Below are 456460 nucleotides of genomic sequence, written 5' to 3' on the forward strand. Positions count from 1 at the left end.
CTCCCGGCGCAGCAGGCGGTCCTGGACGCCTTCATCCAGCTGGGCTTCCGTTTCAAGAGCGCGGACATGGAGCGCGGTCACATCCGCGGGACCCGCCAGCGGCTGCCCTTCTACCAGGAGATCGAGTTCTTCCCGCCGCAGCAGTACCGGGGGCTCAACCAGGTCGAGCTGACGTTCATCGCGGACGGTCGCGAGATGGACGTCGTGCTGGAGATGGACAAGAAGCCGGGGCTCTTCAGCGAGGGCAGCGACTCTTACCGCTCGTTCCAGGTGGACCTGCACAACTTCCAGGGAACGGACTACGCCGCCTACCTCAACCAGTGGCTCGCGGACGTCGGGGGTCGGCGCAACTGGTTCTAGACTTCGGGGCGGTAGGCGCGGAAACGCGCAGGAACGCCGATTCGGAGGTTCATACGTGACCGAGGCGAAAAGGGCCCCACTGCCTCATGACTTCCTTCCGCCGGTGCCGTCGTTCACCGTGACGAGTCCCGACATCGAGCCCGGAGCCTTCCTCAAGGAGGCCCAGCTCTACTCGGCCGACAACATCTCGCCGGAGCTGCGGTGGGAGGGCTTCCCGGCGGAGACGAAGAGCTTCGCCGTGACGTGCTTCGACCCTGACGCGCCGACGGGCAGCGGGTTCTGGCACTGGGTCCTGTTCGACATCCCGGCATCGGTGACGGAGCTGCCGGCGGGTGCGGGCGGTGGGAAGTTCGAGGGCCTGCCCGAGGGCGCTGTGCACGTGCGCAACGACTTCGGCTCGAAGGACTTCGGCGGAGCCGCGCCGCCGCCCGGAACCGGGTCGCACCGCTATGTGTTCACCGTGCACGCGGTGGACCGGGAGAAGCTCGGCCCGGGTGACGATGTGCCACCGGCGATGGTGGGCTTCAACCTCGGGCAGCACACGCTGGCGCGCGCCCAGCTCATCGGCGAGTACGAGAACAAGGGCTAGCCACGAGGGTTCGTCTGTTGTTTGCCCGCTCCTGGTCTTGGAGAGATCAGGAGCGGGCATCTTTCGTTCTGCGCGGATATTGCGTTGTCCATCGCGGCGTGCCCGGCCAGAGTTGATCCAAGCCCAGAGCCCGCCACAAGGGCCGGGCCGGCACTCGGGAGGTGGGGCACAATGCGGGACACGCTGGTACTGAATGCGAGCTTCGAGCCGCTGTCGACGGTGACACTCAACCGTGCGGTGGTGCTGGTGCTGCAGGACAAGGCGGTCGTCGAGCAGGCCCACCCCGCGCTGCGTGTGCGCGCCGCCGCCGTCGAACTGCCCGTGCCCCGGGTGATCAGGCTCTGCAGATACGTACGGGTGCCGTTCCGAAGACAGGCGCCGTGGTCGCGGCGGGGTGTGCTGGTCAGGGACCAGCACCGGTGCGCGTACTGCGGCAAGCGGGCCACGACGGTGGACCACGTGGTCCCGAGGTCGCGGGGTGGTGCGGACAGCTGGCTGAACACGGTCGCGTCGTGCGCCGAGGACAACCACCGCAAGGCGGACCGTACGCCGGAGCAGGCTGGGATGCCCCTGCTGTACCAGCCCTTCGTGCCGACGCCGGCGGACGCGATGTTGCTGGCGTTGCGGGCGGGTGAGCGGTCGGAGCTGCCGGAGTGGCTGGCGCAGCATGCGACGCAGCCGGTCGCCCGGTCCGCGGCCTAGGGAGTGTCTTCACAGTAGCGGCGTCCGCCCGAAGGGCGGGCCCGGCGGCGTCTGGTGCGTGCGATCGCAAGGCGGAGGAAGGAGCCCATGCGGAGCATCGGCGACTGACGACAACGCAGCGAGGCGCGTGCCAGACGCCGCCGGGCAGACGTGACTTTGACGACACGACCCAGGGGGGCCCGAGAGCGGGTAGGTGCGGGAAGCCCGCCTCCGGACGGAGGCGGGCTTTCGTGTGCCGTCAGCGCAGCAGCAGCTGGACGATGGCGGCGGTGCCCACGACGACGATCACGGTCCGCAGCACCACGGGCGAGAGCCTGCGGCCGACCTTGGCCCCGATCTGGCCGCCGATGGTGGAGCCCACCGCGATCAGCAGGGCGGCGGTCCAGTCGATGTCGGCGACGAAGACGAAGAACAGGGCGGCGACGCTGTTGACGATCGCGGCGAGGACGTTCTTGACGGCGTTGAGGCGCTGGAGGCCGTCGTCGATCAGGATGCCCATCAGGGACAGGTAGATGATCCCTTGGGCCGCGGTGAAGTAGCCGCCGTAGACGCTGGCGAGCATCAGGGTGACGAAGAGGAGCGGCCCTCCGTCGGGGTGGGGGTGCTGGGCACCCTCCTGTGCCCGGCGGCGCTGGACGGCCCGGGAGATCCGGGGCTGGAGGATCACCAGGACGAGGGCGAGTGCGACCAGGACCGGGACGATCGTCTCGAATGCGGTGGAGGGCAGCAGGAGGAGCAGCATCGCTCCGCCGAGCCCGCCGATGAGCGAGGCGAGTCCGAGGCGGAGGATGCGGCGGCGCTGTCCGGTGAGCTCCTCGCGGTAGCCGATGGCTCCGCTGATCGATCCCGGTATCAGGCCCAGTGCGTTCGAGACGGTCGCGGTGACCGGGGGCAGTCCGGTGGCCAGCAGGACCGGGAAGGTGATGAGCGTGCCCGAGCCGACGATGGTGTTGATGGTGCCGGCGGCCGTGCCGGCGGCGAAGACCGCGAGTGCTTCCCAGATGGACAACGCCATCTCCTCACATGATCAGGTGTCGCCTCCCCGCCATGAAGGTCGAGGGGCCGCACCGATCATGCCCGACTGCGTGTAGGTGTCAATCGATAGGGGGCTGCTCGCGTCGCTCGTTGCCGCCCTGCGGCGGGATGTTGCTGCTGCCGCCGTTGTTGTGGTTGCCGGTGAAGGGGCCGCCGAAGCTGCCGATGGCACCGGAGAGGCCCTTGAGGGCGTCGCCGATCTCACTGGGCACGATCCAGAGCTTGTTGGCGTCGCCCTCGGCGATCTTCGGCAGCATCTGGAGGTACTGGTACGAGAGCAGCTTCTGGTCGGGGTCTCCCGCGTGGATGGACTCGAAGACGGTGCGGATGGCCTGCGCCTCGCCCTCGGCGCGCAGGGCGGCCGCCTTGGCCTCACCTTCGGCGCGCAGGATCGCGGACTGCTTCTCACCTTCGGCGGTGAGGATCTGCGACTGCCGGATGCCTTCGGCGGTGAGGATCGCGGCGCGCTTGTCACGGTCGGCGCGCATCTGCTTCTCCATCGAGTCCTGGATGGAGGTCGGGGGCTCGATGGCCTTGAGCTCGACGCGGTTGACGCGGATGCCCCACTTGCCCGTCGCCTCGTCGAGGACGCCGCGCAGGGCGGCGTTGATCTCCTCGCGGGAGGTCAGGGTCCGCTCCAGGTCCATGCCACCGATGATGTTGCGCAGGGTGGTGACGGTGAGCTGCTCGATCGCCTGGATGTAGCTGGCGACTTCGTATGTCGCGGCCCTGGCGTCCGTCACCTGGTAGTAGATGACGGTGTCGATGTTGACGACGAGGTTGTCCTGGGTGATCACCGGCTGGGGCGGGAAGGGGACGACCTGTTCACGCAGGTCGATCCGGTTGCGGATCGAGTCGATGAACGGCACCACGATGTTGAGGCCCGCGTTGAGGGTGCGGGTGTAGCGGCCGAAGCGTTCGACGATGGCGGCACTTGCCTGCGGGATGACCTGGATCGTCTTGATCAGGGCGATGAAGACAAGCACCACCAGAATGACCAGGACGATGATGATCGATGGCATCGTGCTCCCCGTGCCCTTCGCTGCCGGATGACTCTGATGATCGAGTTTCCCAGACCGCGGGCGGTCGTGGGAACCGTTCCGTCACATGATGATGACGAGTGGTCAGATGACCACTGCGGTGGCTCCGTCGATCTCGACCACGTCGACCTGCTCTCCCGGTTCGAAGGCCCGCCCCGTGTCGAGCGAGCGTGCCGACCAGACTTCCCCTGCGAGCTTGATGCGGCCGCCGTCGCCGTCGACCCGTTCCAGGACGACGGCTTGACGGCCTTTCAACGCGTCGATGCCCGTGGCCAGTCGGGGACGTTGTGAGCTGTGGCGTGCCGCGATCGGCCGTACGACCGCGATCAGCGCGACCGACACCGCGGCGAAGACGATCACTTGGGGCACCACGCCGAAGCCGAGGGAGGCCGTGACGGCTCCCGCGACGGCTCCGGCGGAGAGCATGCCGAATTCGGGCATGGCGGTGAGCACGAGCGGGATACCGAGTCCCACCGCTGCAATGAGCCACCACACCCATGCGTCGATGTCCACACAGGCATGGTAGGTCCCCGGCCGCCGCGCGGACAGGGCGCGCCGGGGGACTTGGCAGGGACGCCGACGGGGCGTCAGCCGAGCGGGAGGCCCTGGGCACTCCACCGCTCGCCGTTGCGCTCCACGACGAGGGGCAGCCCGAAGCAGCGGGAGAGGTTGCGCGAGGTCAGTTCGGTCTCCATGGGGCCTGCGGTGACCACCTTGCCCTGACGGATCATCAGGACGTGGGTGAAGCCCGGGGCGATCTCCTCGACATGGTGGGTCACCATGATCATGGAGGGGGCCAGCGGGTCGCGGGCGAGGCGGCCGAGGCGGCGTACCAGGTCCTCACGGCCGCCGAGGTCGAGTCCCGCGGCGGGCTCGTCGAGCAGCAGCAGTTCGGGGTCGGTCATCAGGGCGCGTGCGATGAGGGTGCGCTTGCGCTCGCCCTCGGACAGGGTGCCGAACTTGCGGTCCAGGTAGTCCGACATACCGAGGCGGTCGAGGAAGGCGCGGGCGCGCTCCTCGTCGACGGCGTCGTAGTCCTCGTGCCAGGTGGCGGTCATGCCGTAGGCGGCGGTGAGCACGGTCTGCAGCACGGTCTGGCGCTTGGGCAGCTTCTCGGCCATGGCGATGCCGGCCATGCCGATGCGCGGACGCAGCTCGAAGACGTCGACCTTTCCGAGCCGGTCGCCGAGGACGGTGGTGGTGCCGGCGGTGGGGAAGAGGTAGCTGGAGGCGATGTTGAGGAGCGTCGTCTTGCCGGCGCCGTTGGGGCCGAGGATCACCCAGCGCTCCCCTTCCTTGACCGACCAGGAGACGTCGTCAACCAGAGCACGTCCGTCGCGGACCACGGATACGTCCACCAGCTCCAGTACATCGCTCATGAGCGCGTTGTCTCCCCTTGCAATCGTCGAGAGGTCCTGGGAGTCCGGTGCGCCGGAGGGCGCGGGCTCCCAGGGAAAACCTACGCCACCGGCCGGGCGGCCCGACGGCCCGGTCCGGTACCCGGGGTCTTCGGGACCGATCCCCGTTGCGTCGCGGAGGGGACTTCTCCTCACGGAGAGCGGCCCGAAGGACCCTAGGCTGTGACCCATGCTCTCGGAACCACGCTCAGGACGGCTGGCCGCTTGGGGAAATGCCCTGTTGGCCGGTTTTGTATCACCGGATGACGCGGTGCTCGCGATTGTCGGGGACGACGCGGTGCACCGTGTGGAGGGGTTGCCGGGCGAGGCGGGCCCGGTGGGGCTGACGCTGGCACTCGGGCGCCTGCGCGGGCTCGGTGTGACCGGCTTCCGTGTCGCGCTGCCCGCGCCCGGGCACCCGCTGGGACTCAGCGGGCCTCCGGCGTTCAACGCGCGGGCGCTCGAGGCGGAGGAAGCGGTCGTGGGCCACGGTGCCGCGTACGGGCTGGTCCCGGAGGTGCACGAGGCGGGGCCTGCCGGAGACGTTCATGTGCAGGTCGTCTGGCACTGTCTTGAGGTGAGGGAGGCCCCGCCCGCGGACGTGCCGTCGCTCGGGGAGGCCGAGCGGGAGTTGGCGGAGGCGTTGCGGGAGGCGACGGCGCTGCTGTCGCGGCTCGATGTGGCGGGGTCGGGTCCGGTGGCTCAGGCCGCCCTGGAGGCGTACCGGGCGCGGGCCGAGGCGGGTGCGGGCCGGGATGCACTGGCTCCCGGCTATCCACCGCGTGCGGTACGGGTGCTGGAGCTCGCGCAGCGGGTCGGGCTGCTGATCTCTCTGGCGTACGAGAACGGGCACGGTGGCGCCGTGAGCGCCTCGGAGATGGCGGCGCGGGGGGAGGCGCTGCGACCGGTGGAGCGAGTGGCCCGGCGCGCGCAGGTGGCGGCGTACAACGCCTACGTGGAGGAGCTCGAGCGGCGCAGGGACCCCTAGTGCTGTGACCGGATAGGTTCACCGGCTCGCGGCGCCCTGCACGGCGCCTCGCTGCGTTGTCGAATCACCCGAGTACATCCAGTACAAGGCCGATTCTCCGCCTTGCGATACACCGCACAGGACGCCGCGAGCTTCCCGGCAAACCTATCCGGCCACAGCACTAGGTCCTGTTCCGAGGTCCTGTCCGGGCGGTGTCGGCTGCAGGCGCGGGTCCGGCGGGCTGCGCACGGCGCAGCAGCACACGACCGGCCCGGGTCCCGGGACTCATGGCCCCGGCCCCGGGGTCCGGGTCCGGTCGGCGCTGCCGTGCCGTGGAGGGCCGTCAGAGCGGTCAGCCGTTGATGCCCACGTTGCCGAAGGCGGGGTTGAGCGCGCCGATGACGTTGACGGTGTTGCCGACGGCGTTGACCGGGATGTGGACCGGGACCTGGACCAGGTTGCCGGAGCCGACGCCGGGCGAGTTGGTCGCGCTGCCGCCCGCGTGCGCGCTGGTGGCGGAGGCGGCGCCGGCTCCGGCGGCGAGCAGTCCACCGGCGACCATGGTGACGGCGACGGCCCTCTTCAGGTTCTTCACTTCAGCTTCCTCCTGGTCATGGGCGGCGGCGGGTCGCCGCAGCACGCCCTGGAGAACGCCCGCGAAGCCGATCCGGATACGCCATGTGGGCGACATACACACGACGGTATGAATCTCGGACCGGTGGGGAACCATCGCCGCAGATACTCACGCCGACCTGCTGAAACGTTCTGATCAGCCCCTGAGCCCGTGGCGTACGGCCCAGAGCGCGGCCTGTGTACGGTCCGCCAGATCCAGCTTCATCAGGATGTTCGACACATGGGTCTTGACGGTCTTCTCGGAGAGGACGAGGGCGCGGGCGATCTCGCGGTTGGAGCGTCCGTCGGCGATCAGGCCCAGCACCTCGCGCTCGCGCTCGGTCAGCGAGGTGCCCCTCCCCTGGCCCGAGCCCGACTCGTCCTGGGAAAGGAGCGCGCCCGCCACCTCGGCCTGGAGCAGTACGTGTCCCGCGTGCACGGAGCGGATCGCGCCGGCCAGGGCGTCGGGGTCCACGTCCTTGTAGACATAGCCGCGGGCGCCGGCCCGGAGGGCCGGGACCACGGTGCGCTGCTCCGTGAAGCTCGTCACGACCAGCACCTTCGCCGGGTGGTCGAGGGCGCGGAGCCGGCGCAGGGCCTCGATCCCGTCGGTGCCGGGCATCTTCACGTCCATCAGGACGACGTCCGGCTTGAGCTCCTCGGCTCGGGCGACGCCCTCGGCGCCGTCCCCCGCCTCCCCCACGACCTCGATGTCGTCCTGTACTTCGAGGAAGGTGCGCAGGCCACGGCGGACGACCTGGTGATCGTCCACGAGCAGCACGCGGATTACCTTGTCACCCACCGGGGACCTCCATCTCGATCGTGGTGCCCTCGCCGGGCGCCGATTCCACCGTGAGCGAGCCGCCGACGCCGCTCGCCCGGTCGCGCATGGAGACCAGCCCGAGATGCCGGCCGGCCCTGCGGACCGACTGGGGTTCGAAGCCCCGGCCGTCGTCGGTGACGCTGAGGACGGCTCCCTGCCCCCTGCGGCTCAGGCTGACCGCCACCAACTCGGCGCCCGAGTGCCGCAGCGCGTTGTGGAGCGCTTCCTGGGCGACCCGCAGGACGGCCTCTTCCTGGGCGGCCGGCAGCGCCCGCACGCCGCTGCTGTCGAAGGTGACGTGTGCGGCGTGCGCCCGGTCGAGCACCTGGATCTGCGTACGGAGCGTGTTGACGAGGCCGTCCTCGTCGAGGGCCGCGGGGCGCAGTTCGACGACGGCCGCGCGCAGCTCGTCGGCGGCTTCGGCGGCGAGGGCGGCGACCTGCTGGAGCTCTCCCTTCGCGCGGGCCGGATCCCGGTCCACGAGCGCGGCGGCCGCCTGGGCGGTCAGCCGGAGCGAGAAGAGCTTCTGGCTGACCGCGTCATGGAGCTCATGGGCGAGGCGCGAGCGCTCTTCGGCGATGGTGAGCTCGCGGCTGCGCTCGTACAGCCGGGCATTGGTGAGCGCGATCGCGGCGTGCTGGGCGAGGATCGAGAGCAGTTCCTCGTCCTCCTCGGTGAACCCGCAGGTCTCCCCACGGGTCGCAGGGGGCCGGGGGCACCGCTTGTTGGCGAGGAAGAGTGCTCCGATCGTCTCGTCCCCGTCCTTGATGGGCAGCCCCAGAAAGTCGGACATGTCGGGGTGGCTGGAGGGCCAGCCCTCGAACCGGGGGTCCTTGCGTACGTCGGCCAGCCGCTCGGGCTTCGCGTCCCTCAGCATCGCGGCGAGGATCCCGTGCTGGCGCGGCAGCGGTCCGATCGCCCGCCACTGCTCTTCGCTGACGCCGTCGACGACGAACTGGGCGAAGCCGCCGTGGTCGTCGGGCACGCCCAGCGCCGCGTACTCGGCGTCGAGCAGCTCGCGCGCCGAGGCGACGATCGTCTTGAGGACGTCGCGCACCTCGAGGTGCCTGCTCATCGCGAGGAGAGCAGTGCTCACGGCGGCGAGGCCGGAGCTCGGTCGATGGCTCATGAGATCACCGTACCGGCGCACCGTGACGGTGCGTATCGGCCTGTGGACGGCGGCCGCATAGGCCGCCGGACGTAGGTCGAAGTGCCCTGGCCGGCACGGACCGGGGGCCGAGGTGGCGGGGGGTGCCGCCGATCCATTCTGAGGGCAGCCGAGAGAGAGGACGGACGTCATGCCGGTGGCGATCATCACGGGGGGCTCCAAGGGGCTGGGGCGGGCACTTGCCGGGGCCCTCGCCGGGCGCGGCTGGGATCTGGTCCTGGACGCGCGCACCGAATCCGTGCTGCGGGAGACCGCGGAGCAGGTGCGGCGGTCCGGGGCCAGGGTGGTGGCGGTACCCGGGGACGTCACCCGGACCGGGCACCGCAGGGACCTGGTGGCCGCGGCGAGGGAGCTGGGCTCGCTCGATCTGCTGGTCTGCAATGCCAGTGCGCTGGGCTCCGAACCGCTGGTACGGCTGGCGGACCTGCCGCTGGAGGGACTGCGCGAGGCGCTGGAGACCAATGTGGTCGCGGCGCTCGGGCTGGTACGGGAGGCGCTCCCTCTGCTGCGTGAGAGTGCCGCGGGCACGGGGGGTGCGGTGATCGCGGTGAGCTCGGACGCCGCGCGGGAGGCGTATGCCACCTGGGGCGGCTATGGGGCCTCGAAGGCGGCGCTCGACCTGCTCGCCGGGGTGCTGGCGGTCGAGGAGCCCGCGCTGCGCGTGTGGGCGGTCGACCCCGGGGATATGCGGACGGATCTGTACGCGGCTGCCGTGCCCGGTGACGACGAGGCACGGCCCGCGCCGGAGTCGGTGGTCCCGGCGTTCCTGAGGCTCCTGGACGAGCGTCCGGACAGCGGCCGGTACACGGCGGGCTCGCTGATGGGGTCCCGATGAGCGTGCTGGAGAGCCTGCGGGTGCCTGAGGAGCTGTCGGCGCGGGTGCCGGCCGAGGACCGCGGCAGCGGGCGCGACGACGTACGGCTGCTGGTGTCGCGCGGGACTGCGGTGTCGCACCACGTGTTCCGTGAGCTGCCGGGGCTGCTGCGTCCCGGTGACGTTCTGGTCGTGAACACCTCGCCCACGCTGCCCGCCGCCGTCAACGGGCGGCTCGGGGCGGAGCACCTGGTCGTCCACTTCTCCACACGCGGGGACCGGGAGGCGCCCGGGGGGAACCGCCGGGGTGAGCGCTGGGCGGTGGAGCTGCGCACCCCGGACGGTGCGGGGAGCACGCTGCCGAGGCCCGGCGGTCCGCCAGGGGCGCGGATCCTGCTGCCGGGAGGCGGACGGCTCGTCCTCGATGAGCCGCTGGCGCCGGGCACCGGGACGGCCTCCGCCGTGAGCAGGGGCCGGGACTGCCGGGGGCGGTGGAGCGGGACGGGCGGTCGGCTGTGGTGGGCCGCGGCCTCCGTGGACGTACCGGAGCTGATGCGGCGGTACGGCAGGCCCATCCGCTACCGCTACACCGAGCGGGACCAGCCGTTGTCCGCGTACCAGACGGTGTTCGCGCTGCCGGCGCCGGACGGCTCGGGCTCGGCGGAGATGCCGAGCGCGGCGCGCCCCTTCACCGAGCCGCTGGTGGCGGAGCTGGTACGGCGTGGGGTGCAGTTCGCCCCGCTCACCCTGCACACGGGCGTGGCGTCGGCGGAGGCGCACGAGCCTCCCTACCCGGAGCGTTTCGAGGTGCCCGCGGCGACGGCATGGCTGGTGAACGCCGCACGCGCGGGCGGGGGGAGGGTCGTCGCGGTCGGGACGACCGCGGTGCGGGCGCTGGAGTCGGCGACCGGGCCGGACGGGGTGGTGCGGCCGGCCGCGGGCTGGACCGACCTGGTCGTCACACCGGGGCGCGGGGTGCGGGTGGTGGACGGGCTACTGACGGGGCTGCACGAACCCGAGGCGTCGCATCTGCTGATGCTTGCGGCGATCGCCGGGCGCGAGGCTCTGGCCTGCGGTTATACCCAGGCACTGGAGCGTCTCTACCTCTGGCACGAGTTCGGGGACGTGCATCTCATCCTGCCGGGGGACCCCGGTCACACATCGAGTTGCGACAGCAACTGTCAGTGAGGCGACGGGGGGCCCGATGTGAGGCCGGGCATAGGACGTACGTCACTTACGAAGCGCGCTAGTGGATACATAAGGGACATCTGAACTGGAAGTCTTGGGTTACTTGTCCCGATTTGGGGCTTCCTGTTCCACTACCGAGGATCGTACGTCACACCTTTGCCACCGGATTTTGCTGCCGCTAAGAATTGCGTTCGTCGCCGCCGAGAAGGCGCTGAGCCGCCCGGCCTTCGCGACTCCCGCTATTCGAAGAGGTACGTCTCGCATGTTCGCGTCCCGCGCTTCCGGTTCCGCTCGTATGTCCAAGACTCACAAGTTCTCGATCGCCGGTGTAGCCGCTGTTGGCGTCTCGGCCCTCGCGTTCTCGCTCGTCCCGGGCAGCGCTTCCGCCGAAACCGAGACGCAGGCTGTCTCTTCCGCCAATGTCGCCTGGTCCACGGGCGTCGACACCGCGAAGGCCGCCGCCCTCCAGGCGAGCATCGCCAACCAGTCGTCCTTCCTCGACGCCCAGGCGAAGGCCCAGGCGAAGGCCAAGGTCACCGCCGCCGCGCTGAAGGCCAAGGCCGAGGCCCAGGCCGCCGCCAAGGCCAAGTCCGCCGCTGCCGTCAAGGCCGCCAAGGCCGAGGCCGCGAAGCAGCGCGCCGCGGAGCAGGCCGCCAGCCGTGCCGCCGCCCGTAAGCCCGTCTACGCGAACAACCTGGACGGCTGGATCCGCGAGGCCATGAGCATCATGAAGAAGCACAACATCCCGGGCACCTACGACGGCATCCACCGCAACATCATGCGTGAGTCCTCCGGTAACCCGCGTGCCATCAACAACTGGGACATCAACGCCATCAACGGCATCCCGTCGAAGGGCCTGCTGCAGATCATCAAGCCCACCTTCGACACGTACCACGTCCCCGGCACGGCCTGGGACCAGTACGACCCGGTCGCCAACATCGTCGCGTCCTGCAACTACGCGGCCGACCGCTACGGCTCGATGGACAACGTCAACAGCGCCTACTGACGGACGCTGCACGGCGGTCCGTGAACGCGCCGGAGGGCGGCACCCCAGCATGGGGTGCCGCCCTCCGGCGCGTTCACGGACCGGCCGGCGCCTACTTGCGCATGACCTCCGGCTCATGGCGGCGCAGCAGGCGCGCCACCGCGAAGCCACAAGCGATACCGATGAGCAGCAGGACGGTGAGGTCGAAGGCCCACTGGCCCGCGGCGTGCTCCCAGAGCGGATCCAGGTCACCGGGGTTCTTCGGGTCCCACGGCGGCATCAGATGCGCGAGGTCGAGCGTGGCACCCGCGGCACCGATCGCCCAGCGGGACGGCATCAGCCAGGCGAACTGCTCCAGGCCCGGCGAGCCGTAGACCTGGAAGAGAATGCCGGTGAAGACGACCTGGACGATCGCGAACATCACCAGCAGCGGCATCGTCTTCTCCGCGGTCTTCACCAGCGCGGAGATGACCAGGCCGAACATCATCGAGGTGAAGCCCAGCGCGGTGATCGTGACGCAGAGCTCGACGGCCGGCGGCATGACCAGGCCCTCTTCGGGCAGCTTGCGGGTCGCGAAGCCGATGGCGCAGATGATGACGCCCTGCAGAGCCGTGATCACGCCGAGAACGATCACCTTGGACATCAGATACGCCGACCGGGAGAGGCCGGTGGCCCGCTCCCGCTCGTAGATGACCCGTTCCTTGATCAGCTCTCGCACCGAGTTGGCCGCGCCGGAGAAGCACATGCCGACCGCGAGGATCAGCATGATCGTGCCGGCGTCACCGTTGAACCGGGACGGCGGCGTGGGCGGTGCGAGTCCGAAGTCCGCCGGGATGACCACGCTGACCATGCCGAGCACGGCGGGCAGCACGACCATCAGGCCCATGAAGCCCTTGTCGGACGCGATGACCGAGGAGTAGCGGCGGATCAGGGTCCACAGCTGGGCGCCCCAGCCCTGCGGCTTCGGAGGACGCATCGCCTGGGCCGGAGGCATCTGTACGGACTGCGCGGCGACGGCGTCGATGTCCGCGGCGTACATCTGGTAGTGCTGCGAGCCCTTCCAGCGGCCCGCCCAGTCGTAGTCGCGGTAGTTCTCGAAGGCGGAGAAGACATCGGCCCAGGTGTCGTAGCCGAAGAAGTTGAGTGCCTCCTCCGGCGGGCCGAAGTACGCCACCGAGCCGCCGGGTGCCATCACCAGCAGCTTGTCGCACAGGGCGAGCTCCGCGACGGAGTGGGTGACGACGAGCACCGTACGGCCGTCGTCGGCGAGACCGCGCAGCAGCTGCATCACATCGCGGTCCATGCCCGGGTCGAGGCCGGACGTCGGCTCGTCCAGGAATATGAGCGACGGCTTCGTGAGCAGCTCCAGGGCCACCGACACCCGCTTGCGCTGGCCTCCGGAGAGGGAGGTGACCTTCTTCTCCTTGTGGATGTCCAGCTTGAGCTCGCGCAGCACCTCGTCGATGCGGGCCTCGCGCTCGGCGGAGCTGGTGTCCGCGGGGAAGCGCAGCTTGGCCGCGTACTTGAGGGCCGTGCGGACGGTCAGCTCCTTGTGGAGGATGTCGTCCTGCGGCACGAGACCGATGCGCTGGCGCAGCTCGGCGAACTGCTTGTAGAGGTTCCGGTTGTCGTAGAGGACGTCGCCCTGGTCGGCCGGCCGGTAGCCGGTGAGCGCCTTGAGCAGCGTGGACTTTCCGGAGCCGGACGGGCCGATGACCGCGACCAGCGACTTCTCGGGGACGCCGAAGGAGACGTCCTTGAGGATCTGCTTCCCGCCCTCCACGGTGACCGTGAGGTGGCGGGCGGAGAAGGAGACCTCACCGGTGTCGACGAACTCCTCGAGCCGGTCCCCGACGAGCCGGAAGGTGGAGTGGCCGACGCCGACGATGTCGTTCGGGCCGATGAGGGCGGAACCGGACTTCGCGAGCGGCTGGCCGTTGACGTACGTGCCGTTGTGCGAGCCGAGGTCACGGATCTCGAAGCGGCCGTCCGGCGTGGCGTGGAACTCGGCGTGGTGGCGCGAGACCTGCAGGTCCGAGACCACCAGCTCGTTCTCGAGCGCACGGCCGATGCGCATGACATGGCCGAGGGAGAACTGGTGGAACGTGGTCGGGCTGCGGTCGCCGTAGACCGGCGGAGCCTGCCCCCCGCCCTGCCGGGCGAAGCCGTCGGCGGGGCCCTGCTGGTGCGGGACCTGGGCGTGCTGCGGAGCCTGGGCCTGCTGCCACTCCTGCTGCGGGACCTGGGCCGGCTGCTGCTGCCACTGCTGCTGGGCCGGGGCCTGCACGGCGGCGGCCTGCTGGGCCTGCTGTGGAGCGGCGCCCTGGGCGCTGTAGGCGTCGGCCGAGGCACCCGTGAGATCAAGCCGCGGGCCGTCGGTGGCGTTGCCGAGATGCACCGAGGAGCCGGGGCCGATCTCCCTCCGGTGGATCCGCTGACCCTCCATATAGGTGCCGTTGGTGCTGCCGTGGTCCTCGATGACCCAACTCCGGCCGCTCCAGCTGATCGTGGCGTGCCGCCACGACACTCTCGCGTCATCGACGACCACGCCGCCCTGCGGATCACGTCCGAGTGTGTACGACCTGGACGGATCGAGGGCCCAGGTCCTTCCGTTCAATTCCAGTACGAGTTCCGGCACTCCATGCCCCACTAGTTGTCCCCCGAGTTCCCCCCGTCGCAGGGAGTCTAGGGATGGCGAACATCGTGAGGAACTATTTCAGGCCCGCTCCCTCAACCGAAAGCCGGGCCTGCCGAACACGGTGCTCCCGAGTGCCCGAACGCGCCGTTGACGGCGGAGAAACGCACCCGGAGAGTGGTAAGCACCCATGAGTGCACACGGATCATGCATGAAGGGGACAAGTCCGTACGGATCGGGGGTCCTGATGGCGTCGTACGACGGCGGGGACCGTGAACGCCCGGTGCCCTGGGGCGATGTGGTGCTCGCCGGCATCGCCGCGGCGAGCTGGTCGCTGGCCGGGATGGCAGGCACGGCGGCGCTCGGACTGCATCTGCTGGGAGCCGACGCGAAGGGTTCGCTGGGCCCCATGACCGCGGCGCTGACGGTGCTCGCGGTCGGAGGATCCGTCACTCCGTCCGGCGACGTCTCCGTTTTCGGCCTCGAGAGCGTGCAGGCCTCGACGGCCGTGCATGTCGTGCCCCTCGGTGTGGCACTGGCGGGCGCGCTGCTGCTGGCGCACTTCTTCCTGCGGTCGCTGCGCGGTGCCGGCGCCTGGATATCCGGTACGGAACTGATCGCGCGGGCAACCGTGTTGGCGGCGTTGTTCCTCGGCATGGTCGGGGCTCTCGCCTGGGTGGGGCACGACGTGATCACCTTCGACGGCGCCGCGCTGGGTCTGGAGGACGTGCCGGGCAGCGGTGCGGAGAAAGGCTCGGGGATCGAGGTGCCCGGGCTCGGGGACCTGGGAGACCTGGGCGGCATCGGCGGGCTGCTGCCGGACCGGCTGGGGGATCTGGTGCAGGCGCGGGCCTCGGTCGGGTTCACGGTGAACACCGCGGACTCCCTGGCGGGTGCGTTGTTCTGGGTGCTCGGGGTGCTGCTCGTCGCGCTGCTGGCGTCGCGGCGCACGCCGCTGCCGCGCGGCTGGGACGTGGTGCACCGGGTGGTACGGCCCGCCGTGTCCGCACTGGTGACGGTGCTGCTGGCCGCCGTGGCGGCGGGGGTGGCGGCCGCGGCGTATGCGGCGCTCTCGGACGACCGGCCGGGGCGGGTCATGGGCGCGGCGCTGCTCGGGGCGCCGAACGGTGCGTGGCTCGGCGTGACGCTGGGGCTCTTCGTGCCGTGGCGGGGGAAGGCGACCGGTGAGCTGGCGAAGGCGTTACCGGACCCGCTGGACGAGCTGCTGCGGGTGTCGGCGGACGAGCCGGTGACGGTGGGGCGGCTGGCGGAGCTGGACGGTCGGATATGGCTGCTCGCCGTGGCCTGTGCGTCGTTGCTGCTCTGCGCCGGTGTGCTGGTGGCGGTGCGTACGCCCCGGCGCGGGGAGAGCGGAGCCGCAGGGGTCGTGGCGCGGTGTGCGCTCCCGCTGGGGCTGGTGACGGCCGTGACGCTGCCGGTGCTGGTGCTGCTGACGGGGGTGTCGGCGGACGCCTCGCTGTCGGTACTCGGGTTCGACGCGTTCGGAGCCGGGGTGGAGCTGCACGGCGATCCGGGTACGGCCGTGGTGCTGGGGGCGGTGTGGGGAGCCGCGGCGGGCGGGCTGGGAGCGCTGACGGCCTGCGCGGCGGGCGCGGCCGGGTCGCGGGCGGCACCGTTCGCGACGGTAGGAGGGCTGGCCCCGGCTCCGCTCACCGGGCCGTACCGGCCGTCCGTGCCGTATCGCCCGCCGAACGCGGATACGAACCCGTATCTGAGGCTGCCGGGCGGTCGTGGGGTCTCCGGACCGGCGGTGCACGGGTCACCGGGACGGGGGGCGTACGCGCCACGGGGACGGGGGCCGCAGTCGCCGCCCGGACAGGGCCACGGGCCGCCCGGGCTGCACGGGGCTCCGACGGTCGCGGGGCGGGTCCTTCCGCCTCCTCCCCCACCGCCCTTCCGGCCTGCAGCGGAGCCTCCCGCTCCCCCGGACGGACCACAGGACCGGCCGCCGGACGGACCGCCTCCCCCCAGGGTGCCGCGCTCCCGGCGCTGAGGCCGCAGCAGGGGACTCCGGACGGCACGCGGATGCCGGGACCGCAACGGCATCCGTCCCGGGGAAGCCGTCGGGGCGCCCCGCCGTTCCCCGCCCGCCACCTGGGGGCCGACCTGCCGAAACCCCGGTGACATCTGGCCACCCGGTGATCCGTCGGAGTACGGGGCCGGAGCTGTCCGCTCCGCGGGACGGGGCGGCGCCTGGCACGGAGTGCCCGATAACGTGGGAGGCACCATGAGCGCATCGCAGCCCCTACAGACGTCCGACGTCCCCACTCTTCTCGTCAAGATCTTCGGGAAGGACCGTCCCGGGATCACCGCCGGGCTCTTCGACACTCTCGCCGCCTACTCGGTCGACGTGGTCGACATCGAGCAGGTCGTCACGCGTGGCCGTATCACCCTGTGCGCACTCGTCACGGAGCCGTCCGTGGGGAGCGAAGGCGAGCTGCGGTCCACGGTGCACGGCTGGGCGGAGTCGCTGAAGCTGCAGGCCGAGATCATCTCGGGTACCGGCGACAACCGGCCGCGCGGCAGTGGTCGTTCCCATGTCACCGTCCTGGGACATCCGCTGACGGCGGAGTCGACGGCCGCCATAGCCTCGCGCATCACCGGGACGGGCGGCAATATCGACCGTATCTTCCGGTTGGCCAAGTATCCCGTCACCGCGGTGGAGTTCGCGGTCTCCGGCTGTGAGACCGAGCCGCTGCGCACCGCGCTGGCCACCGAGGCCGCGGAGATCGGGGTGGACGTGGCCGTCGTCTCGGCCGGGCTGCACCGCAGGGCGCAGCGGCTGGTGGTGATGGACGTGGACTCCACCATGATCCAGGACGAGGTCATCGAGCTGTTCGCGGCACACGCGGGCTGCGAGGACCAGGTCGCCGAGGTGACGGCGGCCGCGATGCGCGGCGAGCTGGACTTCGAGCAGTCCCTGCACGCGCGCGTGGCACTGCTGGCCGGTCTGGACGCCTCCGTCGTCGACAAGGTGCGCACGGAGGTGCGGCTGACCCCCGGGGCTCGCACCCTCATCCGCACACTGAAGCGCCTCGGCTATCAAGTCGGCGTCGTGTCCGGCGGGTTCACCCAGGTCACGGATGACCTCAAGGAGCGTCTGGGGCTCGACTTCGCCTCCGCCAACACGCTGGAGATCGTCGACGGGAAGCTGACCGGACGGGTCACCGGCGAGATCGTGGACCGGGCGGGCAAGGCGCGGCTGCTGCGGCGGTTCGCGTCACAGGCGGGGGTACCGCTCTCGCAGACGGTGGCGATCGGCGACGGTGCCAACGATCTCGACATGCTCAACGCGGCGGGGCTCGGTGTCGCCTTCAACGCCAAGCCCGTGGTCCGCGAGGCGGCCGACACGGCGGTGAACGTGCCGTTCCTCGACGCGGTCCTTTATCTGCTCGGGATCACCCGCGAAGAGGTCGAGGCCGCGGACGTGCACGAGGGCTGAGCCTCACGCGCCCTCCAACATGACCCCGGTACGCCTGCCGCCCACCGGGGCCGCGCGGACGGTACGACGTGAGCCGGGCTCGACATGAGCCCGGCTCACGGAACGAGGCCGACTACTCGTGCGGGGCCCAGTATTCGAGGAGCCTGCCCACACCGTGCTCGAGGGACTTCCAGGAGCCGGAGAAACCGATGACGGCGAAGGCCGCGGTGGGGAAGCCGCCGCGGTTCATCCTCGCGAGGGCGTCCCCTTCCACCGTGCCGGAGAGCGCGTCGGCAAGGGCGTGGATGCCGGGGTTGTGGCCGATCAGCAACAGATCGTCGATGTCGTCCGGTGTCTCGTTGAGCAGCGCGAGGAGATCACCGAGCGAGGCCTCGTACATCCGCTCCTCGTAGACCGTGCGCGGGCGCTGCGGCAGCTCGTGGACGGCCAGCTTCCATGTCTCGCGCGTTCTGGTCGCGGTCGAGCAGAGGGCCAGGCCGAAGGGGATGCCGGTGTCGGCAAGTTTGCGTCCGGCGATCGGGGCGTCCAGACGGCCCCGCTCGGCAAGCGGCCTTTCGTGATCGGAGACCTCGGGCCAGTCGGCCTTCGCATGACGGAGTAGGACGATCCTTCGGGCTGTGGGGGGCGTCCCCCCGGAAAGCTCAGCGGCGCTCATGGTCCCCAGCTTCGCATGAAACCAGCCATGGGGCGCAGGGTGTTGGGAAGGGGAACCGGCGGGGGTGATCACGTCCGCCCAGGGTCCCTCATCAGCCGGTCAGGGCCTGGATGCGGTCCAGAAGGAAGCCCGCCGAGGGGGCGCCGCCGGCGGCGTACGCCTGACCGGACGCCGTCATCAGAAGAAGCAGCGCGGCGAAGGCGATCACCGGCAGCACGAGGGCCCACCACGGAAGCCGTGGGGCGAGACCGCCCTCAGCGGGGGTGCGGGTACGGGTGTGCGTACGGGCCGACATGGCCGCCTCCGTGGGATCCGTCGCGTCCGGAAGTCGCCGGACTGCTTCCAACCTACGGATCATGGGCCCGGTCTCCCATCCGGTGACCCACCCACTTCACCCTGACACCGGCCCCCTAGGGGTTGCCTTTCGGGTCAGGCCGGGTCAGCGAGCGGGGTCTGGTGCGTGCAGCCGCAAGGCGGAGGAAGGAGCCACTGCGGAGCATTGGCGACTGACGACAACGAAGCAGATGCGCGTGCCAGGGCACGCGAGACCGGCCTGACCCGAAAGGCAACCCCGAGGGGTTGGTGGTGCAGGCCCCACCCCCGGTGTCCGGACGCGGCAGAGGTCAGGGGGAGGCGATCGACGCGATGACGCCGATGACCACGGTGATGGCGATCATCATGCCGAAGATGAGCAGGAGCTTCTTCTGGCCGTTCGGGGGGTTCGGGTCGAGCACAGGCATGCCGTCAGTCTCGCATCCCGGTCTCGTCCTCGATCGTCCGGTCCCGTCCGGCCAGACAGCCGGCGATCATCTGGGGGACCATGAGCCCGGCCATCAGGGAGAGGGGCACGGTCCATCCCCCGCTGTACCCGTAGAGGGCACCGACGAGGGTGGGGCCGGGGACGGAGATCAGATATCCGATGCTCTGCGCGAACGCGGAGAGCCGCACGACGCCCGCACCGGTCCTGGCGCGCATGCCGATCATGGTCAGCGCGAGCGGGAACGAGCAGTTGGCGATGCCCAGCAGCAGCGCCCAGGCCCAGGCACCGTGCGCGGGGGCGGCGATCAGGCCCGCGTAGCCCGCTACCCCGCACAGACCGAGCGCGATGACGAGGGGCCCCTGGCTCCTCAGCCGGGTGGCGAGCCGCGGGATGACGAAGGCCAGCGGTACGCCCATGACCATGACCACCGCGGACAGCACTCCCGCCGTGTCCGCGGGGACACCCGCGTCGCGGAAGACGAGAGGCATCCAGCCCATGGCGACATAGGCACCGGTGGCCTGGATGCCGAAGAAGCAGGCGAGCGCCCAGGCGGTGCGGCTCCTGGTGATGGGCGGCGCGGGGTCGCCGGGGCGCCGCCCGGCGCGGGGCGCGGGTAGCGGAGCGGGCGGCGTCTCACCGCCCCGGTCGCGCAGCGGCACCATGATCCACGGCACCACGGCGACGGCGGCGGACACGGCCCAGAAGGCGAGACCGGTACGCCAACTGCCGCCCAGGGCGTGGGTGACGGGCACGGTCGCGGCGGCGGCCACGGCGCTGCCGAGCGACAGCGCCATCGAGTAGAGCCCCGTGACGCTGCCGATGCGCTCGGGGAAGTACCGCTTGACGATGACCGGCATCAGCACGTTGCTGACAGCGATGCCCGTGAGCGCGAGTCCGGTGGCCGCGAGGAAGCCCGCGGTGCCCTGGGCGTAGGGGCGCGCCAGCAGCCCTGCGGCGATGGCCGCCATCCCGGCGCAGACGACGGGTGCGGGGCCGAAGCGCCGGGCCAGCCGGGGCGCGGTGAGGCCGAACACGGCGAAGCAGAGTGCCGGTACGGAGGTGAGGACGCCGGTGACGGCGCCGCTCATGTGGAAGCCGTGGCTCACCTCCTCGAGGAGCGCACCGAGGCTGGTGATCGCGGGACGCAGATTCAGTGCGGCGAGGACGATGCCGACGAGTACGAGCCGTGGGATCCAGGCCGGGGTGACGGGTGTGCGCACGGGAGCAGGGGCCGGAGCGCGGGCGACGGGTGCGTCGGGGGGCTCGCGCGTGCGTGCGGCTGTCGGGTTCGGGGGCCTCATTTCGTCAGACACCCATCCATCATAGAATCATGGGATGATTGGTTGTCCAGTGGGGCGGAGGGCCTGGACCTCTCCACGGCCGGCCGTCACGGGGGACGATGAGGCACGACGATGGACCATGTGTCCGTCGGCGAACCGCCGGCGGAAGAACGAACAAGGAGCACAAGGAACACCATGGCGCTGACCTCCCCCCGGCGTTCCGCTCTCTCGGACCAGGTGATCGCCGAGCTGCGGAACCAGATCACCTCGGGCGAGTGGCCCGTGGGCTCACGGATCCCGACCGAGCCGGAGCTGGTCGAGCAGCTCGGCGTGGCCCGCAACACGGTGCGCGAGGCCGTGCGGGCACTGGCACACAACGGCCTGCTGGACATCCGCCAGGGGTCCGGCACGTATGTCATCGCCACGAGCGAGCTGGCCGGGGTCATGCACCGGCGGTTCGCCGACGCCGACCCGCGTCATGTCGCGGAAGTGCGCTGCACGCTGGAGTCGTCGGCGGCCCGGCTGGCGGCCCGGAACCGGACCGAGGGGGACCTGAAGCAGCTCGACGCCCTGCTGGCGCGTCGCGAGGAGGCGTGGCGGGCCGGCGACCCGGAGCGGTTCGTCACGGCGGACGCCACCTTCCACCTGGCCGTGGTCGCGGCGTCCCACAACGACGTGCTGACCGGGCTCTACGCGGACCTCGGACATCTGCTGCGCGACTGGCTACGCGAAAGCCTGCGCGACGAGGTGGGTCAGGAGCTGCGCCCGGAGGACCACATGGACCATGCCCGGCTCGTGGCGGCGATCCGCGCGGGCGACGGGGACCTCGCCGCTCGGGAGGCGGCGAGCTATCCGTTCCTGTGTCTGCGCGACGCCGACTGACGACCGCGCTCAGGGCACCCGCACATGGCTGACCCAGGCGCTGGCGATCTCATTCCAGCAGCGCTCGGTGAGGGTCGCGTAAGCCGTCGGGGACACCTCGACGGGGCTGCTGTCCATGTCGAGGTCCCACCACCTCACACACTCGACGTGCAGTTGCACCCGGTCGGTGCCGGGATACGGGTTGCGGCAGTACGCCGTGGCACGCGAGCCCTGGACGACCACGTCGCAGTCGGCGCCGAAGGGCGTCGGCTCCGAGTCCCCGCGCTGCAGGGAAGCCGCCGTCGACACCGGCAGGAGCAGGCTCGTCAGCGCCCCCAGCACGGCCACGGAACACCATGACGTACGCACAGGCAGACCTCCTCGGCCGTACGGCGGCAGATGCCGCTGCTGCACCACAAGAAGGGATTGCCTCCCCAGCCTCCCCCGGACGGAGGCGACGGCGCCCGTTCCGCTACTCCGAACGGGCGACGCCCCGGCCTCCCGCACACAGCGGGTGACCGGGGCATCGAAGGCGTACGGGTTACGCCTGGTGTTGCACGACGGAGCGTGACGGCGCGTAACGCAGGGGCCGGGCTCAGGCGCCCATGATGTGCACGCCACCGTCGACGTGGACGATCTCACCGGTGGTCTTGGGGAACCAGTCGGAGAGCAGTGCGACGACTCCGCGGCCCGTGGGCTCCGGGTCGGACATGTCCCACTGCAGCGGCGAACGCTCGTCCCAGACCCGGGCGAGCTCCGAGAAGCCCGGGATGGACTTGGCGGCCATGGAGCCGATCGGACCCGCCGAGATCAGGTTGCAGCGGATGTTCTGCTTGCCCAGGTCGCGGGCGAGGTAGCGGGAGGTGGCCTCCAGCGCGGCCTTCGCCGGGCCCATCCAGTCGTACTGCGGCCAGGCGAACTGCGCGTCGAAGGTCAGCCCCACGACCGAGCCGCCCTCCTGCATCAGCGGCAGGCAGGCCATGGTGAGCGACTTCAGCGAGAACGCGGAGACGTGCATCGCGGTCGAGACGGACTCGAAGGGCGTGTTGAGGAAGTTGCCGCCGAGCGCGTCCTGCGGCGCGAAACCGATGGAGTGCACGACACCGTCGAGGCTGCCGAGCTCCTCACGGACCACGTCGGCGAGCCGGCCCAGGTGCTCGTCGTTGGTGACGTCGAGCTCGATGACCTTGGTGGGCTTGGGGAGCTTCTTGGCGATGCGCTCGGTCAGGGTGGGCCGCGGGAAGGCCGTCAGGATGATCTCCGCACCCTGCTCCTGGGCCAGCTTCGCGGTGTGGAAGGCGATGGAGGACTCCATCAGCACACCGGTGATGAGGATGCGCTTGCCGGCGAGGATTCCACTCATGTGATCAGTGACCCATGCCCAATCCGCCGTCAACGGGGATGACGGCTCCAGTGATGTACGAGGCGTCGTCGGAGGCGAGGAACTTCACCGTGGCGGCGATCTCCTCCGGCTGCGCGTAACGGCCGAGCGGCACCTGGGAGACGATCCCCGCGCGCTGCTCGTCGTTCAGTGCCCTGGTCATGTCGGTGTCGACGAAGCCGGGCGCGATGACGTTGAAGGTGATGTTCCGCGAACCGAGTTCGCGGGCGAGGGACCGGGCGAAACCGACCAGTCCGGCCTTGGAGGCGGCGTAGTTGGCCTGGCCGGCCGATCCGAGCAGACCCACCACGGACGAGATCAGCACGACGCGGCCCTTCTTGGCGCGCAGCATGCCGCGGTTGGCGCGCTTCACGACCCGGAAGGTGCCGGTGAGGTTGGTGTCGAGGACCGAGGCGAAGTCGTCCTCGGACATCCGCATCAGCAGCTGGTCCTTGGTGACACCGGCGTTGGCCACCAGCACCTCGACATGACCGTGCTTGTCCTCGATCTCCTTGTAGGCCTGCTCCACCTGTTCGGTGTCGGTGATGTCGCAGCGCACGGCGAGGCAGCCGAGGTCGGTCAGCTCCTGCGGCGGCTCACCCGAGCGATAGGTGATCGCGACCTTGTCGCCGGCTTCGGCGAAAGCACGGGCGATGGCGAGGCCGATGCCCCGGTTTCCTCCGGTGACGAGAACCGAGCGGCTCAACGGATCACCCTTTCGATAGCAGCCTGCATATGGTCTTGTACTGCAAAAACCTATCGGTCCCGGTCCCGCCGGGGGGAATCGACCACCGACAGTGGCGCCCCCCGTCTGCTGTGGGGACCCTACAGTCGGCGCACCCGCCCGGCCGGAAGGCGTCACCGGAACGGCCGGTCTCTTGCGTATGGCGGCGACAAGAACGGAAACGCCCTCGGAACTCTCCTCGCCTCGTGCTTGACTTCGCGTAGTGATCCCCGCACGTACGCGTGAGAAGGAGAGGCCGCCTGTGCCCCATGACATCGATCCGACGTTTCTGGCGCTACCGCTGAGGGCGCTGGCCGATGCGGCGCTCGCGCGTGCGCGGGCACTTGGCGCCGAGCACGCCGATTTCCGGCTGGAGCGGGTGCGCAGCGCGGCGCTGCGGCTGAGGGACGCCAAGCCGGCCGGTTCGTCCGACACGACCGATCTCGGGTATGCGGTACGCGTGGTGCACGGCGGGGCGTGGGGATTCGCATCCGGTGTCGATCTGACCATGGACGCGGCCGCCCGGGTCGCGGGCCAGGCGGTGGCGATGGCCAAACTGTCCGCCCAGGTGATCGCGGCGGCCGGATCGGACGAACGGGTCGAGCTCGCCCGGGAGCCGGTGCACGACGACCGGACGTGGGTCTCCTCGTACGAGATCGATCCGTTCACCGTCGCCGACGAGGAGAAGTCCGCGCTGCTGACGGACTGGAGCACACGGCTGCTGAGCGCGCAGGGCGTCGCGCATGTGGACGCCTCGCTGCTCGCGGTCCACGAGAACAAGTTCTACGCGGACACGGCGGGCACGGTCACCACGCAGCAGCGGGTGCGGCTGCATCCGCAGCTCACCGCGGTCGCCGTGGACGAGACGACCGGTGAGTTCGACTCGATGCGGACGATCGCTCCCCCGGTGGGGCGGGGCTGGGAGTATCTGACCGGTACGGGCTGGGACTGGGACACCGAGCTGGAGCAGATCCCCGGGCTGCTCGCCGAGAAGATGCGCGCTCCGAGCGTCGAGGGGGGCCGCTACGACCTGGTCGTGGACCCGTCCAATCTGTGGCTGACCATCCATGAGTCGATCGGCCACGCCACCGAACTGGACCGGGCCCTGGGCTACGAGGCGGCGTACGCGGGCACCTCGTTCGCGACCTTCGACCAGCTGGGCAAGCTGCGCTACGGCTCACCGGTGATGAACGTGACCGGGGACAGGACCGCCGAGCACGGGCTCGCCACGATCGGGTACGACGACGAGGGCGTCGAGTGCCAGAGCTGGGACCTGGTCAAGGACGGCACCCTCGTCGGTTACCAGCTGGACCGGCGTATCGCGCGGCTGACGGGGCTCGGCCGGTCCAACGGCTGTGCCTTCGCGGACTCCCCCGCGCACGTCCCCGTGCAGAGGATGGCGAACGTCTCGCTGCAGCCGGAGGAGGGCGGCCTGTCGACGGAGGATCTGATCGGCGGCGTGGAGCGCGGGATCTATGTGGTCGGCGACCGCTCCTGGTCGATCGACATGCAGCGCTACAACTTCCAGTTCACCGGACAGCGGTTCTACCGGATCGAGAACGGCCGGCTGGCCGGACAGCTGCGCGACGTGGCCTACCAGGCCACGACCACGGACTTCTGGGGCTCGATGGAGAAGGTCGGCGGCCCGCAGACGTATGTGCTGGGCGGCGCCTTCAACTGCGGAAAGGCCCAGCCGGGCCAGGTGGCGGCGGTGTCCCACGGCTGTCCCTCCGCCCTGTTCCGCGGCGTCAACATCTTGAACACCACTCAGGAGGCCGGTCGATGAGCCCCGTCAGCAAGCCGCACGAGATCGTCGAGCGCGCCCTCGAACTCTCCACCGCCGACGGCTGCGTGGTGATCGCCGACGAGCAGTCATCGGCCAATCTGCGCTGGGCGGGCAACGCCCTCACCACGAACGGTGTGACGCGCGGCCGCACCCTCACCGTGATCGCCACGGTCGACGGGGCGCAGGGCACCGCGTCCGGTGTGGTGTCCCGCTCGGCCGTGACGGCCGATGATCTGGAGCCGCTGGTGCGGGCCGCCGAGGCGGCCGCGCGGGCGGCCGGTCCGGCGGAGGACGCCCAGCCGCTGATCACCGGGGCCCCGGCGGCACCGGACTTCACGGAAGCGCCGGCCGAGACCTCGTCGGCGGTCTTCGCGGACTTCGCGCCCGCGCTCGGCGAGGCGTTCGCCAGTGCCCGCTCGGGTGGCCGCGAGCTGTACGGCTTCGCCTACCACGAGCTGACCTCGACGTATCTCGGCACCTCGACGGGCGTACGGCTCCGTCACGACCAGCCCACCGGCACCCTCGAGCTCAACGCGAAGTCCCCGGACCGGACGAGGTCCGCCTGGATCGGCCGGTCCACCCGGGACTTCCGGGACCTCAAGGACATCGACCCGGCCACGCTGGACGCGGAGCTCGCCACCCGCCTGCGCTGGGCCGAGCGGAAGATCGACCTGCCCGCCGGACGGTACGAGACGCTGCTGCCGCCGACCGCCGTCGCGGATCTGCTGATCTACCAGTTGTGGTCGTCGGCAGGCCGGGACGCGGTGGAGGGCCGTACGGTCTTCTCGAAGCCCGGTGGCGGCACCCGCATCGGCGAGCGCCTCAGCGAGCTGCCGCTCACCCTGCGCAGCGACCCGGACGAGCCGGGTCTGGAGTCCGCGCCGTTCGTGATCGCGCACTCGTCGGGTGACGACGCCTCGGTCTTCGACAACGGTCTCCCGCTGTCACCGACCCAGTGGATGCGGGACGGGAAGCTCGACCGTCTCACCACCACGCGGCACAGCGCCGGCCTGACCGGGCTGCCCGTCGCCCCCGGCATCGGCAATCTGGTCCTGGACGGCGGTGGCGAGCGCACCCTCGAGGAGATGGTCGGGGCCACCGAGCGCGGGCTGCTGCTCACCTGCCTGTGGTACATCCGCGAGGTCGATCCGGCGACGCTGCTGCTGACCGGACTGACCCGGGACGGGGTCTACCTCGTCGAGAACGGGGAGGTGACCGGCGAGGTGAACAACTTCCGGTTCAACGAGTCGCCGGTGGACCTGCTGGGACGGGCCACCGAGGCGGGCCGGACGGAGAAGACATTGCCGCGCGAATGGAGCGACTGGTTCACCCGGGCCGCCATGCCCCCGCTGAGGGTGCCGGACTTCAATATGAGCTCCGTCAGCCGGGGCGTATAACCTCGTAGCTGATTGCCGCTACCGGACGAGGAGAAGCGAGAACTGTGACGGACATCGTCGACGAGCTGAAGTGGCGCGGGCTGTTCGCCCTTTCCACTGACGAGGACGCTTTGCGCAAGGCGCTCGCGGACGGTCCCGTCACGTTCTATTGCGGCTTCGATCCGACCGCGCCCAGCCTGCACGTGGGACATCTGGTGCAGGCGCTCACCATGCGCCGGCTGCAGCAGGCGGGCCACCGCCCGCTGGCGCTGGTGGGCGGGGCGACGGGTCAGATCGGCGACCCCAAGCCGACCGCCGAGCGCACGCTGAACGACCCGGAGACCGTCGCTGCCTGGGTGGAGCGGGTGCGCGCCCAGATCGAGCCGTTCCTGTCCTTCGAGGGCGAGAACGCCGCGGTCATGGTCAACAACCTGGACTGGACGGCGGGGATGTCCGCCATCGAGTTCCTGCGGGACATCGGCAAGCACTTCCGCGTCAACAAGATGCTGACCAAGGACTCGGTCGCCCGCCGGCTGGAGTCCGACCAGGGGATCAGCTACACCGAGTTCAGCTACCAGCTGCTGCAGGGCATGGACTTCCTGGAGCTGTACCGCCGCCACGGCTGCACCCTGCAACAGGGCGGCAGCGACCAGTGGGGCAATCTCACCGCGGGCCTGGACCTGATCCACCGTCTGGAGCCGCACGCCACCGCGCATGCCCTCGCGACCCCGCTGATGACCAAGGCGGACGGCACCAAGTTCGGCAAGACCGAGGGCGGGGCGGTCTGGCTCGACCCGGAGATGACCACGCCGTACGCGTTCTACCAGTTCTGGCTGAACGTGGACGACCGTGATGTCTCCACCTACATGCGCATCCTCAGCTTCAGGAGCCGCGAGGAGCTCGAGGAGCTGGAGAAGCAGACCGAGGAGCGTCCGCAGGCGCGCGCGGCACAGCGTGCGCTCGCCGAGGAGCTGACGACGCTGGTGCACGGCGCCGGGCAGTGCGCGGCGGTCATCGCCGCGTCGAAGGCGCTCTTCGGTCAGGGCGAGCTGGCGGAGCTGGACGAGTCGACGCTCACCGCGGCGCTCTCGGAGCTGCCGCACGCACGCGTGCCGGAGCCGGGCCCGGTGGCGGACCTCTTCGCGGAGGTCGGTCTGGTGGCGAGCAAGTCCGCCGCCCGCCGCACCATCAAGGAGGGCGGTGCCTACGTGAACAACGTGAAGGTGACCGCCGAGGACGCCGTGCCGGCATCCGGCGATCTGCTGCACGGCCGCTGGCTGGTGCTGCGCCGCGGCAAGAAGAACCTCGCGGCGATCGAGGTCGGCGCCGCGGGCTGATCTCCGCCGGGCAGGACAAACAGGCGGCCGGGTGGAGGTGACTCCGCCCGGCCGCTGCCGTGTCAGGCCTTCTGCCTTCTGGCGCGCACGTTCATATAGGCCATGTCGCCGAGGCCGACGATGACCACGGCGGCGACGATCTGCAGGACGTGCCGGGTCCAGTCGATGCCGGGGGTCTCCCCGACCCCGAAGGCATTCGCGAGGGCATTGCCCACGATCCCGCCGATGATGCCGAAGATCGTGATGAGCCAGAGGGGGCTGTGCTGCTTGCCCGGCAGAATCAACTTGGCAAGGAGCCCCAGCACAAACCCGACGATGATGGCCCACAACCAGCCCATGGCTGCCTCCCGGTTCGGCTCGACGTGAGCATGTACGGACAGTCTCGGCCCATCCGCCATACGGCGCATGTCGGACAGCTTCCTGCGTGGTGCGACGGCGCCGTATGCCGGGTAACGGATGACCCCGTCTCGTATGCGTCCGGGCCGCGGCGTACGGTGGACACAGGGATCGGACCGGGGAGAGTCCGGCACGGCGGTCGGACGGTGGAATGCCATGCGGAAGCGGACGACGACCGAGGTCTTCCGGATCACCGGGGCCCGTCAGGGGCTCGCCGACGACGTCCGCGGACGGCAGCGCCGCTATGTGATCTCCATGTCGGTACGGACGGTGTCGGTGATCCTGGCCGCGGTGCTCTGGAACGTCGAACGGCATGTGGCGATCGTGGCCCTGGTTCTCGGTGCGCTGCTTCCGTATATCGCCGTGGTGATCGCCAACGCCGGACGGGAGACCCCTCCGTCCCTGCCGTCCACCTTCGTCCCTCCGCCGGTGCGGCCGGCCCTGGGTCAGGACACCACCGCAGCGGAGGAACAAACGGAACGGCCCGCCCCTCAGAGCTGACCGCAGGGGGACGGAAATGCGGAACGGCCAGCTCAAGAAAAGCTCAGATCAATCATGAAGTTCCGGTGCACCACACGCCGTTCCCCGTGACATACTGCGTGTGCGCTCCGCATCCCCCGTCGGAGCGACAGACCGACGCCGGGCAGCTCCCCCCGTGGCTGCTCGGCGTCGTTTTGTCTTCACCAGGGTGGCCGCCGGCACCGGTGATCGTGTGATCGTGGAGAATGACCTGGTGACTGACGAGACCCCGATCTGCTCCGCGAAGGGCTGCCGCGCATCCGCGGTCTGGGTGCTGGCCTGGAACAACCCGAAGCTGCACACGCCGGAGCGCCGCAAGACCTGGCTCGCCTGCGAGGAACACCGCGAGCATCTCTCCCAGTTCCTCGGCGTGCGGGGTTTCCTCAAAGACGTCGTGACGCTCGAGGTGTGGGAGCAGAGTGCGGCGGCCGAGGGGCGGACGGGCGGCGGGGAATCAGCCTCCGATGGCTGACATGGGGCGCGCGGGCTGGAGGAACGACGGGTCGTCGAGCCCGGATCCGGCCTTCTTGCCCCACATCGCGACCTTCCAGATGCGGGCTATCTCCTCGTCCGGGGCGCCCGAGCGCAGCGCACCGCGCAGATCGGTCTCCTCCTGTGCGAACAGACAGGTGCGGATCTGACCGTCCGCGGTGAGGCGGGTGCGATCGCAGGCGCCGCAGAAGGGGCGGGTGACGGAGCCGATGACGCCGACCCGGTGCGGTCCTCCGTCGACGATCCAGCGCTCGGCGGGGGCGGAGCCACGGGAGTCCCGGTCCTCGGGCGTGAGGCTGAACCGCGTGCTCAGCGATGCGAGGATGTCACCCGCGGTGATCATGCCGTCGCGCTTCCAGCCGTGCTGGGCGTCGAGCGGCATCTGCTCGATGAAGCGGAGCTCGTAGCCGTGCTCGATGGCCCAGGCCAGCAGCTCGGGGGCCTCGTCGTCGTTGAGCCCCGGCATCAGCACCGTGTTGATCTTGACCGGGGTCAGTCCGGCGTCATGGGCGGCTCGCAGCCCGTCCAGCACGTCATGGTGGCGGTCACGGCGGGTGAGGGTCTTGAAGACGTCGGGCCGCAGGGTGTCCAGGGAGACGTTGACCCGGTCGAGGCCGGCCGCCTCGAGGGCGCTCGCGGTGCGCCTGAGGCCGATGCCGTTCGTGGTCAGCGACATCTTCGGGCGGTGGGCCAGCGCCGCACACCGCTCGACGATCCCGACGAGACCGGGCCTGAGCAGGGGCTCCCCGCCGGTGAAGCGGACCTCGGTGATGCCGAGCTCGGTCACGGCGATGTGGATCAGACGGACGATCTCGTCGTCGGTGAGCAGCTCGGGCTTGGCGAGCCACTGGAGGCCCTCTTCGGGCATGCAGTAGGCACAGCGCAGATTGCACCGGTCCGTGAGTGAGACCCTCAGGTCGGTGGCGACACGGCCATATGTGTCGATCAGCACGGTGTGCCCCCTCCCCGGTGTCCGGAACTCGTGTGCGGATCTCGTGTGCGGATCTTCCCTACGTGACCGAGCCTACGCGAGACGACCGACATGGACAGGTGCCGGTTGCCACGAGGACGGCACGGCCGCGTCGTAGGACTCTACGACGCGGCCGTGGTCAAGCGTGTGTCACTTCCCTCCTCAGTGCGCGCCGACGCCTGTGAGGGACTTGACCTCGAGCTCCGCGTACTTGCCCTGGTCCGGCTCCTCCTTGGACAGGAGGGATCCGACCCAGCCGAGCAGGAAGCCGAGCGGGATGGAGACCAGGCCCGGGTTCTCCAGCGGGAACCAGGCGAAGTCCGCCGTGGGGAACATCGACGTGGCCTTGCCCGAGACGACCGGCGAGAAGAGCACCAGCACGACCGAGGAGACCAGACCGCCGTAGATGGACCAGAGGGCGCCCTGCGTGGTGAATCGCTTCCAGAAGAGGCTGTAGAGGATCGTCGGCAGATTGGCGGATGCGGCGACCGCGAACGCGAGGGCGACCAGGCCGGCCACGTTCAGATCACGGGCGAGGGCGCCGAGCCCGATGGAGACGATGCCGATGAAGACCGTCGCCCAGCGGGCGGCGCGGACCTCTTCCTTGTCGGTGGCCTGGCCCTTGCGGATGACGTTGGCGTAGATGTCGTGCGCGAAGGACGAGGACGAGGCGAGGGTGAGTCCGGCGACGACCGCGAGGATGGTGGCGAAGGCGACCGCGGAGATCACGGCGAGCAGGATCGCTCCTCCCGCGGAGTCGACGCCGCCGAGGTGGAGCGCCAGCAGGGGCGCCGCGGTGTTGCCCGCCTTGTTGGACGCCTTGATCTCGCCGGGGCCGACGAGCGCCGCCGCTCCGAAGCCGAGGGCGATCGTCATCAGGTAGAAGGCGCCGATGATGCCGATGGCCCAGATGACCGACTTCCGGGCGGCCTTGGCGGTCGGCACCGTGTAGAAGCGGATCAGGATGTGCGGCAGGCCCGCGGTGCCGAGCACCAGCGCGATACCGAGCGAGATGAAGTCCAGCTTGGAGGTGCCGGTGGCGCCGTACTTGAGGCCGGGCTCCAGGAACGAGGCGCCCTTGCCGCTCTCCTGGGCCGCCTTGCCGAGCAGGTCGGAGATGTTGAAGTTGAACTTCACCAGGACCAGGAAGGTGATGAGCAGGGTTCCCGCGATGAGCAGGACGGCCTTGACCATCTGCACCCAGGTGGTGCCCTTCATCCCGCCGATGGTGACGTAGACGATCATCAGCACGCCCACCAGGGCGACGATGGCGATCTTCCCGGCGTCACTGGTGATGCCGAGCAGCAGCGAGACGAGCACGCCCGCGCCGGCCATCTGGGCCAGCAGGTAGAAGATCGAGACGACGATGGTGGAGGTGCCGGCGGCGGTGCGGACCGGGCGCTGGCGCATCCGGTAGGCGAGGACGTCGCCCATCGTGAACCGGCCGGAGTTGCGCAGCGGTTCGGCGACCAGGAGCAGGGCGACCAGCCAGGCGACCAGGAAGCCGATGGAGTAGAGGAAGCCGTCGTAGCCGAAGAGGGCGATGGCGCCGGCGATACCCAGGAACGAGGCGGCGGACATGTAGTCGCCGGAGATGGCCAGACCGTTCTGGAAGCCGGTGAACTGACGGCCTCCCGCATAGAAGTCCGCGGCGTTCTTGGTCTGCCGGCCGGCCCAGACGGTGATGACCAGGGTCGCCACGACGAAGGCCCCGAACAGCGCGATGATCAGCGGCCGGTGCTCGGTGGTGGCGTTCGACGCCGCGAGCTGGGTACCGAAAACGGTGGTGTTGCTCATGCGCCGGCCTCCATACGGGACTTGATCGCTTCCGCCTTGGGGTCGAGCTTGGCCGCCGCGTACCGCGCGTAGAACCAGGCGATCAGGAAGGTGGTGACGAACTGGGCGACCCCGAGGACCAGGGCCACGTTGATGTTGCCGAAGAGCTTGGCTCCCATGAAGCCGCCCGCGTAGCTGGACAGCAGGACGAACAGCAGGTACCAGGCGATGAAGGCGACGGTCAGCGGGAACGCGAACGAGCGGTAGGTGCGCCGCAGTTCATCGAACTCCGCGCTCTGCTGCACATCGGCGAAGTCCTGCGTCGTGGGCTGGAGCGTACGGGTGTCGGTGCCACCGGGCGGCGGTGGTGCGTCGGTTGCCACGGAATCTCCTCGTGACTCGGGGTGCAAGTGGTTGTGGACAGGAGGAGGCCCGAGGCGGGGGTGTCAGTGCCCCTCCGAGACAACGGCACGGCGGCGAGGCCGAATCGGTTCAGATCCGGCCGCTTTCCGTCGGAGATTCTTTGGGAAGTCGTTGATGTACCCCGATGATCGGGATAACTTCACTCGTCATGTACCCGCCCATTCGCAACAGGGGTGTCTGGGCGGACACGGATGATGTGGAGAACCCATGAGTCATCTGCGATCCAGACGAACGCGCGCGATAGCGCTGCCCGCCGGTCTGGCGCTCACGGCCTCGCTCGGTTTCCTTCCCACGGGCGCCGCTTCGGCCGCTCCCCTCGACGACGCCCCGGCAGCCGTGTCGACCGACGGGCCGAAGCTGTCGTACGTCGTCAACACGCACGGAGGCTCCGCGACCGCGAAGTCGGTCAAGAAGGCGATCGGCAAGGCCGGTGGCACGGTCGTCATCGCGTACGACCGGATCGGCGTCATCGTCGTCCACTCGCAGAACCCGGAATTCGCCCGGCAGATCCGCTCGGTCAGGGGTGTCACCTCGGCGGGTGCCACCCGTACCCAGCCGCTGGCCCCGCAGACCGACACCGCCATCGGCGTGGAGCAGCCTCTCGGCGCGGCCGAGGCGACCAAGGCCGCCGCCAGGGCCACGGACGAGCAGGACCCGTTCGAGCCGCTGCAGTGGGACCTGCCCGCCATCAAGGCGGACAAGGCCCACAAGAAGACCTTGGGCAGCAACAAGGTCACGGTCGCCGTGATCGACACGGGTGTCGACGACACCCACCCCGATCTCGCGCCGAACTTCGACGCCAAGGCCTCCGCCAACTGTGTGTCCGGGAAGCCGGACACCACTCCTGGCGCCTGGCGTCCGGCCGCGGGCGAGAGCGACCACGGCACCCATGTGGCGGGGACCATCGCCGCCGCGAAGAACGGCATCGGCGTGACCGGTGTGGCCCCCGGTGTGAAGGTGTCCGGTATCAAGGTCGCCAACCCGGACGGTTTCTTCTACACCGAGTCGGTGGTCTGCGGCTTCGTCTGGGCCGCCGAGCACGGCGTCGACGTCACCAACAACAGCTACTACACGGACCCGTGGCTGTTCGCCTGCAAGTCCGACGAGGACCAGAAGGCCCTGATCGAGGCCGTCACCCGGGCCTCGCGGTACGCGGAGCGCAAGGGCACGGTGAACGTCGCCGCGGCCGGCAACTCCAGGATGGACCTGGCGGCGGACGAGCTCACCGACACCACCAGCCCCAACGACACCACGCCGGTGACGCGCGCCATCAACCCGCGCGAGTGCTTCGACTACCCGACCATGCTGCCGGGCGTCGTGACCGTCTCCGCCACGGGCGCGAAGGGCCTGAAGTCCTCGTACTCGAACTACGGCAACGGCATCGTCGACATCTCCGCGCCGGGCGGCGACTCGACGGTTTACCAGAAGCCGGACGCACCGGCCACCAACGGACTCATCCTGTCCACGGTGATGAACGGCGGCTACGGCTACAAGGCCGGCACGTCGATGGCGTCCCCGCATGTCGCGGGTGTGGCCGCGCTCATCAAGTCGACCCACCCGCGCGCCACGGCCGCCGAGGTGAAGGCGCTGCTGTACGCGCAGGCCGACGACAAGGTGTGCGGTGACCCGTACGACATCAACGGCGACGGCACCATCGACGCCGTCTGCGAGGGCGGCAAGAGCAAGAACGGCTTCTACGGAACCGGTCTGACGGACGCCCTGGACGCGGTGCGCCGCTGACGACCCGGGCAGAGCCCGGTGACCGGGCCCGGACACGGGATCGCGTCCGGGCCCCGTCATGCCGCGCGGGATTCCCCGGGCGGTGACGGCCCCGCGCCTGACTGCCCGTGCCTGATCCCCCGTGGTTGATTCCCCGTGGCTGATTCCCTGCACTTGGCACTGAGTGCCATACTCCGGTGCATGGCTGACACTCCCTCACCCGGCACCGGACTTCTGTGGGCGTACCTCGGCGGAGATCCCGACCTCACGCGCCGCATCGAGTACGGCGGACCGCGCGGGATGCTGCCCGCCCGCCTGCCCGTGAGGGAACTGGCCCGCGCCACGGTGGCGGTGTGCGCTCTCGCGGCGGCCGAACGTGCCGCGAGCCTCACCGGTGGCCCCGTCCCCGCCGTGCGCGTCGACGACGGCGCGGTCGCCACGGCGTTCGTCAGCGAGCGGCATCTGCGGGTGGACGGGCGTGCCCCGGTGTCCTTCGCACCGCTCTCCCGGTTCTGGCGCACGGCCGACGGCTGGGTGCGCACCCACGCCAACTACCCCCATCACCGGGCCGCGTTGCTGGCCGCGCTGGGCACCACCGAGGAAGGGGTGGAGTCCGCGCTCGCCGATCGGCGTGCCCGGGACGTCGAGGACGCGGTCTACGCGGCAGGGGGCCTGGCGGTCGCCCTGCGCACCCCCGAGGAGTGGGCGGCGCACCCGCAGGGCGCGCTGGCGGCCGGCCGGCCGCTGCTGACCCGGGAGCGGCTGGACGACGCGGCACCGCGCCGCACCGGGGACCGGCTGCGGGTGCTCGACCTGACCCGGGTCATCGCGGGGCCGGTCGCCACCAGGACCCTCGGTCTGCTCGGCGCCGACGTGCTGCGCATCGATCCGCCCCGACTGCCCGAACTCGCCGACCAGCACGCCGACACCGGCTTCGGCAAGCGCTCCGCCACGCTGGACCTGGACCGTCCCGCGGACCGCCGGACCTTCGGCGAACTGCTGGACCGTGCCGATGTGCTGGTCACCGGCTACCGTCCCGGCGCGCTCGAACGCCACCGGCTCATCCGGCCGGGCCTGGTGGTGGCACAGCTCTCGGCCTGGGGCGACGAGGGCCCCTGGGGCGACCGGCGTGGCTTCGACAGCCTCGTCCAGGCGGCCGGAGGGATCGCCGTGATCGAGGGATCCGCCGGGCATCCGGGGGCGCTGCCCGCGCAGGCACTCGACCACGGCACCGGCTATCTGCTCGCGGCGGCCGTACTGCGTTCGCTGACCGAACAGGACACCGACGGGGGCACCCGGCTGGTACGGCTGGCGCTGGCGCGAACGGCCCACTTCCTGACCCGTGTCCTGCCGCCGGAGCCCGGCGGGGAAGCCACCGACCACGCGCCCGAAACCTGGCTGGCCGAGCAGGCGAGTGCGCTCGGCACTCTGCGGTACGCGCGGTCGCCGGTGGCGTACGAGGGCGGCCCGGCGGACTGGTCACGACCGCCGGGGGTCTGGGGCACGGACGACCCGCAGTGGCTCGGCGTATGAGGGAAGCCCGGCGTACGGACGTTTGAGGGTCGCGCAGAGAAGCAGACGAGAGCAGCAGACGGGAGATCCGGTCGCCGCGCGTTCCGGCGCCTCTCCCCGCCACGCCGGTCATGCGGCCTTCTCCGCCGGCCGGGCGGCCCGCACGGCACCGGGGGCGGGCTGCCACCCGGGTCCCCGGAACACCCGCCCGGTCCGCTCCCGCCAGCCGCGCGCCGTGCGCAGGTCGCGGGCGATGGCGACGTACTCGTGGGTGGCGACGCGCAGCGGGTTGTAGGTCGCGATGTTCTTGGTGAGCCCGTACACCGGCCGTTCGGTCTCGGCGGCGAACGACCGGAAGAGCCGGTCCCAGACGATCAGGATGCCGCCGAAGTTCCGGTCCAGGTAGCCGCCTTGGGAGGCGTGGTGGACCCGGTGGTGGGAGGGCGTGTTGAGCACGTACTCGAAGGGCCGCGGCAGGTTGTCGATCCGTTCGGTGTGGATCCAGAACTGGTACACGAGGTTGACCGAATAGCAGAACGCGAGCGCGGCCGGATGGACTCCGCAGGCGACCAGCGGAAGGTAGAACGGCCAGGTCGTGAACCCGGTCCAGGGCTGGCGCAGCGCGGTGCCGAGGTTGAACTTCCGGCTGGAGTGGTGGACGACATGGCTGGCCCACAGGATCCGGACGACATGATGGCCGCGGTGGGACCAGTAGTAGAAGAAGTCCTGCGCGAGCAGCATGAGCGGGACCGTCCACCACAGGACGGGGACGCGCAGCGGCGTGAGTTCGTACACCGCGGTGTGGATCGCCACGACCGGGATCTTCCAGAGCAGGTCGAAGAAGAGGCTACCGAGCCCCATGGTGATGCTGGTGACGGCGTCCTTCGCCGCGTATCCGGCCGCGTCCTCGTCGGGATGGAGCCGGTAGCTGATCGCTTCCACGACGGTGAGCAGGACGAAGGCGGGGATCGACCACAACACGACATCGGGCAGGTTGGGCGGCATGCGAGGACCGTAGAGGCGGTGGTACGGGCGCGGCTAGATGTCGTTACCGACAAGTATGCGAGACGGGTTGTCAGCGAGCTTTGGCCGGATCCGCCAGCTCCGGTCCGTTGATCGTCCTACGCTGCTGTCCGGACGGACGGACGGACGGCGTACGAGGAGACCCGGAACTGTGGTGCACGGGGTGGAAGTCGCGCTGACCAGGCTGGCGAGCACGGTACTCGGCACCGTCGCCAAGTCGCTGCTCGCCCCGCCCCGGGGAGCAGGCCTGGTGGCCTCTCCGGTCAGGCCGTTACCCCGGCCCGCGGGCCCGGACCGGCTGGCGAAGGTGCTGGGCGACCGGCTCGCCACGGGGGCGTACGCGAATCTCCCGGAACACGAACGGCTGGCCGCCGTCGACGCGGTGCGCGACACCTTCGCCGCCGCGGGGGGCATCGACGCGGACCGGATGTTCGCGGTCGATCTCGATCCCGGGCGGTTGCGGGAGCAGCTGGCCACACCCGGCGACGCGGGGCTGAGTCCGCGCGCGGCGGACCTGTACGAGGAACTGCTCGGGTGGTGCTGCGCGCATCTGCTGGAGCAGCTGACGGCACAGCCGTCGTTCACGGCACGGGCGGCCGTGGAGCAGGCCCGCACGGCCGGCCGGACACGGGACGCGGTGGCGGCCCTGGCGGGGCGCAGTCCGGACGCTCAGGCGCTGGAGTTCGAGGAGCGGTACGCGCGGTACATCGCGGCGACGCACGGGCGGCTGGAGCTCTTCGGGCTCACCCTGGGGCGCTCGGCGCGGGAGTGGCCGCTGGACACGGCGTACATCAGCCTGACGGTGAGCGGAGACGACGCGCACCGGGCGGCAACGGGCCCACCGTCACGGGCCAGGCCGCCCTCAAGGTCGAGCAGATCCTGACCACCACGGACCGGTTCCTGCTGCGGGGCCCTGCGGGTTCCGGCAAGAGCACACTGGTGCAGTGGCTCGCCCTGAACGCGGCCAGACGCAGCTTCAGCGGCGACCCCGGCGATTGGAACCGGTGCGTCCCTTTCCTGTTGCGGCTGCGCGCCTTCGCCTCGGCCGATTCCCTGCCCACGCCCGAGGATCTGCTGCGCGCGACCGGGGTACCGCTGAGCCCGCCGCCCGGATGGACCGAGCGCATGCTGGCCGAGGGCCGGGCGCTGGTGCTGGTCGACGGGGTGGACGAGGTCCCGCTGCGGCTGCGGACCCGCACGGAGACCTGGCTCAGATCACTGATCGCCGCCTATCCCGGCGCACGGTACGTCGTGACGACCCGCCCGTCCGCGGTACCCGAGGACTGGCTCGCGCGGATGGGCTTCACCGCGCACTCTCTGCTGCCGATGGAACGCGACGACATCCGCTCCTTCATCGGCCACTGGCACGATGCGGCCCGGCTGGAATGCCTGTCCGAAACCGAGCAGGCCGAGCTGGACACCTACGAGGAGTCCTTGCGCCGGGCCGTCGGCGCGCGAAGGGACCTCGGGCGGCTCGCGACCAACCCTCTGATGTGCGCTCTGCTGTGCGCACTGAACCGGGACCGCCGGATGCAACTGCCGCGGGCCCGGAAGGAGTTGTACGACGCGGCACTGGACATGCTGCTGGTCCGGCGCGACACCGAGCGCCAGATCGCCGGGGTCGAGGGCATCGACCTGACCCGCGAGGAACAGACCGCGCTGCTGCAGCGGCTCGCGTACTGGCTGATCCGCAACGGTCAGGTGGAGGCGGACCGCGGCGAGGCCGTGGAGTTGGTGGCCGAGTGGCTGGCCTCGATGCCGCAGGTGGAGGGTGACGCCGAACAGGTCTTCGCGCATCTGCTGATCCGCAGCGGGTTGCTGCGCGAACCCACTCCGGGCGCCGTCGACTTCGTCCACCGCACCTTCCAGGACTATCTGGGGGCGAAGGCCGCGGTGGAGTCCCGTGACTTCGGCGTGCTGGTGCGCAACGCCCACGACGACCGCTGGGACGACGTGGTCCAGATGGCGGTGGGGCACGCACGCCCGGACGAACGAGCCCGGCTGCTGAGGCAGTTGCTGCGACGTGCGGACCGTGCGCCGAAGCTGAGGCACCGGCTGGTGCTGCTGGCCGCGGCCTCGCTGGAGCATGCGCCGGAGCTGGATCCCCAGGTGCGGGCCGAAGTCCGGGCAGGGGCACAGGAGTTGGTACCACCGCGGAGCATCGAGCAGGCCGATGAGCTGGCGGAGGTCGGACCGCTGGTGCTGGAGCTGCTGCCTGGGCCGGAGGGGCTGGACGAGGACACGGCGGCGGCGGTGGTCCGGACGGCGGCCCTGCTCGGTGGGGACGCCGGGCTGCGCGTGATCGCACGGTTCGCCAAGGACACCCGCTTCAAGGTCGGCTGGGAGCTGTCGTACGGCTGGGGCTCCTTCGAGACCCGGGAGTACGCGAACGCCGTGCTCGCGGAGGCCCCGATGGACAGGACATACCTCAAGGTCCGCACGACCGAACAGCTGGCGGAGCTCGTACGTCTGCGGCATCTCACCTGGCTCCATCTGACGGGCGATCACGGAATCCCCTCCGTGATCACGGAGCACACGGCGCTGGAGTCGTTGTTCCTCAACCACGACGGCGGTCTGGTCGATCTGTCCCCTCTGGCCGCGCTCCCCCGGCTGACCCTGCTCGGCCTGGACGCCTGCCCCGCGCTCACGGATCTCGACGCCCTGCGCGGACTGCCGCTGAGGACGCTCTACCTCAACAACCTCATGGAGGGCCTCTCGCTCGCACCCGTCGAAGACCTGCCCGTACTCCAACTGCTGGCGCTCGATTTCCCGGCGGGCGTCTCCCGTGTCGCCGACATCCCGGCACGGGCGGGCCTCACGCGCCTCGGTCTATGGCACGACGCCCGGTGCATCAGCCTCGACGGCATCGAACGCTGGCCGGGCCTGGAGTGGCTCACGATCACCGGGGATGCCCAGGCCGAGGCACTGGCCCGACATCCTCATGGCTTCCCGTTCGACACCCTGCAGATCACCGGACATTCCGGGCTGGACCTCGACACCGTCGTGCGCCACCAGGAGCTCACCGAGCTGTATGTGGGCAACAGCAGGCTGATCTCCGGCCTCGAACCACTGCGCGATCTGCCCCATCTCACGCAGCTGTCCTTCGGTGGCTGCGACTCGGTGGACATCTCGCCCCTCGCCGCCCATGAGCGGCTCACGATCACCGCCCACAACGGGACGGTACTCACCGGCGATGAGCTGTTCCCGCCGGAGCGCATCAGGCGACTGCGGTGACTGCGTTAGGGGGTTTCTGATGGATCTCCGTGGAGGAAGGAGCGGCGTCCGGTACGAGAGTGCGTACCGGGCGTCGCGACGCCGCGGAGATCCGTCAGAAGCCCCCAGGGGCTGCCTGACGCGCTCCGGCCCGGGAAAACCCCGGCCAGGAGCTCCGCTGCCGGGTGCGGCGCGTCAGGTGGTGGCCGTGCCGGGCGCCCAGCGGCGATGCGAGTTCCACTCCAGATACTTGAATGTACCCAAAGACTTGAACTACTCCAGAAAAGGCGTACGGTCGGAAGAGAGATTTACTTCCGAAGGATCGCTCTCATGGACCGGACCATTCCCGCCGAAGCGACTACCTCTGCCCCTCAGTGCTCCGCTCCGTCCACACACCACGCGGCGCTCGCCACACTGGCTGTGACCTGCGAGGACGCATTCGTGAGTGGGCCCTGGCTCCTGCCGTGGTCGCCGACCGCGTGCGGTCAGGCGAGGGCTGCCATACGCGACGTACTGCCCCGCTGGGGCCTCGGCGAGCTCGTCCCGACCGCCGAGCTGCTGGTGAGCGAGCTGGTGTGCAACGCATTGCGTCACGCCGGCGGGCCGCTGCACCTCACCCTCGAATGGTTGTCCGATATGCGCTGCCTGGTCAGCGACGGCTCTTCGGAGCCTCCCCGCCTGACCGACGCCCGCCCCGAGGACGAGGACGGACGCGGCCTTGCACTCGTGGACATACTGGCCGCACGGTGGGGCTTCGACCACGGGCCGGTGGGGAAGAGCGTGTGGTTCGAGCTCTCCGTCGATGCGGACACACCTGACCCACTGGATGCCCTGAAGTGCGACGGGAAGACCAGGGCAGCATGACAACCGACGAGGAGCCCATGGCGCTGGCCGCAGCACGGCTGCGCACGTCGGGCATGCGGGTGACCGCCCAGCGCATCGCCATGCTGATGGCCGTCCACGAATCATCCGGCCACCTTGACGCCGAAACCCTGCGCGAGCGCGCTCAGCGGGTCACGGGCCGCCTGTCCCTGCAAGCCGCCTACAACGTGCTGCGCGCCCTCACGGACGCCGGTCTGGTGCGGTGCACGCCCATCCCCGGTCACCCGGTCCGCTACGAGATCGAGCGGCACGACAACCACCACCACTTCGTGTGCCGCCGCTGCGGCAGCATCCGTGACGTCGAATGCACGGTGGGTGCGGCTCCATGCCTGGAGCCACAGTTGCCGAAGGAGTACGACACCCAGGAGGCCGCCGTGACCTTCTGGGGTGTGTGCCCCGGCTGCCGGGCCGCCGCCGAGGCATCGTGACGGCGCCGGAGAGAGACAGCCCTCCCATGCGTGGCGGCAGAGGCGGCTAGGTCCTGTCCGGGCGATCTTCTCGGGCCCGCGACGACAGCTGCGGCCCCTCGCTGCGTTGTCGGAGTCGTCCGAGTACATCCAGTACGAGGACGATCCTTCGCCTTGCGATGCACCGCATCTGACGCCGCGGGCTGGTCCTCAAAGATCGCCCGGACAGGACCTAGAAGATCGCCCGGACAGACCTAAGCCCCCGCCGCCCCCAGCAACGACCCCGCCCCATACGTCACCCCCATCGCCAGCGCTCCCCCGACCACGTTCCGCGCCATCGCCGGACCCGCCGGTGCCGAGCCCAGGCGGGCGCTCCACCAGCCCGTGAAGGTCAGTGCGCTCAGCACCGACAGCACGGTCACCCACAGCCGTGCCGAGGCGGGCGGCAGCACGATGGCCAGCAGCGGCAGCAGTGCGCCCGTGGTGAAGGCGAGGAAGCTCGCGCCGGCCGCGTGCCAGGGGTTGGCCAGCTCGTCCGGGTTGATACCGAGTTCGACGCGGGCGTGGGCGCGCAGCGCGTCGCGTTCGGTGAGCTGGACCGCGGCCTCCCGGGCCACGTCCCGGCTGAGGCCGCGGTCTTCCAGCAGTCCGGTGAGTTCTTCGAGTTCGGCCTCGGGCTGCTCGCGCAGTTCGCGCTTTTCGACGGCCAGTGCGGCCTTCTCCGAGTCGCGCTGCGTGGACACCGAGACGTACTCGCCGGCCGCCATGGACATGGAGCCGGCGAGCAGTCCCGCGAGTCCGGCCGTGAGCAGATCGCCCCGCTCGCTGGTCGCGCCCGCGACGCCGACGACGAGGCCCGCCGTGGAGACGATGCCGTCGTTGGCGCCGAGTACCGCGGCGCGCAGCCAGTTGAGCCGGGTTCCCAGGGTGTCGCCGTGGGGCTCGTGGTGGGTCGGTTGGGTCACGCGGGGAGGGTCTCATCCCCGAGCCCGCGCGGGCGGTCACCACACGCGTACCCGGGACGGTCACCACACGCGTACCGACCCGCCCGGCGCGAAGGCGGGGCTGGTGGCGTCGGCGGGGACCTCCTTCAGCGGCTCGGCGATCTCCGCGACGGTGGGTCCGACACGGGCCGCCACGGTGTCGAGCAGGTCCAGGTCGAAGCCGTACACCCGGGCCGCGTTGCCCCCGGCCATGGCCGCGATCTCGTCGCGCGGGAGTCCCGCGTAGGCGATGCGGAGGCCTTCGCGGGAGTACGGCGCGGTGCCCTCGTCATGGGGGTAGTCGCTGCCCCACATGATCTTGTCGAGGCCGATCCGGTCGCGCAGCGGCACCTCGTGCGGGCGCATGAAGCTGGCGCCGACGAAGCAGTTGTCGCGCCAGACCTCGCTGGGGCCCTTGCCCATCGAGTCGGCGAGTCCGGCGCCGAACCTGGACTCGGCGGTGACGGCCCTGGAGGCCGCGGAGACCAGCCGGCCGTGGTAGTAGTCCAGCATTTCCACCACCCCGGGGATCCAGCCCGAGCCCTGTTCGGTCAGCACCAGGGTGAGCCCGGGATGGCGGCGGAAGGCCCCTCCGAAGATCAGATGCCAGAGCGCCCGGTGCGAGAACCACGTGGTCTCCACCATGAACACGGCACGGGCGGCCGGTTCTTCACCGAGCGGCGGGGACGCGGAGCCGCCGTGGTGGTTGACGGGGACGCCGAGCTCGTCGCAGACCGCCCACAGCGGGTCGTACGCCGCGGAGTACAGCTCGGGGATACCCGATCCCGGCGGTGTGCCGGGCAGCAGGACGCCCCCGGTGAGACCTGCCTCCTGGGTACGACGGACCTCGTCGACCGCCTTGTCCACGTCGTTCAGCAGGATCTGTGCGACTCCTGCCCGGCGGCCCGGGACGAGTGAGCAGAAATCGGCGAGCCAGCGGTTGTGGGCACGCAGGCCCGCCCAGCGCTGCTCGAACTCCTCGCGGGTCGGCGCCGGGGCCATCAGGGACGCGGAGGGGAAGAAGGGCGGGATCGTGTTGGGGAAGACGACCTCGGCGACGATGCCGTCGGCCTCCTGCTCGGCAAGCCTGCGCTGGGAGTTCCAGTTGCGGTCGGCGGTGTCGGCCAGCAGGTCCTCGTGCGGGTTGACGTAGGTCGCCGCCCAGGCGTCGAATTCGTCGTGGTAGCGCTTCTCCAGGTACGGCTTGTAGTCGAGGAGATCGGCTCCAGCGTGGCAGTCGGCGGAGATGACCGTGTAGCGCTCCTCGCTCGGGGGCTCGGCGCTCATGGACTGGCCTCCCGGGGAGTGTGGGTTCACGGACCGGTCGTCGGTGCGGTCTGCGCTCGTGGGGCCGCCGCTCACGAGGTCACCCCCAGGGCGGGGAAGTCGCGTCCGGTCAGCCAGTGCCGGCCCGCCTCGCGCGACCTCGCCCACGACGCCTCGACGGCCGCCTGGTCGGCGGACTGTCCGAGGTCCGCCGGGGTGGGCCCGATACGGCGGGCGATCGGTTCCAGCTCCGCGGTGTCGAAGCCGAAGACCTCGGCCGCGGCGAGGCCCAGCATGCGGCGGGTCTCGGCGACCGGGATGTCGTGGAAGGTGTCCTTCAGCCAGGCCCGGGTGCGGGGCCAGGTGCCCTCGGGGTGGGGGAAGTCGGAGCCCCAGAGGATGTTGTCGACGCCGATCTCGTAGCGCTGGGCGAGCTCACGGCGTTTGGTGTTGGTGGCGCAGACGAAGACCTGCCGGTCCAGGTACTCGCTGGGCGGGCGCTTCATTTCGGCGAACGGCGAGAGCTTCTTGCCACCGTGCGCGCCGAGGTAGAGCCGGTCCATGAACCACAGCAGATTGGGCAGCCACCAGCAGCCGGACTCCGCGACACCGAACTTGAGACCGGGGTGGCGTTCGAACACCCCGGACCAGAGCAGGAACCACAGCGGCCGGGCGGGCCACCAGGTGACCTCGGAGACGTAGATGCCCAGATGGTCGCCGTACTCGTGGTGGGGCGCGGCGCCGGAGTGGGTGACCAGCGGCATGGCGGTCTCGGCGGCGGCCGCCCAGACAGGGTCGTAACGCCGGTCGTGGTAGGGGGCCTTGTCGACCCACATCGAGGGGATCATCAGCGCGCCGAGCCCGGACTCCCTGGCCCGGTGGATCTCGGCGACGACCCGTTCCACCTCGCCGGTGACGGGCAGCAGGGCGACTCCGCAGTGCCGCTGCGGATGCCCGGACACGAAGTCGGCGAGCCAGCGGTTGTGCGCCTGCGCCCCGGCCATGCCGAGCTCCGGGTCCTGGTCGCCGGAGAGCCCGAGCCCGACGCCGAAGGGTGCGGCGGTCCTGCTGTCGACGGCGTCCGCGTCGGGGAAGACCACCTCGGCGGCCACCCCGTCCCCGTCGAGTTCCTTGATGCGCTGTGCGGAGTCCCAGCCGCCGCGCAGCCCTTCCTCGTGGTCGCTGAACCACTTGTCGGCGAAGGCTTCGTTGCGCACTCCGAGACGGGTCATCTCCTCGCGCCGGCGGTCGCGTCCGGCGAGGAACTCGTCGAAGTCCCGGTGGAAGCGGGAGTCGAGGTAGGGCCGGTACTGCTCGGTGGGCAGCCCGGCGTGGCAGTCGGAGGAGATGATCAGATAGGGGTCTTCCGGTGCCGGTGCGCAGGGGTCCGTCATGTCACGTCCCTCCATCGGTCAGTCCAGGATGAAGCGCTCGAGATAGGCCGGGTTGGCGCGGTCGAGCATCGACCGGGCACGGGCCCGGATCTGGCGGTCGCTGTGCTCGCCGGGCGGGAGCATCCAGAAGCGCTCGGCCCTGATGCCGTCCATGACGTGCTCGGCGACCTCCTCGACCGGGGTGAAGCGCACCTCTTGGCCGGCCTCCCGCATCGCCGCCTCCCACTGGTCGAGGCTGCGGTACGGGGTGCGGCGCGGCAGCCGCTTGGCGTAACGGGCCGGCCTGTTGCGGTGTGACTCCCACAGTCCGGTGCGGAGCATGTGCGGTCCCGGGAAGAGCACGGAAGCCCCGATCAGGGCGTTCTCGGCCCGCAGCTGCGCGTAGAGCGACTCGGTCATCGTCACCACCGCCGCCTTGGTCACGGCGTACACGGACGCGGTGGGCAGCGGGGCGATGCCGCCGTCCCCGGACGAGGTGTTGACGACATGGCCCGGCGCACCGCCCGCGATCATCCGGGGGACGAAGGCCTGGATGCCGTGGAAGACGCCCCAGACGTTGACGGCGAAGGCCCATTTCCAGTCGTTCGGCTCGTGCTGCCACATGGGGCCTTCCGCGCCGGATCCGACGCCCGCGTTGTTGCACAGCACGTGCACGGCGCCGAAGGTCTCGTAGACGTCGTCGGCGAGGGCGTGCACCGCCTCCCGGTCCGATACGTCGACCACGCGGGCGAGCACCTCCGCGCCGTCCGCGGAGAGCTCGTCGGCGGCCTTGTGCAGGGCGGCCTCTTCGACGTCGGCGAGCACGACCTTGAGCCCTTCGGCGGCGAAGCGGCGGACCATCGCCCTGCCGATCCCGCTCGCCGCGCCGGTGACCACGGCGACCTGTCCGGACGCCGGCCTCACCGCGCGCTCCCCTGCGGCGGCGCGTCGAGGATCTGCTGTACGTCGTCGTAGCGCTGGTGGAGGTAGGGCAGCAGGGCCCGGGCGCTGACCCGCTCGACCACTCGGCCCTTCTGGTCGCTGGTCTTCTCGCCGACGGTGAGCTCCACGAGGTTCCGTACGGGAAGGTCGGCGACCGGGTCGAACATCGACTCGCGCAGCACCACATCACCGGTGACCCGCTCGAGCCTGCGGAACCTCTCGTTGCGTACGCAGTGGACGAGCACCGGGTCGGCGTCGAAGCCGGTGCCCGAACCGTCCACCGCCGGAAGGCACTTGAAGTAGAAGTCCAGCTTCTCGACGGGTTCGGGCAGCGGCAGCGGACCGGACACCGCGCCCCGCACCTCGACGAAGGCGATCCCGTGGCGGGCGAGACTCGCCCGTACGACGGGGCCGTCGCGCTCGACGGTCACCTCGCCCAGCTTCTTCGGTTCACCGAAGACCTCGCGTCCGCCGATGAGAGCCCGCTCGCTGGTCATCGGCATGACGAGCGGGTACCAGCCCTGCTGCTCGCCGTGGGCCGCGGCGACCGCGACCGAGCCCGCGCCGAACGCCCGGCCGGGCAGGTCGACCTGGCTGATGTTCGCCCGGACCAGGGGCTGTTCGGTGGGTTTGAGCGGCGGCGGGAGCACGGCCGCGATCACGTCCGGGTCGGTCTCCCACACCGCCACGACGCCCGTGGACCAGATGTCGGGGAGTGTGGCGGCGGCTGCCCGAGCGGCCGTGATCTCTGCCTCGGAACGTGCGCCGTACCGTACACGTGCCATGTCGTACCACCCTTCGTCGTGCGTCGAGTGCATCGCAGGGGGTCGAGCCTGTAACAGAGTTACACCTATCGCGATGAAGGGTAAAGAGCCGCGCACACAACGGAATTGGGGGCCCCATGCCACGCACTGCCCTGACCCGCGAAGAGGTGCTTGACGCCGCCGCGGATCTCGTCAGGCAGCACGGACCGGACGCCCTCACCATGCGGGGGCTCGCGGCCAGGCTCGGCACCGCCGTCACATCGATCTACTGGCACGTCGGCAACCGCGAGTCGCTCCTGGACGCACTCGTGGAGCGGACCGTGCGGGAGATGGGCGCGATCCGGCCGACCGGGCGCACACCCGCCTCCCGGATCGTGTCGGTGGCCCGCCGGCTGCGCCTGGAACTGCTGGCGCGTCCGCATCTGATCGCGATGGTCCACGAACGGGGGCTGACCGAGCGGATGTTCCTGCCCGCGCAGCGTGCGCTCGTCCACGAGGTGCACACGGCCGGGCTGCGCGGCGCCCGCGCGGCGCAGGCCGTCCGTGCCGTTCAGTTCCAGATAGTCGGCTTCGTCCTCGTCGAGCGCAACCGGGAGCGCGCACCCCTGCAGTCGCCAGGTGAGGACGAGCTGTGGACCGCGCGGACCGCGGAGGAGGACCCGGCCCTCGCCCGCGCACTCGCCCGGCCCGCCAGCCCGGAGAAGCTGTTCGCCGCCTCGGTGCGGGCCCTGGTCGACTCGCTGCTGGCGGGAGCAGGTCAGCGCGGACCCACCCGAACGCGGACTTGACGGCGCGTACGGAAACCGTGTGGCCGCGCGTACGGGAAGGTTCGGCGGCGAGGGCGGTCCGCAGCGCACCGGAGGCAGGCCGGGACGGAGTTGTCAGCGCTGCCCCGTAAGCTCTGTGACCATGCTCGACGACCGTACGACAGCAGCATCGTGGCCGGCCGCGTACCCCGGGGGGTACGCGGTCGTCGACGTGGAGACCACCGGACTCGCCCGTGACGACCGGATAGTGTCTGCTGCCGTCTACCGCCTCGACGCACAGGGGAACGTGGAGGACCACTGGTACACGCTGGTGAACCCCGAGCGGGACCCGGGGCCGGTGTGGATCCACGGTCTGACGAGGGATGTGCTGGAGGGCGCTCCCCTCTTCGGCGATATCGCCCGCGAGTTCGCGCACCGGCTGGACGGCAGGGTCCTCGTCGCGCACAACGCCATCTTCGACTGGTCCATGATCGCCAGAGAGTACGCACGGGCCGACCATGTGGTGCCGGTGCGTCAGCGGCTCTGCACCATCGCCCTCTCCAAGGAGCTGCGGCTCCCCCTGCCCAATCACAAGCTGGAATCGCTGGCGGCCCATTACGGTGTCGTCCAGCAGCGCGCGCACCACGCCCTGGACGACGCCCGTGTGCTGGCCGAGGCGTTCCGGCCGAGTCTGCACACCGCCGCGGAGCGCGGGGTTCGGCTGCCGCTGCTGGAGTGCCGGCCGCTGACCGAGTGGTCCACCGCATCGCCCGCGCCGCGTATCGGCCGCCAGGCGACGGGGTCGTACCGGCCGAACAGCTGGCGGCCCGCACGCCGGCGGCCCGCGTGCCCCTACCCCAACCCCGGGCGCTATGAAGCGGACAAGCCCCTCCAGCAGGGCATGCGGGTGGCGTTCTCGGGCGACACGTCCGTGGAGCGGGAGCTGCTCGAGGACCGCACGGTCGAGGCGGGGCTGCATGTCGCGACGAGCGTGTCACGGCTCACCAGTCTGCTGGTCACCAACGATCCGGACGCGGGGACGTCGAAGACGGTCAAGGCGAAGTCGTTCGGCACACCCGTCGTCGACGAGGCGGCGTTCACCCAGCTGCTGCGGGACGTGAGCCCGGCAGGGAATTGACACGGCCGGGCAGGCGCGGCCCGGCACCCGCGGCGGCGGCCGCCGTTCGGTAGCGCCTCGGGGCAGCCGGTGGAAGCAAGCCCGGACCGGCACTGCGCCGGTCGGGTGCAGCCGCGCCGACCCGCCCCCACGGATCTTGCCCCGGTCCCTCTCGCTCCGGAGCATGCGGCGCATGGCACGTTGCGAGGTCTGCGGAAACGACTACGGCATGTCCTTCGAGGTGCACGCGCAGGGCGCGGTGCACGTCTTCGACTGCTTCTCCTGCGCCATCCACCGGATGGCCCCCATCTGCGAGCACTGCAAGGTCCAGATCATCGGCCAGGGCGTCGAGGCCGACGGCCACTGGTACTGCGGCGCGCACTGCGCCCGCGCCGAAGGGAGGGCGGGCATCGTCGACAGGGTCTGAGCTTCCCCCGAGCACCCCTCCCTCCTGACACCCCATGGCCGAGTTGTACGGTCATGGGGTGTACCGCTTCCTGTTGTCCCGGCAGTGGGTGATTCTCACCCTCATCAGCCTCGTCCTCATCCCCGTGATGGTCGAGCTGGGCTTCTGGCAGCTGCACCGGCACCAGCACCGCGTCGGCCAGAACAGCCTGATAGCGGACAATCTGACCGCGCGGCCCGTCCCGGTCACCGAGCTCACCTCCCCCGGACACACCGTGCCCCGCTCGGACTACTGGCGGCAGGTCACGGCCACCGGCACCTTCGACACCGCACACGAGGTCGTCGTCCGCCGCCGCACCAACGCCGACGACCGAGTCGGCTTCCATGTGGTGACGCCGCTCGTCCTCACCGGCGGCCGTGCCGTGCTGGTGAACCGCGGCTGGGTGCCCGCGGCGGCCGACCAGGCCGCGTTCCCCGAGGTGCCGCCCGTGCCCAGGGGCCGGGTCACGGTCACCGGACGGCTGATGGCCGACCAGACGACCGACTCCAGCGGTATCAAGGACCTTTCCGGGCTGCCGCCCCGTCAGATCATGCTGATCAACAGCGAGCGGCAGGCCAAGGCGTCGGGGCTGACCGTGCTCGGTGGCTATGTGGAGCAGACCGCGCCCGAGCCGGCCGCGGGATCGCCCGAGCAGATCCCCGAGCCCGACCACGACTCGATCGGTGCCCATATGGCGTACGCCGTCCAGTGGTGGCTGTTCGCTGCGGGGGTCCCGGTCGGCTGGGTGGTTCTCGTACGGCGCGAGAAGCGCGACCGTGCGGCGGCTGCCGCCGGGCCCACGGCCGACCCGGTGCCGTCGACCGTCTGAGGGCGGCGGCCTGCGGCCCTCGCCGCCGCCCCGTGGGACACGGCAGGATGGGCCCATGGATCTTGGACTGAAGGACCGTGTGTACATCGTCACCGGGGCGACGCGGGGGCTGGGCAGCGCGACGGCGCGGGCACTGGTGGCGGACGGGGCCCGGCTGGTCGTCACGGGACGTGACGAGAAGGCGGCCGAGGCGGCCGCGGCCGGGCTCGGTCCGGACGTGGTCGGCATCGCGGCGGACAACGCCGACCCCCAGACGGCCGGCCGTCTGATCGCGGCCGCGCGTGAGCGCTTCGGCCGGTTCGACGGCGTCCTGATCAGCGTGGGCGGCCCGGCGCCGGGCTTCGTCGCGGACAACACGGACGAGCAGTGGCAGGCGGCTTTCGACGCGGTCTTCCTCGGCGCGGTGCGCCTGGCGCGCGCCGCCGCCGCGGCCCTTGGTCCGGACGGGGTGATCGGCTTCGTGCTCTCCGGCTCGGTCCACGAGCCCATCCCGGGGCTGACGATCTCCAACGGTCTGCGCCCTGGGCTCGCCGGGTTCGCCAAGTCCCTCGCCGACGAGCTGGGCCCGCGGGGCATCCGGGTCGTGGGGCTGCTTCCCGGCCGTATCGACACCGACCGCGTCCGTGAACTCGACGCGCTCTCCGGTGACGCCGACGCCGCCCGGGCCGCGAGCGAGACCCGCATTCCGCTGCGGCGCTACGGCACCCCGGAGGAGTTCGGCCGCTCCGCTGCCTTCCTGCTGTCCCCCGCCGCGTCCTATGTGACGGGTGTGATGCTGCCCGTGGACGGCGGGGCCCGGCACGGCTTCTGAGGACATCGCGTCCCGAAGACGCCCCGCCACCCCGTGCCGCGGCGGGCTCGGCCACGGGACGCCGGGCGTCAGCCGGCCGGTGGCCGCGCACGCCGTCGGGCCGCGCGGGTCCACCGGCCGGCATGGACCGTGGTGCCGATCGGGGCGGACGCCCCGGGGGCCGACCGCACCGGAGCACCGCCGGGAGCCACTGGGGCCACCGGAGCCCCGAGGACTACACCTCGGGGAATATGTCCCCGGCCCCCATCGCGCTTTCCTGCTCGCTCTGGTCCCGCAGCTTGCGGGCCTTGTCCTCGAGCCGGCGGCGCTCCTCCGGGTCGGTGGCGCGTTCCGCGGCCTGCTTCAGTTCATCCGCCTTCTGGCGCATCTGCCGCACGCGCCCACTTGAATCGCCTGAAACGCTCATGGTCACTCCTCGTACGTCGGGATGAGCGGGCACCTCTCAGCGAACCAGTGCCCCCGCCGGCTCGCATCCCGGAGCGGACGTCCGTGGATCCGGGTACCGGGGCGCCGCAGGCGGACGCCCGGGGCGTCACATCACCCGTCTCGCCCGGTGCTTCTCCGTGCGCAGACGGATCTCGGTGGGCAGAGCGGCCAGTCCCGCCGATTCCCGGGCATGGGTCAGGGCCTCGGCCGACAGACGGTGCAGGGTCTCGCCGGGGGACGCGTACGGTTCCAGCAGCAGGCGTACGCGGGCCGTGGGAGCCGTACGCCGGCCGTGCAGGGCGATCTGCGCGCGGGCCACGCCGTCCAGGTCCTCCGCCTCACCGGCGACCACGGATTCCAGGGTCCGCCCCCTGAGCAGGGCGCCCTCGCCGTCGCCGCTCTCGACCAGCACTTCGGACAGCCGCGATCGGCGGAACTGCGCCACCAGCCACCACACTCCGAGCAGCAGGACCACCGCGAGGGCCGCGATCACCACGGGCCACCACCCCTCGGCACGCCACCGCTGCCTGGTGCCTGCGGCGAGGAGTACGTCGTCCGGCCCCGACCAGGGCCACCACGACGGCACGCCGAGGCCGAGTCCGGCCGCGAGCACCCCTCCCCCGACGGCGAGCAGCACCAGCCCCACCAGCCCCAGCAGCACACGATTGACGATGTGGAGCACCCTGGTCATCCCCTCCTGGCGGGCCGGCGGACGTGGACGGACAGCGAGGGGGGATGCACGAGGCCGAGTTCCCGGATGCCCGTGGCGAGCACCGTGTCCAGGTCGTTCCTCACCTCGTCGAGTTCACGGAAGTGGGACACCGCCCGCACCCCGACCCGGGTCCGCCGCATCCTTACCCGTACGGACTGCACTCCCGAGACCTCCATCGCACGGTCGCGCAGCACCAGCGCCGCCGCGTCCCGGTCGAGTCCTGCCCGTAGATCGGCGTCGTCCGCCGGCCGGCGCATCGGCAGCAGCCCCCGCAGCCCGGGGGTCACAGCGATCACGATCAGACACAGCCCGAGTGCGGTGGCGGCACCGGCGCCCACCAGCACCCAGGTGTCGTCGAGCGGCTGCCGGTCCAGCTGGTCCGCGAGCGAGCGGCGCCACGCCATGCCCGTCCGTTCGGCCCGTACGGCGACGACGTCGTACAGGAGCAGGGCCACTCCGGCGGTCAGCACGGCGGCGACGAGTGCAGCCGGAATCCGCCGTTTGGACCAGAAGCGCCCGCGACCGCCTCCGCCGTGCGCCGCGGCGGGCCGGTAGGCGGCGGCGGACGCCGACTGGTCCATGGCCGGGACCGCTCGGGCCTCTTCCTCCGGTCCGGGTTCGTCCGCGGGTCCGGCTTCGTCCCGTCCGGACGCCGGCGCCGGTTCCGTCATCGCAGCCTCCCCCGGGCCGCCCCGTGCGTATGGACGGAGTGCAGACGTTCGATCTGTACGGCGACCTCGGGCACGTTCATCCCCGCCAGGGTCTCCACCCGCTCGGCCACATGGCGGCGCACCGCGCCGCACTGGGCGCCGAGGTCGGACGGGTACTCGAGCTCGAGGCTGATGCGGACACGGGCATGGTCGTGGTGCACCGTGACCGTGGCGTGCGGGACCGAACCGCCCGCGGGAACGTGGTCGAGTGCCTCACGCGCCGCACGTGCCGCGATCTTGGCGACGACCCGGTCGGCGATCGTCGTCTCGCCCCGGCCGGCCGCCTCGATCCGCTGCGGCGGCAAGGACGGAGTCGAGTCCACGGCCACTTCGGATCACCTCCGGTCGCCGCGCTCGCGGCCCCGGAAGAAGGCGCCCGGTTCGAGGTCGCCCTCCAGGAAACGGCCGACCACGAACCCGACCGCACCGAGCGCGGCCACCAGGAGAAAGGCGCTGAAGCCGCCGAAGTACCCGGCGAAACCGAGCGCCATGCCGGCCAGCAGGCCGACCACCGCCATGCTCATTCGTGAGCTCCTCTCGTGAGCTCCACTACTGGATCCTCGGTTCCGGCTCTTCGTCTTCCTCGTCCGGCAGCTTCACATCGCTGACGGCGATGTTGACCTCGACGACCTCGAGGCCGGTCATGCGTTCGACCGCGGAGACAACGTTCTCGCGGACGGCACGGGCCACATCGCCGATCGACACCCCGTAGTCGACGACGATCTCCAGGTCGAGGGCCGTCTGGACCTCGCCCACCTCGGCCTTCACCCCACGGGTGGCGCCGGAGCGCCCGCCGGCGCCCGGCACCCGGTCACGTACGGCGCCGAAGGTGCGGGAGATCCCGCTGCCCATCGCGTGGACCCCGATCACATCCCGGGCGGCGAGTCCGGCGATCTTCTCGACAACGCCGTCGGCGATGGTCGTACGGCCCCGCGTGCCCGGATCGCCGGTGCCCCGCTTGGTCGGCCCGGTGGCCCCGGTCGGTTCTTTTCTGACATTGACGTCGGTGTCGGTCATCGCCCTACGTCCCTTTCCGGGAGGTGGTGAACTCCTGACTCCGCTGTCCACACTAAGTGTGCTTGCCCGGTCTCGCGCCGGGGATGCGACAGGCTGGGGCAATGACAGGGGCTGAACGATGACGACGGCTGGTGGATGGGCCGGTTCGGTACGGGCCCGGCCGGGTCCGGGGAAGCTGCTTCCGCTCGGTGGCCCGGCGGACGGGGCCTGGCTGACGGAACGCGCGGCGCTGAAGGTACTGCGCGCTGCGGCGTCCGGCGTACGCGGTGTCGCACCCGGTCGTCTGCGGATCTCGATGGACGGCCCGGAACCGGCAGGCCCGGAAGCGGCCGGAGCCCCGGCGGTTCCGCCCCCGCCGGCCGCTCTGCCGCCGGGGCCCCTGCGTATCGATGCGGAATTCGCGGCGGGGCCCCGCGAGCCGATCCCCGTCCTCGCCCAGCGGCTGCGCACCGCGCTCTTCACGCTGGCGTGCGAGCGCCTTGACCTCGCGGTCACCGAGGTGGATCTGCGGGTGACCGCGCTGCTGGACGACGAGCCGGCGACGACAGCGACAACGACGGCCGGGGAACGGGATCCGGGGACGGACGAGGGCCGGGAAACGGACCGGGGAAAGCCGGAAGAGAGCCGGGAGGCGGGTCAGGGCCCGAAAGCGGACCAGGCCGGGGAAGCAGTCGCCCGCCGCCCGGCGGGACGGTCCGCCGCGTCCGGCTCTCCGTGCGGCTCGTCCCCACACGTGGAGGAGGTGGGCACCGCGGCATCCGCCGCCGCCGGCGTCGCGCGTCTCACCGACACGCTGGGAGTGCCGGTCCGCATCGACACGAGGTCCGTACGGATCTCATGCGCGACGGCTCCCGGCCACCGCCCACTGGCGGTGGCCCTGGCCGTGCGCGAGGCGGTCACCGCGGTGTTGCCGTCACCGCTCCCGGTGACGGTCCTGATCACGGATGTACCGCTCATGCCGTCGTCGGCGCCGGTCACGACCGCGCCCGACGACGCATGAGTCCCGGGTCCGGTCAGTCGGCGAGGCCCGCGAGGTCCCGCAGACGCCGTGCCTGAGCCGCACGCTCGGCCTTGCGCTGCTCCTCGTAGCTCCGCTCCTGGGCGCCGCGCAGCAGGGCCTTGGTCTCGATCACGGCATCGCGCGGTGCGGCGAGCAACGCGGCCGCGAGGTCACCCGCGGCTGCGTCGAGTTCCCCGGCGGGCACGACCAGGTTGGCGAGGCCGATCCGCTCGGCCTCGTCGGCCAGGACGAAGCGCCCCGTCGCACAGATCTCGAGCGCGCGGGCGTAGCCCACCAGCGAGACGAGCGGGTGGGTCCCGGTGAGATCGGGCACGAGACCCAGGCTGGTCTCACGCATGGCGAACTGCACGTCCTGCGTGGCGATCCGGAGATCGCAGGCGAGGGCGAGCTGGAACCCGGCACCGATCGCATGTCCCTGCACCGCCGCGATCGACACGATGTCACTACGGCGCCACCAGGTGAACGCCTCCTGGTACTCGGCGATGACCGCATCGAGCTCGTCGTCGGAGCCGCGTGCGAGGTCGATGAACGACGGCTCTCCGTCGAAGCCCTCGGGAGTGAAGGCCTGTCGATCGAGCCCCGCGGAGAAGGACATGCCCTCTCCGCGCAGCACGACGACCCGCACATGGCCCGGCAGCGACCGCCCGGCCTCGACCAACGCCCGCCAGAGAGCGGGAGATTGGGCGTTGCGCTTTGCCGGGTTGGTGAGAGTCACCGTGGCCACCGCGTCATCGACGGTGAGCCGTACGCCGTCCTTGTCGAGCACAGAGTCCAGCGAGTCGAGCGAAGTCATGGGGCGCCTCCGGTTCCGGTGCAGTCAGTGCAGCGACAGACTAAGTGACTGCACAGTAACCACCCCGTCGACCCTGCGGCCGAGCGGGTGGCCGGCACCGGAACCGTCCGGCCCGGACAACGCTTCGGCGGCTGTCGCGCGACGCAAGGCCGACGCGGCTGCCGTGCACGCGGTCAGGCCGAGGCGGCCTTCTTGCCCCGCGTCGCTCCGCCGCGTCCCCGCAGCGTGACTCCGGACTCACTGAGCATCCGGTGCACGAATCCGTAGGAGCGGCCGGTCTCTTCGGCCAGCGCCCGGATGCTCGCACCGGAGTCGTACTTCTTCTTCAGGTCTGCCGCGAGCTTGTCGCGCGCGGCGCCGGTCACCCGGCTGCCCTTCTTCAGAGTCTCGGCCACCCGTGCCTCCTCATGGGAAGTGCGCTCTGGACTTCTCATGATCACCCCTCGCGGGCTTCATGGCCACCCATTCGACAAGGTCCCTGCTACGAGCTTGGACGGCCGTGCACTCCCGGTCACGACCGGAATGACAGATTCCGGTCGTGACTGCCGAGACGTTTCGGCGACCTGCGTCAGGAAGTTCCAGGTCAGGAGCCTGCGGCCGGAGCGGAGGGATTCCGGGGGCCCCGTCCGCGCATGCCGGATCGCCGCGCCGGGCTGCCACGCCGGAGTACGAGACGTTCTCACTCAGATGAAGGATCACCGCTGAGCCGAATGATCCATACGGAGTGGATCAGGGTCCTCCGGGTGGACGACCCGGCACGTCGTGGAAGATCACGTCGCGGAAGGTCGGGCCTCGGAGGGTCAGGCCGTGGAAGGTCAGGCGAGCGCCACGAGGTCCGCGTAGTCGGCGCCCCACAGGTCCTCGACCCCGTCCGGCAGCAGGATGATCCGCTCCGGCTGCAGCGCCTCGACGGCCCCCTCGTCATGCGTGACCAGCACGACCGCGCCCTTGTAGGTGCGCAGCGCGCCCAGGATCTCCTCGCGGCTGGCCGGGTCGAGGTTGTTGGTCGGCTCGTCGAGCAGCAGCACATTGGCCGAGGAAACCACCAGCGTGGCCAGGGCGAGCCGGGTCTTCTCACCGCCGGACAGCACCCGGGCCGGCTTGTCGACGTCGTCGCCGGAGAACAGGAAGGATCCGAGCACCTTGCGGACCTCGACCAGGTCGAGATCCGGTGCGGCGGAGCGCATGTTCTCCAGGACCGTGCGGTCGGGGTCGAGCGTCTCGTGCTCCTGCGCGTAGTAGCCCAGCTTGAGGCCGTGCCCCTCGACGACCTGGCCGGTGTCGGGCGTCTCGACCCCGCCGAGGAGGCGCAGCAGGGTGGTCTTCCCCGCGCCGTTGAGGCCGAGGATCACGACGCGGGAGCCCTTGTCGATGGCGAGATCCACATCGGTGAAGATTTCGAGGGAGCCGTAGGACTTGGACAGGCTCTCCGCCATCAGGGGGGTCTTGCCGCACGCCGCGGGTTCGGGGAAGCGCAGCTTGGCGACCTTGTCGGAGATCCGGACCTCCTCGAGTCCGGCCAGCAGACGCTCGGCGCGCCGCGCCATGTTCTGCGCCGCGACGGTCTTGGTGGCCTTGGCGCGCATCTTGTCGGCCTGGGCGTTGAGCGCGGCGGCCTTCTTCTCCGCGTTCTGCCGCTCCCGCTTGCGGCGCTTCTCGTCGGCCTCGCGCTGCTGCTGGTAGAGCTTCCAGCCCATGTTGTAGATGTCGATCGCCGAGCGGTTGGCATCGAGGTAGAAGACCTTGTTGACGACGGTCTCGACGAGGTCGACATCGTGGGAGATGACGACGAAGCCGCCACGGTAGGTCTTCAGGTAGTCACGCAGCCAGACGATCGAGTCGGCGTCGAGGTGGTTGGTCGGCTCGTCGAGCAGCAGGGTGTCCGCGTCCGAGAAGAGGATGCGGGCGAGCTCGACCCGGCGGCGCTGACCGCCCGAGAGCGTGTGAAGGGGCTGGCCCAGCACACGGTCGGGGAGGTTGAGCGCGGCGGCGATGGTGGCGGCCTCGGACTCGGCGGAGTAACCGCCCTTGGTCAGGAACTCGGTCTCCTGGCGCTCGTACTGCTTCAGGGCCTTGTCGCGGGTCGTGCCCTTTCCGGTGGCGATGCGCTGCTCGTTCTCGCGCATCTTGCGGATCAGGGCGTCGAGGCCGCGGGCGGAAAGGATGCGGTCGCGGGCGAGGACGTCGAGGTCACCCGTGCGCGGGTCCTGCGGGAGGTAGCCGACCTCGCCGGAGCGGGCGATCTGACCTGCGGCGGGGGTGCCTTCACCCGCGAGGCACTTGGTGAGAGTGGTCTTGCCTGCTCCGTTGCGGCCGACGAGGCCGATGCGGTCGCCCTTGGCGATACGGAAGGTGGCGGACTCGATGAGGACACGGGCGCCGGCGCGCAGCTCGATGCCGGAAGCGGTGATCACGGAAATACTCCAGAACGGGACGGACGGCGGAGGGACGACAGGGCGTGCGGCAGCTACGACGCCGTCTAATCCACAAGGAGAATTGCCATAGCGGCCAGTCTACCGGGCACCTGCAACCGGATTTCTGTGGCGCTCCCCACGGCCGGGGCGGCCCGGGCCGGCCGCGTGATGCGCCGGTGACAGTGGGGCGGACGGGCGGCGACAGGGCCGCGGACGGCCGTGCACAAAAGGGGCGGGCCGTACCGTACTGATCGATACTCGGCTCATGCAGTTCGACGACGACGCCGATCTGGACACCTCGGAGGTCCAGGATGTGCGGGGCAGACGGTTGCCGGGCGGGAGGGCAACGGTCGGCGGCGGCATCGTCGGCTTCATCGCGCTGGTCCTCGGGCTGATCTTCGGAGTGGGCCCCGAACAGCTCGGGCTCACCGAGACCGACCCCGGCACCCGGCCGGCGGCGTCGACCGCGGCCGAGGTCGGCCAGACCTGCCGCAAGGGCTCGGACGCCAACGTCCGCGAGGACTGCCGGATCGTCGCTGTGGTCAACAGCGTGCAGGACTTCTGGCGCGCCGAGTACGCACGGCGGGGCGGACGGTACGGGGACGCGCCGACGGTGATGTTCACCGACCGGGTCGGCACCGCGTGCGGCGGGGCCACGTCGGCGGTCGGGCCGTTCTACTGCCCGGGCGACCGCAAGGTCTATCTGGACCTCAGCTTCTTCGACGACCTGCGGACCAGGTTCGGGGCGTCCGGCGGGCCGTTCGCTCAGGCCTATGTCGTCGCCCACGAGTACGGCCACCACATCCAGAACCAGATGGGCACCCTGGCCCTGACCCAGGACGGCCGTCCGGGCGCCGGGAGCAACGCGGTCCGAGTGGAGCTGCAGGCGGACTGCTACGCCGGGGTGTGGGCGCACCACGCCACGACCACGCCGGACGAGAAGACCGGGAGGCCGGTGCTGACCCGGCTGACGGACGACGACATCAGGGACGGACTGGACGCGGCGGCGGCGGTCGGCGACGACCGTATCCAGGAGGCGCTGCAGGGCCGGGTCACTCCGGAGACCTGGACGCACGGTTCCGCGGCCCAGCGTCAGCAGTGGTTCTTCACCGGCTACCGCACCGGCGACATGGGCGCGTGCAACACCTTCCGCTGACGGTGCCTCCGTTCGTTCTACTAGGGCGCCCCCGGCACCGCCTTCGTCCTGCCCCCGGATTGCCGGGCGTTGTCAGTGCCCCCTGCCAGACTGAGATCCGGATCACACCCCTGTGGTCGAGCGTGGAGGAGGAGTGATCGAGATGGCAGAGGCACCGAGCATCTGTCCGACGCTGCTGTACGCGGACGCCAAGGCCGCGGTCAAGCAGCTCACCGAGGCCTTCGGCTTCACCGAGCACGCCGTGTACGAGGGCGGGAACGGCAAGGTCGTCCACGCCGAACTGTCCTACGGGAACGGGATGGTGATGCTGGGCAGCAAGGGCACGGGCAGCGAGTTCGACAAGCTGATGGAGGGTGGCGGCCCGGTCGGTGTCTATGTCCGGGTCGACGACGTCGACGCGCACCACCGCAGGGCGGCGGAGCACGGGGCGGACATCGTGATGGAGCCCACCGACCAGGACTACGGCTCCCGGGACTACATGGTGCGTGATCTGGAGGGCAACATCTGGAGCTTCGGGACGTACCGGCCGGGGGCCTCCGCGGAATAGACCCCCGTCCGGCGCCGGCGTCAGGCGCCCCCGGTGTGGACCTGGAACGCGGCCCGGCGAAGGGCCTTGGCCAGGGCGGGGTCCGGGTGGGCGGCCGCGAGGGCGACCAGGACCTGCACGGTGCGGGGGTGGCCGACCTCCCTGACCTCGTCCAGCAGTGCGGGGACGGTGCCCTGGACGGCCGAGTCGAGGTGGCGGACCAGCAGCGCGGTCTCACCGTGGTCGGCGACGACGGCCGCGGTGTCCACCCACAGCCAGGTCGCCTCCTCGCGGGTGAGCAGCTCGGCGGCGTCCTCGGGGTCCGCGCCCTCGTACTCGGCGAGCCAGAGCAGGGCGTAGGGCCGCAGGGACGGCTCTTCGGCCGCGGCACGCACCCCGGCCTCGGCGGGGGCGCCGACGACCCGGAGCGCCTCGAAGGCGAGGCCGCGCAGCAGCGCGTCCTCACCGCGGGCCGCGGCGAGCAGTTCGGACACGGCGCTGGAGACGGTGCGTGCGGCCAGCCAGGCGCGGTACTCGTCGCGGGCGGGGCCGGGGCTGAGCCGGGCACAGCCGCGGAGCATGTCCTCGGCCGGGTGCTCGATATGGCCCGCGGGGCTCTGGGCCGCGACGCAGATCTGCTCGAGCTTGACCCAGACCGCCCAGTTGCCGAGCGGAGTGAGGGTGGCCTGGCCCGGGCCGAGGGTGAGTGCGCCGACCGCGGCGAGACCCTCCAGCGCCCAGTCGAGCAGGGCGGGCAGCAGTGCGTCGGAGACGGTCCGCGCCTCGGCGGCGCCGTGCCACCCGGCGACGGCCCGGTCACCGGCGAGGCCCTCGTCCACGGTTCCCGGACCTTCGGCAGCCGGGTCTTCGGTGGCCGGGGCCGCGCAGGCGCCGGCACGCTGGGGGTTCTCCGATGGCTCCGGTCCGCGAGGCGCCGGGAGGCCTGCGAGCGGGGACACCACGGCGTCGCGCCGGGGCCCGAGAGGCACTTCGCAGCGTTCCTCGCGGAGTTCCGCGACCCGCTGCTGGAGCAGATCGAGCAGGGTGGAGACCGGCACCGGGCCCGCGGAGAGCTGAAGGAGCGTAAGTACCTGGGGGACCGCTTCGACGACCTCGGCGACAGCCGCAGGGGCGACGCCCTCGGGCGCCGGATGGACGAGTGACCAGGCGTCGAGCAGGGCGACCCAGCCGCGCAGCACTGCGGTGTCGTCCCGGTCCCAGGCGTTCAGCCGCCAGCCGGGCCGGGCCGTGTCGCCGTGGAGTTCGACCAGACCGGCCAGCCGGGCGCGGTCCCAGTTCGCGTTCGCCTGGTCCGGTGTCAGCTCCAGCGCCCGGGCGACCCGTTCGCGTGCGGCGGGGACGGCCGCGTCGGGGGCTGCCGCCGCCCAGCGGGCGATACGGACGGCGCCGGCGAGGACCTCGCGGGCCTGGCGGGCCAGTTCCGCGGGTGGCGGGGTGCCCTCGGGAGGGCGCGGAGCGGGGCGCGTACGCCGGTTCGACACGGCGCGCCGGGCCGTGACGGTGGGACGGGGGCGGACGAGGCGGAGTCTGGAGTCGCGCACGTTACGGGACGTCACGGGGAGCAGTCTTCCCGCTGTCGGCCCGAAAGCCCAATCGGAATCGTGGATCTCGCCGCGAAGCCGGGCCGCGCAGCGCGTTCCCGCTCCGGCGGCACGGCTTTCCGCCCTGGTCAACGGGGTCGCGGCCAGTGGGCCACGGGTCAGATCAGCGGCGTCAGGAAGCGGCGCAGCGCTTCCTCGTATCGGGCCGGGTCCACGTTCCACATCGCCGCGTGCGGAGCGTTCTCGACGGTGTGGAGACTGACCAGGTCCGGCCGGCGTGCCGCGAGCTCCCGGGAGGGGCCCCAGGGAGCGATGCGGTCGTCGGGTCCGTGGAAGACCAGCACGGGCACCCGCAGGCCGTCGGGGGCGGCGGCCTCCTGCAGCCGGTCACCGTGCAGTCCGGTGCGCCCCTGGGCGGCGCGTACCGCGAGCGGCAGCAGTACGGAGGGGGTGTGGCGGGCCGTGGCGAGGGCGCGCAGAGTGGCTTCCCAGTCGAGCACCGGGGAGTCCAGGACGAGCCCCGCGATCCGGTCCCGTACGGCCGAGTTGGCGGCGGCGTGCAGGGCCATCGCGGCGCCGACGGACCAGCCGTGGACGACCACGCGCTCGGCGCCGCTGCGGACCGCGTACCGGACGGCCGCGTCGAGGTCGCGCCACTCGGAGTCGCCGAGATGGCAGAGGCCGTCCGGGGAGTGGGGTGCGCCGGGGTCACCGCGGTAGGCGATGGACAGCACCGGCACACGCCGGCCGGCCAGGAAGGGCATCAGGTTGAGGGTCTGCTCGCGGGTGCTTCCCAGGCCGTGCACGGCGATGATCCAGGTCGTGCGGGGCCCCGGGACGTACCAGGCCGGGAGCGTGCCCAGCTCGCCGGGGATCTCCACGTCCTCGTAGTCGATCCCGAGGGCACTGCCGGGCGTCCCGCTGTGCAGCTGCGGGGTGAAGCGCACCTTGGTGCCGATGTCGAGACCGCCGTGGGACACGCTCTCCAGACGGCGGACCACGGTGTCGGCCTCGTGGGGGATATCCTCGAGGACCGCGCCGACGACCGCGTGGACACCGAGGCCGACGAGTCCGTACATACCGGGGCGGAGCGAGACGAGGCTGCGGGTGAGCGTGATACGGCCCGGACCCGTGGCGTGCACGGTGAGCCGGGGCTCGCCGGGCAGGGGACGGTCGGGCGTTGCCTTGAGTGCCGCATCGCTCGCGTACCGGCCGGCGGCGAGCGTCGCCGCGCCGAGACCGAGCAGGGTGGTGACGGTCGCTGCCGTCGCAGTAGCCGGGCGCACCGTTCCAGTGTCGGCAGGTCCCTGCCGGACTGCCAGTGGACGGGGGCACCACGGGTGACGGACCCACGACGTCACGCTTGTGCGCTCGTCGGCGCACTTGGCGGCTACGGGCAGCCGCGCCGACCCCGCTCGGGCAACGGCCGCCGGGGCCGGGGCCCTGCCGGGGTCAGCGCGGCTGCCCGTAGCCGCGGAGCCTGACGCGCACGTCGTCGACCTGGGCGGGCGAGAGCAGGGAGGGCTCCCGGCCGGGCACGGAGCTCGCGGCGAGCCAGACCCGGCACATCCACTCCAGCTGGGCCGTGCGGTCGTACGCCTGGTCGAGCGTGGCGCCATGGGTGACGGTTCCGTGGTTCCGGAGCAGACACCCCGTGCGGTTCCGGAGGGCGTCGAGGACATGGTCCGCGAGTTCCTGGCTGCCGTAGGGCGCGTACGGGGCGACACGGACGGGTCCGCCGAGGGCCGCCGCCATGTAGTGGATCAACGGCAGCTCGGTCACCAGCGTCGATACGGCGGTGGCATGCACCGCGTGGGTGTGCACGATGGCGGCCGCGTCCGTTCCGCGGTAGATCGCGAGGTGCATCGGCAGTTCGCTGGTGGGGGCCAGGTCGCCCAGCAGCCGGCTCCCGTCGAGATCCACGCCGAGGACGTCGTGGGGCCCGAGGCGTTCGTAGGGGACGCCGGTGGGTGTGACCAGGACGAGATCGCCCTCGTCGGTGGCGAGCCGTACGGAGACGTTGCCCGAGGTCCCGACCACGAGTCCGTCCGCCACGGTCCTGCGGGCGGTGGCCACGAGGTCCGCCCAGGCCTCCGCGATCGCGTTCTGCCGACGTGCGTTCCGCTGCTGCCCGCTCATGGGGATGATCATCTCAGCAGCCGGGCCCGAAGCACGACACCCGGCTCTTCCCCTCCCCAAGCGGAATGACCATACTCGTGTGGAGTCACTCCTGAGCCGCGTCGAGTTCACCTTCCGTTCACTCAGGTTGCTTACGTTCAACCAGCCACTGACATCCAATAGAAGCCTGGGTACATGGAAAACATCACGCTTCTCCTCGGGATCGTGATCATTACCGCTCTCGTGTTCGATTTCACGAACGGTTTCCACGACACAGCCAACGCGATGGCGACGACCATCTCGACCGGCGCACTCAGACCGAAGACGGCGGTGGCCATGTCCGCCGCGCTGAATCTCGTCGGCGCCTTCCTGTCCATCGAGGTCGCCAAGACGATCTCCGGCGGACTCATCAAGGAAGAGGGCATCCGCACCGAAGTGATCTTCGCGGCGCTCGTCGGCGCCATTCTGTGGAACCTCGTCACCTGGCTGCTCGGCCTGCCGTCCAGTTCGTCGCACGCCCTCTTCGGCGGTCTCATCGGCGCTGCCGTGATGTCCGCCGGGTTCTCGGCCGTGAACGGCGGGACGATCGTCACCAAGGTCCTGATCCCGGCCGTCGCCGCGCCGGTCGTCGCCGGACTGGCCGCGTTCCTCGCCACGAGGCTGACGTACAGGATCGGCAACGGGGCGGACGGCAAGGCCACGGCCGCCACATCGAAGGGGTACCGGGCGGGCCAGATCGCCTCCGCCGGTCTCGTCTCCCTCGCGCACGGCACGAACGACGCGCAGAAGACCATGGGCGTCATCACCCTGGCCCTGGTCACCGGCGGTGTCCTCGTCCCCGGCTCGAACCCCCCGATGTGGGTCATCGTCTCGGCCGGTCTGGCGATCGCCCTGGGCACCTACCTCGGTGGCTGGCGCATCATCCGCACCATGGGCAAGGGGCTGACCGACCTCCGGCCGCAGCAGGGCTTCGCCGCCCAGACCAGCGCCGCGACGGTCATCCTGGCCTCGTCCAACCTGGGCTTCTCGCTCTCCACCACCCAGTCCTGCTCCGGCGCGGTGATGGGTGCGGGTCTCGGCCGCAAGGGCGGTGTGGTCCGCTGGTCCACCGCCACCCGGATGTTCGTCGCCTGGGGTCTCACCCTGCCGGCCGCCGGTCTGGTGGGCGCCGCCGCCGAGTTCCTGACCAGCCAGGGCGCCTGGGGCACCGGCGCCGTCGCCGTCCTGCTCGTCTCGGGCTCGGCTGCGATCTGGGGTCTGTCGCGGCGCAAGCCGGTCGACCACACGAACGTGACCGACGACGAGATCGGTGAGGGCCCGGGTGTGGTCACCACCGCGATCGCGGCCGTGACCCCGCCGCCCACCGCGGCCGCGGAGCTGAAGGCCACCATCCCCGCTCCCGCGGGTGAGAACGCTCCCGCACCCACCGCCACGGTCTGACGGTCCAACGCTTTCACGGTCTAAGGAAGAAACGAATCAGCATGAAGATCGACTGGGCAGCTCTGGGCTCCGTCTTCGGCGTGAGCCTCGTCGTGACCGTCGCCCTGGTGGGCCTGTTCACCCTGGGCATCGCGGGTCTCTCCAAGCAGGAGGCCGCGGCCGCTCAGGGAGGTTCGGCCGGACTGGCCCGTACCGGCGCCTACGCGTGCTTCGCCCTGTGCGCGGCGGCCGTGGCGTACGGGATCTATCTGATCGTCGCCTGACGGTCCGCGGATACGACGGCGGGAGCCGGACACCCCTTCGGGAGTGTCCGGCTCCCGCTCTGCGTTCGCCGCTCCCGCGCCGGGTGTGGGACTGCGCACACTGTCCCGTCGCAGGTCAGAGGCGAGTTGACGGGTGTTCGCGGCCCATGGTGGACTTCCGGGGCCACTTACGGCGGCAGAAGAGGAAGCCGGTGCGAATCCGGCGCGGTCCCGCCACTGTCACGGGTGCACCCTTCACCGGGGCGCCCGGAGCCAGGAACTCTCTCCCGCCGGTCACGTCGAGCCAGGGCGCGGACCCTGAGTGAGGACGAACATGCCTGCCGAGCCGCGGGTGGTGGGGGGACTGCTCCCTGCCCTCACGTTCGCGTACGGGGCCACCGCCGGGCTCGCCGGTGACCTGGTACTCGGCGACCCCCGCCGAGGACATCCGGTCGCCGCGTTCGGCCGCGCCGCCGGCGCCGTCGAGCGACGACTCTGGCGCGACCACCGCGGTTGGGGCGCCCTGCACACCGTGGTGTGCGCCGGGGGCGCGATCGCCGCCGGGGCGCTGGCCGCCGCTTCCGTACGCCGTTCCCGAACCGCATCCCTCGCCCTGACCGCCGCGGCCACCTGGGCCGTCGTCGGCGGCACCACGCTCGGCCGGGAAGCCCGGGCGATCGGCGGGGCACTCTCGGCCGGCGATATCGAGGCCGCCCGGGAGCGGCTGCCCCATCTGTGCGGCCGCGATCCACAGGCGCTGGACGGCCCCGGAATCGCGCGCGCCGTCGTCGAGTCGGTCGCCGAGAACACCTCGGACGCGGTGGTCGGCGCGCTGGTGTGGGGTGCCGTCGCCGGAGTCCCCGGCCTGGTGGGCTTCCGTGCCGTGAACACCCTGGACGCCATGGTGGGCCACAAATCCGTCCGCTACCGGCGCTACGGCTGGGCGTCGGCCCGGCTCGACGACCTCGCGGGCTGGCCCGGCGCCCGGCTCACCGCGGGCCTCGCGGTGCTGGTCGGCGGCGATCCCCGTGGGGCGGCCCGGGCCTGGCGTACGGACGCCGCGAAGCACCCGAGCCCCAACGCGGGCCCGGTGGAGGCATCGTTCGCGGGGGCCCTCGGGGTACGTCTCGGGGGAACGCTCTCGTACGGCGGGCGCGTCGAGCACCGGCCCGTCCTCAACGGGACGGGCCGCGCCGTCGCGGTGGGGGATGTCGAGCGTGCGGTGCGGCTGTCGCGCCGCGTGGGCGTGCTGGCGCTCGCGGTCTGCGCGGGCGCACGGATCGCCGTCGGGGCGATGAGGGGGAGGCGGAAGTGAACGGCGGAGGACTGCTGGTCGCCGGTACCACGTCGGACGCGGGCAAGAGCGTCGTCACGGCGGGGATCTGCCGGTGGCTGGTGCGCCAGGGTGTGAAGGTCGCCCCCTTCAAGGGGCAGAACATGTCGCTCAACTCCTTCGTCACCCGCGAGGGCGCCGAGATCGGCCGGGCGCAGGCCATGCAGGCGCAGGCGGCGCGGGTGGAGCCTTCGGCGCTCATGAACCCGGTGCTGCTCAAACCGGGCAGCGACCGCTCGAGCCAGGTCGTGCTGATGGGCAAGCCGGTGGGCGAGCTGAGCGCGCGCGGCTACCACGGAGGCAGACAGCAGGCGCTGTTCGAGCCGGTCGTGGAGTGCCTGGAGAAGCTGCGGAGCACCTACGACGCCGTCATCTGCGAGGGCGCGGGCAGCCCCGCCGAGATCAATCTGCGCCGCACCGACATCGTGAACATGGGCATCGCGCGGGCCGCGCGCCTTCCCGTCGTGGTGGTCGGGGACATCGACCGGGGCGGGGTCTTCGCCCAGTTCTTCGGCACGACCGCGCTGCTGGCCCCGGAGGACCAGGAACTGGTCGCGGGCTATCTGGTCAACAAGTTCCGCGGCGATGTGACGCTGCTGGAGCCGGGTCTGGAGATGCTGTACGGGCTGACCGGGCGGCGGACGTTCGGGGTGCTGCCGTACGCGCACGGACTCGGCATCGACGAGGAGGACGGACTGCGGGTCTCGCTGCGGGGCACCGTGCGCGAGTCCGTCGTCGCCCCGCCGGTGGGCGAGGACGTGCTGCGGGTCGCGGTCTGCGCCGTGCCGCTGATGTCCAACTTCACCGATGTGGACGCGCTGGCCGCCGAACCGGGCGTGGTGGTGCGCTTCGTGGACCGCCCCGAGGAACTGACCGACGCCGACCTGGTGGTGCTGCCCGGCACCCGCGGCACGGTGAAGGCGCTCGACTGGCTGCGCGAGCGCGGGCTCGCGGACGCGATCGCCCGGCGGGCCGCCGACGGCAGGCCGGTACTGGGCATCTGTGGCGGTTTCCAGGCTCTGGGCGACCGCATCGAGGACGACGTGGAGTCACGCGCGGGCAAGGTCGGGGGCCTCGGGCTGCTGCCCGTGCGGGTGCGGTTCGCGCGCGAGAAGACCCTGGCCCGGCCGGTGGGCGAGGCGCTCGGCGAGCGGGTCGAGGGCTATGAGATCCACCATGGCGTCGCCGAAGTACTGGGTGGAGAGCCCTTTCTGGACGGCTGCCGGGTCGGGGCCGTCTGGGGCACCCACTGGCACGGCTCGCTGGAGAGCGACGGCTTCCGGCGGGCCTTCCTCCGGGAGGTGGCCGCGGCTGCCGGGCGCCGGTTCGTCCCGGCGCCGGACACCCGCTTCGGTCTGCTGCGCGAGGAGCAACTCGACCGTCTCGGCGATCTGATCGAGGAGCACGCCGACACCGCGGCCCTGCTCGAGCTGATCGAGCGCGGCGCGCCCGCGGGTCTGCCCTTCGTCCCTCCGGGTGCCCCATGAGGCGGGGATTCCCGGCCCTGTCCGGGCGAAGGCGAACGAACGCATCCATGTGCCGACCAGGTCCTGTCCGGGCGATCTTCGAGGACCGGAGAAGATCGCCCGGACAGGACCCGGGCGCGAACCGTAAGGAACGGGAGGACCGGAACGTATGAGTGGTGCTGTGCACTACCCCTTCACCGCGATCGTCGGCATGGACGATCTGCGGCTGGGACTGCTGCTGAACGCGGTTTCGCCCGCGGTCGGAGGCGTCCTCGTACGCGGCGAGAAGGGCACCGCCAAGTCGACCGCCGTGCGCGCCCTCGCGGCACTGATGCCGGATGTGGAGGTCGTCGCCGGCTGCCGCTTCTCCTGCGCTCCCGGCGCCCCGGATCCGGGGTGCCCGGACGGGCCCCACGAGGAGGCGCCCGGCACGGCCCGCCCCACCCGGATGGTGGAACTGCCCGTCGGCGCCTCGGAGGACCGGCTGGTGGGGGCGCTCGACATCGAGCGCGCCCTCGCCGAAGGCGTCAAGGCCTTCGAGCCGGGTCTGCTCGCGGACGCGCACCGGGGCGTGCTCTACGTCGACGAGGTCAATCTCCTCCACGACCATCTGGTGGACCTGCTGCTGGACGCGGCAGCGATGGGCGCCTCGTACGTGGAGCGCGAAGGCGTCTCCGTACGGCACGCCGCCCGCTTCCTCCTCGTCGGGACGATGAACCCCGAAGAGGGCGAGCTGCGGCCGCAGTTGCTCGACCGCTTCGGGCTGACGGTGGAGGTGGCCGCGTCGCGGGAGCCGGAGCAGCGGGTGGAGGTGGTGCGGCGCAGACTGGCGTACGACGACGATCCGGCCGGTTTCGCCGCACGGTGGGCGGGCGAGGAGGCGGCGCTGCGCGAGCGCATCGTGGCCGCGCGGACCCTGCTGCCGTCCGTCGTGCTCGGTGACGCGGCGCTGCGTAAGATCGCTGCGACCTGCGCGGCGTTCGAGGTGGACGGCATGCGCGCCGACATCGTCATGGCGCGGACCGCGACGGCTCTGGCGGCCTGGGCGGGGCGTACGGACGTACGGGAGGAAGACGTACGGCAGGCTGCCCTGCTGGCACTCCCCCACCGGCGCAGGCGCAATCCCTTCGACGCTCCGGGGCTCGACGAGGACAAGCTGGACGAGACGCTGGAGCAGTTCGGCGGGGACGACGAGCCGGAGCCCGACCCGGATCCGGACGGCGGTCCCGGTGGCGGTATTCCGCCGCAGGGTCAGGGGCCCGAGGCTCCGCAGCCCGCGGACGACTCCGAGGCGCCCGAACCGTCCGCCGCGCCGCCCGTCCCGGGTGCCGGCGGCGGCGAGCAGCCTGCCGTGGCGGCGGCCGAGCCGTTCCGTACGAAGATGCTGAGCGTGCCCGGGCTCGGTGACGGCGCGGCCGGCCGGCGCTCCCGCGCCCGTACCGAGCACGGCCGGACCACCGGGGCCCGGCGGCCCCGGGGCACGCTGACCAAACTCCATCTGGCGGCCACCGTACAGGCCGCGGCCCCGCATCAGCGGGCGCGCGGGCGCACCGGCGCGGGCCTCGTCGTACGGCGTGACGATCTGCGGCAGGCCGCCCGAGAGGGCCGCGAGGGCAACCTCGTGCTGTTCGTCGTGGACGCGTCCGGGTCGATGGCAGCCCGCCGGAGGATGAGCGCGGTCAAGGGCGCGGTGCTGTCCCTGCTGCTCGACGCGTACCAACGGCGGGACAAGGTGGGCCTGGTGACCTTCCGCGGCCGGGCCGCGGAGCTGGCGCTGCCGCCGACGTCCTCGGTCGACGCGGCCGCGGCACGCCTGGAGCAGTTGCCGACGGGCGGGCGTACGCCGCTCGCAGCAGGCCTGCTCAAGGCGCACGACGTGCTGCGGGTCGAGCGGTTGCGCGACCCTTCGCGCCGCCCGCTGCTGGTCGTGGTCACGGACGGCCGAGCCACCGGCGCGCGCGGTGAGGACGCGGTCGGGCTGGCCTCGCGGGCCGCTCGGCTGCATGCCGCCGAGGGCACGGCGGGTGTGGTGGTGGACTGTGAGACGGGTCCGGTGCGGCTGGGTCTCGCCGGCCGGCTGGCGGGTGAACTCGGCGGCACCGCCGTCACTCTGGACGAGCTGCGGGCGGACAGCATCGCCGGACTGGTCAGGGACGTACGGGCGGGGACGGGAACCCCGGGAAGCAACAGGAGGGCAGCGTAATGCCGCAGGGACAGCCGAGTGTCGTGCCGGACGACGGTCTCACCACCCGTCAGCGCCGCAACCGCCCACTGGTGATGGTGCACACGGGCGTCGGCAAGGGGAAGTCGACCGCGGCCTTCGGGATGGCGCTGCGGGCCTGGAACCAGGGCTGGCCCGTCGGGGTGTTCCAGTTCGTCAAGTCGGCGAAGTGGAAGGTCGGCGAGGAGAACGCGCTCAAGGCGCTCGGCGCGACCGGCGAGGGCGGCACCGTCGAGTGGCACAAGATGGGTGAGGGCTGGTCCTGGATCCAGCGCCCGCCGGGCGAGGGCGAGCCGTCCCACGAGGACAAGGCGCGTGAGGGCTGGGAGCAGGTCAAGCGTGACCTCGCAGCGGAGAAGTACACGTTCTACGTCCTCGACGAGTTCGCGTATCTGCTGCACTGGGGCTGGATCGACACGGCCGAGGTGATCGAGGTGCTGAAGGAGCGGCCCGGCACCCAGCATGTGGTGATCACCGGCCGCAACGCCCCGCAGGAGCTGCAGGACTTCGCCGACCTCGTCACCGACATGTCCAAGGTCAAGCATCCGATGGACGCGGGCCAGAAGGGCCAGCGGGGCATCGAGTGGTAGCACGCCTCGTGATCGCCGCACCCGCGTCGGGCAGCGGCAAGACCACCGTCGCGACCGGCCTGATGGCGGCCTTCACGGCGGCCGGTCTCGCCGTGTCCCCGCACAAGGTGGGTCCCGACTACATCGACCCGGGCTATCACGCGCTCGCCACGGGCCGTCCCGGCCGCAACCTCGACTCGTACATGTGCGGTACGGAGCTGATCGCACCGCTCTTCGCGCACGGCTCGCGGGGCTGCGATCTGGCCGTGATCGAGGGCGTGATGGGGCTCTACGACGGCGCCGCCGGCGAAGGCGAGCTGGCGTCCACGGCGCAAGTGGCCAAACTGCTGCGGGCGCCGGTGGTGCTGGTCGTGGACGCATCGTCGCAGTCGCGGTCGGTCGCGGCGCTGGTGCACGGCTTCGCGTCGTGGGACCCGCAGGTGCGGCTCGGCGGGGTGATCCTCAACAAGGTGGCAACGGACCGCCATGAGGCACTGCTGAGAGAGGCGCTCGAGGAGTCGGGCGTCCCGGTGCTGGGCGTGCTGCGCCGGGCTCCTGCCGTCAGTACACCGTCCCGCCACCTTGGCCTGGTCCCGGTGGCCGAGCGGCACGCGGAGGCGCTGGACGCGGTGCGGGCTCAGGCGGAGCAGGTGCGGGCGGGCTGCGATCTGGAGGCGTTGCTCGCGCTGGCGCGCAGTGCCCCGCCGGTCGGCGCCGAGCCGTGGAACCCGGTGGGGCCGGAGACTGGCGGGCAGTGCGCGCCCGTCGACGAGGCTCCCGTGATCGCCGTCGCCGGCGGTGCGGCGTTCACCTTCTCGTACGCCGAGCACACCGAACTGCTCGCCGCCGCCGGTGCGCGGGTGGTCCCCTTCGACCCGCTGCGAGACGAGGACCTCCCCGAAGGCACCCGTGGCGTGGTCGTCGGCGGAGGTTTCCCCGAGGTGTACGCGCCGGAGCTGTCCGCCAACTCCGGGCTGCGCAAAGCGGTGGCGGAGCTGGCACGGGCGGGCGCGCCCATCGCGGCCGAGTGTGCGGGGCTGCTCTACCTGGCGCGTTCGCTGGACGGCAAGCCCATGTGCGGGGTGCTGGACGCCGATGCGCGGATGTCGCAGCGGCTCACCCTGGGCTACCGGGACGCGGTGGCGGTGAGCGACAGCGTCCTGGCCGCCGCCGGAACGCGGATGCGGGGCCACGAGTTCCACCGCACGGTCCTGGAGCCGGGATCGGGGGCGCAGGCGGCCTGGGGGCTGCGGCAGCCGGAGCGCAGAGTGGAGGGCTTCGTGCAGCGGGGTGTGCATGCGAGCTATGTCCATACGCACTGGGCGGCGGTGCCGGAGACGGCGTACCGGTTCGTCGGGCACTGCACCCGGTGGTCCGAACACGCATGAGACCCCGCCGGGCGTCACTCCGCCACACCCGTCACCAGCCAGATGAAGGCCACGCCTCCCACCGTGCACAGCAGGGTGGAGTGCGCGGGGTGCCGGTGGTGCGCCTCCGGCAGGATCTCGGCCGCCGCGAGATAGACCAACGCGCCGCCGAAGAAGCCGAGATAGCTGCCGAGCAGTTCCTGCGGCAGGGTGAAGAGCAGGGTCGACGCGGCGCCGACGACGGGTGCCACGGCCGCTGCTACCAGCATGGCGAGGGAAGTGCGGCGCTCGTTCCCGTACAGAGTGGTGACGGTGTAGGTGTTGAATCCGTCGGCGAAGTCGTGGCTGATGACGGCGAGTGCGACGGTGGCGCCCATCCCGCTGCCCGCCTGGAAGGCGGCGCCGATGGCGATCCCGTCCATGAGGCTGTGCCCGACCATCGCCGCGGCAGCGGTCATGCCGATCTGCGGTACGCGATGGTCGTGGCCGTTCCTCCCGCCGTTGTTCGCGCCGTGCGACGCCTGACGGGCGGCCAGCAGCCGCTCCACGAGATGGGCGAGCAGGAACCCGCCGACGAACAGCAGCAGCGCCTGCGGCACTCCGAAGACCTCCCGGCCCGCCGTCGCCATCGCCTCGGGCAGCAGATCGAGCCCCGCCACACCGAGCATCAGTCCGCCGGCGAGGCCCAGCACCAGATGCCTGCGGTCGGTCACGCGCTGCGCCGTCCAGCCGCCGAACAGCGTCATCAGGAACGCGCCGAGCGCGACGAACACCGCCATGGCTTCTTGCTAGCGGATCCGTCCCCTCCGGCGCCGGGTGCCACGCCATGAGTGCCATGAGTGCCATAGGTCCCGTCCGGGACCTGGTCGTCGGTGTCGGTGCGCGGCGCGGGGCGCCGGCTGCCGAGGTGCTCGGGCTGATCCGGACCGCACTGCGGGAGGCCGGAGAGCGGGCCGGTGCGGTCGTGGCCCTGGCGACCGTGGACACCAAGGCGAACGAGCCGGGAATCGTCGCCGCCGCGGCGGCCCTCGGCGTTCCCCTGCGGTGCCATCCGGCCCCGGTACTGGCCGGGGTGCCGGTGCCGTATCCGTCGGATGCGGTGCGGGACGCGGTCGGCACGCCATCGGTGGCCGAGGCCGCGGCGCTCGCAGAAGGGGGCGAACTAATTGTTCCGAAAAGGACATCGGGAAAGAAGGGACAACCTGGCAGGGTGACGTGTGCGATCGTACGACTTCCGGCTTCCCCGGATTCGAACCCTCCGGTTCCGGATCCGGACGTCCGCCGGGCGGTGGGCTCCGGCGCGCCGCCGGCGTCCGCCGCAGCCTCGCCGGCCGGGATCCGTCCCGAACCGTGCCGGGCACGGCGGACACCGGCACCGTCGGCACCACCGCAGTCACCAGCGTCACCGGCACCACCGCCCCGTCCCCGAGGAGAACGTGTGACCTTCCCGCCCGCATTGCTCGTCGCGGCCCCAGGCACCCGGCATGACGCCGCGGCTGCGGCGTTCCGGGAGTTCGTGGCACTGCTGGGCCGCCGCCAGCCCGGCGTCCCCGTCGCGGGGGGCCTGATCGGTGCCGATCACCGGCCGGTGGACGAGGCGGTGGACGAGGCGGTGGACGAACTCGTCACGGCGGGTGCGGACATGATCGCGGCGGTCTCGCTGGCGCTGGTCCCCGAGGCGGGTGTCGAGGACGCGATGGCCGGTGCGCTGGAGGCGGCACCTGGGCGCCACCCCGGGCTCGCCCTCACCCGGTGCCGGGCACTCGGCCCCGATCCGGCGTTGCTGGCCCTGCTGGAACGGCGCGTCGACGAAGCGCTGGGCATGGACGCCACGGCCCGTGCCCCCCGGGACCGGGCCGATGTGACCGTCCTGCTCGTGGCTCCCGGCTCGGCGGATGCCGGGGCCAACGCCGAGGTGCATCGCGCGGCGCGGCTGCTGTGGGAGGGGCGCGGATACGCGGGCGTCGAGACGGCGTTCGTGTCGTCGGCCGCACCCGATGTACCGGCCGGGCTGGACCGCTGCACACAGCTCGGAGCCCGGCGGATCGTCGTCCTGCCCTACGTCCTGTTCGACAGCGGTCCGGTGGAGCGGGCGCGTCTGCACACGGAGGGCTGGGCGGCGGCGCATCCGGAGACCGAGGTGCGCCTCGCCGAAGTGATAGGCGCCACGGGGCAGTTGGCGGATCTGGTCGTGGAGCGCTACCGGGAGGCCGTGGCCGGCACCGGAGCCCGCGCCGTCCCCGGACCGGCAGGGCGCCGGTGAACGGACCGAGCGAGCGGCACGATCCGCGCCACGGCGGCGACGCCGAGGTGCACGATCTGCGCCACCACGGCGACGCGGAGGTACGGGACGCCCGGCTGACCGACCTCGCGGTCAATGTCCGCGCCGGCACTCCCCCGCGGTGGCTGCACGAGCACATCGCCGCGTCCCTCACCTCGCTGGCCGCCTATCCCGACGGACGGGCGGCAAGGGCGGCGGTGGCGGACCGGCACGGGCTGCCCGTGGAACGGGTGCTGCTGACGGCCGGGGCGGCGGAGGCGTTCGTGCTGCTGGCGCGCGGGCTCCCGGTGAGCCGGCCGGCCGTGGTCCACCCGCAGTTCACCGAGCCGGAGGCGGCGCTGCGGGACGCGGGGCACGAGGTGACGCGGGTGGTGCTGCGCGAGGAGGACGGCTTCCGGCTGGATCCGCGCGCGGTGCCCGAAGCGGCGGACCTGGTCGTCATCGGCAACCCGACGAACCCCACGTCGGTGCTGCATCCTGCCGCCACGATCAGCCGGCTGGCCCGGCCGGGGCGGATCCTCGTGGTCGACGAGGCGTTCATGGACGCGGTGCCCGGTGAGCCCGAGGCAATGGCGTCGCGGACGGATGTGCCGGGGCTCGTGGTGCTGCGGAGCCTCACCAAGACCTGGGGGCTCGCCGGGCTGCGGATCGGTTACGTACTGGCCGCCCCGGAGACGATCGCCGCGCTGGAGCGGGCGCAGCCGCTGTGGCCCGTGTCGACTCCGGCCCTGGCGGCGGCCGAGGCCTGCGTCTCGCCACGGGCGCTGGCAGAGGCGGCAGCGGCGGCGGAGCGTATCGCCGCCGATAGGTCACATCTGCTGGCCGGGCTCGCGGAGTTCGACGAGGTCCGCACGGTCACGGCGGCTCACGGCCCGTTCGTGCTGATCCGTGTGGACTGCGCGGACCGGGTGCGCGAGCTACTGCGGGGGCTCGGCTTCGCGGTGCGCCGCGGCGACACGTTCCCCGGCCTCGACCGCGACTGGCTTCGGGTGGCGGTGCGTGACCGCACCACGACGAATCGTTTCCTCCAGGCGCTGGACCAGGCGCTCTCGGCGGTGGGCGCGACGGCACAGGGCCGGGGCTGACCACGCCGGACACACGACAGCCGGTGCCGGACACCCGTCACGGCCGGGGCCGGACACCCGCGTGCGGGAGCGCCCGGCCCCGTCGGCCGCGGAGCACCGGTGGAGAAGGCACGGCGGCCGACCGGTCCCGTCCCGTACGGGAGGTCCTCAGTCCCGGACGCGGCGGCGGGCCAGCGCCACCGCGGTGGCGCCGGTCGCAAGGAGCGCGACCGCGCCGGCCACGGCGTACGGGGTGGCCGAACCACCGCCGGTCGCCGCGAGGCCTTCCGCGCCGGTTTCGGAGGACGGGGCCGCCGGCGACTCGCCGACGGACGGCTCCACGCCCGTCTGGGTCCGCATGTCCGGCGTCCGCGTGTCAGGGGTCGGCGCGGCGGCGTCGGCTGCCGGGGTCTCGCAGGTCGCGGCCGCCAGCGTCAACGTGCCCTCGACCTCCGCGACGTTCAGCTTGAGCGGGTTCACGGACACCTTCAGCTCCAGCGCGGTCGCCGCGGCCGTGTGTGATGTCGTCTCCGTACGGGACAGACCGAGCGTGACCGCACCGACGCCGGGCACCTCCACCTTCGACGTACCGCCCGAAGTGAGCGTGATCTTCTTCCCCAGCACCCGGACCGTGCCGAGGACGCTGGACTCGGCCAGCGGCTTGCGACCCGCATCGCAGACCGCGCGCGCCGTCACCTTCTCGACCTCGATCAGCGAGAGCAACGACAGTCCGGGAACGTGCACCTTGGCGTGTGCGAGGGTCGTGACGCCCTCGGCCCGCTCCCGGTCCGCGGTCGCCCTGGCAGTGGCCACGTCCGCGCGCAGCATGCTGAACGGCCGCCCCTCGTCGACGCCCTCCAGCTGGACGGTGAGCCCGGTCTTCTCCGCACGCGCGGGCGCTTCGACCTCGTTGAGGGTGGTCTTCAGCGGCACCCGCACGCTCCTGTTCAGCAGGGAGACATCGAGCCCCGTGCGCAGGACGACCGCGCTCGCCCGGCCCTCGGAGCCGCCCGTCGCATGGGCCGGTCCGGCGAAGGCCACGGGAGCGGCTACCGCGAGGCCGACCGAGGCCGCGGCGGCGGCGCAGCGGCGTGCGGGCACGCGGAAGGTGTTGCTGTTCAAGGCGGTGGAACCCCCACAGGAGACTTGGCATCGCCGGGCCCGTCCACCACGGGGACTCGTGCACGACGGCGGCGACCGGAACATCCGAATACTTACGTACGGAGAGTGAACCGGCAGATACCTGAAGTGAGTTCACTCCAAAGTGGCGTTTCCGCGCCCGCATTCGATTCCACGGGTACGGGCGTGCCAGCCGGGTCGCCCGTCGGCACGCCCTGCGGCGCACGCCGGTCGCCCGCGCCGTACGCACACTCCGTACGGTGCGGTACACACACGCCGCACGGCCTCACCGTCGGAGCGTCAGCCCATGACGCGGCCGTTGACGACCACCCTGCGCGGCGCGGCCAGTACTCCCACGTCCGCGCGTGGATCCGCCTCGTACACCACGAGGTCCGCCGCCGCGCCCTCCTCGAGCCCCGGGCGGCCCAGCCACCGCCGCGCTCCCCACGCGGTCGCGGAGAGGGCGTCCAGCGCCGGAATCCCGGCCTTCACCAGCTCGGCGACCTCGGCCGCGACGAGCCCGTGCGGGAGCGAGCCGCCCGCGTCGGTGCCGACGTAGACGGGGACGCCCGCGTCGTAGGCCGAGCGGACGGTGTCGTACCGGCGTTCGTGGAGTCGCCGCATATGGGCCGACCACTGCGGGAACTTCGCCTCTCCACCCGCCGCGAGCTCGGGGAAGGTCGCGATGTTGACCAGCGTCGGGACGATCGCGACACCTCGCTCCGCGAACAGCGGAATGGTCTCCTCCGTCAGCCCGGTCGCATGCTCGATGCAGTCGATGCCCGCCTCGACGAGATCCCGCAGGGAGTCCTCGGCGAAGCAGTGCGCGGTGACGCGGGCACCCAGCCGGTGGGCCTCGGCGATGGCCGCCTCGAGGGCGCCACGCGGCCAGCAGGCACCCAGATCGCCGGCCTCCCGGTCGAGCCAGTCGCCGACGAGCTTGACCCAGCCGTCGCCCCGCCGCGCCTCCCCGGCCACATAGGCGACGAGGTCGTCGGGTTCGATCTCATGGGCGTAGTTGCGGATGTAGCGACGGGTGCGGGCGATGTGCCGGCCGGCCCTGATGATCTTCGGCAGATCGTCGCGGTCGTCGATCCACCGGGTGTCGGCGGGCGAGCCCGCGTCCCTGATGAGCAGCGTGCCCGCGTCCCGGTCGGCCACCGCCTGCTTCTCGCTGGTCACCTCGTCCACGGCACCGTGCTTGTCGAGTCCGACATGACAGTGCGCGTCGACGAGACCCGGCAGCGCCCAGCCCTCCACGGTCCGCACATCCCCGGCCGCCGGGCGCCGGAAGGTGATCCGCCCGCCGACGACCCACAGCTCGTCCCGCACCTCCTCCGGCCCGACGAGCACCCGCCCCTTCACATGCAGCACCACGTGATCGCTCATGACACGCACTCTACGAGCACCACCGCCGCCCTTGGGGGCCGCGGTTCCACGAGCTCCCGGTCCGCGGGACGGGACGAATGTCCGACACTCTTGGAAAAGGCAAATAGAGCGTGAATTCAAGAATGCGGGGAGCTACTTTATCCCGAGTAGCTCCCCGCATTCTCCTGCCCCGTTTCCGCGACCCTAAACGCCAAGATTCCATGAGGAACAGATCACCCTATTCCAGGCGCGTTCCTCAGGCGGCCGAATATGTGACCGACTCCACAGTGGAGATCTTTTGCCCGATAACTCCCACCCAAACGAGGAGAGTTCGGATCCGGCTCGCGCCGGTGCGCGCACCCGCGCGATAACACACATCAGCGCACTACCCAACCCTTCACCCCCATGCAATCTGCGAATTTGCTCGGTAAATTGAATTCGCATGACCACCGCATTGAGCATCGACAGCCCACGCGTGGAGGACGGAGCCGCGATCTGGCGAATTGCCCGCGACTCCGAGGTCCTGGACCTGAACTCCTCGTACAGCTATCTGCTGTGGTGCCGCGACTTCGCCGCGACGTCCGCGGTGGCCCGCGGCACGGACGGCGAACCGATCGCGTTCGTCACCGGCTACATCCGGCCGGAGCGCCCGGAGACGCTGGTCGTCTGGCAGGTCGCCGTCGACGAGGCGCACCGGGGCCGCGGACTGGCCGGAGCGCTCCTGGAGGCGCTGACCCGGCGGGTCGCCGCCGCACACGGCGTCAAGGCGATCGAGACGACCGTCACGCCCGACAACACCGCTTCCGACCGCCTCTTCACCTCCTTCGCCGCTCGCCGCGGCGCGAGCCTCGAGCGTGAAGTCCTCTTCGACGGCGGGCTGTTCCCCGACGGGGCCCATCAGCCCGAGGTGCTGTACCGCATCGGCCCGGTCAGCGGCTGACGCCCGCCGTGTGCCCGTTCGCCGGCTGACCGCCACCACAGGCCCGATACCAGTCAGAACACCCCCACACCAGGAGAGAACGCTGTGACCATCACCCCGCCCGCCCTGAGTGTCTTCGAGACCCTGGAGTCGGAGGTGCGCAGCTACTGCCGCGGTTGGCCCGCCGTGTTCGACCGTGCGCAGGGCGCCCGGCTCACCGACGAGGACGGCCATTCCTACCTCGACTTCTTCGCCGGAGCAGGGTCACTCAACTACGGCCACAACAACCCCGTACTCAAACGCGCGCTGCTGGACTACCTGGAGCGCGACGGCATCACCCACGGCCTGGACATGGCGACGACCGCGAAGCGCGCCTTCCTGGAGTCCTTCCAGAACATCGTGCTGCGGCCGCGCGATCTGCCGTACAAGGTCATGTTCCCGGGCCCCACCGGCACCAACGCCGTCGAGGCCGCCCTGAAGCTGGCCCGCAAGGTGAAGGGCCGCGAGGCGATCGTCTCGTTCACCAATGCCTTCCACGGGATGTCGCTGGGCTCGCTCGCCGTGACGGGCAATGCCTTCAAGCGGGCCGGAGCCGGGATCCCGCTGGTCCACGGCACACCGATGCCGTTCGACAACTACTTCGACGGCCAGGTGCCGGACTTCCTCTGGTTCGAGCGTCTGCTGGAGGACCAGGGCTCCGGTCTCAACAAGCCCGCGGCGGTCATTGTCGAGACCGTCCAGGGCGAGGGCGGTATCAACGTGGCACGCCCGGAGTGGCTGCGGGCGCTCGCGGACCTCTGCCACCGCCAGGACATGCTGCTCATCGTCGACGACATCCAGATGGGCTGCGGCCGCACCGGTGCGTTCTTCTCGTTCGAGGAGGCCGGCATCGCCCCGGACATCGTCACGCTGTCGAAGTCGATCAGCGGCTACGGACTCCCCATGTCCCTCTGCCTGTTCGCGCCCGAGCTGGACATCTGGGAGCCGGGCGAGCACAACGGCACCTTCCGAGGCAACAACCCGGCCTTCGTGACCGCCGCCGCCGCGCTGGACACCTACTGGGCCGACGGCCAGATGGAGAAGCAGACCATCGCCCGCGGCGAGCAGGTCGAGCAGACGCTCCTCGCGATCGCCGACGAGAACTCCTCCGCCGGAGCGAGCTTCCGCGGCCGGGGCCTGGTCTGGGGCCTGGAGTTCACCGACAGGAACCGGGCGTCCGCCGTCTGCGCCCGTGCCTTCGAACTCGGTCTGCTGCTGGAGACGTCGGGCCCGGAGAGCGAGGTGGTCAAGCTGCTGCCGCCGCTGACCGTGACGCCCGACGAGCTGGACGAGGGGCTCAGCACGCTCGCCCGTGCCGTCCGCGAGACGGCCTGACACGACGGCCTGACACGACGGTGTGAGACCGGCCCGGGCCCGGCTGCCGCCCGCCCGGGCCGGCGCACCGCACAGGTGGCCGGCACCACCGCAGAGTCCCCCGTGCGCCGTGCGCCGTGCGCCGCGGACGCACCGCGCACACCGCCACGCCACCCGCACCGCGCACGCACCGTACGCAGGAGAGGAAGCGCACCACCGTGATCGTCCGATCGTTCAAGGACATCGAGAACACCGACCGGCACGTCAGGGCGAAGTCCGGGACCTGGGAGAGCAAGCGCATCGTGCTCGCCAAGGAGAAAGTGGGCTTCTCGCTGCACGAGACCGTGCTGTACGCGGGTACGGAGACGTCGATGTGGTACGCGAACCACATCGAGGCCGTGCTCTGCGTGGAGGGCGAGGCCGAGCTCACCAACGACGAGACCGGTGAGTCCCACTGGATCGAGCCCGGCACGATGTATCTGCTGAACGGGCACGAGCGGCACACGCTGCGTCCCAAGACCGACTTCCGCTGTGTCTGCGTCTTCAATCCGCCCGTGACGGGACGGGAGGACCACGACGAGAACGGCGTCTATCCCCTGCTGACCGAGGAGGGCTGACCGATGACCACCGCGATCACCGATCTCTACCCGACCCGTGGCGCCACCGAGACGACCGTTCCCCGTCAGGACCCGGTCGTCTGGTCCGCGGCCGGCACGCCCGGGCCCATCGCCCCGTCCGCGCTGCAGTCGTACGAGCGGGACGGCTTCCTGGCGATCGAGGAGCTGATCACACCGGCCGAGGTGGCGATCTACCGCACCGAACTCGACCGTCTGGTCTCGGATCCGGCGATCAGGACCGACGAGCGTTCGATCGTCGAGCCGAAGTCCCTGGACGTGCGGTCGGTCTTCGAAGTGCACAAGATCAGCGAGGTGTTCGCCGCGCTGGTGCGTGATGAACGGGTCGTGGGCCGGGCGCGGCAGATCCTCGGCTCGGACGTCTACGTCCACCAGTCGCGGATCAACGTCAAGCCGGGCTTCGGGGCCTCGGGCTTCTACTGGCACTCGGACTTCGAGACCTGGCACGCCGAGGACGGCCTCCCGCAGATGCGGACGGTGTCGGTGTCGATCGCGCTGACCGAGAACCTCGACACCAACGGCGGCCTGATGATCATGCCCGGGTCGCACAGGACGTTCCTGGGCTGTGCGGGCGAGACGCCGAAGGACAACTACAAGAAGTCGCTGCAGATGCAGGACGCCGGGACGCCGTCGAACGAGGTGCTGACCCGGTTCGCCGACCGGCACGGCATCCGGCTCTTCACGGGCAAGGCCGGGTCCGCGACCTGGTTCGACTGCAACGCGATGCACGGGTCCGGGGACAACATCACCCCGTATCCGCGCAGCAACGTCTTCATCGTGTTCAACAGCGTGGAGAACACGGCCCGGGAGCCGTTCGCGGCGCCGGTGCCCCGGCCTTCGTTCATCGGGGCACGGGACTTCACCCCGGTGCGCTGATCCCGTCATGCGGGGCGGGCCGGTCGCGTGTGCTGCGCGACCGGCCCGCCCCGCTTCGGTCAACCGGTGAGTACCGGGGGGTCAGCCGGACAGCACGTCGAGCGCCCTGTCGACGTCCGCCGCCGAGTTGTAGAGGTGGAACGAGGCCCGCAGGTTTCCCGCGCGGGCCGATACGACGATCCCGGCACGGGCGAGCTCCGGCTCCCGGTCACCGAGCCCCGGCACGGCCACGATGGCGGACTCCCCCGGGACGGGCGAGTGCCCGAGCTCCGTGAGCCCCTCGCGGAAGCGGGCCGCCAGTGCGGTGTCGTGCGCGTGGATCCGCTCGACCCCCACCTTCTCCACCAGCGGGAGTGAGTGCTCCGCCGCGTGGTACGCGAGGAACGACGGCGACTCGTCGTAGCGCCTGGCCGACCGGGCGAACTCCTCCACCGGCCCATAGGTGCCCTGCGACAGGTCCTCGGCCGCCAGCCAGCCCGCGTGCACCGGGGCCAGCGACCGCTGCGCGTCCTCCGTGACGGTCAGGAACGAAGTCCCGCGCGGGCAGAGCAGGTACTTGAAGGCGGCGGTGACGGTGTAGTCGTACTCCCCCGCGTCCAGCGGCAGCCACCCCGCGGCCTGACTGGCATCGAGCAGCACACGGGCCCCATGGGCCCGTGCCGCGTCCCGAACGGCTTCGAGATCGGCGACCCGTCCGTCGGCCGACTGCACGGCGGACAGCGCGACGAGCGCCGTTCCCGGAGCGACCGCATCGGCGATCCGGTCCAGCGGCACGTACCGCACCTTCAGATCACCACGGGCCGTGAACGGGGTGACCACGGAGCTGAACTCACCCTCGGGGGCGACGACTTCGGCTCCTGCGGGCAGGGCGGACGCGATCAGCCCGACGTGCACGGCAACCGACCCGCCGATCGCCACCCGCTCGGCGGCGACACCGACGATGCGCCCGAAGGAGGCACGGGCCGCCTCGGTGGCCTCGAAGCTGCCCGAACCTTCCGGCCGCCCGGCGGCGATCTCCTCGGCGAGCCGCTTCACGGCCTCGACCGAACGCCGGGGCAGCAACCCGCAGGCGGAGGTGTTCAGATACGTCGACGTGGGCGCGAACTCGGCGCCTCCCAGGGTGTCCATGTACGCGCAGCCTACGGCGCTCCGGCGATCACTGCCGAGCCCTGGGCGTCATGAACCGTCGCGCAGGCCGTCCGGCCAGGACGGACGGAACTCGATGCGGTCGAAGACGACGACACAGCCCTCACCCACCGGGGACTGGGCCATGAAGCCGACGAGCGCGGCGTCCGCCTGCTCCCGGGTGCCGAGGCTGAAGATCCGCACGAATCTCCAGCGGATGCCGTCGGTCGACGCGTGGAAGGCGAAGGCACCTCCGGTGCGGCTGATCCGCAGCCAGGCGCAGTCCCCTTCCACCACGAAGGAGTTGGCGTCGTCGGAGTGGCCCCGGGTGACGACCGTGCAGACGGTCGGGGTGTCGGGGGACAGCTCGAGACAGAGCTTCGCCCATGCGCGCTCGGCGACATGGAGGTAGAGCACGCCCGCGTCGAACGCGGTGCCGAAGCCGACCTTGACGCGGGCGATCAGCTGGAAGTCGCCCTCGGGCGCGCCGAGCAGCCGGGGCGCGTCGGAGACCGGGTCCAGTGCCTCCGCGGTGGGCGGTACGAAGCGGTCCTGCCGTGCACCCGCCCAGCCGGTGAGCGTCCCGTTCTCGTACGACCAGTCGGCGTCGGGGCCGTACGGGCGCAACGGGAAGGGGAGTTCCGGCAGGGTGATCTCCTCGGTCACCAGGTCAGCTTTCCAGACCCTCCGGGCGGCCGTCGACCCGGCGCGGGAGGCCGAGCGGGTTCTCGTCGCGCAGCTCCGGCGGGAGCAGCGCGGACGGCACCGACTGGTAGGTGACCGGTCTCAGCCAGCGCTCGACCGCGGTGGCCCCCACCGAGGTGGACGTGGAGGTGGTCGCGGGATAGGGGCCGCCGTGGTGCTGGGCGGGAGCGACGGCCACGCCGGTGGGCCAGCCGTCGACCAGGACCCGGCCCGCGAGCGGGACGAGCGCCGCGAGCAGCTCCGCCGCCGGACCGTCCCTCTCCTCGTCGGCGAGGTGCACGGTGGCCGTGAGGTTGCCGGGCAGCCGTGCGAGGACCGCCTCGATCTCGGCGCGGGACTCGTAGCGGGCGACGACGGTCACCGGCCCGAAGCACTCCTCCAGGAGGAGGTCATGGGGTCCTTCGGCGGCGAGCAGCCCGGCCGGTACGGTCAGATAGCCCGCGCTGACGGTGTGCTCACCGCCCGCGCCGGGCGTGACGGGCGCCACGACGCCGTCGAGCGCGGCACGCTCGGCGACACCCGCGACGAAGGCGTCCCGCATCCGGTGGTCGAGCATCACCCCGGGCTCGGTCTCGCTCACCGCGGCCGTCAGGGACTTCAGCAGCCGGTCCCCCGCGGCGCCCGCGGGCGCGAACACGAAGCCGGGCTTGGTGCAGAACTGCCCTTCGCCCAGGGTCATCGACCCGGCCAGGCCGGTGCCGATCGCCTCCGCGCGCCCGGCAGCGGCGGCCTCGGTGATCACGACGGGATTGAGCGAGCCGAGCTCGCCGTGGAAGGGGATCGGTGCGGGACGGGCCGCCGCGGCGTCGAAGAGGGCGCGCCCGCCGCGTACCGAGCCGGTGAAGCCGGCCGCCGCGACCAGGGGGTGCCGTACCAGTTCCACACCGGCGTCGAAGCCGTGCACCAGGGCCACGGTGTCCTCGGGCAGCCCCACCTGCTGGGCAGCCCGCCGCAGCAGCGCCGTACACAGCTCGGAGGTGGCCGGGTGGCCGGGGTGGGACTTGACGACGACGGGGCAGCCGGCGGCGAGAGCGCTGGCGGTGTCGCCTCCGGGCACCGAGAAGGCGAGCGGGAAGTTGCTCGCGGCGTAGACGGCGACCACCCCGAGCGGAATCCGCCAGCGGCGCAGGTCCGGCCAGGGCGGAGTGCGGCCGGCGTCCGCGTGGTCGATGCGGATGTCGAGGAAGGAGCCCTCCTCAACGACATCGGCGAAGGCCCGCAACTGGCCGGTGGTCCGCGCGAGTTCACCGGTGAGCCGCACCGGTCCCAGTGCGGTCTCGGCGTCGGCCGCTTCGATGACGTGCTCACCGGACTCGTCGAGGAGGTCCGCCGCGGTGCGGAGCAGAGCGGCGCGGACCGTGCGGTCGGCGAGGGCGGCACGGGAGGCGTCCGCGGCCCGCACCACCCGCTCGACCTCGTCCGCCGTGGCCTCGACCGCGACCTGTTCGCGCGGCTTCCCGGTACGGGGGTCCACGCTCCAGACTGGTGCTGCTCCCACCACGGCTACCTTCCCCGAGTCGTTCGGTATTCTGAACGCCGTTCCCGATGATGAATCCATGTGCGGGGGGACTCTATTTCCGGGCGTTTGGAGGGGTCAAGGGCCATGGCAGCTGCCGAGCAGGGCGCGGCGCAGGTCAAGTCGGCGGTAAGGACCGTGGAGCTGCTCGAGTACTTCGCGGGACAGCCCGGAATGCACTCGCTCGCCGCCGTTCAGGAAGCCGTCGGCTATCCCAAGTCCAGCCTCTACATGCTGCTCCGCACGCTCGTCGAACTCGGCTGGGTGGAGACGGACACGACGGGCACGCGGTACGGCATCGGTGTGCGCGCCCTGCTCATCGGCACCTCGTACATCGACGGCGACGAGGTCGTGGCGGTCGCCCGGCCCACGCTCGACCGGCTCTCGGACGACACCACCGAGACCATCCATCTGGCCCGGCTCGACGGTACGAGCGTGGTCTATCTCGCGATCCGCCAGTCACAGCACTACCTGCGGCCGTTCACCCGGGTCGGCCGCCGGCTGCCGGCCCACTCCACCGCGTTGGGGAAGGCGCTGCTGGCGACCCACAGCGATGAGCAGGTCCGCGCGATGCTCCCGGAGACCCTGGCCGCGCTCACGGAGAACACCCTCACGGATCGCGAGCAACTCATCGAGCAGCTCCGGCAGATCCGCGAGCAGGGATACGCGGTCGACCGCGAGGAGAACACGCTGGGCCTGCGCTGTTTCGGCGTCGCCATCCCCTATCGCACCCCGGCGCGCGACGCGATCAGCTGCTCGGTGCCCGTGGCACGGCTGACCCCGGGGCATGAGCAGATGATCAAGGACACGCTCTTCGACGCCCGGGACCGGCTCACCCTGGCGACCCGCAGGCTCTGATCCGCGGCACACAGCGGCACAGCGGCGCAGCGGCACAGCGGCAGCTCACCGGACTGCCCTGCCCGCCCCGGGAGTTCGGCGGCGGCAGGACTTCCCTGCGCGTCCCGGGGACCGGGCCGGGCATCTCCTGCGGATGAAGCGTTCTCCGCCGTGCGGCGGAGACGGTTCCTCTCCGGGCAGGAGGCGCCGCGGGGGTGCGGACCGGGACCGTGATCACCATGACACCCACCCCGCTCACCACCGGCTCCCCGGCGGCGGCATCCGGACGGGCCCGCTCGGCCCTGCGGGCTGTCGCCATCGCCTCCTGCGTCCCCTACCTCTCCCTCAAGATCGCCTGGATAACGGGCAGTCACATCGGCATTCCCGACGGAAGCGTCCTGCTGGAGCACCGCACACTGATGGCCGTCGCCAACAGCGTCACCGCGCTGATGGACGGTGCGGTCGTCGTCCTGTCCCTGCTGCTCACCCAGGCCTGGGGCAGACGCGTACCGGCCTGGCTGCTCGCCGTACCGATTTGGGTCGCGGGCGGTCTGCTGGTGCCGATCATGGTCGGCTTCCCGGTCCAGCTGCTGCTCGAGGTGACGACCGGCGAGGCCGGGCCGGCGGCCGAAGGCAACGCGTCGTTCCTGCACCCGTGGGTCTTCGGCGTCGTCTACACCGGTTTCATCGTCCAGGGCCTCACGCTGGGGTCGCTGTTCGTGCTGTACGCCCGCGAGCGCTGGGGGCATGTGTGGCACGGCCGGGTCGGGGACCTGCCGGACGCGCCTCCCGGGCTGAGGGCGATCGCCGTGGCCGCTGCCGTGGTGGCGCTCTTCCCCGTCGCGCTACGACTGCTCTGGGTGTACGGCGCGACCACCGGGCTGTCCGCCGCCCAAGTGGCCGACCGTGGACCCGACTTCCGCATCCTGCAGGCGGTCGACGTCGTGTACCTCGTCGCGGCGGTCACCGGTGTGCTGGTGCTGGCTTTCCGCCGTGGGCGCTCCCTTCCGGTGAGGATCCCGCTGGGCATGGCCTGGCTCGGTTCGGGAGTGGTCGGCTGCTGGGGCCTCTGGCTGCTGATCGCGGCGCTGCTGCCCTCCGCCGAAGGCGACGGCCACACAGGGGAGTTGAGCACGGTGGCCTACGCTGTCGCCATGGTCGTGGGTCTGCTGCTCGCCGCCGGCACCGTCTCCTTCCTGCGACGGCGTGGCACATGAGGCGCGTCATGGGGGTGCTGTTCGGGTCGCGGGCGCGGCGGCGCTGGGTCCATCTGATCCTGGGCGGTGCCCTGCTGATGCCCTACTGGCTGCTCGGCACGGTCGTGGCCGGCCCTCTGCTCGGGACGAACGGCACCTTCTACGGGTCGCCCGCGCTGCAGTTCGGGGCATACGCCATCGCCCTTCCGCTCGCCGCGGTGACGGCACTGTTCCCCTTGACCCGGCCCATGTCGGTGGCGGCGGCGCGGGCGCTGTGCGGGGTGGCTCCGGAGCTCTTCGCGGACGGTCCGGCTGCGTCGCCGGCGGCCAGACTGCGCACGGCGGGCTGGTTCACCCTGCACATCGGACTGGGCGGGCTGATCAGCGGCGCGACGCTGGCACTTCCGCCGTTCGCGGTGACCACGGCGCTGCTGCCGCTGTCCGCGGGCATCCGGGAGTGGGTGGGACTGCCCGCGTCGCTGGACCGTCCCTGGTTCCTGGCGCTCGCGCCGTTCGCCGGGGCCGCCATGCTGCTGGCGCTGGCGGGCTGCGCGGCGGCCGCCGGAGCACTGCTGGCCCGCCGGGCGGCGGTGCTGCTGGGGCCGACGCCCGCCGACCGGCTCGCGGCGGCCGAGCGCCGTGCGGCGGAGTTCGCCGCACGTAACCGGCTGGCCCGCGAGCTCCACGATTCGGTGGGGCATGCGCTGAGCGCGGTGACGCTGCAGGCGGGGGCCGCGCTCAGGGTCCTGGACAGCGACGCACCGGGCGACCGGGCGTTCGTACGGGAAGCACTGACCGTGATCGAGCAGACGACACGCCGCACGGTCGGCGAACTCGACGGTGTGCTGGGACTCCTGCGGCAGGAGGAAGAGTCCGACACACTTACGGGGCCCACCCTGGAATCCCTTGAACTCCTGCTCGGACACTGCGGGTTGGCGGTCTCCCGCGAACTCGGCGCCGACCCTGCCGCCGTCCCGGAACCGATCTCCCGCAACGCGTACCGCATCGTGCAGGAGGGCCTCAGCAACGCACAGCGGCACGGCGGCCATGACGGCACCGCCGGGCGGTCACGAGGAGACCGCCGGCCCGTGTCGCTGAGCATCTTGATGGAGGACGGCGCGTTGCGGATCACGATGGAGAACCCGCTGCCGGACCGGCGAGCGGTGGTCCGGCCCGGCGGCGGCCGCGGGCTGCGCGGCATCACCGAGCGGGCGACGCTGCTCGGCGGCCTTGCGGAGGCGGGTCCCCGTGACGGTGTCTGGCGACTGACCGCCGTGCTGCCGCTGGACTCCGCCCGGGGCGGTGCGCGATGAGCGACACGATCCGGGTCGTCCTGGCCGACGACGAGCGCATGGTCCGCACCGCGCTGCGGGTGATCCTCGAGGCCGAGCCGGATCTGGAGGTGACCGGTGAGGCGGCGACGGGCGCGGAGGCCGTGTCGGTGGTGCGCAGTCTGCGGCCCGATGTGGTGCTGATGGACGTGCGGATGCCCGAGGTCGACGGCATTCACGCCACCCGGCGGATTCTCGGCACGCTGGACCCCGCGCCGCGGATCGTGGTCGTCACGACCTTCGAGAACGACTCCTATGTGTACGACGCCCTGCGCGCGGGTGCCGCGGGCTTCCTGCTCAAACGGGCCGCGGCGGCGGACCTGGTGGCGGCGGTCAGACTGGTCGCGCGGAGCGACTCGCTGCTGTACCCGGCCGCCCTGCGCGGCCTGGCCGCGGCCCATGCCCGCAGCGCGCCCTGTCCGGCGCCGTGGGCCGCGCGGCTCACGGAACGTGAGGCCGACGTACTGCGGCTGATGGCCACGGGCATGACGAACACGGAGATCGCCAAGCGGCTGGGCGTCGGTCATGCGACGGCGAAGACCCATGTGGCCGCGGTGCTGGCGAAGACGGGCACACGGGACCGCACCCAGGCGGTGATCGCGGCGTACGAGTCGGGGTTCATCGTCCCGGGCTGAGGCTCCGCGCCGTGCGCGCCGCGCCGCACGGGACCGGACCGCGCCGCGCCGCTCGGGACCGGACCGGACCGGACCGGACCGGATGAGGATTCCCTGAGAAAACCGGCAGAACGGAACGTAACCCTCCGGGCCGGTCGTCCCTCCACGGGATGAACAAGACGACCAGGCGTGCCGCGGTCTTCAGCCTGCTCCTGGTGCTCGCCCTGCTGGTGCGGGCCACCTGGGTGCAGGCCTACCAGGCCGAGGCACTCGCAGACGAGACACACAACCGGCGGAACACGATCGCGAAGTACGCGCAGCCGCTCGGAGACATCGTCGTGGCCGGTTCGCCGGTCACCGGCTCAAGCAGGACGGAGGGCGGAGATCTCGCCTACCGGCGCACGTACACCAACGGTGAGCTCTTTGCACCGGTCACCGGCTACAGCTCGCAGGCCTACGGCGCCACCCAGCTCGAAGGCATCTACGGCGATGTCCTCGACGGCACGGCCGACCGGCTGAAGAACCCGCTGGACGTGCTCACCGGCAAGCAGGGCCGGCCCGGGGATGTCCTGACGACCATCGACCCGGCCGTGCAGAAGGCCGGGTTCGAGGCGCTGGGCAGCAAGAAGGGCGCCGCGGTCGCGATCGACCCCAAGACCGGGCGGATCCTCGGGTTGGTGAGCACGCCGTCGTACGACCCGTCGGCGATCAGCGGCACGCCGGACGGCGACGCCTGGAAGAAGCTCACCGGCAACAAGGACCAGCCGATGCTCAACCGGGCGCTGCGCCAGCCGCTGCCGCCGGGCTCGACGTTCAAGCTGGTGGTCGCCGCCGCGGCGCTGGAGGACGGGCTGTACTCCTCCGCGGACGAGCGTACGGACAGCCCGTCCCCGTACACGCTCCCGGGCACCCGGACGGTGCTGAAGAACGAGAACCCGTCCGCGCCGTGCGAGAACGCCACCATCCGCACCGCGCTGCAGTACTCCTGCAACAACGTCTTCGGGAAGATGGCCGCCGACCTGGGGCAGGAGAAGGTCCGGGCGATGGCGGAGAAGTTCGGCTTCAACGACGCCGAGCAGGACGTACCGGTGCGCGCCACGAAGAGCGTCTACCCGTCCGGGATGGACGCGGCGCAGACCGCGCTGACCGGCATCGGCCAGTTCGATGTGACGGCTACTCCCCTGCAGATGGCGATGGTGTCGGCCGCCCTGGCCAACGACGGTGTCATGGCCGCCCCGCACATGGTCTCCAAGGTCGTCGGCGCGGACGGCACGACCCTGGAGAGCCACGAGGACGCGAAGACCGAGCGGATCGTCTCCCCGTCCACGGCGCGCCAGCTGCGCAGTGCCATGGTCACCGTCGTCGAGGACGGCACCGGCGCCAACGCACGGATCGCCGGCGCCGAGGTGGGCGGCAAGACAGGGACGGCCCAGCACGGCGAGAACAACAGCAAGACGCCGTACGCCTGGTTCACGTCCTACGCGAAGGCCGCGGACAGTGGTGAGGAGGTGGCCGTCGCGGTGCTCGTCGAGGACTCTGGCGCCGCACGCTCGGAGGTGAGCGGCAATGGGCTCGCGGCACCTGTCGCGCAGAAGATGATGAGTGCGGCCCTCCGCTGAGCCTCCGGCCGGTCCGCTCGGCATTCCGGCCGGTCCGCTGAGAATTCGACCGGCACGGTGTCCCTTCGGTCGGTCCTCCGAACACCCCGGTCCGGCCGGCTGCGTCGCCCCGCCGGGCACCCCCGGTGCAGGGGCGCGGCGAGCGGCACGGTATGCAGGAGTGCGCACCATCGCGCCCCCAACTCCCTTGGCATACGGAGGACTTCAGTGCACGCCCTGCCCCGTTCCCTGTCCGGCTGGACCATGGCGGTGTTCGGCGTACTCGCCGCCGCCCTGGGTGTCGTGGGGCTGATCGCTCCGGATGCCCTGATCAGTCTGATGGGCTTCGTCCCCGCGGCGGACGCTCCCCGTCAGCCGGGCGACCACACGCTGGTGTTCCTCACCGCGTCCTCCATGGCCGCGGTCAACATGGGCGTCTACTACATCCTCGCCTCCCTCGCGGACTGGAAGCCCTTCTTCCGCTGGACCGTCCCCTTCCGGCTGCTGACGTGCACGGTCTTCACCGTCGCGGTGATCGCAGGGCGGGCGCCCACCGGATTCCTGGGGGTCGGACTGTGGGAGGGCCTCGGCGCGGCGGTGACCGGTGCGGCACTGTGGCACGAGGGACGGCGGGCGTAGTCAGGGGTGCCGTGGTGGGGACGGGCGGTCGGCCGCCCGCCGCTCACCGTCTATCTGATGCCGAGCAGCTCCTCGATCGGTTCGATCGCGAAGTAGACGGCGAACAGCGCCGACACGCTCCACAGCAGCCAGTGCACCTCGCGCGCCTTGCCCAGGACGGCCTTGATGACGACGTAGGACAGGAACCCCGCGCCGATGCCGTTGGTGATGGAGTACGTGAAGGGCATGACGGCGATCGTCAGAAAGGCCGGGATGGCGATCTCGTAGCGCTCCCAGTCGATGTGCCGTACCTGGGTCATCAGCAGGAACCCCACCACGACCAGGGCGGGGGCGGCGGCCTGTGCCGGAACGACCGTGGCCAGCGGGGTGAACAGGAGCGCGAGGCCGAACAGGGCACCGGTGACGACGGACGCGAGGCCCGTACGGGCTCCCTCGCCGACGCCCGCCGCTGATTCGATGTAGCAGGTGGCGGACGAGGAGGACGCGACACCGCCCGCGACGGCCGCGGCGCCGTCGATCAGCAGCACACGGCCGAGGTTGGGTACGTCGCCGTTCTCGTCGAGCAGTCCCGCCTCGTTGGTGACGCCGACGATCGTGCCCATGCTGTCGAAGAAGTCGCTCAGCAGAAGCGTGAAGACCAGCAGGACGAGGGTGACCGCCCCGGTCTGCCCGAAGGCGCCGAAGAGGCTGAACTGGCCCACGAGCGCGAAGTCGGGAGCGGCCATGATGCTCGGGGGGACATCGGGGACGGTCAGACCCCAGGCGTTGGGATCGATGTCGGCCAGTACGTCGATGAGCATCGCGACCAGCGTCATCACCACGATGGAGATGAGGATCGCGCCGCGCACCCTGCGGGTCACCAGCGCGCAGGTGAACAGCAGGCCCAGGCAGAAGACGAGCACCGGCCAGCCCGAGAGCTGTCCGCTCGATCCCAGTTGCACGGGCACGCTGCCCGTCTCTCCGGGGACCCGGGTGACGAAGCCCGCGTCGATGAAACCGATGAACGCGATGAAGAGCCCGATGCCCACACTGATCGCCTGCTTGAGCGGCTGCGGGATGGCGTGCATCACCGCCTCCCGCAGTCCGGTGACGACCAGCACGCAGATGACGATGCCTTCGACGACCACCAGACCCATGGCGTCCGCCCAGCTCATCAGCGGGGCGAGCTGGAAGGCGACCACGGCGTTCAGACCGAGCCCGGCGGCGATAGCGATCGGCAGATTGCCGCCGATTCCGAGGATCACGGTCATCACGGCGGCGACCAGCGCCGTGGAGGTGACGAGCGCGGGACCGGAGAGCGTCTGGCCGTACTTGTCCTCGGTGCCTCCCAGGATGATCGGATTGAGGACGAGGATGTAGGCCATGGTGAAGAACGTGGCGAAGCCGCCACGGACTTCCCGTGCGAACGTCGATCCGCGCGCGCTGATCCGGAAGTACCGGTCGAGGGTGTGGTGATGCTGCGAAATCGGCATGGCTCTCCTCGGCGGTGGGGGGCGCCTACGGGTGCCGGCTCCGGTGGCCGGGGGCATGCGCCGGAGCCTGCTCGAGATCGCCCGGACAGAACCTAAGGCGTCCGCGGCCCCGGAATCAGGGCGGCTTCCCCATCCGGGCGGGCCATTCACCCTGCCGGCATGCGCGGATGAGCAAGTCGGCAGTTCTCCGGCGCCGCGGCCGCACTCGCCCAACGGCTACACGACGAGCGGGAGAAGACGGTCCAGCAGATCGCCGACATGTTCGGCGTGCCCCGCTCGACGGTGTACGGGCACCTCGACAAGACCAAGACCGTGCCCCGCCGGCCGACAAAGATCGCGGTCGCGCAGCCATGAAAGCTACCGGCGGGTTACTTGTTCCCTGGCATCCGGGCTGGGACTCCGGGGCCGGGTACGGAATGGGGGCTGCCCGCTACGCGCTGAAGTGGATCCCGTTGACGGCCGTATCGAAGACAGGCCGGTATTCCTTCCACTGCGCGTTCGGCGCCGACAGGTAGATCATGTACTGGGTGCCGTCGGTGTGAGCGAAGGCCAACTCAGCGGCACGGAACTCCCGTACCCGCCCTTCGAAGGTGAATTCCCAGTAGCCGGCCGGCCGTCCTCTGAAGGTCGTGCTGCTCATCCTGACCCGCTCATAGCCCGGATTGTCGCGGCGTGTCTGGTCCTCCTCGACCTCGCGCCAGTGCCGCAGGGGATCAGATCCCGCGAACCGGACAGCGTGGACCCTCAGTCCCACCAGGCCGGAGGGATCGACGTAGGCGACTTCACCGTCAGACCGCTCTTTGCGCTTCCAGCCGTCGCGCACCGGAACCGAGAGACCGAGTGCCTCCGTCTCGCGGTGGTATCCGGAGGGTATCGCCGGAGCCGGGGAGGGCTTGCTGCTCGGAGGCTGGGCCGGCGTGGTGACCGCCGCAGGCTTCTTACCGTCGCCGGCAGGCCCGTAGGGCCACAACAGTGCGACGCCTCCCGTCACGGCGGCCGTGACCGCCAGCGCCGCGACAGACCGAAAGCGGACTCGGCGCCGCATGCCGCGGCGTGCAGCGGCCTGGGGCAGTTCTCCATGGTCCAGATGGGTGTGACGTCGAGTGTTCTGCGCCCCGGCCGCATCCGCGAGCAGACGCTCGGCCTCGCTGAGGCTCAGACGCCGATCGGGCTCTTTCACGAGCAGGCCCTCGATCACCGGTGCCAGCTTTCCGGCTTGGGTGAGCGGCTTGTACGAGTCCGAGGTGATGGCGTACGCCGTCTCGATCGGGGTGCCCCGGCGAAACGGCGGTTGACCTTCAACTGCCTGGTAGAGCATCGCCCCGAGCGACCACAGGTCGGAGGCGAAACCGGCCTCGGCACTGCCCCTCAGGCGCTCGGGGGCGATGTAATCGATCGACCCGACCAACTCGCCTGTCCTGGTCAGCGATGGTGTCCCGGACTCAAGCGCGATCCCGAAGTCGGTGAGTACAACCCGTCCGTCATTCCCAAGCAGCACATTGGCGGGTTTGACGTCCCGGTGCAGCACCCCGGCCCCATGTGCGGCATTCAACGCGGCGGCCACCGCACAACCGACACGCGCCGCCTCGCCGGGCGGCAACACCCCGTCCCTCAGCGCATCGCTCAAGGTGACCGAGGGGATGTACTCCATGACGATGCAAGGCAGGCCCTCGTCCACGACGACGTCGTGCACCACGATCACATGGGGATGCACCACCCGCGCGGCGCTGCGCGCCTCCCGCCGCATCCGCTCATGGAGCCGCTGTGCCTCGTCCTCCAGATGCAGGGGTACGTGCAGCTGCTTCACGGCGACGCTCCGCCGCAGGAGCTCGTCCTCCGCTCGCCACACGGTGCCCATGCCGCCGCGCCCGATACGCTCCACCAGCCTGTACCGGTCGGCCACAAGCCGCCCAAGATCGGACACCGTGGGAGTCTTTCACCTCATACACCTGCACGTCCATATGCACAGGCAGGAGCCATTACCGGTACCTCGCACAGCCCGGGCGCCTGCTTTGGGCGCCCGACGTGCGAGCCGGTGATCGCCGCGTCGTCCAGGTCGCGCAACCCGCTTGGCGGGAATACGCAACGCGGGCCCGCGCACACCGCAGCGGCGGCACACTGGGCGGGACGTGAACCGTGGACCGTCCAGGTTCGTGAACACGGGAGCCGCACCCGTCCGGCGCCCGTGCCGCGTCGAGAGGAACTCACCATGCCCACAGCCCCTACCGTCCTGCTCACCGGCGCGGCCGGCGGCGTCGGCACCCTGATGCGCGGGCTGCTCCCCGCGTACGGATACGGCCTCCGCCTGTTCGACAGGGTGCCGATCGAGGGTGAGCCGGAGGCGATCACCGCCGAGCTCTCGGACCGGGATGCGCTGTGCGAGGCGGTCCGCGGCGTGGACGCGATCGTCCATCTGGCGGCGATACCGGTGGAGGCGGCCTTCGAGGACATCCTGCGTGCCAATGTCGAAGGCACCTACCGCCTGTACGAGGCCGCGCGCGAGGCAACCGTGAAGCGCGTCGTCTTCGCCTCCAGCAACCACGCGGTGGGCTTCACCCCGCGCCCGGGAGAGGGCGACCCGCTGATCCCGGTCGGCACGCCCCGCCGTCCCGACACGTACTACGGGCTCTCCAAGGGCTTCGGCGAGGACCTCGCGCAGCTCTACTGGGACCGCCACCGTCTCGAGTCCGTGTCGGTCCGTATCGGCTCCTGTGTCATGGAGCCGAGCAATGTGCGCATGCTGTCCACGTGGCTGAGCCCGGGCGACTGCGCCCGTCTCCTCCATGCCGCGCTCACCGCGCCGGCCGTGGGGCACACCGTCGTCTACGGCTCGTCGGCCAACACCCGGCTGTGGTGGGACCTGTCGACGGCACGGACGCTGGGCTACGAACCCCAGGACGACTCGGAGCAGTTCGCCGAGAAGCTCATCGCCGACCAGGGCGAGCTGGACCCCGCCAACCCGGCCCATGCGCATCTGGGCGGGGAGTTCGTCTCCGACCCGCCCCGCTGGCGGCGGTGAGCCGGCCGCCGCGGAAATACGGATGACGGGCACGATAGGGCGCGGGCATCATTCCGGTCATGCCGAGACCGTCCGGATTCCATTACGAGCAGCGGGGCGACGGCAGCGTCGCCATCACCCACCACGGGCGCTCCGCCGCGACACTGCGCGGGCCGCGTGCCGAGAAGTTCCTGTCCGAAGTGGAGTCGGGTGACGCGCAGCTCGTGATGGCCCGCTGGACCGGCGCGTACCGCTTCGGGAACGAACGGCAGGCCCGCCGGCATCCGAGGAACCAGGCCGGCCGGCGCTGAGGGCCATTCCGGCGCGGCCGTCGCGGGGACGCGACCGCCGGGTCCCCGCTGACGTGCACCGACATACACCGGTGCACCGATTCGGCCGAAGGTAAGGGAACGGCAAAGCCGCCTCGCTCGTTACCTCAGGCATGACAGCTATGACCCCCGGCTCGAACATCCCCCTGGCCGTCGCGCGGGTGACGGTGGACGTCACCGCTCCGGTGCGGCTGGACGTCTCGGGCCTGCTGCTCACGGCCGACGGCAAGGTGCGCTCCGACGACGACTTCATCTTCTACAACCAGCCGACGGGGCCCGGTGTGACCTACCGGTCGGGCGGGGGCACGGCTCCCGACGCGATCGTCGTCGACACCGCGTCCGTCCCGAGCGGGATCGAGAAGATCGTCGTGACGGCGAGCCCGGACGCCGCGGGCCAGACGTTCCAGGGCATCGAGCCCACGGCCACGATCCGCGACGCCGACGGCGGCTCCGTACTGGCGACGTTCACGCCGCCCCGGCTGGGCACCGAGACCGCGCTGGTGATCGTGGAGATCTATCGCCGGGCCGGTGCCTGGAAGGCGCGGGCGGTCGGCCAGGGGTATGCGAACGGGCTGGCCGGTATCGCCACCGACTTCGGCGTCTCGGTCGACGAGGAGCCCGCCGCCGCACCCGCGGCCACTCCCGCACCGGCACCCTCCGCGCCCCCCGCGCCCGTGGCGGATCCGCGGCTTGCCGCGCCGCCCGCCCCGCCCGCTCCTCCCGCTGCCCCGCCCGCCGCCCCCGGCACCGGGAAGATCAATCTGGACAAGGGCAGGGTCAGCCTCCAGAAGAACCAGACGGTGTCGCTGGTCAAGGACGGCCGGCCGCTGCTCTCCCAGGTCAAGATGGGCCTGGGCTGGGAGCCCGCCTTCCGCGGCAAGGACATCGACCTGGACGCGTCGGTGATCGCCTACGGTCCGCAGCGCAACCATCTGGACAGCTGCTACTTCGGCAAGCTCGCCATCCTGGGCGGCGCGATCAAGCACTCGGGCGACAATCTGACCGGCGAGGGTGCCGGTGACGACGAGGTGATCGTCGTGGATCTGGGCCGGCTGCCGGCCGAGGCCACGGGTCTGGTCTTCACGGTGAACTCCTTCTCCGGCCAGAAGTTCTCCGAGGTGGCGAAGGCGTACTGCCGGCTGATCGACGCCACCACGGGCGAGGAGCTGGTCCGCTTCGACCTGACCGGCGCGGAGCCGCAGACCGGGGTCATGATGGCCAAGCTCATCCGGCAGTTCTCCGGCGAGTGGGAGATGACCGCGATCGGCGAGTTCGTGAAGTCACGCACGGTCCGCGGCATGGTCAAGCCCGCGGCGCAGTCGCTCTGACGAACCGCACACCCGAGGCCCGCACACCATCGGTGTGCGGGCCTCACGGCATTCCGGCCTCCGCCCGGGGCGGGCCCGGTGCCGGTGTCAGTCCTTCACCCAGGGCCAGTCGGCGGAAAGCCCTGCCTCCAGCAGCGGGACCATCCGGAACGCCGCGTCCGTCAGTCCGCCGAAGGTGTGCCGGTTGCCCTCGCCCGAGGGCGCGTGGCCGGCCCGGTACCCCGCGAGGTTCCAGGTGTAGACGGGGATGTGCGCCGGGACCTGTGCCGCCGGGTCGCCCTGGTGGCTCCACGCCGCCTGCTCGTCGGTGACGATCAGCACCCGGTCGTGCTTGCGGTAGTGCCGGCGAACCGCCTCGGTGGTGTTGGTGCCGCCGAGGTCACCGAACCGCCCCAGGACCTTCAGCACCGACTCCCCACGCCGGTACTTCACGCTCCTGCTGTCCGTACCGAACTCGACCAGATCCGCGCCGGCCGCCCGCATCGCCAGCGCGGTGCCGAAGATCGCCGCGGCGTCGGCCCGGTTGAGCTGCGAGCGGTCGGAGAGCGGCGACCACATCGAGCCCGAGCGGTCGACGAGGATCAGCGTCCGGCCGGGCAGCGCGGGCACATTGGCCAGCGAGTGCCCGAGTGCCCTCTCCAGCGGGTACGACCAGCGCAGCGACGGCGCATGCTGGAACGCGGCCAGATAGCGGAACGGGAACTGCTTCGATGCCGCGACCACATCCGGGTCCGAGATCTTCGCGGCGACCCGCGCCGCGACCTCGTCCGAGACACCGGCCTGGTCGAAGTTACGCAGATTCCGCACGAGCGCCATCGCGCCCATGGACGGGATCACGGCCTCCCAGGCCGCCGCGTCCATCGGCCCCTGCAGCCAGCCCGCCAGCGCCTCCCAGGTCATTCCGGCCTCGGCGAGCCGCTCGGCGCCGTCCGGTCCGGTGACCAGGGTCCGCCGCTCGGCGACGGGCAGCTCCATCAGCGCCCGGTGGGCGGTCAGCACCCGGTTCGACGCGGGCGCAACGGCCGTGTCGGGGTGGTACCGGCGGTCGAGCGCGTACTGGAACAGCTCGCCCTGCCACGGCTTGTCGGGATCGGGCGACGCGTGCACCAGGTTGAGGATGTCGCCGAAGCGGTAGTCCTTGCCCGCGGTGTCGTACTTCAGCAGCGAGTTGCCGTGGTAGAGCCGGCGCACGGCATCGGCGATGCCGCGCTTGACGGGCTTGGGCACGGCCCGGCCGTAGCGCGAGGTCCAGTAGCCGAGCAGCTCGCCGGGCTCATCGGCGCGACGCAGCACGGAGGCGATGACCTGCCGGTTCGCGGGGCCTTCGGTGGCGCCGGCCTCGAGTCGTGCCTTCACGTACTCGGCCGCGCCGACCAGCGAGGCCGTGCGCATGCCCGCGTCGCCGCGGAGCCACCCGAGGAGACCGGCGGTCCACTCGGGGTCTTCGACGGCGAGGGTGCGGACGAGGGCGGCGAAGCGGTTGTCACGGGTGTCGCCCGACTCGTAGAAGGTCTGCTGCGACACGAAGTTGGCGACGGCGAGCAGGAAGAGCTCGGAGCGCGCATCGCGCCGGACACCGGCGCCGCCCTGATGGGTCGTGGTGCTGCCGGTCGAGCGTACGGGCGAGGTCGCCGCCGCTCGACGCGTGGTACGGGTGTTGAAACGTGCCATGTGAATTCCCCCGAATTCCTGGATTCGTTGGGGGAGGCGCAGCGTGAGAAGACGATGAGAGGGTGCCCGAGGTCGAAGGCGGCCACGGTCCATATAACTGCTGCTCTACCCATTGAGCTACACGCCCCTGAGGCGTGACGGGACTCGAACCCGCAACCGGCTGTTCCCCATGAAGTATCCGTTGCCTGCGCACCGGGCACCCCTCATCGCATGCTGGGCCTCCCGAGATCAAGTTGGCGGCGGTCGGGATTCGATGAGAGCGAAGTAACCGCAGCCTGCGCACCGGGAGGTGCATGAAGTTGTGTTGTCCAGAGAACAGTTCGGCGGAACCGACGATGGTGCTCTGGCCCCTGAGCTACACCGGCCTGAGTGCCGGTGACGGGACTCGAACCCGTGACCTCCCCATGAGGAGTGGAAGTAGGTCCTGCCTGCGCACCTGGACGCTGATCACTCTAGGGTGGCGGGCCGAGTCCGCGCCAAGGGTTTTCCTCCCGCGGGTGCCGGTGACTCAGCGGGGGCTGCGGCGCCTCCACGGCCCGGTGATGGCGAGCATGATGCCCGGAGTCTGGATGTTGGCGAACAGCGTGCGTCCGTCGGGCGAGAAGACCACGCCGGTGAACTCGCTGTACTCCGGCTTCTCCTCGGTGCCGATGTTGAGGTCGTTGCGGGCGATCGGGTAGGTGCGGCCGCTCTCGGTGGCGCCGAAGAGGTGCTGGATGCCCTCGCCGTCCTCGGCGATGATCAGGCCGCCGTAGGGCGAGACGGTGATGTTGTCGGGGCCGTCGAAGGCGCCGTCCTTCGACGGGTCCGCGTTCACTCCGAGCAGCACCTTGAGGGTGAGGGTCCGGCGCCGGGGGTCGTAGAACCACACCTGGCCGTCGTGCGGGAGGCCAGGGCTTTCGGCACGTGCGAACGAGGAGACGATGTACGCGCCCCCGTCCGCCCACCACATGCCCTCGAGCTTGCGCCCCCGGGTGACCTCACCGGCGCCGAACTGCTTGCGCACCGGCACGGACTTGGCGTCGCGGTCCGGGACGTCGACCCAGTCGACGCCGTACACGGTGCCCGTCCTGGTGGCGCGGGACAGGTCGTCGACGAAGATGCCGTGCGCGTCGTAGCACCTGGGTGCCTGCAGCAGCCCGGCGTCCTCGGGCAGGTGGCGCAGCCGGCCGCGGCCGTGCCGGAAGCCGTTCGGCGGCACCCAGCGGTAGAAGAGGCCGTTGGGCCCGGAGGCGTCCTCCGTGAGGTAGGCGTGGCCGCGCCTGGTGTCGATGACGACGGCCTCGTGCTCGTAGCGGCCGAAGGCCTTGACCGGCACCGGATGACGGTTGGCGCGCCGGTCGCAGGGGTCCACCTCGAAGACATAGCCGTGGTCCTTGGTCATACCGTTCTGACCGGCCTTGTCGGCGTTCTCCTCGCAGGTCAGCCAGGTGCCCCAGGGGGTGCGGCCGCCCGCGCAATTGGTGGAGGTGCCCGCGATGCCGACCCACTCGGCGGTACGGCCGTCGTGGTGCGTCTCGACGACCGTGCAGCCGCCGGCCGCCGCCGGGTCGTAGACGAGGCCCTCGGTGAGCGGAACGGGGTACTCCCAGTTGGAGCGGAGGCCCCTGAGCTCGTGGTTGTTGACGAGGAGGGTGACGCCTCGGGGGCCCTCGAACGTGGCGGTGCCGTCGTGGTTGGACGGGGTGAACTCACCCGAGTCCAGTTTGGTCACACCGCTGTGGGTGATGACGCGGTACGAGAAGCCGGCGGGCAGCGCGAGCATGCCCTTCGGGTCGGGGAGCAGGGGTCCGTAGCCGGGGTCCTGGTGGTGACCGCGGTCGGCGGCCTCGGTGGACGTCTGTGCGGCGGTGTCCTCGGCTGCGAGCGCGCCGGGTGCGGTGGCCAGTGCGCCGACGGTACCGGTGAGGGCGACTCCCGCGCCGGTGAGCACGGACTGTCTGGTGAATTCCCTGCGGTTGAGCGGCATCGCGTTCTCCTGAAGGGCTGAGGTGTTGGTGCCTCGAGTACGTGCGTGCGAGTCTGCCGGGGCAGACTCCCGCGCACGCATAAACGGCAGTTGAACACCTGGCGACGCCGTCCGGCACCGGAATGCCGGCCTCCGTGAATCCTCGTCCCTCAGGCCACGGGGCGGGACCGGGCCTTGAAGGCCGCCTTGCGCGCCTCCTTGGCCGCCCTGCGGTCCCGGTGCAGCCGTCCCATCGCCTCCAGCACCTCGGCCGTGGCCGGGTGATCCACCCGCCATGCCGCGTCGAAGAAACCGCCGTGCTGTCCGACGAGCCCCTCCACGAGCCCCTGCAACTCGTCCAGGTTTCCCTCGGCGTGGAGCTGTGCCGCGATCGTGTCGATCGCGAGCCAGAAGATCATGGACTCCGGCGGGGGCGGTACCTCGGCACCCCGCTCCGCGAGCCACACCCGGGCGAGCCCGCCCAGTTCGCGGTCGTCCAGTACGCCACGCACGGCCGGTTCGGCCTCCGCGCCGACCAGCGCCAGTGCCTGCTGGCAGTTCAGCCGTCGCAACGGCGCGCCCGGGTCCGAACCGCGCGCGGCGTCCAGCAGCTCGGCTGCCGAGGCGGGCGTGCGCCGGGCCAGCCACTCGATGATCTCCGCCCGGGCCGCCGCCTCGGGGAAATGCGCCACCCCGTCGAGCAGTGCGTCCGCTTCCCCTTCGGCGAGGTCCCCGACGGCCGGTGCCACCATGCCGGCTTCCAGCAGCCGGGCCCGGACCCCGTAGAGCCCGAGCGGAGTGAGCGTGACCAGCCCGTACCGGGAGACGTCGTCCTCCGCGGACTCGGCGGAAGCGGGCCCCTGCGAGGCGTACTGGTCCTCCTCCTCCATCATGAGGTCCTCGTCGACGGGCCGGTACGCCACCAGCCCGATCAGCTCCAGCAGCCGGAACTGGTCGTCCAGCTTCATCATCGCCTCGGACACCAGCTCGAGGATGTCGTCGGTCGGCTCCCCCATGTCGTCGGGCACGATCATGGATGCCGCGAGCGCGGGCAGCGGCACCGGTCCTCCGATACCGCCCGGGGCGCCCGCACCGCTTCCCGCGAAGACGTCCGCGCCCTCCGGCGCCGCTGCCAGATCCGCCGGGGGCTCCGTCAGCGTGAGCAGGTACAGATTGCCGAGTACGCCGTCGAGGAATTCGGACTCCTCCTCGGGGTCCCAGTCCAGGGTGGCGAAGTCGATCTCACCGTCCTCGCCGATGACCGCGGCGAGATCGTCCAGGAGGGGTGCGATGGCGTCGGCGTGTACCGATTCGAAGGCGTCCTGCCAGAGGGCGAGCATGCCCCTCGGGCTGCCACCCGTGATCAGCGCCAGATTGCCGCCCGCGGTGACGGTGCCCGACTCCTCGGCGTAGCCGTCCTCGGGGTCGACGACCTCGACCAGCCCCGTGTCCACGGCGATCCGCCACGCCGCGCTCGCGTCCGCCGCTCCGTCCTCGTCGGCGGGCAGCCCCAACACTTCGGCCGCAGCGGGGAGTTGTTCGTCGACGAGCAATCCGCCCGGGCCCACCCTGGTCTCCGGTCCGGCCCAGCGCGCGAGACGCACGGCCCGCGACAGCAGGGGGGTGCCGAGTGCGTCCCGTGCCAGCTCCGCGTCCGAGTGCAACCTCACCGGGGGAAGTGGGGGGCGTCCGGTGGGGCGGTCAGCTGACATCAAGTGGATCTCCTCGGCTCGCGCATACCGTCTCGGGCGGCACCCAGCGTAGACGTATTTCATCCGATGCCACCCGGTTCATGCGCTCGTCAACCGTCGTACACCAGACGGCCCTTGACAACTGACGTGTCCACGCAGGAAATTGACGCGCGTAGAACCAGCACCACCACCCTCACACCCTCATTCCGGAGAATTCCCGATGCCTTCGATACCGAGATCTGCCGCCGTCGTGTCCGTCCTGGCCTCCGCCCTGGCCGCCGGGCTGCTCGCCGGTTCCTCCTCGGCCGCCGCCGATGCCGACACCCAGGCCGACACAGCCGGCGTACGCATTCATGACATCCAGGGCACCACCCGCACCAGTCCGCTCGCCGGCCAGCAGGTGAAGGATGTCGAGGGCATCGTCATCGGCGTGCGCACCTACGGCTCCTCGCGCGGCTTCTGGATGCAGGACCTCCAGGCTGACGCGAACCCGGCCACCAGCGAGGGCCTCTTCGTGTTCACCGGCTCCGCCCCGACCGTCGCCGTCGGCGACGCGGTAAAGGTGTCCGGCACGGTCGGGGAGTACGTCCCCGGCGGCCTGAACTCGGGCAACCAGTCCCTGACGCAGATCTCCAAGCCGGCCGTCACCGTGGTCTCCTCCGGCAACGAGCTGCCCGCCCCGGTCGTCATCTCCGGCCGGAAGGTCCCGTCCGCCTACGCGCCCGCCGGCGACCCGGCGGCCGCGAACAGCATCAACGCGCTGACGCTCGAGCCCGGTAAGTACGCCCTGGACTACTACGAGTCGCTCGAGGGCAGCAATGTGCGCATCGGCACCTCGCGTGTCGTGGGCGCCACCGACCCGTACTCCGAGCTCTGGGTGACCGTGAAGCCCAGGGAGAACTCCACCGAGCGCGGCGGCGCCCTCTACGGCTCGTACGAATCCCAGAACGGCGGCCGTCTGCAAATCCAGTCGCTGGTGCCGGCGGCCCAGCAGCCGTTCCCCAAGGCGAACATCGGCGACGTGCTCTCCGGGACGACCGAGGGCCCGCTGGACTTCAACCAGTTCGGCGGCTACACGATCACCGCCCGCACCCTCGGCACCGTCGTCGACCGCGGGCTGGAGCGCGAGTCGACCCGCCCGCAGCGTCGCGGTGAGCTGGCGATCGCCACCTACAACGTGGAGAACCTGGACCCGTCCGACCCGCAGGAGAAGTTCGACGCGCTGGCCAAGGCCGTCGTCGACAACCTCGCGTCCCCGGACATCCTCGCCCTGGAGGAGATCCAGGACAACACCGGCGCCAAGAACGACGGCACGGTCGCCGCCGACCAGACGATCAAGAAGTTCACGGACGCGATCGCCGCGGCCGGCGGCCCGGCGTACGCGTACCGGACCGTCGACCCGGAGAACAACAAGGACGGCGGCGAGCCCGGCGGCAACATCCGCCAGGTCTTCCTCTTCAACCCGGAGCGGGTCTCCTTCACCGACCGTGCGGGCGGCAACGCGACCACGGCGACCGGTGTCGTACGCGAGGGGCGTCAGGCGGCGCTCACGCTCTCCCCGGGCCGCATCGACCCGGCGAACACCGCCTGGTCGGACAGCCGCAAGCCGCTCGCGGGCGAGTTCGTCTTCCGCGGCAGGACCGTCTTCGTCATCGCCAACCACTTCGGTTCGAAGGGCGGCGACGAGGGCCTGACCTCGCACCACCAGCCGCCGGCGCGCCCCTCCGAGGCGAAGCGCGCCCAGCAGGCGCAGGCCGTCAACACCTTCGTCAAGGACATCCTGAAGGCCCAGCGCAACGCCGGTGTCGTGGTTCTCGGAGACATCAACGACTTCGAGTTCTCCGGGACGACGAAGGCGCTGACCGACGGCGGTGCGCTGTACCCGGCGATCAAGTCCCTTCCGCGCGACGAGCGTTACTCGTATGTGTACCAGGGCAACAGCCAGGTGCTGGACCAGATCCTGACCAGCCCGTCGATCTGCGACTTCAGCTACGACAGCGTGCACATCAACGCGGAGTTCGCCGACCAGAACAGCGACCACGACCCGCAGGTGCTGCGCTTCCGCCCGTAGCCACCAGCCTCTGCTACACGCCCGCGCTCATGCTGAGTGCGGGCGTGTAGCGCGTCACGCGGCTGTGTGTCAGCCCCGGGTAGGTCTGCACGCGCTGCCACAGGGGGGTGGCTGATCCGACGCCGTCGCCCGGGGCGTCGAGTGCCGCCTGGTGGGCCCGCTCGCTCTCCCACTCCGCGTAGTTGAGGACCCGTATGCCGTCCGTGCGGGTGTGGAAGTGAGCCGCGATGCCTCCGGGAGGGGTGTGCGGGTCGCTCCCCAGCGAGGTGAACACGGCGTCGATCCAGTCACGCTGGCGCGCCGGGTCCGGCCCCTCGAAGTCGACCTCGACGAGAACGACACAGCCGGGCACCCGGTCGCTCCCAGGGGTGCGCCTGCCACTGCGGTAGAGCTCGTAGGCATGCAGCCCGAGTCGCTCGATCCCGGGCACGGCGGCGTCGACCTCCGCGTTCCACGCCTCTTTGAAGTCGCCCTGGGTGCGCAGGAACCCGTCGAAGGCATCGTCGCTCGTCCACTGTGTGTAATGCAGCAGGGTCCTGCCGTCGTTGCCGGTGTACACGCTGTAGGAGAGCAGCCCCGGGTCCGGCCAGCCCCGCCGCTGCCAGGCCTCCGCCATCGCCTCGACGGCGGCCTTCTGGCGCTCGGGGGTGCCGACGTCCCAGCTGCTGACCCTGATCGCGCCGACTCCGGGGCGGGTGAGGTCGGGAACGGGGACGGGGGCGAAACGCACGCTCATGAAGGTCCTCCTCGGCCGGCGCACCCGTGTGATGCGCCCTTTCGCCTCCCATCGTGAGACCTCGACCAAACTTGAGGTCAACCCCCGAATCCTCAACCTCCCACGTTCACGTCGTTGTTCGGGGCACCGTCACCGACGGGCGGCAGATCGCCCCGCTCGACCGGAACCGCGGGACCGGCCGGCGCCTCGGGGAGCAGCGCGTCGAGCTCACGGCCGTCGGCCCGGTGGGCGGACACCACAGCGGTGCGCAGGGCCGCGCGGTCCACCAGGGTGCTGTCCGCGGCGACCCGGACGACATGGCCGTTCTCGGCCCGGGCGTACTCATGACGGCGGCCCGTGCTGCGGTACCACGTCCCCGCGCCGTCGGGCTCACAGGTCACCTTCGCTCCGGTGGCGTCGTCCACGGGCTGGGACGCACAGGTGGCGGCGGTGAGCGTGCCCCGGTCGACGCGCAGATGGATCCGACCACCGCCGGACGCCGCCACGTAGGTGCTCTGGAAGCCGTCGTCCCCGGAGGGCCCGAGGGACTGCTTCGCCACCTCGAAGCCCGGGACTTCGGTGACATAGATCAGCTCCAGGGCGGACTCCAGGCCCCGGGCCCTGGCCTCCAGGGCAGACCTGCCCGGCGCAGGCCGATCGGACACCGGGCCGTCGGATGCGGACCGACCGGGGGCCGACCGGTCGGATATGCCGCCCGCCCGCTCGGAGCCGCAGGCGGCGAGCAGGACAAGCAGCGGAAGCACGGCGATGCGCGCGGTACGGATCATGCACCCATCCTGCCCGGCACCCGAACGCCCGTGCGTCCCCGTGGCAAGTTCTCGCCACCCTCCTCGGCGCTTCGCCACGCCCCGGGCCCACACCGTTAACCATTACTAACCCTTGATCCACAGGAGATCTAAGTGGACCTTCACGGTAGATCTGTCCGACACTGCGGACATGACGATGCCTCACACACCTCCGCCCCCCTTCGGCCGCGCTCTCTGCGCGATGGTGACCCCCTTCGCGGCCGACGGCGCGGTGGACCTGGACGGCGCGCGCAAGCTCGCCGCCCATCTGGTGGCCGAGGGCTGTGACGGGCTGGTGCTGAGCGGTACCACCGGTGAGTCGCCTACCACGACGGACGCCGAGAAGACCGCGCTCGTCGCCGCCGTGCGCGCGGAGATCGGCCGGTCGGCGAGCATCGTCGCCGGTGTCGGCAGTGCGAGCACCCTGCACACGGTCGAGCTGGGCCGTGCCGCCGAAGCCGCCGGCGCGGACGGGCTCCTGGTCGTCACCCCGTACTACAGCCGCCCGCCGCAGGCTTCCGTGGAAGCGCACTTCCGGCAGGTTGCGGACGCCGTCGGCATCCCGCTGATGCTCTACGACATCCCCGGGCGCACCGGCACCCGGATCGCACCGGAGACGATGCTGCGGCTCGCCGACCACCCGCGGATCGTGGCCGTGAAGGACTGCGCCTACGACCTGCTCGGCAGCGGCAGGGTGATGGCCCGCACCCCGCTCGCCTACTACGCCGGCAGCGAGGAGCTGAATCTGCCGTTGTACGCGATCGGCGGCGCCGGCTTCGTCAGCACGGTCGCGAACGTCGCCGCGGGCCCGCTGCGCGCGGTGCTCGACGCCCATGACGCGGGACGTCCCGCCGAAGCCGCCCGGCTCCACCAGCTCACTCTGCCCCTCACCGAGCTGATGATGGCCTCGGGTCTGCCGGGCACGGTGACGGCGAAGGCACTCCTGGCCGAACTCGGTCTGCCCGCAGGCCCGGTCAGGGCCCCGCTGCAGCCCGCCGACCGGGAAACGGCCGAGGGGCTGCGGGCAGTGTACGAGGAACTCCGAGCGGGTCAGTCCGCCGACTGACCCACGACGGTGGCGTGCTCCAGCACGTCCTCGAGCGGATCGTCGATCTGGCCCGTCGAAATCAGCGCGAACGAGGGCGCGTTGTGGGAGCCGGTGTGTGTCTCGTCGGCCCACGCGGCGCCGGCCGGCTGGACCACCGCCATCAGCGTCAGCGCCACGACGGCGGCCGCCTCGGTCCTCATCCCGTGTCCTCTCGTCCGGGTCCCCCGGCCCTTCGGGCCCCTTCACATCGCCCTGCTCATCCGGTCGGCGGCACCGAAGGTTACGCGGAGTCACTCCGAGGCGGTGCCGGCGGCGTCAGGGGGCTCGCTGTGTGCGCGTATCGCGGCATGTGACGAGCGCCCTTCCCCGGCCGCGGAAGGGCGCTCGTCAGTATCACCCGCCTGATCTGGTCAACGGCCGTGGACGCACGGCCACCGTTGATCAGTTGTGGCTGTGCAGAACCTCGTTGAGGCCGCCCCAGACCGCGTTGTTCGGGCGGGCCTCGACGGCACCGGTGACCGAGTTGCGGCGGAAGAGGATGTTCGAGGCTCCGGAGAGCTCACGGGCCTTGACGATCTGTCCGTCCGGCATGGTGATGCGGGTGCCGGCGGTGACGTACAGCCCGGCCTCGACGACGCATTCGTCACCCAGCGCGATCCCGACGCCGGCCTCCGCGCCGATCAGGCAGCGCTCGCCGATGGAGATGACGACGTTGCCGCCGCCGGACAGGGTGCCCATCGTGGAGGCGCCGCCGCCGATGTCGGAGCCGTCGCCCACCACGACACCGGCGGAGATCCGGCCCTCGACCATGGAGGTGCCGAGCGTGCCCGCGTTGAAGTTGACGAAGCCCTCGTGCATCACGGTGGTGCCCTCGGCGAGATGCGCTCCGAGCCGGACACGGTCGGCGTCGGCGATCCGTACGCCCTTGGGTGCGACGTAGTCCGTCATCCGCGGGAACTTGTCGATCGAGGTCACCTGGAGGTGCAGGCCCTCCGCACGGGCGTTGAGCCGCACCTTCTCGACGTCGTCGACCGCGACCGGGCCGAGCGAGGTCCACGCGACGTTGGAGAGCAGCCCGAAGAGGCCGTCGAGGCTCTGGCCGTGGGGCTTCACCAGGCGGTGGGAGAGCAGGTGCAGACGCAGGTAGGCGTCGTGCGCGTCCAGCGGCTTGTCGTCGAGCGAGGCGATGACGGTGCGGACCGCGACGATCTCGACCCCACGGCGGGCGTCCACGCCGACGGCCTTCGCGGCACCCTCGCCGAGGAGGGCCGCGGCCTGGTCGGCGGTGAGCCGTTCGGTGCCGGCCGGTCCGGGCTCGGCGGAGAGCTCGGGGGCGGGGAACCAGGTGTCGAGCACGCTGCCGTCGCCGGCGATGGTGGCGAGGCCGGCGGCCACGGCGCCGGTGGTGCGAGGAGCGGTGGTGCTGTCGGGCGAGTCAGTCATACGGAAAACCTAACCGGCCGGGGCGGGCAGGTGCGAACCGGTCTCAGGTGCCGGTCCGGTCCGCCTCACCTCGCCCGGGCACCCGAGCCCGGCATGATCCGGACGAGAGACCCCAAGGCAGGACACGCGCGAGCATCTCCCGCGCGTACTCCTCGTCGTAGCTGCCGTCCGTGAGCAGCACCTGCAGGCAGATGCCGTCCATCAGCGCCATCAGCGCCCGCGCCGTGACCGGGTCCGTCCTGCGGGAAAGCGCCTCGACGACGCCCTCGGTCCATTCGGCCGCGACCGGACGCAGCGCCGGGCGGCGCAGGGCCGCGAGATAGAGCTCGTACTCGAGTTCCACTCCGCTGCGTTCACCACCGAGCCACTCCCCCATCAGCCGTGCGAGTCCCTCGGCGAGATCGGCGTCCGGATCGGCGAGGACATCGCTGGTGTGCAGCATCTCGCCGAAGCCCTCGTTCGTCCGCCGCAGGGCCGCGATGAGCAGTTCGTCCAGCGAGGCGAAGTGGTACGTGGTCGAGCCGAGCGGCACATCGGCCTCGCCGGCGACGGTGCGGTGGCTGAGCCCCGCGATCCCGTCGCGCCCCACCACCCGGATCGCGGCATCGATGATGCGCTGCCGCCGCTCGGGGTCGTAGCGCCTGCTGCGCGGCATCAGTGCGCCCCGCCCAGATTGAGCACGACGACCCCGATGACGACGAGCGCGATGCCGGCGATCTTGACGGGATTCGTGGACTCGTCCAGGAACACCATGCCGATCGCGGCCACCGCCGCGGTGCCGACCCCGGCCCAGATCGCGTACGCCGTACCGACGGAGAGGGTCTTCAGGGTCTGCGCCAGCAGGGCGAAAGCGGTCACGTAACCCACCGCGGTGATCAGCGACGGCCACAGCTTGGTGAAGCCCTCGCTGTACTTCATGGCCGTGGTGCCCGCGACCTCTGCCGCAATCGCCCCGGCCAGCAGGAGATATCCCATGTGTACGAGTGTACACAACGATGGGTACGGCCGTACGCATCTTGCGCGGGCCCCGTCCCGCCGCCGCGTCCCCCGTCCCGCTACCGTGGTCCGGTCGAACGGGGACGGAAATCGGACGGGCGGGGGGTACGGCGATGTCGCAGAACACGGGATGGGGACCCTACGAAGGGGCACCGGGAGCACCGGGATGGGGTGGCTGGGGGCCGCCGCCACCGCCCAAGCCGGGAGTGATACCCCTGCGGCCGCTCACGCTCGGCGATGTCTTCGGCGGCGCCTTCGCCGCGCTCGGCCGCTACTGGAAGCAACTGGCCGGCGTGACCCTCGCCGTGTACGGGGCCGCTGTCCTGATCGTGGTCGCCACGTTCGCCCTCGCCTACGCCGCCGTCAGCGACGAGCTGCGGATCTTCGTGAACACTCCGCGGGGTTCGTCCCCGAGCTGGGACCAGGGCGGCCCGCTGCTCACGGCCTTCGTCTGCGTCTGGCTGATCGCCGTGCTGACGATGCTGCTGGCGACGGCGATGGTGCAGGCGAGCATCCCCGCGGTCCTCCAGGACGCCGTCCTCGGCCGCCCCACGACCTTCGGGGTGGTCTGGAGGCGCGCGGCATCACGGGCCCCGGCCGTGCTGGGCACCGTCTTCGTCAGCGGCCTCATCTCGATGGTCCCGGTGGGGCTCGCCTTCCTGGGCTTCGTCAGTTCCGTTTTCGCCCTGGTCGGCCATGACGACTTCCCGGCGGCGACCGGCCTCGCCCTGCTGGGCTTCCTCGGCGCACTGGTGACGGCTCCCCTGGCGATCTGGCTGTGGGGCAGGTTCCTCCTGGCTCCGGCAGCGGCCGTCTTCGAAGGGCAGGGGCCGCTCCAGGCGCTGCGCCGCTCGGCCGCGCTGGTACGCGGCGAGTGGTGGCGCGTGTTCGGCATCTCGCTGCTGGCGTACCTGGGAGCGGCGGTGGCCGGCATGATGCTGCAGCAGCTCGTGAACCTTCTGGGCATGTTCCCGGGCATGCTGACCGACACCACGGGCTTCGACCCGGAATCCGACGGGGCCGAGATCCTGGTGGCGCTCGGCGCCTATCTGCTCATCGCGACGATCGGCAATCTGGTCGTCCAGGTCATCGTGTCGGCCTTCCCGAGCCTGGTGACCGGCCTGCTCTACGTCGACGAACGCATCCGCAAGGAGAACCTCGGCCCCGCACTCGCCGAGGCCGCGGGGATGCCGCAGGCATACGTCCCGCCGATGCCCCCGGGCCCGTATGGGCCTACCGCCCCCGGGGCCCCGCCGTTCGGTCCGTAAGCGCCCGGGGCGGTCCGGGAGGAGCTCGGAGAGCGCTCAGTCCGTGAGCGACTGCTTCGGTCGCAGCACACAGAATTCGTTTCCCTCGGGGTCTCCCAACACTCCGTTCTAGCGGTTCTGGAGTGTGGTCATGGTGGCATCGGTGCTGGTCAAGGGCGAGACGGGCGGGAATGCGCTGGTCCCCACAGGGAGCATGGAGAAAGAATCAGGCGCAACACCCTCGGTCCCTACGTTCGGGGTGAAGAAGGAAGGACGCAGGAAACCTCCGCTCTCCCCGGAGGGTATGGAGACAACACAGGGACCCGGTAACCCGCTCGCGGGGACGGTCTATACCGAGACCCTTCGGGGCGTGCGGTGTGTCCGTCTGTCTGTGCTCACCGACGAGACCACCAGCCCCGACCGACAGCGCGAGGCCGATGACCAGGCGGCAGCCGCGCACAACATCAGCTTCGGCGAGGGCGACCAGCTCCGCGAAGCGGTGGACCTTGACGTATCCGCTTCCAAGATCAGCCCCTTTGACCGTCCCGCCCTCGGTCAGTGGCTCGCCCGCCCCGATGCGTTCGACGCCCTGGTGTGGTGGCGCTTCGACCGTGCCATTAGGTCCATGGCCGACATGCACGAACTTGCCAAGTGGGCCCGCACACACCGAAAGGTGTTGGTGTTCGCCGAGGGTATCGGCGGGGGCGGACGCATGGTGTTCGACTTCCGTAACCCCATGGATCCCATGGCGGAACTCCAACTGACCATGTTTGCCTTTGCCGCTCAGGTAGAGGCGCAGTCCATTTCGGACCGCGTTACCGGGGCTATGGCTGCCATCCGGAACATGGTGCTGCGGTGGCGTGGCTCGCGTCCACCGTACGGCTACATGCCCGCCCCCATGCCCGAGAAGCACGGCGGGGTGGGATTCACGCTCGTCCCCGATCCGGACGCGGTCAAAGTGACCGTGCGCATCGTGCGGGAACTTTTCGAGGGCAAGACCATTTCGGCTATTGCCGTAGGGCTCAATGCGGACAGCATTCCGAGCCCGCGTGATCACTGGGCGGTGAAGAAGGGGCGGAAGACCGGCGGGCGGACCGGCGGAGTTAAGGGGCTCGTTAAGGACGCGTTCCTGTGGAACCCCGCAGTCATTACGCGGATGCTGCGGAACGAAACGCTGCTCGGCTGGAAGATGCACAAGGGCAAGCCCGTACGCGACGCCGAGGGCAACCCGATCATGCAGACCGAAACGCCGATCGTGACACGAGAAGAGTTCGACCGTATTGGCGCGGTGCTGGACGAGCGGAGCATAGACAACAGCGCCAGGAAAGACACGGATGCGTTGTTGTTGCGGGTCATTCACTGCGATTCGTGCGGCGGACGCATGTACCTGAACAAGCAAGAGAGCAAGAAGAACCAGCACCCCACGTACAAGTGCAACCCCTACTCGCGCGGGTTCAAGTGCGAGAAGTCGGCGAACATTAGGGGCGATTGGGCAGACGAGTACGTGACCGCCGAGTTCCTGCGTCTGGTCGGCCCTATCCAGACAACCCACGTCGTGACAGTCCCCGGGTACGACCCCGGGCCCGAACTGCGCGCCACCATTGCGGAGTTCGCGGAGCACCAGGAACAGAAGGGACGCCAGAAGTCCAAGCACGCTGCGGCCGAGTGGCAGAAGCGCGCCGACGCGCTCGACAACCGCATAGCCGACCTTGAGTCCCGGGAGAAGCGTGAGCCGCAGCGCATCGTGACGAACACGGGGAAGACGTTCGCAGACGAGTGGGCCGAGAAGGACACGGCGGGACGGCGCGCGCTGCTGATCGAAGCCGGGGTTCGGTTGAACGTGCGGCGTGGCACACGTGGCGGGTGGCGGACGCTGGACACACGCCGCGTGGACTTCACCATGTCCGGAGAGCTGGACTCCGCAGCGGCAGCCCTCGCGGACGTGGCATCGGCGCTCGCATCTGAGACACGCGGGGACACCCCGGCGGAGGGCGCGAGCGTGCGCCTGGTCAAGCCCACCCGCGAACTGGTCGCCGCATAGCACCCAGCACGCCCCTACGCCCCTCAAGAGCTCCGGACGGTCCCCGTGCCCGCCGGGGCTCTGGTGTGCCCACAGAAGGCTGCACGCGGGTTCGCTGTGCAGCGGGGGAGGGCTATGACGGAATGACGGTTCTACCTGTCTTTTCGGATGTGCCTAGAAAACCTAGAGAGAAACCAAAACAGCGTCCGAAGCGTCATACCGTCATCCCTGCTGAGATCCTGTTGCTCTCCACAAAGAACGAGACGCTAAGGCCGATCCTCACTACCGGGCGCAGACGCATAGGGCGGCTCTCCGGCTCGCCCTCGGCGGACCGCTGGGCAGCAAGAGGCGAAGAAGTGTTGGGGTGTCGAACTTCGACTGTTTTTGGGGAGGCCAAGAAAAACCTAGAGAGAAGAGAGATTGGGGTCCGTCTCGACACTTCACCACCAACCCGCCGCAAGCAAGCGGCCCGGTATCCGGGAACCCTTCCGTCCCTATTAATGGTGAGCCAAGAGGCGGACACACTCCGGACCGCCGAGCGAGAAGCCATCGCCTCCGCAATTGTAAAGCGGGAAACCATCGCCCTCCCGTTAAAACCGGAAGGGCCACACAGCCCCTGAACCCATCTGAGAGGCACGATGAACACCACACGATACATAGAGGTCTGCGCGCTGCTGCGACGCGCAGAGAGCACCGCACAGGACGCCCTTAACGGCGACCAGGCCGCCGCACGTACAACGCTCGCCCTGGTGGCCGACGCACGACAGCGCGCCGAGAACACGAGTTCCGGCATCTGCACACACCCGAACTGCTCGAATGAACTGAACTACGTCGGGCGGGGGCGTCGCCCCCTCTACTGCTCGGCAGAATGCCGCACAGATATCTACCAGGCAACACAGATGGCTGCGCGTGCGCTGATTGGAACCCCGGAAAGAGTTCCCGCGCAAGGGTGAAATCGCCCGCAGCTCCTGAGCTTCAATTGCCACCCCTGACGTGTGGCACGCGGGGGATTTTTCATGCCTGAATAGAGTAAAGGAAATACTATGAACGAATATCTCAACCGCGCTGCATTTCTGGACGGTAAGCGAGACAAGGGCCAGATCCGCGCCGACGCGTTCAAGTGGGATGAGCGAATGGAAAACCTTGCCGCGCTGCGCGACTCGCGCCCCGAGGTATTCGAAAACCTCGGCACGACTGTCCGACTGAGCCTCGGCTATTACGAGAACGACAAGAGGATTGCAGCCGAGCACGGCCGCGACGTAACGAAGGGCGCCAACTGACATGACCACCAACGAAATCCAGACGGCTGCGGAGCGAGTTGCCAAGCTCCAGGCTCAGGCGGAAAAGCTCTCCGCTCCGCTCGCCGATGCGCAGGCTCAGTTGGAAGCAGCGCAGGAAGCAGAAGCGGCCCGCAGGGCGGAGCGCGGGGCGGTCTATGACCGCGAGTTCTCCGACACCTGGCGGTCCCGAGCCGAGGAAGCAGCAAACTCCGGCGATGATGCCCGCGAGCGGTTCATGGAGGCTCTGTCGGCCGAACCGTGGTTCGCCGCATATGTTGAATACCGTGCTGCCCGCTACCGGCGCGGACACGTGATGACCGAAGCGCAGAGGGCACAGCGGTTCATCGGGGAGGAAGTCACAGTTCCCGAACAGCGTTGGTACGCCGCGATGATTCTGGACGATGTACAGAGCGCAGTCGAGAGCCGTTCCGCTGAACTCGGCGCGAAGTTTGCCGAGGAGCTGATGCAGGCGCGCGAGGACTACATTTCCGGGAAGGGCGCGTAATGGCGGTTGACGCACTCGACCCCGGACCGGATGGCGATTACCCGTACTTCCCCCGTGATGAGCACGGGCGGCCCGCGTGGGCCGATACAGCAACGGACGCAGAGACCGTAATTCCGAGGGGAGTTCAGCAAATGCGGCACGCTGGCCGGCTCACGGTTATCGACCTCACACCCCGCCATCCGGACGGAACACCAATTGATCCCCCGGCGATCCCGCCGAATGGCCCCCATGCCGCGTAAGCCCCGTACCCCCTGCCCGATACCCGGATGCCCCGAGTTGATGGCAGGGGGCCGCTGCAAGGAACACCAGCGGCAGGCGAACAAGGAACGTGCCTCACGCGGTGGTGCCGTCTACACCACACAATGGCAGCGCACCCGGCGGGCATACCTGTACGCCAATCCGTGGTGCGTGCTGTGCGGTCAGTCCGCAAAAGTGGCTGACCATTTCCCACTCAGCCGACGCGAGCTGACCGCACGCGGCGAGGCGAACCCGGACGCGTGGAAGCACCTTCGGCCGCTCTGCTCGACATGCCATAACCGAGAGACAGCACGCCATCAGCCCGGTGGATTTGCTGCGGAAGCACGTTCGCGCCGTGAATCGGCCGAGCGCCCACCGTTCTGACCAGGGGGGCACTCCCGGCTCCCCTGCCAAATGAGCGGCAGTGAGCGCACAAACTCTCGCCGCGACTAAAGCCGTTTGCGCGGGCCTGTTGCGCTGCCCGCATACAGAAAGGATTTGACCATGGCTGACCCATGGCGCAAGAAACCCGCACTGCAAGTTGTTCGGGAAGGCAACCCCGGAAAGCGTCCCGTACCGCAGAACGCTGCCGTACCGCCCTCGGAACTCGCCGAGCCCGATTGGCGCGAGACCTTCCGCAGCGTCAACGATCCGAAACAGGAATCCGTGAACTCCCGCTGCCGAGCGGTCGCCTCACGGGAATGGCAACGCGTCGTCCCTGTGCTGAAACTCGCGGTCGGACTCGGCGAGGTAGATACCACGGTCCTTAAGGACTACTGCATATCCGCCGCGCGAATCGACCAATGCGAGCGCGAGCTATCAGAGAATGGCTTGCTCGTCCGGGGCGAGCGAGGGTGGCAGAAGAACGGCGCTACCACCATCGCGGGGCAATACCGTTCCCAACTCGCGCGCTACATCAGAGAGTTGGGTCTCTCACCGAGCGCACGCACCGCCATCGCGGCCCCCGAGCCTGACGACGATGACAGCTCGGACGTGTGGGACTGACTCGTAGCAATACAGAACCCCCGTGCTCGTCACCCACGCCAGGACGGCGAGTGCGGGGGTTTTCTTAGTTTTCAGATCAAACCGCTACTGACGGAGGGGCAACAAGACGCGCACGCTCATAGAGGTTCCTAGCAGCTTGATTCTTTAGGTAAGGGCGAATTCGAGCCTGCATTCTGGAAATACTTTGGTCACACTGCCCCGATTGCACATGGGGATAGATCTCGACAACTTTGACCCACGTAGCACAGGCGCTCTCAAGATAACCGATCTCCAGTTGGCGTTCAGCAAGCATTGAGAGATAGCGGATTCGATTCCTTTTGAAGGAGGTGTGCCGTAGCTTATCTGACTCTTCCAGTTCCTTGACCGATCCGCGAATATCCCCTAGTTCATAGCGAACCTGGCCTGCATGGTAAGTGAGCGACGAAGGGTTATATGAGCCGAAAGTCTTCGCCTGCGACTCGGCCTTTTCCATCGCCACTTCAGCCTCTCGGAGGTACATCAGCGCTCTCGTCCGTTCCCCAAGCTGCGCGGATGCGTGCGCTTGTTGCCCGGCCAAGAAGGCACGCATTCGGGGGCCAGCCTGGGGCGAAGCGGAAGCGGCGGCGTCGGCAAGGCGTATGGCTGCTTGTCCGTGCCGTAGGTCAACGGCTTGGACGCTCATTCCTCGTAGCGTGGTGCAGTAGGTTAGGTGGTCCTCTGAAGCCCCTGCTAGTTCTAGCGCTTTCAGGTAATACTGTTGCGCTAGGCCATGAACGCCTTCATCAACGGCCATGTATCCGGTGAGGTAGCAAAGATCGGAAGCGGCCGACATCATCGCCTTGCGGACTCCTTCCGATGCGTCGGCTCGGAGGTAGGGGGCAACCGTATTTACGAGGAATGCTGCTGCCATCGGTCGGGCGTGCCGACCCCCGAATTGGTCATCCAAGTCGGATACGCGCTCCGTCATGGCAATGACCATATCTACCTCAGCCATTCCTATGCGCTGGGTCTTTCCAGTCTGAATCGCTTCCATGCGGCCCACAACATCGGGCCAATTGGGGACGGTTAGCGCAACGGAGAAAAGCCCTGCACTTAGGACGCTTCGGCGGGACGGGTCCATATCTTGCCTCCCGAGGTCTACCAGCCCTTCCACGGTAGTCGGATGGCTGTTGGACTCTTCCGGGGGTGCCGGGAATCCTGCCTCGGTGTGCGTGACGGGACGGAGCAGTCGCCGGGCGAGTGCTTCCAGGATCAGCGGCCGAACGGATTCCTTCGGGAGGTGGCCGTTCAACCACTGGTGTACCGAGGGCTGTTGGTACTTGAGAGGGGTTCCGCGTTCGGTTCCGATGCGGTTCACCTCTTGGGCGAACTGCCGCAGGGTCCACCCGCTCTCGCGGTACAGCCGCTCAAGTCCGGCGTTCGGCTGTCGTGTCGTCACTGGTCCCCAACTCCCGTGCTCTGACTGCTTAACGCTCTTAACTCCTGCCCTCTTCCCAACGGTACCGCTGTGCGTGGTCGGACGGTTGCCTAGTGCGAGCACGGCCACCGCAAGGGATGACACCGTAAGGAGGGCCCGGACATGGAGAAGCACGCACGAACGGCCACGGGGAACCCCGAGCGGTCCAGTGCGGGGATACCGGTTCGGGCCTACTGGTGCGAAGTGCTCGCCGAAGGAGAGGTGTACGGGACGCGCGAAACGGTTCCGTACGTCCTTGGCACCTTCCATACGATCTCACCGAAACTCGCACTGCGGTGGTTACGGAGCGAGGCCGAGCACATCGCGGACCGGCTTGACCCTGACCCGGAGCGTTCCGCGTGGGTACAACCGTGGATGCGCGTGGACGTGGTGCCTGTGCCCGACTGCCCTACGGAGTTCCGTTTCTGGGCTGAGGACGCCGAGGAGCACCAGACCGCCTGGGACCAGCTCCGGGAAGGTGCGCCCCTCTCGGTGGTCGTCCCGGACAGAGGGTGTCGGTTCACCCTGACCGCATGGCCTCTGTTCGTTCCCTCGCTGCCTGCCATTGATCGGCAGCCCACAAGCCCCCGCCCTAGTCGCACGAGCCACAGGAAGGCCCGTCGCACGTCGGGTTGGCTTGTCCCCTTTCTGCGACCAGGGCGGGCCGCAACATCCCACCGCTTCCGCCCCGGCGGGGACTTTCCGGGGCGCCGGTAACCATCACGGCCGGTAGCCCAACCGAGGGCGGATCGCTCGACCCCGCGTGACGAACGGGGCGGGGCTGAGCACTCGAACACAACCGCGAAAGACGAGCGAAGGAGAACAGCGTGAACACCCTTCCCCATGTGGAGCGCGTCGCCAAGCGTGCTCGGGAGATCCTGACGGCCATCGAGGCGGACCCAGAGTTTCCGGCCTTCCAGACGGCCAGCCTCAAGTACGACGCAGATTGGCAGTGCTTCACCGGTTCCGTGGTCGTCGCGGAGTACGACCAGGAGAAGGACAAACACGGCCTGTTCGCGGAAGGGCTCAAGGCCCTGTGCCTCAAGGCCGCCGTGTTCGAGATGACCGGCGACGAGCGCGCGGCGGAAATCTCCGTCGCCGTGCCCGTGGACGAGATGACGCACGCGATGATCGCGCAGCCACAGCTTCTGGCCCGTATCACGGCGCGGGTCGGCGTCTCGGTCATCCACCAGACCGACCAGGAGCACACGGACTGGCGGCCCGAGGACTACACCCATCGGGCGTATCGCGCCGCGTGGGGCGAGCTGGACCCACGGCTGTGGCTTCCCGCCGACGAGGTCACCCGCCGGCTCGCGTGGCTCGACCAGAAGTACGCGGCCATGGGGTTCCGCAAGCAGGGGCAGGCGCACAGCTTCACGTTCTCGGCGGACGAACTCGTCGCCGTGCCCGCGTAGCGGCTAGCCGAGGGCCCGCCGCATCACCGTAAGCGGGTCCAACTCGGGAAACCGCTCCCGTACCTGTTCCTGTGCCTGAGAGATCAGGTCATCGAGGAAAACGGGAGCGACGCTCCACAGCACGTCACGCAAGTACGGAACCACTTCGGAAGGGTCGGGCGGTAAATCCAGCTCGACAGCAAGCGGTGCGCCCTCGCTCTTGTAGCGCCCCGCAGGCAGCCCGACCTTTTCGGGGTGGACACAGACCGGTGTTCCGTCGCTCAAGTACCGCTGCCCGTCAGCCTTGTTGAACGGGCATTCCGGGGTCGGGCGCTCGAACACATCGAACTCCCCAACCGGGTGAACGCGCGACGGGCACACCCCGCACGCCAGGTGGTACACGTCGCCGTTCACGAAAGGCTCGGGCATGTCCGGAGCCTAGCTGTCACCACCTCCACAGACGCCCGTTACGGACCGCACCGCCCCCTCACGGGACGAGCACCGAGACGGGATGCAAGACCCGTTGCGGGGCCGCTGGGCGTGTTCGGCAACGGATGAGGGGCCAACCCACGGTGCGCACCGTGCGAGGTCCCGCCCGCCCCGTCCGTGCGCGCCCCGTGGCACATGGGCGGGGCGTCCCTTCCGCTGTCACGTAGAAAGATCAACCGTGCCCGCCCTTTCCCTACGTCGCCGCCTACAGCAACGAGCTTGGCCCCCGAGAGAGTGACTTGTGCATCGAGGTACCGCGTAGCGGCATACCGCACATCGCGTATGTGAAGCCTCGCCCAGAAGACCGAGACGCGCACGGCAACCTGTGGGCCCGCATGACCCGCCCGCCCGAGAGCGAGCGCGGATCCGTCCTCTTTGACAGCATGGACCCGCTGCGTCAGCGCGAGTGCATGCAGGGGCTGCTCTGTCAGGTGTGCGCGAAACCGGCCGAGACGAGTGCGGGCACGTTGTTCGTAGAGTGGGAGCGCTCCGGCGAGCAACCGAAGAGACTCGACCGGATCACGACCGACGCGCCCCCCGTGTGCCGGACGTGCCTCCCACTGGCGTTCCGAGCATGCCCGTTCCTACGGGGCGAGAAAACCGCCGTGGTGCTGCTCGCCCGTAAGTCCGTGCTGAGTGGGGTGTCAGGCACGGTCTACCGCGTGGGCGATGACTTGGAAGCCTGGATTCCGTCCGAGCAAGACGTGTATTCCAGCTTCAACAAGCGCCGATACCCGGGGATGCTCGCCCAACGGCTTTACCGCAAGTTGCGGAGCGTGAGCGTGCTGGACCTGGAGAACCTTCCGACCGAGCTAGCACCTACGCCATAGCTGGCTAGCCACGGTCGAGCCTCACGCGTGGCCCTGGCGCTCGCCCTTGGCCTGTCGCTCGGCGACAGACGGCCCCATTCAGTAAAGCGCCCCGGAAGACCGCTGGTATCGGTCCGCCGGGGCTCCGCCGAAACAGCTTTAGGGAGCTGAAACGACATGCGCGACTCTATCGCCCGCGCCCTTTCCTGGGTGCTCGCCTTAGTCGTCCCCCGCAAGCCCGGACGCCACAGCGCGGAGTATCTCACCGCGAACAAGCCCGAACCCGCCCCTGTCAGTCCGTGGTTACGTCCCTGGACCGGACCGACCAAAGAGGAAGCTGCCGAGTTCTTCCGGCAGCAAGCCGAATCCACGCTAGAACTCGGCGTGATCCGCGAGCGTCGCCGCGCGGCAGCCTTAGCCACGCTCGGCGTCGACTACCCGTACACCTACGACGGAGCACCGTTCGGTCCTGACGCGTTCGCCGCTGCGGGGGTGACCGCATGAGTGTCGACGAACTGTTCCCCGTAGTCCTCAGTGGACGAGTTGCGCTCTGTGTCGAGTGCAAGACCGTGACGCGCGCTGCGATTCCCGTCCGCTACATACAGAGCAACAGCGGTCCCGGGACGACCCTCTACGCGTGCCCTGACCATGCCGTGAAGCTCGGGGCGGGCCCGACCCCCGAGGACGAGCTACGCGCCCTGTAGAACTGCGTGCAGACAGCAAAACGCCCCGTGCGGCCCAACTGCCGTGCGGGGCTCTGTCGTTGGTGCTGACGTGCGCGTATGCTCAGAACTGGTAGTCGGAAGTGTTGGGGTCCGTGAGCACCACCCAGCTCACGTCCGCGCCCTGCCCCACGTCGGCCCTCCGCGCCCCGAGGCCGAGGATCCGCTCCACCTCGGCGTCCTGGTCGTCCGGCGCCAGATCGATATGCAGCCGGTTCTTGACGGTCTTGCGCTCCGGCACCGGCACGAAGCACATGCCGGGCATCGCGTACTCGTCGGCGCCGATGACGACCACGTCCTCGGCTTCGTCGAGCACCTTCCAGTCGAGGACCTGACACCAGAAGCGGGCAAGGCCCGGCAGATCACGGGCATCGACGACGAGGTGGTACAGACGGACGGCCATGCCCTCCAGTGTGCCTGGGGGTCCCCCCTGCTCGAAGAGCTTGGGGGAGGGCATGGCCGTCGTCGGTATCCGGCTGTGCCGGGATGTCGCAGCGGACCCGGTGGGTCAGACGTTGAAGCCGAGGGCGCGCAGCTGCTCACGCCCGTCGTCCGTGATCTTGTCCGGGCCCCACGGCGGCATCCAGACCCAGTTGATCTTCAGCTCGTTGACGATGCCGTCCGTCGCCGACTTCGCCTGGTCCTCGATGACATCGGTCAGCGGACAGGCCGCGGACGTCAGCGTCATGTCCAGGGTGGCGATGTTGGAGTCGTCGATGTGGATGCCGTAGATCAGTCCGAGGTTGACGACGTCGATGCCCAGCTCGGGGTCGACGACGTCGTAGAGGGCCTCGCGGACCTCCTCCTCGGACGCCTTCGAACCCGCCGGCCGCTCGGCCGGGGGCGCGAAGGTCGACTCGTCCGGCCACTCCTGCTCCGTCGTGCCCCCGGCGCCGGCCGTGGTCTCGGCGCTCGTCATGGTCTCGGCGTTCTCACTCATGCGGTCTTCCCTTCGGACAGCTCCGACAGCTCGGACTGCTCGGACAGCGCCTGGGCCGTCGCGTCCTTCCACGCCATCCAGCTCAGCAGGGCGCACTTCACCCGAGCCGGATACTTCGAGACACCGGCGAACGCGACCGCGTCCTCCAGCACCTCCTCCATCGCGTCGTCGGGCTCGATCTGGCCCTTGGACTGCATCAGCTCCAGGAAGGTCGCCTGGATCTTCTGCGCCTCGGCCAGCTCCTTGCCGACGAGCAGTTCGTTCAGCACGGACGCCGAGGCCTGGCTGATGGAGCAGCCCTGGCCCTCGTAGGAGACGTCCTCGATGCGCGAGCCGTCGTACTTCACGCGCAGGGTGATCTCGTCGCCGCAGGTCGGATTGACGTGGTGTACCTCGGCGTCACCGTCCCGCAAGCCCCGCCCGTGCGGGTGCTTGTAATGGTCCAGAATCACGTCCTGGTACATCGAATCAAGCTTCACGCGTCAGTCCTTCATCCGAAGAAGTCACGGACGTGCTCCAGGCCGTCGACCAAGGCGTCCACCTCGGCCGGCGTGGAGTACAGATAGAACGACGCCCGCGTGGTCGCAGGAATTCCGTACCGCAGGCAGACGGGCCGTGCGCAGTGGTGGCCGACACGGACCGCGATGCCCTGCTCGTCGAGCACCTGCCCCACGTCGTGCGGGTGGATGTCGCCGAGCACGAACGAGATCGCCGCACCGCGGTCCTCTGCCGTGACCGGGCCGATGATCCGCAGGTCGGGGACCTCCTGGAGGCGCCGGACCGCGTACTCGGTGATCGCGTGCTCATGCTGGGCGATCTTGTCCATGCCGATCGAGGTGAGGTAGTCCACGGCCGCGCCGAGGCCGACGGCCTGGGCGATCGGGGGCGTGCCCGCCTCGAACTTGTGCGGCGCGGGAGCGTACGTCGACGAGTGCATCGAGACGGTCTCGATCATCTCGCCGCCGCCCAGGAACGGCGGCAGGTCCTCCAGCAGCTCCTGGCGGCCCCACAGCACACCGATACCGGTCGGGCCGCACATCTTGTGGCCGGTGAAGGCCACGAAGTCGGCACCCAGGGCCTGCACGTCCAGCGGCATGTGCGGAGCGGCCTGTGAGGCGTCGATGAGGACGAGCGCGCCGACCTCCTGTGCCCGGCGGACGATCTGCTCGACCGGGTTGAGCGTGCCCAGGATGTTGGAGACCAGCACAAAGGAGACGATCTTCGTCTTCTCGGTGATGACCTCGTCGATGTTGGACAGGTCGAGCCGGCCGTCGTCGGTGAGACCGAACCACTTCAGCTTCGCCCCGGTGCGCTGCGCCAGCAGCTGCCACGGAACGATGTTGGAGTGGTGCTCCATCTCGGTGATGACGATCTCGGTCTCGCTGTCCACGCGGTAGGGCTCATCGGCCCAGCCGAGCATGTTCGCCACGAGGTTCAGCGACTCCGAGGCGTTCTTGGTGAAGATCACCTCGTTGCGGCTGGGCGCGTTGATGAAGGCGGCGACCTTGTCGCGGGCACCTTCGTACAGCGCGGTGGCCTCTTCGGCGAGCACATGCACACCGCGGTGGACGTTGGCGTTGTGCTGCTCGTAGTACTCGCTGAGCACGTCGAGCACCTGGCGCGGCGTCTGGGACGTCGCCGCGTTGTCCAGGTAGACGAGCTTCTTCCCGTCGTGCAGGACGCGGTCCAGGATCGGGAAGTCCTTACGGAGCGCCTCGGTGTCGAGGAGGCCGGGGAGCCCCTGGCGGGGATGGGTCACGCGGATACGCCACCCTTCACATATGCCTCGTAGCCCTCGGCCTCCAGCTTGTCCGCGAGCTCGGGGCCCCCGGACTCGGCGATGCGGCCGTTCGCGAACACGTGCACGTGGTCGGGCTTGATGTAGCGGAGGATCCGCGTGTAGTGCGTGATCAGCAGGGTGCCGACCTCGCCGGTCTCGCGGACCCGGTTGACTCCTTCGGAGACGACGCGCAGCGCGTCGACGTCCAGACCGGAGTCGGTCTCGTCGAGGATCGCGATCTTCGGCTTGAGAAGCTCCAGCTGGAGGATCTCGTGGCGCTTCTTCTCACCGCCGGAGAAGCCCTCGTTGACGTTGCGCTCGGCGAAGGAGGCGTCCATGGCGAGCTGCTCCATCGTCTCCTTGACCTCCTTCACCCAGGTGCGCAGCTTGGGGGCCTCGCCGCGGATCGCGGTGGCGGAGGTGCGCAGGAAGTTGGAGACCGAGACACCGGGGACCTCGACCGGGTACTGCATGGCGAGGAACATGCCGGCGCGGGCACGCTCGTCGACGGACATCTCCAGGACGTCCTCGCCGTCCAGGGTCACGGAGCCACTGGTGATCGTGTACTTGGGGTGGCCCGCGAGGGAGTAGGCGAGGGTCGACTTGCCGGAGCCGTTGGGCCCCATGATGGCGTGGGTCTCCCCCTGCTTCACGGTCAGGTCGACGCCCTTGAGGATCTCCCGCGGGCCGTTCTCGGCCTCGACGGAGACGTGCAGGTCGCGGATTTCAAGCGTTGCCATGGGTGACTCAGGACTCCTGGGTGACGGAGACGAGCACATCGTCCCCTTCGATCTTGACGGGGTATACGGGGACGGGTGACGTCGCGGGAAGGCTGTCGGGCTTGCCTGTGCGGAGGTCGAAGCTGGAGCCGTGCAGCCAGCACTCGATGTGGCAGTTCTCCACCTCGCCCTCGGAGAGCGAGACGTTCGCGTGCGAGCAGATGTCGTTGATCGCGAACACCTCGCCCTCGGTGCGGACGACGGAGACCGGCGTGCCGTCGAGTTCCACCCTCTTCGGGGTGTCCTCCTCCAGCTCGCTCAGCCCGCAAGCTCGGACGAAGGCCATCAGACGGACGCCTCCAGCTCGGCCTCGATCTTGGCGATGAGGCGCTCCTCCACGTCCGGCAGGCCGATCTGCTGGACCAGCTCGGCGAAGAAGCCGCGGACGACCAGGCGGCGGGCCTCGGCCTCCGGGATACCGCGGGCCATCAGGTAGAAGAGCTGCTCGTCGTCGAAGCGGCCGGTGGCGGAGGCGTGTCCGGCGCCGACGATCTCGCCGGTCTCGATCTCCAGGTTCGGCACCGAGTCGACCCGCGCGCCGTCCGTGAGGACGAGGTTGCGGTTCATCTCGTAGGTGTCGGTGCCCTCGGCCGTGGCCTCGATGAGCACGTCGCCGATCCAGACGGCGTGGGCGCCGTCGCCCTGGAGCGCGCCCTTGTAGACGACGTTCGACTTGCAGTGCGGCGTGTTGTGGGTGACCAGGAGTCGGTGCTCCTGGTGCTGACCGGAGTCGGTGAAGTACAGACCGAAGAGCTCGGCCTCGCCGCCCGTGCCCGCGTACGACACACGCGGGTGGAGCCGTACGACGTCGCCGCCGAAGGTGACGACGACGGACTTGAAGGAGGCGTCCCGGCCGACCAGCGCGTTGTGCTGACCGACGTGGACGGCCTTGTCGTCCCAGTCCTGGACGGATACGACGGTCAGCTTCGCACCGTCACCGAGGACGAAGTCGACGTTGGCCGCGAGGGCCGCCCGGCCCGTGTGGTCGATGACCACGACGGCCTCGGCGAAGGCTCCGAGCTCGATGTGCTGGTGGCCGAAGGCGGTGGCGAGCTGTCCCTCCGGGGATTCCCCGTGCACCGAGATCCGGATGGGCTCCGAGAGCACGGCCTCCTTGGGGACGGTGACGACCGAGGCCTTCTCGAAGGACGAGTACGCCTGGGCGGCGACCCGGTCCACGGGCTTGCCGGCCGTGCCGAGCCGCGCGTCGTCGCGGCCGACCGTCTCCACGGTGACGCCCTCGGGGGCGCTGATCTCCACGGTCACCCCGCCCGCGGTGGCGACCGCGGTGCCGTCGTGCAGCCCGGCGAGGCGGTCCAGCGGGGTGAACCGCCACTCCTCCTCGCGCCCGTGCGGGACGGGGAAGTCCGCCACGTCGTAGGACGGGGGCGCACTCATGCGCGTGGCGACGGTGGACTCCGCGGCCACCGCGATCGCGCCGGCGGTGGTGGAGCCCGCCGGAATGTTCTGAGCCTCAGCCATGGCTGTCGTTGTGCTCTCTTCCTCGGTCAAAAGTGTGCAGCTGCGTGTCGGGCGCCGGTCCGTGCTAGCCGACGGCCCCTTCCATCTGCAGCTCGATCAGCCGGTTGAGCTCCAGCGCGTACTCCATGGGCAGCTCCTTGGCGATCGGCTCGACGAAGCCGCGCACGATCATCGCCATCGCCTCGTCCTCGGAGAGGCCGCGGCTCATCAGGTAGAAGAGCTGGTCCTCGGAGACCTTGGAGACGGTGGCCTCGTGGCCCATGGACACGTCGTCCTCGCGGACGTCCACGTACGGGTAGGTGTCGGAGCGGGAGATCGTGTCGACCAGCAGCGCGTCACAGAGCACGTTGGACTTCGCGCCCGGCGCGCCCTCGCCGATCTCGATCAGACCGCGGTAGGACGTGCGGCCGCCACCGCGCGCCACCGACTTGGAGACGATGTTCGACGAGGTGTTCGGCGCCATGTGGACCATCTTGGCGCCGGCGTCCTGGTGCTGGCCCTCGCCCGCGAACGCGATGGAGAGCGTCTCGCCCTTGGCGTGCTCGCCCATCAGGTACACGGCCGGGTACTTCATCGTGACCTTGGAGCCGATGTTGCCGTCGACCCACTCCATGGTCGCGCCCTCGTACGCCACGGCGCGCTTGGTGACCAGGTTGTAGACGTTGTTCGACCAGTTCTGGATGGTCGTGTAGCGGCAGCGGGCGCCCTTCTTGACGATGATCTCCACCACGGCGCTGTGCAGCGAGTCCGAGGAGTAGATCGGGGCGGTGCAGCCCTCGACGTAGTGGACGTAGGCGTCCTCGTCGACGATGATCAGCGTCCGCTCGAACTGGCCCATGTTCTCGGTGTTGATCCGGAAGTAGGCCTGCAGCGGGATCTCGACGTGCACGCCCTTCGGCACGTAGATGAACGATCCGCCGGACCACACCGCGGTGTTCAGTGAGGCGAACTTGTTGTCACCGGCGGGGATGACCGTGCCGAAGTACTCCTTGAAGAGCTCCGGGTGCTGCTTCAGAGCGGTGTCGGTGTCCAGGAAGATGACACCCTGTTCCTCCAGGTCCTCGCGGATCTGGTGGTAGACGACCTCGGACTCGTACTGGGCGGCGACACCGGCGACCAGGCGCTGCTTCTCCGCCTCGGGGATGCCGAGCTTGTCGTACGTGTTCTTGATGTCCTCCGGCAGGTCCTCCCAGCTCTCGGCCTGCTTCTCGGTGGACCGCACGAAGTACTTGATGTTGTCGAAGTCGATGCCGGACAGGTCGGAGCCCCAGTTCGGCATGGGCTTCTTGCCGAACAGCTTCAGACCCTTCAGACGCAACTTCAGCATCCACTCGGGCTCGGACTTCTTCGCGGAGATGTCGCGGACGACCTCCTCCGAGAGGCCGCGCTTGGCGGCGGCGCCGGCGGTGTCGGAGTCGGCCCAGCCATATTCGTACTTGCCCAGGCCCTCCAGCTCGGGGTGGGCAGTCTCCGTGGGGAGAGTCATGCGGGGTTCCTCCCGGCCTTGCTTGCAGATGCTGATGTGTCGGTCTTCGTGTGACTGGTGCTGCTGTCGCTCGCGCCAGGGGCCGCCTTCGGGATGAAGGTCGTGCACACTCCGTCGCCGTGGGCGATGGTCGCCAGACGCTGCACATGGGTCCCGAGCAGGCGCGAGAAGAACTCCGTCTCCGCCTCGCACAGCTGGGGATACCGCTCGGCTGCGTGGGCGACCGGACAGTGGTGCTGGCACAGCTGCTCGCCGACCGGGGCCTCACGGGCCGTAGCAGCGTACCCGTCGGCGCTCAAGGCCTTGGCCAGAGCCTCGGTACGGCGCTCGGGGTCGGCGGCCTCGACGGCCGTGCGGTACGCCTCGGACTCGGCTTCGATCCGGTCCCGGGCGAAGGCGGCGACTGCCGCCTCCCCGGCGGCACCGCCGCCGGCCGTGCGCTCGATCCAGCGCAGGGCCTCGACGGCGAGCTTGTCGTACGACTGCTCGAAGGCGTCGCGGCCGCAGTCCGTGAGTGCGAACACCTTGGCGGGACGGCCGCGTGTGCGCGCTCCGTACACCCGCTGCTCCTGGGCGGCGACGACGTCGTCGCCCACGAGTGCGTCGAGGTGCCGGCGGACGGCGGCCTGGGTCAGTCCGAGCCGCTTCGCGAGGTCGGCGACGGTGGAGGGCCCGTGATCCAGGATCGACCGCGCGACCCGGTTGCGCGTCGAGCGCTCCCCGGTCGCGAGCTCCTCCTGGGGGGCCGAATGCCCCGCCTCACCGTTTTTCACAACGCCATTGTTGCGTAATTCCTCGGATCGTGACAAGCCGCGTCCGGCCGCCCGACGGTGCGGTACATCACTTAGGGAAACCTAACCTGACCTGCGGAGACGATCATTCCGGTGCTCCGGCCCGCGGCCGGGACCGGCTACAGCAGGCCCTTCGGCACCTCACCCTGTGGAGTGAGTTTGTCGACGACCTGAGGAAGCACATCGGCGAGCTGGTCGGCGGCTCGCTCGGGTGCGACGCCCGCCTGCTGCGCCACCCGGTCGAGGACCTGGTACGGGAGTGCCTGGGCGAGTTCCGGGCCGCTGACCGGCTCGTTCTCGCCCAGGCCGACCCAGGACCGGACCTTGGCGGCGAGACCGCCTTCGTCGAGCTCGTTCAGCAGTCCCTGGAGCGGGTTGCCGCCGCCCTGGCCGCTGTCGCCGACCTCGCCGAACAGCGAGGCCAGCAGCTTGCCCGCGCCGTCCTGCGCGCTGCCCAGCAGCCCGCCGAGCAGACGCTCCAGATCGTTTTCCGCCATGGCTGTCGCCTTTCCGGAAGGGGTCTCCCACGGGGCGTGACCGTTCTTCCGAGGGGCAGGACCGGTCACCCGTCCAAGCCCATCGAAGGCCTACCCCCGGCGCGCGTGATCGGGCCGCCCCGCGGGACGGTTCACTCGCTTGCGGCCCGGGTCCCGTCGCCCGGCGCACGGAGCGGTCCGGGTGTGCGGGTCACCGTGCGCCCGCACGAGGCCGCGGCACGGGCGAAGGCCGCCGCGTCGCGCACGGCCGACCCGCCCGGATCGTTGTTGAAGAACGCGAAGACGTCGGCCCCGTCCGGCCAGGCGCCGGCGATACGTCCGGCCCAGGACGCCAGCGCCTTGCGCCCGTAGCCCGGCCACGGCTCCGCCCGGCCCTCGTGGAACCGCACGTAGCCCCAGCCGGTGGTCCGCCACAGCGGCGTCAGCGGCCGGGATCCCCTGTCCGCCCAGCACAGGGCCGCGCCGCGGTCCTCCAGCACCCGCCGGACCTCGCCGGTCCACCAGGATTCGTGCCGGGGCTCGACGGCCACCCGCACTCCTCGCGGGAAGCAGCCGAGCACCGCGTCCAGGGCACCGGGGTCGGCTCTGAGGGTCGGCGGCAGCTGGAGCAGCACCGGTCCCAGCCGCTCCCCCAGCCCCCGGGCGTGCTCCATGAGCCGGTCCACGGGCTCCTCGGGGTCGTGCAGCCGCTTGATGTGAGTGAGATAACGGCTCGCCTTCACCGCCATCAGGAAGTCGTCCGGGGTCCGGTCGTGCCAGTCGGCGAAGATCCGGCGCTCGGGCAGCCGGTAGAAGGCGTTGTTGTTCTCGACGACCGCGAAGTGCCGTCCGTACTCCTCGAGCCACAACCGCTGGGGAAGGCCGTCGGGGTAGAGCACACCGCGCCAGTCCTTGTACTGCCACCCGGAGGTGCCGATGAGCACGGGCATGTGGTGCTCCTTCCCCGTGGCCGGCGGCTCACCCGCCTCCCGGTGCCGCCCGGTGCCCTGCCGGCGGGATCCGGACCCGGGGGCCCGGGGACCGGCCGCGGCTCCTTAGACTTCCCCGCATGATGAACGAGTCCGCCGTCCAGGTGCGGAGCCTGGTCAAGCGGTACGGAGCCAAGACCGCGGTGAACGGGCTCGACCTCGACGTCCGCGCCGGCACGGTGACCGCCGTCCTCGGCCCGAACGGCGCCGGCAAGACCACCACGATCGAGACCTGCGAGGGCTACCGCCGCGCCGACTCGGGCACCGTGCGCGTCCTCGGCCTCGACCCGGTCGCCGACGCCGGGCGCCTGCGCCCCCGGATAGGCGTGATGCTCCAGTCCGGTGGTGTCTACTCGGGCGCGCGCGCCGACGAGATGCTCCGGCACACGGCCAGGCTGCACGCCCACCCGCTCGACGTGAACGCCCTGATCGAACGGCTCGGCCTCGGCTCCTGCGGCCGCACGCCCTACCGGCGGCTGTCCGGCGGACAGCAGCAGCGGCTCGCGCTCGCCATGGCCGTCGTCGGCCGCCCCGAGCTGGTCTTCCTCGACGAGCCGACCGCGGGTCTCGACCCGCAGGCCCGCAGGTCCACCTGGGAGCTGGTGCGCGAACTGCGCACGGACGGTGTGACCGTCGTCCTCACCACCCATTTCATGGACGAGGCCGAGGAACTCTGCGACGACATCGCGATCGTCGACGCGGGCCGCGTCGTCGCCCAGGGCAGCCCTGAGCAGCTCTGCCGCGGCGGTGCGGAGAACACGCTTCGCTTCACCGGCCGGCCGGCGCTCGACCTCGGGTCACTGCTGAAAGCCCTGCCCGACGGGACGTCCGCGGCGGAGCTGACCCCGGGGGCGTACCGGATCTCGGGCACCGTCGACCCGCAGCTGCTCGCCACGGTCACCTCCTGGTGCGCACAGCACGGGGTGATGCCGGACGGCATCTCGGTGGAGCGTCACACCCTGGAGGACGTCTTCTTGGAGCTGACCGGGAAGGAGCTGCGTTCATGACCGCCGAGACGACCACGGACGTGACGACGGAGGCGTCGAGCGCGTCGGGCACGTCGGGCGCCTATGCGCCGAAGCCGGGCGCGGCGCCCATCGGACGGATGATCACGGCGCAGGCGGCGCTGGAGACCAGGATGCTGCTGCGCAACGGCGAGCAGCTGCTGCTGACCGTGATCATCCCGTCGCTGCTGCTGGTGCTCTTCTCGACGGTCGACATCGTCGACACGGGCGCGGGCAGCGCCGTGGACTTCCTCGCCCCCGGCATCCTGGCGCTCGCCGTGATGTCCACCGCCTTCACGGGTCAGGCGATCGCCACCGGCTTCGAACGCCGCTACGGCGTGCTCAAGCGGCTCGGTGCCTCACCGCTGCCCCGCTGGGCGCTGATGACGGCCAAGACGCTCTCGGTCCTGGTGACCGAGGTGCTCCAGATCGTCCTGCTGACGCTGATCGCCTTCGCGCTGGGCTGGTCCCCCGGGGGAAGCCCGCTGTCCGTACTGGCGCTGCTCGTCCTCGGCACCGCGGCCTTCTCCGGGCTCGGGCTGCTGATGGCCGGCACGCTGAAGGCGGAGGCGACGCTCGCCGCGGCGAATCTGGTGTTCCTGCTGCTTCTGGTGGGCGGCGGGGTGATCGTCCCGCTCGAGAAGTTCCCGGAGGCGGCCCAGTCGGTCCTCGGCCTGCTGCCGATCTCGGCGCTCTCGGACGGGCTGCGGGACGTGCTCCGGCACGGCGGCGGGATGCCCTGGGGCGATATGGGGATCCTGGCGGTCTGGGCGGTCCTCGGGCTCGGGGCGGCGGCAAGGTTCTTCCGCTGGGAGTGAGCGCGGGGCGCAAGCGGTGCGCTGTCGCCGCACGGCCGTTCGTGCCGGGGCGTCCCCCCTCGTGAAAGCTTGCACAAGCGGCCGCCTACGATAGTCGCCGTGCAAACCCCCCTCGCCTTCATCGCCCGTCGCTGGACTCCGTCCCCCAGGACCGTCCGGCGCGCCGCGCTCTCCGCCGTCGTGATGAGCGTCCTCATCATCGTCACGGGTGGCGCGGTCCGGCTGACCGGCTCCGGCCTCGGCTGCGACACCTGGCCCAAGTGCACGGACAACAGCCTCTTCGCCACACCCGAGCAGGGCATCCACGGCGCGATCGAGTTCGGCAACCGCATGCTGACCTACGTCCTGTCGGCCGCGGTCGGCTGGGCGATCATCGCGGCGCGCTCCACCAAGCCGTGGCGGCGCGGGCTCACCCGGCTCGGGTGGGCCCAGTTCTGGGTCGTGATGAGCAATGCCGTCCTCGGTGGCATCACCGTGTGGGCGGGCCTCAACCCGTGGACCGTCGCCGGTCACTTCCTCGCGGCCAACGCGCTGCTGACGGTGGCCACGCTCACCTGGATCCGGGCGGGCGAGGGCGACGACGCACCGCGCCCGCGGGTGCCGCGTCCGGTGCGGAAGCTTTCGTGGGCGCTGCTGATCTCCTCGGGGCTGCTGATCGCGGTCGGTACGACCGTGACCGGCTCGGGGAAGCACGCCGGCGACAGCAGCGATGTGCCGCGGATGCCGTTCGACTGGGTGGACGCCGCGCATGTGCACGCCGCGCTGGCCTGGCTCGTGTGCGCGCTCGCCGTCGCGATGTGGCTGGTCCTGCGGATGATGGACGCCCCTGATGACACCCGCGCCCGCGCCCGGGAGCTGCTGATCGTGCTGCTGGCCCAGGGCGCCGTCGGCTATGTGCAGTTCTTCACCGATGTGCCCGAACTGCTGGTCGGCACCCATATGCTCGGTTCCTCGCTGATGTGGATCGCGGTGCTCCGGCTGGCGCTGAGTCTGCGCGAGCGCCCGTTCGGCAGCCCTGTGAGCGCAACGCTGCGGGACGACCAGGCGCTCACAGCGGCGTAGGTCCTGCTGTCCGCACGGCCCCGGACGTCACCGTCCGGGCCTGGACGGGCAGTCCGTAGACGCGGCGGGCATTGCCCGACGCGATCATCTCCGCCACCCGCTGGGCGTCCGCGCGGGACCAGGCGCCGTCGGTGACCCAGCCGTTCAGCACCCGCCCCAGTGCCTCACGGAAGATCCGGGCACCGACCACATGGAGCTCGGGCAGCCCTCGCGAACCGCTGGAGAACAGCAGTTTCCCGAACGGAGCCAGCTCCAGGATCTCCGCGAGCACGGAGGCGGCCCCCGCCCCCGTGTGCGCGAGCGCGGGCCCGACGTCGGCGTACACATGCGGGAAGACGCTCGCCAGATGTGCCGCGTGGCGGTGGTACGGATAGCCGTGCAGCAGGACGAGATCCGTGCCGAGACCGGTCGTGGCCGCCGCGAAACCGGTGAGCAGCAGCGGATCGTCGACGCCGACGTGCAGCTGCAGCGGCCGTCCCGCCGCGACGGCGATCCAGAGCAGATGGCGCAGCAGTACGGGGTCGGTGAGCCGGCCGCCCACCCGGCGCCCGGACAGCCAGCGCCCCGTCGCGCCCCGCACCTCGCCCGGCCCCGGCGGTTCCGGGGCGAGAGCGAGTCCGTGCCGTACGCCCGCGACGGAGGTGAGGGCGACCGCGGTCCCCGCCGCGCCATGCACGGCCTCGGCGAGGTTGGCGAGGAAGCCGTCGACGGTGCCCGAGGTGTCGGCGACCTGTTCCGCGAGCTGTTCCAGGCGGGCGATCTCATGCGCCTGCGCGTCGCCCGCCGCGGCGATCTCGGGGAGCCCGGTGATGTCGCCCGGCAGCCCGGTGTCCACGAGATAGGTGGAGATGCCGGTGGCCCGCAGCAGTCGTCTGCCGGATTCCAGGACGCCGAGCTCCCGGCGGCGGGCGAGGTAGTGCGCCGGCGGGCAGTGCGGCTCGAGCCCGAGCAGCGGCGGGCACCAGCGCCGTACGGCGAAGCCCGTCTGGGTGTCGAAGAAGGTCGTGCCCGGCGCGGGCGGCCCGGCGGTCCTGCCCAGATGCGCCTCGAAGGTGCCGAGACCGAGCTCGGTGCGCAGGACGCCGTGGCAGTACTGGTCCACCAAGGACGGCGTGTCGATCATCCGGGGCCTCCCTGCGGGGGACGTGCTTCCACACGTCCTAACGGGTGAGCCCCGCATGAGGTGTTGCACACGGCCCGACGGGCTGTTCCGCGGCATGGTCGGGCCGTCGGTGGCCCGGCGCCCGGGCGTGATGGCCCGGGTGGCGGCCCGGCCGTGCGTCAGCCGTTGGAGGGGCCGCCGACCTGGATGCCCGCCATGCGGGTCCACTCGTAGGGGCCGGTGCGGACCTTCGCCGCGAAGTCGCCGTCGAAGGACTCGTGCATCGTGATGCCGGACTTCTCGGCCGCGCTGGCCGCGATGGCGTACGTCGGGGCCACGAGGTCGCCCCAGCCGCCGTCCTCTCCGACGAGCACGATGCGGGTGCCCCCCTGGCCGATGTACGCGAGCTGGCCCTCGGCGCCGCCGTGCGCCTTGGCGAAGGCGCCGATCTGCTTGGCGAGCTTCGCGGCCCTGCGCTCGGCACGGGCGTCCTGCGGTGGCGTGGTCTCGTCGACCTGCTGGGTGTCTGCCATGACCTGGATGCTACTCGCGGGTAGATCCACTGGCGACCACTGGGCCACGTGGCCTGGGCCACGCCGTGCCCGCACCGTACGGCGCCGGGCTGCTGCCCGCGCGCCCGCACCTCAGCGCAGGAACGGCCTCAGCGCAGGAACGGGTCCACGGCCACCGCGACGAACAGCAGCGAGACATAGGTGATCGACCAGTGGAAGAGCCGCATCTCCTTGAGCTTGCCGCCCCTGGCGCCCGCCTTCGCGCGGTTCTGCAGCGCGTGCGCCTCCCACAGCCACCAGCCGCCCGTCGCCAGGGCGACCGCCGTGTAGAACCAGCCGGTGTAGCCGAGCGGCGTCAGCAGCAGCGAGACGACGACCATCACCCAGCTGTAGATCACGATCTGGCGGGCGACGACCTTGTTGGAGGCGACCACGGGGAGCATCGGCACACCGACGCGCGCGTAGTCCTCCTTCACCTTCATCGACAGCGGCCAGTAGTGCGGCGGCGTCCAGAAGAAGATGACCAGGAAGAGGATGACCGCCGCCCACGACATCGAGTTCGTGACGGCGGACCAGCCGATCAGTACCGGCATACAGCCCGCGATGCCGCCCCAGACGATGTTCTGCGCGGTGCGCCGCTTCAGCAGCATCGTGTAGACGACGACGTAAAAGAGGAGCGCGCCGAGCGCGAGCGCGGCCGACAGCCAGTTGACGAGCAGCCCGAACCAGAGGGTGGAGACCACCGCGAGGGTGAGGCCGAAGACCAGGCCCTCGCGCGGCGAGACCATCCCGGTCACCAGCGGACGCTGCGAGGTGCGGTCCATGAGCGCGTCGATGTCGCGATCGATGTACATGTTGAGCGCGTTGGCGCCGCCTGCCGAGAGGTATCCGCCCACGCAGGTGGCGACCACCAGCCAGAGGTCCGGCACCCCCTGGGCTGCCAGGAACATCACGGGAACCGTGGTGATCAGCAGCAGTTCGATGATCCGCGGCTTGGTGAGCGCCACGAATGCCTTGACGCGGGCACCCAATGGCCGATGGCCCCCTGGGCCGGTGGTCAAGACGACCCCTGCGGGCCGGGACTCGACGGCCGTCACGCACACCCCTGACAGAGAATTCCCAGCAAGCCTCGAGAGCGGCCCCTCCCGTGCCCGAAGGCTGTGGGGGTATCAGCATCCGTGAGGACTCGCGCGTACCACGCCACTCTAGACGCTGGCCGCATGCCGATCTTCGCGGGGGTGGGGTCGTGTTGAGCGCTCCGCGGAGACGGCACGTATTGAGCGGCGGGAGCGACGGGATCACCGACAGGAGGCGAAGTCGGGCCCATGAGCGCACCCTGGCAGTGTCGGCCGTGTCCGAGGGGAGAGACGTGCTCTCGAAGGGATGCCCGCTGCTGCGAGGGTAGGCTCGACAGCGCCCGGTACACCTGTTCAGTCACCGGGCCCCGAACATGTGGAGAGGAGCCCTGACCCAGGGTGAGCACCAAGCCGACCACCACAGATCTCGAGTGGACCGCGTTGGACCAGCGGGCCGTGGATACCGTCCGTGTCCTCGCCGCTGACGCCGTACAGAAGGTCGGCAACGGCCATCCGGGTACGGCCATGAGCCTGGCTCCCGCGGCGTACGTCCTCTTCCAGAAGCTGATGCGGCACGACCCCGCCGACGCGGACTGGACCGGCCGTGACCGGTTCGTCCTCTCCGCAGGTCACTCCAGCCTGACCCTCTACATCCAGCTCTACCTGGCCGGGTACGGCCTGGAGCTCGACGACCTCAAGGCCTTCCGCACCTGGGGCTCCAAGACCCCGGGCCACCCGGAGTACGGCCACACCGTCGGTGTCGAGACCACGACCGGCCCGCTCGGACAGGGTGTCGCCAACGCCGTGGGCATGGCCATGGCCGCCCGTTACGAGCGCGGTCTGTTCGACCCGGACGCCGCCCCCGGCACCTCGCCGTTCGACCACACCGTCTGGGCCATCGCCGGTGACGGCTGCCTCCAGGAGGGCATCTCCCACGAGGCGTCCTCGCTGGCCGGCCACCAGAAGCTCGGCAACCTGGTGCTGCTGTGGGACGACAACCACATCTCCATCGAGGGCGACACCGAGACGGCCGTCTCCGAGGACACGCTGAAGCGCTACGAGTCCTACGGCTGGCACGTGCAGCGCGTGGAGCAGCTGCCCGGCGGCGACCTCGACCCGGCCGGTCTGTACCGTGCGCTGAAGGCGGCTCAGGAGGAGACCGAGCGGCCTTCCTTCATCGCGGCGCGCTCGATCATCGCCTGGCCCGCTCCGAACGCCCAGAACACCGAGGCGTCGCACGGCTCGGCGCTAGGCGACGACGAGGTCGCGGCCACCAAGCGGGTCCTCGGCTTCGACCCCGAGCAGGCCTTCGAGGTCTCCGACGAGGTCATCGGGCACACCCGCAAGGCCCTCGACCGCGGCCGTGACGCGCGCGAGGAGTGGGAGAAGGGGTTCGCCGAGTGGCGGGCCGCCAACCCCGAGCGCGCCGCCGAGTTCGACCGCGTCCGCGCGGGCGAGCTGCCGGCCGGGTGGGAGGAGAAGCTCCCGGTCTTCGAGGCGGGCAAGGGTGTCGCGACCCGCGCCGCCTCCGGCAAGGTCCTGCAGGCGCTCGGTGCGGTCATCCCCGAGCTGTGGGGCGGCTCCGCCGACCTGGCGGGCTCGAACAACACCACCATCGACAACACCTCGTCCTTCCTGCCGAAGGGCAACCCGCTGCCGGAGGCGAACCCCTACGGCCGCACCGTCCACTTCGGCATCCGCGAGCACGCGATGGCCGCCGTGATGAACGGCATCACGCTGCACGGCAACACCCGGGTCTACGGCGGCACCTTCCTGGTGTTCTCCGACTACATGCGCAACGCCGTGCGTCTGTCCGCGCTGATGCACCTTCCCGTGACGTACGTATGGACGCACGACTCGATCGGCCTCGGCGAGGACGGCCCGACCCACCAGCCGGTCGAGCAGCTGGCCTCGCTGCGCGCCATCCCGGGTCTGAACATCGTGCGCCCGGCCGACGCCAACGAGACCGCCATCGCCTGGCGGGAGATCCTCAGGCGCTGGACGAAGGAGTTCGGTGTGGGCGCCCCGCACGGTCTGGCGCTGACCCGCCAGGGCGTGCCGACGTACGAGCCCAACGACGATGCGGCCAGGGGCGGTTACGTCCTGTTCGAGGCCGAGGGGTCCGGCGGTGAGGCCACGGACGCGCAGGTGGTGCTGATCGCCACCGGCTCGGAAGTGCACGTGGCGGTCGAGGCCCGTGAGCAGCTGCAGGCCGGGGGCATCGCGACCCGGGTCGTCTCGATGCCGTCCACCGAGTGGTTCGAGGAGCAGGACCAGGCGTACAAGGACAGCGTCCTGCCGCCGTCGGTCAAGGCCCGGGTGGCCGTCGAGGCGGGTGTCGGTCTGACGTGGTACCGCTACGTCGGCGACGCCGGCCGGATCGTCTCGCTGGAGCACTTCGGTGCCTCGGCGGACGGCAAGCTGCTGTTCCGCGAGTTCGGGTTCACCCCGGATGCGGTGGCCGCCGCCGCCCGGGAATCGATTGACGCCGCCGCGCGCTGACGCCGGTATACGACCAGTAGGAGATGCAACTCTCATGACAGACGCACTCAAGCGCCTCTCCGACGAAGGCGTGGCGATCTGGCTCGACGACCTGTCGCGCAAGCGGATCACCTCCGGCAACCTCGCCGAGCTCATCGACCAGCAGCACGTCGTGGGCGTCACCACCAACCCGTCGATCTTCCAGAAGGCGATCTCGTCCGGTGACGGCTACGAGCAGCAGCTCGCCGATCTGGCCGTGCGCCGGCTGACGGTCGAGGAAGCCCTGCGGATGATCACGACGGCGGACGTACGGGACGCCGCCGACGTGCTGCGTCCGGTGTTCGACGCCACCGGCGGCCAGGACGGCCGGGTGTCGATCGAGGTCGACCCGCGGCTCGCGCACAACACCGCGGCGACGATCGCCGAGGCCAAGCAGCTGGCCTGGCTGGTGGACCGCCCGAACACGTTCATCAAGATCCCGGCGACCAGGGCCGGCCTGCCCGCGATCACCGAGGTCATCGGCCTCGGCATCAGCGTCAACGTCACGCTGATCTTCTCGCTGGAGCGCTACCGCGAGGTCATGGACGCCTACCAGGCCGGTCTGGAGAAGGCGAAGGCCGCCGGTCTCGACCTGTCGCTGATCCGTTCGGTGGCGTCGTTCTTCGTGTCCCGGGTGGACACCGAGATCGACAAGCGTCTGGACGCGCTCGGCACCGACGAGGCGAAGGGGCTGCGCGGCAAGGCGGCCCTCGCCAACGCCCGCCTCGCCTACCAGGCTTACGAGGAGGTGTTCGCCTCCGACCGCTGGGCCGCGCTGGACAAGGCGGGCGCCAACAAGCAGCGTCCGCTGTGGGCCTCGACGGGCGTCAAGGACCCGGCGTACAAGGACACGCTGTACGTGGACGACCTGGTCGCCCCGGGCACGGTGAACACCATGCCGGAAGCCACGCTCGACGCGACGGCCGACCACGGGCAGATCACCGGCGACACGGTGCGCGGCACCTACGAGCAGGCGCGTGCCGAGCTCGACGCCGTCGAGAAGCTCGGGATCGCCTACGACGACGTGGTGCAGTTGCTCGAGGACGAGGGCGTCGAGAAGTTCGAGGCGGCCTGGAACGACCTGCTCAAGTCGACGCAGGCGGAGCTCGAGCGCCTCACCCCTTCGGAGGGCTGAGCATCTTGACTCCCGCACACGGGGCAAACCCGCTCCGTGACGCCGCGGACCGACGGCTCCCGCGAATCGCGGGGCCGTCGGGCCTCGTGATCTTTGGCGTTACGGGCGATTTGTCACGCAAAAAGCTGATGCCCGCCGTGTATGACCTCGCCAACCGCGGGCTCCTGCCGCCGGGCTTCTCGCTCGTCGGCTACGCCCGGCGAGAGTGGGACAACCAGGACTTCGCACAGGAGGTCCACGACTCCGTCAAGCAGCACGCGCGTACGCCCTTCCGCGAAGAGGTCTGGCAGCAGCTCATCCAGGGGATGCGCTTCGTCCAGGGCGACTTCGACGACGACGACGCCTTCGAGAACCTGAAGAAGACGATCACCGAGCTCGACCAGGTGCAGGGCACCGGCGGCAACTTCGCCTTCTATCTCTCGGTGCCCCCGAAGTTCTTCCCCAAGGTCGTCAAGCAGCTCAAGAAGCACGGCCTGGCCGACCAGAAGAACGGTTCATGGCGGCGTGCCGTCATCGAGAAGCCCTTCGGGCACGACCTCGTCTCGGCCCAGGAGCTCAACTCGATCGTCCACGAGGTGTTCGACCCGGACCAGGTGTTCCGGATCGACCACTACCTGGGCAAGGAGACCGTCCAGAACATCCTGGCGCTGCGCTTCGCGAACACCCTCTTCGAGCCGATCTGGAACCGGTCCTACGTCGACCACGTACAGATCACCATGGCCGAGGACATCGGCATCGGCGGCCGCGCCGGCTACTACGACGGCATCGGCGCCGCACGCGACGTCATCCAGAACCACCTGCTCCAGCTGCTCGCGCTGACCGCGATGGAGGAGCCCGCCTCCTTCGAGGCGGACGCGCTCGCGGCGGAGAAGACCAAGGTGCTGGGCGCCGTGAAGCTGCCGAGGGACCTGGCGGCCGGCACCGTGCGCGCGCAGTACACCGCGGGCTGGCAGGGCGGTGAGAAGGTGGTCGGCTATCTCGAGGAGGAGGGCACCGACCCCAAGTCGAAGACGGACACCTACGCGGCCATCAAGCTGGAGATCGACAACCGGCGCTGGGCGGGCGTCCCGTTCTATCTGCGCACGGGCAAGCGGCTCGGCCGGCGCGTCACCGAGATCGCGGTCGTCTTCCAGCGCGCCCCGCACTCCCCCTTCGACCGCACGGCCACCCAGGAGCTGGGGCAGAACGCCCTGGTCATCCGGGTCCAGCCGGACGAGGGCGTGACGCTGCGGTTCGGCTCGAAGGTGCCGGGCACGTCGATGGAAGTCCGCGACGTCTCGATGGACTTCGCGTACGGCGAGTCCTTCACGGAGTCGAGCCCGGAGGCGTACGAGCGGCTGATCCTCGATGTGCTGCTCGGCGACTCCAACCTCTTCCCGCGGGTCGAGGAGGTCGAGCTGTCCTGGAAGATCCTCGACCCGATCGAGGAGTTCTGGGACCGGCACGGCAGGCCCGCCCAGTACCCGGCCGGGACCTGGGGTCCGGCCGAGGCGGACGAAATGCTCGCACGAGACGGACGGAGCTGGCGTCGGCCATGAAGATCGACCTCACGGACACCACGTCCGGAAAGATCAACAAGGCTCTGGTGCAGGGGCGGCGGGCGATCGGCACGCCGGCCGTCGGCATGGTCCTCACCCTCGTCATCGTCACCGACGAGGAGAACGCGTACGACGCGCTGAAGTCCGCCAACGACGCGTCCCGCGAGCACCCCTCGCGCACGCTCGTGGTCATCAAGAGGGTCTCGCGCTCGCCGCGTGACAAGGCGAAGGCACGCCTCGACGCCGAGGTCCGCGTCGGCGCGGACGCCGGCAGCACCGGCGAGACGGTCGTGCTGCGGCTGTACGGCGAGGTCGCCGACCACGCCAACTCGGTGGTGCTGCCCCTCCTGCTGCCGGACGCGCCGGTGGTGGTGTGGTGGCCGGTGCACGCGCCGGTTGACCCGGCGTCCGACCCGCTGGGCGCACTGGCGCAGCGCCGGGTCACCGACACCTACGCCTGCGAACAGCCGATCGCCGAGCTGACGGCCCGCGCCGGCAGCTACACCCCGGGCGACACGGATCTGGCCTGGAGCCGGATCACCCCATGGCGTTCGATGCTCGCGGCCGCCCTGGACCAGGCACCCTGGAAGGTCACCTCGGTCGAGGTGGAGGGCGAGGAGTTCAACCCGAGCTGCGAACTGCTCGCCATGTGGCTCGCCGACCGGCTGAAGGTGCCGGTGCAGCGCTCGGTGTCGACGGGCCCCGGCCTCACTGCCGTGCGCATGGAGACCGAGAACGGCCCGATCTCCCTGGACCGGGCCGACGGCTCGCTGGCGACGCTCTCGATCGAGGGCCAGCCGGACCGGGCGGTGGCGCTGAAGCGGCGTGACACGGCCGAGCTGATCGCGGAGGAGCTGCGGCGGCTCGACCCGGACGACATATACGCCGCGGCGCTGCGCTACGGCGTAGACCGGCTGAACGAGGAGCCCGCCGGGGCATCACAGCCCGACGCCCCGCCGCAGAAGAAGGCGGCTCCGAAGGCCCCGCCCAGAAGGGCGGCATCGAAATGAGCGCGCCCCAACTGGTCGTCCACCGCGACAAGGAGCTGATGGCGCAGGCCGCCGCGGCCCGGCTGATCACGAAGATCGTGGACTCCCAGGCCGCACGCGGCTTCGCGTCGGTGGTCCTCACCGGCGGGCGCAACGGCAACGGCCTGCTGGCAGCACTGGCGGCGGCGCCCGCGCGCGACGCCGTCGACTGGTCCCGGCTCGATCTGTGGTGGGGTGACGAGCGGTTCGTGCCCGAGGGCGATCCGGAGCGCAATGTCACCCAGGCACGCGAGGCCCTGCTGGACTCGGTGCCGCTGGACCCGTCCCGGGTGCATGCGATGCCTGCGTCCGACGGGCGGTACGGCAATGACGCGGACGCTGCCGCGGCCGCGTACGCGCAGGAGCTGGCGGCCGCCGCGGGACCCGAAGACCACGGCGATGTGCCGACCTTCGACGTCCTGATGCTGGGTGTCGGCCCGGACACCCATGTCGCCTCCCTGTTCCCCGAGCATCCGGGGGTGCGGGAGACCGAGCGCACGGTGGTCGGTGTCCACGGCTCGCCCAAGCCGCCGCCGACCCGCATCTCGCTGACGCTCCCGGCGATCCGCGCGGCACGCGAGGTGTGGCTGCTCGCAGCCGGCGAGGACAAGGCGAACGCGGCGCGGATCGCCCTGTCGGGCGCGGGAGAGATCCAGGCCCCGGCGGCGGGCGCCTACGGCCGGTCGAGGACACTGTGGCTCCTCGACTCGGCGGCCGCGTCCCAGCTGCCTCGCGGGCTGTATCCCCCCGCGTCGCCCTGAGTTCCTCAGGCCCTCGGCCACGGCCCGGTTTCCACGCTGGAACCGGGCCGTCGGCGTAGGGGGGGCGCCGCCGGGCAGGCGCGTGCACGAGACGGTCCGGCTCAGGGGCCTGGCGGTCACAGCGGCCGTCCTCTGTCCGCGCTGCGCCGGAGTTCGGTGCTGTGGTCCCGAACGCAGCCGCCGGGACTACGGATGGCTCCGTGCGTCCGGCCGCTCCGGGGACGGCTCCAGGAACGGTTCCAGGAGTCCCGGGACCGCCCGGGCGGCGAAGTCGAGCACCTCGTGCTCGTCGGCGTCGTACACCGCGTACGCGCCCGCGCCCGCCGCCGTGGTCGCGGTCAGGGTGAGCAGCCCGGACCGGCGCTGGAACCAGGACTGTTTGAGGGTCCAGCCGATGATCCCGCCACGCTGGAGGGCGACGGTCCCGCGCCGTACCGTGCCCGAGCGGGCCAGGAGATAGTCGCCGCCGATCGCATGCCCGAGGCTCCGGTAGGCGTCCAGGGCGAGCAGCACGGCGAGGGGCGGGAGGACCACCGCGCAGACCGCCGCGGCGTAGAGCAGCACGTCGGTGAGCAACGCGCCCAGCACGGCGAGGAGGGCGGGTACGAGCAGCGCCGCCGTCAGCGACCAGCGCAGCCGCCGGGTGCGGGCGGCGCGGGGATGCGGGGTGAGGGCCGTGCTCGTCGGCGCGGCGGCTTCCCTCAGCACCTGGGCGGCGACCACGTCCGCGGTGACTCGCGGCACCGGCGGCAGCAGCGCCTTGATGTCGGTGTGGGTGTCGTCCTCGTCGTTCGAGAGGCCCGTCGCGACCAGGTCCACCCGCGCGGCGCCGAACAGCCTTACGCCGAGCGGTTCGACGAGCTCGACCCCGCGCAGCCGTTTCTCCTCTATGGACAGCGAACGGGAGGTCAGCAGTCCCCGGCGGACCCGTAGTGTGCCGCCCGGCTCCCGCTCCAGGCGGTAGCCGAACCACATCTCGGTCCAGAGCCCGAGGGCACCGACCAGCCCGGCGACCAGCGCTGCGGCGGCGAGTACCGCCACCGCCCGGAGCACCGAGGTGTCCCTGAACCGCTCGGCGGCCCAGTCGATCACTTCTCCCTGCACCCCGAACCATTCGCTGACCTGCATCACCGCACCGACGGCCGCTCCGCCGAGCAGCACGGTGACGAAGGACAGCGGCGCGTACCGGATCCAGCGGGGGTCGAAGGCGGCCAGCACACCGTCCGGATGCGCTCCGGGCCCGGCCGCCGGGGTACGGGCCAGCAGCTCGCGCCGCAGCCTCTCGCCCTCCGCCGTGGTGACCAGGTCGAGTTCGAGCGTGGACTCGCCGATGCCGGTGTGTTCGCCGGTGCCGATGCGGACTTTGACCAGTCCCAGTACGCGCTGCAGCGGATTGGCCGTCAGGTCGACGCTGCGGATGCGTTCCCGGGACAGTGAGCGGCGCTTGGTCAGCAGCAGTCCGGTGTGGAGTTCGGCGCGCTCGGGCCCGATGCGGTACCGCGTGCGCCGCCAGCGCACCTGGTCGGCGGCCGTGCCCGCCGCGATCAGCAGGACGGCTCCGCCCAGCACCCAGCCGAGCGCCTGCCACCAGGGCATCGCTCCGCCGGCGAGGCCGGCGAAGACGGGCAGGGCCACACCGCCCGCCACCCCGGTCATGACGACGGCGGTGACGAGGACGGTGCGCCGGTCGAGCCTGCGCCAGTCCTCGCTCATGTGGCGTCGCCCTGCGTGGCCTGGGTGGCCCTGGTCAGCTGTCCGGCCAGGTCCGCCGCGAGCTCGTGGTCGAGGCCCGCGATCCTGAGCGCACCCCGGGAGGAAGCGGTGGTGACGGTGACGGTCGCCAGCCGGAAGGCCCGCTCCATGGGCCCGCGCACGGTGTCCACGGTCTGGATCCGGGACATCGGGGCGATCCGCCATTCCTGCCACAGCATGCCGGTGCGGATGTACACCGCCTCGTCCGTGACCTCCCAGCGGTGCACGCGGTACCACCAGGCGGGGAAGAAGACCGTGCAGGCCAGGCCGATGGCCGCCACCGCCGCCGCGGCGACGAGCAGCCAGGTCCGCGCCGGTTCGACGAACGCGGCCGGCACGCCCAGCGCGGTCACCACCAGGGCGGTGGCGATCAGCAGCTGGGCGCGCCACCAGCCGGGTGCCCGTTCGCTCAGCGTGTTGTTCGGCGGCCGCAGCCGCACGGTCTCCTCCCCCGTCATCGGATCCGCCCCCTACATCCCGGGAGCCTCGCCGGACCGTCCGCGCAGAGCGCGGTAGGTGGCCACCAGCGAGGCGGTCGAGCTGTCGAGATCCTCCGTGCCGGTGCCTTCGGTCAGCATCGGCTCGATCCTCTTGGCGAGGACCTTGCCGAGCTCGACTCCCCACTGGTCGAAGGAGTTGATGTTCCAGACGGCTCCCTGGACGAACACCTTGTGCTCGTAGAGCGCCACCAGCTGCCCCAGGACGGACGGGGTCAGCTCGTCCGCGAGGACGGTGGTCGTCGGGTGGTTCCCGGCGAACGTCTTGTGCGGCACGAGCTCCTCGGCGACGCCCTCCGCCCGTACCTCGTCCGCGGTCTTGCCGAAGGCCAGCGCCTGTGTCTGCGCGAAGAAGTTGGCCATGAGCAGGTCGTGCTGGGCCGCGAGCCCCGGGCCGAGGTCCTCGACGGGCCGGGCGAAGCCGATGAAGTCGGCCGGGATGAACGTGGTGCCCTGATGCAGCAACTGGTAGTACGCGTGCTGTCCGTTGGTGCCGGGCGTGCCCCAGACGACGGGGCCGGTCGCCCAGTCGACCAGGTTGCCCTCGCGGTCCACCGACTTCCCGTTGGACTCCATGTCGAGCTGCTGCAGATACGCGGTGAACTTGCTCAGATAGTGCGAGTACGGCAGCACGGCGTGGGCCTGGGCGTCGTAGAAGCCCCGGTACCAGACACCCAGCAGGCCGAGCAGCAGCGGCGCGTTCCCGGCGGCAGGGGCGGTGCGGAAGTGCTCGTCGACGAGGTGGAAGCCGTCGAGCATCTCACGGAAGCGCTCGGGGCCGATGGCGATCATCAAGGGGAGGCCGATGGCCGAGTCGTAGGAGTACCGACCGCCGACCCAGTCCCAGAACTCGAACATGTTGACCGTGTCGATGCCGAACTCCGCGACCTTCTCGGCATTGGTCGACAGGGCGACGAAGTGCTTGGCCACGGCCTCCTGGTCGGCCTTCAGCTCGGTGAGCAGCCAGTCGCGGGCCGACGTGGCGTTGGTGACGGTCTCGATGGTGGTGAACGTCTTGGAGGCGACGATGAAGAGGGTCTCGGCCGGGTCGAGGTCCCGGACCGCCTCGTGCAGATCGGCGCCGTCGACGTTGGAGACGAAGCGGAACGTCAGATGCCGTGCGGTGACCGAGCGCAGCGCCTCGTACGCCATCGCGGGGCCGAGGTCGGAACCGCCGATGCCGATGTTCACGACGTTCTTGATGGGCTTTCCGGTGTGGCCGGTCCAGCTGCCCGAGCGGATCCGCTCGGAGAAAGCGCTCATCTTGTCGAGCACGGCGTGCACCCGGGGCACCACGTTCTCACCGTCGACCTCGATGACGGCGTCGCGCGGCGCACGCAGCGCGGTGTGCAGTACGGCCCGCTGCTCGGTGCTGTTGATCTTCTCGCCGCGGAACATGGCGTCGCGTAGCCCGGCGACGTCGACGGCCTCCGCCAGCGTGTGCAGCAGTGCCAGGGTCTCGTCGGTCACCAGGTGCTTGGAGTAGTCGAGCCGGAGGTCGCCGACCTGGAGGGTGTAACGGCTGCCGCGGCCGGCGTCGGCGGCGAACAGCTTCCGCAGATGTGTGTCGCCGAGCTGCTCGCGGTGCCGGCCCAGAGCGGCCCATTCGGGTGTCCGGTCGAGCCTGGTACGGCTTGCTGCGTTCACTGACATCAGCCCACTTCTTTCTTGCCTGTCTGAAGGCCCCGCGCCCCACCAACCTAATTGATCTGAGGAGCCAGCGCGGCAAGGGCGAGGACGAACAGCCCCGCAGCGAGCAGGGCCGGAGTGTTCAGCCCCCAGGCGGCGGCTGCCGCCCCGCCCAGCAGCGCTCCCAGAGGAGCGCCGGCGATCGCCGCGGTGCGGAAGGCGGAGCTGATCCGGCCGAGCAACCCGCCGGGGCTCCGCTCCTGTATCAGCGTCACCTGATGGGTGTTCCACACCAGTCCCATCAGACCGAACAGGACCATCGCCGCGATCGCCGCCCAGAGTTCACGGACCGTTCCCATCAGCAGGAGGCAGCAGGTCTGAACGGCCCCGGCCAGGAACACGCTTCGCATCCTGCCGATCCGGTCCGCCAGACGGCGGGCGAGCAGTCCTCCGGCGATGCTGCCGGCCCCGTAGGCGGTGACCGCTGCGGCGTAGCCGGCGTTGCCGGCGTCGAGCCAGCCGGTCATGTGCAGGACCAGGGTGGCGATGAGCGCCCCCATCCCGATGTTGCACAGGGTGGTGGCCGTGCACAGCGCCCGCAGGGTCCGGTCCTGCCACAGGGCGCGGATGCCTTCGGCGATGTCGCCCCTCAGGGTCGCGCCGGGACTGCGGGGCTCCCGCTCGGGGCCCGCGAGCCGCAGCGATGCCACGAGGAGCGCCGCGAGCCCGTACGTCGCCGCGTCCGCCGCGTACGGGGCGGACGCGCCCACGGCGAGCAGCACCGGCACCAGCGGTCCCGCGAGGAAGGTGCCGGCGATCTGTTGTCCGGTCTGCAGACGTGCGTTGGCGCTGCCGAGTGCCTGTGCGGGCACCAGCGAGGGCAGCAGGGCCGTCGCCGCGTTGTCGAAGAGCGTCTGGAGCGAGGTGAGCACGAAGGCCACGACGATCAGCAGCGCGATCGTCGCATGCCCGAAGGCGACAGCGAGGGCGAAAGCGGCCATCAGTGCGCCTCGGACCAGATCGACGGCCCACATGGCCCGGCGCTGGTCGACGCGGTCGGCGAGCGCGCCGCCGAGCAGTCCGAAGAGCAGCCACGGCAGATAACCGCACGCCGTCACCGAGGCGATGAGCAGAGGGTCGTCGGTGAGAGAGGCGGCGAGCAGCGGCATGGCGGCCGTCCGCAGCGCGTCACCCGCTCTGGACACGACCGCTGCCGTCCAGAGCCGTCCGAATCCGCCCCGCCAAGCGGGCACGGCCCGGGTGGGCCTCACCGCCTCCGTCGTCGTCACGTGCTTCCCCCTCGAGCCGTCTGCCGTCCCACGCACACGACCGTAGAGGGCGGCACTGACAATCCCCCTGACTGCACTGCCCGGCCCCCTGCTTCAGGACCACAACCCTGCCGAGCCCCGGCCGACCGTCCGGCGGCCGGACCTCCGGTGCGCGACCACGCAGAGGAGGCCGGAGGCGGTGGCGGAACACGGCAACGGGCCCGGCCTGTGCGGGAATCGGTCGATTCCCGCACAGGCCGGGCCCGTTGTCAGTCGGCGAACGTCAGCCGATCAGATCTCACCCCGGAGCTTGGCGAGCGCCTCGGCGAGGATCGCCTCTCCGTCGGCGTCGCTGCGCCGCTCGCGCACATACGCCAGATGTGTCTTGTACGGCTCGGTGCGCGGCGGGTCCGGCGGATTGTCCCGGTCCTGGCCGGCCGGGAACCCGCAGCGCGGGCAGTCCCAGTGCTCCGGAACCTGTGCGTCACTGGCGAAGCTGGGCTGCGTCTCGTGCCCGTTCGAGCACCAGAAGGAGATGCGGAGACGCGGTGCGGACTCGCCCCGCTCAGCCTCCCCCATCGGCCCCGCTCCGACCCGGCTTCCCCGGATCGCGTTGCCACTTGCCACGGTCGTAACTCCCTGCGTGATGGTGCTCGAAGATGCCCCAGTCTACGTAAGGCCCAACGCGCGTCCAGTGATTGGAGTTACACCCCCACCCCAGGGACGCCCGCGATGTGTCAGCTGTCCAGCTTCATCAGCAGACCAAGTACGACAATGCACGCGAACCACATCAGACCGATCACCACGGTGATGCGGTCGAGGTTGCGCTCGGCGACCGAGGAGCCGCCGACGGAAGACTGCATACCGCCACCGAACATGTCGGAGAGGCCGCCGCCCTTCCCCTTGTGCATCAGCACCAGCATCATCAGCAGCAGGCTGAAGACGATCAGGGCGATCGAGAACCCCATAATCACGGCTGGACCAACTTCCTCGGACGGGACACGACTGGACAGAAGAAAAGCAACTGATCAAACCCGGCGGCTGATCAAGAACCGGGGGCCGGACAGAGAGGCCCGGCCCCCGCAAGCGTACGACGGGATCGCCGCTACGGCCTACTCACTGGTCACGGAACCGGACGATCTTGACGAACTCGTCCGCGTCCAGCGCCGCGCCGCCGACCAGCGCCCCGTCCACATCGGGCTGGGCCATGATCGCTGCCACGTTCCCGGCCTTCACCGAGCCGCCGTACTGGATCCGGACCTTGGCGGCCACGTCCTGGTCGTACAGCTCCGCCAGCCGGCCGCGGATCGCCCCGCAGACCTCCTGGGCGTCCTCGGGGGTGGCGACCTCACCGGTGCCGATGGCCCACACCGGCTCGTACGCGATCACGATCGTCTCGGCCTGCTCGGCCGGTACGTCCTTCAGTCCGCCGTCGAGCTGCTTCAGCGTGTACTCGACCTGCTGTCCGGCCTTGCGGATGTCCAGACCCTCGCCGACGCAGAGGATCGGGGTCAGGCCGTGCTTGAAGGCGGCCTTCACCTTGGCGTTGCAGAGCTCGTCGGACTCACCGTGGTACTGGCGTCGCTCGGAGTGACCGACGGCCACGTAGGCGCACTTCAGCTTGGCGAGCATGAGGCCCGAGATCTCACCGGTGTAGGCACCGGAGTCGTGCGCCGAGATGTCCTGGGCGCCGTACTTGATCTTCAGCTTGTCGCCGTCCACCAGGGTCTGCACGGAGCGCAGATCCGTGAAGGGCGCCAGAACGGCGACCTCCACGGCGTCGTAGTCCTTGTCCGCCAGGGCGAAGGCGAGCTTCTGGACATGGGCGATGGCCTCGAGGTGGTTGAGGTTCATCTTCCAGTTGCCCGCCATCAGCGGGGTGCGGCCAGAAGGTGTGGATGCAGTCATCGGTAGATCAGTCCTCCAGTGCGGCGAGACCCGGAAGCGTCTTGCCCTCGAGGTACTCGAGGCTCGCGCCGCCACCGGTCGAAATGTGGCCGAATGCGTTCTCGTCGAAGCCGAGCGTACGGACGGCGGCGGCCGAGTCGCCGCCGCCGACGACGGTGAAGGCCTTGCTGTCGACGAGCGCCTGGGCGATCGCGCGGGTACCGCCCGCGTAATCGGGGTGCTCGAAGACGCCCACCGGACCGTTCCAGAAGACGGTCTCGGCGTCGGAGATCTTCGACGCGTACAGCTCGCGCGTCTTCGGGCCGATGTCCAGGCCCTCCCTGTCGGAGGGGATCTTGTCGGCGTCGACGACCTCGTACTCGGCGGGAGCCTTCGTCTTCAGGTCGGGGAATTCCCGGGCAGCCAGGACGTCGACCGGCAGCACCAGCTCGACACCGTCCTTCTCGGCCCGCTCCATGTACTCGGTGACGACCGGGATCTGGTCCTCCTGGAGGAGGGAGATGCCGACCTCGTAACCCTTGGCCTTGAGGAAGGTGTACGCCATCCCGCCGCCGATCAGCAGGCGGTCGGCCTTGCCGAGCAGCTGGTCGATGACGGCGAGCTTGTCGGAGACCTTGGCGCCGCCGAGGATGACCACGTAGGGCCGCCTGACATCCTCGGTGAGCTTCTCGAGCACACCGACCTCGGTGGTGATCAGATAACCGGCGGCGTGCGGCAGACGGGCCGGGAGGTCGAAGACCGAGGCGTGCTTGCGGTGCACGGCACCGAACCCGTCGCCCACGTACACGTCGGCGAGGGCGGCGAGCCGATCGGCGAAGGCGCCGCGCTCGGCGTCGTCCTTGGCGGTCTCACCGGGGTTGAAGCGGAGGTTCTCGATCACGGCGACCTGGCCGTCGGAGAGACCGTCCACCGTCGCACGCGCGGACTCACCCACCGTGTCGGTCGCGAACGCGACGTCGGCACCCAGCAGTTCACCGAGGCGCGCGGCCGCCGGGGCCAGCGAGAAGGCGGGGTCCGGTGCACCCTTGGGGCGGCCGAGGTGGGAGGCGACGACAACCCGGGCACCCGCGTCGACGAGGGCCTTCACGGTGGGCAGCACGGCGCGGATACGGCCGTCGTCGGTGATGGTGGCGCCGTCGAGCGGCACATTGAGGTCGGCGCGGACGAAGACCCGCTTGCCGGTCACTCCTTCGGCGAGGAGTTCGTCGATCGTCTTCATGCTGTGATGACTCCTAGAGAGGGCGAGGACACGCTACAGGGCCCGGCCAGCGCGTCCTTGCGCTGGCCGAGCCCTGCTGCTCACATCGATGTGCTACCGGCCGATGATCAGAGCTGGTTGCCGACGAACACGGTCAGGTCGACGAGGCGGTTGGAGTAGCCCCACTCGTTGTCGTACCAGCCGACGATCTTGACCTGGCTGCCCTGGGCCATGGTGAGCTTCGAGTCGAAGGTGCAGGAGGCCGGCCAGTTGACGATGTCCGAGGAGACGATCGGGTCCTCGGTGTACTCCAGGATGCCCTTCAGCTCGCCCTCGGCGGCCTTCTGGAAGGCGGTGTTGATCTCGTCCTTGGTGACCTCGCGGTCGAGCTCGACGACGAGGTCGGTGACGGAGCCGGTCGGGACGGGGACGCGCATGGCGATACCGTCCAGCTTGCCCTTGAGCTGCGGCAGGACCAGGGCGGTCGCCTTGGCGGCGCCGGTCGAGGTCGGGATGATGTTCTCCGCGGCGGCACGGGCGCGGCGCAGGTCCTTGTGCGGGAAGTCCAGGATGCGCTGGTCGTTGGTGTAGGCGTGGACCGTGGTCATCAGACCCTTGACGACGCCGAAGTTCTCGTCGAGGACCTTGGCCATCGGCGCCACGCAGTTGGTGGTGCAGGAGGCGTTGGAGATGACGTGATGGCTGGCCGCGTCGTACTTGTCCTGGTTGACACCCATGACGATGGTGATGTCCTCGTCGCTGGCCGGGGCCGAGATGAGGACCTTCTTCGCGCCGCCGGCGATGTGCTTCTCGGCGTCGGCCTTCTTCGTGAAGATGCCGGTCGACTCGATGACGATGTCGACACCGAGGTCGCCCCACGGGATGTCGGCCGGGTTGCGCTCCGAGAGCACCTTGATCGTGCGGCCGTCGACCGTGATCGTGTCGGCGGTGTGGCTGACCTCGGCCTTGAGGCGGCCCAGGATGGTGTCGTACTTGAGCAGGTGGGCGGTGGTCGCGGTGTCACCCAGGTCGTTGACGGCCACGACCTCGATGTCTGCACCCTGCTCCAGGAGCGCGCGGAAGTAGTTACGGCCGATGCGGCCGAAGCCGTTGATGCCTACGCGGATCGTCACGAACCGATCTCCTCGTTAGGTACGCCGGGTGTCAGCGCCCGGCGAGCATGTATAGGGATGTCCCCGACCGCTTATGACCCTACCTCCCCGGGGGCCGTGCAGTGACATCGGCCACGAAGGGGAAACGAGACGGCGGCCCGTACCCATGAGTAGGATTCGCGCCGCCGATCCCGTCCGGGCGAAGGTCACCCAGCGTCAGCGAAGCAGTGCTCTCAGTGCCTTTCCGGTGATCTGTGCGCGGACCGCCGGTTCGGTGACGTGCTCGAGTCCGAAGCCCAGCAGAACCGTGTCGCGTGTGGTGACGGCCGCGTAGGAGACGAACAGTTCACCGGACCGTCCCCAGTCGCCCTCGATCGCCGGGCTGCCCTCCGGTGCACCGGGGGTGGTCCAGCTGCCGAGCGAGGTCTCGAAGCCCTCGCTGTCCTTCTCGGATCCGCCGACGACGAGGGCCGCGTTGTCGGCGAAGACTCCGCGTCCGCCGCTGCCCGGGTCGGTGAGGGAACTGAGCGACAGCTCGGCCTTCTTGCCCGCGTACGCGCTCAGGTCGAAGGAGACCTGCTTCCAGCCGCCGGACGAACCGGTGAAGCTGTTCCACGCCCCGCTGGAGCCGGTCGCGGTGCAGCCCCCTGCGGCGAGGGTGAGGTAGTGGCGCAGGAAGGGATGGCCGTTGACGAAGAAGCCGGCCTCGCACTCCTCGGGGACGGCCGTACTGGTCAGTCCGCTCGCCTCGGGCAGCGTCGTCCAGTCCTCCGCGCCGGCCGTCCGGGCTTCGAGCACCGCGTGGTCGTAGCCCGGCTCGGTGTTCCAGTTGAGGGCGAGCTTCAGCCTGGGACTGTCGGCGGCGCTGACGCCGGTGAGGTCGACGGTCCTGGTGAGGCGCTTCCAGTCGTTGTCGTCATGGGTGGCCGAGGCCATCCACTGGCCCGCGTAGGGGGCGTAGGGGTTGGTCACCCCGCTGTACCGGCCCGCCTGCGCACTGGCGAACTGGGGGAACCGGTCTGCGGGCAGAGTGTCGGAGGTGACCGTGTACGCACCTGCCGCGTTCAGCGGATTGCCGGCGGCGCCGGCGAGCGCACCGGCGGATCCGGCGAGGTCGCCCGCGCCGGTGAAGCCGCCCGCCGTGGAAGCGGAGGCGCGCCCGTAGGCACCGAGGTAGTACTGGCTGAAGTCATTGGTCGCCGCCCTGCCGACCTGGGCGTTCCCACCGGCCAGTTCGCCGGCCTCGATCAGTTTCCCGCCCTCGTTGAGGAAGTCGCGCAGGGCCAACTGGGTGGGGCCGCCGGGGGCCTGTGCGCCGGTGTAGTGGACGGCGGTGGAGAAGTGGCCGAGCACTCCGAGGGGATGCGGGGCGCCCTGGGTGGCTACGTCCCAGACGATGGCCCTGCGGCCGTTGGCGCTCAGCGCGTCGACATACGCCTTCGCGTGCTGGGCGGGAGCGCCCTCCTCCGCGACCACCACGGTGTCGGCCTTGGGCCGGGGGGCGATGGTGTAGGTGAAGTGCTCGCTGGACGTGCGCTTTCCGCTCCGGGTCTCTCCGGTGAACCAGACCTCGACCTTGTCGCCGACGTCTCCGTCCTTGACCTTGGCCCGGTACTGGTCGAAGCGGATGTTGTCCTCGCCGCCGTACGTCTCACCGCCCTTCCATGGCCGCAGGGCCATGTCGTGCGTACGGCCGCCGTTGACGCGGTACTTGAGCTCCTTGTCGCGTACGGACTTGCGGACGGTGACGGACACCTCCTGGTCACGGCCGCGGGCGTAGGAGGTGGTGAACGGGTCGATCGTGAAGTCCGGCGCCGTCAGTCCGACCGGTGAGGACGGCTGGTCGGGGTGGACGGCGGTCTCCGCGACGGAGAGCGCGAAGTTGACGTTCTTGGCGAACTCCGCCTGGATCAGCTTCTCGTCATCGGGGAAGTTGAAGCCCGACTGGCAGTCCTGGGCTTTCCAGGGGTCGTCCGGAACGCTGTTGGAAACCGTCTGACAGGTACTCATCTCCGGGGTGAACATCATCATCCCGTTGACGTTGGCCGCATGTCCGTCGGCTTCGCCGTTGGTGGTGTAGAGCTCGGAGGAGACCTGAGGGTAGTAACCGGGGACGGCGGAGTTGTCCGGCGTACCGGCGAGTGCGGTGTAGAGGACGTCGTCGGGGGTCGGCGTGGCGACCTGCCAGCCCACTCCGTACAGCAGCAGTTCGGCCGCGGAGTGGTAGTTGATGCCGTACTCGAAGCCGATGCGCTTCTGGAAGCGGTCGAGTGCCACCGTCTCGGGCTCGGACGAGGCGCCGGGGCCACGATAGGTCTCGCTGGCGGGGTTGGGCGACGAACCCTCGTTGTCGTAGCCCCACCTGTAGGCGAAGTTGCGGTTGAGGTCGACGCCGTCACCGGCGGTGATCTTGCCGTCCCCGTTGTTGTCCCGGAGGTTCTTGCGCCAGAGCCGGTTGGCCGGCGACTCGTGGGTGTAGTCGTAGCCGTCGGGGTTGGCGGAGAGCAGGAACCACACCTCGGTGGTGTCCACGATCTTCGTGATCCTGCTGTCCTTGCCGTACCCGTCGAGGTAATGGTGCATCAGCCGCCGGGTCATCTCCGGGGTGATCCACTCACGGGCGTGCTGGTTGGACATGTACAGCATGGCGGGTTTGGCGCCGTCGGCGTGCTTCTTGGCGCCCTTGGTGAGCTTCAGGGCGAGGATGTCCTGGCCCTTGACGGTCTTGCCGATGCTCTCGACCTTGGTGATCGACGGATGGGCCGCGGCGGCCGCGAGGATCTCCGCCCTGAGGCCGCTCGCGCCACTGTAGGGGCGGAAGACTCCGTCGCCCGCCGCAGCCGTACGCCGTGCCGCGGATGCAGGCACGGTGTGCTCGGTGAGGTCGATGTGCTGGGCCCGCAACTGCCGGGCCTGGTCGTCGGTGAGGTACAGCTCGACGGTGGCGGTGCCCTTGTCGGGTACCTGTGCGGTCAGTTCATGGCCGTCGGCGCCGGCCGCGAGGAGCAGCGGCACTTGCGCCTTGGTGACTTTCGCTTGCCAAACGGAGAGTCCGCCGTCCTCTGCGCCCTGGTCCGCGCGGGCGATCGGCGCGGCTGTCAGTCCTGCGATCAGGAGTGAGGTCGCTGCGAGGATCGATCTCGCTCTTCGTCTCATTGGCCCCCCTTGCATTCGTCTGTGGCGAAAGAAAACAGATGCCAGGCTCATGACTATTCATGATCATGTCAAGACGGCAGGGGGTCCAGCGACACACCGCTGCCGACGCCCCAAAAGGGCGCCGGCAGCGGGAAATTCACTCGTTGAGCGGAAGGTTCAGGGGGCCGGCCGGAAAGCGGCGTCGGGGTCACCCGACGAGGCCGTCGGCCATCTCCTCCGTGAGGTTGGACTCGGTGCCCGGGATACCCAGGTCCTGCGCGCGCTTGTCCGCCATCGCCAGCAGACGGCGGATACGGCCGGCGACCGCGTCCTTGGTCAGCGGCGGGTCCGCGAGCGCCCCGAGCTCCTCCAGCGACGCCTGCTTGTGCTCCATGCGCAGCCTGCCCGCGGCGGCAAGGTGCTCGGGCACCTCCTCGGCCAGGATCTCCAGGGCACGCTGCACCCGGGCCCCCGCCGCCACCGCCGCCCGGGCCGAGCGCCGGAGGTTGGCGTCGTCGAAGTTGGCGAGGCGGTTGGCGGTGGCGCGGACCTCACGGCGCATCCGCCGCTCCTCCCACGCCAGCACCGACTCATGGGCGCCCAGCCGGGTCAGCAGCGCACCGATGGCGTCACCGTCCCGGACCACGACCCGGTCGACCCCGCGCACCTCGCGCGCCTTCGCGGCGATGGAGAGCCGCCGCGCGGCGCCCACGAGCGCCAGCGCGGCCTCGGGGCCCGGGCACGTCACCTCCAGCGAGGACGAGCGGCCGGGCTCGGTCAGCGACCCGTGCGCGAGGAAGGCCCCACGCCACGCCGCCTCCGCGTCACAGGTCGCACCCGAGACCACCTGCGGGGGCAGCCCGCGGATGGGCCGGCCCCGGCCGTCGACCAGACCGGTCTGGCGGGCCAGCTGGTCACCGCCCGCGACGACCCGCACGACATAGCGCGAGCCGCGCCGCAGCCCGCCCGGGGCCATCACCACCAGGTCCGAGGAGTGGCCGAAGATCTCCAGGATGTCCTTGCGGAGCCTGCGCGCCGCGATGCCCGTGTCCAGCTCCGCCTCGATCACGATGCGCCCGCTCACCAGGTGCAGTCCGCCCGCGAACCGCAGGATCGCCGAGACCTCCGCCTTTCTGCAGCAGGTCCGGGTGACGGGGAGCCGGGAGATTTCGTCCTTCACCGCTGCCGTCATCGCCATGGGCCGATCCTTCCATGCATCCGAAAAATACGGTCGTACGCGGCGGCCAGCAGCTCCGGGTCGTGCCGCGAGGCACCGACCCCCAGGCCTTCGGCCGGGTCGGCACTCCCGCGCAACGCCACCGGAGCCAGCTCGACCGCGGCCCCGAGCCGCTTCGCTGCGTCGGCGAGGGACTCGCGATCGGGCACGGCCGCTTCGTCGGCCAGCACCACGTCCAGGGCGAGTTTAGGGGCGTGTCGCCCCAAAACCTCCAAATGACGCTGCGGAGAGAAACCATCCGTTTCTCCCGGCTGCGGCGCCAGATTGAGGGACAGAACGCGCCGGGCCTTGGTCTCCACCAGGGCGTCGAGCAGCTCGGGGACGAGCAGATGAGGGATCACCGACGAGAACCACGAACCCGGGCCGAGCACCACCCAGTCGGCGTCCAGCACGGCCTCGACGGCCTCGGGAACCGCGGGCGGATCGTTCGGCACGAGGTGCACGGACTGCACCTCACCGGGGGTCAGCGCCACCGTCGCCTGCCCCCGTACCGTCCCGATATCGTCCGGCCGCTCCGGGTCGTGCCCCCGGACCAGCGCCTGGAGCTCCAGCGGCACCGCCGACATGGGCAGCACCCGGCCGTGGGCGCCGAGCAGCCGGCCCACCAAATCAAGCGCCTGCACATGGTCGCCGAGCTGCTCCCAGAGGGCGACGATCAGCAGATTGCCGACCGCGTGCTCGTGGAGGTCGCCCTGCGACTGGAAGCGGTGCTGGATGACCCTGGCCCAGGTCTGGCCCCAGTCGTCGTCACCACACAGCGCCGCGAGGGCCTTGCGGAGGTCACCGGGTGGCAGGACGCCCAGTTCCTTGCGGAGCCGGCCGCTGGAACCGCCGTCGTCGGCGACCGTGACAACGGCGGTGAGATCGCCGGTGATCCGGCGCAGGGCGGCCAGTGATGCCGACAGGCCCATCCCGCCACCGAGCGCGACGACCTTGGGCTGGGTGCCGCGCCTGCGGCCGGACCGGGGGGCGTCGGTGCCTCGCAGCCGGCGCAGACGAAGTGTGCGACCGGTCACTCGCGCCCCATGTCACGGTGGACGACGACGGTCTCGATGCCCTCGGAGCCGAGGCGCGCGGCGAGCTTCTCCGACATGGCGACGGAGCGGTGCTTGCCGCCGGTGCAGCCGACGGCGATGGTCACATACCGCTTGCCTTCGCGCCGGTAGCCCGCGGCGATCAGCTGCAGCAGCTCGGTGTACTGGTTCAGGAACTCCTTGGCACCCGGCTGGTCGAAGACATAGCCGGACACCTCCTCGTTGAGTCCGGTGAACGGGCGCAGCTCCGGGACCCAGTGCGGATTGGGCAGGAAGCGGCAGTCCACCACCAGGTCGGCGTCGACCGGCAGCCCGTACTTGTAGCCGAACGACATGACGGTGGCCCGCAGCTCCGGCTCCTCCTCGCCCGCGAACTGGGCGTCCATCTTGGCACGCAGTTCATGGACGTTGAGGCTGGAGGTGTCGATCACCAGATCGGCGTCGCCGCGCAGCTCCCGCAGGAGGTCCCGCTCGGCGGCGATGCCGTCGACGATCCGTCCGTCGCCCTGCAGCGGGTGCGGTCGGCGCACCGACTCGAACCGGCGCACCAAGGCCTCGTCGGACGACTCCAGGAAGACGATCCGGCGGGTGACCTGCTTGGCGTCGAGGTCCGCGAGGGATTCGCGGAGGTTGTCGAAGAACCGCCGGCCGCGGACGTCCACGACGACGGCGATACGGGCCACATTGCCCTGGGACCGTGCTCCGAGCTCCACCATCGTGGGGATCAGTGCGGGCGGCAGGTTGTCGACGACGAACCAGCCGAGGTCTTCCAGGCACTTCGCCGCGGTGCTGCGGCCGGCGCCTGACATTCCGGAGATGATCACCAGCTCGGGGATGGCCGCTTCGGCGGCCTGCCCGGCCTCGGACGTCGTTCCCGTACTCACGTCTCCTGCTCCGTGTTCTTCCAAGTCCGTGCGTGATTCACGGCCCGTGCCCCCGTCACGGTCCGTGCGTGACCGGTGGCCGGCGACGGCGCTCGCCACGGCGCCGTCATGCGCGGCACCGTCCTGCTGCCCCGTGTTGCCGTCCTGTCGCCCGGTTCCGTCCTTGCCGGTCATTCCGTGTCTCCCCCGTTCTCGGTCGTGCGTGCTGCCGGTGCCCCGTTGTGCGTGTCCTCTTCAATGATCTCTCCTGTCGCCGTGTTGACGGCGGGAGCGGCCGGAGCCGCCGCGGCGAGTGCCAGGACGACGGACTCCGCCGTCTTCCGTCCCATGCCGGGCACCTCGCAGATCTGCTCGATTGTCGCCTGCCGCAGCCGCTTCACCGAGCCGAAATGCTTGATCAGCGCCTGCTTGCGGGTGTCCCCGAGGCCGGGCACGGCGTCCAGGGGGCTGGTACGGAGCCGTTTGGTGCGTTTGGAGCGCTGATACCGGATCGCGAAGTCGTGAGCCGTGTCGCGGACGCGCTGGATGAGATACAGCCCCTCACTGGACCGGGGCAGCACCACGGGGTCGTCCTCGCCCGGCAGCCATATCTCCTCCATGCGCTTGGCGATGCCGCAGACGGCGACATCGTCGATGCCCAGCTCGTCCAGCGCCCGCTGGGCCGCGGCGACCTGCGGCTGACCGCCGTCAACGAGCACGAGCTGGGGAGGGTACGCGAACTTCTTCGGCCGGCCGTTGTCCTCCAGGGCGGCGGACAAGGGGATCTCACCGACCGCGGGCGAGGGAATCTCTCCCGTCTCGGTGAGCCCGTCACCACCGTCGGCGGCGGGCCCCCATTCCCCGGTCTTCTCCTTCTCGGCCAGATAGCGCCGGAAGCGTCGGCTGATCACCTCGTGCATCGAGCGGACGTCGTCCTGTCCCTCGAAGCCCTTGATCTGGAACCGCCGGTACTCGCTCTTGCGGGGCAGCCCGTCCTCGAAGACGACCATGGACGCCACCACGTCCTCGCCCTGGAGGTGCGAGATGTCGAAACACTCGATGCGCAGCGGCGCCGAGTCCAGGTCCAGGGCCTCCGCGATCTCCTCGAGGGCCCGGGAGCGGGTGGTCAGATCGCTGGCGCGCTTCGTCTTGTGCAGCACCAGGGCCTGCTGGGCGTTGCGCCCGACGGTGGCCATCAGGTCCTTCTTGTCGCCGCGCTGCGGAACGCGCAGCGACACGTTCGCCCCGCGCCGTCCGCTCAGCCACGCGGTGACCGCGTCGACGTCCTCGGGGAGGGCGGGGACGAGAACCTCCTTGGGGACGGCGTCGCCGCTCTCCTCGCCGTACAGCTGCTGCAGGGCGTGCTCGACCAGACCCGCCGTGTCGACGGCCTCCACCTTGTCGGTGACCCAGCCGCGCTGGCCGCGGACCCGGCCGCCCCGCACATGGAAGATCTGGACGGCCGCTTCCAGCTCGTCCTCGGCGACCGCGATCAGATCGGCGTCGGTCGCGTCGGCCAGCACGACGGCGTTCTTCTCCAAGGCCCGCTTGAGGGCCTCTATGTCGTCACGGAGCCGGGCCGCGCGTTCGTACTCCATGTCCTCGGCCGCCGCCATCATGTCCTTCTCCAGGCGGCGGATGTAGGTGCCGGTGCGGCCGGCCATGAAGTCGCAGAAGTCCTCGGCCAGTTCGCGGTGCTCTTCCGGCGTGACCCGCTGCACACAGGGGGCGGAGCACTTGCCGATATAACCGAGGAGACAAGGGCGGCCGGTCCGTGCGGCGTTCTTGAAGACCCCCGTGGAGCACGTCCGTACGGGAAAGACCCTGAGCATCAGGTCGACGGTCTCGCGGATGGCCCACGCGTGGCCGTACGGACCGAAGTAGCGCACGCCCTTCCGCTTGGCCCCGCGCATCACCTGGACCCGCGGGAACTCCTCGTTCAGCGTCACCGCCAGATAGGGATAGCTCTTGTCGTCCCGGTACTTGACGTTGAACCGGGGGTCGAACTCCTTGATCCAGGAGTACTCCAGCTGCAGCGCCTCCACCTCCGTGGAGACCACCGTCCACTCCACGGAGGCCGCGGTGGTCACCATGGTGCGGGTGCGCGGGTGCAGACTCGCCAGGTCCTGGAAGTAGTTGGCGAGACGCTGCCGAAGGCTCTTCGCCTTTCCGACGTAGATCACCCGGCGGTGCTCGTCCCGGAACCTGTAGACCCCTGGCGAGTCGGGGATCTGTCCCGGCTTGGGTCGGTAGCTGGAGGGGTCTGCCATGCCGCCCACCCTACTGGCGGGCGCCGACAACCGGGCCTCGCCGCGAGAGGCCGTGACGCCTTCCCGCCAAGGGGCTCCCCGGGCGGACCGGGCCCTGCTCGGTCAGGTCCTGTCCGGACGGTCTTCTCGGGCCCGGACAGGACCTACGCCTGCGGACCGGCGACCAGCTTCCCGTCGCGCACGCTGACCGGAACCTCGGGCAGGGGCACGGTGGCCGGGCCCTTGACGGCCTCGCCGGTGGTGACGTCGAAGCGGCTGCCGTGGCAGGGACAGTTGCCCTCGGTGTCCTCGATCTTGTCCAGGACGCAGCCCGCGTGGGTGCACTGGGCGCTGAACGCCTTGTACCGGCCCTTCGCCGGGCAGTGGACGATCAGTCGCTGCTCACGGTAGAGCTTCGCGCCGCCGACCGGGACGGCGTCCGCGGCGCCGAGGTCGACGGGGGCGGTCGGGGTGGGGACCTGGGCGTGGCCGAGCTTGGACTCGGTGGAGCAGGCGGCGGCCCCCAGTCCGGCGGCCCCGGCGAGCGCGGCGCCTTTCAGCACGGTGCGGCGGGCGGGGGTCTGGCCGGACATGGGTTCTCCATGGGTCGGGGGCGGGAGCGGACGCAGGAGGTGGTGTGTGGGTGCGCCCGTCGGTAACCGATCCGACGATACCGGCGCAGATCGCGGCTCTACAGGGTGGGTGGGAGGAGCACAGGGTGGGTGGGCGGGAGGAGCACAGGCGGGTAGCGGGAGCGGCGGCGCCGGCCTGCTCACACATGGGTCCGGGCCGCGCCGTACGCCGCCGCGCTGGACTGATTCACGGCGCAGACGCGGTGCTGCCCGGCCCTGCCACCCCCGAGCGGTGGCTGGGCCGGGCAGATCTCCCCGTGGACCCGGTCCTCGCGGCCCCGGCTCAGGCCTTGCGGGCCCTGGAACGCGTGCCGGCCGCCTTGGCCGTGGCCGTCCTGGCTGTGGCCGCCTTCTTGGTGGGGACGGAGTTCGCCGCCACCACCTTCTTCGCGGCTGCCGTCTTCCTGGCCGCGGAGGATTTGCGCGACTGCTGCGGCACGGCGTCGCTGATGCGCTCGGCACCCAGGATGTCGCGCAGGAACTTGCCGGTGTGGCTCGTCGGGACCCCGGCGACCTCCTCCGGTGTGCCCTCGGCCACGACCAGGCCGCCGCCGCTGCCGCCCTCGGGTCCCATGTCGACGACCCAGTCGGCGGTCTTGATGACGTCCAGGTTGTGCTCGATGACGATCACGGTGTTGCCCTTGTCGACCAACCCGGACAGTACCTTGATCAGCTTGGAGATGTCCTCGAAGTGCAGACCGGTGGTCGGCTCGTCGAGCACATAGACCGTGCGGCCCGTGGACCGCTTCTGGAGCTCGCTCGCCAGCTTCACCCGCTGCGCCTCACCGCCCGACAGGGTCGGCGCGGGCTGGCCGAGCCGGACGTATCCGAGGCCCACCTCGTTCAGGGTCTTCAGATGGCGGGCGATCGTCGGCACCGCCTCGAAGAAGTGCAGCGCCTCCTCGATCGGCATGTCCAGCACCTCGGCGATGGACTTGCCCTTGTAGTGGACTTCCAGGGTCTCCCGGTTGTAGCGCGCACCGTGGCAGACCTCGCACGGGACGTAGACGTCCGGCAGGAAGTTCATCTCGATCTTGATCGTGCCGTCGCCCGAGCAGTTCTCGCAGCGGCCGCCCTTGACGTTGAAGGAGAAGCGGCCCGGCAGATACCCGCGGACCTTCGCCTCCATCGTTTCCGCGAACAGCTTGCGGACGTGGTCGAACACACCCGTGTACGTGGCCGGGTTGGACCGGGGCGTACGGCCGATGGGCGACTGGTCGACGTGCACGACCTTGTCGACGAGGTCGTCGCCGTCCACGCGTGTGTGCCGGCCGGGCACCGACTTGGCACCGTTGAGTTCACGCGCCAGGTGGGTGTACAGGATGTCGTTGACCAGCGTCGACTTGCCGGATCCGGAGACTCCGGTGACGGCGGTGAGCACGCCGAGCGGGAACGACACGTCGATGTCCCGGAGGTTGTTCTCCCGGGCGCCGTGCACGGTCAGCTGCCGGGTGGGGTCCGTCGGGCGCCGCAGGTCGGGCGTGGCGATGGACTTCTTGCCGGACAGATACTGCCCGGTCATCGACTCCTTGTTGGCCAGCAGCTGCTTGAGCGGGCCGGAGTGGACGACCTTGCCGCCGTGCTCGCCCGCACCCGGGCCGATGTCGACGACCCAGTCGGCGACCTTGATGGTGTCCTCGTCGTGCTCCACGACGATCAGCGTGTTGCCCATGTCCCGGAGGCGGACGAGGGTCTCGATGAGCCGGTGGTTGTCGCGCTGGTGCAGGCCGATGGAGGGCTCGTCCAGGACGTACAGCACGCCCACGAGTCCGGAGCCGATCTGGGTGGCGAGCCGGATGCGCTGTGCCTCGCCGCCGGAGAGGGTGCCTGCAGCGCGGTTCAGCGAGAGGTAGTCCAGTCCGACGTCGACCAGGAAGCGCAGCCTTTCGTTGACCTCCTTCAGCACCCGCTCGGCGATCTTCTTGTCGCGGGCGTTGAGCGTGAGCCGGCGGAGGAAGTCGGCGCAGTCGCTGATCGACATCGCGGAGACCTCGGCGATGGACTTCTCCATCACCGTGACGGCGAGCACGATCGGCTTGAGGCGTGTGCCCTCGCAGGTCGGGCAGGGCACCTCGCGCATGTACCCCTCGAAGCGCTCACGGCTGGAGTCGCTCTCGGCCTCGCTGTGGCGCCGCTTGACGAACGAGACCGCGCCCTCGAAGGCGGGGGTGGTGTAGGAGCGCTCGCGCCCGTAGCGGTTGCGGTAGCGGACCTCCACCTGTGTCTTGTGGCCGTGGAGCAGGGCCTTCTTCGCACGCTGCGGCAGGCCGGCCCAGGGGATGTCCGTACGGAAGCCGAGAGCCTGGGAGAGGCCCCCGATCAGGCGCCCGAAGTACTCCTTGGTGTGGCCGTGGGACCAGGGGTGGATCGCGCCCTCGTCGAGTGAGCGCTCCTCGTCCGGGATGATCAGCTCGGGGTCGACCTCCATGCGGGTGCCGATACCGGTGCAGTCGGGGCAGGCGCCGAAGGGCGAGTTGAAGGAGAAGGAGCGGGGCTCGAGCTCCTCGAAGGACAGGTCGTCGTACGGGCAGTAGAGGTGCTCCGAGTACATCCGCTCCCGCTCGGGGTCGTCCTCGGGGAGGTCGACGAAGTCGAGCACGACCATGCCGCCGGACAGGCCCAGCGCGGTCTCGACGGAGTCGGTGAGACGGCGCTTGGCGCTGTCCTTCACGGTGAGGCGGTCGACGACCACCTCGATGGTGTGCTTCTCCTGCTTCTTCAGCGTGGGCGGGTCGGAGAGCTGGATCGTCTGCCCGTCCACCCGCGCCCGCGCGTACCCCTTGGTCTGGAGGTCGGCGAAGAGGTCGACGAACTCGCCCTTGCGTTCGCGCACGAGCGGGGACAGCACCTGGAAGCGGCTGCCTTCCGGCAGCTCCAGCACCTTGTCGACGATGGCCTGGGGCGACTGGCGCGAGATGGGGCGTCCGCACTCGGGGCAGTGCGGTTTGCCGATCCGGGCGAAGAGCAGGCGGAGGTAGTCGTAGACCTCGGTGATCGTGCCCACCGTGGAACGCGGGTTGCGCGACGTGGACTTCTGGTCGATCGAGACGGCCGGCGAGAGGCCCTCGATGAAGTCGACGTCCGGCTTGTCCATCTGCCCCAGGAACTGCCGGGCGTACGAGGACAGCGACTCGACGTAGCGGCGCTGCCCCTCGGCGAAGATCGTGTCGAACGCGAGCGACGACTTGCCCGACCCCGAGAGCCCGGTGAAGACGATGAGTGAGTCACGCGGGAGGTCGAGCGAGACGTTCTTGAGATTGTGCTCGCGAGCGCCACGGACGATGAGACGGTCGGCCACGCCGGGTCCGCACCTTTCTTCAGAGAGGTCTTGGGAAGAGCGGGGGGCACGACCCCCGTCCCGGACTGCTCCAGGCTATGGGGGCCACGAGATCGATAGCTGCCTGACGAATGAATGCCTGACTACCAAGGATGCCTCCACCGAGCCTATAGCACGCGCATTCGATTTACGGCGGTGTGGTGCGACCTTCACCCGAACGTGTGGCAGGGCTATCGTCTTCCTCATGATCGATCCCGTGCACGACCTGGCCTCCGTACACGAAGCGACCGAGCGGCTCCTCGGCGCAGCCGCCGGACTGGACAACGCGGCCGTCGCCGCACCGTCACGGCTCCCCGGCTGGACCCGCGGCCATGTCCTGGCCCATCTCGCCCGCAACGCCGACGCCCTCGTCAACGTCCTCGAAAGCCGCCCGATGTACCCGAGCGCCGAGGCCCGCGAAGCCGATATCGAGCGCGACGCGCACCGGCCGCTCGACGCCCAGCTCGACGACGTACGCGAGACCGACATCCGGTTCCGCGCCGTGGGCGCCGTCCAGCAGGCGGTCGAAGGCGGCTGGGACCGTACCCTCGAGCTGCGCAACGGCGTCACGGACACGGCGTCGCGCCTGCCCTTCCGGCGTCTCGTCGAGGTGGAACTGCACCACGTCGACCTCGGCATCGGATACGAGCTCGAAGACCTGTCCGACAGCTTCACCGAGCGCGAGATCGACTTCCTCGCGCAGCGCTTCACCGGACACCCGGACGTTCCCCCCGTCACGGTCGCCGCGGACGACGGCCGGACATGGACCACGGGGGGCGGGGCCGGCGGTGGACGGATCACCGTCACGGGTGCCGCGGCCGATCTGCTCGGCTGGCTGGCCGGCCGCCGCGACGGCTCCGCCCTCAAGCCCTCGGGCGGCGCGCTTCCCGTACTGCCACCGCTGTGATCGGCTGAGTACGCTGGCCCCATGACTTACAGCGGAGCGGTGAAGGTCGGCGGCCCGGCGGATGTCCACGAGCTCAGGGACCTGATGATCTCCAAGGTCGCGGTCGGCCCGATGGACAACAACGCGTATCTGCTGCGGTGCCGGGCGACCGGCGAGCAGTTGCTGATCGACGCGGCGAACGAACCCGAGACCCTGCTCCGGCTGATCGGTGACGACGGCATCACGGCCGTCGTCACCACCCACCAGCACGGCGACCACTGGCAGGCGCTCGCGGAGGTGGTCGGGGCGACCGGCGCCCGCACCTACGCCGGACGTGAGGACGCCGAGGGCATCCCGGTTCCCACGGACGTGCTCGTGGACGACGGCGACACCGTCAAGGTCGGCCGGGTCGAGCTCACCGCGCGCCACCTGGTGGGACACACCCCGGGGTCGATCGCGCTGGTCTACGACGACCCGCACGGCCACCCGCACGTGTTCACCGGCGACTGCCTCTTCCCGGGTGGGGTGGGCAACACCCACAAGGACCCCGCGGCGTTCGCCAGCCTCATCGACGACGTGGAGGCCAAGATCTTCGGCGCCCTCGCCGACGAGACCTGGGTCTACCCGGGCCACGGGAACGACACCACCCTGGGCGCCGAGCGTCCGCACCTGCCGGAGTGGCGCGCCCGCGGCTGGTGACACGCCCGACCCGGCGCGGGGGCGTGCCGCGCATCGGCGCGCCCCCGTAACCCGGAACGATCACGGGTAGTTGGCGCGGCGTGCGTAGAAATCACCTTTCGTCCTCTCCTGTGCCCGACTCTCCCGCCCCGGCCGCTTCCGACGGGCCCGCCCCGCCGCCCTCGATGGCCCGGCTCGCCGCTGCCTCGCTCGCCGGGACGGCCGTGGAGTTCTACGACTTCTTCGTCTACGGCACCGCCGCGGCGCTGGTACTCGGGCCGCTGTTCTTCCCCACGTTCTCCCCCCTCGTGGGGACACTGGCCGCCTTCGGTACGTTCGCGGCCGGATTCATCTCGCGGCCGCTCGGGTCCGTCCTCTTCGGACATGTCGGCGACCGGTACGGGCGACGACCGGTGATGTTCGCCTCTCTCCTGCTGACCGGGGTGGCCACCGTCCTGGTCGGCTGTGTGCCGTCGTACGCCACCCTGGGCGTCGCCGCTCCCGTACTGCTCCTGGTGCTGCGCTTTCTGCAAGGACTCGGGCTCGGCGGGGAGTGGGGCGGTGCCGTACTGCTGACCGCCGAGCATGCTCCCGCGGCACGCCGCGGACTGTGGGCGAGCTTCCCCCAGATCGGGCCGGCCGTGGGCTTCCTGCTGGCGAACGGTGTGATGCTGGCGCTCTCCGTGGGACTGACCGATGCCCAGTTCCAGGCGTGGGGCTGGCGTGTGCCCTTCTGGGCCGCGGGGCTCCTCGCCGCCGGTGGACTGCTGCTGCGGCGCTCCCTGGCGGAGACCCCGCAGTTCAAGGAGATCGCCGAGCCGGCCCGGCTGCCGCTGGCCGAAGTACTGAGCGGACACTGGCGGCTGGTCCTGCTGACCGCAGGGGCGCTGGCAGCCGGCTATGCGGTCTTCTACACGGTCTCGACCTGGGCACTCCTCTATGGGACGGAGCGGCTCGGCGTCAGCCGCACGGCCATGCTCGGGTCGATCATGGCGGCCGTCGCCGTCAAGGCTGCCGCCACACCGTTCGCGGCGATGCTCGGCGACCGCTACGGGCGGCGGCCGTTGTGTCTCGCCGGATGCACGGTCACCGCGCTGTGGATGTTCCCCATGGTGGCACTGCTCCAGACCGGGCGGCCGCTGCCGATGTTCTTCGGCTTCCTCGTCGCCCTGCTGGCCTTCATCACCGTGTTCGCCGTCATCGCCGCGTATCTGCCCGAGCTGTACGAGCCGAGGGTGCGCTGTACCGGTGCGGCCGTGGGCTACAACCTCGCGGGAGTCCTTGGCGGCGCGCTGACGCCGATCGTGGCCACGGCGATGTCGGACGGAAGTGGCCCGCCGTGGGGAGTGGCGGCCTATCTGACCGGGATCGCGCTGCTGAGTCTGCTGTGCTTCGCACTGCTGCCGGAGACCGCGCCGGGGCGGGGGCGGCCGGTGGAGGAACCCGCGCAGGAGGCCGAGACCGAGGGGGAGGGCGCGACCGAGGAGGAGGGCGCGACCGCCTGATACTCGTCGAAGCCCTCACGGTCCGCGGCCCCGCACACGGCACCGGACGGATGGCAGACCATCCGTCCGGTGTTCGCATCGGGGGCGACGCCCACGCCGCAGAGGATGTGCGGGGCCAGGGAGCGTGCCGTGCGGGCCGTCAGGCGCCGACGCTGTCCTTCTCGGGCTCGTCGCCCAGGGTCTCCGCCCCGGCCGCGCCCTCCGCCGCCTCGCGCCTCTCCTGCTTCCTGGAGGCGATGAGGCTGGTGATGGTGGTGATGATCAGGACACCGCAGATGAACGCCAGCGAGAACGGGATCGAGATCTCGGGGACGTGCACCCCGGACTCGTGCAGGGCGTGCAGCACGAGTTTCACACCGATGAAGCCGAGGATCACCGAGAGGCCGTAGCTGAGGTGGACCAGCTTCCTGAGGAGTCCGCCGATCAGGAAGTACAGCTGACGCAGTCCCATCAGGGCGAAGGCGTTGGCCGTGAAGACGATGTACGGGTCCTGGGTCAGACCGAAGATCGCCGGGATCGAGTCCAGCGCGAACAGCACGTCCGTGGTGCCGATGGCCAGCATGACCACCATCAGCGGGGTCAGCACGCGCTTGCCGTTGACTCGGATGAACAGCTTGGTGCCGTGGTAGCGGTCGGCGACACCGAACTTCTTCTCGATGGACTTGAGCAGGCGGTTCTCCTCGAACTCGTCCTCCTCGTCGTCGGAGCGCGCCTCCTGGATGAGCTTCCAGGCGGTGTAGATCAGGAACGCTCCGAAGATGTAGAACACCCACGAGAAGCTGGTGATGATCGCGGCGCCGGCCGCGATGAAGATGGCCCTCAGGACCAGGGCGATCAGCACACCCACGAGCAGCACACGCTGCTGGAGATGGGACGGCACCGAGAACTTCGCCATGATCAGGACGAAGACGAAGAGGTTGTCGACGCTGAGCGACTTCTCGGTGATGAATCCCGCGAAGAACTCGCCCGACGCCTGGCTCTCGCCCGCGAGCAGCAGGCCGAGTCCGAAGAGTGCGGCCAGGACGATCCAGACGACCGTCCAGATACCGGCTTCCTTGATCGACACATCGTGCGGTTTGCGCCCGATGAAGAAGTCGACCGCGATAAGGGCGCTCAGACCGAGGATGGTCAGTGCCCACAGGTTTATCGAAACGTCCACTGCGCCTCCGGCGTCGTACCGCTACTGATCAGCGTCGTCGCTGCCGGAGGTCTCTTCCACCCGGACGGCGCGCTGCCGCCGCGGGCCGGTGCCCCGGGACCGGGCTCTGTCTGTCGGTCCGTACTGACGGGCACACCGCACGTGGGAGTACTCCCCTCCGCGCAAAGAACAGTACAGGAAAGACCAAAGAAAGGTAAAGTGAAAGGTAATGCGAAGGCCAAATGGGCAGGTCAGCGAGGTCGGTTGGAAGGGTCCGGTGCGCGCAGGGCCGGCCCCCGGGCCCCGGGCCGCGCATACCGACCCCGCGCACCGGCTGCGGGACCGCGGTCGCACGAACCGCCCGGGTGCCGACTGTCAGCGCCGCCAGGTGCGACGCGCCTCGGCGACACGGGTCAGCACTTGCTGGAGCACCTGGCTGCCCGGCGGAACCACCGGCGGCTCGTACGTCCAGGAGTGCTGCACCCAGGGGTCGGCGAGATGGTCGTCCGGGACCGGGGTGATCCTCAGCAGCGAGCGCCACAGCGGATCGAGCACCGGGCCGTAGGCACTCGCGTCCTCCCGGTCCGCCACCATCAGCAGATGCACGCCGACCGAGGGTCCTTCGTCGGCGAGATAGCGCAGCTGGGTGACGGCGCGGTCGTCGAAACCGTGCGGGAAGTCATTGACGATCAGCAGTTGTTCGGCGGTGTCCAGATCCGGTGGCAGGGCGTCGGCCGCGCCGGCGCGCACCGCCATCTGGACGAGATCGACGCGCTGGGTGAGCTTGGCGAGCACTCCCGACACCCCCTGGGCACCGGCGGCGGGCGGTGCGTCCAGCACCCCCGAGTGCACCAGCGGGGCGAACGAGGCCGCACCCGAACCGGCCGGGTCGATCACGTGCACCGCGAACTCACCGGCCGGATAGACCGCCAGCAGCCGGGCCGCGTGCATCACGGCCGTCTCCACGGCGAGCCTGCGGATCTGTGCCTCGTCCAACAGGGAAGCGGCATCGGAGGTACCGCGCCCGCTGTCGACCCACAGACCGCGCTCGAGCGGCAGCCGCACCAGCATGGGGATGTGCAGCTCGGGCCGCTCGGGGAGGTGCAGATCACCGAGACGCAGGGCCATCGGGATCTCCATCGGCACCCGGTAGCCGTGCCAGACGGGGTGGTCCCAGCGGGCGAAGGCAGCCGGCAGGGCGGGCTCCACGACCTCGGACTCCGCGGTCAGCTGGCCGAGATCGCGGTCCAGGACCTCACGTGCCCGCCGGGTCAGCTCGTCGTGCCGCGTGCGGGCGGCCTCGCTCGCGGGGTCCGCAGCCCCGGCAAGCCGGGCGCGCGGGTCGGAGAGCGCACGGTCGAGCTCCTGGTCGCGCCGGGACTCCGCGAAGTCCACGGCGCTGCGGTACGCCGCTGTGGCCCGGGCCAGGTCCTCGAACATCCCCCAGACCTGGTTGTACAGCCGCTCTTCCATGGACCAGCCGGTGGCGTCGCCGGCGACCGGCGGCGCCGGGCGGCCCGGCTCCGCGGGCGGCGCGGCCGGGGGCGGTGGCGGCGGCGCGGCGGACTGCCTGCGGGGATGCGCGTAGCTGATGGGGCTGCCATGGGACGTCCCGGGCTGACCCGGGCTGCCGGCCTGGGGAACGCTCTGGGCGTGCGTGTCCGCGGGACCCGTGGTCCCCTGGTGCGGCGTGGCCTCCCCCGCGCCCGCACCGGCGACGGTGTCGCCTGCCACACCCGAGGCTGCCGCCGGGGCGCCGCGGCGCACTTCCGTGGTGCTACGGGGCGGAGGTGTCCCGACCGTACGGGCGAGGCCGGGAGCCACGGCCGCGTGGATGGCGGTGGCGAGCTCCCCTGGGCGCTCGACGCCCTGGTCGGCGAGCAGTTCGTCGAGGCCGCCCACGTAACCCTGGCCGATGGCCCGTATCTTCCAGGCGCCCTGGCGGCGGTAGAGCTCCAGGGCGACGACCGCGGACTCGGTGTCCAGACCGGTGACGGTGTAGCTGGCGATCTCGGTGCCCTCGGGTCCGGTGACGGCGAGGAACGGAGCCGCGACGGCTCCGAACCGGACCGGGGCCCCGGGTGCCACCGGCAGTGCCAGCAGCAAGGACACCCGGTGCACGGCCGCCGGTACGACGGCCAGGTCGACGGCGATCCGGTGATCGGCGGTGGCCTCCCGTGGCACCTCGATACCGGGAAGAGCCGGCTGGGCGGGGTGAGCGACCCCTTCGGGGCCCGGCACCCGCCCCTGTTCGTCGGCGAAGGTCGCACCGGCGACGACGGGCTTCCCGGCCGACACCCGGATCTCCAGTCGGGTGCCGGGCAGTGGATGGTTCTGCCCCCGGACCAGCTCGGCCGTCATCGGCTCTGTCCCCTCGGTGGTGAGCTTTCGATGGTGCGCGGTGTGAAGCGGTGGTGCCTGGTGCTGCGCGGTGTGAAGCGACGCGGCTCCCGGCGGCCGATGCCTCCGGGAGCTGCGCGAACGACGGTCACGGCCCGGGGGCCGTGCCGGACGGGTCTACAGGTGCGGCACGATCGTCGGCATGAGGTCCTGGAAGGTGCGGCCGTTGGCGGGCTCGCCCACGGCGGTCATCTGCCAGCCGGAACCCACGCGGTGCACCTTGGCCATGATCTGCGCCGTGTACTGGCCGCCGCCGGTCAGCGTGTAGCGCGCCAACTCCTGGCCGTTGGTCTCGTCGACGATGCGGCAGAACGCGTTCTGTACCTCGGTGAAGGTCTGGCCGGTGAACGAGTTCACCGTGAAGACGATCTGGTCGATGTGGACCGGCACGCGCTGGAGGTCGACCAGGATGGCCTCGTCGTCCCCGCCCTGCCCCGCGCCGCCGACCAGATTGTCACCGGTGTGGCGGACGGAGCCGTCGTCGCTGACGAGGTGACGGAAGAACACCACGTCCACGGGCTGCTTGTCGGCGAAGAGCACAGCCGAGGCGTCGAGGTCGATCTCCCTCGTGCGGGACCCGAACAGTCCGCGCCGAGGGGCGGCCTGCCAGCCCAGGCCCATCCGCACGGCGGTCAGTGTGCCGCCGTCGGACTTCTGCAGGCTGATGCCCTGCCCCTTGGACAAGTTGACGCTCACGCGCTGTCCCCCTCTCTCCGGCACCGAACCGGATTTCGCCACCGCAGCCGCCATCCCTGTGGCGACCACGCCTGAAACCCTACGCATCGCCACGGACCCGCGGTGCACCGGCCGGTCATTTTGTGGCGCTCTTGCAACAAGTAGAGGGCTTGGGCCTGCCCATGGATCTCGGCACCAGGGCACGCACGCGAGCCCGGCAAGATCCTAACGAAAGACCCCAGGGGGTTTCTGATGGATCTCCGTGGAGGAAGGAACGGCGTCCGGTGCGTGCTCTGGGGGTACCCCCTGCTCGAAGAGCTTGGGGAGTGCCGGCTGGGAGCCCTCGTACGGGACGTACTTGGGCTTTCGGCAGGTGCGGCGAGTGGGGGTACCTCCCACGCCGTAAGGCCGTGGGGGCGTGCCGGGCGTCGCGACGCCGCGGAGATCCGTCAGAAGCCCCCTAAGCCAGCCCCGCCTCCTTCATCTGCCGCAGCTCCTTCTTGAGCTCGCTGACCTCGTCCCGCAGCCGGGCGGCCACCTCGAACTGGAGCTCCGCCGCCGCGGCACGCATCCGCTCCGTCATCTCCTCGATGATCCCGGCCAGTTCGGCCGCCGGACGGTCGCTGGTGATCTCACCCTTGCGTGCCCCGGCGGCCTTGCCGCCCTTGGCCGCCTTGGTGCCCGTGGTCCCGTGTGCCGCCAGCGACGGGACCGGCGCCTTGGCACCCTTGCCGTCCTTGCCCTGGCGGTAACCGGTGCCCAGAAGCTGCTCGGTGTCGACCTCCTCGCGGGCGATGGTGGCCACGATGTCGTTGATCTTCTTGCGCAGCGGCTGCGGATCGATGCCGTTCGCCTCGTTGTAGGCGATCTGCTTGGCCCGGCGGCGGTTGGTCTCGTCGATGGCCTTCTCCATCGCCGGGGTGATCTTGTCGGCGTACATATGGACCTGGCCGGAGACGTTGCGCGCCGCACGTCCGATGGTCTGGATGAGGGACGTACCGGAGCGAAGGAAGCCTTCCTTGTCGGCGTCGAGGATCGCCACAAGGGACACTTCGGGCAGGTCGAGGCCCTCACGGAGCAGGTTGATGCCGACCAGCACGTCGTACTCGCCGGCCCGCAGTTCGCGCAGCAGCTCGACCCGTCGCAGCGTGTCGACGTCGCTGTGCAGATAGCGGACCTGGATGCCCAGCTCCAGGAAGTAGTCCGTGAGGTCCTCGGCCATCTTCTTGGTGAGGGTGGTCACGAGGACCCTCTCGTCCTTCTCGGTCCGGTTGCGGATCTCGTGCACCAGGTCGTCGATCTGACCTTCGGTGGGCTTGACGACCACCTCCGGGTCGACGAGACCGGTGGGGCGGATGATCTGCTCGACGAAACCGTCGGAGCGCGAGAGCTCGTAGGTGCCCGGGGTGGCGGAGAGATAGACCGTCTGGTCGATCCGCTTCTGGAACTCCTCCCACTTCAGCGGCCTGTTGTCGAGGGCGGACGGCAGGCGGAAGCCGTGGTCCACGAGGGTCCTCTTACGGGAGGCGTCGCCCTCGTACATCGCGCCGATCTGCGGGACCGTCACATGCGACTCGTCGATGACGAGCAGGAAGTCCTCGGGGAAGTAGTCGAGAAGGGTGTTGGGCGGAGTGCCGGGGCCGCGGTCGTCGAAGTGCATCGAGTAGTTCTCCACGCCGGAGCAGCTGCCGATCTGGCGCAGCATCTCGATGTCGTAGGTGGTGCGCATCCGCAGCCGCTGCGACTCCAGCAGCTTGCCCTGCTTGTCCAGCTCGGCGAGGCGCTCCTCGAGCTCGCGCTCGATGCCGTTGACCGCCTTCTCCATGCGCTCAGGGCCGGCGACGTAGTGGCTGGCGGGGAAGACGTACAGCTCCTCGTCGTCGCTGATCACCTCGCCGGTGAGGGGGTGGAGTGTGGACAGCGCCTCGATCTCGTCGCCGAACATCTCGATCCGGACGGCCAGCTCCTCGTAGACCGGGAAGATCTCGATGGTGTCGCCCCGGACCCTGAAAGTGCCCCGCGTGAACGCCATGTCGTTGCGCGAGTACTGGATGTCGACGAAGCGGCGCAGCAGCTGGTCGCGGTCGATCTCCTCGCCGACCTTCAGCGGCACCATGCGGTCCACGTACTCCTGCGGGGTGCCGAGGCCGTAGATGCACGAGACGGAGGCGACCACGACGACGTCCCTGCGGGTCAGCAGGGAGTTCGTCGCCGAGTGGCGCAGCCGCTCGACCTCCTCGTTGATCGAGGAGTCCTTCTCGATGTAGGTGTCCGACTGGGGGACGTACGCCTCTGGCTGGTAGTAGTCGTAGTACGAGACGAAGTACTCCACCGCGTTGTTCGGCAACAGCTCGCGGAATTCGTTGGCGAGCTGAGCGGCCAGCGTCTTGTTGGGCGCCATGACGAGCGTGGGGCGCTGGAGCTTCTCGATCATCCAGGCCGTAGTCGCCGACTTGCCCGTGCCGGTCGCGCCGAGCAGGACGACATCCTTCTCACCGGCGCGGATGCGCTTCTCGAGCTCGGCGATGGCGGTGGGTTGGTCGCCGCTGGGCCGATAGGGGCTGACGACCTCGAAGGGCGCCATCGAGCGTTCGATCTGGGTAACGGGCCGCATGGAACCACCGTACGACCCACCACTGACAGCCGGGCCGGATCCCGGCTGATGCCGGGCCTCGCCCGGCCCCCGCCGGGGCAGCGGCACGGCGCGGTGCGGGGCACCCGGAGGACGTCCGGCGCCGATCAGCGCCGCCGGGAGCGCGATGACGGCCGGCGCGTGGTCCGGTCCGGGTCCGCCGGATCCGCCCACGCCGGGGGTTCGGCGAAGGAGGGCAGCTGCCGCTGGGCGGGTACGTCCGGGCGGGTCACACGCCCCAAGGTCCTCCACCGCGGTCCCGCGGCTCCCGGCCGGTCCGGATCGCCCACGACGCGATGCGGATCGAACATGACGACAGCGGCGGCCATGACGAGGAAGACGACGGGGCCGATCATCAGCGGTGCGATGAGCTTGGCCGGCGAGTCACCGAGGGCGTCCGGGGGGACCGTGGTGTGCACATGGACGCTCACCGCAGCCATGCCGGTGTAGTGCATGCCGCTCACGGCAAGGCCCATCACAAGGCCGGCTCCCAGACTCGGCAGGAAGCGCTGGACACGCACGGCGGCCCAGAGGGCGGAGGTGGCCGCGACGACCGCGATCACGACGGACAGGGCGACGGTCGATGTGTCGTACTCGAGACGTCCCTGGAGCCGCATGCCCGCCATGCCCAGATAGTGCATGGAGGCGATGCCGAGTCCGGTGATGGTCCCACCGGTGACCAGGGCCATCGCGGTCGCACCGCGGTAGCCCACGATGAAGATCCCGATGCCCGTCATCGCGACGGCGACGGCCAGACTGGCGAAGGTCGTCGGCCGGTCGTAGCCGATCGGGGCCTCCGCGACGGTGAAGCCCATCATGGCGATGAAGTGCATGGTCCAGATCCCCGAGCCGATGGAGCCGGCGCCGAGCGCCAGCCAGCCGGCCCGGAGCGATCCGGGGGCGCGTACCGATCTGGCGGTGCACCGCAGCCCGAGGGCGCCGCCGAGGCAGGCGATCAGATACGCGGCCACCGGCGTGACGAGGCCGTGGCTGAAACCGTCGACTGTGCCCTGCATCCTGCTATGCCCTTCGCCCCTTGTGCCGCTCGGGTCCGGACGGCTCCCGTCGGGGAACCCCTTTACCGGGCGAGGGTAGGGCGATCCGGCGGGCAAGCAAACCTCGAGGCGGGACGCCCCGGCGGCACGGCGGCGGATGGAACCCCTCCGGGGTGTCGTGTGCCGACCGCGGTCTTCGCAGGTCAGGGCCGCTGTCAGTGGCCCGCCGTACGGTGGTGCGCATGAAGAGCTTCGAGTGGACCGTCGTGGGCTCGGACATCGGGCCGCTGCTTCTCGCCGCGACCGGGGAGGGGCTGGTGGGGGTCGTGTTCCATGCCGACCCGGCGGTGCGGGACAGGGCACTCGGCCAGCTGGCCGCTCAGTTGGGGCGCACACCGCACGAGGTCGTCGCCCAGCCGCAGGGCACGGCCGGAAGCACCGGAAGCACCGGCCAGGGTCTTCTCGCCGAGCCGATACGCCAGCTCGCGGAGTACTTCGCGGGTGAGCGCCGGGACTTCGACCTGCCCCTGGACTGGTCGCTGACGTCAGGCTTCAACCGCCAGGTGCTGCGCGAGCTCGCCGCCTCGGTGCCGTTCGGCTCGGTCGTCGGATACGGAGAGCTGGCCGCGAGGGTGGGCCAGCCCGGCGCGGCCCAGGCGGTCGGCGCGGCCATGGGTGCGAATCCGCTGCCACTGGTGGTGCCCTGTCATCGTGTGGTGGAGAGCGACGGGAGTCTCGGAGGCTTCGGGGGCGGACGGGAGACCAAGCGCAGGCTGCTGGCTCTGGAGGGGGTTCTGCCGCAGCCGCTGTTCTGAGGCTCCGGGCCGGAGCACAGGCCGCCCGGCCGCGTCCGTGGCGGGTCCGCGGCGGGTCCGCGGCGGCCGAAAGTCCATTCCCTCGTCCGTGCCCAGCTGTCAGACTGCCGCGGTGACCAGTACTTCTTACGACCATCCCATAGCCGTCGCGGCCGGTGCCGTCTGCGGACCGGCGTCCGGTGCGGTACGGGAGGGGATCCGCGGGCGGGGCGGGATTCCCGGGTCGGACGAGGTCGGCTCGTGAGCGCCGGGGAGAAGTCCGCGACGAGCGCCGGACGGTCCGTCGTGATCGATGCGGCGGAGCTTCCCGCGCTACGGCGCCGGATCACACCCGTCCTCATCGCGAGCCAGATCCTCGGCGGGCTGGGCGTCGCCACCGGAATCGCCCTGGCCACCGTGCTCGCGCAGCAGGTGAGCGGCTCCGAGGCACTGTCCGGCCTGGCTCCGACGGCCACGGTCACGGGCACGGCACTGCTGTCCGTGCCACTGGCCGCGCTGATGACCGCACACGGGAGGCGGCCTGGCCTTGTGCTGGCCTATCTGATCGGCGCGGTCGGAGCCGGCGTCGTCGTCCTGGCGGCGGTGATCGGGAACTTCCCGTTGCTGCTCCTGGGGATGGCGGGCTTCGGCGCGGCCTCGTCGGCGAATCTGCAGGCGCGGTTCGCGGCCGCGGACCTGGCCGAGCCGGACCGCCGTGCCCGGGCGATCTCCCTGGTCGTGTGGGCCACCACGATCGGGGCGGTGCTCGGGCCGAACATCGCCGCACCGGCGGGGCGGAGCGCGTCCCGGCTCGGAATCCCGGAGGCGGCCGGGCCGTTCCTGTGGGCGGGCGGGGTGTTCCTGGTCTCGGCCCTGGTCGTCGGGGTGCTGCTGCGCCCCGACCCCCTGCTGACGGCACGGGCGCTGGCCCCGGCCGACGAGAACACCGGGGAGGGACGCTCGCTGCGCGCGGGGGTGCGTGCGGTGCGGGAGTCCCCGCGGGCGCGGCTCGCTCTCGCCACCATCGTGATCGCGCACACCGCGATGGTGTCGATCATGTCGATGACGCCTCTGGTGCTGAGCCACCACGGGGCCGGGATCGAGCTCATCGGTCTGGTGATCAGTGGCCACATCGCCGGCATGTACGCGTTCTCGCCGGTGATGGGCTGGCTGTCCGACCGGCTGGGCCGGCTGTCGGTGATCGGCCTCGCCGTGGGGCTGCTCTCGTGTGCGGCCCTGCTGGCCGGCACCGCGGGAGCGAGCCACGGCCGTACCGCCGCGGGTCTGTTCCTGCTCGGTCTGGGCTGGTCCGCAGGGCTGGTCTCGGGCTCGGCGCTCCTCACCGACTCGGTGCCGGGACCGGCCCGCGCCGCTGTTCAGGGGCTCTCGGATCTCACGATGAACGCGGCGGCGGGCATCGGCGGTATCGCGGCCGGCCTGATCGTCGCCCAGACGAACTACGGCTGGCTGAACGCGATCGGGGCATGCCTGCTGCTGCCGCTGGCCGCCCTCACCGTGCGTCGTGCGCTGGCACGGTCGCGCACGGCCGGGGCGCAGCCCGGTGACATCGCAACCGAGGTCGCGGACGAGCCGGTCCGGACCACCCCCGCCGGACCGGACCGCCCCGCCGACTGACGCCACCGGCTGCGCTCCGGCGGGCATCGCCCGACCGTTCCCGCGAGCCGGTCGTCACAGGCTGATGTGGTAGGCCTTCCGCAGCGTCTCGTGGACCGTCCAAGTCGTCCTGTCGCCCTCACGCAGCACGCAGGCGTCGCCCGGGCCGACATCGAGGGTGGCCCCGCCCTCGACCTCGACGGTGGCCCGCCCGCTCACCACGACGAAGAGCTCGTTGGCCTCGGTGTCCGTGACCACGCCCGGCGTGATCTGCCAGATGCCCCGCAGCTGCTTGCCGTCCTCGGACTCCCACAGCACCTTTCCCGTCACCACGGGCTCGCCGGAGACGATCTGGGCGGGGTCGAGAGGCTCGACTTCCAGCTCGGTATCCGGAATGTGCACGACAAACGAAGGGGATTCCGGGCCTGCGGTACTGCCATCAAAGGTCGTCATGGCGCGTCACCTTAGCGGGACCGGGAACCGTTCCTGCGGGCAGGACCGGCGGAGGATCCGGGAGCGGTGAGGACCCCAGGCCCGCAGAAACGTTTGCGCAGAGGGTCCCCGTGCCAGGGATGGAAGCATGCCCGAGACCATGCTGCTGCTGTCGCCAGAGGTACGGGAGGCGCTCGACGCCCGCCGTCCCGTCGTCGCCCTGGAGTCCACCATCATCGCGCACGGACTGCCGCGCCCCCGCAACCTGGCCGTCGCACACGAGCTGGAGGAACTGGTCGGACGCGAGGGAGCGGTGCCCGCGACGATCGCCGTGCTGGACGGCCGGGCCCACGTCGGCCTCGCCAAGGACCAGCTGGAGCGGGTCGCCAACGACCCGGCGGTGCGCAAGCTCGGACACCGCGATCTCGCTCCCGCCCTGGCCACCGGGGCGAGCGGAGCGACGACCGTGTCCGCCACGGCTTTCCTCGCCGCCCGCGCCGGTATCCGCGTGTTCGCGACGGGTGGGCTCGGCGGAGTGCACCGGGAGTGGACCACCACCCAGGACGAGTCGGCGGATCTGCGGCTGCTTGCCAGGACCCGGATCGCCGTCGTCTGCGCCGGGGTGAAGTCGATCCTCGACGTCCCGGCGACGCTGCAACGCCTGGAGACCCTGGGCGTCGGCGTCCTCGGCTACGGCACCGACCGGTTCCCCGGCTTCTATCTGTCCTCGTCGGGCGAGCCCGTCGACTGGACGGTGCACACGCCCGAGGAGGTGGCCGGGGTGATCCGCGCCCAGGACGCGCTCGACGGTCCGGACACCGCGCTGATCGTCGCCCAGCCGGTCCCGGAGGACGAGCAGCTCGATCCCGGGCTGCACGACCGGGTGCTGGCCGAGGCCCTGGACGCCTGCCGGGAGCGGGGCATCACGGGCCAGGGCGTCACCCCCTTCCTCCTCGAGCATCTGATGCGGGCCACGGAGGGTGCCTCACTGGAGGCGAATCTGGCGGCGGTACGCGGCAATGTGCGGCTCGCGGCGCGCATCGCGGCGGCGCTGTGAGCGGACCTGCCGATCCGGCCGGACCCGGCGATCGGGCCTGCACCACCGGCCCGGTCGGCCCCACCGACCGGGCCGGTACCGCCCACTCGACCGGCACCGCGAACCCGGGGGGCGCCCTGCTGGTGATCGGTGATGTGGCCACCGATGTCGTGGCCCGCCACTCGGCGGGGCTCACGCACGGGACCGACACGCCCGCCCGGATACGCACCCTCCCTGGCGGCGCGGGGGCCAACGCGGCCTGCTGGGCCGCCTACGCGGGGTGTGCCGACGTACGGCTGCTCGGCAGGGTCGGCGGTGAGAACGCCGACTGGCACGCGGCACATCTGCGCGGGGCCGGGGTGCGACCGCTCCTCGTGACCGATCCCGATGCGGAGACCGCGACCGTCGTCGCGCTCGTCGACGCGCACGCCGAGCGCACCTTCCTCACCGACAGCGGGGCTGCCCTGCGGATCTCCCCCGCGGACTGGTCACCCGCACTGCTCGACGGGGTCGCCAGGCTCCATCTGTCCGGCTATCTCTTCTTCGCGGACCCGAGCCGGGAGCTCGCCACCGTGGCCCTCACCGACGCCCGCCGACGGGGCGTCCCCGTGAGTGTGGACCCCGCGTCGGCCGGCTTCATCGGGGTGCTCGGAGCGAAGCGGTTCCTCGACGCGGTCGACGTTGCCGACGTGCTGCTGCCCAACGCCGACGAGGCCCGGCTGCTCACCGGAATCCCCGACGCCGCCGACGCCGCGGTCGCGCTGAGCCGCCAAGTGCCGCTCGCCGTCGTCACGCTGGGCGCCGAGGGTGCGCTGGTGGCGGAGTCGGGCACGCTGACGGCTCGGGTGCCGCCTGTCCCCGCGACGGCGGTCGACTCGACGGGAGCGGGCGACGCCTTCACCGGCACGGTGCTCGCCGCCCTGCTGGCAGGCGCGGATGCGGCGGCAGCCGCGCGGGAGGGGTGCCGCGCGGGCGCGCTCGCGGTGACGTTGGGCGGGGGGCGTCCGCCGGAGCGTGTGCCGGGCCGCCACCCGCACCCGCGTCCTTACGGCCTCCGGACTGATGGGCCCGCATGGTGAACGCACACGGCAGAAGAGCCCAAAAAAGTCAGAGGCCTGTGTCATCCGGGTTCGTGGTGGGCGGAGTTTAAGGAGGTGGAGAGGCGCCCTCCACTTTCCTCGTTCCCCTCAGCAAGGAGTTCCGTCCATGACCCGAATCAAGAAATATGTGGCGGCCGCAGCGATCGCGGCCGGGGTGGTGGGAGTGTCCACGGTGGCTCAAGCCTCCGCATCTACCGGCGTGATCCCGCCCGGCAAGAGCCAGTCCGGCGTGAGCCAGCCCGGCAAGAGCACCGACAAGGTCGGCGTGATCCCGCCCGGCAAGAGCCAGTCCGGCGTGAGCCAGCCCGGCAAGAGCACCGACAAGGTCGGCGTGATCCCGCCCGGCAAGAGCCAGTCCGGCGTGAGCCAGCCCGGCAAGAGCACCGACAAGGTCGGCGTGATCCCGCCCGGCTAGGGCTAGCCCGGCGTGAGCCGGTCGAAGGGCGCTACCTGCTGTCCGGCGTCCACCGCGGCAAGGGCAATGCGGCCGGCGTGAAGGTAGTCACCGACAAGGGCACGGTGACCGGCCGTCTGGTCCACCTGGCCGGCCAGCCCGGCTGGGGCGCCTGGCACGCCACAAGGTCCTGTCCGGGCCCCCTGCCCACCGCAGGCCACACCATCGCCACCTTCACACTCCCCTGACCGGGGCGGTGTGACTCTGGTGGGGCCCGGACACGCCGGGCCCCACCAGATGCCGACGCGCCCTCACCCATGACGTTGAGGAACGACCAATTGTGACGGACGAGAGTCAAGCCGAGTTCGCCGAGTTCGCCACGGCTGCCTGGCCTCGTTTGGTACGCACCGCGCACATGCTCACCGGCGACTTCCACGAGGCCGAGGACTTGGTGCAGACCACGCTGGCCAAGGTGTACGCCCGCTGGCGGCGTATCCCCCGCGACGAGGTCCATACCTACGTCCGCCGCGCTCTGGTCAACAACAACCTCAGCCGGATCCGCAAGAAGCGTGTGGCTCATCTGCTCATGCCGTTCCTCCCGGAGACGGTGCACAGCGCGCACGACGGACATGCTGAGATCACCGAGCGCCGCACGGCTCTCGCCCAGGCACTGGCGGCGTTGCCGACTCGCCAGAGGACCGTGATGGTGCTGCGCTACTTCGAGGACCTGAGCGACCAGGAGATCGCCACGGTGCTGAACTGCTCACTGGGCACGATCAAGACCCATGCCCGGCGGGGCCTCGCTGCCCTGCGCAGCCACCCTGCCCTCGCTTCCGACGACTTCCATTCCGGAGCCCACCGATGAGTTCCCACGCCGACAGCGAGCGGCTGCATCAACTGTTCACGGATGCCGCCTACGACATCACCCCCTCCCCGGTGCCTCTGGCCGCCATCGAGAAGGCAGGCCGCACCCGGCGGCGACGTCACACCACGGCACTGGCCGCCGCCTGCGGGCTGCTGCTGATCCCGCTGGCCGTCACCGTCGTCCACACCGCCACACCTACATCCCAGACCGTTGGGCAGCCGGCCGCTACGCCGTCCTCGGTGCGGGTGGTGGCGCCGGGCGAGCGGGTGCAGGCCGCGCCGAAGGTGCAGCTGTGGCTGACCAAGGACGGCAAGCACTGGTCCACCCCGGACAGGGCCAACCAGTTCCGCAGCGTCGTCGACGGCAACCCGGACATGAGCCGGCCCGTCGTGAGCCTGCAGCCCGAGCTGGTCGAAGGGCGCTACTTCCTGTCCGGCGTCTACCGCGGCAAGGGCGATGCGGCCGGCGTGAAGGTAGTCACCGACAAGGGCACGGTGACCGGCCGTCTGGTCCACCTGGCCGGCCAGCCCGGCTGGGGCGCCTGGTACGCCACCAGCCCGCTGCCCACGGGGGTCATACCCAAGAACGTCGAGGACAGCTTCGTCCACAGCGTCACCGTCCAGGACACCGCAGGCCAAACCATCGCCACCCTCACCCTGCCCTGACTGAAAAGCCCGCCTCTTCCAGGCATCGTCTTAGGACCCTTCGCCGGGCCGCCAGGGGTCGTTCCATGCCGGGTGGCGGGGGTCGTCGCCGCGGACGACGACCTCCGCCGCCTCGGCCGGGGCCACTTCGCGTGCGTACCGTTCGAAGGCGGGCAGCGTCCAGCGCTCCGCCTCCTCCGTGCGGCGGCGCAGTGCGCCCGGCGAGAGCAGCAGATGCACGGTCAGGTCGAACGGGAACCAGTGCCCGAGCAGCAGCGGGCCGTGCAGCACCAGCACTCCGCCGGGCGGGAGTTCGCGGTACGGGCTGCGTGTGGCGCGGTCGGCGACCGGGTCCCAGAGGTCGGGCAGCAGCTGCCCCGACCCACCGGGCTCCAGCGGCCCGAAGACCTCGCGCCAGAGCGCACCCGTGTCGAACCAGTCGTCGTAGTACGCGTCGGGGTCCTCGCGGCCGTGCTCGTAGCGCAGCGAAGCGGGCCGCAGAAACCCCGCGGTCGCGACCACCTGGACCGAACGCCCGCGCAGTCGCAGCGCCTCCGCGAGCGCGGCGGACACGGCGGCGGTTCCGGCGGCCGGGGCGCCGTCCACGGCGACGCGGAGCCAGCGGCTGCCGTCGGTGGCCGTGGTCCGTACGACCCGCTCGGCGAGGGCCTCGGTCAGCCGTTCCCAGGTGATCGGTTCCAGTCGCACGGCTCCCATCATGCCGGGGCCCGCGACGGCGTTCGGTGGCGGTCCCGCCGACGTGGGGGGGCACGTCCCAAGAGCACGGCACCGTCGTCGCCTCCGCCCCGGCGCGGACATGGACGCGTACTCAGTACGGCAAAGGCCCTCGATCCGAGAGACGCTTCACACGGATACGACCGTCCCGTACCCCCTCCGCCACGCTCAGCGTCCCACGGCTGACCTCCAGGCACGTCTGCGCGTCCAGTTCGAGCCGCGCCTGCGCCGTTCCGCCTTGCGGCGCCCCCTCGCCGTACACCGTCCCATGGGCGCCCTCACCGACCAGTACGTGGAACTCCCCCTCGTCGAGGCGGACTTCCACGATCCCCTGCCAGCCCTCCCGCTCGAGGCTCCGTCGCAGCGGCAGGGCGAACCAGTGGGCCCGTACCGCGTCCGTGGGGCGTCGCTCGCCCAGTTCCGGGGCGCCCCACTCGGCCAGGGCCGTGAGCACGGGCAGCAAGGCGCGCCCGCGGTCCGTCAGTTCGTAGACGAAGGCGGAGACGGGAGCCGGGAGCCGGCGCCGGGTGGTGAGGCCGTCGTGCTCCATGCCCTTGAGACGCGAGGCCAGGACGTCCGTGCTCACACCGGGAAGATCCGCGTGCAGATCGGTGTAGCGGCGCGGCCCCGCCAGCAGCTCCCTGACGATCAGCAGGGTCCAGCGGTCACCGGCGGCATCGAGGGCACGGGCTGCGGCGCAGTACTGGTCGTAGCTTCGGCGGCGTGCCGCGCGCGGCGCGGTGGACGGGCGTGAGGGCATGCGGGGCAGTCTAGACCGGGCGTTGGACTTTCCAAGCGGTCACTTGGTAAAACCAAGCAATACCGTTTCCGGGGAGGGCACGCATGGAGTTCCGGCAGTCGAGCAAGCTCAGCGAGGTCTGCTACGAGATCCGCGGTCCGGTGATCGAGCACGCGAACGCGCTGGAGGAGGCGGGCCACAGCGTCCTGCGCCTGAACACGGGCAATCCGGCGCTCTTCGGCTTCGAGGCCCCGGAGGAGATCCTCCAGGACATGATCCGGATGCTGCCCCGGGCGCACGGCTACACCGACTCCCGGGGGATCCTCTCCGCACGCCGCGCCGTTGCCCAGCGCTACCAGTCCCTCGGGCTCGCGGAGGTCGGCGTCGACGACGTCTTCCTCGGCAACGGAGTGTCCGAACTGGTCTCCATGGCCGTCCAGGCCCTGCTGGAGGACGGCGACGAGATCCTCATCCCCGCTCCCGACTTCCCGCTGTGGACCGCCGTCACCACGCTCTCCGGCGGGCGGCCCGTCCACTATCTGTGCGACGAGTCGGCGGACTGGTACCCGGACCTCGACGACATGGCATCGAAGATCACCGACCGGACCAGAGCCGTGGTGATCATCAACCCCAACAACCCCACCGGCGCCGTGTATCCGCGCGAGATCATCGAGGGCATCCTCGATCTGGCGCGCCGCCACCACCTGATGGTGTTCGCCGACGAGATCTACGACCAGATCGTGTACGACGACGCCGTCCACCACAGTGCGGCGGCCCTCGCCCCGGATCTGGTCGTCCTCACCTTCAGCGGGTTGTCGAAGACCTACCGGGTGGCCGGCTTCCGTTCCGGCTGGCTGGTCGTAACCGGCCCCCGGCAGCACGCCCGCAGCTATCTGGAGGGGCTCACGATGCTCGCCTCCATGCGACTGTGCCCCAACGCCCCCGCACAGTACGCCATCCAGGCAGCCCTCGGGGGGCGTCAGTCCATCCATGAGCTCACCGCGCCCGGCGGGAGGCTGCGCGAGCAGCGCGACCGTGCCTGGGAGCGGCTCAACGAGATCCCCGGGGTCTCGTGTGTGAAGCCGAAGGGCGCGCTGTACGCGTTCCCGCGGCTCGACCCCGCCGTACACGCGATCCACGACGACGAGAAGTTCGTACTGGACCTGTTGCTGCGCGAGAAGATCCAGGTCGTACAGGGGACGGGCTTCAACTGGCCGCGTCCTGACCACTTCCGGATCCTGACGCTCCCCCACGCCGACGACCTGGACGCGGCGATCAGCCGGATCGGCCGCTTCCTCGGCGGATACCGCCAGTGAGCACCGGGGAGGCAGGCGAGACGAAGCGGCAGGGCGAAGCGGGTGAAAACGGAGCGGGTCCGGGGGCGTAGCCTGCCCCCGGACCCTGTTGATGCCGCTCACATCACACGCCGGCACGCTTGAGGACCCGGGTCAGTCTCATTGCGTCGCGTCCTGCCTTTGGACCACCGCCGATCGAGCTCGGCGGACCAGATTCGAACTGGCATTTCGACGCACCAGGGCCCGGGCCCGGTCGATCCGGCGATGAGCGGCGAATGCTGAGTCTGGAGCGAGAGTCTGAGATTGATCGCGGTCTGCCTCTGCCGAGTTGGGCTACCCCGGCCCGTAAGGAAGTGCCGGGGGGAGGACTCGAACCTCCACTGGAACCGCTTCGTCACGACAAGCTTCAGCTTCAGCTTTGCGCTCCTCGCGCACCCCGCCCGCGGTGATGCGGACGGGGAGTCTGTGTGGTCGTAGCCTCCGGAGTCTACTGACCGAAGAGGTAGCCGAAGACGGCGTCCCCGACGCGCTGGTCGGTGACCTCCGCGCCGTTGGCCTCCTCGCGGGCGAACTTCACGGCCTGCTGCAGCTTCTCCACCCGGTCCAGCAGTTCGTTCACCCGGCGGGCGGGCAGCGCTCCGGAGAACTTGACCGTCGTCCAGTAACCGACGGGTATGTCCTCGTAGTACACCTCGACCTGCGCCGGGTGCTTCTCGGTGGCCTCCGCCTTCACATGGTTGCGGGGCACCTTCTTGGTGCGGACCGTCTTGACGGGTTCGGTCTTCCAGGAGTCCGTGGACGGGTCCTGGGACCAGGACTCGGCCGCGTCGAGCACCGGGAGCTTGCGCACGAAGGTGTTGATGTCCGTCAGCTGCTTCTCCAGGAAGAGGAGATAGGAGACGGGTGCGTCGGCGACCAGCACCCGGCCGTCGACGGTGATGTCGGCACGGGCCGTGCAGTTCGCCCAGTCCTTGGTGGCGGTCACATCGAACAGCCGGGTCAGGGTCTTCGCGGTGTCGCCCAACACGTCCTCGGCCTTGATCTGCACCAGCGTGGACTCGGGCGGAAGCTGCTCGCCCTCCTCGTCCTTCGGCTGGTACGTCCTGGAGATACCGGCCAGCAACGCGGGCTTCTGGAGGCCGTGATGGGCTGCCGTGAGGTCCTGGTGCGCCTTGGACTTGACGCCTTTCTCCACTGCGATGATCTGATTGAGTTTCGCCACACGGGGAACTTAGCAGTCCCCAAGTGCCGTCATCGAACGATTAACGGGGCGATGTCGGGGATGTGGCCGCCGCACGGGAGGGGTTGGGCCCGGTGGATCCTCTGGTGGTCGTGGAGCCGCTGAAGCAGCGCCGTTGCGCCGAGTGCCATCGCACTCCTCTGGAGCGGATGGTGCTGGAGTTCAACGCACCGCGCTGTCTGGACTGCGCGGACCTGGGGCATCTGGTCTTCCTGCCCCGTGGGAACGCGGCCCTCACCAGGCGGGCCCGTGAGGCGAGTTCGCTGTGGGCCGTCGTCGTGCGGCACAACAGACAGCGCACACGGTACGAGCGTCAGGGCCTGCTGGTGGAGGAGGCGGCGCTGGCCCGGGCCGAGGCGGCCTGTCTGGCCGACGCCGAGGCGAGGGCCCGGCGCCGGGAGCGCGATGCGGCGCGGCGTGCGGCGCAGGACGTGCGTTTCACGGCGACGCTCACCGCGGAGATCCTGCGGCTCTTCCCTTACTGCCCGCTGGACCGCGCGGGCGACGTCGCGACGCACACCTCGGAGCGCGGGAGCGGGCGGGTGGGCCGCACCGCCGCCGGGCGCGCCCTGGACGAAGGCGCGGTCACGACGGCGGTGCGTGCGTCCGTACGCCATCTGGACACGCCGTACGACGCCCTGCTCATGCGCGGCGTGCCTCGCGCAGAGGCACGCAGACGGGTGGCTCCGGCCATCGAGGCGGTACTGGCCCGGTGGCGCGGACCCGGGCGGGACGGGGCGGAGACGGCCGCAGGGTGACGGTCAGGCGGTGACGGCTTGGCGGCGACGGTCACGCGGTGGTGCGAACGCGCGCCCCGTCCCGCCGTGTTGTGTGGCCGCGTCACGTCGCGTACGCCGCACGAAACGGCACCGGCGCGTGGGGCGGTTCGCCGCGTCAGGCCGCGGGGCGGAAGCGGCGGTAGAGCACCGCGCCTCCGAGGATCAGGGCCGCGCCGGTCGGGACGGTGAAGGCGGCACCGGCCGCGGCACCCGTCCGGGCCAGCTGGGCCGGCCCCTGCTGTGGCTCGTGGTGAGCCGCCGCGACTTCCTCCATCCTCGGCCTGGACACCGGCTTCGGGGCGACCGGCGGATTTCCGGGGGCGTTCGACGACACATTGCCGACGGAGGCATTGCCGATACCGACGACATTGACGGAATTACCGGAGACATTCACCGGCACATCGACGGGAAGCTGGATCCCATTGCCGGAGAGCAGCCCCGGGGAACCGTTCACTTCACTGTCGGCCAGGGCTCCGCCGAAGCCGGCGTCTTTGGCGTTGTCGTTGTCGTTGTTGTCGTTGTCGTCACGGACGTTCACAGGACCGGTGCCTTGGGTGTCGCGGTGTGCGTTTCCGCGATTCCTTTCGTTGCCGGTCCGTCCGGTGCCGTCGTTCGTACAGCGGTTGCCGACGGCCGGGTTGAGCACGCCGATCACGTTGACGGTGTTACCGCACACGTTCACCGGGACGTGCACCGGGACCTGTACGGCGTTCCCGGAGATCAGGCCCGGCGACCCGGCCGCGCTTCCCTGCGCGCCCGAGTCGGCGTGCGCGGCCCCGGCAGCGGCGATCGCGCCGCCCGTGACCATCGCTGCGACGAGGCCTGTTCGGCAAATCTGCCTCATTGTTCCTGCCTTCCGGATAATGACCACGGGTAACTACCCGCACCGGAAATAACGCGATGGAGCCAATCGGGTTATGGCCGATCATCCTTTCACCCCATCGAGTGGGCGGATTATCGAACGGCACAGCGCCGCACGGGCGTTCCTCATCGGCGTCGTGGTCGCAATGGCCCGGCCTTCAGCGGCCGATCAGCGCGGTGAGCGCCCCGACGGGATCCGGGTCGGGCGTGCCGCGAGGCCACCAGTCGTCGCGGTCGGCGTCCGACTCGTAGCCGTACCACAAGCCGTCCCGGCCCAGGCGCAGTTGGAGTGTGCGCGTGGAGAGCCGGTTGCGCCGGGGGCGGAAGTCCGCACCGTCCGGGAATCCGGCGGCGATCAGAGCGGGGCGGGCCCGGTCGAACGGGCCGGCCGGAGGGTCCCATTCCTCCTCCAAGGCGGCGAGACCCGCGAGGCCGCCCTGGCGCCAGGCCGCGACGGCGCGGGCCAGATCGGTCGGGGTGCGGTCGGCGGCGCACGCCAGCGCGGTGTAGAGCGCACGAGTGGAGGCCGTCAGTCCGGAACCGGGCTGGGCGGCGGCCAGCCGGACCGCGTCCTGCCAGGGAGTGAGGTCCGCGAGCGGGTCCCGACCGGACTGCAGGGTGGCGTGGGCACGCCCCGCCGCCTCGGTGGCGAGCAGATCGAGGGCGAGCGGATCGGGAGCGCCGGGTGCCTGCGGATACACGGGCGGCCGCCCGGGATGTGCGGGTACGGGCAGGGGTGGAGGCAGCGCGGGACGGGTGCGGGCGGCGAGTACGCCAGCGGCGGGAACCGACGCCAAGGCCGGCTGCGGTGACTGCGCCGCCGCCGCGCTCCCCTGCGCCGCCGATCGCTGAGCGGCAGCCCGCTCCGCCGCCGAGCGCGCCGCGTTGCGCCGGGTGAGCTCCGCGAGGACCTCCTGTTCGCCCCGCCCCCGCATCAGGAACAGCACGAACGGATCCTCGTCGAGGATCCTGGCCGTCTGGTAGCAGAGTGCTGCGGCGTGCTTGCAGGGGAGGCCGTCGTCGGGGCAGGAGCAGTCGGGGATGAGATCGCCGGGGGCGGGCAGCAGCTCGGCGGCGTCCGCCAGGGCATGCGGCACGTCCTTGTCGAGCAGTGCGGCGATGTGGTCGGGGCGTGCCGCGGCGGTCTCCAGGAGCCGCTCCCAGTCGTCGTCGCCGAGAGTGCGCAGCCGGATGTCCGTGCGGTAGGGACGCGGGCGTGATCCGTGAACGTAGGCGGTCACCCGGCCGGGCGTCACCGTGATCGCGTCGACCAGGCCCCGCCTTGCGTAGACCCGGCCGCGGGCGAGCCGGGCCGGATCCAGTGCGGTGTCCTCCAGTGCGTTCACCCATGCGTTGCCCCACCAGGAGGCGGCGAGGGTCTGGTCACCGCCGCGCGGGGCGAGAGCCGGGAACGTGCGTCTGCGGTCGTCCGGCCGGCGCGGAGCGTCCCTGCGCGAGGCACCGGGGCGGCGGGCGATCATGCCGTGCTCCCGATGACGCATCCCCCGGACGCGACGCTCATGACGGCCTCCGCAGTGAGACGAGATCGGCCAGCTCCCGGTCGGTGAGTTCGGTCAGCGCCGCTTCGCCGGACCCGAGGACGGCGTCCGCCAGCGCCCGCTTGGAGAGCAGCATGTCGGCGATCCGGTCCTCCACGGTGCCCTCGGCGATCAGCCGGTGGACCTGCACCGGCTGGGTCTGGCCGATGCGGTAGGCCCGGTCGGTGGCCTGGTCCTCCACCGCCGGATTCCACCAGCGGTCGTAGTGGACGACATGGCCGGCCCTGGTCAGGTTCAGCCCGGTGCCCGCGGCCTTGAGGGAGAGGATGAACACCGGGACCTCGCCCGACTGGAAACGGTCCACCATGTGCTCGCGCTCGGGCACCGGTGTGGAGCCGTGGAGCAGCTGGGACGCGATCCCCCGGGCGGCGAGGTGTCCGGAGATGAGCCGGGCCATCGACACGTACTGGGTGAAGACGAGCACCGCCCCGTCCTCCGCCAGGATCGTGTCGAGCAGCTCGTCGAGCAGGGCGAGTTTCCCGGAGCGGGCGGCGAGCCGGGCGCCGTCCTCCTTCAGATACTGCGCCGGGTGGTTGCAGATCTGCTTCAACGAGGTCAGCAGCTTCATGATCAGGCCGCGGCGCGTGATCCCCTCGGCGCTCTCGATCGCGGCCATGGTCTCGCGCACGACCGCCTCGTACAGCGAGGCCTGTTCCCGGGTGAGCGGCACGGGATGGTCGGACTCCGTCTTGGGCGGCAGCTCCGGCACGATGCCGGGGTCGGACTTCCGGCGGCGCAGCAGGAAGGGCCTGACCAGACGGGCGAGCCGCTCCACGGCCTGCTCGTTGTCGACGTGTTCGTGATTCTCGACGGCCCGGGCGTGACGGGCGCGGAAGGCCTTGAGCGGCCCGAGCAGTCCGGGCGTGGTCCAGTCGAGCAGCGCCCAGAGCTCGGACAGGTTGTTCTCGACGGGGGTGCCGGTGAGGGCGATCCGTGCCGGGGCGGGGATCGTGCGCAGTGCCTTGGCTGTCGCCGAGAACGGGTTCTTGATGTGCTGTGCCTCGTCGGCGACGACCATGCCCCATCGCTCGGCCGCCAGTGCGGCAGCGCTGGTGCGCATCGTGCCGTAGGTGGTCAGGACGAAGCCGGGGCTGTCACCGACCGTGCCGGTGCCGTCCAGACTGCGCTCGGCGCCGTGATAGCGGATCACGGGCACGCCGGGCGCGAAGCGGGCGATCTCCCGCTGCCAGTTGCCGAGCAGGGACGCCGGGCACACGACGAGGGTCGGTGCCGTGCCGCCGAGCCGGCGCCCGGTGCCGGACCGCTCGGCGACAGCCGCCCGTTCCGCGGCACCGGCCCGCTCCGCCCGGTGCAGATGGAGGGCGATGACCGTGATCGTCTTGCCGAGGCCCATGTCGTCGGCGAGGCAGCCGCCGAGCCCGAGCGAGGTCATCAGGTCCAGCCAGGCGAGACCCCGCAGCTGGTAGTCACGCAGGGTGGCGTCGAGCCCCGCGGGCGCGGCGAGTGCGGCCGGGCCCTCGGTCAGCCGGTCACGCAGCGCGGCGAGCGTGCCTTCGGGGACGGCCTCGACGGTCTCGCCGTCGACCTCGGCGCTGCCGGTGAGCGCGACGGCCAGCGCGTCCACAGGCTCCAGGAGCCCCAACTCCCGCTTGCGCGCCTTGCGTACGAGATCGGGGTCGACCACGACCCATTGGTCGCGCAGACGCACGATGGGGCGGTGCGACTCGGCGAGTGCGTCCATCTCCCGGTCGGTCAGCGGGTCCCCGCCCAGTGCCAGCTGCCAGTGGAACGCGAGGAGCTGCTCGCTGTCGAAGAAGGGTGTGCCGTCGGTGGCGGACCCGGGCGCCGGTGACCGCACCACGGCCGTGGCGCTCAGGGTCCTCACGAGCTCCCTCGGCCAGTGCACGGCCACGCCCGCGGCACCGAGCCCGGTGGCCGCCACACCCAGCAGCTCGTACAGCTCGTCCTCGGTCAGCGCCAGGGCATCGGGCACCTCGCGCTCCAGGAGTCGCCCCAGCGGGTGCCACACCCTGGCGGCACGGCGCAGCGCCAGCACCGCGTCGACGCGGGCCCTCGGCCCGAAGTGGTCCTCGCCGTCTCCGGCCCACAGCCGCGCGGAGTCGAGGACCAGGGTCGGGTCGGCGAGGCTGTGCACCTGGACGAGGGCCGCGCCGGCCTGCCGCTGCGGCTCGTCCTCGTCGGCGTGGTCGAACAGCTCGTACGCCGACAGGTCGAGCCGCAGCGAGATCCGCACGCCCGCGTCCATCCCCGCGGCGGCCTCCGCCGCCCAGGCACGGGCGTCCGGCAGCCGCTGCGGGGCCAGGGCCGCGAACGGCCGTCCCACGGCGTGCTCGGCCGCGGGGGTGCGGGGCAGGATGTCGGCGACCGCGTCAAGGAAGGATCTGACCAGGGCCTCGGGCTCGGGCAGCCGCAGCGGGCGCAGTCCCGGCAGCGGGATGGCGTGGCCCTCGTAGGGCATCGCGGCGGCGATGGCCCGTAGATGGGCGATGTCGTCGGCGTCGAGCGGCCCGGCCCGCCAGGCGTCGTGGTCGTCGGTGGTCAGACCGGGCAGCAGCCGGCCACGCGCGACGAGCTGCAGCGCGTGCAGGGCGGCGGCTCCCCAGCAGGCGGTGGCCGGGTGGGTCGTCGCGTCGTGCCGGGCACGGGCGAGCAGCGGCAGGGCGGCGGCGACGGGCAGCAGCACCGCGGGGACCACGCGACGGCGCACACCGGTGCCATGCGGCCGGACGACCGTCAGCTCGGTGCACTCCCCCTCGGCACCGGGCGGCACCGCGGGCGGATCGCCGTCCGGGCTCCAGAAGGCGACGCGCCCTCCCCGCGGCAACGCGGCCGGCACGAACACCGCGGCACAGGTGTGCAGCATGCGCGGGGCACCTCCCCTCCCATGGCCGAGTCCCGGTGACTCCTTCGGACAACGACCATACGGGCGGGCTCTGACAATGCCCCTCGTGAGCCCCTGGGCATGCGCGGGACCGGGTGCGCCGAGGCGTCGGTACGGGCCCCCGGCCACGGTCGGGGGCCCGTACGGCAGCCCGCGCCGGCAACGGATACGGCCCCCTGACCGACGTCACAACGGCTCCACCGGTCACCCCGGCCCGTCGGCAGCCCGCTGCTCCTCCCGTCCACGTGCGTCGACCTCGTACTCCTGCTCGGGCGAGGACTCCTGCTGGGGCGAGGACTCCTGCGGCGTCGGCGGCACGGACGCGTCCGGCAGTGGCAGGTCCAGGCCGGTCAGCCCGTCCAGCCCCTTCAGCCCTTCAAGGGCCGGCGGCGCCTGGGGTTCCGCCGCGTCACCGGTCGTGGCCGGTTTCCGCGAGTCCACGGGCGCTGCGGCGGCAGTGGACTGCTCGGCGGACGGCGGGAGGGGCTGCCCGGCGGAACGTGTGCCGTGCTCGAGGAAGCGCAGCAGCTCGACGGGGATGGGGAGCACCAGCGTGGAGTTCTTCTCGGCGGCCACGGCCATCACCGTCTGCAGCAGTCGCAGCTGCAGGGCCGAGGGCGCGTCGGCCATCTGGTGGGCAGCCTCCGCCAGCTTCTTGGACGCCTGGAGTTCCGCATCCGCGTTGATGACCCTGGCCCGGCGCTCCCGGTCCGCCTCGGCCTGCCGTGCCATCGAGCGCTTCATCGTCTCGGGCAGCGAGACGTCCTTGATCTCCACCCGGTCGACGCTCACACCCCAGCCGAGCGCCGGGCTGTCGATCATCAGTTCCAGGCCCTGATTGAGCTTCTCCCGGTTGGACAGCAGATCGTCCAGCTCGCTCTTGCCGATGATCGAGCGCAGAGAGGTCTGCGCCATCTGGGAGACCGCGAAACGGTAGTCCTCGACGCTGACCACCGCGTCGGCCGCGTCCACCACCTTGAAGTACACGACGGCGTCCACCCTGACCGTGACGTTGTCCCTGGTGATGCCCTCCTGGGCGGGCACCGGCATGGTCACGATCTGCATGTTCACTTTGCGCATGCGGTCGACCACCGGAATGATCATGGTGAATCCCGGTTCGCGGACGCGGGCACGCAGCCGTCCGAGACGGAACACCACGCCCCGCTCGTACTGCTTGATGACCCTGGCCGCGGCCAGGCTGTAGACCACCAGAGCGGACCCGGCCGCCACGCCCAGCGTCACCAGCTCTTCGACCATCACGGCACCCCCTGCCGTCCATGTCGGTCCTCGACTCAACGGTATTCCTGTCGTGACCACCGGTCGAGCGTCCGGATCCCCTGTGCGGCCGCCTATGGCGTGCCTCCTCGGCGGATGTCCGGCAACGTGGTGATCACGATCCGGATCCCACAGACGACAGACGAGGACCAGCCATGCCGCACCTCCGGCGTCCCGGCATCGCCGCCGGGACACTGCTTCTGACCCTCGCCGTCGCGGGCTGCTCCGGTCTCGGCCGGACCGCGGTGGGCACCGTCATCTACGAGACCGAGGACAAACGCGTCGTCAAGGTGTCCAACCCCCGGGTCACCGGCTGCTTCCCGTTCATCCCGAAGGGGGCGCACCGGGTCGAGAACGCCACGCTGGTCGACATCTTCCTGTACCGGCAGCCGGACTGTAAGGGCAGCGAGTCCGGCTACATCGGCACGACGCTCTTCGACAACATCGCTCCCGGCACGACGCCCTGGCTCAGCTACAGCTTCGTGCACTGAGGTACGGACGTGACCCGGCGGGACGACCTGCACGCCCGCCTCGCCCCTCGACGATCTGACCGTCGACGAGTGGGATGAACGAGATGGCCGTCCGGCCGACCGCCCAGAGCTGGCTGCGGGCCCTGTGCCGGGCTTTCAGAAGCGCGCCCTGACCGCGGCCGTCAGCTCGGCGGTGCTGCCGCGGCGGTTCCAGGCGATGATCGAGAGCAGGATCGCCAGAACCACCGGAGTGAACGCGTACTTCCCGTCGAACACGGTCAGCTGGGTGATGAAGGCACCGGCCATCAGCCCGATCAGGGCCAGGGCGGAGGCACCGGCCAGCATCGGAACCACCAGCGCCACGGCACCGGCGAGCTCCAGGACTCCGACCAGGTACATCAACCAGTCGCCGAAGCCGATCTCATCGAACGTCGAAGCGGCCGAAGCGTGTCCGATGAGCTTGGGCAGTGCGCTCGCGACGGCGAAGAACAGCGCCAGTGCGATCTGCAGCGCCAGGACGGCGCGGTGCGACCGGCGGCTCAGCGGCCTGAAGTCCCCGCCTCGGCTGGGCTCGGTGGTAGCCGCGGCGCTGGAGGCCGGGTTGGTTGCGGACATCGTGGTCTCCTCCGTCGGAGCGCGGGCGTCGCCGGCGCATTCACGGATTCAGACCCCACGCGGGCACGGAACTCATCGCTGTCCGCTCGGGGGATTTCCGGGCACGTAAGCGCCGTCGCCCGTCGGACGGGATCGCCCGGCGGGGTCCCCCGTCCCGCTTCGAAGGCCCTCGGCATATCCGGCGGAATCCGGGTGAGATGCTGGAGTGGAGAAGGCGATGGCCATGCGCACTGGGAGTGAGCCCGCAACCGCGCGCAGTGCGCTGCGGATGCGATTCTGGCTGAGTGTATGGGGCCTGCTGTGGGCAATCGCGGGCACGGCCCTCTTCGCGCTGACCGCCCGGCCGGGCTGGGCGATCGCGTGCGCGGTCCTGGTCGTGATCATTTCGGCGGATCTCATGATGGTGGTGCACCGGCTCCACCAGGGACCGCACTATCAGCCGGGTCCGGACATCCCGCCGTACGAACCCGACCGGGGCGACAACAGACCGCTGCGCTGACCGCCGGTCCCGGCCCGGCCGACCCCGGACGGCCGGGGGTCAGTTCTCGAAGCGGGCCGCCTCCAGGTACTCCGGCTTGGGGTCGAGCGCGGCGGCCAGCCGGAAGTGCTTCTGGGCCTGCTCGGGGCGGCCCGAGCGCTGGTAGGTGCGGGCGAGGGCGAAGTGGGCGAACGCATTGTCCGGCTCGCGCTCCAGCACAAGCTCGAACTCCAGCTCCGCCGGGCGTAGTTGGGCTGCCGCGAAGAAGGCGCGGGCACGCAGCAGCCGGGCCGCCGTGTTCTCGGGGTGGGCCGCGATCACCGAGTCCAGCAGCTTCACCGCACCACGTGGGTCCCGGGCCGCGAGCAGCTGCTCGGCTGCGCGGAAATCGATGACGTGAGTCTCCGGATTCGTCTCGGGCACGCTCGCATCCTTCCCCTTGTCCCGGCGATTCAACATCCCCCGGTGCACGGCTATTCCGGGGAAACGCAGGGTTCGCGAGACGGTACATCGCAAGGAAGTACGCCGACGGCTCGGAGCCCAGTGACAGCGAGTGCCAGGCGAACACAGTGCCGGGCGGACACGCGGAGCGGTCCCCGCAGCCCGTCGACGCGGCCCAAGGGCAGTCCAGCCCTTAGCCGGCCGCCCGCCGGGTCAGCACCGCCCACACCTCACGGACCTGCGGTTCCAGCGCCTCCAGCGGACCGTCGTTGTCGATGACCAGATCGGCGATGGTGCGCCGCTCCTCACGGGTGGCCTGCGCGGCCATACGCGCCCGGGCGTCGGACTCGGCCATCCCGCGCAGGCGCACCAGCCGGTCCAGCTGGGTTTCCTCGCTCGCGTCCACCACCACGACCAGGTCGTACAGCGGAGCGAGGTGGTTCTCGGCGAGCAGTGGTACGTCGTGGATCACCACCGCGTCGGGGCCTGCCGCCGCTTCGAGTTCGGCGGACCGTGCCCCGACGAGGGGGTGCACGATCGCGTTGAGCTCGGCGCGGCGGGCGGCGTCCGCGAACACGAGGGAACCGAGCTTGGGACGGTCGAGTCCGCCGTCGGCGGTGAGGATCTCGGGGCCGAACGTCTCGACGATGGCCGCCAGCCCGGGCGTCCCGGGCTCCACGACCTCTCGCGCGATCCTGTCGGCGTCGATGAGGACCGCCCCGTACGACACGAGCAGTCGCGACACTTCGCTCTTGCCGGCGCCGATTCCGCCGGTCAGGCCCACCTTCAGCATGAGCGGAAGCTTAAGGGCTGTCCCGTAATCCCCAGCGGGCGCACTACGCCGGCCACGGCACTCCCCCAGCTACCGCTGGGAGACACCCCCACGCTGCACGTCGAATCGCCCGAATACACCCAGTATGGGAGGGTGACGCTCCGCCTTGTCGGCGCGGCTGGGTCCTGTCCGGGCGATCTTTGAGGACCAGCTCGCGGCGTCAGATGCGGTGCATCGCAAGGCGGTGGGGGTACCCCCGGCCGGAGGCTGGGGGAGATCGCCCTCGTACTGGGCGTACATGGGCGACTCCGCCAACGCAGCGAGGTACCGTAGCTGTCGTCGCGGGCCCGAGAAGATCGCCCGGACAGGACCTAGACGTCGCCCTCCCGCTCGGCCAGGAAGCGCTCGAACTCGCGGCCGATCTCGTCCGCGGACGGCAGGTCCACCGGTTCGGCCACCAGGCTTCCGCGCGTCTCGGCACCGGCCATCGCGTCGTACTGGTGCTCTAGCCCGCGCACCAGGGTTACGAGCTCCTCGTCGCCTTCGCCGATCTGCCGCTCGATCTCGGTCTGGGTGCGCTGGGCCTGGGCGCGCAGGGCATGGGCCACGCTCGGCAGGACCAGTCCCGTCGCGGCCGTGATCGCCTCGAGGGCGGTGAGTGCCGCGTCAGGGTAGGCGGAGCGGGCGACGTAGTGCGGTACGTGCGCGGCGACGCCGAGGACGTCGTGACCCCACTGCATCAGGCGGTACTCGACGAGCGCCTCCGCGCTGCCCGGCACCTGCGCTTCGTCGAAGGGGCTGCGGTGGCCCGGCATGAGGTCGGTGCGATTGCCGTGCGGGGTGATTCCCACGGGACGGGTGTGCGGGACGCCCATGGGGATGCCGTGGAAGTTCACGGAGAGGCGCACCCCGAGACGTTCGATGATCTGCCGGACCGCGGCGGCGAAGCGCTCCCACTCGACGTCGGGCTCGGGCCCCGAGAGCAGCAGGAACGGCGCGCCGGTGGCGTCCTGGACCAGGCGCACCTCAAGGGCGGGCGTCTCATAGCCCGTCCAGCGGTCGCGCCGGAAGTTCAGCAGCGGTCGGCGCGCACGGTAGTCGACGAGCCTGTCGTGGTCGAAGCGGGCCACCACCTGGTGCGGAAGCGACTCGAGCAGCGTGTCCACGATCTGCTCACCGGCCTCCCCCGCGTCGATGTAGCCGTCGAAGTGGTAGAGCATCACCAGCCCGGCCGACTCCTGTGCCAGCGCCATGTCGACGACGGCAAGGCCCTTCGGCTCCCACTCGTACAAACCCTGCGGATCAAGCACCGTTACCGCTCCTCTTCCGATTGCCCGTTACAACATCACGGAGGGAGCGGTCATTCCCGGGGGTACGCGCCCCGGGCGATTCGTCGCCGCGGCCGCACACAGGCCGAGGCCCGCCCCCACAAAGGGGACGGGCCTCGGTACTGCTGTTCAGCCGCTGGTGTCAGGCGGTGAGCCTGGTCAGCTCCAGCCGGGTCAGCTCTGGCCGCCGGCCAGCTTCTCGCGGAGGGCGGCGAGGGCCTCGTCCGACGCCAGGGCGCCGGAGTTGTCGTCCGACTCCGAGGAGTACGAACCACCCTGCGGTGCAGCGGCCGGAGCGGCGGCGCCACCCTCGGCAGCGGCGGCCTCGTCGGCCTCGCGGGACTTGATGACCTGCGCCTGGTGCTGCTCGAAGCGCTGCTGCGCCTCGGCGTACTGGCGCTCCCACTCCTCGCGCTGCTTCTCGAACCCGTCGAGCCAGTCGTTGGTCTCGGGGTCGAAGCCCTCGGGGTAGATGTAGTTGCCCTGGTCGTCGTAGGACGCGGCCATGCCGTACAGGGTCGGGTCGAACTCGACCGACGCCGGGTCGGCACCGAAGGACTCGTTGGCCTGCTTCAGGGACAGCGAGATCCGGCGACGCTCGAGGTCGATGTCGATGACCTTGACGAAGATCTCGTCGTTGACCTGGACGACCTGCTCCGGGATCTCCACGTGGCGCTCGGCCAGCTCGGAGATGTGGACCAGACCCTCGATGCCCTCGTCCACGCGGACGAACGCACCGAACGGAACCAGCTTGGTGACCTTGCCCGGGACGACCTGACCGATCTGGTGCGTACGGGCGAACTGCTGCCACGGGTCCTCCTGCGTCGCCTTCAGCGACAGGGAGACACGCTCGCGGTCCATGTCGACGTCGAGAACCTCGACGGTGACTTCCTGACCGACCTCGACGACCTCGGACGGGTGGTCGATGTGCTTCCAGGACAGCTCGGAGACGTGGACCAGACCGTCGACGCCACCCAGGTCCACGAAGGCACCGAAGTTGACGATCGAGGAGACGACGCCGGAACGGACCTGACCCTTCTGGAGGGTGGTGAGGAACGTCTGGCGGACCTCGGACTGGGTCTGCTCCAGCCAGGCACGGCGGGACAGGACCACGTTGTTGCGGTTCTTGTCCAGCTCGATGATCTTGGCCTCGAGCTCCTTGCCGACGTACGGCTGGAGATCGCGGACACGGCGCATCTCGACCAGGGAGGCCGGGAGGAAGCCGCGGAGGCCGATGTCGAGGATGAGACCACCCTTGACGACCTCGATGACGGTACCGGTGACGATGCCGTCCTCTTCCTTGATCTTCTCGATGGTGCCCCAGGCGCGCTCGTACTGGGCGCGCTTCTTCGAGAGGATCAGGCGGCCTTCCTTGTCCTCCTTCTGGAGAACCAGGGCCTCGATCTCGTCGCCGACCTTGACGACCTCGTTCGGGTCGACGTCGTGCTTGATCGAGAGCTCGCGGCTCGGGATGACACCTTCGGTCTTGTAACCGATGTCGAGCAGGACCTCGTCCCGGTCGACCTTCACGATGACGCCGTCGACGATGTCGCCGTCGTTGAAGTACTTGATCGTCTCGTCGATCGCGGCGAGGAAGGCTTCCTCGTTACCGATGTCGTTGACCGCAACCTGCGGGGTGGTGGCGGTGGTCTCGGTGCTGCTCGTCATGTGGGAAAGGGCTCCGGTACGGACATTGAAGTCGTAGGTACTGCTACGCCGTGAGCCCGTATCGCAGCTGAAGAAGCCGGACAGCCAAGGAAGCGCCAACCCGGTGGGAATGGCGCCTCGAGAACCGAGGGGACATACAACAGATGCGAGCGCGGCCTGCTCCGTCTGAGGCGCGCAAGCCCGCAGCGCAACCTTTAGCATAAGGGGGCGGCTGGGCATGGTCAATGCGCGAAGGCCACCACCCGGGGCGGAACGACGCATACCCGGCACAACTAAGGTTTCCCAAGGCCACGATGGCCACGCCTCGCCCCGTTGCGACACGACGTGCGACACGACGGCGCACGCGTCGCGGACGGCGCGGCACCTCCGGGCGGGGCTCCAGCAACGTACAACGACGGGCGAGATGATCCAAGAGTACGAACCGGAGACCGCAGGGCACGGGCCGCAGGCGGACGACCCGCAGGCCGTTCGCCGGACGGCCGGGTACGCGGAGAGCAGCCGGGCCAGCCGCTGCTGGTGGGACCGGAACGCGGACGAGTACCAGCTCGAGCACGGCTCGTTCCTGGGCGACGACCGGTTCGTATGGGGCCCCGAGGGGCTCGACGAGGCCGACGCCCGGCTGCTGGGCCCTGCGGAGTCCCTGAAGGACGCGGCCGTGCTGGAGATCGGGGCGGGCGCGGCGCAGTGCTCGCGCTGGCTGGCGGCCCAGGGGGCACGGCCCGTGGCCCTGGACCTTTCGCACCGGCAGCTGCAGCACGCCCTGCGCATCGGTGCCTCCTTCCCGCTCGTGGAGGCGGACGCGGGGGCGCTCCCGTTCGCCGACGGCTCCTTCGGGCTGGCGTGCTCGGCCTACGGCGCGGTGCCGTTCGTTCCCGACGCCGCCAAGGTGTTCCGCGAGGTGTGGCGGGTGCTGCGGCCGGGGGGTCGCTGGGTCTTCTCGGTGACGCATCCGGTCCGCTGGGCCTTCCCGGACGAGCCCGGCCCCGAGGGGCTGAGCGTGGCCGCCTCCTATTTCGACCGCACCCCGTACGTCGAACAGGACGAGCAGGGCCGCGCGGTCTACGTGGAACACCACCGCACGATCGGCGACTGGGTGCGCGATCTGGTGGCCGGGGGCTTCCGGCTGGTGGATCTGGTCGAGCCGGAGTGGCCGGACTGGAACGGCCAGGAGTGGGGCGGCTGGTCCCCGCTGCGGGGCCATCTGATCCCCGGCACGGCGGTCTTCGTCTGCGAGCGTGAAGAGCCGGCTGCGTGATCCACGAGGACGCCCTGGCGGGGCTGCCCGTGCGCACCGCCGTGCCCGCGCTGGAGCGGGCGCTGGAGGAGCACGGTGCCGCCGTGCTCTGTGCGCCGCCCGGGACGGGCAAGACGACGCTCGTCCCGCTGGCCCTGGCGGGGCTGGCCGGGGGCACGGCACGAGGCTCCTCCCCCGCGGGTGGCGGGAGGGTCCTGGTCGCGGAGCCGCGCCGGATCGCGGCACGGGCCGCTGCCCGGCGGATGGCGTGGCTGCTCGGGGAGCGCGTCGGCGGGCGGGTCGGGTTCACCGTGCGAGGCGAGCGCCGGGTGGGTCCCGGGACCGTCGTCGAGGTGGTCACCACGGGAGTGCTGCTGCAGCGCCTGCAGCGGGACCAGGAGTTGGCGGGCGTGGGTGCGGTGATCCTCGACGAGTGCCACGAGCGGCATCTCGACGCGGACACGGTGGCGGCGTTCCTGCTGGATGTGCGTGCGGCCCTGCGGCCGGATCTGCGGCTGGTGGCGGCGTCCGCGACGACGGACGCGGCCGGGTGGGCCCGGCTGCTGGGCGACGCACCGGTGGTCGAGGCCGAGGGAGTCGCCCATCCGGTTGAGGTGGTCTGGGCTCCGCCCGCCGTCCCGGTGCGTCCTGCGCACGGGATGCGTGTCGATCCCGCCCTGCTGGCGCATGTGGCGTCGGTGGTGCGCGGGGCGCTGGCCGCCCATGACGGCGACGTCCTGTGCTTCCTGCCGGGGGTCGGCGAGATCGCCCGGGTCGCGGGGCTGCTGTCGGGCCTGGACGCCGAGGTGCTGCAGGTGCACGGGCGCGCTCCGGCGGCGGTGCAGGACGCGGTGCTGGCACCGGGCCATGGCCGGCGGGTCGTGCTGGCGACGTCGGTGGCGGAGTCGTCGCTGACCGTGCCGGGGGTGCGGGTCGTCGTGGACTCGGGCCTGGCGCGGGAGCCGCGGATGGACCACGCCCGGGGTATCGGCTCGCTGACCACCGTACGGGCCTCCCGGGCTGCGGCCCGCCAGCGGGCGGGCAGGGCGGGGCGTGAGGCGCCGGGCACCGTCTACCGCTGCTGGTCCGAGGCGGAGGACGTACGGCTGCCCCGCTTCCCCGCTCCCGAGATCCAGGTCGCCGATCTGACGGCGTTCGCCCTCCAGGCGGCGTGCTGGGGAGACCCGCCGGGCTCGCCCTGCTCGATCCGCCGCCCGGCGGTGCCATGGCCGCGGCCGGGTCGGTGCTCTCGGCGATCGGTGCGGTGGACCCCTCGGGGCGCGCCACGGACCGGGGCACCCGGCTGGCCCGCCTCGGTGTCCATCCGCGGCTCGGCCGGGCGCTGGTGGACGGCGCCGCGGAGGTGGGAGTGCGGCGGGCGGCCGAGGTGGTGGCCCTGCTGAGCGAGGAGCCGCCGCGGGAGTACGGGGACGACCTCGCCGAGGCATGGCGCACGGCACGCCGTGGCAAGGACGCCTACGGGGCGCGCTGGCGGGCGGAGTCCGAACGGCTGGCGCGTTCGCTCGCCGGCACGGCCGCGGACCGGGACGAAGGCCCCGCGCCCGGGGCGCGTGGTGCCGCCGCCGACGACCCCGGTGCCGCCGGGGCTCTCCGCGCCCGCGCCGGCGCCTCCCCCGCTGCGGACGACACCGTCGCCGGGTTCGTCACCGCGCTGGCCTTCCCGGAGCGGGTCGCCCGGGCCCGCGGGGAGCGGGCGTTCCTGATGGCGTCCGGGACCGGCGCGGAGCTCGGTGAAGGCTCACGGCTGCGGAGCGCCCCCTGGCTGGCCGTGGCCGTGGCGGACAGGGCCGCGCACGCCGCGTCGGCGCGGGTGCGGCTCGCCGCCGTCGTCGACGAGGACACGGCGACCGGCGCCGCCGCGCATCTGCTCGTCGACGGCGAGGAGGTGCACTGGGAGGACGGCGATGTCGTGGCACGGCGGGTGCGGCGGCTCGGGGCGGTCGAGCTGACGGTGCGGCCGCTCGGGGAGCCCCGGCCCGCCCTGGTGCGGGAGGCCCTGCTGGAGGGGCTGCGGCGGGAGGGCCTCGGGCTGCTCGCCTGGTCACGGGACGCGGCGGTGCTGAGACAGCGGCTCGCCTTCGTCCACCGGGTGCTGGGCGGGGCATGGCCGGCGGTGACGGACGAGGCGCTGCTGGACCGTGCCGGGGAATGGCTCGAGCCGGAGCTGTCGCGGGCCCGCCGCCGTGCGGATCTGGGCCGTATCGACGCCGGGCAGGCGCTGCGGCGACTGCTGCCGTGGGCGTCCGGTGAGGCCTCTCGCCTGGATGAGCTCGCGCCCGAACGCATCGAGGTGCCGAGCGGCTCCCGGGTCCGGATCGACTACTCAGGCGAGCGGCCTGTGCTCGCCGCGAAGCTCCAGGCGCTGTTCGGCCTGTCGGCGACGCCGGTCGTCGCGGGGGTGCCGGTGCTGGTGCATCTGCTGTCTCCGGCGGGGCGGCCCGCCGCCGTCACCGCCGATCTCGCGTCCTTCTGGAGCGACGGCTACCGCGCAGTGCGGGCCGAGCTGCGGGGCCGCTACCCGAAGCACCCGTGGCCCGAGGACCCTCCCTCATAGCCTTCGGCCTGGGGGACCTCCACCTCGATCCGCTCGCGGCGGAGCCCACGCGCGGCGTCAAGCGGTGACCGGCTCCGGTGCGCGGCGTGCCGCCACCGGGCCGTCCGGCCTCCGGGATCGCGCCTCGAGCCAGAGGGAGAGCGCGAGCAGGACCAGGCCCAGCGTCGCGAAGCCCCAGGGCAGGTACGAGACGAGGAGCAGCACCGTCGTGCGGTTGGCCGTGACCAGGGCGACCGTGTGGTCCACGTAGTCCTCGCGCATCCGCACATGCCCCGAGAACGCCGTGAGCTTGTCGCGGCCGCCGAGGAGGGAGCCACCGCGAAGCTCCTCGGTATGGATCTCCTCGCCGTTGACGGGAGCGCCGGTGACCGGCTCGACCCAGAACATCCGCTTGGTGGTGTACCAGCGGGTGGTGCCGGTCTGCTTCTCCAGCGTGGACGCGTCGACGCCCGGTATCGGCATGCGCTTGGGGTACGGGACCTTCGTCCAGGGGATCGTCTGCTCGAAGTAGTAGACCTCGAGGCCGCGGAACGTCCTCGTGCCCTTGTAGTGGATGGGCGCCGAGGTACGGGTCTGGGCGTCGAAGTACTCGTAGTCCCTCTTCTCGGTCAGGAAGGGCCACTTGTACTCGATGCCCTCGCGCCGCACCGGATCCCCGTCGACCGATTCGCCGGTGCCGTGCACAGGGGCCTGGGTGTGGGCGTCGAAGATGTAGCGCTCGGGGATCTGGGAGACCATCGCGCCGCCGGGGCCCTGGACGTACGACAGCGAGTCCCAGACCACGACGTCGCGCCCGGCGTCCCGCTCGATCCGTTCGGACTCCTCGACGTTGCCCTTGAGGGTCTGCACGATGGTGACCTTGTCGACCTGCTCCGCCTGCAGGGTGTCGTAGCGCACCAGGGTCGCGGGCTTCGCCTCCAGCACCATCTCCTGGTACTGCGAGGGCGGGATCTTCGCCAGCCTCGGGAAGGCGTACCAGCGCAGCACGGGCGCCAGCGCGCCGAAGAAGACGGCGAGGGCGAGGAGGACCAGGCTGGCTCGACGGCGCATGGCGGCTGCTTCTCCCCTCTACTTCTTGGGGCCTGGGACGGTGGTGAGGAGGGGCTTGGGGGAGGTCTCTCCCGGGGGCACGTCGATCACCGCGATGAGCAGCATGACGAGGAGCACCGGGGCCAGCCCGATGACTGCGGCGACGAGGGCACGCATGGCCGTCCTCCCGGAAGCACGAATCTGATGCGGCGTCAGAACGCCGGGGGTCGTGGCACCGTAGCAACGCGGTCGCGAGATGAGAACACGTCGCACGGCACGGAACGGTCCGCGGGAGCGCAGAAACGGCACCGCCCCTGCGCCGTTCGCGGCGCAGGGGCGGTGCGGGACCGGGTACGGGCCGGGCGTCAGGCCGCCGGTTCGGCGCCGGGGGCCGGGGCGGTGACCTTCAGTTCGAGGGTGAGCGTCGCGCCTCCTTCGGCGGTGAGACGCAGCAGGAAGGTGCCCGCCTTGTCACCGGCGTACAGCTTCGGGAGGACGAGCGCTCCCTGCGCGTCGGTCTTCAGCCCGGTCAGGGTGCGGACGGGCTTGCCCTCCGCGTCCTTGAAGCAGGGCCCCTCGGTGTTCTCGGCCGGGTTGTCGGCCGCGGTGATCATGGTGGCGGTGACCGCCACCCCCGGGGCAACGGCGCCCTTGAGCGTGGCCTTGACCTCGACCGGTTCGGCGAACTCGGCTCCGGTCACGGCCGTCAGCTCCTTGTCGCCGGTCCGCACCAGCGCGTCGGCCTGACGGGGCGTGACGGTCGCCGCACTGTCGACCCCGGCGAGATCGCGGCCGAGGACGGTGGCCCGGACCGTGAACTTGCCGGTCTTCTCACCTGCGCGCAGCGCGGGCGAGGCGGCGACTCCGTCCGTCCCGGTCGTCACGACGACCTTGGTGCGACCCGCGCTGAACCGGGCGTCGGTGTCACCGACGATCTCGAAGGCGATCTCGGCCTTGGCGACCGCGGCACCGGCGCCGTTCTCGGCACGGACCTTGACGCGGCCGGTGAATTCCTGGCCCGCCATGGCCGCCAGGGGACTGCTGCCCGCGTCCTCGATGTGCGCCACGCTCTGCGTGGGCGTCGGAGTCGGGGTCGGGGGCTTGGGCGGCTTCGGCGTGGGCTTCGACGGCGCGGGAGGCGTCGTCGGCGGCTTGGCGGGGCGCGGGGAGGCCGGGGGCTTGGACGGAGTGGTACCGGGGGTGACGGGAGCGGTCGGCGACGGGTCCGGCGAGATGCCCTGGCCGTCGCGGTCGCCCGGCGTCACGGCCGTGCTGTTCGGGACCTCGTGCGTGCCGCGCTTGTAGTAGTCGAACCACGACAGGACGGTGTTCAGATACTCGCGCGACGGGTTGTAGGCGAGGATCGCCGACTCCAGGTCGCCCGACTGGGACAGGTCACGACTGCCGGCGCACAGGTACTTTCCGGCGGCGAGGGCCGCGTCGTAGATGTTGTTCGGGTCCTTGCTGCCGTCGCCGTTGCCGTCCTGGCCCCAGCCGGCCCAGGTGGACGGGATGAACTGCATCGGGCCGACGGCACGGTCGTGGACGCGGTCGCCGTCGTGGGCGCCGTTGTCGGTGTCGGAGATGTTGGCGAAGCCGACACCGTTGAGGACCGGGCCGAGGATGGGGGTGATCGTGGTGCCATTGGCGTCGACACGTCCGCCTTGGGCCTGGCCCGACTCCACCTTCCCGATCGCGGCGAGCAGTTGCCAGGGGAGGCGGCAGGCGGGGTCGGATGCCGCGATGGACGACTCGGCCCGCTTGTAGGCGTCGAGAACGGTGGCCGGAATACCCGCTTCGGCCGTACCCGTCACCACGGGCGTCGCAGGAGTCACACCCGGCTTGTTCGGGGTATTGAGCGGGGGCAGGTCCGTGCGGTAGGGAGAGCCTCCGGTTGCCGAGGTCGCGGGCGGGTTGGTCGTACCCGACGCGTTGTCACCGCCCGGTGCGTGTGCCGTGACACTCGGCGCCTGTGACGCGGAGAGCGCGGCCACCGCCGCCGCGGCCACCGCGGTGCTGGTCGCCCCCTTGCGCAGTCGGCGGCCGAATTGCGCTGCCATACGTGTGTTCCCTCCCCATCGACGGCCGTTCGCGCTCCCCAGCGCAACGTTCCCCAGCGACCCTACGTCAATCACGGACCGGTAAACACCGGTATCCCGGCCGCTGTTGACCAGTTGCCCGTCCCTGTTCACCGAGCGGCAACCCGGCCCCGGGAGGTATGGCAGGCAGACCGCCGTTGTTCGCACAGGCCGAAGGGGAGCCCCTCTCCCCGGCAGGCAGGCGCCGTGCGGCATAGCGGACGGTCAGTGTCACGCATACTGGGCCACGTTGTCCGCAAACGGTCCGACGGGGGCTCTTCATGCCGTTTACGCTCAGCCACGCTGCGGCGGTGCTGCCGATGATCCGCAGGGATGGCTCGGCACGCGGCCCGCTGGTGGCATCGGCACTGGTCGCGGGGTCGTTCGCGCCCGACATGACGTACTTCGCGGCGAGTGTGTTTCCCTCCGCGATGCTGTTCGGGGACGTCACGCACAGCGCCCGAGGGGTGCTGACGCTCGATGTGGTCGTCACGGCGGCGCTGGTGGGACTGTGGCTGGTGGTCCGTGATCCCGTGGTGGCGTTGCTGCCGCGCGGACGCCAGGCGCGCGTGCACGCCCTGCTGAGGGGCCGCCCCCGGCCACAGCGGTCACCGGCGGCCGCGATGTCCCTCTTCTACGTCTCGGCCGTGCTCGGCGCGACCACGCATGTGGTCTGGGACGCCTTCACCCACTTCGACCGCTGGGGCGTGCGGGCGCTGCCGGTGCTGAGCGAGTACGTCGCCGGCTTTCCGCTCTACACGTACACGCAGTACGGCAGTTCGGCAGTCGCCCTGGTCGCCATCGTCTGGTTCACCGTCTCGGCACTGCGGGGGACGCCGTCGGCGGGGGCACCGCCGCGGGTGCCCCCGCTCAGCCGCGGGGAGCGGCTCGCCGCCGCGGTGCTGCTCGCCGTGTGTGTGCTGGCCGGGATCACCCACCGCTGTGTGCGCTGGTACCAGTACTGGGGGCGTATCGACACGCCCCTCGACATCATTCCGACGGCCTGCTTCGGCGCGGGTGCGGGGCTGGCCGCGGGCATCGTGCTCTACGCGGTGGGGGTGCGGCTTCGTCCGCGGCGCCGGGCGCAGGTGTCCGCGGCCGGGGACGTGGACACGGCCGGGGACTCCGGCGGGGACCGTGCGGGAGTCGCCTGACACCGCGCCCGGTGCGAGGCACCCACGCCCCACCCACACCCGCTGGACACCGGTTGCCCGGCGGGGCCCGCAGCCCCGCCGGGCAACCGGTGTCCACAGCGTCAGTGCGCGGCCGACTCCCAGTCCGGGCCCACGCCCACCGACACATCCAGCGGCGCCCGCAGCTCCACGGCCGTCGACATCTCGTGGCGGACGATCTCCTCGACACGCTCACGCTCGCCCGGGGCGAGCTCCAGGACGATTTCGTCGTGGACCTGGAGCAGCATCCGTGAGGTGAGACCCGCCGCCCGCAGGGCGTTGTCGACACGCACCATCGCGACCTTGACGATATCCGCGGCCGTGCCCTGGATCGGTGCGTTCAGTGCCATCCGCTCGGCGGCCTCACGGCGCTGGCGGTTGTCGCTGTTGAGGTCGGGGAGATAGCGCCGGCGGCCGAGCATCGTGGCCGTGTAGCCGGTGGCCCGTGCCTCGTCCACCACCCGGCGCAGATAGTCGCGGACCCCGCCGAAGCGCTCGAAGTAGGTGTCCATCAGCGCCCGCGCCTCGGCCGCCTCGATGTTCAGCTGCTGGGAGAGACCGAACGCCGAGAGACCGTACGCCAGTCCGTACGACATCGCCTTGATCTTGCGGCGCATCTCCGCGTCGACCTCGGACCGCTCGACGCCGAAGACCTGGGAGGCGACCGTCGTGTGCAGGTCCTCACCGGAGGTGAAGGCCTCGATGAGATCCTCGTCCTCCGAGAGGTGTGCCATCACCCGCAGCTCGATCTGGCTGTAGTCGGCGGTCATCAGGGCCTCGAAGCCCTCACCGACGACGAAGCCCCGGCGGATGGCGCGGCCCTCGTCCGTGCGCACCGGCACGTTCTGCAGATTCGGGTCGGTGGAGGAGAGCCGTCCGGTGGCCGCGACGGTCTGGCTGAAGGTGGTGTGGATCCGGCCGTCGGCGGCGACGGTCTTGATCAGGCCCTCGACCGTGGAACGCAGCCGCGCCTGCTCACGGTGGCGCAGCATGATCACCGGCAGCTCGTGCTCGGTCTGGGAGGCCAGCCAGGCCAGCGCGTCCGCGTCCGTGGTGTAACCGGTCTTGGTCTTCTTGGTCTTGGGGAGATTCAGCTCGCCGAACAGGACCTCCTGGAGCTGCTTGGGCGAGCCGAGGTTGAACTCGTGGCCGACCGAGGCATGCGCCTCCTTGACGGCCTGCTGCACGGCTCCGGCGAACTGCTGCTCCATCGCCTCCAGATGGGCACGGTCGGCGGCGATCCCGTGGCGCTCCATCCGGGCCAGCAGCAGGGACGTGGGCAGCTCCACCTCATGGAGCAGCTCTGCCGCGCCCACGTCCGCCAGCTTCTCGCCGAAGGCCTCGCCCAGGTCGAGCACGGCCCGGGCCTGGGACATCAGGGCGTCGGCCTCGGCCTGCTCGTCCGTGCCGAAGGCCAGCTGCCCGTCGGCGGCGGCCGGGGCGAGCTCGCGGTGCAGATACTCCACGGACAGGGCGTCCAGCGCGAAGGAGCGGCGGCCCGGCTTGACCAGATAGGCGGCGAGCGCGGTGTCCATCGCCACGCCCTGGATGTCCCAGCCGTGCTCGGGGAAGGCTCGCAGGGCCTCCTTGGCGTTGTGCATCACCTTCGGCCGCGCCGGATCGGCGATCCAGGCGGCGAAGGCCCGCTCGTCGGCCTCGTCCAGCTTGGTGGTGTCGAACCAGGCGGCGTTCCCTGTGGCCGCGGCCAGAGCGATCTCGCTGACGCTGCCGACGCCCAGGGCCCAGCTCGCGACGGTGGCCACACCGAGCGGCTGCCCGCCGTGCTGCTCCAGCCAGGGCGCCAGCTCACCGGTGCCCAGCGCGGTCCCGTCGAGCTCCACCCCGGCGGCGGGTGCGGGGGCCGCCTCCTCCTCGGCGCCCGGGTCGACGGCGAGCAGCCGCTCCCTCAGGCTCGGGTTGCGGATCTCCAGGACCTCCAGGAAGCCCTTCAGCGCATCCCTGTCGTACGGGGCCCTGGCCAGGTCCGCGACGGTCTTGGGCAGCTCGACGTCCCTGACCAGCTCGGTCAGATGGCGGTTGAGCTTGACGGCCTCGAGGTGGTCGCGGAGCGCCTGACCCACCTTGCCCTTGACCTCGTCCGCGCGCTCGACCAGCTCGGCGAACGAACCGAACTGAGTGATCCACTTGGTGGCGGTCTTCTCGCCGACACCGGGGATGCCCGGAAGGTTGTCCGACGGGTCGCCGCGCAGGGCGGCGAAGTCCGGGTACTGCCCCGGGGTCAGCCCGTACTTCTCCTCGACCTTCTGCGGGGTGAAGCGGGTGAGCTCGGAGACGCCCTTCGTCGGGTAGAGCACGGTCACATGGTCGGTGACCAGCTGGAAGGAGTCCCGGTCACCGGTGACGATCAGCACCTCGAACCCGGCGGCCTCGGCCTGGGTGGCGAGGGTGGCGATGATGTCGTCGGCCTCGAAGCCGTCCACCGCGAAGCGCACCGCGCTCATGGTGTCGAGCAGCTCGCCGATCAGCTCGACCTGGCCCTTGAACTCGTCCGGGGTCTTGGAGCGGTTCGCCTTGTACTCCGGGAAGTCCTGGGAGCGCCAGGTCTTGCGGGACACGTCGAAGGCCACGGCGAAATGCGTGGGCGCCTCGTCGCGCAGGGTGTTCGCCAGCATCGACGCGAAGCCGTAGATGGCGTTGGTCGTCTGGCCGCTCTCCGTGGTGAAGTTCTCCGCGGGCAGCGCGAAGAACGCCCGGTACGCCAGGGAGTGCCCGTCCATGAGGAGCAGGCGCGGGCGGGTTTCTTCTGGGGTCTTCTTCGATGCTGTCTCTGCCACGGACACGATCCTCCCACGGAGCACTGACAAGGCTTCCCGCGACAGCGGAGGACCTGCTGCCGCCGGCGCATGACAGGATCTGTAGCGCAGACGACTCATTCCGCGCTCGAAGAGGAGCCCGATGGCCAGCAAGCCACCCTCCGGCGACCCGGTCCAGGACGCGCCCCAGGTGGGCGCGCCCCAGCGTGCTGCGGCCGGTCTGGCCGCGATCGGGCACACGTTGAAGATCGCGCAGCAGCAGATGGGGATGGCGCGCACTGCCAGGACCCTGCTCAAGGTGAACCAGAAGGACGGCTTCGACTGTCCGGGATGCGCCTGGCCCGAGGGTGACAAGAGGCATCTGGCGGAGTTCTGCGAGAACGGCGCGAAGGCGGTCGCCGAGGAGGCGACGCTGCGCCGGGTCACGCCGGGCTTCTTCGCCGCGCATCCGGTGTCCGAGCTGGCGCAGCGCAGCGGGTACTGGCTGGGGCAGCAGGGCCGGATCACCGAGCCCGTCTATCTGCCCGAGGGCGCGGACCACTACGAGGCCGTGACCTGGGAACGCGCTTTCGCGATCATCGCGGAGGAGCTGACGGCGCTGTCCTCGCCGGACGAGGCGCTGTTCTACACCTCGGGCCGCACGAGCAACGAGGCCGCGTTTCTGCTCCAGTTGTTCGCGCGCGAGTTCGGCACGAACAATCTGCCGGATTGCTCCAATATGTGCCATGAATCGTCGGGGTCGGCGCTGACCGAGACCCTGGGCGTCGGCAAGGGGAGCGTCTCCCTGGAGGATCTGCACCAGGCGGACCTGATCGTCGTCGCGGGGCAGAACCCCGGCACGAACCACCCGAGGATGCTGTCCGCACTGGAGAAGGCCAAGCAGTCCGGCGCGAAGATCATCTCGGTGAACCCGCTGCCTGAGGCGGGCCTGGAGCGGTTCAAGAATCCGCAGACGCCGAAGGGCATGTTCAAGGGCGCCCCGCTGGCCGATCTGTTCCTGCAGATCAGGATCGGCGGCGACCAGGCGCTGTTCCGCCTCCTCAACAAGCTGGTCCTCGAGACGGACGGCGCCGTCGACGAGGCGTTCGTACGCGAGCACACGCACGGCTTCGAGGAGTTCGCCGCCGCCGCGCGCGAGGCGGACTGGGACGAGACGCTCACCGCGACCGGCCTGGAGCGGCCGGAGATCGAGCGGGCGCTGCGGATGGTCCTGGAATCGGAGCGCACGATCGTCTGCTGGGCGATGGGCCTGACGCAGCACAAGCACGCCGTGCCCACCATCCGGGAAGTGGTCAACTTCCTGCTGCTGCGCGGAAACGTCGGCCGGCCGGGCGCGGGGGTCTGCCCGGTGCGCGGGCACTCCAATGTGCAGGGCGACCGCACGATGGGCATCTTCGAGCGGCCGGCGCCCGCGTTCCTCGACGCGCTGGAGAAGGAGTTCGGCTTCGCACCGCCGCGCCACCACGGCATGGACGTGGTGCGCGCCATACGGGCGCTGCGCGACGGGGACGCCAAGGTGTTCTTCGCGATGGGCGGCAACTTCGTGGGGGCGACTCCGGACACGGAGGTCACCGAGGCGGCGGTGCGCCGGGCCGGTCTCACGGTGCATGTGTCGACGAAGCTCAACCGCTCGCACGCGGTCACGGGCCGGCGCGCGCTGATCCTGCCCACGCTCGGCCGCACCGACAAGGACGTCCAGCGGAGCGGGAAGCAGTTCGTGACCGTCGAGGACTCGATGGGCATGGTGCACGCCTCGCGGGGCAATCTCCCGCCGGCGAGCGAGCATCTGCTCTCCGAGCCGGCGATCGTGGCGCGGATGGCCCGTGCGGTGCTCGGCGCCGGGTCGCGGACGCCGTGGGAGGACTTCGAGCACGACTACGCGACGATCCGCGACCGGATCGCGCGCGTGGTGCCCGGCTTCGAGGACTTCAACGCGAGGATCGCCCGCCCCGGCGGCTTCACCCTGCCGCACGCCCCGCGCGACGAGCGCCGCTTCCCCACCACCACGGGCAAGGCCAACTTCACGGCGGCTCCCGTCGAGTACCCGGACCTCCCCGAAGGCCGGCTGCTGCTGCAGACACTGCGCTCCCACGATCAGTACAACACCACGATCTACGGCCTCGACGACCGCTACCGGGGGATCAGGGGCGGCCGCCGCGTCGTCCTCGTCCACCCGGACGACGCCCGTGCGCTGGGCTTCGCGGACGGCGCGTACGCCGACCTGGTGAGCGAGTGGAAGGACGGGGTGGAGCGCAGGGCGCCCGGGTTCCGGGTGGTGCACTACCCGACCGCGCGGGGCTGTGCCGCGGCGTACTACCCGGAGACCAACGTCCTGGTGCCGCTGGACGCCACCGCGGACACCAGCAACACCCCCGCCAGCAAGTCCGTGGTCGTCCGTCTGGAACAATCACCGTCCGCCTAAGCGTTTGCTCAGGCCGTTACCGACAGACGGACGTCGAACGACGCCGTACGCACACGAACGGAGCCGGGCACATGGGCGAGCGGAGCAGCGCGAAGTTCCCGCAGGAAGTCATCGACGAGTACGCCGCGCTCGGCGTCGATCTGCCCGCCCTCTTCTCCGCCGGGCATCTCGGCAACCGCATGGGCGTGCAGATCGTCGAGGCCTCCGCGGACCGCGTGGTGGGCACCATGCCGGTGGAGGGCAACACCCAGCCGTACGGGCTGCTGCACGGCGGCGCCTCCGCCGTACTGGCCGAGACCCTCGGTTCGGTGGGCTCGATGCTGCACGGCGGTGTCTCCAAGATCGCCGTCGGTGTGGATCTGAACTGCACCCACCACAGGGGCGCCCGCTCCGGCCTGGTCACCGGGGTGGCGACTCCGGTGCACCGCGGCCGCTCGACGGCCACGTACGAGATCGTGATCACCGACGAGCAGGACAGGCGGGTCTGCACGGCCCGTCTGACGTGCCTGCTGCGCGACGCCCGGCCCCAGGACGCGGACCACATCCCTGGCGCGACCGCCTGATCTCCCCGCCCCGGGGCACGACACACCGAACGACCGGGCCGCGTGTCACGCGGCCCGGTCGTGGTGTCTCAGCTCGCCGGACTCACCGGCAAGGAGAGCTCATGTAGCAGGTGCCGCACGCGGTGTGCCCGCCGACCACATGACAGATCTGCCGCATGTAGAAGCTGTTGCGGGGGTTGCAGTAGCAGATCCGCTCGAAGGTGGTGTCCGCCTTGGCCACGGCCGTCGGCACGAGCCTGCCCAGCATCCTGTCACCCAGCGTTCCCAGGAAACCGATCATCGTCTCTTTCCTTCCCCGGCACTTGGCCGTCCGGTAAAAACCGAACGGACCCTAGCAACGGGGAATACGGCGATCCGTACATCGCGGATACAGCGGAACACGACCGTGAGAGAAAAGCGGAACGACGCGATCCGCGCAGCCGTCACCACACCCCGGAGCTATTCGAACAAAAGGTTGACAGGCGCCGTGGCCGGTATGCATGATCAAGCCAACCGGGGGAAGCGGCGAGGGGTATGCCTGTGCCAGTTCTGTGGATTGTCGGCGGAATTCTCGCCGCCCTCTTCGCCGCACTCCGCCTTCGCAGCCGGTACACGGTCGTCACCGTGGAGGGCATCAGCATGGCACCGACACTCTCGCCCGGCGAGCAGGTGGTGGTGCGGCGACGCAGAATCGGCGAGGTGCGCACGGGCGACGTCGTCGTGCTCCAACCGCCGCCCTCCAAGGGTGACTTCGAGCCGCTCGACGACGGCTCCTGGAACATCAAGCGCGCCGTGGCCCTGCCCGGCGATCCCGTTCCCGAGGGGATACCCGGCAGCCAGGGGCTGGCACTGGTGCCCGCCGGCTCCCTCATCGTGTACGGCGACAATCCGGACAGCATCGATTCCCGTCACCGTGGATTCTTCTCCGCCGAGCACATCATGGGGGTGGCAATCCGCAGGCTGGGCGGCGGCGCATTGTGAGTCAAAATCGGGGGATACACAAAGGACATGGCTCTCGCCTTTCACATTCTGGGCCCACTGGAAATCGTTCACGAAAACCGGACCGTGCATGTCGCGGCCGACAAACAGCGCACGGTCCTCGCCCTGCTGATCGCCCACCGGGGAGGCACCGTCCCGGTGCCGACCCTGGTCGAAGAGGTCTGGGGCGATGATCCGCCCCACTCGGCCGTACCCAATCTGCGTACCTACGTCATGCAGTTGCGCCGGCTCCTCCAGCCCGCGGGCGACGGCCCGCACCACGCCGGACTGATCACATCGCGCTCCGGATACGCCCTGCGCATGGCGGACGAAGGATGCGACATCGCCCGCTTCGAAGCCCTCACGGAGCAGGCCAGGAAGGCCGCGGCACGGCAGGACCTGACCTCGGCCGCGCAGTCGTTCACCAGCGCTTTCGCCCTCTGGCGCGGCGATCCCCTGGAGAACGTGGTCAAAGGCCCCACCCTGCGGGGGACGGCGACGGACCTCACCGAGCGGTTCCTCGGCATGGTCGAGGACCACGCGGACGTGGAACTGGCCCTCGGCAAGGTCGCCGGTACGACCGAGACGCTGCGCGGCCTCGTGCGGCGGCACCCCTTACGCGAACGGCTGCGCAGCCGGCTGATGCTCGCGCTGTACCGCGGCGGTGATGTGGCCGGTGCGCTCGCCGTCTTCACCGAAGGCCGCCAGGTGCTGCGCAGTGAACTGGGTCTGGACCCCGGCCGGGAGCTGCGTGACGTACACCAGGCCATACTGCGCCGGGACCCGGACCTGACGCAGGTCCGCACCGCGGCACCGGTATCGCACATGACCTCCGCCGCCGTGCCCACTCCCCGCCAGCTGCCCCGGCCGCCCCGGGTCTTCGTGGGACGGGAAAGGGAGACGGCCTTCGCGCGCGCCGCCCTGCGCGCAGGGCACGAGGAGCGCACCGGAGCGCCGGTGATCCTCATGCACGGCCCGTCCGGACGCGGCAAGACGGCTCTCGCCCTGCATGTCGCGCACTCCCTGGCGGACGTGTACGGCGACGGCCAGCTCCATGCCGATCTGCAGAGCCCGCACGCCTTCGGGCCCCTGCGCCCCCTCGAGGTCCTCGGCCACTTCCTGCGCTCGCTGGGCATGCCCCGCGACGAGATACCCGCCACGGTTTCCGAGGCGTCCGCGTGCTACCAGTCCATGGTGGCCGGCAGACGCATGCTGGTCGTCGTCGACAACGCCTTCCACGCGGGCCAGGTGACACCGGTGCTGCCGGCCAGTCGGGACTGCGCCGTGCTGATCACGAGCCGCGGCGCGCTGCCCGCCGTCGACGCGGTCCGGATCCCGGTCGGGGCCCTCACCGCTACGGACTCCGCCCGTCTGCTGGCCCGGTTGATCGGTGAGGAGCGGGTGGCGGCCGAACCGGACATGGCGCGGGAGATCGCCAGGCTCTGCCACGGGAATCCGCTGGCCCTCAGCATCGTCGGCGCACGCTGCGTCAGCCGGCCGGACCAGGCCCTGGCGGATGCCGCGGCCCGGCTGTGCGACCCCGCACAGCGACTGGACGAGCTACGCGTCCCGGGTCTCGCCATGCGCGAGTCGTACGCCATGAGCTACCGGGCGCTCTCCCGTATCGATCCGGAGCAGCGTGTCGCCGCCCGTGCCTTCAGCCGGCTGAGCGGCCTCGACGCCCCCTTCGACGTCGGGGCCGCCGCGAGGGAGCTCGGCTGCGGTCTGCGGGCGGCCGAGCACGCGATCGACGACCTGATACACGTCGGTCTGCTCGCCCGGATCGCCCGGGACGCCTTTCACATGCCGGACCTCGTGCGTCTCTACGCCCGGGAGCTGGCCGCCCACGAGCAGCCGGCGCCCTTCCCGGACCTACTGGCCACCGGGATGCGGTGATCGTGCGCGGGCCCCGTCTCAGCCCGGCAGGCCGGCGTCGCGGTAGCCCTCCGCCTGGATGGCGAACAGCCGCGCGTACTCCCCGCTCCCGGCCATGAGTTCGTCATGGGTGCCCTGCTCCACGATCCGGCCCTCCCGGAGTACGACGATCACCTCGGCCTCGCGGACCGCGCCGAGCCGGTGCGACACCAGCAGACTCGTGCGCCCGGCCCGGTGCTCCCGCAGCCTGCGGTGTATCTCGTGTTCGGACTGCGCGTCGAGCCCCGCACTGGGCTCGTCCAGGATGAGCAGGTCCCGCTCGTCGCGCAGCAGGGTGCGGGCGAGCGCAAGGCGCTGCCACTGGCCGCCGGAGAGGACGACGCCGGACTGCTCGTCGTCCTCCGCCTGATCGGCGAAGAGCCGGCTGAGCAGGGTGTCATAGCCCCGGGGAAGGCCCTCCACGGTTCTGTCGATGTCGGCCCGCTCGGCCGCCTTCTTCAGCCGCGGCCGGTCCGACATCGCCTCCGGCTCGCCCACGCCGATGTTCTCGGCCGCCGTGAGGTCGTAGCACATGTAGTCCTGGAACAGCACGCCCATCCGTCGCCGCAACTGCGCCGGCGGCACATCCCGGATGTCCACTCCGTCCCAGAGGATCGTTCCTTTCGTCGGGTCGTAGAAGCGGCACAGCAGTTTGATCAGCGTGCTCTTCCCCGCCCCGTTGAGACCGACCAGGGCGACGGAACTGCCGTGAGGGATCGTCAGATCGAGGCCGCTCAGCACCCATGGGTGGCTCTCGTCGTAGCGGAACCAGATGTTCCGGAGCTCCAGGCCGCGGCGCAGAGCGGGCAGTGCGGTCCGTGCGCCGGTGGACGGGAGATCGTCGGGCAGCGAGGTCACCCTGTGGTGGTAGCCGAAGACGAGCAGCGCCTCGTGTGCCATCGCGATGTTGTCCACCAGACCGGTCAGCGCGCTCTGTGTTCCGGCGACGGCGGCGACGAACGCCGTGACATCGCCGACGGTCAGGGACCCGGCCGTGGCGGCCCTCACCGCCCAGAGCAGTCCGATCCCGGACACCACGGTGGACAGAAGGGCGAGCAGGGACTGCGTCCGTGCTTCCTGCCCGTCCAGCCGCCGCTCGCCGTCCTGCCTGATCGCGAGCTCGCCGAGCATCCGCTGCTTCAGGAAGTCGCCGAGACCGAACAGCCGGGTCTCCTTGGCGCTGCGGACATCGGTGATCAGCATGGAGTAGAAGATCTGGCGGCGGGACGCGGAGGAGACCCCGGCCAGCATGCCCACTCGTCGTTTCGAGAGCGACAGCCGCGCGAGCAGCGCCGGCACGGCCGCCACGGTGACCAGCACGGTCATGGCGGGACTGAGCAGGAACAGCGTCCCCAGCAGACTCACCAGCGTGATCACATTGCGCGCGGTGTCGAACAGGCCTGTGGTGACGGGACCCATCATTCCCCCGGACGCCTGCATGGCCATGCTCAGGTCGTTGCGGAACTCCGGGCTCTCGAACCGCGCCAGCCCCTGGAAGCCGTTGACCGCGCCATAGAGCCGGCCCTGCATCAACCGCTCGAGCCTGCGGGCCAGTTCGTTCTGGAGATAGCCGCTCAGATGCGGGAGCACTCCGGCCGCCAGCCCGACGGCGGCCAGGCACCCGGCCCAAGTCAGCACGTCGTGGGTCCGGCCCGCGGCGAGGTCGTCGACGACGAACTTCGTCAGCCAGGCGGTGGCCGTGGGCAGGAGACCCGAGACCACGGTGATGAGGAGGTACGCCGCGGCGGGCAGTCGCCCTGCCCGCCAGCAGAGCAGCCATGCGACCCGCAGATACCGCCGGGGCCGCCCTGGACCCGTCGCGTCCCGCCGTTCGCCGGATCCGGACCGCACCGTCAGACCGCCGCCGTCGGCTCGGGCAGATCGGCGGGATGAGTGGCCGCTCGTACGATCGTGCCTTCTGCGTCGGCGAGGACGAATGTGGGGAATGCCTGAATCCTCATGGCGCTCACCAGCGTTTCGGCGTCCTCACCGCGGATGACCGCGGTGTGCCCGTCGAGATGGGCCGCCAGCTCGTCGACACCGCGGCCGTCGCCGGAGACCACCGCCAGCGCGCTGCGGCCGCCGCGGGCCAGTTCCGCGAACCGGGGCGCATGCTCATGGCAGGTGTCGCACTTGGCGTCGAAGAAGGCCACCAGCCGTGCGCCGTGCGCCAGGGCAGGCTCGGGCAGCGTCCGTCCCACCAGCTCGCCCGGGTCGTACGCGTCGAACCGTGGCATTCCGGCCAGCCGTTCGAGCTCGGCGGTGTGCTCGCGCAGTCTGCGCAGCACGGCGAACGTCAGCAGGAGGTCGAAGAGGCACACCGCTCCGACCAGGACAACCGCGGCGATGAGAACGGGCAACAAGGCAACCTCACGTGTCTTCGGCGCGCGTGCGAGGCGCCGTGAATGCTGGGCCGGTGCGGAAGAGCGCGGTCAGGTCGTCGAGCCGGACGACGAGGAGAAGCAGAACGAGAGCCGCCGCGGCCGCGACGGCGGCGGCCCCGTAATGGGGCGGCACCCCGGCCGGAGCCGCGGTGACCACCACGGCGAAACCGACGGTGCCGATGCCGGACAGAACGAGATTGCGGACGACGTGAACGGGACCCAGCGGGGTCGTCGACGCTCCGAAGCATCGGCACGGAGCGCTGCGCCCACCGCGCAGGGCCACCACGATTCCGGTGGTGAACGCGAGGAGCAGCAGGACCGACAGCGCGAAACCGGCGGGCACCGTCGCGTCCGGTACCAGCAGCACGGCGGCGACGAGTTCCCCTGCGGTCACCACGCCCGCGACGGTCCTGGTCGCCTTCCGGGGGACGAGCCGCAGCTGTGCGACCGACTTGGCGAACTCGTCGAACGCCGAGCCGCCGCGCACCTTTCCGGCGAAAGACACAAGGAACACACCCAGCAGCAGAATCCGGCAGGCGAAGGCAACATAGGTCATATGGGGAGTCCTGGTGCGTAAGGGAGTGCGGACGGGCGGGTCCTGTCCGGGTCCCGCCCGCCTTCACACCTCCGGGGACCAGCAGCCGGCGAGCTCAGCAGCCGATGTAGCGGACGTTCTCGCAACGCCCGCAGCTCGTCCTGCCGCCGACGACATGGCAGAGGCGGTAGATCTTGCGCCAGTCGGCGGTGCAGTGGCAGTACTCCCACCAACTGGTGTCTGCGGCCGCGTTCGCCTTGGGAGCGAGGTACTCGAGCGCCCGGTCGGCGAACCGGTTCACCATCCCAACCATCAACCCGTCCTCCAGTCCTTCGCCTGTGGTGTCTGCCCGGGGCCGGCACGCACAGGCCGTATGCGTCATCGGACGGCTCGCACACTACGTGCGGGCCGTAGACCCGCACATACAGCGGAAATACAGCGGCTTGGCGTCTGCGGGCGCATACGGAAGAGGACCCGGGAAAGGCGCGTGCGCCCTCCCCGGGTCCTCGTGCCTCACGGTCCGGCGGGCGGTGTCACCCGGCGACGGGCAGGGTGACGCTGCTGAGCCCGGTCCGGACGGACAGCCGGGTGCCGGCCGGGTACCGCAGGGTGTAGTCGTGGTCGGTCGAGATCAGCACCACGCCGAGCCGGTGCCCCTTCTTGAAGACGTAGTCCTGCGGCTGCATGGACCACTGCAGCCGGTACTCGCGGCCCTCGACGACCTCGCTCTGCCGCTCGAGGGAGTGCCGGTTGCGGATGTCGAGCCAGCCGCGCGAGACGATCTTGAAGTCGGCCGTCTCGGTGCGGTGGGTGGTCCGGTAGGCGCATCCGGTGTCACCGGGGATGCCCTCGCCGTAGCAGATCTGCTGCGAGGTGTCCGCGACCGTACCCGCCACGGCGCGGGTGTCGGCGCCGTAGTCGACCAGCAGCGCCGTGACATAAGGCGACGCGCCGTCGAGCGAGGCGCGTACCGACAGCTGCGGAGTGCCGCCCACCCGCAGGTCGGCCGGGAGCGGACCGGTCGTGTAGGCGAGCCGGTCCGGGCGGGCCGTGTCGGGGGCGGCGGCCAGCTGTTCGGCGGGGACGGTCCGGCCCGCGTCGGTCATCTCCTGGCGCACCGGCTGTCCCGGGCGCGGCGAGAGGCCGTCGGCGTTCAGGCGCAGGGTGACATCGCGGGTGGAGCGTGCGGGCCACTCCGGCTGCTGCCGCCAGCCGAAGTCGGCCTGCTCGACGTCGACACGGGGCGCGCCGAGGGCACCGTTGTCGAGCCCGTAGAGGAAGTGGTCGAACCACTGGTGCAGCTGGTTCAGCCACTCCTCCATACGCAGGGGCATCGGATTGACGTGGCCCGCCTGGTGCAGCCAGAGCTTGCGGGGCACGTCGTGCTCCTTGAGGGCCTCCCACAGCCGGGCGAAGTGCCGGGTCTTCACGTTCCAGTCGTTGCCGCCGTGGACGACGAAGACCCCGGCCTTGATCTTCCCCACGTTCTTCAGATAGTCCCGCTCCTTCCAGAAGCGGGTGAAGTCACCGGTGACACGGTCCTGTTCGGCGGTCAGCCGGTCGATCACGGGCTTGCAGACCTCGCGGTCGGCGCGGGTGTAGACGTACTTGGCGAGGACATCGGTGTCCTCCCCCTGGTAGCCGCCGGGGGCCACGACCCCGCCGCCCGCGCGGTAGTAGTCGTACCAGGAGGAGATGCCGGAGATCGGCACGATCGCCTTGAGGCCCTCGACGCCGGTCGTCGCGACGGCGGTCGGCAGTGTGCCGTTGTACGAGATGCCCATCATCGCCGCGTTCCCGGTGGACCAGGTGGCGCCGACCGGTGTGCCGTCCAGGTCCCAGCCCCTGGCACGGCCGTTCAGCCAGTCGATCGCGGCCTTCGCACCGAGGGTCTCGTTGTGTCCGCCGGAGGTCGGGCAGCCGGTGGAACCGCCGGTGCCGAGGCTGTCGACCTGGGCGACGGCATAGCCGCGCGGCAGGAAGTAGTTGTCCGTATAGCCGGGAAAGACGACGGAGGCCCCGCCCTCCGCGGACGCACCGGGGCGCGCCCCGTGCCGGTCCGGGCCCGCGCCCCGATCCGTGCCGGGGCTCGCGAGCCCCGGGGTGCGCTCGGCGAGCGCGAGCCGTCCGCCGGCCGGAAGTCCGTCCCCGTCCACGTCGACGTTGTGGTTCTGGACGTCGTTGCCGCCGGCCCAGTAGGGGCTGGCCTCGATGATCGTGGCGACCTCGAGTCCCGCGTCCGTCTCCTTCGGCCGGAGGATCCTCATACGCACGGTGTCGCGCCGGCCGTCGCCGTCGCTGTCCACCTCCGTCTCGACATCGACCTGCTGGTAGACCGCGTCCGCCCGGGAGAAGACCGGCTGGGTCTTCTCCCCGACGATGCTCAGTGCGGGAGTCCCCGCATGGACGGTGGGCGCGGGGAGCGCCGTCAGCAGGGAGGCGGTGAGAGCCACCGTCCCCCATGTCCGGGCTCTCCGCACCAAGCGGGATCCGTGGGCCGTACCTGTCCGCGTGGCTCTCGCCATCGTGCCTGCCTCCAAGGCCGGGGCAGGCCGTGCCCGAGGACTCCCGCCGGGCCCGCGACGCCCTTCGGGCGGGCGGTGCCAGTCCTCGAACAAGGCCTTGGGGTTCGATCGCGCGGGACGCGCGGACACATTCCATCGCTCCCGTACCGGCCGCACCAGACCACGCGGCGGTCAACACGCCTGCCTTTACGCCCACTTGGCCGCTTGAGAGGTGCATACGAGTGCGGTCCGCCAGGGTCGGGCCCTAGTGCTGTGGCCGGATAGGTTTGCCGGGAAGCTCGCGGCGTCCTGTGCGGTGGATCGCAAGGCGGAGAATCGGCCTTGTACTGGATGTACTGGGGTGATGCGACAACGCAGCGAGACGCCGTGCAGGGCGCCGCGAGCCGGTGAACCTATCCGGTCACAGCACTAGCCTGGCCCCATGGGGTTCAAGGCGTACTCCCCGCCCCCGTCCGCCGTCGGCGCGCTCCTTGCCGCCGGTGTCCTCGTGATGGCGACGGCATGCTCGTCCCACGGGTCCGATCAGTCCGGCGGACCCGGCGCACGCGCCGGCTCTCACGCCGGGCAGCCCGGCACTCCCACCCCCACCTCACCCGCGGACGTCTGCACCCATCTCGTCACCTACTGGGTCGAAGAGGCGCTCAAGGGCAGCAGCTGGGCGGGCCTCGACTGGGAGCAGAAGGGCCTCTCCAATGAGCAACTCGTCATCCACGACGAAGTATTGACCGCGGCGCGGGCGGAGGAGAAGCGCAACGGCCGTGCCGCCGCCGTGACCTTGCTCAAACGCGAGACGTCAAGGAAGTGCGAGGCGCAGAACGGCGCCACCGGCAGCTCGGAGAACTGGCGGCCGCCCGGTCAGGATCGGATTCCGGACGCCCCCGTTCGGTCTCGGTACACACGGGAGCTGCCTCACCGTGACCGTCCGGCGTCCGTGAGGCTCTCACAAGATCTCCCCGTACACCTGCGGTGGAGCCCATCCGGAGCTCGAACAACCTTTCCTGAACATTACGCTGAGTAATCGGATTCCGCGGGGAAAACCGGGCGGCGCACGCAGCACAACCGGAGCCGTGATCCTTCGCCGGCGCGACGGGCCACCGGGCCGCGTCAGCACCATGATGGACTCATGCCCCTTAGCGGAGCTGGGCGTTCTCAGCATGTGAACACTTGGCCACCAGCCAGAAACGCCCTATGTGCCCACACAGCACCCACGTCGTCTCCCTCGTGGCATAACAAGACAGTCACATCCTGACCTTCACTGGTCCCGCAGCCCGCCGGCTGCGCTTAGAGTCACGGCCAGTCACCGCGCCGCCGGGCGCGTCTGCGGCACGGCATCGCCACAACCATCAGTACGCCCGGCGAAGGAAACGGCACCTCAACCACGAGGAAGCCGTGCCAGGGAAAGGACACAGCGTGCGACACCGTTCCTTGCTCATTCTCACCACCGTGATCACCACGGGAGCACTCACCCTCACTGCCTGCGGGTCGCGCGACGCCAGCAGCGGCGGCAAGGACAGCAGTGGCAAGACGACCGTGGTCATCGGCGTCGACGCCCCGCTGACCGGCTCGCTGTCCGCGCTGGGTCAGGGCATCAAGAACTCCGTGGACCTGGCGGTCAAGACCGCCAACAAGAACAACGAGGTCCCCGGCGTCGAATTCAAGGTCGAGGCCCTCGACGACCAGGCCGTCCCGGCATCGGGCCAGGCCAACGCCACCAAGCTCGTCGGCATGAAGGACGTCCTCGGCGTCGTCGGCCCGCTGAACTCCGGCGTCGCCCAGTCCATGCAGGGCGTCTTCAACACGGCGAACCTGACCCAGGTCTCCCCCGCCAACACGAACCCGGCTCTGACCCAGGGCGACAACTGGGGCAAGGGCGAGAAGAAGCGTCCGTTCAAGAGCTACTTCCGTACCGCCACCACGGACGTGATCCAGGGCAAGTTCGCCGCCCAGTACCTGTACAACGACGCGAAGAAGAAGAAGGTCTTCGTCGTCGACGACAAGCAGACCTACGGCGCCGGTCTGGCCGCGATCTTCTCCGACGAGTTCAAGCGCCTCGGCGGCCAGGTCGTCGGCACCGACCACGTCACGGTGAAGGAGACCGACTTCTCCAGCACCGCCGACAAGGTCAAGGCCTCCGGCGCCGACTCGGTCTACTTCGGTGGCCAGTACCCCGAGGGCGGTCTCCTCTCCGACCAGGTCAAGAAGGCCGGAGCGAAGATCCCCACCATGGGTGGCGACGGCATCTACGACCCGCAGTTCATCAAGGCCTCCGGCGTGGCGAACGACGGCGACCTGTCGACCTCCGTCGGCTACCCGGTCGAGAAGCTCCCGACCGCCAAGAAGTTCATCGACGACTACAAGGCCGCGGGCTACAAGGACGCGTACGCGGCCTACGGCGGCTACTCCTACGACGCCGCCTGGGCGATCATCCAGGCCGTCAAGTCGGTCGTCGCGGCGAGCGACGGCAAGGTTCCGGCCGACGCCCGTGCCAAGGTCACGGACGCCATGTCCAAGGTCTCCTTCGACGGTGTGACCGGCAAGGTCGCCTTCGACGAGTTCGGCGACACCACGAACAAGCAGCTCACCGTCTACGCGGTCAAGGCCGGCGCCTGGGCGGACGTCAAGAGCGCCACGTTCGAGGACTGAGTTCCACCGCAGTAACACCAACCGCTTGACATGATCCAGCCCGCGCGAGGGCGCAACAGCGCCCTCGCGCGGTTTCATATCCGACACGCTCATCGGAGGCCCTGCGGTGAACGAACTGCCGCAACAGCTGGCCAATGGCCTTGCCCTCGGTGCCCTTTATGGCCTCATCGCCATCGGGTACACCATGGTCTACGGCATCGTCCAGCTCATCAACTTCGCCCACGGCGAGATCTTCATGATCGGGGGCTTCGGAGCCCTCACCACCTACGCCTGGCTCCCCAGCGGAACCTCGCTCCTGGTGGCCATCCCCCTCATGATCATCGGCGGCGCAATAGCCTCCGTCGCCGTCGCCACCGCCGCGGAACGATTCGCATACCGGCCACTGCGCAATGCACCGCGCCTGGCCCCGCTCATCACCGCGATCGGTCTGTCGATCGCCCTGCAGCAGCTCGTCTGGGGCTTCTACCCGAACGCCAAGGCCGCCGTGACCTTCCCCGAGTTCACCGGCGAATCCTTCAAGCTCCTGGACAACCTCTCCATCCAGCAGGCCGACGCCTTCGTGCTGGTCCTCGCCCCGCTCTGCATGCTCGGCCTCGGACTCTTCGTCTCCAAGAGCCGCAGCGGCCGCGCCATGCAGGCCACCGCCCAGGACCCCGACACCGCCAAGCTGATGGGCATCAACACCGACCGCATCATCGTGATGGCGTTCGCCATCGGCGCCGCCTTCGCCGCGGTCGCGGCGGTCGCCTACGGCCTGGACAAGGGCCAGATCAACTTCGAGATGGGCTTCATCCTGGGACTCAAGGCGTTCACCGCCGCCGTCCTCGGCGGCATCGGCAACATCTACGGCGCCATGGTCGGCGGCGTCGTCCTCGGCCTCGCCGAGGCCCTGTCGATCGCCTACATCGAAGAGATTCCCGGCATGCAGCAGCTCGGCGGTGGCGCCTGGTCCAACGTCTGGGCTTTCGTACTCCTCATCGTCGTGCTCCTGGTCAGGCCGCAGGGTCTGCTCGGTGAGCGCGTCGCGGATCGGGCGTGAGAACGATGACCACCGACACCACCGAGGCAACGGGCATCTCTCCCGCCGACAGCGCCTCCAACGTCACCATCCTGCGCTGGCTCACCGCGGCGGGCGGCGCGGCCACCCTCGCAAGCACCTTCCTCGCCTGGACCTGGACCCCGGCCTTCCCCGGCAACCTCACCGTCAACGGGTACCCGGGCGGACTCCAGGTCCTCACCCTCGTCGCCGGCCTCCTCACCGCGCTCTTCGCGCTGGCCTCGCTCGGCATCAAGGGTCTCGGCTGGCTCGTCCCCGCGGGTAGCACCAAGGCTCTGAAGCTGCTGGCGCTCGGGGGCCTCGCGACCACCTGGTTCGCCCTCATCGCCATCTGCGTCGAGCTCAACGGCGTGGTCAACCTGGAGCCGGGCGGCTTCGTCGCCGCCGTGGCCTCCGCGATCCCCGTCGTCACCGCCTACCTGCTGCCGGACGACACCCGTAAGGCCGCCCGGCCCAAGGAGCTCCCCTCCTGGGCCGAGATCCTGATCATCGTCGCCGCCTTCGCGGTCGGCCTGTTCGTGATCACGTACGGCATCGACACCGAGTACGCCGAGCTCTTCACCGGCTACCTCATCGCCGTCATCTTCGGTGCGGCGGCGCTGATGAAGGCCGGTCTGGTCGCGCGTCTCTCGGCGCTCACCGCCAAGTACCGCCAGGTCACGGTCATCTCGGCCTTCGTCGCCGCCGCGGCGTTCCCCTTCACCCAGAGCACCGACCAGTACACCCTGGTCGCGGTCAACATCCTCATCTTCGCGACCGTCGCCCTGGGTCTGAACGTCGTCGTCGGTCTGGCCGGCCTGCTCGACCTCGGATACGTCGCCTTCCTGGGCGTCGGCGCCTACACCGCCGCACTCGTCTCCGGCTCGACGGCTTCCGCCTTCGGCGTGCAGTTCCCCTTCTGGGCCGCCGTCCTCGCCGGTGCCGTCGTCTCGCTGATCTTCGGCGTCGTGATCGGCGCACCGACACTGCGACTGCGCGGTGACTACCTCGCCATCGTCACCCTCGGCTTCGGAGAGATCTTCCGTATCGCCATGGGCAACCTCGACGGCGTCTCCGGTCCCCAGATCACCAACGGCCCGAACGGCATCCCGAACATCCCCGACCTCGAGTTCTTCGGGTTCAACTTCGGGCAGCCCCACACCGTCCTCGGCTTCGAGCTCGGCGCATACGCCAACTACTACCTGCTGATGCTCCTCGCGACGATCCTCGTCGTGCTGGTCTTCAGCCGCGCGGGCAGCTCCCGCATCGGCCGCGCCTGGGTCGCCATCCGCGAGGACGAGACCGCGGCGACAGCGATGGGTATCAACGGCTTCCGGGTCAAGCTCATCGCCTTCGCCCTCGGCGCCACCCTCGCCGGCCTCGCCGGCACCGTGCAGGCCCACGTCCAGCACACCGTGGTCCCCGAGATGTACCAGTTCGCCGGACCGGTGCCGCCCAACTCGGCCTTCCTCCTGGCGGCCGTCATCCTCGGTGGCATGGGCACCATCAGCGGACCGCTGCTCGGCGCCGCGCTGCTCTACATGATCCCGGCCAAGCTGCAGTTCCTTCAGGACTACCAGCTCCTCGGCTTCGGCATCGCCCTCATCCTGCTGATGCGCTTCCGGCCCGAAGGCCTCATCGCCAACCGGCGTGCTCAGCTCGAGTACCACGAGACCGACCAGACCGACGTACCGGACAAGGGTCTCGAGCCCGGCGTCGGCATCGCCAAGGCTGGGGCGTGAACGCCATGACGACCACCACCAAGGAAACGACCGGCACCGCTGTCGGCGAGACCGTGCTCGAAGCGAGCGGCGTCACCATGCGCTTCGGCGGCCTCACCGCCGTCCGCTCCGTCGACCTGACGGTCCGCTCCGGCGAGATCGTCGGCCTCATCGGCCCCAACGGCGCCGGTAAGACGACGTTCTTCAACTGCCTGACCGGTCTGTACGTGCCCACCGAGGGCAAGGTCAGCTACAAGGGCACGGTGCTGCCGCCCAAGCCGCACCTCGTGACCAAGGCCGGCATCGCCCGTACCTTCCAGAACATCCGGCTCTTCGCCAACATGTCCGTCCTGGAGAACGTCCTCGTCGGACGTCACACCAGGACCAAGGAAGGTCTCTGGTCGGCGCTTCTGCGCGGCCCCGGCTTCAAGAAGGCCGAAGCCGCGTCGCACGCACGCGCCATGGAGCTCCTCGAGTTCATCGGCCTCGCGCACAAGGCCGACCACCTCGCCCGCAACCTGCCCTACGGCGAGCAGCGCAAGCTGGAGATCGCCCGCGCCCTCGCGAGCGACCCCGGCCTGCTGCTCCTCGACGAGCCCACGGCCGGTATGAACCCGCAGGAGACGCGGGCCGCGGAAGAGCTCATCTTCGCGATCCGCGACATGGGCATCGCCGTGCTCGTCATCGAGCACGACATGCGCTTCATCTTCAACCTCTGCGACCGGGTCGCCTGTCTCGTGCAGGGCCAGAAGCTCATCGAGGGCACGGCTGCGGTCGTCCAGGGCGACGAGCGTGTCGTCGCGGCGTACCTCGGCACGCCGTTCGAGGGCTCGCCCGGAGAGGAAGAGGTCGCCGAGGTCGAGGCGGCCGAGCAGGCGACGGCCGCGGCCACCGAGCCCGCGGACGAGGCCGGCGACGACACCGACGAGGCGGACGACGCGAGCGACTCCGCCGACTCGGACGACACCGGCGAATCGGACAGCGCGGCCGGCGACACCAGCACCACCAGCACAGAAGGGGACGCGAAGTGACCGCACTCCTCGAAGTCGAGGACCTCCGGGTCGCGTACGGCAAGATCGAGGCCGTCAAGGGCATCTCCTTCTCCGTCGAGGCCGGGCAGGTTGTCACGCTCATCGGCACCAACGGCGCCGGCAAGACCACCACCCTGCGCACCCTGTCCGGGCTGCTCAAGCCGTCCAGCGGCAAGATCAGCTTCGACGGACAGGTCCTCAACGCGATCCCCGCCCACAAGGTGGTGTCCCTCGGACTGGCTCACTCGCCCGAGGGCCGGCACATCTTCCCGCGCCTCAGCATCGCCGAGAACCTCCAGCTGGGAGCGTTCCTGCGGAGCGACAAGGCCGGGATCGAGAAGGACATCCAGCGTGCCTACGACCTCTTCCCGATCCTGGGAGAGCGCCGCAAGCAGGCCGCCGGAACCCTCTCGGGCGGTGAGCAGCAGATGCTGGCGATGGGCCGGGCCCTGATGTCCCAGCCCAAGCTGCTGATGCTGGACGAGCCGTCGATGGGTCTCTCCCCGATCATGATGCAGAAGATCATGGAGACCATCTCCGAGCTGAAGTCCCAGGGCACGACGATCCTGCTCGTCGAGCAGAACGCCCAGGCCGCGCTCTCCCTGGCGGACCAGGCGTACGTCATGGAGGTCGGCGAGATCAAGCTCACCGGCACCGGCCAGGATCTGCTCCACGACGAGAACGTCCGCAAGACGTACCTCGGCGAGGACTGACCGGCCCGCACACACCGAGAGGCCCCCACTCCGATCACTCGGGGTTGGGGGCCTCTCGCGCGCCACCGGCACGGGGTGCGGCACACCGCCGGGCTACTGCTCCTTCGCGGCCTTCTTCTCCGCCTTCTCCGCGGCGTCCTCGATGACCGCCTCGGCGACCTGCTGCATCGACAGCCTCCGGTCCATCGACGTCTTCTGGATCCACCGGAACGCGTTGGGCTCCGTCAGTCCGTACTGCGTCTGCAGGATGCTCTTCGCCCGGTCCACCAGCTTGCGCGTCTCCAGCCGCTGCGCGAGGTCCGCGACCTCCTTCTCCAGCGCCCTCAGCTCCGCGAACCGCGACACCGCCATCTCGATGGCCGGTACGACGTCGCTCTTGCTGAACGGCTTCACGAGATACGCCATCGCCCCGGCGTCCCGGGCCCGCTCGACGAGGTCGCGCTGGGAGAACGCGGTCAGCATCAGGACCGGGGCGATCGACTCCTCCGCGATCTTCTCCGCGGCCGAAATGCCGTCGAGCACCGGCATCTTGACGTCGAGGATGACGAGATCGGGCCGGTGCTCCCGGGCCAGCTCGACGGCCCGCTGGCCGTCGCCGGCCTCGCCCACGACCTCGTAGCCCTCTTCCTCGAGCATCTCTTTCAGATCGAGGCGGATGAGGGCCTCGTCCTCGGCGATGACCACGCGGGTCGTCAGCGGCGGGACGTGCGACGCGTCGTTGTCGTCTGCGATGGGCTGGGGCGACTCGGGGGCGGTCACGGGGGCTCCTCGGTGCGGTCAGGAACTGCTCCCCATGAGCCTACCCAGCTGCGGTAAGGTGGTGACCCACAGGGCACCCGCAGCCCTTGCTTTCCAAGGCCCCAGTACTCCAACTGGTCAGAGAGGCCGCTCTCAAACAGCGGACAGTGTGGGTTCGAATCCCACCTGGGGCACTTTTCCTTCAATCTCAAGGCCGAGCCGGAGTGGCACGTTGTGCCGATTTCCGAGCAGCGGTTTCCGATGGCCGGTTTTCCGATAGCCGATTGTCGGCTTCAGAGGCGCGCCGTCCGGACAGGACCGGGTCGCCCGCCGCCCTTGTGCCCCGGTCAGGTATGCAGCAGCTGGTTGAAGAACACCCGGTAGTGCTGCAGCGCCACCCGCAGCTCCTCCGTCTGGGTCTCCTCACCGCGGCTCCACTGCGCCTCCAGGTCCTGCTTGTGGTCGGCGAAGGTGGCGGCCAGGGACTGGATCACCTCGGCGACCAGCGTGTCCGCGTTACGGACGGCTTCGCGCGGGTCGTCGACGAAGGTCCCCTGGATCTGCTGCCAGCGGTCCCGGTAGTTCTCGGCGTCGTTCATGGGCACGAGGGGCTCCTGGACGGACTCCGGTGCGGCTGCGGACCGCCGCTCCGACCCAGGACCCGGGGGCTCCTGCGCGGCCTGCGGTTCCTCCCCCTCCCAGAGCTCCTCCTCCGGCGGTTCCGCCTCGGGCAGGGGCGCCGCCTCGCCCGGATAGGCGGGTGCGGACCGGTCCGCCGCCGTGGCTTCCTGCCGCGTACCGCGTGCGGACCGGGGTGCGGATTCACCGCCTTCGGGTCCGGGTCGACCGGTGTCCTGCCGCGGGTGCGCGAGGTCCTCGGTGGAGAGTGCTTCAGCGGGCGGAGCGCCGCGCGTGGTTTCGGGATTCGGCATATCGGTTCACCTCGTCGGTACGGGATCAGGCCGCGCCGTAGCGTGTGCGTCGGTGCGGGGTCTCTGTCCGTGCGGTCCGGCTGCCGAGCAGTTCCTCGAAGAGGGAGCGGTAGTGCACCATGGCGCCGCGCAGCTCCTCGGTGGTCGCCTCGCCGTTCCTGCTGCGGACGTTGACCTCGTGGGCCACCCGGTAGTGCTCCAGGGTGCGCCCGTGTTCGACGGAGAGATCACGAAGCTGCTGGTCGTACCCGCCGTCCGTGGGATAGCCGCGGTCGTTCATGAGCCGGGTGACCAGCTGGTCGGCGTCGTCGACGCTCTGGCTCGGCTGGTCGACGAAGCGTTCCTCCGCGCCCCTCCACTCCTCGGCGTACCGTTCGCGCGCCTGCGTCGGAAGTTCCCTGATCTCGAGCTTGTCGTGCCGCTCTTCCCTGGCGCGCAGTTCGCGTTCGGCGGAGAGCCGGCTTCCTCCGTCGTCGAGGGTCCGGTCGTATTCCGGGCCGAACCTCTCCCTCAGACGGCGCCGGCGCACGACCAGCCACACTCCTGCCGCGATCAGCGCCAAGAGGACCGCCAGGGGGACGATGATGGCGATGAGAGTTCCAGTGGACATCCGGACCTCCAGAGGTGTCCGTTGTCGGCCGGCCCGTTACGGGCCTCCTGTAGTCGCCGACTGCCCAGGAAGGAACCCGGCAAACTCCGTCAGGAGTGCGGGGAGTCGTCCTCGCCGATGTGGTGCACCCGGACCAGGTTGGTCGAACCCGAGACTCCGGGCGGGGATCCGGCCGTGATCACCACGATGTCGCCTTTCTCGCAGCGGCCGATCCGCAGCAGTTCCTCGTCGACCTGCCGGGCCATCGCATCGGTGGAGCCGGCCTGCGGAACGAGGAAGGTCTCGACGCCCCAGGTGAGGTTGAGCTGGGAGCGGGTGGCAGGGTCCGGGGTGAAGGCCAGCAGGGGGATGGGCGAGCGGTAGCGCGACAGACGCCGGACGGTATCGCCCGACTGGGTGAAGGCGACCAGGAACCTGGCGCCGAGGAAGTCCCCGATCTCGGCGGCGGCACGGGCGACGGCGCCGCCCTGCGTACGCGGCTTGTTGCGTTCCGTCAGCGGCGGGAGGCCCTTGGCGAGGATGTCCTCCTCGGCCGCTTCGACGATGCGCGACATGGTCGTGACCGTCTCGACGGGATACGAGCCGACACTGGTCTCGCCGGACAGCATCACGGCATCGGTGCCGTCGATGACGGCATTGGCGACGTCGGAGGCCTCGGCCCGGGTGGGCCGGGAGTTGTCGATCATCGAGTCGAGCATCTGGGTGGCCACGATGACCGGCTTGGCGTTGCGCTTGGCGAGCTTGACGGCGCGCTTCTGGACGAGGGGGACCTGCTCCAGCGGCATCTCGACGCCGAGGTCACCGCGCGCCACCATGATTCCGTCGAAGGCGGCGACGATCTCCTCGATGCAGTCGACCGCCTGCGGCTTCTCGATCTTCGCGATGACGGGGAGCCGGCGGCCCTCCTCGTCCATGATCCGGTGGACGTCCTCGACATCGCGCCCGCTGCGCACGAACGACAGGGCGATGACGTCGGCGCCGAGGCGGACGGCCCAGCGCAGGTCCTCGACGTCCTTCTCGGAGAGGGCGGGTACGGAGACGGCGACGCCGGGGAGGTTGAGGCCCTTGTGGTCGGAGACGAAGCCGCCTTCGATCACGGTGGTACGCACACGGGGGCCGTCGACCTCGACGACCTCGAGCGCGACCCGGCCGTCGTCGACGAGGATGCGCTCACCGGTGGTGACGTCGGCGGCGAGACCGGAATAGGTCGTCCCGCACATGCCGCGGTCGCCTTCCGCGTACTCGACGGTGATCGTGAACTCATCCCCGCGTTCAAGCAGTACCGGCCCTTCGCGGAATCGTCCGAGACGGATCTTCGGGCCCTGAAGGTCGACGAGGACGCCGACACTGCGGCCGCTCTCGTCGGAGGCTTTGCGAACGCGGTGGTAGCGCTCCTCGTGCTCGGCATGGCTGCCGTGGCTGAGGTTGAAGCGGGCGACATCCATTCCGGCCTCGACCAGTGCCTTGATCTGGTCGTACGAGTCCGTGGCGGGCCCCAGTGTGCAGACGATTTTCGCTCGGCGCATGATTCGAGCCTAGGGCCTACCGACGGGTAGTGAATTTGGCTGCGCATGACCACTCAACAACCGTTGAATGAAGGGTTGTTGACAAGTATTGAATTGTGCACGGGGGTGCTCTTCTGAGCACACAACGCGCCCCCGGAACGGGCGACGGGCGGGGCGGGCGGGCCCCGGTTCCTGCGGCCTTCAGTACCACTGCCCGCTTGTTTGCTGCCCGCCCGGTTGCTGCCCGCCCGGTTGTTGCCCGCCCGGTTGTCGCCCGCCGCCTACAACTGCGGCGGTGTCATCGTGAAGCGCGCGTTCACCGACGCGTAGACCGTCTGGCGCTGTGGTTCGAGGTCGAGGGCCGGGGCGCCCTCGGGCCCCGCACTCCCGTACACGGCGGAGCGCATGGCACCGGGTGCCTGAGGCACGCTGTACGCCACGGGGGCCTCCGCACCCAGGTCGGCGAGTTCGACCAACGCGGCGAGTCGGGCACCGAGTGCCCCGGCGTACTCGCGGGCACGCTGGACGGCCTCGAGGACGGCCTGGCGGCGGGCCTCGCCATGGGCCGGCGAGTCGGGGCGCAGCGACCACCAGGGGCCGTCGACACGGGTGAGCTCGAGGTCGGCGAGACGGGTGGTGAGCTCACCCAGGGCGGTGAAGTCGGCGACGACCGCGGTGATGTGGACGCGGCCGTGGTAGGCGCGTACGCGTTCACCACGGCCGTGGGCGGCCAGTTCGGGGCTGATGGAGAACGCTCCGGTCTCCAGCTTCTCGACGGCGTCGCCGTACGACTTGATCATGTCGAGCACCTGGCCGTTACGGCGCGTCAGGTCCGCGAGCGCGGCCCCGCGGTCCTTCCCGCGGGCACTGACGGTCACTCCGATCCTGGCGATCTCGGGGTCGACCTCGAGCCGCGCCTCGCCGCGTACGGCGACTCGCGGCGTTTCCGGGGTACCGAACGGTGCGGCGTCAACGGACATATGGCCACCCTCGCTGTTGTCCTCGTTGTCCTCGTTGTCCTCGAACCCTTTCGCAGACGGCTGCCCTGCGCCAGAATCTACGCGCGTTGTGCACTGAACGAGGGAGATCACATGCCGCTGAATCGCAGGACGTTCCTTGTCCGTTCGGCCGCCGTCGGGGCTGGTACGGCCGTCGCGGGAACGGTCGCCGCCGGGCCTGCCGCCGCCCATGGACACGGCCACGGACGACCGCCGAAGCGGTACTCCTTCACCGTGATGGGCACCACCGACCTGCACGGGAACGTGTTCAACTGGGACTACTTCACGGACCGGGAGTTCGACGACAAGGACCACAACGACGTCGGGCTGGCGAAGATCTCCACGCTCGTCACACAGATCCGCGAGGAGAAGGGCCGCCGCAACACGCTCCTCATCGACGCCGGCGACACCATCCAGGGCACCCAGCTGTCGTACTACTACGCGAAGGTCGATCCGATCACCGCGCGCCGCGGCCCGGTGCATCCCATGGCGCAGGCCATGAACGCCATCGGCTATGACGCCGCCGCGCTCGGCAACCACGAGTTCAACTACGGCATCCCGGTGCTGCGGAAGTTCCAGGAACAGTGCGACTTCCCGCTGCTCGGGGCGAACGCGCTGGACGCGAAGACACTGCGGCCGGCGTTCCCGCCGTACAGCATGCACCGTCTGTGCACGCCGCACGGCAGGGATGTGAAGGTCGCGGTGCTGGGGCTGACCAACCCGGGCATCGCGATCTGGGACAAGGCCAACGTCAGCGGGAAGATGGTGTTCCCGGGCCTCGAGGAGCAGGCCGCGAAGTGGGTGCCGAAGCTGCGCTCGATGGGGGCGGACGTCGTCATCGTGTCGGCGCACTCCGGCTCCAGCGGCACGTCCTCGTACGGCGACCAGCTGCCGTACATCGAGAACGCGGCCGCTCTGATCGCCGAGCAGGTGCCGGGCATCGACGCGGTGCTCGTCGGTCACGCGCACACCGAGATAGCCGAGTACTTCGTCACCAACAAGCAGACGGGCAAGCGGGTCGTGCTGTCCGAGCCGCTCAAGTGGGGCCAGCGGCTGACCCTCTTCGACGTCGACCTGGTATGGGAGAAGGGGTGCTGGACCGTCGAGAAGGTGGGCGCGAAGGTGCTCAACTCCAACACGGCCGCCGAGGACCCCCGGATCACCGGGCTGCTCCAGGACGAGCACAAGAAGGTCGTCGCGTACGTCAACCAGGTCATCGGTACGTCGACGGCGGCGATGTCCACGGCCGAGGCGCCGTGGAAGGACGAGCCGATCATCGATCTGATCAGCCATGTGCAGGCGGAGACGGTGAAGGCGGCTCTGGCCGGCGGGCCGCACGCGGCGCTGCCCGTCCTCTCCCAGGCGTCCTGCTTCTCGCGCACGGCGAAGATCCCCGCGGGGCAGGTGACGATCCGGGAGGCGGCCGGCCTCTACCCGTTCGAGAACACGCTGGAGGCGCGGCTGCTGACCGGCGCCCAGCTGAAGGACTATCTGGAGTACTCGGCCAGGTACTACGTGCTGACCCCGGCCGGGGCACCGGTGGACACGGCGAAGCTGACGAACGCCGGCAACATCCCGGACTACAACTACGACGCCCTCTACGGGGTGACGTACGAGATCGACATCGCCAAGCCGGACGGTTCGCGGATCGTGAATCTGTCGTTCGACGGCAAGCCGGTCGATCCGGCGGCACAGTTCGTGCTGGCGGTGAACAACTACCGGGCCAGCGGCGGCGGCGCGTTCCCGCATGTGGCGAAGGCCCAGCAGCTGTGGGCCAATTCGGATGAGATCCGCAACACGATCATCCAATGGGCGAAGGCGAAGGGGACGATCGACCCGGCGGCGTTCGCGTCGGTGGGCTGGAAGCTGACCCGGGACGGCGCTCCGGTGTTCTAGGAGAACAGGGCCTGGTGCTGTGACCGGGTCGGTCACAGCACCACACGCGAGGAACCGCCGCGTTCCCGGACGGGCCCGTCCGGGAACGCGGCGGTGAGCCGTGGTGTCAGCCCTTGAGCTTCTCCGGGTCAATGACCTCGCCGGCCGGCGGGGGCGTGACGGTCACCGGCTGGTTGAACGCCGAGAAGTCGAGGGCGCCGGGCTGCTTGCCGCCCTCCGAGGTCATCCTGAGCAGGTAGGGCTCTCCTTCGGCGGCGATGAGGAGGGTCTGCGTCTCAGCGCCGTCCTTCCTCATGACCGTCACGGCGGGGGTGCCGTTGACCTCGGTCGTCGCGCCCCTGGTGTCGCGGCCGTGCTTCTTGTCCTTCTCGAACATCATGGCGCTGTCGCAGAAGGGGAACTTGTCGTCCGCCTTCGCCTCCTCGGCCGGCATCTTCATCCAGCGTCCCTTGAGCAGCTCGGCGACGGCCTTCGCCTCCTCGGGCGACGATCCCTCCTCGCTGCCCATCTGCTGCCAGAACTTGTCGTCGCCCTTCATATACGTGACGCCGCCGACCTGACGGATATCGGCGGACGCACCGCCGGGGGCGAAGGCCCCCTGGCAGTCGCCCTTCCTGGCGACGGCGAAGTCGACGGTTATCTTCTCGCCGTCCTCGGTCATGCTGCCCTTGACCTTGAACGACTCCAGCTTCGTCATGGCCACCCGTGCCTTTTCGGAGATCTGCTCCGGGGTCAGACCCTTGAACGGGTCCACCGGCTTCGAGGGCGACGGGGCGACGGAGGCGGGGGCGTCAGCCGCCTTGGCGTCGGCCTTCTTGTCCGCCCCGCACGCGGTGAGCGTCATCGCCGCAGTCGCGCAGAGGGCCGCCGTGGCCAGAAGAGTACGGTTGGTCACCTTTGTTACCCCTTAGACGTTCGTGTTGCGCTGACCTGACTCGGCGGCCACGCGAAAGGTTGCATGGCGGACACGTGATCCGCCTCACTCCTGAAGGGCTCATGCCATGTCCCTCAGCGGAACCAGCCGCTGAGCCTGGCCCGGGATGCCGGGCGCCTCACGGCGCTCCAGACCGAAGCTGGTGAATGCCGTGCGCCGCGGCAGCGGATAGTGCTCCTTCCCCGTCAGGGAGTTGAGGATGGTGGCGCTGCGCCAGGCGACGAGGCCGAGGTCGGGCGCGCCGACGCCGTGCGTATGCCGCTCCGCGTTCTGTACGTACACCGAGCCGGAGACGCAGGGGTCGAGCATCAGCCGGAAGCGGTCGTCGATACGGGGGCGCCCGGCGGAGTCCCGGCGCATATAGGGGTCGAGCCCGGCGAGGATGCCGTCGAGCGGACGCTCCCGGTAGCCGGTGGCCAGGACCACGGCATCGGTGACCAGGCTGGAGCGGGTGCCCTGCTGGAGGTGTTCCAGATGGAGTTCGACCCTGGTGGTGGCGACTCGGCCGGCGGTACGGACCCTGACCCCGGGGGTGAGGACGGCGTCGGGCCAGCCGCCGTGCAGGGTACGGCGGTAGAGCTCGTCGTGGATGGCGGAGATGGTGTCGGTGTCGATCCCCTTGTGGAGCTGCCACTGCCGCGGGACGAGCCTGTCGCGTACGGACTCGGGCAGTGCGTGGAAGTACCGGGTGTAGTCGGGTGTGAAGTGCTCGAGGCCGAGCTTGGAGTACTCCATGGGCGCGAAGGCTTCGGTGCGGGCCAGCCAGTGGATCCTTTCGGCACCTGCCGGGCGGGCGCGCAGCAGGTCGAGGAAGACCTCGGCGCCCGACTGGCCCGAGCCGATGACGGTGATGTGTTCGGCGGCAAGCAGCTGTTCGCGGTGCTCGAGGTAGTCGGCTGAGTGCAGCACCGGCACGGCCGGAGCGTTGGCGAGGGGGCGCAGCGGCTCGGGGACGAACGGCTCCGTACCGATGCCCAGGGCGATGTGCCGGGCGTAGGCGCGGCCCGGTGACGGCGCCTGCGCGCCTGTGCCGGCGGCCCGGGTGTAGTCCACCTCGAACAGCGTCCGTTCGGGGTTCCAGCGGATCGCGTCGACCTGGTGGCCGAAGTGCAGTCCGGGAAGCAGACCGCTGGCCCAGCGGCAGTATGCGTCGTACTCGGCCCGCTGGATGTGGAACGTCTCGGCGAAGTAGAACGGGAAGAGCCGTTCCCGGGTCTTGAGGTAGTTGAGGAACGACCAGGGGCTCGCCGGGTCGGCGAGGGTGACCAGGTCGGCGAGGAACGGAACCTGGAGGGTGGCCCCGTCGATGAGCAGACCGGGGTGCCAGTGGAACGCGGGGCGCTGTTCGTAGAACGCGAACCCGAAGCCGCCCGCCCCTTCCCGCTGCCGCAGCCCGTGGGCGAGTGCGGCGAGGGAGAGGTTGAAGGGGCCGATGCCGATACCGACCAGGTCGTGGGGCTGGTCGAGGTCGCGGGTCCGGTCGAGATCGTGGAGCTGGTCGACGTCGTGGGCGACGGGGGCGGGCGTGCCGGTCATCGGGGGATGCTGCCTTCCACGAGTGCGAGCAGGGTGTCGAGGTCGCGGGGGGTGGTATGCGGGTTGAGCAGGGTCGCCTTGAGCCAGAGGCGACCGTCGGCACGGGCGCGGCCGAGTACGGCCCGGCCCTCGTGGAGCAGGGCCCGGCGCATGGCGGCCACGGCGTCGTCGCTCGCGCCGCGCGGGCGGAAGAGCACGGTGGACAGGACGGGTCTGGCGTGGAGTTCCAGCTCCGGGTGCTTCCCGACGAGGGTGGCGAGCTGCTGGGCGCAGGCCAGGGTGCCGTCGACGAGTCCGCCGAGACCGCTGCGGCCGAGGGCCCGGAGGGTGACGGCGATCTTGAGGATGTCGGGGCGCCGGGTGGTGCGCAGGGAGCGGCCGAGGAGGTCCGGTAGTCCGGCTTCGGTGTCGTCGTCGGGGTTCAGATAGTCGGCGGTGTGGGCGAGGGGCGCGAGCAGCGCGCCGTCGGGGACGGCGAGCAGTCCGGCCGCGACGGGCTGCCAGCCGAGTTTGTGCAGGTCGAGCGTGACGGACCGGGCGCGGTCGAGGCCGTGCAGCAGCTCCCGGTGGCGGGAGCTGAACAGCAGTGCCCCACCGTAGGCGGCGTCGATGTGCAGTTCGGCGCCGTGCCGGTCGCAGAGGTCGGCGATGGCCGGGAGAGGGTCGATACGGCCGGTGTCGGTGGTGCCGGCGGTGGCGACGACGAGCACCGGGCCACGCAGGCGGCCGATGACGTCGTCGAGTGCGGTGAGGTCGCTGGTGCCGTCGGGGGCCGGGACGGTGACCGGCTCGGGCAGGCCGAGCAGCCAGGCCGCGCGCCGGACCGAGTGGTGGGAGTGGCTGCCGCAGACGGTCTGCACCGCTCCGTGGCGCTCACGGGCGAGGAGCAGGGCGAGCTGGTTGGCTTCCGTGCCGCCGGTGGTGACCAGGGCGTCGGGAGCGGTGGCGCCCGGATACACCTCGGCGGCCACGGCCCGGGTGACCTCGGCCTCCAGGGCGGACGCGGCGGGCGCCTGGTCCCAGGAGTCCAGTGACGGGTTGAGCGCGGACGCGGCGAGGTCGGCGGCCACGGCGAGCGCGAGCGGCGGGGTGTGCAGATGGGCGGCACACCGGGGGTCGGCGGGGTCGGCCGATCCCCGGGCCAGGGCGGCGACGAGGGTGCGGAGGGCCTCGTCGGCGCCGCTGCCGTGCTCCGGGATGACGGGGGCTGCCGCCTCCCGCACGGCGCGGCCAACGGCGGCCGGACCGCCGGCCGGAAGCGGGCCGCCCCGCCGGTCGGCGCCCTCGCTCAGCGCGTCCAGCACGACGGCCAGCAGGGGCCGGAGGGCGTCGTGCCCGGCGGCCCCTCCGGCGAGGGGCGGGGTGCTCATGCGGACGGGGCCCTTCGGTGCGCGGCGGGAACGGCTGCACCAGCGTGGCCCGTTCGCGCTTGCGGGGCCCGGCGTCCGGGTCATCTGAACCCGAAAGGGGGACCTCCGGCGCCCCGCCGGGACGGGTGAACCCGTGCGCGGGGGCGTATGGGCCGTGGGGCCTGTTCGCCGTAGGTCGGCCGTGGGGTTTGTTCGCCACCGCGGACGGCCGGGAGGTGCCGCCCGTCCGCGGTGACGGAGGTCCGGGCTTCCGTGACCCGCGTCTGCGTGACCCGCGTCTGCGTGACCTCGCTTCCGTTACCCCTCTTCCGCCCGCGCCGCGTCCCGCACCGCGAGTGCCCTGCGCAGGTCGTCGAGCTGGTCGACGAGCTTGCGGCGCAGGGCCGGGATCATCTCGGTGCCCTTCAGGCACTCCTCGCCGGTACGGAGGGCCTCCGCGTCGACGGCGTGGACCGGGAAGGCGTAGCGGCCCGCGGCCTCGGCGATGGCGGGTCCCCGGCGGGCGGCGAGGGCGACGGCTGCCGGATAGAAGCGCGGCACGTAGTCCCGTACCAGCTCGGCCTGTTCGGGCTGCCAGAAACCCTGGGCGGTGGCGGCGAACATGTAGTTGGAGAGGTCGTCCGATGCGAAGAGCCGGGACCAGGCGGCTTCCTTGGCCTCCGGGGTGGGCAGCGAGGCGCGGCAGCGGGCGGCGCCTTCCTGGCCGGTGGCGCTGGGGTCGCGGTCCAGCTCCGCCGCGATCTCCGTCTCGCCGATGGCCCCGAGTACGGCGAGCCTGGCCAGGATGCGCCAGCGCAGTTCGGGGTCGAGTTCGGGTCCGCCGGGGACGCTTCCGCCGTCGAGCCAGTCGTGGAGACCGTTGGGGTGGGCGGCGACGTCGATGAAGTGGCGTACGGCGGTGAGCCGCAGGCCGGGGTTGCTGCCGTCCTCGGTGCGGCGGATCAGGTCCCGGGTGAGACCGGTGATCAGGGCGAGCGCCGCGGGCCGGGCATCGGCTGCGACATAGCGGTCGGTGATCTGGGTGGTGGCGAAGCCGAGCACGCCCTGGACGACGGCGAGGTCGGCCTCTTCGGGCAGATGGGCGCGGGCAGTCTCGAGATACGCGGTGGGCTCGAGCTCACCGTCGCGGACCATGTCGCGCAGGCAGTTCCAGACGACGGCGCGGGTGAGCGGCTCGGGGATGCCGGAGAGGGTGCGCAGCGCGGCTTCCCGGGAGGCGCCGTCGAGGCGGACCTTGGCGTAGGTGAGGTCGCCGTCGTTGAGGACGACGAGGGCGGGGCGGCGTCCCGGTCGGGTCGTGGACCCGCTCTGGGGCACGTCGGTCTCGAAGCACTCACGCAGGACGAGGCTGCGGCTGTCGACGGCGTCGCGGTCGTAGACGCCGACGGCGACACGGTGCGGGCGGTCGCCGTCCTGGGTGACGGCGAGACTCCAGCCGCCTTCGGCGTCCGAGACGGCGGGGGTGAGGGTGTCGACACCGGTGGTACGCAGCCAGGTCCCGGCCCAGGCGTGCACATCGCGGTCGGTGGCGCCGGCGAGCGAGTCGATGAAGTCGGCGAGGGTGGCGTTGCCGAAGCGGTGCCGGGCGAAGTGGCGGTTGATCCCGGCGAGGAAGTCCTTCTCACCGAGCCAGGCCACCAGCTGGCGCAGTGCGGAGGCGCCCTTGGCGTAGGAGATGCCGTCGAAGTTCAGCATCGCCGACGCGGTGTCGGGCACGGCGTCGGGGTCGGGGGCGACCGGGTGCGTGGAGGGGCGCTGGTCGGCGTCGTAGCCCCAGGCCTTGCGGGTGATGCCGAAGTCGGTCCAGGTGCCGGTGAAGCGGGTGGCCTCGGTCAGGATCTGGTAGCCCATGTACTCGGCGAAGGACTCGTTCAGCCAGATGTCGTCCCACCAGCGCAGCGTGACGAGGTCGCCGAACCACATGTGCGCCATCTCGTGGGCGATGACGATGGCGCGGGTCTGCCGCTCGGTGTCGGTGACGGCGGAGCGGAAGACGAACTCGTCGCGGAAGGTGACCAGGCCGGGGTTCTCCATCGCTCCCGCGTTGAACTCGGGGACGAAGGCCTGGTCGTACGAGTCGAACGGGTAGGGCTCTTCGAACTTCTCGTGGTAGCGGTCGTAGCAGGCCCGGGTGATCTCGAGGATCTCGTCGGCGTCGGCGTCCAGGTGGGGCGCGAGCGACCGGCGGCAGTGGATGCCGAACGGCAGGCCCGCGTGCTCGGTGCGCACCGAGTGCCAGGGTCCGGCCGCCACGGCGACGAGGTAGGTGGAGATCAGCGGCGTGGGCGCGGCGGTCCAGCGGCCGTCGCCCTGGTGGGTGGTGACGCCGTTGGCGAGGACGGTCCAGTTCTCGGGCGCGGTGACGGTGAGTTCGAAGACCGCTTTGAGGTCGGGCTGGTCGAAAGCGGCGAAGACCCGCTGCACGTCTTCCATGAAGAGCTGGGTGTACGTGTACGTCTCGCCGTCGGTCGGGTCGGTGAAGCGGTGCATCCCCTCGCCGGTGTGCGAGTAGCGCATCGCGGCGTCTATACGGAGCTCGTGCTCACCGGCCGTGAGTCCCTTCAGCGGAAACCGGTTGCCGTCGAGCGTCTCCGGATCGAGGGACTGCCCGTCCAGGGTGACGGAGCGCAGGAGGGCGGGCTTGAGCTCGACGAAAGTGTCTCCGGCCGCCCGTGCCGTGAACCGGATCGCGGTTCGTGAGTCGAAGTTGTCCCCACCGGTCGTGAGGTCGAGTTCGATCGTGTACCGGTGGACGTCGAGGAGCTGGGCTCGGGTCTGCGCATCGTCGCGCGTCAGTACGGACATGGGGGTCATGCTGCCCGATGCGGTGGACCGGCGGCACGGGGGATTCGCTCTCAGCGTGCGCGGGTTTACCCGGCGGGAGTCCTGTCGCGGGCGCGGCGGACCGGGGCCGGGCCCGCCTCGCTCCGGGACCGGGGCGGCGGCGCGGTCATGGCGGGTACGGCAGGCCGGGCCGCGGGCCTGCCGTACCCGGCCGGAGCCTCAGTGCGTCGCGACCGTGCCGAAGGTCCGTGCGATGCGTTCGCGGTCCGCGCCGTCGGCCAGCAGCGCATGGAGGAGCAGACGGGCCTTGGGGGCGTCGAGACGGCCCGCGGAGAGCAGCCCGCGGGAGAAGACGTCGCTCTCGGAGCCCGGCCCGTGGTAGGTCCGGCTGAGCAGGGCCCCCGCGCCGGTGCGGGACGCCAGGACCACGGGCATCCGGGTGGCCAGCCGTTCCAGCGGTTCGACCCACCACGCGGGGACGTGGCCGGCGCCGAAGGCCGCCACCACCAGACCGTCGAAGCGGCCGTCCACACCGTCGAGCAGCTCTCCCCCGTCGCCGAGTGCCGGCGTCAGCAGCCCGACGCGGGCCGGGCGCCGCAGCGTCAGCGGCTTCTCCACCAGGGGGCGGGCGGGCCGCAGCAGGATCCGGGGGCTCCCCTCGACCAGGGTGCCCAGCGGCCCCGCCCCGGGCGAGGCGAAGGTGGCGACGGACGTGGTGTGGGTCTTGCGCACATGGCGCGCGGCGTGGATCTCGTCGGCGCAGACCACGAGCACTCCGAGACCACGGCATCCGGGGTCGGCGGCCACCGCGATCGCCCCGGCCAGGTTCGCGGGACCGTCCGCGCCCGGCAGATCGGGGCGGCGCATCGCACCGGTGACGACGACGGGCGCCGGGGCGGTGCAGAGCAGGTCGAGCAGGAAGGCCGTCTCCTCGAGGGTGTCCGTGCCCTGGACCACGACCGCCGCGGAGCCGGCCGCCGTGACGGTCTCTATCTCGTCCGCCAGTGCGGCGATGTCGTCGAACGACAGCGAGGCGCTGGGCAGCCGCCGGAAGTCGCGCAGCAGGGCCGTGACGCCCGGGGGAAGGCCGGCCGCCGCGAGCACTTCGGCTCCGGTCATCCGGGAGGCGTCGCCGCCGCGGGCGGAGATGGTGCCGCCGAGGGTGAAGACGACGACTTCTGTGGCCCCGCTCATGAACGGCCCGCGTCCGCGATCGTCTCGTGGTGCCGGATGACCTCGGCGATGATGAAGTTCAGCAGCTTCTCGGCGAAGGCCGGGTCGAGCTTGGCGCTCTCCGCGAGCTGGCGGAGCCGGGCGATCTGGCGGGCCTCGCGGGCCGGGTCGGCGGGCGGGAGCTGGTGCCGCGCCTTGAGGTGGCCGACCTGCTGGGTGCATTTGAAGCGTTCGGCGAGCATATGGACGACGGCGGCGTCGATGTTGTCGATGCTCTCGCGCAGCCGGGTCAGCTCGGCCTGGACGGCCTCGCCGGTGTCGCCGGTCTCGCTCGTGGTGGCACTGGGCTCGCTCGTGGTCATGAGCAGGGAGCTTACGTCGGCCGCGGTTGCCGGTCGGCCGTCGATCAGGATCCGGGACGCGGTCCCGGCCGGTGGGGCGGGGAGGCCATCCGCCTGGTACGGCCTCCCCGCCCCCGTTCGGCGCGCCGGCGCCGCTTACGGCGTCACGGCGTCACAGCCGGCCGGTACATCACGGCCGGCGAGCGTCACGGCCGGACGAACCTAGAGTTTCGCGGCCGCGTTCTTGATCGCGGTGGCGAAGGTCGAGACCTCGGTGTACACACCGGGGTAGTTGGGGCGGGCGCAGCCGATGCCCCAGCTCACGATGCCGACCTGGATCCAGGCACCGCCGTTGTCCTTGCGGAACATCGGGCCGCCGGAGTCACCCTGGCAGGTGTCCACACCGCCCTGGGGGAGGCCAGCGCAGATCTCCTCGTTCGCGACCAGGTCGGGGTAGGACGACTGGCAGGAGGCGTCGGAGACGAACGGCACCTGGGCCTTGAGCATGTAGCGCTGCTGACCGCCGCCCTCACGGGCCGCGCCCCAGCCGGCCACGGTGAAGGTGCCGTTGTTGTACGCGCCGCTGTCGGCGATCTTCAGGGTCGGCAGGTTGATCGGCCTGGCGAGCTTGATCAGCGCCCAGTCCTTGCCGGTGCCGTTGTAGCCGGGGGCCCGGAGGACCTTGGTCGACTTGACCTTGATGGCGCTGGAGCTCTGGAGGTCCACGACTCCGGCGGTGGCGGTGATGCTGGTGTTGTTGCCGGAGCTGCCCACGCAGTGGGCGGCGGTCAGCACGATCTGCTGGGTGTAGAGGGCACCGCCACAGCCCATGGAGAGACGGACCATGAAGGGGAATTCGCCCTGGGCGGCGCGGGTTCCGCCGACGACGGGCTGCGGGGCGGCGGAGGCGGAGGTCGGCTGGAGACTGATCGCGGCGAGGACGACCGCACCGGCGGCCGCGCATCTCTTGAGGGCACGTACAAGGGTGTTGTTCACCGTATGCCTTCTTCCGTGGGGGGTTGCTGGGTACGTGTCGCCGAACGGCTCACTGGGTGACATGAGCCCGTCAACACGTGGTCCGGATTATGAGGACGGTGTGGCGCAGCCCACAAGGCGCACTTTTCGGCCAGCCGGGGCCCTGTCCAGGGAGCGCGGCGCGGGTGTGGCGCGCCGTAGAGTTGACAGCGGTCGACCGTCGTCCAGGGCGACTTCGTACGGCACCGGCAGGGGGTACGGACGTGACGACCGGCAGCGAGGTGGTGCACGGCTACCCGCACCTCGACACCGCGCGGGCCGCGATCACCGCGTTGCACAAGCGACTGTCGTACGACGGCGTGCAGGCGTACGCGAGCAGCGTCTCCCCCGTCGACGTGGCCTTCTGCGACCAGGACGAACTACACCTCGGGGTGCAGCGCGTGGCCCGTGCGCTGGTGCACCAACTGCGGTTGCCCGAGGCCCGGATGATCGTCAGCTTCCGCGAGATGCGGCACGCGGCGAGCGTCGAACTCACGGCGGGGCCCGAGTACTTCATCGAGCTCAACGACCGATTCCGCAGGCACCGCAGGGACATCGGCGCGGCGCTCGCCCACGAGATCACCCATGTGCTGCTGCACCGGCTGGGGCTCGCCTTCAGCGGCACGCGCGACAACGAGATCCTCACGGACACCGTGACGACCTATCTCGGGGCCGGGTGGCTGCTGCTCGACGCGTACCGCGAGGACGGGGTGTCCAGTCAGAAACTGGGCTATCTGACCCCTGAGGAGTTCGGTTACGTCCTGGCGAAGCGCGCCCAGGTGTTCGGCGAGGACCCGTCGGTGTGGTTCACCAGCCCCCAGGCCTACACGGCCTACGCCGAGGGGCACGCGCAGGCCCTGCGCGACGGGCAGCAGCCACCGCTGGCCGCCGCGGGATGGAACGGGCGCCGCCGCTACGCGAAGGACCGGCGCTATGCGCTGGACCACCCCGCGGGCGGGCCCGGGCGGCCCGGTCCGGGGCCGGGCTATGCGTTCGAGCGCGGCCCCTGGGGCGGGCTGCAGGTGTCCTTCCCGTGCCCGACCTGCCACCAGCGGATCCGGGTGCCCGTCCGGGGCCGGGTACGGGCGCGGTGCGCGCTGTGCCGGACGATTCTCGAATGCGACACCTGAGGGGGCTTCCGTAGGGTTTTCGGTATGAGGACCGACGACTCGACCGGAGACCTGTTCGAGGCCCTGTTCCAGGACGACGACGCCGTCGTACGGGCACTGCGGGCGGGAGCGCCGGCGGAGGGCGCCGACGAGGACGGGCAGACCGCGCTCTACACCGCCGCGTCCCTGGACCGGCCGGGGATGGTGCGTCTGCTGCTCGCCGCAGGCGCCGATCCGAACCGCCCGAGCGGTGCGGACGGCGCGGAGCTGCCGCTGTGCGGGGCCGCGGTGTGGGGCCGCACCGAGGTGATGCAGGCCCTCCTGGCGGCGGGCGCACGCCCCGACCTGGAGGAGGACCCCGGGGTCCGCGCACTGACCTGGGCCTGCCGCCAGGGCCGCGCCGGGATGGCGGACCTCCTGCTCACCGCCGGTGCGGACCCCGACCTGCCGGGGCCGGACGGTGAGTCACCGCTGGTGACCGCGGCCCGGCGCGGGTCGCCCGCCTGTGTGCGGGCCCTGCTACGGCACGGTGCCCGGCCGGTACCCGAGGCCCTCGCCGAGGCCCGCCGGTGGATCGGCGTCGACATCGAGGCACAGCTGCGCCGGGAGCTGTCGGGGATGCACTCCGAGGGGCTCGAGACCGTGTCCCGCCGGGTCGTGGAGGACGGCACCGAGACGGTGATCGTCGAGCTGATCCGCGAGGGCGGCCTGGTGGCGGGCAACGAGCAGCAGACCGGCCACGCGGCCGTCGCCACGCTGCTGGAGACCGCGCTGGGCATGCGCACGCCCGCCGCCGAGCTGGCCGAGCGTGCGTTGCGCTGCGGCGACCCGGACCAGGACGACTGGACCGAGGCCGTGGGCCTGCTGCAGCGCCGCGGTGACGAGGAGACCTTCCGGGCGGCCGCGGCGTGGGTCGGAACGGAGGATCCGCTGCGCCAGACCTTCGCGGCCGATGTGCTGGCCGGTCTCGGCCTCGCGGACGAGGAACTCACCGGACACGGCGCAGGCGACGCCCCGGCCAACCCCGGGCACGCGGGGCTGTCGGCGCGGGTGGTGCCGCTGCTGCGGGAACTGGCCCGGGAGGCCGGCGATCCCGAAGTGATCCGGGCGGCCGTGGCGGGGCTGGGCGGGCAGCGCGACCCGGCGGGTCTGCCGGAGATCCTGCGCCACGCCGGGCATGCCGACCCGGAGGTGCGGTTCGGGGTGTCGGTGGCGCTGCACGGTCTGCTCCCCGGGGATCACACCGAGGGCGTCGACGTGGTCATCGGGCTCACCAGGGACGAGGACGACGGGGTCAGGGACTGGGCGACGACCGTGCTGGCCGACACCGAAGCGGACACCCCCGCGATCCGCCAGGCCCTCGCGGACCGGCTCACGGACGCGGTGCCGGACATCGAGGCGGAGGCGGCGCGGGGTCTGGCGATGCGTCAGGATCCGTGTGCGGTCGAGGCGTTGGCCAGGATCCTGGCCGACGGGGACCCGGACGGCTATGCGTACTCCACGGCGGAGCAGGCACTGGAGTACGTCACGGACGAGACGGCCCGGCGCCGGCTGGAGTCGACGGCGCCACGCCCACGCTGACGTCCGGGGGCGGGTGGGCGCTTGGGCGTGCGCCCGGCACGGGGTGGCCTCGGCCTTGGCGGCGCCCGGTGTGTCCGTCCTCAGGCGGCGGACGGCCTTGGGTGTGTGGGCTTGCCCTCTGGCGTGGGCGTGGCCGGTGCGTCCGTCCTCAAACGCCGGACGGGCTTGGGGTGCGCGCCCGGTGCGTTGGGGCGGGGGCGGTGGGTGGTGGGGTGGGGCCCCTCCGGGCTCGTCCCCTTCGGGAGCGGCGGCGTGGCCGTGGTCCGCATCGAGGCGGGCGGTATGCCACCACTCCCTACGGGGCCGACCCTGCACGGCCCCACCCCGGGCCGCCTGCCGACCGCGGGAAGGGGGGACGCGGAGGGATCGTGTCCGGGACGCTAAAGCGTGATTTGTGTTGCGCCCCAACGAAGACGGTGACCGTATCGCACGCGTAGGGGGCGCGACGTAAATCATGCCGTCCAGGGCGCGAGGCCCGCAGCGGCACCCAACCCGCACCCCACGCCCCGGGCACGCCCCGCACCCCAAGCCCGTCCGGCACTTGAGGACGGACACACCGGGCGCCAACCCTGCACCGGGCAAGCCCACCTACCCAGCCCGTCCGGCGATTGAGGACGGACACACCGGCCGCCCCCACCGCAGCGGGCACAACCCCAAGGCCCGGGCACCGGCACGCACGCCCGTGCGTGGGGCGCACGCACGCCCGCGAACCCGGACCGCCCGGCAACCGCATCGCCCGCGACGCCCCGTGTTCACCGCGAGGTCACCACGGCCCCCCGTAATGACGGAGCTGTACGGACAACAGTTGTCCATACAGCTTTGGCCCCGCCTCGCCTTCCCTCATGGAGTACGCGTGACCACCCCTGCCCGCGCCGCCGCGCTCGTCGGCGCCTTCGGTATCGCCCTGACGCTCACCGCCTGTGGCGCCGCACCCGACAAGACCTCCACCACCGTCGACGGCAAGAACCTCGCGACCGCGGCGTCCGCAGCCGACGCCGGCGGGTTGGACGCCCTGATCGCCGCCGCGAAGAAGGAGGGCACGCTCAACGCGATCGCCATCCCCCGCGACTGGGCGAACTACGGCGCGATCATCGACGGCTTCACCGCCAAGTACGGCATCAAGGTGAACGTCGAGAACCCCGACGGCTCCAGCCAGGACGAGATCAACGCGGTGAAGTCCCGCAAGGGCCAGGACCGCGCCCCGGACGTGCTCGACCTCGGTGCCGCCTTCGCGCAGGCCGCCGGAGCGCAGGGGCTGACCGCCCCGTACAAGGTCGTCGCCTTCGACAAGATCCCCGAGACCCAGCGCGATGCTCAGGGCCGCTGGTTCAACGACTACGGCGGCTATGTCTCCATCGGCTGTGACGCCAAGCGCGTCAAGGTCTGCCCGGGGAGCTTCGCCGATCTGCTCAAGCCCGAGTACAAGGGCAAGGTCGCCCTCAACGGCAACCCCACCAAGTCCGGTTCCGCCTTCGGCGGTGTCTACGCGGCCGCGCTCGCGAACGGCGGCTCCTTCGACGACATCCAGCCCGGTATCGACTTCTTCGGCAAGCTGAAGAAGAACGGCAACTTCAACCCCGTCGAGTCCACCCCGGCCACGGTCGAGAAGGGCGAGACCCCGATCAGCATCGACTGGGACTACCTCAACTCCGGCTACGCCGAGCAGTTCAAGCCCAAGGGCATCGACTGGAAGACCGTCGTCCCCAAGGACGGCGTCTACGCCCAGTACTACTCGCAGGCCATCAACAAGGATGCCCCGCACCCGGCCGCCGCGCGCCTGTGGCAGGAGTACCTGTACAGCGCCGAGGGCCAGAACCTGTGGCTCAAGGGCCACGCGCGCCCGGTGCTGATGCCGGCGATGACCGCCGACGGCACCGTCGACAAGGCCGCCGCCGCGGCCCTGCCGGTGGTCGAAGGCACCCCGAAGTTCCCGACCGAGCCGCAGACCGCCAAGGCCAAGGACACCCTCGCCAAGGGCTGGGCCGCGGCCGTCTCCGGGTGATCCGCCGATGACCCTGCTCAACTCCCCCGCCCACGCCCCGGCCGGCTCCGCACCGGCCGGCGGCGTGGGCGCGGGCCCCCGTCGCCGGCCCGGCCGGCGCACGCCCCTGGCCTGGCTGTCCGCGCTGCCACTGCTGCTGGTCGTCGCCGTCGCCTTCGGGCTGCCGGCCCTGGCCATGACCGACGGAGCGTTCACCGTGACCGATCCGGTCACCGGCGCCGCCACCGGCTACGGACTGGACAATGTGACCCGGTCCGCCGACGGCGCCTACCGCACCGCACTGCTCGGGAGCGTCAAGCTGTCCGCGCTCACCGCCGCCGCCGGCACGCTCGTCGGCGTGCTGCTCGCCCAGGCCGTCGTCACCTCCCGCGGCCGTGCGCTGCGCGAGGCGGTGCTCACCGCGTCGGGTGTGCTCGCCAACTTCGGCGGAGTACCGCTCGCCTTCGCCTTCGTCGCCACCCTCGGCAACGCGGGCGTCCTCACCACCCGGCTCGGACTCGACGAGCACGGCTGGTCGCTCTACGGCTTCTGGGGACTGGCGCTGACGTATCTCTACTTCCTGGTGCCGCTGATGGTGCTGACCGTCGCACCCGCGCTCGACGGGCTGCGTGCCCAGTGGCGGGAGGCGGCCCGCGACTGCGGCGCCTCCACCTGGCAGTACTGGCGTCACGTCGGCGTACCCGTGCTGCTGCCGACGCTGCTCGGCGGCTTCGTGCTGCTCTTCGGCAGCGCCTTCGCGGCGTACGCCACCGCCGCGGCGATGGTGGGCAGCTCGGTGCCGCTCGTCACCCTCCAGATCGCCGACGCGCTCTCCGGCAACGTCCTCGTCGGCCAGGAGAACGTGGCACTCGCGCTCAGCCTCGACATGGTGCTGGTCGCCGTGCTGGTGATGGCCGTCCACCTGCCCCTGCAGAAGAGGAGCACCCGTTGGCTCGCCTGAACGCCGTCCGTCCCTGGCGCGGTGCCGTCCTGCTGGCCGCCGGGCTGTACTTCCTCGTGCCGCTGGCCGCGTCCGCCGTCTTCACGCTGGACATCCCCGGACAGGGGCTGACCCTGTCCTCGTACACGCGGATCGTCGCCGCCCCCGGATTCACCGGCAGTCTGCTGCTCTCCCTGGGGCTCGCGACGGCCACCGTCGCGCTGGTGCTGCTCGTCACCGTGCCCGCGGCGGTCGCGGCCAGGCACTCGGCGCCCCGGCTGCGCCCGGTCCTCGAGATCGTGTGCACCCTGCCGCTGGTGGTGCCGCCCGTGGCGCTGACCGCGGGTCTCGGGACCGTGCTGCGCTGGGGTCCGGAGAAACTGTCCACGACTCCGCTGTACCGGACCTTCGTGGCCGTGCAGAACCCGGACTTCCCCTTTGTGCTGGTCCTCGCGTACGCGGTGATGGCCCTGCCGTTCGTCTACCGGGCGCTGGACGCGGGGCTGCGGTCCGTCGACGTCCGCACCCTGGTGGAGGCCGCCCGCGACTGCGGCGCGTCCTGGCCCCGGGCACTCGTCTCGGCCGTGCTGCCGAATCTGCGGGGAGCCCTGCTGAACGCCTCGTTCCTCACGCTCGCGCTGGTGCTGGGCGAGTTCACGGTCGCCTCGCTGCTGGGCTTCCAGCCGTTCGCGGTCTGGATCGTGCAGGCGTCCGGGTCGGACGCCCGGCTGTCGGTGGCCGTGTCGCTGCTGAGCCTCCTGCTGACCTGGGTGCTGCTGATGCTGCTGACCACGCTCGGCAACCGCCGCCGCAGGCCGCGCACTTCCCGCGTTCCCCGTACTCCAGAAGGAAAGACCTCCTGATGACCTCGCTCGACGCACCGGTACGCACCGGTGCCGCTCTGCGACTGCAGGGACTGCGCCGTACGTTCGGTGCCACCGTCGCGCTCGACGGCCTCGATCTCGAGGTCGCGCCGGGCGAACTGCTCGCCCTGCTCGGCCCCTCCGGCTGCGGCAAGACCACCGCGCTGCGGGTGCTGGCCGGATTCGAACAGCCCGACCAGGGCCAGGTCTTGCTGGACGGCGAGGACATCGTGCCGGTGCCCGCCAACCGCCGTGACACGGCGATGGTGTTCCAGTCCTACAGCCTCTTCCCGCATCTGACGGCCGCCGACAACGTGGCCTTCGGGCTGCGGATGCGCAAGGTCGGCGGCGCCGAGCGGCGGGCCCGCGCCGCCGAACTGCTGGAGCTCGTGGGGCTGCCCGGCCACGGCGGGCGCTATCCGCACCAGATGTCCGGCGGCCAGCAGCAGCGCGTCGCGCTCGCCCGCGCACTGGCGCTGCGGCCCCGGCTGCTGCTGCTCGACGAGCCGCTGTCCGCCCTGGACGCGCAGGTGCGGGTGACCCTGCGGGAGGAGATCCGCCGGCTCCAGCTGGAGCTGGGCATCACCACCGTGTTCGTCACGCACGACCAGGAAGAGGCCCTGTCGATGGCCGACCGGGTCGCGGTGATGAACCAGGGACGGCTCGAACAGTGCGCCGCGCCGACCGAGTTGTACGCCCGTCCCGCGACGGACTTCGTCGCCTCCTTCATCGGCACCATGAACCGGATCCCCGGCCGGGCGGCCGACGGCGGACTGGTGGACGTGCTCGGCACGAAGCTGCCCGTGGAAGGCGACGCGCCCGCGGCCGATGACGTCCATGCGCTGATCCGGCCCGAGTCGCTCGATGTGACGACGGATGCCGACGGCACGGCCCGGGTGACCGGAGCGGCCTTCCACGGCCCCACCACCCGGGTACGCGTCACCCTGGCCGACGGCACGCTCGTCAAGGCGGACGTGCCCACGCACGCGGCGGCCGCGCTCACCCCGGGCACGGCGGTCACGGTGCGCCCCCAGGAGCGGCCCGTGCTCATCGCGTCGCGGGGCGGGAAGGGGTGAGCGGTCTGCACGCCGTGCTGTTCGACATGGACGGAACGCTCGTCGACACCGAACGGGTCTGGCTCGATGTCGTCGAATCGTCCGCCGTACGACGGGGACGCGTCCTGGACGCGGAGCGGCGCACGGCCGTGACCGGCCGCTCGGTCGAGGACACGGCCGCCCTGCTGCACGACTATCTGGGCGCGCCGGAGAGGGAAATCGCCGCGGAGATGGGCGCGGACTTCGCCGCCCGGCTCGCGGCGGCCGTCGTGCCCCGGCCGGGGGCGCTGCGGCTGCTCGCCGCGCTGCGCGCCCGCCGGGTACCGACGGCCCTGGTGTCGGCCTCGCCGCGGGCGGTCGTCGAGCAGGTCGCAGGCACCCTGGACGGACACCGCTTCGATGTGCTGTTCGGCGCCGAGGACACGCCGCGGACGAAGCCCGAGCCCGACCCGTATCTGGCGGCGGCCGCGGCACTCGGCGCCGACCCGGGGCAGTGCGTGGCGGTCGAGGACAGCCCGGCGGGTGTGGCCTCGGCGGTCGCCGCGGGCTGCCGGGTGCTGGCCGTGCCGTCCACCGGGCCCCTCGCCGAGGTCGCGGGGGTCACGGTGGCGGGCTCGCTGACCGAGGTGGACCCCGAGTTGCTGGCCTCACTGGTGCCGATGGCATGACGGCAGAACCGCATGACAGGGTGTGCGCGTGAGCGAACGACGGCCGAGGACGCCGCTGTATCTGAAGGTCGCCGCCGATCTGCGGAGCGCCATCACGGCGGGCGAGTACGGATCCGGGGCGAAGCTGCCCGCGGAGGACGAACTGGCCCGCCGCTACGGCGTGTCCAGAGGCACGGTCCGTCAGGCACTGGCCGCCCTGCGCACCGACGGCCTGATCACCTCCCGGCGCGGGACGCGCCGGGTCGTGCTGGGCGGGCCGCTGCTGCACAGCTTCGGTGAACTGCGGTCGTTCACCCGCTGGGCACGGTCGCTGGGCGAGGAGCCGGGAGGCCGGGTGGTGGCGCTCGACCGCGTACCGGCCGACGAGGAGGAGGCGGAGAAGCTCCGTCTCACGGAGGGCTCGTTCGTCTACCGGGTACGCCGGCTGCGGACCCTCTCGGGCACTCCGGTGATGGTGGAGCGGACGACATACCCCGAGCGGATCGGTGAGCTGGTGGCCGGGATGCCACGGGACACCGTCTCGTACTCGGAGCAACTCGCGCTGCACGGCGTCCTGTTCTCGGACGCCGTGCACACGATCGACCTGGTGCCGGCGGACGAGGACGACGCGGAGCTGCTGGGCTGCCGGGCCGGCGAGTCGCTGCTGCGCGAGCGGCGGCACTCGACGGACCCGACAGGGGCGCCGGTGGAGTGGTCCCAGGACCGCTATCTGCCGGGGACGGTGGCGTTCACCATGCGGAGCTCGACGGCGACGAGTGCGCTGGGCCGCGAACTCAGCGGCTGAGCCCCAGCACTTCCAGGTAGTGCGGGTTGTACATGAAGCCCAGAACGTTGCCGAAGGGATCGGTCACGGCCGCGGTGACGAACCCGGCACCGCGGTCCGTGAGCGGCTGGTATTCCTTCGCCCCCATGGCGATCAGTCTGTCGAGGGTCGCGCGCACATCGTCGACGTGCCAGTACACGACGGCCCCGCCGGGTCCGGTCGCGGAGCCGGCGGGCGCGTAACGGCTGTCGATCAGCCCCAGCTCGTGCCGGTAGTCGCCGAACCGGAACTCGGCATACCCGGGCCGCTCGAAGTACGGCCCCGTGCCCAGCAGTTCGGTGTACCAGGTCTTCGCCTCGTCCAGATCGGCGGTCCAGAAACTGACGGTGGTGAGTCCTCGCAGCATGGTCGTCTCCTTGTCGACACGGGTACCGCGTCCCGGCCCCTCGTCCCCGACCGTAGACAGCAATGAGGTCAGAATCCGTCCTCATTGACGTCCGGGTGCGCCGCACTGCCTCATGCGCTGCCGACCCATACGGGGATCCCGCCGCGTCGTCGCTGCCACGGCCCCAGGAGCTGCTGGAAGGTGAGGCTGGAGCCGTTCCCACTCGGCATCCGTGAGATCGCCGCGTTGATGCTGCCCCAGAGGGGATACTCTCCCCTACCGTCGCGCCAGCCAGGTCGCGATCTCGTCCACCACCGCGGCGTCAACGTGGCCGGGCCGCGCGTACTCGGCCGGGGTGGGTTGGCCGCTGCCGGGAAAGAAGAGGTGGTTGGCGTGCTCGTGGATCCGGATCGTCACCTCGGACCGGCGCGCCAGAGCACGCTGCCAGCCTGTCAGGTCATCAGCGGCGATCCGGGTGCCGCCTCGCGGGCCACCCGGACGGCCGCCTCAGTCGCGCCCACCCTGAAGGATCAGCATCGGGCACGCTGCTGACGACTTCTCAGCTCTGCGCACGCATTCCAGAAGCCTCCAAAGCCACCGTCTACCGGCACATCGACCTGCTGGTGAACGGCGGGATCCTGGAGGTGGCCGAGGAACGCAGGGTGCGCGGCGCGATGCAAAGGCACTACCGGCTTCGACAGGACCGAGCTGTGATCGGCTCCGAGGCGGTACGCACGCTCACCCACGAGGACCATCGGCAGGTATTCGCCACCGCGATGACGGCCCTGCTGGCCGAGTTCACCGCCTATCTGGACCGCGACGCAGCTGATCCAGTGGCCGACCAGGTGGGTTACCGGCAGCATGCACTCTGGCTCAGCCCAGCTGAACTGGATGAACTGATCGGCGAGCTGCGCGCGGCCATCGCGCCGAAACTCGCCAACCAGCCGAGTCCCGAGCGAGCGCAATACCTACTCAGTCCTATCCACTTCCCGATGGAAGCCCCTCAGCCGGAACCCGAACGGCCGACGACAGGAGCCGAGCACGGGACAGACACCTGATCGGCCGTCCTAAGGGCGGGGAGCCTCACTCCCGCAGCAGCCCTTCCAGCAGCGGCCTGAAGTGGCCGAAGTCCGGCGTGGGCATCTCCGGGTCCTTCGCCTGCTCGTCCCAGCGGCGTACGGCGACGGCGTCGCGCGCCCCCGGGTGCGCCTCGAAGGCCCGTACCTGCTCCTCGTCCATCGGACCGCCCTGGACCCGGAGGGTGTGTACGGACGCCTCGGAGAGCAGGTCGAAGTACCCGGGCTCGACGGCGCACAGATAGCGCTTCGCGGCGACGTGCAGCCGCACGGGCTCCGTGACCTCGGGTCCGAACCACCGGTCGAGCCAGTCCGCGCCGGTGTGGCTGTGCCGGTTGTCGGTGCCGTTCTCCATCAGGTCACGCCCGGTGACCGTGCCCTGGAAGTGGCCGACGTCGTGGAGCAGCGCCGCGGCCACCAGGTGGGGCGGGGCTCCGGCCACCTCGGCCAGCGCACCGGCCTGGAGCATGTGCTGGGCCTGGGTGACGGCCTCGCCGAAGTACTCGGCGCTGCCTTCGCCCTCGAAGAGCCCGGCGAGGATGTCGAGAGGGTTGCTGTGGCCCGGTTCGTTGTTCATACGGCACCTTTCCCGAGGTCGCGGCGGAGTACGGCCAGTGTGGAAGCGAGGCCGTCGATGTCGGCGTAGGCGCCCTGGAGGTGACGGTCGCCGGACTCGGCGAAGGCCGTACGGGCGTGCAGCAGCCGGGTGTTGTCGAAGATCAGGCAGTCACCGGGGGTGAGCCGGAAGCCGAGCTGGAGCCCGGGGCGCAGCAGCAGTTCGCCGAACCGGCGGTAGGCGGCGTAGAAGGCGTCGAGGACGTCCGCGGGCCGGCGCAGTGTGCCGATGGAGCGGTTGTTGAAGCGGATCTCCCGGATCCTCCCGGCCGGGTCCGTGCCGATCAGCGGCCGGTGGGCGCGCAGTTCGGTGCGGTCGTCGGCGAAGACGAAGGGCACGGGGACACGGGTGAGGACGTCGTACGCCTCCGGGTCCTCCGCCCGCAGCAGCGCCGCGGCGTGGAAGCCGTCGACGAGCCCGGAGTCGCCGCCCCGGGCGGCGTTGGTCAGACAGTGCAGGAGCTGGAGGGTGGGCACCGGGTCGCGGTAGGGGTTGTCGGTGTGCGGGGTGATGCGGGCACCGGTGAAGGCGAGGTTGTTGGGGTCGGCCTCAACGCGTACCTCGAAGAGCTCGCCGTAGTTGGTCTCGCGGACATGGCCGAAGGTCCGGGCCACCTCGAGGACCTGGCGGTCGCGGACGGGGACACCGCGCAGCAGGACGAAGCCGAGGCGCTGCACGCTGTCGAGCGCGGCGGCCCGCACGGCGGGGTCGGTGGAGTAGGCGGCCCAGTCGGCCTCGGGCGTCCGGCCGTCGAGATCGGCGGCCTCCCACAGTTCCTTGTCGTCCTCCGTGCGGCCGTCGCCGGGTGCCGCCGTCCCGGAATCCGGGAGGTGGGCGCTCAGCCAGGACTCGGGGTAGACCGAGCGGTGCCCGTCGGGTGCCCAGACCACCTCGCGCGCCGGCGCGCCGTCGGCGGTCCGGGTCTCCTGGACGGTGCCGAAGGCGAGCCCTGCGGGCAGTTCGGTGATCTGGAACAGCTTCTGGCCGTTGCGGGGGTCCCGGCAGTGCGGGCAGGGGCAGTTGTCACGCAGCCAGAAGGCGGGTGCGGACACGAGGGACGACATCAACGGAACTCCAAGTTGTACAGACAACTCCTTCACTGCCGGGAGCCTCCCAGCCGGGCATGACTGCGGGGTTACGGTGAGGTGGACACCTCCGAGCCCCCTCGTTCCGGGTCCCCGGTGCATGGCTCGGGAAACCGCGGGCCCCGGAAACACGGCCGTGCCGCCGGCCTGGAAGAGGAAGGGCCGGCGGCACGGGGGTGGGTGGGGGGCGGGTGCGGCGGTCAGCAGCCGTGGTCGACGCGGTCGAACGAGCGGTAGTGGTCCGCGGTGTAGTAGTCCTCCTGCGACGACTCCCCGGTGACGATGCGACGGGCGCCACGGTTGGAGGAGCCGGGCGTCTTGACGGTGTACTCGTGGTAGTAGCCGCTCGACTGCGACGGCAGTATGCCCTCGCGGTTCGAGAAGACGGTTCCGTCCTGCGGGTAGGGGAACGGGCCGCCGTACTGGATGAGTTCGAAGGTGTCGTGCGCCTGCGAGGGCAGCTCCGAGTAGCAGATCTCACCGACGGACACGGAGGCCGCGCTCGCCGGGGCGGCCACCGGACCGCCGATGAAGAGGGCGGAGACAAGGGCGGCGGCGCCGCCGATCAGGGTGAATCGTGGGGGGATTCGCATGAATCCATTGACGCGCGTAGATATTGACGCGTCAATGTCAAACCTGGGGTGTTCCCATGTAATTCACCTACCCGAACCGGCCGTCATTGGTTGTCCATACGAACGTCACGGATCTCCCACCGAACCGGCACCGCCGTCACCGCACGGACAGTCGGACCAGGCGGCCCGCGCGGACAGCCCCACCGGCCGCCGGCTCTCGTGGTCCTGGACGGCCGCGCCGCCGAGCAGCACCAGCATGAGCAGCCCCGCCATGAACACCTGGCCGCGCACGAGCGGGCGATTCTGCTTCCAGGAGCCGTACGCGCACAGCGCCAGCGCCACCATCAGCAGCACGCCCGCCACCCCGAGATACGACCCCATCGGGTCCGTACGCCCCTCCCCGTCGAAGCTCACCCCCGACAGCGCCCAGGTGCCGTACGTCAGCAGCAGGACCGCCAGTTCCACGGCCACCAGGGCGCACGACGCGCATCCCTCCATGCTCTGTTCATCCTGCTGCGGGCCCTGGGCGGCGGAACGTTCACTCATCCCGCCAGCTTGATCACCGCGAACGGCGGTGCGCATGAGTACGCGTACTCATGGGCACACGGGCTCGTACGCACGCGGATCGCCACCCGCCGCGAAGGCGTCGGTCAGCCGTCGTGCCGCGCCCCGTACACCTGCTGCGGAGGTTCGGCGGACTCCAGCAGCTTCCGGGCCGTACTCCCCGCCTCCGCCGGTGTCCAGCGGGCGCCCTTGTCGGCCGTGGGGCCGGGCCGCCAGCCCTCCATGACCGTGATGCGCCCCGCCTCGGCCTCGAAGACGCGCCCGTTCACACCCGCGCTGTCCGCCGATCCGAGCCACACGACCAGCGGCGAGACGTTCTCCGGCGCCATCGCGTCGAACGCACCGGGATCGGACGGCGCCGCCATCGTCTCGGCGAAGGTCCGCTCGGTCATCCGGGTCCTCGCGGCCGGGGCGATCGCGTTGACCTGGACTCCGTAGCGGACCAGTTCCGCGGCGGCGACCAGGGTGAGGCCGACGATGCCCGCCTTCGCCGCACTGTAGGCGCCCTGGCCGACCGACCCCAGCAGGCCCGCGCCACTGGAGGTGTTGACGATCCGGGCCCCGGTCTCCCGGCCCGCCTTCGCCTCACCGCGCCAGTAGGCCGCCGCGTGCTTCAACGGCAGGAAGTGGCCGCGCAGATGCACCCGCAGCACCGCGTCCCAGTCGTCGCCGTCCTGGTTGACCAGCATCCGGTCCCGCAGGAAGCCCGCGTTGTTGACGAGGGTGTCGAGCCGGCCGAAGGCGGCGAGCGCGGTCGCCACCAGCGACTGCGCGCCCTCCGCGGTGGTGATGTCCCCGGCGTGCGCGACCGCTTCGCCGCCGAGCGCCCCGATCTCCTCGACGACCTGCTGCGCCGGGGACGCCGACGCACCACTGCCGTCAGGCCCCACCCCCAGATCGTTCACCACGATCCGCGCCCCCTCGGCGGCGAAGGCCAGTGCGTGCGCACGGCCGAGCCCCCGGCCGGCACCCGTCACGATCACGACCCTGCCCGCACAGATCCCGTCGGCCCCGGCCACCGGCTCGGTCCCCATCTCAGACCTCCTTGTTGACGGTTGCCGCTTCCAGAAAGGCGGGGCGCTCCCCGCCCCCGTGCACCAGCAGCGAAGCTCCGCTGACATACGCCGCCCGCGGTGAGGCGAGAAAGACCGCCGCGTCGCCGATCTCTTCCGGTTCGGCCAGCCGGCCCAGCGGCACCGTGCGGCCGACCGCCGCCACGCCGTTCTCGTCGCCGTAGTGCACCGCCGCCAGTTCCGTCCGGACCATCCCCGGCACCAGCGTGTTCACCCGTACCCGCGGTGCCCACTCCACGGCCATCGACCGCGCGAGGTTCTCGAGGCCGGCCTTCGCCGCTCCGTAGGCGGCCGAGCCGGGCGAGGGCCGCGTCCCGCTCACACTGCCGATCATCACGACCGAACCCCGCGCCGCGCGCAGATGCTCGTACGCCGCGAGCGACACGGTCATCGGCACCAGCAGATTCAGCTCGAGCACCCGGGTGTGCCGGGTGGCGTCCCCTTCCTCCAGCAGCCGGTAGGGCGTCCCTCCGGCGTTGTTGACCAGGGTGTCGAGCCTGCCGTACCGACTCGCCACCCGGGTGAAGAAGTCCCCGACGGCCGGCGCGTTCCGCAGGTCGACGGGCTCGAAGTGGGCCGTGCGACCGGCCGCTTCGACGGCCGCGTCCGGTGGCCGGCGGGCGCAGACGACGACTTCGGCCCCGGCGGCCAGGAACGCACGCGCGATGCCCGCACCGACGCCCCGTGTGCCGCCGGTGACGACGGCGACCCTCCCGTCCAGCTCCATCGGCTGCTACCTTCCTCACTGGGCCCGTCACCTAACAAACGTTTGGTGGAAAGGTAGCTGATCGCCTCATGGGTGTCTCCACCGCAAGCCCGGAGAAGGGCGTGGCCGTCGTCACGACCGACTTCCCACCCGTCAACGCCCTCCCCGTACAGGGCTGGTACGACCTCGCCGACGCCGTACGCACCGCGGGCCGTGACCCGGACATCCGTTGTGTGGTGCTGGCCGCCGAAGGCCGCGGCTTCAACGCGGGTGTGGACATCAAGGAGTTGCAGCGCGACACCGGGCACGAGGCCCTCATCGGCGCCAACCGCGGCTGCTACGAGGCCTTCTCCGCCGTCTACGCGTGCGAGGTGCCCGTGGTCGCCGCCGTCCACGGCTTCTGTCTCGGCGGCGGGATCGGACTCGCGGGCAACGCCGACGTGATCGTCGCCTCCGACGACGCCACCTTCGGACTGCCGGAGCTGGACCGGGGCGCGCTGGGAGCCGCGACCCATCTCGCCCGCCTGGTGCCACAGCATCTGATGCGCACCCTGTACTACACCTCGCGCACGGTGACCGCCGCCGAACTGCACGCCCACGGCTCGGTGTGGAAGGTCGTCCCCCGCGACGGACTGCGGGCCGCGGCCCTGCAACTCGCCCGCGAGATCGCCCGCAAGGACGGCCGGCTCATCAGGCTCGCCAAGGCCGCCATCAACGGCATCGACCCCGTCGACGTCCACCGCAGCTACCGCTTCGAGCAGGGGTTCACCTTCGAGGCGGGCCTCAGCGGAACCGCCGCCCGCGTACGGGACACCTTCGGGAAGGAGCGCAGGCCTTGACCGACAAGACGATGACGCCGGACGAGGTGGTCTCCCGGCTGCACAGCGGCATGACCGTCGGCATCGGCGGCTGGGGGTCCCGCCGTAAACCCATGGCGCTGGTCAGAGCACTGCTGCGGTCCCCGGTCACGGATCTCACGGTCGTCTCGTACGGCGGACCGGATGTCGGCCTGCTCGCGGCCGCGGGCCGCGTCCGCAGGCTCGTCGCCCCCTTCGCGACCCTGGACTCGATCCCGCTCGAACCGAACTTCCGGGCCGCACGGGAGCGCGGCACCCTGCGGATGACGGAACTCGACGAGGCCATGTTCATGTGGGGCCTGCACGCGGCGGTGAGCCGGCTGCCGTTCCTGCCCGTGCGCGCGGGCCTCGGCTCGGACGTGATGCGGGTCAACCCCGAGCTGCGCACGGTGACCTCACCGTACGACGACGGCGAGGAGTTCGTGGCCGTGCCCGCGCTGCGGCTGGACGCCGCCCTGGTGCACATGAACCGGGCCGACCGGCTCGGCAACGGCCGTTACCTGGGCCCGGACCCGTACTTCGACGATCTCTTCTGCGAGGCGGCCGACGAGGCGTACGTCTCCTGCGAACGGCTCGTCGACACCGCCGAGCTGACCAAGGACGCCGCCCCGCAGACCCTGCTCCTGGGAAGACACAGCGTGACCGGCGTCGTGGAGACCCCGCACGGCGCGCACTTCACCTCCTGCGTCCCCGACTACGGACGCGACGAGGCCTTCCAGAAGCTGTACGCGAGCACCCCCGGGGACGCCTTCGCCGAGCGGTTCCTGTCCGGGCCCGACGAGCAGTCCTATCAGTCGGCCGTGCAGGCCTGGCACAAGGAGCAGCGATGACGGCCCGTTCGTCGGACCGCGCCGGGTCCGTCCCCCGCCCGGCGTCCACCCGGGCCGAGTACTGCGCCATCGCCTGCGCCGAGGCCTGGCGCGGCAACGGCGAGGTGCTGGCCAGCCCGATGGGGCTGATCCCCTCCGTCGGCGCCCGCCTCGCCCGCCTCACCTTCTCCCCCGATCTGCTGCTGACGGACGGCGAGGCCATGCTCGTCGGCCCCGACGGCACGGTCGAGGGCTGGCTGCCCTACCGCCGCCACCTCACCATGGTCACCGGCGGCAGACGGCACGTGATGATGGGCGCGAGCCAGATCGACCGCTTCGGCAACCAGAACATCTCCTGCATCGGCGACTGGGCCCGTCCGGCCCGCCAGCTGCTGGGCGTGCGCGGCGCACCTGTCAACACCCTCAACAATCCCGTCAGTTACTGGATCCCCCGGCACTCCCCGAGGGTCTTCGTCGAGAAGGTCGACATGGTCAGCGGTGTGGGCTACGACAACGCCTCCGCCGCCGGCCCGTCCGCGACCCGGTACCACCGCATCCCACGGGTCGTCTCGGACCTCGGTGTCTTCGACTTCGAGACCCCGGACCGCTCGATGCGGCTGGTGTCCCTGCATCCGGGAGTGACCGTCGAGCAGGTCACGGCGGCGACCGGCTTCGCCCTGGCGATCGGCGACGACGTCCCGTACACCCGCGAACCGACCGCGGCGGAGCTGCGGCTGATCCGCGAGGTCATCGACCCCTCAGGCACCCGGGACCGCGAGGTGCGCGGCTGATGGCGCGGATCGAAACGGCGCTGACCCGGCTCGCCGGTGTCGAACACCCCGTCGTGCAGACGGGGATGGGCTGGGTCGCGGGCCCACGGCTGGTCTCGGCGTCGGCCCGTGCCGGGGCGCTCGGCATCCTCGCCTCCGCGACGATGACCACCGAGCAGCTCCGGCGTGCCGTACGCGAGGTCAGGGCCCGTACCGACGCGCCCTTCGGCGTCAATCTGCGCGCCGACGCCGGGGACGCCCGGGAGCGGGTGCGGATCATCATCGAGGAGGGCGTACGCGTCGCCTCGTTCGCCCTCGCCCCTTCGCGTGAGTTGATCGCCGAACTCAAGGACGCGGGCGTCGTCGTGATCCCGTCCGTCGGCGCCCGCCGTCACGCCGAGAAGGTCGCGGAGTGGGGAGCGGACGCGGTGATCGTGCAGGGGGGCGAGGGCGGGGGGCACACCGGCGAGGTGGCCACGACCGTGCTGCTGCCCCAGGTGGTGGACGCCGTCGACATCCCGGTGGTCGCCGCCGGCGGCTTCCACGACGGGCGGGGGCTGGTGGCGGCACTCGCGTACGGGGCCGCGGGCATCGCCATGGGGACGCGCTTCCTCCTCACCTCCGACTCGACGGTCCCGGACACCGTCAAGGCCCGCTATCTGGCCGCGTCCGTCAAGGACATCACCGTCACGACGGCGGTCGACGGACTGCCGCACCGGATGCTCCGCACGGACCTCGTCACCGCGCTGGAACGCCACGGCCGCGGCCGCGCCCTGCTCCACGCGGTCCGCCGGGCCGCGGGCTTCCGCCGGCTCTCCGGGCTGTCCTGGTCCGCGATGATCCGCGACGGACTCGCACTGCGGCACGGCAAGGACCTGTCGTGGAGCCAGGTCCTGCTCGCCGCGAACACACCGATGCTGCTGCGGGCGGCGATGGTGGAGGGGCGGACCGACCTCGGCGTGATGGCGTCCGGGCAGGTGGCCGGGCTGATCGAGGACCTCCCCAGCTGCGCGGACCTCGTGAACCGGGTGATGGACGAGGCCGAGCGCGTGCTCCGCGCCCTGCCGAAGGCCGGGTGAGCCGACCGACTGCCTTGCTCCGCGGGGCAGTTCCGTCGTGCGGACGGGGGCTCGCCTGTCGGGGGCGGCCGTTCCCGGCCGGGACCACAGCCGCCCACCGAAGCTACCTGGCCGCGGACCGCCTGCCTCCACCGCCGGTCCGGGTGGCACCGGACGCAGGGCTCCCGCCCTGGGTGCGGCCGCCGTCGGCACGACCCGCCCGGCCGCGTCCCGCCTGGGCATTCGCTGCCCTGCCGCGGCCTGACTGGCCACTCGCCGCCCGGCCGGCTCCCGTCTGACCGCTCGCCGCCCGGCCCCGTTCCGTCTGGGGCCTTGCCGTCTGGGCACGACCGGTGCCGCTTCGGGCGCCCTTGCGCTTCGGGCGCGACTGCGCGGCGGGCTGCTGCGGCTGCGGCACGTCGATGGTGACGGCGACACCGGACGGCTCACGCGCACCGGTCAGCCGTGCGAGCTCCTCGTCGCTGGACTTCACCCTGGCCGTGCGTGGGCTGATACCGGCGGCCGACATGAGCCGGGTCATCTCGCGCTTCTGCTCCGGCAGGACGAGCGTCACGACGCTGCCGGACTCGCCGGCCCGCGCGGTGCGCCCGCCGCGGTGCAGATAGTCCTTGTGATCCGTCGGCGGGTCGACGTTCACGACGAGGTCCAGGTCGTCGACGTGGATGCCGCGGGCCGCCACGTTCGTCGCCACCAGCGCCGTGACATGGCCGCTCTTGAACTGGTCGAGCGTGCGGTTGCGCTGCGGCTGCGAGCGGCCGCCGTGCAGACCCGCCGCCCGTACGCCGCTGGCGAGGAGCCGCTTCACGAGCCGGTCCACGGAACGCTTGGTGTCCAGGAAGAGGATGACCCTGCCGTCGCGGGCGGCTATGCGGGTGGTGACCGCCTTCTTGTCCGTCTCGTCCGCGATGTACAGGAGGTGGTGCTCCATGGTGGTCACCGCGCCGGCCGACGGGTCCACCGAATGGACTACCGGGTCGGTGAGGAACTGCTTGACCAGCCGGTCGATGTTGCGGTCCAGGGTGGCCGAGAACAGCATCCGCTGACCGCCCGGCTCGACCTGCTTCAGCAGCGCGGTGACCTGCGGCAGGAAGCCCATGTCGGCCATCTGGTCGGCCTCGTCCAGCACGGTGATCGCGACCTGGTCCAGCCGGCAGTCGCCGCGCTCGATGAGGTCCTTCAACCGCCCCGGCGTCGCCACCAGCACCTCGGCGCCCCTGCGCAGCGAGCCCGCCTGCTTGGTGATCGACATCCCTCCGACCACCGTCGTCAGCCGCAGATTGACGGCCGTCGCGTACGGGGTGAGGGCGTCGGCGACCTGCTGCGCGAGTTCACGGGTGGGAACGAGGACCATGGCGAGCGGCGCACCGGACTCGGCGCGCCGGCCCGCGGTGCGCGCGAGCAGCGACAGACCGAAGGAGAGCGTCTTGCCCGACCCGGTCCGTCCGCGGCCGAGGAGGTCGCGGCCGGCGAGGGAGTTCGGCAGGGTGGCGGCCTGGATGGGGAAGGGCTCGGTCACGCCCTGGGCGGCGAGTGTCTTCAGCAGCGCGGCCGGCATGTCGAGCTCGGCGAACGCCTGGACCGGAGGCAGCGCGGGTGTCACGGTCTCGGGCACGGTGAATTCCCCCACGAGCCCCCCACCGCGAGCGGAAGACGTCACGGAGGATTTCGCGGGCGACTTCCGCGCGGTCCTCGCTGCTGCCTTTCCGCGGGAATTCGACGGGCCCTGCGCCTGGCCGGCACCGGGGCGTGGGGAACGAGTCATCGGGGATTACCTTCCTGGACCTTGTGAACAGCACGAACCGGGACCCGCACCATGACGGTGCGGGTCCCGGCTGAGAGCTGTGAGCTCCGGTGTCAGGCGGGGAGGATGTTCTCCGCCTGCGGGCCCTTCTGGCCCTGGGTGAGGTCGAAGGTGACCTTCTGGCCCTCCTGGAGCTCACGGAAGCCCGAGGTGGCGATGTTCGAGTAGTGGGCGAAGACGTCGGGGCCGCCGCCGTCCTGCGCGATGAAGCCGAAGCCCTTTTCCGAGTTGAACCACTTCACGGTGCCGCTGGCCATGTCATTTCTCCTGATCGCGTCGAGTGGTCCCATCCGGACGCTCCGGCAAAACGAAAAAATGCGCCTGACGAACATTTCCCGTCAGGCGCACATAAACTTCATGGGTACCAAAACTGCAACGCGGTGACCCTAGCACACCGGGATTCGGGATCCCACGCACACACGGCCGCGTCCACCGGAGCGCGGGCCATGCGAGCCCCGAGCACGGTGGCCCAGGTCAGGGGGCTCACCCGCCCTCCGCGGCGACCGGCGGTCCGGGGCTGCCGAACGGGTCTCGTCGCCCGCTGCCACCGGCCGCCCGGCCCGGGTCAGAGCCGTTCGATGATCGTCACGTTCGCCTGCCCGCCGCCCTCGCACATGGTCTGCAGCCCGTACCTCCCGCCCGTACGCTCCAGCTCGTGCAACAGCGTCGTCATCAGCCGCACGCCCGTCGCACCCAGCGGGTGCCCCAGCGCGATGGCGCCTCCGTTGACGTTCACCCGGGCCGGGTCCGCACCGGTCTCCTTCAGCCAGGCGAGGACGACCGGGGCGAAGGCCTCGTTGATCTCCACGAGGTCGATGTCGTCGATCGACAGGGCCGTCTTCCTCAGCGCGTGGGCGGTCGCCGGGATCGGGGCCGAGAGCATACGGATCGGGTCCTCGCCGCGGACCGAGAGATGGTGGACACGGGCGCGTGGGGTCAGCCCGTGCGTCCGTACCGCCTGCTCGCTCGCCAGCAGCATGGCCGCGGCGCCGTCCGAGACCTGCGAGGAGCAGGCGGCCGTGATCGTGCCGCCTTCCACCACGGGCCGGAGGGCGGCCATCTTCTCCAGCGAGGTGTCACGCCGGGGGCCTTCGTCCACGCTCACCTCGCCGTAGGAGACGGTCTCCCGCTCGAAGCGGCCCTCGTCGATCGCCCGGATCGCCCGCTGGTGGGAGCGCAGGGCGAACTCCTCCATGTCGCTGCGGGAGATGCCCCAGTCGCGCGCGATGAGTTCGGCGCCGTGGAACTGGTTGACGGGCGCGTCGCCGTAGCGTGCGCGCCATCCCCGTGAACCGTGGAAGGGGCCGTCGGTGAGGCCGAGCGGCTCGGCGGCCTGGCGGGAGGCGAAGGCGATCGGTATCTGCGACATGTTCTGCACGCCGCCCGCGACCACGAGGTCCTGCGTCCCGGACATCACGGCCTGGGCCGCGAAGTGCACCGCCTGCTGGGAGGAGCCGCACTGGCGGTCGACGGTCACACCGGGCACCTCGTCGGGCAGGCCCGCCGCCAGCCAGCAGGTGCGGGCGATGTCACCGGCCTGCGGCCCGACCGTGTCCAGACAGCCGAAGACGACGTCCTCCACGGCGGCCGGGTCGATCCCGGAGCGTGCGACCAGAGCGGTCAGGGCGTGGGCGCCCAGGTCCGCGGGGTGCACGGCCGCGAGGCCTCCCCTGCGCCGCCCCACCGGGGTACGGACCGCTTCGACGATGTAGGCCTCGGCCATGGCTGCTCCTCGGTGGTGGTCAGTGCCGTACGGAGATCCCGTCCAGCACCATCGACAGATACTGGCGGGCGATCTCCTCCGGACTGTGCCCGCCGCCCGGCCGGTACCAGGACGCCGCGACCCACACCGTGTCGCGGACGAACCGGTAGGTGAGCCGGATGTCCAGGTCCTCGCGGAAGACGCCCGCGGTGACCCCGCGCTCCAGCGTCCCGAGCCACGCCTTCTCGAACTTCTGCTGGGAGTCGGCGAGATACCCGAAACGCGGCTGCGCGGTCAGGTGCTTCGACTCCTTCTGGTAGATCGCGACGGCGGCGCGGTGCCGGTCGATCTCCCGGAACGACTCGGTGACGAGCGCCTCGATGGTCTCCCTCGGCCCGAGTCCGGACCCGAGGACGGCGTCGTACCCGGCCCAGAGCTCCTCGAGGAAGGTGGAGAGGATCTCGTCGAGCATCGATTCCTTGGAATCGAAGTGGTAGTAGAGGCTGCCGGCGAGCATTCCGGCCTCGTCGGCGATCCTGCGGACGGTGGTGGCGTTGTACCCCTGGGCGGCGAACACTTCGGCGGCGGTGTCGAGCAGTTCACGGCGCCGCTCGGGCGAGGCGGTCACCGGGGTCTTCTTGGTGGTAGGCACATGTCCATTCTCGTCCTGCTCCCGTCCCGCTCCCGTCCCGCTCCCGTCCGGCCCGGACCTACGCGTGCTGGGAGCTCACGGAGACCGTTTCGCCGGTCATGTACGAGGAGTAGTCACCGGCGAGGAAGACGATCACGTTGGCGACCTCCCAGGGTTCGGCGTACCGGCCGAAGGCCTCCCGCTCGGTCAGTTCGGCGAGCAGTTCGGCCGAAGTGACCTTCACCAGATGGGGATGCATGGCGAGGCTCGGCGAGACCGCGTTGACCCGGACCCCGAGGGCGGCGGCCTCGAGGGCCGCGCACCGGGTGAGGGCCATGACTCCGGCCTTGGCGGCGGCGTAGTGGGCCTGGCCGGCCTGGGCGCGCCAGCCGACGACGGAGGCGTTGTTGACGATGGCTCCGCCCCGGCCGCGGCCCCGGCCGCGGCCCCGGTCGCCGTCCCGACCGCCGTCCCGACCGCCGTCACGGAAGGCGCGCAGGGCCGCCCGCGTGCAGCGGAACGTACCGGTGAGGGTGACGTCCAGGACGCGGGTCCACTGCTCGTCGGTCATGTCGACGAGGGGGGCCGTCCCGCCGAGGCCCGCGTTGTTGACGACGAGATCGAGGCCGCCGTGCAGCCGCACCGCCGTGTCGAAGAGGGCCCGCACCTGGGACTCGTCGGTGACGTCGCAGGCCTGCGAGGCCACGGCGTCCGCCCCGAACTCCCCGGCGAGGGCCTCCTCGGTGTCCTTGAGCCGGCGCGCGTGGGCATCGCTGATCAGCACGCGCGCGCCTTCCTCCAGGAAGCGGCGGGCGGTGGCCCCGCCGATTCCCGCTCCCGCGGTGGCGGTGATGACGGCGCTGCGGCCGTCCAGCAGGGCGTGCCCCGGAACGTACTGAGCCTTGTTGTCCGTCACACTCGCACGTTAACCTACCAAACACTTGTTAGGGAACCGTCGGAACGCCGATGGGGCTCCGCACCGGAAGGGGAGGCGGGCACGCCATGGACCTGACGCCCACGGCGGAGGAGGAGGCCTTCCGCGCCGAGGCACGCGCCTGGCTGCGGGCTCACGTCCCGGACACACCGCTGCCCTCGCTGGAGACCGCCGCTGGCTTCGCCGCGCACCGGGACTGGGAGGCGGAGCTGTACGCCGGCCGCTGGTCGGTGGTGTCCTGGCCCGAGGTGTACGGGGGCCTCGGCGTCGATGTCTTCGCGTGGCTGGCGTTCGAGGAGGAGTACTACGCGGCGGGCGCCCCCGGCCGGGTCTCGCAGAACGGCATCAACCTCCTCGCGCCGACCCTGTTCGACCACGGCACACGGGAGCAGCGGACGCGGGTCCTGCCGTCCATGGCGAGCGGCGAGGTGATCTGGGCCCAGGCGTGGTCGGAGCCGGAGGCGGGCTCGGACCTCGCCTCGCTGCGGTCCCGTGCGGTGCGCACGGACGGCGGATGGCTGCTGTCGGGCCAGAAGACCTGGTCGTCGCGGGCCGCCTTCGCGGACCGGGCCTTCGGCATCTTCCGCACGGACCCGGACGCGGACAGGCCGCACCGCGGGCTGACGTATCTGATGTTCGACCTGCGGGCGCCGGGGGTCACGGTCCGGCCGATCGGACGGCTCGACGGGAAGCCCGCCTTCGCCGAGCTGTTCCTGGACGACGTCTTCGTACCGGACGAGGACGTGATCGGCGCACCCGGTGACGGCTGGCGGATCGCCATGGCGGCGACGGGCAACGAGCGCGGGCTCACGCTCCGCTCCCCCGGGCGTTTTCTGGCGGCGGCGGAGCGGCTGAGGGAGCTGTGGCGCTCCGCCGCCGACCCGGCGGACACGGCGCTGCGCGACCGGGTGGCGGACGCGGTTATCGGGGCCCGGGCCTACCGGCTGTTCACCCACGCCCATGCCTCCCGGTTCACGGCGGGCGAGGACATCGGTGCCGAGTCCAGCCTGAACAAGGTCTTCTGGTCCGAGTACGACATCGCGCTGCACGAGACCGCGCTCGATCTCCTCGGCGCTGACGGCGAGTTGGCCGACGGGCAGGACGGCTGGGCCGAGGGCTATGTGTTCTCGCTCGCCGGACCGATCTACGCGGGGACGAACGAGATCCAGCGGGACATCATCGCCGAGCGCCTCCTCGGCCTCCCGAAGGGGCGCCGCTGACCGCAGGGCCGCGCCCCGGCCGAGTCCGGCTCTCCGACAAGTCAACGCCGCACGGGCCGCACACCCACGCCCGGATTCCCTACGAGGAGGCACCCCCGTGACGTTCCTGCCGACCGACGAACAGCGGGCTTTCACCCGCTCCCTGGACGCTCTGCTGTCGGCGGCGGACACACCGTCGGTGACACGGTCCTGGGCCGCCGGCGAGCCCGGTCCCGGGCGCGCCCTGTGGACTCGGCTCGCGGAGGCCGGCGTCTTCGCGTTCGCCGTGCCCGACGCCTACGAGGGCCTGGGTCCGCTGCCCGTCGAACTGACTTCCGCCTTCGTGGAGTTGGGCCGCCATGCGGCGCCCGGACCGCTGGTGGAGACGGTGGCCGCGGCCGTGCTGCTCTCGGCGCTGGACGAGCCCGGCCCCGCGAAGCGGCTGCTGCCGGGGCTCGCGGCGGGCCGGACCACGGTGTCCCTGCTCCTGCCGGACGCGGGACCGTACGCCCTCGACGCGGACACGGCCGACTGCCTCCTCGTGGTCGACCCGGACGACGCGGGGCGGCCTTCGCGGCTGCGCATCGCGCCCGGACACCACGGCCCGGTGCGCCCGTCCGCCGATCCCGCCCGGCGTCTGGCGCTGCCCGCGCCCGGTGGTGAGCTCCTCGCCACCGGGCCGGACGTGGCACGCGCCGCGCGAGAGGCGATGACCTGGGCGCGGCTCGCCACGGCGGCACAGAGCCTGGGCGCCGGGCTGACCCTGCTGGAGCGGACCGTCGCGTACGCCAGGCAGCGCACCCAGTTCGGGACGGCGATCGGCTCCTTCCAGACCGTCAAGCACCGGCTGGCGGACACCCTGATCGGGCTGGAATTCGCCCGGCCGCTGCTGTTCGGCGCGGCACTGACCCTGGCACCGGCCGATGTCGCCGCGGCGAAGGTCGCGGCGGGCGAGGCCGCGTACCGGGCCGCCCGCACGGCCCTCCAGCTGCATGGCGCGATCGGCTACACGCAGGAGCTGGATCTGGCCTGGTGGCTCCGCAAGGCGCGGCCGCTCCGGGACGCCTGGGGGACGCCGGCCCAGTGCCGGGCGGCGGTACTGTCCGGCTGACGGGCGGCACCACGGCCCTGCGGTCAGATCTCGAACCAGTCCAGGGCCACCGGGCTCTCGGAGGGGTCGAACCTCTGGTGGAGCCCAACGAGTGCGGCGACCACACGGGGGTCCCACCCCGGCGTCCGCACCTTGTACGCGTCGGCCGCGCCACGGAAGACGAGGTGGGCACGGTGTGACTCGTCGCGCCAGACGACCCGGCGGGGCGCACCGAAACCGCCGTCGTCCCCGGTCAGGAACACCAGGATCAGACACAGCAGCGAGAGGGGCTTTCCCACCGGCCACCACAGCAGCCACCAGCCGAGACGGCCCTGGTAGCCCTGGAGAACGGGGCCCGCCACCGGCTCCACCGTCCATCGCGTACGGCCGATGTGGAACGCGCGGCGACGGCGCAGGGTGATCCGCGCGAGCGGCGCGCCGAACGGATCCTCGACGTGATACACCCCAGGGCTGCCGCTCGCCCTGGAGCCGAGGCGCTGCACGGTGGTCACCCGGGCGAGCGGCGCCCCGCTCTCCTCCGCAACGAGATGGAAGACACGAAAGGGGTCCCCGCCGGGCGGGAGTCCCCCAGCGTCATGGGAGAGCCTGACGGCCCCGTCGCCCCAGGCGACGACCGGCGGCATCTGATGGCTCGCCCCATACGTCACGCGTCCCTGCATCTCGTGCTCCTCCCCCGTGCCCGGCACTCCGGCGGGCCATGATCCCACCGTGATCACCAGCGGCAGCAGGAGGGGGTGGACCCCCAAGGGGCAGCGGGAATCTCAGCGCGTGACGGTGCGGGCCGGGCTGTCGTCGTTGCCGCGCCGGATGGTCCGCAGGGCCCGACCCGGCCCCCAGGTCTGCAGCACGAGCTCATCGCCGTCGACCGCGGTCCGCACGGCCTCGCCGAGCTCGACCCTGAAGAGATGGAACGGCTGCGGCTCGCCGGTCTCCGTCTGGAATCGCGCCTTCATCTCCGGGTCGGTCACCTCCACAGCCCGTCCGGCGATGCGGACGTCCCCGTCCTCCATGGACGCGTCCGACCCCGGATTGGCGTGGATCGCGAGCCGGGGATCGCGGCGCAGATCACGTGCCTTGAGGGAGTTCGGCATCATCCCGAGCCACAGTTCACCGAACCGGAAGTTCACCTCCAGACCGGTCACCCGTGGCGATCCGTCCGCGCGGAGCGTCGCAAGGACATGGTGTGTGTGCTTCTCGAATCGCTGCTGCACGGTCGCAGCGAAGTCCGGCTCCGCCGCCTGGAAGTCTGCCCAGCTGAACGTCATGACTCCATCGAAGCGCGAATACCCGACATCTGCTGTCGTGATTGGGCCGATACGGGGACGCGTGGGGAGCCTGGGGACCTGCGCGGTCGGCAAGCGACAACGCGAAGCCGCCGACCCGAACGGCACTAGCCTTCGCTCGTGGGCATCGGCCTCCGCTGCCGCGCGGACGTCCCTCAACCGGATTGCGCTTCTACGGGTTGCCGCAGAATCGTCCTGAGCTTGGCGGGGTCACTCCTGCGTGGGTCGCTGAGGTAGATCTCGTGGTGCCACCCCGCCTCCCGCAGGTTGTTGGCGGGGAGGTAATCGCGGTGCAGCCTGGTCAGGATCGGTGTCTCGTCGTCGTAGGAACCGATGTGGAGGACCTGGGCACTGGTGCCCTCGTGCAGCGTCTCCGACCGAACGTCCGGAATAGCCGGAAGGTTTTTCTTGGTCAAGGCGGTGTGCTTGGCGTCTTCGATCATGTCGTCAGTGATCCAGTCGGGGACGTTGACGAGCAGTCTCCATCGCCAGTTGTCCTTGAGCCTGGCCAGGAAGTCGTCCATGTCGTCCGCCCACCACAGTCCCTCCAGTGGGCCTACGACGAAGTCCTTGCCGAGGTCGCCTTTGCTCGCGAACTTGGCGGTGTAGGCGACCGCGTAGAGCGCCTCGACCGCGTGGCGGTACGCGGCGGTGGTGTTCGGGTCGCCGTGCCCGTCGATGGAGAGGAAACGGAGTTCGGGGATGTCGACGAGTTCCCAGTCGGTGTTCTTGGGCGCGTAGCACGTCTTGAGCTCGCGCTTGACGTCGTACTTGGCGGTCATGCCGAGGAACCTTCCTGTGAGTAATCGTCGTTACGGATCAGCAGTGCTCAGCAGCCGCTCGACGTCCTCGTCCCCGGTGGCCATACGCATCGCCCCCGCACGGAGTGCCGATCCGCAGCACCTGAATTCCGGCCTCCGGACCATGGCGGTCAGGACCGCACGATGCCCATCCTCCGAGCACTCTCCAGCCACACCGGAAACTCCGACACCAGTCGGTCGTACAGGTCGGCATCCGGCACCCGGCGCGGGTCCTGGCCCGCGTGGAAGAAGCCGGCGTTGTCGACCGGACGCCTGGCCGGGACGGCCAACTCGTCCAGCTTGCGCAGGAAGTCGAACTGCTTGCTTCCCGGGTCGCCGAAACCGATGAACTGCCAGAACATCGGCAGTCTGGCGGCCTTGCACAGATAGCGTTCGGCGGCGAGCTTGTTGATCGGCCCGCCGTCGGTCTGGAAGACGACGAGCGCCGGTGCCGTGGCGCCGCTGTCCAGGTAGTGGTCGATGACTGCGTCCATCGCCAGGTGGTAGCTGGTCTTGCCCATGTGCCCGAGCCCGGCGACGATCCGGTCGATGCAGCCCTCGTGTCCGGCGAGCGCGATCTCGGTCTCCGCGTCGATGTCCGTGGAGAAGAACACGACCGGGACGTGTCCGTCGTCATCGAGGTTCGCGGACAGCCCGAGCACCCGGTCGGCCAGGGCCTGAACACTGCCGTCCTTGTAGTACGGCTTCATCGAGCCGGAGTAGTCGACGACCAGGTAGACGGCCGCGCGCTGACCGCTCAGCCCGTGCTTCTCCAGCGAGACGCCCGCGCTCTTGTAGAGGCTGACGAGGGCCGGGGCGGTCTCCTCCATCTTGCGCAGGCTGATGGCCGCCATGGTGCAACTCCGTTCGCCGTACTGATGGACGCGAGGGCCAGGGCCGTCAGCCCGTAAAGGCCCTGCCCTTGACGGCGCTCACGAAGACCGCCCGGCCCGCATCCCCGAAGACGAGCGCGGGGCCCTGCGGGTTCTTGCTGTCGCGGACGGGGAGGTCGTCGGCAACCTCTACGCAATTGCCGCCCGTACCATCGTTGTAGGACGACCAGCGCCAGATGATGTTGCTCAACTCCTGCGCCGTGTTCATACGTTCCCGTAGTCCTCTGCCATCGATTCCAGCAGTCCGAGGGTCGCCATCGGCGACAGCGCGGCGGCCCTGGCGAGATCGTATGACCTCTGGCAGCGCTCGACCAGTGGCGGGATCGTCGATGAGCCGGCCACTGCCCGCACCTTCCGTGGAGACGACGGGCACATGTGACGGAGCCCGTTCGCCGGGAAATGCCCAGACACTGCACGGCAGTTGGCGCCTATGCCTCGCGTACGGCGTTCAGGCAGCGGGCGGCGTGGGCGTGCAGGGCGTCGGCGAGTTCGGGTGGCGCGTTGGTGAGAGCGAAATCGGCGTCGACCGAGGTGATCATCCAGGCGAGGTCACGGGGGCTGTCGGCGCCCAGGTGCAGTAGGCAGCTGTCATCGTCAACGGGCTCGATGATGCCCATGCCGGGCCAGATGCGGTCGGTGACCGCTGCGGCGGGCTCGTGCAAGGTGACAGTGGCCTGGAACGGCCAGGTCCGCGACGACAGCCGGTAGGCCAGGTAGGTGGCCACGTCGGTGCCGGGGAGTTCGCGGTGGGTGAACCGCGGTCCGGTCGGGGTGCGCGGAGTGAGCCTGTCCACGCGGAAGGTGCGCCAGTCGGTGCGGTCGGTGTCCCAGGCGACCAGGTACCAGTGGCGGTCGAAGCTGACGAGGCTGTGCGGCTCGACCAGGCGCGTGCTGTGGCTGCCGCGAGGGCCGGCGTAGTCGAAGCGCAGCCGCTCGCGTCGGCGGCACGCCTCGGCGATGGCCATGAGGGTGTCCGCGGAAACCTTGGGAGTCGGGGGGATGCCGGCTCGGACGGTGGCAGTGTGCAGGGTGTTCACTCGGTACCGCAGCCGGCTGGGGAGCATCTGCTCGAGCTTGGTGAGCGCGCGCAGCGAGGACTCCTCGATCCCGGCGACCGAGCCGCCGGCCGCCGTGCGCAGACCGACGACGACGGCGACGGCCTCGTCGTCGTCGAGCAGCAGCGGCGGCAGGGTCGCTCCGGCCCCGAGCCGGTAGCCCGCAGTGCCCTGAGTGGTGTCCACCGGGTAGCCGAGCGCACGCAGCCGTTCCACATCACGGCGCAGGGTGCGTCCGCTCACGCCGAGGCGTTCGGCGAGTTCGGCCCCGGACCAGTCGCGGTGGGTCTGCAGCAGGGAGAGCAGCTTCAGCAGCCGCCCGGAGGTCTCAAGCATGCGGTAAGACTGCCGGAAGGTGAGGACCGAAACTGACCTAAGCGAGCCGTAGCGTCGCAGCCATGGCGAACACAACACCCAGCAGCGTCCGCTCCTTTCGTATCGACATACCGCAAGCCCGGCTCGACGATCTGCAAGCCCGACTGGCCGCAACCCGCTGGCCGGACGAGCTGCCCGGTGCCGGCTGGAGCCGCGGGGTCCCGGTGGCTTACCTGAAGGACCTGGCCGAGTACTGGCGTACCGCCTACGAATGGCGGTCGCACGAGGCTGCGCTGAACACGCTCCCTCAGTACATGACCACCGTCGACGGGCAGAACATCCACTTCCTGCATGTGCGCTCCCCCAGGGCCGATGCCACGCCGCTGATGCTGCTGCACGGCTGGCCGGGCTCGGTGGTGGACTTCCTCGACGTCATCGGGCCGCTGTCCGATCCCGACGCGCACGGCGATGATCGGGCCGATGCGTTCCACCTGGTCATCCCCTCGCTGCCGGGGTTCGCCTTCTCCACTCCGCTGGCTGGGCCCGGCATGGGCGCAGCCCGGATGGCCGGGGCGCTCATCACGCTGATGGACCGACTCGGCTACACACGCTACGGCGTTCAGGGCTACGACACCGGTTCATGGGTCGCCCCGGAGATGGGCCAACAGGCACCGGACCGCGTGCTCGGCGTCCATGTCAACGCCCTGATCACATTCCCTGTCGGGGCGGAGGGCGAGATGGACGGCCTGACGGATGCCGAACAGCGACGCTGGCATCGGCTGCAGAACGTCAACGACGGTTATCTGCAGTGCAACTCCAAACGTCCGCAGACGGTGGCCTATGCCCTCACCGACTCCCCTGTCGGCCAGCTGGCCTGGGTCGTGGAGAAGTTCAAGGAGCTCACCGACCCGGAAGACGCGCTGCCCGAGGACAGCATCCACCGGGACCGCATCCTGACCCAGGTCTCGCTGTACTGGCTGACCGCCACCGCCGCCTCAGCCGCCCAGATCTACTACGAGGAGATCTCAGCGAATGCCTGGAGCGAAGCCGCAACCGACGACTGGGCCGGCCCCGGTGTCGCGCGCGACACCGAATGGAGCGACGGTCAGAGCGACTGGGCAGCCGGTCCAAGGGAGACCGTCCCCACCGCCGTGTTGCTCTCCACCCACGACGTGACCATCCGCCGCTGGGCCGAACGCGACCACAACATCGTGCGGTGGACCGAACTCGACCGTGGCGGCCATTTCCTCTCGATGGAAGCCCCGGAACTGCTCGTCAGAGATGTACGCGCGTTCTTCGACAAGGTGCGCTGACAGGAAGCGCTCCCGAACCCTCAACGGCAGGGCGTAACAGCCCCGCTCATCGAGCATGCAACCAAATGGGGACCACCAAGCGGGGATAGGAGGAGAGGCAGGGATCTTCAAGGCTCTGACCGCGTTCCGTGAATCCCGAACGCGGGGCGGCTGGGCCTGGTACCCGACGCTGCCGTTGGTGACCGCCGCCTTGGAGTATGGGCGATCGGTACGCTGATCCCCATGGGGCTGGACATCACGGTGATGATCGCAGACTGGTCATGGCTGGGCGAGGTTCCGCCCCGGGAGCGGCTGCCGCGGCTGAGGAACGCCTGGTATGCCGACGAGACGGGGCTGTGGGATCACGACGCGCCGGCGGCCGAGGGCGACTGGGAGTGGCCACGGGGACCCAACAGCGCCTTCTTCGCCGTATACGAGTTCCTGCACACCTGCGGCTCGTTCAAGGCGCACTTCTGGGCCGGGCAGCGGTGGGAGTCCGTCCGCGACCACGTTGATCCTCTGGTGCGGGCTGAGTTGGACACGTTGTTGCTCGGGTTGATCTGGATCGGGCTGGACGGTGAGGCGCAGCACACGGATCCGGGTTTCTTCAGCGGCGACCCCAGTGGCTGTGAGCTGCTGCTCGCACGGTCACCGGACGGCGTGCGGGAGCTGGCCGCGACCTGGGAGCGGGTACGGCCTCGCCTGGACAGGATGCAGGGAGCCTTCACCGAGCATGCCGTCGATCCCGAAGGATGGGTCGGCAACTTCGGCGCATTCACCGACCTGCTGGCGGAGTGGGGCCACGTCCTCACCGAAGCCGCCCGACGAGGCTGGGGCATCGTGGGGGTGAGCGAGTAGAGCAAGGCCGTCCCTCGGAAACCGGGGACAGCGCTGCCTCGCTGACCACATGCAGCGGCGCCCGCCCAGAGTCCGGTCGGGGACAGGGCAGGCGCCGCATCTGTTCCGTACGCCTTTGTACGGGCAGTCTATGGAGGTGCGTCAGACCATCAGGGCACGGTCCGTCGGGCGGATCGGGGCCGGAAGCTCGCTCGCACCGGTGAGATAGCGGTCCACTCCGCGGGCCGCCGAGCGGCCCTCGGCGATGGCCCAGACGATCAGGGACTGGCCGCGGCCCGCGTCACCGGCGACGAAGACACCGTCGACGTTGGTCGCGAAGTCCGCGTCGCGCCCCACATTACCGCGCTCGTCCAGCTCGACACCAAACTGGGCGACCAGGCCGTTCTGGACGTCCGTGCCGGTGAAGCCCATGGCGAGGGTGACCAGCTGGGCCGGGATCTTCCGCTCGGTGCCCGGCTTCTGGGTCAGCTTGCCGTCCACGAACTCGACCTCGGCGAGGTGCAGGAACTGGACGTTGCCGTCCTCGTCGCCCTCGAAGTGGGTGGTGGAGACGGAGTAGACCCGCTCGCCGCCCTCCTCGTGCGCGGACGTCACCTTGTAGAGCATCGGGAACGTCGGCCAGGGCTGGCCCGTGTTCCGCTCGTCGCCCGGCCGCGGCATGATCTCCAGCTGGGTGACCGAGGCGGCGCCCTGGCGGTGGGCGGTGCCGACGCAGTCCGCGCCGGTGTCGCCGCCGCCGATGACCACGACGTGCTTGTCCTCGGCGGTGATCGGCGGCGCCACGTAGTCGCCCTCGACCACCTTGTTGGCGAGCGGCAGGAACTCCATCGCCTGGTGGATGCCGTTCAGCTCGCGGCCCGGCACCGGCAGATCGCGGGCGGTGGTGGCACCGGCCGCGATGACGACGGCGTCGTAGCGCCGGCGCAGCTTGGCCGCGTCGATGTCGCGCCCGACCTCCACGCCGGTGCGGAACTTGGTGCCCTCCGCGCGCATCTGCTCGATACGCCGGTTGATGTGCCGCTTCTCCATCTTGAACTCGGGGATGCCGTAACGCAGCAGTCCGCCGATGCGGTCGGCGCGCTCGTACACGGCGACGGTGTGGCCCGCCCGGGTCAGCTGCTGGGCCGCGGCGAGACCCGCCGGGCCCGAGCCGATGACCGCGACCGTCTTGCCGGACAGCCGGTCGGGCGGCTGCGGCTTGACGTCATTGGCGTCCCACGCCTTGTCGATGATCGAGACCTCGACGTTCTTGATGGTGACCGCGGGCTGGTTGATACCGAGCACGCACGCCGCCTCGCACGGGGCGGGGCACAGCCGGCCCGTGAACTCCGGGAAGTTGTTGGTGGCGTGCAGCCGCTCGCTGGCGGCCTGCCAGTCCTCGCGGTAGGCGTAGTCGTTCCACTCGGGGATCAGGTTCCCGAGCGGACAGCCGTTGTGGCAGAACGGGATGCCGCAGTCCATGCAGCGCCCGGCCTGCTTGCTGATGATCGGCAGCAGGGAGCCGGGGACGTAGACCTCGTTCCAGTCCTTCACCCGCTCGCCCACCGGACGGGTCTCGGCGACCTCGCGCCCGGTGGTCAGGAAGCCCTTGGGGTCAGCCATTGGTCGCCGCCTCCATCATCTTCTCGGTGGTCTCCCGCTCGGAGAGACCGGCGAGCTCAGCGGCGTCCTTGGCGGCGAGCACTGCCTTGTACGTGGTCGGGATGATCTTGCTGAAGCGCTCGACGGCGATCGGCCACTCGGCCAGCAGCCGCTCGGCGACGGTGGAGCCCGTCTCCTCGTGGTGGCGGCGCACGACGTCGTGCAGCCACTGCTTGTCGGTGTCGTCGAGCGCCTCGACGGCGTTCGCGTTGCCGGTGTTGACGTTGTCACGGTCGAGGTCGATGACGTAGGCGATACCGCCGGACATACCGGCCGCGAAGTTGCGGCCCGTCTCGCCGAGCACGACGGCGTGTCCACCGGTCATGTACTCGCAGCCGTGGTCGCCCACGCCTTCGGAGACCACCAGCGCGCCGGAGTTGCGGACGCAGAAGCGCTCGCCGGTGCGGCCGCGCAGGAACAGCTCGCCGCCGGTGGCGCCGTAGGCGATGGTGTTGCCGCCGATGGTCGAGTACTCGGCCAGGTGGTCGGCGCCGCGGTCCGGGCGGACGACGACACGGCCGCCGGAGAGGCCCTTGCCGACGTAGTCGTTGGCGTCACCCTCGAGGCGCAGCGTGACACCGCGCGGCAGGAACGCGCCGAAGGACTGGCCCGCCGAGCCGGTGAAGGTGATGTCGATGGTGTCGTCGGGCAGGCCCGCACCGCCGAACTTCTTGGTCACCTCGTGGCCCAGCATGGTGCCGACGGTCCGGTTGATGTTCCGGATCGCGACCTGGGCGCGGACCGGCTGGGCCTCCTCGGCCGAGGCCGCGGCCAGCGCGTCGGCGGACAGCTTGATGAGCTCGTTGTCCAAGGCCTTCTCCAGGCCGTGGTCCTGCTCGACCAGCTGGTGCCGTACGGCGCCTTCGGGCAGCTCGGGCACGTGGAACAGCGGCGCCAGGTCCAGGCCCTGGGCCTTCCAGTGGTTCACGGCGTTGGTGGTGTCCAGCAGCTCGGCGTGGCCGATGGCCTCCTCGATGCTGCGGAAACCGAGCTCGGCGAGCAGCTCGCGGACCTCCTCGGCGATGAACTCGAAGAAGTTCACGACGAATTCGGCCTTGCCGGTGAAGCGCTCGCGCAGCACCGGGTTCTGGGTGGCGATGCCGACCGGGCAGGTGTCCAGGTGGCAGACGCGCATCATGATGCAGCCGGAGACGACGAGCGGCGCGGTCGCGAAGCCGAACTCCTCGGCGCCGAGCAGCGCGGCGATGACGACGTCACGGCCGGTCTTCAGCTGGCCGTCGGTCTGCACGACGATGCGGTCGCGCAGTCCGTTGAGCAGCAGGGTCTGCTGGGTCTCGGCGAGGCCGAGCTCCCAGGGGCCGCCCGCGTGCTTCAGCGAGGTGAGCGGCGAGGCGCCGGTGCCGCCGTCGTGGCCGGAGATGAGGACCACGTCCGCGTGCGCCTTGGAGACACCCGCGGCGACCGTGCCGACGCCGACCTCGGACACCAGCTTCACATGGATGCGGGCGGCCGGGTTGGCGTTCTTGAGGTCGTGGATCAGCTGGGCCAGGTCCTCGATGGAGTAGATGTCGTGGTGCGGCGGCGGGGAGATCAGGCCGACACCGGGGGTGGAGTGCCGGGTCTTGGCCACCCACGGGTAGACCTTGTGACCGGGCAGCTGGCCGCCCTCGCCGGGCTTGGCGCCCTGGGCCATCTTGATCTGGATGTCGTCGGCGTTGACCAGGTACTCGGAGGTGACGCCGAAGCGGCCGGAGGCGACCTGCTTGATGGCGGACCTGCGCTCCGGGTCGTACAGGCGGTCCGGGTCCTCGCCGCCCTCACCGGTGTTGGACTTGCCGCCCAGCTGGTTCATGGCGATGGCGAGGGTCTCGTGCGCCTCCTTGGAGATGGAGCCGTACGACATGGCGCCCGTGGAGAAGCGCTTGACGATCTCGCTGACCGGCTCGACCTCGTCGATGGAGATCGGCTCGCGGTCGGACGTGAGACCGAACAGGCCGCGGAGCGTCATCAGCCGCTCGGACTGCTCGTTCACCCGGTCCGTGTACTTCTTGAAGATGTCGTAGCGCTTGCTGCGCGTGGCGTGCTGCAGCCGGAAGACCGTCTCCGGGTCGAAGAGGTGCGGCTCGCCCTCGCGGCGCCACTGGTACTCGCCGCCGATCTCCAGCGCGCGGTGCGCCGAGGGGATACCGCTGGCCGGGTACGCCTTGGCGTGACGTGCGGCGACCTCCTTGGCGACGACGTCGATCCCGGCGCCGCCGATCTTGGTGGCGGTGCCGTCGAAGTACCGGCCGACGAAGGCCTCGTCGAGACCGACGGCCTCGAAGACCTGCGCGCCGCGGTAGGAGGCCACGGTCGAGATGCCCATCTTGGACATGACCTTGAGCACGCCCTTGCCGAGGGCCTTGATCAGGTTGCGGATGGCCTGCTCGGGCTCGATGTCCTCGATGAACGTACCGGCGCGCAGCAGGTCCTCGACCGACTCCATCGCGAGGTACGGGTTGACGGCCGCCGCACCGTAGCCGATGAGCAGCGCGACGTGGTGCACCTCGCGGACGTCGCCGGCCTCGACCAGCAGACCGACCTGGGTGCGCTGCTTGGTGCGGATCAGGTGGTGGTGCACGGCTGCGGTGAGCAGCAGCGACGGGATCGGCGCGTGCTCGGCGTCGGAGTGCCGGTCGGAGAGCACGATCAGCCGAACGCCGCTCTCGATGGCGGCGTCGACCTCGGCGCAGATGTCCTCGATGCGGGCGGCGAGCGCGTCACCGCCGCCGGAGACCCGGAACAGACCGGAGAGCGTCGCGGCCTTCATGCCCGCCATGTCGCCGTCGGCGTTGATGTGGATGAGCTTGGCCAGCTCGTCGTTGTCGATCACCGGGAAGGGCAGGGTGACCGAGCGGCAGGAGGCCGCGTTGGGCTCCAGCAGATTGCCCTCGGGGCCCAGCGACGAGTGCAGCGAGGTGACGAGCTCCTCGCGGATGGCGTCCAGCGGCGGGTTGGTGACCTGCGCGAACAGCTGGGTGAAGTAGTCGAACAGCAGCCGCGGGCGCTCGGAGAGCGCGGCGATCGGGGAGTCCGTGCCCATGGAGCCGATCGGCTCGGCGCCGGCGCGGGCCATCGGGGCGAGCAGGACGCGCAGCTCCTCCTCGGTGTAGCCGAAGGTCTGCTGGCGGCGGGTGACGGAGGCGTGTGTGTGCACGATGTGCTCGCGCTCGGGGAGGTCCTCGAGCTCGATCTCACCGGCCTCCAGCCACTCCTGGTACGGCTGCTCCACGGCGAGGGCCGACTTGATCTCGTCGTCCTCGATGATGCGGTGCTCGGCGGTGTCCACCAGGAACATCCGGCCGGGCTGGAGGCGGCCCTTGCGGACGACCTTCGCGGGGTCGATGTCGAGGACGCCGACCTCGGAGGAGAGCACGACGAGACCGTCGTCGGTGACCCAGTAGCGGCCGGGACGCAGACCGTTGCGGTCGAGCACCGCGCCGACCTGGACGCCGTCGGTGAAGGTGACACAGGCCGGGCCGTCCCAGGGCTCCATCATCGTGGAGTGGTACTGGTAGAAGGCCCGCCGGGCCGGGTCCATCGAGTCGTGGTTCTCCCACGCCTCGGGGACCATCATCAGGACGCTGTGCGGCAGGGAGCGGCCGCCGAGGTGGAGCAGCTCCAGAACCTCGTCGAAGGAGGCGGAGTCGGAGGCGTCGGGGGTGCAGACCGGGAAGATCCGCTCCAGGTCTCCCTCGCCGAAGAGGTTGCTGACCAGCTGGGACTCGCGGGCGCGCATCCAGTTGCGGTTGCCCTTGACCGTGTTGATCTCGCCGTTGTGGGCGACGAAGCGGTACGGGTGGGCGAGTGGCCAGCTCGGGAAGGTGTTGGTGGAGAACCGGGAGTGGACCAGGGCCACGGCGGTGGCGAAGCGGCGGTCCGACAGGTCCGGGAAGAAGGGCTCGAGCTGGCCGGTGGTCAGCATGCCCTTGTAGACGACGGTGCGCGCGGAGAGCGACGGGAAGTACACACCGGCCTCGCGCTCGGCGCGCTTGCGCAGCACGAAGGCCTTGCGGTCGAGGGCGATGCCGCTGTTGACGCCGTCGGCCACGAAGAGCTGGCGGAAGACCGGCATGGTCGAGCGGGCGGTGGCGCCCAGCAGCTCGGGGGCGACGGGCACCTCGCGCCAGCCGAGGACGTTCAGCCCCTCCTCGCCGGCGATCGTCTCGATCTGTGAGACGGCGGCGTCCTGGGTGCCCTCGGGGATGAAGGCGATACCGACGGCGTACGCACCGGCATCGGGGAGCTCGAAGTCCGCGACCTCACGAAAGAACGCGTCCGGGACCTGGAGAAGGATGCCGGCGCCGTCGCCCGAGTCGGGCTCGGATCCGGTGGCACCGCGGTGCTCCAGGTTGCGCAGAACGGTCAGCGCCTGCTCGACCAGCTCATGGCTGGCTACACCGGTGAGGGTGGCCACGAACCCGACGCCACAGGCGTCGTGCTCGTTACGGGGGTCGTACATCCCCTGCGGGGCGGGGCGACCGTCCATGGGCGACCAGGCGTCGGAACGCATCGGCTCTCCCGTCGTCGTCGTGGCATGTTCAAGTGCCGAGGGACGACGTTGGCCCTCGCGAAATTTCGTGCAGGTTACATGATGGAGTGGTTCTCGAGAAGTGGATAACTCATTCCAGCATGCGGACACCGGCTGCTGGGGGTGGGCAGCGGCGCAGGTGGGGGCGGGTACGGACAGATCGGCATCCGTGGACCCGGTGACAGAGCAGGCTTCATTGCCCGCGGCGCTTACGGCTCATGCCCGGAGGGCAGGGAATCGAAACCGCCGGGGAACGGCGACTCATTCGAGCCAAACACAGTGTCGCACCGAGAACGGCGATCCGACACCCGGACGTACGTCACAAGGACATGGGACGGCCTCCGGGCGCGGACACCCGAAGGCCGTTCTGGGCTGGTGAGGACCGGTGAGGACCCGGACGGGGCCAGGTGCGCCCATCCGGGTCCGGGTCAGACCGCGGCCCCGACGAGCGAACCGATCGCATACGTCACGGCCGCCGCGCCGCCGCCGAGGGCGAGCTGCCGCAGCCCGCTGAACCACCAGCCGCGGGCGGTCACCCTGGCGACGAGGGCGCCACACGCGAAGAGCCCGACCAGCGCGAGCAGGACGGCGGGCCACAGGGCGGTGGCGCCGAGGAGGTACGGCAGCACGGGAAGCAGCGCACCCAGCGCGAACGAGCCGAAGGACGAGACGGCGGCGACGACCGGCGACGGCAGGTCGTCCGGGTCGATCCCCAGCTCCTCGCGGGCATGGATCTCCAGCGCCTGCTCGGGGTCGCGGGACAACTGCATGGCCACCTCGCGGGCGAGCGCGGGCTCGACGCCACGGGCCACGTACAGGGCCGCGAGCTCCTCCATCTCGTCCACCGGGTGCTTGCGCAGCTCCCGGCGCTCGATGTCCAGCTCCGCCTGGACGAGCTCACGCTGCGAGGCCACCGAGGTGTACTCGCCGGCCGCCATCGAGAAGGCACCCGCCGCGAGGCCCGCGAGGCCGGTGATGACGATGGTCTGCTGGGACACGGCGCCGCCCGCGACTCCGGTCATCAGGGCGAGGTTGGAGACGAGTCCGTCCATCGCACCGAACACCGCGGGGCGCAGCCAGCCGCCGTTCACATCGCGGTGCGTGTGATTGTCGCGGTGCGCCTCGTGGAGCGTCGCCCCGGTCTCGATGATGGACACAGTTCTCCCCTTGATCCGTGTTGCCCCGTGGCGATCCATCAAGCGATGGCCGCCCCTCCTCAACACCTCGAAAGTACGCGCGATGTAAGGGGCGCGCCAGCAAGGCAGGCTTTACTTACCTACGGTCAGCCGGGTGACACGCAGCTCTCCGGCAGCGCACCTCGCACCCCGCGTGGCAGATATCCGGAACAGGCTCGGATGCCGCACGAAGGGGTGACGCGTTGGAGTGGATCGCATGCGATCGGGCCCGCGGCGCACTGCTCGGACTGGCCGTCGGCGACGCGATCGGCGCGCCCGCCGAGAACATGCGGCCGTCCGAGATCCGCCGCCGCTGGGGCCGGATCGAGGGCTTCCTGACGGACAGCCCGGCGGGCACGGACGACACGGAGTACGCGATCTTCTCCGGGCTGCTGCTCGCCCGGCACGGCTCCGCCCTGACCGTCTCACATGTCGAGAAAGCCTGGCACCGCTGGATCGCGGACCTCGACGAAGGCCCGTTCCGCGGTGCCGGCTTCAGCGAGCGGGGGACCCTGGAGAACCTCCGGCGGGGGCTTGCGGCACCCATCACGGCCCAGCACCGGCACGCCTGGAGCGACGGGCTCGCCATGCGGGCCGCGCCCTACGGCGTGTTCGCGGCGGGCAATCCCGCCGAGGCCGCACGCCTGGTCGCCATCGACGGCTGTGTCAGCCACGACGGCGAGGGCATCTACGGCGGCCAGGCGGTGGCGGCGGGAGTCGCCGCCGCGATGGCGGGTGCCGGTCCCGCGGGGGTGATCGGCGCGGCGCTGTCCGTCATCCCCATGGACTCGTGGACCGCGCGCTCCATGCGGCGCGCGGTCGTCGCGGCGGAGCAGGCCGACCCCGACCCCCTCACCCGCGAACGCTCCGTCCGCTCCGCCGTCGTCATCGGCGGCTACCCCTGGACGGATCTCGCCCCCGAGGCCGTCGGCCTCGCCTTCGGGGCGTTCGCGGCGGCCCGGGGCGACTTCCGTACGTCGGTGCTCACCGCGGTCAACATGGGCCGCGACGCCGACACCACCGCGGCACTGGCCGGAGCTCTCGCCGGGGCCATGTCCGGGGTCACCTCGATCCCCCGGGACTGGGCCGAGGCGATCGGCCCGGTCCGGGGCAGCTGCCTCCCCTCGATGCGGGGCTACCACGTGCTCGACATCGCCGACCTGCTCACCCCTGACGACGACACCGAGGCCCTCCCATGCCCCCCGGCCCACTAGACCCCGCAGCCGAACCCATCGCCGACCCCCCGGAAGCAGCTCCGGAGCTCGAGCCCCCGGACGACGAGGCGGGGCCCGGGGAGGGGGCCCGCCCTCACCCGGATCCGGAGGACCCCCACCGCTCCCGGGTCGAAGGCCTCCTCCTCGGCCTCGCCGCGGGCGACGCCGCGGGATGGCCCGCCGCACGGCACCGGGCCGCCCGGATGCCCGAGTGGACCCGGCGGCTGACGCGTGAGCTCGACACCTTCGCTGAGCAGAACGCGACGACGACCCTCCCGGTCCCGATCGCCCTGAACCAGGCGCCGGAGCCCCTGCGGCTCGGCCCGTCGGACGACGCGGAGTGGGCCGCCTTCACCGCCGAGACCGTGCTCGCCGCGGCCCGTGAGGACATCGCGGGCCCCGAACTGGGCCGCAGGATGCGTCAGGCCGTGGACCTCGCCTGGAACTCCCTGGCCGGCAAGGTCGCCGCGGCCGCGGCGCGTGCCCCCGAGGTCGAGTCCGCGGTGCTGCCGCTGCGCGCCCGGATCTCCGTACGCGCGGGTCTGGGCAATCTCGCCACCGGGCTGCGTCCGCCCGCGACCGGCCACGACAACCCGCACTACTTCGACGACGCCGCGTGCGTCCGCGCCGTGGTGCTCGCCGTCGTCCACCCCGGCGACCCGCAGGCCGCCGCCGCTCTCGCCGAGTTCGACGCCCGGTACACCCAGGACGGTGACGGTGTCCACGGCGCCCGCGCGATGGCCGCGGCCGTCTCCGCCGCCCTCGGCGGGGCGCCCGTCGACGCCGCGGTCGACGCCGCTCTCGGCCGGCTCCCCGAAGCCACCGAGATCGGCCGCAACGCCCGGCACGCCGTCAAGCTCGCCCGGGACGCCGACGACGCGTTCTCCCTCGTCCCCCTGCTGGAACACCAGATCGTCGACCACGTCTACAGCTACGGCATCGCCGCCGCCGAGACCGTACCCGTCGCGCTCGCCCTCGCCACGGCCGCCCGCGGGGAGGTCGCCGGAGCGATCCCGGCCGCCGCCTGTCTGTCCCGGGTGGCCGACTCCGCTCCCGCTCTCGTCGGGGCGCTGACCGGCGCGCTCGGCGGCGCCGCCGCCGTCCCCACCGCCTGGCGCGACGCCTGCCGCGTCCTCGCCGGCTGCGCCCTCCCCCACCTCGCCGGCACCGATCTCGTGGAGCTCGCCGGGCTGCTCGCCGCCGCGGTGGTGCGCCGGTAGGGCCTGTCGGTGCGCGGCAGATGTGACGACAGGCCCACGTCCCTGCCGTCCGGGGCAGCACCGGCGGTAACGCGGCCCGCGCACCCGTGCGCCGGGCCGTGCACCCATGAGCCGCCCGCCCGCGCCGGCTTCCCCACGCACACCGGTCCGTCCGATCCGCCCGCCCTCCCCGTGCATCGCGCGCCCGCACCCGGCGGCGAATCCCCGACTCCGCCTTCCCCGCCCGCAAGCACCCCGGGTGGACAATTCCGGCATGACACTCTCAGCGCTCCCGACGCCCGCCGCGCTCGAGGACCGGATCACCGGCTGCCTCGTCGGCGCGGCGGTCGGCGACGCCCTCGGCGGCCCGGTCGAGGGCTACACCCCGGAGCAGATCGTGGAACGCCACGGCGGCCGCGTCCACGGCATCGTCGGCCCCTGGCACGGTGCGGACTGGCGCACCGCCCGCCCCATCGCCCCGTACCACAAGGGCGACGGGCACATCACCGACGACACGCTGATGACCCATGCCCTCGTACGCGTCTACGCGGCGGTGCGCGACCACCTCGACGCCTACGCGGTCGCCGACCACCTCGTGCCCGACCTGATCTCCACACCCCGCTGGATCCCCGAGCTGGAGGCCGAGGCCCTCCCCCTCCAGCGGATCTTCCTCGCCGAGAAGTGGCTGGTGGCCCGCCTCCACTACGGCCATGTCGACCCGCGCGAGGCCGGCACCGGGAACATCGTCAACTGCGGTGCCGCGATGTACATGGCACCGGTCGGCCTGGTCAACGCCGCCAACCCCGCGGCGGCCTACGCCGAGGCCCTGGACATCGCCGGCGCCCATCAGTCCTCGTACGGCCGTGAGGCGGCGGGTGTCTTCGCCGCGGCGGTCGCCGCGGCCTGCGCCCCGGACGCCAACCCGGGCACCGTCCTCGACACCTGTCTCGCTCTCGCCAAGGACGGGACCCGTGCGGCGATCGAGGCCGTGGCCGAGGTCGCCGCCCCGCACTCCGACTTCGAGGCCGCGCTGCGCCCCCTGCGGGAGGCCGTCGCGCCGTTCGACACGGTCGGCTCCGACTACCGGGCACCGTCCCTCGGGGCCCGCCGCCCCTCACGGCTCCACGCGATCGAGGAGCTGCCCGTCGCCCTGGGGATGCTGCTGGTCGGGGGCGGCGACTACCGCCGCACCGTCCTCGGCTCCGTCAACTACGGCCGTGACTGCGACTCCATCGCCACCATGTCCGGGGCGATCGCAGGCGCGCTGCACGGCGTGGAGCCCATCCCGCCGGACTGGGTGAAGACCGTCGCCGAGGCCAGCCGACTGGATCTGCACGCACCGGCGCGGGAGCTCGCCGCGGTCGCGCGGGAGGTCTTCGCGCGGGACACGGAACGCCGTCGTACCCATGAGGCGGCCTTCACCCGGTTCTCCGACGCCGCCCCGCTGACGGGCGCCGCCCGGTGAACCTGCGGCTCACCTGGGTCCAGCCCGAGGACCTGGTCGGTCATGAGCTGCGCCAGGCCACCGAGGACGGGCGGGACGCGTCCGACATCGCCGGGCGCTGGCGCGCGGCAGGCGGCCCCGGGGCGCCGCCCGCCGCGGGGGCCTCCGCGGTCCCCGCCGACCCGCGCCTCAGGGCACTCGCCCTGACGCTGCTCGACGAACTGGCCTCGCTGCCCTGCCCGTCGACGCCGGACGAGCCGTCCGCCCTGACCGGGATCATCGCCGCCAGCCCCGCCTGGCCCCACGACGCACGAAGCGCGGCACCGGCCGCCGGGCCCCGTGGCGAACCCCCGCACGACGCACTCCACGACCGCCTCCACGCCGCCTGGCTCGGCCGGGCCGCGGGATGCCTGCTCGGCAAGCCGGTGGAGAAGCTCCCCCTCCACGGGATCCGCGCGCTGGCCCGCGCCGCGGGCAACTGGCCGCTCGGCGGCTGGTTCACCGCCAGGGGCGTCCCCGCGGCGCTGCTGGCCGAGCACCCCTGGAACCGCCGCTCCGCCGCCACATCGCTGGCGGAGAACATCGACGGGATGCCCGAGGACGACGACCTCAACTACCCGCTGCTGAACCTGCTCCTCCTCGAGCGCTACGGAGACGGCTTCACCACCGCCGATGTGGCCCGGCTCTGGCTCGACGAGCTGCCCGCCGGCCGCACCTTCACCGCCGAGCGCATCGCGTACCGCAATCTGCTCGCCGGACTCGAGCCGCCGCTCACCGCGGCCCACCGCAATCCGTTCCGGGAGTGGATCGGCGCCGCGATCCGGGCCGACATGCACGGCTGGACTCATCCGGGCGACCCCGCGGCCGCGGCTGCCCGCGCCCACCGCGACGCGACGCTCACCCACACGGCCAACGGTGTGTACGGCGCGATGTTCGTCGCCGCGGCGCTCGCCGAGGCGGCGACGGGCAGGGCCGACGTCCACCAGTGCCTGCGCACGGGTCTGTGTGTCGTACCGCCCGGCTCCCGGCTCGCCCACGCCGTCCGCACGGGCATCGACACAGCCGCCCGGTACGAGGACTTCGACGAGGTGGTGGACCGCCTCCACACCGCCTACGGCACCTACCACTGGGTGCATGTCATCCCCAACACCGCCCTGCTGTGCGCGGCACTCACCCATGCCGGCGGCGACTTCACCGGCTCCATCTGCCGTGCCGTCTCCGGCGGCTGGGACACCGACTCCAACGGCGCCACCGCCGGCTCCCTCGCCGGGCTGCTCGCGGGGCACCCGGACCGGCTGCCCGAACGGTGGACGGCCCCGCTCAAGAACCGGCTCGCCACCACCGTCGGCGGCTTCGACGGCATCGGCTTCGACACCCTCGCCCAACTCACGCGCGCCCGGATCCCCCTGGAGGACGTCCGCACATGACCGGCATCGTGGTGCTCGGCAGCACCAACATGGACCTCGTCGCCTATGTCCCGAGAGCGCCGCAGCTCGGAGAGACCGTCACGGGACGGGAGTTCCGTACCATCCCCGGCGGCAAGGGCGCCAACCAGGCCGTCGCGGCGGCCCGGGCCGGCGGTGAGGTGTCGATGATCGGGGCGGTCGGCACCGACCAGTTCGGTGCCCGGCTGCGGGACGCCCTGGAGCATTCCGCCGTCGACACCGATCTGCTGCGCACCGTCGAGGGCACGTCGGGCACCGCGCACATCGTCGTCGACGACGACGGCGGCAACGCGATCGTGGTGATCCCGGGCGCGAACGGCACCGTCGACCATCTCACTCCCGGCGACGAGTCCGTGATCGCCGGCGCCGACGCGCTGCTGCTCCAGCTCGAACTGCCGCTCGCCGGGGTGATCGCCGGGGCCGAGGCGGCCCGCCGCCACGGGGTGCGTACCGTCCTCACCCCGGCTCCCGCCCAGCCGCTGCCGCCCGAACTGCTCGCCGCCGTGGACCTCCTGGTGCCGAACGAGCACGAGGCCGCCCTGCTCGCCGGCACCACGGAGCCGCGCGCCGCCGCCGAAGCGCTGCTCCGCCAGGTACCCGAAGTGGTGGTCACGCTGGGCGCGGGGGGCAGCCTGTACGCGGCCCGTGGTGCCGAACCGGTGATGGTCCCCGCTCCCCGGGTACGCGCCGTCGACACGACCGCCGCGGGTGACACCTTCGTGGGAGCCCTCACGGTGGCGCTGGTCGAGGGCAGACCGGTGCGGGACGCGATGGTGTGGGCCTCGGCGGCCGCAGCCCTGTCCGTACGGCGTCCGGGTGCCTCGTCCTCCATGCCCACCCGTCCGGAGATCGACCGGGCGGTGGCCGACGGCATCGAGGACGGCGGGGCGGCGGTGTCCCCGTAGACCGGAGCGCGCACCGAACACGGGGGCGCCGTGGACCGGACCGCACACCGAACACGGGGCGGTCCGTCCCGTCCGTCAGCAGCAACCACCGCAGGAGTCTCGCGAGGAGCTTGGAGTCCCCATGCACGACGCCGACGCAGCCGGTCCTCACCCCGCCAAAGACGGTCCGCTCGCCGGGCTGCGCGTCCTCGATCTCGCCACCCTCTTCGCCGGACCGCTCGCCGCGACGATGCTCGGTGACTTCGGCGCCGACGTCATCAAGGTCGAGCACCCGGCCAAACCCGATCCTTCGCGGGGCCACGGCCCCGACAAGCAGGGCGTCGGCCTGTGGTGGAAGCTGCTCGGCCGCAACAAGCGCGCCATCACCCTCGATCTGTCCACGTCCGGTGGCCGTGAGATCCTGCTGCGGCTCGCCGCCACCGCGGATGTCGTCATCGAGAACTTCCGCCCGGGCACCCTGGAGAAATGGCGCCTCGGCTGGGACGAGCTGAGCGCCGCCAACCCCCGGCTCGTGCTGGCCCGGGTCACCGCTTTCGGCCAGTTCGGACCGTACCGCCGCCGCCCCGGCTTCGGCACTCTCGCCGAGGCGATGAGCGGCTTCGCCGCCATCACCGGGGAGCCCGACGGTCCTCCGACGCTGCCCCCGTTCGGCCTCGCCGACTCCATCGCCGCCCTGGCCACGTCGTACGCCGTGATGACCGCACTGACCGCGCGGGACTCGACCGGCCGCGGGCAGGTCGTCGACATGGCCATCATCGAGCCGATCCTCACCGTTCTCGGTCCGCAGCCCATCTGGTTCGACCAGCTCGGCTATGTGCAGCCGCGCACCGGCAACCGCTCACGCAACAACGCTCCGCGCAACACCTACCGGACCGCCGACGGGGCCTGGCTCGCGGTCTCCACCTCCGCCCAGTCCGTCGCCGAGCGGGTGCTGCGGCTGGTCGGCCGGCCCGAGCTCACGAGGGAGCCGTGGTTCGCCACGGGCAGCGGCCGGGCCGAGCACGCCGACGTGCTCGACGAGGCGGTGGGGTCATGGATCGCCCGGCGCACCCGTGACGAGGTCCTGGCCGCGTTCGAGAGCGCGGAGGCCGCGGTCGCCCCCGTCCACGACGTCCGCGACGTGATGACCGATCCCCAGTACCGGGCCCTGGACAGCATCACCGAGGTGCCCGATCCGGAGCTCGGGACCGTCCGTATGCAGAACGTCCTCTTCCGGCTGTCCGCCACTCCGGGACGCATCCGCTGGGCGGGCCGGCCGCACGGCGCGGACACGGACGAGGTGCTCGGCGAGCTCGGACTCCCGCCCGAGCGGATCGCCGCCCTGCGCAGAGACGGCGCCCTGTGACCGCCCGCCCGGACACCGCGGTGGACATCACCCCCGAGACGACCCCGCTCACCTGGCTCTACGCCCCCGGGGACCATCCCGGCACCGTCCACAAGGCACTGTCCTGCGGGGCCGACATCGTGATCGTCGACCTCGAGGACGCGGTCCCGCCCGACCGCAAGGCCTACGCCCTCGCGGCGACCGCCGAACTGCTCGCCGCGCCCCAGCCGGTGCCGGTGCACGTCCGGATCCATGCGGAGCGGGACATCGCGGCGCTGGCCGGACTGCCCGGTCTGGCCGCTCTGCGGATCCCCAAGGTCACGCACGCCGACGACGTCCTGGGGCCGGCGTCGCTCGCCCCGGGCACGGGCCTGTACGCCCTGCTGGAGTCGGCCTCCGGGGTCGAGCACGCCTATGCCATCGCGACCGCGACGCACGCGGTGCGCGGGATCGCCCTCGGCGAGGCGGATCTACGGGCCGATCTTGGCGTACGGGACGACAGGGGGCTCGACTGGCCGCGCAGCCGGGTCGTGGTCGCGGCGCGGGCGGCCGGGCTGCCGCCTCCGTCGCAGTCCGTATACCCGGACATCCGCGATCTGGACGGCCTCGCCGACTCCTGCGCCCATGGCCGGGCCGTCGGATTCCTGGGCCGTGCGGCGATCCACCCCCGTCAGCTGCCGGTCATCGAACGGGCGTATCTGCCCAGCCCCGAGGAGGTGGAGCAGGCCGAGGAGATCGTCAAGGCGGCGGAGACGGACGCGGGCGCGCTGGCCCTGCCGGACGGCCGTTTCGTCGACGCCGCGGTGGTGGCGACGGCACACCGCACGCTCTCACTGGCCCGCCGCGGCGACTAGGGGGCTTCTGACGGATCTCCGTGGCGTCGCGACGCCCGGCCCTCACTCTCGCCGCACCGGCCGAAAGCCCAAGTACATCCAGTACGAGGGCTTCCGGCCGGCACCTCGAGAGCACGCACCGGACGCCGCTCCTTCCTCCACGGAGATCCATCAGAAACCCCCTAGGTTCTGTCTTCCCTGGACCACCACCATCTACATCGCCGGACTCCACCTCGCCGCCATCTTCATCTGGTCAGCGAAATGACCCGAAGGAGACGGCCCAGGCCGCGTTCGGGCTGTCGAACCGGGAAGGCCCCCCGACCTGCTGGTCGGGGGGCCTTCGGGTCCACGGCGGGGTGGCGGGCGGCGGAGGAGTTCGGCCTCAGCGGGCCGGCTTCGGATCCGCCGCCTCGCCGTCGCTGTCCTTGTCCAGGTCGGCGGCCACGGCCACGGCCTCGGGCTTCTCGTCGGCTCCGGGCTTCTGCTCGTCGGCCGCCTCGTCCGACGGCGCGGAGTCGCCGGCATCGCCGGGGGCGTCGCCGGCCACCGGCGTCTTCGAGGGCTCGACGACCTCCTCGCGGCCCGGACGCAGTCGCGCCGAGATCACGATGTAGGCCACCGCGAGCGCGAAGACGACGATCGCCGTCCAGACGTTGAGCCGCAGGCCCAGGATGTGGTGGGCCTCGTCGACACGCATGTACTCGATCCAGGCGCGGCCGGCGCAGTACGCGGCGACATACAGCGCGAAGGCCCGTCCGTGGCCAAGCTTGAAGCGGCGGTCAGCCCAGATCACCAGCAGGGCGACACCGACGCACCAGAGCGACTCGTAGAGGAACGTCGGGTGGTACAGGCCCGCCTCGCGGTTGACGCCCTCACTGATCTTGAGGGCCCAGGGCAGGTCCGTGGGCTTGCCGTACAGCTCCTGGTTGAACCAGTTGCCCCAGCGGCCGATCGCCTGGGCGAAGGCGATGCCGGGCGCGATGGCGTCGGCGTACGCCGGGAGCGGGATGCCCCGTCTGCGGCAGCCGATCCAGGCACCGACCGCTCCGAGGGCGATCGCGCCCCAGATACCGAGGCCGCCCTCCCAGATCTTGAACGCGTCGACCCAGTTCTCACCCTCGCTGAAGTACAGCTGGTAGTCGGTGATCACGTGGTAGAGGCGGCCGCCGACGAGGCCGAACGGCACCGCCCAGACGGCGATGTCGGCCACCGTGCCGGCTGTGCCGCCGCGGGCGATCCAGCGCTTGTTGCCGTACCAGACGGCGACGAAGACGCCGATGATGATGCAGAAGGCATAGCCGCGCAGCGGTACCGGTCCGAGATTGATCACACCGGTCGACGGGCTGGGAATGTAGGCAAGGTCCATGGCACGTCCGACGCTACCTTGCCGGACGGGACCCTTCGCAACCCGCCCGGCAACGTATGGGTAACGAGCAGCCGAATGCGCGTGCCCGGCGCCGCCGCCGTCCTGCCCGGGACCCGCGGGACGTCCGGCCCTTCCGGCAGGGGAGCCGGGGACGCTACGAGGCTCCGGGGGTGCTCGGCAGGCCCGTCCCCTGCTGCTTCTTCCGATTGGCCTCGGCGACCCATTTCTTCAGGTTCTCCGGGGAGATCTGCTCGGTCCCCTTCTGGGGGTAGATCGGCTCCCCGTTCAGCAGCACCGTCGGTGTGGCCCGGAAACCGCTGGTGGAGAAGCTTGCGGCCGACTTCTTCACCCAGTCGTCGTATGTGCCCTTCTCCACGCAGCTACGGAACGCGGGCGTGTCCAGGCCCTCGACCTGCTTCGCGAGCTCGATGAGCTTGCCGTTGTCGGCGAAGGCGTCGTCGGTCTCCGAGGGCTGGTTCGCGTAGAGCACGTCGTGGTACGGAACGAACTTCCCGGCGTCCTGGGCGCACGCCGCCGCGTTCGCGGCTCGCAGGGAACCGGTGCCGCCCAGGTTCTCGTCGATGATCGTGACGAGGTGGTACTCGGCCCTGGCCTGCCCGGAGTCCACGAGCCCGTGGACGGTGTCCCGCATCGTGGTCTCGAACTGGGCGCACGCCGGGCAGCGGAAGTCCTCCCAGACCGTGAGCGTGGCCGGTGCGTCGCTCTTGCCCGCGGGGATCGCCAGCTGGTCCTTGCCCGTGGCGGCGCTGGGCGCGGTGACGGGTCCGGTCTTCGGGGCCGTGCTGCCCTTGGTGTCCTTGCCGGCGTTGGCGGCGATCACGCCGACGACCGCGGCGAGACCGAGCACACAGACCACGGCCGCGGCCACGATCAGCAGCCGCCGTCTCTTCTCGCGCGCCTTGTCCAGCTCACGTTCCCGCAGGAGCCGCTCACGCGCGGCCCGCCTTCCGTCAGGGTTGTTGTCGCTCACGCCACAGCAACGACCCGGGGAGGCGCCCATGCGCCTCCCCGGTCGGAGGTCCACCCGTACGGGCGAGCCGCGGGGTGCGAAGCCGGCGGTGCGGCGGGGAGCCGGAGGGACCGGCCCTGCGGCCGCCCGGCCGGCTCCCCGGTCCGCGAGGACCTACAAGGAAGTCCGCCGGTCAGCGCCGGCGTACGCCCTGTGCCAGGTCGCCGGCGAGGGCGCGTACGGCCGCGATACCCGCCGCGTGGTCGTCCGCGTCGAGCAGCCTCTTGACGAAGGCCGAGCCGACGATGACGCCGTCGGCGAAGCCGGCGACCTCGGCCGCCTGCTCGGCGTTGGAGACGCCGAGGCCGACGCAGACGGGGAGGCCGTCGCGGCCGGCCGGGGTGGCGCGGGTACGCCGCACCAGGTCTTCGGCCTGGGCGCCGACCGACTCCCGGGTGCCGGTGACCCCCATCAGCGAGGCGGCGTAGACGAAACCCGCACCCGCCTCGGTGATGGTGGCGAGCCGCTCGTCCTTGCTGCTCGGCGCGACGACGAAGACCGTGGCGAGGCCGTGCTTCTCGGCATGCTGGCGCCACACTCCGGACTCCTCGACCGGCAGGTCGGGCAGGATGCAGCCCGCGCCGCCCGCCTCGGCGAGCTCGGTGGTGAAGCGCTCGATGCCGTAGCGGTCGATCGGGTTCCAGTACGTCATCACGAGCACCGGCTTGCCCGTGGCCTGATGGGCTTCGCGCACGGTGCGCATGACGTCCGCGATCTTCACTCCGCCGCGCAGGGCGATGTCGTCGGCGGTCTGGATGACCGGGCCGTCCAGGACGGGGTCGCTGTGGGGCAGACCGACCTCGACGATGTCCGCGCCGCCGTCGAAGACCGCCTTGATCGCCTCGATGCCGCCGTCGACGGTCGGGAAACCGGCCGGGAGGTAGGCGATCAACGCGGCCCGGCCCTCCGCCTTGGCCTGCGCCAGGGTGTCGCTCAGCAGCTGAATGTTTCCGCTCACTTCGCGTCCCCCTCGATCTCGGCGATCTCGCCCGCCGCGTCGGCCTCCACGACGGCGCCCGCCGCCGCTTCGGTGTCGTACAGCCCGAAGTAGCGGGCTGCCGTGTCCATGTCCTTGTCGCCGCGGCCGGACAGATTGACGACGATGAGCCCGTCCTCGCCGAGCTCCCTGCCGAGGTCGAGCGCCCCGGCCAGGGCGTGCGCCGACTCGATCGCCGGGATGATGCCCTCCGTACGGGACAGCAGCCGCAGCGCCTGCATGGCGGCGTCGTCGGTCACGGCCCGGTACTCACCGCGTCCGCTGTCCTTGAGGTACGAGTGCTCGGGGCCGATGCCCGGGTAGTCCAGCCCTGCCGAGATGGAGTACGGCTCGGTGATCTGGCCCTCGTCGTCCTGGAGGACGTAACTGCGCGAGCCGTGCAGGATGCCCGGCTCACCGGCGGTCAGCGTGGCCGCGTGCTCCCCGGTCTCCACGCCGTGGCCCGCGGGCTCGCAGCCGACCAGCCGGACGCCGGTGTCGGGGATGAACGCGTGGAAGAGGCCGATGGCGTTGGAGCCGCCGCCGACGCAGGCGACCGCCGCGTCCGGGAGGCGCCCGGCGCGCTCCAGGATCTGGCGGCGTGCCTCGACCCCGATGACCCGGTGGAAGTCACGGACCATCGCCGGGAAGGGGTGCGGGCCCGCGACCGTGCCGAAGAGGTAGTGGGTGTGGTCGACGTTGGCGACCCAGTCGCGGAACGCCTCGTTGATGGCGTCCTTGAGGGTGCGGCTGCCGGACTTCACCGGGATGACCTCGGCGCCGAGCATCCGCATCCGGGCGACGTTCAGCGCTTGGCGCTGGGTGTCGATCTCGCCCATGTAGATGGTGCAGTCGAGGCCGAAGAGCGCGCAGGCGGTGGCGGTGGCGACGCCGTGCTGGCCGGCGCCGGTCTCGGCGATGACCCGGGTCTTGCCCATGCGCTTGGTGAGCAGGGCCTGTCCCAGCACGTTGTTGATCTTGTGGGAGCCGGTGTGGTTGAGGTCTTCGCGCTTGAGGAAGACGCGTGCGCCGCCCCCGTGCTCGGCGAAGCGGGGCACCTCGGTGAGCGCGCTGGGACGGCCCGTGTAGTTCACGAGCAGATCGTCGAGCTCGGCGGCGAACGCCGGGTCGGCCTTGGCCTTGTCGTACTCGACGGCCACCTCGTCGACGGCGGCGACGAGGGCCTCGGGGATGAACTTGCCGCCGAAGTGGCCGAAGTAGCCCCGGGCATCGGGCACCAGGCCCTCGGGGTCGGGAATGAAGTAGTCGCTGGGCATGCCAGAACTCCTTGTGAGCGATAAGCCGAGAAGAAGTGTGGGTGATGACGTCGCGGAACGCCGAGCGCGTGAGCACTTCGTGCGCTTCGCTCAGCGGCGCCATCGCATGCCGTTGACCTGGCCTGGCTCGTCCCCGATGACATATCGGACCCGCCGTCCGTGCACCCGCCGCGCCGGAGCCCGGCAGCCGCGCGGGCGACAGCCGCGCGCCAGGGGCGCGTGCGGCAGTCGGGCGGGCGCAGCCGTACCGGCCGGGAGGTGAAGCCCCGGCCGGGAAGCGGCTGTGCGGCGGACGACGGCGGTCATGGGCGGAGGGTCAGCCTCTCCCGTGGCGCAGCGCCGGGTGGGCCCCGGCCGCGACCAGATCGGCCACGGCGGCCTTGGGATCACGGCCCGTGACCAGGGACTCTCCGACCAGGACCGCGTCGGCGCCTTCGTTGGCGTAGGCGATCAGGTCGTGCGGGCCGCGGATGCCGGACTCGGCGATCTTGACGATGCCCGAGGGGATCTCGGGAGCGACCCGCTCGAAGGTGGAACGGTCCACCTCGAGGGTCTTGAGGTTGCGCGCGTTGACGCCGATGACCTTGGCTCCGGCGTCGACCGCTCGCTCGGCCTCCTCCTCGTCGTGGACTTCGACGAGCGGGGTGAGGCCGATCGACTCGGCACGCTCGATCAGAGAGACCAGGGCCTCCTGGTCGAGTGCGGCGACGATCAGCAGGGCGAGGTCGGCGCCGTAGGCACGGGCCTCCCACAGCTGGTAGGAGGTGACGATGAAGTCCTTGCGCAGCACGGGGATGTCCACCCGGGCCCGCACGGCCTCGAGGTCCGCGAGCGAACCGCCGAAGCGGCGCTGTTCGGTGAGGACCGAGATGACGGCGGCGCCGCCCGTCTCGTAGTCGGCGGCGAGTCCGGCCGGGTCGGCGATGGCGGCGAGCGCGCCCTTGGAGGGGCTGGAGCGCTTCACTTCGCAGATGACCTTGACTCCTTCGCCGCGCAGCGCGGCGACGCCGTCCTTGGCCTGGGGCGCCTTGGCGGCACGCTCCTTGAGCTCGTCGAGGCTGACCCGCGCCTGCCGCTCTGCGAGGTCGGCGCGCACGCCGTCGATGATCTCGTCGAGCACACTCACGCGAGCGGCCCCCTTCCGGGAGATTGATGGTGGATCACTGTCGGCCATGTCGATGGTATCCGCAGGAGGGCGAAGGCCCCGCATCCGGTTGACGGGCATCCCACTCCCTGGAATCGGGCACCGTGCCCCTCACCACGGGTCATGGCGCGAGCACCGCCCCGAACGGGAGGTTCCTGATCACCGTGAAGGCCAGCAGGACGCCGCCGAGGGCCCATCCCCAGGCGGCCGGCAGCCCGAACCCGACGGGCCGACCACGGGCCGCGCGCAGGAGCCAGACGGTCCATACGACGGCGAAGATCCCGTAGGCGGCGGTGGCGAGGGCGTTGAAGCCCAGGGCAGCGCCGAGATCGCCGTGGATGAAGGCGTGGGCGCTGCGCAGGCCGCCGCAGCCGGGGCAGTAGACGCCCGTGAACCGCAGCAGCGGACAGACCGGGTAGTGGCCGGGCTCGTTCGGGTCCACGGCACCGACGTAGGCGAAGGCCGCGGCGACACCGGCCAGGGTGGCCAACGGCGGCGCGAGCCGCCTCGCGAGCGGCACGGGACCGGACGGGGGCCCATGGACCGGCGCGGGCGCCGGCACCGGAGGGGGCGGCCCGGCGGCCGCGGTCACGGGCCCGGGGACCGGCTCGTACGGCGCGTGCCCCGGTGCGGGGGAGTCGCCCGGCTCCCGGGCGGCAGAAAAAACATCCACATCGCGATTGTCCCCCCGTCATACGGGGAGACGCAGCCCGGGCTCGCCGGACTGCGTCTCGTTCGGAGCGCTCGGACGGTGCCCGCCGGCGCCCGGCCCGCGAAGGTGGGTCAGACGGTCGCGGTGGCCTCGGCAGGCGCGGCCTGCACGGCGGGAGCCTGGACCCGCACCGGCTCGAGCTTGGAACCGAGTCCGGCCGCCTTCATCGCACCGCCCACGACGGCGCCCAGGATGATCACGCCGAAGCCGGCCCAGAAACCGAGGGGGTTGTTCGCCACCATGAAGACTCCCGCGACGCAGAAGCCGATGAAGCTGATGATGACGCCGGTCCAGGCGGCCGGGGTGTGTCCGTGGCTGCTGCCCGCCATGAAGTCCCTACCTATCAGATGTGGGTTTGTGCTGTGGGGTGAGGCTGTGGGGTGTGACGCGGCCTCCCCGCGCCGTGGCGTGGGAGACCTCCTCGCACCCATTGTCCCGTACGCCGGTGGGTGTCCGGACGTGGGGGTCGTCACTGATCGCGAGTGCGACGCACCGGGTTCCACGGCGGCGGTCACCGGGCCGGGAGGCCGGGGCGGCCGGGTGCCGCCGGGGACGGGACGGGGTATCCGTCACTCGTCGCCTGTGGGGTCCTCGCCGCGGTCCAGGGCCTTCCACAGGTCCTCCGGGCGGTCCGGGTCGACCGCCGGACGGGCCCTGCGCGCGCCCGCGCCCTCACGCTCGTAGCGTCCCGACATCGCGGGCCAGGAGCCGCCGTACCGCAGCGCGAGCAGTCCCGCGACCAGGATCAGCAGTCCGCCGCCGGCCGTCACGTAGGGCCAGACGGTGTGGATGACGGCGTCGGCCGTGGCGGCGGTGGTGCCACTGGTCCGCCGGGCCTGATCGTCGAGGCCCGTGCTGCCGGAGGCACCGAGGAAGGCCGCGACGGCCGCGCCCGCACCGCTGAGCGCGAGCAGGACGGACACCAGCAGCCGGCCCGTGCGGCGCACGGCGAAGACGGCGACGAGGGCGGCCAGGCCGACGACGGCGAGGGCGGCGGGCAGTCCGGTGACATCGCGGCCGTCCGCCTGCAGCGGGACGGTTCCGCCGACGGCGTCGGCCACGCCCCGAGCCCACACCTGCCCCGAGGCGAGCAGCACCACTGCGGCACCGGCGGCACCGAGCAGCAGGGCGGCGGCAAGGCTGCGCCGGCTGCTGCCCGCCTCCGGCGTCTTCCGTGCGCTCTCGGCGCGGGGCTGGGGTACGGATGCAGCGCTCACGCACCCCACTATCCCTTACGCGTTCAGGCGCCGTTCAGCCGGTTCGCGGTATGGACGGCCCGCAGTACGGCGGCGGCCTTGTTCCGGCATTCCGCGTCTTCGGAGTCCGGATCCGAGTCGGCCACGATCCCCGCCCCGGCCTGCACATACGCGGTGCCGCCGCGCAGCAGCGCGGTGCGGATGGCGATGGCGGTGTCGGAGTCCCCTGCGAAGTCGAGATAGCCGACACAGCCGCCGTACAGTCCGCGCCGCGAGGGCTCCAGCTCCTCGATGATCTGCATCGCGCGCGGCTTCGGGGCGCCCGAGAGCGTTCCCGCGGGGAAGCAGGCGGTCAGGACGTCGAAGGCGGTGCGGCCTTCGGCGACCTTGCCGGTGACGGTCGACACGATGTGCATCACGTGCGAGTACCGCTCGACGGACATGAAGTCGACCACTTCCACCGAGCCCGGCTCACAGACCCGGCCGAGATCGTTGCGCCCCAGGTCGACGAGCATCAGATGCTCGGCGCGCTCCTTCGGGTCGGCGAGGAGCTCTTCGGCGAGGTCGTGGTCCTCCTGCGGGGTCGCGCCGCGCGGCCGCGTCCCGGCGATGGGGTGCACCATGGCGCGCCCGTCCTCGACCTTGACCAACGCCTCCGGGCTGGAGCCGACGACGTCGAAGGGGCCGTCGTCGTGCGGGAAGCGGATCAGGTACATGTACGGGCTCGGGTTGGTGGCCCGCAGCACCCGGTAGACGTCGAGGGCGCTCGCCGTGCACGGGGTCTCGAACCGCTGCGAGGGCACGACCTGGAAGGCCTCCCCCGCGCGGATGCGCTCCTTGATGTCCTCGACGGCTTCCTGGAACTGCCCGGTGCCCCACAGCGGTGCCGTGTACGGGGGGAGCTCGGACGGCGGGAGGGCGCTCGGCCGGTAGTCGACCGGACGGGCGAGGTCGGACTCCATCGCGTCGAGGCGGGCGACGGCGTCCGCGTAGGCCTCGTCGACGCCCGTGTCGAGGTCGTTGTGGTTGATCGCGTTGGCGATCAGCAGGACGGAGCCGTCCCAGTGGTCGAGGACGGCGAGGTCCGAGGTGAGCAGCATGGTCAGCTCGGGAAGCCGCAGGTCGTCACGGCCGTGCTCGCCGATCTTCTCCAGGCGGCGGACGATGTCGTAGCCGAGGTAGCCGACCATTCCGCCGGTGAAGGGCGGCATGCCGTCGCCCATGTCACGGGGGGTGTGCAGGGCCTCGACGGTGGCACGCAGGGCCCTCAGCGGGTCGCCGTCCGTGGGGACGCCGACCGGCGGGGTGCCGATCCAGTGCGCCTGGCCGTCGCGGACGGTGAGGGCGGCGTTCGACCGCACGCCGATGAAGGAGTACCGCGACCAGGACCTCCCTCCCCCACCACCTACGGTGTGGGAGGTGCCCCCATCCGCCGACTCCAGCAGGAAGGTGCCGGGGCGCTCCGCCGCGAGCTTGCGGTAGAGGCCGACCGGGGTGTCGCCGTCCGCGAGGAGTCGGCGGCTGACGGGGATGACACGGCGGTCGGCCGCCAGCTTGCGGAACGTCTCGAGATCCATGGCGTACGACCCTACTGGCCCAGCGGCAGCACATCGGCGTCGAAGCAGGTGCGGTCGCCGGTGTGGCAGGCGGCGCCGATCTGGTCGACCTTGACGAGGACGGTGTCGGCGTCGCAGTCGAGCGCGACCGACTTGACGTGCTGGACATGGCCGGAGGTGTCGCCCTTGACCCAGTACTCCCTGCGGCTGCGCGACCAGTAGGTGGCGCGCCCGGTGGTCAGGGTGCGGTGCAGGGCCTCGTCGTCCATCCAGCCGAGCATGAGCACCTCGCCGGTGTCGTACTGCTGGGCGATGGCCGGCACCAGACCGTCGGCACTGCGCTTGAGGCGCGCGGCGATGGCGGGGTCGAGGGCGCTGGGCGTGCTGGGCGTGCCTGTCATGAGGTCATTGTGCCGCGCCCACGGGCCCGTCCCGGCCGGGCGTCCACTGGGCGGACTCCCCGCCCCGGTCGTAGGCTGACCAGCATGTCGACCCATGCCAAGCGTGAACGGCTCCTGCTCGCGGATCTGTTGGAGGCGGCCGGCCCGGGCGCCCCGACCCTGTGCGAGGGATGGAACACCCGCGATCTCGCGGCGCACGTGGTGGTGCGCGAGCGCCGGCCCGAGGCTGCCGGGATCGTGCTGAGCCCGCTGAAGGGCAGGCTGGAGCGGGTGCAGGCCGAGTTTGCCGCGAAGCCGTACGAGGAGCTCATCCAGCTGATCCGTACCGGGCCGCCGAGACTCTCCCCCTTCGCGCTGAAGCCCGTGGACGAGGCGTCGAACACGGTCGAGTTCTTCGTGCACGCCGAGGACGTACGCCGGGCGCAGCCGGACTGGTCGCCGCGCGAGCCGGACCCGGTGTTCGCCGAAGCGCTCTGGTCGCGGCTGGAGAAGTCGGCCCGGTTGCTGGGCCGCAAGGCACCGGTCGGGCTGGTGCTGCGCCGCCCGAACGGGCAGACGGCCGTCGCGCACCGCGGCGCCCCGGTGGTGACGGTCACCGGGGAGCCGGGCGAGCTGACCCTGTACGCCTTCGGGCGGCAGGACGCGGCACACGTGGAGATCGAGGGCGACAAGGAGGCGGTCGACCGGGTGGGACGGGCCCAGCTGGGGATGGCCTGACCCGGGCGCGGGCCCCGCGTCCTGGGGAGTGCCGGACGCCGCCGGGCAGACGGGACCTTGAAGACACGACCTACGGGGTGCCGGGGGGCGGTTGACCGGGGGCGAGGGCCTTCGCGATCCGGTTCGTCAGCGTCTGCGCGGTGTTCTCGGCCGGGGCCTTCGCACCGTGGGTGGTCGCTACGGCGATGGCCAGCCGTTCGGCGGGGAGATAGGCCTGGACGGCGGCGTATCCGGAGAACGAGGGGTTCGTCAGGATCCAGCCGTTCAGCATCAGCACCCCGAGCCCGAAGTGCTTGGCCTGGGTGTTCTTCTGGCACACCGTGGCGGGGCAGTTCTTCGTGCCGCCGCCGAGCCCGGCGGTGCCGGGGTCGAGCTGGGTACGGAACGCCGCGGGCGACAGCAGCTCGCCCGTCCCGACCGCCTCCGCCGAGCGGGCCAGGTCGCAGATGTGGGTGGTGAGGACGGCACCCGGTGCGGTGGTCCAGGAGGGGTTCCAGAAGGTGGATTCCTCGTAGGGGCCCCGCTCCTCGGTGTAGGCGTGCAGCACCGGCGGCTGGATCTCGGGGGTGAAGCTGTTACGGGTGTCCGCGAGGCCCAGCGGGCCCGTGATGCGCTGCCTCAGCAGCTCGTCGAGCGGCATGCCGCTGATCTTCTCCAGGGCGGCGCCGAGGAGCACGAAGTTGGCGTGGGAGTAGTTCCAGTCGGTGCCCGGCTCGTACCAGAGCGGATGGGCTTCCGGGTAGGCCAGCAACTGCTCGGGCGTCCATTGCCGGAACGGGGCGGCCTCCAGCGCGGCGACGAACTTCGGATCGGTGACGTAGTCATGGAGTCCGGAGGAGGAGTCGCCGAGCATACGCAGGGTGATCTTGTCGGCGTGCGGAGCGTCCGGCAGCCAGCGGGACAGGGGGTCGTCGAGCCGCGCCTTCTTCTCGTCCACCAGCTGCAGCAGCGTGATGCCCATGTAGACGATGGCGACGGAACCGGCCCGGAAGTGCATCCCCGGCGTGGCCCGCACACCGGTCATCGACTGGCCGAGCCCCGCGGTGGCGATCTCCTCGCCGTCCTTGGTGACCCGCAGCAGGACGGCGTTGAGGTCCAGCTCCTTCATCCCCCGCTCGGCGATCCCGAGTACCTCACGGGCCTGTCCTGACGCGGGCACCGGGGAGCTGGTACAGGTACGCCCCTTCCCGGCGGGGGAAGGGGCGGTGGCGGTGGCGTGGAGGCTCGCGGCGAGGAGCGTCGCGACGCAGAGGGCAGTGGCTGACCGCATGCGTCCCATATCTGCCATTATGTCGCGAATGGCGGGTGGGATGCGGGTGTGCTCCGCGCCGGACGGGCTTGGTATGCGCCCCTGCCGTGGGGGCGGCCGGTGTGTCCGTCCTCAAGTTCCCCCAGACTTCGTCCGGGGGGACCCCCAGACGGGCCTGGGGTGTGCCGGGGCCTTGGCGGCGCCCGGTGTGTCCGTCCTCAGGCGCCGGACGGCCTTGGGGTGTGCCCTCTGGCGTGGGTGTGGCCGGTGTGTCCGTCCTCAAGCGGCGGACGGCCTTGAAGGTGTGGCCGGTGCGTGGGGGCGGGAGTTGTGGTGGGTGGTGGGGTGGGGCCCCTCCGGGCTCGTCGCCTTCGGGAGCGGCGGCGTCGCCGTGGTCCGCATCGAGGCGGGCTGTATGCCACCACTCCCTACGGGGCCGACCCTGCACGGCCCCACCCCCAGGCCGCCTGCCGGCTGCGGGAAGGGGGACGCGGAGGGATCGTGTCCGGGACACTAGAGCTCCCCCAGACTCCGTTCGGGGGGACCCCCATTGTGGCGCGCAACCCGAGCGGTGCCGCAACGGCAGGGACAGGCGCGACATAAATCATGCCGTCCAGGGCGCGAGGCCCGCAGCGGCACCCAACGCCCATCACACGCCCCGGGCACGCCCCACACCCCAAGCCCGTCCGGCGATTGAGGACGGACACACCGGCCCCGCCCACGCCAGAGGGCAAGCCCAACAACCGCACCGGCACCGCGAAGCCACCGCACCGCGCAGCCCACCGCACCGCCAGCGCAGCGTCACCGCACCGCGTGCCCCGCCCCCCGTAGCGCGTCCTTGACCTGGCCGATCCGCAGATCGCCGAAGTGGAACACCGACGCCGCCAGCACCGCATCCGCGCCCGCCGCGATCGCCGGCGGGAAGTCGGCCAGCCGGCCCGCGCCGCCCGAGGCGATGACCGGGACCGTGACGTGCTTCCGGACGGCGGCGATCATCTCGGTGTCGTAGCCGTCCTTGGTGCCGTCGGCGTCCATCGAGTTCAGCAGGATCTCGCCGGCACCCAGCTCGGCGGCCCGGTGCGCCCATTCGACGGCGTCGATTCCGGTGCCGCGGCGCCCGCCGTGGGTGGTGACCTCGAAGCCGGACGGCGTCGTGGTGCCCTCGGGGGTGCGCCGGGCGTCCACGGACAGGACCAGCACCTGGCGGCCGAAGCGCTCGGCGATCTCGCGGATCAGCTCGGGCCGGGCGATGGCGGCCGTGTTGACGCCGACCTTGTCGGCCCCGGCGCGCAGCAGCTTGTCGACGTCGTCGGCGGAGCGGACACCGCCACCGACCGTGAGCGGGATGAAGACCTGCTCGGCGGTACGGCGCACCACGTCGTAGGTGGTCTCGCGATCGCCGGACGATGCCGTGATGTCGAGGAAGGTCAGCTCGTCGGCGCCTTCCGCGTCGTACACCTTGGCCATCTCGACGGGGTCGCCCGCGTCCCGCAGGTTCTGGAAGTTGACGCCCTTGACCACCCGGCCGTTGTCCACGTCCAGGCAGGGGATGACTCGGACGGCGAGGGTCATGGCGCCTCTCCTCCCTCTCCCCGGAACGCCTCGACCTCGACCTCCACGACCAGCCGCGGGTCGACGAAGCCGGAGACGATGATCATCGACGCGGCCGGGCGGATGCCGTCGAACAGCTCCTTGTGGGCGCGGCCCACTTCGTCGACGTCCCGGGCGTGGGTGATGTACATCCGGGTGCGCACCACGTCCCGGGCCCCGAGGCCGAGCGCCTTCAGGGCGTCGAGTGCGACGTTGAAGGAGGTGACCGTCTGGTCGTAGGGGCCGCCGTCGACGATGGCGCCTTCGGCCATCGAGGTGCAGCCGGAGACCAGGACGAGACCGTTCGGCAGCTCGACCGCGCGGGAGTAGCCGAAGGCCTCCTCCCAGGGGGCGCTGCCGGGGAGGCGGCGCACGGAGTCGCTCATCGTGACACCGCCGCGAGTGCCTCTTCGAGGGTGAACGCCTTGGCGTAGAGCGCCTTGCCGACGATCGCGCCCTCCACACCCTGCGGGACCAGCCCGGCCAGCGCGCGCAGGTCGTCGAGCGACGAGACGCCGCCGGAAGCGACGACCGGCTTGTCGGTGGCGGCGCACACGTTGCGCAGCAGTTCCAGGTTGGGGCCCTGGAGGGTGCCGTCCTTGGCGATGTCGGTGACGACGTAGCGGGCGCAGCCCTCGGAGTCGAGGCGGGCCAGCGTCTCGTAGAGGTCGCCGCCGTCACGGGTCCAGCCGCGGCCGCGCAGCGTGGTGCCGCGTACGTCGAGACCGACCGCGATCTTGTCGCCGTGCTCGGCGATAACCTTGGCGACCCACTCGGGGGTCTCCAGCGCGGCGGTGCCGAGGTTGACCCGGGTGCAGCCGGTGGCGAGGGCCGCGGCGAGCGAGGCGTCGTCGCGGATGCCGCCGGACAGCTCCACCTTGAGGTCCATCGCCCCGGCGACCTCGGCGACGAGCTCACGGTTGTCGCCGGTACCGAACGCGGCGTCCAGGTCGACCAGGTGCAGCCACTCGGCGCCGGCACGCTGCCAGGCGAGCGCGGCTTCCAGCGGGGAGCCGTAGGACGTCTCCGTACCGGACTCTCCGTGGACGAGGCGGACGGCCTGGCCGTCGCGGACGTCCACGGCCGGGAGCAGTTCAAGCTTCTGAGCCATGATCAGAGGGTCTCGATCCAGTTGGTGAGCAGCTGGGCGCCGGCGTCGCCGGACTTCTCGGGGTGGAACTGGGTCGCCCACAGCGCGCCGTTCTCCACGGCCGCCACGAACGGTTCGCCGTGCGTCGCCCAGGTGACCTTGGGGGCGCGGATGACCGGGTTGGTGACCTCCAGGCCCCATTCGTGGACGGCGTACGAGTGCACGAAGTAGAAGCGGGCGTCGGCGTCGAGTCCGGCGAACAGCCGGCTGTCCTCGGGAGCCTCGACGGTGTTCCAGCCCATGTGGGGCACGATCGGCGCCTTGAGTGGTGCGACCGTGCCGGGCCACTCGTCGAGCCCTTCGGTCTCCACACCGTGCTCGATGCCACGCTCGAAGAGGATCTGCATACCGACGCAGATGCCCATGACCGGGCGGCCCCCGGAGAGCCGGCGGTCGACGATCCAGTGGCCGCGGGCGGCCGTGAGCCCTTCCATGCAGGCGGAGAAGGCGCCGACGCCCGGCACCAGCAGACCGTCGGCGTTCATGGCCGTGTCGAAGTCGCGGGTGATCTCGACATCGGCGCCGACCCGGGCGAGGGCCCGCTCGGCGGACCGGACGTTGCCGAAGCCGTAGTCGAAGACGACGACTTTCCTGCGTTCGGTCATGACCACACGTCCAGTCGCATGACCCCTGCGGCCAGGCACAGCGCGGCACCGATGGAGAGCAGCACGATCAGCCCCTTGGGCATCTGCTGCTTGGCGAACGAGATGATGCCGCCGACCAGGAAGAGGCCGACGACGATCAGCAGCGTGGACAGTCCGGTCACGGTTACAGCGCGCCCTTCGTGGAAGGCAGGATTCCGGCGGCGCGCGGGTCGCGCTCCGACGCATAGCGCAGGGCCCGGGCCAGCGCCTTGAACTGGCACTCCACGATGTGGTGGGCATTGCGTCCGTACGGCACGTGGACGTGCAGGGCGATCTGCGCCTGGGCGACGAACGACTCCAGTATGTGCCGGGTCATCGTCGTGTCGTACGCGCCGATCATCGGCGCCATGTTCTCCGGCTCGGTGTGCACGAGGTACGGCCGGCCCGACAGGTCCACGGTCACCTGGGCGAGCGACTCGTCCAGGGGCACCGTGCAGTTGCCGAAGCGGTAGATGCCGACCTTGTCGCCGAGGGCCTGCTTGAAGGCGGCGCCGAGCGCGAGGGCGGTGTCCTCGATGGTGTGGTGCGAGTCGATGTGCAGATCGCCGTCCGTCTTGACGGTGAGGTCGAACAGACCGTGGCGGCCGAGCTGGTCGAGCATGTGGTCGTAGAAGCCGACCCCGGTGGCCACATCGACCTGCCCGGTGCCGTCGAGGTTGATCTCGACGAGGACGGACGTCTCCTTCGTGGTGCGCTCCACGCGCCCTACGCGGCTCATGGCTTCTGCTCCTTCGGGGGTGTGGGGGTGTCGCCCACGGAACTCTTGAGTGCGCGAACCGCATCGAGGAACGCGTCGTTTTCTTCGGGGGTGCCCGCGGTGACCCGCAGCCGGCCCGGTACGCCGTTGTCCCGGACGAGGACCCCCCGCTCGAGGAGCCTCTGCCACATACGGTGGGCGCCGCCCTCGCCGTCGAACCGTCCGAACTGGACGAAGTTGGCGTCGGAGTCCGTGACCTCGTAACCGGCCGCACGCAGCTCGGTGACCAGCCGGTCCCGCTCGTCCTTGAGCTGCTCGACGTACTTCAGCAGCGTATCGGTGTGCTCCAGGGCCGCGAGCGCGGTGGCCTGGGTGACGGCGGACAGGTGGTACGGGAGCCGCACCAGCTGGACCGCGTCGACCACGGCCCGGTGTGCGGCGAGATAGCCGAGCCGCAGCCCCGCCGCCCCGAACGCCTTGGACATGGTCCGTGAGACGACCAGATTCGGCCTGCCCTCGAGCAGCGGCAGCAGGGAGGGGCGGTGGCTGAATTCCACGTACGCCTCGTCGACGACCACCAGCGAGGGCCTGGCCCGCTGGGCGGCCTCGTACAGCGCGAGGACCGTCTCGGCGTCGACGGCCGTGCCCGTCGGGTTGTTGGGCGAGGTGACGAAGACCACGTCGGGACGGTGCTCGGCGATGGCCCGCGTGGCCGCCTCCGCGTCGATGGTGAAGTCGTCGCCCCGGGGTCCTGAGATCCAGCCGGTGCCGGTGCCTCGGGCGATGAGGCCGTGCATCGAGTACGAGGGCTCGAAACCGATGGCGGTGCGCCCCGGTCCGCCGAAGGTCTGCAGCAGCTGCTGGATGACCTCGTTGGAGCCGTTGGCGGCCCAGACGTTCTCGAGGGCGACCGGATGCTTCCCGGTGCGGGTGAGGTACCTCGCCAGTTCGGTACGCAGCTCGACCGCGTCCCGGTCGGGGTAGCGGTTGAGGCCGCGGGCGGCCTCCCGGACCCGCTCGGCGATGCGCTCGACCAGCGGCTCGGGCAGGGGGTACGGGTTCTCGTTGGTGTTGAGCTGTACGGGGACGTCGAGCTGGGGCGCGCCGTAGGGGGACTTGCCGCGCAGTTCGTCCCGGATGGGGAGGTCGTCGATGCCGACGTCGTCCCCGCTCACCGGGGTGGTGCTCACTTGCCTGGTGCTCACGTGCTCTCGGACACCTTTCCGCCGCTCGCCCTGCCCGGGACACTTCCACCGAAACGCGCCTTCAGCGCGGCGCCGTGCGCGGGCAGGTCCTCCGCCTCCGCCAGCGTCACCACGTGGTGGGTGACCTCTGCCAGCGCCTCGCGCGTGTAGTCCACGATGTGGATGCCGCGCAGGAAGGACTGGACGGAGAGCCCGGACGAGTGACACGCGCAGCCGCCCGTGGGCAGCACATGGTTGGAGCCCGCGCAGTAGTCGCCGAGGGAGACCGGTGCCCAGGGGCCGACGAAGATCGCGCCCGCGTTGCGGACCCGGTTCGCGACGGCGGGGGCGTCGGCGGTCTGGATCTCCAGGTGCTCGGCGCCGTACGCGTCGACCACGCGCAGGCCCTCCTCGATGCCGTCGACGAGGACGATCGCGGACTGCCTGCCGGTCAGTGCCGGCACGATCCGGTCCTCGACGTGCTTGGTCGCGGCGATCTGCGGGTCCAGCTCGCGCTCGACCGCGTCGGCCAGCTCGGGTGAGTCGGTGACCAGGACGGCCGCGGCCAGCGGGTCGTGTTCGGCCTGGCTGATCAGGTCGGCGGCGACATGCACCGGGTCGGCGGTGGCGTCGGCGAGGACGGCGATCTCGGTGGGGCCGGCCTCGGTGTCGATACCGATCCGCCCGGTGAAGTAGCGCTTGGCGGCGGCGACCCAGACATTGCCGGGGCCGGTCACCATATTGGCCGGGGCGCACCCGTCGGCGCCTTTGGTTCCGTCGGTGCCTTCGGTCCCGTCGGTGCCTTTGGTTCCGTACGCGAACATGGCAACGGCCTGGGCGCCGCCCACCGCGTACACCTCGTCGACGCCGAGCAGAGCGCAGGCGGCGAGGATCGTCGGGTGCGGCAGACCGCCGAACTCTTTCTGCGGCGGCGACGCGAGCGCGATGGATTCGACGCCGGCCTCCTGCGCCGGTACGACGTTCATGATCACGGAAGAGGGGTAGACCGACCGGCCGCCGGGCGCGTACAGCCCCACGCGCTCGACCGGAACCCACTTCTCGGTCACCGTGCCGCCGGGCACGACCTTGGTGGTGTGGGTGGTGCGGCGCTGCTCCCGGTGGACGATCCTGGCCCGGCGGATCGACTCCTCCAGTGCCGCCCTGACCTCGGGGTCGAGCTGCTCCAGCGCCGCCGCGAGGGCCTTCGCCGGCACCCGCACCCGCTCGAGGCGCACACCGTCGAACTTCTCCGCGTACTCGATCAGCGCCGCGTTGCCACGATGATGCACGTCCTCGCAGATGGGCCGGACCTTCTCCAGGGCGGCTTCCACGTCGAACTCGGCACGGGGCAGCAGGTCGCGCAGGGCGGCACCCCCGGGAAGGGCGTCACCACGCAGATCGATTCGAGAGATCACGGGTCAATTCTCGCAGACGCGCTCCAAGGGACGGGCGCCCGTATCACTGGCTGATACTTCCCCTCCGCCCGTCGCCGACGGGCTCCCCACCCGCCCCCTTCACCGGGACGTCCGCCGTACCGAACTCCGCGGCCGTCACCGTCTCCCCCTCCTCGCCGGCCCTCCTCGTCGGCCCTTGCCCGCCGGCGCTTGCCGCACCTCCCGGGGGGTGCTTTCGCGCCACTCGCGCGTGCATCCGTCACCGCGCCACCACCGCTCAGCGAGCGCTTCTCGCCATACCGCGTGTCACAGCAGTCGTTCATGACCACTAGCGTTCAGTCCGTTACTCAGCGGGAAGAACGGCTGTACGAACCGGGGAGCAACCGGGAAAGCGAGGGGGCGGCCTTGACCGAGCCGCAGGGCATCGACATGCCCGACGATCTCACCAGGGCCGAGCTGGCCCTGTGGACCTCGTTCGAGGACGGGAGGACCTGCGACCTACGGGACGCGAATCCGCTGCTGAACGATCCCTTCTCGGGCGGGACCTGGGGCCCCGAGCGCAGCGTGCGGGCCGATGTGATCGCCCGGCTGCTGCTCAGCGGCCCGCCCGCGCGACCGGGGCGGGTTTGCGCGCTCAAACTGCGCGGTGCGTTCATCACAGGACGGCTGAAGCTCGCCGGCGGAACGATCGGGCCGTACGTCGAGCTGACCGCCTGCCGGTTCGAGCACGAGCTGGAGTTCCCGGAGGCCCGGTTCACGACGCTGCGGATGGTCGGCTGCGCGATACCCCGGCTTGAAGGTGCCCGACTGCACACCGAGGGGGACCTCCATCTGCCGCGCTGCCGCATCGCGCGCGGGATGCGGCTCACGGACGCGCAGATCGGCACGGACCTGCTGATCAACCAGATCCAGGTCTGGCCCGACCTGCGCGGACGCGCCATCGCGGCGGACGGACTGTCTGTCGCCCAGGATCTGCAGGCCGAGCTGATCGACACCTACGGCGAGGTCAGTCTGCGCGGCGCCAAGGTCGGCGTGTCACTGAGTCTGCGGGGCAGCCGGCTGCGTGCGGCGGAAGGCCGGCGCGCGCTCAACGCCCCCCAGCTGACCGTGGAACGCACGCTCTACATGACCCGGGCGTGGGTGACCACGACGGGCGAACAAGGGGGTACTCCCCCGTTCGGCGTGGTGACCGACGGAACGGCCGTCGGTGGCCAGAGCCCCGGCTCGCGTGAGCGGCGCTTCGAATGCCATGGCGGGGTGCGGCTGGACGACGGACGCTTCGGCGATGCCGTGGACTTCTACAAGGCCCGCTTCGTGCTGTGCACCGCACGGCGGGAAGAGCTCTCGCTGCGCAGGATCGTCACCCCCGAACTGCGTTTCAACGGGGAGCGCCCGGAGGAGGGCCGCGTCGTGCTCAACGGCGCGAAGGTCGTCACGCTGATCGACCTGTCGACGAGCTGGCCGGGGCCGGGCGGTCTGGCGATGGGCGGATTCGTGTACGAGAACCTCGTCCCGTACAGCCGCTTCCCGCTCGCCCGCAGGCTGGAGTGGGTGGCCGCGGCCACCCCTGAATACGCTCCGGAGCCCTACGAACGGCTGGCGACGGTGCTGCGCAACAGCGGAGAGGACGCGGACGCGCGCGAGGTGCTCCTCGCCAAACAGCGGCGGCGGCGCGAGACCCTGCCACTCGCCGCGAAGCTCTGGGGTTATCTGCAGGACTGGACCGTGGCGTACGGCTACCGACCGGGCCGGGCCGCGCTGTGGATGGCGGTGCTGTGGGCGGCCGGAGCGCTCGCCTTCTCGCACCACGATCCGGCGGCGATCAAATCCGACGAGCACCCGGAGTGGAACCCGTCCCTGTTCGCCCTGGACCTGCTGCTTCCGGTGATCAATCTCGGCCAGGACGGCTACTGGCGCCTCGAGGGCCGCTGGCAGTGGCTCGCGGCGGTCCTCATCCTGCTCGGCTGGGTGCTCGCCACGACGGTGGCGGCGGGGGCCACCAGGCTCCTCAGACGGAGCTGACGGACGCCGGGCGCCCGGGCGCCGGGCGGCACGCCACCGGGCTGCCGCCCGGGGGCACCGGGGCGTGCAGTGCGCGGAAGCCGGGGTGCACTGGAGCGCTGGGGCGCGAAGTGCCTCATGCGGGAGCCCCGCGCAGAGCGCACGAGCGCCCCGCGTACGCCTGCCGCTGCCCGGCGTGCAGGCGCCGGAATGCCGCACTCCTTTGCGTTTTCTTGACCTTCATCAGGACAACCATTCCACTCCTACCAAAACTTCACAGATGCCCCCTGGCGCGGCCCTCACCTGCGTCTTTCAATGGTCCGCACCATGTCTCTCCTCCGTGCCCTGATCAGCACCGCCCGCATGGTCCGGCACACCCCGCGGCTCGCCGACGGGCTGCCGCCGGACGACACGGTGCTGCTCGACGTGCCCGACGCCCGGCTCGGGCCGGCGCTCGTCGCGGCGGCGCTCGGCGACCACGAGCCCGCCGCCAAGCTGCTCGCCACCACGCGCGAGGCCGCGGAATGGGAGGACCGCGACCGCTATGTGATGCGGCTCGCGGCCTTCGCCTACAACCGGGGCGACTGGCTGGCCCAGTGGCTCACCGCCGCGCCCCGCGATCCGGACGCCCTGCTGGTGAAGGCCGAACTCGCGGTGCGCCGGGCCTGGGAGTCCCCCGCCCGTACCGAGCAGCTGCGCGAGGTGGGACCGCTGATCGGCGCGGCCGCGGAGGCGAGTCCCCGTGATCCCGTGCCCTGGCGGCTGGCGCTCGACCACGCGCGGGGCACCCACGCCACCCACACCGCGTTCGAGGCGCTGTGGGAGCAGGCGGTACGGCGTTCCCCGCACCACTACGGCTGCCATGTCGCCGCGCTCCAGTACCTCTCCGCCGTCTGGTACGGCTCGCACCGCGAGTGCTTCGACTTCGCCGAACGCGCGGCCGAGGACGCGCTGCCCGGATCCCTGGTGCAGGCGCTGCCGGCGAGGGCCGCGTTCACCGTGCTGCAGAACGGCCGACCCGCCCCCGTCCAGGCGGACCGGGTCGACGCCGCGGCGGACCGGGCGCTCGCGCTGTCCGCCCTCTACGGCGCGGGCGATCCCTGGCCGGCGGAAGTGCGCAATCTGCTGGCGTACGTGCTGATCTCACGCGGACGCTGGGCGGAGGCACTGGAGCAGTTCCGGCTGATCGGCCCGTTCGCGACCTCGTTTCCCTGGATGCATCTGACGGACGATCCGCTGGGCCGCTTCCTGGAGGCACGCGACGGCGTACGGATCGAGGTCGCCTCCACGATGCCCCTCCGGCAGTCGCCCGCACGGCCGATCCGTCCGATCCGCAGACAGGCAGGACGGAGCCCGTCCGGCGGCCATTACGCTTGACCGCTGTGACCACCGCTCGCCTGCCCCTCTTTCCGCTCAACGCGGTGCTTTTCCCTGGCCTCGTGCTGCCGCTGAACGTCTTCGAGGAGCGATATCGCGCCATGATGCGCGAGTTGCTGAAGACGGACGAGTCCGAACCCCGCCGGTTCGCCGTGGTCGCCATCCGCGACGGCCGCGAAGTCGCGCCGACGGCCCCCGGGATGCCCGACCAGACCGCGCTGCCCGAGAAGGGACCCGCGGCCGGATTCGGCCCGGACCCGATCCAGGCGTTCCACGCCATGGGCTGCGTCGCCGACGCGGCAACGATCCGCGAGCGCTCGGACGGCAGCTTCGAGGTCCTGGCCACCGGTACCACCCGGGTGAAGCTGCTGTCCGTCGACGCCGACGGCCCGTTTCTGACCGCCGAGCTCGAGGAGATCGCCGAGGAGCCGGGGGACGAGGCGGGCGCGCTCGCCGAGGGTGTGCTGAGGGCGTTCCGCAGCTATCAGAAGCGGCTGGCGGGCGCGCGGGAGCGCTCGCTGTCCACGGCGGCGGACCTGCCGGACGAACCGTCCGTGGTGTCGTACCTGGTGGCTGCGGCGGCCGTACTGGACACTCCGGCCAAGCAGCGGCTGCTCCAGGCCCCGGACACGGCCACCCGGCTGCGCGAGGAGCTCAGACTGCTGCGCTCCGAGACCGCCGTGATCCGGCATCTTCCGTCGCTGCCCGCGGTGGAACTGACGCGCGCGCCGACCAGCCCCAACTGATCCGGGCGAAGAGAGACAGCAGAGGACGAGACCATTGGCGAAGAAGTCCAGGAAGCAACAGGGCGGCACCCCGGCCACGGTGGCTCTGACCTCCGCCGGCACGGACTTCACCGTGCACGCCTACGAGCACGACCCGGCGTCGCCGTCGTACGGAGAAGAGGCCGCGCAGGCCCTCGGGGTCTCCCCCGAGCGGGTCTTCAAGACCCTCGTCGCCGATGTGGACGGTGAGCTCACGGTCGCGGTCGTCCCGGTGGCCGGGCAGCTCGATCTGAAGGCCCTCGCCACGGCGGTCGGCGGGAAGCGCGCCGCGATGGCCGACCCGGCGGCGGCGGAACGTACGACGGGCTATGTCAGGGGCGGTATCTCCCCTCTGGGCCAGCGCAAGCGGCTGCGCACCGTCCTCGACGCCTCGGCTTCGGGGCATCCGACCATCTGTATCTCGGCAGGCCGCCGTGGTCTGGAGGTCGAGCTGGCGCCGTCCGACCTGGCGGCGCTGACGGATGCGGTGATCGCCCCGATCGGCCGGGAGTAGCCCTGCGGGGCGGCGCGCGGTGCGCGGCGCAGTCCGGAAGACGCCCCTGCCCCCTCGACGGCGTACGGGTCCTCGGGTACGACCGTAGGACGGACAGCCCGAGCCCAGGGGGGCCTGATGTCGAAGCGAACCCGCAAGCGCAAGTGGCGCATCCGGAAGCACCGCGCCAACCATGGCCGCCGGCCTGCCTGATCCGGTCCTCAATCGGCGGACGGCCTTGGGTGGTCGGGCTTGCCCCTGGCGCGGGCGCGGCGGTGCGCCCTCGCGGACGGCTTGGTGTGTGCCGGTGCCGCGGCGGCACCCGGGGTGTCCGTCCTCAAACGCCGGACAGGCTGGGTATGTGCCCTCTGGCGTGGGCGGGGCCGGTGTGTCCGTCCTCAAACGCCGGACGGGCTTGGGGTGTGGGGCGTGCCCGGGGCGTGGGGTGGACGTTGGGGGCCGCCGCGGGCCTCGCGCCCTGGACGGCATGATTTACGTCGCGCCTTACCCCTGCCGTTGCGGCACCACTCGGGTTGCGCGCCACAATGGGGGTCCCCCCAGACGGAGTCTGGGGGAGCTTGAGTGTCCCGGACACGATCCCTCCGCGTCCCCCCTTCCCGCAGCCGGCAAGCGGCCCGGGGGTGAGGCCATGCCCGGAGGAGCCCCACCCCACCGCACCGGGCGCGCATATCAAGCCCGTCCGGCGTTTGAGGACGGACACACCGGCCGCGCCCACGGCACGGGGCACCCACCCAGCCTGTCCGGCGTTGAGGACGGACACCCCGGGCGCCGCCAAGGCCCCGACCAAGCCCAACAACCACACCGGCCCCGCCCAAGCGCAGCGCCTCAGCCCTGGTCGTCCTGCTTCAGCCGCGGCACGGGCCACTCCGGTTCCGGGTCACGGGGACCGAAGAGCGCCGTCAGGGCCAGGTGGACCAGCATCGCGGCCATGGGCCAGGCCAGCAGGGCGGCATGGGAGCGCAACTGCAGGGGCGCGTCGAACGTGACGCCCTGCCCGACCGCACGCGCATGGGCGACGACGTCGTGCTCGGGACCGAGCCAGTAGCCGATGCCCCAGCCCAGGGCCGAGGCGAGCAGCCCGCCCAGCGCGAGCGCCGCGACGACGGCGATTCCGCCGCGCCGGAAGAACCAGAAGGCCAGTGCCGCGCTGAGTGCCCCGAAACCGAGGGCCAGCAGGACGAAGGTGCCGTCCGCGCCCGCAGCCTGCTCGCCTTCCGTGTCGATGACGAACACGGCCTTGTCCGTGGCGACCAGACCCACGTGCGGGGCCAGCCAGAGCCACAGCAGCCCCAGCCCGACCCCGGCCAGCACCACGGCCGGCAGGACGATCACGGCTGCCCGCAGCTCGCTCTTCATGTCCTGCCCTTCTGTGTCCCCGGGCGGAAGGGGATACGGGGAGTAGGGCGCGTCATGCGGCGGGGGCTGATGCGGCGGCGTCAGGGGTGCGGTCACCCTGACATCGTGCCAAACGTCCCTGTGCCTCGCCTCACCGGCCGTCCTCAGCGCACCGCAGCCCGACGGTAGGCCCAGGTCGCGATGCCGAGGGACACCACGCCGACCACGGCGCACACGGCGAGGTCCAGCGCCACGGCGGGCCAGTGCGGATGGGCGTCGAAAGTGCGGGCCAGGGCCTCGACCCCGTAGGTCGACGGCAGCAGGTCCCGTGCGTACGCGATCGGCTCCGGCAGCCGGCCGGCGGGGAGCACGCCCAGCAGCAGGGCGGCGGACATACCCAGCTGCCCGAGCAGGGTGGCGAGCTCCTGGCGGGGTGCGAGCAGCCCGAGGGCCGCGCCGAGGCCGGCGAGCGCGGCGCCCGCGAGCGGGATCACCGCGACCAGCACCCACAGATGTGTGAGCGGCAGCCCGAACAGCACCGAGCCGATGACGGCCGTCACGATCGTCCCGGGCACGGTGAACGACGCGTACGCGCCGGCCGCTCCGAGGACCACCGCCGCGGGCGGCACGGGCAGCGTGGCGTAGTGGTCGAGACCGCCGCCGGCCCGGAGCTGCCCGAAGTACTGGGCGAGCAGATTGAGCGCGACGAAGGCGACGACCAGGACGGACGATCCGGCGACCACGGCCCGTGCCTCGGCGCCGCCGTCGACGACGCCCCGCATCAGCACCATGATCCCGACGGACTGGAAGGTGGCCACGAACAGCAGCGGGATCCGCGCGACCCGCGCTCGTGACAGCTGGGCCCGGTACACCGCGGCGAGCGAGGGCAGCAGCCGGGCCCGCGGGGCGAGCGGTGCGGCCTCGCCGGGCCCGGCGGGGGCGGTGTGGGTCGCGGTCCGCGCACCCCGCACGTTCGCGGACGCAGCCTCTGCGGGCACGATGCTCACCTGGCGCTGCTCCTGTTCGGTACGTGAGGGCCTACTGTGCCACGCCCGGGCTCCCCGGCGCTGGCAAGCCCCTGGGACGCGCCCGCCCACCGCGGGGCCCGGCAGCGGCCCGGCGCCGGCGTGACGGCGGGGTTCATGCCTTCACCAGGCCCTTCGTCGCATGCCCGCCGAGCGCCAGATACACGTCCTCGAGGCTCGGCGTCGCCAGGGTGAAGTCGTCCAGAGCCGCGAACGCCTCGCCGCCGGTCACGGCGGCCACGGCCGCTCGCGCCTCGTCCGGGGCGAGCCGCAGCACCCAGCGGCGACCCGACTCCTGGGCGAACGCCCGCAGCGCGGCGACCTCGGGGACCTCCAGGGGCGCCCGGTCGCGCCACACCAGGTCCAGCCGTACCTCGCCCGCGACCCGTTCCTTGAGTCCGGCGGGGGTGTCGCAGGCGATGGCCTTGCCGCGTTCGAGCACGGCGACGCGGTCGAGGACGGTCTCGGCCTCGATGACGTTGTGGGTGACCAGGAGCACGGTCGTACCGTGCTCGGCGCGCCGCCGGTCGACCGCGGCCCAGACCGCGCGCCGGGCGACGGGGTCCATCCCGGTGGTGGGCTCGTCCAGGACGAGCACCGGCCGCTCGCCGACGAGCGTGGCCGCGAAGCAGGCCAGCCTCCGCTGTCCGCCGGACAGCTTCCTCAGGGGGCGCCCGGCGAGCCCGGTCAGTCCCAGCTCCTCGAGTACGGTGTCGCGCTCGGCCCGCGCCTGGCGGGCACCCAGCCCCCGCAGCCGTCCGGTCGTCTCGGCCGCCAGCGCCACGGTCAGCTCGTCCAGCGCGGTGGATTCCTGACCGAGGTAGCCGATGAGCCGTGCCGCCCGCTCGGGATGGCGCACCAGGTCGTGGCCGAGTACGTCGACGGAGCCGGAATCCGGTCGCATCAGACCGGTGAGCTGACGGACCAGGGTCGACTTCCCCGCGCCGTTGGGCCCGAGCAGCCCGAAGATCTCGCCGGACCGAACGGTCAGCGAGATGCCGTCGCTGGCGCGCACTTCCGGGGTGGCGGGGGTCCCGCGCCGGGCACGCGCGGCCGGGTACGTCTTGACCAGATCCCGTACCACGCACACCGTACTCACGAGGGACGAGCCTAAGGGGTCCCGGGCGCTATTCCGCCGCGGGGGCGGTTTCCGCGGCGGCCCGGACATCGATCTCACGCCAGAATCCGGCCCGGATCGCATAGCGGTCGTGCTCGTCGATCTGGTCGTCCTTGTGGGCGAGGAGTCCGAAACGGGCCGCGTAGCGCAGCAGTTCCCCGTCGATGCGGTGCGGGATGCGCGGGTACATGGTGGACAGTTTCTGCACATGTGCCGGGTCGGGGAGCCGCTCCATCCAGCGCCGTGCGAAGACCTGCCCGACCTCGTAGGGGTCGCCGCCGACCGTGGTGATGTCCTCCTCACGGTCCGCCCAGCGCTGTTCGGCGCTGGTGAGCTGGGCGAGGGTCGGCAGGGACGCGCTCTCCGGGGGCTCGCCGAGCGTCCCGCCGCCGGGCCGCTCGATCCAGCCTTTGTCGGACGACCAGCGCAGGGTGGCACCGGCCGGCTGCCGGTCGGCCGGGGTGGCCGGGCCGCGCAGCCCCGCGAGGTCCTTGGGAGTGGGGACGCCCTTGACTCCGCCCGCCGGGCCGGTGGGCGGCGCGGCCACGTCGCCCGCCGCTGCGGCCGAGCCGTTGCGGCCCACCTCCGCTACCTGTGCGCGGGCGTCGTCCGCCGCGCCGCCCGCCGCGGCCAGTGCGGCCTCGGGGAGCGGCGCCGAGAGGATCGCGGCGATCTCGGGGCGCGGCGCCGGCGGCGGGGCGCAGACTCCGGCGGGGTCCTTGGCCCGTACGGCCTGGGTGATCCAGGCCCGGTCGAGGACACGGCGCTCGTCCGCCTCGGCGACCAGGTCCTCCGACTGGTTGTAGTCGCCGTCAGCGGCCTGGACGGCCCAGAGGTGCACGGCGACGCCGTGTTCCTTGGCGGACATCAGACCGGGCAGCAGATCGCCGTCGCCGGTGACCAGCACGATGTCGGAACAGGCGCGGTTCCTGGCGAGTTCCGTGAGCTCGGCGTGCATCGCGGCGTCCACGCCCTTCTGGGCCCAGCGGCCGTCGCTGCGGGTCAGGGCGCCCAGCCGGACGGTGACCCTGGGCATGACGCGCAGCCGCCGGTGCTCCGGCTGGGGGACGCGGTCCGGGGCGCCGTCGAACCAGTAGATGCGCAGCAGGGGGCGTTCCGTGTCGGCTTCGGCGCGTTCACGCAACCCGTGGATGAGCGCGGCGTGGTCGACGGTGATACGGGAACGGGCCGGTTCTCCGGCGAGAAGACTCGCGGCGGCGCCCAGCAGATAGCCGGCGTCCACCAGGACGACGCAGCGGTCCACGTGTTCCACCCTCTTCCGGGAACCTCGGGATCGGATGTTGCTCGGGGTTTGCTTCGAGTCTGCCCCACCGCCGGACGGTTGACGTCCGGAACTCGATCATCGGCGTGGCGGATTGGTGAAGCGGCACCGTAACAGCGGTCGATTACTCAGGGCAATGATCCGAAATGCGGTGCGGATACGCCTGTGTGAGGCTGATGGCGGCCCTGGCCCCTAGTTCCCTTACGGAGGCATCACCATGGCCAAGAACAAGAACCGCGAGCGTAAGCAGCCGGCCGCGTCGAACGCCGAGCGCGGCGCGCAGCAGGCCCGTTCCTCGTCGATGGAGGCGCAGGCCGAGCACCGGGCGGCTCAGGTCACCCCCACCGACATGGCACACAAGGGCCGTCAGAAGCGCTTCGGCCACAACTGACGCGAGGCCGCGCGTCGACCGGCTCCGACGCATCGGCACAACACCCGAGGGGCGCTCCCGATAACGACGGGGGCGCCCTTCGAACGTGCAGGACGAGACACGGCCGGGGCCGGGGCCCCGGCCGTCGTCAGCCCGCCAGACAGGACGGGCCGAGCAGTACCTTCAGATCGCCGAAGAGGGCGGGGTCGGGCTGCACCCGGTGCCGGTCGAGCCGCAGCACCGTGGTCTTGCGGGCGCCCTGGAGCTTGATGCGCACCTCGGTGTTGCCCTTGTGGTGGCCGAGGATCTCACCGAGACGGCTGACCATGGGCGGGGTGACCTTGACCGTGGGGATGGTGATCACCACGGGTGCGTTGGTGCCCGCCGACGAGAGGTCGGGGACCATCAGCTCCATCGCGACGAGCCGGGGCACGTCCTCACGCTTGTCGAGCCGTCCCTTGACGAAGACGACCGTGTCCTCGACCAGCTGGGTGGACACCAGCTGGTAGGTCGCCGGGAAGAACATGCACTCGATGGATCCGGCGAGGTCCTCCACGGTGGCGATCGCCCAGGCGTTGCCCTGCTTGGTCATCTTGCGCTGCAGGCCCGAGATGATGCCGCCGATGGTGACGACCGCGCCGTCCGCGTGCTCACCACCGGTGAGCTGGGAGATCGCCGCGTCCGTCTTGTCGCTGAGCACGTGCTCGATACCGAAGAGCGGGTGGTCGGAGACATAGAGGCCGAGCATCTCGCGCTCCTGCGCGAGCAGATACGACTTCTCCCACTCGACGTCGGAGAACTCGACGTCGAGGCCGAAGCCCGGCTCGCTGCTCTCCTCGTCGCCCATGCCGCCGAAGAGGTCGAACTGCCCCTCGGCCTCCTTGCGCTTGACCGCGACCACGTTGTCGATCATGGGCTCGTGCTGGGCGACCAGGCCCTTGCGGGTGTGGCCCATCTCGTCGAAGGCACCGGCCTTGATGAGCGACTCGACGGTCCGCTTGTTGCAGACGACCGCCTCGACCTTGTCCAGGAAGTCCGGGAAGGACGAGTATTTCCCCTTGGCCTTGCGGCACTTGATGATCGACTCGACGACGTTCTGTCCGACGTTACGGACGGCGGTCAGACCGAAGAGGATGACGTCGTCGCCCTGGGCGGCGAAGTTCGACAAGGACTCGTTCACGTTGGGCGGCAGGACCTTGATGCCCATGCGCCGGCACTCGTTCAGGTAGACCGCGGACTTGTCCTTGTCGTCCTTGACCGAGGTGAGCAGCGCCGCCATGTACTCGGCGGGGTGGTTGGCCTTGAGGTACGCGGTCCAGTACGAGACGAGGCCGTACGCGGCGGAGTGCGCCTTGTTGAAGGCGTAGCCGGCGAAGGGGACCAGCACGTCCCACAGGGCCTGGATGGCCTCGTCGCTGTACTCCTTCTTCCGGGCGCCTTCCTGGAAGAGGACGAAGTTCTTCGCCAGCTCCTCGGGCTTCTTCTTGCCCATGACGCGGCGGAGGATGTCGGCCTCGCCGAGCGAGTACCCGGCGATGATCTGGGCGGCCTTCTGCACCTGCTCCTGGTAGACGATCAGGCCGTAGGTGACGGCCAGGACCTCCTCGAGGGGCTTCTCCAGCTCGGGGTGGATCGGGGTGATCTCCTGCTGGCCGTTCTTGCGCAGCGCGTAGTTCGTGTGCGAGTTCATGCCCATCGGGCCCGGCCGGTACAGGGCGGACACGGCGGAGATGTCTTCGAAGTTGTCGGGCTTCATCAGCCGCAGCAGCGAGCGCATGGGGCCGCCGTCGAACTGGAAGACGCCGAGGGTGTCGCCGCGCTGGAGCAGTTCGAAGGTCGTGGGGTCGTCGAGCGGCAGGCTCAGCAGATCGATGTCGATCCCCTTGTTGGCCTTCACCATCTTGACGGCGTCGTCCATGATCGTGAGGTTGCGCAGGCCGAGGAAGTCCATCTTCAGCAGGCCGAGCGACTCGCAGCTCGGGTAGTCCCACTGGGTGATGGTGACGCCGTCGGTGTGCCGCACCCAGACGGGAACGTGGTCGGTGATGGTCTCGCTGGACATGATCACGCCGGCGGCGTGCACGCCCATCTGCCGGACCAGGCCTTCGACGCCGCGGGCGGTGTCGATCACCTTCTTCACGTCGGGTTCGTTCTCGTACATCCCGCGGATCTCGCCGGCCTCCGAGTACCGGGGGTGGCTCGAGTCGGTGATGCCGGAGAGCGGGATGCCCTTGCCGAGGACGTCGGCGGGCATCGCCTTGGTGAGCCGGTCGCCCATCGCGTACGGGTAACCGAGGACGCGCGCGGAGTCCTTGATCGCGTTCTTGGCCTTGATGGTGCCGTAGGTGCCGATCATGGCGACCTTGTCGGCGCCGTACTTCTCCGTCACGTACCTGATCACCTCGACGCGCCTGCGCTCGTCGAAGTCGATGTCGACGTCGGGCATCGAGATGCGCTCGGGGTTGAGGAAGCGCTCGAAGATCAGACCGTGCGGGATCGGGTCGAGGTCGGTGATGCCGAGGGCGTAGGCCACGATCGAGCCGGCTGCCGAGCCGCGGCCGGGGCCGACCGCGATGCCCTGGTTCTTGGCCCACATGATGAAGTCGGCGACCACGAGGAAGTAGCCCGGGAAGCCCATCGAGATGATGGTGTCCATCTCGTACTCGACCTGCTTGAGGCGATCCTCCGGGATGTTTCCGGCGAAGCGGCGCTCCATGCCGCGCATGGTCTCCTCGCGGAACCAGGAGACCTCGGTGTAGCCCTCGGGGATGTCGAACTTGGGCATCAGGTTCCGCTGCTGGAACATGCCCTCGGTGGTGACCTGTTCGGCGACCAGCAGGGTGTTGCGGCAGCCCTCCTGCCAGGCGTCCGACGAGTCGATGGCGTACATCTCGTCGGTCGACTTCAGGTAGTAACCGGTGCCGTCGAACTTGAAGCGGTCCGGGTCGGAGAGGTTCTTGCCGGTCTGGATGCACAGCAGCGCGTCATGGGCGCCGGCCTCATGGGCGTAGGTGTAGTGCGAGTCGTTGGTGACCAGCGGCGGGATGCCGAGCTTCTTGCCGATCTCGAGGAGTCCGTCGCGGACCCGGCGCTCGATCTCGATGCCGTGGTCCATCAGCTCCAGGAAGTAGCGGTCCTTGCCGAAGATGTCCTGGTACTCGGCGGCCGACTTCAGGGCCTCGTCGAAGTGGCCGAGGCGCAGCCGGGTCTGCAGCTCGCCCGAGGGGCAGCCGGTGGAGGCGATCAGGCCCTCGGACCACTGGGAGATGGTCTCCTTGTCCATACGGGGCCACTTCTGCAGCCAGCCCTCGGCGTACGCGTCCGAGGAGAGCCGGAAGAGGTTGTGCAGACCCGTCGAGTTCGCCGCCCAGATGGTCTTGTGGGTGTAACCACCCGAACCGGAGACGTCGTCCCTCTTCTGATGCGGCTGGCCCCACTGGATCTTCCGCTTGTTCCGCCGGGACTCGGGGGCGACATACGCCTCGATGCCGATGATCGGGGTGACCCCGGCCTTCTGCGCGGAGTGGAAGAAGTCGTACGCACCGTGCAGATTGCCATGGTCGCTCATGGCGATGTGCGTCATGCCCATCTCGTTGCAGGCGTTGAACATGTCCTTGAGCCGCGCCGCACCGTCCAGCAGGGAGTACTGGGTGTGGACGTGAAGGTGCGTGAAAGGCGGCTTGGTCACGACGGAAGGCCTCCGGGAAACGGTAGGAGACAGACTGCGGGCTGTCTGGGGGGACAGCGACGAAGTCTACGGCTCCCCAGTGACAATCGCGGGGCACTCAGGACTACCGTCGTGCGTTGAACGGGACGGAACACCCTGTCCGCTTTCGTTACGTTTCTCATGTACCAGGAGGCACCCAGCGATGTCGGTCCACCAGCCCACGGCCGGCGAGCGCGGCGAGGAGATCCTCTCCGTCTTCGACACTGCCTTCGGCCAGCTCCTGGCCGCCGACCCGGCCGCGTTCCGGGTGAAGTTCCGCAAGATGGCCGCCTCGGCCTTCGCCTTCTACCGGGGCACGGCGTGCCTGTTCTACGCCGACCTGGAGCGGGAGCAGAACAGCGGTCCGTATCTGGACGAGCGCACGAGCCGCGTGTGGATCCACGGCGACCTCCACGCCGAGAACTTCGGCACGTACATGGACGCGAACGGCCGACTGATCTTCAACGTCAACGACTTCGACGAGGCCTACGTCGGCCCCTTCACCTGGGACGTCAAGCGGCTCTCCGCCTCGCTGGCGCTGATCGGCTACACCAAGGCGCTCAGTGACGAGCAGATCTCCGACCTGGTGCGGATCTACGCGGCCGCCTACCGCGAGCGCATCCACGCGCTGGCCTCGGGCGCCAAGAACGACGAGGTGCCGCCCTTCACTTTGGACACGGCCGAGGGCCCGCTGCTCACCGCGCTGCGCAGCGCCCGTGCGCTGACCCGCTTCGGGCTGCTGAACTCGATGACCGAGATCCGGGAGTACGAGCGGCGCTTCACCGAGGGCGGCGGTGCGATCGAGCTGGACGCCGCGACGCGGTACAAGGTGCTGGCGGCCTTCGACGGCTATCTCGAGACCCTGCCCGAGGCGAGCCTCGCGCGCCCCGACTCCTACCGGGTGAAGGACGTCGTCGGACGGCGTGGCGTCGGCATCGGCTCGGCCGGGCTGCCCTCGTACAACATCCTGCTGGAGGGCAACAGCGACGCCCTCGAGAACGACGTCGTGATCTATATGAAGCAGGCGCAGACCCCGGCGGTCTCGCGGCACATCACCGACGAGCGGGTGCGCGGCTACTTCCAGCACGAGGGCCACCGCACGGTGATCTCGCAGCGGGCCCTGCAGGACCACGCGGACCCGTGGCTCGGCTGGACGGAGCTCGACGGGGCCGGGCAGCTGGTCGCGGAGGTCTCGCCGTACGCGGTGGACCTCGACTGGTCGGACATCGACGACCTGGCGGAGATCTCGGCGACCGTCGCGGACCTCGGACGGGCGACGGCCACGATGCACGCGGCGGCGGACGACGAGAGCGGCCACTCGCTGGTGCCGTTCTCCACGGAGCGGGCCATCGACGCGGCGATCGCGGCGGACGAGGACGGCTTCGGGGACCTGCTGGTGGAATTCGCGCACAGCTACGGTGCGCGCGCCCGGGCCGACCACCAGATCTTCGTGGATCTCTTCCGCAACGGCCGGATCCCGGGTCTGGCCTAGTACGGCGGGGTGTTACTGCGGGATACCGCGGTCAGGGCCTTAAGGGGCGTTTATCTCGGACCGTGGCACACTCCTCGGTTGATGGACGTATCAGGAACCGGGCTCAGAGGGCTACGGGCAGCGATTTTCTCGGCACTTGTCGTGACGCTGTCCGTGGCCTCGCATGTGTTGCTCTCCCGTGTGCCGCTGCCGCTGGGCACCGTGTGTGCCGTGGCGGCCGGGGTGTTCCTGCTGGCCTACGCCCTGGCCGGGCGTCGCGAGCGCGCCTACGGTCCGATCGCCGCCGTGCTCGTCCCGCTGGAGCTGGCCGCGGACACGGTCTTCACCACGGGTCAGCACGTCTGTTACGGCGCCGCGGGCGGCCCGGTCGCCGGTTCGCTCCGCTCGGTGGGCGTGGACGTCCTCTGCGGCGGCGTCGGCGCTCCGCTTCCGGGTGTGACCACCGCCCGGGGCCGCACGGCCTCGCTGCTCGACTCCCCCGATCCGTCCGTGCCCTGGCTGCTGCTGGCCGCGCACGTGGCCGTGGGACTGATCGCCGCCGCGTGGCTGCGGCACGGCGAGGCGGCCCTCGCGGGTCTGCTGCGGGCCGTCGCGGCCTTCGCCTTCCGGCCGCTGCTGATCGCGGTGGCCACCACCGGGTCCTGCGCCCGCCGTCCGGGGCGCACATCGCGTCCTTTCGGCCGCCCGCGCTCCGGAAAGCCCCTACTGCTCGTTCACTCCGTGGGACGGAGGGGACCACCGCCGATGGCTCTCGCTCTTGCCTGAAAGCGGCAGTCCCCGCACACCCACCCGTCCACAGCCACACACCGACACGGAGAACCGAAAGATGAGTGCACGCAACAGCCAGGCCAACAAGGCAGCCGCCCGCGAGCGGATGCGCGCGGAGCGCGAGCGTCAGGCCAAGAAGGACAAGGTCAGGCGGCAGCTGATCGTCGCCGCGTCGATCGTCGGCGTACTCGCCGCGGCAGGCGGTGCCGGATACCTCATCATGCAGGCCACCAAGCCCGGCGCGTGGGAGGCCGCGAAGAACGCGAAGCTGGTCAAGCCGAACAACACGACGGGCGAGGACGGCACGACGGTCCTGCTCGGCAAGGCCAGTGCCAAGAAGACCCTGCAGGTCTACGAGGACCCGCGGTGCCCCGTCTGCGCCGGCTTCGAGCAGACCGTCGGCCCGACCATCGAGAAGGACCTCAAGAGCGGCAAGTACAAGGTCGAGTTCATCGGCGCCACGTTCATCGACCGCAACATCCCCGGTGAGGGCTCCCGCAACGCGCTCAGCGCGATGGGCGCCGCGCTGAATGTCAGCCCCGACGCCTTCCTCGCGTACAAGCGCGAGCTGTACTCGGCCGAGAACCACCCCAAGGAGACGGAGGACAAGTTCAAGGACGACGCCTTCCTGATCAAGGTGGCCGACAAGGTGCCCTCGCTGAAGAGCAACGAGTCGTTCCGCAAGGCGGTCGAGGGCGGCACCTACGACCGCTGGGCGCTGGAGATGTCCAAGAGGTTCGACGACAACAAGTCCGGCGTCGAGGGCACTCCGTCCTTCGTCATGGACGGCAAGAAGCTGACCGGCGCCGACGGCAAGAACGCGCCCATGAGCGTGGCCGACTTCACCGCCGCGGTCGACAAGGCGATCGCCGGCAAGTAGGCGTCCGCTCCCGGCATACGACGGGGGGTGCGGCTCATGGCCGCACCCCCCGTCGCGTTCTCCGGACTCGGCCGACGACCGCGACCGAGCGCATCGCCAGGTCCCCCGGCCCTCGGCGGGTAACGGAACGCGGCACTTCTCCCAACGGCTGGACGAACTTTTGTCGTTCACCTATCCGTTGGTCTTACCGGTCAGTAGTCTGACCGGCCGTGACCAGACTCCCCACAACTCCCAGCCGGCGCTCGGTCGTCAAAGCCGCCGCCACCGCTGTCGCCACCACCGCTGTCGCCGCCCCCGCGCTGGCGGCCGCCTCCACCGCCCACGCCGCAGACGCACAGGGCGCCGCCTTCCTCCACGGCGTCGCCTCGGGCGACCCGCTTCCCGACGGTGTGCTGCTGTGGACCCGGGTCACTGCGGCCTCCGACGCCGTGCCCGGCTCCGGCAAGGGCCCCGCCACCGATGTGGACTGGGAGGTCGCCGAGGACAGGGCGTTCACCAGGGTCGTCGCCCGCGGCCGGACCACCGCCACCGCGGCCGCCGACCACACCGTCAAGGCGGATGTGCGCGGCCTGCGGCCGTCCACCGCCTACTGGTTCCGCTTCTCCGCCGGCACGGCGGTCTCCCCCGTCGGCCGCACCCGCACCGCGCCCGCCGTCGACGCGAGCGCGTCCGGCGTGCGCTTCGGGGTCGTCTCCTGCGCCAACTGGGAGTCGGGCTACTTCGCCGCGTACCGCCATCTGGCCGCCCGCGCCGACCTGGACGCGATCCTCCACCTCGGCGACTACATCTACGAGTACGGCACCGGCGGCTACCCGGAGGAGAAGTACGTCGTACGGCAGCACGAGCCCAAGCACGAGATCCTCAGCCTCGCCGACTACCGCACCCGGCACGGCAAGTACAAGACCGACGCCGACCTGCAGGCGATGCACGCCGCCCACCCGCTCGTCGCGATCTGGGACGACCACGAGATAGCCAACGACTCCTGGTCCGGCGGCGCCGAGAACCACACCCCGGGCACCGAGGGCGACTACGCGGCCCGCGCCGCGGTCGCCAAGCAGGCCTATTTCGAGTGGATGCCCGTGCGCACCTCCACCGAGGGCACCGTCTACCGCCGGCTTCGCTTCGGCAAGCTGGCCGATCTGCATCTGCTGGACCTGCGCTCGTTCCGCTCCCAGCAGGCCTCGGTGGGCAGCGGCAAGGTCGACGACCCGGAGCGCACGATCACCGGCCGCGCCCAGCTCGACTGGCTCAAGTCGGGCCTGGCGGCATCGGATGCGGCCTGGAAGCTGGTCGGCACCTCGGTGATGATCTCGCCGGTCGCCTTCGGTTCGCTCCCGGCCCATCTGCTCGGACCCATCGCCGAGCTGCTCGGGCTGCCCAAGGAGGGCCTGGCCGTCAACGTGGACCAGTGGGACGGCTACACGGACGACCGCAAGGAGCTGCTGAAGCACCTGACGGACCGGGGCATCAAGAACACCGTCTTCCTCACCGGTGACATCCACATGGCCTGGGCCAACGACGTTCCGGTGAAGGCGGCGACGTATCCGCTGTCGCAGTCGGCCGCGACCGAGTTCGTGGTGACCTCGGTGACCTCGGACAACCTGGACGACATCCTGCACATCGCTCCGGGCACGCTCTCCCTGGTCGCGGCGACCGCGATCAAAGCCGCCAACCGCCATGTGAAGTGGGTCGACATGGACCACCACGGCTACGGCGTCCTCGATGTGACCGCCGAGCGCTCGCAGATGGACTACTACACGGTGTCCGACAAGTCCAAGCCCGACGCGACCGCCTCCTGGAGCCGCTCGTACCGGACGCTGAACGGGACGCAGAAGGTCGAGAGAGTGAACCAGCCGGTGCGCTGAACGGGCGGGTTCCGGTTCCTCTAACCTGGCGCCATGAACGCGTCGGGGGATGTGATCGACGGGCGCTTCGAGCTGATCGAGACGCTCGGCAGTGGAGGAATGGGCACGGTGTGGCGGGCCCGCGACACCGTGCTCCACCGCGAAGTCGCCCTGAAGGCGGTCAGATCCGATGCGGGGGCGTCCGCCGCCGTACGGGAGCGTGTGCTGCGCGAGGCCCGGGCGCTCGCACGGATCAGCCATCCCCATGTGGTGACGGTCCATCATATCGTTGACGCGGAGCCCCATCCGTGGATCGTGATGGAGCTGGTGCCGGGCCTCTCGCTGCAGCAGCGGCTCGCCGAGGGCCCGATGGCGCCGGCTGAGGCCGCGCGCATCGGCCGCCAGGTGCTCGCCGCGCTGAACGCCGCGCACGCTGCGGGCATTCAGCACCGGGACGTCAAGCCCGCCAACGTCCTGCTGCGCGCAGGCGATTCCCCCGGGCCGGGCGGCACGACCGGGGACGGCGCCCCTACCGCCGTGCTCACCGACTTCGGGATCGCGGCGCTGGAGGGCTCGGCCGCGCTCACCATGACCGGCGAGCTGATCGGTTCGCCCGAGTACATCGCCCCGGAGCGGGTCCGCGGCCACGACAGGGACAACCCCGCGTCCGACCTCTGGTCGCTGGGGCTGGTGTTGTACGTGTGTACGGAGGGTGTCAGCCCGCTGCGCCGGGACTCGACCCTGGCCACCCTGGCCGCGGTGCTCGACGACCCGGTCCCGCCCCCGGTCCGCTCCGGACCGATCGCCCCGGTGCTGGAGGCGCTGCTGGTACGGGATCCCGCGGCACGGCCCGGCGCCGGGGAACTGGACGCGATGCTGGCGCGGGTGGAGGCCGGCGGCACACCGGACTGGTCGGCGCCCACGCTGACACGGCAGGTGCCGCCACGGCCGGCGCCCGTACCGCCCGTACCCACGCAGCTGGACAGCCCTCGTCCCACCGTTCCCGAGCACTCCCGGCCGTCCCAGGCGGAGGGCCGGGGACGCGGCCGTACGCCCGTGGTCGTCGCCGTGATCGCGGTGGCCGTGGCCATCACCGCGGCCGCCGCGCTCGCGTTCACCCTGCACCGGCAGGGGTCGGGAGGCGCCCAGGACGCCAAGGGCCCCGGTGGCACCACCGGCAGTGCGGCACCGGCCACGCGCTCCTCACCGGCGGCCTCTGCGCGGACGGCCTCTCCGCGGACGGCGCCGGTCCCGGCCCCGGCACCCGTCTCCAGCACGCCGGGCACGGCCCCCTCGTCCGCCGCGGCGGGCCACAACTCGCCCCCGTCGCCCGGGCGCTGGATCGCCCAGCTCTATTCCGAGCCGGTCGCCTCGGGTACCGCCGCCCGCGACCGCCGTCTCGCCGGCATCCGCGCGACCGTGCCCGAGGCCGATGTCCTGCGCAGCGACGACTACGCCTCCCTCCGGCCCGGTTTCTGGGTGATCTACGCACCGGGTCCCTTCGGCAGCGGCGCAGCCGCGCTGGACTTCTGCGCCGAGCGCGGCAGGACCACGGCGAACTCCTGCATCGGCCGCTATCTGAGCACCAGCCCCGACGACTACGGGCTGCAGTGCCGGCCGCCGGCGAGCAGCCCGGCGGGCCGGTGCAACCGGCCCTGAGATCCCCCGCGTCAGTCCTGCGCGAGCGAGTCGAGGAAGCCGAGCGCCACCCGCCAGGTCTGCTCGGCCGACTCCTCGTCGTAGTCGGGCAGGTCCGGGTCGGTGTACAGATGCCCCGCGCCCGGGTAGCGGTGGATCTCCACTTCGGCCCCTGCCCTGCCCATCTGGAGATACCAGGCCGTCAGCCAGTCGTTCGTCTCGAACGGGTCGGGGTCGGCCACATGCAGCTGCACGGGCAGTTCATCAACCTGGGCATTGTTCGCGATGTCGGAGGTACCGTGCAGAAGGAGCAGACCGCGTGCCTTCTCGTCGCCGAGCGCGAGATTCTGGGCCACGGCCGCGCCGAGTGAGAAGCCCGCGTAGACGAGTCCGCGCTCGGAGTGGGGAGCTGCGGCCAGGACCGCGCGCTTGAGGAGTTCGTCGACGCCGACCTCGGCACGGAACTCCATGGCCTCCTCGACGGAATCGAAGGTACGTCCCTCGAAGAGGTCGGGCGTCCACACCTGGTGACCGGCGTCACTCAGCCGCCCGGCAGCCGAGCGCACGGCCGGCCGCAGACCGTACACCGAATGGAAAAGCATGATGTCCATGCGGTCAGGTTACGTTCGAGGACATGGAGAACGTGCTGCGCCCGATGATCGTCCTGGCCGGTTCGGTGGCGGTGACGCTGCTGCTGGTGTGGCTGGCGGACCTGCTGCTCCGCCGTGCCGACGCCCGGCACACCGAGACCCCGCTGTGGGGTCTGCTGCGCCGCTGCCGCACACCGCTGCAGGTGGTGCTGCTCGCCGCGTTGCTGAGGGGCACGTACGGGGAGACGCACATCACGGCCGTGGAGGCCCATGAGCAGCTGATCGGCCATGTGCTCACCCTGGTGCTGATCTCCGCGTCCGCCTGGCTCGTGGTGCGGATCGCCGCCGCCGTGGTCGAGTCCACGTACTCGCGCTACGCGGCCACCACCCGTGATCCGGCGCGGGTTCGCAGGGTGCGGACACAAGTGACGCTGGTGCAGCGGATCGTCACCGCCATCGTCGGTGTCGTCGCCTTCGCGTCGATGCTGCTGACCTTCCCGGGAATGGACAAACTGGGCGCCTCCCTGCTGGCATCCGCCGGTGTCCTCGGCATCGTCGCCGGTGTCGCCGCACAGTCCACGCTCGGCAATCTCTTCGCCGGATTCCAGATCGCCTTCGGTGACATGGTGCGCATCGGCGACACGGTCGTGGTCGACGGCGAGTGGGGCACCGTGGAGGAGGTCACCCTCACCTTCCTCGCCGTGCGGACCTGGGACGAGCGGCGGATCACCATGCCGGTGTCGTACTTCACCAGCAAGCCGTTCGAGAACTGGTCGCGCGGCGGTGCGCAGATGACCGGCACGGTCCTGTTCCATCTGGACCACTCGGCGCCGGTGCACGAGATGCGCGAGAAGCTCCAGGAGATCCTGCACGAGTGCAAGGCGTGGGACGGCCGTGACTGGTCGCTCGCGGTCACGGACACCACACCGAACTCGATGGTCGTACGGGCGGTGGTCACCGCGAAGGACGCGGACGACATCTGGACGGTGCGCTGCGCCGTCCGCGAGCAGCTCATCGCCTGGCTGTGCGACCACCATCCGTACGCCCTGCCCCGCATCACGACGGCGATGGCGGTGGAAGCGCCGGGGTACCGCACCGAGCAGGAGGAGAGCGTTCCCCGTCGCACCGGACGGGGGTAGCTCCCCGGACAGCACACCCAGTGCTGTGACCTGGTTGTCCTCGCTAGTGGCCGTGCTCCGCGCCGCCGTTGACCTGGATGACCTGGGCGGTGACATGGCCGGCGGCGGGAGAGGCGAGCCAGCGCAGGGTCTGCGCCACATCGCCGGGGTGGCCGGCCCGTCCGGTGGAGGTCTCGGCGACGAGGGCCTCGCGACGCTCCTGGGACAGGCCGTCGCCGAAGAAGTCGGTCTCCTCGACATAGCCGGGCGCGACGACGTTCACGGTGATGCCGCGCGGCCCGAGTTCCCTGGCGAGGCGAAAGGCATAGGGGTGCAGGGCGGCCTTCGACGCGGCGTACGCGCCCGGTCCGGAGCCGCGGTACGCCGCGATGGAGCTCAGGAAGAGCACCCGGCCCCCTGGCGTGGCCAGATGGTCCTTGAGCGCCTCGGTGAGAAGAGCGGCCGTGAGGGTGTTCAGCCGGAAACCGACCGTCCAGTCATGGGCCACGGCCTCCAGCGGATCCTCGAACTCCGGCCGCGGCTCCAGTCTTCCGCTGCCGCCGGCGCCGTGCACCAGCACATCGACGGTGCCGAACTCACGCGCGGCGAACTCCGCGGCGCGGCGGGCGCCTTGGGGCTCGCTGAGATCGGCCGCGCAGTAGCGGGCCCCCGGGATCCGGCCGGCCGCCCGCTGCAGTACGTCCTCGCGCCGCCCGAGGAGCAGCACCTGCTCCCCGTCCGCGGCGAAGGCCTCGGCCGTCGCGAATCCGATGCCGGTACCTCCGCCGCTGATGACCACGGTGCGCGCCATGTCTTGATCATACGACCGGTCCTGGTTCGGGCGGATTGTCCGGCACCGCGGTGCGGCCCGCGGCGGCACGGGTTCAGCGCAGGCTGCGCACATCGAGATGGCGCAGGACCCGGTCCACCACCTCGGGATCGGTCCCCGGCTCGCTGCGCGCCGCGAGGACCTCGTGGCGGGCGGCGGACAGCATCTCCCGGGTGATGCGCGCGAGGGTGCGGTGCCGGTCGGCGCGCCTGGCGTACCAGTCGCGGCGTTCGTCGTCCACGATGTCGGGGCTGATCCGGGTGCCGACGTCGTACGCCGCACGCTGCAGCCGCTCGGTGATGTCCTCCGGCAGCTCCTCCACCTCCTCGATCTCCTTCAGCCGGTGCTTGGCCGCCCGTGCGGCCCGCAACGCGAGATCCCGCTCCAGGGCCCGCTCGGCGTCCGTGTCGGCCCGCACGCCGAGACGCCTGACCAGCCAGGGAAGGGTCAGGCCCTGCGCGACCAGAGTGGTCATGATCACCGCGAAGGCGATGAAGATGATCTCGCTACGGCCGGGGAACGGACTGCCGTCGGCGGTCCGCAGCGGGATCGCCAGGGCCAGTGCCACCGACGCCACACCCCGCATCCCCGACCACCACATGATGACGGTCTCCCGCCAGCCGACCGGGATCTCCTCGTCGTAGTCGCGGAGGCGATGGAGCCGCTTCGCGAGCCAGGTCGCGGGCATCAGGTACAGCAGCCGTACGCCGACGACGACGGCCACGACCGCTGCCGCCCACCCCGCCATCCCGAACTCGCGTCCGGCTGCCGCACCGAGCACGTGGTGGAGCTCGAGTCCGATCAGCCCGAACGCGAGGCCGGTCACCAGGATGTCCACCACCTGCCAGAACGTGTTGCCCGCGAAGCGCCACATGACGTCGTCGGCGTCGACGGCGTTCTCCGCGAGATACAGGGCGGTGACGAGGACGGCGAGCACGCCCGAGCCCAGGAACTCCTCGGCGAGCACATAGCTCACGTACGGCACCAGCAGGGTGAGCCCGATCTGCAGGGTCGCATCGCCTAGCAGCCCCATCAGCCGGTTCGACAGCCAGCCCAGTGCGAGGCCGACCGCGACCGCCACCACGGCGGAGAGCACCAGCTCCCCGGCCGCCCGCGGCCAGGAGAAGGTGCCGCTGACCGCGGCGGCGATCGCCACGTGGTAGAGCACGATCGCGGTGACGTCGTTGAAGAGCCCCTCGCCCTCCAGGATCGACACCAGCCGCCGGGGCAGCCCGAGCGAGCCCGCGACGGCGGTGGCGGCCACCGGGTCGGGGGGTGCGACGAGGGCCCCGAGAGCGACCGCGGCGGCGAGCGGCAGCCCGGGGACGATCGCGTGGGCGACGGCCGCGACGGCCGCCGTGGTGACGAACACCAACGCGACGGCGAGCAGCAGGATCGGCCGGATGTTGGCGGTGAACTGCCGCCAGGACGTGCGCTGTACGGCAGCGTAGAGCAGGGGCGGCAGCAGCAGGGGCAGGATGTACTCGGGCGGCAGCGCCACGTTCGGGACGAACGGCAGCAGCGCGAGGACCACCCCGAGCAGCGTCATCAGCACGGGCGCGGGCAGCCCCATGCGCTCGCCCAGCGGCACGGTGACCACGGCCCCCAGCAACAGCACGAACAACAGGGCCAATTGGTCCACGGGCGCACCCCTTCGGCAGGGCAGAGCAGCGACGGCAGGCGCGGCAAGCCTCCCACGCGATCCCCGCGAATCGGGATCATTCCCCGCGCCGTCGCCCCACCCTGTCGCCACGCCCCGTCGCCCTGTTCAGCGGCTCACGCGCGGCCCTCCCGTCCGGACGGCCGGGCCGCTGCCGGTGTGCGGGAAGCCGCCGCGCCGAGGGCGCTCAGGCGCTCTCTGCCGCGATCCGGTCCAGCGCCGACTGGAGGTCGTCCGGGTACGTGCTGGCGAACTCGACCCACTGCCCGTCCGAAGGGTGCTCGAACCCGAGGCGCACCGCGTGCAGCCACTGCCGGGTGAGCCCGAGCCGCCGCGCCATCGTCGGGTCGGCGCCATAGGTGAGATCGCCCACACACGGGTGCCGGTGGGCCGCCATGTGCACCCGGATCTGGTGCGTTCGGCCCGTCTCCAGCTTGATGTCGAGCAGCGAGGCGGCCCGGAAGGCCTCCATCAGGTCGTAGTGGGTGACGGACGGCTTGCCCTCCGCGGTCACGGCCCACTTGTAGTCGTGCTGGGGGTGGCGGCCGATCGGCGCGTCGATCGTGCCGCTCAGCGGGTCCGGGTGGCCCTGCACCAGCGCGTGGTACCGCTTGTCCACGGTGCGGTCCCGGAACTGCTGCTTCAGCAGGGTGTACGCCCGCTCCGACTTCGCGACCACCATCAGGCCGGAGGTGCCGACGTCCAGCCGGTGCACGATGCCCTGCCGCTCCGCGGCGCCCGACGTGGAGATCCGGTACCCGGCGGCGGCCAGTCCACCGATCACGGTGGTCCCCGTCCAGCCGGGGCTCGGATGCGCGGCCACCCCGACCGGCTTGACGATCACGACGATGTCGTCGTCGTCGTGCACGATCTCCATGCCCTCGACCGGCTCGGCCACGATCTGCACCGGCGCGGGCGCCTGCGGCATCTCGACCTCGAGCCACGCACCGCCGCTGACCCGCTCGGACTTGCCCACGACCGTGCCGTCGACCAGCACCTTCCCGGCGGCTGCGAGCTCGGCGGCCTTGGTGCGGGAGAACCCGAACATCCGGGAGACGGCGGCGTCGACGCGCTCGCCTTCGAGGCCGTCGGGAACGGGCAGGGTGCGGGTTTCGGGAAGCGTACTCACCCGTCGAGTATGCCTTGTCCTTCCCCGTGACCGTTCCCGCGGTCGGCGGCCGGCGGCCCGTACGGACTCCCGGGGCGGCCGTGAACGGGCGCCCCGGTCCTTGCGAGCGCCCGGTACCTGTGGGGCCTCAGTCCTTGTGGACGGTCCCGTCCGGGTCCAGTCCACGGAAGGAGAGGATCACGATGAGGAAGCCGCCGCACACGATCGCCGAGTCCGCGAGATTGAACACCGCGAAGTGCGCGGGCGCGATGAAGTCGACGACCGCACCCTCGAGGAAGCCGGGTGCCCGGAAGATCCGGTCGGTGAGGTTGCCCAGCGCCCCGCCCAGCAGCAGCCCGAGCGCGATGGCCCACGGGAGGCTGTAGAGCTTGCGCGCCAGCCGTGCGATCACCACGACCACGGCCGCCGCGATGATCGTGAAGATGATGGTGAACGCACCGCCGAAGCCGAAGGCCGCGCCGGGATTGCGCACCGCCGTGAACTTCAGCAGATCGCCGACGACCGGGATCGGCGGCTGGTGCTCCAGCTTGGCCACCACGAGCAGCTTGCTGCCGAGGTCCAGCAGGTACGCCGCAACGGCCACCGCGAACAGCACCAGGATCCGGCGCCTGCCCTTGGGCCGCTCCTCGGCGGCCGCAGCCTCGTCGTCAATGTCCGGCGTACCGATGATGCGCTCCGCCTCTGCCACGTGAGTCCCTCAACCTAGTGCCGTGACCGGAAAGGTCGACCGGCACGCGACGCCCTGCGGGGCACTCCCCTGGCTACCGCCGGAGACCCGCACGCCACGTTGTCCCGTCACCCGAGTACATCCCGTACGAGGGTGATCCTCCGCCTTGCGATGCTCCCCTCGGCCCCGGGGCCTGGGAGAACCCATGCACCGGAGGCCGCGAGCTTCCCGGCAAACGCAGCCGGACCAGCACTGGGTGCCTCGATGGTCACGAGAGTACGGCACACATACCAGGACCGGGCGGGCGAGCCCGGCCCGAGATGATCCTTCCCGGCCCGGCTCGCCCGTCCCCGCGGCGGCGCTGAGCCGCCTCAGCTGCGCCGCTCCTGCTTCTGCTTGTCCTCGACGCACAGAGTGGCCCTGGGGAACGCCTGCATACGCGCCTTGCCGATGGGCTTCCCGCAGATCTCGCACAGGCCGTAGGTGCCCGTGTCGAGGCGGTGCAGTGCCCGCTCGGACTGCTCGACCATCTCGCGGGCGTTGGCGGTCAGGGCCATCTCGTGCTCCCGAGTGATGTTCTTGGTGCCGGTGTCGGCCTGGTCGTCGCCCGCGCCGTCACCCGAGTCCCGCATGAGACCGGTCAGCGCCTCCTCGGAGTGGCTGATCTCGGCCCGCAGCCGGGCCAGCTCGTCCTCCAGCTCCGCACGTGCGTCGGCGACCTCCGCGGGCGTCCAGGGTTCCTCGCCCGGGCGTACCGCGAGCTCTCCGGGTGTCGTCGCGGCGGCACGGTCCGGGGCCAGCGCCGTCGCAGTGCTCTCACCGCCGGCTGTGGCTCCGGCCACGATCTTCTTCGCTCCCACCGTCCTGGCTCCCGTCTGCTCGGCGGCCTTCGCCGCCTCCTTGGCCGCCTTGGCGGCTTTTCCGGCACCGGCGCCCGTCGTCGTCCCGGCAGCCGCCGTCTTCTTGGTCCTGGTCTTCGCCGGCGCCTTGGCGGCCGCGGCGGTGGTGGACGCCCCGGGACGTCCCGCCGTCTCCTTCCGGGTGGGGGGCTTCTTCGCCGCTGCGGTGCTCTTCGCGGCCTGCGCGGGCTTGGCGGCCCGCTTGGGCTTGGCGGCCTTCGCGGACTTGGCAGCCGTCTCAGGCTTGGCGGACTTGGCGGACTTGGCGGACTTGGCGGGCTCCGCGGCCTCGGCGGCCTCGGCGGCCTTCGCCGTCTTGCCGGCCTTCGCCTCCTTCACGGCTTTCCCGGCCTTCCCGGCCTTCTCGCCCTTCTCGGCGTTCTCCGCCGTTGCGGCCTTCTCCGCCGTCGGTGCCTTCGCGCCCCTCGCCGGCTTCGCGGCGGCCCCGGAGGTCGGCTTCGCGGCCGGAGCCCTGGCGACAGCGGTCTTCTTGCCGTCGGCGGGCTTCCTGGCGCCCGTGGCCTTGCTGGCGGCCTTCTTCGCCGGTGCCACGGTCTTCACCTCCGTCGCCTCGTGCGCGCGTGCACCGGCCCCGTCGGCGCTCGCCGGCCGCCGGGTGCCCGTACTCCTCGTCGCGACGGTGCTCTTCTTGCCGTTCATATCTCTGGTCGCCGCTCCCACAGCGGCGGTGGATCTCGTGGACGCCGTCCTCTTCACGGCGGTCTTCTTCGCCACCATGGCCGCGGCCCCTTCACATATTGTGATCTTGCTCGCGAATCGGTGCTGGGACGATAAATCGACCCCAGCCCCGCGGCAACGGGGCACGCCGCCCGTTGGGGCCGCCCCGCGCCTGCTCGGACGCGGGCCTGCATCCGTTGTGCCCAGCTCCCCGGCCTGTAATCCGCCGCCGCGGCCGAGCCCGGGTCCGCTCCGCCCCGTGTGGCCATTCGGGTGCACGGGGAAAATCCGGTCGGCCCCGCCGCACCGGGGCCCTTACACTGGGCGGAGCGAAAGGCGTGGATGGGGACCAGTAGCGTCGTACGCAGCCATGAGCGACCCGGGGACGGTGCGAGCCCGGGGGCGAGCGCGAGGTGAAGATCACCCCGGAGCCGCCGGAAGAAAGCCGAGGGTGACCGGACGGTCACCAGGCGAGTAGAGCCGGCGTCGCGGCCTCAATGAGGGGGTCCTGGACATGCTCGTCCGGGGCCAAGGAGGGTGGTACCGCGGGAGCAGTTCATCGGCTCTCGTCCCTCCGACGGAACAGGCACAGTCCGTTGGAGGAGCCCGTACATGACGCCGCCGCCTCAGTACCGCCCGGTACCAGCCCAGGTCGACCTGCCCGCTCTCGAGCACGCCGTGCTCGACTTCTGGCAGGACAACAAGATCTTCGCGAAGAGCCTCGAGCAGTCCGAGGGACGCCCGGAGTGGGTGTTCTACGAGGGCCCGCCCACCGCCAACGGCATGCCCGGAGCGCACCACATCGAGGCCCGCGTCTTCAAGGACGTCTTCCCGCGGTTCCGCACCATGCGGGGCTACCACGTGGCCCGCAAGGCCGGCTGGGACTGCCATGGCCTGCCCGTCGAGCTCGCCGTCGAGAAGGAGCTCGGCTTCAGCGGCAAGAAGGACATCGAGGCCTACGGCATCGCCGAGTTCAACGCCAAGTGCCGTGAGTCGGTGACCCGCCACACGGACGCGTTCGCCGAGCTCACGACCCGTATGGGGTACTGGACCGACCTCGACGGCGCGTACCGGACGATGGACCCCGCGTACATCGAGTCCGTCTGGTGGTCGCTGAAGGAGATCTTCGACAAGGGCCTGCTGGTCCAGGACCACCGGGTCGCCCCCTGGTGTCCGCGCTGCGGCACGGGCCTGTCCGACCACGAGCTGGCGCAGGGCTACGAGACGGTCGTCGACCCGTCCGTGTTCGTCCGCTTCCCGCTCACCTCGGGGCCGCTCGCCGGCGAGGCCGCGCTGCTCGTCTGGACGACGACCCCCTGGACGCTGGTGTCGAACACCGCGGTGGCCGCGCACCCCGAGGTCACCTATGTCGAGGCGACCGACGGCCGGGAGAAGCTGGTCGTCGCCCAGCCGCTGCTGGAGAAGGCACTCGGCGAAGGATGGGAGGCCACGGGCCGGTCCTTCACGGGCGCCGAGATGGAGCGCTGGACCTACGAGCGCCCCTTCCAGCTGGTGGAGTTCCCGAGCGAGGCCCACTTCGTGGTCAACGCCGACTACGTCACCACCGAGGACGGCACGGGTCTGGTCCACCAGTCCCCCGCCTTCGGTGAGGACGACCTCAAGGTCTGCCGCGCCTACGGTCTGCCGGTCGTCAACCCGGTCCGGGCGGACGGCACCTTCGAGGAGGAAGTCCCGCTGGTCGGCGGCGTCTTCTTCAAGAAGGCCGACGAGGCGCTGACCAAGGACCTGGACGAGCGCGGGCTGCTGTTCAAGCACATCCCGTACGAGCACAGCTACCCGCACTGCTGGCGCTGCCACACCGCCCTGCTCTACTACGCGCAGCCGTCCTGGTACATCCGCACGACCGCGGTCAAGGACCGGCTCCTCGAGGAGAACCAGAACACCAACTGGTTCCCGGAGTCGGTCAAGCACGGCCGCTTCGGCGACTGGCTCAACAACAACATCGACTGGGCGCTCTCCCGCAACCGCTACTGGGGCACCCCGCTGCCGATCTGGCGCTGCGAGGACGGCCATCTGACCTGCGTCGGCTCGCGCGCCGAGCTCACGGAGCTGACGGGCACCGACCAGTCGTCGCTGGACCCGCACCGGCCGTTCATCGACGACGTCACCTTCCCGTGCCCGGAGTGCTCTCAGGAGGCCACGCGCGTCCCGGAGGTCATCGACGCCTGGTACGACTCGGGTTCGATGCCCTTCGCACAGTGGGGCTACCCGTACCGGAACAAGGAGATCTTCGAGAAGCGCTACCCGGCGCAGTTCATCTCGGAGGCGATCGACCAGACCCGCGGCTGGTTCTACACGCTGATGGCGGTCGGCACGCTGGTCTTCGACAAGTCCTCGTACGAGAACGTGGTCTGCCTGGGCCACATCCTCGCCGAGGACGGCCGCAAGATGTCCAAGCACCTGGGCAACATCCTGCAGCCGATCCCGCTCATGGACCAGCACGGTGCGGACGCCGTGCGCTGGTTCATGGCAGCCGGCGGCTCGCCCTGGGCGGCGCGGCGCGTGGGCCACGGCACCATCCAGGAGGTGGTCCGCAAGACCCTCCTCACGTACTGGAACACGGTCGCCTTCCAGGCGCTGTACGCCCGCACGTCCGGCTGGGCCCCCTCGCCGGCCGATCCGGCACCGGCCGAGCGCACGGTGCTCGACCGCTGGCTGCTGTCCGAACTGCACGCGCTGGTGGACCAGGTCACGCTGGCGCTGGAGGCCTACGACACCCAGCGCGCCGGCAAGCTGATCTCCACCTTCGTCGACGACCTGTCGAACTGGTACGTACGCCGCTCGCGCCGCCGCTTCTGGCAGGGCGACGCGTCCGCGCTGCGCACGCTCCACGATGTGATCGAGACCGTCACCCGGCTGATGGCCCCGCTCACCCCGTTCATCACGGAGCGGGTGTGGCAGGACCTGGTGGTCCCGGTGGCCCCGGACGCCCCCGAGTCGGTCCACCTGGCCGGCTGGCCCGAGGCCGACCTGTCGGCGATCGACCCGACGCTGTCCCAGGAGATGCTGCTGGTCCGCAGACTGGTGGAGCTGGGCCGGGCGACGCGTGCGGAGTCCGGTGTGAAAACCCGCCAGCCGCTGTCGCGGGCCCTGGTCGCGGCGGCCGGCTTCGAGTCGCTGTCGCCCGAGTTGCACGCACAGATCACCGAGGAGCTGAACGTCTCCTCGCTGGCTTCCCTGTCCGAGGTCGGCGGCTCGCTGGTCGACACCACGGCCAAGGCGAACTTCCGCGCACTGGGCAAGCGCTTCGGCAAGGGCGTCCAGGACGTGGCCAAGGCCGTTGCGGCGGCGGACGCGGCGGCGCTGTCCCTCGCCCTGCGTGAGGGAGTTGCCACGCTGGAGGTCAACGGCGAGAAGATCACCCTCTCCCCGGAGGAGGTCATCATCACCGAGACGCCCCGCGAGGGCTGGTCGGTGGCCTCCGATCAGGGTGCGACGGTCGCGCTCGACCTGGAGATCACTCCGGAGCTGCGGCTCGCGGGCGTGGCCCGGGACGCGATCCGGCTGATCCAGGAGGCGCGCAAGAACAGCGGCCTGGATGTCGCGGACCGCATCGCCCTGCGCTGGGCGTCCGCGGACCCCGAGGTCACGAAGGCCCTGACGGACCACGCGGGTCTGATCGCGGAGGAGGTCCTGGCGACGGACTTCGCCTCCGGCGATGCGGACGACACGTACGGCTCCCCGTTCACGGACGAGGGCCTGTCCCTGACCTTCCGCCTCCGCAAGGCGTAAGCCCCTGACGGGGGCACGGCCCCCGTCATCCCCCTCGCCCCCGGGCACGGTTGAGGCCGTGCACCGGGGGCGAGGGCGTCTCCGAAGGGGGACGGGATGGCCGGAGCCGTGGCGGCAGGCTTCTGCCGCCACGGCCGGCGAGGTTGCTCCGGAGCTGCAAGCCGCCGCCCCCGAGGAGGCGAGCCCGGAGGGCCCCCGCCCACCGGCGCACCCAAGCCCGTCCTGGAGTCCCGGCACACCCCACGTGCACCGCACGGCCAGGCACGGACGCGCAACAGGGCCGGGCCCGGGACTGAACGTCCCGGGCCCGGCCCTGAATGCCTGCCGACGGCTACGCGCGCTTCGCGCGGCAGCCCGCCGTCAGTTGTCGTCCTCGTCGATGAGGAAGCCCCGCATCGGCGACGGCGCCTGCTGCATCGGCTGCGGGCCCTGCGGCCGCACCGGTGCCATCGGCTGGGTCATCGCCGGGGACATCTGCTGCTGACCGCCGTACGACGGGGCCGCGGGCGAGGGCCCGTGACCGCCCATCGTCTGGTTGCCTCCGTAGGACGGCGCGCTCGCACCCGCCGGGGCCATGGACGGCGCCGGGGACGGCGGCAGCGACGCCGCAGAGGGAGTCCGCGGCGGGGCCAGCGAGTCGTCGGCCTGGGTCTCCAGCTGACGCAGCTGGCTCTCCAGGTACGACTTCAGCCGCGTGCGGTACTCGCGCTCGAAGCCACGCAGGTCCTCGACCTTGCGCTCCAGCGTGGCGCGGGCCGACTCCAGCGAGCCCATCGCGACGCGGTGCTTCTCCTGCGCGTCCCGCTCCAGCGCATCGGCCTTGGCGCGGGCGTCCCGCTCCAGACCCTCGGCACGCGAACGCGCCTCACCGACGATCTTGTTGGCCTCGGAACGGGCCTCGGCGATGGCCTGGTCGGCCGTCTGCTGGGCCAGCGAGAGCACACGTGCGGCGCTGTCGCCGCCCGGGCCCTGACCGGGGCCGCCCATCGGACCGCCCATGGGACCGCCCATCGGGCCACCCATGGGACCGCCCATCGGGCCGCCCTGCATGGGACCGCCCATGGGACCGCCCTGCATCGGGCCGCCCTGCATCGAACCGGGGCCCATGGGGCCGGGGCCCTGAGGACCGTGACCACCGGGACCGGCCGGCAGCTGAGGAGCACCACCGGGCAGCTGGGGGGGACCCATCTGCGGGGGCTGCTGCTGGACGGGGGGTCCGGATATGGCGGCGGGCACAGGTGCACCCGGACCTCGGCCGTCCTGCGGCTCCGGCGGTTTACGCATACCCTGCTGCTGGTTCTGCGCCGCGGCACGGGTCGCCGCCGCCAGCTTGGCGCGCAGGTCCTCGTTCTCGCGGAGCAGACGGGTCAGCTCGGCTTCGACCTCGTCGAGGAAGGCATCGACCTCGTCCTCGTCATAGCCTTCTCGGAGGCGGACGGTCGTGAACTGCTTGTTCCGCACGTCCTCGGGGGTCAGCGGCATCTCTTCTTCACCTCTACGTAGTCGTCGGCAGTCGGCAAGACCGTATCTTTCACATCCCGCTCCCCACGCCGCGGACGATGGAGATCAAGATATAGACGATGATCATCAGAACGAAGAAGGACAGGTCGAGTGCCACGCCCCCGAGACGCAGCGGCGGAATGAACCGCCGCAGAAGCTTGAGCGGTGGATCGGTGACAGTGTAGGTGGCCTCCAGGACGACCACCATCGCCTTGCCGGGTTGCCACGAGCGGGCGAACTGGAAGACGTAGTCCATGACCAGCCGGAAGATCAGCACGACAAGGAAGCACACAAGCGCGAAGTAGACAACCTGCAATGCGACGCCCATTACCGCGCTTTCTCCCCTGACTCTCGTGTCCGGCCTTCGGCCGGGTCGTTCCCGGTGTCGATTCTCAGCTCTGGTTGAAGAACCCGCCCTCTGCGATGCGGGCCTTGTCCTCCGCCGTGACATCGACGTTAGCAGGCGACAGCAGGAACACCTTCTGCGTCACTCGCTCAATGCTGCCATGGAGACCGAAGACGAGTCCCGCGGCAAAGTCGACAAGTCGCTTCGCATCGGTGTCGTCCATCTCCGTGAGGTTCATGATCACGGGGGTGCCCTCACGGAAGTGTTCCCCGATGGTACGGGCCTCGTTGTAGGTCCGGGGGTGCAGAGTCGTGATGCGGTAGGGCTCCCGCTCGGACACAACCTTGGGCATGATCACCGGGGCGTTCTTCTCCAGATTCGGACGTTCAGGTGTGATGGATGCCACGGGGGCGATTCGCGCCGGACGTCCTGATTCCGCGGGCGAGGGTGCGGAACGGACCGCCGCTTCACGGGGAGCGGGCGGCTGCACCGCGCGCACCGGCTCCTCCCGTTCCACCTGATGCGGAGGCTGGTGGCGGCGCCGGTCCCGCTCGGGCTCCGGCTCCATCTCGGGTTCGAAGTCGTCGTCGGGGTCGAATCCCCGGCCGTCGTAACCATCGTCCTCCACGAGGCCGAGGTAGACCGCCATCTTGCGCATCGCGCCGGCCATTCTCTGAGTCCTCCGCTCTGTGGTGGATCGGCTTCGTTCGGCTACGTCACCAAGTGCCCGCGATCCACTCGGCCCGTCCGCCTTTCGACGGAAATGACCATATTTTCTACTGTGGTCCGACTTGCATCGCGACGTTACCCGAGCCGAGGTCGGACTCCGAGTACCGCCGTACCGACGCGCACATGTGTCGCTCCGGCCGCCACCGCTTCCTCGAGGTCCGCACTCATCCCCGCCGACACCATGTTCGCAGCAGGACGGGCAGCGCGCAGGCTTGATGACAATTCCACCAGCCGCTCGAAGGCGGCCTGTTGACGCCCCGCGTACGGCCCCTCGAGCGGAGCGACGGTCATCAGCCCGTCGAGCCGGAGCCCGGGCGAGCCGTCGACCGAGGCGGCCAACTCCTCGATGCCGTCTGGTGCGACGCCACCCCGGCCCGCTCCGGTTCCCGGTTCGGCGTCGAGAGCGACCTGGATCAGGCACCCGAGTTCGCGTCCGGCGCGCACCGCCGCCGCGGACAGTGCCCGCACGAGCTTCAACCGGTCGACGGACTGCACAATATCGGCATAAGTCGCCACCGATCGCACCTTGTTGGTCTGCAACTGGCCGACGAAGTGCCATGTCAGATCGAGATCGGAACACGCGGCGGCCTTCGGCGCCGCGTCCTGGTCCTTGTTCTCGGCGACGTGGCGCACCCCGAGCTCATGCAGCAGTCGCACATCGCTCGCGGGGTAGGTCTTGGTGACCACGATGAGGGTCACCTCTTCCCGCTTGCGCCCGGCCGCGGAACAGGCGGCGGCGATACGTTCCTCCACGCGCGCCAGATTCTCGGCGAGTTCGGTCCTGCGGTCGGTCATCGCTGTTCTCTTCCACTGCTTCCGGCGTCCAGCCAGACATAGCCGGCGAGGCGCCCCGTCGTGCGGTCGCGGCGGTACGAGTAGTGGTCGCCCGACTCCAGTGTGCAGACCGGCGATGCCTGGCGGTCCCGTACGCCCAGCGCTTCGAGCTGGGCGTGGACTCCTGCCGTGACGTCGACTGCGGGGGTGCCCCAGCTGGTCTCCGACCGCGCCTCGGGGACCACGGCCGCGACATCGGCGCGCATGGCCTCCGGCACCTCGTAGCAGCGGCCGCACACGGCGGGCCCGGTGCGGGCGACGATCCGCGCGGGGTCGGCACCGAGCGCGATCATGGCATCCACGGCAGCCGGGACGACTCCCGCGACCATTCCGGGGCGCCCCGCGTGCGCGGCGGCCGCGACCCCCGCGACGGGGTCCGCCAGGAGCACCGGGGTGCAGTCGGCGGTGAGCACCGCGAGTGCCAGTCCCCGCCGGGCCGTGACCACCGCGTCCACGGCCGGGACGTCCGCGGTGGTCCACGGTCCGTCGACGACGGCGACATCGCGGCCGTGCACCTGGTTCATCCAGACCACGAGCCCCGGGTCGAGCCCGAGGGTCTTGGCGGCCAGTTCGCGGTTCGTGCGAACGGCGGCAGGGTCGTCGCCGACCGCGCCGCCGAGATTGAGCTCCTCGTACGGAGCGGCGCTCACCCCGCCCCACCTGTCGGTGAAGGCGAAGTGCGCGCCGCTCACGCTGTCCTGCCCCCGTATCACCGCGAGATCACTTCAGGAAGTCCGGGACGTCCAGCTCTTCGGCCTGGCTGTCGTACGGGCGGGCCGGCGGGACCTGCGGCGACGAGCCGCCCAGTGAGGAGTCACTCGCCACCGGGACCGGCTCGGCCGGGGCGGCGGGCTCCTCACGCGGAGGCACCGTGCCCAGGCCGCCGATGGAGCGAGGCTCCTGGCGGGCGACGGGCGCGGGCTCGTCGCGCTTGGCGGCGGAGCCGATCACATTCTCCCGGCGGGCCGGGGGCTGACCCCCGTCGAAGCCCGCCGCGATGACCGTGACCCGCACCTCGTCGCCGAGCGCGTCGTCGATGACCGCACCGAAGATGATGTTGGCCTCGGGGTGGGCGGCCTCACTGACCAGCTGGGCCGCCTCGTTGATCTCGAAGAGACCGAGGTCCGAGCCGCCGGAGATGGACAGCAGCACGCCACGGGCGCCGTCGATGGACGCCTCGAGCAGCGGCGAGGAGATCGCCATCTCGGCCGCGGCAACGGCGCGGTCGTCGCCGCGGGCGGACCCGATGCCCATGAGCGCGGATCCGGCCTCGGACATGACCGACTTGACGTCGGCGAAGTCGAGGTTGATCAGACCCGGGGTGGTGATCAGGTCCGTGATGCCCTGGACACCGGACAGCAGCACCTGGTCGGCGGACTTGAACGCGTCGAGCACGCTGACCTGGCGGTCCGAGATGGACAGCAGCCGGTCGTTCGGGATCACGATGAGGGTGTCGACCTCTTCGCGGAGCTCGGCGATGCCGTCCTCCGCCTGGTTGGCCCGCCGGCGGCCCTCGAAAGTGAAGGGCCGGGTGACCACGCCGATGGTCAGGGCGCCCAGCGAGCGCGCGATGTTGGCCACGACGGGCGCGCCGCCGGTACCCGTGCCGCCGCCCTCACCGGCGGTGACGAAGACCATGTCGGCCCCCTTGAGGACCTCCTCGATCTCCTCGCGGTGGTCCTCTGCCGCCTTGCGGCCGACGGCCGGGTTGGCTCCGGCTCCGAGGCCACGGGTGAGTTCGCGGCCGACGTCGAGCTTGACGTCGGCGTCGCTCATCAACAGCGCCTGTGCGTCGGTGTTGATCGCGATGAACTCGACGCCCTTGAGGCCGACCTCGATCATCCGGTTGATGGCATTGACACCACCGCCGCCGACACCGATGACCTTGATGACTGCGAGGTAGTTCTGCGGTGCTGCCACGTCGAAGGCCTCTCGCCTCGAGATACATGCCGCCGCTCACGGGTGGTCCCGCGTCGCGACGGCGGATGCCGATGGGACGGTCCGAAATGCCGACCCAAACCCTAACGTTGAAGTTTAGGGTTACCAGTGTCTCTTGTTCCTGGACTCTCTCGAACGAGACACTAAGTCGACAAGTGGCGCGCGTTCAACGAACACGCCGAACCTCCCGTTTTTCTTTTCACCCTATGTGATCAGCCGTTGCGCTGACCAACCAGGGTGCTGGCCTGCGAATTTGTGCGTCAACTCCCGGACGCCGCAGGGGCGGTCGGGGCGCTGACGTCGAAGTGCCGGGCCTCGGGCTCCGCTTTCATCAGCGCGGTGAGGGCACGCGCCTTGACCTCGCCGTCGTCCCCGCTGCCCCACAGCACCGTTCTGCCGCGCGTCAGCTTCAGGGTGACAGAGTCATACGAAAGGACTTCGACGGACCGCAGGTCCTGGACGACACCCGAAGGAAGTCCGGCGGTAACGCGGACGGCCGCCCGCACCAGCCGCCGCCCCCCGAAGCGGCCCGCACCGGAAGGCCGGTCCGCCCTCAGCTCCAGCAGCGGCAGCCCCTTGGGGGCCGCGCCCACGGTCGCGAAGCGGACACCCTTCGCATCCAGGAGAACGAACTGCCCGCCCTCCACGGCGACGAGCACGGGCTTTCGCTCCACCACCGTCAACTCGACCTCGTGCGGCCAGGAACGGACCGCCTCGACCGAGTCGATGCGCGGAAGCTTCTGACGCAACCGCGCCTCGATCCCATCCATATCAACTGAAATTAGGGGTGATCCGATTGAAATGGCCGCCGCCTGCTCGACCTCACGTGGCGTCAGCACCCGCGTACCGGAGATGCGGACCTGCTCGGCGCGCAGCCATGGCGAGCCGTACACCAGCCAGACCCCTGCCCCGCCGAGCACGACGAGCACCACGGTCACCAGCAGCACCCGGGGGGCACGCAGGCGCGGACGGCGCTGCGCCGGGCCCCGCCCGGGCCGGGCGGAGCGGCCGGGCGACGACGGGCCGTTCGGCTTCCGTGTGCCGCGTTCGGCTGTCGTCGGTCCGGCCATCTCCGCACCCTGCCCTTCGTCGTGGCTATCGCCGCGCCCTGGCGGCAATCGCCTCGTACACCATTCCGACAAGCAGATCGTCTGCATCCCGGCGCCCGAACTCGGCGGCGGCGCGGGACATCTCGTACAACCGGTGCGGATCGGCGAGCACCGGAAGCACCTGGCTCTGCACCCACTGGGGGCTCAGCTCGGCGTCGTCGACCAGCAGCCCACCGCCGGACTTCACCACCGGCTGGGCGTTGAGCCGCTGTTCGCCGTTGCCGATCGGCAGCGGTACGTACGCGGCGGGCAGCCCGACGGCGGAGAGCTCGGCGACGGTCATGGCCCCCGCGCGGCACAGCATCATGTCGGCCGCGGCGTACGCGAGGTCCATCCGGTCCAGGTACGGTACCGGGATGTAGGGCGGCATTCCGGGCATGTTGTCCACGCGCGGCAGCTCGTTCTTCGGGCCCACCGCGTGCAGGATCTGGATGCCGGAGCGCTGCAGCAGCGGAGCGATCTGCTGGACCACCTCGTTGAGGCGTCGGGCTCCCTGGGACCCTCCGGCGACCAGCAGTGTGGGCAGATTGGGGTCGAGCCCGAAGGCGGCGCGGGCCTCGGGGCGCACCCGGGCCCGGTCGAGGGTCGCGATCGAGCGGCGCAGCGGGATGCCGATGTACCGGGCGTCGCGCAGCTTGGAGTCCGGGGTGGAGACGGCGACCGCCGCCGCGTACCGGGAACCGATCTTGTTGGCCAGACCGGGGCGCGCGTTGGCCTCGTGGACGACGATCGGCACACCGAGCCGCTTGGCGGCGAGATAGCCGGGCAGCGCGACATAGCCGCCGAAGCCGACGACGCAGTCCGCCCTGGTGCGCTCGAGGACCTGCTCGGCGGCCTTGATGGTGCCGCGGAGCCGGCCCGGAACGGTGATCAACTCAGGTGTGGGCTTGCGCGGCAGCGGCACGGCGGGGATGAGTGCCAGTTCGTAGCCCCGCTCGGGCACGAGCCTGGTCTCCAGCCCCCGCTCCGTGCCGAGGGCCGTGATGCCCACGGTCGGATCCTGCCTACGCAGGGCGTCCGCGAGGGCGAGCGCGGGCTCGATGTGGCCGGCGGTCCCCCCGCCGGCGAGTACGACATGCACCGAAATTCACCGCTCTCCGGACGGACGCCTCGTGACGCGCCGTCTCATCGTCTTCCATCTCACCCCAGGTCCCCGCGCGGCCAGGGCCGCCTTCGCCGCGGGATCCTCACGCGCGAACGCGATCAGCAGCCCCACGGCGAACATGGTCGGCAGCAGGGCGGAGCCTCCGTAGGAGAACAGCGGGAGGGGGACCCCGGCGATCGGCAGCAGGCCGAGCACCGCACCGATGTTGATCACGGCCTGGGCCGTGATCCAGGTGGTCACACCTCCCGCGGCGTACCTCACGAAGGGATCCTCCGTGCGTCCGGCCACGCGGATACCCGCATAGCCTAGAGCCGCGAAGAGAGTGAGCACCGACAGCGTCCCCGCCAGCCCCAGTTCCTCCCCGGTGATGGCGAAGATGAAGTCGGTGTGCGCTTCGGGTAGTTGGCCCCATTTTTCCACACTCGCCCCGATACCGGAACCGAACCATCCGCCGGAGGCGAGTGCGTAGATCCCGTGCACGGCCTGCCAGCACAGGTCCCCCGGGCCCGGGTCGGTCGCGCCGACGCACCGGAACCGGCCCATCCGGTTGGGGCTCGTCTTGATCAGGACGGCGCCGATGACCACGGCGACCGCCAGCACCCCGGTGAAAAGCCTGGTGGGGGCGCCGGCCAGCCAGAGCAGCCCGAACAGGATCGCGGCCAGGATGATCGCGGTGCCCATGTCCCCGCCGAGCATGATCAGACCCAGCAGGAGGAAGGCGACCGGCACCAGCGGGACGAGCAGGTGCTTCCACTGGGTGAGCAGCCGTTTGTCCTGTTTGCGGGCCAGCAGGTCGGCGCCCCAGAGGATCAGTGCGACCTTGCCGAACTCACTGGGCTGGAGCTGGAAGGGGCCGCCGAGGTAGATCCAGTTCTGGTTGCCGTTGACGGAATGCCCTATCCCCGGGACCTGTACCAGCACCATCAGGAAGAGGCTGCCGACGAGCAGGGGGTAGGCGAGTGCGCGATGGAGCCGGGAGGGCATCCGGGAGGCGAGCAGCAGCAGCACGGTGCCGAGGACCGCGGCGAAGAACTGCTTGCGGAAGAAGTACGAGGGGGCGAGCGAGTAGGTCAGCGCCGTGATCATCGACGCGGAGTAGACCATCACCAGACCCAGCGCGGTGATCAGCAGACCTGCGCCGAGGATCACGTAGTACGCGGTGAGCGGCCGGTCCCAGGCCCGCCGCGCCTGCTCGAAGATCCGACGGAGCCCGCTCCCCGGCGGGCCGGACGCGCCGCCCGTGCGGCCCGCCCCGCCGCGCACGGCGGACGGCCGCCGCGGTCCGGCGGTCCCGCTGCGCAGCAGCGCCCCGGGGACCCCCGCGAGGCCAGGCTCGGGGGCCAGGACGCGTACCCGCCCGGCGGCCCGTACAGCTGTCCGCCGCGCGAGCGCGCCCACGAGCCGTCGCACCACAGCCCCGGCACGACGGTGCACGGGGTGGCTGCGGGTGCGTACGGCAGGCCGGGGCCCGCGCGGGTCGGGCGCGGCGGTGGGGTCGTGCGGCATGAGCGTGTCCCCTCCAGTCGTGGGCGGCGGCGCCGGGGCGCGGCGACGGGGACCGGGCTGGTCAGGCGTGTTCGGCGGCGAGCGCGCGGACGGCGTCCGCGAAGGCCTCGCCCCGCTTGTTGTAGTTGGCGAACATGTCCATCGAGGCACAGGCGGGGGCCAGCAGCACCGTGTCCCCCGGCTGTGCGAGCCCCGCCGCTTCGCGGACCGCCGCCGACATCGCCCCAGTGTCGGTCCGGTCGAGGTCGACGACCGGGACCTCGGGCGCGTGTCGCGCGAGCGCTTCGGCGATCAGCGCGCGGTCCGCGCCCATCAGCACGACGCCCCGGAGCCGCTTCGCGGACTTGCGGACCAGCTCGTCGAACGTCGCGCCCTTCGCCAGCCCGCCCGCGATCCAGACGATCGGGTCGTACGCCGCCAAGGACGCTTCCGCGGCATGGGTGTTGGTGGCCTTCGAGTCGTCGACGTACGCCACCTCCGCGACATCCGCGACGTGCGCGATGCGGTGCGCGTCGGGGCGGAAGGCACGCAGCCCGTCCCGTACGGCCGCGGGAGCCACGCCGAAGGCGCGGGCGAGGGCCGCGGCGGCCAGCGCGTTGGCGATGTTGTGGGGAGCCGGCGGGTTGACGTCGGAGACCTCGGCGAGCTCCTGTGCCTGCTTCTGCCGGTTCTCGACGAACGCACGGTCCACGAGGATGCCGTCGACCACGCCGAGCTGTGAGGGGCCGGGGGCGGTGAGGGTGAAGCCGATCGCCCGGCAGCCCTCCACGACATCGGCCTCGCGCACCAGGTCCTCGGTGGCGGGGTCGGCGGCGTTGTAGACGCAGGCGACCGTGTTGCCCTCGTAGATCCGGCCCTTGTCGGCGGCGTACGCCTCCATGGAGCCGTGCCAGTCGAGGTGGTCGGGCGCCAGGTTGAGCACGGCGGCGGAGTGGGCGCGCAGCGAGGGCGCCCAGTGCAGCTGGTAGCTGGACAGTTCGACGGCGAGGACGTCGTACTTCTCGTCGCCGAGGACGGCGTCCAGCAGCGAGACCCCGATGTTGCCCACGGCCGCCGTCCTCAGCCCTGCCGCCTCCAGGATCGAGGCGAGCATCCGCACGGTCGTGGTCTTGCCGTTGGTGCCGGTGACCGCGAGCCAGGGCGCGGAGTCGGGCCGGCGCAGCCGCCAGGCCAGCTCCACGTCGCCCCAGATCTCCACGCCCGCGTCGGCGGCGGCGGCGAACAGGGGCTTGTCGGGCTTCCAGCCGGGCGCCGTGACGACCAGCTCGGTGCCCTCCGGCAGGGTGTCGCCGTCGCCGAGGCGGACGGTGATTCCCTCCGCCTCCAGCTCGGCGGCCTGAGCACGCGCGCGTTCGTCGTCGCCGTCGTTGACGACCGTGACGACCGCGCCGAGGCCGTGCAGGGCGCGGGCGGCCGGAAGACCGCTCACGCCCAGCCCGGCGACGGTGACGTGCTTGCCCTGCCAGTCCCGCGTACTCACTTCTCGGCCGCCCAGCCCGCGTAGAAGAGTCCCAGACCCACGATGACGCACATGCCCTGAATGATCCAGAAACGGACCACGACCAGGACTTCGGACCAGCCCTTGAGCTCGAAGTGGTGCTGGAGCGGTGCCATCCGGAAGACGCGCTTGCCGGTGAGCCGGAAGGAGCCGACCTGGATGATCACGGACATGGTGATCAGGACGAACAGACCGCCGAGGAGGGCGAGCAGCAGCTCGGTGCGGGAGCAGATCGCGAGGCCGGCGAGCGCGCCGCCGAGTGCGAGCGAGCCGGTGTCACCCATGAAGATCTTGGCGGGCGAGGTGTTCCACCACAGGAAGCCGAAGCAGGCCCCCATCAGCGCGGAGGCGACCACGGCGAGGTCGAGCGGGTCGCGTACCTCGAAGCAGGCGTTGGGGTTGGTCAGCGTGTCGGCGTTGGCGCACCACTCCTGGAACTGCCAGAGCCCGATGAAGGTGTACGCGCCGAAGACCATCACGGAGGCGCCGGTGGCGAGGCCGTCCAGTCCGTCGGTGAGGTTCACGCCGTTCGACATCGCGAGGATCATGAACAGCGCCCAGACGACGAACAGCACCGGGCCGATGGACCAGCCGAAATCGGTGACGAACGAGAGCCGGGTGGACGCGGGAGTCTGGCCGCGGATGTCCGCGAACTGCAGGGCCAGCACGGCGAAGGCGATACCGACGATCAGCTGTCCGGCCATCTTCGCCTTGGCGCGCAGACCCAGCGACCGCTGCTTGACGATCTTGATGTAGTCGTCGAGGAAGCCGACCAGGCCCATGCCCGCCATCAGGAAGAGCACCAGGACGCCCGAGAACGAGAACTTCTCGCCGGTGATCACCTTGGCGAGCGCGTAGGCGATGAGCGTGGCCAGGATGAAGGCGATGCCGCCCATCGTGGGCGTGCCCTTCTTGCTGCCGTGGCTGCGCGGTCCGTCGTCCCGGATGAACTGCCCGTAGCCCTTGCGGGCCAGCAGCTTGATCAGCAGCGGGGTACCGATGAGCGTCAGGAAGAGGCCGATGGCCCCCGAGAAGAGGATCTGCCTCATCGGCCGGCTACCTGCCCCTCGGAAGAGCCCGCCGTGTTCTCGAGGAGCGCCTGGGCGATCCGCTCGAGCCCGGCCGACCTGGAAGCCTTCACCAGGACGACGTCTCCCGGGCGCAGCTCCCTGCGCAACAGATCAACCGCCGCCTGCGCGTCGGACACGTGCACCGACTCCTCACCCCACGAACCCTCGTTATAGGCGCCCAGTTGCAACCAGGACGCTTCCCTGCCCCCGACTGCGACGAGCTTGCTGACGTTGAGCCGGACGGCGAGCCGTCCGACAGCGTCGTGCTCGGCGAGCGAATCGTCCCCGAGCTCGGCCATCGGGCCGAGCACCGCCCACGTACGCCCCCCGGCAGCCTGTGCGGCCGCACCCATGGCCACAAGGGCGCGCAGGGCGGCTCGCATGGACTCGGGGTTGGCGTTGTAGGCGTCGTTGACAACCGTCACACCGTCCGGACGCTCGGTGACCTCCATACGCCAGCGGGAGAGGGTGCCGGCCTCGGAGAGCGCGGTGGCGATCTCGTCGACGGGCATGCCCAGCTCATGGGCGACGGCGGCCGCGGCGAGCGCGTTCGACACGTGGTGCTCACCGTACAGCCGCAAGGTCACATCGCTGCACCCGGAGGGTGTGCGAAGGCGGAATGCGGGCTGCCCACTGGGCATCAGCCGGACGTTCTCTGCGCGTACGTCCGCTTCGCCCGCCTCACCGAAGAGCACGACGCGTGCCGCGGTGCGTGAGGCCATCGCCCGTACGAGGGGATCGTCGGCGTTGAGGACGGCGATACCGCCCTTCTCCCCCGGCGGAAGGCATTCGACGAGCTCGCCCTTGGCCTGGGCGATCTGCTCACGGCCGCCGAACTCGCCGATGTGGGCGGTGCCGACGTTCAGGACGACGCCGATACGCGGCGGGGTGAGTCCGGTCAGGTAGCGGATGTGGCCGATGCCCCGGGCGCCCATCTCCAGTACAAGATGGCGTGTTTGCGCCGTCGCGCGCAGCGCGGTCAGCGGCAGGCCGATCTCGTTGTTGAGGGATCCGGGCGTCCAGACCGTCGGCGCGTGGCGCTCCAGCAGCTGGGCGATGAGGTCCTTCGTGGAGGTCTTGCCGGCCGAGCCGGTGAGGGCGACGACCTCGGTGCCGAGCCGCTCGACGACGGCCCGTGCGAGGGCTCCGAGGGCGCTCTGCACATCGTCGACGACGATGGCGGGCACGCCGACGGGCCGGGCGGCGAGCACCGCCACGGCGCCCGCATCGACGGCTCGCTCGGCGTAGTCGTGGCCGTCGACGTTCTCGCCGGCGAAGGCGGCGAAGAGGCTGCCCGGTTCGACCTGGCGGGAGTCGATGACGACGGATCCGGTGACCTGGATGGCCGGATCCGGTATGTCGTGGGGCTGCCCGCCGACGATTCCGGCGATCTCGGCGAGGGAGAGGGCGATCACTGCTTCATCCCTGACTGTTCTGGTGACGGTCTGCGTCCTGCGCACCGGTGCGGTGCCCCGAGCGGGCTTCGATCGCTTCGCGGAGCACCTGGCGGTCGTCGAACGAACGGACCACCCCGGCGATGTCCTGGCCCTGTTCATGGCCCTTGCCCGCGACCAGCACCGTGTCGCCCGGCTCGGCACGTGCGACCGCCGCGGCGATCGCGGCGGCGCGGTCCTCGAAGACCTGGACCTCGCCCCGTTCGTGCGCGGGCACCTCCGCGGCGCCCGCGAGCATCGTGGCGAGGATCGCGAGGGGGTCCTCGGAGCGGGGGTTGTCGGAGGTCAGGACCGCGGTGTCGGCGAGACGTGCGGCGGCGGCGCCCATCGGTCCGCGCTTGGTCGTGTCGCGGTCGCCGCCGCAACCGAGGACGATGTGCAGCCGTCCCTTGGTGACCTTGCGCAGGGCGCGGAGGACCGATTCGACGGCGTCCGTCTTGTGCGCGTAGTCGACGACGGCGAGATACGGCTGGCCCGCGTCGACGCGCTCGAGCCGGCCGGGCACCCCGGGGACCGCGGCGACACCGTCGGCGGCGGTCTGCGGGTCGATCCCGGCGACGGCGAGCGTGACGACGGCGGCCAGCGTGTTGGCGACGTTGAAGGGGCCCGGCAGCGGGGCGTGGGCGTTCACCCGCTCGCCGCCCGGGCCGACGACGGTGAAGGCCGAGCCGACCGCGCCGAGTTCGACGCCCTCGGCCCGCCAGTCGGCGTCCGGGTGGCCCTCGGCGGAGAACGTGACGACGGGGATCGCCGACTCGGCGGCGAGCCGCCGGCCGTACTCGTCGTCGAGGTTGACGACGCCCCGCCGGGCCCGGGCGGGTGTGAACAGCTGGGCCTTGGCCTGGAAGTAGTCCTCCATGCCGGAGTGGAACTCCATGTGCTCCGGGCTGAGGTTGTTGAAGACGGCGATGTCGAAGACACAGCCGTCGACCCGGCCGAGCACCAGTGCGTGGCTGGAGACCTCCATGGCGACCGACTCGATGCCGCGCTCGCGCATCACCGCGAACAGCGCCTGCAGATCGGTCGCTTCGGGGGTCGTGCGCTCCGCCTTGATGCGCTCGTCGTCGATGCGCATCTCGACCGTGCCGATGAGGCCGGTGCGACGGCCGGCACCGCGCAGCCCGCCCTCCACCAGATAGGCGGTGGTGGTCTTGCCCGAGGTGCCGGTGATACCGATCTGCAGCAGGCCTTCGCCGGGCTGTCCGTAGATCGCGACGGCGAGGGCGCCCATGCGCCCGCGTGGGTTCTCGGTGACCAGGACCGGCAGCCCGGTCGCCGCGGCGCGCTCCGCGCCCGTCGGGTCCGTCAGGATCGCGGCCGCGCCGAGCTCCTTCGCCTGGGCGACGTAGTCGGCGCCGTGGAGGCGGGCCCCGGGCAGCGCCGCGTAGAGGTCTCCGGGGCGGACCGCGCGGGAGTCATGGGTGATGCCGGTGACCGCGCCGGAGCCCGGGGGCTCGACCCCCAGCCGGTCGGCCAGCTCGCTGAGGTCGATCGGGACGACCTCGGCCGGACGGGGTGGGACGGTTCGGTACTGATCAGCATGTGGCACGGCGGTGAGCGTACCGGGCGTACCGGGACCGGTGCTAAATGAGGGTGGGTGGGGCGTGATCCTTGTCACTGAGGGTGCCTCCTGGGTCACGTGCCCGGTTCGAACGTCACCGGAAGTCGTGCGGGTGCCTTGCCGGTGGGTGCGACCTGGAGGGTTTTGAGGGCGAATTGCATGACCTTCTTGTAGATGGGTCCGCAGATCTGGCCGCCGAAGTAGCTGCCTTTGGTCGGGTTCTGGATGGCGCAGTAGACCGTGATGTGCGGGTTGTCGGCGGGCGCGAATCCGGCGAAGGAGGCGGTGTAGCCCTTGTAACGGCCCAGTTCCGGATCGACCCTGTTGGCCGTACCGGTCTTGCCCGCGACGCGGTAGCCGGGGATCTGGGCCCTGTTGCCGGTGCCTTCCTCGTCGCCGACGACCGACTCGAGCATGGTGGCGAGGGTCGTGGCGGTCTTCTCGCTGACCACGCGGGTCTTCCCGGGCGCGGGGGCGGGGGTGAACCGTCCGTCGGGCCCGGTGGTGCCCCGGACCAGGGTGGGCTCGACGCGTACGCCGTCGTTGGCGATGGTCGAGTAGACGGACGCGGCCTGTACGGCGTTCACGGACAGGCCCTGTCCGAAGGGGATCGTGTACTGCTGCGAGGTGGACCAGTCCTGCGGTTTGGCGAGGATGCCCGCCGACTCGCCGGGGTAGTGCAGACCCGTCGGACTGCCGATGCCGAACTTGCGCAGATACGAGTACAGCACCCGGTTGGCCGCCGCCTGGGTCTTGCCGAGCTGTCCGGTCGCCAGGATCGTGCCGATGTTGCTGGACTTGGCGAGGACGCCGTTGAGCGTCAGATGCCAGGTGGGGTGGTCGATGTCGTCGTGGAACAGCCGGTCGCCGCGGTGCAGCCGGTTGGGCACGGTGACATGGGTGGCGGGGGTGGCGGCCCGCTCCTCGAGGACCGCGGCCATGGACATGACCTTGCTGGTGGAGCCCGGTTCGTACACGTCCTGGAGGGCGGCGTTGCCCATGGCGGCGGAGTCGGCCTGGGAGATGTCGTTGGGGTCGAAGCCGGGGGCGTTGGCCATGGCGAGGATCTCGCCGGTCCGGGTGTTCTGGACGACGACGTAGCCCCGGTCGGCCTTCGACTTGGCCACCTGCGCCGAGATCGCCTGCTGGGCGGCCCACTGGATGTCGCGGTCGATGGTCAGCTCGATGTCCGCCCCGGGAACGGCGGGCACCTCGCGCGTCCCGGCGGTCGGGACGCGCCGGCCGCCGGACTGGGCGTAGGTGACCTCGCCGTCCTTGCCCTTGAGTTGACCGTCGAGCATGGACTCCAGGCCGCCGGCGCCGCGGCCTTCGGCGTTGACGTATCCCAGTATCCCGGCCGCGAGCTCACCGTTGGGGTAGACGCGTTTGCTGCTGGCCTCCCGGAAGACCCCTGCCAGCACATTGGCCCCGGGGCCGCCCCTGGCCAGATCGGCCCTGGCCTTCTCGGCGAAGACGCCCTTGAGGTCGCTGATCTGGTTCCAGACCTGAGGGGTCTGGCGGCGGGCGAGGACGGTGTAGCGGGACTTGGGGGTCTTGAGCCGGTTCGCGAGCTCGGCGGCGTTCTTGCCGAGGATCGGTGCGAGCAGCGCCGCCGCCTGTTCCGGCGCGTCGGGCGCCTTGCTCTCCTCGGGGGTGAACATCTTCGGGTCGGCCGTGACGTCGTACGCGTCGACGCTGGTGGCGAGGGCGATCCCGGACCGGTCGGTGATATCGCCCCGCTCGGCGGCCAGCCGGTGGCTCAGATAGCGGTTCTTGTCGGCCATGGCCGCGTACGTCCCGGCGTCGACTGCCTGCACCTGCAGGAGGCGTACGACGAACACCAGCATCGTGAGGGTGAGCGCCAGGCTGACGAGCCGCAGCCGGGGCCGTGGGCTGCCCAGCCGGATCCGGCTGGGCGGGGCGGCGGGGCGGCGCGTGGCGGGGCGGTTCGCCGGACGGGGACGGTTCACGGGACGAGGGCGGTTCGCGGCCCCGGCGGGGCGGGCGGGGCCGGGTACCCGGCGGCGCGGGGTTTCCCTGGAAGGCACTGCGTCACCTGCCGGTGTTCGTGAGCGGCTGCCGCGGCGTCGCGGATGCCGGGGGCGTCGTGGATGCAGCGGGCGTCGTGGATGCAGGGGGCGGAGCGGGGGCCGGGGACGCCGCGGGAGCCGACGGCCGCGCCTGCGCCGTGGGCGGCGTCGCGGGGGCGGCCGCGGGTGCCTCGGGCGCCGAGCGTGGTGCGACGGCCTGGTCCGGGGCCGCTGAAGGCGGCGGGACGAACGGCGCGGCGGACGCCTTCTTCGGCTTTCCCCTCACCTTGCCGTCCGGGTCGAGGAAGGCGGGGTTGCCGCCGGGCACCATGCCCAGCTCGCGGGCCCGCCGCTCCAGTGCGTCGGGGGCCGAGCGGCTGTCCACGTCACGCTGGAGGGCCTGCTCCTCGTCGGTGAGCTCGGTGGTCTTCTTCTTCAGCTCGCTGAGCTCGAAGGAGCCCTCGTTGAGGGAGGAGTTGAGCAGGAGCAAGGTGATCAGGCCGCCGCCGAGCAGCAGGACGACGAGCAGGACGAAGGGAGTACGGGCGGCGGTGCTGGTTCCGGACGGCATCAGCCGTACCAGCCGGGCCGCGCGCCCTCTGAGCTGTCCGGCGGCCTTCTTCACCACATGCCTCCCTCATCCGGCCGCGGGTACCGGCCCGGTCGTCGCTGCCGTTCCCGTCGCCGCGAGTCCGGCCGCCGGTCCGGTCACCACCGACGGTCCGGCCCCGGGCACCACCGGTCCGGTCGTCGCTGCCGTTCCCGCCTCCGGCACCGCGGCGCTCACCGCTCGTCCTCGCGGATCCGCTCCGCCCCGCGCAGCCGCGCCGGAGCGGCGCGGCGGTTCTCGGCGATCTCCTGTTCCGTCGGCAGCTCGGCGCCGCGTGTCAGGAGCTTCAGCCGCGGCTGGTAGCGCTCGGGTACGACGGGCAGACCGGGGGGCGCCGTGGTGGCGGCGCCGGCCGCGAGGACCTGCTTGACCAGCCGGTCCTCCAGCGAGTGGTAGGAGAGGACGGCGATACGGCCGCCGACCGCGAGGGACTTCACGGCGGCGGGGATCGCCCGCTCCAGGACCGACAGCTCGCCGTTGACCTCGATGCGCAGTGCCTGGAACGTGCGCTTCGCGGGGTTCCCGCCGGTGCGCTTGGCGGCCTGCGGCAGGGCGTCGCGGATCAGCTCGACGAGCCTCGCGCTGTGGCTGAAGGGTTCCTTCTCGCGCTCGCGCACGATGGCCGCAACGATCCGCTTGGCCTGCTTCTCCTCGCCGTAGGCCCGCAGGATCCGTACCAGCTCACCGGCCGGGTAGGTGTTGAGCACCTCCGCGGCGCTGATGCCGGTCGTCTGGTCCATGCGCATGTCGAGCGGGGCGTCCTGGGCGTACGCGAAGCCGCGGCCGGCCTCGTCGAGCTGCATGGAGGAGACACCGAGGTCGAAGAGGACGCCCTGGACCCGGGGCATGCCGAGCCGGTCCAATACGTCGGGCAACTCGTCGTAGACGGCGTGCACCAGCGTGGCGCGGTCACCGAAGGGAGCCAGCCTCTCGCCGGACAGCCGCAGCGCCTCCTTGTCGCGGTCGAGCGCGACGAGATGCGCTTCCGGGAAACGCGTGAGCAGCGCTTCGCTGTGTCCGCCGAGTCCGAGGGTGCAGTCCACGACGACGGGTGCGCGGCCCGCCGTCGCGGCGTCCCCGCCCGGTGCCCGCTCCAGGGCTGGTGCCAGCAGGTCCAGGCATCGCTGGAGCATCACCGGGACGTGTCGCTGGCTCAATGCGCCCTCTCAGGTCCGACGTGGACGGAGGAAGGGGCGTACGCATGACGTTGCCGCTGCCACTGCCGCACACGCGGGAAAATCATGGAAATGTGCAGGATGTGTCCGTGGACTCCGCGTCACTTTAGTCCACTGGCCGGGTCGGTCAATCAACCGGCTGGCGCGTCGTACGGCCGGTCGCACGGGTCGGCCGTGATCGGAACGCTTCACTCGTACGGGCCCGGTGGGCTCCCACCTGTGGGTTACCTCACAGCACGGTTCATTGACGCTCTTTGTTGCTCTTCGTCCGCTCTCACGGCGGGCCGGGGACCGCTGTGGCCAGTACCGTCATAGCCATGTCGACCTCTGCGCACCCACCTGCCGAAGCCGCCGTCGAGCACGGCACCGTCATCGACCGGCTCGTCGCGGCGAACGAGCGGTACGCCTCGGATTTCAGCGACCCCGGGATGGACGCACGGCCCGTGCTGCAGGTCGCGGTGGTGGCGTGTATGGATGCCCGCCTCGACCTGCACAAGGCTCTGGGCCTGCAGCTCGGCGACTGCCACACCATCCGCAACGCCGGCGGTGTGGTCACGGACGACGTGATCCGCTCACTCACCATCAGCCAGCGTGCCCTCGGGACCCGCAGCGTGATACTCATCCATCACACCAACTGCGGTCTGGAGAAGCTGACCGAGGACTTCCGCCACGAGCTGGAGGACGAGGTCGGGCAGCGGCCGTCCTGGGCGGTGGAGGCGTTCCGCGACGTCGACCAGGACGTACGGCAGTCGATGCAGCGGGTACGGACGTCGCCGTTCCTTCTGCACAAGGACAACGTCCGCGGTTTTGTCTTCGACGTCACGAGCGGACTGCTGAGGGAAATAGATCCCGCTGAGTGAGCCGGCTGTGCGAGCCGTATTACCCGGCGACCACGGGACATATGGCGCTCAGTTATCCACAGGCGAGTGACATGAAGCGGTAACGGCAACAAGAATGCGGGGGTGACACCTCGGCGGCAGCTGCCGGACGTGGTGTCCGTGTTTCGGGGTGGGCCGTGCCGTACGCAGCGCAGCGGCCCGTGGAAAGGGCCGAGGAGGGCCGGGTGACGACCTATGACGATCGAGCGAGCCTCACAGATCTGACCGCCACGGCGGAGCGTGTCCGCGGGTCGGTCGAGAGTGTGATCGAGGGCAAGCCTGAGGTCGTACGGCTTTCGCTGACCGTGCTGCTCGCCGAGGGGCATCTGCTCATCGAGGATGTGCCGGGCGTGGGCAAGACGATGCTGGCCAAGGCGCTGGCGCGGTCCATCGACTGTTCGGTGCGGCGTATCCAGTTCACGCCGGACCTGCTGCCGTCGGACATCACGGGTGTGTCGATCTACGACCAGCAGCGGCGGGACTTCGAGTTCAAGCCCGGTGCGATCTTCGCGCAGATAGTGATCGGCGACGAGATCAACCGCGCGTCGCCGAAGACCCAGTCGGCTCTGCTGGAGTCCATGGAGGAGCGTCAGGTCACCATCGACGGGCAGACCTACGAACTGCCCAGCCCCTTCATGGTGGTGGCCACGCAGAACCCGGTGGAGATGGAGGGCACGTATCCGCTGCCGGAGGCGCAGCGGGACCGCTTCATGGCCCGGGTGTCGATGGGATATCCGACGGCCGAGGCAGAGCTGCAGATGCTCGACGTGCACGGTGCGGTGTCTCCGCTGGACGACCTCCAGCCGGTGGCGCACGCCCACGACATCCTGAAGCTGATCGACGCGGTGCGCTCCGTCCATGTCGCCGATTCCGTGCGGCGGTACGCGGTGGAGGTGGTGTCCGCGACCCGTAACCATCCGGACCTCAGACTCGGGGCGTCACCGCGGGCCACCCTGCATCTGCTGCGGGCCGCCAAGGCTTCCGCGGCGCTGTCCGGCCGGGACTACGTCCTGCCGGACGACGTGCAGTCGCTCGCCGTTCCCGTGCTGGCGCACCGGCTGCTCGCGACCGCTCAGGCCCAGCTGAACCGCCGTACGTCCGAGCAGGTCGTCCAGGAGATCCTGCGGCGCCTCCCGGTGCCCACCTCGGGCAACGACAGCGGCTACGGCAGCGTGACGCGGCAGTCGTCGTCCGACGGCCCGCACTACGGCCACCAGCAGCCCGGCGTCCGGCGGCTGTGATGGCTCCCGGGAGCCCTGCCGCCGGCGGTGACGACAAAGGCGGTCTGCGGGCGGCTCTCGGCGGGCTGACCACACGCGGCCGGTCGTTCCTGGCGGCCGGAGTCGCCGCGGCGGTGTGCGCGTATGTGCTGGGCCAGGGCGAACTGCTCCGGGTCGGGATGCTGCTCGCGGTGCTGCCGCTGATCTGCGCCGGCGTGCTGTACCGCACCCGGTACCGGGTGGCGGCGATCCGGCGGCTGTCCCCGTCGCGGGTGCCCGCCGGATCCGAGGCCCGGGTCCAGCTGCGGATGGACAACGTCTCCCGGATGCCCACGGGCCTGCTGATGCTCCAGGACCACGTGCCGTACGTGCTCGGCCCGCGGCCCCGTTTCGTGCTGGACCGGGTGGAGGCGGGCGGCCGCCGCGAGGTGTCGTACCGCGTCCGTTCGGACCTGCGGGGGCGCTATCCCCTGGGGCCGCTGCAGCTGCGGCTGAGCGATCCGTTCGGGATGTGCGAGCTGACCCGCTCCTTCAGCACGTCGGATCTGCTCACGGTCATCCCGCGGACCGAGCCGCTGCCGCCGGTGCGGCTCGCGGGCGAGACCGCCGGGCACGGCGACGGGCGGCAGCGCTCGCTGGCCCTCGCGGGTGACGACGACATCATTCCGCGTGCGTACCGGCACGGGGACGATCTGCGCCGGGTGCACTGGCGTTCCACTGCACGCCACGGTGAGCTGATGGTCCGCCGCGAGGAGCAGCCGCAGCGGGCCAGATGCACGGTGCTGCTGGACACCCGCGGTATCGCCTACCAGGGCGCAGGGCCCGACTCGGCCTTCGAATGGGCGGTGTCGGCGGCGGCCTCCGTGCTGCTGCACATGCTGGAGCGGGGCTTCGCGGTGCGCCTGCTGACCGACACGGGCGATGCCGTGCCCGGCGCGGGACCGGAGGGCTACGCCGGGTCGACGCAGGACTCCGCCGACTCCGCGGGGCTGATGCTGGACGCCCTCGCGGTCGTGGACCACTCGGACGGTGCGGGTCTTTCCCGCGCCTACGACGTGCTGCGCGGCGGGGCCGAGGGGCTGCTGGTCGCCTTCGTCGGCGATCTCGACGAGGAACAGGCCGCCGTCGCGGCCAGGATGCGTCAGCGCAGCGGCGCCGCGGTGGCCTTCGTGCTGGACAGCGGCACATGGCTGACCAGCGGGGCGGTGGCGGGCGCCGTCGACGAGCGGCTGAGCAGACTGCGCGAGGCAGGGTGGACGGCGGTGGCCGTGCCTCCCGGCGCGGCCCTGACGGAGCTGTGGCGGCTGGCGGCCGGGGAGCGGGCGGACTCCGCCGCGATGGCGGGCGCGGGTCCGGGAGCGGCGACGGCGACGGCGACGGCGACGGGTCACGGCCCTGCGAAGGGTCCGGGTGGGTCAAGCGGTCTTCCGGGGGGACGGTCATGAGTGGTCGCACGAGGCTGGCCCTGTGCGCCTTCGCCGCCACGGCGATGGCGGCGCTCGCGCTGCTGCCGCTGGTCGATCCGGCGACATGGATCGTGCAGGCGGTGTTCCTGGTCGCCGTGCAGAGCCTGGTCGGCGCGCTGACCCGGCGGGTGCCTCTGGCACGGCCGCTGACGATCGCCGTCCAGGCCGTCGTGGCGCTGCTGATGCTCACGCTGTTCTTCGCCCGGGAGCAGGCCGTGCTCTGGCTGTTCCCCGGGCCGGATGCGTTCGTGCGCTTCGAGGACCTGCTGGCGTCGGGCGCCGCGGACGTCGGGCGGTACGCGGCCCCGGCTCCCGCCACCGACGGCATCACGCTGATGCTGGTCGGCGGGGTGGTGATGATCGGTCTTGCGGTGGACGCGCTCGCGGTGACCTTCCGCAGCGCCGCTCCGGCGGGTCTGCCCCTGCTCGCGCTGTACTCGGTGGCCGCGGCACTGTCCGGCGGCGAGGCGAGCTGGCTGTGGTTCCTGCTGGCCGCGACGGGCTATCTGCTGCTCCTGCTGGCGGAGGGCCGTGACCGGCTGTCCCAGTGGGGCCGGGTGTTCGGGGGTACGCCACGTGCCGCGGGCCGTGGCGGCTTCGAGCCGCGCGTCGGCCCGACGTCTCCGGTGCGCACCGGCCGGCGGATCGGCGTCCTCGCCCTCGGTGTCGCGCTGGCCGTGCCCGCCGTGCTCCCCACCCTGAACGGCGGACTGCTGGGCGGGGCGGGAAGCGGGCCGGGCGGTGGCGCGGGCAGCGGCGGCACGATCGACGCGGTCAACCCGGTGGTCACGCTGCAGGACACCCTCAACCAGCCCGAGCAGCGCGAGTGGCTGAAGTACAAGACCAACGCAGGCGACACCGGTGACATGTATCTGCGGCTCATGGCCCTGGACCGGTTCGACGGCGGATCGTGGAAGTTCTCGCAGCGTCCGCTCACGGACATCCCCGAGGAGCTGCCCCGGCCCGAAGGGCTCAGCAGTTCCGTGGGGACGACCGAGATCCGGACGAACATCTCGGCAGCCGGTTCATACAAGCAGGACTGGCTCCCGATGCCGTATCCCGCGACGAAGGTGGGCATCGGCGGCAGGTGGCGCTTCGACCCGTTCCGGCGCACGGTGATCGGCGACAGCCGGCAGACCACGAGCGGGGTGCAGTATTCGATCACCAGCCTCCAGGTGAAGCCGACCCGCGAACAGCTCGCCGGCGCGCCCAAGGCGCCCGCTCCACTGCTGGCGGAGTACACCAAGGTGCCCGGTGAGCTGCCCGCCGATGTACGTGCGACGGCGGTGCGGGTGACGAAGGGCGCGGCCAACGACTACGAGCGCGCGGTACGGCTCCAGGAGTGGTTCGCACAGAAGGGCGGCTTCACCTATTCGACCCAGGTCCAGTCGGGCGGGGGTGTGGAGGGCATATCCCGCTTCCTGAAGGACAAGCGGGGGTTCTGCGTCCACTTCTCCTTCTCGATGGCCGCGATGGCGAGGTCCCTGGGGATACCGGCGAGGGTCGCCGTGGGGTTCACTCCGGGTTCGCCGGTGTCGGGCGGGGCGATGTCGGTGAGCAACCGCGATGCCCATGCCTGGCCCGAGCTGTACTTCGAGGGTGCCGGGTGGACCCGGTTCGAACCCACGCCGACGCGGGGCAGCGCCCCGGACTACACCCGGGCGCAGGCGCCGGCCGAGGTTCCCAGCGCACCCGCGCGGCCCGAGGCGAGCAGCTCCGCCGCGGTGCCGACCGGTCCGTCCAGCTCATCGAGCTGCTCGCCCCGTGACCTGCGGCTCGGGTGCGGGGCAGCGGCCCCACAGGACGTACGCCCGGCGACGGACCAAGGGCCCTCGCTCCAGACGGTCCTGCTGTGGAGCCTCGCCGGGGTGGCGATCGTGCTCGTACCGCTGCTGCCGATGCTGTGGCGGTTGCGTCTCAGGACACGACGGCTGGCCTCGGACCGGCATGCCCGCACGGCAGGGGGCGCCACGGGGCGAGCCCCTGGAGCCACCGAGGAACGGCGGGAGGAGCCGAACGCGTCGTCGACGGCCCTCGATGGCGGTCAGGGTTCACGCGAGGAAGCGCGCGCGCGGACGCTGGCTGCCTGGCGGGAGATCTCCGATTCGGCATGGGACCACGGCATCCCGCCGGACGAGTCGCAGACGCCCCGCAAGGCCGCGGCCCGGGTCGTCGGGCTCGGCCGGCTGGAGGGCGCTCCCGCCGACTCGGTGCACCGAGTGGCCCGGGCGGTGGAGCAGGTGCTGTACGCCCCGGACCACCGGCCGGTGACCGGTCTCGCCGATGATGTGCAGCGGGTCCGTGCGGGCCTGTCCGCGCAGGCGAGCCGGGGGACACGTCTGCGCGCCCTGCTGCTGCCGCGTTCGTCGGTACGGGTGGTATGGGCGCTCTCGGAGCAGTGGAACGCGGTCATGGACCGATGGGCCGCGTCCCGTGACCGGGTCCTGACGCGGGTGGCGGGGCGCGTGCGGAGGCTTGTGCGCCAGCGGGGCTGAGTTTGCGGGCTTTGCCCGCGCCCAACGGGCTGGGTACGTGGGCTTGCCCTCGGCGTGGGCGCGGCCGGTGTGTCCGTCCTCAGACGCCGGACGGGCTGGGTATGTGAGCTTGCCCTCTGGCGTGGGCGTGGCCGGTGTGTCCGTCCTCAATCTCCCCCAGACTCCGTCCGGGGGGACCCCCAGACGGCCTTGAGGGGGCGGGGCTTGCTCGGGGCGTTGTCGGTGAGGTTGGGGGACCGTCCGGGGGACCCCCATTGCGGCGCGCAACGCAGGCGACGCCGCAACGGCAGGGGTGAAGCGCGCCGTAAATCATGCCGTCCAGGACGCGAGCCCCGGAACGGCACCAACCCCCACCGACACAACACCGGGCACCCCCGCACACCCCAAGCCCGTCCGGCACTTGAGGACGGACACACCGGGCGCCAACCCGGTAGGCGGCAACACCGCACCGCCAGCGGCCCCGCGCAGCGCCCGCGCCGCCGCGTACGGCTGAGGGGTGACCGCTGAAACGCGGTCACCCCTCAGCCGTATGCGGTTCGAGGGGGCTCAGTGCCCGCCCTGCTCATCGCGGCGGCGCTGCCACCGCTGCTCGATCCGGTCCATCACGGACCGGCGTTGCCTGGACTGCCGACGCGCTGACTGCGCCCCGGGACTCTGCTCGCCCGGCTTGGGCGCCTTGCGCCAGCCGGTGACTGCGAGGACCGCGCAGCCGAGCATGACGAGGAAGCCCACCACGCTGATCCAGATCACGGTGGTGACCATTCCGGCCATGAGGAGCGCGATACCCACCAGGAAGCCGGCGATCGCCTGGTAGACCCGTCGCCGGGTGTACGTACGCAGCCCGCTTCCCTCGAGCGCTGTCGCGAACTTGGGATCTTCGGCGTACAGCGCTCGCTCCATCTGCTCGAGCATTCGCTGCTCGTGCTCCGAGAGCGGCACGGAGTCCTCCTAGTCGTCGGTCGCTGGGGGCGACCGGTAAGCGGCCCTTTCAGGATAGGCAGGGAATCGCCCCCGTGAAACCCGCCCCTTGACCTATTCGCTGATGGGGCCGCCATGGCGGCCCGACTGCTGAAGCGTTGATTCCCCAGTCGTCGATCCGTCATGCCGGACGATGTCCCCCGATCATACGGGGCCGAGGCCCCGAAAGGGGGACGAGCGGCGTACTCCGTCTGCGGTTGCCGCCCTGATCAGCGACGGGTCAGCCGTGCTTCTCGCCGAGAACGTGGAGCTGGGTCGCCACCGAGTGGAACGCGGGGAGTTCGGCCGCGGCCTCCTCGAGCTTGAGCAGAGCGTCGAGGGCGCCGGGCTCGGTGTCCACGAGGACACCGGGTACCAGGTCGGCGAAGACCCGCACCCCGTGGACGGAACCGACCTTCATCCCGGCCGCCGCGACCAGATCGGCGAGCTGCTCGGCGGTGAACCGGCGCGGCACCGGGTCGCCCTCGCCCCAGCGCCCGGCGGGGTCCCCGAGCGCGTGGCGGGCCTCGGTGAAGTGCCCGGCCAGGGCCCTCGCCAGGACGGCACCGCCCAAACCCGCCGCGAGCAGGCTGAGCGAGCCGCCCGGGCGCAGCGCCTCGGCGGTGTTCCGTACGCCCTCGGCCGGGTCGTCGACGTACTCCAGCACACCGTGGCAGAGCACGATGTCGAAGCCGCCGCGACCGACCACGTCGAAGAGGCCGTGGACGTCACCCTGGACACCGGTCACACGATCGGCGACACCGGCCTCGGCGGCCCGTCGTTCCAGAGCGAACAGGGCGTTGGGGCTGGGGTCGACCACGGTGACCCGGTGGCCGAGGCGGGCCGCGGGCACCGCGAAGTTGCCGGAGCCGCCGCCGGTGTCGAGCACGTCCAGGGCGTCCTTCCCGGTCGCCCCGGTGCGGCGGTCGATGGCGTCCTTGAGGATGTCCCAGACCACGGCGGTACGGAGGGCGGACCGGGACGGGCCCCCCTCGGTGCGAGGCCGCTGGGGGCGCATCTGGTCGGGCACGGCAGTTGACTCCTCGGCGCGGTGCGGCCCCGGCGGGCGGCGCGTGAACGGGTGCAGGCTCGCTCCCACCCTATTGCCTCGGCCGGGCCGTCCTCACTCCATGGCGTCCCCCGTCCCCGCCCGTCCCGGACCGCCCCGGGGAGGGGCTTCGGGCACGGGCTCCGGCCTCGTGGCCGGCAGCAGTGGCTGGAGCACCAGCATCCGCTCGACGAGCCGCAGGAACATCGCGACATCGCGCAGCAGATCGTCGGCGTCGCGGGTACTGGCGGCGCCCTGGATGCCCGCCTCCGCGCGCGCCCTGCGGCCCGCGCCGGACGCGAAAAGCGCGCTCCACTCCGTGAGCTCGGGTGCTATCTCGGGCAGCACCTCCCAGGCGGGCCTTATGCGGGCCCGGCGGCGAGAGCTGGTCTCGGGGCGGCCGCGGACGGCCAGCACGGCCGCCGCGGTGCGCAGCGCGGCGAGGTGGGCGGTGGCATAGCGCTCGTTGGGCGTCTCAAGCGCCGCGGCCTCTTCGAGGCCGGCGCGGGCCTGGGTGAGCAGTTCGAGGGCGGCCGGCGGCGCCGACGAGCGCCGCAGGACGGGATGGATGTCGCTCGCGGGACCACCCTGCGAGGAACCGGGCAGTGAGGGGGCAGGGCCGCCTGTGCGGAGCCGGTGTGCGGCAGGGGCGTAGGAGCTGGCCATGACGAACCTCCTGTCGTCGTGTCACGGCGCGGTGGCCGTATGTGCCCATCGTGGGGGGCACCACTGACAATCGGCGCTGACCTGCCTGATTGCCCACGCAGCCGACAATCCGGCGCCCGAGGTCGTGGTCGTAGGGGGACCTGCGCGGACCCGGGCCACTGGACGGCGTCCCCGGTTTGTGAAGGTGAGGTCGGGGGGCTGCGGCTAAGGTGAGTGGGAGATCACGTGGGACCACCGGAGCGGTCATGCGGGGACATCGCGCCGACCCGCCCGACAGCGCGCAGCAACTCCTGTTCACCCTCGGGCGCCTCGTCGACCAGGCCCTGGAGCGGATCAAGCTCCAGCGGGCCAGGGTCGAGCTGGCCATGGCCCTGCAGCGCCACATGCTTCCGCCCGAACTGCCGAAACTCCCCGGCGTGCACATCGCGGCCCGCTACGCACCCTCCCGGGACGGACTTGCCGTGGGCGGCGACTGGTACGACGCCTTCCTGATGATGGACGGATCCCTGGGGCTCGCCATCGGGGACGTGCAGGGCCACGACGCCGAGGCGGTCGCGTTCATGGGTCAGGTCCGCACCAGTCTGCGGGCTCTCGCCGAGGCCACGAGCGATCCGCGGGAGGTGCTGAGCCGCACCAACGACCTGCTGATCTCCATGGGCTTCGGTCTCTTCGCGACGTGCTGCTTCCTGCGCTTCGACCCGGTCACCCGCGATCTCACCGTGTCGCGGGCCGGGCATGTCCCGATGGTGTGGGCCACGGCCGGGGGCAGATCGGGCATCGCTCTCGACCGCGGCGGCCCTCCCCTGGGCATCGTCTCGGGCGAGCGCTATCCGGTGACACACCGGCGGCTGACCGAGGCCGGAGTCCTCGTCCTGATCACCGATGGCGTGGTGGAGGGGCCGGACTATCCCATGGAAGCCGGACTCGCGGAGGTGAGCCGGCTGGTGCGCGCGGGGTTCGACGCGGACCCCGATGTGCTGGCCTCCGCCGTCATCGAGGTGGCGGAGCTGACCGGCCACCGCGATGACGCCGCCGTGCTCGTCACCCGTTACGACGGGCCGCCGAACGACTGACCCGCCCGCGACCACCGGAGATCCGACTCGCCGAGCACGGGCCCGCGGCGCACACTGCTGTGATGCGCAAGGAGGAGATCCGGGGCCACGGGTTCGACGCGCTGTGGATCCTCGCCGTCGCCGCCGTCTACTTCGGATCCGCTGAACTGGGTCTCCTCCAGCAGCTGGTACGGGGGCAGGTGACGCCCCTGTGGCCGCCCACCGGACTGGCCCTGGCCGCCCTGCTCATCCTGGGTCTGCGGGTGTGGCCCGGCATCGCCATCGGCGCCTTCCTGGCGAACGTCTCCATCGGCCCGTCGGCCCTCGCCGTCCTGGCCATCGCCGCCGGCAACACCCTGGCTCCGGTCGTCGCCTACCTCCTGCTGCGCCGCGCGGGGTTCCGCTCGGAGCTCGACCGGCTGCGCGACGGACTCCTCCTGGTTTTCCTGGGCGCGCTGGCCGGGATGCTGATCAGTTCCACGGTCGGAACAGGTGTGCTGGTGCTCTCGGGGGCGGTGAGCCCGGACGCCTTCTGGCCGACGTGGTCGGTGTGGTGGACCGGTGACGCGATGGGCGTCCTGCTGGTCACACCGTTCCTGCTCGTCCTGCGCAGACTCCGGCTGCCCCGGCACATCACCGTGGCCCGCTGCGCGGAGGCGGTGGCACTGGCCCTGTGCGCCTTCGCCGCCACCGTGCTCGGGACCTCGAGCACCTCTTCCCTGTTGTTCCTCGTCTTCCCGGTGCTGATCTGGGCGGCCCTCCGCTTCCAGCTGGCGGGTGCGGCGCCCTGTGCGCTCGGGGTGTCGACCCTGACGATCCTCGCCGCGGCCCGCCGGACCGGCCCCTTCGCCGGCCAGGATCTGTTCTCCAATATGGTCACGCTGCAGGCGTTCAACGGTTCCACCGCGCTGACGGCGCTGCTTCTGGCAGCGGTCATCACCGAACGCAACGAGACCCATGAGGAGATCAAGAGGGTCTGCAAACGCCTCGAGGAGATGGTGGCCAACCTCGAGCCGGGCGACCGCGAGGGCTGACCGCGGGTCCGCCCCGGCGACGCCACAGCGACCCGCGGCGACCCACGGCGACCTGGGACGGCGTTCGGCAGGGGTTCGTCGCATATCCGCCGCCCCTGCGGGAACCCGACCTCGCGATTTGTCCTGAGCGGAACTCCGGGTTAGATTTTGAACTGACCAGTCAGTTCAAAAGTATGGAGGGGGTCCGTGGACACGCACGGGGCGGCCGTCACCGCCGAGGGATTCGGGCTCAAGGGCCCGCGCGGCTGGGCCTTCCGGGGGGTCGGCATCCAGGCCGGGCCGGGCTCGCTGATCGCGGTCGAGGGACCGTCCGGATCGGGGCGCACCTGTCTACTCCTCGCCCTCACCGGGCGGATGAAGCCCGCGGAGGGACACGCCGAGATCGGCGGGCTGCGACTGCCCGCCAAGATGGCCGCCGTACGCCGCATCAGCGCGCTCGGCCCCGTCCAGGGCGTCAGCGAACTGGACCCCACGCTCACCGTCGCCGAGCACCTGCGTGAACGGGCGCTGCTGCAGCGCCGGTTCGACGGCTCGCTGCGGGCTCTGCTGCGACCGCGCCGCGAGCAGGAGACGTCGGTCCGCAAGAGCATCGAGGAGGCGCTGCAGACCGCGGGCCTCGACGTGGAGAGGCTGCCGAAGGCGGGCCGCACCTCCGTGCGGGACCTGGAACGTCTGGAGGCCCTGCGTCTCTCCGTCGCTCTGGCCCTGATCGCCCGCCCGCGGCTGCTGGCCGTCGACGACGTCGACCTCAAGCTCTCCGACGCGGAGCGGACGCAGGCCTGGGAACTGCTGCGCCGGGTCGCCGCGGAAGGTACGACGGTCCTCGCGGCCTGCAGCCAGGCACCGCAGGACGCCGTGCTCGTCCGTACGGGAGCGACGGCTTCGGACACCGCCGGCGAGAGCGGTCCGGGGAACGCGACGACCGCGGCCGAGGACAGCACCGGCACCGGCACCGCTGACACCGAAGGCGACGCCGCCGTGAAGGCCGAGCGCTCCGATGACGCCGATGATGCCGAGGCCGCCGACGACAACGCCGGCGCCACCAAGGCCACCCAGGCCTCGGACACCACCGAGACCTCAGACACCACCGAGACCACCGAGGAGGGGGCGGACGATGCGCTCGCCGAAACTGGCCGCGCTTGAGCTGAAGCGCTTCGGCAGGGGGAAGCTGCCACGTGCCGCGCTGGTCGCGGTGCTGCTGCTGCCGCTGCTCTACGGTGCCCTCTACCTCTGGTCGTTCTGGGACCCGTACAGCCGTCTCGACCGGATACCCGTGGCACTCGTCAACGACGACAAGGGCACCACCGCCTCGGGCAAGAAGATCACCGCGGGTGACGAGATCACCGAAGGCCTGCGTGAGAGCAAGGTCTTCGAGTGGCACGAGGTGAGTGCCTCCGAGGCCCGCGAGGGCGTCGAGAACGGGTCGTACTACCTCTCGCTGACCATGCCCGCCGACTTCAGCAAGCGGATCGCCTCGAGCTCCGGCGACGCTCCGGAGACCGGCGCACTCGAGGTGCGCACGAACGACGCGAACAACTACATCGTCGGCCAGATATCCCGGACGGTCTTCTCCGAGGTGCGCAAGTCCGCCTCGAAGAACGCCTCCCGCTCGATGCTCGACAAGATCTTCATCTCCTTCTCCGACATCCACGACAAGACGGAGGAGGCGGCGAAGGGCGCCGACCGGCTCAAGGGCGGCATCGGCAAGGCCAAGAAGGGCTCCAAGGACCTCGCCGACGGCCTCGAGAGCGCCAAGGACGGCAGCGGGAAGCTCAAGGGCGGCATCGTGCGCCTCAACGAGGGCGCGGGCAAGGTCGAAAAGGGCGCCGAGGCGGTCGCAGGCGGCACGCAGAAGCTGGCCGACCAGGTCAACGCCATCGCCGCGGACATCCGTCCGTACCTCAAGGACAACGGCAAGATGATCGGCGACACGGCGCGGTTCGTCGAGGACACCTCCCGGACCACCCAGCGCCATCTGGACCTGCTGGTGGAGCGGGCTCCGGGGGCCGCCGCCAGGGCCCAGCAGGCCGCGGACGCACTGGCCAGGCTCCACAAGGAGCGCTGCGAGGACGCGCTGCTGCCCGACCCGGGCCTGTGCGCCGCTCTGGAGCACGCCAAGAAGGACTCCGCCGATGTCGCCGGAATCGCCGCCGACGTCAACACGCTCATCAAGGACAACGACGGCGACCTGAAGAAGCTCGACGGTCACCTCAAGACGCTGCAGGCGCAGGCGAAGGGCCTGGCCGAGCGCTCCCCGACCCTCGACGACGACGTGGAGAAGGCCGTCAGGGACATCAACCGGCTCAACGCCGGGGCGCAGCAGGTCGCCAAGGGCGCGGCGCGGATCCACACCGGACTGGCCGACGCGCAGACGGGCTCCACCGACCTCGACTCCGGAGTCGGCCGGCTCAGGACCGGCGCCGAGGACCTCGACGGCGGCATGTTCAAGCTGGTCGACGGCTCGGGTGAGCTCGCCGGGGGCCTCAGCGAAGGCGTGGACAAGATCCCCGACTACGACAAGCGGGACCGTGACCGCCGTACGGACGTCATGGCCGACCCGGTGCAGCTCGCGTCGCAGTCCCTGCACAAGGCGCCCAACTACGGCACGGGATTCGCCCCGTACTTCATCCCGCTCTCCCTCTGGGTCGGTGCGATGGTCGCGTACATGCTGATCCAGCCGCTCAACCGGCGCGCCCTCGCCGCCGGGGCATCGGCCTGGCGGATCGCGTTCGCGGGCTGGCTTCCGGTCGCCGTGATCGGGCTGTTCCAGGTCGGCGCCCTGATGTCCGTGCTGCACTGGGGGCTGGACCTGCAGATGTCCCGTGCGGCGGGAACCATCGGATTCCTGGCGCTCGTGGTGTGCTGCTTCGCGGCGATCATCCAGTGGCTGAACGCCCGCTTCGGCGCTGCGGGCCGGATCCTGGTGCTCGCCCTGCTGATGCTGCAGCTGACCTCGGCCGGCGGCACCTACCCCGTCCAGACGAGCCCCGGTTTCTTCAACGCCATCCACCCCTTCCTGCCGATGACCTATGTCGTCGAGTCGCTGCGCAGGCTGATCACGGGCGGCGGAATCGGTCCGGTGTGGCAGGCGTCGGCCGTGCTGGTGGCCTTCACGGTGGGGGCCCTCGCCCTGACCGCCGTCTCCGCCCGGCGCAGGCAGGTGTGGACGTTCGACCGTCTGCATCCCGAGCTGAGCCTGTGAGTTGCCCGGACCTGTGAGAATCGACGCCATGAACAGCAGCAGCACCCGGCGGCAGGCGACACGCGCCAAGCTCTACGAAGCGGCCGTGACCCTCATCGCCGAACAGGGTTTCTCCGCGACGACCGTCGACGAGATCGCCGAGCGTGCCGGAGTCGCCAAGGGCACGGTCTACTACAACTTCAAGAGCAAGACCGAGCTCTTCGAGGAGCTGTTGCGGTACGGGGTGGGCCTGCTCACCGCGTCTTTGCAAGCCGCCGCCGAAGAGACGGAGGAGCGGGGCGGCACCAAGGTCGATGCCCTGGACGCGATGATCAAGGCCGGTCTGGGCTTCATCGACCGCTACCCCGCCTTCACCCAGCTGTATGTCGCCGAGCTCTGGCGCACCAACCGCGCCTGGCAGTCGACCCTGCTGGTGGTCCGTCAGCAGGCGGTGGCCGTGGTCGAGACCGTGCTGCGGGAGGCGGTGGAACGCGGCGAACTGAGCGACGAGATCGATGTGCAGCTCACCGCCGCCGCGCTGGTCGGCATGGTGCTGGTGGCGGCGCTCGACTGGCAGGCGTTCCAGCCGGAGCGGTCCATCGACGACGTCCACGCCGCACTGTCGAGGCTGCTGCACGGGCGGGTCGGCGGCCGCTGATCCGCCCGGGGCAACCGCCGGTTCCCGCCGCCCGGGTTCCGGCGCCCGGGTTTGCGCTCCCGAGCTTCCGCTCCAAAAAAGTGCCGGTCCGGTGAAGCTCGATCCCCCCGAGCTTCGCCGGACCGGCGTTTCCCCCGTTCCCCCGTTGTCCCCCGTTTCCCCTTTCCTCGTTCCCCCGTTGTCGTTGCCCCGACCACCGTTCCCCCGGCCCCGGTCCGGGCAACCCCCGTTCGGTCGGTGCGCCACGCCGTTCCGCCGCCCCGTGCCGGCGGTGCGGCGTCGCGCCCTTCCGTGACCTCCACTCTTCCGTCCGCGCAGGTGGGAACCCATCCGCGCACCTACTCATCTCCCGGCGTAGGTACGGATACTCAGGGCTGCGTGCTCATCCCCAGTCACAGCCGGCGCGCCCCGATGACGACGTGCGCCCGTGCCCGGTCCGGAAGCGGCGAGGGGCTCGCGGCGGTCGCCGCCGACCGGCGCCCACCGCTGTCGGTGGCTGCAGATACAGTCGCCGACATGGGACGGATTGCGGTGATCGGCGCGGGGATGGGCGCCATGGCGGCTGCTGCGAGGCTCGCGGTGGCAGGCCACCGGGTGACGGTGTACGAGCGCTCGGCGACCTTCGGCGGCTCGGTCGGCGGATTCGAGCGGGACGGCTTCGCCTTCGACACCGGCCCCGGGCTTCTGCATCTGCCCGCGGTGTACCGGGATCTGTTCGTGAAGACGGGCAAGCAGCCGCTGGAGAGCCGTGTCGAGATGGCCCAGGTGGACCCGGCGAGCCGCCATGTCTTCGCCGACGGCACGGTCGTGTCGTTGCCGAACGCCTCGCGCGGCGGCGTGGTCTCCGAGCTGGACACGGCGCTCGGGGGCGGTACCGGTGAGCGGTGGGGCGACTTCCTGAAGCGTGCTCGCGAGTGCTGGGACCGTTCGCGCCGCCCGCTGCTCGAGGAGCCGTTGTGGCCCAACTGGCAGATCCTCGGCCGTGAGCCGTACCCCGCCCTGCGTCAGCGCCGCATGCTGCGAGTCCGCCAAGCGGGCACGCTGGCCGAGATCGGTGCCTGGGAACTGGCCGATCCCCGGCTCGCCGGCCTGCTGGCCGCATACGCCCTGTCGTACGGGCTGGACCCGCGGCGGGTTCCGGCGAGCGCCGCCGTGCTGCCGTACATGGAGCAGACCTTCGGAAGCTGGTACGTCCGGGGCGGGATGCGGGCGCTTGCCCGGGCCGTGTACGAGCGCTGTCTGGAACGCAGGGTGGAGTTCGTGTTCGACGCCGAGGTGACGGGCGTCGTGGAGCGCGACGGCAGGGCCGCAGGCCTGGAGTTCGCCGACGGCTCGGCCGTGGACGCGGACAAGGTGGTGGCCGCTGCAGGGCCGTCCGGGCTCGGCGGCCGGGAGCCGTGGGCGGACGGCGACGTGCGCCCGGCGGCGACGGACACGGCTCCCGGGCGGTTCACGGTCCTGCTGGCCCTGCGCGGAGCACGTTCCGAGGGGGCGGCGCACCAGAGCGTGGTGCACTCCCCCGACGCGGCGGCCGAGGCGGGGGCCGTCTTCGGCGGCGGGCTCGCCGAGCGGCCGACGGTCACGGTGCTGCGTCCCGACGACCCGACGACCCGTCCCGACGACGGCCATGAGGCGGTCACCCTGACCGCGACGGTCTCCCCGCTCGACGGTCCGGGCGGCACAGCACACTGGGGGGACGCAGCCCTGCGCGAGCGCTGTGCGGACACGCTCGTCGCCACCGCGCAGGCGGTGATACCGGACATACGGGAGCGTGTGCTCTGGCGTGAGGTCCTCACCCCGGCCGAGACCGGCCGGGTCCGCCCACCGGCGCTGGCCGGCGAGAGCGGCCGCTACCTCCGCCCCGCGAACACGACCAGTTTGCCCGGTCTGTATCTCGCGGGCGGCTGGGCGCATCCGGGCGGCGGACCGGCGCATGCGGGTATGTCGGGGGCGCTGGTGGCCGGGCTGATCGTGGAGGGAGATGACTTCCGCGGTTCCCAGTAAGGCCGCGGACACCGTCGGCCGGGCTTTCGGCAGTGGCCCGGGGTACCGGCAGCTGGCAGGTCCTCAGTAGCGGTACGACTGACCGTTGTGGCCGTTCTCGTAGCCGTCGTGGCCGTAGCCGTTGTGCGGGTAGCCGTACGACGGCTGCTGGCCGTTCGGCGCCGACGGGGACTGCTGGTCGCCGTCACGCTGCTGGGGCACCCACACTCCGCCCGGCGGGGTGTCCTGGTAGCCCTGCTCGGCAGCGGCGTAAGGGTCGGCGAACTGCTGCTGGTCGCCGTAGCCGCCGTACGAGTCGTAGCTCGGTGTGCCGACGTACGGGTCGGAGTAGGCCGCGTACTGCGGCTGGCCCGTCCCGTAGTCGTACCGGGCGGAGTAGGCGTCCTGGGATGCGTACATGTCCTGAGAGGCGTACGCGTCCTGGGCCTGGGCGGCCGTCGGCTGCTCGTACGGGGAGGCATAGGAGCCGTAGCCGTCGTAGTACTGCTGGCCCTGGCCGTAACCCTGGTCCCCCGACGGGTCGGGGGACGCCGCCTGGGCGGTGCCGTACCCGGAATCGCCGTAGACGCCGTACTGGCCGGTCTCGTCGGTCATCGGCACCGGCTCGTAGACCGCTGTGGACTCGTCCGCCGCCGGCTGGTCGCCCTCGTCCGGTTCATAGGCGAGGTCCGAGACCTCGAGGGCGGGCTCGCGCTGGGCGCCGCCTGAGGCCCTGCGGCGCCGACTGGACCCCGGGGCGCCGCCTATCGCCCAGCCCGTGGAGAATCCCCGCCGGAAGGACAGGGTGACGTACGTCTGGCCGATCGCGAAGCAGACCGCACCGATCCCGATGACGATCACGTTGGGCATCAGCACACCGAGCACCACGCCGAGGAATCCGGCGAACGCGAGCAGACGCCACCGCAGCCGCGCCTTGTACTGCAGCAGCACCTCGCCGAGCAGCCACAGCGCGACAATGCCGAACGCGATGTAGAGCGCAGTCCAGCCCATGCCCGCCCCTCTCATCGGCCACCGCCGGGGGTCGTGGCGGGTGTGGCCGGTTACGACTGCTCGTGCAGTCCGAGATTCTCGTAGATTTCCAGCGTCGCGGTGGAGTTGTTGAGCGTAATGAAGTGCAATCCGGGGACATCCTCGGACAGCAGCCGTGCACAGAACTCCGTCGCGAACTCGATGCCAATGGAGCGTACAGCGGCGGGATCGCCGGCGGCCGCGCGCATCCGCTCTTCCAGGGCGGACGGGAAGGACGCGTTGCTCAGCTCACGGAAGCGTTCGATCTGCTTCACGCTGGTCACGGGCATGATCTCGGGGATGATCGGTGTCTCACAGCCGGCCGCGGCGACCCGGTCGCGCAGCCTGAAGTAATCCTCCGGATGAAAGAACATCTGGGTGATCGCATAGTCGGCACCGGCCCGGCACTTGTCGACGAAGTACCGGACGTCCGAGTCCCAGTCCGCCGACCGCGGGTGCATCTCGGGGAAGGCCGCGACCCCGACGCAGAAGTCCCCGGCGTCCTTGATCAGCCGCACCAGGTCGGCGGCGAAGGTCACACCGTCCGGGTGTTTGATCCAATCGCCCATCGGGTCACCGGGCGGGTCGCCGCGCAGGGCGAGCATATTGCGAATGCCTGCGTCGGCGAACTGGCCGATCATGTTGCGCAGCTCCGCCACGGAGTGGCCCACCGCAGTGAGGTGGGCGACCGGCGTCAGAGTGGTGTCCGCGGCGATCTGCTGGGTGGCCTTGACGGTGCCGGCGCGGGTGGATCCGCCGGCTCCATAGGTCACGGAGACGAAGTTCGGGCCCACCGCCTCGACCCTGCGCAGGGCGTTCCAGAGGTTCCGTTCGCCCTTCTCCGTCTTGGGCGCCCAGAACTCAAAGGAGTACGAGGTCTTGCCGGTCGCCAGCAATTCGCGCACGGTGTGTGCGCGATCCGACCTGGTGGAAGCTGTGCCGAGGGCCATACTCGCAGGTTAGCCAGGGCTCGTGGGCGACCCAACCGTTGTCCATCTTTCGGACACGGACTGCTCGTAATCGGCCGGTGTCCCACTCAGCCGGTGTAGCTCCGTATCCGCTTGCCGAGATCGGCTGCCGCCGCGCCCGGATCGTCGGCCTCGGTGATCGCCCGGACGACGACCACACGGCGGGCTCCGGCGTCCAGCACCTGCTCGAGATTGCCCGCGTCGATGCCGCCGATCGCGAACCAGGGGCGGTCCTGTGGCAGCGCGGCCGCGTACCGCACCAGATCCAGGCCGGGGGCGTGCCGGCCCGGCTTGGTGGGGGTGGGCCAGCACGGTCCCGTGCAGTAGTAGTCCACCCCCGGCTGGACGGCGGCCGAGGCGGCCTCGTCCGGCGCATGGGTGGAGCGGCCGACGAGCACGTCGTCGCCGAGGATCGCCCGGGCGGCCGGTACGGGCAGATCGCCCTGGCCCAGATGCAGCACGTCGGCGCCGAGGGCATGGGCGACATCGGCCCGGTCGTTCACCGCGAGCAGCCTTCCGTGGCGGCGGCAGGCGTCGGCGAAGACGCCGAGGTGCTCGAGCTCCTCGCCGGCCTCCATGCCCTTGTCCCGCAGCTGCACGATGTCCACACCGCCGGAGAGCACAGCGTCCAGGAACTCGGGGAGGTCCCCCTGGCGTCTGCGGGCGTCCGTGCACAGATAGAGCCGGGCGTCGGACAGGCGCGCGCGAGCGGTGGACATGAGGTGCTCCCCCCAGGTGACGGGTCGGGCGGTGTACGGACCCGGGCGCGGGCGGCGGCCACCCCGCCCCGTCCATGACGGAGCAGGGCGCACGCGTCGCCCCACCGGTCCGTACACCGCGTCCGGTGATGTACGGACCGGCGTCCGGTGGCGTGGATCAGTTCGTCAGACGGCGAGCGCCTGGGCCCGGCGCTTCACCTCCGTGCCGCGATTCTCGCTGAGTGCCTCCGCGGGGGTGCCCGGCAGGGTCGGGTCGGGCGTGAAGAGCCACTCGAGCATTTCTTCGTCGGTGAAGCCGTCGTCCTTCAGCAGGGTCAGGGTGCCGGCCAGGCCCTTGACGACCTTGTCGCCCTTGATGAAGGCGGCCGGGACCTGAAGTGTCCGGTTCTCACCACGGCGCACGGCGATCAGCTGGCCCTCCTTGACCAGCTGGCGCACTCGCGTCACCTCGACATCGAGCATTTCCGCGATATCCGGCAGGTGGAGCCAGGCGGGGACGAGAGCATCGGTCTTTGCGTCAATCTGGGTCACGGGACAAGCGTGCCATCCCGGACTGACAGCCGACAGCCGGACCCTAGAGTGCTGCGGCCTTCAGGGGGACCCCGGGGTCCCCCGCACGGACGGGATCGAGCCGTGCTCCCGCCTCGATGAGCCGGCGCCCCTGGGCCAGGTCACGGGGCCTGCCGACCGCGAGGACCGCGACCACGACCCCGTCCCTGAGCCACACCACGGACCAGGCGGAATCGACCGCGGGGTCGCCCCGCCGGACGAGTGTCCCCGCGCCTTCGTGGCGGCCCGCGTACTGGACGAAGCGGCCGAACTGCTCGGACCAGAAGTACGGCACCGGGTCGTAGACCTGCGGCGGCTGCCCCTGCGCGACGCGCAGCACATTGGCGGCGACCGTGCGCGGACCCTGCAGGGCGTTGTCCCAGTGGTGGACGAGGAGCCGCGTCCCGTAGCGCCGTGAGGGGAAGGATGCGCAGTCGCCCACCGCGTAGACGTCGGGCAGCGAGGTGCGCAGATACTCGTCGGCGGTGACCGAGCCGTCCGGCCCGAGGCCGATGCCCGAGCCGGCGAGCCAGCGGGTCGCGGGGCGCGCGCCGATGCCCACGACCACGGCTCCCGCCCTCAGCCGCCGGGCCTCCCCCGGGTCCTTCGCGCGGGAGCCGCTCCCCGCGATGACGACCGCGCCCGGTTCGACGCCGGTGACACGCGCGCCCGTGACCAGTTCGGCGCCGCTGCGCGCGTACCAGTCGGCCATGGGAGCGGTCACCTCGGCGGGCAGGGCTCCCGCGAGGGGACGGTCCGCGGCCTCCACCACGGTGACCGCGCAGCCGGCCTCGCGGGCGGCGGTGGCGAACTCCGCCCCGATCCAGCCGGCGCCGATCACCACGATGTCGTGCTGCCTTTCCAGTACCGGGCGCAGCCGCCGCGCGTCGTCGAGCGTGCGCAGCAGATGGACCCCCTGGATCCCCTCGGTGCCGGGGAGGGTGAGGGGCTCGGCGCCGGTCGCGATCACCAGGGTGTCGTAGGGGACGGGGCCTTCCGGGGTGTCGAGCTCATGGGCGTCCGGGCGAAGCCCGTCGACCTCGCGGCCCAGCTGGAGTTCGATGCCGAGCCCTGCGAAGTCGATGTCGAGTGCGGAACCCTCCGCCGTACCGAGCAGCACGGCCTTGGAAAGCGGCGGCCGGTCGTAGGGCTGGTGGGGCTCGGCGCCGATCAGGGTGACGGCACCGGTGAAGCCCTGGTCGCGCAGGGCCACGGCGGTCTGGGCCCCGGCCATCCCCGCCCCGACGATGACGACTCGGCGCTGCTGTCCTGTGCTCCCGCCTGCCGTGCGATCGGGTGCCGTGATGCCGCGCGCCGTGTTCTCGGGTGCCGTGTGCTCGTTCACCGGCCCAGCCTAACCATCTGACGGACCGTCAGGAAGATGCTCGCCGCCCGGGAGCAGGGCCTGAAGCCGCCGGTCCGCCTGCAGATCTCGCAATCTGCGGGTCTCGCAATCGACGGATCTCGCGATCAACCCCTGCCCCGCTATGCGGAGGCTTTCGCCACGGCAACGCCGATGAGCTCGGCCGCCACGGCTTCGCCGATCAAAACCCATCCGGCCTCCTGGGCTTCGCGATCCGCATCGGGGAGCTTTGTCGGTTCCCAGCGCAGATCCCGACCGAACGCCTCGTCACGCTTTTCCTCTCCGGGCAGCAGCCGACGTCTGAGAACGATCCCGTCGTTTTCTTTCGACGTGTAGAACGAGATACGCCCCTTGCCGTCCAGGGCGTTGAGCCCGGTCTCACTGAGCGAGACAAACGGAGCTGTGCCGATATTCCCCTTGAGGCTCTTGGCGCGGAACGACACACCCATCACATCGAGGCCGCCAGTATTGTCCTGCACAAATTCCCCGCCCCGCTCGTAGAAGAGAACCAGCGGCTCGTAGAGATCGGGGAGGTCGGGGGTGCCTGCTGGTTCATGTGCGCGGATCGCCGCCATGCGCACCGCACCCCGGCACGTGACCCGGAGGAGCATCCCCGGCACAGTGCGCAGGAATTCCTCGAGCTCTGCGGAGAATTCCCCGGAGAGCTGGAAACCGGAGTCCATGTACTCCGTCACGTCGAAGAAAGGCCACGCCGCATCGGCGGAGTACGCCTCGGCCCACAGAGCCGCGCGCCTGAGATACTCGCGCATAAGAATACGGCGCGACATGACACGACCAAGCACGGCGTCCCAGTCGCCGGTCCACTCCACCGCACGGAGACGATCCAGCATTGCGGATGAAAGCCGGTCGGTCACTTCAGCTCGATTCCCCTCAATCGCAGCTCCTGGAAGGCGCGTCACCGCCTCGTCGATGGTGGGGAGACCAGGTGTCGGTTCGGGCTTCGGAACGTCAAGACCAAACCCGCCCCCGCACCAATGCCTTCGGGATACCCGGCACCATGTCACCCCGCCGCGGGCTCCCTTACCGGCGCTCGGGTACGAGCGTTAGGGTGGCCACCGTACTGCTACTCGCGGGAGCCCGGCCGCACCGGGCTGAGAGGGAGGCTGAGGCGGCCTCCGACCGTACGAACCTGATCCGGGTCATGCCGGCGAAGGGAGGGTCCGGACACCCATGCATCCACGTACGTCCGCGGACGTCCTGGTCATCGGGGGCGGAATCATCGGCCTGGTCACGGCCTGGCGGGCGGCGCAGCGAGGGCTGCGCACCGCGCTGGCCGACCCCGACCCCGGCGGCGGGGCCGCACAGGTCGCGGCGGGCATGCTCGCCGCCGTCACCGAGCTCCACTACGGCGAGGAGACGCTCCTCGGCCTCAATCTCGCCTCAGCCCGGCGCTATCCGGACTTCGTCGCCGAACTGGAGGAGGCGAGCGGGCAGGACACCGGCTACCGCTCCTGCGGCACGCTCGCGGTCGCCCTGGACGCCGACGACCGTGCCCATCTGCGCGAGCTGCACGCGCTGCAGCAACGCTGCGGACTGGATTCGCAGTGGCTCACCGGCCGTGAGTGCCGCCGTCTCGAGCCCATGCTCGCGCCCTCGGTGCGGGGCGGGCTGCGAGTGGACGGCGACCACCAGATCGATCCGCGGCGGCTGGCGAGCGCGCTGGTGACGGCCTGCGAGCGGGCCGGGGTGGTCTTCCATCGCGCCTGGGCCACCCGACTCTCGGTCACGGGCGACCGTGCCGGCGGAGCAATCCTCGGCGGGAACCGCACCGGGGTGCCGGCCGCCGACCGCCATGAGGTGACCGCGGAGCAGGTGGTGCTGGCCGCGGGAAGTCTGAGCGGCCGGCTGGACGGGCTTCCCGACGAGGTCCTGCCGCCGGTGCGACCGGTGAAGGGGCAGGTGCTGCGGCTGACGGTGCCCGGCCCCCGTGCACCGTTCCTGTCCCGGACGGTACGGGCCGTGGTGCGGGGCAGCCAGGTGTACCTCGTACCGCGCGAGAACGGTGAGCTGGTCGTCGGCGCGACCAGCGAGGAGCTCGGCTGGGACACGACGGTCACGGCCGGCGGGGTGTACGAGCTCCTGCGCGACGCGCACGAGCTGGTACCGGGCATCACGGAGCTGCCGCTCACCGAGACCCGCGCGGGGCTGCGACCCGCCTCGCCGGACAACGCACCGCTCCTCGGGCCGACGGAGCTGCCCGGGCTGCTGATGGCCACGGGCCACTACCGCAACGGGGTGCTGCTCACCCCGGTGACGGGCGACCTCCTCGCCGAGGCACTGGCCACGGGTGAGCTGCCGGAGATGGCACGTCCCTTCGCGCCCCAGCGCTTTCTCCATGCTCCGGCGCATTCACCCGCTCCGACGAGTGCTCGCGATGCGCGGGGCTCCGCCCCTTCACAGGGCTCCCCCGGTTCGCCGGCACGCCCGCCCTTCGGCCGGGGGTACCCCCAGGAGGTGTCCGTATGAGCGCGACCGTGAAGCTGACCGTCTCCGTCAACGGGGAGCCGCGGGACATCTCCGCCGGCACCACGCTCGACGCCCTCGTCGCGACGCTGACGGCGGCACCGTCCGGGGTCGCAGCCGCCGTGAACGAGTCGGTCGTCCCCCGCAGCGAGTGGTCCGCGACCCCGCTCGGCGACGGCGACCGGGTCGAGGTCCTCACCGCGGTGCAGGGAGGGTGATCGCCACCATGGCGGACGATCGTTTCCTGCTGGGCGGGGTGGACTTCTCGTCCCGGCTGATCATGGGCACGGGCGGGGCTCCGAGCCTCGACGTCCTGGAGCGCGCCTTGATCGCGAGCGGTACGGAGCTCACGACCGTGGCCATGCGGCGGCTGGACCCGACGGTGCGGGGCTCCGTGCTGTCGGTGCTGGACCGGCTGGACATCCGGGTGCTGCCGAACACCGCCGGCTGCTTCACGGCGGGCGAGGCGGTGCTGACGGCCCGGCTCGCGCGCGAGGCGCTGGGGACGCACTGGATCAAGCTCGAGGTCGTCGCGGACGAGCGCACCCTGCTGCCCGACCCGGTCGAGCTCCTGGACGCGGCGGAGGTCCTGGTCGACGACGGCTTCGTCGTCCTGCCGTACACCAACGACGACCCGGTCCTCGCACGGAAGCTGGAGGACGTCGGCTGCGCGGCGATCATGCCGCTGGGCTCGCCGATCGGCTCCGGCCTGGGAATCCGCAATCCGCACAACTTCCAGCTGATCACCGAGCAGGCGGGCGTCCCGGTGATCCTGGACGCGGGGGCGGGCACGGCGTCGGACGCCGCACTGGCGATGGAGCTGGGGTGCGCGGCCGTGATGCTCGCCTCGGCGGTCACCCGCGCGCAGGAGCCCGTGCTGATGGCCGAGGCGATGCGCCACGCGGTCGAGGCGGGCCGGCTGGCCCACCGGGCCGGCCGTATCCCGCGCCGCCACTTCGCCGAGGCGTCGTCCCCCGTGGAGGGTCGTGCGGTGCTGGATCCGGAGCGCCCGGCGTTCTGAACGCCCGGGCCGGCCGGCGAGCCTACCCACCGGGCGCCTTCTCACTCCCGGCGCGTCACAGCAGCGCTGCAGTACGGTGCGGGGGCGGTCCCGGGGAAGAGCGACCCCTCGTACGGCTCGTAGACTCGCCTGCGTGGATACGACCCTTCAGGACCCCCTCGTCGGGCAGCTGCTCGACGGCCGCTACCGCGTCGACGCGCGTATCGCCGTCGGCGGGATGGCCACGGTCTACCGGGCCGTGGACACCCGGCTGGACCGGGTGCTCGCCCTCAAGGTGATGCACCCGGACCTCGCGACGGACACCTCGGTCGTGGAGCGTTTCATCCGTGAGGCGAAGTCCGTTGCCCGGCTGTCCCATCCCAATGTGGTGGGGGTGTTCGACCAGGGTGCGCAGGGCGCGTACGTCTATCTGGCGATGGAGTACGTCCCCGGGTGCACCCTGCGCGACGTGCTGCGCGAGCGGGGCGCTCTCCAGCCGCGTGCCGCGCTCGACATCCTGGAGCCGGTGCTGGCGGCGCTGGGGGCGGCCCACCGGGCCGGATTCGTCCACCGGGACATGAAGCCCGAGAACGTCCTGATCGGGGACGACGGCCGGGTCAAGGTGGCCGATTTCGGACTGGTCAGGGCCGTGGGGTCGGTGACGAACACCACGGGCTCGGTGCTCGGCACCGTCTCGTACCTCGCACCGGAGCAGATCGAGTCCGGCACCGCCGACACCCGCGCCGACGTCTACGCCTGCGGCGTCGTCCTCTACGAGATGCTGACCGGCTCCAAGCCGCACACCGGGGAATCCCCCGCGCAGGTCCTCTACCAGCATCTGAACGAGGACGTGCCCGCCCCGTCCGCCGCCGTTCCCGGGCTTGCCCCGGGACTGGACGCGCTCGTCGCGGGCGCGACCTCTCGCAACCCCGAGCTGCGCCCGGACGACGCCGTCGCGCTCCTCGCACGCACCCGCGAGACCCGTGCCGCCCTCGACGACGCACAGCTCGACGCCGTACCGCCGCAGGCCAGGACCACGGAACACAACGCGGCCGAGGACCGGACGAGTGTGATCCCCCGCGCGTTCCCCGCCGGTCCGGGGGCCGTCCAGCACACCAGCCGCCTGGTGATGCCGCCGGACGCCACCACGCCGTCCGATCACGGTCCGGCGCGGCCCCGGGGACCACGGCAGCCTCGCCGGGCGGTGCTCGCGACGGTCGTGGCCGCGCTGCTGCTGCTCGGCGTGGGCACCGGGGTCTGGTACATCAACTCCGGGCAGTTCACCCGCGTCCCCTCCGTGCTCGGCAAGACCGAGGCCGCGGCGAAGAAGCGGCTGACCGACGCCGGACTCGAGGTCGAGCCGTCGAAGAAGGACTTCAGCGAGGTCTTCGAACGCGGCACCGTCATGGCCTCCACCCCTGAGCAGGGCAAGCGCATCCGGCAGAACGGTTCGGTCACCCTGGTGATCTCCCGGGGCCCCGAGATCGTCAAGGTGCCCCGGCTGGAGGGCCTGCCCCTCGCCGAGGCCCGCAGCGCCCTGCGCAAGGTGGGTCTGGCGCCGGGCGTGGTCACCAAGAAGTTCGACGAGGACACCGCCAAGGGCACCGTGACCGGCTCGGAGCCGGTGACCGGGACCGGTGTACGCCCGGACTCCGCGGTCGCCCTCGTCGTCAGCCAGGGCGCGCCGATCGATGTGCCCAAGGTCGTCGGGAACACGGTCGACGACGCCACGAGCACCCTCCAGGACGCGGGACTGAAGGTCACGATCGCCCCCCAGCAGGTGCACTCCCCCGAGGAGGCCGGAAGGGTTGCCGTGCAGTCCCCGGCCGCGAGCGGGCAGGCGGCCGAGGGCGACACGATCACCCTCACCGTCTCCAAGGGGCCGCGCATGATCAAGGTCCCGGACGTCATCGGTCAGGACGCCGCATCGGCGCAGCGCCGGCTGGAGAAGGCGGGCTTCCAGGTGAAGGTCGAGCGCAACTTCCCCTTCCTCGGCAACGAGGTCGAGAGCCAGTCCGTGACCGGGGGCGGGACGGCGCCCGAGGGCAGCACGATCACCATCAAGACCAAGGGCCTCTGACGGCGGCCTCAGCACTGGCCGGGCACCCGGGCGGACCGGGGCCGGGGGCTTGAGAAAGGGATGACGGAAGCGATGCACAACCCCGTCGGCGCCCATGTTCCCGTGGCCGGTGGCCTGGCCCGGTCGGGGCTGGCGTACGCGCGCGAGATCGGCGCCGAGACCGTCCAGGTCTTCGTCGCCAATCCACGTGGCTGGGCGACACCCGCAGGCAACCCGGCGCAGGACGAGAGGTTCCGGGCCGAGTGCGCGGCGGAGGGCATACCGGCGTATGTGCACGCCCCGTATCTGATCAACTTCGGGTCGCACACCCCGGCGACCGCCGAGAGATCCGTGGAGTCGCTGCGGCACTCGCTGCGCCGCGGCCGGGAGATCGGCGCCCTGGGCGTGGTGGTCCACACCGGGTCGGCCACCGGGGGCCGCGGGCGCGAGGTGGCGCTCGGGCAGGTGCGTGAGCTGATGCTGCCGCTGCTGGACGAGCTGACGCACGACGACGATCCGTGTCTGCTGCTGGAGTCCACCGCCGGTCAGGGCTTCTCGCTCTGCTCCACGGCCGAGGACCTCGGCCCGTATTTCGCGGCGCTGGACGCCCATCCGAAGCTGGGCGTGTGCCTGGACACCTGCCATGTCTTCGCCGCCGGACACGACCTGGCGGCGCCCGGCGGGGTGAAGGAGACCCTGGATCTCCTGGTGGAGACGGTCGGCGAGGGCCGGCTGAAACTGATCCACGCCAACGACTCCAAGGAACCGGCGGGATCGCACCGGGACCGGCACGCGAACATCGGCGCGGGCCACATCGGCGAGGAGCCGTTCCGGGAGCTGATGGCGCATCCGGCGGCCGAGGGTGTACCGCTGGTCATCGAGACTCCGGGGCCGAAGGCGGCCTACGCTGCGGATCTGGCGCGGCTGAAGGAACTCCGCCGGGCCTGACGGGACCGACGGAGCGGAGCCCGGGCACCGTCCCCGAGGTCAGAGCTCGGGGCCGTCCCCCGGCTCCTCCTGGTAGGAGTAGCGGTGCTCCCGCCAGGGGTCTCCGAGGTTGTGATAGCCCCGCTCCTCCCAGAAGCCCCGGCGGTCGGCGGTCATGTACTCGATCCCCCGCACCCACTTCGGGCCCTTCCAGGCGTACAGATGCGGGACGACGAGCCGCAGCGGGAAGCCGTGCTCGGCGGTGAGCAGCTCACCGTCCTTGTGGGTGGCGAATATCGTGCGCTCGGACAGGAAGTCGGAGAGCCGCAGATTGGCGCTGTATCCGTACTCGGCCCAGACCATGACATGGGTGACGGACGGCGTGGGCGGAGCGAGCTCGAAGACGGTCCGGGCCGGGATCCCGCCCCATTCGGCCCCGAGCATGCTGAACTTCGTCACACAGTGCAGGTCGGCGACGACCGTCGCGAACGGCAGCGCCGAGAACTCCTCGTGGTTCCAGCAGCGCTTGTCGCCGTCCGCCGTGGCGCCGAAGACCCGGAACTCCCAGCGGTCCGCCTTGAACTTGGGGACGGGCCCGTAGTGGGTGACGGGCCAGCCGCGCTGCAGCCGCTGCCCCGGAGGAAGCCTGGACTGGTCGGACTCTCGAATTTCCCGACTCTCCGGCTGACCCATGCCTTCCATGGTGACAGACCGCGAGGGGTGGTCATGACCAGGTCTGGCCCGATTCGGGCAACTCCTACTAAGCATGCACTTACTGGACGGCCTTGGATCACGGTGCGAGGATGCGCCCATCCTGCCCCAGTCACACGCGCGGAAGGAGCCTCTGCGATGCAGGGCGACCCTGAGGTCATCGAGTTCCTCAATGAGCAGCTGACTGCCGAATTGACCGCGATCAACCAGTACTTCCTGCACGCGAAGATGCAGGAGAACTTCGGCTGGACGAAGCTCGCCAAGTACACCCGGGCGGAGTCGTTCGACGAGATGAAGCACGCGGAGGTGCTCACCGACCGGATCCTGTTCCTGGAGGGCCTCCCGAACTACCAGCGGCTCTTCCACGTCAGGATCGGGCAGACGGTCACCGAGATGTTCCAGGCCGACCGGCAGGTCGAGGTGGAGGCCATCGACCGGCTGCGGCGCGGGATCGAGGTCATGCGGAACAAGGGCGACATCACGTCCGCGAACATCTTCGAGTCGATCCTGGCGGACGAGGAGCACCACATCGACTATCTCGACACCCAGCTGGAGCTGGTCGAGAAGCTGGGCGAGCCCCTGTACATCGCACAGCTCATCGAGCAGCCGGAGAGCTGACGAAGGGCCGGGCGGTCACCGGCCGGAGCAAGCCGCACGGAGGCGGGCCCGAGGCTCGGGACGGCCCTCAGGCTGCTTCGGGAAGCGGCTGAAGAGCCGGCCGCGACTGCTGGGCCGGGACGTCGGTGTCCGCGGACAGCGCCGCGGTGCCGTTGCCCTGCTCGACGAGCTCCCGGCGGGGGCAGGCGCCACGGCCGAGGATCCCCTGGATGCGCCGGACACACGAGCCGCAGTCCGTGCCGGCCTTGGAGACCGACGCGATCTGCCGGGGAGTGCAGGCACCGGCTTCCGCGTGTTCCTTGACCTGCTTCTCGGTGATGCCGAAGCACGAGCAGACGTACACGCGGTTCACCTCCCGGCGGGATCGATAAGGGCTGCCGTCCCGACTGATCGGTGAGGCTAACCTAACCTTACCCGCCACCCCCGGGTGGCAAAAGCCCTGGGGACGACGGTGGGGCGCGGATCACACGGATCCGCGCCCCACCCTCATGGCTGCTGGTCACGGCCGGTGCACAGTGCGTCGACCGGCCCCGTGATCACTGGTCCCGGTACATCTCCGCCACCAGGAACGCCAGGTCCAGCGACTGGCTGCGGTTGAGCCTCGGGTCGCAGGCCGTCTCGTAGCGCTGGTGCAGATCGTCGACGAAGATCTCGTCGCCGCCGCCCACGCACTCGGTGACGTCGTCACCGGTGAGCTCGACGTGGATGCCGCCCGGGTGCGTGCCGAGTGCCTTGTGGACCTCGAAGAAGCCCTTGACCTCGTCCAGCACGTCGTCGAAGCGCCGCGTCTTGTGTCCGGAGGCCGCCTCGAAGGTGTTGCCGTGCATCGGGTCGGTCACCCAGGCCACCGTCGCACCCGACGCCGTGACCTTCTCCACCAGGTCGGGGAGCCGGTCACGGACCTTGTCGGCGCCCATGCGGACGATGAAGGTCAGCCGGCCGGGCTCGCGCTCCGGGTCCAGCTTCTCGATGTACTGCAGGGCCTCGTCGACCGTCGTGGTCGGGCCGAGCTTCACACCGATGGGGTTGCGGATCTTCGACGCGAACTCGATGTGCGCCCCGTCCAGCTGACGGGTGCGCTCGCCGATCCAGACCATGTGGCCCGAGACGTCGTAGAGCTGGCCGGTACGGGAGTCGGTGCGGGTCAGCGCCGACTCGTAGTCGAGGAGGAGCGCCTCGTGGGAGGCGAAGAACTCGACGGTGCGGAACTCGGCCGGGTCGGTGCCACAGGCCTTCATGAAGTTCAGCGCGTTGTCGATCTCACGCGCGAGCTGCTCGTAGCGCTGCCCCGACGGGGACGACTTCACGAAGTCCTGGTTCCAGGCGTGCACCTGGCGCAGGTCGGCGTAACCGCCGGTGGTGAAGGCGCGCACCAGGTTCAGCGTCGACGAGGACGCGTGGTACATCCGCTTGAGGCGCTCGGGGTCGGGGATACGGGCTTCTTCGGTGAAGTCGAAGCCGTTGACGGAGTCGCCCCGGTAGGTCGGCAGTGTCACACCGTCGCGGGTCTCGGTCGGCTTGGAGCGCGGCTTCGAGTACTGGCCGGCGATCCGGCCGACCTTCACGACCGGCACGGACGCGGCGTACGTGAGCACCGCGCCCATCTGGAGCAGGGTCTTGAGCTTGTTCCGGATGTGCTCGGCGGACACCGCGTCGAACGCCTCGGCGCAGTCGCCGCCCTGGAGCAGGAACGCCTCGCCCCTGGCGACGGCTCCCATCCGGGCGCGCAGCTGATCGCACTCGCCCGCGAAGACGAGCGGCGGATACGACTCGAGGTCCGCGATCACATCGCGCAGAGCCTCGGCATCGGGGTACTCGGGCTGCTGCGCCGCGGGCAGGTTTTGCCAGGTGTTGCCACCGGTACCGGTGGTCTTAGCGTTCACGGTCACCTCGACAACATTACGTGGTCCCCAGGAGAGTCCATCCCTCTGCTCAGTTATTGAGACGAACCGGACTCCATCCGTGATCCACGTACGTAGCCCCGGGGATCCCGGGCAGGAGCACTCCCGTTACGCTCTCCCGCGGATGGGGGCGGACATGAACACGGGCCGGGGCGGATAGCGACGTGCGAGGAGCGCGGGCGACAGCGACGATCACCGGGGCACTGCTGTGCCTCGCTGTGTCGGTCTGGGGTGTCTGGCTGGTCTTCGGAGCCCGGCTGACGGCGGTCACGGGAGCGGGCCCGGCCGACGGCGTCCTCACGGTGTCCGAGTGCCACGGCAACCACGACATCGGGGGCAGCGTGCTCGGTGTGGACTGCGAGGGTGCCTACGCGGCGGCGGGAGGCCCGGCGACCCGCGACGACGTCGTACTGCGCGGGGCGGACGAGGAGTACCCGGCGGGCAGCCGGGTCGAGGTACGGCTCTCCGGAAGCACGGCGCTCGAGCCCTCGCCCGTGGACTTCGTCACCTACGCGACCTGGGCGGCCCTGCTCATGCTGCCCGGTGCGGCGGCGTTCCTGTGGCTGTCGGTCCTCGCCCGACGCGGCACCTCCCCGGCTCCGGGGCGTTACGTCCTGCTCGTCTTCGTCGGCGGGATCGGCGTCCTGCTGCTGGGCATCGTGATCCAGCTGCTGACGTCCCTCGTCGTCGCACTGGTCTGAACACCCTCCGACCACCGCACGGACCTCTGCTCGGCCGGGCACTCCGGCGCTCCCGGGTCTCCGGTCGTGGACACCGGCAGCCGCGCACCGTCCGCGTCGGCTAAGGTGCCTCGCATGTACGCGCTGACGAACCAGAACTGGTGGTGGCCCGCAGAACCGGCGGCCCACCTCATCGCGCGTACCCACTGAAGACCACCGCGAAGGCCGCCCGAGGGGCGGCCTTCTTCCGTTTCTGCCGGCCGTTCCTCTCCCATGACGGAAGGAACACCACGGATGGACATCATCGGCAGACTCCTGGACGACGCCGGCTCCCCTCCCTTCGCACTGCTGCGCCGGCGGACCCCGGGCCGGGACCGCGACACCGTCGACGTGCTGATCGGCCCGGTCCACGAGGCCGAGCGGCTCGCCGACATCCCGGTCGGCGACCTCCCCTCGCTCGCCATGGTGCCGTTCCGGCAGATCGCCGAACGCGGCTTCGAGGTGCGTGACGACGGCACACCGCTGGCGGTGCTGGTCGCGGAGGAGGCGTACGAACTGCCCGTGGACGAGGTGCTCGGCCGGCTTCCGGATCACGATGTGCGGGTCGAGGACGGCGCTTTCGACATCGGTGACGGGGAGTACGCGAGGACCGTCCGGCGGGTCGTCGAGGACGAGATCGGACAGGGCGAGGGGGCGAACTTCGTCATCCGGCGGACGTTCACCGGCGAGATCCCCGGCTTCGGCCGGGCCGACGCGCTCGCACTGTTCAAACGGCTGCTGGAGAGCGAGAGGGGCGCCTACTGGACGTTCGTCGTGCACACCGGAGACGGGAGGACGCTGGTGGGAGCGAGCCCGGAGGTGCACGTCCGGATGTCGGGCGGAACCGTCGTCATGAACCCGATCAGCGGCACCTACCGCTACCCCGCCGCCGGCCCCCGCCTGGACGGCCTGCTGGACTTCCTCGACGACCGCAAGGAGACCGACGAGCTGTCCATGGTCGTCGACGAGGAACTCAAGATGATGTGCACGGTCGGCGACATGGGCGGTGTGGTGATCGGCCCCCGGCTGAAGGAGATGGCGCACCTCGCGCACACCGAGTACGAACTGCGCGGGCGCTCCTCGCTCGACGTACGCGACGTGCTGCGCGAGACGATGTTCGCGGCGACGGTCACCGGGTCGCCGGTGCAGAACGCCTGCCGGGTGATCGCGCGCTACGAACCGGACGGGCGCGGCTACTACGCGGGCGCGCTCGCACTGCTCGGGCACGATGCGAACGGGGCGCAGACCCTGGACTCGCCCATCCTGATCCGTACCGCCGACATCTCGGCCACCGGCACGGTGCGCGTCCCGGTCGGCGCCACCCTCGTACGCCACTCGGACCCGGTCTCCGAGGTCGCCGAGACCCATGCCAAGGCGGCGGCGGTACTCGCCGCGCTGGGCGTCGAACCGCTTGCGCACGACGCGGGGGACGCACGGCCCGGGCGTACGGCCGCGGAGCACCCGGGCCGCCTGCTCGCCGACGACCCCCGGGTGCGGGAGGCGCTCGATGCGCGGCGCGCCGGACTCGCGCCGTTCTGGCTGCGGATGCAGTCCCGCCCGCAGGAGGTGACGGGGCACGCCCTCGTGGTGGACGGTGAGGACACGTTCACCGCGATGCTGGCCCATCTGCTGCGCGGCGCGGGGCTCGAGGTGACCGTGCGCCGCTACGACGAACCGGGCGTCAGGGAGGCGGCGCTCGGCCATCAGGGGCCGGTGGTGCTGGGCCCCGGGCCGGGCGACCCGTCGGACGGCACCGACCCGAAGATGCGTTTCCTCCGGTCGCTCACGGCGGAGCTGATGCACGGCAGGAGCGACGGGTCCGGCGCGGCCGTCCCGGCCCCCGCAGCCCAGAGTCCCGCACACCACGGTCTGCTCGGCGTCTGCCTCGGGCATGAACTGATCGCGGCGGAGCTGGGCCTGCCGATCGCCCGCAAGACGACCCCGTTCCAGGGGGCCCAGGCCCGTATCGGCCTCTTCGACGGCGAGGAGACGGTGGGCTTCTACAACAGCTTCACGGCGGTGTGCGACGGCGCGACGGCCGCGGCACTGGCCGTGCGGGGGATCGAGATCAGCCGTGATCCCGGTACGGACGAGGTCCATGCGCTGCGCGGGGACGGCTTCGCCGGGATCCAGTTCCACCCGGAGTCGGTGCTGACGCTCCGGGGCCCGGAGATCGTGCGCTCGCTGCTGGAGGGACTGGTCCGGGCGCCCACGGTGTAGAAGGCCGGCCCCTGCTTGGAGGGGTCGCGCCATGGCGGTGCCCGTTGCGGGCACCGCCACGGCGTGCCGTGAGGCCGGCCGGGCGGCTGCGGGCCGGCTTCACTGCGGGGTCTGCCACGGGGGCGGCGACGACCGAGACCCGCCGGGCCTGCGGCGTGCGCCGGGACCGCGACAGCACCCGGGTCTGCGGCCTCAGCCGCCGGACACGCTGGACGGCGGCCGGGACCGTGGTGTCGCGCACCCGGGGAGTACGGTGCCGCGTCACCCGAAGAAGACGCCGACCTCCTCGTAGAGCGAAGGGTCGACCGTCTTCAGCTTCGAGGTCGCCTCCGAGATCGGCACCCGGACGATGTCCGTGCCGCGCAGGGCGACCATCTTCCCGTAGTCCCCGTCGTGCACCGCCTCGACGGCGTGCAGTCCGAAGCGGGTCGCGAGCCAGCGGTCGAAGGCGCTCGGGGTGCCGCCGCGCTGGACGTGGCCGAGGACGGTCGTCCTTGCCTCCTTGCCGGTGCGCCGCTCGATCTCCTTGGCCAGCCACTCGCCCACGCCCGAGAGCCGAACATGCCCGAAGGAGTCGAGCGACTCGTCCTTGAGGACCATGTCGCCGTCCTTGGGCATCGCGCCTTCGGCGACCACCACGATCGGCGCGTAGGAGGCGCGGAAACGCGAGGTGACCCAGGCGCACACCTGGTCCACGTCGAAGCGCTGCTCCGGGATGAGGATGACGTTCGCCCCGCCGGCCAGACCCGAGTGCAGGGCGATCCAGCCCGCATGACGGCCCATCACCTCGACCACCAGCACCCGCATATGGGACTCGGCGGTGGTGTGCAGCCGGTCGATGGCCTCCGTGGCGATGCCGACCGCGGTGTCGAAGCCGAAGGTGTAGTCGGTGGCGGACAGATCGTTGTCGATGGTCTTCGGTACGCCCACACAGTTGACGCCGTAGTCGTCGGCGAGGCGGGCCGCGACACCGAGAGTGTCCTCGCCGCCGATCGCGATCAGCGCCTCCACCTCGTGCTTGGCGAGGTTCTCCTTGATCCGGCGGATGCCGTTCTCCTGCTTGAGGGGATTCGTGCGGGACGAACCGAGAATCGTGCCGCCGCGGGGCAGGATGCCGCGCACCGCTGGGATGTCCAGCTGCACGGTGTCGCCGTCGAGCGGTCCGCGCCAGCCGTCCCGGTAACCGGTGAACTCGTATCCGTACTCCTGGACACCCTTGCGGACGATGCCGCGGATGACCGCATTGAGGCCGGGGCAGTCGCCGCCCCCGGTCAGTACTCCGATCCGCATGGAGGTTCCCTTCGCCGTCGGTGGTGGCATACGGGAGCCACGCTAGTAGTGACCCAGGTCACTTAGGGACGGTACGGAAGGTGAATTCCGCTGCGGTGGACGGCTGTTGGCGCCCGCCGGTTCACTCCGACGAGTGATCACCGTGATCACGGTGATCAGGGCACGTCAGAGACCGAGACTTCGTCAGACGTCCTCAGCCGTTCTCAGACGTTCTCAGACGTCGTCGAGACCGCGCTCGATCGCATAGCGCACGAGCTCCACGCGGTTGTGGAGCTGGAGCTTGCCCAGCGTGTTCTGCACATGGTTCTGGACGGTGCGGTGCGAGATGACGAGCCGCTCGGCGATCTGCTTGTACGAGAGCCCCTTGGCGACCAGCCGCAGCACCTCGGTCTCGCGCTCGGTGAGCTGGGGCGCCTTCGGCTCGTCGGGGCCGGCCGCGGCCACGGGTTCGGTGGCCAGCCGCCGGTACTCCCCCAGGACCAGTCCGGCCAGACCGGGCGTGAACACCGGGTCGCCGACGGCGGTCCTCCGCACGGCGTCGATCAGCTCCTCCGTGCTGGCCGACTTCAGCAGATAGCCCGTCGCGCCCGACTTCACCGCCTCCAGCACGTCCGCGTGCTCACCGCTCGCCGAAAGCACCAGCACCCGCAGCGCGGGATGCGCCCCGACGAGTTCCTTGCAGACCTGCACGCCTGGCATGCCCGGCAGGTTCAGATCGAGGACGATCACATCGGGGGACACCGCCCGGGCACGCCGCACCGCCTGCGGTCCGTCGCCCGCCGTCGCCACCACGTCGCAGCCGGATGCGGCCAGATCGCGGGCGACCGCGTCCCGCCACATCGGATGGTCGTCCACGACCATCACCCTGATCGGTGCCTGCGTCGTCTCCGTCATCGTTCTGCCTTCCCCCTGGTCCCCCGCGGGACCCTGAGCTCCACTTCCGTTCCCTGCCCCGGCACCGAGAGCAGCTCGGCCGTGCCGCCGATGTCCCGTAGCCGGCCGCGTATCGAGAGCGCCACTCCGAGCCGGCCCTCTCCCTCCGCCTGGGCGAGCCTGCCCTCCGGGATGCCCGGCCCGTCGTCCCGCACCGTCACGATCACCTCGTGCGGCCAGTCCTCCACCAGGATCCAGGCCTGCGCCCCGTCACCGGCGTGCCTGCGGACATTGTCCAGGGCGGCACCGACAGCGGCGGCGAGCTCGCGGGCGTGGTGCGACGGCATCGGCACCGGGGCTCCCGGCTCGGACAGGGTGACCCTGGATCCGGCGTACGGCGTGAGCAGGGCGCGCAGATCACGTGCCGCGTCCCCGCCGGGCTCCCCCGCCAGCCCCGGCCCACCGGGCTCGCCCGGCTCGTCGATGAGTCGTACGACCGCGCCCTGCCTCTCGTCCTCGGAGACCCGCGACGCGGGCAGCAGACCGCCGGCGACCAGGGTCCGCAGGGCGACCTCCTGTTCACCCGCCATCCGGCCCAGCTCGGCCGCCTCGCCGCCCAGCGCGGTGGCACGCCGCTGCACCATCGCCAGCACCTGGAGGACACTGTCGTGGATGTCCCGGGCCAGCCGCTCCCGCTCCCGGGTCGCCGCCTCGATCTCCAGGGCGCGGGCCAGAGTCCGCTCCGACGCCCGGGCGACCTCGACGACGTAACCGATGCCGATCGAGGCCACCCACACCAGCAGCACGTTGTGGAAGGTGTCCCGGCTCGGCTCCCCGCGCTCGATGATGTTGGCCACGGCGACGAGGGAGGAGGCGAAGCCGGCCCAGCGCCAGCCGCCCCTGATCGCGTAGGCGAGGACCGCGCCGGCCGTCCAGATCGACGGCAGGGTCGGGAGATCCATCCGCTGGGCGTCCGTGTCGGCGAGCGGAGTGAGCAGGATGCCGACGAGCGCGACGGTGAGATCGGCCACGAGGAAACGCTTCGTACAGCTGAGTGCGTTGGCCACCTTCGGGAGGGTGGCGAGCGTCCAGATGCCCAGGAAGGCGAGGTAGCCGATGGCCACCCAGGGGTGCTCGAACCTGACGCGCCCGAAGACGAACAGCAGGACCGCGTAGCCCGCCGTCAGCAGACGGTACGCGGTCAGAGCACGCCACAGCGGCAGCTCGACCGACATACGGACGACGCGCTCGCGCCTCGCCATGCTCCCCCTCCCCCGGCCCGTCCGTGAAACGGCAGTCAGGACGCCGCTACTCGGCGCCGTTCCGCTCCGTCGCGGTCGCGCTCCCCGTGCCCCGGTTCTTCGCCGCGTCCTTCGCGGCCTTCTCCGCGTCCGCGATCTGCCGCTTGGCGGCGGTGGCGTAGATGTCCACGTACTCCTGACCGGAGAGCTTCATGATCTCGTACATGACCTCGTCGGTCACCGAGCGCAGGATGAAGCGGTCGTGGTCCATGCCGTGGTAGCGGTTGAAGTCGAGCGGCTTGCCGATCCGGATGCCCGGGCGCATCAGCTTGGGCACGATCTTGCCGGGCGGCTGGATCTTCTCGGTGTCGATCATCGCGACCGGGATGACGGGCGCACCCGTCGCCAGGGCCACCCGTGCGAGACCCCCCGGCTTGCCCCGGTAGAGCCTGCCGTCGGGCGAGCGGGTGCCCTCGGGATAGATCCCGAACAGCTCCCCGCGCTCGATCACCTCGATACCGCTCCGGATGGCGGCCTCGCCGGCGCCGCGGGCGCCGGAGCGGTCCACCGGCAGCTGACCGACGCCCTTGAAGAAGGCCGCCGTGAGCTTGCCCTTCACTCCGGGCGAGGTGAAGTACTCGGCCTTGGCGATGAAGGTGACCTTGCGGTCCAGGACCGCGGGCAGGAAGAACGAGTCCGAGAAGGACAGATGGTTGCTCGCGAGGATCGCGGGCCCCTCGGCGGGAATGTTCTCGAGGCCCTCCACCCAGGGTCTGAAGGCGAGCTTCAGTGACCCTCCGATGGAGAACTTCATGGCGCCGTAGATCAACTCGAATGCCTTCCTGGTGTCCGACCCTGGTGTCCGACGCAAAGACCTTAACCCGTGCGGGGTCGGCCCTACGCCCCCCGGGGCCGCGCTGAAGCGCCTTCAGCCCTGGTCCGTGTCAGCCCCGTCGCGTACCGTGAAGGCACCTTCGGAGAGGTCCTCGGCACCCTGGTCTCCTTGGGGTCCCCTCGGTCCTCCTCGGTCCCCTGGTCCCTCCGCTGCTTCCGGTTTTCCTCGGCTACACCACTGTGTACGTACGTTCTCTTCCTCATTTGCTTGTCCCTTCACACGAACAGGAGACGCCCGGTGCCGGTCCTGCCTGGAGCTGAGCCCTACCGCCACGAGGGCGGCGAAGTCGGTGTCCTTCTCTGCCACGGCTTCACCGGTTGCCCGCAGTCGCTGCGCCCTTGGGCGGAGTATCTGGCGGAGCGCGGTCTGACCGTGTCGCTGCCGCTGCTGCCCGGACACGGCACCCGCTGGCAGGACATGCAGCAGACCGGCTGGCAGGACTGGTACGCGGAGGTGGACCGGGAGCTGCGCACCCTCGTCGAGCAGTGCAGCCAGGTGTTCGTCTTCGGGCTCTCGATGGGCGGTGCCCTGACCCTGCGGCTCGCGGCCAGGCACGGCGACGCGATCAGCGGCATCGTCCTGGTCAACCCGGCGAACAAGATGCACGGTCTCGCGGCCAAGGCGCTGCCGGTGGCCCGCCATCTCGTCCGCAGCACGAAGGGCATCGCCAGCGACATCGCCAAGGAGGGGGTGGAGGAGGTCGGCTATGACCGGGTGCCGCTGCACGCCGCCCACTCGCTGCGTACTTTCCTCCAGCTCGTCGACGGTGAGCTGCCGCAGGTCACGCAGCCGATGGTGCTGCTGCACAGCCCCCAGGACCATGTGGTGCCGCCCGCCGACTCGGCCCGGATCCTCAGCCGGGTCTCTTCCGAGGACGTGCGGGAGGTCCTGCTGGAACAGAGTTACCACGTGGCGACGTTGGACCACGATGCGGAGCGGATTTTCGAGGAGAGCCACGCCTTCATCGGCCGCCTCGCACCGAGTGCCGGGAAGAAGGGAAGCACGACCGGTGGCTGAGCAGCACGACGCGGACCGGGACGACCGCGACCGGGAGCCGCAGCCGATCGACGAGGAGGCCGCCTGGGCGGCGATCGTCGCCGGATACGGAGACGAGCCGACCGACCCGCCGGGTACCGGGCCGTTCACGCCCGTCGAGGACGCGGCCGGTCCGGACAAAACGGTGGGAGGCGAGCGGCCCGTGTCCCCGGACGGTGACGACGAGGGCGGCACCGGCCCGGGCAAGCCGCTGGGCAGTTCGATCGTCTTCGCGCCGGGTGTCGGTCCGGGCACGGGCCCCCGGGACTACCGGGTGTCCGAGGCGAGCGGCGACGATCTCGACGAGAGCGACGAGAGCGACGAGGGCCATTTCGTGCCGCCCGAGCCACCGCCGCTGCCCGAGGCCGACACGACCGCGAAGTTCGCATGGCTCGCCGTCGTCGGCGGTCCCGTGCTGCTGCTGCTCGCCGTCCTGCTGCAGTGGGACATGACCTGGTGGCTGACCACGCTCGGCGTCGGCGGCTTCCTCGGTGGCTTCGCGACCCTGGTGGCGCGGATGTCGCAGGGTGACGACGAGGACGACGACGACCCGGGGCGCGGTGCGGTGGTCTGAGCGGGGCCGCGGCCCGGCCCGGCGGTGAGGCCGGTCCCCGGGCCGGCCGGCCCGTCAGTGCGTGAGGCGGAGCCCCGGGCCGAGCCGGCCCGCGGATCCGCCTCAGCCCGCCGGGAGGCGCAGGGCGGCGAGCACGGGCAGATGGTCCGTGGCGGCCAGCAGATCGTCTGCGGTGACCCCGGGGTGAGCGGACGGTACACCGCAGCCGAGTACCTCGATGCCGGGCGTCGCGAAGATCGCGTCGATACGCCGGTGCGGGTCGGCGGGCGTGAAGGTGTACTCGCCGCCCCAGGGCCGTACCCTCCAGCAGTCCTGCAGCTCGGCCGCGAGCCTGCGGAAGCCGGGGTCCCCGGGCGGCTCGTTGATGTCACCCGCGACGATCATGTGCGGGACGTCCATCGCCGCGAGGCTGTCCAGCAGCATCCCCGTCTGGGCTTTGCGCTCCTCGCCGTCGAGACTCAGATGGCAGCTCACCAGTCCGGCCCTGGACCGGCCGAACCGTACGACGGCGGTCGCGAAACCCCGGCGGTGCAGCCCGGGGGTGCGGGGAAGCAGCACGTCCTCGGTGCGCTCGACGGTCGCGCGCAATGAGCACAGGAGCAGCGGCCCCGCGGCGGTCGCGCCGCCGCCCAGCACGACGAGTTCGCTCTTGGCGGCGAGGCGTGCGGCGTGCTTGCGCCAGCGGAAGAAGCGCGGCGCCTCCTGGACGAAGACCAGGTCGGGCCGGCAGGCCCGGATCACCCGGGCGAGCGCGTCCTCGTCGTCCCGCATCGAGCGGATGTTGTAGCTGAGCACCCTGACGACGGCCGAACCGTCCGGCTCGGTGCAGGAGTTGGGAAGTGTGTACGTCTCCGGCGTCGGCATGCGGTCAACATAGCGGGCACAAGGCCGTGACCTGTGGTGTGTCGCGTCGGCGCCGCCCTGCGTGCCCGCCGCCTCCCCAGGAGGGGGCGGCGGGTACGCGGGAAGAGGTGGTCAGCCCTGGCGTGCGAGGTCGGCCGCGCCCACGAGGCCGGCCTTGTTGCCCAGCTGGGCGGCGAGCACCTGGGCATGCGGGCGCCACTGGGAGCCGATCAGCCAGCGGCGGAAGGACTTGCGGATCGGGTCGAGGACCAGTTCGCCCTCGTCCGAGACACCGCCGCCGACGATGAACGCGGAGGGGTCGAAGAGCGAGGCCAGGTCGGCGAGGCCCGCCCCGGCCCAGCGGGCCAGCTCACGGAAGGAGTCGACCGCCACCTTGTCGCCCTGTCGTGCCGCCTCGCTCACGTGCTTGCCCTCGATGCCCTCCGGGGTGCCGTCGCCGAGGCCGAGCAGGATCCCCGCGTTCTCCGGGGTCGCTCCCGCGCGCTGCCTGGCGTACCGGACGAGGGCGCGGCCGGACGCGTACTGCTCCCAGCAGCCCTGGCTGCCGCAGCCGCACAGCAGACCGTCGGGGACGACCCGGATGTGCCCGAATTCCGCGGCGACACCGAATCGGCCGCGCCGCAGTTTGTTGCCGATGATGATGCCTCCGCCCAGGCCGGTGCCGAGCGTGATGCAGATGACGTCCTCGTGTCCCTGGCCCGCGCCGAAGCGGTATTCGCCCCACGCCGCCGCGTTCGCGTCGTTCTCGACGACGACGGGCAGGCCGACGCGCTGTTCGACCTTGTCCTTCAACGGCTCGTGGCGCCACTGGATGTTCGGCGCGAAGAGGACGGTGGCACGCTTGTCGTCGACATAGCCGGCGGCGCCGATGCCGACCGCTTCGATGTCGTGCCCCTGACCGGCTCCGGAGACGGCCGATGCGATCGCGTCCACGATCCCGTCGGCGGTCGACGGAGTGGGCACCGTGTGCGTCTCGAGAATGGTGCCCTCTTCGTCGACCACGCCGGCCGCGATCTTGGTGCCGCCGATGTCGACGCCGATGGTGAGTCCCATGAGTCCCTCAGTTTTCGGTCGAGCCCCGCTAAGGCCAACGGTACCGGAGGGACTCCCCGCCTCAGTCCAGGTCGATCTTCTCGCCCGGCCCGTCGTCATGGCCGTCCCGTCGGTCACGGGGCGTATCGCGGGGTGTCTCGTCACGCGTCCAGCGCCGCTCGTGGCCCTCGACAGCGGAGCGGTAGGCGGCCAGCAGTTCGTTGCCCGCGGCCGCGAGGTGGTCGAAGACCTGCGGATTGCGCTCGATGACGGGCTCGACGGCCGCCTTGGCCTGGCCGATCAGCTGCTGTACGGCTCCCTGTGCGGCCATGCCGAACAGGGGGTTCTGCAGCGAGGACACCTTGTCGGCGACCGCGTCCATCAGCTTGCGCAGCTCTTCCGCCGCGGATCCGGTGGTCCCGTGCCCGTACCGCTCGCGGCGGCGGGCCCGCTCGGCCTCCAGGTCTTCGGCACACGCCTCGGCCCAGGCGTCGTGGTCGACGGCGGGACGCTCGGTGGCATCGCTCATGACGTACTCCTGGAGAACGGGACGGCTACTGTCGACGGTACCCGAACGAGGCCTCGCCGTTCAGCGGCTCCTCGGCCACAGGTCTGGGTCCGGAGTGAATCTGACCCGCAGGTCGCCGTCCTTCAGCCCCGCGCCCGAGACGGTGCAGCGGCGCAGCACCGACGGCAGGGGGACGATACGCCGGAACGGCCCCACGGTGATAAGCAGTTCGTCGCCGCGGCGGACGAGCCCCAGCTCCTCCTTGACCGCGCCGGGCAGCGGCAGCACCCAGTGCAGCTCGCCGTCATGATCCCCGACTCCGCCGCGGTCCCCGTGTCCGTCCGGGCCGTCCGCGGGCGGCCGCTCGATCTGCCAGGGGTCGGCCGGTTCTGCCGCCACGGGGCCGAGGTCCACGGCGAGGCCCCCGTCGAGAGCGGCGAGGTCGTCCAGTCCCCGGGGGTCGCGGCCGAGGTGTCCGACGGTGACGAGTGCCGGCGCCGCCTTTCTCTCGCGGGTCTCCTGCCAGCGGCGCAGGGCCTTGTCCTGCTGGGCCTGCAGCCCGGCGAGCCAGGGATCGGGCGAGGCGACCGGCAGGATCCGGTTCGCGACGAGCGTGTCGGCCCGCATCCCGTACAGCGCGAGCCCCAGACGTGCGGTGAGCAGGGCGTCCTCGCCCGCGGGCCCGGGCTCGGCGACCAGCCGGACGGTGGTGTTCGGGTCCTCGATCAGCTCCTGCACGGCACGGAGCTCCGCCTCCCAGCGTCCGGCGGTCTCGTACAGCCACCGGGCGGGCATCGGCACCCCGGCGAGCTGGGCCAGCACCGGGCGCAGCGCCCTGGCCGCCTGCCGCTCCGGCGGGAGCAGCCGGCGCAGATAGCGGCGGAGCTGTTCGGGCAGTCCGAGCAGCGCGATCGTCTGGCGGACCGGGGGCATGTCGACGACAGCCACGTCCCAGTCGCCGCCGCGAAGGTCCCGCAGCGCGCGCAGCAGGGCGAACTGTTCGCTGCCCGGTAGTTCGGTGAGCTCCTCGTCCTCCAGCCGGTGGGCGCCGAGCAGTTCGAGCGCCGCGGTGCTGCGTTCCTGGAAGGCGAGCAGTTCACCGCGGAAGTGCGCACCGGAGTCGATCCGGGCGGCCCAGAGCCCGTCGGTCACCTCGGCCGGCCCGGTGGCGGTGGTCGAGGTTCCCAGGGCGTGGGCGGCCTCGCCGGAAAGCAGCAGGGTCCGCTTCCCGCGCCGGGCCGAGGCGAGTGCGGTGGCCGCGGCGACGGTGGTACGGCCCGAGCCGCCGGGCCCGGTGACGAGAACGATGCGCATGAAGGCGGGGCCCGGACCTCAGGCCTTCGGGCCGGAGCCGGATTCGACGCGCTTCTTCAGACCCGCGAGGGCGCGGTCGATGATGACCTTCTCCGCCTTGCGCTTGATCATGCCGAGCATCGGGATCTTGACGTCGACGGTGAGCTGGTAGGTGACTTCGGTGCGCTCGCCGCCGTCGACGGGCGCCAGCGTGTACGAGCCGTCGAGCGTGCGCAGCATCTGGGACTTGACCAGGGTCCAGGACACCTGGTTCGCGCCGGTCCAGGTGTACGCGAGGGTGTGGTCGTCCTTGATCGCGCCGGCGTCGAGCACCAGCCGGACCTGCACCGCACGGCCCTGGTCGTCCTTCTCCAGGACCTCGGTCTCCTTCACCTCGCCCGTCCACTCCGGGTAGCGGGCGAAGTCGGAGATCACCCCCATGACGTCGGCCGGTGCCGCGTCGATGGTGATCTTCGAGCTGGTGTGTTCCGCCATCGCCGGGCTCCTCCAGTGGTCTCCGGACGGGGTTGCGGTGTGCAATCTACCGTGACCGCGCCGGTCACCATTCCAGGGCCCAGGGCCTTCCCGTCGCGGCGAAGTGACCGACGTTCACGCACTCGGTGGAGCCGATCCTCATCCGCCGGGCCAGGGGCTGGTGGACGTGCCCGAACAGGGCGTAGCGGGGCCGGGTGCGCCGGATCGCGTCCAGCAGGGCGCGGCTGCCCCGCTCGAAGCGGCGCGGGACGACGTCGTAGAGCAGTTCGGGCACGTCCGGCGGGATGTGCGAGCACAGCACGTCGACCTCGCCGATGGCCTCGACCTTCGCCGCGTACTCCTCGTCGGAGATCTCGAAGGGGGTGCGCATGGGGCTGCGCAGCCCGCCGCCGACGAATCCGAAGACCCGTCCGTCCAGTTCGATGCGCTCCCCGTCGAGGACCGTGGTGCCGGGGCCCGCGTACTCCGGCCAGAGTGCGGGGATGTCGACGTTTCCGTAGGTGGCGTACGTCGGCGTCGGGAGGACGGCGAACATCTCGGCGTACTGCTTGCGCACGGCGGAGAGGATCGCGGCGTCCCGGTCGCGCCCGGCCCACAGCCGCCGCCCGAGCTCCCGGGCCTCCTCGAAGCGGCGCGCGGTGCGCAGCTCCACGATCCGGTGGGCGTTCTCGACGCCGAAGAGGTCGGGGAAGATGCCGCGCGAGTGGTCTGCGTAGTCGAGGAAGAGCACCAGGTCACCAAGGCAGATCAGGGCATCGGCCCCCTCTCCGGCCCTGGCCAGATCCCGGGTGTTCCCATGTACATCGCTGACCACGTGAACGCGCATGCCGATCACCCTAGATCGATCCGCCCAAGAGGGGATAGAGGGGGTCGGACCTGCGGTTACTTCGCACTCGCACACGGGGTGACATAGGGTGCGCGATGCGGCGGCACACCGGTGTGACGCAGCGAACATCTGGCCGGGACCCCCTATCCGGAACCAAGTACTGATGGGTAACGTCCGGGCAGTCCCCGGTGCGTTCACACAGAGCCGTGGCGCCGGCGCCCGATGAGGAGCAGCAGTCTTGCGTGAGTTCAGCCTTCCGGCCCTGTACGAGGTCCCCACGGACGGCAATCTGACGGATCTCATCCGCCGCAATGCCACTCAGCACCCGGATGTCGCTGTCATGGGCAGAAAGGTCGCCGGCACCTGGACGGACGTGTCGGCCACCCGGTTCCTGGCCGAGGTGCGGGCCGCGGCCAAGGGTCTGATCGCCGCCGGTGTGCAGCCCGGCGACCGGGTCGCCCTGATGTCCCGCACCCGCTACGAGTGGATCCAGCTCGACTTCGCGATCTGGAGCGCCGGCGGTGTGACCGTGCCGGTGTACGAGACGAGTTCGCCCGAGCAGGTGCAGTGGATCCTCGGTGACTCCGGCGCGGTCGCGGCCATCGTGGAGAGCGACGCACACGTTGCTGCCGTGGAGTCGGTGCGGGCACAGCTTCCGGCCCTCAAGCAGATCTGGCAGATCGAGCGCGGCGCGGTCGACGAGCTGACCGCGGCCGGCGCCGAGGTGAGCGACGCACTCGTCGACGAGCGCAGCGCCGTCGCCAAGGCGGACGACCCGGCCACCATCGTCTACACCTCGGGCACCACCGGCCGCCCCAAGGGCTGTGTGCTCACCCACCGCGCCTTCTTCGCGGAGTGCGGCAACCTGGTCGAGCGCCTCAAGCCGCTGTTCCGCACGGGCCACAGCTCCGTGCTGCTGTTCCTTCCGGCCGCGCACGTCTTCGGCCGTATGGTCGCCCTCGCGCCCGCGATGGCACCGATCAAGCTGGGCTGCGCCCCGGACATCAAGAACCTCACGGACGAGCTGGCCGGATTCCGGCCCACGCTGATCCTCGGTGTGCCGCGGGTCTTCGAGAAGGTCTACAACACCGCGCGGGCGAAGGCCCAGGCGGACGGCAAGGGCAAGATCTTCGACAAGGCCGCGGACACGGCGATCGCGTACAGCCGCGCCGTCGACGCGCCGGGCGGTGTGCCGTTCACGCTGAAGCTCAAGCACAAGCTCTTCGACAAGCTCGTCTACAGCAAGCTGCGCGCGGTGCTGGGCGGGCGCGGTGAGTTCGCCATCTCCGGCGGTGCCCCGCTCGGTGAGCGGCTCGGCCACTTCTACCGCGGCATCGGCTTCACGGTGCTCGAGGGCTACGGCCTGACGGAGACCTGTGCCGCCACCACGTTCAACCCGTGGGACCGGCAGAAGATCGGCACGGTGGGGCAGCCGCTGCCGGGCTCGGTGGTCCGGATCGCCGACGACGGCGAGGTCCTGGTGCACGGCGAGCACGTGTTCTCGGGCTACTGGAACAACGAGGCGGCGACGGCGGAGGCGCTGGCCGACGGCTGGTTCCACACCGGTGACATCGGCACGCTCGACGAGGACGGCTACCTCGCCATCACGGGCCGCAAGAAGGAGATCCTGGTGACGGCGGGCGGCAAGAACGTCGCCCCGGCGGTCATCGAGGACCGTATCCGAGCGCACGCTCTGGTCGCGGAGTGCATGGTCGTGGGCGACGGGCGGCCGTTCGTGGGCGCGCTGGTCACCATCGACGAGGAGTTCCTGGCCCGCTGGGCATCCGACCACGGCAAGCCGGCCGGTTCGACGGCGGCTTCGCTGTGCGAGGACCCGGACCTGCTGGCGGAGGTCCAGCGGGCGGTGGACGAGGGCAACACTGCGGTTTCCAAGGCGGAATCGGTGCGGAAGTTCCGCATCCTGGGCTCCCAGTTCACGGAGGAGGCCGGCCACATCACACCGTCGCTGAAGCTGAAGCGCAATGTGGTGGCGAAGGACTTCGCCGACGAGATCGAGGCGATCTACGGGGCCTGAGCCCCGGGAGTCGTCCCTTGTCGCCCGGGCCGCTCAGGCTGCCCGGGCGTAGTCCTCGGCGAGTACGCGCTCGATGTTGCGTTCGGCGAGCGCGGTGATGGTGACGAACGGATTGACGCCGATGGAGCCGGGGACGAGGGCTCCATCGGTGACGTAGATGCCCGGCGCCCCGCGCACCCGGCCGTAGTCGTCGGTGGCCCGGCCCAGCACACAGCCCCCGAGCGGGTGGTACGTGAAGTCGTCGGCGAAGGTCTTGTTCCCGCCGAACAGGTCGTAGCGGTAGATGGTGACGTTGGCTCTGTTGATCCGGTCGAAGAGGGTCTTGGCCGCGTTGACGGAGACCTGGCTCTGCGCCCGGGTCCAGTTGAGCTTCAGCGCACCCGTGGCCGTGTCGTAGGAGAAGGTCCCGCGCTCCGGGTTTCGGGTGATCGCCAGATACAGGCTGATCCAGTGCTCGAAGCCCATGGGCAGCGGCGCGATCTCGGCGAAGACCGGGTTGGCCGCGTTGGACCAGTCGTCGATGCCCATGACGGGCATGGTGGCCTGGTTGGCACCGACGGTGTCCCACAGGTGGTTGGCGCGCGCGGTCATGACGTTGCCGTTGGTGCCCCAGCCGCCGCCGATGTGCGCGCTGAGGTCGGGCAGGGTTCCGGACTCGCGGGCGCGCAGCAGGAGTTCGGTGGTGCCGAGGCTGCCGGCACTGAGGAACAGCCGGTCGCAGGTGATGTCGCGGGTGGCGACGACCTTGCCGGTCAGATCGATCCGGTCGGTGGTGACGACATAGGTGCCGTCGGGTTCCCTGCGGATGGCCCGGGCCCGCTGAAGGGTCTCGATCGCCACCTTCCCGGTGCCGAGGGCGGCGGCGAGATAGGTGCGGTCGAGGCTGCGCTTGCCGTGGTTGTTGCCGTAGATGACCTCTCCGGCGAGCGCGGACTTGGTGGCCTGCCCCGCTGCTTCGCGCTCCATGTACCCGAAGTCGTACACATTGGGCACGAAGACGGTCCGCAGACCGGCGTTGGCGGCGTGCTTGCGTGAGATGCGGCTGAAGCGGTACCACTCCGTCGCCTCGAACCAGGCCGGACTGACGGTGTTGACTCCGAGCATCGCGCGGGCGCGCGGGAAGTACGTGTCGTACATGGCGGTGGCGTCGACGGTGGGCAGCATCTCGCTGAAGTAGGCCCGTTGCGGGGTGACGGCCATACCGCCGTTGACGAGCGATCCGCCGCCGACGCCGCGTCCGACGTACACGGACATGTTCTCGAAGCGGACGCGGTCGAGGACTCCGGGGTACGGGCCGATGTCCTTGTTGACGACGTCGAGCCACAGGAACTGGGCGAGCGGCGCTTCGGTGCGGGTACGGAACCACATGGACCGCTGGTCGGGGGCACTGGTGGTGCAGAAGACCTTCCCGTCGGGCCCCGGGGTGTCCCAGAGGCGGCCCATCTCGAGGACGAGGGTGGGGATTCCGGCCTCGCCCAGGCGCAGTGCGGTGACGGCGCCACCGTAGCCGGAGCCGATGACGAGGGCGGGGGTGTGGGTGTGGGTGGTGTCGGACCGGTCGGCGGCCTGGGCCGGGAACGCCGCGATACGGGTGAGGCCCAGCGCCGCAGCGGTCTGGAGGGCGCCGAGACCCAGAAGGTGACGGCGCGTCAGTTTTGGTGTCATGGGCGCAGCATGGGCGGAATATTCGGTTCCGCCCATCCATCGCGCGGAGGTAATTTCCGGCGGCGCAAGAGTGCCTTGTGCGCCAGATGCGGCGTGAATGCGGCACATGGACCTGGTGGATGTACCTGCGGGGCCCCTGGTGCGGGTGGTGCGGTCGACCTCTGAGACCGCCCCAGCCGCTGCACCGCGGTTGCGCTCGGCGACTACGACCTGGCAGCGGCGTTCGGCAGGAAGCCGGGGGACATCGCCTGGACCAGGGCCAGGGTGCTGAGGGCGCACATCACCACGCCCAGCGGGACATGGAACGAGGGCACATGGGCGACGCCCAGCACGACCTGCGCCGAGGCGAGGAGGAGGAAGCCGGTGGCGTACAGGACCGGGCGGGGTGATCCTCCGCCCGGGCGCCAGGCCAGGATCGCGGCGAGCACGTACAGCATGCACGCGCCGTACATCACCCGCGACGCGACATGGTGCACCTCCCCGGCGAGGGGCGAGGTCAGCAGCATGCCGGCGGTGACCGCCTGGAAGAAGAGAGTCAGGGTCTGCAGGGCTATCGCGGTCTTGAGGAAGGTGCGGCCGCCCTGTGCGGTCGTCGTACGCGTGGTCATGGTGTGGTCCCCCTCTTGTGGTGTGCGGCAGTGGACGGTGCTGCTGTCCTTCGCGTCAGCGCAGGGTGAGCGGGGTCTCGGAGGTGACGCGGGTCAGCTTGTCGGGGTTGCGGACGACGTAGAGGCCGGCGATGCGGGCGTCCTCGACACGGACGGCCATGACGCCCTCGAACTCGCCGTTGACATACAGGGCGAGCGCCGGGCTGCCGTTGACCACGGTGGGTTCGCAGGTGAGCGTGGCCGCGGCCTTGGCCGTGCCGCCGAGGTAGAAGCGGACGATCTTCTCGGCGCCGACGATGGGCCTGAGCGCGGCGCGCTTGACGCCGCCGCCGTCACTGAGCAGGACGATGTCGGGGGCGAGTACGTCGAGGAGCTCCTGCGGGTTCCCGGTCTCGAGGGCGCGCTGGAAGGATTCCAGGGCAGCGCGGGTCTCGCCCGGGGAGGCCGTCCTGCGGGGGCGGCGGGCGTCGACGTGCCGGCGGGCGCGGTGCGCGATCTGGCGTACGGCAGCGGGGCTCTTGCCGACGGCCTCGGCGATCTCGTCGTAGTCGACCTCGAAGACCTCGCGCAGCACGAACACCGCCCGCTCGGTCGGGGAAAGGCTCTCGAGGACGAGCATCATCGCCATCGACATGCTCTCGGCGAGTTCCATGTCCTCGGCCACGTCAGGCGTGGTGAGCAGCGGTTCGGGCAGCCACTGGCCGACGTACGCCTCTCTGCGGCGCTTCATGGTGCGCAGCCGGTTGAGCGCCTGGCGGGTCGTGATCCGCACCAGGTACGCCCGCTGGTCGGTCACCCGTCCCAAGTCGACCTTGACCCACCGCAGCCAGGTCTCCTGGAGCACGTCCTCGGCGTCGGCCGCGGATCCGAGCATCTCGTAGGCGACGGTGAAGAGCAGGTTGCGGTGGGCGACGAACGCCCCGGTCGCCAGGTCGGTGGTCTGGTCGGCCGTCTGACCGGTGGTCCGGTCGGTGCTCTGATCGGTGGTCTGGTCGGTCATCTCTCGGTCCCTCTCCCTCGCATACCCGGTCAGACCGCCCGCCCCGCGATGGCCGGCGCTCCGGCGCGCCTGGCCTCCAGCAGTTGCCGGCGGTGGTCGCCCTTGGGCCAGGTGTGCGAGCCGGGCTTGTGCGCCTCCTTCACCAGGTGCTTGACGCTGAACTGGCAGGCGAGCTCCTTGAGCTTCGCACCCGCGCGGCCACCGACGTAGAGCCTCATCGCGATGTCGTCCTTGCGCGCGAGCTGGAAGACGGCGGCGCGGCGCCCCAGGCTGACGCACATGGCGGAGAGCGACAGGCTGATCGGCGCGGGTCGCTCACCCGCGATGCGGCCGAGCACGGTGTCGGCGGCGTGCGCGCCCAGGCAGCCCGCGGCGTAGGCACTCATCCGGAACGGCAGGTCCGACGGTGCCGCCGAGTCCCCGGCGGCGACGATGCGCTCGTCGTCCACGCTGGTCAGCGTCTCGTCCGTGAGCAGGCGCCCCACCGCGTCGGTGCTCAGCCCACTGCGCGCGGCCAGATCCGGCACGCCGAACCCGGCCGTCCAGACGGTGACTTCGCCCGGCAGTTCGCGACCGTCACCGAGGTGCACCGCGTGGCGCGTCACCGCCGTGACCTTGGTGTCGGGGCCGTCGAGCACGGTCACCCCGAGCCGGGCGAGCCGCCCGGCAGCCGTGCGTCGGGCATGAGGGTGCAGGTACGGGCCGAGCACGCCTCCGCAGACCAGAGTCACCCGGCGACCCTGCTCCGCCAGCTCGGCCGCCGTCTCGATGCCCGTCGGACCGCCGCCGACGACCGTCACCGCGGCCTCCGAGGGCGCGGCCTCGAGGACCGACCGCAGCCGCTGCGCCGCCTCCAGCGTGGCGACCGGGTGGGCGAACTCGGCCGCCCCGGGCACGCCCGGGGCGGCACTGCCACTGCCCGCCGCGTAGATCAGGTAGTCGTAGCCGGCCGTCTCCCCGCTCGCCAGCGTCACGCGGCGCTCGGCCCCGTCGATCCGGGTCACGTTGTCGACCACCAGCCGTACGCCCTCGGCCAGGATCTCGCGGTAGTCGACGACCGCGTCGTGGGATCCGCCCACCAGCTGGTGGAGGCGCAGGCGCGGGACGAAGACCGGGCGCGGGTTGATCAGGGTCACGGTCACGTCGTCTCGCTGCGTGAGCCGGTTGGCCGCCATGACGCCTGCGTAGCCGCCGCCGATCACGATGACATCGGTGCTCTCAGCCATGGGTCGCTCCTCCGTTTTCCAGGGGTCGGCCTCAAGACACCGCGTGACCGGCAGTTGTGACGGCATGTGAGCCGGATCACTTCCTCGGCGGTGACCGGCAGGGTTCTCGGCGCGTGACGGCAGCGAGCCGCTGCACGCGCTGTCCGCCTCAGTGAGACAGGGTCACGACGTCGGAGGACTTGAGGACCTTCCCCTCGCCGTCCAGCGCCTCGACCTGGAAGTACGGCCCTGGATCGTCCGTCTCGACCGCCGTCTCGAATCCGGTCCGTTCGGCGTGGCGCACGACCACCGACAGAGAATCGGGGTCCGGCCCGGCGAGCACCCGCCACGCTCTGGTCTGTGTCGATCCGTTCCAGGAGGCATAGACGACGCTCTGCCCGTCATCGGTCTTCGCGGCCACGCTCGGCGGATAGTAGGGCTTGCCGACCCAGGTGTTCCGGAAGGCCCGGTACGAGATGTTCGAGCCCGGCATCTTCGCGTCGTAGAGCAGGTTCTCGGAGCCTTCGTTCTCCGTGTTCCCCGCGTTGGCGTATTCCGAGTAGTACGAACTCTGGCCCCAACCGATGAACTTGTCGCCATTGGGAAGGGCCTGGGTGTTCCCCTGGGACGCCGAGAACAGCGACGGCTGGTGGTAGTAGGTCCGCACGGCATTCGCGCGGTGGTCGTCGAAGTCCAGGTCCAGGACCAGGCCGTGGGACTCCTGTTCCGGTGTGCCGTCCGGCTGACTGCAGCAGCCGTCGTCGAACATGCTGATCCTGCCCTTCGGCCCGAACCGCGCGTCGTGCTGCCAGTAGAAGTCCGCGTCGGGGCCGAAGGTGAAGTCGCTCTTCTTTCCGCCGAGTTGCCAGCGGACCTTTCCCGTCTTCCGGGAGATGTCGTAGATCGCCCAGAAGTTCCGGAGCGAGATCAGCAGTTCCCCCTTGGGGCCTTCGTCGAGCGAGTTCAGGTGATAGGCGTCCCAGACCCCGCCCGACGTCGCCGCATCGGAGGCCGGTACCTCGGAATCGGCAGGGTCCAGGTGCTCCAGCAGATCCCACGAGAAGACGAGTTTCCCCGTTTCCAGGTCGACTTCCTGGATCTCGCTGTCCAGGATGGCCCCGTCCTTCGGACCTCCGTAGGGCCGGAGATCCATGGGGACCGGCTTGGTCGCGATGAACAGTGCGGTCCCCCTGCGGGTCAGCAGGAACTCGTGCTCGTCCGGGGCGAATCCGTGATGTGCGAAGACCGTCTTGATCAGGCGGTAGTGCTGGTCGTAGATGTAGTAGCACCCGCCCGGCTCGGGAGCGCCTCCCGGCAGATTCGTATACGTGGGCGGAATGGCGATGGATCCCTGCCACCAGGTCAGCACCGGCTGCGCCTTCTTGGTCCTGGGGTTGTGGTACGTCTGGACCTTGAAGTCCGCGTTCTGGAGGTCGGGGGAATGCAGCGGGCGAAACCAGACCGGATCGCCGGAGTTGTCGGAAATCAGCGCACCGGTCTGGCCGTACACCGCGGTACCGATGGCATAGGGGCCGACGAAGATCTTGCCGCGGGCCGTGCCCGGACGCTTCGTCGTCACCGTGACCCGCTGGGGGTGCAGGCCGGGCTCGGAGACGAAGCTCCATACGTCGCTGCCCGATGTGATCGGCGACGGGGTGGTCGCACTGCCGGTCGGTGGGGCGGGCTCCGTCGCACACGGCCGCGGCGGACCCGGTCGCGCGGCTGCCGCGGCGAGCGGTGGACAGCCCGTGAAGGTGAACGCCGCGGCGAGCGCGCAGGCACCTGCGGTGCGGCTCAGCCGCCTTCTCACCATGCGGGCCCCCGGTTGTCGCACCGTCATGTCCCGTCTCCTCACGGCCCTGACTCCGTCTGCGTCGCTTGAGTTGTCGCCTCTGGCGAAATTAAGCGGCACCTCGGGCCTGCGCCTGTTGTGGCCGGTGCGGTGGGGCCATTTGGACGCGGTGGTGGCGCCACTGACGGAAGACGGAAGGAGATCGAGGCGCTCGCCCTCGGGGTGCCGACCGGGGCCGGAGTGCCGCCGGATGCGTCTGCTCTGCGGTAGAGCGGGGTCACATCCCGGCGCCGTCCTCCCCACTCGGTTTCACGCTTCGTCGCGGTGGGTGAGGTGGCCGTCTGTGAGCCGCCAGTAGTGCTGGTGGGGAGTCAGTTGCCAGGTCTCGTCGGCAGCGATCCCCTGCGTGATCCATTCGTGGAGCTGCGGCAGGGCCTGCGCTCGCAGAACAGCGCGGACGCCGGCCCGGTCGGCGGCAGCCACCGGGTGGACGCCTATGCGGAAGCCGACCATGTCCGGGTGGACGCCGCGGCCGTAGTTGTGGGGGTCCGGAGCCACCCATGCCGCTCCCAGGACGATGGTCCCGCTGTCAGGCCCGGTGAGGAACTCCAGGTCCGTGACGCGGCTCATGTGAGGGCCGAGACACTCGTTGATGTCGGTGGTGGTCAGGGGCCAGGCAAGATGCCGGGGAAGTCTTCGATTTCGTGCGGACATGGCGAGCAGAATGGCAGCAGGTCACTGCCGGCCGTCACGGATTTTTCGGCGGCCTGCTCCGGAAGCGCCCGTGCCGAGTCCGCGCCAGAGCCCTGACCTAGAGCAGCGTCCTGAGCCGGTCCGCGAGAAGGTCCCAGCGCCACTTCTCCTCGACCCACTCGCGGCCGCGTTCGCCCATCCGCCGGCGCAGCGCCGGGTCCTGGAGGAGGGCCACGATCCGCTCGGCCGACTCCTCGGGCCGGCCGCCGCGCACCACCCAGCCCGTCTCACCGTCGAGAACGGCGTCCGGCGCGCCGCCGGAGTCGCCCGCCACCACCGGGAGGCCGGTCGCCGAGGCCTCCAGGTAGACGATGCCGAGACCCTCGACGTCCACGCCCCCGCGCCGGGTGCGGCACGGCATGGCGAAGACATCACCGGCGCCGTAGTGCGCCGGCAGCTCCTCCCAGGGGACGGCCCCCGTGAAGCGCACGGAGTCGGCGACGCCGGTCGAACGGGCCAGGCGCCGCAGGTCCGTCTCGTACGGGCCTCCGCCGACGATCAGCAGCACGGCGTCCGGCACCTTCGCGAGGATCGCGGGCATCGCCTGGATCAGCGTGTCCTGGCCCTTGCGCGGGACGAGGCGGGAGACGCAGACGACCACCGGACGGTCGCTGAGCCCCAGCCGCTCGCGCACGGCGTCGCCGCCCGAGCCCGGGTGGAAGGTCTTCTCGTCGACGCCGGGCGGCAGCTGCACCATGCGCCCCGCCGCCTCGGGGGTGAGCGCCGCGGCGATCCGCGAGCGGGTGTACTCGCCCAGATATGTGATCGTGTCCGTGCCCTCGCCGATCCTGCGCAGCAGCTGCCGGGAGGCAGGCAGTTGTGCCCAGCCGGCCTCGTGCCCGTGGGTGGTGGCGACAAGCCTGCGGGCGCCGGCCCTGCGCAGTGCGGGCGCCATCAGCCCGAGCGGGGCCGCTGCCCCGAACCACACCGACGTACAGCCGTGCTCCTTGAGCAGTCCCACCGCGCGCCGGGTGACGCGCGGGGTGGGCAGCAGCATGGTCGTACGGTCCCTGACCACCGTGAAGGGCTGCTCGGCGTCGAAGTCGGCCGTCGCCTCGACGCCTTCGCGGCCGCGTTTCCAGGTGGAGGCGTAGACGACCAGCTGCTCCGGGTCCAGGCGGAGCGCCATGTTGTGCAGGAACGCCTGGATGCCACCCGGCCGTGGTGGGAAGTCGTTGGTGACGATCAGGGTCTTGTCCATTGCCGCCGACAGTACCAACGGCGGCGTTGCCTCTCGCTCTCGCGCAGCTGTTCGCGGCATCATGGCAGGTCACGGCAGTACGACAACCACGTGAGGTGATTTATGAAGGGCGCTGCCCGCGCAGCGGCTCCCGTTGCGGTGTGTGTCCTGACCAGGGTCTTACTGCTGCTCTGGGTCCTGAAGGTCCTCTACGTCGCGGGACCCGATGTGACCAGCGATGTCGAGGTCATCTACCAGGGCTGGTACGAGGTGCTGAAGACCGGCACCTACCCGCTGAACGACGTCACCTGGCAGTACCCGCCCGCCGCCGCGCTCGCGATCCTGTCCCCCGGCGCCCTGCCCTTCTTCGGCTACGCCCAGGCCTTCTTCCTGATCTCGCTGTTCTGCGACGCGGTGGTCTTCGGGCTGCTGCTGTACGCGGGCCGGCAGCCGGGGAAGTCGATGAAGGGCGTGTGGGTCTGGGTCGTCGGTGTGCCCCTGCTCGGGCCGACCGTGTACGCGCGCTACGACCTGATGGTGACGGCCGTGGCGGTCGCCGCCCTGCTCGCGGCGGCCCGCCGGCCCGCGCTGGCCGGCGCTCTGGCGGGCTTCGGCGCGATGCTCAAGGTGTGGCCGCTGCTCCTGCTGGCCGGGATGCGGCGCGGTGCGGCGTCCCGGAGGTCCTGGACCGCCGCCGTGGTCACCACCGGGGTCCTGCTGCTGCTTTTCGGTGTGACGATGCCGGGGTCACTGGCGTTCCTCACGTTCCAGCGTGACCGGGGAACCGAGGTCGAGTCGCTCGGCGCTCTCGTCTTCCACGTGGCCCGGCACTACGGCTGGGAGGGCCAGGTCCTGCTCAACTACGGCTCGGTGGAGTTCCTGGGCCCGTACGTCCCGCTGGTGAGCCGGCTGGCGCTGGCCCTGACTGCGGCAGGGTTCGCCTGGCTGCTGCTCTGGCGGCTGCGGGCGAGGGTGTTCACGGCGAGCACGCCCGCGGACGCGGCGTTCACCGCCGTGCTGCTGTTCACCACCACCAGCCGGGTGATCAGCCCCCAGTACATGATCTGGCTGGTGGGTCTCGCGGCGGTCTGCCTCGCGTTCCGGGCGAGCCGGATGACGGTGCCCGTGTACCTGGTCCTGGTGGCCACCGGCGTCACGTTCCTCGAGTTCCCCATCTGGTTCGAGCATGTGGTGGCGAGCGATACGCGCGGTATCGCGCTGCTCGTGGTCCGCAACGGTCTGCTGGTGGCGGCGGCGCTGCTGGCCTGCCGCCAGCTGTGGACGAGCACGGTGCGGGCACCGGGGGCCCATGACGGGGAGACGCCGCCGCACCGGCCGCTGCAGGACAGGGAGCTGCTCGGTTCCTGAGACGACCCCGGCGAGCGGGCCCGCTCCTCAGTCGCCCAGCCGCTCCCGCAGATACTCCCGCCACTCGGCGGTGAAGGTCTCCGCGGTGGTGCCCAGCACCTTGCGCAGGGCCCGCTCCAGAGCCCCCTCACGCTGCTTCGCCGCACCGGCCTCGCGGTAGAGCTCGGTCAGGGCCCCGGCCCCGTGGCGTTCGGCGATCAGCTCGCAGGCCAGCCAGGCGCCTTCGTAGGCGCGGCCGAGGGACTCCGCGTCGGCGCCGAAGCGGAAGGCTTCGTCGGTGGGCAGCGAGGCGGGGAGGTCTCCGGCGCGCACCGCCCTGCGCAGCGCGGGAGCCGCCTCGGCCGCGGTGTGCCCGGTGCCGCGGTAGGCGACCCAGTCGGCGAAGCCCTCGGACAGCCACATCGGGGTGGCGGCGGAGGTGTGGCCGCGGGTGGCGACATGGGTGGTCTCGTGGGTGAGGACGAGCCGCCGGCCGAACGCGCCGAGCGCCTCGTACGCCTCCGGGTTGACGATCACCCGGTCCGCCGGTGCCGAGCCGCTCCCCCCGGTCGATCCCGTGGTGACCGCAGCTATCCCCCGGTATCCGGCCGCGGGCGCGCCCAGCAGCCTGCCCATGGCCTCCAGGGAGTCCGGCACCAGCACCACCACACGCCCCGCCCAGGGCCCGGTCCAGAAGGCCGAGACCTCCGGCACCGCCCGGTCGGCGTCCGCCGCGATCTGCCGCAGCCGTGCCCGGTCCCGGCCGGTGCCGAGGACCAGGCTGTGCGTTCCGCGTACGACCTCGACATCGCCCTGCTGCCACAGCTGCTGTGCGCCGCCGCGACCCGGGCGGTCGGCCGTGACGTACCAGCGGCCGTCGCGCTCGGCCAGTTCCAGGGCGCGGGCGGTGGTCACGGGCGCGCTGTCGTAGCCCTCGAACCGGTAGCGCAGCTCCGCGTCGGCCGTCGCACGGTCCCCGGAGCGGCGTACGCCGGTCAGCCGGTACTCCCAGGACCGCAGCGGCACGTCCGTCAGGCTGGCGAACTCCTCGCGTCCCGCCGGGCGGAGCGGTGCGTCGAGGGCGGCGACGTAGCCTGCCTCGTCATGGCCCAGCACCGCGGCGGCCCGGCCGTCCAGTGTGCGCTGGATGTCCTGAGCCGCGGTGTCCGGTGCGGGGCCCGCGCAGCCTCCGGCGACCAGGAGCACACCGGCGACGGCGAGCGCCCATGCCCGCCGCCGTATCGTCCCGCGTCCGGGAAAGCCCTGATCAGCCATCCGGCCGATGGTACGGGCATCGGGTACGGCCACGGAGCGTCAGGGTCGGGTCACCGAGGCGATCGGCATCATGCCCACCGGGTCGTAGCGCACCGAGGCGCCGGGGTAGGGCGCGTGCACCACCTGCCCGTTGCCGACGTACATCGCCACATGGCTGGCGTCGGAGCGGTACGTCACCAGGTCACCCGGCCTGGCATCGGACAGGGACACCTGGCGCCCTGCGTGGCGCTGCGCCTGGGAAGTGCGCGGCAGACCGACGCCTGCCTGTGCGTACGACCACTGGGTGAGCCCGGAGCAGTCGAAGCCGTCGGGCCCGTTGGCACCCCAGACATAGGGCCTGCCGAGCACGCTCTTGACGGCCGCGACGGCGGCGGCCGCACGCGAGGAGGCGGGTCCGGCTCCGGGTCCGGTGGGCAGGCCCGGCAGCAGGCCGTCGCGGCTCGAGCGGGAGGCACGGCCGTAGGCGTCGCGCTCGGCGGCGGGCAGGGCGTTCAGCAGCCTCTGCGCCGCGGCGAGCTTCGCCTCGACCGTGCGCTTGTGGCGGGCCACGGCGGCCCGGTTCAGCTCCAGCTCCTCGAGCTTGCGCCGGGCTTCCGTGCGCTCGCGCGCCAGGCTGTGCCGGGCACGGCCGAGATCGCGCAGGGCCAGCGTCTGGCGGTCGCCGATCCGCTCGAGGAGTTCGGCCTTGCCGAGATACGAGTCCGGGTCCTCCGAGAGCAGCAGCTCCAGGGCGGGATCCATGCCGCCGGAGCGGTACTGGGCACCCGCGACCGCTCCGAGCGCCCCGCGCATCCTGTTGATGCGCTCCTGGCTGCGGGCCGCGTGGTCCCGCATCGCGGCCACTTCCCCGCGCAGCCGGTCCACCCGCTCGTCGGCCTCGTTGTACGCCTCCGTGGCCTTCTCGGCCTGCTCGTACAGCCGGTCGACCTGCTCCCGGGCAGCCGGAGCGGTGGTGGTGTCACGCGGTTCGGCTGCTGCGGGTGCCGCGCCGAGCGCGGCCGCAGCGGTGGCCGCTGCCGCTGACAGGAGGGTGATCCGGGCACCACGGTGAAGACCGTTGGCCCCCGATGGCGGGGCGGGTCGGCGATGGGACGCCACAGGAGCCGCACTCCTTCCGCTGGACGGGGCGGCCCCTCGGCCGCTGCGCGGCAGAGAGTATCCGTACGGCTACGGAGCGCCAAAAGCCCTGCGGGGGGCGAAAAGTGACGCCCCGCCGGAGACCGCGAGGTCATCGGCGGGGCGTGGCGTCAGCTTCCTGCCCGGCGATTCGCCCGATCGGAGGGCGCAGACGGTCGTTGTGACCGGTCCTCAGATCCGGACGCCGAACTGGAACGTGCCCATGTAGTCCATGGACTCGTAGCGGACGACCGCGCCCGGCTTCGGGGCGTGCAGGATCTGGTTGTTGCCGGCGTACAGACCCACGTGGGACAGACTGTTGAAGAAGACCAGGTCGCCCGGCTTGAGCTGGCTGCGGCCTATCTTCACACCGTCGTTCTGCTGGGTGTAGGTGGTGCGCGTGATGCTCACGCCCGCCTGGCGGTAGGACCACTGCGTCAGACCGGAGCAGTCGTACGAGCTGGGACCCTCTTGGCCGGACTGGTAGGGCTTGCCGAGCTGGGTGGCGGCGGCGTTGAGCGCGGCGCGACCACGCTCGGAGGCCGGGACCTCGTTGCCGAGGTCCACGCGCTCACCGGCGGCGCGGCTGGCGCGCTGCTCCTCCTGCTGAAGCTTCGACCGCTCGGCGGCGGTGAGGGTGTTGAGGAGGCGCTGTGCGTCGGCGAGCTTGCCCTGGAAGGCCTTCTTCTTCTCGCCGAGCGTCTTGCGGACGTCCTCGAGGTCGGCGAACTTCTTCGTCGCCTCGGCGCGCTGCTGGGCGAGGGTGCGCTGCTTGGCCTGGATGCCCTCGAGCACCTGCGTCTGCTTGGCTCCGAGCTGGTCGATCGCGGACGCCTTGTCGAGGTAGGTGTCCGGGTCGGAGGAGAGGAAGAGCTGGACGGCCGGGTCTATGCCACCGGAGCGGTACTGGGCGCTGGCCACCGTACCGAGCTTGTCCCGCAGGGCGTTGACCTCGGCCTGGCCCCGGGCGACCTGGTCCTGGATCGCGTCGACCTGCTTCTGGAGCTTGGTCTGCTGCTCCTTGGCCCCGTTGTACTCCTCGGTGGCCTTCTCCGCCTCGTGGTAGAGGGCGTCGACCTTCGCCTTGACCTCGTCCTTGCTGGGCTTGGCCGGGGCGGCCTGGGCGGCCTGGGAGGTCAGGGCGACGGCTGCGGAGGCGATTGCGGTGAGCACGGACACACGGGCGCGGCTCGGCTGCTTGGGTCGACGGTGGGACGCCACGAAGGCGAGCTCCTTCTGCCTCGAGCCGCCTGCCGGGCAGTGGGGGATTGAATCCCCGGCTCCGAACAGCCAGAACCCCGAAAGGGACGAACTGCACGAAATCGGCGGTTCCTTCACTGTCATCCCGGATGGATGATCAACCGCGCGAAGGTTCGAGGCCTGACCCTAGTGACCTTCCTGTGATCAGTTCAAATCCTCATGAGAAAAAACTGTCGCGCGCAGCTCATTTTTTACACTCATCACACTCATAGTCATCGCCACTTGACCGTACGTTCCGTGAAATCGGGCATACCGCGCACTAGTTGCGAGATGCGCTAGTCATCCCAAGTCGCCTCTAGACGCGCGAAAGACGCTTGAGCAGCATGGCCGACGCGACCGGCCTGGCCCCCGCCTTGGCGACACCGTCGGCGACTTCACGGTCGGTCGAGACCACGACGACGGGCCGGCCGGGTGGCTCGGCCCGTACCAGCTGCCGGATGAGCTCGTCCGCGGTCACACCGGGCTTCGAGAACAGCACCCGGACCCCGCGCGGCGGCGCGAGCAGCACCGGTGCCGCCAGCTCCGCGCCGTCGAAGACGCAGGTGATCTCCGCGCCGGTCTGTGCGGCGAGCATCGACAGACCGCCGAGCAGCCTCAGCCGCTGCTTCTCCAGCGGCATCGTCGGATAGCCGGTCTTGGTGACGTTGTAGCCGTCCACCACGAGATGGACCTGGGGCAGGGCGAGCAACTGGTCGAGCAGCGCCGGGTCCGTCTCGGACAGCGCTCTGGCCGCGACGTCCTGCGGTGTCATCCGGCCCGGCTCGACCGCGTCGACGGTGTCCGCGGGATGCAGCGAAGCGGGCGGCAGGGCCAGTTCGCGCCGCAGCCCCTGGGCCGCGTCCAGCACGGTGTCCAGCAGCAGCCGCACCCGCATGTCCTCGATGGAACGGCCCTCACGGGCGGCACGGCGGCTCGACTCCACGGCCGACTCGGCCTCCCCGAGCCTGGCTCTGAGCCGCCGGGCCTCGCTCTCGGCTGCGGACACCTGGGCCTGTGCCTCGGCCTTGGCCGACTCGGCCCCGGCGGCGGCACGGCGCAGCGCCGCCTCGCCGCGCTTCACATCGCTCTGGGCGCTGCGCAGCTTGCGGTGAAGCGATTCGGCTTCCTTGCGGACGGCCTCCAGTTCGGACCGCAGCCGCTCGGTCTCGGTCCTGGACTGGGTCCTGAGCCGGTCGACCTCCTCGCGCAGCCGCTCCAGCTCCCGCCGTGACTCCTCGTCGACGCGCTCGGCCTCGGCGCGCTGGGCCTCCTCGCCGGCTGCGGCGACCAGCTTCACCCAACCGGGCGGGCGCAGCACATACGCGGCCGCGGCCACGTCCAGCGGGTCGGCTGCCGCGGGCGGCGCACCCGCCTCGAGCGCCCCGGCCAGCTCCGGCTGCGACTCGCGCAGCCGCTCGCCGATGCGCTGCCGGAACACCGTGTCGCCCTCGAGGGCGGCGGCCATCGCGTTGCCCGCGAACTTGGCCCGGCGAGACGGGGTGAACCGGGCGTACTGCCTCAGCTGGGCGGGCAGGTCGCCGACGGTCAGCCCGCCGAACGAGTCCGACACCAGGGCGATGACCCGGCGCCGCACCCCTTCGGGCAGCGGGCGGTCCAGCCCCTCGGCGGCGCCACCGGCCGCACGGGCCGGCTCCCCGCCGCTGTCAGGCCGCTCCACGATCCGTCACCCCTACTGTCTCCGTGCGTTCCGGGCGCTCATCTCAGGACGCCGCGCCCGGCCTGTCCACCAGCTCGATCCGGTCCACCGCGTTGCACCAGCGGCACCGGACCGACTCGATGGTCTCACTGACGACCTCGCGCTCCTCCACCGTGGGCTCTCCGGCCAGGTCCAGATGGACGTATTCGACAACCTTGGACGAACGGGTCACATCGAAGCGGGTGAGGTTGCCGCAAAGCGTGCAGCGCCACCGGGTGGTCGTCGTCGGTGTCGGAACCGTCGTCATCATGCCGTCCTCGTCTCATCACGCGTACTCCCCGTAACCCTACGACCTCGGGGGCCTGCCGTGACACGGCGAGGCGGCCCTTGCCCTCGGCCCCGGTAGGCCATGCTCTGGTGCATGACGCAGTGGCACGCAGCGACCCGGGCGGGAGTCAGGGGCACGACGCGCGGCCCCGTGGTGACGTACGGAGTGATCGGGCTGTGCTGTCTGGTCTTCGTCATCGGCCCGGTCTCCGGGTTCAACCCCGGGTTCGGCACCGGCGACACCCTGCTCGTCGGCACCACCCGGTATTTCGAACGGTGGGGCGTGATCCCGAGCGAGTTGATGCGCAGCTCCCCCCGCGCCCTCCTCACCCCGCTGACCGCGCTCTTCGTCCACGGCAGCTGGCTGCATCTGCTGGGCAACATGCTGTTCCTCTTCGTGTTCGGCGCGATGGCCGAGGAGCGGATGGGGCATGTGCAGTTCGCGCTCTTCTATCTGTGCTGCGGCTATCTGGCGCTGCTCGCCTACGCCGCGGCGAACGCGCAGTCCGCGCAGACGCTCGTGGGCGGTTCGGGGGCGATCTCGGGTGTGCTCGGGGCATTCCTGTGCCTCTTCCCGCGGGCACGCGTGACCAGTCTCTTTCCCTTTCTGTTCTTCCTGCCGCTGCGGTTTCCGGCCTGGATCGTGCTGGTCTTCTGGTTCGCGCTGCAGTGGCTGGCGCAGGCGCAGAGCGCGTCCTCCGGCCCCGGGGTGGCCTATCTGGCGCATCTCGTGGGCTTCGGAATCGGCTTCTTCTACGCATGGGCCCGGCTGCGGCAGGGGGCCAGGGCTGTGGCCGGATAGATTCGTCGCGAGCCGGTGAACCCGTCCGGCCGGGACCCGGGGCCGCGAGCCGGTGAACCTGTCCGGTCACGGCACTAGAGTGAAGCCCCAAGCAACGGTCACCGAGGGAGGCAGCCAGCCGTGATCACCGCGATTGTGCTCATCAAGACCAGCGTGGACCGCATCCCGGAGATCGCCGAGTCGATCGCCGGGCTGGAGAACGTCAGCGAGGTCTTCTCGGTCACCGGCACGTACGACCTCATCGCGATGGTCCGGGTCGCTCGGCACGAGGACCTGGCGGACGTCATCCCGGGCCACATCAGCAAGATCCCGGGCGTCGAGGCGACGGACACCCATGTCGCGTTCCGTACGTACTCGCAGCACGACCTCGAGGCCGCCTTCGCGATCGGCCTCGACGCCTGAGGTCTTCCGCCCGGCCGTTTCGTTCTGTCCTCTCGTTCGGCCCGGGTGGGAGCAGCCGCCCACCCGGACCCTGCGTGGCGGACGACGCCCGCCCGTCTCAGACGGCGGGCACGCACCGGCCGTTCTCGGTGCGGTAGTTCCACCGGGCGCCCTCGCGCACCAGTTCCCGCACGGCCCGTACGAACCGCTCGATGTGCTCGTCCGGGGTACCCGCGCCGAAGCTCACCCGGATCGCGTTGAGGGACTTCTCCCCCGCCCCGGCGTCCGGCGCTCCGCACTCGCCCGCTTCCCGGGAGTCCGCGCCCAGCAGGGTGCGTACGAGCGGGTGGGCGCAGAAGAGTCCGTCCCGGACCCCGATGCCGTACTCGGCGGACAGGGCGGCGGCGAAGTGCGAGCTGTTCCAGCCCTCCACCACGAAGGACACGACGCCGACCCGGGTGGGGTGATCCTCGCCGGCCGTGGGTGCCTCGTCGCCGAACAGCGACAGCACCCTGACCTCGGGGACCTCGGCCAGACCCGCGCGGACCTTGGAGACCAGGTGCTGCTCGCGCGCGACGAGCGTGTCGAACCCCGCCTCGGTCAGCGCCTTGCACGCGGAGGCGATGGCGTAGGCGCCGATGACGTTCGGCGAGCCGGCCTCGTGGCGGGCCGCACCGGTGTGCCAGTCCACCTCGACACCGCCGTCGGGCCGCCGGGCGACCGTGCGAGAGGCCCCGCCGCCCGCGAGATAGGGGTCCGCCTCCCGCAGCCAGTCCGCGCGTCCGGCGAGCACCCCGGAGCCGAACGGCGCGTACAGCTTGTGCCCCGAGAAGGCGATCCAGTCGACGTCCAGGTCCCGTACGGAGACGGGGTGGTGCGGCACGAGCTGGGCCGCGTCCAGGACGATCCGTGCGCCGTGGGCGTGCGCGGCGGCCGCCAGTTCCCTTACGGGCCACAGCTCCCCGGTCACATTGGACGCACCGGTCACACAGACCAGGGCGGGGCCGTAGGGCTCGCGGTCGGCGAGCGCGGCCTCCAGGGTGCGCACCGCGTCGCCCGGGGTGCGCGGCGCGTCCAGACAGGTCACGTCGGCCTCCTTCCACGGCAGCAGCGCGGCGTGGTGCTCGGTCTCGAAGACGAAGACCCGGCACCCGGCGGGCAGTGCGGCGGCGAGCAGGTTCAGTGAGTCCGTCGTCGAACGGGTGAAGACGACCTCGTCGTCGGTGCGGCAGTCGAGGAACTCATGGACCGTCACACGGCTGTTCTCGAACAGCTCGGTCGACAGCTGGGAGAGATAGCCGGCTCCCCGGTGCACGCTGCCGTAGTACGGGGCGTAGGCGGCGATGTCGTCCCACACACGCTGCAGGGCGGGGGCGCTGGCCGCGTAGTCGAGGGCGGCGTAGGTGACATGACCGCCCGTCACGAGCGGAACGGTGACGTCACGGCCCAGCACCGGCAGCGGGGCGGCGCAGCAGGAGTCGTCGGCGCAGGCGGCTGCGGTCGTCGTGTCGGCGGTGGCGGTGGCGGTGGCGGTGGCGGTGGCGGTGGCGACGGTGGTCGGACGTGCGGGCATGGCGGTATCTCCCGGAAGGCAAAGGCGAAATGGCTGTGAAGAACCCGCGCAGCGGCACAACTGCCGCCCGGCATACGGGTGTTGCCTCGACGCACGGCGATACGCGCCGTGACGGAGGGGGAAGAGGGGCCGGGAGGCCCTACCGCATTCGCTTGCTCACGAGAATCGCTCCCTCGAGGACCAGGACCCCAGGGGCGGCAAGGGGTCCGCGCTTGCCGTGGACCTCGCTGCCCACGGCCTGGTCTTCACCCGGGGCACCCCGCCACGGACGGAGGGTTGCCGGACAGCGGGCCGGGGCCGTCATCGCTGTCACTCATGACCTTGGGGAGCATCCTGCCATACGTCCCGAAGTCCGCAAGGCGCAGTCCGCACTCTGGACTGCGCCTTGCGTCACGTCAGCGGACCCGGAGACGGGAACTCAGCGGTTGGTGGCCGCCACCCACCGCTCCAGCGTGTGCTTCGCCGCACCCGAGTCGACGGACTCCGCGGCCTTGGCCATGGCGGCCCGCAGTTGCTCCGTCAGAGTGCCCTCGCCCGGCTCCAGCGCGACCAGCGCGGCCGCGGAGTTCAGCAGTACGGCGTCCCTGACCGGACCGGTCTCACCGTCGAGCAGCCGGCGGGCGACATCGGCGTTGTGCGAGGGGTCCGCACCCCGCAGGGCCTCCACCGGGACCAGGTCGATGCCCACGTCACGGGGGTCGAATGCCTCCTCGCGCACCGAGCCGTCCCGGACGACCCAGACCCGCGACGTCGAGGTCGTCGTGAGCTCGTCCAGGCCGTCGTCGCCGCGGAAGACCAGGGCGCTCGATCCCCGCTCGGCGAGCACGCCCGCCATGATCGGCGCCACCCGGGCGTCCGCGACCCCGGTGGCCTGGGCCTTCACTCGCGCGGGGTTGGTCAGCGGCCCCAGGAAGTTGAATACCGTACGGATGCCGAGTTCCTTACGGGCCGAGGCCACATGCCGCAGCGCCGGGTGGAACTTCACCGCGAAGCAGAAGGTGATCCCGGCTTCCTCGGCGACTGCGGGAACCCGCTCCGGGGCCAGGTTCAGATTGACGCCGAGCTTCTCCAGGACGTCCGACGATCCGCTCGCGCTGGACGCGGCACGGTTGCCGTGCTTGACGACCGTGGCCCCGGTGCCGGCGACCACGATCGCGGACATGGTGGAGATGTTGACGGTCTTGGCGCCGTCACCACCGGTGCCGACGATGTCCACCGTCCGCCCGGGCACCTCGATCACCCTGGCGTGCTCGTACATGGTGCGCACCAGGCCGGAGATCTCCTCGACCGTCTCCCCCTTGGCCCGCAGCGCGACGACGAAACCGGCGATCTGGGCGTCGGTCGCCTCGCCGCGCAGGATCCGGTCCATCACCCAGGCCGTGGCGTCGGCGCTCTGGTCCTGTCCGTACAGCAGCGAGTCCAGTACCCCGGGCCAGGAACGAGCCGCCGCGGTCGTACCTCCAGCGGGGGTCACAGCGCTCATGGTCGCTCCTGGGTCCGTACGAATAGGTTTCCCCCACCCTATCCACCCGGGAAGACGGCAAAGAGCCCCGTCCACCGGGTGGACGGGGCTCCTGCCGTGGCGATCGCTGCGATCAGCGGGTGGGATCAGTGGTGGCCGTGGCCGCTGGTGATCTCCCGGTACTCCTCCGCGGTGGCCTTCGGGATCTGGTTCCCGTCGCCGAAGTAGCCCTTGCTGAGCTTCGCCCGGAGCTTCTCCGACGCCTTGACCTTGCGCTCGACGCCGTTCTCGTCGACCGTCGGGCCGATCTCCACCGGCTCGTACTGCTCGTGGGCCGTGAGCTTGTACCGGTCACCCTGCGCCAGCGGCTCGTGGATCTCCACGAACTCACCGTGCGGCAGGCGCTTGATGATGCCGGACTCGCGTCCGTGCAGCACCTTGTCCTTGTCACGCCGCTGCAGACCGAGGCAGATCCGCTTGGTGAGGATGAAGGCGATGACCGGTCCGACGATGAAGAAGATCCGGACGAACCAGGTGATCGAGTTGATCGACAGATGGAAGTGGGTCGCCCAGAGGTCGTTTCCACCACCGATCAGCATGACCATGTACGCCGTCACCCAGGCGACGCCGAACGCGGTACGGGTCGGCGCGTTGCGCGGCCGGTCCGCGATGTGGTGCTCGCGCTTGTCCCCGGTGATCCAGGACTCGATGAACGGGTAGACCGCGATCAGACCGAGCACCAGCGGGAACAGCACCAGCGGGATGAAGACGCCCAGGACCAGCGTGTGGCCCCAGAGGTTGATCTCCCAGCCCGGCATGAAGCGGATCAGACCCTCGGCGAAGCCCATGTACCAGTCGGGCTGGGCGCCGGTGGACACCTGGTCCGGCCGGTACGGGCCCATGGCCCAGATCGGGTTGATCTGCGCGATGGCGGCGATCACCGCGATCACACCGAAGACCAGGAAGAAGAAGCCTCCGGCCTTGGCCATGTACACCGGCAGCAGCGGCATGCCGACGACGTTCTTGTTGGTACGTCCGGGACCCGCGAACTGCGTGTGCTTGTGGTAAAAGACCAGGATCAGGTGCGCCACCAGCAGGCCAAGCATGATGCCCGGCAGCAGCAGGATGTGGATCGAGTAGAACCGGGCGACGAAGTCGTCGCCGGGGAACTCCCCGCCGAACAGGAACATCGAGATGTACGTGCCGATGACCGGCATGGACAGGATCGCGCCCTGGGTGAAGCGGACACCGGTGCCGGAGAGCAGGTCGTCCGGGAGCGAGTAACCGGTGAAACCGGTGAACATGCCGAGGACGAACAGCAGGAAGCCGAACAGCCAGTTGATCTCACGCGGCTTGCGGAAGGCGCCCGTGAAGAAGACGCGCATCATGTGCACGAACATCGCCGCGAGGAAGATCAGCGCCGCCCAGTGGTGGATCTGCCGGATGAGCAGACCGCCGCGGACCTCGAAGCTGATGTTCAGCGTCGAGGCGTACGCCTCCGACATCAGAACACCCTGCATCGGAACGTACGGGCCGTGGTACTCCACCTCGTTCATCGACGGGTGGAAGAACAGCGTCAGATACACACCCGTGAGGATGATGATGATGAAGCTGTAAAGCGCGACCTCACCCAGCATGAAGGACCAGTGGTCCGGGAAGATCTTGCGCATGTTGGCCTTGGCCAGGGAGTAGATCCCGAGCCGGCCGTCCGCCCAGTCGGCAACCCGCTCACCGGCGGGTGCCTGGCGCTTTGCGTCAGTTGAAGTGCTCATCCGCGCTCCCAGAAGGCAGGACCGACGGGTACTTCGAAGTCGCCGAGCGCCTCGAGGTAGCCCTCGTCATTCACGCCGATCTGCAGCTGCGGAAGCGGGTGTCCGGCTGGGCCGAAGATGACGCGGGCGCCGTCGGAGAGGTCGAAGGTGGACTGGTGGCACGGGCACAGGACGTGGTGCGTCTGCTGCTCGTACAGGGAGATCGGGCATCCGACGTGGGTGCAGATCTTCGAGTAGGCCACGATGCCGCCGACCGACCAGTCGAGTTCCTTCTTGTCCTTGATCTCTTCCGGCTGGATCCGGACGAGCATCAGGGCAGCCTTGGCGATCTCGGTCTGGAAGCTGTGGTCGTGCTCGTTGAGACCGTCCGGCATGGCGAAGCTCAGCGAGCCGACGGCGATGTCCTCGGGACGCAGCGGCTCATGCGTGTTCATGTTGATGAGCAGCTTGCCCTTGGACCACAGCGTCTTGCGCAGCTTGACCTCGGGCAGCGGGCCCAGGTCGCGCAGCAGCACCACGCCGGAGAGCGGCACCATGGCCATCGCACCGAACATCGTGTTGCGGATGAGCTTGCGGCGGCCGAAGCCCGACTCCTCGGCGCCGGCCTTGAAGTCGGCCATGACCTTGGCCTTGACCTCGGGCTCGGCGGTGATCGGGTGGCGCTCGTCGGCGACCTCGACGTCGGACATCAGGGTGCGGGCCCAGTGGACCGCGCCCGCGCCGATGCAGAACAGCGCGATGCCGAGCGTGGTGCCGAGCGAGAAGTTCAGCGCGCTGATGTGACCGATCGGCCAGATGTAGACGATCTTGTCGACGGGGAAAATCACGTACGACGCGATAAAGCCGACGGTGGCCAGCATCGAAAGCGTGAACAGCAGGGCGACAGTACGCTCGGACCGCCTGGCGGCACGCTCGTCGATGTCCTGGATGCGCGGCTTGTGCGGCGGCAGTCCGGGGTCCGCGAACGGATCCTCCTTGACGGCTACCGCTCCGCGCTCGTGCTCCTGCTCAGCAGGCAGGGACTCTTCTGGAATGTCTTGGCTACTCATGACTTCTTGGCCTTAGCGGTGTGGGCCGCGACCCAGATGGCGACTGCGATCAGGGAGCCCAGACCGAAGATCCAGGCGAACAGACCCTCGGTGACGGGGCCGAGGTTGCCCAGGCTCAGACCGCCCGGCTCCTCCGACTCGCCGCTGTTGACGGTCTTGATGTACGCGATGATGTCCCGCTTCTCCTGCTCCGGCATGATGCCGTCGCCGAAGGAGGGCATGTTCTGCGGGCCGGTCTGCATGGCCTCGTAGATGTGCTTCTCGCTCACGCCTTCGAGGCTCGGCGCGTACTTGCCGTACGTCAGCGCACCGCCCTCACCGGTGAAGTTGTGGCACTGGGCGCAGTTGGTGCGGAACAGGTCGCCACCACGGGCGACGTCCGCGCCTTGCGGGCTGTACTGCTTCGGGGCCGGAACGGCCGGTCCCGCGCCGAGGGAGGCGACGTAGGCGGCGAGCGCCTTGATCTCCGCCTGGTTGTAGATGACCTTCTTCTTCGGCACCTGGGCACCCGGCTGCTGCGCGGGCATACGGCCGGTGCCGACCTGGAAGTCCACCGCGGCGGCGCCGACGCCGACCAGGGAGGGGCCGTCAGAGGTGCCCTGCCCGCTGTTTCCGTGGCAGCTGCCACAGCCGACTTCGTAGAGCTTCTTCCCCTCCTCGATCTCGAGGGACTGGGCGGTCTCGTCGGCCTGCGCCTTGTCCGCGGGCGCGAACGCGGCGTACAGCCCCCCAGTGGCCGCCAGCGCGAGGAGTAGGACGACGACCGCCGCCAGCGGATGGCGTCGTCGTACGGAGAGCTTTTTCACGGATTACCCCGGTGTCAGGATCTTCTGCGTCGATGCTTCTGGAATGGGTGCGGGTGCGGACCCGGCTACTTGATCATGTAGATCGTGGCGAAGAGGCCGATCCAGACGACATCGACGAAGTGCCAGTAGTAGGACACGACGATGGCGGCAGTTGCCTGCTCGTGGGTGAACCTCCGGGCCGCGTACGTCCTGCCGAGTACCAGCAGGAAGGCGATCAGGCCGCCTGTCACGTGCAGACCGTGGAAGCCGGTGGTGAGGTAGAAGACCGAGCCGTACGGGTCGGAGGAGAGCGAGAGGCCCTCGTGCTTGACCAGCTCGGTGTACTCGAACACCTGGCCGCCGATGAAGATCGCACCCATCACGAACGTGATCACGAACCAGGCGCGGAGCTTCTTCACGTCACCGCGCTCGGCGGCGAACACGCCGAGCTGGCAGGTGAGGGAGGAGAGCACCAGGATCGTGGTGTTGGTCGCCGAGAAGGGGAAGTTCAGGGCCGAAGCCTGCTCTGCCCAGTACTCGGCACCCATCACCGATCGCAGGGTGAAGTACATCGCGAAGAGGGCCGCGAAGAACATCAGCTCGGAACTCAGCCAGATGATCGTTCCGACGCTGGTGAGGTTCGGCCGATTGACCGACGGGTGCGCGTGCCCGGTTTCTACTGTCGTTGCTGTCGCCACGACCGACATTATGTCGGTCGCTTATCCAGCCCTCACTCCGGGGGGTGCCGTTCGGTGTGTCAGTACCGCTTGTCCAGCCCGAACGGCCCAGCGAAAGCCTGTCATTCACGGTGCTGACACGGCGGAGACAGGGGTAGCATCCCGCGCATCGGTGCACGCCGCAGTTCCCCACGCTCTTCCCGACGCTCTCCCCGACGAACCGGAGGAATCATGCAGTCGACCGCAACGGTGCTGGTGTACAGCGACAACGCCCGCACGCGCGAACAGGTGCGGCTCGCCACGGGCCGCCGTCCTGCCGCCGACGTTCCGCCGGTCGAGTTCATCGAGTGCGCGACCCTGCCCGCGGTCCTCTCGGAGCTGGACAAGGGCGGCATCGACGTCTGTGTGCTCGACGGCGAGGCGGTCCCGGCGGGCGGTATGGGCGTGTGCCGGCAGATCAAGGACGAGATCTTCCGCTGCCCGCCGGTGCTGCTGCTCATGGGGCGCCCGCAGGACGCCTGGCTGGCCACCTGGAGCCGCGCGGACGCGGCCGTGACCCTTCCGGTGGACCCGGTGGAGTTCAGCGAGGCCCTGGCGGCCCTGCTGCGCACCCGGCTGGCCGCCAACCACTGACACCGACACCGGGCTCTTCGCAGGCGGGCCCGACCGGTCAGACGAGAGGGTTGAGGCGGGCCGCCACCGCGGGTCCGGCGCCGTCCCGGGTGCCGTTCAGCACGGCGCTGCCGACCCGCCACTTGTCCCAGGGCAGGTTCCAGTCGCCGAAGCCGTTGCCGAAGGTCTCCATCGTGTGGCCCAGGCTGTTGACGACCTTCACTATGTCCCCTTCGTGGACGGTGTTGAAGAACCACTGGGCGTTGCCCATGGACATCCCCGTGCAGCCGTGGCTGACGTTGGCGTACCCCTGGGAGCCGACCGACCAGGGCGCCGCGTGCACGTACTCCCCGCTCCAGGTCACCCGCGTCGCGTAGTAGACGTCCAGGTCGTAGGAGTCCGAGGTGCCGTCGGGTATCCCGATGCTCGTGCCGCGCATCCGGACGAAGTACTCCTTGCTGAGCACCACCTTGACGCCGTTGCGGGTGGAGAAGCCGGGCTTGCCGGTCGTCACCGGAATGGTCTTGATCACTTCGCCGTTGCGCAGGACCGTCATCTGATGGGTGGCGGCGTCGGTTATCGCCTCTATGCGGTCACCTATGGTCAGCTTCAACGGCTTCGCCTCGCCGCCGTACAGTTTGTTGCCGACCTTCACACCCTCGAGATTGCTGCGTACGACGACGCTGGCGCCGACGGGCCAGTACTCCTTCGGGCGATAGTGCAGCTCCTTGTCGTCGACCCAGTGCCAGGCGCCGTCCACGGCGGGTGTGGAGCGTACGGAGAGGGCGCGTTCTATCGCGCTTCTCGACACCTTGTCCTTCACGGGTGCGCCGAGCTGGACGGTGATGGGCTGGCCGACCCCGTAGGTGCCCGCCTTGGGGCCCAGGGTGACCTTCAGGAGGTTCTTGGCCGCCGCCGTCTCGAAGGTCTGGGTACGGACCCCGGGGGCCCCCGACCCGTCCTCCGTGGCGACCCTGACGGTGTAGCGCGTACCGGCCGCCAGGGGGCCCGTGGAGCGCCATCTGCTGCCGTCGGCGGAGAGTTCACCGGCCAGGTAGCGGCCCGCCGTGTCGACGGCGGTGACATCGGTGATCCGGCCGTCCTTGCCCTTGGCGGTGACTTCGAGGGCCTTCTCCGGATCCGCCTTGGCGCTTCCGGCGGGCGCGCTGAGGGCGACCTGCCTGGCCGCGTCGTACGGCCGCGCCGCCAGCGGGTGGGAATCGGGACCGCTGCACGCGGCTATCCCCACGCCCAGGGACAGCAGCAGCACCGTGCATCCGGCTATGTGGCGCATGGGCGATATGTCGTTCATGAGCCCACGCTATGGACAAGACCCGGCGGCGGCGCGGCGGAAGACTGCAAACGAGGGGCCCGGACCACACCCGATCGGGTGAGTGTCCGGGCCCCTCGCCGTAAAGAGCCTGCTCGGAAGCTACTGGTTCTGGCTCTCTCCGCGGTAGTACTCGAAGACCCAGCCGAAGATACCGACCATGATCAGCGGGGCCGAGAAGTACAGCAGCCACCAGCCGATCGCGATCGCGAGGAAGGCGAGGGCACCACCGATGGCCAGCGAGAGCGGCTGCCAGCTGTGCGGCGAGAAGAAGCCGACCTCACCGGCCTCGTCCGCGACGTCGGCCTCCTTGTTGTCCTGGGCCATGGCGTCGACACGCCTGGCGGTGAAGGCCAGGTAGTAGCCGATCATGATGCTCAGGCCGAAGGCCAGGAAGAGCGCCGTCGTACCGGCCGGCTCCTTCGACCACACGCCATACAGGATGGCCATGGCCAGGATGAAGACGCTCAGCCAGATGAACATCTTGCCTTGGATCTTCACTTGCCGGCCTCCTTGTCAGCGGTGATGGCACCGTGACCGGCGTGGTCGAGCTGGTCGAGAGCCGCGATCTCCGGGTGGTGCAGATCGAACGCCGGGGACTCGGAGCGGATCCGCGGCAGGGTGAGGAAGTTGTGCCGCGGCGGCGGGCAGGACGTCGCCCATTCCAGCGAACGGCCGTAGCCCCACGGGTCGTCGACCTCGATCTTCTCGCCGTACTTCGCGGTCTTCCAGACGTTGTAGATGAACGGCAGGACCGAAAGGCCCAGCAGGAACGACGCGATGGTCGAGATGGTGTTCAGCGTCGTGAAGCCGTCGGCGGCGAGGTAGTCCGCGTAACGGCGCGGCATGCCCTCGGCTCCCAGCCAGTGCTGGACCAGGAACGTCCCGTGGAAGCCGATGAACAGCGTCCAGAAGGTGATCTTGCCCAGGCGCTCGTCCAGCATCTTGCCCGTGAACTTCGGCCACCAGAAGTGGAATCCGGCGAACATCGCGAACACCACGGTGCCGAAGACGACGTAGTGGAAGTGCGCGACGACGAAGTACGAGTCGGAGACGTGGAAGTCCATCGGGGGCGAGGCCAGGATGACACCGGTCAGACCACCGAAGGTGAAGGTGATCAGGAAGCCGATCGTCCAGAGCATCGGAGTCTCGAAGGACAGCGAGCCCTTCCACATGGTGCCGATCCAGTTGAAGAACTTCACACCGGTCGGCACCGCGATCAGGAAGGTCATGAAGGAGAAGAACGGCAGTAGCACTCCGCCGGTGACGTACATGTGGTGGGCCCACACGGTCACGGACAGACCGGCGATCGAGATCGTCGCGGCCACCAGGCCGATGTAACCGAACATCGGCTTGCGGCTGAAGACCGGGATGATCTCCGAGACGATGCCGAAGAACGGCAGGGCGATGATGTACACCTCTGGATGGCCGAAGAACCAGAAGAGGTGCTGCCAGAGCAGTGCGCCACCGTTGGCCGCGTCGAAGATGTGAGCGCCGAACTTGCGGTCCGCCTCCAGGGCGAACAGGGCGGCGGCCAGCACCGGGAAGGCGAGCAGGACCAGCACACCGGTCAGCAGCACGTTCCACACGAAGATCGGCATACGGAACATCGTCATGCCCGGAGCGCGCATGCAGATGATCGTGGTGATGAAGTTGACCGAGCCGAGGATCGTGCCGAAGCCGGAGAAGGCCAGACCCATGATCCACATGTCGGCGCCGACACCCGGCGAGCGGACCGCGTCCGACAGCGGGGAGTAGGCGAACCAGCCGAAGTCGGCCGCACCCTGCGGGGTGAGGAAGCCGGCCACCGCGATGATCGAGCCGAAGAGGTACAGCCAGTACGCGAACATGTTCAGCCGCGGGAACGCCACATCGGGCGCACCGATCTGCAGCGGCATGATCCAGTTCGCGAATCCGGCGAACAGCGGCGTCGCGAACATCAGCAGCATGATCGTGCCGTGCATCGTGAACGCCTGGTTGAACTGCTCGTTCGACATGATCTGCGTACCCGGGCGGGCGAGTTCGGCGCGCATGAAGAGCGCCATCACGCCGCCGATGCAGAAGAAGACGAACGACGTCGCCAGGTAGAGCGTGCCGATGGTCTTGTGGTCGGTGGTGGTCAGCCACTTCACCACCACGTTGCCGGGCTGCCTGCGCCGGACCGGGAGCTCGTTCTCGTACGCGTCACCGCGCGGGACGCCCGCGGCGGCACCCTGGGATTCGTTGAGGATGCTCACAGTTGGTTCTTCTCCGCATTCCGGGCCGGGTTCGACTGCTCAATGCCCGACGGGATGAAGCCCTTCTGGTCCTTGTCGGCCAGCTCCTTCAGGTACTCCTTGTACCGCTCCGGAGAAACGACCTTCACGTTGAAGAGCATCCGGGAGTGGTCCACACCGCAGAGCTCGGCGCACTTGCCCATGAAGGTGCCCTCACGGGTGGGAGTCACCTCGAACACGTTGGTGTGACCGGGGATGACGTCCTGCTTGAACAGGAAGGGAACCACCCAGAAGGAGTGGATCACGTCACGCGAGGTCAGGATGAAGCGGACCTTCTCGCCCTTCGGCAGCACCAGTGTGGGGCCGGGGTTGCCGGTCTGCGGGTTCCGGTCGCCGGGGATACCGGCCTCGTAGACGCCCTCGGCTCCCTTGGGGAAGTCGTTGGTGTACTTGTCCGGAATCGCGTTCAGCTGCTTCTGGGCAGCGGCGTCGCCGGTGGCCGGGTTCCCGTCCACGTCCTCCAGGTAGTTGAAGCCCCAGCTCCACTGGTAGCCGACCACGTTGATGGTGTGGGCCGGCTTGTCGGAGAGAGCGAGGAGCTTCGACTCATCGCGCGCGGTGAAGTAGAAGAGCACCGAAACGATGATCAGGGGGACCACGGTGTACAGCGCCTCGATGGGCATGTTGTACCGGGTCTGCGGCGGAACCTCGATCTTCGTGCGGCTGCGCCGGTGGAAGAAGACGCTCCACAGGATCAGACCCCACACCAGCACGCCCACGGCGAGCGCTGCCGCCCACGAGCCCTGCCAGAGGGAGAGGATCCGCGGAGCTTCCTCCGTGACCGGTGTGGGCATACCGAGGCGGGGGAAGTCTTCCCAGTTGTAAGAGCAACCGGTGGCCGTCGCCAGGATCAGGCCCGCAGTCAGCACCTGCGGCAGCCTCCGCCGCATCGGGCGCCGCGGCATGGGGGTGCCTCCCACGCCCTGCGGGCCGTGGGGGAGGTCGGAGCCGTTGGGACTCACGTAGCGCCTTCCCGAGAGTCTCGCCCGCGCGGCCGGCTGCGGCCGTCTCGCTGGTCGGTCGCCGGCCCTGACGCGGGCAGGGGTTTGGATGTTTATGCGGACCAAACCCTACTGGACGCAATTTGGGGTCGCGCGGGGAGGGTGCCCAACGCGCCGTCCGACGACCCGAAGGGGTGGACTGCGCAGTTCCGGGGCACCGGCCGGAGCCCCTACTACCTGCGGCTGAGGGCCTTCTGACGCCTTTTTCACCGCGGCGCGTTAGCGTGGCGACGTGCCCTATTTCGACTGCGCCTCGTCCGCTCCGCTGCACCCCGTGGCCCGGCAGGCCCTGCAGGCCGCCCTCGACGAGGGATGGGCGGATCCCGCTCGTCTCTACCGCGAGGGACGGCGTGCGCGACTGCTGCTCGACGCCGCCCGGGAGACGGCGGCGCAGGCCGTCGGATGCCGTCCGGACGAGCTCGTTTTCACCAGTTCGGGTACCCGGGCGATCCACTCGGGACTCGCAGGGGCGATGGCGGGGCGACGGCGCACCGGCCGGCATGTGGTGGTGTCGGCGGTGGAACACTCGGCCGTACTGCACGCGGCAGAGGCCTTCGATGCCACCGAGGTGCCGGTGGCCCGCACCGGCGCGGTGTCGCCCGAGGACTTCGGTGCCGCGCTCCGGCCGGACACGGCGCTGGCCGCGCTCCAGTCCGCCAACCACGAGGTGGGCACGGAGCAGCCGGTCGCGGAGGTCGCCGGGATGTGCCGGGCCGCCGGGGTCCCGCTCCTCGTCGACGCGGCGCAGTCGCTGGGCTGGGGCACGGTCGGCGGGGACTGGTCGCTGCTGACCGCAAGCGCCCACAAATGGGGCGGACCGGCCGGGGTCGGTCTGCTCGCGGTGCGCAAGGGTGTCCGGTTCGCGTCCCAGGACCCCGCGGACGAGAGGGAGTCGGGGCGGGCACCCGGCTTCGAGAACATTCCGGCCGTCGTGGCCGCGGCGGCGTCGCTGCGCGCCGTACGGGAGGAGGCGGCCGCGGAGGCCGCGCGGCTGCGGGCGCTGGTCGACCGGATCCGCACCCGGATCCCGGAGCTGGTCCCGGACGTCGAGGTGGTCGGCGACCCGGTGCGCAGGCTTCCCCATCTCGTCACCTTCTCCTGTCTCTATGTCGACGGGGAGACGGTGCTGCACGAGCTGGACCGGGCCGGTTTCTCCGTCTCGTCCGGTTCGTCGTGCACAAGTGGAACGCTCACCCCGAGCCATGTGCTGCGGGCGATGGGGGTGCTGAGCGAAGGCAATGTGCGGGTGTCACTGCCGCCCGGCACGGCCGAGGGGGACGTGGACCGTTTCCTGGAGGTCCTGCCGGAGGTCGTGGCCCGGGTACGGCGGCGCCTCGACGCCCCGGTGTCCCCCGGGCCCTCCGCCGGCGCCGACTCGGCCACGCTGGTGGTGGACGCCCTGGGCAAGCGCTGCCCGATCCCCGTCATCGAACTGGCCAAGGTCATCGGTGAGGTACCGGTGGGAGGCACGGTCACCGTGCTCTCCGACGACGAGGCGGCCCGCCTCGACATCCCCGCCTGGTGCGAGATGCGCGGACAGGAGTACGCGGGCGAGCGTCCCCTGGAAGGAGGGGAGGCGGGCACGGCCTATGTGGTGCGCCGCCTGGGCTGATCGCGGCTCGTCCCGGCTGATCCCGACTGATCCCGACTGATCCCGACTGATTCCGACTGATCGCGGCCGGTCTCACCGCGGGCCCGCGGGGTACGGAACGCGTACCCCGCGGACCGCCGGACGTCCGGGGCCGGCCGGACTACGAGAGGTGTGCCTGGACCCCGGCGGCGGCGTCGTGACCGTAGGCCTTGGTGAAGCGCTCCATGAAGTGGGCGCGGCGCAGGGTGTACTCCTGGGTGCCCAGGGTCTCGATGACCAGGGTCGCGAGCATGCAGCCGACCTGGGCGGCGCGCTCGAGGCCGACCCCCCAGGAGAGGCCCGACAGGAAGCCCGCCCGGAAGGCGTCGCCGACGCCGGTCGGGTCGACCTTGGACTCCTCCTCCGGGCAGCCGACCTCGATGGGCGGCTCGCCGGCCCGCTCGATGCGGACACCGCGCGAGCCGAGAGTGGTGACGCGGTGTCCGACGCGGGCCAGGATCTCCTCGTCCGTCCAGCCGGTCTTCGACTCGATGAGCCCCTTCTCGTACTCGTTGGAGAAGAGGTAGGTCGCCCCGTCCAGCAGTATCCGGATCTCGTCGCCGTTCATCCGCGCGATCTGCTGCGAGAAGTCAGCGGCGAACGGGATGCCCCGGGAGCGGCACTCCTCGGTGTGCCGCAGCATGGCCTCGGGGTCGTCGGCGCCGATGAGCACCAGGTCCAGTCCGCCGACGCGGTCCGCGACCGACTTCAGCTCGATCTGGCGGGCCTCGCTCATCGCACCGGTGTAGAAGGAGCCGATCTGGTTGTGGTCGGCGTCCGTGGTGCAGACGAAGCGTGCGGTGTGCAGCACCTCGGAGATCCGCACCGACGCGGTGTCCACGCCGTGCCGGTCCAGCCAGGCGCGGTACTCGTCGAAGTCGGAGCCCGCCGCGCCGACCAGGATCGGGCCGGTCCCGAGCTGGCCCATACCGAAGCAGATGTTGGCGCCGACCCCTCCCCTACGCACATCGAGATTGTCGACCAGGAAAGAGAGGGAGACCGTGTGCAGCTGGTCCGCGACCAGCTGGTCGGCGAAGCGGCCGGGGAAGGTCATGAGGTGGTCGGTGGCGATGGAGCCGGTGACTGCGATTCGCACGGCGAGGTGCTCCTGGAGGGGAGACGGCGTTGACAGTTAACGCTACCGGTTTCCGGACGTCGCCTTGCAGTACGAAAACTACCCGATAGTAGGTCTTTTTTCCGTCACTCGTGCGTGCTTAACGTGCCCGCATGCCGAACACCATCGCCCCGCGCGACTCGCGGGAGACCGACATCAGCCTCGCCGAGCTGCGGGGCCGAAGCGCACGGATGGCCCCGCACTGGGTGGTCCCGCAGACCTCCGCGACCGCTCCGGTGCCACCGTCACTGATCCACGGCGTGGTGGTGCCTCCCTCGTCCGCGGCGCTGGTCGGCACGATGCCCGACTACGCCGACTAGGTCCGGCACCGGCACCGGCACCGGCTGACACATACGCCGACCGGCATCACCGGCGCCGGTCGGCGTGGTCCGGTCCGGCGGCGGCCGGTCACGGCGCCCGTCCGCCGGCCACGGCTCGCTCCCGGCCGGTGCGCACGCCCGCGCTCCCGCACGGCGCGGAGGGAACCACGCGCTCCCCCGTACCGTCACAGGGGTGTCCCCTGAGACGGGTTCCGAAGGAGCGATGCGGTGAACAGCACGGAGCAGCCCCCCAAGAACACCGACGGCTCAGGTCTGCGGCGTTCCCCGCTGGCCGTCGCCTCGGTGGCCGCGGCAGTCCTGCTCGTGGGAGGCGGCGGCGCCTACTGGGCGACCACGGCGTCGGACGGCGGTGGCGCCGCGGCGTCGCCCGCCTCCGGCCCTACGCCTCCGCCACTGACCCTCGACGGCCCGACGGAGAGCGGCCCGGGCCCGGGGATCGCCCCGGGAGAGCCCGACCCGAACGGCCCGCAGTACCGCGCGAGCGGTGAGCTGCCCAACGGCCCCGACACCGCGCCCGTGTACCGCGCCCAGGGAACGGTCGGCGAAGCCGACGTCACCCGCCTGGCTGCGGCCCTTGGAGTGCAGGGCACCCCGCGGGCCATCGGCGACGTTTGGCGGATCGCCGCGGAGAAGGACTCCAGCGGACCGGTCCTGCAGGTCACCCGGCAGGCTCCGGGCACTTGGACGTTCACCCGGTTCGGCGGCGCCCCCAAGGGCGACAACTGCCTCAAGGGCCGGCCCTGCCCGGGCGGCGGCGAACCGGGCACCGGCGGGGAGGCGGACCGCGGCGCGGTGAGCGAGGAGGCCGCGAAGAAGGCGGCCGCTCCCGTGCTGGCCGCGGTGGGGCAGAGCGACGCACGGCTGGACGCGTCCCAGACGATGGGCGCGGTCCGGGTGGTGAACGCCGACCCGGTGATCGACGGGCTGCCGACGTACGGCTGGCTGACCGGCGTCCAGGTCGGCAGCGACGGCCAGGTGGTCGGCGGCAGCGGGCAGCTCGCGAAGCCGGTGAAGGGCGCCGACTATCCGGTGATCGGGGCGAAGGAGGCCTTGGAGCAGCTGAACAAGGCGTCCCGGGGCAGCGGCCCGGGGAAGATCGGCGGCTGCGCGACCCCGGTGCCGGCCGAGAAGCCGGACACGGCGGGGAAGCCGGACATGCCCGGCAAGCCCGCGAAGCCGGTGGCGCCGTGTGAGCCCCGCCCCGGCTCGCCGAAGCCGCAGCCGAAGCCGGTGACGATCAGCAAGGCGGTCTTCGGGCTCGCGGTGCATTCCGTGGACGGCAAGCCCGCGCTCGTACCGTCCTGGCTGTTCGAGGTGGATCCGGAGGGCGACGCCCGGCCGTTCACGATCACCCACCCCGCGGTGGCTCCGAAGCTTCTGAAGCCGGGGCCGGTGACACCGCCGTCGAAGGACGTGCCCTCCCCCGCCCCCTCCAAGCTGCCTGAGACGTCCACGCGCCAGGTCGAGTCGTACGCCGTCGCACGCGACGGCCGCACCCTCACCCTGCGTTTCTGGGGTGGCGTGTGCAGCACCTACGAGGGGCATGCCGACGAGAGCGGCACCGAGGTGAAGGTGCGGATCACCGAGACCCAGAAGGAGCCGGGGAAGGTCTGCATCCTGATCGCCAAGGAGCTGACGGACACGGTCACGCTGGACAAGCCGCTGGGTGACCGGAAGGTCGTCGACACGGTCACGGGCCAAGCGGTGCCGCGGAAGTGACCCGGCACGTCGCGAGGCGCTGACGCGGGGAATCGGCAGCAGCAGCGGCGGCACACCGAAGGGCGGCGGCTCCGACACACGGGCCCGCCGCCCTTCCGGTGTTCGAACCGCTTAGCTGAACGAGTCTCCGCAAGCGCAGGAGCCGGTCGCGTTCGGGTTGTCGATCGTGAAGCCCTGCTTCTCGATGGTGTCGACGAAGTCGATCGAGGCGCCGCCGAGGTACGGAGCGCTCATGCGGTCCGTGACGACCTTGACCCCGTCGAACTCCTTGACGACGTCACCGTCGAGCGAGCGCTCGTCGAAGAACAGCTGGTAGCGCAGGCCGGAGCAGCCGCCGGGCTGAACGGCGACACGCAGCGCCAGGTCGTCCCGGCCCTCCTGGTCGAGCAGGGCCTTGACCTTGGCCGCGGCGGCGTCGGACAGGAGGATGCCGTCGCTCACGGTGGTGGTCTCGTCCGATACGGACATCTGCTTCTCTCCCGGGTTGTACGGAGACTGCTTGCCGACGTTGGCAACAGGCCGGGCCCCCGATTCATTCCGGGCGAGCCCTAGTCTTTCCACTTCATGCTCGCACACGCGCTCCCCGGGGGTCACCGACCTGTGGACAGCCGCCGGGCGCCCCGGCCTGCGGGTGGCCGTACACCCGGTGTCCGGCGGGCATCCGCCGCACGTCCACGGTCGTCCGGCTGCTGTCCGCCGGGAATTGCGTCACATCGACGCTATCGCCATCGTCAAAGTGACGTGAAGCGGTTATGATAGATAGCGTCAAATAGACGAAAAGACCTGGGCGACGCGGCCTCCGTCTCAACGGAGCGGCTTCGCCGCACTGACCGTAGAAAAGAAAGGGTGCGTGACGTGACCACCGCCCACACCGCCCTCGCCGCGCCGAGCGCCGGAGGGGACACCCTGGACGTACAGCCGACGCCGCTCGCCTTGCTGCTGCTCGGCCGCGAGGCCGACCCCAAGAGCGAGCGGGGTGTCGAGTGCCCCGGGGACCTCCCCTCCCCGTCCGACCCGGACCTGGTGGAGCGGGCCCGTGCGGCCAAGGAGAAGCTCGGGGACAAGGTCTTCGTGCTCGGTCACCACTACCAGCGCGACGAGGTCATCCAGTTCGCCGACGTCACCGGTGACTCCTTCAAGCTCGCCCGGGACGCGGCGGCGCGGCCTGAGGCCGAGTACATCGTCTTCTGCGGTGTGCACTTCATGGCGGAGTCGGCGGACATCCTGACCAACGACGCCCAGCAGGTCGTGCTGCCGGACCTGGCGGCGGGCTGTTCGATGGCCGACATGGCCACGGCCGAACAGGTCGCGGAGTGCTGGGACGTGCTCGCGGAGGCGGGCATCACCGAGGTGACCGTCCCGGTCTCGTACATGAACTCCTCCGCCGACATCAAGGCCTTCACCGGCAAGCACGGCGGCACGATCTGCACCTCGTCCAACGCCAAGCGGGCGCTGGACTGGGCGTTCGAGCAGGGCGAGAAGGTGCTCTTCCTGCCGGACCAGCACCTGGGACGGAACACGGCGGTCCGCGACATGGGGATGACGCTGGACGACTGCGTCGTCTACAACCCGCACAAGCCGAACGGCGGGCTGACGACGGAGGAGCTGCGCGCGGCCAAGATGATCCTCTGGCGGGGGCACTGCTCGGTGCACGGCCGCTTCTCGCTGGACTCCGTCAACGACGTCCGCGAGCGCATCCCCGGGGTGAACGTGCTGGTCCACCCCGAATGCAAGCACGAGGTCGTCGCCGCGTCGGACTACGTGGGTTCCACGGAGTACATCATCAAGACCCTCGAGGCGGCGCCGGCCGGCTCCAAGTGGGCGATCGGCACCGAGCTGAACCTGGTGCGGCGCCTGGCGAACCGTTACGCCGACGAGGGCAAGGAGATCGTCTTCCTCGACAAGACGGTGTGCTTCTGCTCGACGATGAACCGGATCGACCTGCCGCACCTGGTGTGGGCGCTGGAGTCGCTCGCGGAGGGGAACCTGGTCAACCGGATCCAGGTCGACCGCGAGACGGAGAGCTTCGCGAAGCTGGCCCTCGAGCGCATGCTGGCCCTGCCCTGACGGGGCGCCGCCCCTGACATCCGGACCGAGAAAGCCCGCTCCCGCACTGCCGGGGGCGGGCTTTTTCGCGCCGCGTCCCGGAGCCCCGGTGCTTCGGGGCCTGGGGTCCCGACGGCTCGGCCGATGGGCTGATCACTGAGCGAGCCTCCCAAACCCTCCCTCAACAGGACGAATCATGTCATGGGGAGGTCCTATGAGCTCCCATCAGTCACCAGCCCTCGATGACCAGTTCGGGCTTGTCAAAAGAAAAGAAAGCAGGGCATTTCATGAGTCCTGAGTGGATGACCGGGTCCCGCCTTGGCCCGCTCCCTCGAAGCAGAATGCTCGCCGGCGGAGCGATGGCGTCACTGGCCCTCGTGATGATGGGCTTCGCCAACCCCGCTCTGGCGTCCGCGCCCGTCGACCCGCCGACGGGCGGGTCGAGTTTGTCGTCGGATGTCGGATCCTGCGGGGGGTACCCCGCCGACGGCGCTTCCGTGGCCATGGTGCCCGGGGCCGGCGGAGACCGGTGCAAGGTCGGCCCGACCGGTCCGACAGGTCCGACCGGCCCGGCCGGAGCAACGGGAGCAACCGGCGCCACGGGAGCAACAGGAGCCACAGGAGCCACCGGAGCGACGGGAGCGACGGGAGCGACCGGTGCCACGGGAGCCACAGGTGCCACAGGAGCCACAGGTGCGACCGGTGACACCGGAGCAACCGGCGCCACGGGAGCAACGGGAGCAACAGGAGCCACCGGAGCGACCGGTGCCAACGGGGTCTCCGGGTACCAGAGGGTCTCCTCCCCCTTCCAGTCGTGTGCGAACGACAACCTCTGCCAGGTCAATGTGACCTGCCCGGCCGGGACGGTGATCACAGGGGGCGGCATCGAGAGCAACACCCTCGGGAACGGTCTCGTCCTCATGGACACCTTCCCGAGCAGCACCACCTCATGGCGGGCCAACCTTGAGAACGACACCGGCGTCACCATCATGATCAGGGCTTGGGCGCTCTGCGCCACCGCCTCATAACACGTCCCGTCCGCCTTCTCGTCCGCCTCACCGGTCCGGTCGGTACGTCGGCCGGGCCCGGTGGATGACGCGGCCGGATCCGGGGTACCGCGAGCCGCCGTATCCCACCCGGCCACAAAGCCCCGCCCCCGGCACCGGATGACCCGGTGCCGGGGGCGGGGACGTGCCGGAGGAAGACCGGCGGCTACACGCCGGCCGGCACCTCCTTCTCCGCGGTCTCGGGCGACGACGCCTCGCCCGACGTCCGCGCCCGCTTCGCCGCACGCTTCGCCCGGCGCCGCTCCTTGCGGAGCTCGACCATCGCGTAGAGGGTCGGGACCAGCAGCAGGGTGAGCATCGTGGAGGTCACCAGGCCTCCGATCACCACGACCGCCAGCGGCTGTGCGATGAAGCCGCCCTGGCCCGTGACGCCCAGCGCCATCGGAAGCAGCGCGCAGATCGTCGCGAGTGCCGTCATCAGGATCGGGCGCAGTCGGTGCCGGCCACCCTCGATCACCGCTTCGACCACGCCCAGGCCCTGGGCCCGGTACTGGTTGATGAGGTCGATCAGCACGATCGCGTTGGTGACCACGATGCCGATGAGCATCAGCATGCCGATCAGCGCCGGTACGCCCATGGGCGTACCCGTGGCCACCAGCAGACCGATCGCACCCGTCGCCGCGAAGGGGATGGACACCAGCAGGATCAGCGGCTGGACCAGGGACCTGAACGTGGTGACCAGCAGCATGAAGACGATCGCGATCGCAGCCAGCATCGCCAGGCCCAGCGAGGCGAAGGCCTCGTCCTGGTCCTCGGAGACACCGCCGATCGACACGGTCGCGCCCTCGGGAAGATCCAGGGTCTTGATCTTCGACTGGAGCGCGGAGCTCACCGCACCCGTGTTGTCACCGGTCGGCTTCGCCGTGATCGTCGCCGCACGCGCACCGTCGATCCGGGTCATCGAGACCGGGCCGGGCACCAGCTTGACCTCGGCGATGTCGCCGAGCTTCACCGGGCCGAGCGGCAGGTTCTTCAGCTCCGCCATCGTCTTCGCGGGCTTGGCCGACGTGATGACGACATCGCGCTCGCTGTCGCCGATGATCGCCTTGGCCGCCGGGGTGCCGTGCACCGCCTGGGCCACGGCCATGCCGAGTGTCGTGTCGTTGAAGCCGGCCTGCGCCGCCTTCTCGGTGCCCTTGACGGAGATCCGCGGCACGGACTGCGACAGGTTGCTCTGGACGTCGGTGACGTTGTCGAGCTTCGCGACCTCGGTGCGGACCTGCTCGGCAGCCGTGCGCAGGACCTTCGGGTCGGCGGCCTTCACCACGACGCTCAGGTTCTGGTTGGCGAAGCCGTCACCGGCCGCGATGGTCGTGTCGCCGATGCCGTCGAGCTTGCCCAGCTCCTCGTCGATGCGGTCGCGGACCTTCTCGTAGGAAGCGGCGTCCTTGAGCGTCATCTGGTACGAGGCCTGGTTGGAGCCGGTACCGCCGCCGAAGGCCGCCAGGAACCCGGAGGAGCCGACGGTGACCTGGTAGGCCTTGATCTCGTCGATCCCGTCGAGGACCTTCTCGACCTTCCTGGCCGCCGCGTCGGCGGCCGCCAGGCTGGCGCCGGGCTTCAGCTCCTGCTTGACCGACATGACCTCCTGCTCGCCCGGGTCGAAGAAGTTCGTCTTCAGCAGACCGGCCATGCCGAAGGTGCCGAAGAGCACGACGAGGGCGAGCACCACACTGGTGATGCGGCGGCGCGTGGCGAACCGCAGCACCGGCACGTAGCTCCGCTGCAGCAGGCTGCGGGCTTCCTTCTCCTCCGCCCTGCGGCGCGCCTCGTCCGCGTCGAGCCCCCGCACGTCCTTGGGGGCGCGCAGGAACCAGTACGACAGGACGGGGACGACGGTCAGGGACACGACCAGCGACGCGAGCAGGGCCGCGGTGACCGTGAGCGAGAAGGAGCCGAAGAGCTCGCCGATCATGCCGCCGGCGAGTCCGATCGGCAGGAAGACCGCGACGGTGGTCAGGGTCGAGGAGGTGACGGCGCCCGACACCTCGCGCACCGCGGTGAGGATCGCCGTCTCGCGCTCCTCGCCGTAGCCGAGGTGCCGCTTGATGTTCTCCAGGACCACGATCGAGTCGTCGACGACCCGGCCGATGGCGATCGTCAGCGCGCCCAGGGTGAGCATGTTGAGCGACAGGTCGCGCGTCCACAGCACGATCAGCGCGAGGACGACGGACAGCGGGATGGAGACCGCGGTGACCAGCGTCGAGCGGATCGACGCCAGGAAGACCAGGATGATCACGACCGCGAACAGCAGACCGAGAGCGCCCTCGGTGGTCAGGCCCGAGATCGACTTGGCGACGGCCGGGCCCTGGTCCGAGACCACGGACAGCTCGGCGCCGGAACCGAGGTCCTTGCGGAGCTCGGGCAGCTTGTCCTTGACCGCGTCGGAGATGGCGACGGCGCTGCCGTCCTTGTCCATCGTGGCGAGGACGGCGAGGCTGGGCTTGCCGTTGGTACGGGTGAGGGAGACGCGCTGCGACTCCTCCTGCTTGACCGTGGCGACGTCACCGAGGCGGACCGGCTTGCCGGCGCCCTCCACGCCGGCCTGCGGAGCGATGCGCAGGTCCTGGATCTGCTTCAGCGACGTGAACCCGCCGCCGACCTGGACCGTACGGCTGCTGCCGGCCTCCGAGAACGAACCGGCCGGGATGGTCGCCCCGCCGGCCTTGAGCGCCTCGGCGAGCGCCTGGACGTTCAGCCCCGCAGCGGCCAGCTTGCCGTTGTCGGGAGTGACCGAGACCTGCAGGTCCTGGACGCCGTCGACGGTGACCTGGCCGACGCCCTTGATGTCCTCGAGCGCGGGCACCACGGTGCGCTCGAGCTGGTCGGCCAGGGCCTGCTGGTCCCGGCCCGAGCTGACGGCGAGGACGACGGTCGGCATGTCGTCCGTGGAGCCGGCGACCACCTGCGGGTCGACGTCGTCGGGGAGCTGGGCGCGGGCGCGGTTGACGGCCTGCTGGACATCGGCGACGAGCTGCTTCGTGCCCTCGTCCCCGTAGTCGAACGTGGCCATGATCACGGCGTTGCCCTCGCTCGCCGTGGAGGTGATGCCCTTGATGCCGTCGACGGCCTTGATGCTGCTCTCGAGGGGTTCGACGACCTGCTTCTCGACCACATCGGGAGACGCACCCTGGTAAGGGGCCAGCACCGACACCATCGGGAGTTCGATGGAGGGCAGCAGTTGTTGCTTGAGCTGCGGGATGGCGATCGCTCCGAAGACGATCGCGACGATCGACATCAGCCCTATCAGGGCCCGTTGTGCGAGGCTGAATCTGGACAGCCAGGACATGGGGTCTCTCTTCTGTGGCTTACGCAGGACGCGGGCGAGGGTGTGCACCCGGTAATACGATCGGCCATTCGCGAGGGTGAATTCCTCGCCCCCAGGTCCAGATCCTTATCCCGCGCATACTCCATTCGGAGTACGCGCGGGAGGAGATTCACTCCACCCGGGGGCGGACCAGGCCCGATTCGTACGCGATGACGACCAGTTGGGCACGGTCGCGCGCACCCAGCTTCGCCATCGACCGGTTCACATGGGTCTTGACCGTGAGCGGGCTCACCTCGAGGCGCTCGGCGATCTCGTCGTTGGAGTGACCGCCCGCGACGAGGACGAGGACCTCGCGTTCCCTGCCGGTCAGCGCGTCGAGCCGCTCCGCGTGCACCCCCGGGTCGTGCTCGTCGTCCGCACCCCCGCCCTGTGCGAGGAAGGTGGCGATGAGGCCCTTGGTCGCCGCAGGGGACAGCAGTGCCTCGCCCGCGGCGGCGATACGGATGGCGTTCAGCAGTTCGTCCGGTTCCGCGCCCTTGCCGAGGAAGCCGGAGGCTCCGGCACGCAGCGACTGGACGACGTAATCGTCCACCTCGAACGTCGTCAGCATCACCACCCGTACCGCGGAGAGCGCCGGATCGGCGCTGATCATGCGGGTGGCGGCGAGCCCGTCCGTACCGGGCATCCGGATGTCCATCAGCACGACGTCGGCGCGGTGCGAGCGGGCGAGGGCCACCGCCTCGGCGCCGTCCGCCGCCTCGCCGACCACTTCCATGTCGGGCTCGGAGTCCACGAGCACCTTGAACGCGCTGCGCAGCAGCGCCTGGTCGTCGGCGAGCACCACCCTGATCGTCATGCGTCCCCCTCCGCGTGAGCCTTGAGCGGCAGTATCGCCTGTACGCGGAAGCCGCCCCCGTAGCGGGGGGCCGCGGTGAGCGTGCCGCCGAGCGCCGTGACACGCTCACGCATCCCGACGAGACCGTGGCCGCCGACCGCACCGGCCCCGCCACCGGTGGCGATATCGCCGGGGGTCTCCTCGGGTGCGCCGTTGTCGAGCACGGTGACCTCGACCGTCCGGCCCACCCGCACGACGCTCACCTCGGCCCTGGCCTGCGTCCCGGCGTGCTTCTGCACATTGGTCAGGGCTTCCTGGATGATCCGGTACGCCGCCAGGTCGACGGCCGCGGGCAGCGTGGTGCCGTGGTCGGTCCTGGCCAGCTCGACCGTCTGTCCGGCGTGGCGGAACGACTCCAGCAGATGGTCGAGCGCGGCGAGACCGGGCGCGGGCTCGGTCGGCGCCTCCGGGTCGCCGGACTGGCGCAGCAGGCCGACGGTCGCGCGCAGTTCGTTGAGCGCCGAGCGGCTCGCGTCCCGGACATGGGCGAGTGCCTCCTTCGCCTGGTCGGGACGCTTGTCCATGACGTGCGCCGCCACTCCGGCCTGCACGTTGACCAGGGCGATGTGGTGTGCCACCACGTCGTGCAGATCCCGGGCGATCCTCAGCCGCTCCTCGGCGACGCGGCGCCGCGCCTCCTCCTCGCGGGTCCGCTCGGCACGTTCGGCCCGCTCCCGGATGGCGTCGACGAAAGCCCTCCGGCTGCGTACGGCATCACCCGCCGCGGCCGCCATCCCGGTCCAGGCGAACACCCCGACGTTCTCCTGGCTGTACCAGGGAACGGTGCCGAACAGCATCGCGGACGCCGTGAGCACCGCCATCGACAGCAGTCCGACCCGCCAGGTGGTGGGGCGGTCGGTGCGTGAGGCGACCGTGTACACGGCGACCACCGCCGCCATCGCGACCGGCGCGGGCGGGTTGCCCACGACGAACTCCAGAACGGACAGGGAACCCGTGACGGCCAGCACGGGCAGCGGCCGCCTCCGCCGGAACACCAGGGCCGCCGCGGCGAGCAGCATCAGCAGCACGCTGTGGGGCTGGGGCGTACGGGCGCCGAAGGCGGGGCCGTGCGGACCGCTCGGGTCGGCGAACGACGCGCACACCATGCAGACGAGCACACCGGAGGCCAGCGCGGCATCGAACGCGAGGGGATGCGCGCGCAGCCAGCCGAGGGGGCGGTCGAGCCTGGTCGGGCCGGTCGGAGGTTCGGTCACGACAAGCAACCGTAAAGGGTGGGCGTACGAATCCGTACGGTCCGGTGGCCGAGGTCACGGGTGGAGCAGGAGCACGGACGACGCCGGTCGGGGACGCCCGGGAGCGCGGGCGGGGCAGGAAGGCCGGCCTGACCACCCACGGCATGGGCCCGCGCCCGGACCGGTCGTCCGGGCGCGGGCCCATGCCGTGCTCTGTCGTGCTCCGTCGCGCTCCCTCGTGCGATGCCATGCCTGCCGAGCCGTGGGCCCGGCGTCCGGGACCGGGATCCCGGATCAGCCCGGGAGTCGGCGTCAGCCCGGCGGTCGGCGTCACCCCGGGATGAGGCCGTCCTCGTTGAGCATGTCCCGTACTTCCTCGAGCGTCGCGTCGGGAGAAGGGAGAATCAGCTCGGACGGCTCGAGCGAGTCGTCCGGGAGCGGGGCGCCGAGCCTGCGGACCGCGTCGAGCAACCCGCACAGCGTGCGGCGGAAGCCGTCCTCGTCACCTGACTCCATCTCCTCCAGGAGCTCGTCGTCCAGCTTGTTGAGCTCGCCGAAGTGACCGTCGTCGACCCTCCACTGGCCCTCCCCCATGATCCTTACGATCATGACGCGACCGTCCCTACTGCTTGTCGAGGTTGTGCCGGCCCTGAGCCTGTGACTGGTCCTGCGCCGCGCCGCTGCCGCCCTCGATGGCCTGCTGACCTCCGCTGCCCCCAGCCAGCTCGGCCTTCATCCGCTGCAGCTCCAGCTCGACGTCCGTACCGCCCGAGATCCGGTCCAGCTCGGCCGCGATGTCGTCCTTCGCCATACCCGACGGGTCGTCGAGCGCACCGGACGCGAGCAGCTCGTCGATGGCGCCCGCACGCGCCTGCAGCTGTGCCGTCTTGTCCTCGGCCCGCTGGATGGCCAGACCGACGTCGCCCATCTCCTCGGAGATGCCGGAGAACGCCTCACCGATCCTGGTCTGGGCCTGTGCCGCGGTGTAGGTGGCCTTGATGGTCTCCTTCTTCGTACGGAAGGCGTCGACCTTGGCTTGCAGCCGCTGGGCCGCGAGGGTGAGCTTCTCCTCCTCGCCCTGCAGTGTCTGGTGCTGCGTCTCGAGATCGGTGACCTGCTGCTGGAGGGCGGCCCGACGGGACAGCGCCTCGCGGGCGAGGTCCTCACGGCCGAGCGCGAGCGCCTTGCGGCCCTGGTCCTCGAGCTTGGAGGACTGGCCCTGAAGCTGGTTCAGCTGCAGCTCGAGGCGCTTGCGGGACGTCGCCACGTCGGCGACGCCGCGGCGTACCTTCTGCAGCAGCTCCAGCTGCTTCTGGTACGAGTAATCGAGGGTTTCGCGCGGATCCTCGGCCCGGTCAAGGGCCTTGTTTGCCTTCGCGCGGAAGATCATCCCCATACGCTTCATGACACCGCTCATGGGCTTCGCGCGCCCCCTTCTGACGGACTGGCTCCAGCTACTCCAGAACCCACACTACGGGCCCTGGTTCCATTACCCCACTGTTCGAGCGCGGATGCGCTCCTCCCCAGGAACGACCTGCCGGCGACGCCGATCAGGCCCAGGGATGAGACGGCTCTCGGGGAGACAGACGCGCGCCGGCGCGGGATCGTTGCACCCCGGGACGCCGGCCCGCACCACCGGCCGGGAGCACGTGCGGGAACGCAATGGGGGGCCTTCGGTCCCGCTCCCGTTTCCGACCCCGTACCCTTGGGTTCTGTGTTCCGTAGCCGTTCGAAGGATGAGAAGGCCCCCACCGACAAGGTGACGGCGGACCTCTCCAAGCAGCCCCGCGACCCCGAGGCGCCCAAGGGTCGTCCCACACCCAAGCGGAGTGAGGCCCAGGGCCAGCGCCGCCGTGCGCAGTCGGCCCCGGCCGACCGCAAGGAGGCCACGCGCCGCCAGCGCGAGGCACGGCGTGCCGACCTGGCCAAACAGCGCGAGGCGCTCGCCGGCGGGGACGAGCGCTATCTGCCGCCCCGCGACAAGGGCCCGGTGCGTCGCTTCGTCCGCGACTTCATCGACTCACGCTTCTGCATCGCGGAGTTCTTCCTGCCGATGGCCGTCGTGATCCTGGTGCTCTCCATGATCCGCGTGGGCCAGCTGCAGAGCATCGCGCTGCTGCTGTGGCTCGGCGTGATCGTGATGATCGTCGTCGACTCGATCGGCATCTCGATCCGTCTGAGGAAGCAGCTGAGCGAGCGCTTCCCCGATGAGTCGAGGCGCGGCGCCGTGGCGTACGGCCTGATGCGTTCCCTCCAGATGCGCCGACTGCGTCTGCCGAAGCCCCAGGTCAAGCGCGGAGAGCGGCCCTGAGCACTGACGTCCGCGGTTTCACCGACGGCGCGGCGGCCTGGCTCGAGGGTCTTGGTGGGCTGCGCAACACCGTCCGGCAGGAACTCGTCGCGCGCCAGCTCGACGAGCAGATAGCCGGACGATTCCCGGTGGGGCAGCGGCTGCGGATTCTCGACGTCGGCATGGGCCAGGGCACCCAGGCGCTGCGTCTGGCGCGGGCCGGGCACACGGTGACGGGTGTGGAGGCCGACCCCGGGATGCTGGCGGTGGCCCGCGAGGCGCTGGCGGCCGAACCGGAGGGCATCCGGGAACGCTTCCGGATGGTCGAGGGCGACGGCCGGGACACCGGCGTGCACTTCCTGCCCGGTTCCTTCGACGTGGTGCTGTGCCACGGCGTGCTGATGTACGTGCCCGACCGCGACGCGATGCTCGCTGGCCTGGCCCGGATGCTGGCGCCCGGTGGGCTCCTCTCTCTGCTGGTGCGCAACGCCGACGCTCTGGCCATGCGCCCGGGGCTGTCGGCGGACTGGCCCGAGGCACTGGCCGCCTTCGACACGGACAGCTACACGAACCGCCTCGGTCTGGCCGTGCGCGCCGACCGGCTGGCCGATCTGACGGCCACGCTCGCGGGGATCGCGGCGCCGTTGCACAGCTGGTACGGGGTACGGGTCTTCACGGACACGGTCCCGAACGAGGCGGAGCTGCCGGACGGCGAGACGCTGGACCGGCTGCTGGCCGCGGAGGACCGGGCGGGGCGGACCGATCCGTACCGGGGGGTGGCGGCGCTGCTGCATCTGTGCGGGGTGCGCGGCTAGGTCCTTCCAGGTCCTTGTCCGGGCAGCGCGACGGTGACGCTGCGCTGGGCGGTGCCGGGTGGGTTGCCGGTACCGGGTTGGCGCCCGGTGTGTCCGTCCTCAATCGCCGGACGGGCTTGAGGTGTGCCCCCTGACGTGGGCGCGGCCGGGGTGTCCGTCCTCAATCGCCGGACGGGCTCAGGGTGTGTGGGCTCGCCCACGCCAGGGGGCACACCGACACCCCACCACGGCACCGCGCAGCACACCCGGGCCCGGCCGTGCGGGCCGCGTGGCATCACGGCCCGCACGACCGGTACCGGTACCGCTACCGGTACGCGGACACGCTCTCAGGCGCCTTCGGCGTCCAGGCTCATGGGCCCGTAGATCTGGCTGCCGTCCTCGAAGAGGAACACCTGGTCCGCACCGCCCTCGAGCAGTTCACGCCAGACCTCGCCGATCCAGGACTCCGCGTCCCCCTGCGTGCTGAACTCCTCGGGTTCCACCGCGGGCCGGACCTCCGTGCCGTCGGACTTCTCGAACCGCCACGTCCACGCCATGTGCGCCTCCCGGGTGTCGGATCCCACCAGCTGATCGCTTGGTTGCTGCCCGCAGCGTAGCCGGGCGAGCACCCGCAGCGGCGACGCGGGAGGATCGTCCTGTGGAAGTGACTCTGCTCGGCACGGGCGCCCCCAGCGGGCTCCCCCGCCCCGACTGCCCCTGCGCCGTCTGCGCCGCCGCCCGAGGTACGTATGCGCGCGCGGTGACGGCCCTGCTGGTCGACGGGGCTCTGCTGCTCGATCTGACCCCCGGGGCCGCGCTGGCCGCCGCCCGTGCCGGGCGCTCGCTCGTGGGCGTACGGCAGGTGCTGCTGACCCATCCGCACGACGGACCGGCCGTGGAACTGCCCGCGGGGCTGCCGACCGCCGGGCGGGTACCGGACGGCCAGGAGTTGACGCTGATCAGCGGGCACCGGGTGCGGGCGGTGCCGATGGATGCGCCGGGCACGGGTTACGAGGTGACCTCGCCGGACGGCCAGAGGCTGCTGTACCTGCCGCCGGGCGGAGCGCCCGCGGGAGTCACCGGTGGCGGGGAGGCACCGTACGACATGGTCCTCGCCGATGTCGTCGGGCGGCCCGACGGACTCGCACGGCTGCGCGCGGCCGGGGCGGTCGGCCCGACCACGGATGTGGTCGCGGTCCACATCGACCACGAGACGCCGCCGGGCGCGGAGCTGGAGCGGCGGCTGGCCGCGGCCGGGGCGCGGGCCGTGCCGGACGGTACGACGCTGTACGTCGGCGAGTACCGCGCGGTGCCGGACGTGCCGCGCCGGACGCTGGTCACCGGCGGGGCGCGGTCGGGAAAGTCCCTGGAGGCGGAGAGACGGCTGGAGGCCTTCCCCGATGTGGTGTACGTGGCGACGAGCGGCGCCCGCGCCGACGACCCCGACTGGGCCGCCCGGGTCACGGCCCATCGTGAACGCCGCCCGGGGTCCTGGCGGACGATCGAGACCTGCGAACTGGTACCGCTGCTGGCACAGGACGGGCCGCCGCTGCTGATCGACTGCCTGGCCCTGTGGCTGACGGACGCGATGGACCGGGTGGACGCCTGGGACGACGAGGTGTGGGAGCACTCGGGCCGTGAGGCGCTCCACCGCCATGTGGCGGAACTCGTCGCCGCGGTGCGCGGCACGCGCCGCACGATCGTCGCGGTCACCAACGAGGTCGGTTCGGGTGTCGTCCCGGCGACGGTGTCCGGGCGGCGCTTCCGTGATGAACTCGGCCGTCTGAACGCGGCGTTCGCCGGGGAGTGCGAGCATCTGCTGCTCGTGGTGGCGGGCCAGGCACTGGCGCTGCGGGGCTGACGGCGACGGCGCCCGCCGGGCCGCGCACGGGAGCGGCGGCGGGCGGTGCCCAAGCCGGGCCCGGTGCCCGCCTTTTCACGATCGCGCCGGATACGGCCCGGCACCGGCGCGGGAGCGGACTGCCGGTACTGTTCGGCGAATGAGCTCGCTGAATCTCGACGACTTCTCCGATCTGATCGAGCGCCCCGACAGCGGTGTCCGGCGCGACGCCGAGGAACGCCGGGAGCGGCTGGTCGTACCGCCCGGCGCACTGGGGCGGCTGGACGAGCTCGGCGAGTGGCTGGCCGCCGCCCAGGGGGCCGTGCCCGTGCGGCCGTTGGAGCGGCCGAAGGCGTTGCTGTTCGCCGGGGACCACGGAGTCGCGGAGCTGGGCGTGTCCGGGCGGCCCGCGGGCACCGCGTACACCCTGGTGCGGGCCGTGCTGGACGGGTCGAGTCCCGTCGCGGTGCTGGCCCGGCGGATGAACGTGCCCGTACGGGTCGTCGACGCCGGGCTCGACTGCGATCCGGACCTGCTGCCCGACGATGTCGTACGCCACCGGGTGCGGCGCGGCAGCGGGCGCATCGACATCGAGGACGCCCTCACCGCCGACGAGGCGGAGCAGGCGGTGCGCCTCGGGATGCGGATCGCCGACGAGGAGGCGGACTCCGGTACCGACCTCGTGGTCCTCGGTGATCTCAGCGTCGGGGGCACCACACCCGCCTCCGCCCTTGTCGCCGCGCTGTGCGGCACCGACGCCTCGGTCGTGACGGGCCGCGGCGCCGCCGCGATCGACGACCTCGCCTGGATGCGCAAGTGCGCGGCGATCCGTGACTCGCTGCGCCGGGCGCGGCCGGTCATGGGCGACCAGCTCCGGTTGCTGACCACGATCGGCGGCGCGGACCTCGCTGCGACCACGGGCTTTCTGCTCCAGGCCGCCGTGCGCCGGTTGCCGGTGATCCTCGACGGCGTCGTGTCGGCGGCCTGCGCCCTGGTGGCGCAGCGTGCGGCGTTCCGCGCGCCGGACTGGTGGCTCGCGGGGCAGGTCAGCGGCGAACCCGCCCAGGCCAAGGCACTCGACCGGATGGCGCTCAACCCCCTGCTCGATCACGGCGTCACTGTCGGAGAAGGAACAGGGGCATTGCTTGCACTCCCCCTCGTCCAGGCCTCCGCGGCGCTCGCGGCCGAGCTGCCCGAGCGCGCACCGGATGCCGAGGACGAGAAGGCCGTCGTGCCGGCGGAGGGCGAGGACCGTACCGAAACGGACTGACGCGTCCGGGTGCGACCGTTCGGCCGGCCGGCAACGGCCGCCGACCGGCCGCGACCGGCTCCGTGTCACGTGACGCCCCGCATGGCTCACGTTTCATGGGAGTGGTCCGTTTGTCAGCCCGATCGCGCCGCAGCGCGGCGTTCGCCATCTGGTATCTGCGCGCCGTCACGTTCGTGAATCTGCTCAGCGCGGTCTGGGTGTCACTCGGCCAGGACCTGCGCCGGCACAACACGGACGACTACTTCACGCCGTATCTGCTGACCGCGGGCTTCGCCTCGGGCGCCTTCACCCTTCTCCTGGCGGTCACCATGCGCCGGCGCAAACGCGCCGCCTGGATCCTCAACACGGTGCTGAGCGGGCTGCTGCTGGTGGCGTTCTGCCTCGCGATGCTCCTCCCCGAGGTCCGGCGGTATCCGCAGAACTGGGCCTCGATCGTCCTGACCGCCGCCTTCTTCCTGTCCCTCCTTTTGGGGAGGCGCGAGTTCTACGCCAAGGGCGACCGCTCCAACCCGAAGCTCGCCGCGGCCGTCGCCGCGGGCGGGCTGCTCGTCACGTCCCTGATATCGGCCGTGCTGGTCACCGTGAACAACTCCGCGGCCGGGAGCTCCACCTTCCTGGAGCGCTGGCGCTACGGCGCCATGCTGCTGGTGTCGCTGGCCGCCGACGAGAGCCGTTTCCCCGGGATCAGCACCCCCGGCTGGGTGGACGTCACCATCAATGTGCTGTCCACGCTGCTGCTGTTCGCGGTGCTGTTCGCCGCCTTCCGTGCCCGCCGCGCCGTCGACCCGATCACCGAGGACGACGAGGAGAAGCTGCGGGCCCTGCTGGAGCGGCACGGCGACCGTGATTCGCTCGGCTACTTCGCGCTGCGCCGTGAGAAGAGCGTCGTCTGGTCGCCCAGCGAGAAGGCCGCCATCGCCTACCGCGTCGTCGGTGGAGTCTCGCTCGCGTCCGGCGACCCGATCGGCGACCCCGAGGCCTGGCCGGGCGCCATCGAGCCGTGGCTGGCCGAGGCACGCGAGCACGGCTGGATCCCGGCGGTGATGGGTGCGAGCGAGGAGGCGGGGACGATCTACGCCCGGCACGGCCTGGACGCGCTGGAGCTCGGTGACGAGGCACTCGTCGAGACCGCCGACTTCAGTCTCGATGGCCGGGCCATGAGGACGGTGCGCCAGGCGTACAACCGGGTGCAGCGCGCGGGCTACCGGGTGCGGATCCGGCGCCACGGGGACATTCCCGCCGATGAGATGGCCGAGCTGGTGCGCCGCGCCGACGACTGGCGCGACGGCGCCACCGA

At 70.8% G+C, this 456460-nt stretch carries 415 protein-coding genes, 1 tRNA gene, 7 pseudogenes and 3 riboswitches (2 of these 426 cut by a window edge); of the genes and pseudogenes, 175 read left to right on the forward strand and 248 right to left on the reverse strand.

Annotated features, from left to right (window positions below; all coding sequences use genetic code 11):
* The 3 genes from ACTWOL_RS07865 to ACTWOL_RS07875 form a co-directional block, all read left to right on the forward strand.
* Positions 1-360, forward strand: partial view of a sporulation protein gene (locus ACTWOL_RS07865; protein WP_474295763.1) — the 3' portion only. It extends 423 nt beyond the left edge of the window; 360 of the gene's 783 nt are visible here — the last part of the coding sequence; its start codon lies beyond the left edge, outside the window; it ends in the stop codon at positions 358-360.
* A 55-nt stretch (positions 361-415) separates the two neighbouring features.
* On the forward strand, positions 416-949 hold the full coding sequence (locus tag ACTWOL_RS07870) for a YbhB/YbcL family Raf kinase inhibitor-like protein (protein WP_474295765.1): 534 nt from the start codon (positions 416-418) through the stop codon (positions 947-949).
* A gap of 171 nt (positions 950-1120) precedes the next feature.
* The gene (locus ACTWOL_RS07875) at positions 1121-1651 is read left to right on the forward strand and encodes an HNH endonuclease (protein WP_474295767.1); all 531 of its coding nucleotides are present in this window, start codon (positions 1121-1123) and stop codon (positions 1649-1651) included.
* A 238-nt stretch (positions 1652-1889) separates the two neighbouring features.
* On the opposite strand, the gene ACTWOL_RS07880 is transcribed toward ACTWOL_RS07875, so the two are convergent.
* From ACTWOL_RS07880 to ACTWOL_RS07895, 4 genes are all read right to left on the reverse strand, one after another.
* Positions 1890-2666: a sulfite exporter TauE/SafE family protein gene (locus ACTWOL_RS07880; RefSeq protein ID WP_474295770.1), complete on the reverse strand. Its 777-nt coding sequence runs from the start codon at positions 2664-2666 to the stop codon at positions 1890-1892.
* A 79-nt stretch (positions 2667-2745) separates the two neighbouring features.
* On the reverse strand, positions 2746-3708 hold the full coding sequence (locus ACTWOL_RS07885; protein ID WP_474295772.1) for an SPFH domain-containing protein: 963 nt from the start codon (positions 3706-3708) through the stop codon (positions 2746-2748).
* 102 nt (positions 3709-3810) lie between these two features.
* On the reverse strand, positions 3811-4239 hold the full coding sequence (locus tag ACTWOL_RS07890) for an NfeD family protein (RefSeq protein ID WP_474295774.1): 429 nt from the start codon (positions 4237-4239) through the stop codon (positions 3811-3813).
* Positions 4240-4313: 74 nt separating this feature from the next.
* Entirely contained in the window at positions 4314-5105 is a 792-nt protein-coding gene (locus tag ACTWOL_RS07895) for an ABC transporter ATP-binding protein (protein WP_474295776.1), read from the reverse strand.
* A 289-nt stretch (positions 5106-5394) separates the two neighbouring features.
* Between ACTWOL_RS07895 and ACTWOL_RS07900 the strand changes: the two genes are divergently transcribed.
* Positions 5395-6111, forward strand: coding sequence for a hypothetical protein (locus tag ACTWOL_RS07900; protein ID WP_474295778.1), 717 nt, complete (start codon positions 5395-5397; stop codon positions 6109-6111).
* Positions 6112-6442: 331 nt separating this feature from the next.
* Here ACTWOL_RS07900 and ACTWOL_RS07905 read toward each other — a convergent pair whose 3' ends face one another.
* From ACTWOL_RS07905 to ACTWOL_RS07915, 3 genes are all read right to left on the reverse strand, one after another.
* A complete protein-coding gene (locus ACTWOL_RS07905; protein WP_474295780.1) occupies positions 6443-6781 on the reverse strand; it encodes a chaplin in 339 nt (112 codons plus the stop codon).
* Between the two features lie 78 nt (positions 6782-6859).
* Complete coding sequence (locus ACTWOL_RS07910; protein WP_474295782.1) at positions 6860-7504, reverse strand: response regulator; 645 nt, start codon at positions 7502-7504, stop codon at positions 6860-6862.
* Positions 7497-8654, reverse strand: a complete 1158-nt coding sequence (locus ACTWOL_RS07915) for a GAF domain-containing sensor histidine kinase (protein ID WP_474295784.1) — start codon at positions 8652-8654, stop codon at positions 7497-7499. Before ACTWOL_RS07915 ends, ACTWOL_RS07910 begins: the two co-directional genes overlap by 8 nt.
* A 169-nt stretch (positions 8655-8823) precedes the next feature.
* Here ACTWOL_RS07915 and ACTWOL_RS07920 point away from each other — a divergent pair, with 169 nt between their 5' ends.
* The 3 genes from ACTWOL_RS07920 to ACTWOL_RS07930 all read left to right on the forward strand — a co-directional run bounded on the left by ACTWOL_RS07920 (position 8824) and on the right by ACTWOL_RS07930 (position 11700).
* Complete coding sequence (locus ACTWOL_RS07920; RefSeq protein ID WP_474295786.1) at positions 8824-9528, forward strand: SDR family NAD(P)-dependent oxidoreductase; 705 nt, start codon at positions 8824-8826, stop codon at positions 9526-9528.
* Positions 9525-10694 (forward strand): S-adenosylmethionine:tRNA ribosyltransferase-isomerase, encoded by a 1170-nt coding sequence (locus tag ACTWOL_RS07925; protein ID WP_474295788.1) that lies wholly within the window; start codon positions 9525-9527, stop codon positions 10692-10694. The genes ACTWOL_RS07920 and ACTWOL_RS07925 overlap by 4 nt, the downstream gene beginning before the upstream one ends.
* 295 nt (positions 10695-10989) lie before the next feature.
* On the forward strand, positions 10990-11700 hold the full coding sequence (locus ACTWOL_RS07930) for a transglycosylase SLT domain-containing protein (protein ID WP_474295790.1): 711 nt from the start codon (positions 10990-10992) through the stop codon (positions 11698-11700).
* A 91-nt stretch (positions 11701-11791) separates the two neighbouring features.
* Here ACTWOL_RS07930 and ACTWOL_RS07935 read toward each other — a convergent pair whose 3' ends face one another.
* Positions 11792-14317, reverse strand: a complete 2526-nt coding sequence (locus tag ACTWOL_RS07935) for an ABC transporter ATP-binding protein/permease (RefSeq protein WP_474295793.1) — start codon at positions 14315-14317, stop codon at positions 11792-11794.
* 208 nt (positions 14318-14525) lie between these two features.
* On the opposite strand from ACTWOL_RS07935, the gene ACTWOL_RS07940 reads away from it, so the two are divergent.
* Both ACTWOL_RS07940 and serB read left to right on the forward strand, forming a co-directional pair.
* A complete protein-coding gene (locus ACTWOL_RS07940; protein WP_474295795.1) occupies positions 14526-16328 on the forward strand; it encodes a streptophobe family protein in 1803 nt (600 codons plus the stop codon).
* A gap of 234 nt (positions 16329-16562) precedes the next feature.
* Positions 16563-17777, forward strand: coding sequence for a phosphoserine phosphatase SerB (serB, locus tag ACTWOL_RS07945; RefSeq protein WP_474295797.1), 1215 nt, complete (start codon positions 16563-16565; stop codon positions 17775-17777).
* 112 nt (positions 17778-17889) lie between these two features.
* On the opposite strand, the gene ACTWOL_RS07950 is transcribed toward serB, so the two are convergent.
* The 4 genes from ACTWOL_RS07950 to ACTWOL_RS07965 form a co-directional block, all read right to left on the reverse strand.
* The gene (locus ACTWOL_RS07950) at positions 17890-18432 is read right to left on the reverse strand and encodes a SixA phosphatase family protein (RefSeq protein ID WP_474295799.1); all 543 of its coding nucleotides are present in this window, start codon (positions 18430-18432) and stop codon (positions 17890-17892) included.
* Positions 18433-18523: 91 nt separating this feature from the next.
* Positions 18524-18727: a hypothetical protein gene (locus ACTWOL_RS07955; RefSeq protein WP_474295801.1), complete on the reverse strand. Its 204-nt coding sequence runs from the start codon at positions 18725-18727 to the stop codon at positions 18524-18526.
* Positions 18728-19055: 328 nt separating this feature from the next.
* Entirely contained in the window at positions 19056-19172 is a 117-nt protein-coding gene (locus ACTWOL_RS07960) for an SGM_5486 family transporter-associated protein (RefSeq protein ID WP_474295803.1), read from the reverse strand.
* Positions 19173-19176: 4 nt separating this feature from the next.
* Complete coding sequence (locus ACTWOL_RS07965) at positions 19177-20505, reverse strand: CynX/NimT family MFS transporter (protein WP_474295805.1); 1329 nt, start codon at positions 20503-20505, stop codon at positions 19177-19179.
* Positions 20506-20667: 162 nt separating this feature from the next.
* Here ACTWOL_RS07965 and ACTWOL_RS07970 point away from each other — a divergent pair, with 162 nt between their 5' ends.
* The gene (locus ACTWOL_RS07970; RefSeq protein WP_474295807.1) at positions 20668-21354 is read left to right on the forward strand and encodes a FadR/GntR family transcriptional regulator; all 687 of its coding nucleotides are present in this window, start codon (positions 20668-20670) and stop codon (positions 21352-21354) included.
* 9 nt (positions 21355-21363) lie between these two features.
* Here ACTWOL_RS07970 and ACTWOL_RS07975 read toward each other — a convergent pair whose 3' ends face one another.
* From ACTWOL_RS07975 to fabG, 3 genes are all read right to left on the reverse strand, one after another.
* The gene (locus ACTWOL_RS07975; RefSeq protein WP_474295809.1) at positions 21364-21702 is read right to left on the reverse strand and encodes a hypothetical protein; all 339 of its coding nucleotides are present in this window, start codon (positions 21700-21702) and stop codon (positions 21364-21366) included.
* A gap of 226 nt (positions 21703-21928) precedes the next feature.
* Positions 21929-22696, reverse strand: a complete 768-nt coding sequence (gene fabI / locus ACTWOL_RS07980; RefSeq protein WP_474295811.1) for an enoyl-ACP reductase FabI — start codon at positions 22694-22696, stop codon at positions 21929-21931.
* Between the two features lie 4 nt (positions 22697-22700).
* Complete coding sequence (gene fabG, locus ACTWOL_RS07985; protein WP_474295813.1) at positions 22701-23420, reverse strand: 3-oxoacyl-[acyl-carrier-protein] reductase; 720 nt, start codon at positions 23418-23420, stop codon at positions 22701-22703.
* 280 nt (positions 23421-23700) lie between these two features.
* Here fabG and ACTWOL_RS07990 point away from each other — a divergent pair, with 280 nt between their 5' ends.
* From ACTWOL_RS07990 to tyrS, 3 genes are read left to right on the forward strand one after another with little or no spacing between them, the layout of a single operon-like run.
* Positions 23701-25224, forward strand: coding sequence for a TldD/PmbA family protein (locus ACTWOL_RS07990; protein WP_474295816.1), 1524 nt, complete (start codon positions 23701-23703; stop codon positions 25222-25224).
* The gene (locus tag ACTWOL_RS07995) at positions 25221-26621 is read left to right on the forward strand and encodes a metallopeptidase TldD-related protein (RefSeq protein ID WP_474295817.1); all 1401 of its coding nucleotides are present in this window, start codon (positions 25221-25223) and stop codon (positions 26619-26621) included. Before ACTWOL_RS07990 ends, ACTWOL_RS07995 begins: the two co-directional genes overlap by 4 nt.
* A 44-nt stretch (positions 26622-26665) precedes the next feature.
* Entirely contained in the window at positions 26666-27937 is a 1272-nt protein-coding gene (gene tyrS / locus ACTWOL_RS08000) for a tyrosine--tRNA ligase (RefSeq protein ID WP_474295819.1), read from the forward strand.
* A 62-nt stretch (positions 27938-27999) separates the two neighbouring features.
* On the opposite strand, the gene ACTWOL_RS08005 is transcribed toward tyrS, so the two are convergent.
* On the reverse strand, positions 28000-28275 hold the full coding sequence (locus tag ACTWOL_RS08005; RefSeq protein ID WP_474295822.1) for a GlsB/YeaQ/YmgE family stress response membrane protein: 276 nt from the start codon (positions 28273-28275) through the stop codon (positions 28000-28002).
* Positions 28276-28489: 214 nt separating this feature from the next.
* Here ACTWOL_RS08005 and ACTWOL_RS08010 point away from each other — a divergent pair, with 214 nt between their 5' ends.
* Both ACTWOL_RS08010 and ACTWOL_RS08015 read left to right on the forward strand, forming a co-directional pair.
* Complete coding sequence (locus ACTWOL_RS08010) at positions 28490-28834, forward strand: DUF3099 domain-containing protein (protein WP_474295824.1); 345 nt, start codon at positions 28490-28492, stop codon at positions 28832-28834.
* A gap of 232 nt (positions 28835-29066) precedes the next feature.
* Positions 29067-29324, forward strand: coding sequence for a hypothetical protein (locus tag ACTWOL_RS08015; RefSeq protein WP_474295826.1), 258 nt, complete (start codon positions 29067-29069; stop codon positions 29322-29324).
* Here the strand turns inward: ACTWOL_RS08015 and moaA are convergent.
* From moaA to ACTWOL_RS08030, 3 genes are all read right to left on the reverse strand, one after another.
* Positions 29307-30296, reverse strand: a complete 990-nt coding sequence (gene moaA, locus ACTWOL_RS08020; RefSeq protein WP_474295829.1) for a GTP 3',8-cyclase MoaA — start codon at positions 30294-30296, stop codon at positions 29307-29309. The two genes, ACTWOL_RS08015 and moaA, sit on opposite strands and share 18 nt — an antisense overlap.
* Positions 30297-30476: 180 nt before the next feature.
* Positions 30477-32111 (reverse strand): solute symporter family protein, encoded by a 1635-nt coding sequence (locus tag ACTWOL_RS08025; RefSeq protein ID WP_474295830.1) that lies wholly within the window; start codon positions 32109-32111, stop codon positions 30477-30479.
* Positions 32108-32473: a DUF485 domain-containing protein gene (locus tag ACTWOL_RS08030; RefSeq protein WP_474295832.1), complete on the reverse strand. Its 366-nt coding sequence runs from the start codon at positions 32471-32473 to the stop codon at positions 32108-32110. The genes ACTWOL_RS08025 and ACTWOL_RS08030 overlap by 4 nt, the downstream gene beginning before the upstream one ends.
* Before the next feature lie 247 nt (positions 32474-32720).
* On the opposite strand from ACTWOL_RS08030, the gene ACTWOL_RS08035 reads away from it, so the two are divergent.
* The gene (locus ACTWOL_RS08035; RefSeq protein WP_474295834.1) at positions 32721-34253 is read left to right on the forward strand and encodes a S8 family peptidase; all 1533 of its coding nucleotides are present in this window, start codon (positions 32721-32723) and stop codon (positions 34251-34253) included.
* 180 nt (positions 34254-34433) lie between these two features.
* A complete protein-coding gene (locus ACTWOL_RS08040; RefSeq protein WP_474295836.1) occupies positions 34434-35765 on the forward strand; it encodes a CoA transferase in 1332 nt (443 codons plus the stop codon).
* A 108-nt stretch (positions 35766-35873) separates the two neighbouring features.
* Here ACTWOL_RS08040 and ACTWOL_RS08045 read toward each other — a convergent pair whose 3' ends face one another.
* The gene (locus ACTWOL_RS08045) at positions 35874-36749 is read right to left on the reverse strand and encodes a sterol desaturase family protein (protein ID WP_474295838.1); all 876 of its coding nucleotides are present in this window, start codon (positions 36747-36749) and stop codon (positions 35874-35876) included.
* A gap of 169 nt (positions 36750-36918) precedes the next feature.
* On the opposite strand from ACTWOL_RS08045, the gene ACTWOL_RS08050 reads away from it, so the two are divergent.
* The 4 genes from ACTWOL_RS08050 to ACTWOL_RS08065 all read left to right on the forward strand — a co-directional run bounded on the left by ACTWOL_RS08050 (position 36919) and on the right by ACTWOL_RS08065 (position 41290).
* Positions 36919-37650: an NACHT N-terminal Helical domain 1-containing protein gene (locus ACTWOL_RS08050; RefSeq protein WP_474295840.1), complete on the forward strand. Its 732-nt coding sequence runs from the start codon at positions 36919-36921 to the stop codon at positions 37648-37650.
* On the forward strand, positions 37536-40001 hold the full coding sequence (locus ACTWOL_RS08055; RefSeq protein WP_474295842.1) for an NACHT domain-containing protein: 2466 nt from the start codon (positions 37536-37538) through the stop codon (positions 39999-40001). Before ACTWOL_RS08050 ends, ACTWOL_RS08055 begins: the two co-directional genes overlap by 115 nt.
* Positions 40002-40421: 420 nt before the next feature.
* The gene (locus tag ACTWOL_RS08060) at positions 40422-40844 is read left to right on the forward strand and encodes an ATP-binding protein (RefSeq protein WP_474295845.1); all 423 of its coding nucleotides are present in this window, start codon (positions 40422-40424) and stop codon (positions 40842-40844) included.
* A complete protein-coding gene (locus ACTWOL_RS08065; protein ID WP_474295846.1) occupies positions 40841-41290 on the forward strand; it encodes a Fur family transcriptional regulator in 450 nt (149 codons plus the stop codon). Before ACTWOL_RS08060 ends, ACTWOL_RS08065 begins: the two co-directional genes overlap by 4 nt.
* A 233-nt stretch (positions 41291-41523) precedes the next feature.
* On the opposite strand, the gene ACTWOL_RS08070 is transcribed toward ACTWOL_RS08065, so the two are convergent.
* From ACTWOL_RS08070 to ACTWOL_RS08090, 5 genes are all read right to left on the reverse strand, one after another.
* Positions 41524-42234: a VIT1/CCC1 transporter family protein gene (locus tag ACTWOL_RS08070; protein WP_474295848.1), complete on the reverse strand. Its 711-nt coding sequence runs from the start codon at positions 42232-42234 to the stop codon at positions 41524-41526.
* Positions 42235-42294: 60 nt separating this feature from the next.
* Positions 42295-43539, reverse strand: coding sequence for an amidohydrolase family protein (locus ACTWOL_RS08075; protein WP_474295850.1), 1245 nt, complete (start codon positions 43537-43539; stop codon positions 42295-42297).
* Positions 43540-43610: 71 nt separating this feature from the next.
* Positions 43611-44912: an amidohydrolase family protein gene (locus ACTWOL_RS08080; RefSeq protein ID WP_474295852.1), complete on the reverse strand. Its 1302-nt coding sequence runs from the start codon at positions 44910-44912 to the stop codon at positions 43611-43613.
* 18 nt (positions 44913-44930) lie between these two features.
* Positions 44931-45815: an SDR family NAD(P)-dependent oxidoreductase gene (locus tag ACTWOL_RS08085; RefSeq protein ID WP_474295854.1), complete on the reverse strand. Its 885-nt coding sequence runs from the start codon at positions 45813-45815 to the stop codon at positions 44931-44933.
* Positions 45812-46618, reverse strand: coding sequence for an acetoacetate decarboxylase family protein (locus ACTWOL_RS08090; protein WP_474295856.1), 807 nt, complete (start codon positions 46616-46618; stop codon positions 45812-45814). The genes ACTWOL_RS08085 and ACTWOL_RS08090 overlap by 4 nt, the downstream gene beginning before the upstream one ends.
* Positions 46619-46734: 116 nt before the next feature.
* Between ACTWOL_RS08090 and ACTWOL_RS08095 the strand changes: the two genes are divergently transcribed.
* The 5 genes from ACTWOL_RS08095 to ACTWOL_RS08115 all read left to right on the forward strand — a co-directional run bounded on the left by ACTWOL_RS08095 (position 46735) and on the right by ACTWOL_RS08115 (position 50545).
* Positions 46735-47385: a TetR/AcrR family transcriptional regulator gene (locus ACTWOL_RS08095; protein ID WP_474295858.1), complete on the forward strand. Its 651-nt coding sequence runs from the start codon at positions 46735-46737 to the stop codon at positions 47383-47385.
* A 121-nt stretch (positions 47386-47506) separates the two neighbouring features.
* On the forward strand, positions 47507-48481 hold the full coding sequence (locus ACTWOL_RS08100) for a DEDDh family exonuclease (RefSeq protein WP_474295859.1): 975 nt from the start codon (positions 47507-47509) through the stop codon (positions 48479-48481).
* 172 nt (positions 48482-48653) lie between these two features.
* Positions 48654-48887: a Prokaryotic metallothionein gene (locus tag ACTWOL_RS08105; protein ID WP_474295861.1), complete on the forward strand. Its 234-nt coding sequence runs from the start codon at positions 48654-48656 to the stop codon at positions 48885-48887.
* A 34-nt stretch (positions 48888-48921) separates the two neighbouring features.
* Positions 48922-49734: an SURF1 family cytochrome oxidase biogenesis protein gene (locus ACTWOL_RS08110; protein WP_474295862.1), complete on the forward strand. Its 813-nt coding sequence runs from the start codon at positions 48922-48924 to the stop codon at positions 49732-49734.
* A gap of 55 nt (positions 49735-49789) precedes the next feature.
* Entirely contained in the window at positions 49790-50545 is a 756-nt protein-coding gene (locus tag ACTWOL_RS08115; RefSeq protein ID WP_474295864.1) for an SDR family oxidoreductase, read from the forward strand.
* A gap of 214 nt (positions 50546-50759) precedes the next feature.
* Here ACTWOL_RS08115 and ACTWOL_RS08120 read toward each other — a convergent pair whose 3' ends face one another.
* The 6 genes from ACTWOL_RS08120 to ACTWOL_RS08145 all read right to left on the reverse strand — a co-directional run bounded on the left by ACTWOL_RS08120 (position 50760) and on the right by ACTWOL_RS08145 (position 53410).
* A complete protein-coding gene (locus ACTWOL_RS08120; RefSeq protein WP_474295866.1) occupies positions 50760-50951 on the reverse strand; it encodes a DUF6381 family protein in 192 nt (63 codons plus the stop codon).
* A gap of 126 nt (positions 50952-51077) precedes the next feature.
* Positions 51078-51662, reverse strand: a complete 585-nt coding sequence (gene amaP / locus ACTWOL_RS08125; protein WP_474295868.1) for an alkaline shock response membrane anchor protein AmaP — start codon at positions 51660-51662, stop codon at positions 51078-51080.
* Positions 51659-52354: a DUF6286 domain-containing protein gene (locus tag ACTWOL_RS08130; protein WP_474295870.1), complete on the reverse strand. Its 696-nt coding sequence runs from the start codon at positions 52352-52354 to the stop codon at positions 51659-51661. Before ACTWOL_RS08130 ends, amaP begins: the two co-directional genes overlap by 4 nt.
* On the reverse strand, positions 52351-52722 hold the full coding sequence (locus ACTWOL_RS08135; RefSeq protein ID WP_474295872.1) for an Asp23/Gls24 family envelope stress response protein: 372 nt from the start codon (positions 52720-52722) through the stop codon (positions 52351-52353). The genes ACTWOL_RS08130 and ACTWOL_RS08135 overlap by 4 nt, the downstream gene beginning before the upstream one ends.
* Positions 52723-52728: 6 nt before the next feature.
* The gene (locus ACTWOL_RS08140) at positions 52729-52917 is read right to left on the reverse strand and encodes a hypothetical protein (protein WP_474295874.1); all 189 of its coding nucleotides are present in this window, start codon (positions 52915-52917) and stop codon (positions 52729-52731) included.
* A gap of 25 nt (positions 52918-52942) precedes the next feature.
* Positions 52943-53410, reverse strand: coding sequence for an Asp23/Gls24 family envelope stress response protein (locus tag ACTWOL_RS08145; RefSeq protein WP_474295876.1), 468 nt, complete (start codon positions 53408-53410; stop codon positions 52943-52945).
* Positions 53411-53528: 118 nt separating this feature from the next.
* Here ACTWOL_RS08145 and ACTWOL_RS08150 point away from each other — a divergent pair, with 118 nt between their 5' ends.
* Complete coding sequence (locus tag ACTWOL_RS08150; RefSeq protein WP_474295878.1) at positions 53529-54410, forward strand: hypothetical protein; 882 nt, start codon at positions 53529-53531, stop codon at positions 54408-54410.
* A gap of 13 nt (positions 54411-54423) precedes the next feature.
* On the opposite strand, the gene ACTWOL_RS08155 is transcribed toward ACTWOL_RS08150, so the two are convergent.
* The 3 genes from ACTWOL_RS08155 to ACTWOL_RS08165 all read right to left on the reverse strand — a co-directional run bounded on the left by ACTWOL_RS08155 (position 54424) and on the right by ACTWOL_RS08165 (position 57638).
* Complete coding sequence (locus ACTWOL_RS08155; RefSeq protein ID WP_474295879.1) at positions 54424-55224, reverse strand: enoyl-CoA hydratase/isomerase family protein; 801 nt, start codon at positions 55222-55224, stop codon at positions 54424-54426.
* A gap of 173 nt (positions 55225-55397) precedes the next feature.
* Positions 55398-55619, reverse strand: a complete 222-nt coding sequence (locus ACTWOL_RS08160) for a helix-turn-helix domain-containing protein (RefSeq protein ID WP_006123601.1) — start codon at positions 55617-55619, stop codon at positions 55398-55400.
* A 420-nt stretch (positions 55620-56039) separates the two neighbouring features.
* Positions 56040-57638: an ABC-F family ATP-binding cassette domain-containing protein gene (locus ACTWOL_RS08165; protein ID WP_474295882.1), complete on the reverse strand. Its 1599-nt coding sequence runs from the start codon at positions 57636-57638 to the stop codon at positions 56040-56042.
* 265 nt (positions 57639-57903) lie between these two features.
* On the opposite strand from ACTWOL_RS08165, the gene ypfJ reads away from it, so the two are divergent.
* Together ypfJ and ACTWOL_RS08175 are read left to right on the forward strand one after the other, a co-directional pair.
* The gene (gene ypfJ / locus ACTWOL_RS08170; RefSeq protein WP_474295884.1) at positions 57904-58794 is read left to right on the forward strand and encodes a KPN_02809 family neutral zinc metallopeptidase; all 891 of its coding nucleotides are present in this window, start codon (positions 57904-57906) and stop codon (positions 58792-58794) included.
* A 142-nt stretch (positions 58795-58936) separates the two neighbouring features.
* Complete coding sequence (locus ACTWOL_RS08175) at positions 58937-59341, forward strand: VOC family protein (protein WP_474295886.1); 405 nt, start codon at positions 58937-58939, stop codon at positions 59339-59341.
* A 20-nt stretch (positions 59342-59361) separates the two neighbouring features.
* On the opposite strand, the gene ACTWOL_RS08180 is transcribed toward ACTWOL_RS08175, so the two are convergent.
* From ACTWOL_RS08180 to ACTWOL_RS08190, 3 genes are all read right to left on the reverse strand, one after another.
* Positions 59362-60897, reverse strand: a complete 1536-nt coding sequence (locus ACTWOL_RS08180; protein WP_474295888.1) for a hypothetical protein — start codon at positions 60895-60897, stop codon at positions 59362-59364.
* Between the two features lie 143 nt (positions 60898-61040).
* Positions 61041-62168 carry an alpha/beta hydrolase gene (locus tag ACTWOL_RS08185; RefSeq protein ID WP_474295890.1) on the reverse strand — a complete coding sequence of 376 codons (1128 nt, stop codon included), beginning with the start codon at positions 62166-62168 and terminating at the stop codon, positions 61041-61043.
* Between the two features lie 166 nt (positions 62169-62334).
* The gene (locus ACTWOL_RS08190; RefSeq protein ID WP_474295892.1) at positions 62335-63021 is read right to left on the reverse strand and encodes a class II aldolase/adducin family protein; all 687 of its coding nucleotides are present in this window, start codon (positions 63019-63021) and stop codon (positions 62335-62337) included.
* 174 nt (positions 63022-63195) lie between these two features.
* Between ACTWOL_RS08190 and ACTWOL_RS08195 the strand changes: the two genes are divergently transcribed.
* The 7 genes from ACTWOL_RS08195 to ACTWOL_RS08225 all read left to right on the forward strand — a co-directional run bounded on the left by ACTWOL_RS08195 (position 63196) and on the right by ACTWOL_RS08225 (position 71659).
* Positions 63196-64440, forward strand: coding sequence for an inorganic phosphate transporter (locus tag ACTWOL_RS08195; RefSeq protein WP_474295894.1), 1245 nt, complete (start codon positions 63196-63198; stop codon positions 64438-64440).
* A gap of 41 nt (positions 64441-64481) precedes the next feature.
* Complete coding sequence (locus ACTWOL_RS08200; RefSeq protein ID WP_338675767.1) at positions 64482-64703, forward strand: hypothetical protein; 222 nt, start codon at positions 64482-64484, stop codon at positions 64701-64703.
* 133 nt (positions 64704-64836) lie between these two features.
* Positions 64837-64985: riboswitch (cobalamin riboswitch) on the forward strand.
* Between the two features lie 31 nt (positions 64986-65016).
* Positions 65017-65997 (forward strand): cobalamin biosynthesis protein, encoded by a 981-nt coding sequence (locus tag ACTWOL_RS08205; protein ID WP_474295896.1) that lies wholly within the window; start codon positions 65017-65019, stop codon positions 65995-65997.
* A complete protein-coding gene (locus tag ACTWOL_RS08210; RefSeq protein WP_474295898.1) occupies positions 65994-67502 on the forward strand; it encodes a cobyric acid synthase in 1509 nt (502 codons plus the stop codon). Before ACTWOL_RS08205 ends, ACTWOL_RS08210 begins: the two co-directional genes overlap by 4 nt.
* 148 nt (positions 67503-67650) lie before the next feature.
* Positions 67651-69684, forward strand: a complete 2034-nt coding sequence (locus tag ACTWOL_RS08215) for a putative cobaltochelatase (protein WP_474295900.1) — start codon at positions 67651-67653, stop codon at positions 69682-69684.
* On the forward strand, positions 69684-70292 hold the full coding sequence (gene cobO / locus ACTWOL_RS08220; protein WP_474295902.1) for a cob(I)yrinic acid a,c-diamide adenosyltransferase: 609 nt from the start codon (positions 69684-69686) through the stop codon (positions 70290-70292). Before ACTWOL_RS08215 ends, cobO begins: the two co-directional genes overlap by 1 nt.
* A gap of 8 nt (positions 70293-70300) precedes the next feature.
* Entirely contained in the window at positions 70301-71659 is a 1359-nt protein-coding gene (locus tag ACTWOL_RS08225; protein WP_474295904.1) for a cobyrinate a,c-diamide synthase, read from the forward strand.
* Positions 71660-71673: 14 nt separating this feature from the next.
* Here the strand turns inward: ACTWOL_RS08225 and ACTWOL_RS08230 are convergent, their stop codons facing one another.
* Entirely contained in the window at positions 71674-72417 is a 744-nt protein-coding gene (locus tag ACTWOL_RS08230; protein WP_474295906.1) for a ZIP family metal transporter, read from the reverse strand.
* Positions 72418-72473: 56 nt separating this feature from the next.
* Between ACTWOL_RS08230 and ACTWOL_RS08235 the strand changes: the two are divergent.
* The 3 genes and pseudogenes from ACTWOL_RS08235 to cobC all read left to right on the forward strand — a co-directional run.
* Positions 72474-72851 (forward strand): annotated as a pseudogene (locus tag ACTWOL_RS08235) (cobalamin biosynthesis protein); the annotation flags it as partial.
* A gap of 225 nt (positions 72852-73076) precedes the next feature.
* Positions 73077-73901, forward strand: a complete 825-nt coding sequence (locus tag ACTWOL_RS08240) for a sirohydrochlorin chelatase (protein WP_474301116.1) — start codon at positions 73077-73079, stop codon at positions 73899-73901.
* Complete coding sequence (gene cobC, locus ACTWOL_RS08245; RefSeq protein WP_474295910.1) at positions 73898-75004, forward strand: Rv2231c family pyridoxal phosphate-dependent protein CobC; 1107 nt, start codon at positions 73898-73900, stop codon at positions 75002-75004. The genes ACTWOL_RS08240 and cobC overlap by 4 nt, the downstream gene beginning before the upstream one ends.
* Positions 75005-75151: 147 nt before the next feature.
* On the opposite strand, the gene ACTWOL_RS08250 is transcribed toward cobC, so the two are convergent.
* The gene (locus ACTWOL_RS08250; protein ID WP_474295912.1) at positions 75152-76105 is read right to left on the reverse strand and encodes an SCO1860 family LAETG-anchored protein; all 954 of its coding nucleotides are present in this window, start codon (positions 76103-76105) and stop codon (positions 75152-75154) included.
* 297 nt (positions 76106-76402) lie between these two features.
* Complete coding sequence (locus ACTWOL_RS08255) at positions 76403-77479, reverse strand: amidohydrolase family protein (protein ID WP_474301117.1); 1077 nt, start codon at positions 77477-77479, stop codon at positions 76403-76405.
* Positions 77480-77912: 433 nt separating this feature from the next.
* Between ACTWOL_RS08255 and ectA the strand changes: the two genes are divergently transcribed.
* The 4 genes from ectA to thpD all read left to right on the forward strand — a co-directional run bounded on the left by ectA (position 77913) and on the right by thpD (position 81253).
* Positions 77913-78410 carry a diaminobutyrate acetyltransferase gene (gene ectA, locus ACTWOL_RS08260; RefSeq protein ID WP_474295914.1) on the forward strand — a complete coding sequence of 166 codons (498 nt, stop codon included), beginning with the start codon at positions 77913-77915 and terminating at the stop codon, positions 78408-78410.
* Between the two features lie 84 nt (positions 78411-78494).
* Positions 78495-79763 carry a diaminobutyrate--2-oxoglutarate transaminase gene (gene ectB, locus ACTWOL_RS08265; RefSeq protein ID WP_474295916.1) on the forward strand — a complete coding sequence of 423 codons (1269 nt, stop codon included), beginning with the start codon at positions 78495-78497 and terminating at the stop codon, positions 79761-79763.
* 197 nt (positions 79764-79960) lie between these two features.
* Positions 79961-80359, forward strand: a complete 399-nt coding sequence (locus ACTWOL_RS08270) for an ectoine synthase (protein ID WP_474295919.1) — start codon at positions 79961-79963, stop codon at positions 80357-80359.
* Between the two features lie 3 nt (positions 80360-80362).
* Entirely contained in the window at positions 80363-81253 is an 891-nt protein-coding gene (gene thpD / locus ACTWOL_RS08275; RefSeq protein WP_474295921.1) for an ectoine hydroxylase, read from the forward strand.
* 81 nt (positions 81254-81334) lie between these two features.
* On the opposite strand, the gene ACTWOL_RS08280 is transcribed toward thpD, so the two are convergent.
* Genes ACTWOL_RS08280 through ACTWOL_RS08290 form a run of 3 tightly spaced genes read right to left on the reverse strand, consistent with a single transcriptional unit; the run spans position 81335 to position 84581 of the window.
* A complete protein-coding gene (locus tag ACTWOL_RS08280) occupies positions 81335-82381 on the reverse strand; it encodes an aminotransferase class V-fold PLP-dependent enzyme (RefSeq protein WP_474295924.1) in 1047 nt (348 codons plus the stop codon).
* A gap of 48 nt (positions 82382-82429) precedes the next feature.
* Positions 82430-83044, reverse strand: a complete 615-nt coding sequence (locus tag ACTWOL_RS08285) for a DUF1349 domain-containing protein (protein WP_474295926.1) — start codon at positions 83042-83044, stop codon at positions 82430-82432.
* A gap of 4 nt (positions 83045-83048) precedes the next feature.
* A complete protein-coding gene (locus tag ACTWOL_RS08290; protein WP_474295928.1) occupies positions 83049-84581 on the reverse strand; it encodes an aldehyde dehydrogenase (NADP(+)) in 1533 nt (510 codons plus the stop codon).
* A 105-nt stretch (positions 84582-84686) separates the two neighbouring features.
* Between ACTWOL_RS08290 and ACTWOL_RS08295 the strand changes: the two genes are divergently transcribed.
* The 6 genes from ACTWOL_RS08295 to ACTWOL_RS08320 all read left to right on the forward strand — a co-directional run bounded on the left by ACTWOL_RS08295 (position 84687) and on the right by ACTWOL_RS08320 (position 90814).
* Positions 84687-85457, forward strand: coding sequence for an IclR family transcriptional regulator (locus ACTWOL_RS08295; RefSeq protein WP_474295930.1), 771 nt, complete (start codon positions 84687-84689; stop codon positions 85455-85457).
* A 218-nt stretch (positions 85458-85675) separates the two neighbouring features.
* The gene (locus ACTWOL_RS08300) at positions 85676-86653 is read left to right on the forward strand and encodes a hypothetical protein (protein WP_474295932.1); all 978 of its coding nucleotides are present in this window, start codon (positions 85676-85678) and stop codon (positions 86651-86653) included.
* A complete protein-coding gene (locus tag ACTWOL_RS08305) occupies positions 86650-87945 on the forward strand; it encodes a sensor histidine kinase (RefSeq protein WP_474295936.1) in 1296 nt (431 codons plus the stop codon). The genes ACTWOL_RS08300 and ACTWOL_RS08305 overlap by 4 nt, the downstream gene beginning before the upstream one ends.
* The gene (locus ACTWOL_RS08310) at positions 87942-88598 is read left to right on the forward strand and encodes a response regulator transcription factor (RefSeq protein ID WP_474295938.1); all 657 of its coding nucleotides are present in this window, start codon (positions 87942-87944) and stop codon (positions 88596-88598) included. The genes ACTWOL_RS08305 and ACTWOL_RS08310 overlap by 4 nt, the downstream gene beginning before the upstream one ends.
* A gap of 149 nt (positions 88599-88747) precedes the next feature.
* Positions 88748-90196 carry a peptidoglycan D,D-transpeptidase FtsI family protein gene (locus tag ACTWOL_RS08315; RefSeq protein ID WP_474295939.1) on the forward strand — a complete coding sequence of 483 codons (1449 nt, stop codon included), beginning with the start codon at positions 88748-88750 and terminating at the stop codon, positions 90194-90196.
* A 207-nt stretch (positions 90197-90403) separates the two neighbouring features.
* A complete protein-coding gene (locus ACTWOL_RS08320) occupies positions 90404-90814 on the forward strand; it encodes a hypothetical protein (protein WP_474295940.1) in 411 nt (136 codons plus the stop codon).
* A gap of 50 nt (positions 90815-90864) precedes the next feature.
* Here ACTWOL_RS08320 and ACTWOL_RS08325 read toward each other — a convergent pair whose 3' ends face one another.
* Positions 90865-92286 carry an NCS2 family permease gene (locus ACTWOL_RS08325; protein ID WP_474295941.1) on the reverse strand — a complete coding sequence of 474 codons (1422 nt, stop codon included), beginning with the start codon at positions 92284-92286 and terminating at the stop codon, positions 90865-90867.
* 213 nt (positions 92287-92499) lie between these two features.
* On the opposite strand from ACTWOL_RS08325, the pseudogene ACTWOL_RS08330 reads away from it, so the two are divergent.
* Positions 92500-92640, forward strand: a pseudogene (locus tag ACTWOL_RS08330) (helix-turn-helix domain-containing protein); the annotation flags it as partial.
* A 76-nt stretch (positions 92641-92716) separates the two neighbouring features.
* Here the strand turns inward: ACTWOL_RS08330 and ACTWOL_RS08335 are convergent.
* Positions 92717-94210: a serine/threonine-protein kinase gene (locus tag ACTWOL_RS08335; protein WP_474295942.1), complete on the reverse strand. Its 1494-nt coding sequence runs from the start codon at positions 94208-94210 to the stop codon at positions 92717-92719.
* Between the two features lie 285 nt (positions 94211-94495).
* Here ACTWOL_RS08335 and ACTWOL_RS08340 point away from each other — a divergent pair, with 285 nt between their 5' ends.
* The 3 genes from ACTWOL_RS08340 to ACTWOL_RS08350 all read left to right on the forward strand — a co-directional run bounded on the left by ACTWOL_RS08340 (position 94496) and on the right by ACTWOL_RS08350 (position 96941).
* Positions 94496-95305, forward strand: coding sequence for an NAD-dependent epimerase/dehydratase family protein (locus tag ACTWOL_RS08340; RefSeq protein WP_474295943.1), 810 nt, complete (start codon positions 94496-94498; stop codon positions 95303-95305).
* Positions 95306-95364: 59 nt separating this feature from the next.
* The gene (locus tag ACTWOL_RS08345) at positions 95365-95595 is read left to right on the forward strand and encodes a hypothetical protein (protein ID WP_474295944.1); all 231 of its coding nucleotides are present in this window, start codon (positions 95365-95367) and stop codon (positions 95593-95595) included.
* A 131-nt stretch (positions 95596-95726) separates the two neighbouring features.
* Positions 95727-96941 (forward strand): TerD family protein, encoded by a 1215-nt coding sequence (locus ACTWOL_RS08350; RefSeq protein ID WP_474295945.1) that lies wholly within the window; start codon positions 95727-95729, stop codon positions 96939-96941.
* Positions 96942-97028: 87 nt separating this feature from the next.
* Here ACTWOL_RS08350 and ACTWOL_RS08355 read toward each other — a convergent pair whose 3' ends face one another.
* From ACTWOL_RS08355 to ACTWOL_RS08365, 3 genes are all read right to left on the reverse strand, one after another.
* Positions 97029-98612: a TROVE domain-containing protein gene (locus ACTWOL_RS08355; protein ID WP_474295946.1), complete on the reverse strand. Its 1584-nt coding sequence runs from the start codon at positions 98610-98612 to the stop codon at positions 97029-97031.
* A gap of 508 nt (positions 98613-99120) precedes the next feature.
* Complete coding sequence (locus tag ACTWOL_RS08360; protein WP_474295947.1) at positions 99121-100581, reverse strand: alkaline phosphatase PhoX; 1461 nt, start codon at positions 100579-100581, stop codon at positions 99121-99123.
* 149 nt (positions 100582-100730) lie between these two features.
* The gene (locus tag ACTWOL_RS08365) at positions 100731-102230 is read right to left on the reverse strand and encodes a hypothetical protein (RefSeq protein WP_474295948.1); all 1500 of its coding nucleotides are present in this window, start codon (positions 102228-102230) and stop codon (positions 100731-100733) included.
* 241 nt (positions 102231-102471) lie between these two features.
* Between ACTWOL_RS08365 and ACTWOL_RS08370 the strand changes: the two genes are divergently transcribed.
* Positions 102472-104322 carry an endonuclease/exonuclease/phosphatase family protein gene (locus ACTWOL_RS08370; protein ID WP_474295949.1) on the forward strand — a complete coding sequence of 617 codons (1851 nt, stop codon included), beginning with the start codon at positions 102472-102474 and terminating at the stop codon, positions 104320-104322.
* Between the two features lie 13 nt (positions 104323-104335).
* On the opposite strand, the gene ACTWOL_RS08375 is transcribed toward ACTWOL_RS08370, so the two are convergent.
* Positions 104336-105058 (reverse strand): antibiotic biosynthesis monooxygenase, encoded by a 723-nt coding sequence (locus ACTWOL_RS08375; protein ID WP_474295950.1) that lies wholly within the window; start codon positions 105056-105058, stop codon positions 104336-104338.
* A gap of 92 nt (positions 105059-105150) precedes the next feature.
* A complete protein-coding gene (locus tag ACTWOL_RS08380; protein WP_474295951.1) occupies positions 105151-105825 on the reverse strand; it encodes a hypothetical protein in 675 nt (224 codons plus the stop codon).
* A gap of 169 nt (positions 105826-105994) precedes the next feature.
* Here ACTWOL_RS08380 and dapA point away from each other — a divergent pair, with 169 nt between their 5' ends.
* On the forward strand, positions 105995-106909 hold the full coding sequence (dapA, locus tag ACTWOL_RS08385) for a 4-hydroxy-tetrahydrodipicolinate synthase (RefSeq protein ID WP_474295952.1): 915 nt from the start codon (positions 105995-105997) through the stop codon (positions 106907-106909).
* On the opposite strand, the gene ACTWOL_RS08390 is transcribed toward dapA, so the two are convergent.
* From ACTWOL_RS08390 to ACTWOL_RS08405, 4 genes are all read right to left on the reverse strand, one after another.
* Positions 106894-107091 carry a hypothetical protein gene (locus ACTWOL_RS08390; protein ID WP_474295953.1) on the reverse strand — a complete coding sequence of 66 codons (198 nt, stop codon included), beginning with the start codon at positions 107089-107091 and terminating at the stop codon, positions 106894-106896. The genes dapA and ACTWOL_RS08390 overlap by 16 nt on opposite strands.
* Before the next feature lie 241 nt (positions 107092-107332).
* A complete protein-coding gene (dapD, locus tag ACTWOL_RS08395) occupies positions 107333-108334 on the reverse strand; it encodes a 2,3,4,5-tetrahydropyridine-2,6-dicarboxylate N-succinyltransferase (RefSeq protein ID WP_474295954.1) in 1002 nt (333 codons plus the stop codon).
* 43 nt (positions 108335-108377) lie between these two features.
* Positions 108378-108989 (reverse strand): TetR/AcrR family transcriptional regulator, encoded by a 612-nt coding sequence (locus ACTWOL_RS08400; RefSeq protein WP_474295955.1) that lies wholly within the window; start codon positions 108987-108989, stop codon positions 108378-108380.
* A complete protein-coding gene (locus ACTWOL_RS08405; RefSeq protein WP_474295956.1) occupies positions 108989-109309 on the reverse strand; it encodes a DMT family transporter in 321 nt (106 codons plus the stop codon). Before ACTWOL_RS08405 ends, ACTWOL_RS08400 begins: the two co-directional genes overlap by 1 nt.
* Before the next feature lie 134 nt (positions 109310-109443).
* Between ACTWOL_RS08405 and ACTWOL_RS08410 the strand changes: the two genes are divergently transcribed.
* The 5 genes from ACTWOL_RS08410 (at position 109444) to ACTWOL_RS08430 (ending at position 115624) form a co-directional block, all read left to right on the forward strand.
* Positions 109444-110598: a DUF7847 domain-containing protein gene (locus tag ACTWOL_RS08410; RefSeq protein WP_474295957.1), complete on the forward strand. Its 1155-nt coding sequence runs from the start codon at positions 109444-109446 to the stop codon at positions 110596-110598.
* Positions 110599-110728: 130 nt separating this feature from the next.
* Positions 110729-112618: a recombinase family protein gene (locus tag ACTWOL_RS08415; RefSeq protein WP_474295958.1), complete on the forward strand. Its 1890-nt coding sequence runs from the start codon at positions 110729-110731 to the stop codon at positions 112616-112618.
* A 1022-nt stretch (positions 112619-113640) separates the two neighbouring features.
* Positions 113641-113877 (forward strand): hypothetical protein, encoded by a 237-nt coding sequence (locus ACTWOL_RS08420; RefSeq protein ID WP_474295959.1) that lies wholly within the window; start codon positions 113641-113643, stop codon positions 113875-113877.
* 1 nt (position 113878) lies between these two features.
* Positions 113879-114382 (forward strand): hypothetical protein, encoded by a 504-nt coding sequence (locus ACTWOL_RS08425; protein WP_474295960.1) that lies wholly within the window; start codon positions 113879-113881, stop codon positions 114380-114382.
* A 741-nt stretch (positions 114383-115123) separates the two neighbouring features.
* The gene (locus tag ACTWOL_RS08430; protein WP_474295961.1) at positions 115124-115624 is read left to right on the forward strand and encodes a phage terminase small subunit P27 family; all 501 of its coding nucleotides are present in this window, start codon (positions 115124-115126) and stop codon (positions 115622-115624) included.
* Between the two features lie 76 nt (positions 115625-115700).
* Here ACTWOL_RS08430 and ACTWOL_RS08435 read toward each other — a convergent pair whose 3' ends face one another.
* On the reverse strand, positions 115701-116513 hold the full coding sequence (locus ACTWOL_RS08435; protein WP_474295962.1) for a hypothetical protein: 813 nt from the start codon (positions 116511-116513) through the stop codon (positions 115701-115703).
* A 1373-nt stretch (positions 116514-117886) separates the two neighbouring features.
* Between ACTWOL_RS08435 and ACTWOL_RS08440 the strand changes: the two genes are divergently transcribed.
* Positions 117887-118474 (forward strand): hypothetical protein, encoded by a 588-nt coding sequence (locus tag ACTWOL_RS08440; RefSeq protein ID WP_474295963.1) that lies wholly within the window; start codon positions 117887-117889, stop codon positions 118472-118474.
* Positions 118475-118477: 3 nt separating this feature from the next.
* Here ACTWOL_RS08440 and ACTWOL_RS08445 read toward each other — a convergent pair whose 3' ends face one another.
* Positions 118478-118882 carry a hypothetical protein gene (locus tag ACTWOL_RS08445; protein WP_474295964.1) on the reverse strand — a complete coding sequence of 135 codons (405 nt, stop codon included), beginning with the start codon at positions 118880-118882 and terminating at the stop codon, positions 118478-118480.
* Positions 118883-119277: 395 nt separating this feature from the next.
* Here ACTWOL_RS08445 and ACTWOL_RS08450 point away from each other — a divergent pair, with 395 nt between their 5' ends.
* The 3 genes from ACTWOL_RS08450 to ACTWOL_RS08460 all read left to right on the forward strand — a co-directional run bounded on the left by ACTWOL_RS08450 (position 119278) and on the right by ACTWOL_RS08460 (position 120455).
* Positions 119278-119772, forward strand: a complete 495-nt coding sequence (locus ACTWOL_RS08450) for a hypothetical protein (RefSeq protein WP_474295965.1) — start codon at positions 119278-119280, stop codon at positions 119770-119772.
* 156 nt (positions 119773-119928) lie between these two features.
* A complete protein-coding gene (locus ACTWOL_RS08455; RefSeq protein ID WP_474295966.1) occupies positions 119929-120255 on the forward strand; it encodes a hypothetical protein in 327 nt (108 codons plus the stop codon).
* On the forward strand, positions 120252-120455 hold the full coding sequence (locus ACTWOL_RS08460; RefSeq protein ID WP_474295967.1) for a hypothetical protein: 204 nt from the start codon (positions 120252-120254) through the stop codon (positions 120453-120455). Before ACTWOL_RS08455 ends, ACTWOL_RS08460 begins: the two co-directional genes overlap by 4 nt.
* A gap of 82 nt (positions 120456-120537) precedes the next feature.
* On the opposite strand, the gene ACTWOL_RS08465 is transcribed toward ACTWOL_RS08460, so the two are convergent.
* The 11 genes from ACTWOL_RS08465 to ACTWOL_RS08515 all read right to left on the reverse strand — a co-directional run bounded on the left by ACTWOL_RS08465 (position 120538) and on the right by ACTWOL_RS08515 (position 129157).
* On the reverse strand, positions 120538-120876 hold the full coding sequence (locus ACTWOL_RS08465; protein WP_474295968.1) for a VOC family protein: 339 nt from the start codon (positions 120874-120876) through the stop codon (positions 120538-120540).
* 105 nt (positions 120877-120981) lie between these two features.
* On the reverse strand, positions 120982-121413 hold the full coding sequence (locus tag ACTWOL_RS08470) for a metal-sulfur cluster assembly factor (RefSeq protein ID WP_474295969.1): 432 nt from the start codon (positions 121411-121413) through the stop codon (positions 120982-120984).
* Positions 121410-121892, reverse strand: a complete 483-nt coding sequence (sufU, locus tag ACTWOL_RS08475; RefSeq protein WP_474295970.1) for a Fe-S cluster assembly sulfur transfer protein SufU — start codon at positions 121890-121892, stop codon at positions 121410-121412. The genes ACTWOL_RS08470 and sufU overlap by 4 nt, the downstream gene beginning before the upstream one ends.
* An 11-nt stretch (positions 121893-121903) precedes the next feature.
* Complete coding sequence (locus ACTWOL_RS08480; protein WP_474295971.1) at positions 121904-123172, reverse strand: cysteine desulfurase; 1269 nt, start codon at positions 123170-123172, stop codon at positions 121904-121906.
* Positions 123169-123933, reverse strand: coding sequence for a Fe-S cluster assembly ATPase SufC (gene sufC / locus ACTWOL_RS08485; RefSeq protein ID WP_474295972.1), 765 nt, complete (start codon positions 123931-123933; stop codon positions 123169-123171). The genes ACTWOL_RS08480 and sufC overlap by 4 nt, the downstream gene beginning before the upstream one ends.
* Positions 123934-123940: 7 nt before the next feature.
* Positions 123941-124258, reverse strand: coding sequence for a non-heme iron oxygenase ferredoxin subunit (locus ACTWOL_RS08490; protein WP_474295973.1), 318 nt, complete (start codon positions 124256-124258; stop codon positions 123941-123943).
* Positions 124258-125454 carry a Fe-S cluster assembly protein SufD gene (gene sufD / locus ACTWOL_RS08495; RefSeq protein WP_474295974.1) on the reverse strand — a complete coding sequence of 399 codons (1197 nt, stop codon included), beginning with the start codon at positions 125452-125454 and terminating at the stop codon, positions 124258-124260. The genes ACTWOL_RS08490 and sufD overlap by 1 nt, the downstream gene beginning before the upstream one ends.
* A 64-nt stretch (positions 125455-125518) precedes the next feature.
* Complete coding sequence (gene sufB, locus ACTWOL_RS08500) at positions 125519-126940, reverse strand: Fe-S cluster assembly protein SufB (protein WP_474295975.1); 1422 nt, start codon at positions 126938-126940, stop codon at positions 125519-125521.
* Positions 126937-127713, reverse strand: coding sequence for a helix-turn-helix transcriptional regulator (locus tag ACTWOL_RS08505; RefSeq protein ID WP_474295976.1), 777 nt, complete (start codon positions 127711-127713; stop codon positions 126937-126939). Before ACTWOL_RS08505 ends, sufB begins: the two co-directional genes overlap by 4 nt.
* 137 nt (positions 127714-127850) lie before the next feature.
* Positions 127851-128297 (reverse strand): YidB family protein, encoded by a 447-nt coding sequence (locus ACTWOL_RS08510; protein ID WP_474295977.1) that lies wholly within the window; start codon positions 128295-128297, stop codon positions 127851-127853.
* 62 nt (positions 128298-128359) lie between these two features.
* Positions 128360-129157, reverse strand: a complete 798-nt coding sequence (locus ACTWOL_RS08515; protein WP_474295978.1) for a DUF72 domain-containing protein — start codon at positions 129155-129157, stop codon at positions 128360-128362.
* 119 nt (positions 129158-129276) lie between these two features.
* Here ACTWOL_RS08515 and ACTWOL_RS08520 point away from each other — a divergent pair, with 119 nt between their 5' ends.
* From ACTWOL_RS08520 to ACTWOL_RS08530, 3 genes are all read left to right on the forward strand, one after another.
* Positions 129277-130203 (forward strand): ABC transporter ATP-binding protein, encoded by a 927-nt coding sequence (locus ACTWOL_RS08520; protein ID WP_474295979.1) that lies wholly within the window; start codon positions 129277-129279, stop codon positions 130201-130203.
* Positions 130200-131018 (forward strand): ABC transporter permease, encoded by an 819-nt coding sequence (locus ACTWOL_RS08525; protein ID WP_474295980.1) that lies wholly within the window; start codon positions 130200-130202, stop codon positions 131016-131018. Before ACTWOL_RS08520 ends, ACTWOL_RS08525 begins: the two co-directional genes overlap by 4 nt.
* 99 nt (positions 131019-131117) lie before the next feature.
* Positions 131118-132080 (forward strand): COX15/CtaA family protein, encoded by a 963-nt coding sequence (locus ACTWOL_RS08530; protein WP_474295981.1) that lies wholly within the window; start codon positions 131118-131120, stop codon positions 132078-132080.
* Here the strand turns inward: ACTWOL_RS08530 and ACTWOL_RS08535 are convergent.
* The 3 genes from ACTWOL_RS08535 to ACTWOL_RS08545 all read right to left on the reverse strand — a co-directional run bounded on the left by ACTWOL_RS08535 (position 132067) and on the right by ACTWOL_RS08545 (position 134806).
* Positions 132067-133203, reverse strand: coding sequence for an amidohydrolase family protein (locus ACTWOL_RS08535; protein WP_474295982.1), 1137 nt, complete (start codon positions 133201-133203; stop codon positions 132067-132069). The two genes, ACTWOL_RS08530 and ACTWOL_RS08535, sit on opposite strands and share 14 nt — an antisense overlap.
* 158 nt (positions 133204-133361) lie before the next feature.
* Positions 133362-133715, reverse strand: coding sequence for a hypothetical protein (locus ACTWOL_RS08540; RefSeq protein ID WP_474295983.1), 354 nt, complete (start codon positions 133713-133715; stop codon positions 133362-133364).
* A 128-nt stretch (positions 133716-133843) separates the two neighbouring features.
* Entirely contained in the window at positions 133844-134806 is a 963-nt protein-coding gene (locus tag ACTWOL_RS08545; protein WP_474301118.1) for a heme o synthase, read from the reverse strand.
* 363 nt (positions 134807-135169) lie between these two features.
* On the opposite strand from ACTWOL_RS08545, the gene tkt reads away from it, so the two are divergent.
* Genes tkt through pgl form a run of 5 tightly spaced genes read left to right on the forward strand, consistent with a single transcriptional unit; the run spans position 135170 to position 141752 of the window.
* On the forward strand, positions 135170-137272 hold the full coding sequence (tkt, locus tag ACTWOL_RS08550) for a transketolase (protein ID WP_474295984.1): 2103 nt from the start codon (positions 135170-135172) through the stop codon (positions 137270-137272).
* A 34-nt stretch (positions 137273-137306) separates the two neighbouring features.
* The gene (gene tal / locus ACTWOL_RS08555) at positions 137307-138425 is read left to right on the forward strand and encodes a transaldolase (protein WP_474295985.1); all 1119 of its coding nucleotides are present in this window, start codon (positions 137307-137309) and stop codon (positions 138423-138425) included.
* Between the two features lie 5 nt (positions 138426-138430).
* On the forward strand, positions 138431-139963 hold the full coding sequence (zwf, locus tag ACTWOL_RS08560) for a glucose-6-phosphate dehydrogenase (protein WP_474295986.1): 1533 nt from the start codon (positions 138431-138433) through the stop codon (positions 139961-139963).
* Positions 139960-140973: a glucose-6-phosphate dehydrogenase assembly protein OpcA gene (opcA, locus tag ACTWOL_RS08565; RefSeq protein ID WP_474295987.1), complete on the forward strand. Its 1014-nt coding sequence runs from the start codon at positions 139960-139962 to the stop codon at positions 140971-140973. Before zwf ends, opcA begins: the two co-directional genes overlap by 4 nt.
* Positions 140970-141752, forward strand: coding sequence for a 6-phosphogluconolactonase (gene pgl, locus ACTWOL_RS08570; RefSeq protein ID WP_474295988.1), 783 nt, complete (start codon positions 140970-140972; stop codon positions 141750-141752). Before opcA ends, pgl begins: the two co-directional genes overlap by 4 nt.
* A 186-nt stretch (positions 141753-141938) precedes the next feature.
* On the opposite strand, the gene ACTWOL_RS08575 is transcribed toward pgl, so the two are convergent.
* The 16 genes from ACTWOL_RS08575 to uvrA all read right to left on the reverse strand — a co-directional run bounded on the left by ACTWOL_RS08575 (position 141939) and on the right by uvrA (position 163564).
* Positions 141939-143465, reverse strand: coding sequence for a PH domain-containing protein (locus tag ACTWOL_RS08575; RefSeq protein ID WP_474295989.1), 1527 nt, complete (start codon positions 143463-143465; stop codon positions 141939-141941).
* Positions 143462-143962, reverse strand: a complete 501-nt coding sequence (locus tag ACTWOL_RS08580) for a PH domain-containing protein (RefSeq protein WP_474295990.1) — start codon at positions 143960-143962, stop codon at positions 143462-143464. Before ACTWOL_RS08580 ends, ACTWOL_RS08575 begins: the two co-directional genes overlap by 4 nt.
* A gap of 12 nt (positions 143963-143974) precedes the next feature.
* On the reverse strand, positions 143975-145654 hold the full coding sequence (gene pgi / locus ACTWOL_RS08585; RefSeq protein ID WP_474295991.1) for a glucose-6-phosphate isomerase: 1680 nt from the start codon (positions 145652-145654) through the stop codon (positions 143975-143977).
* A gap of 47 nt (positions 145655-145701) precedes the next feature.
* On the reverse strand, positions 145702-146919 hold the full coding sequence (locus ACTWOL_RS08590; RefSeq protein WP_474295992.1) for an MFS transporter: 1218 nt from the start codon (positions 146917-146919) through the stop codon (positions 145702-145704).
* Positions 146920-147189: 270 nt separating this feature from the next.
* Positions 147190-147525 (reverse strand): RNA polymerase-binding protein RbpA, encoded by a 336-nt coding sequence (locus tag ACTWOL_RS08595; RefSeq protein ID WP_338675831.1) that lies wholly within the window; start codon positions 147523-147525, stop codon positions 147190-147192.
* Positions 147526-147635: 110 nt separating this feature from the next.
* Complete coding sequence (gene secG / locus ACTWOL_RS08600; RefSeq protein ID WP_474301119.1) at positions 147636-147866, reverse strand: preprotein translocase subunit SecG; 231 nt, start codon at positions 147864-147866, stop codon at positions 147636-147638.
* Between the two features lie 148 nt (positions 147867-148014).
* On the reverse strand, positions 148015-148806 hold the full coding sequence (gene tpiA / locus ACTWOL_RS08605; RefSeq protein ID WP_474295993.1) for a triose-phosphate isomerase: 792 nt from the start codon (positions 148804-148806) through the stop codon (positions 148015-148017).
* Between the two features lie 7 nt (positions 148807-148813).
* Complete coding sequence (locus tag ACTWOL_RS08610) at positions 148814-150025, reverse strand: phosphoglycerate kinase (protein WP_474295994.1); 1212 nt, start codon at positions 150023-150025, stop codon at positions 148814-148816.
* A 107-nt stretch (positions 150026-150132) separates the two neighbouring features.
* Positions 150133-151137, reverse strand: coding sequence for a type I glyceraldehyde-3-phosphate dehydrogenase (gap, locus tag ACTWOL_RS08615; RefSeq protein ID WP_474295995.1), 1005 nt, complete (start codon positions 151135-151137; stop codon positions 150133-150135).
* A 195-nt stretch (positions 151138-151332) separates the two neighbouring features.
* Positions 151333-154272, reverse strand: coding sequence for a M14 family metallopeptidase (locus tag ACTWOL_RS08620; protein ID WP_474295996.1), 2940 nt, complete (start codon positions 154270-154272; stop codon positions 151333-151335).
* Positions 154273-154459: 187 nt separating this feature from the next.
* Entirely contained in the window at positions 154460-155449 is a 990-nt protein-coding gene (gene whiA / locus ACTWOL_RS08625) for a DNA-binding protein WhiA (RefSeq protein ID WP_474295997.1), read from the reverse strand.
* Positions 155440-156399 carry a gluconeogenesis factor YvcK family protein gene (locus ACTWOL_RS08630; protein WP_474301120.1) on the reverse strand — a complete coding sequence of 320 codons (960 nt, stop codon included), beginning with the start codon at positions 156397-156399 and terminating at the stop codon, positions 155440-155442. Before ACTWOL_RS08630 ends, whiA begins: the two co-directional genes overlap by 10 nt.
* A 101-nt stretch (positions 156400-156500) precedes the next feature.
* Positions 156501-157406, reverse strand: coding sequence for an RNase adapter RapZ (rapZ, locus tag ACTWOL_RS08635; RefSeq protein WP_474295998.1), 906 nt, complete (start codon positions 157404-157406; stop codon positions 156501-156503).
* Positions 157407-157576: 170 nt separating this feature from the next.
* Positions 157577-159655 (reverse strand): excinuclease ABC subunit UvrC, encoded by a 2079-nt coding sequence (uvrC, locus tag ACTWOL_RS08640; RefSeq protein ID WP_474295999.1) that lies wholly within the window; start codon positions 159653-159655, stop codon positions 157577-157579.
* Positions 159656-159798: 143 nt separating this feature from the next.
* The gene (locus ACTWOL_RS08645) at positions 159799-160227 is read right to left on the reverse strand and encodes a Rieske (2Fe-2S) protein (RefSeq protein ID WP_474296000.1); all 429 of its coding nucleotides are present in this window, start codon (positions 160225-160227) and stop codon (positions 159799-159801) included.
* Positions 160228-160549: 322 nt separating this feature from the next.
* Positions 160550-163564 (reverse strand): excinuclease ABC subunit UvrA, encoded by a 3015-nt coding sequence (uvrA, locus tag ACTWOL_RS08650; RefSeq protein ID WP_474296001.1) that lies wholly within the window; start codon positions 163562-163564, stop codon positions 160550-160552.
* A 223-nt stretch (positions 163565-163787) separates the two neighbouring features.
* On the opposite strand from uvrA, the gene ACTWOL_RS08655 reads away from it, so the two are divergent.
* The 3 genes from ACTWOL_RS08655 (at position 163788) to ACTWOL_RS08665 (ending at position 166651) form a co-directional block, all read left to right on the forward strand.
* A complete protein-coding gene (locus ACTWOL_RS08655; RefSeq protein WP_474296002.1) occupies positions 163788-164489 on the forward strand; it encodes a maleylpyruvate isomerase family mycothiol-dependent enzyme in 702 nt (233 codons plus the stop codon).
* Positions 164490-164510: 21 nt separating this feature from the next.
* On the forward strand, positions 164511-165167 hold the full coding sequence (locus tag ACTWOL_RS08660) for an MBL fold metallo-hydrolase (RefSeq protein ID WP_474296003.1): 657 nt from the start codon (positions 164511-164513) through the stop codon (positions 165165-165167).
* Positions 165168-165277: 110 nt separating this feature from the next.
* Positions 165278-166651, forward strand: coding sequence for an MFS transporter (locus ACTWOL_RS08665; protein ID WP_474296004.1), 1374 nt, complete (start codon positions 165278-165280; stop codon positions 166649-166651).
* Positions 166652-166790: 139 nt separating this feature from the next.
* Here ACTWOL_RS08665 and ACTWOL_RS08670 read toward each other — a convergent pair whose 3' ends face one another.
* From ACTWOL_RS08670 to ACTWOL_RS08690, 5 genes are all read right to left on the reverse strand, one after another.
* Positions 166791-167810 (reverse strand): TerC/Alx family metal homeostasis membrane protein, encoded by a 1020-nt coding sequence (locus ACTWOL_RS08670; protein ID WP_474296005.1) that lies wholly within the window; start codon positions 167808-167810, stop codon positions 166791-166793.
* A gap of 354 nt (positions 167811-168164) precedes the next feature.
* Entirely contained in the window at positions 168165-170150 is a 1986-nt protein-coding gene (locus tag ACTWOL_RS08675) for a TerD family protein (protein ID WP_474296006.1), read from the reverse strand.
* A gap of 156 nt (positions 170151-170306) precedes the next feature.
* Positions 170307-170885, reverse strand: coding sequence for a TerD family protein (locus tag ACTWOL_RS08680; protein ID WP_474296007.1), 579 nt, complete (start codon positions 170883-170885; stop codon positions 170307-170309).
* A 439-nt stretch (positions 170886-171324) separates the two neighbouring features.
* The gene (gene uvrB, locus ACTWOL_RS08685; RefSeq protein WP_474296008.1) at positions 171325-173478 is read right to left on the reverse strand and encodes an excinuclease ABC subunit UvrB; all 2154 of its coding nucleotides are present in this window, start codon (positions 173476-173478) and stop codon (positions 171325-171327) included.
* 125 nt (positions 173479-173603) lie between these two features.
* Positions 173604-174512, reverse strand: a complete 909-nt coding sequence (locus tag ACTWOL_RS08690; protein ID WP_474296009.1) for an MHYT domain-containing protein — start codon at positions 174510-174512, stop codon at positions 173604-173606.
* A gap of 221 nt (positions 174513-174733) precedes the next feature.
* On the opposite strand from ACTWOL_RS08690, the gene ACTWOL_RS08695 reads away from it, so the two are divergent.
* The 3 genes from ACTWOL_RS08695 to ACTWOL_RS08705 all read left to right on the forward strand — a co-directional run bounded on the left by ACTWOL_RS08695 (position 174734) and on the right by ACTWOL_RS08705 (position 176920).
* The gene (locus ACTWOL_RS08695) at positions 174734-175306 is read left to right on the forward strand and encodes a methylated-DNA--[protein]-cysteine S-methyltransferase (protein ID WP_474296010.1); all 573 of its coding nucleotides are present in this window, start codon (positions 174734-174736) and stop codon (positions 175304-175306) included.
* A gap of 112 nt (positions 175307-175418) precedes the next feature.
* The gene (locus ACTWOL_RS08700; protein ID WP_474296011.1) at positions 175419-175550 is read left to right on the forward strand and encodes a hypothetical protein; all 132 of its coding nucleotides are present in this window, start codon (positions 175419-175421) and stop codon (positions 175548-175550) included.
* Positions 175547-176920, forward strand: coding sequence for an MFS transporter (locus tag ACTWOL_RS08705; RefSeq protein WP_474296012.1), 1374 nt, complete (start codon positions 175547-175549; stop codon positions 176918-176920). Before ACTWOL_RS08700 ends, ACTWOL_RS08705 begins: the two co-directional genes overlap by 4 nt.
* Positions 176921-176974: 54 nt before the next feature.
* Here the strand turns inward: ACTWOL_RS08705 and ACTWOL_RS08710 are convergent, their stop codons facing one another.
* Positions 176975-177352, reverse strand: coding sequence for a cupin domain-containing protein (locus tag ACTWOL_RS08710; RefSeq protein WP_474296013.1), 378 nt, complete (start codon positions 177350-177352; stop codon positions 176975-176977).
* A gap of 127 nt (positions 177353-177479) precedes the next feature.
* On the opposite strand from ACTWOL_RS08710, the gene ACTWOL_RS08715 reads away from it, so the two are divergent.
* From ACTWOL_RS08715 to ACTWOL_RS08740, 6 genes are all read left to right on the forward strand, one after another.
* Positions 177480-178388 carry a pseudouridine-5'-phosphate glycosidase gene (locus tag ACTWOL_RS08715; RefSeq protein ID WP_474296014.1) on the forward strand — a complete coding sequence of 303 codons (909 nt, stop codon included), beginning with the start codon at positions 177480-177482 and terminating at the stop codon, positions 178386-178388.
* Positions 178385-179446 (forward strand): carbohydrate kinase family protein, encoded by a 1062-nt coding sequence (locus tag ACTWOL_RS08720; RefSeq protein WP_474296015.1) that lies wholly within the window; start codon positions 178385-178387, stop codon positions 179444-179446. The genes ACTWOL_RS08715 and ACTWOL_RS08720 overlap by 4 nt, the downstream gene beginning before the upstream one ends.
* Positions 179447-179573: 127 nt before the next feature.
* Positions 179574-179882, forward strand: coding sequence for a hypothetical protein (locus tag ACTWOL_RS08725; RefSeq protein WP_474296016.1), 309 nt, complete (start codon positions 179574-179576; stop codon positions 179880-179882).
* A gap of 77 nt (positions 179883-179959) precedes the next feature.
* The gene (locus ACTWOL_RS08730; RefSeq protein WP_474296017.1) at positions 179960-180109 is read left to right on the forward strand and encodes a hypothetical protein; all 150 of its coding nucleotides are present in this window, start codon (positions 179960-179962) and stop codon (positions 180107-180109) included.
* 92 nt (positions 180110-180201) lie between these two features.
* Positions 180202-180726, forward strand: coding sequence for a SigE family RNA polymerase sigma factor (locus ACTWOL_RS08735; protein ID WP_474296018.1), 525 nt, complete (start codon positions 180202-180204; stop codon positions 180724-180726).
* Complete coding sequence (locus tag ACTWOL_RS08740; RefSeq protein ID WP_474296019.1) at positions 180723-181391, forward strand: hypothetical protein; 669 nt, start codon at positions 180723-180725, stop codon at positions 181389-181391. The genes ACTWOL_RS08735 and ACTWOL_RS08740 overlap by 4 nt, the downstream gene beginning before the upstream one ends.
* 30 nt (positions 181392-181421) lie before the next feature.
* Here the strand turns inward: ACTWOL_RS08740 and ACTWOL_RS08745 are convergent, their stop codons facing one another.
* A complete protein-coding gene (locus ACTWOL_RS08745; protein WP_474301121.1) occupies positions 181422-182087 on the reverse strand; it encodes a nucleoside/nucleotide kinase family protein in 666 nt (221 codons plus the stop codon).
* 112 nt (positions 182088-182199) lie between these two features.
* Entirely contained in the window at positions 182200-182865 is a 666-nt protein-coding gene (locus tag ACTWOL_RS08750; RefSeq protein ID WP_474296020.1) for a winged helix-turn-helix transcriptional regulator, read from the reverse strand.
* Between the two features lie 83 nt (positions 182866-182948).
* On the opposite strand from ACTWOL_RS08750, the gene ACTWOL_RS08755 reads away from it, so the two are divergent.
* Positions 182949-184160 carry a pyridoxal phosphate-dependent aminotransferase gene (locus tag ACTWOL_RS08755; protein WP_474296021.1) on the forward strand — a complete coding sequence of 404 codons (1212 nt, stop codon included), beginning with the start codon at positions 182949-182951 and terminating at the stop codon, positions 184158-184160.
* Between the two features lie 466 nt (positions 184161-184626).
* Here ACTWOL_RS08755 and ACTWOL_RS08760 read toward each other — a convergent pair whose 3' ends face one another.
* Positions 184627-185361: a DUF7873 family protein gene (locus ACTWOL_RS08760; RefSeq protein WP_474296022.1), complete on the reverse strand. Its 735-nt coding sequence runs from the start codon at positions 185359-185361 to the stop codon at positions 184627-184629.
* A gap of 92 nt (positions 185362-185453) precedes the next feature.
* Here ACTWOL_RS08760 and ACTWOL_RS08765 point away from each other — a divergent pair, with 92 nt between their 5' ends.
* The gene (locus tag ACTWOL_RS08765) at positions 185454-186137 is read left to right on the forward strand and encodes a DUF2293 domain-containing protein (protein ID WP_474296023.1); all 684 of its coding nucleotides are present in this window, start codon (positions 185454-185456) and stop codon (positions 186135-186137) included.
* Between the two features lie 136 nt (positions 186138-186273).
* Here the strand turns inward: ACTWOL_RS08765 and ACTWOL_RS08770 are convergent, their stop codons facing one another.
* The 4 genes and pseudogenes from ACTWOL_RS08770 to ACTWOL_RS08785 form a co-directional block, all read right to left on the reverse strand.
* Positions 186274-187002 (reverse strand): chaplin, encoded by a 729-nt coding sequence (locus ACTWOL_RS08770; protein ID WP_474296024.1) that lies wholly within the window; start codon positions 187000-187002, stop codon positions 186274-186276.
* A 175-nt stretch (positions 187003-187177) separates the two neighbouring features.
* Positions 187178-188500, reverse strand: coding sequence for an SWIM zinc finger family protein (locus ACTWOL_RS08775; protein ID WP_474296025.1), 1323 nt, complete (start codon positions 188498-188500; stop codon positions 187178-187180).
* Between the two features lie 37 nt (positions 188501-188537).
* Positions 188538-191423, reverse strand: a complete 2886-nt coding sequence (locus ACTWOL_RS08780) for a DEAD/DEAH box helicase (RefSeq protein ID WP_474296026.1) — start codon at positions 191421-191423, stop codon at positions 188538-188540.
* A gap of 462 nt (positions 191424-191885) precedes the next feature.
* Positions 191886-192698, reverse strand: a pseudogene (locus ACTWOL_RS08785) (slipin family protein); the annotation flags it as partial.
* A gap of 173 nt (positions 192699-192871) precedes the next feature.
* Here ACTWOL_RS08785 and ACTWOL_RS08790 point away from each other — a divergent pair.
* On the forward strand, positions 192872-193207 hold the full coding sequence (locus ACTWOL_RS08790) for a hypothetical protein (RefSeq protein ID WP_474296027.1): 336 nt from the start codon (positions 192872-192874) through the stop codon (positions 193205-193207).
* 135 nt (positions 193208-193342) lie between these two features.
* Here ACTWOL_RS08790 and ACTWOL_RS08795 read toward each other — a convergent pair whose 3' ends face one another.
* Entirely contained in the window at positions 193343-193801 is a 459-nt protein-coding gene (locus tag ACTWOL_RS08795) for a DoxX family protein (protein ID WP_474296028.1), read from the reverse strand.
* Positions 193802-194024: 223 nt separating this feature from the next.
* On the opposite strand from ACTWOL_RS08795, the gene ACTWOL_RS08800 reads away from it, so the two are divergent.
* Positions 194025-194300 carry a DUF6343 family protein gene (locus ACTWOL_RS08800; protein WP_474296029.1) on the forward strand — a complete coding sequence of 92 codons (276 nt, stop codon included), beginning with the start codon at positions 194025-194027 and terminating at the stop codon, positions 194298-194300.
* A 39-nt stretch (positions 194301-194339) separates the two neighbouring features.
* Here the strand turns inward: ACTWOL_RS08800 and ACTWOL_RS08805 are convergent, their stop codons facing one another.
* The 4 genes from ACTWOL_RS08805 to rpsA form a co-directional block, all read right to left on the reverse strand.
* Positions 194340-194702, reverse strand: coding sequence for a tetratricopeptide repeat protein (locus ACTWOL_RS08805; protein WP_474296030.1), 363 nt, complete (start codon positions 194700-194702; stop codon positions 194340-194342).
* A 211-nt stretch (positions 194703-194913) separates the two neighbouring features.
* Positions 194914-195513: a dephospho-CoA kinase gene (gene coaE / locus ACTWOL_RS08810; RefSeq protein WP_474296031.1), complete on the reverse strand. Its 600-nt coding sequence runs from the start codon at positions 195511-195513 to the stop codon at positions 194914-194916.
* A gap of 350 nt (positions 195514-195863) precedes the next feature.
* Positions 195864-196802, reverse strand: coding sequence for a PAC2 family protein (locus ACTWOL_RS08815; protein WP_474296032.1), 939 nt, complete (start codon positions 196800-196802; stop codon positions 195864-195866).
* A 192-nt stretch (positions 196803-196994) separates the two neighbouring features.
* Positions 196995-198488: a 30S ribosomal protein S1 gene (rpsA, locus tag ACTWOL_RS08820; protein ID WP_338676048.1), complete on the reverse strand. Its 1494-nt coding sequence runs from the start codon at positions 198486-198488 to the stop codon at positions 196995-196997.
* Positions 198489-198891: 403 nt separating this feature from the next.
* Between rpsA and ACTWOL_RS08825 the strand changes: the two genes are divergently transcribed.
* Together ACTWOL_RS08825 and hrpB are read left to right on the forward strand one after the other, a co-directional pair.
* Positions 198892-199743: a class I SAM-dependent methyltransferase gene (locus tag ACTWOL_RS08825; protein ID WP_474296033.1), complete on the forward strand. Its 852-nt coding sequence runs from the start codon at positions 198892-198894 to the stop codon at positions 199741-199743.
* A pseudogene (gene hrpB, locus ACTWOL_RS08830) lies at positions 199743-202297 on the forward strand (ATP-dependent helicase HrpB). The gene ACTWOL_RS08825 and the pseudogene hrpB overlap by 1 nt, the downstream one beginning before the upstream one ends.
* Before the next feature lie 57 nt (positions 202298-202354).
* Here hrpB and pgfA read toward each other — a convergent pair.
* The 3 genes from pgfA to ACTWOL_RS08845 all read right to left on the reverse strand — a co-directional run bounded on the left by pgfA (position 202355) and on the right by ACTWOL_RS08845 (position 205386).
* Positions 202355-203347, reverse strand: coding sequence for a cell envelope lipid trafficking protein PgfA (gene pgfA / locus ACTWOL_RS08835; RefSeq protein WP_474296034.1), 993 nt, complete (start codon positions 203345-203347; stop codon positions 202355-202357).
* An 18-nt stretch (positions 203348-203365) separates the two neighbouring features.
* Positions 203366-203503, reverse strand: a complete 138-nt coding sequence (locus tag ACTWOL_RS08840) for an SPW_0924 family protein (RefSeq protein WP_474296035.1) — start codon at positions 203501-203503, stop codon at positions 203366-203368.
* A gap of 188 nt (positions 203504-203691) precedes the next feature.
* On the reverse strand, positions 203692-205386 hold the full coding sequence (locus ACTWOL_RS08845) for a lytic transglycosylase domain-containing protein (protein ID WP_474296036.1): 1695 nt from the start codon (positions 205384-205386) through the stop codon (positions 203692-203694).
* A gap of 299 nt (positions 205387-205685) precedes the next feature.
* Here ACTWOL_RS08845 and ACTWOL_RS08850 point away from each other — a divergent pair, with 299 nt between their 5' ends.
* Positions 205686-206558 (forward strand): DUF4184 family protein, encoded by an 873-nt coding sequence (locus ACTWOL_RS08850; protein ID WP_474296037.1) that lies wholly within the window; start codon positions 205686-205688, stop codon positions 206556-206558.
* Positions 206559-206659: 101 nt separating this feature from the next.
* Here the strand turns inward: ACTWOL_RS08850 and polA are convergent, their stop codons facing one another.
* Complete coding sequence (gene polA, locus ACTWOL_RS08855; RefSeq protein WP_474301122.1) at positions 206660-209314, reverse strand: DNA polymerase I; 2655 nt, start codon at positions 209312-209314, stop codon at positions 206660-206662.
* A 178-nt stretch (positions 209315-209492) separates the two neighbouring features.
* Here polA and ACTWOL_RS08860 point away from each other — a divergent pair, with 178 nt between their 5' ends.
* The gene (locus ACTWOL_RS08860; RefSeq protein ID WP_474296038.1) at positions 209493-211772 is read left to right on the forward strand and encodes an FdhF/YdeP family oxidoreductase; all 2280 of its coding nucleotides are present in this window, start codon (positions 209493-209495) and stop codon (positions 211770-211772) included.
* Positions 211773-211843: 71 nt separating this feature from the next.
* Positions 211844-212335 (forward strand): PaaI family thioesterase, encoded by a 492-nt coding sequence (locus ACTWOL_RS08865; protein WP_474296039.1) that lies wholly within the window; start codon positions 211844-211846, stop codon positions 212333-212335.
* An 82-nt stretch (positions 212336-212417) separates the two neighbouring features.
* On the opposite strand, the gene ACTWOL_RS08870 is transcribed toward ACTWOL_RS08865, so the two are convergent.
* Complete coding sequence (locus ACTWOL_RS08870) at positions 212418-212615, reverse strand: hypothetical protein (RefSeq protein ID WP_474296040.1); 198 nt, start codon at positions 212613-212615, stop codon at positions 212418-212420.
* Between the two features lie 239 nt (positions 212616-212854).
* Between ACTWOL_RS08870 and ACTWOL_RS08875 the strand changes: the two genes are divergently transcribed.
* Positions 212855-213295 carry a S26 family signal peptidase gene (locus ACTWOL_RS08875; protein WP_474296041.1) on the forward strand — a complete coding sequence of 147 codons (441 nt, stop codon included), beginning with the start codon at positions 212855-212857 and terminating at the stop codon, positions 213293-213295.
* Positions 213296-213322: 27 nt separating this feature from the next.
* Positions 213323-215188: an AfsR/SARP family transcriptional regulator gene (locus ACTWOL_RS08880; RefSeq protein WP_474296042.1), complete on the forward strand. Its 1866-nt coding sequence runs from the start codon at positions 213323-213325 to the stop codon at positions 215186-215188.
* A gap of 18 nt (positions 215189-215206) precedes the next feature.
* Here ACTWOL_RS08880 and ACTWOL_RS08885 read toward each other — a convergent pair whose 3' ends face one another.
* The 5 genes from ACTWOL_RS08885 to ACTWOL_RS08905 all read right to left on the reverse strand — a co-directional run bounded on the left by ACTWOL_RS08885 (position 215207) and on the right by ACTWOL_RS08905 (position 220578).
* Entirely contained in the window at positions 215207-217057 is a 1851-nt protein-coding gene (locus ACTWOL_RS08885) for an ABC transporter ATP-binding protein (protein WP_474296043.1), read from the reverse strand.
* A 2-nt stretch (positions 217058-217059) separates the two neighbouring features.
* Positions 217060-217566, reverse strand: coding sequence for a hypothetical protein (locus tag ACTWOL_RS08890; protein ID WP_474296044.1), 507 nt, complete (start codon positions 217564-217566; stop codon positions 217060-217062).
* Positions 217567-217576: 10 nt separating this feature from the next.
* On the reverse strand, positions 217577-218146 hold the full coding sequence (locus ACTWOL_RS08895; RefSeq protein WP_474296045.1) for a MauE/DoxX family redox-associated membrane protein: 570 nt from the start codon (positions 218144-218146) through the stop codon (positions 217577-217579).
* A 94-nt stretch (positions 218147-218240) separates the two neighbouring features.
* Positions 218241-218438, reverse strand: a complete 198-nt coding sequence (locus ACTWOL_RS08900; protein WP_474296046.1) for a hypothetical protein — start codon at positions 218436-218438, stop codon at positions 218241-218243.
* A gap of 220 nt (positions 218439-218658) precedes the next feature.
* Positions 218659-220578, reverse strand: a complete 1920-nt coding sequence (locus ACTWOL_RS08905; RefSeq protein WP_474296047.1) for a Xaa-Pro dipeptidyl-peptidase — start codon at positions 220576-220578, stop codon at positions 218659-218661.
* 1482 nt (positions 220579-222060) lie between these two features.
* Here ACTWOL_RS08905 and ACTWOL_RS08910 point away from each other — a divergent pair.
* The 5 genes and pseudogenes from ACTWOL_RS08910 (at position 222061) to ACTWOL_RS08930 (ending at position 227794) form a co-directional block, all read left to right on the forward strand.
* Positions 222061-223293 (forward strand): branched-chain amino acid ABC transporter substrate-binding protein, encoded by a 1233-nt coding sequence (locus ACTWOL_RS08910; RefSeq protein ID WP_474296048.1) that lies wholly within the window; start codon positions 222061-222063, stop codon positions 223291-223293.
* A gap of 106 nt (positions 223294-223399) precedes the next feature.
* Positions 223400-224332 (forward strand): branched-chain amino acid ABC transporter permease, encoded by a 933-nt coding sequence (locus ACTWOL_RS08915; RefSeq protein ID WP_474296049.1) that lies wholly within the window; start codon positions 223400-223402, stop codon positions 224330-224332.
* 5 nt (positions 224333-224337) lie between these two features.
* A complete protein-coding gene (locus tag ACTWOL_RS08920; RefSeq protein WP_474301123.1) occupies positions 224338-226071 on the forward strand; it encodes a branched-chain amino acid ABC transporter permease in 1734 nt (577 codons plus the stop codon).
* Between the two features lie 5 nt (positions 226072-226076).
* Positions 226077-226883 (forward strand): annotated as a pseudogene (locus tag ACTWOL_RS08925) (ABC transporter ATP-binding protein); the annotation flags it as partial.
* A 194-nt stretch (positions 226884-227077) separates the two neighbouring features.
* Positions 227078-227794 carry an ABC transporter ATP-binding protein gene (locus tag ACTWOL_RS08930; protein ID WP_474296050.1) on the forward strand — a complete coding sequence of 239 codons (717 nt, stop codon included), beginning with the start codon at positions 227078-227080 and terminating at the stop codon, positions 227792-227794.
* A gap of 93 nt (positions 227795-227887) precedes the next feature.
* Here the strand turns inward: ACTWOL_RS08930 and ACTWOL_RS08935 are convergent, their stop codons facing one another.
* On the reverse strand, positions 227888-228490 hold the full coding sequence (locus ACTWOL_RS08935; protein WP_474301124.1) for an ANTAR domain-containing response regulator: 603 nt from the start codon (positions 228488-228490) through the stop codon (positions 227888-227890).
* 161 nt (positions 228491-228651) lie between these two features.
* Here ACTWOL_RS08935 and ACTWOL_RS08940 point away from each other — a divergent pair.
* Positions 228652-228726, forward strand: a tRNA-Leu gene (locus ACTWOL_RS08940).
* A 153-nt stretch (positions 228727-228879) separates the two neighbouring features.
* On the opposite strand, the gene ACTWOL_RS08945 is transcribed toward ACTWOL_RS08940, so the two are convergent.
* The 4 genes from ACTWOL_RS08945 to ACTWOL_RS08960 form a co-directional block, all read right to left on the reverse strand.
* Entirely contained in the window at positions 228880-229464 is a 585-nt protein-coding gene (locus ACTWOL_RS08945) for a hypothetical protein (RefSeq protein ID WP_474296051.1), read from the reverse strand.
* Between the two features lie 25 nt (positions 229465-229489).
* The gene (locus ACTWOL_RS08950; RefSeq protein WP_474296052.1) at positions 229490-230074 is read right to left on the reverse strand and encodes a hypothetical protein; all 585 of its coding nucleotides are present in this window, start codon (positions 230072-230074) and stop codon (positions 229490-229492) included.
* Between the two features lie 89 nt (positions 230075-230163).
* Positions 230164-231600, reverse strand: a complete 1437-nt coding sequence (pyk, locus tag ACTWOL_RS08955; RefSeq protein WP_474296053.1) for a pyruvate kinase — start codon at positions 231598-231600, stop codon at positions 230164-230166.
* Between the two features lie 260 nt (positions 231601-231860).
* The gene (locus tag ACTWOL_RS08960; RefSeq protein ID WP_474296054.1) at positions 231861-232559 is read right to left on the reverse strand and encodes an SIMPL domain-containing protein; all 699 of its coding nucleotides are present in this window, start codon (positions 232557-232559) and stop codon (positions 231861-231863) included.
* Between the two features lie 111 nt (positions 232560-232670).
* Between ACTWOL_RS08960 and ACTWOL_RS08965 the strand changes: the two genes are divergently transcribed.
* Positions 232671-234473, forward strand: coding sequence for a bifunctional metallophosphatase/5'-nucleotidase (locus tag ACTWOL_RS08965; protein ID WP_474296055.1), 1803 nt, complete (start codon positions 232671-232673; stop codon positions 234471-234473).
* Between the two features lie 106 nt (positions 234474-234579).
* Here the strand turns inward: ACTWOL_RS08965 and ACTWOL_RS08970 are convergent, their stop codons facing one another.
* The 7 genes from ACTWOL_RS08970 to ACTWOL_RS09000 all read right to left on the reverse strand — a co-directional run bounded on the left by ACTWOL_RS08970 (position 234580) and on the right by ACTWOL_RS09000 (position 243607).
* Positions 234580-235368, reverse strand: coding sequence for a hypothetical protein (locus ACTWOL_RS08970; protein WP_474296056.1), 789 nt, complete (start codon positions 235366-235368; stop codon positions 234580-234582).
* 99 nt (positions 235369-235467) lie between these two features.
* Entirely contained in the window at positions 235468-236943 is a 1476-nt protein-coding gene (locus ACTWOL_RS08975) for a lysine N(6)-hydroxylase/L-ornithine N(5)-oxygenase family protein (RefSeq protein ID WP_474296057.1), read from the reverse strand.
* The gene (locus ACTWOL_RS08980) at positions 236940-238313 is read right to left on the reverse strand and encodes a pyridoxal phosphate-dependent decarboxylase family protein (protein ID WP_474296058.1); all 1374 of its coding nucleotides are present in this window, start codon (positions 238311-238313) and stop codon (positions 236940-236942) included. Before ACTWOL_RS08980 ends, ACTWOL_RS08975 begins: the two co-directional genes overlap by 4 nt.
* Positions 238314-238610: 297 nt before the next feature.
* Positions 238611-241118, reverse strand: a complete 2508-nt coding sequence (pepN, locus tag ACTWOL_RS08985; protein ID WP_474296059.1) for an aminopeptidase N — start codon at positions 241116-241118, stop codon at positions 238611-238613.
* A gap of 198 nt (positions 241119-241316) precedes the next feature.
* Complete coding sequence (locus tag ACTWOL_RS08990) at positions 241317-242291, reverse strand: asparaginase (protein WP_474296060.1); 975 nt, start codon at positions 242289-242291, stop codon at positions 241317-241319.
* On the reverse strand, positions 242288-242632 hold the full coding sequence (locus tag ACTWOL_RS08995) for a chorismate mutase (protein WP_474296061.1): 345 nt from the start codon (positions 242630-242632) through the stop codon (positions 242288-242290). Before ACTWOL_RS08995 ends, ACTWOL_RS08990 begins: the two co-directional genes overlap by 4 nt.
* Positions 242633-242833: 201 nt before the next feature.
* Positions 242834-243607, reverse strand: a complete 774-nt coding sequence (locus ACTWOL_RS09000) for a S1 family peptidase (protein WP_474296062.1) — start codon at positions 243605-243607, stop codon at positions 242834-242836.
* Positions 243608-243849: 242 nt separating this feature from the next.
* Between ACTWOL_RS09000 and ACTWOL_RS09005 the strand changes: the two genes are divergently transcribed.
* The 8 genes from ACTWOL_RS09005 (at position 243850) to ACTWOL_RS09040 (ending at position 252606) form a co-directional block, all read left to right on the forward strand.
* Positions 243850-244755, forward strand: a complete 906-nt coding sequence (locus tag ACTWOL_RS09005) for a hypothetical protein (protein WP_474296063.1) — start codon at positions 243850-243852, stop codon at positions 244753-244755.
* A gap of 24 nt (positions 244756-244779) precedes the next feature.
* Complete coding sequence (locus ACTWOL_RS09010; RefSeq protein WP_474296064.1) at positions 244780-246315, forward strand: ankyrin repeat domain-containing protein; 1536 nt, start codon at positions 244780-244782, stop codon at positions 246313-246315.
* An 853-nt stretch (positions 246316-247168) separates the two neighbouring features.
* Positions 247169-248317, forward strand: a complete 1149-nt coding sequence (locus ACTWOL_RS09015) for an ABC transporter substrate-binding protein (protein ID WP_474296065.1) — start codon at positions 247169-247171, stop codon at positions 248315-248317.
* Positions 248318-248324: 7 nt separating this feature from the next.
* Positions 248325-249257, forward strand: coding sequence for an ABC transporter permease (locus tag ACTWOL_RS09020; protein ID WP_474296066.1), 933 nt, complete (start codon positions 248325-248327; stop codon positions 249255-249257).
* Positions 249245-250099, forward strand: a complete 855-nt coding sequence (locus ACTWOL_RS09025) for an ABC transporter permease (RefSeq protein ID WP_474296067.1) — start codon at positions 249245-249247, stop codon at positions 250097-250099. The genes ACTWOL_RS09020 and ACTWOL_RS09025 overlap by 13 nt, the downstream gene beginning before the upstream one ends.
* The gene (locus ACTWOL_RS09030) at positions 250099-251175 is read left to right on the forward strand and encodes an ABC transporter ATP-binding protein (RefSeq protein ID WP_474296068.1); all 1077 of its coding nucleotides are present in this window, start codon (positions 250099-250101) and stop codon (positions 251173-251175) included. The genes ACTWOL_RS09025 and ACTWOL_RS09030 overlap by 1 nt, the downstream gene beginning before the upstream one ends.
* Positions 251172-251822, forward strand: a complete 651-nt coding sequence (locus ACTWOL_RS09035) for an HAD family hydrolase (RefSeq protein WP_474296069.1) — start codon at positions 251172-251174, stop codon at positions 251820-251822. The genes ACTWOL_RS09030 and ACTWOL_RS09035 overlap by 4 nt, the downstream gene beginning before the upstream one ends.
* A gap of 28 nt (positions 251823-251850) precedes the next feature.
* Complete coding sequence (locus ACTWOL_RS09040; RefSeq protein ID WP_474296070.1) at positions 251851-252606, forward strand: GntR family transcriptional regulator; 756 nt, start codon at positions 251851-251853, stop codon at positions 252604-252606.
* Here the strand turns inward: ACTWOL_RS09040 and ACTWOL_RS09045 are convergent.
* Positions 252596-252991, reverse strand: a complete 396-nt coding sequence (locus ACTWOL_RS09045; protein WP_474296071.1) for a VOC family protein — start codon at positions 252989-252991, stop codon at positions 252596-252598. The two genes, ACTWOL_RS09040 and ACTWOL_RS09045, sit on opposite strands and share 11 nt — an antisense overlap.
* 255 nt (positions 252992-253246) lie before the next feature.
* Positions 253247-253387 (reverse strand): hypothetical protein, encoded by a 141-nt coding sequence (locus tag ACTWOL_RS09050; protein ID WP_474296072.1) that lies wholly within the window; start codon positions 253385-253387, stop codon positions 253247-253249.
* Between the two features lie 206 nt (positions 253388-253593).
* On the opposite strand from ACTWOL_RS09050, the gene ACTWOL_RS09055 reads away from it, so the two are divergent.
* Positions 253594-254028 (forward strand): helix-turn-helix domain-containing protein, encoded by a 435-nt coding sequence (locus ACTWOL_RS09055; RefSeq protein WP_474296073.1) that lies wholly within the window; start codon positions 253594-253596, stop codon positions 254026-254028.
* Between the two features lie 25 nt (positions 254029-254053).
* Here the strand turns inward: ACTWOL_RS09055 and ACTWOL_RS09060 are convergent, their stop codons facing one another.
* The 6 genes from ACTWOL_RS09060 to ACTWOL_RS09085 form a co-directional block, all read right to left on the reverse strand.
* Entirely contained in the window at positions 254054-254623 is a 570-nt protein-coding gene (locus tag ACTWOL_RS09060; RefSeq protein ID WP_474296074.1) for a phosphonate degradation HD-domain oxygenase, read from the reverse strand.
* On the reverse strand, positions 254620-255726 hold the full coding sequence (gene tmpA / locus ACTWOL_RS09065; protein ID WP_474296075.1) for a 2-trimethylaminoethylphosphonate dioxygenase: 1107 nt from the start codon (positions 255724-255726) through the stop codon (positions 254620-254622). The genes ACTWOL_RS09060 and tmpA overlap by 4 nt, the downstream gene beginning before the upstream one ends.
* Before the next feature lie 221 nt (positions 255727-255947).
* A complete protein-coding gene (locus ACTWOL_RS09070; RefSeq protein ID WP_474296076.1) occupies positions 255948-256340 on the reverse strand; it encodes a guanyl-specific ribonuclease in 393 nt (130 codons plus the stop codon).
* Positions 256341-256445: 105 nt separating this feature from the next.
* Positions 256446-256865 (reverse strand): DUF6234 family protein, encoded by a 420-nt coding sequence (locus ACTWOL_RS09075; protein ID WP_474296077.1) that lies wholly within the window; start codon positions 256863-256865, stop codon positions 256446-256448.
* 104 nt (positions 256866-256969) lie between these two features.
* Positions 256970-257917, reverse strand: coding sequence for an SDR family oxidoreductase (locus ACTWOL_RS09080; protein ID WP_474296078.1), 948 nt, complete (start codon positions 257915-257917; stop codon positions 256970-256972).
* A gap of 1 nt (position 257918) precedes the next feature.
* The gene (locus tag ACTWOL_RS09085) at positions 257919-258683 is read right to left on the reverse strand and encodes an SDR family oxidoreductase (protein WP_474296079.1); all 765 of its coding nucleotides are present in this window, start codon (positions 258681-258683) and stop codon (positions 257919-257921) included.
* Positions 258684-258751: 68 nt separating this feature from the next.
* Between ACTWOL_RS09085 and ACTWOL_RS09090 the strand changes: the two genes are divergently transcribed.
* From ACTWOL_RS09090 to ACTWOL_RS09105, 4 genes are read left to right on the forward strand one after another with little or no spacing between them, the layout of a single operon-like run.
* On the forward strand, positions 258752-259501 hold the full coding sequence (locus ACTWOL_RS09090; RefSeq protein WP_474296080.1) for an enoyl-CoA hydratase family protein: 750 nt from the start codon (positions 258752-258754) through the stop codon (positions 259499-259501).
* The gene (locus tag ACTWOL_RS09095) at positions 259498-260349 is read left to right on the forward strand and encodes a CoA transferase subunit A (protein ID WP_474296081.1); all 852 of its coding nucleotides are present in this window, start codon (positions 259498-259500) and stop codon (positions 260347-260349) included. The genes ACTWOL_RS09090 and ACTWOL_RS09095 overlap by 4 nt, the downstream gene beginning before the upstream one ends.
* Positions 260346-261119, forward strand: a complete 774-nt coding sequence (locus ACTWOL_RS09100; RefSeq protein ID WP_474296082.1) for a CoA-transferase subunit beta — start codon at positions 260346-260348, stop codon at positions 261117-261119. The genes ACTWOL_RS09095 and ACTWOL_RS09100 overlap by 4 nt, the downstream gene beginning before the upstream one ends.
* Positions 261119-262177, forward strand: coding sequence for an NAD(P)H-dependent flavin oxidoreductase (locus ACTWOL_RS09105; protein ID WP_474296083.1), 1059 nt, complete (start codon positions 261119-261121; stop codon positions 262175-262177). The genes ACTWOL_RS09100 and ACTWOL_RS09105 overlap by 1 nt, the downstream gene beginning before the upstream one ends.
* A 103-nt stretch (positions 262178-262280) precedes the next feature.
* On the opposite strand, the gene ACTWOL_RS09110 is transcribed toward ACTWOL_RS09105, so the two are convergent.
* From ACTWOL_RS09110 to ACTWOL_RS09130, 5 genes are all read right to left on the reverse strand, one after another.
* Positions 262281-263732 carry a DEAD/DEAH box helicase gene (locus ACTWOL_RS09110; RefSeq protein ID WP_474301125.1) on the reverse strand — a complete coding sequence of 484 codons (1452 nt, stop codon included), beginning with the start codon at positions 263730-263732 and terminating at the stop codon, positions 262281-262283.
* Positions 263733-264031: 299 nt separating this feature from the next.
* Complete coding sequence (locus tag ACTWOL_RS09115; RefSeq protein WP_474296084.1) at positions 264032-264235, reverse strand: cold-shock protein; 204 nt, start codon at positions 264233-264235, stop codon at positions 264032-264034.
* 308 nt (positions 264236-264543) lie between these two features.
* The gene (locus ACTWOL_RS09120) at positions 264544-265701 is read right to left on the reverse strand and encodes an acetyl-CoA C-acetyltransferase (RefSeq protein WP_474296085.1); all 1158 of its coding nucleotides are present in this window, start codon (positions 265699-265701) and stop codon (positions 264544-264546) included.
* 19 nt (positions 265702-265720) lie between these two features.
* Positions 265721-266332: a TetR/AcrR family transcriptional regulator gene (locus ACTWOL_RS09125; RefSeq protein ID WP_474296086.1), complete on the reverse strand. Its 612-nt coding sequence runs from the start codon at positions 266330-266332 to the stop codon at positions 265721-265723.
* Positions 266333-266390: 58 nt separating this feature from the next.
* Entirely contained in the window at positions 266391-267227 is an 837-nt protein-coding gene (locus ACTWOL_RS09130) for an SDR family oxidoreductase (RefSeq protein WP_474296087.1), read from the reverse strand.
* A gap of 86 nt (positions 267228-267313) precedes the next feature.
* Here ACTWOL_RS09130 and ACTWOL_RS09135 point away from each other — a divergent pair, with 86 nt between their 5' ends.
* Positions 267314-268465: an acyl-CoA dehydrogenase family protein gene (locus ACTWOL_RS09135; RefSeq protein WP_474296088.1), complete on the forward strand. Its 1152-nt coding sequence runs from the start codon at positions 267314-267316 to the stop codon at positions 268463-268465.
* A 97-nt stretch (positions 268466-268562) separates the two neighbouring features.
* The gene (locus ACTWOL_RS09140) at positions 268563-269555 is read left to right on the forward strand and encodes an acyl-CoA dehydrogenase family protein (RefSeq protein ID WP_474296089.1); all 993 of its coding nucleotides are present in this window, start codon (positions 268563-268565) and stop codon (positions 269553-269555) included.
* Positions 269556-269578: 23 nt separating this feature from the next.
* On the opposite strand, the gene ACTWOL_RS09145 is transcribed toward ACTWOL_RS09140, so the two are convergent.
* The 7 genes from ACTWOL_RS09145 to ACTWOL_RS09175 all read right to left on the reverse strand — a co-directional run bounded on the left by ACTWOL_RS09145 (position 269579) and on the right by ACTWOL_RS09175 (position 273922).
* Positions 269579-270214, reverse strand: coding sequence for a hypothetical protein (locus tag ACTWOL_RS09145; protein WP_474296090.1), 636 nt, complete (start codon positions 270212-270214; stop codon positions 269579-269581).
* A gap of 102 nt (positions 270215-270316) precedes the next feature.
* On the reverse strand, positions 270317-270820 hold the full coding sequence (locus tag ACTWOL_RS09150; RefSeq protein WP_474296091.1) for a pyridoxamine 5'-phosphate oxidase family protein: 504 nt from the start codon (positions 270818-270820) through the stop codon (positions 270317-270319).
* 173 nt (positions 270821-270993) lie between these two features.
* Positions 270994-271620 carry a GyrI-like domain-containing protein gene (locus ACTWOL_RS09155; protein WP_474296092.1) on the reverse strand — a complete coding sequence of 209 codons (627 nt, stop codon included), beginning with the start codon at positions 271618-271620 and terminating at the stop codon, positions 270994-270996.
* Positions 271621-271769: 149 nt separating this feature from the next.
* Positions 271770-272492: a VWA domain-containing protein gene (locus ACTWOL_RS09160; RefSeq protein ID WP_474296093.1), complete on the reverse strand. Its 723-nt coding sequence runs from the start codon at positions 272490-272492 to the stop codon at positions 271770-271772.
* 46 nt (positions 272493-272538) lie between these two features.
* Positions 272539-272739: a DUF397 domain-containing protein gene (locus tag ACTWOL_RS09165; RefSeq protein ID WP_474296094.1), complete on the reverse strand. Its 201-nt coding sequence runs from the start codon at positions 272737-272739 to the stop codon at positions 272539-272541.
* Positions 272736-272873 (reverse strand): hypothetical protein, encoded by a 138-nt coding sequence (locus tag ACTWOL_RS09170; RefSeq protein WP_474296095.1) that lies wholly within the window; start codon positions 272871-272873, stop codon positions 272736-272738. Before ACTWOL_RS09170 ends, ACTWOL_RS09165 begins: the two co-directional genes overlap by 4 nt.
* 86 nt (positions 272874-272959) lie before the next feature.
* Positions 272960-273922 (reverse strand): helix-turn-helix transcriptional regulator, encoded by a 963-nt coding sequence (locus ACTWOL_RS09175; RefSeq protein WP_474296096.1) that lies wholly within the window; start codon positions 273920-273922, stop codon positions 272960-272962.
* A gap of 62 nt (positions 273923-273984) precedes the next feature.
* Here ACTWOL_RS09175 and ACTWOL_RS09180 point away from each other — a divergent pair, with 62 nt between their 5' ends.
* The gene (locus tag ACTWOL_RS09180; RefSeq protein ID WP_474296097.1) at positions 273985-275214 is read left to right on the forward strand and encodes an epoxide hydrolase family protein; all 1230 of its coding nucleotides are present in this window, start codon (positions 273985-273987) and stop codon (positions 275212-275214) included.
* 222 nt (positions 275215-275436) lie between these two features.
* Positions 275437-276051: a hypothetical protein gene (locus tag ACTWOL_RS09185; RefSeq protein WP_474296098.1), complete on the forward strand. Its 615-nt coding sequence runs from the start codon at positions 275437-275439 to the stop codon at positions 276049-276051.
* Positions 276052-276192: 141 nt separating this feature from the next.
* Here ACTWOL_RS09185 and ACTWOL_RS09190 read toward each other — a convergent pair whose 3' ends face one another.
* The 3 genes from ACTWOL_RS09190 to ACTWOL_RS09200 all read right to left on the reverse strand — a co-directional run bounded on the left by ACTWOL_RS09190 (position 276193) and on the right by ACTWOL_RS09200 (position 283374).
* A complete protein-coding gene (locus ACTWOL_RS09190) occupies positions 276193-277653 on the reverse strand; it encodes a glutamate synthase subunit beta (protein ID WP_474296099.1) in 1461 nt (486 codons plus the stop codon).
* Positions 277646-282205: a glutamate synthase large subunit gene (gene gltB / locus ACTWOL_RS09195; RefSeq protein WP_474296100.1), complete on the reverse strand. Its 4560-nt coding sequence runs from the start codon at positions 282203-282205 to the stop codon at positions 277646-277648. The genes ACTWOL_RS09190 and gltB overlap by 8 nt, the downstream gene beginning before the upstream one ends.
* A 446-nt stretch (positions 282206-282651) precedes the next feature.
* A complete protein-coding gene (locus ACTWOL_RS09200) occupies positions 282652-283374 on the reverse strand; it encodes a VIT1/CCC1 transporter family protein (RefSeq protein WP_474301126.1) in 723 nt (240 codons plus the stop codon).
* Positions 283375-283601: 227 nt separating this feature from the next.
* Between ACTWOL_RS09200 and ACTWOL_RS09205 the strand changes: the two genes are divergently transcribed.
* The 7 genes from ACTWOL_RS09205 (at position 283602) to ACTWOL_RS09235 (ending at position 291783) form a co-directional block, all read left to right on the forward strand.
* Complete coding sequence (locus ACTWOL_RS09205) at positions 283602-284612, forward strand: ADP-ribosylglycohydrolase family protein (protein WP_474296101.1); 1011 nt, start codon at positions 283602-283604, stop codon at positions 284610-284612.
* Complete coding sequence (locus ACTWOL_RS09210; RefSeq protein ID WP_474296102.1) at positions 284594-285832, forward strand: ADP-ribosylglycohydrolase family protein; 1239 nt, start codon at positions 284594-284596, stop codon at positions 285830-285832. The genes ACTWOL_RS09205 and ACTWOL_RS09210 overlap by 19 nt, the downstream gene beginning before the upstream one ends.
* A gap of 253 nt (positions 285833-286085) precedes the next feature.
* On the forward strand, positions 286086-287276 hold the full coding sequence (locus ACTWOL_RS09215; RefSeq protein ID WP_474296103.1) for an ADP-ribosylglycohydrolase family protein: 1191 nt from the start codon (positions 286086-286088) through the stop codon (positions 287274-287276).
* The gene (locus ACTWOL_RS09220) at positions 287273-288682 is read left to right on the forward strand and encodes an ADP-ribosylglycohydrolase family protein (RefSeq protein ID WP_474296104.1); all 1410 of its coding nucleotides are present in this window, start codon (positions 287273-287275) and stop codon (positions 288680-288682) included. Before ACTWOL_RS09215 ends, ACTWOL_RS09220 begins: the two co-directional genes overlap by 4 nt.
* Positions 288679-289605 (forward strand): ribokinase, encoded by a 927-nt coding sequence (gene rbsK / locus ACTWOL_RS09225; RefSeq protein ID WP_474296105.1) that lies wholly within the window; start codon positions 288679-288681, stop codon positions 289603-289605. Before ACTWOL_RS09220 ends, rbsK begins: the two co-directional genes overlap by 4 nt.
* Before the next feature lie 121 nt (positions 289606-289726).
* Positions 289727-290950, forward strand: a complete 1224-nt coding sequence (locus ACTWOL_RS09230; RefSeq protein WP_474296106.1) for a CaiB/BaiF CoA transferase family protein — start codon at positions 289727-289729, stop codon at positions 290948-290950.
* Complete coding sequence (locus ACTWOL_RS09235; RefSeq protein ID WP_474296107.1) at positions 290947-291783, forward strand: HpcH/HpaI aldolase/citrate lyase family protein; 837 nt, start codon at positions 290947-290949, stop codon at positions 291781-291783. The genes ACTWOL_RS09230 and ACTWOL_RS09235 overlap by 4 nt, the downstream gene beginning before the upstream one ends.
* A gap of 361 nt (positions 291784-292144) precedes the next feature.
* Here the strand turns inward: ACTWOL_RS09235 and lgt are convergent, their stop codons facing one another.
* From lgt to hisI, 11 genes are all read right to left on the reverse strand, one after another.
* Positions 292145-293128, reverse strand: a complete 984-nt coding sequence (gene lgt / locus ACTWOL_RS09240) for a prolipoprotein diacylglyceryl transferase (RefSeq protein WP_474296108.1) — start codon at positions 293126-293128, stop codon at positions 292145-292147.
* Between the two features lie 154 nt (positions 293129-293282).
* Positions 293283-294119 (reverse strand): DsbA family protein, encoded by an 837-nt coding sequence (locus tag ACTWOL_RS09245; RefSeq protein ID WP_474296109.1) that lies wholly within the window; start codon positions 294117-294119, stop codon positions 293283-293285.
* Positions 294120-294291: 172 nt separating this feature from the next.
* Positions 294292-295116 carry a tryptophan synthase subunit alpha gene (trpA, locus tag ACTWOL_RS09250; RefSeq protein WP_474296110.1) on the reverse strand — a complete coding sequence of 275 codons (825 nt, stop codon included), beginning with the start codon at positions 295114-295116 and terminating at the stop codon, positions 294292-294294.
* Entirely contained in the window at positions 295113-296411 is a 1299-nt protein-coding gene (gene trpB / locus ACTWOL_RS09255) for a tryptophan synthase subunit beta (protein ID WP_474296111.1), read from the reverse strand. Before trpB ends, trpA begins: the two co-directional genes overlap by 4 nt.
* A 90-nt stretch (positions 296412-296501) precedes the next feature.
* Positions 296502-296717, reverse strand: a complete 216-nt coding sequence (gene trpM, locus ACTWOL_RS09260) for a tryptophan biosynthesis modulator TrpM (RefSeq protein WP_474296112.1) — start codon at positions 296715-296717, stop codon at positions 296502-296504.
* A 10-nt stretch (positions 296718-296727) separates the two neighbouring features.
* On the reverse strand, positions 296728-297531 hold the full coding sequence (gene trpC / locus ACTWOL_RS09265; RefSeq protein WP_474301127.1) for an indole-3-glycerol phosphate synthase TrpC: 804 nt from the start codon (positions 297529-297531) through the stop codon (positions 296728-296730).
* Between the two features lie 145 nt (positions 297532-297676).
* Positions 297677-298228, reverse strand: a complete 552-nt coding sequence (locus tag ACTWOL_RS09270; RefSeq protein WP_474296113.1) for a DUF2752 domain-containing protein — start codon at positions 298226-298228, stop codon at positions 297677-297679.
* Positions 298229-298338: 110 nt separating this feature from the next.
* Positions 298339-298596, reverse strand: coding sequence for an HGxxPAAW family protein (locus tag ACTWOL_RS09275; protein WP_474296114.1), 258 nt, complete (start codon positions 298594-298596; stop codon positions 298339-298341).
* Between the two features lie 240 nt (positions 298597-298836).
* Positions 298837-299484 carry a TIGR02234 family membrane protein gene (locus ACTWOL_RS09280; RefSeq protein ID WP_474296115.1) on the reverse strand — a complete coding sequence of 216 codons (648 nt, stop codon included), beginning with the start codon at positions 299482-299484 and terminating at the stop codon, positions 298837-298839.
* A 23-nt stretch (positions 299485-299507) separates the two neighbouring features.
* Positions 299508-301040, reverse strand: a complete 1533-nt coding sequence (locus ACTWOL_RS09285) for an anthranilate synthase component I (RefSeq protein ID WP_474296116.1) — start codon at positions 301038-301040, stop codon at positions 299508-299510.
* A gap of 11 nt (positions 301041-301051) precedes the next feature.
* Entirely contained in the window at positions 301052-301420 is a 369-nt protein-coding gene (gene hisI, locus ACTWOL_RS09290; protein WP_474296117.1) for a phosphoribosyl-AMP cyclohydrolase, read from the reverse strand.
* 84 nt (positions 301421-301504) lie between these two features.
* On the opposite strand from hisI, the gene ACTWOL_RS09295 reads away from it, so the two are divergent.
* A complete protein-coding gene (locus ACTWOL_RS09295) occupies positions 301505-302137 on the forward strand; it encodes a TIGR03085 family metal-binding protein (RefSeq protein ID WP_474296118.1) in 633 nt (210 codons plus the stop codon).
* 70 nt (positions 302138-302207) lie between these two features.
* Here ACTWOL_RS09295 and ACTWOL_RS09300 read toward each other — a convergent pair whose 3' ends face one another.
* The 9 genes from ACTWOL_RS09300 to hisD form a co-directional block, all read right to left on the reverse strand.
* Positions 302208-303416: a serine hydrolase domain-containing protein gene (locus tag ACTWOL_RS09300; protein ID WP_474296119.1), complete on the reverse strand. Its 1209-nt coding sequence runs from the start codon at positions 303414-303416 to the stop codon at positions 302208-302210.
* Positions 303417-304187: 771 nt separating this feature from the next.
* Positions 304188-304958: an imidazole glycerol phosphate synthase subunit HisF gene (gene hisF, locus ACTWOL_RS09305; protein WP_474296120.1), complete on the reverse strand. Its 771-nt coding sequence runs from the start codon at positions 304956-304958 to the stop codon at positions 304188-304190.
* On the reverse strand, positions 304955-305362 hold the full coding sequence (locus ACTWOL_RS09310) for a RidA family protein (protein WP_474296121.1): 408 nt from the start codon (positions 305360-305362) through the stop codon (positions 304955-304957). The genes hisF and ACTWOL_RS09310 overlap by 4 nt, the downstream gene beginning before the upstream one ends.
* Positions 305359-306087: a bifunctional 1-(5-phosphoribosyl)-5-((5-phosphoribosylamino)methylideneamino)imidazole-4-carboxamide isomerase/phosphoribosylanthranilate isomerase PriA gene (gene priA / locus ACTWOL_RS09315; protein WP_474296122.1), complete on the reverse strand. Its 729-nt coding sequence runs from the start codon at positions 306085-306087 to the stop codon at positions 305359-305361. Before priA ends, ACTWOL_RS09310 begins: the two co-directional genes overlap by 4 nt.
* A 2-nt stretch (positions 306088-306089) precedes the next feature.
* Positions 306090-306731, reverse strand: a complete 642-nt coding sequence (gene hisH / locus ACTWOL_RS09320) for an imidazole glycerol phosphate synthase subunit HisH (protein ID WP_474296123.1) — start codon at positions 306729-306731, stop codon at positions 306090-306092.
* On the reverse strand, positions 306728-306892 hold the full coding sequence (locus ACTWOL_RS09325; protein WP_474296124.1) for a hypothetical protein: 165 nt from the start codon (positions 306890-306892) through the stop codon (positions 306728-306730). The genes hisH and ACTWOL_RS09325 overlap by 4 nt, the downstream gene beginning before the upstream one ends.
* A 2-nt stretch (positions 306893-306894) precedes the next feature.
* Positions 306895-307488, reverse strand: coding sequence for an imidazoleglycerol-phosphate dehydratase HisB (gene hisB, locus ACTWOL_RS09330; protein WP_474296125.1), 594 nt, complete (start codon positions 307486-307488; stop codon positions 306895-306897).
* Positions 307485-308672, reverse strand: coding sequence for a histidinol-phosphate transaminase (locus ACTWOL_RS09335; protein WP_474296126.1), 1188 nt, complete (start codon positions 308670-308672; stop codon positions 307485-307487). The genes hisB and ACTWOL_RS09335 overlap by 4 nt, the downstream gene beginning before the upstream one ends.
* Complete coding sequence (hisD, locus tag ACTWOL_RS09340) at positions 308669-310066, reverse strand: histidinol dehydrogenase (protein WP_474296127.1); 1398 nt, start codon at positions 310064-310066, stop codon at positions 308669-308671. The genes ACTWOL_RS09335 and hisD overlap by 4 nt, the downstream gene beginning before the upstream one ends.
* A 384-nt stretch (positions 310067-310450) precedes the next feature.
* Between hisD and ACTWOL_RS09345 the strand changes: the two genes are divergently transcribed.
* The 4 genes from ACTWOL_RS09345 (at position 310451) to ybaK (ending at position 314701) form a co-directional block, all read left to right on the forward strand.
* Positions 310451-312067 carry a hypothetical protein gene (locus ACTWOL_RS09345; protein ID WP_474296128.1) on the forward strand — a complete coding sequence of 539 codons (1617 nt, stop codon included), beginning with the start codon at positions 310451-310453 and terminating at the stop codon, positions 312065-312067.
* Between the two features lie 306 nt (positions 312068-312373).
* Positions 312374-313423, forward strand: coding sequence for a hypothetical protein (locus ACTWOL_RS09350; RefSeq protein ID WP_474296129.1), 1050 nt, complete (start codon positions 312374-312376; stop codon positions 313421-313423).
* Positions 313424-313428: 5 nt separating this feature from the next.
* Positions 313429-314169 carry an LON peptidase substrate-binding domain-containing protein gene (locus ACTWOL_RS09355; protein ID WP_474296130.1) on the forward strand — a complete coding sequence of 247 codons (741 nt, stop codon included), beginning with the start codon at positions 313429-313431 and terminating at the stop codon, positions 314167-314169.
* Positions 314170-314203: 34 nt separating this feature from the next.
* Positions 314204-314701 (forward strand): Cys-tRNA(Pro) deacylase, encoded by a 498-nt coding sequence (gene ybaK, locus ACTWOL_RS09360; protein ID WP_474296131.1) that lies wholly within the window; start codon positions 314204-314206, stop codon positions 314699-314701.
* 825 nt (positions 314702-315526) lie between these two features.
* Here ybaK and ACTWOL_RS09365 read toward each other — a convergent pair.
* From ACTWOL_RS09365 to ACTWOL_RS09380, 4 genes are all read right to left on the reverse strand, one after another.
* Complete coding sequence (locus ACTWOL_RS09365; RefSeq protein ID WP_474296132.1) at positions 315527-316057, reverse strand: hypothetical protein; 531 nt, start codon at positions 316055-316057, stop codon at positions 315527-315529.
* 143 nt (positions 316058-316200) lie between these two features.
* On the reverse strand, positions 316201-317034 hold the full coding sequence (locus ACTWOL_RS09370; protein ID WP_474296133.1) for an ABC transporter permease: 834 nt from the start codon (positions 317032-317034) through the stop codon (positions 316201-316203).
* A gap of 142 nt (positions 317035-317176) precedes the next feature.
* Positions 317177-318160: an ABC transporter ATP-binding protein gene (locus ACTWOL_RS09375; protein WP_474296134.1), complete on the reverse strand. Its 984-nt coding sequence runs from the start codon at positions 318158-318160 to the stop codon at positions 317177-317179.
* A 28-nt stretch (positions 318161-318188) separates the two neighbouring features.
* The gene (locus ACTWOL_RS09380) at positions 318189-319451 is read right to left on the reverse strand and encodes an NYN domain-containing protein (RefSeq protein ID WP_474296135.1); all 1263 of its coding nucleotides are present in this window, start codon (positions 319449-319451) and stop codon (positions 318189-318191) included.
* Between the two features lie 226 nt (positions 319452-319677).
* On the opposite strand from ACTWOL_RS09380, the gene ACTWOL_RS09385 reads away from it, so the two are divergent.
* On the forward strand, positions 319678-319851 hold the full coding sequence (locus tag ACTWOL_RS09385; protein ID WP_474296136.1) for a hypothetical protein: 174 nt from the start codon (positions 319678-319680) through the stop codon (positions 319849-319851).
* A 127-nt stretch (positions 319852-319978) separates the two neighbouring features.
* On the opposite strand, the gene dnaE is transcribed toward ACTWOL_RS09385, so the two are convergent.
* Complete coding sequence (dnaE, locus tag ACTWOL_RS09390; protein WP_474296137.1) at positions 319979-323518, reverse strand: DNA polymerase III subunit alpha; 3540 nt, start codon at positions 323516-323518, stop codon at positions 319979-319981.
* A 181-nt stretch (positions 323519-323699) separates the two neighbouring features.
* Here dnaE and ACTWOL_RS09395 point away from each other — a divergent pair, with 181 nt between their 5' ends.
* The 5 genes from ACTWOL_RS09395 (at position 323700) to ACTWOL_RS09415 (ending at position 330179) form a co-directional block, all read left to right on the forward strand.
* Positions 323700-325028, forward strand: coding sequence for a DUF2252 domain-containing protein (locus ACTWOL_RS09395; RefSeq protein ID WP_474296138.1), 1329 nt, complete (start codon positions 323700-323702; stop codon positions 325026-325028).
* Positions 325029-325169: 141 nt separating this feature from the next.
* Positions 325170-325793, forward strand: a complete 624-nt coding sequence (locus ACTWOL_RS09400; RefSeq protein WP_474296139.1) for a hypothetical protein — start codon at positions 325170-325172, stop codon at positions 325791-325793.
* A gap of 61 nt (positions 325794-325854) precedes the next feature.
* A complete protein-coding gene (locus ACTWOL_RS09405) occupies positions 325855-326676 on the forward strand; it encodes a thioredoxin domain-containing protein (protein ID WP_474296140.1) in 822 nt (273 codons plus the stop codon).
* Between the two features lie 209 nt (positions 326677-326885).
* Positions 326886-328541, forward strand: a complete 1656-nt coding sequence (locus ACTWOL_RS09410) for an alkaline phosphatase D family protein (RefSeq protein WP_474296141.1) — start codon at positions 326886-326888, stop codon at positions 328539-328541.
* A gap of 33 nt (positions 328542-328574) precedes the next feature.
* On the forward strand, positions 328575-330179 hold the full coding sequence (locus ACTWOL_RS09415) for a serine/threonine-protein kinase (RefSeq protein WP_474296142.1): 1605 nt from the start codon (positions 328575-328577) through the stop codon (positions 330177-330179).
* Positions 330180-330190: 11 nt separating this feature from the next.
* Here ACTWOL_RS09415 and ACTWOL_RS09420 read toward each other — a convergent pair whose 3' ends face one another.
* Positions 330191-330769: a dienelactone hydrolase family protein gene (locus tag ACTWOL_RS09420; RefSeq protein ID WP_474296143.1), complete on the reverse strand. Its 579-nt coding sequence runs from the start codon at positions 330767-330769 to the stop codon at positions 330191-330193.
* A 23-nt stretch (positions 330770-330792) separates the two neighbouring features.
* Between ACTWOL_RS09420 and ACTWOL_RS09425 the strand changes: the two genes are divergently transcribed.
* Positions 330793-331887, forward strand: a complete 1095-nt coding sequence (locus ACTWOL_RS09425) for a mechanosensitive ion channel family protein (protein WP_474296144.1) — start codon at positions 330793-330795, stop codon at positions 331885-331887.
* 43 nt (positions 331888-331930) lie between these two features.
* Here the strand turns inward: ACTWOL_RS09425 and ACTWOL_RS09430 are convergent, their stop codons facing one another.
* The 5 genes from ACTWOL_RS09430 to ACTWOL_RS09450 all read right to left on the reverse strand — a co-directional run bounded on the left by ACTWOL_RS09430 (position 331931) and on the right by ACTWOL_RS09450 (position 337788).
* A complete protein-coding gene (locus ACTWOL_RS09430) occupies positions 331931-332677 on the reverse strand; it encodes an SDR family NAD(P)-dependent oxidoreductase (RefSeq protein ID WP_474296145.1) in 747 nt (248 codons plus the stop codon).
* Positions 332678-332750: 73 nt separating this feature from the next.
* Positions 332751-334337 carry a Na+/H+ antiporter gene (locus ACTWOL_RS09435; RefSeq protein ID WP_474296146.1) on the reverse strand — a complete coding sequence of 529 codons (1587 nt, stop codon included), beginning with the start codon at positions 334335-334337 and terminating at the stop codon, positions 332751-332753.
* Positions 334338-334542: 205 nt separating this feature from the next.
* Positions 334543-335484: an RluA family pseudouridine synthase gene (locus ACTWOL_RS09440; protein WP_474296147.1), complete on the reverse strand. Its 942-nt coding sequence runs from the start codon at positions 335482-335484 to the stop codon at positions 334543-334545.
* A 127-nt stretch (positions 335485-335611) separates the two neighbouring features.
* Positions 335612-336172, reverse strand: coding sequence for a signal peptidase II (gene lspA, locus ACTWOL_RS09445; protein WP_474296148.1), 561 nt, complete (start codon positions 336170-336172; stop codon positions 335612-335614).
* Between the two features lie 350 nt (positions 336173-336522).
* Positions 336523-337788 (reverse strand): TraR/DksA family transcriptional regulator, encoded by a 1266-nt coding sequence (locus ACTWOL_RS09450; protein WP_474296149.1) that lies wholly within the window; start codon positions 337786-337788, stop codon positions 336523-336525.
* Between the two features lie 552 nt (positions 337789-338340).
* On the opposite strand from ACTWOL_RS09450, the gene ileS reads away from it, so the two are divergent.
* Complete coding sequence (ileS, locus tag ACTWOL_RS09455; protein WP_474296150.1) at positions 338341-341481, forward strand: isoleucine--tRNA ligase; 3141 nt, start codon at positions 338341-338343, stop codon at positions 341479-341481.
* A gap of 360 nt (positions 341482-341841) precedes the next feature.
* Here ileS and ACTWOL_RS09460 read toward each other — a convergent pair whose 3' ends face one another.
* From ACTWOL_RS09460 to rsmH, 16 genes and pseudogenes are all read right to left on the reverse strand, one after another.
* Positions 341842-342963, reverse strand: a complete 1122-nt coding sequence (locus ACTWOL_RS09460; protein ID WP_474296151.1) for a DivIVA domain-containing protein — start codon at positions 342961-342963, stop codon at positions 341842-341844.
* Positions 342964-343012: 49 nt separating this feature from the next.
* Positions 343013-343309 (reverse strand): YggT family protein, encoded by a 297-nt coding sequence (locus ACTWOL_RS09465; protein WP_474296152.1) that lies wholly within the window; start codon positions 343307-343309, stop codon positions 343013-343015.
* Between the two features lie 64 nt (positions 343310-343373).
* Positions 343374-343997 (reverse strand): cell division protein SepF, encoded by a 624-nt coding sequence (locus tag ACTWOL_RS09470; RefSeq protein WP_474296153.1) that lies wholly within the window; start codon positions 343995-343997, stop codon positions 343374-343376.
* A gap of 134 nt (positions 343998-344131) precedes the next feature.
* A complete protein-coding gene (locus ACTWOL_RS09475) occupies positions 344132-344851 on the reverse strand; it encodes a YggS family pyridoxal phosphate-dependent enzyme (protein ID WP_474296154.1) in 720 nt (239 codons plus the stop codon).
* Positions 344848-345582, reverse strand: a complete 735-nt coding sequence (gene pgeF / locus ACTWOL_RS09480; RefSeq protein WP_474296155.1) for a peptidoglycan editing factor PgeF — start codon at positions 345580-345582, stop codon at positions 344848-344850. The genes ACTWOL_RS09475 and pgeF overlap by 4 nt, the downstream gene beginning before the upstream one ends.
* Before the next feature lie 28 nt (positions 345583-345610).
* Positions 345611-346810, reverse strand: a complete 1200-nt coding sequence (gene ftsZ, locus ACTWOL_RS09485) for a cell division protein FtsZ (protein WP_474296156.1) — start codon at positions 346808-346810, stop codon at positions 345611-345613.
* A 278-nt stretch (positions 346811-347088) separates the two neighbouring features.
* Positions 347089-347898, reverse strand: a complete 810-nt coding sequence (locus tag ACTWOL_RS09490; RefSeq protein WP_474296157.1) for a cell division protein FtsQ/DivIB — start codon at positions 347896-347898, stop codon at positions 347089-347091.
* Between the two features lie 25 nt (positions 347899-347923).
* On the reverse strand, positions 347924-349018 hold the full coding sequence (gene murG / locus ACTWOL_RS09495; protein ID WP_474296158.1) for an undecaprenyldiphospho-muramoylpentapeptide beta-N-acetylglucosaminyltransferase: 1095 nt from the start codon (positions 349016-349018) through the stop codon (positions 347924-347926).
* A gap of 6 nt (positions 349019-349024) precedes the next feature.
* Positions 349025-350548, reverse strand: coding sequence for a putative lipid II flippase FtsW (gene ftsW, locus ACTWOL_RS09500; RefSeq protein ID WP_474296159.1), 1524 nt, complete (start codon positions 350546-350548; stop codon positions 349025-349027).
* Positions 350549-350609: 61 nt separating this feature from the next.
* Complete coding sequence (gene murD / locus ACTWOL_RS09505; protein WP_474296160.1) at positions 350610-352028, reverse strand: UDP-N-acetylmuramoyl-L-alanine--D-glutamate ligase; 1419 nt, start codon at positions 352026-352028, stop codon at positions 350610-350612.
* A complete protein-coding gene (gene mraY, locus ACTWOL_RS09510; protein WP_474296161.1) occupies positions 352025-353095 on the reverse strand; it encodes a phospho-N-acetylmuramoyl-pentapeptide-transferase in 1071 nt (356 codons plus the stop codon). The genes murD and mraY overlap by 4 nt, the downstream gene beginning before the upstream one ends.
* On the reverse strand, positions 353092-354531 hold the full coding sequence (locus ACTWOL_RS09515) for a UDP-N-acetylmuramoyl-tripeptide--D-alanyl-D-alanine ligase (protein WP_474296162.1): 1440 nt from the start codon (positions 354529-354531) through the stop codon (positions 353092-353094). The genes mraY and ACTWOL_RS09515 overlap by 4 nt, the downstream gene beginning before the upstream one ends.
* A 4-nt stretch (positions 354532-354535) precedes the next feature.
* Positions 354536-356119, reverse strand: coding sequence for a UDP-N-acetylmuramoyl-L-alanyl-D-glutamate--2,6-diaminopimelate ligase (locus ACTWOL_RS09520; RefSeq protein ID WP_474296163.1), 1584 nt, complete (start codon positions 356117-356119; stop codon positions 354536-354538).
* Between the two features lie 86 nt (positions 356120-356205).
* Entirely contained in the window at positions 356206-358101 is a 1896-nt protein-coding gene (locus tag ACTWOL_RS09525) for a peptidoglycan D,D-transpeptidase FtsI family protein (protein WP_474296164.1), read from the reverse strand.
* An 82-nt stretch (positions 358102-358183) separates the two neighbouring features.
* Entirely contained in the window at positions 358184-358786 is a 603-nt protein-coding gene (ftsL, locus tag ACTWOL_RS09530; protein ID WP_474296165.1) for a cell division protein FtsL, read from the reverse strand.
* 37 nt (positions 358787-358823) lie between these two features.
* A pseudogene (rsmH, locus tag ACTWOL_RS09535) lies at positions 358824-359904 on the reverse strand (16S rRNA (cytosine(1402)-N(4))-methyltransferase RsmH); the annotation flags it as partial.
* A gap of 359 nt (positions 359905-360263) precedes the next feature.
* Here rsmH and ACTWOL_RS09540 point away from each other — a divergent pair.
* From ACTWOL_RS09540 to ACTWOL_RS09555, 4 genes are all read left to right on the forward strand, one after another.
* Positions 360264-360806, forward strand: coding sequence for a beta-class carbonic anhydrase (locus ACTWOL_RS09540; protein ID WP_474296166.1), 543 nt, complete (start codon positions 360264-360266; stop codon positions 360804-360806).
* Positions 360807-361045: 239 nt separating this feature from the next.
* Entirely contained in the window at positions 361046-362065 is a 1020-nt protein-coding gene (locus ACTWOL_RS09545; protein ID WP_474301128.1) for an AAA family ATPase, read from the forward strand.
* Entirely contained in the window at positions 362065-363489 is a 1425-nt protein-coding gene (locus ACTWOL_RS09550; protein WP_474296167.1) for a DUF58 domain-containing protein, read from the forward strand. Before ACTWOL_RS09545 ends, ACTWOL_RS09550 begins: the two co-directional genes overlap by 1 nt.
* Positions 363486-366005 carry a transglutaminase TgpA family protein gene (locus ACTWOL_RS09555; protein ID WP_474296168.1) on the forward strand — a complete coding sequence of 840 codons (2520 nt, stop codon included), beginning with the start codon at positions 363486-363488 and terminating at the stop codon, positions 366003-366005. The genes ACTWOL_RS09550 and ACTWOL_RS09555 overlap by 4 nt, the downstream gene beginning before the upstream one ends.
* 546 nt (positions 366006-366551) lie before the next feature.
* Here ACTWOL_RS09555 and ACTWOL_RS09560 read toward each other — a convergent pair.
* From ACTWOL_RS09560 to ACTWOL_RS09570, 3 genes are all read right to left on the reverse strand, one after another.
* Entirely contained in the window at positions 366552-366944 is a 393-nt protein-coding gene (locus ACTWOL_RS09560; protein ID WP_474296169.1) for a DUF3040 domain-containing protein, read from the reverse strand.
* A gap of 259 nt (positions 366945-367203) precedes the next feature.
* Positions 367204-367980, reverse strand: a complete 777-nt coding sequence (locus ACTWOL_RS09565; protein ID WP_474301129.1) for a methyltransferase — start codon at positions 367978-367980, stop codon at positions 367204-367206.
* A gap of 105 nt (positions 367981-368085) precedes the next feature.
* Positions 368086-368676, reverse strand: a complete 591-nt coding sequence (locus tag ACTWOL_RS09570; protein ID WP_474296170.1) for an SAV_6107 family HEPN domain-containing protein — start codon at positions 368674-368676, stop codon at positions 368086-368088.
* A 245-nt stretch (positions 368677-368921) separates the two neighbouring features.
* Here ACTWOL_RS09570 and ACTWOL_RS09575 point away from each other — a divergent pair, with 245 nt between their 5' ends.
* The 6 genes from ACTWOL_RS09575 to ACTWOL_RS09600 all read left to right on the forward strand — a co-directional run bounded on the left by ACTWOL_RS09575 (position 368922) and on the right by ACTWOL_RS09600 (position 376605).
* Positions 368922-369749: a PP2C family protein-serine/threonine phosphatase gene (locus ACTWOL_RS09575; protein WP_474296171.1), complete on the forward strand. Its 828-nt coding sequence runs from the start codon at positions 368922-368924 to the stop codon at positions 369747-369749.
* 62 nt (positions 369750-369811) lie between these two features.
* Positions 369812-370762 (forward strand): MASE1 domain-containing protein, encoded by a 951-nt coding sequence (locus ACTWOL_RS09580; RefSeq protein ID WP_474296172.1) that lies wholly within the window; start codon positions 369812-369814, stop codon positions 370760-370762.
* Between the two features lie 186 nt (positions 370763-370948).
* Positions 370949-371905, forward strand: a complete 957-nt coding sequence (locus ACTWOL_RS09585) for an ATP-binding cassette domain-containing protein (protein ID WP_474296173.1) — start codon at positions 370949-370951, stop codon at positions 371903-371905.
* The gene (locus ACTWOL_RS09590; protein WP_474296174.1) at positions 371877-373964 is read left to right on the forward strand and encodes a YhgE/Pip family protein; all 2088 of its coding nucleotides are present in this window, start codon (positions 371877-371879) and stop codon (positions 373962-373964) included. Before ACTWOL_RS09585 ends, ACTWOL_RS09590 begins: the two co-directional genes overlap by 29 nt.
* Positions 373965-373992: 28 nt before the next feature.
* Complete coding sequence (locus ACTWOL_RS09595) at positions 373993-374601, forward strand: TetR/AcrR family transcriptional regulator (RefSeq protein ID WP_474296175.1); 609 nt, start codon at positions 373993-373995, stop codon at positions 374599-374601.
* 516 nt (positions 374602-375117) lie between these two features.
* Entirely contained in the window at positions 375118-376605 is a 1488-nt protein-coding gene (locus ACTWOL_RS09600; RefSeq protein ID WP_474296176.1) for a phytoene desaturase family protein, read from the forward strand.
* A gap of 63 nt (positions 376606-376668) precedes the next feature.
* Here ACTWOL_RS09600 and ACTWOL_RS09605 read toward each other — a convergent pair whose 3' ends face one another.
* From ACTWOL_RS09605 to ACTWOL_RS09630, 6 genes are all read right to left on the reverse strand, one after another.
* Positions 376669-377595 carry a hypothetical protein gene (locus tag ACTWOL_RS09605; RefSeq protein WP_474296177.1) on the reverse strand — a complete coding sequence of 309 codons (927 nt, stop codon included), beginning with the start codon at positions 377593-377595 and terminating at the stop codon, positions 376669-376671.
* A 50-nt stretch (positions 377596-377645) separates the two neighbouring features.
* Complete coding sequence (gene metF, locus ACTWOL_RS09610; protein WP_474296178.1) at positions 377646-378563, reverse strand: methylenetetrahydrofolate reductase [NAD(P)H]; 918 nt, start codon at positions 378561-378563, stop codon at positions 377646-377648.
* Between the two features lie 86 nt (positions 378564-378649).
* Positions 378650-379300 (reverse strand): thiamine phosphate synthase, encoded by a 651-nt coding sequence (gene thiE / locus ACTWOL_RS09615; protein WP_474296179.1) that lies wholly within the window; start codon positions 379298-379300, stop codon positions 378650-378652.
* A gap of 165 nt (positions 379301-379465) precedes the next feature.
* Positions 379466-379831 (reverse strand): Rv2175c family DNA-binding protein, encoded by a 366-nt coding sequence (locus ACTWOL_RS09620; RefSeq protein ID WP_474296180.1) that lies wholly within the window; start codon positions 379829-379831, stop codon positions 379466-379468.
* Positions 379832-379874: 43 nt separating this feature from the next.
* Positions 379875-381194, reverse strand: coding sequence for an NAD(P)/FAD-dependent oxidoreductase (locus ACTWOL_RS09625; protein ID WP_474296181.1), 1320 nt, complete (start codon positions 381192-381194; stop codon positions 379875-379877).
* A 140-nt stretch (positions 381195-381334) separates the two neighbouring features.
* Positions 381335-382087: a hypothetical protein gene (locus ACTWOL_RS09630; RefSeq protein WP_474296182.1), complete on the reverse strand. Its 753-nt coding sequence runs from the start codon at positions 382085-382087 to the stop codon at positions 381335-381337.
* Between the two features lie 205 nt (positions 382088-382292).
* Positions 382293-382406, forward strand: a riboswitch (TPP riboswitch).
* Between ACTWOL_RS09630 and thiO the strand changes: the two genes are divergently transcribed.
* The 5 genes from thiO to ACTWOL_RS09655 all read left to right on the forward strand — a co-directional run bounded on the left by thiO (position 382404) and on the right by ACTWOL_RS09655 (position 387703).
* Positions 382404-383699 carry a glycine oxidase ThiO gene (thiO, locus tag ACTWOL_RS09635; RefSeq protein WP_474296183.1) on the forward strand — a complete coding sequence of 432 codons (1296 nt, stop codon included), beginning with the start codon at positions 382404-382406 and terminating at the stop codon, positions 383697-383699. Its footprint overlaps the riboswitch before it by 3 nt.
* A gap of 14 nt (positions 383700-383713) precedes the next feature.
* Positions 383714-383914 (forward strand): sulfur carrier protein ThiS, encoded by a 201-nt coding sequence (gene thiS / locus ACTWOL_RS09640; RefSeq protein WP_474301130.1) that lies wholly within the window; start codon positions 383714-383716, stop codon positions 383912-383914.
* An 8-nt stretch (positions 383915-383922) separates the two neighbouring features.
* Positions 383923-384717 carry a thiazole synthase gene (locus tag ACTWOL_RS09645; RefSeq protein WP_474296184.1) on the forward strand — a complete coding sequence of 265 codons (795 nt, stop codon included), beginning with the start codon at positions 383923-383925 and terminating at the stop codon, positions 384715-384717.
* 133 nt (positions 384718-384850) lie between these two features.
* On the forward strand, positions 384851-386776 hold the full coding sequence (gene pknB, locus ACTWOL_RS09650) for a Stk1 family PASTA domain-containing Ser/Thr kinase (protein WP_474296185.1): 1926 nt from the start codon (positions 384851-384853) through the stop codon (positions 386774-386776).
* Positions 386777-386848: 72 nt separating this feature from the next.
* Complete coding sequence (locus ACTWOL_RS09655) at positions 386849-387703, forward strand: deoxyribonuclease IV (protein ID WP_474296186.1); 855 nt, start codon at positions 386849-386851, stop codon at positions 387701-387703.
* Positions 387704-387742: 39 nt separating this feature from the next.
* On the opposite strand, the gene ACTWOL_RS09660 is transcribed toward ACTWOL_RS09655, so the two are convergent.
* Entirely contained in the window at positions 387743-388375 is a 633-nt protein-coding gene (locus ACTWOL_RS09660; RefSeq protein ID WP_474296187.1) for a sulfite oxidase-like oxidoreductase, read from the reverse strand.
* A gap of 156 nt (positions 388376-388531) precedes the next feature.
* Here ACTWOL_RS09660 and bfr point away from each other — a divergent pair, with 156 nt between their 5' ends.
* Positions 388532-389011: a bacterioferritin gene (bfr, locus tag ACTWOL_RS09665; RefSeq protein ID WP_361278417.1), complete on the forward strand. Its 480-nt coding sequence runs from the start codon at positions 388532-388534 to the stop codon at positions 389009-389011.
* A 67-nt stretch (positions 389012-389078) separates the two neighbouring features.
* On the opposite strand, the gene ACTWOL_RS09670 is transcribed toward bfr, so the two are convergent.
* Together ACTWOL_RS09670 and ACTWOL_RS09675 are read right to left on the reverse strand one after the other, a co-directional pair.
* The gene (locus ACTWOL_RS09670; protein ID WP_474296188.1) at positions 389079-389363 is read right to left on the reverse strand and encodes a (2Fe-2S)-binding protein; all 285 of its coding nucleotides are present in this window, start codon (positions 389361-389363) and stop codon (positions 389079-389081) included.
* A gap of 184 nt (positions 389364-389547) precedes the next feature.
* Entirely contained in the window at positions 389548-390900 is a 1353-nt protein-coding gene (locus tag ACTWOL_RS09675) for a class II 3-deoxy-7-phosphoheptulonate synthase (RefSeq protein ID WP_474296189.1), read from the reverse strand.
* A gap of 176 nt (positions 390901-391076) precedes the next feature.
* On the opposite strand from ACTWOL_RS09675, the gene ACTWOL_RS09680 reads away from it, so the two are divergent.
* Complete coding sequence (locus ACTWOL_RS09680; protein ID WP_474296190.1) at positions 391077-391613, forward strand: hypothetical protein; 537 nt, start codon at positions 391077-391079, stop codon at positions 391611-391613.
* 273 nt (positions 391614-391886) lie between these two features.
* Complete coding sequence (locus tag ACTWOL_RS09685; RefSeq protein ID WP_474296191.1) at positions 391887-393851, forward strand: anthranilate synthase family protein; 1965 nt, start codon at positions 391887-391889, stop codon at positions 393849-393851.
* A 261-nt stretch (positions 393852-394112) separates the two neighbouring features.
* On the opposite strand, the gene ACTWOL_RS09690 is transcribed toward ACTWOL_RS09685, so the two are convergent.
* From ACTWOL_RS09690 to ACTWOL_RS09705, 4 genes are all read right to left on the reverse strand, one after another.
* Complete coding sequence (locus tag ACTWOL_RS09690) at positions 394113-395141, reverse strand: 6-phosphofructokinase (RefSeq protein WP_474296192.1); 1029 nt, start codon at positions 395139-395141, stop codon at positions 394113-394115.
* Positions 395142-395354: 213 nt separating this feature from the next.
* Entirely contained in the window at positions 395355-396035 is a 681-nt protein-coding gene (locus ACTWOL_RS09695; RefSeq protein WP_474296193.1) for a response regulator, read from the reverse strand.
* Positions 396032-397276, reverse strand: coding sequence for a MacS family sensor histidine kinase (gene macS, locus ACTWOL_RS09700; RefSeq protein WP_474296194.1), 1245 nt, complete (start codon positions 397274-397276; stop codon positions 396032-396034). The genes ACTWOL_RS09695 and macS overlap by 4 nt, the downstream gene beginning before the upstream one ends.
* Before the next feature lie 46 nt (positions 397277-397322).
* Positions 397323-398069: a lysophospholipid acyltransferase family protein gene (locus tag ACTWOL_RS09705; protein WP_474296195.1), complete on the reverse strand. Its 747-nt coding sequence runs from the start codon at positions 398067-398069 to the stop codon at positions 397323-397325.
* 318 nt (positions 398070-398387) lie between these two features.
* Between ACTWOL_RS09705 and ACTWOL_RS09710 the strand changes: the two genes are divergently transcribed.
* Complete coding sequence (locus ACTWOL_RS09710; RefSeq protein WP_474296196.1) at positions 398388-399167, forward strand: alpha/beta hydrolase; 780 nt, start codon at positions 398388-398390, stop codon at positions 399165-399167.
* Complete coding sequence (locus tag ACTWOL_RS09715; protein ID WP_474296197.1) at positions 399160-399759, forward strand: hypothetical protein; 600 nt, start codon at positions 399160-399162, stop codon at positions 399757-399759. Before ACTWOL_RS09710 ends, ACTWOL_RS09715 begins: the two co-directional genes overlap by 8 nt.
* Before the next feature lie 102 nt (positions 399760-399861).
* Here the strand turns inward: ACTWOL_RS09715 and ACTWOL_RS09720 are convergent, their stop codons facing one another.
* The 6 genes from ACTWOL_RS09720 to ACTWOL_RS09745 form a co-directional block, all read right to left on the reverse strand.
* Positions 399862-400623, reverse strand: a complete 762-nt coding sequence (locus tag ACTWOL_RS09720; protein WP_474296198.1) for an endonuclease/exonuclease/phosphatase family protein — start codon at positions 400621-400623, stop codon at positions 399862-399864.
* A 111-nt stretch (positions 400624-400734) separates the two neighbouring features.
* On the reverse strand, positions 400735-401676 hold the full coding sequence (locus ACTWOL_RS09725) for an ROK family glucokinase (protein ID WP_474296199.1): 942 nt from the start codon (positions 401674-401676) through the stop codon (positions 400735-400737).
* 61 nt (positions 401677-401737) lie between these two features.
* Entirely contained in the window at positions 401738-402184 is a 447-nt protein-coding gene (locus tag ACTWOL_RS09730) for a DUF5304 domain-containing protein (RefSeq protein ID WP_474296200.1), read from the reverse strand.
* A gap of 60 nt (positions 402185-402244) precedes the next feature.
* Positions 402245-403477 carry an ArsA family ATPase gene (locus tag ACTWOL_RS09735; RefSeq protein ID WP_474296201.1) on the reverse strand — a complete coding sequence of 411 codons (1233 nt, stop codon included), beginning with the start codon at positions 403475-403477 and terminating at the stop codon, positions 402245-402247.
* Positions 403478-403495: 18 nt separating this feature from the next.
* On the reverse strand, positions 403496-403951 hold the full coding sequence (locus ACTWOL_RS09740) for an SRPBCC family protein (RefSeq protein WP_474296202.1): 456 nt from the start codon (positions 403949-403951) through the stop codon (positions 403496-403498).
* Between the two features lie 64 nt (positions 403952-404015).
* Positions 404016-404777, reverse strand: coding sequence for a metallophosphoesterase family protein (locus ACTWOL_RS09745; RefSeq protein WP_474296203.1), 762 nt, complete (start codon positions 404775-404777; stop codon positions 404016-404018).
* A 238-nt stretch (positions 404778-405015) separates the two neighbouring features.
* On the opposite strand from ACTWOL_RS09745, the gene ACTWOL_RS09750 reads away from it, so the two are divergent.
* Positions 405016-406812: an AMP-dependent synthetase/ligase gene (locus ACTWOL_RS09750; RefSeq protein ID WP_474296204.1), complete on the forward strand. Its 1797-nt coding sequence runs from the start codon at positions 405016-405018 to the stop codon at positions 406810-406812.
* 33 nt (positions 406813-406845) lie between these two features.
* Here ACTWOL_RS09750 and ACTWOL_RS09755 read toward each other — a convergent pair whose 3' ends face one another.
* The 7 genes from ACTWOL_RS09755 to ACTWOL_RS09785 all read right to left on the reverse strand — a co-directional run bounded on the left by ACTWOL_RS09755 (position 406846) and on the right by ACTWOL_RS09785 (position 415036).
* Positions 406846-408477 (reverse strand): GMC oxidoreductase, encoded by a 1632-nt coding sequence (locus ACTWOL_RS09755; protein ID WP_474296205.1) that lies wholly within the window; start codon positions 408475-408477, stop codon positions 406846-406848.
* Between the two features lie 203 nt (positions 408478-408680).
* On the reverse strand, positions 408681-409085 hold the full coding sequence (locus ACTWOL_RS09760; protein WP_474296206.1) for a hypothetical protein: 405 nt from the start codon (positions 409083-409085) through the stop codon (positions 408681-408683).
* 55 nt (positions 409086-409140) lie between these two features.
* Positions 409141-410085, reverse strand: coding sequence for an RNA polymerase sigma-70 factor (locus tag ACTWOL_RS09765; RefSeq protein WP_474296207.1), 945 nt, complete (start codon positions 410083-410085; stop codon positions 409141-409143).
* 29 nt (positions 410086-410114) lie between these two features.
* The gene (locus ACTWOL_RS09770) at positions 410115-411311 is read right to left on the reverse strand and encodes an NAD(P)/FAD-dependent oxidoreductase (protein WP_474296208.1); all 1197 of its coding nucleotides are present in this window, start codon (positions 411309-411311) and stop codon (positions 410115-410117) included.
* A gap of 148 nt (positions 411312-411459) precedes the next feature.
* A complete protein-coding gene (locus ACTWOL_RS09775) occupies positions 411460-413130 on the reverse strand; it encodes an arylsulfotransferase family protein (RefSeq protein ID WP_474296209.1) in 1671 nt (556 codons plus the stop codon).
* A gap of 261 nt (positions 413131-413391) precedes the next feature.
* Positions 413392-413796, reverse strand: a complete 405-nt coding sequence (locus ACTWOL_RS09780; RefSeq protein ID WP_474296210.1) for a hypothetical protein — start codon at positions 413794-413796, stop codon at positions 413392-413394.
* 97 nt (positions 413797-413893) lie between these two features.
* The gene (locus tag ACTWOL_RS09785; RefSeq protein WP_474296211.1) at positions 413894-415036 is read right to left on the reverse strand and encodes a glycosyltransferase family 4 protein; all 1143 of its coding nucleotides are present in this window, start codon (positions 415034-415036) and stop codon (positions 413894-413896) included.
* Positions 415037-415138: 102 nt separating this feature from the next.
* Between ACTWOL_RS09785 and ACTWOL_RS09790 the strand changes: the two genes are divergently transcribed.
* Complete coding sequence (locus ACTWOL_RS09790; RefSeq protein WP_474296212.1) at positions 415139-416383, forward strand: glycosyltransferase 87 family protein; 1245 nt, start codon at positions 415139-415141, stop codon at positions 416381-416383.
* Positions 416384-416410: 27 nt separating this feature from the next.
* Here ACTWOL_RS09790 and ACTWOL_RS09795 read toward each other — a convergent pair whose 3' ends face one another.
* The 5 genes from ACTWOL_RS09795 to ACTWOL_RS09815 all read right to left on the reverse strand — a co-directional run bounded on the left by ACTWOL_RS09795 (position 416411) and on the right by ACTWOL_RS09815 (position 421959).
* Entirely contained in the window at positions 416411-417637 is a 1227-nt protein-coding gene (locus tag ACTWOL_RS09795; protein WP_474296213.1) for a hypothetical protein, read from the reverse strand.
* A 39-nt stretch (positions 417638-417676) separates the two neighbouring features.
* Entirely contained in the window at positions 417677-418735 is a 1059-nt protein-coding gene (locus ACTWOL_RS09800) for a C40 family peptidase (RefSeq protein ID WP_474296214.1), read from the reverse strand.
* Between the two features lie 210 nt (positions 418736-418945).
* Positions 418946-419974 carry a C40 family peptidase gene (locus ACTWOL_RS09805; protein ID WP_474296215.1) on the reverse strand — a complete coding sequence of 343 codons (1029 nt, stop codon included), beginning with the start codon at positions 419972-419974 and terminating at the stop codon, positions 418946-418948.
* A gap of 334 nt (positions 419975-420308) precedes the next feature.
* Complete coding sequence (locus ACTWOL_RS09810; RefSeq protein WP_474296216.1) at positions 420309-421670, reverse strand: NYN domain-containing protein; 1362 nt, start codon at positions 421668-421670, stop codon at positions 420309-420311.
* A 43-nt stretch (positions 421671-421713) separates the two neighbouring features.
* Positions 421714-421959, reverse strand: a complete 246-nt coding sequence (locus ACTWOL_RS09815) for a hypothetical protein (RefSeq protein ID WP_474296217.1) — start codon at positions 421957-421959, stop codon at positions 421714-421716.
* A gap of 111 nt (positions 421960-422070) precedes the next feature.
* Here ACTWOL_RS09815 and ACTWOL_RS09820 point away from each other — a divergent pair, with 111 nt between their 5' ends.
* On the forward strand, positions 422071-422778 hold the full coding sequence (locus tag ACTWOL_RS09820; protein ID WP_474296218.1) for a rhomboid family intramembrane serine protease: 708 nt from the start codon (positions 422071-422073) through the stop codon (positions 422776-422778).
* Between the two features lie 120 nt (positions 422779-422898).
* Entirely contained in the window at positions 422899-423180 is a 282-nt protein-coding gene (locus ACTWOL_RS09825; RefSeq protein WP_474296219.1) for an Lrp/AsnC family transcriptional regulator, read from the forward strand.
* A gap of 97 nt (positions 423181-423277) precedes the next feature.
* Here ACTWOL_RS09825 and ACTWOL_RS09830 read toward each other — a convergent pair whose 3' ends face one another.
* The 6 genes from ACTWOL_RS09830 to ctaE all read right to left on the reverse strand — a co-directional run bounded on the left by ACTWOL_RS09830 (position 423278) and on the right by ctaE (position 430498).
* On the reverse strand, positions 423278-424732 hold the full coding sequence (locus ACTWOL_RS09830; protein WP_474296220.1) for an aminotransferase class V-fold PLP-dependent enzyme: 1455 nt from the start codon (positions 424730-424732) through the stop codon (positions 423278-423280).
* A 203-nt stretch (positions 424733-424935) separates the two neighbouring features.
* Positions 424936-425053, reverse strand: a riboswitch (SAM riboswitch).
* 97 nt (positions 425054-425150) lie between these two features.
* Positions 425151-426215 (reverse strand): anthranilate phosphoribosyltransferase, encoded by a 1065-nt coding sequence (gene trpD / locus ACTWOL_RS09835; protein WP_474296221.1) that lies wholly within the window; start codon positions 426213-426215, stop codon positions 425151-425153.
* A 125-nt stretch (positions 426216-426340) separates the two neighbouring features.
* On the reverse strand, positions 426341-427966 hold the full coding sequence (qcrB, locus tag ACTWOL_RS09840; RefSeq protein WP_474296222.1) for a cytochrome bc1 complex cytochrome b subunit: 1626 nt from the start codon (positions 427964-427966) through the stop codon (positions 426341-426343).
* A complete protein-coding gene (gene qcrA / locus ACTWOL_RS09845; RefSeq protein ID WP_474296223.1) occupies positions 427963-429015 on the reverse strand; it encodes a cytochrome bc1 complex Rieske iron-sulfur subunit in 1053 nt (350 codons plus the stop codon). The genes qcrB and qcrA overlap by 4 nt, the downstream gene beginning before the upstream one ends.
* Complete coding sequence (gene qcrC, locus ACTWOL_RS09850; RefSeq protein ID WP_474296224.1) at positions 429012-429821, reverse strand: cytochrome bc1 complex diheme cytochrome c subunit; 810 nt, start codon at positions 429819-429821, stop codon at positions 429012-429014. Before qcrC ends, qcrA begins: the two co-directional genes overlap by 4 nt.
* A gap of 65 nt (positions 429822-429886) precedes the next feature.
* Positions 429887-430498, reverse strand: coding sequence for an aa3-type cytochrome oxidase subunit III (gene ctaE / locus ACTWOL_RS09855; RefSeq protein ID WP_474296225.1), 612 nt, complete (start codon positions 430496-430498; stop codon positions 429887-429889).
* A 210-nt stretch (positions 430499-430708) separates the two neighbouring features.
* On the opposite strand from ctaE, the gene ACTWOL_RS09860 reads away from it, so the two are divergent.
* Entirely contained in the window at positions 430709-431110 is a 402-nt protein-coding gene (locus tag ACTWOL_RS09860) for a response regulator transcription factor (RefSeq protein ID WP_474296226.1), read from the forward strand.
* A 37-nt stretch (positions 431111-431147) separates the two neighbouring features.
* Here ACTWOL_RS09860 and ACTWOL_RS09865 read toward each other — a convergent pair whose 3' ends face one another.
* From ACTWOL_RS09865 to ctaC, 4 genes are all read right to left on the reverse strand, one after another.
* Positions 431148-432401: a L,D-transpeptidase gene (locus ACTWOL_RS09865; RefSeq protein WP_474296227.1), complete on the reverse strand. Its 1254-nt coding sequence runs from the start codon at positions 432399-432401 to the stop codon at positions 431148-431150.
* A gap of 120 nt (positions 432402-432521) precedes the next feature.
* On the reverse strand, positions 432522-432920 hold the full coding sequence (locus tag ACTWOL_RS09870) for a cytochrome c oxidase subunit 4 (protein WP_474296228.1): 399 nt from the start codon (positions 432918-432920) through the stop codon (positions 432522-432524).
* A complete protein-coding gene (ctaD, locus tag ACTWOL_RS09875) occupies positions 432917-434656 on the reverse strand; it encodes an aa3-type cytochrome oxidase subunit I (protein ID WP_474296229.1) in 1740 nt (579 codons plus the stop codon). Before ctaD ends, ACTWOL_RS09870 begins: the two co-directional genes overlap by 4 nt.
* Complete coding sequence (gene ctaC / locus ACTWOL_RS09880) at positions 434653-435600, reverse strand: aa3-type cytochrome oxidase subunit II (RefSeq protein WP_474296230.1); 948 nt, start codon at positions 435598-435600, stop codon at positions 434653-434655. Before ctaC ends, ctaD begins: the two co-directional genes overlap by 4 nt.
* 328 nt (positions 435601-435928) lie before the next feature.
* Between ctaC and ACTWOL_RS09885 the strand changes: the two are divergent.
* Together ACTWOL_RS09885 and ACTWOL_RS09890 are read left to right on the forward strand one after the other, a co-directional pair.
* Positions 435929-437023 (forward strand): annotated as a pseudogene (locus ACTWOL_RS09885) (cysteine desulfurase family protein); the annotation flags it as partial.
* 63 nt (positions 437024-437086) lie between these two features.
* Complete coding sequence (locus ACTWOL_RS09890) at positions 437087-437308, forward strand: sulfurtransferase TusA family protein (RefSeq protein ID WP_474301131.1); 222 nt, start codon at positions 437087-437089, stop codon at positions 437306-437308.
* 139 nt (positions 437309-437447) lie between these two features.
* On the opposite strand, the gene ACTWOL_RS09895 is transcribed toward ACTWOL_RS09890, so the two are convergent.
* On the reverse strand, positions 437448-438422 hold the full coding sequence (locus tag ACTWOL_RS09895; RefSeq protein ID WP_474296231.1) for a carbohydrate kinase family protein: 975 nt from the start codon (positions 438420-438422) through the stop codon (positions 437448-437450).
* A gap of 131 nt (positions 438423-438553) precedes the next feature.
* Here ACTWOL_RS09895 and ACTWOL_RS09900 point away from each other — a divergent pair, with 131 nt between their 5' ends.
* Positions 438554-438760, forward strand: coding sequence for a hypothetical protein (locus tag ACTWOL_RS09900; RefSeq protein WP_474296232.1), 207 nt, complete (start codon positions 438554-438556; stop codon positions 438758-438760).
* Positions 438761-438988: 228 nt separating this feature from the next.
* On the forward strand, positions 438989-440500 hold the full coding sequence (locus tag ACTWOL_RS09905; protein WP_474296233.1) for a hypothetical protein: 1512 nt from the start codon (positions 438989-438991) through the stop codon (positions 440498-440500).
* Between the two features lie 111 nt (positions 440501-440611).
* Here the strand turns inward: ACTWOL_RS09905 and erpA are convergent, their stop codons facing one another.
* Positions 440612-440968, reverse strand: coding sequence for an iron-sulfur cluster insertion protein ErpA (gene erpA, locus ACTWOL_RS09910; protein ID WP_016639588.1), 357 nt, complete (start codon positions 440966-440968; stop codon positions 440612-440614).
* 438 nt (positions 440969-441406) lie between these two features.
* On the opposite strand from erpA, the gene nadA reads away from it, so the two are divergent.
* Both nadA and ACTWOL_RS09920 read left to right on the forward strand, forming a co-directional pair.
* A complete protein-coding gene (gene nadA / locus ACTWOL_RS09915) occupies positions 441407-442567 on the forward strand; it encodes a quinolinate synthase NadA (RefSeq protein WP_474301132.1) in 1161 nt (386 codons plus the stop codon).
* A 338-nt stretch (positions 442568-442905) separates the two neighbouring features.
* The gene (locus ACTWOL_RS09920) at positions 442906-443574 is read left to right on the forward strand and encodes a hypothetical protein (RefSeq protein ID WP_474296234.1); all 669 of its coding nucleotides are present in this window, start codon (positions 442906-442908) and stop codon (positions 443572-443574) included.
* Positions 443575-443758: 184 nt separating this feature from the next.
* Here the strand turns inward: ACTWOL_RS09920 and ACTWOL_RS09925 are convergent, their stop codons facing one another.
* From ACTWOL_RS09925 to ACTWOL_RS09945, 5 genes are all read right to left on the reverse strand, one after another.
* The gene (locus tag ACTWOL_RS09925) at positions 443759-446902 is read right to left on the reverse strand and encodes an efflux RND transporter permease subunit (RefSeq protein WP_474296235.1); all 3144 of its coding nucleotides are present in this window, start codon (positions 446900-446902) and stop codon (positions 443759-443761) included.
* 148 nt (positions 446903-447050) lie between these two features.
* Positions 447051-447737, reverse strand: a complete 687-nt coding sequence (locus ACTWOL_RS09930) for a response regulator (protein WP_474296236.1) — start codon at positions 447735-447737, stop codon at positions 447051-447053.
* Positions 447734-448990: a sensor histidine kinase gene (locus ACTWOL_RS09935; protein ID WP_474296237.1), complete on the reverse strand. Its 1257-nt coding sequence runs from the start codon at positions 448988-448990 to the stop codon at positions 447734-447736. Before ACTWOL_RS09935 ends, ACTWOL_RS09930 begins: the two co-directional genes overlap by 4 nt.
* Positions 448991-449299: 309 nt before the next feature.
* Positions 449300-449578 carry a PspA-associated protein PspAA gene (pspAA, locus tag ACTWOL_RS09940; RefSeq protein WP_474296238.1) on the reverse strand — a complete coding sequence of 93 codons (279 nt, stop codon included), beginning with the start codon at positions 449576-449578 and terminating at the stop codon, positions 449300-449302.
* 13 nt (positions 449579-449591) lie between these two features.
* Positions 449592-450374 carry a PspA/IM30 family protein gene (locus ACTWOL_RS09945; RefSeq protein ID WP_474296239.1) on the reverse strand — a complete coding sequence of 261 codons (783 nt, stop codon included), beginning with the start codon at positions 450372-450374 and terminating at the stop codon, positions 449592-449594.
* A gap of 309 nt (positions 450375-450683) precedes the next feature.
* On the opposite strand from ACTWOL_RS09945, the gene ACTWOL_RS09950 reads away from it, so the two are divergent.
* Together ACTWOL_RS09950 and ACTWOL_RS09955 are read left to right on the forward strand one after the other, a co-directional pair.
* Positions 450684-451280, forward strand: a complete 597-nt coding sequence (locus tag ACTWOL_RS09950) for a DUF3043 domain-containing protein (protein WP_474296240.1) — start codon at positions 450684-450686, stop codon at positions 451278-451280.
* 128 nt (positions 451281-451408) lie between these two features.
* The gene (locus ACTWOL_RS09955; RefSeq protein WP_474296241.1) at positions 451409-452074 is read left to right on the forward strand and encodes a class I SAM-dependent methyltransferase; all 666 of its coding nucleotides are present in this window, start codon (positions 451409-451411) and stop codon (positions 452072-452074) included.
* Between the two features lie 326 nt (positions 452075-452400).
* On the opposite strand, the gene ACTWOL_RS09960 is transcribed toward ACTWOL_RS09955, so the two are convergent.
* The gene (locus tag ACTWOL_RS09960) at positions 452401-452610 is read right to left on the reverse strand and encodes a hypothetical protein (protein WP_474296242.1); all 210 of its coding nucleotides are present in this window, start codon (positions 452608-452610) and stop codon (positions 452401-452403) included.
* Positions 452611-452711: 101 nt separating this feature from the next.
* On the opposite strand from ACTWOL_RS09960, the gene ACTWOL_RS09965 reads away from it, so the two are divergent.
* The 3 genes from ACTWOL_RS09965 to ACTWOL_RS09975 all read left to right on the forward strand — a co-directional run.
* Entirely contained in the window at positions 452712-453914 is a 1203-nt protein-coding gene (locus tag ACTWOL_RS09965; protein ID WP_474296243.1) for a bifunctional adenosylcobinamide kinase/adenosylcobinamide-phosphate guanylyltransferase, read from the forward strand.
* A 139-nt stretch (positions 453915-454053) separates the two neighbouring features.
* Positions 454054-455163 (forward strand): nicotinate-nucleotide--dimethylbenzimidazole phosphoribosyltransferase, encoded by a 1110-nt coding sequence (gene cobT, locus ACTWOL_RS09970; protein WP_474296244.1) that lies wholly within the window; start codon positions 454054-454056, stop codon positions 455161-455163.
* A gap of 110 nt (positions 455164-455273) precedes the next feature.
* Positions 455274-456460, forward strand: partial view of a phosphatidylglycerol lysyltransferase domain-containing protein gene (locus ACTWOL_RS09975; protein WP_474296245.1) — the 5' portion only. It continues 535 nt past the right edge of the window; only the first 1187 of its 1722 coding nucleotides appear in the window; its start codon is at positions 455274-455276; its stop codon lies beyond the right edge, outside the window.

Source organism: Micromonospora sp. IBHARD003, from assembly GCF_056106285.1.

Excerpts from the sequence above, each read along its gene's own strand:
- ACTWOL_RS07875 (WP_474295767.1), top strand. The coding sequence starts at position 1,121 with ATGCGGGACACGCTGGTACTGAATGCGAGCTTCGAGCCGCTGTCGACG.
- ACTWOL_RS07880 (WP_474295770.1), bottom strand. The coding sequence starts at position 2,666 with ATGGCGTTGTCCATCTGGGAAGCACTCGCGGTCTTCGCCGCCGGCACG.
- ACTWOL_RS07885 (WP_474295772.1), bottom strand. The coding sequence starts at position 3,708 with ATGCCATCGATCATCATCGTCCTGGTCATTCTGGTGGTGCTTGTCTTC.
- ACTWOL_RS07895 (WP_474295776.1), bottom strand. The coding sequence starts at position 5,105 with ATGAGCGATGTACTGGAGCTGGTGGACGTATCCGTGGTCCGCGACGGA.
- ACTWOL_RS07905 (WP_474295780.1), bottom strand. The coding sequence starts at position 6,781 with ATGTCGCCCACATGGCGTATCCGGATCGGCTTCGCGGGCGTTCTCCAG.
- ACTWOL_RS07915 (WP_474295784.1), bottom strand. The coding sequence starts at position 8,654 with ATGAGCCATCGACCGAGCTCCGGCCTCGCCGCCGTGAGCACTGCTCTC.
- ACTWOL_RS07920 (WP_474295786.1), top strand. The coding sequence starts at position 8,824 with ATGCCGGTGGCGATCATCACGGGGGGCTCCAAGGGGCTGGGGCGGGCA.
- ACTWOL_RS07925 (WP_474295788.1), top strand. The coding sequence starts at position 9,525 with ATGAGCGTGCTGGAGAGCCTGCGGGTGCCTGAGGAGCTGTCGGCGCGG.
- ACTWOL_RS07930 (WP_474295790.1), top strand. The coding sequence starts at position 10,990 with ATGTCCAAGACTCACAAGTTCTCGATCGCCGGTGTAGCCGCTGTTGGC.
- ACTWOL_RS07940 (WP_474295795.1), top strand. The coding sequence starts at position 14,526 with ATGAAGGGGACAAGTCCGTACGGATCGGGGGTCCTGATGGCGTCGTAC.
- serB (WP_474295797.1), top strand. The coding sequence starts at position 16,563 with ATGAGCGCATCGCAGCCCCTACAGACGTCCGACGTCCCCACTCTTCTC.
- ACTWOL_RS07950 (WP_474295799.1), bottom strand. The coding sequence starts at position 18,432 with ATGAGCGCCGCTGAGCTTTCCGGGGGGACGCCCCCCACAGCCCGAAGG.
- ACTWOL_RS07955 (WP_474295801.1), bottom strand. The coding sequence starts at position 18,727 with ATGTCGGCCCGTACGCACACCCGTACCCGCACCCCCGCTGAGGGCGGT.
- ACTWOL_RS07960 (WP_474295803.1), bottom strand. The coding sequence starts at position 19,172 with ATGCCTGTGCTCGACCCGAACCCCCCGAACGGCCAGAAGAAGCTCCTG.
- ACTWOL_RS07970 (WP_474295807.1), top strand. The coding sequence starts at position 20,668 with ATGGCGCTGACCTCCCCCCGGCGTTCCGCTCTCTCGGACCAGGTGATC.
- fabI (WP_474295811.1), bottom strand. The coding sequence starts at position 22,696 with ATGAGTGGAATCCTCGCCGGCAAGCGCATCCTCATCACCGGTGTGCTG.
- ACTWOL_RS07995 (WP_474295817.1), top strand. The coding sequence starts at position 25,221 with ATGAGCCCCGTCAGCAAGCCGCACGAGATCGTCGAGCGCGCCCTCGAA.
- ACTWOL_RS08005 (WP_474295822.1), bottom strand. The coding sequence starts at position 28,275 with ATGGGCTGGTTGTGGGCCATCATCGTCGGGTTTGTGCTGGGGCTCCTT.
- ACTWOL_RS08010 (WP_474295824.1), top strand. The coding sequence starts at position 28,490 with ATGCGGAAGCGGACGACGACCGAGGTCTTCCGGATCACCGGGGCCCGT.
- ACTWOL_RS08025 (WP_474295830.1), bottom strand. The coding sequence starts at position 32,111 with ATGAGCAACACCACCGTTTTCGGTACCCAGCTCGCGGCGTCGAACGCC.
- ACTWOL_RS08035 (WP_474295834.1), top strand. The coding sequence starts at position 32,721 with ATGAGTCATCTGCGATCCAGACGAACGCGCGCGATAGCGCTGCCCGCC.
- ACTWOL_RS08040 (WP_474295836.1), top strand. The coding sequence starts at position 34,434 with ATGGCTGACACTCCCTCACCCGGCACCGGACTTCTGTGGGCGTACCTC.
- ACTWOL_RS08045 (WP_474295838.1), bottom strand. The coding sequence starts at position 36,749 with ATGCCGCCCAACCTGCCCGATGTCGTGTTGTGGTCGATCCCCGCCTTC.
- ACTWOL_RS08065 (WP_474295846.1), top strand. The coding sequence starts at position 40,841 with ATGACAACCGACGAGGAGCCCATGGCGCTGGCCGCAGCACGGCTGCGC.
- ACTWOL_RS08075 (WP_474295850.1), bottom strand. The coding sequence starts at position 43,539 with ATGAGCGCCGAGCCCCCGAGCGAGGAGCGCTACACGGTCATCTCCGCC.
- ACTWOL_RS08080 (WP_474295852.1), bottom strand. The coding sequence starts at position 44,912 with ATGACGGACCCCTGCGCACCGGCACCGGAAGACCCCTATCTGATCATC.
- ACTWOL_RS08090 (WP_474295856.1), bottom strand. The coding sequence starts at position 46,618 with ATGGCACGTGTACGGTACGGCGCACGTTCCGAGGCAGAGATCACGGCC.
- ACTWOL_RS08095 (WP_474295858.1), top strand. The coding sequence starts at position 46,735 with ATGCCACGCACTGCCCTGACCCGCGAAGAGGTGCTTGACGCCGCCGCG.
- ACTWOL_RS08100 (WP_474295859.1), top strand. The coding sequence starts at position 47,507 with ATGCTCGACGACCGTACGACAGCAGCATCGTGGCCGGCCGCGTACCCC.
- ACTWOL_RS08105 (WP_474295861.1), top strand. The coding sequence starts at position 48,654 with ATGGCACGTTGCGAGGTCTGCGGAAACGACTACGGCATGTCCTTCGAG.
- ACTWOL_RS08110 (WP_474295862.1), top strand. The coding sequence starts at position 48,922 with ATGGCCGAGTTGTACGGTCATGGGGTGTACCGCTTCCTGTTGTCCCGG.
- ACTWOL_RS08115 (WP_474295864.1), top strand. The coding sequence starts at position 49,790 with ATGGATCTTGGACTGAAGGACCGTGTGTACATCGTCACCGGGGCGACG.
- ACTWOL_RS08120 (WP_474295866.1), bottom strand. The coding sequence starts at position 50,951 with ATGAGCGTTTCAGGCGATTCAAGTGGGCGCGTGCGGCAGATGCGCCAG.
- amaP (WP_474295868.1), bottom strand. The coding sequence starts at position 51,662 with ATGACCAGGGTGCTCCACATCGTCAATCGTGTGCTGCTGGGGCTGGTG.
- ACTWOL_RS08130 (WP_474295870.1), bottom strand. The coding sequence starts at position 52,354 with ATGACGGAACCGGCGCCGGCGTCCGGACGGGACGAAGCCGGACCCGCG.
- ACTWOL_RS08140 (WP_474295874.1), bottom strand. The coding sequence starts at position 52,917 with ATGAGCATGGCGGTGGTCGGCCTGCTGGCCGGCATGGCGCTCGGTTTC.
- ACTWOL_RS08145 (WP_474295876.1), bottom strand. The coding sequence starts at position 53,410 with ATGACCGACACCGACGTCAATGTCAGAAAAGAACCGACCGGGGCCACC.
- ACTWOL_RS08150 (WP_474295878.1), top strand. The coding sequence starts at position 53,529 with ATGACGACGGCTGGTGGATGGGCCGGTTCGGTACGGGCCCGGCCGGGT.
- ACTWOL_RS08155 (WP_474295879.1), bottom strand. The coding sequence starts at position 55,224 with ATGACTTCGCTCGACTCGCTGGACTCTGTGCTCGACAAGGACGGCGTA.
- ypfJ (WP_474295884.1), top strand. The coding sequence starts at position 57,904 with ATGCAGTTCGACGACGACGCCGATCTGGACACCTCGGAGGTCCAGGAT.
- ACTWOL_RS08175 (WP_474295886.1), top strand. The coding sequence starts at position 58,937 with ATGGCAGAGGCACCGAGCATCTGTCCGACGCTGCTGTACGCGGACGCC.
- ACTWOL_RS08190 (WP_474295892.1), bottom strand. The coding sequence starts at position 63,021 with ATGAGCGGGCAGCAGCGGAACGCACGTCGGCAGAACGCGATCGCGGAG.
- ACTWOL_RS08195 (WP_474295894.1), top strand. The coding sequence starts at position 63,196 with ATGGAAAACATCACGCTTCTCCTCGGGATCGTGATCATTACCGCTCTC.
- ACTWOL_RS08200 (WP_338675767.1), top strand. The coding sequence starts at position 64,482 with ATGAAGATCGACTGGGCAGCTCTGGGCTCCGTCTTCGGCGTGAGCCTC.
- ACTWOL_RS08205 (WP_474295896.1), top strand. The coding sequence starts at position 65,017 with ATGCCTGCCGAGCCGCGGGTGGTGGGGGGACTGCTCCCTGCCCTCACG.
- ACTWOL_RS08215 (WP_474295900.1), top strand. The coding sequence starts at position 67,651 with ATGAGTGGTGCTGTGCACTACCCCTTCACCGCGATCGTCGGCATGGAC.
- cobO (WP_474295902.1), top strand. The coding sequence starts at position 69,684 with ATGCCGCAGGGACAGCCGAGTGTCGTGCCGGACGACGGTCTCACCACC.
- ACTWOL_RS08230 (WP_474295906.1), bottom strand. The coding sequence starts at position 72,417 with ATGGCGGTGTTCGTCGCGCTCGGCGCGTTCCTGATGACGCTGTTCGGC.
- ectA (WP_474295914.1), top strand. The coding sequence starts at position 77,913 with ATGACCACCGCATTGAGCATCGACAGCCCACGCGTGGAGGACGGAGCC.
- thpD (WP_474295921.1), top strand. The coding sequence starts at position 80,363 with ATGACCACCGCGATCACCGATCTCTACCCGACCCGTGGCGCCACCGAG.
- ACTWOL_RS08280 (WP_474295924.1), bottom strand. The coding sequence starts at position 82,381 with ATGGACACCCTGGGAGGCGCCGAGTTCGCGCCCACGTCGACGTATCTG.
- ACTWOL_RS08295 (WP_474295930.1), top strand. The coding sequence starts at position 84,687 with ATGGCAGCTGCCGAGCAGGGCGCGGCGCAGGTCAAGTCGGCGGTAAGG.
- ACTWOL_RS08300 (WP_474295932.1), top strand. The coding sequence starts at position 85,676 with ATGACACCCACCCCGCTCACCACCGGCTCCCCGGCGGCGGCATCCGGA.
- ACTWOL_RS08305 (WP_474295936.1), top strand. The coding sequence starts at position 86,650 with ATGAGGCGCGTCATGGGGGTGCTGTTCGGGTCGCGGGCGCGGCGGCGC.
- ACTWOL_RS08310 (WP_474295938.1), top strand. The coding sequence starts at position 87,942 with ATGAGCGACACGATCCGGGTCGTCCTGGCCGACGACGAGCGCATGGTC.
- ACTWOL_RS08315 (WP_474295939.1), top strand. The coding sequence starts at position 88,748 with ATGAACAAGACGACCAGGCGTGCCGCGGTCTTCAGCCTGCTCCTGGTG.
- ACTWOL_RS08325 (WP_474295941.1), bottom strand. The coding sequence starts at position 92,286 with ATGCCGATTTCGCAGCATCACCACACCCTCGACCGGTACTTCCGGATC.
- ACTWOL_RS08340 (WP_474295943.1), top strand. The coding sequence starts at position 94,496 with ATGCCCACAGCCCCTACCGTCCTGCTCACCGGCGCGGCCGGCGGCGTC.
- ACTWOL_RS08345 (WP_474295944.1), top strand. The coding sequence starts at position 95,365 with ATGCCGAGACCGTCCGGATTCCATTACGAGCAGCGGGGCGACGGCAGC.
- ACTWOL_RS08350 (WP_474295945.1), top strand. The coding sequence starts at position 95,727 with ATGACAGCTATGACCCCCGGCTCGAACATCCCCCTGGCCGTCGCGCGG.
- ACTWOL_RS08355 (WP_474295946.1), bottom strand. The coding sequence starts at position 98,612 with ATGGCACGTTTCAACACCCGTACCACGCGTCGAGCGGCGGCGACCTCG.
- ACTWOL_RS08360 (WP_474295947.1), bottom strand. The coding sequence starts at position 100,581 with ATGCCGCTCAACCGCAGGGAATTCACCAGACAGTCCGTGCTCACCGGC.
- ACTWOL_RS08370 (WP_474295949.1), top strand. The coding sequence starts at position 102,472 with ATGCCTTCGATACCGAGATCTGCCGCCGTCGTGTCCGTCCTGGCCTCC.
- ACTWOL_RS08375 (WP_474295950.1), bottom strand. The coding sequence starts at position 105,058 with ATGAGCGTGCGTTTCGCCCCCGTCCCCGTTCCCGACCTCACCCGCCCC.
- ACTWOL_RS08380 (WP_474295951.1), bottom strand. The coding sequence starts at position 105,825 with ATGATCCGTACCGCGCGCATCGCCGTGCTTCCGCTGCTTGTCCTGCTC.
- dapA (WP_474295952.1), top strand. The coding sequence starts at position 105,995 with ATGACGATGCCTCACACACCTCCGCCCCCCTTCGGCCGCGCTCTCTGC.
- ACTWOL_RS08390 (WP_474295953.1), bottom strand. The coding sequence starts at position 107,091 with ATGAGGACCGAGGCGGCCGCCGTCGTGGCGCTGACGCTGATGGCGGTG.
- dapD (WP_474295954.1), bottom strand. The coding sequence starts at position 108,334 with ATGACTGACTCGCCCGACAGCACCACCGCTCCTCGCACCACCGGCGCC.
- ACTWOL_RS08400 (WP_474295955.1), bottom strand. The coding sequence starts at position 108,989 with ATGCCGCGCAGCAGGCGCTACGACCCCGAGCGGCGGCAGCGCATCATC.
- ACTWOL_RS08405 (WP_474295956.1), bottom strand. The coding sequence starts at position 109,309 with ATGGGATATCTCCTGCTGGCCGGGGCGATTGCGGCAGAGGTCGCGGGC.
- ACTWOL_RS08410 (WP_474295957.1), top strand. The coding sequence starts at position 109,444 with ATGTCGCAGAACACGGGATGGGGACCCTACGAAGGGGCACCGGGAGCA.
- ACTWOL_RS08415 (WP_474295958.1), top strand. The coding sequence starts at position 110,729 with ATGGTGGCATCGGTGCTGGTCAAGGGCGAGACGGGCGGGAATGCGCTG.
- ACTWOL_RS08420 (WP_474295959.1), top strand. The coding sequence starts at position 113,641 with ATGAACGAATATCTCAACCGCGCTGCATTTCTGGACGGTAAGCGAGAC.
- ACTWOL_RS08425 (WP_474295960.1), top strand. The coding sequence starts at position 113,879 with ATGACCACCAACGAAATCCAGACGGCTGCGGAGCGAGTTGCCAAGCTC.
- ACTWOL_RS08430 (WP_474295961.1), top strand. The coding sequence starts at position 115,124 with ATGGCTGACCCATGGCGCAAGAAACCCGCACTGCAAGTTGTTCGGGAA.
- ACTWOL_RS08435 (WP_474295962.1), bottom strand. The coding sequence starts at position 116,513 with ATGGCAGCAGCATTCCTCGTAAATACGGTTGCCCCCTACCTCCGAGCC.
- ACTWOL_RS08445 (WP_474295964.1), bottom strand. The coding sequence starts at position 118,882 with ATGCCCGAGCCTTTCGTGAACGGCGACGTGTACCACCTGGCGTGCGGG.
- ACTWOL_RS08450 (WP_474295965.1), top strand. The coding sequence starts at position 119,278 with ATGACCCGCCCGCCCGAGAGCGAGCGCGGATCCGTCCTCTTTGACAGC.
- ACTWOL_RS08455 (WP_474295966.1), top strand. The coding sequence starts at position 119,929 with ATGCGCGACTCTATCGCCCGCGCCCTTTCCTGGGTGCTCGCCTTAGTC.
- ACTWOL_RS08460 (WP_474295967.1), top strand. The coding sequence starts at position 120,252 with ATGAGTGTCGACGAACTGTTCCCCGTAGTCCTCAGTGGACGAGTTGCG.
- ACTWOL_RS08465 (WP_474295968.1), bottom strand. The coding sequence starts at position 120,876 with ATGGCCGTCCGTCTGTACCACCTCGTCGTCGATGCCCGTGATCTGCCG.
- ACTWOL_RS08470 (WP_474295969.1), bottom strand. The coding sequence starts at position 121,413 with ATGAGTGAGAACGCCGAGACCATGACGAGCGCCGAGACCACGGCCGGC.
- sufC (WP_474295972.1), bottom strand. The coding sequence starts at position 123,933 with ATGGCAACGCTTGAAATCCGCGACCTGCACGTCTCCGTCGAGGCCGAG.
- ACTWOL_RS08490 (WP_474295973.1), bottom strand. The coding sequence starts at position 124,258 with ATGGCCTTCGTCCGAGCTTGCGGGCTGAGCGAGCTGGAGGAGGACACC.
- sufD (WP_474295974.1), bottom strand. The coding sequence starts at position 125,454 with ATGGCTGAGGCTCAGAACATTCCGGCGGGCTCCACCACCGCCGGCGCG.
- sufB (WP_474295975.1), bottom strand. The coding sequence starts at position 126,940 with ATGACTCTCCCCACGGAGACTGCCCACCCCGAGCTGGAGGGCCTGGGC.
- ACTWOL_RS08515 (WP_474295978.1), bottom strand. The coding sequence starts at position 129,157 with ATGCCCGTGCTCATCGGCACCTCCGGGTGGCAGTACAAGGACTGGCGC.
- ACTWOL_RS08520 (WP_474295979.1), top strand. The coding sequence starts at position 129,277 with ATGATGAACGAGTCCGCCGTCCAGGTGCGGAGCCTGGTCAAGCGGTAC.
- ACTWOL_RS08525 (WP_474295980.1), top strand. The coding sequence starts at position 130,200 with ATGACCGCCGAGACGACCACGGACGTGACGACGGAGGCGTCGAGCGCG.
- ACTWOL_RS08535 (WP_474295982.1), bottom strand. The coding sequence starts at position 133,203 with ATGATCGACACGCCGTCCTTGGTGGACCAGTACTGCCACGGCGTCCTG.
- ACTWOL_RS08540 (WP_474295983.1), bottom strand. The coding sequence starts at position 133,715 with ATGGCAGACACCCAGCAGGTCGACGAGACCACGCCACCGCAGGACGCC.
- tal (WP_474295985.1), top strand. The coding sequence starts at position 137,307 with ATGACAGACGCACTCAAGCGCCTCTCCGACGAAGGCGTGGCGATCTGG.
- opcA (WP_474295987.1), top strand. The coding sequence starts at position 139,960 with ATGAAGATCGACCTCACGGACACCACGTCCGGAAAGATCAACAAGGCT.
- pgl (WP_474295988.1), top strand. The coding sequence starts at position 140,970 with ATGAGCGCGCCCCAACTGGTCGTCCACCGCGACAAGGAGCTGATGGCG.
- ACTWOL_RS08575 (WP_474295989.1), bottom strand. The coding sequence starts at position 143,465 with ATGAGCGAGGACTGGCGCAGGCTCGACCGGCGCACCGTCCTCGTCACC.
- ACTWOL_RS08580 (WP_474295990.1), bottom strand. The coding sequence starts at position 143,962 with ATGACGGGGGAGGAGACCGTGCGGCTGCGGCCGCCGAACAACACGCTG.
- pgi (WP_474295991.1), bottom strand. The coding sequence starts at position 145,654 with ATGTCAGTGAACGCAGCAAGCCGTACCAGGCTCGACCGGACACCCGAA.
- secG (WP_474301119.1), bottom strand. The coding sequence starts at position 147,866 with ATGGGGTTCTCGATCGCCCTGATCGTCTTCAGCCTGCTGCTGATGATG.
- tpiA (WP_474295993.1), bottom strand. The coding sequence starts at position 148,806 with ATGACTGCATCCACACCTTCTGGCCGCACCCCGCTGATGGCGGGCAAC.
- ACTWOL_RS08610 (WP_474295994.1), bottom strand. The coding sequence starts at position 150,025 with ATGAAGACGATCGACGAACTCCTCGCCGAAGGAGTGACCGGCAAGCGG.
- ACTWOL_RS08620 (WP_474295996.1), bottom strand. The coding sequence starts at position 154,272 with ATGAGACGAAGAGCGAGATCGATCCTCGCAGCGACCTCACTCCTGATC.
- whiA (WP_474295997.1), bottom strand. The coding sequence starts at position 155,449 with ATGGCGATGACGGCAGCGGTGAAGGACGAAATCTCCCGGCTCCCCGTC.
- ACTWOL_RS08630 (WP_474301120.1), bottom strand. The coding sequence starts at position 156,399 with ATGGGCCTGTCGGCATCACTGGCCGCCCTGCGCCGGATCACCGGCGAT.
- uvrC (WP_474295999.1), bottom strand. The coding sequence starts at position 159,655 with ATGGCAGACCCCTCCAGCTACCGACCCAAGCCGGGACAGATCCCCGAC.
- ACTWOL_RS08645 (WP_474296000.1), bottom strand. The coding sequence starts at position 160,227 with ATGTCCGGCCAGACCCCCGCCCGCCGCACCGTGCTGAAAGGCGCCGCG.
- ACTWOL_RS08655 (WP_474296002.1), top strand. The coding sequence starts at position 163,788 with ATGATCGATCCCGTGCACGACCTGGCCTCCGTACACGAAGCGACCGAG.
- ACTWOL_RS08660 (WP_474296003.1), top strand. The coding sequence starts at position 164,511 with ATGACTTACAGCGGAGCGGTGAAGGTCGGCGGCCCGGCGGATGTCCAC.
- ACTWOL_RS08675 (WP_474296006.1), bottom strand. The coding sequence starts at position 170,150 with ATGACGGCCGAGCTGGTCCGGGGGCAGAACCATCCACTGCCCGGCACC.
- uvrB (WP_474296008.1), bottom strand. The coding sequence starts at position 173,478 with ATGCGGCCCGTTACCCAGATCGAACGCTCGATGGCGCCCTTCGAGGTC.
- ACTWOL_RS08690 (WP_474296009.1), bottom strand. The coding sequence starts at position 174,512 with ATGCAGGGCACAGTCGACGGTTTCAGCCACGGCCTCGTCACGCCGGTG.
- ACTWOL_RS08695 (WP_474296010.1), top strand. The coding sequence starts at position 174,734 with ATGAAGAGCTTCGAGTGGACCGTCGTGGGCTCGGACATCGGGCCGCTG.
- ACTWOL_RS08710 (WP_474296013.1), bottom strand. The coding sequence starts at position 177,352 with ATGACGACCTTTGATGGCAGTACCGCAGGCCCGGAATCCCCTTCGTTT.
- ACTWOL_RS08715 (WP_474296014.1), top strand. The coding sequence starts at position 177,480 with ATGCCCGAGACCATGCTGCTGCTGTCGCCAGAGGTACGGGAGGCGCTC.
- ACTWOL_RS08725 (WP_474296016.1), top strand. The coding sequence starts at position 179,574 with ATGACCCGAATCAAGAAATATGTGGCGGCCGCAGCGATCGCGGCCGGG.
- ACTWOL_RS08740 (WP_474296019.1), top strand. The coding sequence starts at position 180,723 with ATGAGTTCCCACGCCGACAGCGAGCGGCTGCATCAACTGTTCACGGAT.
- ACTWOL_RS08745 (WP_474301121.1), bottom strand. The coding sequence starts at position 182,087 with ATGGGAGCCGTGCGACTGGAACCGATCACCTGGGAACGGCTGACCGAG.
- ACTWOL_RS08750 (WP_474296020.1), bottom strand. The coding sequence starts at position 182,865 with ATGCCCTCACGCCCGTCCACCGCGCCGCGCGCGGCACGCCGCCGAAGC.
- ACTWOL_RS08755 (WP_474296021.1), top strand. The coding sequence starts at position 182,949 with ATGGAGTTCCGGCAGTCGAGCAAGCTCAGCGAGGTCTGCTACGAGATC.
- ACTWOL_RS08770 (WP_474296024.1), bottom strand. The coding sequence starts at position 187,002 with ATGAGGCAGATTTGCCGAACAGGCCTCGTCGCAGCGATGGTCACGGGC.
- ACTWOL_RS08775 (WP_474296025.1), bottom strand. The coding sequence starts at position 188,500 with ATGATCGCCCGCCGCCCCGGTGCCTCGCGCAGGGACGCTCCGCGCCGG.
- ACTWOL_RS08780 (WP_474296026.1), bottom strand. The coding sequence starts at position 191,423 with ATGCTGCACACCTGTGCCGCGGTGTTCGTGCCGGCCGCGTTGCCGCGG.
- ACTWOL_RS08790 (WP_474296027.1), top strand. The coding sequence starts at position 192,872 with ATGCCGCACCTCCGGCGTCCCGGCATCGCCGCCGGGACACTGCTTCTG.
- ACTWOL_RS08795 (WP_474296028.1), bottom strand. The coding sequence starts at position 193,801 with ATGTCCGCAACCAACCCGGCCTCCAGCGCCGCGGCTACCACCGAGCCC.
- ACTWOL_RS08800 (WP_474296029.1), top strand. The coding sequence starts at position 194,025 with ATGCGCACTGGGAGTGAGCCCGCAACCGCGCGCAGTGCGCTGCGGATG.
- coaE (WP_474296031.1), bottom strand. The coding sequence starts at position 195,513 with ATGCTGAAGGTGGGCCTGACCGGCGGAATCGGCGCCGGCAAGAGCGAA.
- rpsA (WP_338676048.1), bottom strand. The coding sequence starts at position 198,488 with ATGACGAGCAGCACCGAGACCACCGCCACCACCCCGCAGGTTGCGGTC.
- ACTWOL_RS08825 (WP_474296033.1), top strand. The coding sequence starts at position 198,892 with ATGATCCAAGAGTACGAACCGGAGACCGCAGGGCACGGGCCGCAGGCG.
- pgfA (WP_474296034.1), bottom strand. The coding sequence starts at position 203,347 with ATGCGCCGTCGAGCCAGCCTGGTCCTCCTCGCCCTCGCCGTCTTCTTC.
- ACTWOL_RS08840 (WP_474296035.1), bottom strand. The coding sequence starts at position 203,503 with ATGCGTGCCCTCGTCGCCGCAGTCATCGGGCTGGCCCCGGTGCTCCTC.
- ACTWOL_RS08845 (WP_474296036.1), bottom strand. The coding sequence starts at position 205,386 with ATGGCAGCGCAATTCGGCCGCCGACTGCGCAAGGGGGCGACCAGCACC.
- ACTWOL_RS08850 (WP_474296037.1), top strand. The coding sequence starts at position 205,686 with ATGCCGTTTACGCTCAGCCACGCTGCGGCGGTGCTGCCGATGATCCGC.
- polA (WP_474301122.1), bottom strand. The coding sequence starts at position 209,314 with ATGGACGGGCACTCCCTGGCGTACCGGGCGTTCTTCGCGCTGCCCGCG.
- ACTWOL_RS08860 (WP_474296038.1), top strand. The coding sequence starts at position 209,493 with ATGGCCAGCAAGCCACCCTCCGGCGACCCGGTCCAGGACGCGCCCCAG.
- ACTWOL_RS08865 (WP_474296039.1), top strand. The coding sequence starts at position 211,844 with ATGGGCGAGCGGAGCAGCGCGAAGTTCCCGCAGGAAGTCATCGACGAG.
- ACTWOL_RS08870 (WP_474296040.1), bottom strand. The coding sequence starts at position 212,615 with ATGATCGGTTTCCTGGGAACGCTGGGTGACAGGATGCTGGGCAGGCTC.
- ACTWOL_RS08880 (WP_474296042.1), top strand. The coding sequence starts at position 213,323 with ATGGCTCTCGCCTTTCACATTCTGGGCCCACTGGAAATCGTTCACGAA.
- ACTWOL_RS08895 (WP_474296045.1), bottom strand. The coding sequence starts at position 218,146 with ATGACCTATGTTGCCTTCGCCTGCCGGATTCTGCTGCTGGGTGTGTTC.
- ACTWOL_RS08900 (WP_474296046.1), bottom strand. The coding sequence starts at position 218,438 with ATGGTTGGGATGGTGAACCGGTTCGCCGACCGGGCGCTCGAGTACCTC.
- ACTWOL_RS08920 (WP_474301123.1), top strand. The coding sequence starts at position 224,338 with ATGACCACCGACACCACCGAGGCAACGGGCATCTCTCCCGCCGACAGC.
- ACTWOL_RS08945 (WP_474296051.1), bottom strand. The coding sequence starts at position 229,464 with ATGCCGAATCCCGAAACCACGCGCGGCGCTCCGCCCGCTGAAGCACTC.
- ACTWOL_RS08950 (WP_474296052.1), bottom strand. The coding sequence starts at position 230,074 with ATGTCCACTGGAACTCTCATCGCCATCATCGTCCCCCTGGCGGTCCTC.
- pyk (WP_474296053.1), bottom strand. The coding sequence starts at position 231,600 with ATGCGCCGAGCGAAAATCGTCTGCACACTGGGGCCCGCCACGGACTCG.
- ACTWOL_RS08960 (WP_474296054.1), bottom strand. The coding sequence starts at position 232,559 with ATGTCCGTTGACGCCGCACCGTTCGGTACCCCGGAAACGCCGCGAGTC.
- ACTWOL_RS08965 (WP_474296055.1), top strand. The coding sequence starts at position 232,671 with ATGCCGCTGAATCGCAGGACGTTCCTTGTCCGTTCGGCCGCCGTCGGG.
- ACTWOL_RS08975 (WP_474296057.1), bottom strand. The coding sequence starts at position 236,943 with ATGACCGGCACGCCCGCCCCCGTCGCCCACGACGTCGACCAGCTCCAC.
- ACTWOL_RS08980 (WP_474296058.1), bottom strand. The coding sequence starts at position 238,313 with ATGAGCACCCCGCCCCTCGCCGGAGGGGCCGCCGGGCACGACGCCCTC.
- pepN (WP_474296059.1), bottom strand. The coding sequence starts at position 241,118 with ATGTCCGTACTGACGCGCGACGATGCGCAGACCCGAGCCCAGCTCCTC.
- ACTWOL_RS08990 (WP_474296060.1), bottom strand. The coding sequence starts at position 242,291 with ATGAGCGGGGCCACAGAAGTCGTCGTCTTCACCCTCGGCGGCACCATC.
- ACTWOL_RS08995 (WP_474296061.1), bottom strand. The coding sequence starts at position 242,632 with ATGACCACGAGCGAGCCCAGTGCCACCACGAGCGAGACCGGCGACACC.
- ACTWOL_RS09010 (WP_474296064.1), top strand. The coding sequence starts at position 244,780 with ATGAGGACCGACGACTCGACCGGAGACCTGTTCGAGGCCCTGTTCCAG.
- ACTWOL_RS09020 (WP_474296066.1), top strand. The coding sequence starts at position 248,325 with ATGACCCTGCTCAACTCCCCCGCCCACGCCCCGGCCGGCTCCGCACCG.
- ACTWOL_RS09030 (WP_474296068.1), top strand. The coding sequence starts at position 250,099 with ATGACCTCGCTCGACGCACCGGTACGCACCGGTGCCGCTCTGCGACTG.
- ACTWOL_RS09045 (WP_474296071.1), bottom strand. The coding sequence starts at position 252,991 with ATGCTGCGAGGACTCACCACCGTCAGTTTCTGGACCGCCGATCTGGAC.
- ACTWOL_RS09060 (WP_474296074.1), bottom strand. The coding sequence starts at position 254,623 with ATGAACAACGAACCGGGCCACAGCAACCCTCTCGACATCCTCGCCGGG.
- tmpA (WP_474296075.1), bottom strand. The coding sequence starts at position 255,726 with ATGTCGTCCCTCGTGTCCGCACCCGCCTTCTGGCTGCGTGACAACTGC.
- ACTWOL_RS09070 (WP_474296076.1), bottom strand. The coding sequence starts at position 256,340 with ATGCGAATCCCCCCACGATTCACCCTGATCGGCGGCGCCGCCGCCCTT.
- ACTWOL_RS09075 (WP_474296077.1), bottom strand. The coding sequence starts at position 256,865 with ATGAGTGAACGTTCCGCCGCCCAGGGCCCGCAGCAGGATGAACAGAGC.
- ACTWOL_RS09080 (WP_474296078.1), bottom strand. The coding sequence starts at position 257,917 with ATGGGGACCGAGCCGGTGGCCGGGGCCGACGGGATCTGTGCGGGCAGG.
- ACTWOL_RS09085 (WP_474296079.1), bottom strand. The coding sequence starts at position 258,683 with ATGGAGCTGGACGGGAGGGTCGCCGTCGTCACCGGCGGCACACGGGGC.
- ACTWOL_RS09090 (WP_474296080.1), top strand. The coding sequence starts at position 258,752 with ATGGGTGTCTCCACCGCAAGCCCGGAGAAGGGCGTGGCCGTCGTCACG.
- ACTWOL_RS09100 (WP_474296082.1), top strand. The coding sequence starts at position 260,346 with ATGACGGCCCGTTCGTCGGACCGCGCCGGGTCCGTCCCCCGCCCGGCG.
- ACTWOL_RS09105 (WP_474296083.1), top strand. The coding sequence starts at position 261,119 with ATGGCGCGGATCGAAACGGCGCTGACCCGGCTCGCCGGTGTCGAACAC.
- ACTWOL_RS09110 (WP_474301125.1), bottom strand. The coding sequence starts at position 263,732 with ATGCCGGCCGCGCTGCTGAAGACACTCGCCGCCCAGGGCGTGACCGAG.
- ACTWOL_RS09115 (WP_474296084.1), bottom strand. The coding sequence starts at position 264,235 with ATGGCCAGCGGCACCGTGAAGTGGTTCAACTCGGAAAAGGGCTTCGGC.
- ACTWOL_RS09120 (WP_474296085.1), bottom strand. The coding sequence starts at position 265,701 with ATGGCCGAGGCCTACATCGTCGAAGCGGTCCGTACCCCGGTGGGGCGG.
- ACTWOL_RS09135 (WP_474296088.1), top strand. The coding sequence starts at position 267,314 with ATGGACCTGACGCCCACGGCGGAGGAGGAGGCCTTCCGCGCCGAGGCA.
- ACTWOL_RS09145 (WP_474296090.1), bottom strand. The coding sequence starts at position 270,214 with ATGCAGGGACGCGTGACGTATGGGGCGAGCCATCAGATGCCGCCGGTC.
- ACTWOL_RS09150 (WP_474296091.1), bottom strand. The coding sequence starts at position 270,820 with ATGACGTTCAGCTGGGCAGACTTCCAGGCGGCGGAGCCGGACTTCGCT.
- ACTWOL_RS09155 (WP_474296092.1), bottom strand. The coding sequence starts at position 271,620 with ATGACCGCCAAGTACGACGTCAAGCGCGAGCTCAAGACGTGCTACGCG.
- ACTWOL_RS09160 (WP_474296093.1), bottom strand. The coding sequence starts at position 272,492 with ATGGCGGCCATCAGCCTGCGCAAGATGGAGGAGACCGCCCCGGCCCTC.
- ACTWOL_RS09165 (WP_474296094.1), bottom strand. The coding sequence starts at position 272,739 with ATGAACACGGCGCAGGAGTTGAGCAACATCATCTGGCGCTGGTCGTCC.
- ACTWOL_RS09175 (WP_474296096.1), bottom strand. The coding sequence starts at position 273,922 with ATGCTTGAGACCTCCGGGCGGCTGCTGAAGCTGCTCTCCCTGCTGCAG.
- ACTWOL_RS09180 (WP_474296097.1), top strand. The coding sequence starts at position 273,985 with ATGGCGAACACAACACCCAGCAGCGTCCGCTCCTTTCGTATCGACATA.
- ACTWOL_RS09185 (WP_474296098.1), top strand. The coding sequence starts at position 275,437 with ATGGGGCTGGACATCACGGTGATGATCGCAGACTGGTCATGGCTGGGC.
- ACTWOL_RS09190 (WP_474296099.1), bottom strand. The coding sequence starts at position 277,653 with ATGGCTGACCCCAAGGGCTTCCTGACCACCGGGCGCGAGGTCGCCGAG.
- gltB (WP_474296100.1), bottom strand. The coding sequence starts at position 282,205 with ATGCGTTCCGACGCCTGGTCGCCCATGGACGGTCGCCCCGCCCCGCAG.
- ACTWOL_RS09210 (WP_474296102.1), top strand. The coding sequence starts at position 284,594 with ATGCCCCCCGGCCCACTAGACCCCGCAGCCGAACCCATCGCCGACCCC.
- ACTWOL_RS09215 (WP_474296103.1), top strand. The coding sequence starts at position 286,086 with ATGACACTCTCAGCGCTCCCGACGCCCGCCGCGCTCGAGGACCGGATC.
- rbsK (WP_474296105.1), top strand. The coding sequence starts at position 288,679 with ATGACCGGCATCGTGGTGCTCGGCAGCACCAACATGGACCTCGTCGCC.
- ACTWOL_RS09230 (WP_474296106.1), top strand. The coding sequence starts at position 289,727 with ATGCACGACGCCGACGCAGCCGGTCCTCACCCCGCCAAAGACGGTCCG.
- lgt (WP_474296108.1), bottom strand. The coding sequence starts at position 293,128 with ATGGACCTTGCCTACATTCCCAGCCCGTCGACCGGTGTGATCAATCTC.
- trpB (WP_474296111.1), bottom strand. The coding sequence starts at position 296,411 with ATGCCCAGCGACTACTTCATTCCCGACCCCGAGGGCCTGGTGCCCGAT.
- trpM (WP_474296112.1), bottom strand. The coding sequence starts at position 296,717 with ATGACCGCCGTCGTCCGCCGCACAGCCGCTTCCCGGCCGGGGCTTCAC.
- ACTWOL_RS09275 (WP_474296114.1), bottom strand. The coding sequence starts at position 298,596 with ATGGCGGGCAGCAGCCACGGACACACCCCGGCCGCCTGGACCGGCGTC.
- ACTWOL_RS09285 (WP_474296116.1), bottom strand. The coding sequence starts at position 301,040 with ATGGATCTCGAGACGTTCCGCAAGCTGGCGGCCGACCGCCGTGTCATC.
- hisI (WP_474296117.1), bottom strand. The coding sequence starts at position 301,420 with ATGACAGGCACGCCCAGCACGCCCAGCGCCCTCGACCCCGCCATCGCC.
- ACTWOL_RS09295 (WP_474296118.1), top strand. The coding sequence starts at position 301,505 with ATGTCGACCCATGCCAAGCGTGAACGGCTCCTGCTCGCGGATCTGTTG.
- ACTWOL_RS09300 (WP_474296119.1), bottom strand. The coding sequence starts at position 303,416 with ATGGGACGCATGCGGTCAGCCACTGCCCTCTGCGTCGCGACGCTCCTC.
- hisF (WP_474296120.1), bottom strand. The coding sequence starts at position 304,958 with ATGACCCTCGCCGTCCGAGTCATCCCCTGCCTGGACGTGGACAACGGC.
- ACTWOL_RS09310 (WP_474296121.1), bottom strand. The coding sequence starts at position 305,362 with ATGAGCGACTCCGTGCGCCGCCTCCCCGGCAGCGCCCCCTGGGAGGAG.
- priA (WP_474296122.1), bottom strand. The coding sequence starts at position 306,087 with ATGGCTCAGAAGCTTGAACTGCTCCCGGCCGTGGACGTCCGCGACGGC.
- hisH (WP_474296123.1), bottom strand. The coding sequence starts at position 306,731 with ATGACCGAACGCAGGAAAGTCGTCGTCTTCGACTACGGCTTCGGCAAC.
- hisB (WP_474296125.1), bottom strand. The coding sequence starts at position 307,488 with ATGAGCCGCGTAGGGCGCGTGGAGCGCACCACGAAGGAGACGTCCGTC.
- ACTWOL_RS09350 (WP_474296129.1), top strand. The coding sequence starts at position 312,374 with ATGTCTCTCCTCCGTGCCCTGATCAGCACCGCCCGCATGGTCCGGCAC.
- ACTWOL_RS09365 (WP_474296132.1), bottom strand. The coding sequence starts at position 316,057 with ATGAAGAGCGAGCTGCGGGCAGCCGTGATCGTCCTGCCGGCCGTGGTG.
- ACTWOL_RS09385 (WP_474296136.1), top strand. The coding sequence starts at position 319,678 with ATGGCCAAGAACAAGAACCGCGAGCGTAAGCAGCCGGCCGCGTCGAAC.
- ACTWOL_RS09395 (WP_474296138.1), top strand. The coding sequence starts at position 323,700 with ATGTCGGTCCACCAGCCCACGGCCGGCGAGCGCGGCGAGGAGATCCTC.
- ACTWOL_RS09405 (WP_474296140.1), top strand. The coding sequence starts at position 325,855 with ATGAGTGCACGCAACAGCCAGGCCAACAAGGCAGCCGCCCGCGAGCGG.
- ACTWOL_RS09415 (WP_474296142.1), top strand. The coding sequence starts at position 328,575 with ATGAACGCGTCGGGGGATGTGATCGACGGGCGCTTCGAGCTGATCGAG.
- ACTWOL_RS09420 (WP_474296143.1), bottom strand. The coding sequence starts at position 330,769 with ATGGACATCATGCTTTTCCATTCGGTGTACGGTCTGCGGCCGGCCGTG.
- ACTWOL_RS09425 (WP_474296144.1), top strand. The coding sequence starts at position 330,793 with ATGGAGAACGTGCTGCGCCCGATGATCGTCCTGGCCGGTTCGGTGGCG.
- ACTWOL_RS09430 (WP_474296145.1), bottom strand. The coding sequence starts at position 332,677 with ATGGCGCGCACCGTGGTCATCAGCGGCGGAGGTACCGGCATCGGATTC.
- ACTWOL_RS09450 (WP_474296149.1), bottom strand. The coding sequence starts at position 337,788 with ATGGTGGCGAAGAAGACCGCCGTGAAGAGGACGGCGTCCACGAGATCC.
- ileS (WP_474296150.1), top strand. The coding sequence starts at position 338,341 with ATGACGCCGCCGCCTCAGTACCGCCCGGTACCAGCCCAGGTCGACCTG.
- ACTWOL_RS09460 (WP_474296151.1), bottom strand. The coding sequence starts at position 342,963 with ATGCCGCTGACCCCCGAGGACGTGCGGAACAAGCAGTTCACGACCGTC.
- ACTWOL_RS09465 (WP_474296152.1), bottom strand. The coding sequence starts at position 343,309 with ATGGGCGTCGCATTGCAGGTTGTCTACTTCGCGCTTGTGTGCTTCCTT.
- ACTWOL_RS09470 (WP_474296153.1), bottom strand. The coding sequence starts at position 343,997 with ATGGCCGGCGCGATGCGCAAGATGGCGGTCTACCTCGGCCTCGTGGAG.
- ACTWOL_RS09475 (WP_474296154.1), bottom strand. The coding sequence starts at position 344,851 with ATGACCGACCGCAGGACCGAACTCGCCGAGAATCTGGCGCGCGTGGAG.
- ACTWOL_RS09490 (WP_474296157.1), bottom strand. The coding sequence starts at position 347,898 with ATGGCCGGACCGACGACAGCCGAACGCGGCACACGGAAGCCGAACGGC.
- ftsW (WP_474296159.1), bottom strand. The coding sequence starts at position 350,548 with ATGCCGCACGACCCCACCGCCGCGCCCGACCCGCGCGGGCCCCGGCCT.
- mraY (WP_474296161.1), bottom strand. The coding sequence starts at position 353,095 with ATGAGGCAGATCCTCTTCTCGGGGGCCATCGGCCTCTTCCTGACGCTC.
- ACTWOL_RS09540 (WP_474296166.1), top strand. The coding sequence starts at position 360,264 with ATGTCGACCTCTGCGCACCCACCTGCCGAAGCCGCCGTCGAGCACGGC.
- ACTWOL_RS09550 (WP_474296167.1), top strand. The coding sequence starts at position 362,065 with ATGGCTCCCGGGAGCCCTGCCGCCGGCGGTGACGACAAAGGCGGTCTG.
- ACTWOL_RS09555 (WP_474296168.1), top strand. The coding sequence starts at position 363,486 with ATGAGTGGTCGCACGAGGCTGGCCCTGTGCGCCTTCGCCGCCACGGCG.
- ACTWOL_RS09565 (WP_474301129.1), bottom strand. The coding sequence starts at position 367,980 with ATGCGCCCCCAGCGGCCTCGCACCGAGGGGGGCCCGTCCCGGTCCGCC.
- ACTWOL_RS09570 (WP_474296170.1), bottom strand. The coding sequence starts at position 368,676 with ATGGCCAGCTCCTACGCCCCTGCCGCACACCGGCTCCGCACAGGCGGC.
- ACTWOL_RS09575 (WP_474296171.1), top strand. The coding sequence starts at position 368,922 with ATGCGGGGACATCGCGCCGACCCGCCCGACAGCGCGCAGCAACTCCTG.
- ACTWOL_RS09580 (WP_474296172.1), top strand. The coding sequence starts at position 369,812 with ATGCGCAAGGAGGAGATCCGGGGCCACGGGTTCGACGCGCTGTGGATC.
- ACTWOL_RS09590 (WP_474296174.1), top strand. The coding sequence starts at position 371,877 with ATGCGCTCGCCGAAACTGGCCGCGCTTGAGCTGAAGCGCTTCGGCAGG.
- ACTWOL_RS09595 (WP_474296175.1), top strand. The coding sequence starts at position 373,993 with ATGAACAGCAGCAGCACCCGGCGGCAGGCGACACGCGCCAAGCTCTAC.
- ACTWOL_RS09600 (WP_474296176.1), top strand. The coding sequence starts at position 375,118 with ATGGGACGGATTGCGGTGATCGGCGCGGGGATGGGCGCCATGGCGGCT.
- ACTWOL_RS09605 (WP_474296177.1), bottom strand. The coding sequence starts at position 377,595 with ATGGGCTGGACTGCGCTCTACATCGCGTTCGGCATTGTCGCGCTGTGG.
- metF (WP_474296178.1), bottom strand. The coding sequence starts at position 378,563 with ATGGCCCTCGGCACAGCTTCCACCAGGTCGGATCGCGCACACACCGTG.
- thiE (WP_474296179.1), bottom strand. The coding sequence starts at position 379,300 with ATGTCCACCGCTCGCGCGCGCCTGTCCGACGCCCGGCTCTATCTGTGC.
- thiO (WP_474296183.1), top strand. The coding sequence starts at position 382,404 with ATGCATCCACGTACGTCCGCGGACGTCCTGGTCATCGGGGGCGGAATC.
- ACTWOL_RS09645 (WP_474296184.1), top strand. The coding sequence starts at position 383,923 with ATGGCGGACGATCGTTTCCTGCTGGGCGGGGTGGACTTCTCGTCCCGG.
- ACTWOL_RS09655 (WP_474296186.1), top strand. The coding sequence starts at position 386,849 with ATGCACAACCCCGTCGGCGCCCATGTTCCCGTGGCCGGTGGCCTGGCC.
- ACTWOL_RS09660 (WP_474296187.1), bottom strand. The coding sequence starts at position 388,375 with ATGGGTCAGCCGGAGAGTCGGGAAATTCGAGAGTCCGACCAGTCCAGG.
- bfr (WP_361278417.1), top strand. The coding sequence starts at position 388,532 with ATGCAGGGCGACCCTGAGGTCATCGAGTTCCTCAATGAGCAGCTGACT.
- ACTWOL_RS09685 (WP_474296191.1), top strand. The coding sequence starts at position 391,887 with ATGGACATCATCGGCAGACTCCTGGACGACGCCGGCTCCCCTCCCTTC.
- ACTWOL_RS09690 (WP_474296192.1), bottom strand. The coding sequence starts at position 395,141 with ATGCGGATCGGAGTACTGACCGGGGGCGGCGACTGCCCCGGCCTCAAT.
- ACTWOL_RS09695 (WP_474296193.1), bottom strand. The coding sequence starts at position 396,035 with ATGACGGAGACGACGCAGGCACCGATCAGGGTGATGGTCGTGGACGAC.
- macS (WP_474296194.1), bottom strand. The coding sequence starts at position 397,276 with ATGGCGAGGCGCGAGCGCGTCGTCCGTATGTCGGTCGAGCTGCCGCTG.
- ACTWOL_RS09705 (WP_474296195.1), bottom strand. The coding sequence starts at position 398,069 with ATGAAGTTCTCCATCGGAGGGTCACTGAAGCTCGCCTTCAGACCCTGG.
- ACTWOL_RS09720 (WP_474296198.1), bottom strand. The coding sequence starts at position 400,623 with ATGCCGACGCCGGAGACGTACACACTTCCCAACTCCTGCACCGAGCCG.
- ACTWOL_RS09725 (WP_474296199.1), bottom strand. The coding sequence starts at position 401,676 with ATGGGACTCACCATCGGCGTCGACATCGGCGGCACCAAGATCGCGGCC.
- ACTWOL_RS09730 (WP_474296200.1), bottom strand. The coding sequence starts at position 402,184 with ATGAGCGATGCCACCGAGCGTCCCGCCGTCGACCACGACGCCTGGGCC.
- ACTWOL_RS09735 (WP_474296201.1), bottom strand. The coding sequence starts at position 403,477 with ATGCGCATCGTTCTCGTCACCGGGCCCGGCGGCTCGGGCCGTACCACC.
- ACTWOL_RS09740 (WP_474296202.1), bottom strand. The coding sequence starts at position 403,951 with ATGGCGGAACACACCAGCTCGAAGATCACCATCGACGCGGCACCGGCC.
- ACTWOL_RS09745 (WP_474296203.1), bottom strand. The coding sequence starts at position 404,777 with ATGCGCGTTCACGTGGTCAGCGATGTACATGGGAACACCCGGGATCTG.
- ACTWOL_RS09755 (WP_474296205.1), bottom strand. The coding sequence starts at position 408,477 with ATGACACCAAAACTGACGCGCCGTCACCTTCTGGGTCTCGGCGCCCTC.
- ACTWOL_RS09760 (WP_474296206.1), bottom strand. The coding sequence starts at position 409,085 with ATGACCACGCGTACGACGACCGCACAGGGCGGCCGCACCTTCCTCAAG.
- ACTWOL_RS09765 (WP_474296207.1), bottom strand. The coding sequence starts at position 410,085 with ATGACCGACCAGACCACCGATCAGAGCACCGACCGGACCACCGGTCAG.
- ACTWOL_RS09770 (WP_474296208.1), bottom strand. The coding sequence starts at position 411,311 with ATGGCTGAGAGCACCGATGTCATCGTGATCGGCGGCGGCTACGCAGGC.
- ACTWOL_RS09775 (WP_474296209.1), bottom strand. The coding sequence starts at position 413,130 with ATGACGGTGCGACAACCGGGGGCCCGCATGGTGAGAAGGCGGCTGAGC.
- ACTWOL_RS09780 (WP_474296210.1), bottom strand. The coding sequence starts at position 413,796 with ATGTCCGCACGAAATCGAAGACTTCCCCGGCATCTTGCCTGGCCCCTG.
- ACTWOL_RS09785 (WP_474296211.1), bottom strand. The coding sequence starts at position 415,036 with ATGGACAAGACCCTGATCGTCACCAACGACTTCCCACCACGGCCGGGT.
- ACTWOL_RS09790 (WP_474296212.1), top strand. The coding sequence starts at position 415,139 with ATGAAGGGCGCTGCCCGCGCAGCGGCTCCCGTTGCGGTGTGTGTCCTG.
- ACTWOL_RS09795 (WP_474296213.1), bottom strand. The coding sequence starts at position 417,637 with ATGGCTGATCAGGGCTTTCCCGGACGCGGGACGATACGGCGGCGGGCA.
- ACTWOL_RS09815 (WP_474296217.1), bottom strand. The coding sequence starts at position 421,959 with ATGATGACGACGGTTCCGACACCGACGACGACCACCCGGTGGCGCTGC.
- ACTWOL_RS09820 (WP_474296218.1), top strand. The coding sequence starts at position 422,071 with ATGACGCAGTGGCACGCAGCGACCCGGGCGGGAGTCAGGGGCACGACG.
- ACTWOL_RS09830 (WP_474296220.1), bottom strand. The coding sequence starts at position 424,732 with ATGCCCGCACGTCCGACCACCGTCGCCACCGCCACCGCCACCGCCACC.
- trpD (WP_474296221.1), bottom strand. The coding sequence starts at position 426,215 with ATGAGCGCTGTGACCCCCGCTGGAGGTACGACCGCGGCGGCTCGTTCC.
- qcrB (WP_474296222.1), bottom strand. The coding sequence starts at position 427,966 with ATGAGCACTTCAACTGACGCAAAGCGCCAGGCACCCGCCGGTGAGCGG.
- qcrA (WP_474296223.1), bottom strand. The coding sequence starts at position 429,015 with ATGAGTAGCCAAGACATTCCAGAAGAGTCCCTGCCTGCTGAGCAGGAG.
- ACTWOL_RS09860 (WP_474296226.1), top strand. The coding sequence starts at position 430,709 with ATGCAGTCGACCGCAACGGTGCTGGTGTACAGCGACAACGCCCGCACG.
- ACTWOL_RS09865 (WP_474296227.1), bottom strand. The coding sequence starts at position 432,401 with ATGAACGACATATCGCCCATGCGCCACATAGCCGGATGCACGGTGCTG.
- ctaC (WP_474296230.1), bottom strand. The coding sequence starts at position 435,600 with ATGCCGCGGCGCCCGATGCGGCGGAGGCTGCCGCAGGTGCTGACTGCG.
- ACTWOL_RS09900 (WP_474296232.1), top strand. The coding sequence starts at position 438,554 with ATGCCGAACACCATCGCCCCGCGCGACTCGCGGGAGACCGACATCAGC.
- erpA (WP_016639588.1), bottom strand. The coding sequence starts at position 440,968 with ATGTCCGTATCGGACGAGACCACCACCGTGAGCGACGGCATCCTCCTG.
- ACTWOL_RS09920 (WP_474296234.1), top strand. The coding sequence starts at position 442,906 with ATGGCGTCACTGGCCCTCGTGATGATGGGCTTCGCCAACCCCGCTCTG.
- ACTWOL_RS09925 (WP_474296235.1), bottom strand. The coding sequence starts at position 446,902 with ATGTCCTGGCTGTCCAGATTCAGCCTCGCACAACGGGCCCTGATAGGG.
- ACTWOL_RS09930 (WP_474296236.1), bottom strand. The coding sequence starts at position 447,737 with ATGACGATCAGGGTGGTGCTCGCCGACGACCAGGCGCTGCTGCGCAGC.
- pspAA (WP_474296238.1), bottom strand. The coding sequence starts at position 449,578 with ATGATCGTAAGGATCATGGGGGAGGGCCAGTGGAGGGTCGACGACGGT.
- ACTWOL_RS09945 (WP_474296239.1), bottom strand. The coding sequence starts at position 450,374 with ATGAAGCGTATGGGGATGATCTTCCGCGCGAAGGCAAACAAGGCCCTT.
- ACTWOL_RS09960 (WP_474296242.1), bottom strand. The coding sequence starts at position 452,610 with ATGGCGTGGACGTGGCGGTTCGAGAAGTCCGACGGCACGGAGGTCCGG.
- cobT (WP_474296244.1), top strand. The coding sequence starts at position 454,054 with ATGAGCTCGCTGAATCTCGACGACTTCTCCGATCTGATCGAGCGCCCC.